General features: G+C 40.1%; 309 protein-coding genes, 5 tRNA genes, 1 rRNA gene and 5 pseudogenes (1 of these 320 only partly in view). 141 read left to right on the top strand and 179 right to left on the bottom strand.

Going from position 1 to position 328,387, the window contains the following annotated elements; all coding sequences use genetic code 11:
* A protein-coding gene (locus tag R3D71_09120) for a S8 family serine peptidase (protein MEZ5691808.1) crosses the window boundary here: on the bottom strand, window positions 1-633 show its beginning. The gene continues 1,155 nt to the left of window position 1, outside the view; only the first 633 of its 1,788 coding nucleotides appear in the window; its start codon is at window positions 631-633; the stop codon falls past the left edge of the window.
* 210 nt (window positions 634-843) lie between these two features.
* Here R3D71_09120 and R3D71_09125 point away from each other — a divergent pair, with 210 nt between their 5' ends.
* The 3 genes from R3D71_09125 to R3D71_09135 are packed head-to-tail and all read left to right on the top strand — an operon-like array spanning window position 844 to window position 3,439.
* Window positions 844-2,235 carry a leucyl aminopeptidase family protein gene (locus R3D71_09125; GenBank protein ID MEZ5691809.1) on the top strand — a complete coding sequence of 464 codons (1,392 nt, stop codon included), beginning with the start codon at window positions 844-846 and terminating at the stop codon, window positions 2,233-2,235.
* Complete coding sequence (locus R3D71_09130) at window positions 2,219-2,590, top strand: helix-turn-helix domain-containing protein (protein ID MEZ5691810.1); 372 nt, start codon at window positions 2,219-2,221, stop codon at window positions 2,588-2,590. The genes R3D71_09125 and R3D71_09130 overlap by 17 nt, the downstream gene beginning before the upstream one ends.
* A 27-nt stretch (window positions 2,591-2,617) precedes the next feature.
* Window positions 2,618-3,439, top strand: coding sequence for a hypothetical protein (locus R3D71_09135; GenBank protein MEZ5691811.1), 822 nt, complete (start codon window positions 2,618-2,620; stop codon window positions 3,437-3,439).
* A gap of 141 nt (window positions 3,440-3,580) precedes the next feature.
* On the opposite strand, the gene R3D71_09140 is transcribed toward R3D71_09135, so the two are convergent.
* From R3D71_09140 to R3D71_09155, 4 genes are all read right to left on the bottom strand, one after another.
* Window positions 3,581-3,811 (bottom strand): hypothetical protein, encoded by a 231-nt coding sequence (locus R3D71_09140; protein MEZ5691812.1) that lies wholly within the window; start codon window positions 3,809-3,811, stop codon window positions 3,581-3,583.
* 220 nt (window positions 3,812-4,031) lie between these two features.
* Window positions 4,032-5,675, bottom strand: coding sequence for a hypothetical protein (locus R3D71_09145; protein MEZ5691813.1), 1,644 nt, complete (start codon window positions 5,673-5,675; stop codon window positions 4,032-4,034).
* Window positions 5,676-6,206: 531 nt separating this feature from the next.
* On the bottom strand, window positions 6,207-7,565 hold the full coding sequence (ffh, locus tag R3D71_09150; protein ID MEZ5691814.1) for a signal recognition particle protein: 1,359 nt from the start codon (window positions 7,563-7,565) through the stop codon (window positions 6,207-6,209).
* Window positions 7,566-7,598: 33 nt separating this feature from the next.
* Window positions 7,599-7,919, bottom strand: a complete 321-nt coding sequence (locus R3D71_09155) for a YggT family protein (GenBank protein MEZ5691815.1) — start codon at window positions 7,917-7,919, stop codon at window positions 7,599-7,601.
* Window positions 7,920-8,212: 293 nt separating this feature from the next.
* Here R3D71_09155 and R3D71_09160 point away from each other — a divergent pair, with 293 nt between their 5' ends.
* Window positions 8,213-9,508, top strand: coding sequence for an O-antigen ligase family protein (locus R3D71_09160; GenBank protein ID MEZ5691816.1), 1,296 nt, complete (start codon window positions 8,213-8,215; stop codon window positions 9,506-9,508).
* Window positions 9,509-9,526: 18 nt separating this feature from the next.
* Window positions 9,527-11,950, top strand: a complete 2,424-nt coding sequence (locus R3D71_09165) for an ATP-binding protein (protein MEZ5691817.1) — start codon at window positions 9,527-9,529, stop codon at window positions 11,948-11,950.
* Between the two features lie 61 nt (window positions 11,951-12,011).
* On the opposite strand, the gene R3D71_09170 is transcribed toward R3D71_09165, so the two are convergent.
* Window positions 12,012-13,544, bottom strand: coding sequence for a hypothetical protein (locus tag R3D71_09170; GenBank protein MEZ5691818.1), 1,533 nt, complete (start codon window positions 13,542-13,544; stop codon window positions 12,012-12,014).
* A gap of 282 nt (window positions 13,545-13,826) precedes the next feature.
* On the opposite strand from R3D71_09170, the gene R3D71_09175 reads away from it, so the two are divergent.
* From R3D71_09175 to R3D71_09190, 4 genes and pseudogenes are all read left to right on the top strand, one after another.
* Window positions 13,827-14,276, top strand: a complete 450-nt coding sequence (locus R3D71_09175) for a helix-turn-helix domain-containing protein (GenBank protein MEZ5691819.1) — start codon at window positions 13,827-13,829, stop codon at window positions 14,274-14,276.
* 72 nt (window positions 14,277-14,348) lie between these two features.
* Window positions 14,349-14,765, top strand: coding sequence for an IS30 family transposase (locus R3D71_09180; GenBank protein ID MEZ5691820.1), 417 nt, complete (start codon window positions 14,349-14,351; stop codon window positions 14,763-14,765).
* Window positions 14,766-15,144: 379 nt separating this feature from the next.
* Entirely contained in the window at window positions 15,145-15,471 is a 327-nt protein-coding gene (locus R3D71_09185; protein ID MEZ5691821.1) for a hypothetical protein, read from the top strand.
* A 168-nt stretch (window positions 15,472-15,639) separates the two neighbouring features.
* A pseudogene (locus R3D71_09190) lies at window positions 15,640-15,876 on the top strand (transposase).
* 259 nt (window positions 15,877-16,135) lie between these two features.
* Here the strand turns inward: R3D71_09190 and R3D71_09195 are convergent.
* The gene (locus R3D71_09195) at window positions 16,136-16,972 is read right to left on the bottom strand and encodes a flagellin (GenBank protein ID MEZ5691822.1); all 837 of its coding nucleotides are present in this window, start codon (window positions 16,970-16,972) and stop codon (window positions 16,136-16,138) included.
* Window positions 16,973-17,392: 420 nt separating this feature from the next.
* On the opposite strand from R3D71_09195, the gene R3D71_09200 reads away from it, so the two are divergent.
* From R3D71_09200 to R3D71_09215, 4 genes are read left to right on the top strand one after another with little or no spacing between them, the layout of a single operon-like run.
* Entirely contained in the window at window positions 17,393-18,340 is a 948-nt protein-coding gene (locus R3D71_09200; protein ID MEZ5691823.1) for a glycosyltransferase family 2 protein, read from the top strand.
* Window positions 18,327-19,736 (top strand): DUF2142 domain-containing protein, encoded by a 1,410-nt coding sequence (locus R3D71_09205; protein MEZ5691824.1) that lies wholly within the window; start codon window positions 18,327-18,329, stop codon window positions 19,734-19,736. Before R3D71_09200 ends, R3D71_09205 begins: the two co-directional genes overlap by 14 nt.
* A 7-nt stretch (window positions 19,737-19,743) precedes the next feature.
* Window positions 19,744-21,129 (top strand): DUF2142 domain-containing protein, encoded by a 1,386-nt coding sequence (locus R3D71_09210; GenBank protein MEZ5691825.1) that lies wholly within the window; start codon window positions 19,744-19,746, stop codon window positions 21,127-21,129.
* Between the two features lie 30 nt (window positions 21,130-21,159).
* Window positions 21,160-22,077, top strand: coding sequence for a phosphatase PAP2 family protein (locus R3D71_09215; protein ID MEZ5691826.1), 918 nt, complete (start codon window positions 21,160-21,162; stop codon window positions 22,075-22,077).
* On the opposite strand, the gene ftsY is transcribed toward R3D71_09215, so the two are convergent.
* The 3 genes from ftsY to R3D71_09230 form a co-directional block, all read right to left on the bottom strand.
* The gene (ftsY, locus tag R3D71_09220) at window positions 22,074-23,012 is read right to left on the bottom strand and encodes a signal recognition particle-docking protein FtsY (protein ID MEZ5691827.1); all 939 of its coding nucleotides are present in this window, start codon (window positions 23,010-23,012) and stop codon (window positions 22,074-22,076) included. The genes R3D71_09215 and ftsY overlap by 4 nt on opposite strands.
* 58 nt (window positions 23,013-23,070) lie before the next feature.
* Window positions 23,071-23,658 carry a hypothetical protein gene (locus tag R3D71_09225; GenBank protein ID MEZ5691828.1) on the bottom strand — a complete coding sequence of 196 codons (588 nt, stop codon included), beginning with the start codon at window positions 23,656-23,658 and terminating at the stop codon, window positions 23,071-23,073.
* A 105-nt stretch (window positions 23,659-23,763) separates the two neighbouring features.
* Window positions 23,764-24,219 carry a hypothetical protein gene (locus R3D71_09230; GenBank protein ID MEZ5691829.1) on the bottom strand — a complete coding sequence of 152 codons (456 nt, stop codon included), beginning with the start codon at window positions 24,217-24,219 and terminating at the stop codon, window positions 23,764-23,766.
* A gap of 52 nt (window positions 24,220-24,271) precedes the next feature.
* Between R3D71_09230 and R3D71_09235 the strand changes: the two are divergent.
* Window positions 24,272-24,355, top strand: a pseudogene (locus tag R3D71_09235) (IS1595 family transposase).
* 176 nt (window positions 24,356-24,531) lie between these two features.
* On the opposite strand, the gene R3D71_09240 reads toward R3D71_09235, so the two are convergent.
* From R3D71_09240 to dapF, 6 genes are all read right to left on the bottom strand, one after another.
* Window positions 24,532-24,957 carry a hypothetical protein gene (locus R3D71_09240; GenBank protein ID MEZ5691830.1) on the bottom strand — a complete coding sequence of 142 codons (426 nt, stop codon included), beginning with the start codon at window positions 24,955-24,957 and terminating at the stop codon, window positions 24,532-24,534.
* A gap of 69 nt (window positions 24,958-25,026) precedes the next feature.
* Window positions 25,027-26,370 (bottom strand): tRNA (N(6)-L-threonylcarbamoyladenosine(37)-C(2))-methylthiotransferase MtaB, encoded by a 1,344-nt coding sequence (mtaB, locus tag R3D71_09245; GenBank protein MEZ5691831.1) that lies wholly within the window; start codon window positions 26,368-26,370, stop codon window positions 25,027-25,029.
* On the bottom strand, window positions 26,367-26,753 hold the full coding sequence (locus R3D71_09250) for a type II toxin-antitoxin system VapC family toxin (GenBank protein MEZ5691832.1): 387 nt from the start codon (window positions 26,751-26,753) through the stop codon (window positions 26,367-26,369). Before R3D71_09250 ends, mtaB begins: the two co-directional genes overlap by 4 nt.
* Window positions 26,753-26,977, bottom strand: coding sequence for a type II toxin-antitoxin system prevent-host-death family antitoxin (locus R3D71_09255; protein MEZ5691833.1), 225 nt, complete (start codon window positions 26,975-26,977; stop codon window positions 26,753-26,755). The genes R3D71_09250 and R3D71_09255 overlap by 1 nt, the downstream gene beginning before the upstream one ends.
* Before the next feature lie 57 nt (window positions 26,978-27,034).
* The gene (locus R3D71_09260) at window positions 27,035-27,544 is read right to left on the bottom strand and encodes a GNAT family N-acetyltransferase (GenBank protein ID MEZ5691834.1); all 510 of its coding nucleotides are present in this window, start codon (window positions 27,542-27,544) and stop codon (window positions 27,035-27,037) included.
* Window positions 27,541-28,407, bottom strand: a complete 867-nt coding sequence (gene dapF / locus R3D71_09265; GenBank protein MEZ5691835.1) for a diaminopimelate epimerase — start codon at window positions 28,405-28,407, stop codon at window positions 27,541-27,543. The genes R3D71_09260 and dapF overlap by 4 nt, the downstream gene beginning before the upstream one ends.
* A 138-nt stretch (window positions 28,408-28,545) precedes the next feature.
* On the opposite strand from dapF, the gene R3D71_09270 reads away from it, so the two are divergent.
* A complete protein-coding gene (locus R3D71_09270; protein MEZ5691836.1) occupies window positions 28,546-28,860 on the top strand; it encodes a hypothetical protein in 315 nt (104 codons plus the stop codon).
* Between the two features lie 39 nt (window positions 28,861-28,899).
* Here the strand turns inward: R3D71_09270 and R3D71_09275 are convergent, their stop codons facing one another.
* Window positions 28,900-29,508 carry a class I SAM-dependent methyltransferase gene (locus R3D71_09275; GenBank protein ID MEZ5691837.1) on the bottom strand — a complete coding sequence of 203 codons (609 nt, stop codon included), beginning with the start codon at window positions 29,506-29,508 and terminating at the stop codon, window positions 28,900-28,902.
* 514 nt (window positions 29,509-30,022) lie between these two features.
* On the opposite strand from R3D71_09275, the gene R3D71_09280 reads away from it, so the two are divergent.
* Window positions 30,023-31,510: ribosomal RNA gene (locus R3D71_09280) — 16S ribosomal RNA — on the top strand.
* A 302-nt stretch (window positions 31,511-31,812) separates the two neighbouring features.
* Here the strand turns inward: R3D71_09280 and tnpA (R3D71_09285) are convergent.
* On the bottom strand, window positions 31,813-32,244 hold the full coding sequence (gene tnpA, locus R3D71_09285) for an IS200/IS605 family transposase (GenBank protein ID MEZ5691838.1): 432 nt from the start codon (window positions 32,242-32,244) through the stop codon (window positions 31,813-31,815).
* Window positions 32,245-32,391: 147 nt separating this feature from the next.
* Between tnpA (R3D71_09285) and R3D71_09290 the strand changes: the two genes are divergently transcribed.
* On the top strand, window positions 32,392-32,778 hold the full coding sequence (locus R3D71_09290; GenBank protein ID MEZ5691839.1) for a GrlR family regulatory protein: 387 nt from the start codon (window positions 32,392-32,394) through the stop codon (window positions 32,776-32,778).
* Between the two features lie 8 nt (window positions 32,779-32,786).
* Here the strand turns inward: R3D71_09290 and R3D71_09295 are convergent, their stop codons facing one another.
* Both R3D71_09295 and R3D71_09300 read right to left on the bottom strand, forming a co-directional pair.
* Entirely contained in the window at window positions 32,787-33,047 is a 261-nt protein-coding gene (locus R3D71_09295; GenBank protein MEZ5691840.1) for a type II toxin-antitoxin system RelE/ParE family toxin, read from the bottom strand.
* A complete protein-coding gene (locus tag R3D71_09300) occupies window positions 33,044-33,259 on the bottom strand; it encodes a ribbon-helix-helix protein, CopG family (GenBank protein ID MEZ5691841.1) in 216 nt (71 codons plus the stop codon). Before R3D71_09300 ends, R3D71_09295 begins: the two co-directional genes overlap by 4 nt.
* 239 nt (window positions 33,260-33,498) lie before the next feature.
* Here R3D71_09300 and pyrH point away from each other — a divergent pair, with 239 nt between their 5' ends.
* The 14 genes from pyrH to R3D71_09370 all read left to right on the top strand — a co-directional run bounded on the left by pyrH (window position 33,499) and on the right by R3D71_09370 (window position 53,949).
* On the top strand, window positions 33,499-34,251 hold the full coding sequence (gene pyrH / locus R3D71_09305) for a UMP kinase (protein ID MEZ5691842.1): 753 nt from the start codon (window positions 33,499-33,501) through the stop codon (window positions 34,249-34,251).
* A gap of 187 nt (window positions 34,252-34,438) precedes the next feature.
* Complete coding sequence (frr, locus tag R3D71_09310) at window positions 34,439-34,993, top strand: ribosome recycling factor (protein MEZ5691843.1); 555 nt, start codon at window positions 34,439-34,441, stop codon at window positions 34,991-34,993.
* Window positions 34,994-35,000: 7 nt separating this feature from the next.
* Window positions 35,001-35,735 carry an isoprenyl transferase gene (locus R3D71_09315; GenBank protein ID MEZ5691844.1) on the top strand — a complete coding sequence of 245 codons (735 nt, stop codon included), beginning with the start codon at window positions 35,001-35,003 and terminating at the stop codon, window positions 35,733-35,735.
* Window positions 35,719-36,495: a phosphatidate cytidylyltransferase gene (locus tag R3D71_09320; protein ID MEZ5691845.1), complete on the top strand. Its 777-nt coding sequence runs from the start codon at window positions 35,719-35,721 to the stop codon at window positions 36,493-36,495. Before R3D71_09315 ends, R3D71_09320 begins: the two co-directional genes overlap by 17 nt.
* Window positions 36,488-37,693: a 1-deoxy-D-xylulose-5-phosphate reductoisomerase gene (locus R3D71_09325; protein MEZ5691846.1), complete on the top strand. Its 1,206-nt coding sequence runs from the start codon at window positions 36,488-36,490 to the stop codon at window positions 37,691-37,693. Before R3D71_09320 ends, R3D71_09325 begins: the two co-directional genes overlap by 8 nt.
* Window positions 37,694-37,739: 46 nt before the next feature.
* The gene (rseP, locus tag R3D71_09330; protein MEZ5691847.1) at window positions 37,740-38,819 is read left to right on the top strand and encodes an RIP metalloprotease RseP; all 1,080 of its coding nucleotides are present in this window, start codon (window positions 37,740-37,742) and stop codon (window positions 38,817-38,819) included.
* A gap of 296 nt (window positions 38,820-39,115) precedes the next feature.
* Window positions 39,116-41,437 carry an outer membrane protein assembly factor BamA gene (gene bamA / locus R3D71_09335; GenBank protein MEZ5691848.1) on the top strand — a complete coding sequence of 774 codons (2,322 nt, stop codon included), beginning with the start codon at window positions 39,116-39,118 and terminating at the stop codon, window positions 41,435-41,437.
* Between the two features lie 35 nt (window positions 41,438-41,472).
* The gene (locus tag R3D71_09340) at window positions 41,473-42,012 is read left to right on the top strand and encodes an OmpH family outer membrane protein (protein ID MEZ5691849.1); all 540 of its coding nucleotides are present in this window, start codon (window positions 41,473-41,475) and stop codon (window positions 42,010-42,012) included.
* Window positions 42,013-42,157: 145 nt separating this feature from the next.
* Entirely contained in the window at window positions 42,158-43,186 is a 1,029-nt protein-coding gene (lpxD, locus tag R3D71_09345) for a UDP-3-O-(3-hydroxymyristoyl)glucosamine N-acyltransferase (GenBank protein ID MEZ5691850.1), read from the top strand.
* Window positions 43,187-43,483: 297 nt separating this feature from the next.
* Window positions 43,484-43,945, top strand: a complete 462-nt coding sequence (gene fabZ / locus R3D71_09350; protein ID MEZ5691851.1) for a 3-hydroxyacyl-ACP dehydratase FabZ — start codon at window positions 43,484-43,486, stop codon at window positions 43,943-43,945.
* 63 nt (window positions 43,946-44,008) lie between these two features.
* Window positions 44,009-44,848, top strand: a complete 840-nt coding sequence (lpxA, locus tag R3D71_09355; protein ID MEZ5691852.1) for an acyl-ACP--UDP-N-acetylglucosamine O-acyltransferase — start codon at window positions 44,009-44,011, stop codon at window positions 44,846-44,848.
* Between the two features lie 12 nt (window positions 44,849-44,860).
* Complete coding sequence (lpxI, locus tag R3D71_09360) at window positions 44,861-45,706, top strand: UDP-2,3-diacylglucosamine diphosphatase LpxI (protein MEZ5691853.1); 846 nt, start codon at window positions 44,861-44,863, stop codon at window positions 45,704-45,706.
* The gene (gene lpxB / locus R3D71_09365; GenBank protein ID MEZ5691854.1) at window positions 45,699-46,877 is read left to right on the top strand and encodes a lipid-A-disaccharide synthase; all 1,179 of its coding nucleotides are present in this window, start codon (window positions 45,699-45,701) and stop codon (window positions 46,875-46,877) included. The genes lpxI and lpxB overlap by 8 nt, the downstream gene beginning before the upstream one ends.
* 487 nt (window positions 46,878-47,364) lie before the next feature.
* Entirely contained in the window at window positions 47,365-53,949 is a 6,585-nt protein-coding gene (locus tag R3D71_09370; protein ID MEZ5691855.1) for a hypothetical protein, read from the top strand.
* A 15-nt stretch (window positions 53,950-53,964) separates the two neighbouring features.
* On the opposite strand, the gene R3D71_09375 is transcribed toward R3D71_09370, so the two are convergent.
* From R3D71_09375 to iscX, 4 genes are read right to left on the bottom strand one after another with little or no spacing between them, the layout of a single operon-like run.
* Entirely contained in the window at window positions 53,965-54,687 is a 723-nt protein-coding gene (locus tag R3D71_09375) for a nucleotidyltransferase family protein (protein ID MEZ5691856.1), read from the bottom strand.
* Between the two features lie 15 nt (window positions 54,688-54,702).
* On the bottom strand, window positions 54,703-55,689 hold the full coding sequence (locus R3D71_09380; GenBank protein ID MEZ5691857.1) for a phosphotransferase: 987 nt from the start codon (window positions 55,687-55,689) through the stop codon (window positions 54,703-54,705).
* Entirely contained in the window at window positions 55,682-56,176 is a 495-nt protein-coding gene (gene tsaE / locus R3D71_09385) for a tRNA (adenosine(37)-N6)-threonylcarbamoyltransferase complex ATPase subunit type 1 TsaE (protein MEZ5691858.1), read from the bottom strand. Before tsaE ends, R3D71_09380 begins: the two co-directional genes overlap by 8 nt.
* A gap of 11 nt (window positions 56,177-56,187) precedes the next feature.
* The gene (gene iscX / locus R3D71_09390; protein MEZ5691859.1) at window positions 56,188-56,382 is read right to left on the bottom strand and encodes a Fe-S cluster assembly protein IscX; all 195 of its coding nucleotides are present in this window, start codon (window positions 56,380-56,382) and stop codon (window positions 56,188-56,190) included.
* 148 nt (window positions 56,383-56,530) lie between these two features.
* On the opposite strand from iscX, the gene R3D71_09395 reads away from it, so the two are divergent.
* From R3D71_09395 to R3D71_09405, 3 genes are all read left to right on the top strand, one after another.
* Complete coding sequence (locus tag R3D71_09395) at window positions 56,531-57,229, top strand: hypothetical protein (protein MEZ5691860.1); 699 nt, start codon at window positions 56,531-56,533, stop codon at window positions 57,227-57,229.
* 224 nt (window positions 57,230-57,453) lie between these two features.
* Window positions 57,454-58,446, top strand: coding sequence for an integrase core domain-containing protein (locus R3D71_09400; protein ID MEZ5691861.1), 993 nt, complete (start codon window positions 57,454-57,456; stop codon window positions 58,444-58,446).
* Entirely contained in the window at window positions 58,443-58,583 is a 141-nt protein-coding gene (locus tag R3D71_09405) for a hypothetical protein (protein ID MEZ5691862.1), read from the top strand. Before R3D71_09400 ends, R3D71_09405 begins: the two co-directional genes overlap by 4 nt.
* Before the next feature lie 66 nt (window positions 58,584-58,649).
* Here the strand turns inward: R3D71_09405 and ettA are convergent, their stop codons facing one another.
* Window positions 58,650-60,332, bottom strand: a complete 1,683-nt coding sequence (gene ettA / locus R3D71_09410) for an energy-dependent translational throttle protein EttA (GenBank protein ID MEZ5691863.1) — start codon at window positions 60,330-60,332, stop codon at window positions 58,650-58,652.
* 439 nt (window positions 60,333-60,771) lie between these two features.
* Between ettA and R3D71_09415 the strand changes: the two genes are divergently transcribed.
* From R3D71_09415 to R3D71_09425, 3 genes are all read left to right on the top strand, one after another.
* Window positions 60,772-61,554, top strand: coding sequence for a hypothetical protein (locus R3D71_09415; protein ID MEZ5691864.1), 783 nt, complete (start codon window positions 60,772-60,774; stop codon window positions 61,552-61,554).
* A gap of 129 nt (window positions 61,555-61,683) precedes the next feature.
* Window positions 61,684-62,700: a class II fructose-bisphosphatase gene (glpX, locus tag R3D71_09420; GenBank protein MEZ5691865.1), complete on the top strand. Its 1,017-nt coding sequence runs from the start codon at window positions 61,684-61,686 to the stop codon at window positions 62,698-62,700.
* The gene (locus R3D71_09425) at window positions 62,651-64,192 is read left to right on the top strand and encodes an aldehyde dehydrogenase family protein (GenBank protein ID MEZ5691866.1); all 1,542 of its coding nucleotides are present in this window, start codon (window positions 62,651-62,653) and stop codon (window positions 64,190-64,192) included. Before glpX ends, R3D71_09425 begins: the two co-directional genes overlap by 50 nt.
* Window position 64,193: 1 nt before the next feature.
* On the opposite strand, the gene R3D71_09430 is transcribed toward R3D71_09425, so the two are convergent.
* Together R3D71_09430 and R3D71_09435 are read right to left on the bottom strand one after the other, a co-directional pair.
* Window positions 64,194-64,451 (bottom strand): DUF167 domain-containing protein, encoded by a 258-nt coding sequence (locus R3D71_09430; GenBank protein MEZ5691867.1) that lies wholly within the window; start codon window positions 64,449-64,451, stop codon window positions 64,194-64,196.
* Window positions 64,452-64,459: 8 nt separating this feature from the next.
* Window positions 64,460-64,972, bottom strand: coding sequence for a hypothetical protein (locus tag R3D71_09435; protein MEZ5691868.1), 513 nt, complete (start codon window positions 64,970-64,972; stop codon window positions 64,460-64,462).
* Window positions 64,973-65,192: 220 nt separating this feature from the next.
* Here R3D71_09435 and aspS point away from each other — a divergent pair, with 220 nt between their 5' ends.
* Entirely contained in the window at window positions 65,193-67,022 is a 1,830-nt protein-coding gene (gene aspS, locus R3D71_09440; protein MEZ5691869.1) for an aspartate--tRNA ligase, read from the top strand.
* A 133-nt stretch (window positions 67,023-67,155) separates the two neighbouring features.
* Window positions 67,156-67,740, top strand: coding sequence for a DUF882 domain-containing protein (locus R3D71_09445; GenBank protein MEZ5691870.1), 585 nt, complete (start codon window positions 67,156-67,158; stop codon window positions 67,738-67,740).
* Between the two features lie 24 nt (window positions 67,741-67,764).
* On the opposite strand, the gene xerD is transcribed toward R3D71_09445, so the two are convergent.
* Window positions 67,765-68,727 carry a site-specific tyrosine recombinase XerD gene (gene xerD / locus R3D71_09450; protein MEZ5691871.1) on the bottom strand — a complete coding sequence of 321 codons (963 nt, stop codon included), beginning with the start codon at window positions 68,725-68,727 and terminating at the stop codon, window positions 67,765-67,767.
* Between the two features lie 247 nt (window positions 68,728-68,974).
* Here xerD and R3D71_09455 point away from each other — a divergent pair, with 247 nt between their 5' ends.
* From R3D71_09455 to R3D71_09480, 6 genes are all read left to right on the top strand, one after another.
* The gene (locus R3D71_09455; GenBank protein MEZ5691872.1) at window positions 68,975-69,967 is read left to right on the top strand and encodes an integrase core domain-containing protein; all 993 of its coding nucleotides are present in this window, start codon (window positions 68,975-68,977) and stop codon (window positions 69,965-69,967) included.
* Window positions 69,968-70,063: 96 nt separating this feature from the next.
* The gene (locus R3D71_09460) at window positions 70,064-70,633 is read left to right on the top strand and encodes a shikimate kinase (protein ID MEZ5691873.1); all 570 of its coding nucleotides are present in this window, start codon (window positions 70,064-70,066) and stop codon (window positions 70,631-70,633) included.
* An 11-nt stretch (window positions 70,634-70,644) separates the two neighbouring features.
* Entirely contained in the window at window positions 70,645-71,751 is a 1,107-nt protein-coding gene (gene aroB / locus R3D71_09465) for a 3-dehydroquinate synthase (protein ID MEZ5691874.1), read from the top strand.
* 10 nt (window positions 71,752-71,761) lie between these two features.
* Window positions 71,762-73,054 carry a CNNM domain-containing protein gene (locus R3D71_09470; protein MEZ5691875.1) on the top strand — a complete coding sequence of 431 codons (1,293 nt, stop codon included), beginning with the start codon at window positions 71,762-71,764 and terminating at the stop codon, window positions 73,052-73,054.
* Window positions 73,055-73,081: 27 nt separating this feature from the next.
* Entirely contained in the window at window positions 73,082-73,264 is a 183-nt protein-coding gene (locus R3D71_09475) for a hypothetical protein (protein ID MEZ5691876.1), read from the top strand.
* Between the two features lie 51 nt (window positions 73,265-73,315).
* On the top strand, window positions 73,316-75,424 hold the full coding sequence (locus R3D71_09480) for a PBP1A family penicillin-binding protein (GenBank protein ID MEZ5691877.1): 2,109 nt from the start codon (window positions 73,316-73,318) through the stop codon (window positions 75,422-75,424).
* Window positions 75,425-75,518: 94 nt separating this feature from the next.
* Here the strand turns inward: R3D71_09480 and R3D71_09485 are convergent, their stop codons facing one another.
* Window positions 75,519-76,196: a 1-acyl-sn-glycerol-3-phosphate acyltransferase gene (locus R3D71_09485; protein MEZ5691878.1), complete on the bottom strand. Its 678-nt coding sequence runs from the start codon at window positions 76,194-76,196 to the stop codon at window positions 75,519-75,521.
* Window positions 76,197-76,402: 206 nt separating this feature from the next.
* Here R3D71_09485 and R3D71_09490 point away from each other — a divergent pair, with 206 nt between their 5' ends.
* Genes R3D71_09490 through fumC form a run of 3 tightly spaced genes read left to right on the top strand, consistent with a single transcriptional unit; the run spans window position 76,403 to window position 78,922 of the window.
* Window positions 76,403-76,789, top strand: a complete 387-nt coding sequence (locus R3D71_09490; GenBank protein ID MEZ5691879.1) for a response regulator — start codon at window positions 76,403-76,405, stop codon at window positions 76,787-76,789.
* A gap of 21 nt (window positions 76,790-76,810) precedes the next feature.
* Complete coding sequence (locus R3D71_09495; protein ID MEZ5691880.1) at window positions 76,811-77,473, top strand: protein phosphatase CheZ; 663 nt, start codon at window positions 76,811-76,813, stop codon at window positions 77,471-77,473.
* 54 nt (window positions 77,474-77,527) lie between these two features.
* Window positions 77,528-78,922: a class II fumarate hydratase gene (fumC, locus tag R3D71_09500; GenBank protein MEZ5691881.1), complete on the top strand. Its 1,395-nt coding sequence runs from the start codon at window positions 77,528-77,530 to the stop codon at window positions 78,920-78,922.
* Here fumC and R3D71_09505 read toward each other — a convergent pair.
* The 3 genes from R3D71_09505 to R3D71_09515 all read right to left on the bottom strand — a co-directional run bounded on the left by R3D71_09505 (window position 78,919) and on the right by R3D71_09515 (window position 80,798).
* Window positions 78,919-79,296 carry a hypothetical protein gene (locus tag R3D71_09505; GenBank protein ID MEZ5691882.1) on the bottom strand — a complete coding sequence of 126 codons (378 nt, stop codon included), beginning with the start codon at window positions 79,294-79,296 and terminating at the stop codon, window positions 78,919-78,921. The two genes, fumC and R3D71_09505, sit on opposite strands and share 4 nt — an antisense overlap.
* Window positions 79,297-79,599: a hypothetical protein gene (locus tag R3D71_09510; GenBank protein MEZ5691883.1), complete on the bottom strand. Its 303-nt coding sequence runs from the start codon at window positions 79,597-79,599 to the stop codon at window positions 79,297-79,299.
* Window positions 79,600-79,670: 71 nt separating this feature from the next.
* Complete coding sequence (locus R3D71_09515; protein ID MEZ5691884.1) at window positions 79,671-80,798, bottom strand: thiolase family protein; 1,128 nt, start codon at window positions 80,796-80,798, stop codon at window positions 79,671-79,673.
* 203 nt (window positions 80,799-81,001) lie between these two features.
* Between R3D71_09515 and R3D71_09520 the strand changes: the two genes are divergently transcribed.
* The 4 genes from R3D71_09520 to thiL are packed head-to-tail and all read left to right on the top strand — an operon-like array spanning window position 81,002 to window position 84,266.
* A complete protein-coding gene (locus tag R3D71_09520; GenBank protein ID MEZ5691885.1) occupies window positions 81,002-82,012 on the top strand; it encodes an NAD(P)/FAD-dependent oxidoreductase in 1,011 nt (336 codons plus the stop codon).
* Window positions 82,009-82,320 (top strand): hypothetical protein, encoded by a 312-nt coding sequence (locus tag R3D71_09525; protein MEZ5691886.1) that lies wholly within the window; start codon window positions 82,009-82,011, stop codon window positions 82,318-82,320. The genes R3D71_09520 and R3D71_09525 overlap by 4 nt, the downstream gene beginning before the upstream one ends.
* Window positions 82,310-83,206 (top strand): bifunctional methylenetetrahydrofolate dehydrogenase/methenyltetrahydrofolate cyclohydrolase FolD, encoded by an 897-nt coding sequence (gene folD, locus R3D71_09530; protein ID MEZ5691887.1) that lies wholly within the window; start codon window positions 82,310-82,312, stop codon window positions 83,204-83,206. The genes R3D71_09525 and folD overlap by 11 nt, the downstream gene beginning before the upstream one ends.
* A gap of 4 nt (window positions 83,207-83,210) precedes the next feature.
* On the top strand, window positions 83,211-84,266 hold the full coding sequence (gene thiL, locus R3D71_09535; protein MEZ5691888.1) for a thiamine-phosphate kinase: 1,056 nt from the start codon (window positions 83,211-83,213) through the stop codon (window positions 84,264-84,266).
* A gap of 50 nt (window positions 84,267-84,316) precedes the next feature.
* Here thiL and R3D71_09540 read toward each other — a convergent pair whose 3' ends face one another.
* From R3D71_09540 to dcd, 10 genes are all read right to left on the bottom strand, one after another.
* Window positions 84,317-84,556: a hypothetical protein gene (locus R3D71_09540; GenBank protein MEZ5691889.1), complete on the bottom strand. Its 240-nt coding sequence runs from the start codon at window positions 84,554-84,556 to the stop codon at window positions 84,317-84,319.
* Window positions 84,557-84,687: 131 nt separating this feature from the next.
* On the bottom strand, window positions 84,688-84,885 hold the full coding sequence (locus R3D71_09545) for a hypothetical protein (protein ID MEZ5691890.1): 198 nt from the start codon (window positions 84,883-84,885) through the stop codon (window positions 84,688-84,690).
* A 152-nt stretch (window positions 84,886-85,037) separates the two neighbouring features.
* The gene (locus tag R3D71_09550; GenBank protein MEZ5691891.1) at window positions 85,038-86,567 is read right to left on the bottom strand and encodes a YifB family Mg chelatase-like AAA ATPase; all 1,530 of its coding nucleotides are present in this window, start codon (window positions 86,565-86,567) and stop codon (window positions 85,038-85,040) included.
* The gene (locus tag R3D71_09555) at window positions 86,552-87,127 is read right to left on the bottom strand and encodes a Maf family protein (protein MEZ5691892.1); all 576 of its coding nucleotides are present in this window, start codon (window positions 87,125-87,127) and stop codon (window positions 86,552-86,554) included. The genes R3D71_09550 and R3D71_09555 overlap by 16 nt, the downstream gene beginning before the upstream one ends.
* Window positions 87,117-87,335 carry a translation initiation factor IF-1 gene (gene infA / locus R3D71_09560; protein MEZ5691893.1) on the bottom strand — a complete coding sequence of 73 codons (219 nt, stop codon included), beginning with the start codon at window positions 87,333-87,335 and terminating at the stop codon, window positions 87,117-87,119. Before infA ends, R3D71_09555 begins: the two co-directional genes overlap by 11 nt.
* Before the next feature lie 122 nt (window positions 87,336-87,457).
* Complete coding sequence (locus R3D71_09565; protein MEZ5691894.1) at window positions 87,458-87,925, bottom strand: UPF0262 family protein; 468 nt, start codon at window positions 87,923-87,925, stop codon at window positions 87,458-87,460.
* 91 nt (window positions 87,926-88,016) lie between these two features.
* Window positions 88,017-89,306: a histidinol dehydrogenase gene (hisD, locus tag R3D71_09570; GenBank protein MEZ5691895.1), complete on the bottom strand. Its 1,290-nt coding sequence runs from the start codon at window positions 89,304-89,306 to the stop codon at window positions 88,017-88,019.
* On the bottom strand, window positions 89,299-89,952 hold the full coding sequence (gene hisG / locus R3D71_09575; protein ID MEZ5691896.1) for an ATP phosphoribosyltransferase: 654 nt from the start codon (window positions 89,950-89,952) through the stop codon (window positions 89,299-89,301). Before hisG ends, hisD begins: the two co-directional genes overlap by 8 nt.
* A gap of 85 nt (window positions 89,953-90,037) precedes the next feature.
* The gene (gene murA / locus R3D71_09580) at window positions 90,038-91,360 is read right to left on the bottom strand and encodes a UDP-N-acetylglucosamine 1-carboxyvinyltransferase (GenBank protein MEZ5691897.1); all 1,323 of its coding nucleotides are present in this window, start codon (window positions 91,358-91,360) and stop codon (window positions 90,038-90,040) included.
* Window positions 91,361-91,374: 14 nt separating this feature from the next.
* Window positions 91,375-91,950, bottom strand: a complete 576-nt coding sequence (dcd, locus tag R3D71_09585; GenBank protein ID MEZ5691898.1) for a dCTP deaminase — start codon at window positions 91,948-91,950, stop codon at window positions 91,375-91,377.
* Window positions 91,951-92,137: 187 nt separating this feature from the next.
* On the opposite strand from dcd, the gene bamE reads away from it, so the two are divergent.
* Window positions 92,138-92,611, top strand: coding sequence for an outer membrane protein assembly factor BamE (gene bamE, locus R3D71_09590; protein MEZ5691899.1), 474 nt, complete (start codon window positions 92,138-92,140; stop codon window positions 92,609-92,611).
* A gap of 66 nt (window positions 92,612-92,677) precedes the next feature.
* Window positions 92,678-93,706: a hypothetical protein gene (locus R3D71_09595; protein ID MEZ5691900.1), complete on the top strand. Its 1,029-nt coding sequence runs from the start codon at window positions 92,678-92,680 to the stop codon at window positions 93,704-93,706.
* Here the strand turns inward: R3D71_09595 and R3D71_09600 are convergent, their stop codons facing one another.
* The gene (locus tag R3D71_09600) at window positions 93,707-94,198 is read right to left on the bottom strand and encodes a hypothetical protein (GenBank protein ID MEZ5691901.1); all 492 of its coding nucleotides are present in this window, start codon (window positions 94,196-94,198) and stop codon (window positions 93,707-93,709) included.
* 5 nt (window positions 94,199-94,203) lie between these two features.
* A complete protein-coding gene (locus R3D71_09605) occupies window positions 94,204-94,701 on the bottom strand; it encodes a hypothetical protein (protein ID MEZ5691902.1) in 498 nt (165 codons plus the stop codon).
* 123 nt (window positions 94,702-94,824) lie between these two features.
* On the opposite strand from R3D71_09605, the gene R3D71_09610 reads away from it, so the two are divergent.
* Window positions 94,825-95,604 (top strand): cobalt-precorrin-6A reductase, encoded by a 780-nt coding sequence (locus tag R3D71_09610; GenBank protein ID MEZ5691903.1) that lies wholly within the window; start codon window positions 94,825-94,827, stop codon window positions 95,602-95,604.
* A gap of 35 nt (window positions 95,605-95,639) precedes the next feature.
* On the opposite strand, the gene R3D71_09615 is transcribed toward R3D71_09610, so the two are convergent.
* From R3D71_09615 to R3D71_09690, 16 genes are all read right to left on the bottom strand, one after another.
* Window positions 95,640-95,912, bottom strand: a complete 273-nt coding sequence (locus R3D71_09615) for a hypothetical protein (protein MEZ5691904.1) — start codon at window positions 95,910-95,912, stop codon at window positions 95,640-95,642.
* Window positions 95,913-96,055: 143 nt separating this feature from the next.
* A complete protein-coding gene (gene cobJ / locus R3D71_09620) occupies window positions 96,056-96,808 on the bottom strand; it encodes a precorrin-3B C(17)-methyltransferase (GenBank protein MEZ5691905.1) in 753 nt (250 codons plus the stop codon).
* Entirely contained in the window at window positions 96,805-97,533 is a 729-nt protein-coding gene (locus tag R3D71_09625; protein ID MEZ5691906.1) for a precorrin-2 C(20)-methyltransferase, read from the bottom strand. Before R3D71_09625 ends, cobJ begins: the two co-directional genes overlap by 4 nt.
* The gene (locus tag R3D71_09630) at window positions 97,530-98,165 is read right to left on the bottom strand and encodes a precorrin-8X methylmutase (GenBank protein ID MEZ5691907.1); all 636 of its coding nucleotides are present in this window, start codon (window positions 98,163-98,165) and stop codon (window positions 97,530-97,532) included. The genes R3D71_09625 and R3D71_09630 overlap by 4 nt, the downstream gene beginning before the upstream one ends.
* Before the next feature lie 3 nt (window positions 98,166-98,168).
* On the bottom strand, window positions 98,169-98,495 hold the full coding sequence (locus R3D71_09635; GenBank protein MEZ5691908.1) for a type II toxin-antitoxin system RelE/ParE family toxin: 327 nt from the start codon (window positions 98,493-98,495) through the stop codon (window positions 98,169-98,171).
* Complete coding sequence (locus tag R3D71_09640) at window positions 98,485-98,811, bottom strand: type II toxin-antitoxin system Phd/YefM family antitoxin (protein MEZ5691909.1); 327 nt, start codon at window positions 98,809-98,811, stop codon at window positions 98,485-98,487. The genes R3D71_09635 and R3D71_09640 overlap by 11 nt, the downstream gene beginning before the upstream one ends.
* The gene (locus R3D71_09645; protein MEZ5691910.1) at window positions 98,801-99,817 is read right to left on the bottom strand and encodes a hypothetical protein; all 1,017 of its coding nucleotides are present in this window, start codon (window positions 99,815-99,817) and stop codon (window positions 98,801-98,803) included. The genes R3D71_09640 and R3D71_09645 overlap by 11 nt, the downstream gene beginning before the upstream one ends.
* Window positions 99,780-100,403 (bottom strand): AAA family ATPase, encoded by a 624-nt coding sequence (locus R3D71_09650; protein ID MEZ5691911.1) that lies wholly within the window; start codon window positions 100,401-100,403, stop codon window positions 99,780-99,782. The genes R3D71_09645 and R3D71_09650 overlap by 38 nt, the downstream gene beginning before the upstream one ends.
* Window positions 100,404-100,497: 94 nt before the next feature.
* A complete protein-coding gene (locus tag R3D71_09655) occupies window positions 100,498-103,647 on the bottom strand; it encodes a cobaltochelatase subunit CobN (protein MEZ5691912.1) in 3,150 nt (1,049 codons plus the stop codon).
* Between the two features lie 10 nt (window positions 103,648-103,657).
* Window positions 103,658-104,155 (bottom strand): DUF2379 family protein, encoded by a 498-nt coding sequence (locus R3D71_09660; GenBank protein ID MEZ5691913.1) that lies wholly within the window; start codon window positions 104,153-104,155, stop codon window positions 103,658-103,660.
* Window positions 104,156-104,238: 83 nt separating this feature from the next.
* Window positions 104,239-105,267, bottom strand: coding sequence for a cobalamin biosynthesis protein CobW (cobW, locus tag R3D71_09665; GenBank protein MEZ5691914.1), 1,029 nt, complete (start codon window positions 105,265-105,267; stop codon window positions 104,239-104,241).
* Between the two features lie 42 nt (window positions 105,268-105,309).
* On the bottom strand, window positions 105,310-106,869 hold the full coding sequence (locus tag R3D71_09670) for a helicase HerA-like domain-containing protein (GenBank protein ID MEZ5691915.1): 1,560 nt from the start codon (window positions 106,867-106,869) through the stop codon (window positions 105,310-105,312).
* Between the two features lie 21 nt (window positions 106,870-106,890).
* Window positions 106,891-107,244 carry a DUF1636 domain-containing protein gene (locus R3D71_09675; protein MEZ5691916.1) on the bottom strand — a complete coding sequence of 118 codons (354 nt, stop codon included), beginning with the start codon at window positions 107,242-107,244 and terminating at the stop codon, window positions 106,891-106,893.
* Window positions 107,244-107,903 (bottom strand): 5,6-dimethylbenzimidazole synthase, encoded by a 660-nt coding sequence (gene bluB / locus R3D71_09680; protein ID MEZ5691917.1) that lies wholly within the window; start codon window positions 107,901-107,903, stop codon window positions 107,244-107,246. The genes R3D71_09675 and bluB overlap by 1 nt, the downstream gene beginning before the upstream one ends.
* The gene (cobT, locus tag R3D71_09685; protein ID MEZ5691918.1) at window positions 107,903-108,901 is read right to left on the bottom strand and encodes a nicotinate-nucleotide--dimethylbenzimidazole phosphoribosyltransferase; all 999 of its coding nucleotides are present in this window, start codon (window positions 108,899-108,901) and stop codon (window positions 107,903-107,905) included. Before cobT ends, bluB begins: the two co-directional genes overlap by 1 nt.
* Window positions 108,902-108,904: 3 nt before the next feature.
* Window positions 108,905-109,414, bottom strand: a complete 510-nt coding sequence (locus R3D71_09690; protein ID MEZ5691919.1) for an ORF6N domain-containing protein — start codon at window positions 109,412-109,414, stop codon at window positions 108,905-108,907.
* Between the two features lie 189 nt (window positions 109,415-109,603).
* Here R3D71_09690 and cobS point away from each other — a divergent pair, with 189 nt between their 5' ends.
* A complete protein-coding gene (gene cobS, locus R3D71_09695; GenBank protein ID MEZ5691920.1) occupies window positions 109,604-110,338 on the top strand; it encodes an adenosylcobinamide-GDP ribazoletransferase in 735 nt (244 codons plus the stop codon).
* Between the two features lie 2 nt (window positions 110,339-110,340).
* Here cobS and R3D71_09700 read toward each other — a convergent pair whose 3' ends face one another.
* Both R3D71_09700 and R3D71_09705 read right to left on the bottom strand, forming a co-directional pair.
* Window positions 110,341-110,952 carry a histidine phosphatase family protein gene (locus R3D71_09700; protein ID MEZ5691921.1) on the bottom strand — a complete coding sequence of 204 codons (612 nt, stop codon included), beginning with the start codon at window positions 110,950-110,952 and terminating at the stop codon, window positions 110,341-110,343.
* Window positions 110,952-111,932 carry an aminotransferase class I/II-fold pyridoxal phosphate-dependent enzyme gene (locus R3D71_09705; protein ID MEZ5691922.1) on the bottom strand — a complete coding sequence of 327 codons (981 nt, stop codon included), beginning with the start codon at window positions 111,930-111,932 and terminating at the stop codon, window positions 110,952-110,954. Before R3D71_09705 ends, R3D71_09700 begins: the two co-directional genes overlap by 1 nt.
* A gap of 2 nt (window positions 111,933-111,934) precedes the next feature.
* On the opposite strand from R3D71_09705, the gene cbiB reads away from it, so the two are divergent.
* Window positions 111,935-112,885 carry an adenosylcobinamide-phosphate synthase CbiB gene (gene cbiB, locus R3D71_09710; GenBank protein MEZ5691923.1) on the top strand — a complete coding sequence of 317 codons (951 nt, stop codon included), beginning with the start codon at window positions 111,935-111,937 and terminating at the stop codon, window positions 112,883-112,885.
* Here cbiB and R3D71_09715 read toward each other — a convergent pair.
* Together R3D71_09715 and cobO are read right to left on the bottom strand one after the other, a co-directional pair.
* Window positions 112,851-114,230 (bottom strand): cobyric acid synthase, encoded by a 1,380-nt coding sequence (locus R3D71_09715; GenBank protein MEZ5691924.1) that lies wholly within the window; start codon window positions 114,228-114,230, stop codon window positions 112,851-112,853. The genes cbiB and R3D71_09715 overlap by 35 nt on opposite strands.
* Window positions 114,231-114,836, bottom strand: coding sequence for a cob(I)yrinic acid a,c-diamide adenosyltransferase (gene cobO, locus R3D71_09720; GenBank protein ID MEZ5691925.1), 606 nt, complete (start codon window positions 114,834-114,836; stop codon window positions 114,231-114,233).
* 218 nt (window positions 114,837-115,054) lie between these two features.
* On the opposite strand from cobO, the gene mgtA reads away from it, so the two are divergent.
* Window positions 115,055-117,685, top strand: a complete 2,631-nt coding sequence (gene mgtA / locus R3D71_09725; GenBank protein MEZ5691926.1) for a magnesium-translocating P-type ATPase — start codon at window positions 115,055-115,057, stop codon at window positions 117,683-117,685.
* 387 nt (window positions 117,686-118,072) lie between these two features.
* On the opposite strand, the gene R3D71_09730 is transcribed toward mgtA, so the two are convergent.
* The 5 genes from R3D71_09730 to R3D71_09750 are packed head-to-tail and all read right to left on the bottom strand — an operon-like array spanning window position 118,073 to window position 123,862.
* Entirely contained in the window at window positions 118,073-119,884 is a 1,812-nt protein-coding gene (locus tag R3D71_09730) for a type IV secretory system conjugative DNA transfer family protein (protein MEZ5691927.1), read from the bottom strand.
* A 5-nt stretch (window positions 119,885-119,889) separates the two neighbouring features.
* The gene (gene virB11 / locus R3D71_09735) at window positions 119,890-120,879 is read right to left on the bottom strand and encodes a P-type DNA transfer ATPase VirB11 (protein MEZ5691928.1); all 990 of its coding nucleotides are present in this window, start codon (window positions 120,877-120,879) and stop codon (window positions 119,890-119,892) included.
* A 15-nt stretch (window positions 120,880-120,894) separates the two neighbouring features.
* A complete protein-coding gene (locus tag R3D71_09740; protein MEZ5691929.1) occupies window positions 120,895-122,274 on the bottom strand; it encodes a TrbI/VirB10 family protein in 1,380 nt (459 codons plus the stop codon).
* A 10-nt stretch (window positions 122,275-122,284) separates the two neighbouring features.
* Window positions 122,285-123,154 (bottom strand): TrbG/VirB9 family P-type conjugative transfer protein, encoded by an 870-nt coding sequence (locus R3D71_09745; GenBank protein MEZ5691930.1) that lies wholly within the window; start codon window positions 123,152-123,154, stop codon window positions 122,285-122,287.
* A 39-nt stretch (window positions 123,155-123,193) separates the two neighbouring features.
* Window positions 123,194-123,862, bottom strand: coding sequence for a type IV secretion system protein (locus R3D71_09750; GenBank protein ID MEZ5691931.1), 669 nt, complete (start codon window positions 123,860-123,862; stop codon window positions 123,194-123,196).
* Between the two features lie 218 nt (window positions 123,863-124,080).
* Between R3D71_09750 and cobU the strand changes: the two genes are divergently transcribed.
* Complete coding sequence (cobU, locus tag R3D71_09755) at window positions 124,081-124,608, top strand: bifunctional adenosylcobinamide kinase/adenosylcobinamide-phosphate guanylyltransferase (protein ID MEZ5691932.1); 528 nt, start codon at window positions 124,081-124,083, stop codon at window positions 124,606-124,608.
* 157 nt (window positions 124,609-124,765) lie between these two features.
* On the opposite strand, the gene R3D71_09760 is transcribed toward cobU, so the two are convergent.
* From R3D71_09760 to R3D71_09775, 4 genes are all read right to left on the bottom strand, one after another.
* The gene (locus R3D71_09760; protein MEZ5691933.1) at window positions 124,766-125,158 is read right to left on the bottom strand and encodes a hypothetical protein; all 393 of its coding nucleotides are present in this window, start codon (window positions 125,156-125,158) and stop codon (window positions 124,766-124,768) included.
* Window positions 125,159-125,269: 111 nt separating this feature from the next.
* Window positions 125,270-125,941 carry a hypothetical protein gene (locus tag R3D71_09765; GenBank protein MEZ5691934.1) on the bottom strand — a complete coding sequence of 224 codons (672 nt, stop codon included), beginning with the start codon at window positions 125,939-125,941 and terminating at the stop codon, window positions 125,270-125,272.
* A gap of 315 nt (window positions 125,942-126,256) precedes the next feature.
* Window positions 126,257-126,985, bottom strand: coding sequence for an acetoacetyl-CoA reductase (gene phbB, locus R3D71_09770; GenBank protein MEZ5691935.1), 729 nt, complete (start codon window positions 126,983-126,985; stop codon window positions 126,257-126,259).
* A 49-nt stretch (window positions 126,986-127,034) separates the two neighbouring features.
* On the bottom strand, window positions 127,035-128,225 hold the full coding sequence (locus R3D71_09775) for an acetyl-CoA C-acetyltransferase (GenBank protein ID MEZ5691936.1): 1,191 nt from the start codon (window positions 128,223-128,225) through the stop codon (window positions 127,035-127,037).
* Window positions 128,226-128,467: 242 nt separating this feature from the next.
* Here R3D71_09775 and R3D71_09780 point away from each other — a divergent pair, with 242 nt between their 5' ends.
* From R3D71_09780 to R3D71_09790, 3 genes are all read left to right on the top strand, one after another.
* Entirely contained in the window at window positions 128,468-130,645 is a 2,178-nt protein-coding gene (locus tag R3D71_09780; protein MEZ5691937.1) for a hypothetical protein, read from the top strand.
* Between the two features lie 3 nt (window positions 130,646-130,648).
* Window positions 130,649-132,163, top strand: a complete 1,515-nt coding sequence (locus tag R3D71_09785; GenBank protein MEZ5691938.1) for a UbiD family decarboxylase — start codon at window positions 130,649-130,651, stop codon at window positions 132,161-132,163.
* A gap of 193 nt (window positions 132,164-132,356) precedes the next feature.
* Window positions 132,357-133,388, top strand: coding sequence for a GGDEF domain-containing protein (locus tag R3D71_09790; GenBank protein ID MEZ5691939.1), 1,032 nt, complete (start codon window positions 132,357-132,359; stop codon window positions 133,386-133,388).
* Between the two features lie 26 nt (window positions 133,389-133,414).
* Here R3D71_09790 and R3D71_09795 read toward each other — a convergent pair whose 3' ends face one another.
* The 7 genes from R3D71_09795 to tkt all read right to left on the bottom strand — a co-directional run bounded on the left by R3D71_09795 (window position 133,415) and on the right by tkt (window position 138,904).
* Window positions 133,415-133,741, bottom strand: a complete 327-nt coding sequence (locus tag R3D71_09795) for a hypothetical protein (GenBank protein ID MEZ5691940.1) — start codon at window positions 133,739-133,741, stop codon at window positions 133,415-133,417.
* Window positions 133,734-134,933, bottom strand: coding sequence for a phosphoglycerate kinase (locus R3D71_09800; GenBank protein ID MEZ5691941.1), 1,200 nt, complete (start codon window positions 134,931-134,933; stop codon window positions 133,734-133,736). The genes R3D71_09795 and R3D71_09800 overlap by 8 nt, the downstream gene beginning before the upstream one ends.
* Before the next feature lie 3 nt (window positions 134,934-134,936).
* Window positions 134,937-135,941 (bottom strand): type I glyceraldehyde-3-phosphate dehydrogenase, encoded by a 1,005-nt coding sequence (gap, locus tag R3D71_09805; protein ID MEZ5691942.1) that lies wholly within the window; start codon window positions 135,939-135,941, stop codon window positions 134,937-134,939.
* A 115-nt stretch (window positions 135,942-136,056) separates the two neighbouring features.
* Window positions 136,057-136,302 (bottom strand): HepT-like ribonuclease domain-containing protein, encoded by a 246-nt coding sequence (locus tag R3D71_09810; GenBank protein MEZ5691943.1) that lies wholly within the window; start codon window positions 136,300-136,302, stop codon window positions 136,057-136,059.
* Window positions 136,299-136,592: a nucleotidyltransferase family protein gene (locus tag R3D71_09815; protein MEZ5691944.1), complete on the bottom strand. Its 294-nt coding sequence runs from the start codon at window positions 136,590-136,592 to the stop codon at window positions 136,299-136,301. Before R3D71_09815 ends, R3D71_09810 begins: the two co-directional genes overlap by 4 nt.
* A gap of 17 nt (window positions 136,593-136,609) precedes the next feature.
* Window positions 136,610-136,876 (bottom strand): hypothetical protein, encoded by a 267-nt coding sequence (locus tag R3D71_09820; protein MEZ5691945.1) that lies wholly within the window; start codon window positions 136,874-136,876, stop codon window positions 136,610-136,612.
* 15 nt (window positions 136,877-136,891) lie between these two features.
* Entirely contained in the window at window positions 136,892-138,904 is a 2,013-nt protein-coding gene (gene tkt, locus R3D71_09825) for a transketolase (protein MEZ5691946.1), read from the bottom strand.
* Between the two features lie 84 nt (window positions 138,905-138,988).
* On the opposite strand from tkt, the gene R3D71_09830 reads away from it, so the two are divergent.
* The 10 genes and pseudogenes from R3D71_09830 to R3D71_09875 all read left to right on the top strand — a co-directional run bounded on the left by R3D71_09830 (window position 138,989) and on the right by R3D71_09875 (window position 145,286).
* A complete protein-coding gene (locus R3D71_09830; protein ID MEZ5691947.1) occupies window positions 138,989-139,312 on the top strand; it encodes a hypothetical protein in 324 nt (107 codons plus the stop codon).
* A gap of 107 nt (window positions 139,313-139,419) precedes the next feature.
* A tRNA-Ala gene (locus R3D71_09835) sits at window positions 139,420-139,495 on the top strand.
* 175 nt (window positions 139,496-139,670) lie between these two features.
* Complete coding sequence (locus R3D71_09840) at window positions 139,671-140,873, top strand: integrase arm-type DNA-binding domain-containing protein (protein MEZ5691948.1); 1,203 nt, start codon at window positions 139,671-139,673, stop codon at window positions 140,871-140,873.
* 1 nt (window position 140,874) lies between these two features.
* A complete protein-coding gene (locus R3D71_09845) occupies window positions 140,875-141,624 on the top strand; it encodes a hypothetical protein (GenBank protein ID MEZ5691949.1) in 750 nt (249 codons plus the stop codon).
* A 108-nt stretch (window positions 141,625-141,732) separates the two neighbouring features.
* Complete coding sequence (locus R3D71_09850; GenBank protein ID MEZ5691950.1) at window positions 141,733-141,924, top strand: helix-turn-helix domain-containing protein; 192 nt, start codon at window positions 141,733-141,735, stop codon at window positions 141,922-141,924.
* A gap of 10 nt (window positions 141,925-141,934) precedes the next feature.
* A complete protein-coding gene (locus R3D71_09855; GenBank protein MEZ5691951.1) occupies window positions 141,935-142,258 on the top strand; it encodes a bifunctional DNA primase/polymerase in 324 nt (107 codons plus the stop codon).
* Between the two features lie 43 nt (window positions 142,259-142,301).
* Window positions 142,302-142,535 (top strand): bifunctional DNA primase/polymerase, encoded by a 234-nt coding sequence (locus R3D71_09860; protein ID MEZ5691952.1) that lies wholly within the window; start codon window positions 142,302-142,304, stop codon window positions 142,533-142,535.
* A gap of 232 nt (window positions 142,536-142,767) precedes the next feature.
* Window positions 142,768-144,123 (top strand): annotated as a pseudogene (locus R3D71_09865) (DUF3987 domain-containing protein).
* Window positions 144,124-144,226: 103 nt separating this feature from the next.
* Entirely contained in the window at window positions 144,227-144,655 is a 429-nt protein-coding gene (locus R3D71_09870; protein ID MEZ5691953.1) for a DUF5681 domain-containing protein, read from the top strand.
* A gap of 391 nt (window positions 144,656-145,046) precedes the next feature.
* A complete protein-coding gene (locus tag R3D71_09875) occupies window positions 145,047-145,286 on the top strand; it encodes a hypothetical protein (protein MEZ5691954.1) in 240 nt (79 codons plus the stop codon).
* A 30-nt stretch (window positions 145,287-145,316) separates the two neighbouring features.
* Here R3D71_09875 and R3D71_09880 read toward each other — a convergent pair whose 3' ends face one another.
* Together R3D71_09880 and R3D71_09885 are read right to left on the bottom strand one after the other, a co-directional pair.
* Window positions 145,317-146,255: a CBASS cGAMP-activated phospholipase gene (locus tag R3D71_09880; GenBank protein MEZ5691955.1), complete on the bottom strand. Its 939-nt coding sequence runs from the start codon at window positions 146,253-146,255 to the stop codon at window positions 145,317-145,319.
* 13 nt (window positions 146,256-146,268) lie between these two features.
* Window positions 146,269-147,816 carry a nucleotidyltransferase gene (locus tag R3D71_09885; GenBank protein ID MEZ5691956.1) on the bottom strand — a complete coding sequence of 516 codons (1,548 nt, stop codon included), beginning with the start codon at window positions 147,814-147,816 and terminating at the stop codon, window positions 146,269-146,271.
* 138 nt (window positions 147,817-147,954) lie between these two features.
* Here R3D71_09885 and R3D71_09890 point away from each other — a divergent pair, with 138 nt between their 5' ends.
* From R3D71_09890 to R3D71_09900, 3 genes are all read left to right on the top strand, one after another.
* Complete coding sequence (locus R3D71_09890; GenBank protein ID MEZ5691957.1) at window positions 147,955-148,284, top strand: helix-turn-helix transcriptional regulator; 330 nt, start codon at window positions 147,955-147,957, stop codon at window positions 148,282-148,284.
* Window positions 148,271-149,140 carry an ImmA/IrrE family metallo-endopeptidase gene (locus tag R3D71_09895; GenBank protein ID MEZ5691958.1) on the top strand — a complete coding sequence of 290 codons (870 nt, stop codon included), beginning with the start codon at window positions 148,271-148,273 and terminating at the stop codon, window positions 149,138-149,140. Before R3D71_09890 ends, R3D71_09895 begins: the two co-directional genes overlap by 14 nt.
* Window positions 149,141-149,384: 244 nt before the next feature.
* Window positions 149,385-150,422, top strand: a complete 1,038-nt coding sequence (locus R3D71_09900) for a TIR domain-containing protein (GenBank protein MEZ5691959.1) — start codon at window positions 149,385-149,387, stop codon at window positions 150,420-150,422.
* On the opposite strand, the gene R3D71_09905 is transcribed toward R3D71_09900, so the two are convergent.
* Both R3D71_09905 and R3D71_09910 read right to left on the bottom strand, forming a co-directional pair.
* Window positions 150,419-150,586, bottom strand: a complete 168-nt coding sequence (locus tag R3D71_09905) for a hypothetical protein (protein ID MEZ5691960.1) — start codon at window positions 150,584-150,586, stop codon at window positions 150,419-150,421. The genes R3D71_09900 and R3D71_09905 overlap by 4 nt on opposite strands.
* A gap of 146 nt (window positions 150,587-150,732) precedes the next feature.
* Window positions 150,733-151,299 (bottom strand): hypothetical protein, encoded by a 567-nt coding sequence (locus R3D71_09910; GenBank protein MEZ5691961.1) that lies wholly within the window; start codon window positions 151,297-151,299, stop codon window positions 150,733-150,735.
* A gap of 269 nt (window positions 151,300-151,568) precedes the next feature.
* On the opposite strand from R3D71_09910, the gene R3D71_09915 reads away from it, so the two are divergent.
* Window positions 151,569-151,916 (top strand): zinc ribbon domain-containing protein YjdM, encoded by a 348-nt coding sequence (locus R3D71_09915; protein MEZ5691962.1) that lies wholly within the window; start codon window positions 151,569-151,571, stop codon window positions 151,914-151,916.
* A gap of 9 nt (window positions 151,917-151,925) precedes the next feature.
* Here the strand turns inward: R3D71_09915 and R3D71_09920 are convergent, their stop codons facing one another.
* On the bottom strand, window positions 151,926-153,134 hold the full coding sequence (locus R3D71_09920) for a PAS domain-containing protein (protein MEZ5691963.1): 1,209 nt from the start codon (window positions 153,132-153,134) through the stop codon (window positions 151,926-151,928).
* A gap of 391 nt (window positions 153,135-153,525) precedes the next feature.
* Between R3D71_09920 and R3D71_09925 the strand changes: the two genes are divergently transcribed.
* The 30 genes and pseudogenes from R3D71_09925 to R3D71_10070 all read left to right on the top strand — a co-directional run bounded on the left by R3D71_09925 (window position 153,526) and on the right by R3D71_10070 (window position 194,862).
* Window positions 153,526-154,287, top strand: a complete 762-nt coding sequence (locus R3D71_09925; GenBank protein MEZ5691964.1) for a flagellar biosynthetic protein FliR — start codon at window positions 153,526-153,528, stop codon at window positions 154,285-154,287.
* Window positions 154,288-154,328: 41 nt separating this feature from the next.
* A complete protein-coding gene (flhB, locus tag R3D71_09930) occupies window positions 154,329-155,399 on the top strand; it encodes a flagellar biosynthesis protein FlhB (GenBank protein ID MEZ5691965.1) in 1,071 nt (356 codons plus the stop codon).
* A gap of 133 nt (window positions 155,400-155,532) precedes the next feature.
* The gene (locus tag R3D71_09935; GenBank protein MEZ5691966.1) at window positions 155,533-156,591 is read left to right on the top strand and encodes a PAS domain-containing protein; all 1,059 of its coding nucleotides are present in this window, start codon (window positions 155,533-155,535) and stop codon (window positions 156,589-156,591) included.
* Between the two features lie 79 nt (window positions 156,592-156,670).
* Entirely contained in the window at window positions 156,671-158,209 is a 1,539-nt protein-coding gene (locus R3D71_09940; GenBank protein ID MEZ5691967.1) for an ATP-binding protein, read from the top strand.
* 539 nt (window positions 158,210-158,748) lie between these two features.
* Complete coding sequence (uvrA, locus tag R3D71_09945; protein ID MEZ5691968.1) at window positions 158,749-161,604, top strand: excinuclease ABC subunit UvrA; 2,856 nt, start codon at window positions 158,749-158,751, stop codon at window positions 161,602-161,604.
* 104 nt (window positions 161,605-161,708) lie between these two features.
* A pseudogene (gene eno / locus R3D71_09950) lies at window positions 161,709-163,133 on the top strand (phosphopyruvate hydratase).
* Window positions 163,134-163,377: 244 nt separating this feature from the next.
* Window positions 163,378-163,644, top strand: coding sequence for a hypothetical protein (locus R3D71_09955; GenBank protein ID MEZ5691969.1), 267 nt, complete (start codon window positions 163,378-163,380; stop codon window positions 163,642-163,644).
* 2 nt (window positions 163,645-163,646) lie between these two features.
* Window positions 163,647-163,943, top strand: a complete 297-nt coding sequence (locus tag R3D71_09960) for a type II toxin-antitoxin system RelE/ParE family toxin (protein ID MEZ5691970.1) — start codon at window positions 163,647-163,649, stop codon at window positions 163,941-163,943.
* Window positions 163,944-164,000: 57 nt separating this feature from the next.
* Entirely contained in the window at window positions 164,001-164,810 is an 810-nt protein-coding gene (gene recO / locus R3D71_09965) for a DNA repair protein RecO (GenBank protein ID MEZ5691971.1), read from the top strand.
* On the top strand, window positions 164,800-167,025 hold the full coding sequence (gene parC, locus R3D71_09970; GenBank protein MEZ5691972.1) for a DNA topoisomerase IV subunit A: 2,226 nt from the start codon (window positions 164,800-164,802) through the stop codon (window positions 167,023-167,025). The genes recO and parC overlap by 11 nt, the downstream gene beginning before the upstream one ends.
* 73 nt (window positions 167,026-167,098) lie before the next feature.
* A tRNA-Arg gene (locus tag R3D71_09975) sits at window positions 167,099-167,175 on the top strand.
* 448 nt (window positions 167,176-167,623) lie between these two features.
* The gene (locus tag R3D71_09980) at window positions 167,624-168,181 is read left to right on the top strand and encodes a hypothetical protein (GenBank protein MEZ5691973.1); all 558 of its coding nucleotides are present in this window, start codon (window positions 167,624-167,626) and stop codon (window positions 168,179-168,181) included.
* 93 nt (window positions 168,182-168,274) lie between these two features.
* A complete protein-coding gene (locus R3D71_09985; protein MEZ5691974.1) occupies window positions 168,275-168,856 on the top strand; it encodes a site-specific integrase in 582 nt (193 codons plus the stop codon).
* An 8-nt stretch (window positions 168,857-168,864) separates the two neighbouring features.
* Window positions 168,865-169,512, top strand: a complete 648-nt coding sequence (locus R3D71_09990; GenBank protein MEZ5691975.1) for a hypothetical protein — start codon at window positions 168,865-168,867, stop codon at window positions 169,510-169,512.
* Entirely contained in the window at window positions 169,509-169,748 is a 240-nt protein-coding gene (locus R3D71_09995; GenBank protein ID MEZ5691976.1) for a hypothetical protein, read from the top strand. The genes R3D71_09990 and R3D71_09995 overlap by 4 nt, the downstream gene beginning before the upstream one ends.
* 207 nt (window positions 169,749-169,955) lie before the next feature.
* Window positions 169,956-170,792: a hypothetical protein gene (locus tag R3D71_10000; protein ID MEZ5691977.1), complete on the top strand. Its 837-nt coding sequence runs from the start codon at window positions 169,956-169,958 to the stop codon at window positions 170,790-170,792.
* A 33-nt stretch (window positions 170,793-170,825) separates the two neighbouring features.
* Entirely contained in the window at window positions 170,826-171,494 is a 669-nt protein-coding gene (locus R3D71_10005; GenBank protein ID MEZ5691978.1) for a hypothetical protein, read from the top strand.
* Window positions 171,491-172,582 (top strand): Mbeg1-like protein, encoded by a 1,092-nt coding sequence (locus R3D71_10010; protein MEZ5691979.1) that lies wholly within the window; start codon window positions 171,491-171,493, stop codon window positions 172,580-172,582. Before R3D71_10005 ends, R3D71_10010 begins: the two co-directional genes overlap by 4 nt.
* A complete protein-coding gene (locus tag R3D71_10015; GenBank protein ID MEZ5691980.1) occupies window positions 172,579-173,268 on the top strand; it encodes a hypothetical protein in 690 nt (229 codons plus the stop codon). Before R3D71_10010 ends, R3D71_10015 begins: the two co-directional genes overlap by 4 nt.
* A 2-nt stretch (window positions 173,269-173,270) precedes the next feature.
* The gene (locus tag R3D71_10020; GenBank protein MEZ5691981.1) at window positions 173,271-175,655 is read left to right on the top strand and encodes a hypothetical protein; all 2,385 of its coding nucleotides are present in this window, start codon (window positions 173,271-173,273) and stop codon (window positions 175,653-175,655) included.
* 57 nt (window positions 175,656-175,712) lie between these two features.
* Entirely contained in the window at window positions 175,713-176,270 is a 558-nt protein-coding gene (locus R3D71_10025; protein MEZ5691982.1) for a hypothetical protein, read from the top strand.
* 23 nt (window positions 176,271-176,293) lie between these two features.
* Window positions 176,294-178,408, top strand: coding sequence for a hypothetical protein (locus R3D71_10030; protein MEZ5691983.1), 2,115 nt, complete (start codon window positions 176,294-176,296; stop codon window positions 178,406-178,408).
* A gap of 67 nt (window positions 178,409-178,475) precedes the next feature.
* Window positions 178,476-179,450, top strand: a complete 975-nt coding sequence (locus R3D71_10035; GenBank protein MEZ5691984.1) for a hypothetical protein — start codon at window positions 178,476-178,478, stop codon at window positions 179,448-179,450.
* A complete protein-coding gene (locus tag R3D71_10040; GenBank protein ID MEZ5691985.1) occupies window positions 179,447-180,943 on the top strand; it encodes a hypothetical protein in 1,497 nt (498 codons plus the stop codon). Before R3D71_10035 ends, R3D71_10040 begins: the two co-directional genes overlap by 4 nt.
* Before the next feature lies 1 nt (window position 180,944).
* Window positions 180,945-181,538, top strand: coding sequence for a hypothetical protein (locus tag R3D71_10045; GenBank protein MEZ5691986.1), 594 nt, complete (start codon window positions 180,945-180,947; stop codon window positions 181,536-181,538).
* Entirely contained in the window at window positions 181,525-183,855 is a 2,331-nt protein-coding gene (locus R3D71_10050) for a calcium-binding protein (protein ID MEZ5691987.1), read from the top strand. Before R3D71_10045 ends, R3D71_10050 begins: the two co-directional genes overlap by 14 nt.
* Before the next feature lie 32 nt (window positions 183,856-183,887).
* Window positions 183,888-184,394, top strand: a complete 507-nt coding sequence (locus R3D71_10055; GenBank protein MEZ5691988.1) for a hypothetical protein — start codon at window positions 183,888-183,890, stop codon at window positions 184,392-184,394.
* Window positions 184,381-186,801: a hypothetical protein gene (locus R3D71_10060; protein MEZ5691989.1), complete on the top strand. Its 2,421-nt coding sequence runs from the start codon at window positions 184,381-184,383 to the stop codon at window positions 186,799-186,801. Before R3D71_10055 ends, R3D71_10060 begins: the two co-directional genes overlap by 14 nt.
* 62 nt (window positions 186,802-186,863) lie before the next feature.
* The gene (locus R3D71_10065; GenBank protein MEZ5691990.1) at window positions 186,864-187,229 is read left to right on the top strand and encodes a DUF3592 domain-containing protein; all 366 of its coding nucleotides are present in this window, start codon (window positions 186,864-186,866) and stop codon (window positions 187,227-187,229) included.
* Window positions 187,222-194,862: a calcium-binding protein gene (locus tag R3D71_10070; protein ID MEZ5691991.1), complete on the top strand. Its 7,641-nt coding sequence runs from the start codon at window positions 187,222-187,224 to the stop codon at window positions 194,860-194,862. Before R3D71_10065 ends, R3D71_10070 begins: the two co-directional genes overlap by 8 nt.
* Before the next feature lie 414 nt (window positions 194,863-195,276).
* Here the strand turns inward: R3D71_10070 and R3D71_10075 are convergent, their stop codons facing one another.
* The 12 genes from R3D71_10075 to nhaA all read right to left on the bottom strand — a co-directional run bounded on the left by R3D71_10075 (window position 195,277) and on the right by nhaA (window position 205,445).
* The gene (locus R3D71_10075; GenBank protein ID MEZ5691992.1) at window positions 195,277-195,897 is read right to left on the bottom strand and encodes a carbonic anhydrase; all 621 of its coding nucleotides are present in this window, start codon (window positions 195,895-195,897) and stop codon (window positions 195,277-195,279) included.
* A gap of 22 nt (window positions 195,898-195,919) precedes the next feature.
* On the bottom strand, window positions 195,920-196,618 hold the full coding sequence (locus R3D71_10080; GenBank protein ID MEZ5691993.1) for an ABC transporter ATP-binding protein: 699 nt from the start codon (window positions 196,616-196,618) through the stop codon (window positions 195,920-195,922).
* A complete protein-coding gene (locus R3D71_10085; protein ID MEZ5691994.1) occupies window positions 196,619-197,863 on the bottom strand; it encodes an ABC transporter permease in 1,245 nt (414 codons plus the stop codon).
* Window positions 197,863-198,891, bottom strand: coding sequence for an efflux RND transporter periplasmic adaptor subunit (locus R3D71_10090; GenBank protein ID MEZ5691995.1), 1,029 nt, complete (start codon window positions 198,889-198,891; stop codon window positions 197,863-197,865). Before R3D71_10090 ends, R3D71_10085 begins: the two co-directional genes overlap by 1 nt.
* A 257-nt stretch (window positions 198,892-199,148) precedes the next feature.
* On the bottom strand, window positions 199,149-199,376 hold the full coding sequence (locus R3D71_10095; protein MEZ5691996.1) for a hypothetical protein: 228 nt from the start codon (window positions 199,374-199,376) through the stop codon (window positions 199,149-199,151).
* 61 nt (window positions 199,377-199,437) lie between these two features.
* Entirely contained in the window at window positions 199,438-199,803 is a 366-nt protein-coding gene (locus R3D71_10100; GenBank protein MEZ5691997.1) for a hypothetical protein, read from the bottom strand.
* Between the two features lie 116 nt (window positions 199,804-199,919).
* Window positions 199,920-200,873 carry a diguanylate cyclase gene (locus R3D71_10105; GenBank protein ID MEZ5691998.1) on the bottom strand — a complete coding sequence of 318 codons (954 nt, stop codon included), beginning with the start codon at window positions 200,871-200,873 and terminating at the stop codon, window positions 199,920-199,922.
* 11 nt (window positions 200,874-200,884) lie between these two features.
* The gene (locus tag R3D71_10110) at window positions 200,885-201,337 is read right to left on the bottom strand and encodes a response regulator (protein ID MEZ5691999.1); all 453 of its coding nucleotides are present in this window, start codon (window positions 201,335-201,337) and stop codon (window positions 200,885-200,887) included.
* The gene (locus tag R3D71_10115) at window positions 201,324-203,012 is read right to left on the bottom strand and encodes an ATP-binding protein (protein ID MEZ5692000.1); all 1,689 of its coding nucleotides are present in this window, start codon (window positions 203,010-203,012) and stop codon (window positions 201,324-201,326) included. The genes R3D71_10110 and R3D71_10115 overlap by 14 nt, the downstream gene beginning before the upstream one ends.
* A 163-nt stretch (window positions 203,013-203,175) precedes the next feature.
* The gene (gene tnpA / locus R3D71_10120) at window positions 203,176-203,607 is read right to left on the bottom strand and encodes an IS200/IS605 family transposase (protein ID MEZ5692001.1); all 432 of its coding nucleotides are present in this window, start codon (window positions 203,605-203,607) and stop codon (window positions 203,176-203,178) included.
* A 32-nt stretch (window positions 203,608-203,639) separates the two neighbouring features.
* Window positions 203,640-203,942, bottom strand: a complete 303-nt coding sequence (locus R3D71_10125) for a hypothetical protein (GenBank protein MEZ5692002.1) — start codon at window positions 203,940-203,942, stop codon at window positions 203,640-203,642.
* Between the two features lie 261 nt (window positions 203,943-204,203).
* Window positions 204,204-205,445 (bottom strand): Na+/H+ antiporter NhaA, encoded by a 1,242-nt coding sequence (nhaA, locus tag R3D71_10130; GenBank protein ID MEZ5692003.1) that lies wholly within the window; start codon window positions 205,443-205,445, stop codon window positions 204,204-204,206.
* 112 nt (window positions 205,446-205,557) lie between these two features.
* Between nhaA and R3D71_10135 the strand changes: the two genes are divergently transcribed.
* Together R3D71_10135 and rho are read left to right on the top strand one after the other, a co-directional pair.
* Window positions 205,558-206,646, top strand: a complete 1,089-nt coding sequence (locus tag R3D71_10135) for a mechanosensitive ion channel family protein (GenBank protein MEZ5692004.1) — start codon at window positions 205,558-205,560, stop codon at window positions 206,644-206,646.
* Window positions 206,647-206,954: 308 nt separating this feature from the next.
* Entirely contained in the window at window positions 206,955-208,214 is a 1,260-nt protein-coding gene (rho, locus tag R3D71_10140; protein MEZ5692005.1) for a transcription termination factor Rho, read from the top strand.
* A gap of 26 nt (window positions 208,215-208,240) precedes the next feature.
* On the opposite strand, the gene R3D71_10145 is transcribed toward rho, so the two are convergent.
* From R3D71_10145 to glmS, 4 genes are read right to left on the bottom strand one after another with little or no spacing between them, the layout of a single operon-like run.
* Complete coding sequence (locus R3D71_10145) at window positions 208,241-209,098, bottom strand: hypothetical protein (GenBank protein MEZ5692006.1); 858 nt, start codon at window positions 209,096-209,098, stop codon at window positions 208,241-208,243.
* Complete coding sequence (locus R3D71_10150) at window positions 209,095-211,563, bottom strand: poly-beta-1,6-N-acetyl-D-glucosamine N-deacetylase PgaB (GenBank protein MEZ5692007.1); 2,469 nt, start codon at window positions 211,561-211,563, stop codon at window positions 209,095-209,097. Before R3D71_10150 ends, R3D71_10145 begins: the two co-directional genes overlap by 4 nt.
* Window positions 211,551-212,852 carry a glycosyltransferase family 2 protein gene (locus R3D71_10155; protein ID MEZ5692008.1) on the bottom strand — a complete coding sequence of 434 codons (1,302 nt, stop codon included), beginning with the start codon at window positions 212,850-212,852 and terminating at the stop codon, window positions 211,551-211,553. The genes R3D71_10150 and R3D71_10155 overlap by 13 nt, the downstream gene beginning before the upstream one ends.
* Before the next feature lie 6 nt (window positions 212,853-212,858).
* Window positions 212,859-214,688, bottom strand: a complete 1,830-nt coding sequence (gene glmS / locus R3D71_10160; protein MEZ5692009.1) for a glutamine--fructose-6-phosphate transaminase (isomerizing) — start codon at window positions 214,686-214,688, stop codon at window positions 212,859-212,861.
* Between the two features lie 217 nt (window positions 214,689-214,905).
* Between glmS and R3D71_10165 the strand changes: the two genes are divergently transcribed.
* A complete protein-coding gene (locus tag R3D71_10165; GenBank protein ID MEZ5692010.1) occupies window positions 214,906-216,642 on the top strand; it encodes a tetratricopeptide repeat protein in 1,737 nt (578 codons plus the stop codon).
* Between the two features lie 27 nt (window positions 216,643-216,669).
* Here R3D71_10165 and R3D71_10170 read toward each other — a convergent pair whose 3' ends face one another.
* From R3D71_10170 to R3D71_10185, 4 genes are all read right to left on the bottom strand, one after another.
* Entirely contained in the window at window positions 216,670-216,984 is a 315-nt protein-coding gene (locus R3D71_10170; protein ID MEZ5692011.1) for a DUF6572 domain-containing protein, read from the bottom strand.
* Between the two features lie 9 nt (window positions 216,985-216,993).
* On the bottom strand, window positions 216,994-218,178 hold the full coding sequence (locus R3D71_10175; protein ID MEZ5692012.1) for a hypothetical protein: 1,185 nt from the start codon (window positions 218,176-218,178) through the stop codon (window positions 216,994-216,996).
* A gap of 423 nt (window positions 218,179-218,601) precedes the next feature.
* Window positions 218,602-220,032, bottom strand: a complete 1,431-nt coding sequence (locus R3D71_10180) for an HlyD family type I secretion periplasmic adaptor subunit (GenBank protein MEZ5692013.1) — start codon at window positions 220,030-220,032, stop codon at window positions 218,602-218,604.
* Window positions 220,029-221,732, bottom strand: a complete 1,704-nt coding sequence (locus R3D71_10185) for a type I secretion system permease/ATPase (GenBank protein MEZ5692014.1) — start codon at window positions 221,730-221,732, stop codon at window positions 220,029-220,031. Before R3D71_10185 ends, R3D71_10180 begins: the two co-directional genes overlap by 4 nt.
* Window positions 221,733-222,053: 321 nt before the next feature.
* Between R3D71_10185 and R3D71_10190 the strand changes: the two genes are divergently transcribed.
* The gene (locus tag R3D71_10190; GenBank protein ID MEZ5692015.1) at window positions 222,054-222,428 is read left to right on the top strand and encodes a helix-turn-helix domain-containing protein; all 375 of its coding nucleotides are present in this window, start codon (window positions 222,054-222,056) and stop codon (window positions 222,426-222,428) included.
* A gap of 4 nt (window positions 222,429-222,432) precedes the next feature.
* Here R3D71_10190 and R3D71_10195 read toward each other — a convergent pair whose 3' ends face one another.
* The 8 genes from R3D71_10195 to R3D71_10230 all read right to left on the bottom strand — a co-directional run bounded on the left by R3D71_10195 (window position 222,433) and on the right by R3D71_10230 (window position 228,398).
* Window positions 222,433-222,771 (bottom strand): hypothetical protein, encoded by a 339-nt coding sequence (locus R3D71_10195; protein MEZ5692016.1) that lies wholly within the window; start codon window positions 222,769-222,771, stop codon window positions 222,433-222,435.
* Window positions 222,772-223,467 carry an acyl-homoserine-lactone synthase gene (locus tag R3D71_10200; GenBank protein MEZ5692017.1) on the bottom strand — a complete coding sequence of 232 codons (696 nt, stop codon included), beginning with the start codon at window positions 223,465-223,467 and terminating at the stop codon, window positions 222,772-222,774.
* A 74-nt stretch (window positions 223,468-223,541) separates the two neighbouring features.
* Window positions 223,542-224,249: a LuxR family transcriptional regulator gene (locus R3D71_10205; protein MEZ5692018.1), complete on the bottom strand. Its 708-nt coding sequence runs from the start codon at window positions 224,247-224,249 to the stop codon at window positions 223,542-223,544.
* Window positions 224,250-224,370: 121 nt separating this feature from the next.
* On the bottom strand, window positions 224,371-224,592 hold the full coding sequence (locus R3D71_10210; protein MEZ5692019.1) for a hypothetical protein: 222 nt from the start codon (window positions 224,590-224,592) through the stop codon (window positions 224,371-224,373).
* Between the two features lie 193 nt (window positions 224,593-224,785).
* The gene (locus R3D71_10215) at window positions 224,786-224,947 is read right to left on the bottom strand and encodes a hypothetical protein (GenBank protein ID MEZ5692020.1); all 162 of its coding nucleotides are present in this window, start codon (window positions 224,945-224,947) and stop codon (window positions 224,786-224,788) included.
* A gap of 413 nt (window positions 224,948-225,360) precedes the next feature.
* Entirely contained in the window at window positions 225,361-227,436 is a 2,076-nt protein-coding gene (locus R3D71_10220) for a hypothetical protein (protein ID MEZ5692021.1), read from the bottom strand.
* A 12-nt stretch (window positions 227,437-227,448) separates the two neighbouring features.
* On the bottom strand, window positions 227,449-227,922 hold the full coding sequence (locus R3D71_10225; protein ID MEZ5692022.1) for a hypothetical protein: 474 nt from the start codon (window positions 227,920-227,922) through the stop codon (window positions 227,449-227,451).
* A complete protein-coding gene (locus R3D71_10230) occupies window positions 227,919-228,398 on the bottom strand; it encodes a toxin-activating lysine-acyltransferase (protein ID MEZ5692023.1) in 480 nt (159 codons plus the stop codon). The genes R3D71_10225 and R3D71_10230 overlap by 4 nt, the downstream gene beginning before the upstream one ends.
* 332 nt (window positions 228,399-228,730) lie before the next feature.
* Between R3D71_10230 and R3D71_10235 the strand changes: the two genes are divergently transcribed.
* Window positions 228,731-230,164 (top strand): hypothetical protein, encoded by a 1,434-nt coding sequence (locus R3D71_10235; protein MEZ5692024.1) that lies wholly within the window; start codon window positions 228,731-228,733, stop codon window positions 230,162-230,164.
* A 62-nt stretch (window positions 230,165-230,226) separates the two neighbouring features.
* Window positions 230,227-231,348: an acyltransferase gene (locus R3D71_10240; protein MEZ5692025.1), complete on the top strand. Its 1,122-nt coding sequence runs from the start codon at window positions 230,227-230,229 to the stop codon at window positions 231,346-231,348.
* Between the two features lie 263 nt (window positions 231,349-231,611).
* Here the strand turns inward: R3D71_10240 and R3D71_10245 are convergent.
* Both R3D71_10245 and R3D71_10250 read right to left on the bottom strand, forming a co-directional pair.
* Window positions 231,612-231,688 (bottom strand) — tRNA-Met (locus R3D71_10245).
* Between the two features lie 182 nt (window positions 231,689-231,870).
* Window positions 231,871-233,850, bottom strand: coding sequence for a lytic transglycosylase domain-containing protein (locus R3D71_10250; protein MEZ5692026.1), 1,980 nt, complete (start codon window positions 233,848-233,850; stop codon window positions 231,871-231,873).
* A gap of 86 nt (window positions 233,851-233,936) precedes the next feature.
* Between R3D71_10250 and R3D71_10255 the strand changes: the two genes are divergently transcribed.
* Window positions 233,937-234,713, top strand: a complete 777-nt coding sequence (locus R3D71_10255; GenBank protein ID MEZ5692027.1) for a methyltransferase domain-containing protein — start codon at window positions 233,937-233,939, stop codon at window positions 234,711-234,713.
* 105 nt (window positions 234,714-234,818) lie between these two features.
* Entirely contained in the window at window positions 234,819-235,892 is a 1,074-nt protein-coding gene (locus tag R3D71_10260; GenBank protein MEZ5692028.1) for a hypothetical protein, read from the top strand.
* A 153-nt stretch (window positions 235,893-236,045) separates the two neighbouring features.
* Here the strand turns inward: R3D71_10260 and cutA are convergent, their stop codons facing one another.
* From cutA to radA, 8 genes are all read right to left on the bottom strand, one after another.
* Window positions 236,046-236,366 (bottom strand): divalent-cation tolerance protein CutA, encoded by a 321-nt coding sequence (cutA, locus tag R3D71_10265; protein ID MEZ5692029.1) that lies wholly within the window; start codon window positions 236,364-236,366, stop codon window positions 236,046-236,048.
* Window positions 236,367-236,370: 4 nt separating this feature from the next.
* Window positions 236,371-237,921 (bottom strand): murein biosynthesis integral membrane protein MurJ, encoded by a 1,551-nt coding sequence (gene murJ / locus R3D71_10270; GenBank protein MEZ5692030.1) that lies wholly within the window; start codon window positions 237,919-237,921, stop codon window positions 236,371-236,373.
* A 40-nt stretch (window positions 237,922-237,961) separates the two neighbouring features.
* On the bottom strand, window positions 237,962-238,996 hold the full coding sequence (locus R3D71_10275) for a hypothetical protein (GenBank protein MEZ5692031.1): 1,035 nt from the start codon (window positions 238,994-238,996) through the stop codon (window positions 237,962-237,964).
* 72 nt (window positions 238,997-239,068) lie between these two features.
* Complete coding sequence (locus R3D71_10280; protein MEZ5692032.1) at window positions 239,069-239,776, bottom strand: SDR family NAD(P)-dependent oxidoreductase; 708 nt, start codon at window positions 239,774-239,776, stop codon at window positions 239,069-239,071.
* Window positions 239,776-241,221 (bottom strand): amidophosphoribosyltransferase, encoded by a 1,446-nt coding sequence (gene purF, locus R3D71_10285; protein MEZ5692033.1) that lies wholly within the window; start codon window positions 241,219-241,221, stop codon window positions 239,776-239,778. Before purF ends, R3D71_10280 begins: the two co-directional genes overlap by 1 nt.
* Window positions 241,218-242,006: a DUF1189 family protein gene (locus R3D71_10290; GenBank protein MEZ5692034.1), complete on the bottom strand. Its 789-nt coding sequence runs from the start codon at window positions 242,004-242,006 to the stop codon at window positions 241,218-241,220. The genes purF and R3D71_10290 overlap by 4 nt, the downstream gene beginning before the upstream one ends.
* A gap of 19 nt (window positions 242,007-242,025) precedes the next feature.
* Entirely contained in the window at window positions 242,026-242,733 is a 708-nt protein-coding gene (locus R3D71_10295) for a CvpA family protein (GenBank protein ID MEZ5692035.1), read from the bottom strand.
* A 27-nt stretch (window positions 242,734-242,760) separates the two neighbouring features.
* Window positions 242,761-244,116 carry a DNA repair protein RadA gene (radA, locus tag R3D71_10300; GenBank protein ID MEZ5692036.1) on the bottom strand — a complete coding sequence of 452 codons (1,356 nt, stop codon included), beginning with the start codon at window positions 244,114-244,116 and terminating at the stop codon, window positions 242,761-242,763.
* A 168-nt stretch (window positions 244,117-244,284) separates the two neighbouring features.
* On the opposite strand from radA, the gene R3D71_10305 reads away from it, so the two are divergent.
* On the top strand, window positions 244,285-245,175 hold the full coding sequence (locus R3D71_10305; GenBank protein ID MEZ5692037.1) for a hypothetical protein: 891 nt from the start codon (window positions 244,285-244,287) through the stop codon (window positions 245,173-245,175).
* A gap of 8 nt (window positions 245,176-245,183) precedes the next feature.
* On the top strand, window positions 245,184-247,022 hold the full coding sequence (locus tag R3D71_10310; GenBank protein ID MEZ5692038.1) for a homocysteine S-methyltransferase family protein: 1,839 nt from the start codon (window positions 245,184-245,186) through the stop codon (window positions 247,020-247,022).
* Between the two features lie 6 nt (window positions 247,023-247,028).
* On the opposite strand, the gene R3D71_10315 is transcribed toward R3D71_10310, so the two are convergent.
* Window positions 247,029-247,901, bottom strand: a complete 873-nt coding sequence (locus R3D71_10315; GenBank protein MEZ5692039.1) for a methyltransferase domain-containing protein — start codon at window positions 247,899-247,901, stop codon at window positions 247,029-247,031.
* 156 nt (window positions 247,902-248,057) lie between these two features.
* On the opposite strand from R3D71_10315, the gene R3D71_10320 reads away from it, so the two are divergent.
* From R3D71_10320 to R3D71_10330, 3 genes are all read left to right on the top strand, one after another.
* Window positions 248,058-251,309 carry a phosphoenolpyruvate carboxylase gene (locus R3D71_10320; protein MEZ5692040.1) on the top strand — a complete coding sequence of 1,084 codons (3,252 nt, stop codon included), beginning with the start codon at window positions 248,058-248,060 and terminating at the stop codon, window positions 251,307-251,309.
* A 71-nt stretch (window positions 251,310-251,380) separates the two neighbouring features.
* On the top strand, window positions 251,381-252,097 hold the full coding sequence (locus R3D71_10325) for a ComF family protein (protein ID MEZ5692041.1): 717 nt from the start codon (window positions 251,381-251,383) through the stop codon (window positions 252,095-252,097).
* 14 nt (window positions 252,098-252,111) lie between these two features.
* Window positions 252,112-252,630: a hypothetical protein gene (locus R3D71_10330; GenBank protein MEZ5692042.1), complete on the top strand. Its 519-nt coding sequence runs from the start codon at window positions 252,112-252,114 to the stop codon at window positions 252,628-252,630.
* Window positions 252,631-252,644: 14 nt separating this feature from the next.
* On the opposite strand, the gene R3D71_10335 is transcribed toward R3D71_10330, so the two are convergent.
* From R3D71_10335 to R3D71_10350, 4 genes are read right to left on the bottom strand one after another with little or no spacing between them, the layout of a single operon-like run.
* On the bottom strand, window positions 252,645-253,856 hold the full coding sequence (locus R3D71_10335; protein MEZ5692043.1) for a hypothetical protein: 1,212 nt from the start codon (window positions 253,854-253,856) through the stop codon (window positions 252,645-252,647).
* Between the two features lie 12 nt (window positions 253,857-253,868).
* Window positions 253,869-255,608 (bottom strand): vitamin B12 dependent-methionine synthase activation domain-containing protein, encoded by a 1,740-nt coding sequence (locus R3D71_10340; protein MEZ5692044.1) that lies wholly within the window; start codon window positions 255,606-255,608, stop codon window positions 253,869-253,871.
* Between the two features lie 58 nt (window positions 255,609-255,666).
* Window positions 255,667-256,320 carry a guanylate kinase gene (gene gmk / locus R3D71_10345; GenBank protein ID MEZ5692045.1) on the bottom strand — a complete coding sequence of 218 codons (654 nt, stop codon included), beginning with the start codon at window positions 256,318-256,320 and terminating at the stop codon, window positions 255,667-255,669.
* A 15-nt stretch (window positions 256,321-256,335) separates the two neighbouring features.
* Window positions 256,336-256,941 carry an SCO family protein gene (locus R3D71_10350; GenBank protein MEZ5692046.1) on the bottom strand — a complete coding sequence of 202 codons (606 nt, stop codon included), beginning with the start codon at window positions 256,939-256,941 and terminating at the stop codon, window positions 256,336-256,338.
* Window positions 256,942-257,052: 111 nt separating this feature from the next.
* Between R3D71_10350 and R3D71_10355 the strand changes: the two genes are divergently transcribed.
* A complete protein-coding gene (locus R3D71_10355) occupies window positions 257,053-257,763 on the top strand; it encodes a hypothetical protein (GenBank protein ID MEZ5692047.1) in 711 nt (236 codons plus the stop codon).
* 49 nt (window positions 257,764-257,812) lie between these two features.
* Here the strand turns inward: R3D71_10355 and R3D71_10360 are convergent, their stop codons facing one another.
* Complete coding sequence (locus R3D71_10360) at window positions 257,813-258,424, bottom strand: rRNA adenine N-6-methyltransferase family protein (GenBank protein ID MEZ5692048.1); 612 nt, start codon at window positions 258,422-258,424, stop codon at window positions 257,813-257,815.
* Window positions 258,402-259,271, bottom strand: coding sequence for a creatininase family protein (locus R3D71_10365; GenBank protein ID MEZ5692049.1), 870 nt, complete (start codon window positions 259,269-259,271; stop codon window positions 258,402-258,404). Before R3D71_10365 ends, R3D71_10360 begins: the two co-directional genes overlap by 23 nt.
* A 143-nt stretch (window positions 259,272-259,414) precedes the next feature.
* Between R3D71_10365 and nth the strand changes: the two genes are divergently transcribed.
* Window positions 259,415-260,041, top strand: coding sequence for an endonuclease III (gene nth / locus R3D71_10370; GenBank protein MEZ5692050.1), 627 nt, complete (start codon window positions 259,415-259,417; stop codon window positions 260,039-260,041).
* Window positions 260,042-260,070: 29 nt separating this feature from the next.
* Here the strand turns inward: nth and R3D71_10375 are convergent, their stop codons facing one another.
* Window positions 260,071-261,054, bottom strand: a complete 984-nt coding sequence (locus tag R3D71_10375; protein MEZ5692051.1) for a TAXI family TRAP transporter solute-binding subunit — start codon at window positions 261,052-261,054, stop codon at window positions 260,071-260,073.
* 98 nt (window positions 261,055-261,152) lie between these two features.
* On the bottom strand, window positions 261,153-261,848 hold the full coding sequence (locus R3D71_10380; protein MEZ5692052.1) for a GGDEF domain-containing protein: 696 nt from the start codon (window positions 261,846-261,848) through the stop codon (window positions 261,153-261,155).
* 191 nt (window positions 261,849-262,039) lie between these two features.
* Here R3D71_10380 and R3D71_10385 point away from each other — a divergent pair, with 191 nt between their 5' ends.
* A complete protein-coding gene (locus R3D71_10385; protein ID MEZ5692053.1) occupies window positions 262,040-262,648 on the top strand; it encodes a hypothetical protein in 609 nt (202 codons plus the stop codon).
* A gap of 16 nt (window positions 262,649-262,664) precedes the next feature.
* Here R3D71_10385 and rlmB read toward each other — a convergent pair whose 3' ends face one another.
* From rlmB to rplK, 7 genes are all read right to left on the bottom strand, one after another.
* A complete protein-coding gene (rlmB, locus tag R3D71_10390) occupies window positions 262,665-263,369 on the bottom strand; it encodes a 23S rRNA (guanosine(2251)-2'-O)-methyltransferase RlmB (protein ID MEZ5692054.1) in 705 nt (234 codons plus the stop codon).
* Window positions 263,370-263,387: 18 nt separating this feature from the next.
* A complete protein-coding gene (gene rpoC / locus R3D71_10395; GenBank protein ID MEZ5692055.1) occupies window positions 263,388-267,581 on the bottom strand; it encodes a DNA-directed RNA polymerase subunit beta' in 4,194 nt (1,397 codons plus the stop codon).
* 109 nt (window positions 267,582-267,690) lie between these two features.
* The gene (rpoB, locus tag R3D71_10400; GenBank protein ID MEZ5692056.1) at window positions 267,691-271,815 is read right to left on the bottom strand and encodes a DNA-directed RNA polymerase subunit beta; all 4,125 of its coding nucleotides are present in this window, start codon (window positions 271,813-271,815) and stop codon (window positions 267,691-267,693) included.
* 154 nt (window positions 271,816-271,969) lie between these two features.
* Window positions 271,970-272,356 carry a 50S ribosomal protein L7/L12 gene (rplL, locus tag R3D71_10405; GenBank protein MEZ5692057.1) on the bottom strand — a complete coding sequence of 129 codons (387 nt, stop codon included), beginning with the start codon at window positions 272,354-272,356 and terminating at the stop codon, window positions 271,970-271,972.
* A gap of 56 nt (window positions 272,357-272,412) precedes the next feature.
* A complete protein-coding gene (gene rplJ, locus R3D71_10410; GenBank protein MEZ5692058.1) occupies window positions 272,413-272,928 on the bottom strand; it encodes a 50S ribosomal protein L10 in 516 nt (171 codons plus the stop codon).
* 12 nt (window positions 272,929-272,940) lie between these two features.
* Window positions 272,941-273,639 (bottom strand): 50S ribosomal protein L1, encoded by a 699-nt coding sequence (gene rplA / locus R3D71_10415; protein ID MEZ5692059.1) that lies wholly within the window; start codon window positions 273,637-273,639, stop codon window positions 272,941-272,943.
* Between the two features lie 4 nt (window positions 273,640-273,643).
* Window positions 273,644-274,078, bottom strand: coding sequence for a 50S ribosomal protein L11 (gene rplK / locus R3D71_10420; protein ID MEZ5692060.1), 435 nt, complete (start codon window positions 274,076-274,078; stop codon window positions 273,644-273,646).
* 555 nt (window positions 274,079-274,633) lie between these two features.
* Here rplK and R3D71_10425 point away from each other — a divergent pair.
* Window positions 274,634-275,254 carry a hypothetical protein gene (locus R3D71_10425; protein MEZ5692061.1) on the top strand — a complete coding sequence of 207 codons (621 nt, stop codon included), beginning with the start codon at window positions 274,634-274,636 and terminating at the stop codon, window positions 275,252-275,254.
* A 4-nt stretch (window positions 275,255-275,258) separates the two neighbouring features.
* Window positions 275,259-275,762: a hypothetical protein gene (locus R3D71_10430; GenBank protein ID MEZ5692062.1), complete on the top strand. Its 504-nt coding sequence runs from the start codon at window positions 275,259-275,261 to the stop codon at window positions 275,760-275,762.
* Window positions 275,763-275,834: 72 nt separating this feature from the next.
* Here R3D71_10430 and nusG read toward each other — a convergent pair whose 3' ends face one another.
* The 3 genes from nusG to R3D71_10445 form a co-directional block, all read right to left on the bottom strand.
* Window positions 275,835-276,374: a transcription termination/antitermination protein NusG gene (gene nusG / locus R3D71_10435; protein MEZ5692063.1), complete on the bottom strand. Its 540-nt coding sequence runs from the start codon at window positions 276,372-276,374 to the stop codon at window positions 275,835-275,837.
* Between the two features lie 74 nt (window positions 276,375-276,448).
* The gene (gene secE / locus R3D71_10440; GenBank protein ID MEZ5692064.1) at window positions 276,449-276,640 is read right to left on the bottom strand and encodes a preprotein translocase subunit SecE; all 192 of its coding nucleotides are present in this window, start codon (window positions 276,638-276,640) and stop codon (window positions 276,449-276,451) included.
* Between the two features lie 118 nt (window positions 276,641-276,758).
* Window positions 276,759-278,048, bottom strand: a complete 1,290-nt coding sequence (locus R3D71_10445; GenBank protein ID MEZ5692065.1) for a hypothetical protein — start codon at window positions 278,046-278,048, stop codon at window positions 276,759-276,761.
* A gap of 140 nt (window positions 278,049-278,188) precedes the next feature.
* Here R3D71_10445 and R3D71_10450 point away from each other — a divergent pair, with 140 nt between their 5' ends.
* Window positions 278,189-279,481 (top strand): oligosaccharide flippase family protein, encoded by a 1,293-nt coding sequence (locus tag R3D71_10450; protein ID MEZ5692066.1) that lies wholly within the window; start codon window positions 278,189-278,191, stop codon window positions 279,479-279,481.
* Here R3D71_10450 and R3D71_10455 read toward each other — a convergent pair.
* The gene (locus tag R3D71_10455; protein MEZ5692067.1) at window positions 279,438-281,111 is read right to left on the bottom strand and encodes a hypothetical protein; all 1,674 of its coding nucleotides are present in this window, start codon (window positions 281,109-281,111) and stop codon (window positions 279,438-279,440) included. The two genes, R3D71_10450 and R3D71_10455, sit on opposite strands and share 44 nt — an antisense overlap.
* A 168-nt stretch (window positions 281,112-281,279) precedes the next feature.
* Between R3D71_10455 and R3D71_10460 the strand changes: the two genes are divergently transcribed.
* Both R3D71_10460 and R3D71_10465 read left to right on the top strand, forming a co-directional pair.
* Window positions 281,280-282,785 (top strand): aldo/keto reductase, encoded by a 1,506-nt coding sequence (locus R3D71_10460; GenBank protein MEZ5692068.1) that lies wholly within the window; start codon window positions 281,280-281,282, stop codon window positions 282,783-282,785.
* Window positions 282,782-283,525, top strand: a complete 744-nt coding sequence (locus R3D71_10465; GenBank protein MEZ5692069.1) for an SDR family oxidoreductase — start codon at window positions 282,782-282,784, stop codon at window positions 283,523-283,525. The genes R3D71_10460 and R3D71_10465 overlap by 4 nt, the downstream gene beginning before the upstream one ends.
* A gap of 46 nt (window positions 283,526-283,571) precedes the next feature.
* Here the strand turns inward: R3D71_10465 and pseC are convergent, their stop codons facing one another.
* Window positions 283,572-284,741, bottom strand: a complete 1,170-nt coding sequence (gene pseC / locus R3D71_10470) for a UDP-4-amino-4,6-dideoxy-N-acetyl-beta-L-altrosamine transaminase (GenBank protein MEZ5692070.1) — start codon at window positions 284,739-284,741, stop codon at window positions 283,572-283,574.
* Window positions 284,742-284,744: 3 nt separating this feature from the next.
* Entirely contained in the window at window positions 284,745-285,752 is a 1,008-nt protein-coding gene (gene pseB / locus R3D71_10475; GenBank protein MEZ5692071.1) for a UDP-N-acetylglucosamine 4,6-dehydratase (inverting), read from the bottom strand.
* 98 nt (window positions 285,753-285,850) lie between these two features.
* Between pseB and pseG the strand changes: the two genes are divergently transcribed.
* From pseG to R3D71_10505, 6 genes are all read left to right on the top strand, one after another.
* On the top strand, window positions 285,851-286,924 hold the full coding sequence (gene pseG, locus R3D71_10480; GenBank protein ID MEZ5692072.1) for a UDP-2,4-diacetamido-2,4,6-trideoxy-beta-L-altropyranose hydrolase: 1,074 nt from the start codon (window positions 285,851-285,853) through the stop codon (window positions 286,922-286,924).
* Window positions 286,921-287,550 carry a formyltransferase family protein gene (locus R3D71_10485; GenBank protein ID MEZ5692073.1) on the top strand — a complete coding sequence of 210 codons (630 nt, stop codon included), beginning with the start codon at window positions 286,921-286,923 and terminating at the stop codon, window positions 287,548-287,550. Before pseG ends, R3D71_10485 begins: the two co-directional genes overlap by 4 nt.
* A 5-nt stretch (window positions 287,551-287,555) precedes the next feature.
* Window positions 287,556-288,230, top strand: a complete 675-nt coding sequence (locus R3D71_10490; protein MEZ5692074.1) for a hypothetical protein — start codon at window positions 287,556-287,558, stop codon at window positions 288,228-288,230.
* A gap of 14 nt (window positions 288,231-288,244) precedes the next feature.
* On the top strand, window positions 288,245-288,925 hold the full coding sequence (locus R3D71_10495) for a PIG-L deacetylase family protein (GenBank protein ID MEZ5692075.1): 681 nt from the start codon (window positions 288,245-288,247) through the stop codon (window positions 288,923-288,925).
* Window positions 288,926-288,935: 10 nt separating this feature from the next.
* On the top strand, window positions 288,936-289,991 hold the full coding sequence (gene pseI / locus R3D71_10500; protein ID MEZ5692076.1) for a pseudaminic acid synthase: 1,056 nt from the start codon (window positions 288,936-288,938) through the stop codon (window positions 289,989-289,991).
* Window positions 289,992-290,130: 139 nt separating this feature from the next.
* Entirely contained in the window at window positions 290,131-291,432 is a 1,302-nt protein-coding gene (locus R3D71_10505) for a chloride channel protein (GenBank protein MEZ5692077.1), read from the top strand.
* Window positions 291,433-291,513: 81 nt separating this feature from the next.
* Here the strand turns inward: R3D71_10505 and R3D71_10510 are convergent.
* Window positions 291,514-291,590 (bottom strand) — tRNA-Arg (locus R3D71_10510).
* Between the two features lie 184 nt (window positions 291,591-291,774).
* On the opposite strand from R3D71_10510, the gene R3D71_10515 reads away from it, so the two are divergent.
* Window positions 291,775-291,851: transfer RNA gene (locus tag R3D71_10515), tRNA-Val, on the top strand.
* A gap of 545 nt (window positions 291,852-292,396) precedes the next feature.
* A complete protein-coding gene (locus R3D71_10520) occupies window positions 292,397-292,951 on the top strand; it encodes an RDD family protein (protein MEZ5692078.1) in 555 nt (184 codons plus the stop codon).
* Between the two features lie 196 nt (window positions 292,952-293,147).
* Here the strand turns inward: R3D71_10520 and R3D71_10525 are convergent, their stop codons facing one another.
* Window positions 293,148-294,431 (bottom strand): hypothetical protein, encoded by a 1,284-nt coding sequence (locus R3D71_10525; protein MEZ5692079.1) that lies wholly within the window; start codon window positions 294,429-294,431, stop codon window positions 293,148-293,150.
* 159 nt (window positions 294,432-294,590) lie between these two features.
* Between R3D71_10525 and R3D71_10530 the strand changes: the two genes are divergently transcribed.
* Window positions 294,591-294,776, top strand: a complete 186-nt coding sequence (locus R3D71_10530; protein MEZ5692080.1) for a hypothetical protein — start codon at window positions 294,591-294,593, stop codon at window positions 294,774-294,776.
* A 103-nt stretch (window positions 294,777-294,879) separates the two neighbouring features.
* Here the strand turns inward: R3D71_10530 and R3D71_10535 are convergent, their stop codons facing one another.
* The 12 genes from R3D71_10535 to rpiB all read right to left on the bottom strand — a co-directional run bounded on the left by R3D71_10535 (window position 294,880) and on the right by rpiB (window position 302,985).
* Window positions 294,880-295,863 carry a hypothetical protein gene (locus tag R3D71_10535; GenBank protein MEZ5692081.1) on the bottom strand — a complete coding sequence of 328 codons (984 nt, stop codon included), beginning with the start codon at window positions 295,861-295,863 and terminating at the stop codon, window positions 294,880-294,882.
* 28 nt (window positions 295,864-295,891) lie between these two features.
* On the bottom strand, window positions 295,892-296,386 hold the full coding sequence (locus R3D71_10540; protein ID MEZ5692082.1) for a transcription antitermination factor NusB: 495 nt from the start codon (window positions 296,384-296,386) through the stop codon (window positions 295,892-295,894).
* Complete coding sequence (gene ribH, locus R3D71_10545) at window positions 296,383-296,826, bottom strand: 6,7-dimethyl-8-ribityllumazine synthase (GenBank protein ID MEZ5692083.1); 444 nt, start codon at window positions 296,824-296,826, stop codon at window positions 296,383-296,385. The genes R3D71_10540 and ribH overlap by 4 nt, the downstream gene beginning before the upstream one ends.
* Window positions 296,827-296,991: 165 nt before the next feature.
* Window positions 296,992-298,113 carry a 3,4-dihydroxy-2-butanone-4-phosphate synthase gene (ribB, locus tag R3D71_10550; GenBank protein ID MEZ5692084.1) on the bottom strand — a complete coding sequence of 374 codons (1,122 nt, stop codon included), beginning with the start codon at window positions 298,111-298,113 and terminating at the stop codon, window positions 296,992-296,994.
* Between the two features lies 1 nt (window position 298,114).
* Window positions 298,115-298,699, bottom strand: a complete 585-nt coding sequence (locus R3D71_10555) for a riboflavin synthase (protein ID MEZ5692085.1) — start codon at window positions 298,697-298,699, stop codon at window positions 298,115-298,117.
* Complete coding sequence (gene ribD / locus R3D71_10560; GenBank protein ID MEZ5692086.1) at window positions 298,684-299,688, bottom strand: bifunctional diaminohydroxyphosphoribosylaminopyrimidine deaminase/5-amino-6-(5-phosphoribosylamino)uracil reductase RibD; 1,005 nt, start codon at window positions 299,686-299,688, stop codon at window positions 298,684-298,686. Before ribD ends, R3D71_10555 begins: the two co-directional genes overlap by 16 nt.
* 9 nt (window positions 299,689-299,697) lie before the next feature.
* Window positions 299,698-300,003, bottom strand: a complete 306-nt coding sequence (locus R3D71_10565) for a membrane lipoprotein lipid attachment site-containing protein (protein MEZ5692087.1) — start codon at window positions 300,001-300,003, stop codon at window positions 299,698-299,700.
* A complete protein-coding gene (gene nrdR / locus R3D71_10570) occupies window positions 299,996-300,451 on the bottom strand; it encodes a transcriptional regulator NrdR (protein ID MEZ5692088.1) in 456 nt (151 codons plus the stop codon). Before nrdR ends, R3D71_10565 begins: the two co-directional genes overlap by 8 nt.
* A 61-nt stretch (window positions 300,452-300,512) precedes the next feature.
* On the bottom strand, window positions 300,513-300,740 hold the full coding sequence (locus R3D71_10575; GenBank protein MEZ5692089.1) for a GIY-YIG nuclease family protein: 228 nt from the start codon (window positions 300,738-300,740) through the stop codon (window positions 300,513-300,515).
* A 102-nt stretch (window positions 300,741-300,842) separates the two neighbouring features.
* A complete protein-coding gene (gene glyA, locus R3D71_10580; GenBank protein ID MEZ5692090.1) occupies window positions 300,843-302,156 on the bottom strand; it encodes a serine hydroxymethyltransferase in 1,314 nt (437 codons plus the stop codon).
* A 22-nt stretch (window positions 302,157-302,178) separates the two neighbouring features.
* On the bottom strand, window positions 302,179-302,523 hold the full coding sequence (locus R3D71_10585) for a hypothetical protein (GenBank protein MEZ5692091.1): 345 nt from the start codon (window positions 302,521-302,523) through the stop codon (window positions 302,179-302,181).
* A gap of 12 nt (window positions 302,524-302,535) precedes the next feature.
* Entirely contained in the window at window positions 302,536-302,985 is a 450-nt protein-coding gene (rpiB, locus tag R3D71_10590) for a ribose 5-phosphate isomerase B (protein MEZ5692092.1), read from the bottom strand.
* Between the two features lie 135 nt (window positions 302,986-303,120).
* On the opposite strand from rpiB, the gene R3D71_10595 reads away from it, so the two are divergent.
* Complete coding sequence (locus tag R3D71_10595; protein ID MEZ5692093.1) at window positions 303,121-303,888, top strand: sulfite exporter TauE/SafE family protein; 768 nt, start codon at window positions 303,121-303,123, stop codon at window positions 303,886-303,888.
* Window positions 303,889-304,007: 119 nt separating this feature from the next.
* A pseudogene (locus R3D71_10600) lies at window positions 304,008-304,811 on the top strand (division plane positioning ATPase MipZ).
* A gap of 215 nt (window positions 304,812-305,026) precedes the next feature.
* On the opposite strand, the gene R3D71_10605 reads toward R3D71_10600, so the two are convergent.
* The 16 genes from R3D71_10605 to R3D71_10680 all read right to left on the bottom strand — a co-directional run bounded on the left by R3D71_10605 (window position 305,027) and on the right by R3D71_10680 (window position 320,127).
* A complete protein-coding gene (locus R3D71_10605) occupies window positions 305,027-306,535 on the bottom strand; it encodes an FMN-binding glutamate synthase family protein (GenBank protein MEZ5692094.1) in 1,509 nt (502 codons plus the stop codon).
* An 89-nt stretch (window positions 306,536-306,624) separates the two neighbouring features.
* Window positions 306,625-307,515 (bottom strand): DMT family transporter, encoded by an 891-nt coding sequence (locus R3D71_10610; GenBank protein ID MEZ5692095.1) that lies wholly within the window; start codon window positions 307,513-307,515, stop codon window positions 306,625-306,627.
* 100 nt (window positions 307,516-307,615) lie between these two features.
* Window positions 307,616-308,668 carry a chemotaxis response regulator protein-glutamate methylesterase gene (locus tag R3D71_10615; protein MEZ5692096.1) on the bottom strand — a complete coding sequence of 351 codons (1,053 nt, stop codon included), beginning with the start codon at window positions 308,666-308,668 and terminating at the stop codon, window positions 307,616-307,618.
* A gap of 22 nt (window positions 308,669-308,690) precedes the next feature.
* Window positions 308,691-309,335: a hypothetical protein gene (locus R3D71_10620; GenBank protein ID MEZ5692097.1), complete on the bottom strand. Its 645-nt coding sequence runs from the start codon at window positions 309,333-309,335 to the stop codon at window positions 308,691-308,693.
* On the bottom strand, window positions 309,335-310,189 hold the full coding sequence (locus tag R3D71_10625; protein MEZ5692098.1) for a CheR family methyltransferase: 855 nt from the start codon (window positions 310,187-310,189) through the stop codon (window positions 309,335-309,337). The genes R3D71_10620 and R3D71_10625 overlap by 1 nt, the downstream gene beginning before the upstream one ends.
* 11 nt (window positions 310,190-310,200) lie before the next feature.
* Window positions 310,201-313,002: a methyl-accepting chemotaxis protein gene (locus R3D71_10630; GenBank protein MEZ5692099.1), complete on the bottom strand. Its 2,802-nt coding sequence runs from the start codon at window positions 313,000-313,002 to the stop codon at window positions 310,201-310,203.
* A gap of 36 nt (window positions 313,003-313,038) precedes the next feature.
* Window positions 313,039-313,551, bottom strand: a complete 513-nt coding sequence (locus R3D71_10635; GenBank protein ID MEZ5692100.1) for a chemotaxis protein CheW — start codon at window positions 313,549-313,551, stop codon at window positions 313,039-313,041.
* 43 nt (window positions 313,552-313,594) lie between these two features.
* Complete coding sequence (locus tag R3D71_10640; GenBank protein MEZ5692101.1) at window positions 313,595-315,658, bottom strand: chemotaxis protein CheA; 2,064 nt, start codon at window positions 315,656-315,658, stop codon at window positions 313,595-313,597.
* On the bottom strand, window positions 315,658-316,023 hold the full coding sequence (locus tag R3D71_10645; GenBank protein ID MEZ5692102.1) for a response regulator: 366 nt from the start codon (window positions 316,021-316,023) through the stop codon (window positions 315,658-315,660). The genes R3D71_10640 and R3D71_10645 overlap by 1 nt, the downstream gene beginning before the upstream one ends.
* A 41-nt stretch (window positions 316,024-316,064) precedes the next feature.
* Window positions 316,065-316,346 (bottom strand): STAS domain-containing protein, encoded by a 282-nt coding sequence (locus tag R3D71_10650; GenBank protein ID MEZ5692103.1) that lies wholly within the window; start codon window positions 316,344-316,346, stop codon window positions 316,065-316,067.
* Between the two features lie 141 nt (window positions 316,347-316,487).
* Window positions 316,488-317,378, bottom strand: a complete 891-nt coding sequence (locus tag R3D71_10655) for an alpha/beta hydrolase (protein ID MEZ5692104.1) — start codon at window positions 317,376-317,378, stop codon at window positions 316,488-316,490.
* A gap of 8 nt (window positions 317,379-317,386) precedes the next feature.
* Window positions 317,387-317,950 (bottom strand): 16S rRNA (guanine(966)-N(2))-methyltransferase RsmD, encoded by a 564-nt coding sequence (rsmD, locus tag R3D71_10660; GenBank protein MEZ5692105.1) that lies wholly within the window; start codon window positions 317,948-317,950, stop codon window positions 317,387-317,389.
* 88 nt (window positions 317,951-318,038) lie between these two features.
* Window positions 318,039-318,797 carry a pseudouridine synthase gene (locus R3D71_10665; GenBank protein MEZ5692106.1) on the bottom strand — a complete coding sequence of 253 codons (759 nt, stop codon included), beginning with the start codon at window positions 318,795-318,797 and terminating at the stop codon, window positions 318,039-318,041.
* Entirely contained in the window at window positions 318,790-319,056 is a 267-nt protein-coding gene (locus tag R3D71_10670) for a Txe/YoeB family addiction module toxin (protein MEZ5692107.1), read from the bottom strand. Before R3D71_10670 ends, R3D71_10665 begins: the two co-directional genes overlap by 8 nt.
* A 9-nt stretch (window positions 319,057-319,065) precedes the next feature.
* Entirely contained in the window at window positions 319,066-319,314 is a 249-nt protein-coding gene (locus R3D71_10675; GenBank protein MEZ5692108.1) for a type II toxin-antitoxin system Phd/YefM family antitoxin, read from the bottom strand.
* A gap of 63 nt (window positions 319,315-319,377) precedes the next feature.
* Window positions 319,378-320,127, bottom strand: coding sequence for a gamma-glutamyl-gamma-aminobutyrate hydrolase family protein (locus R3D71_10680; protein MEZ5692109.1), 750 nt, complete (start codon window positions 320,125-320,127; stop codon window positions 319,378-319,380).
* A gap of 120 nt (window positions 320,128-320,247) precedes the next feature.
* Here R3D71_10680 and R3D71_10685 point away from each other — a divergent pair, with 120 nt between their 5' ends.
* Both R3D71_10685 and R3D71_10690 read left to right on the top strand, forming a co-directional pair.
* A complete protein-coding gene (locus tag R3D71_10685; protein ID MEZ5692110.1) occupies window positions 320,248-321,081 on the top strand; it encodes a MotA/TolQ/ExbB proton channel family protein in 834 nt (277 codons plus the stop codon).
* 11 nt (window positions 321,082-321,092) lie between these two features.
* Window positions 321,093-321,752: an OmpA family protein gene (locus R3D71_10690; GenBank protein ID MEZ5692111.1), complete on the top strand. Its 660-nt coding sequence runs from the start codon at window positions 321,093-321,095 to the stop codon at window positions 321,750-321,752.
* Between the two features lie 30 nt (window positions 321,753-321,782).
* Here the strand turns inward: R3D71_10690 and R3D71_10695 are convergent, their stop codons facing one another.
* From R3D71_10695 to R3D71_10705, 3 genes are read right to left on the bottom strand one after another with little or no spacing between them, the layout of a single operon-like run.
* Window positions 321,783-323,075 (bottom strand): homoserine dehydrogenase, encoded by a 1,293-nt coding sequence (locus tag R3D71_10695; protein MEZ5692112.1) that lies wholly within the window; start codon window positions 323,073-323,075, stop codon window positions 321,783-321,785.
* Window positions 323,072-324,286: an LL-diaminopimelate aminotransferase gene (locus R3D71_10700; protein MEZ5692113.1), complete on the bottom strand. Its 1,215-nt coding sequence runs from the start codon at window positions 324,284-324,286 to the stop codon at window positions 323,072-323,074. Before R3D71_10700 ends, R3D71_10695 begins: the two co-directional genes overlap by 4 nt.
* A 13-nt stretch (window positions 324,287-324,299) precedes the next feature.
* Window positions 324,300-325,760 (bottom strand): hypothetical protein, encoded by a 1,461-nt coding sequence (locus R3D71_10705; GenBank protein MEZ5692114.1) that lies wholly within the window; start codon window positions 325,758-325,760, stop codon window positions 324,300-324,302.
* Window positions 325,761-326,012: 252 nt separating this feature from the next.
* Between R3D71_10705 and phaC the strand changes: the two genes are divergently transcribed.
* Window positions 326,013-327,809: a class I poly(R)-hydroxyalkanoic acid synthase gene (gene phaC, locus R3D71_10710; protein MEZ5692115.1), complete on the top strand. Its 1,797-nt coding sequence runs from the start codon at window positions 326,013-326,015 to the stop codon at window positions 327,807-327,809.
* Here the strand turns inward: phaC and R3D71_10715 are convergent.
* On the bottom strand, window positions 327,788-328,387 hold a 600-nt coding region (locus tag R3D71_10715; GenBank protein ID MEZ5692116.1), incomplete at its 5' end, for a hypothetical protein. The genes phaC and R3D71_10715 overlap by 22 nt on opposite strands.

Below are 328,387 nucleotides of genomic sequence, written 5' to 3' on the forward strand. Positions count from 1 at the left end.
ATCAGTACTGTTAGTAATTTTTACCGGTAGTATCTTAACTTTGCTTGCGACACCTACCATCCCAATGCCATTATTCCCAACAGCTGCGATGCTTCCTGAAACCGGTGTACCATGATTACAGTTGTCAGTAACATCACTATTTGCAGAGTTGACATTCCAACCAGAAAGTACGTTTCCACTCAAATCAGGGTGTGCTCCATAAACACCTGTGTCAAGAACAGCGACCGTCACCCCCTCTCCCATCGTGATATCCCATGCCTGTGGCGCTTGTATCTTAAAAGTTTCCCATTGTGAGGAAAAATATGGATCGTTAACAGTTGCGGATGTTCTAAGTATCGCATCAACTTCCGCGAATTTTACATGCTTATTTTTAGACAGGGCTTTGGCTAATTTCTCTTCCGCTTTGACGGGAACCTCAACAATCCACAAAGGAAGATTCTTATTCAGCTTCTCTTTAACTTTAAGACCGGACTTCTTCATTGATTTAACAAAATCACTATCAGAAACACCTGCGTTCGCTTGAACTATCAAACGTCCCTCAACATATTTTTTGGGAGCAGCGTTTGCTACTGAAATAGAATTTATTGAGATTAAAGTAAGAGCTGTACTGAATAATAATTTATTTAACGCCATATATTTACCCCTATAAAAAATTAAAAATTAACATAACAACACTATATTATGTTAACTGATATTAACATATCGCTAAATAATATTCAATTTTAATTAAATATTATTAATAATTTTTATTGTTTTTATGTAAAATTGTTATTGGCAATTATCAAATATATGGCTAGTATCATCTATATTTATCAATATATTAGATTATTTTAACTATTTTCTATGCCTCAAATATTTACTGTCACTAAAAGCAAAAACAGCGAAACAATCCCTATAGTGATATTAAATGAGAAATCATTTCCTATATGGCTGAAAAAACAACAAAAACAGACTCAACAATGGCTAAAAATAAATGATTTTAAGGTAAAAGCAGGAAATTTCTGCCTAATACCAAAAGACAATATTTCTATTGGTTTAATAGTCACCATAGTAGAAGAAAAAACTAATATATGGAGTATCTCTCACCTTCCCACGAAAATTCCTGAAGGGAGTTACGCCATTGAGGGTAAGTTTGATAACACGGAAAAATTCAATCTGACTCTTGGCTGGGCACTTGCCAGCTACAAATTTTCTAAATACAAAAAAAATATCGCGACATATCCTAAACTTGTAGCCCCTAAAAACGTTGATTTGAATGCAGTAAAATCATTTTTTGAGTCAATCTGCTGGGCACGTGATTTAATCAATACACCAGCGAACGATATGACTACCGACGAATTAGCGAATGAAGCGACAAGCTGGGCAAAAAGTAATAAAGCTAAAATAAAAATTATAAAGGGAGAAAATTTACTAAAAGAAAACTACCCAATGATATATACTGTCGGCAAAGCATCCTCCAACCCTCCATATCTTGTTGACATTAACTTTCCTCGCAAAAACTCTCCAAAAATCACCTTAGTTGGCAAAGGAGTAACTTTTGATACTGGTGGTCTTGACATCAAACCAACGTCATCCATGCGTCTAATGAAAAAGGATATGGGAGGAGCGGCTAATATTCTAGCTCTCGCTAAAATGATAATTGACGGTGATATTCCAGTACAACTCCGTGTATTATTACCAATTGCGGAAAACTCTGTCGCTGGCAATGCCATGCGACCTTTAGATATTGTAAAAACTCGTAAGGGTATAAGCGTAGAAATCGGCAATACAGACGCAGAAGGAAGATTAATATTATGTGACGCTTTATTTGAGGCGGACAAGGAAAAACCTGACCTACTCATTGATTGCGCCACTCTCACCGGAGCCGCTCGCGTCGCTCTTGGAACAGATATACCAGCGTTTTTCACCAACGATGACAAGCTCGCCACCAAACTCTCTAAAATAAGTGAACAGGAAAGCGACCCACTTTGGCGGCTTCCTTTATGGGCTGATTACAGGGAATATCTAAGTAGTAAAAACGCCGATATAAGTAATGATTCAAGCAGTCCATACGGGGGAGCTATCACTGCGGCGCTTTATTTGCAAGAATTCGTAGACATAAAAACTTCATGGCTACATATTGACATGATGGCGTGGAACCTTCAGGATAGAGCAGGTCGCCCACAAGGCGGTGAAGCAATGGGAATAAGAGCTTTATATAGATTAATAAAGGAAAATTATGGCAACAAACACTAAGGCAAAAGGCGAAAAGATTAGCTCATCTAAAACAATAAGGGCGCTTACCTTCTGGCATGGAGTTACCTCAACAGCTCTACAAAAAATGCCTTTTGATTTATCAGCAAGACAAACAGCGGTTTTACTAAATGTTTATCTTATGCCACCGCCGCATAGCATTAAACTCTTATCAGAGGAGTTACAAATATCTAAACCAGCGATATGCAGAGCGGTTGACGCTCTAGAGTCCGCTAAATTGTTAAAAAGGACACGTGATAAACAGGATAAACGCAACGTTCTGATACAAAGAACAGTAAAAGGCTCTGTTTATCTTAGTGAATTCGCGGATATTATACTAAGTATGTCCAGAGAATAACACTTTATTAAATATTTATAATACATAATGCTCCGTAAACAGGGTAAGATTATGGAATATTATTATATAAGCTCCAGAAATGAAAAAGACGGTCCTCACGACATAATAACAATTATGCGTAGGATTAGGACAGGAGCTATTACCACAGAAACAATATTCTACCACAACAATACCACGATAAAAGCTGGTGATATTGAGGAATTTAATTCCTTTTTTAATCACCCTGTGGATGATATACGCAATGAACTAACCAAAACACCCAGCATATCAATAAAGAAAACCTTAAGGAAAGGCTGGAATTTTGTCGCTGAGCATCAAGGAATGTCGGCTTTTGCTGGCGCTATACTGTTATTCTCCGTATTATGCGCCGTACTCACCCATGCGCTAATGAACAATATAGCGTCAGCCATTACCGCTGGCTGGATTGTTTTCGCTCTTCTTCAAGGAAGTTTTTTGCTATTTGCCATATGCCTTTATCGCGGACAAAGAACCAGTGTTGATTTTATTGAGCATACAATAGCCCCAGTTATGGGTAAGGTCGCTCTTGCCTCAATACTTATGTCATTTGCTGGTATAATAGGTCTTCCACTACTAATCCCATCTCTTGCTGCTTTACTTATAGCTATATTCATTCCAATATTCATGCTTGATTATAATTATGGTATTGGCAGAAGCATAAAGGAAATTATAAAAATATTTAGAAAGCTTGATACTGAATCATTAATAAAAATTTTGTTACTACTTGGAATTTATATGGTATCTGTAGTCCTAATCTTTCCCATACCAGTTACTATGAGCATAATGGCGGGAGGAGCATGTTATGTATACGACGAGCTTACGTCTATTTAGGTTTTTACTCACAGACCAAAAAAGCAATCTCCCATAATTGGCGCTATTGTATAACCTGAGCTACGGCTATTACCATACTCTCCCCTTGCGGGGGAGTCAAAAATTGAAGAGAGTAATGATTCAATTTTTGGTGGGGGGTAACTAGGCGAAACAGCCAAAGCCGTACTTTTCCTCAAAAGAATCAAAATCAGGGCAATTCATATTCTCGTCAAGATGACAAGCTTCCTCCGCTAGACCAGCGACTATCTGAGCCTGAGCGATAAACTCAACCACTTCGGACTCTACTACCTGCTCCACAATCTCTACGGAAACGACTGACTCACCAGCAACTTCTTCTACTGAATCACTTACTTTAACGGCTGAATTCTGCATACATTCCTCATATAATTATAGTAAATCGCCCTTATTTTTCCCTATAAAAATAAGGCATCTCGCTCGCTTCGCGGCGCAAAACCGACTCTTTCAGAGTCTGTTTTGATAGTAACTTGGGTAATTCTTACCGCAAGTTACTATAACAACAATCGGAGGGAGTATAATACATAAAAGCTTAAAAATCCACTAAACTTTTATAACCTGTAACATATAGAGAATGCTATTTACTGGCGGACTGTGAGCTTTCTTTTTCTTTAGGAACAAACGCCACCTGCACAGAACTGCTTTTAATACCATCATCACCCACTGTATTATAGTATATTCTAGGATTTTTAACTTCAAGAGCGGCTGTTTTTGCCTTCTCTGTCAACGGACTGCCAGAAGGTATTTCTTCCTGCGTTATGCCATTCTCACCGATTACGTTATTAATAATCTTTCTTGAATCAGCTATAGCCTTAGCCACCTTCTCAGGTTTTGTAGTCTTATCAACAACATCTTCCGCGTCAGCCTTCAAGGTTTTTTTACCATTGCCTTCTTCTTTATCACCACGCTCTTGCTCTTCACCTTTACCTGCGGCTTCCAGCAATCCAGATTCCTGCTGAGCTTTGACCACAGAAGTCCTGTAGGCGTTAACTTTTTGAATATATTCTTTTTCAGTGATAGAAAATGCATGAGCACCTTCCAATATACCGTTAAATATCCTATTACTTTCTACTAGCAGTTCTTTATGAATTCCATTCTCATCTATAGAATCTATATAATCAACTATTTCTTTAAATGATTTCGCTACATTGCCATATCTGGTCCCTCTATCCTTATCATTATACGGTATTATTTTAGGATCTAAGCTTATTCCATCGTAGTAGTCATGAGCAACCATGGCTAACTTCTTAGCTTCACCATACCTTCCTTCCTTCAGCTGTTCAGCAATATCCCTTTTAGTGCGCACCTCAAGACGGGTATCGGCTGACTCTCCTCTATCCTTAATACCATCTGATATATCTCCATCATATTGCTTCACAAGATAAGACAATGCCTCCTTTGTCCATATAGGAAGAATAGATCTATCGTCAGAGTAATCCTTACCATCCATAATCGATTTGGTCAAATTAGGTTCATTTTGAAAGTTATTACCAATCCTAGTTCTTAAAAGCTTAAGCTTTGCTATAATAGAAAGACTATCCCATCCTTCAGGGTCTATATTATTCTTTCCATATTCCTCTAATTTATCAGACAATTTATCAGGAAGACTGAGATTAATCACGGGAGCCGCTGGCAATCCACCAGTTTTAATCAACTCCTGTTTATCATAATTATATCTCTCTGCCGCTGGATTCCACACATTACCAGCATAAGAAGCAAACTCCAACACATCATCATTTAGCTGTTCCAATCTCCTTATACCACCTTTGGTATCACTTCTTGAAGTAAAAAGTGACATCATAACTTTATCCTGTATGGTCAAATCGCTAAAATTCTTTGGATTCTTTACGACTCTATGCTCAGACAGAAGCGCTGTTGGCTTAATAACATTCACTCCACCAATATTTTCAGTGGTTATTATATCTTCTTTACCAGCTTCAATTCCAACCTTATCTTTGCCCCAGCTAAATACACTGGTAAACATCTCCCGACCTTTATCACCAGCACCATCAATCCCTACTTTAGCTAGTGTTTTATTGGTCATATCACGGAATCCTTCGCTTTTATTAAGCAAAAAGCCAACACCAGTTACCGCTAATAGTCCGCCCAACACCCATTTAACAGCGGTGGTTATCGCTCCAACGGTACTTCCTATAAATCCAGAAAAGCCACCACCTGTTATTTTATTATCTATATAACTATCATAATCATGGTTAGACATACTTTATTCCTCAATGGGTTATCTGTCCATTACAGCTTAATATTTATTATTCCACATTATCATTGTGCCATAAAATAAAGTTTTTTGTGTGAAGATTTTGTTACTCTATATGTTACAATTAGCAAAACAATAATTTAACTCCAGATAACATATTGAAAAATAGAATTTTTTTATAATCCAAGAATTAGAAATTAGGTCATAAGAAGCACAGTAAGTCAGGCTGTGTGAGTCCTGCCTGTCCGCATAGCAATCGCATTTGGATACAATGTCGCCCCGCACGTGGTTAGCGGGGTCTGGTGGGTTGCAGAGCAATCCAGTGAAAAACTCTGCTTTTCACAACCGGATGCCGTCATAAAGACGGCATGACAGTGTCACGTTCAGTTCCTGATACCCAAATACAATCGCCATGGGCCTATCCGCCGAAGTTCAAAGAGCGTAGGAGGAAGCAATGCTCCATCCACCTTTGCGCTTGCGCGCTACGGCGAGACAGGTACGAGGGACAGTAGTCTTTCACGGGGATAAGATAAAATTTCAGCGCAGCCCGCCAAGTAATTGTTCTAACCCACCACCACGCATCATACCTTTTTTACCCATTTTACTTAGCTTTTTCATCATACCTTGCATTTGCTGATGCTGTTTTATAAGCTTATTTACATCTTGCACACTAAGCCCAGAACCTTTGGCGATACGCGCTCTCCTTGAAGCGTTTAGCAACTTGGGGTGGACCCTCTCTTTAGCGGTCATGGAGAGTATAATAGCTTCCTGCCTAGCGATCATCTTATGGTCTATATTAGCCTGCCCGATCTTTTCCTTAAGCTGCCCCATTCCTGGTAGCATTTTCATCATACTGCCAATACCACCCATCTTATTCATTTGTCGCAACTGTTTAAGCAAATCGTTGAAATCAAAATGACCTTTCATCATTTTCTTTGCCATTTCCTCAGCCTGCTCAGTATCAACATGCTCAGCGGCTTTTTCAACTAGCGATACAATATCACCCATATCAAGGATACGTGACGCTATGCGCTTAGGATGAAATTCCTCAAATTCGTCTAGCTTCTCACCAACACCGATAAATTTGATTGGCTGTCCCGTTACCGAACGCATGGAAAGAGCCGCTCCTCCCCGTCCATCACCATCAACACGAGTAAGAATTATTCCACTTACCCCGATCTGCTCATGAAAGTTCTTCGCTATATTTACCGCGTCCTGACCAGTAAGACAGTCAGCTACCAGCAAAGTCTCCAAAGGATTAGCTAAAGATTTCACTTCCTTCAGCTCATCCATCAACTCTTCATCAATATGCAGCCTACCAGCGGTATCAAGAAGCAATACATCATACCCTTCCAGACGAGCGGTATTCATCGCCCGCTTGGTTATCTCTAAAGGCTTTTCACCAGATATTATCGGCAGAGAAAACACCTCCGCTTGCTTGGCTACCTGCTCAAGCTGTTGCTGCGCTGCCGGACGATAAATGTCAAGCGACGCTACCATGACTTTTTTATTATATTTCTTCTTAAGACGTAGCGCCAACTTGCCAGTACTAGTTGTCTTACCTGAACCTTGCAGACCCGCCATCATAACCACTACCGGAGGAGTAGCGGCGAGATTTATCTCCTGATGCTCACTACCAAGCAACTCCGCCAAATGGTCATTTACCAGCTTAATAACCATCTGCGCTGGTGATACGCTGGCTATTATTTCCTTACCAAGTGCTTTTTCCTTGAGAGTTCCAACAAACTCCTTAACCACCGGCAGCGCCACATCAGCCTCAAGCAAAGCGATACGCACCTCGCGCATCGCGCTGTCAATATCAGCTTCCGACAGAACCCCACGACCACGTAATTTGCCGAGAACCCCAGTGAGTTTTGAAGATAATGATTCAAACATATCCTATTATTCAATCTTTTCTTATTATTATTCTTACCTATACATAGAAGAGATATTCGCTTTTATCTCATATGTATAAAAATAGGTGTAAAGAGCGTTTTGCAAAAATGTAATCAATAATATAACTATTATCGGAGATACATCTATACCTCCTAAATCTGGCAATATTTTCCTAATCGGACGCATGACCGGCTCACATATTTTATCAAGAGCGTACATTACCCTTTGCACCAAAGGCTGATAAGAATTTATCACCTTAAATGATATAAGAACGCTGGTCACCGTCCATATCACCACGCACCACATATATATCTGTAGCACTGAGGCGATTAAATCTATAAATGGATTTAGCATACTTTACCTTCCTACAAATTAGACCACTTATGAATAAAAATATCACATATTTTTATCAAATTTTATGCCTGCTTCACAGCGGAAAACATTATTCCTCTAACAAGGCTCTTACACTCGTTTTGGGTAAAAATTATCCAAAACGAGTGTATTTTAGCATATAGAGCAATCTACACAATAAAACTGTTTATAAAATAAATAACTAGATAACACCAACTAATATTTGCTTTTCTTAACAAAAAATTCAATAAAAACAGATAAAAAACAGGTAGTGTAAAATACTTAGAGATAACAGAGTGAATCTACATACATCACTAAAACCCTATATGACCATGTTATTTCCAAAAAATAATTGGAATTTGTCTCTTTCATATATTGCTGTTTTGCTTATACCGTGGGGGTTGATTTTCAGCAGAGGTCTTGCTGATTCCTGTTGTGTTATTGTATCATTGCTTTTTTTGCTAAATAGCTACCAAAATAAAAACTGGGCATGGCTTAAAGACCCATTTATCAAAATTAGCATCGTAGCGTGGTTATGGATGGTACTGGTAGTGTCACCACTTGCCGTATCGCCTAAACTTTCATTCTCTGTCGCTATACCATGGATTCGCTATATATTACTTTACGCCGCTATGCGACACTGGATTTTAACCGATAAACATCGCATATTTTTTCTAGGTAAAATGCTGGCAGCAATGCTGGTATTTGTGCTCATAGACTCACTATGGCAATACTTATTTGATGTTTCTCTATCAGGAAATCCAAAAGACAGTAGTGGCAGGCTTACCGGTCCCATCAACAATGTGAAGGTTGGTGTGTTCATAGCCAAAATGATCCTACCAACTGCGGCTATTTCTCTATTTATAGCAAAATCCACCAATAGTCGCCTAATGCTTTTCACTTCTCTATTTCTGATCATAATGAGCGAGTCTATAATACTAATAAGTGGAGAACGCACCGCCTTTTTCAGCAGCATGTTCGGTTTTTTCACCGCTATCTTCCTAATCGCCATTGTTGAAAAAAGGGTACGTATTATTGGCGCTTCACTTGCTATTACATTAAGTGGAATATCAATATTCCTGATCCTGACTCAGGAGTGGGTTTTAGCTCGTGTCAAGGAAATAGGCATTATTTTAGGAGCGCTTTCTGAGTCTAATTACGGCAAGCTTTTTATAGACGCTATAGTAATAGGCAAAGAAAATCTAGCTCATGGTGTTGGTTTCAAGGGCTTTCGTATTGTCTGCGAGGAAATGGAAAAACAAAAAATTCTGCTATACTGCAACTTACACCCGCACAATACTTACCTAGAATGGTTTGCGGAAACCGGTCTTACCGGTATGGTTATATATACCGCTATGGTAATATGTCTTGCCTTTACAGTTTTGTCTTCTTTCAAAAAGTCTCACGGCATATACCGTATATTACCAGCGGCGGCTTTTGGTACGATTATCATAAATTTTTTCCCATTTATGGTAACACAGAGTATATTCTCTAACTGGCCTGCTATTTTATTATGGTACTCAGTAAGTATAGCTATGTCTTTTACAAATATTACGACAGAAAACTCAAAAAATGGTGGCAACTATACCTAAAAAATGAGGAATTAAGAAATGAGAAGATACAGCAAATTCCAACAAAAATTACACCATCTTTCTATTCGCTCCCGACTTTTTAGCATAGTTTTAGTCTTTGCTATACCTTTTTCCATCCTTATCTACTCAACCATAGACAATATCAAACGCAATATCGTACTAGCGCAAATGGAAATTGATGGAGTGAAGTACGAAAAAATCCTTACCGGAATTCTTGCCGAAATAGGCAACCATCGTCTTACTAGAATGATTATCGCACATAATAAAGATCCAGATAGAAAAATACTAAAAAAACACAATGAATATTCTAAAAATATTGACGCGCTTATAGATGAACTTATAGAACTGAACAAAAATTTAGGAACAGACCTTAGATTTTCTAAAAATATACTGAAAAATGACAATAATGAAGCAACAATGATCGAAGAACTTGCTCAAAAATGGCAGGTAATAAAAAATCAGGATATAACTATATACAACAATTATGACGAAATTCTTGTTCTACTAGATAGAATAATAACAGTAGTCGGAGATACATCTGGTCTTATCCTTGATCCAGATCTTGACAGTTATTATCTGATGGACATCTCAGTAAACCAACTACCCCAAACTATAAACAGAATATCATATGCTTCTTTCTTACTATATCCATATTTCAATCTTTCCATACCCGTATCCCCAGAAATAAGCAGCGAAGCGAAACTAATCACTCATTTCCTACGTGAAGCCGAGATGGAGAGAGTCCTCTTTGATATTGATCTTGCCTTTAATGAGGATGAAAATTTTTATGGTGTAAGCCAAACTCTAAAGCCTAACCTAGAACCAGTGATTGAAGAATATAAGAATGATATGAACCAATTCATCACTACATTAGATATTGTTTCATCTGGTAACAGAATAGCACCTGACACTCTTTCAAAACAAATTTTTAAATTGCGTGATTTTATAAAAACCATGAATTATAAAATCCTTGATGAATTAACAACACTTCTCAACAAGCGCATAGAATATTATCAAAACAAACAATGGAACACTCTTATATGGTACGCATTAGCACAGCTTATAGGACTATGGTTATTCTTCTTCCTAACTACTAGTGTTATAACTCCAATAAACTGGTTGTATAAAGCTCTTGTTGAAATAACCAAAGGCAATCTACGTATCAAAATTCCCGGCAAGGATTTTCAAGATGAAATTGGCACTATAGCAAGGGGTATTGAGTCATTCCGTATAAACCTTTTAGAAAAAGTAGAACTAGAAACCGAATTAAAGGAAAAGAGTAATTATCTGCAATCAATAACAGATAGCTCATTTGATGGTATAATGGTGATTAATTCAATCGGAACCATACTTGATTTCAACAAATCTGCCGGAAGAATCTTTGGTTATAATATTGACGACATAAAAGGAGAAAATATCTCCATTCTCCTTCCTCAAAAAACATCCAGTCGCTATCGCAAATATATAGAATCCTATCTTAGTAATATCAGCAATATGACCGGTGTAAATCGTGAGATAAAAGGAACTAAGAAAAACGGCGATATTTTCCCTATAGAAATAACTATATCAAAACTTGATTATCATGAAGATACGTTATTCGTGGTGATGGTTAAAGACATAACTTATCGTAAAAAAATAGAAGCTGAACTCATAGAGCATCGCGATCACCTACAAAAACTTGTTGATATTAAAACCCTAGATTTAATCATAGAAAAAGAAAAAGCTGAAAAAGCCAATGTCGCCAAGTCCGAATTCCTATCAAATATGTCACACGAACTTAGAACACCCATGCACGCTATTCTTAATTACACCAGCATGAGCATAAAAAATATTAGTGGCGATACTATCAAGAATCCTGAAAAGCTAGACAAATATCTTAACAATATCCAAATGGCCGGAAAAAGATTGCTCGGATTATTAAATAATCTATTGGATTTTGAAAAGTTGGAAGCCGGCAAAATGACCTTCTCTATAGAAAAAGGCGACTTACAAAAAGTAATTGATTACGCCTTAGTAGAGCTTGACTCACTGATCAAAAATAAAAAACTATCAGTGACTAAAGAGAATTTATGTCAAAATACTAATATATATCTTGATGAGGCAAAATTAATACAAGTTATTATTAATCTTCTGTCTAACTCTATAAAGTTCTCACCAGAAGGAGGTAATATAACAATTATCATATCAGATTACGCGGAAAAAGACGGCAAAGAATTTGTACTATGCTCAATAAGTGATGATGGAATAGGTATCCCAACAGAAGAGCTGGAAGATATATTTGATAAATTCACCCAAAGCAGCAAAACTAAAACTATGTCAGGCGGTACTGGTCTTGGTCTTTCAATAAGCCGGAAAATAATAGAAGGGCATCAAGGAAAAATATGGGCAGAAAATATGAAGGCAGGTGCCGCTATAAAGTTTATTTTGCCAAAAACCCCGTGAATTTAGACCGAACTCTACCTCTATTGCCTATTGCCTATTGTCTATAACCTATTTTCTCCATCTACCAACTATAATGTACCTTATAGGTTATTATTTTTTCCTCCTCTGGTTTTAGATTTACCATAAAATGAATCTGGTGAGCCGAGTCTTTGGTATATTTATCACTGGATGTTGAAATATCCCAACCAGTCGCCCGATATAGATTCTCAACCACTTTTACTTTCACCGCCTGTTTTTTCTGATTACGGATTTTAATTTCTATCTTCTCATCAGCGAAGCGACGTTTACTATCAAGATAATAATCAAGCTGTTTGCGTTCTCCAACCACATCAAAGGCACTGCCAAGCTTTATCAACAACTCCTCATTGCGCGGTGTATGCTCTATAATATCCTCACCGATAAATTCCAAACTACCGTCAGATTTATCCTGCTGATTTACCCGTATCCTACCAGCGGGCAGCGGCACACCAAGACCTAGCTCCTTTTTATTCATTATTTTAAGATAAACATCCACTTTCTTATTTGGATTTTCCACTCCATAAGAACGTCCGGTGTAAAGCCCTCCATAATTCCAATATTGTGAACCAAAGCCGTTATAAACCATTACCTTTTCCACCGGAACATTATTCGCTGCCGGAATAAGTTCAAGCTGCTTAGTGGAATTATTCGGCAACATAGTGGGTTTATCCAGCGTATAGAGATGATACTCAAAAAATGATTTTTCAGAAAAGGAAGGAGCTTTTGCCTCTGCCATGTCAGCCATAGCTGCAAATCCCTGATTTCTTACTTTATAAAGCCTCCCCTGTGGCTGAACCTTCTGCACATCACCAGCCATCAATTTAAGTTTAGCGTCATTAAAACTAGCACCAGTCTGGTTAATTATTGAAACCCATGAGTTAAAATCAACAAATCCACTATTAGCGTCCTTACCTTCACGGTAAATAAGATTATAGTCCGCCCACCAAGTCATACCTTGAGTCTGATAACTAACTTCTGTTTTATGCTTACCAACCTTCCCAGTAAATATATCCCACACCAATGTTGGCTTAGTTATAAGCCCATTAGGAAGCTCAGGAAAAGAAATTGACGAATAACTACGTATTGCCTTTATCTTACTATCATCAGTTTTCAGCGTAATACCACCCTGCGTACTAAGCAAAGTTCCGCTCACTTCTTCTACCTTATCACCGGAGTTTTTCTCTACGGTAATTTTTTTATCTATATATTTTTCAAGTAATTTGCTCTGACTTACTAAATCAAACTGATAATTCTGCTCCCCTACCTTAGTTCCTTTAGGATCAGTAAGTGATTTGAACTGCACAGAGGTCGGGTCAATATAAGCGGCGACATCACTATATTTTACTACATTTTTTTTGCCTGAAAGCTCTATATCCCGTACCTGCCTCACCACCCCGTAACCGGGAACATTCATCCCGTTATAGCCACTTCTACCTTGTACCGGACGATACATGTTAGGGTCAATAGCCCCTGCTCCCGCCTTACTGTAAATAGTTATCGCCGTCTCATCAGCAAAGGCTGGCGTAGCGATACAAAGCGCTGAACTTATAAGCAAAATGGAAAAATGTTTTTTCATGGCTATCTCCTATGATTTTATGGCAAATTAACTGTTACCATAATATCAGACGATTGCCAAAACCAATTCCTTGGTAAAAAAATTATTTTTTTGTAACCAGCACAAATATAGAGTCTACCTCTTCACTACTTGAACGCAGCGCGAAGTAAGCCTTAGTGGCATCCCAGCGTAACTTAAGAATTTGGGAAATTCTTGAGCTGGAATGCTATAGTTACTTCAACATAAACTGTATTACCTGAGTTCTAGACTGAAGTGCAACACTTACTGTAAGGAAGTGTTGCCATGGAAAAAGTATACGAACATCTCTCATGCGCTGAGAGGGATGAGATATTCCGTCTCTTAAGAGACGGAATATCTCGGCGCAAAATCGCAGAAAATCTTGGGCGTAGCCCTGCAACCATTAGTCGTGAGATTCGGCGCAACTCCTCGCATATAGGCTATTTGCCTGATACGGCGGCAAGCAAAGCAAGAAAACGAAGGCGAAACGGCATCTTCAAAATTGACCGCCACCCAGAGTTAAAGTCAATGTTACTCAATGGCTTAAAGGAGCGATGGTCTCCTGAACAAATCGCCACAACCTGCTATGGAAAAGTGACATTCTGCCATGAAACCATCTATCGTTATATACACCATGCGCCATGGGCAATCAAACAGCAATTATGGCAATTCCTGTGGCGAGAAAAACCCCGACGAAAGAAACATAAAGCACAAAAAAACAAAGGTAAAATCTAAAATAGAACATCAATTCACAAACGAAACAAAAACATCAATAACCGCAAACATTATAACCATTGGTAGGCTGACTTGGTACATTTTGGCAAGGAAAAACAGTATATTATCACTGCGATTGAACGCAAATCACGCTTTTTACTAATTGTGAACAATCCCGAGGGCAAAAATGCGGCGAGTGTGGCGCAACGTTTGGCAAAAAAAATTGCTCCATTTAATCCCAAATCTATCACACTGGATAATGGCTTGGAATTTACTAACCATCAGAAATTACCCGCGAAAACGTACTTCTGCGACCCATATAGCTCATGGCAAAAAGACTCAGTGGAAAACGCTAATGGACTAATCCGAAAGTTCCTGCCAAAGAAGTATCGTGGAGAAACAACAGACAAAATGCTGGAAAATATCCAAAATATCATCAATAATAAACCTAGAAAAATTCTTGGATGGAAAACACCTCAAGAAATCTTTAACCGTTGCACTTCAAATTAGAGTTCGCTCTATCCTGTCAAACGCACGATCTCCCAGCCATTTACGAGCGAACATCATTGATTTAGCTATTTTCCAGCTTCGGACGGATAAGACCAAAAACTGCACCTCAGAGACTATGCTGGCGGCAATGATGTTCAAGCTGGTGCAGTCAACAGAAAAACGATGGATGAAAATCGGAGATTTTGATCATCTCAAAAATTTCATCTAGGGCATGAATTTTGTTGACAGCATAGCGCAAAGTGTGATTCACTGATACTCAGTGAGGTATGCTAATTAACATATCACATACGCCACTTCTGGGCTTTGCTCTACATAAACCAGCGATTTGCAGCTTAACTTTGCCGCAAAACTGCCCAAACAAATAGGAGTACTCCTGATTATGACAGATGAAAAAATAGTTGAAAAAATAGTTGAAAAAATATTTAATGGAAAGGAATTAAGTGCCCAATTAAGTAGATTAGAAAATACTATAAATAGTATAGCGGGAAGTAGGTCTAAAAACCCAGAAAAACTAATTGGGGAAGTAAAAAATATCAAATCCAAATTTAAGGATGGTGTTGATGCTTTTGGAGAGCGCTCTGAAAAAATTAACAAGAGATTGGGGAGAATTGAATCTAATTTGAGTGGGCGTGCACGTCAAGAAAGTAAATACAGGGGAGTGGCCTTGATAGAAAAACCTGTTGATGATCCCCATCTTGGTAGATAATCCCCCTGTACATCGTCGGAGTAATTCAGACTCAGTTTGCAAAGAATGTCAGATCAAATCTCAACTAATACAGCTGAAAAACCCAGATAAAATGTATCTAATTATGGAGCAAAATAGGTCTGTTGCAAAAGTAGCGTAATTTGGTAACAGCCACAATCGTCCTGTCCTTTGGATGTTTCAGAATTTCACCATCATCGTATCAATCATTCAACTCACTTTGTAGAACAAAAACACAATCATATAAATGGTATAGAAAATTTTTGGAACCAAGCAAAAAGAGTGCTTAGAAAATACAATGGAATACCCAAAAATAACTTTCATTTATTCTTGAAAGAATGTGAATTTAGGTTCAATTATGGTACGCCAAAACAACAACTCGCCATTCTCAAAAAATGGTGCTTCTAGTATCCTAATCTAGTTTTCCAAGCGGTGGGCGTCGGCATAAACCACCATCCCCTCCTTAAGAAGAGCTTTGGTAAAATCTTTACCCATTCCTGATGATGCTCAGGCTGCGAGAGCTATTTTTTTACTCATATCACCTCCACTAATTTTATAGAAAAACTATAGTAACTTACGATAAAAATTACCACAAGCAATATCAAAACCGACTACGAAAGAGTCGGTTTTACGCAGCGGGAACAAGACAAATTTTTTGCAAAAATATCTAGCTGACTAATTTTAATAGTGCCGGTGTAAGTCTGTTACTTTGGGCGGCAACCGCAATAGCCGCATTTTGCTGTAGCAGAGCTTGCGACTGCTCAGTTGAGGCAGCGGCAAAATCAGCGTCTTGTAATTCAGAGCGCGCGGCTTCTTGATTCGCGATAGCAGAGTCAACATTAGCGGCGGCATAATCAATTGATTGCAAAAATGAGCCTATTTCAGCCCGAACTCCAACGACATCATTTATAGCGCTGTCAAGAACCGATAAAGCATAAGAAGCGCTAACAGCATCTAATATACTAAGACTCTTACCACCAAATAAATTATCGCTGGCAAGATTTTTTATAGAAAGCCTATCGGAATCTTCGCCCTCTACAGATAATATACTATTGATAGATATAGCATCATCACCGCTCAATCCACCATCGAGCAGTTTTTTATTATTAAAACTAGTACCACCAACAACCGAATTCAACTGTCCAATCAACTGCTCGAACTGCTCACTAAGAGCCGCGCGATTATCATCATTAAGAACCGGAGAACCAGCTTGCTGCGCGAGATTACGCAATTGTTGTAATATATCTCCTATCTGACCGACACCTGAATCCGCCACCTGCAGAAGACTGCTCGCCTGAGCTATATTAACGGACGCTGCCTTAAGCCCACTTACTGATGATTGTAATTGGCTGGCGAGTGAAAGTGTCGCGACATCTTCTCCAGCGGAAGAAGATTTCTTACCACTGGCAAGCGCGGCAATGGCGGAATTTAATTTCCCGCTAGATTTTTGTATATTCTGTTGTTGCTGTAGACCAGCCACTCCTGATAAAGGTCCAATACTCATAGCATCCTCCTGACACAACCGATAAAACGTTCTAGCAATATAAAAACTGTAAAAACGCTTATATCGTATAAGGTCACTAAAAAATCCTGTGACCGCCTGATTTATATTACATAATATATCATATTAATTACTATAAAGTTAATCAATATATAATTTTCTACAGAGGATAAAAAGTAAAATACATATAAAACAATATGTTAATTTATAAAAATAGTTAATTATTTTATACAACTATATATCTACAACTATACTCATTTGTATTATTAATAACACAAATGAGTATCAAAACCGCAAGTTGAAAGCGTGGTTTGACCACATCAATCCCAAGCATTTGCTTAGGATTGATACTATATAAATAATTTATTCACATTTGTTAGCTAATTATTTAATGATAACAATATTCACCCAACCGGATATAAAATGATACCTGAAAATTTTTCCATAGCTATACTAATACCCTGTTATGATGAGGAAATGACCATAGGAGATGTCGTATCATCCTTCCGTACTAATTTTCCAACAGCCAGAATTTACGTCTATGATAATAACTCAAACGATAGCACCGCGCGCAAAGCGAAAGAAGCCGGAGCTATCGTTAGGAGCGAGCCAAGACAAGGCAAAGGAAATGTCGTGCGCCAAATGTTCGCCGATATTGACGCTGATATTTATATTTTAGCTGATGGTGATAACGCTCACCCAGCACCGCCAGCCATAGATTTCACGAACACACTTATAGAAAAACGCCTTGATATGGTAATAGGCACCAGAATGATTGGTGGTACTACCACAAGACGCTATCACGCTTTTGGTAATAAAATGTTCAACCGACTGGTAGAGATATTATTCAATCGTGGAATGAGTGATGTATTTTCTGGATACAGAGTATTCAATAGACGTTTCGTAAAATCATTTCCGGCGATTAGTCGTGGTTTTGAAATAGAGATGGAACTTAGCGTACACGCACTTGACCTACGACTTCCATTCATTGAAATTCCTTTTAACCACGGTGAAAGACCGGAAGGATCAGTTAGCAAACTCCGTACTTTTCATGACGGCTTCAAAATAATGTGGCGGATGCTAGTATTTTTAGCCGAAACCAGACCTTTTAGATTATTTACATGGACTGCGGCGTTAATGCTTATTATCGCTATAATACTGGCTATCCCTATCATAGAAACTTTCATAAAGACTAGTACCGTTCCACGCTTCCCTACAGCTTTTGGTATTGTTGGTCTTATCATGTTAAGTGGGGTTATTTTTACCAGCGGCATCATATTGGAGGGTATCGCTCGTTTTAGAAGAGAAAATAAACGTCTGCATTATCTATCATTATCTCCATTCCGTAGCGGGTATCATGACCTCAAGTAACCGAAATAGTTTTTTTACAACCAAACCTCAATATATATTCGCCATTTTCTCATTTATCGCCGGATTCATACTTACATTATTAATCCCGCCAATTGGTGGGATTGATGAAAACCACCACATCCGCCGCATATCGGACATTTCTCACTTTGAGTTTCTAAATCCTCGCACCTATACTGAGGATCCACTCAGCTTATGGGTTGATAATGGCTGGGTAGTACGAAAAAATTATCATGAGAACCATAAAAAATGGTATTTTAATGACATAGAAAAAATAAAAATAGAACAACCTACCGAACAAGAAATAGAAATAGACAAAAATATTTTCGCGGTCGGCAACCCTGTTATTTATTTCCCATTTGCTATGCTACTTAAGCTAATAAATTTTGTCTTCCATCCAGAAATATGGCTACAATTTTATATAATACGCTTTCTATTTCTCATCTCCTCAGTAACTCTTTTTACCATAGCCATAGCTAAAATCGCCGAACATAAAATATTGCTCGCCACAGTTGGTATGCTGCCAGTAATGCTCTATAATCGCAGCGGGGTAAACGCTGATGGTCTCCTTATAGGTTGTTCAGCACTATTTATAATAACTATCTATAATCTATGCGAGGCATATCACAAAGATAACTCCGCCAAGATTACCGGTAAAAATCTTACTAGCCTTTTTATCTGGGGATTCCTCACCGCTCAGGTCAAAGGAGCCTATCTACCTCTCCTATTCCTCGTATTGCTTATTCCAAAAAACATGTTCCGTTCCAAGAAAAACAGGCTACTAAACATTATTATTCTTGTTATACCTGCTGTGATATGTTCCCTTATCTGGTCTAATTACGCAAGACAGGAGATACTCTCTGGTGTAAAATATTTCGTGGAAGGCGGAGCTATGACTTGGCCGGACGGACAGTTTGAATGGATAATATCCCATCCATTATCGTTTGCCACAGTTATTATTAAAACTATTTTCGCTTCCCCCATTATACCAAACAGCGTATCACAAATGGTTGGTTATCTAGGCTGGAATGGTTTTCATATATCAGTTTTAAGTGCCGTGATTTTACTATTAATGGTTTTCGCTATCGCTGCTTATGAGCCAGCTAATAATAATTTCTTTTATAAATCATCAATAAAAAAACTTTTCGTTATAGCCATCTTGCTTGCTACTTTTACCCTAATGCTTACTATGCTTTACGTACAGTGGACTGGCTACAAGTCAGATATAGTACTTGGCTTTCAAGGCAGGTATTTTTATCCACTTATTCCAGCTCTATTATTTTTTGTAAAACCCATAACTACCTTGCAAAATAAAAATAAGGCGACGTTATTACTTTGGCTGTTTAGCTTTATAAGCGCCACCAGCGTTATATATTCAACGATAGTCGGAAATTACTAGGTCATAAATGAGTATTTTACAAAAACCCCACTATATTTTTGCTTTTATATCCTTAATAACTGGAATTATTCTAGTTTTCCTCGCTCCTCCCATCAGCATGATTGACGAAAACCAACATGTAAGAAGAGTAACTGACATAGCCGACTTCAAGTTTCTCTACCCATATAATGACACTAATGACCAACTTGCCATATGGGCGGAAAATGGTCTGCTCATGCAAGAGCAAAAATTAAAATTATCACCACGCTGGGATATAAAAAATCTGGTGGATGAAGTACAAAATTTTCCACCAGAACTGCCAAAAATAAGACAAGTAATGATGGATAAAAACCCCTACGCCGCGTCCAACCCTCTATTATATCTCCCTTTTGCCTTAGTCTTTAATGTCAGTAAGAATATAACAGATAAAGCATGGGTAGATTTTTATATATTGCGCCTTACTGGTCTTTTCTTAAGTGTATTTTTAATAGCTATCGCCATTTCTCGGATGCGGGAACATAAAATCTTACTATCGGCTTTCTGCCTTCTACCAGCGATGATGAACTCTCGCAGCGGTGTGAATATTGACGGCATAGTAATTGCCATTGTCTTTCTTTTTATTGGACAAATATTGTATCTAATGAAAAAGGAAAAACCTGTGTCCAGCAAGGATATTGTCCTACTAATAATATTAGCTTTTATCGCCGCTCAGGGAAAAGGGGCTTATGTTCCGCTATTATTTCTGGCATTTCTTATCCCTAAAAGATTATTTTCCAGCAAGTACAGCTATATCATCACAATTATACTTACTATTATACCAGCGCTAATTGTCAGTTTTGGTTGGTCAGCTCTGGCAAAAAACGCGATATTATCCGACATAAAATATTATAACGATAACGGGTTGGTATGGCCGGATGGTCAATTTGAGTGGATAATATCACATCCATTTTCTTTTAGCGTAGTCGTGCTTAAAACATTTTTCGCTTCTCCAATGCTTCCTAACTCGCTATGGGAGTCTATAGGCTCTATCGGCTGGGGCAGCAATCATATATCAATTCCGATTATAAGCTACATATTACTTATAATAACAATATTCATGGCAATGGCTTATGAGCCTGTTGGGAAACAGCTAGAAAATAGTAAAATCAAAAAATTCTTTATAACCCTCATGGCACTATCATGTATAGGACTTGCCCTTACCATGCTTTATGTGCAATGGTCAGAATATAAGGCTGATGTTATACAAGGGTTTCAGGGCAGATATTTATATCCTTTACTACCATTATTATGTATCTTTATAAAGCCGGTGACAGGTAGTGAAAGTAAAACAAAGGCGATCATAGCGCTATGGGTATTTGGAATTATCAGTTCAGCCAGCATATTATGGTCAAGTTGGAATTATTATTATAGCTAGAACATAAAAATTTTTTATATGAAACGAATAGTGAAATCTATATTCAGCTTCTTACTTCCATCAGAAGTAGCAATGCTACTTGGTATAATATTGTTGTTAGTAGCAAATAGTGTATTTACCCTCCCCTTATTTAATCCGGGTATTACCTCTCTAATCGGCTATCTAGGAATTTTTGTTCCTTCCTTACTTGTATGCGCGGTTATTTATGAGTATCGTCGGAAGAAATACAAAGAGCAGATAAACATAAGTGAAATACCACGCAATTATCTCACATTTTATTTCGCTATTTACTCATGTATGCTTACCAAGCATTGGGCGCACTTAGCGACCACAAAATATTATGATGATTTTTATCAGAAAACCGATGAGTGGCTATCACCATTAATTGCCATAGAGAAAAAAATAAACAGCCTGCTGATGATACCCATTGATTATCTTCAATATATGACTGCTGTTCAAATAACTTTCTTTTTCGCTTTTCCGGTATGTCTTGCTGGCGGCATCCGCCTATTTAATTTATGCTCAGCCACCCTTGTTATAAACTTCATCATTGGCGGTTTCTTCTATATGGCAGCTCCGGCGCTTGGTCCTTTCATTTACTGGTCACAAGATAAATGGAACGCTACCTTGAGCAAATATATGGAGGTAACACAAGCTTTTATAAAATCCGCTGGAGCATCCTATAGCACTACCGACTCCATATTCATACTTGGTGCAATGCCATCATTCCATATATCAATTCCCGCCCTATTTAGCTGGTATATGTATAAGAGTAATAAATTCTTTGGTGTAATTGGCGCGTTAATTACCTTATATTGTTTCGTTCACGCTCAACTGACCGGATTCCACTATATCATAGATTTAATCGCTGGTTTTGCTTTAGCGACAATAGCGATAATAATAGCTGAGAAAATGCTAAAAATGAGAGAAAGTAGAAGAAGAGATTAGTCAATATCAACTAAGTTACGGGCAAAATCATCTGGTATGAAAGCGTCCAAATCATCAATCTTCTCGCCAATGCCAATAGCGTGAATCGGAAGTTTAGCTTCTTTGGCAAGCGCCACGATAATCCCACCCTTTGCCGTTCCATCAAGCTTAGTTACTATAAGCCCACTTACATTTACCATTTCCTTAAAGGCTTTTACCTGTGATAAAGCGTTTTGACCGGTAGTCGCGTCTAATACTTGCAATACATGGTGAGGAGCTGACTCGTCAATTTTCTTTAGAACATTTATTATTTTCTGTAATTCCGCCATCAGGTTTGATTTATTCTGCAAACGACCAGCAGTATCTATAAATAACACGTCTACCTTTTCCGCTTTCGCGGTTTCCAACGCCTTAAATGCCACACTTGCTGGATCCGCTTGAAACTCTCCAGTTATTACCGGAATATCCGCTCTCCTGCCCCATTCTTGTATTTGCTCAACAGCGGCAGCGCGAAAAGTATCAGCGGCGGCGATCATAACTTTTTTGCCATCATCCTTTAATTTACTGGCGAGCTTGCCGATAGTGGTCGTTTTCCCATTGCCATTTACTCCAACCATCACAATAACTTTTACGCCACCACCTAAACCTTTAGGTGAAAAACGTGGTGTTTGAATTTCAAGAGGAATAGCGTAAGGCTCTAAAATAGCAGATACTTTCTGCGCTAGAAACTGCCGCACTTCATCCGGCTCAATATCTTTATCAAAACGGTTTTTAGCGAATTCCTGTGTAAGTTCAGTGGCAAGAGAGGCACCAAGATCCGCCTCAATCAGCAAATCTTCTAGTTCTTCCAGCGAGGCTGCATCTAGCTTACGCTTGGTAAAGATACCCGTAATACCACCGCTAAGCTTGCTGGAGCTTTTAGATAGACCAGATTTCAGTTTTTTAAGAAAATTCATCTCGGAAGTTTTAGCGTTTTTAACCCTAAAGTCAATATGAACAGAATCTATGTGAACGCTATACAGATCTTCCGCTAAGCATCATAGCGTTTTCGAACATTTCCTCACGCCTTTTCTTTTCCCTGTCCTGAAATTTTGTACCAGTTTCCTTGCCTTTTTCCGATTCATGAGACGGAGAGTGAGATTTAGCTAGGGATTGTACAGGCGAAACACTTTGGTTATTCTCCTGCGAAGCGACATTTCGTTCTTTTTGTTGTTCTAGGGCAAAATCGTATTCAATACTTCTAAGGAATTTCGTCCCTATGCCAGCTACAACACCACCCACAACAGCACTTGAGGTGATCATTGTAGGCGCGATAGTGAGAGCGGTTATTCCGCCTCCTACTATTAACATAGCAAAGGCTGCACTAAGTATTGCACCAGAAACCATCCCATTGTTGAAAATACTGTTTTCCTTGTGAACTTCCTTGCCGTATTTCTGCTCTTTTTCTATTTCAGCATGACCGAATACCCCTCCCGCAACCGCGCCAATAGCTGCTCCGACGGCTCCAAATAACGCGCCTCCTACCAATCCACCTTCAAAAGCTTTATCGTTAAAATATGTCGGCTTTTCCTTTGGATAATATCGTAAAGTCTCTTTTTGCATGGTTCTAGTGAGCTGTTATCTTATTTCTGTTGTTATAATTCTAAATAAGGCAATACCATAAAACAAGTTAAGTTTTTGTGACGGTTTTGTGAATGGCTGTAGCTATTAAAATTTAATTGATATAGCGCAGTTGGTGCCATTGCCACCATTTTGCGCGATTGAATATCGTTGTGTCTCGCCAGCTGAATTATTATTATCCCAGCAGGTTGTATCACTTGCCGCTGTTGCGTTTGTCACTGGTACTAATTGATTGCCTATATAGCTACCAGTTCCTGAGCTATTATTGTACCATATAGTATACATTGGAGGTATTGATACAGATAGGCGTGTTGTTCCTCTAACACTTACTCTACCAGACATTGGTAACCCATCATCCAGTTTGTTGTCAATGCTATATGCATGTCGTACGGCTATTGCCCCTACATTTGCCATGTTTGCTGGTGATTGAATGATTGGGGAGCCGATTACATAATAGTGTATATAATTATGACTAAAAACAGATATAAAAGAATTATTGCCAACTTTAGCTTTAGGAAGGTAAAGCTCTTTATCAAGACTCATAAAAATACTTGGGGCTGTCCCAGATAACTAGTTAATGTTATCGTTGGATGGTATGAGAAAGAGCCGATTAAGTAAAGAGAAACAAACGCGATTAATTGAACATTTTGTGGCGGGAACAACTGCCCGATGCGCATCTTATACAAGATGATATAGAGTGGTTAAAATCACGTCTTAGTGAAAACTTATTAACAAAAAAAAGTTGGGTTGAGAGGGTAGAACATGGAGTGGACGATAAACTCAACTGGTTAAAGGATCTTATTGCCAACAAGTGTACTGCCAAAAATCCGTCTAAAAAGGAATTATAGACCAAAATTAGAACCTAAATCTTATAAAACCATTTGCCGAAATGCTAAGAGGGATGTCTTGAGAGTTAATTTGCTGTCCGCAATTACAATTAACTCCACCAGAAATTTCTATGGCTTCTCCTCTTTTTCCTATAACATCAGAAAAGTTGATTTGTACTGGAGAATTCCGCACGCCATACTCTATTCCGTATAATGATGGGTTGCCGCCAATAGAATTCATCATATGAGCAAATCTAGCATTACCAGCAATTTGATTCAGTTCTGCATTTCCAGTAGCGATTATAGCTTGTTCAGCTAAAGCATAAGGAGAAATTTCTACCCCGTTTTTTCTTAAATTATGTGATATTGCTGAAATATTTTTCTCGTTCTCACCAGTATTGTTAATACCAAGGTTAGCTAAGATATTTTCAGCGCGTGCTTGTTTTTCAGGCATGTTTCAAACCACAATTATACTATCCATATGTCCAACCCTAACATATTAGTGTTACAAAAATATGACAAATTACAATCTATTACCATATAACTTGTATTGATCACATCTTCTTATTTCTGCTCTTATCACTGTTCCCGCCTTATATTCCTTGTCCAGCGTAACTGGCGTAAAATACTCATTTTTACCGATATTATCTTTTTCCATCAGCACGGAAACTTCTTTGCCTATTTGTGTTTGCAGATATTTTCGTAGATTTTCTTCTCCGACTTCTCTAAGCTTCGCCGCTCGTTCTTTGCGAATAGCTTTTGCCACTTGCGGCATTTTGGCGGCGGGAGTTCCACTACGGGCGGAATAAGGAAATACGTGCAGATATATCAAGCCAGTTTCTTTCACTAAATTCAGCGTATTTGCAAACATCTCATCAGTTTCGGTCGGAAATCCAGCGATAATATCCGCGCCAAAAACTATATCCGACCTTAGCTCCCGTAGTTTAGCACAAAAATCTATAATATTCTGCCTGTTGTGCCGACGTTTCATCCTTTTTAACACCATGTCATCACCCGCCTGTAGGCTGATATGGATATGCGGCATCAGGCGCGGCTCATTTGCGAATAAATCAAGTAAGTCATCATCAACCTCTACCGCGTCAATAGAAGAAAGGCGCAGACGTTTTAGGTTTGGAACATTACTAAGCAATCTTCTGCACATCTGTCCGAGTGTTGGGCTGCTTGGTAAGTCCTTACCGTAATCGCTTATGTCAACTCCGGTAAGTACCACCTCATTATAACCAGCCTCCACAAGACTTCGCACCTGTGCCACTATCTCGCCCATCGGCACAGAGCGGCTATTACCCCGCCCATAAGGTATTATGCAAAAAGTGCAGCGATGATCACAGCCATTTTGCACCTGTACAAACGCCCGAGCTTTCCCATCAAATGACGCTACCATATGCGAAGCGGTCTCCGTTACCGACATAATATCGTTGACGAGGATTTTTTCATCGTTATTTATTGTCATTCCGAGCATTTGCGAGGAATCTTGTCTTTGTTCTTCGCAAAGATCCCTCGTCGCTTTGCTCGCTCGGGATGACAAGTCAGTATAAAATTCTTTCTTCAGTTTCTCTTCATTGCCGATAACGCTGTTTACCTCTGGCATATCAGCATATTGTTTGGGGTTTATCTGCGCTCCGCAGCCAGTAACAATAATTTTTGCCTTGGGATTTTCCTTGTGTGCTTTGCGGATGGCCTGCCGCACTTGCCTTTCTGCTTCGGCTGTTACCGCGCAAGAGTTAAATATCAATGTACCAGAAAGCCCAGCCGCATCAGCTTGTTGCTTGATAACCTCGCCTTCATATATATTAAGCCGGCAACCGAAATTTATAACTTCCAAATTATTACTTAAAACCTTGCTCATACAACTAATAAATTTACCAGATAATTTGAAAGCTGCTTATCAGCGCTTATCAAGGTCATATTTTCCGCCTTTGCCTGTGCTATCAGCATCCGGTCAAATGGGTCACCACGCCCTGATGGAATTTCTCTTAACATCCGTACATGAGACTCTTTTATCTCTAGGCAGGCAAAACCCAAATCTGGCAATGCGGAAAAAAAGTTTTCCGGCAGCTTTATTTTACCTTTTGCTTCCTTGATTGCCAGCTCCCACGGGCATATGACGCTGTAAGATACCTGAATATCTCCATTTTGTAAAATATCATAGACATTATTTGGTAATCTTTTGTCCAAAGTCACCGCCCACAGCAATATGTGAGTATCAAGAAGATAGTGCACGCTACTCATTATTTCTCGTCAAACCATTCTTCCGGCATTGGCTCATCAAAATCCTCGGGAATATGTATCTCACCCTTAAAAATACCAAGTTTGCGAGGAGCGGATTGTGTGTAAGGCATAAGCCTAGCGACCGGCTTTCCCGCGCGCATAATGACCACATCCTCACCGCCTTCAACTTTTTGAATAATGGCTGATAGATTAGTTTTTGCCTCATGGATATTGAAATTCAGCATATTTTTATCATTTATTGTCTTGTGACTTCCCAAATCATAGTATCAAACTTAGCTAAGTTAGTCAATTTGTTTCTCATCAAACAACAGCCCCATTGTTAGTACATTGGTATAAATTCCTCCAGCCTTGCAGGCTTTGCGCTTTACACCTTCAACCTCAAAACCGAATTTTTTATAGAATCTTACCGCTCGCTCGTTATCCGCGCGAACATCAAGCTCCACTCTCTCAATCCCCATTTCTTTGGCTTTATTAAGCACCACATTCATTAATTCCGCTCCAACTCCACTGCCACGATACTCCTGTAATACTCCCATACGCAACACACCAGAATGCGCTAGTGCCGGACGGTTAAATGACGCTATATCACACCAGCCAATAACTATATCATCCTCAATAGCTATGTAATGCGGCATTTTATTACGCAATTGCTCGGCGATAAAATCTCTCACCTGCTCTATAGACGGTGTGTCCATAAGCGCCAAATAGCGGCTTTCCTTAGCGACTGTGCCAACCGCCTCACGAAACATCTCTATATGTTTTTCCTCAATAGGGATTATCTCATAACTCATATTTCCACTATACCATTAAATTCTGTTTCCACCGCGCCACCAAGCATCATATTACCATCTTTTCTGATACTCGCATACACTGATTGACCGGAGTTCTTAAACAGAATTTTGGAAAAATCAATAGAAGTATTTATTTTATTAGCGGCGGCGAGCATAGCGCAAGCCCCAGTTCCACAGGCAGCGGTAAGCCCCGCTCCCCGCTCCCATACTTTCGCCTGAATCTCAGCGTTCCCATCTTTATCATAAAATATCTTGGAAAAACTGACATTTACTCGCTTTGGAAACACTTCAGTAAAGTTCTCAATTTTCTCTCCAACAAGCTTCGCTCGTTCATTACCTATAAGATTACTCATAAAAAACACCACATGTGGATTGCCCATACTCACAAAATTAGGCTCTCCCAGCTCCGGCAAATTAATAAAATTTTTAATTTTTTCAGCAGCTTCCACCTCTGGCATAGCAAGCGGAATATCCCGCCAACTAAATCTTGGCTTGCCCATATCCACCAATATTTGCTTTATACCGTCAATTTCCTCTTTCGCGCTTCCGCTTAATATACCAGCGTTGGTCGCTATCGTTACCGGTAATCTATTAAATTCTAGGTAAAGCATGTCAGCTATACATCGTGTTACATTACCACAAGCGTCCACTTCTCCACCGTCAGCGTTATATATCCGCATAAACACGTCAGCTTTATCAGACTTTTCTAACACAACAAGCTGATCACTGCCTTTGGTTGCGATGTTATCGCGCGCGCAGAGCATCCGCACCTGCCGCCGCGACAAGCTAACCATCTCTTTCCTAGCGTCAATAACCACAAAATCATTGCCACTACCGTTCATTTTTATAAAATTTAGTTTCATAATGATATGTTAGTATATTAGGTTATAGAGGGTGTTATAAAAGAATTAACAGGTTATATCATAAGCACATTGACTATAGTTGCAAATATTTGATATAAAAGTTAATATCATTTGATTGTTTATATGGAAAGGTAATTTATGGCAAAAGTTACAGTAAAAAATAGTGTAACAGAGAATAAAAATAAATGTATAGAATTTGAATTCGATGGCTCAGGAGGTTCATTTATGGATAAAGAAGAGGTGCAATCTATTAAAAGTTGCATACCAGAAGAATTTCATGGAGATATTTTTCGTATAGCTGCTGGACGTGGGTTTAAAATCCAATTTACTTCTCCTGAAGATGCAGAATTTTTTAAGGCTGGACTGTATAGAAATGATATAATAAACCCAAGACAAGCTGGGCAGATTGATAGAAAAATAAAAGGGCTGGTTGCAAATAAAAATCTGAGATAACTTACATAAACCACCTAACTTGCTATATTAAACGCAAACTTAAGCCTTTCTAGCCAAAACATAATATGTCGGAATTATTATTTCGTTTTTTCCGTATTTCTTATTTTCATGTTTTATAATAGACATTTTCTGTAAGTTCTCACCTGCCAGCATACGGCATATTTCTTCTTCTGTTAACCCATTAAATCTGGCTTTGTCAGATATATCGCATTTATCCACCATGGAAAACCAAATTACCCCGTCATTTTTCAAAGAGAGTGCAAGTTCATGAAAGGTCTTATATAACGTCTTATAATTCATAAAAAATAGTGAGGCATACGACCATATGCCATCATACTGCTTACCTATACAAGTTACAGAGTAATCCGCAAAATCACCCTTAATCTTTTCTCCTTTCCAGTTTTCAGGAATTAAAAATGCCTGTTCTGTATTCTGATCAAATATATCTATCATCAAGTCGGGACGATCCCGTGCAAATGCTGCTGCCCACCGCCCATTTCCCGCGCCAAAATCTAAGATATTCGCATTTTGCGGCAAAAATTCAAGAAAATTAGTAGTTTCACCAGACTCAGGTAAAACTGCATGTCTTTTATAAAATGCTTCCCATTCCTTTTGCGAAACAACAATTCTTTCCTTCTCATCAGACATAATCACCACCTAAAAACCACGATTCATTTTCCTCACGTAAATTTTACATAGTTATAATTTACAATGGCTAACCGTAATAAATTACCCGCTAATTATCTAGTATTTTTATACTAATACAAAAAAAATGAAAAAAATCATTTTTCTTGCTTGACTATAGCGAAGAGATTAGTCATAAAAGCCATCCCGCAGACAACTGATAAACAGTGTCTCGCTAGGAAGCGGTTGTGTTTGCCTAGCTGTAGTTTGATAGTGTAAATAGCATTTAAGCGCAGATGGTGTTGTGTCACAGCAAATCGGTTTTTTCGGAACCGGCTAGTTGTATAAATTAACAGCACAATATCATGTGTGCGCATAGTAATATGCAGAACATAACATTATGTAAGTAAATCCAAGGCGTTTTATATAATGGTGATGTTGTGTGTGTTTCCGAAAATTTGAGTCTTCATTCTAATGAATGAAGTATGAAGCGCAAATATTTGTGAATATTTATATTTCTAAATGTTTGTAAGAATCTAAACTTGAGAGTTTGATTCTGGCTCAGAACGAACGCTGGCGGCAGGCTTAACACATGCAAGTCGAACGCTCTACTTCGGTAGAGAGTGGCGCACGGGTGAGTAACGCGTGGGAACGTGCCCTTTAGTACGGAATAGCCTCGGGAAACTGGGATTAATACCGTATACGCCCTTCGGGGGAAAGATTTATCGCTAAAGGATCGGCCCGCGTTAGATTAGCTTGTTGGTAGGGTAATGGCCTACCAAGGCTACGATCTATAGCTGGTCTGAGAGGATGATCAGCCACACTGGAACTGAGACACGGTCCAGACTCCTACGGGAGGCAGCAGTGGGGAATATTGGACAATGGGCGCAAGCCTGATCCAGCCATGCCGCGTGAGTGATAAGGCCTTAGGGTTGTAAAGCTCTTTTGTCAGGGAAGATAATGACGGTACCTGAAGAATAAGCACCGGCTAACTTCGTGCCAGCAGCCGCGGTAATACGAAGGGTGCTAGCGTTGTTCGGAATTACTGGGCGTAAAGAGCGCGTAGGCGGTCTGTCAAGTCAGGGGTGAAAGCCCGGAGCTCAACTCCGGAATTGCCTTTGAAACTGTCAGACTAGAGTGTCGGAGGGGATAGCGGAATTCCTAATGTAGGGGTGAAATCCGTAGATATTAGGAGGAACACCGGTGGCGAAGGCGGCTATCTGGACGACAACTGACGCTGAGGCGCGAAAGCGTGGGGATCAAACAGGATTAGATACCCTGGTAGTCCACGCCGTAAACGATGGGTGCTAGCCGTTGGAGGGATTCCCTTCAGTGGCGTAGCTAACGTGTTAAGCACCCCGCCTGGGGAGTACGGTCGCAAGATTAAAACTCAAAGAAATTGACGGGGACCCGCACAAGCGGTGGAACATGTGGTTTAATTCGACGCAACGCGAAGAACCTTACCAGGCCTTGACATGCTCTCTATGATTATCAGAAATGATTTTCTTCAGTTCGGCTGGGAGATGCACAGATGCTGCATGGCTGTCGTCAGCTCGTGTCGTGAGATGTTGGGTTAAGTCCCGCAACGAGCGCAACCCTCATCCTTTGTTGCTAACAGGTTATGCTGAGAACTCTAAGGAAACTGCCGGTGATAAGCCGGAGGAAGGTGGGGATGACGTCAAGTCCTCATGGCTCTTACGGTCTGGGCTACACACGTGTTACAATGGCGGTGACAACGGGCAGCGAACCCGCAAGGGGGAGCAAATCTCCAAAAGCCGCCTCAGTTTGGATTGTACTCTGCAACTCGAGTGCATGAAATTGGAATCGCTAGTAATCGCAGATCAGCATGCTGCGGTGAATACGTTCCCGGGTCTTGTACACACCGCCCGTCACACCATGGGAGTTGGTTCTACCTTAAGCCGCTGCGCTAACCTTCGGGAAGCAGGCGACCACGGTAGGGTCAGTGACTGGGGTGAAGTCGTAACAAGGTAGCCGTAGGGGAACCTGCGGCTGGATTACCTCCTTTCTAAGGATTTTGTTTATTATCAACTTTCTCTGGATTATTCAGATGACTGATTGGTTAAACGAATCGTTAAACATGATGCTTCGCCATCTGTGCTTAAATGCTCTTACACAGAAATATAAAAAGGGACTCTGACAAATCGGAGTCCCTTTTTTTGTTTATATTTTTTAATGCGCCCGTGAAAGACTAATGCCTTTCACATGGTATACAACTTCGCTGGTTGATGGCTCGTATGGTCTGCTGACAATACCAAGTCTTTATATGAATTGCTTGCAGTGAATCTCCGCCAGCTTACGCAGGCGGTTTCACTCTAGTTCAAGCTTCGCTTGGCCACAATCTTCCTGCCCTTGTTTTTCTATATAACGCTGTATAATCTTTTCATTTATCCCCACCGTAGAAACAAAATAACTGCCCGACCATATACTATCTGTACCCCAATACACCTTTTTGAGAAACGGAAACTTTACCTTGATTTTGCGTGCTGTATTCGTCTTAATTATTCGTACAACATCTCCTACGCTCATCTTTGGAGGAATAGACACAAGAATATGTATATGATCTTTATCATCATTATATTCCATAATATCTATTTCTGGATAATGTTCCGTTATTTCATAGAGTCTATTCCTCAAAAATTCGCTAACACCTTCGTTGATAATCTTACGACGGTATTTAGTCGCAAAAACAAGGTGATAGTGACATAGATAGATGCAGTTATTTTGTTTCCTGTAACTCATATATTATTTGTAGCAGGAAGATTGTAGCTGCGCTACATCCGCCAGCTCACGCAGGCGGTCTTAGAACGCGGATAAAAAAAATATTATATATTGTATGTTTTATGCTTAAAAAAATACTATATATTGTAATTGTAAAGGGAGAATTCAGTGGCATTAGAAACAATTAAGGAAAGCATAGAATATAATTCACAAGGTGTAGAGGCACTTTATCTTGTTGAATTTGGAGATATAGCTTCATCTGAATACAGAAATGGTGGCGTTGTTGTTTTTGAAACGAATAAAGTTTTTGGTGGTGATAGTGGTTATTACTACGTTGGGAGCTTTGAAGTAAAAAATGGCGAGCTACTGGGGCAAGCTAGAATTACTAAGCATAATCCACACTGGGATAATGTATTTGGTGATAGTGTTGATAGTTTTGAAGTAGATATAATTGCAAAAATTGATGGTGTGAACATCGTAGGTAGTATGAAGCGTTTGGATATGCCAAGCTTTTTATTACCTATTAGATTTTCAAGATTAGAAGATTTGCCATAATTTTTGATTCACCCATAAACATCCTTGCGATGTCCAATCCGAACTACAGCAACAATAAGTTCATCACGAAAAATTTGATAGATTACTCGGTAATTGCCAATGCGGTAGCGATAGAGGTTGGCGAGATTTCCGCTTAGTGGCTTACCTAGTGACAGCGGATCTTTTACCAGATGTGACTCAATTTTTTTAACAATGCGGATTGCTTCTGCTTTTCCTAAAGATCTTAGATCGTCAATTGCACCATCATCCCACTTAACGCTGTAACTCATTTGCGTGATTCAAGTTCTTTGATAACTTCCTGTGTGGAGTGCAGCTTGCGTTTTGGGCTAGAAATTCGGTCTATGGCAATATAATGGTCGGCTATATCCTCAAGGTAACGAGTTAGTGCCTCTTTAATATAAAAACTTTTGCTGCGCTTGGTTAGCTCACATAGATGCTCCAACTGCATATCTATATTTTCTGGTAAGCGTACGGAAGTCATAATTCATCCTTTCTAATTTTTGTCATATAGACAGTACATTGTAATACAAGTAATACAAAAAATCAATATCTGATGTTAAACGAATCGTTAAACATGATGCTTCGCCATCTGCGCTTAGATGCTTTACACAAAGATATAGAAAAAGGCTTCGGATTTAATTCTGAAGCCTTTTTTGTTGCTCAAAACTAAAAACATATCTACAATCCAACAACGAAAACCTTAACAAATGCAGATCCCATATGACTAAGACCAAAAATAACAAACTTGAAAAAACAGTCCCTCTTTACAAACGTGTACTCCTGAAAATCTCCGGCGAGGCATTGATGGGAAACCAACAATACGGACAAGATCAGGAGGTAATTGAGCGTATATGCCGTGATGTAAAACACGCTGTAGAACTTGGTGTTGAGATATGCCTAGTAGTTGGCGGCGGCAATATATTCAGAGGCGTGCAAGGCGCGGCAAACGGCATGGAAAGAGCCAGTGCCGACTATATGGGAATGCTCGCTACCGTGCTCAACGCCCTTGCCATACAGAACACATTAGAACGCATGGATATGGATACTAGAGTGCTATCAGCCATCAATATGATGCAAGTCTGCGAACCGTATATAAGACGACGTGCCGAACGTCATATGCAGCGCGGCAGAGTGGTTATATTCGCTGCCGGAACTGGCAATCCATATTTTACTACCGATACCGCCGCCGCCCTGCGCGCTAATGAAATGGGTTGCGACCTTCTAATGAAAGGAACACAGGTTGACGGGGTTTACTCCGCTGACCCTCGCAAGGATAAAAACGCTGAACTGCTCTCTACCCTTACCTATCACGAAGTTTTAGTGCGTGACCTCAAAGTAATGGATCAATCAGCAATCTCCCTTGCCCGCGAGAATCAGATACCTATTATGGTATTTTCCATACATAATGATGGAGCGCTATCACAGGTCATCTGTGGGCAAGGCAAATTTACCCTAATCAGTGATAAAAAATAATTGATAAAGCCTTGTAATATATCTATAGTCCCTCAAGTGAGAGTTTCTTGTCTCAAACAACAAGGCTATGACCGCAGCCCGCCGCTTGTGCGGCGTAAGCCTCAGCGGCGTTTGAGCGTCCACTAATTTTTTCAAGAAAAAGTTAAGCGGATACTCATGAATTAAACATGGCGAAAGGAAAACAACTATGACCGCTGATATAAACGAACTACGCCGCCGGATGGAAGGCGCGCTTAAATCCCTACACTCAGAATTCTCTGGTCTTAGAACCGGCAGAGCCAACACAGCTTTACTTGACCATGTACAGGTAGAGGCTTATGGCAGCATGGCACCACTAAATACAGTCGCTAACGTAGCTGTGCCAGAACCTCATTTACTATCTGTCCAAGTGTGGGATGGCTCTATGGTAAAAGCGGTAGAAAAGGCGATAAACGCCGCTGGTCTTGGTCTAAACGCTGCCGCTGACGGTCAGATGGTGCGTGTCCCTATTCCTCCCCTATCTCAGGAAAGGCGGGTTGAGCTTTCTAAAGTCGCTGGGAAATACAGTGAAAACGCAAAGATCGCTGTCCGTAATGTCCGCCGTGATGGTATGGATACGCTCAAAAAACAAGAAAAAGATGGTGATATATCTAAAGATGAACACGCTAAGCAGTCAGATGTCATCCAAAAGCTTACTGATGAGTTCATCAAAAAAATAGATGAGGCACAGGCAGTGAAGGAAAAAGAAATCCTTGGTGGATAGGGTTAAAATGCCAGAGGCAATAAGAAAAAACATAAAAAATAAAACCTTACCCAAACATGTCGCCATAATCATGGATGGCAACGGCAGATGGGCTAAATCACGTGGAATGCCACGTACTGCCGGTCATAAGAAAGGTGCGGACTCGCTACGCCTTACCTTAGAGGCATGTGAGAAAAAAGGCATAAAATATCTAACGGTTTACGCCTTTTCCTCTGAAAACTGGAAACGTCCAAATGAGGAAATAAACGATCTTATGCAGTTACTACAGCACTATCTGCACAAAGAATTAGAAAAACTCCATGAGCGAAAAATCAGACTACATTTTATTGGCGATCTGTCAAAATTAAAACCGGAAATTTATGAGCAAATAGAACATGCGATAGAGCTTACCAAAACTAATAATGATTTCCATCTAATAATCGCGCTTAGCTATGGCAGTAAACAAGAAATAGTAAGGGCAACGCAAAAAATAGCCGGTAAAATTGCGGATGGTGAGCTAAAAATAGACGATGTAGACGAGGATATACTAGCGCAAAATCTTGATACGAAAGGCCTCCCAGAACCAGACTTACTTATCCGCACTGGTGGAGAAAAACGTCTTTCCAACTTCCTACTTTGGCAATCAGCCTATACTGAACTGTGTTTTTCTGATATATTATGGCCAGATTTTGATGAAAAAGAACTAACACTAGCACTTGATGACTTTGCTACAAGGGAAAGACGCTATGGAACATCACAATAACGAAGACACCGAAAACAATAACTATGTTGAAACTGACCCTATAAATGACGGCACTATTATAGAAGAAAGTATGCCTCAAGAAAAACAAGGTGGTAATAAAAAATGGTCAGGACTTAGTGTCAGAATAGTCTCTGGAGCAGTTCTCGCCTCCTCCACACTTATAATATTATGGAGTGGCGGTTTCCTATTTAATCTCCTTATAATCTTAGCGGCCTTACAAATGCTTAGAGAATGGGAGAAAATGACCGATAAAGAAACCTCTATATGGAAGCTCGCCGGATTATTCTATATATCCCTTCCCTGCGCTAGTCTTTTATGGCTACGTGGCATAACAACAGTAGAAAACGAACTAACCGGTTTCCTGCTTACTCTTCACATATTGTTCATCGTCTGGGCAACCGATATAGGCGCTTATTTTAGCGGAAAAATAATTGGTGGCGCGAAACTAGCTCCTTCCATTAGCCCAAAAAAAACTTGGTCAGGTCTTGGTGGAGGCATGGCGGCAGCCGGCGTTACCAGCGTAGTATGTTTCTTTTTCTCACCATATACGACAAGTGTAATATGGGTTATCATCACCGGATTTTTAATATCGGCAATCTCGCAAATAGGAGACCTTTTTGAGTCATGGGTAAAACGCAGAGCCGATATAAAAGATAGCAGCTCTCTAATACCAGGTCATGGTGGTCTGCTTGATAGAGTTGATGGTTTAATGTTTACAATCCCACTTTTCGCCATAATAGTTTATTTATCTAATGCGTAACATCAATATTTATCCAAATAATGCTGACTCTTCCAAAACAGTTACGATTCTCGGCTCAACTGGTACTATTGGTCGCAATACTATAAAGTTTATCCAGCACCATCCCGAAAAATTTCTAGTAGACGCTATAACCGCTAATGAAAATGTGGAACTTCTAATAGAGCAAGCGAAATTACTACGACCAAAATTAGCGGTAATTAACAATGAGCAGCATTATGAACAGCTAAAAACAGCTCTACAAGGAAGCGGCATTAAAAGCGCGGCGGGCAAACAAGCGGTTACTGACGCGGCAAAAACAAATAGTGATATTACCATGTCTGCCATAGTTGGAGCTTCCTGCCTAGAGCCAACACTTGCCGCTATCAAAAATGGAAAAACTATCGCTCTTGCCAACAAAGAAAGCTTAATTTGCGCTGGTGAGTTGATGAATAATGAGGCAAAAAAACATAACACTAAAATAATTCCTGTAGACTCCGAGCATAACGCCATTTTTCAGTTACTCCCAGAACGCGCTGACCTAAATGAATCTCTAAAATATGTAAGAAAAATAACCCTTACCGCCTCAGGTGGTCCTTTCCGTAAGTTCAGCTTAAAAGAAATGGAAAACATCACCCCAAAGCAAGCGATAAAACACCCGAATTGGAATATGGGAGCTAAAATATCTGTTGATTCAGCCACCATGATGAATAAAGGGCTAGAATTGATTGAGGCTTTTTACCTATTCCCAGTAAAGCCCGAACAGCTTGACATATTGGTACATCCACAGTCAATAATCCACGCGCTTATTGAACTTACCGATAACTCCGTACTCGCCCAAATGAGTACTCCTGATATGTGCGTACCAATCGCCAACGCCCTCGCGTGGCCACAACGTATGGAAAGCACCGCCTCACGGCTTAATCTAGCTGAAATCGGCAAACTTGACTTTGAACCACCAGATAGCGACCGCTTCCCCGCGCTAAGAATAGCGCGTGAGGTCTTAAAAAAAGGTGGTAGTGCCCCTACCATACTAAATGCCGCTAACGAGATAGCGGTTACTAATTTCTTGAAAGAACGCATAAAATTTCTTGATATAAGCAGGATTGTTGAAAAAACTCTTGAACATGTGTATAATTCTCCTCCTACCTCTATAGAAGAAGTTATGGAATGCGATAGAATAGCACGCTCTTACTCTAATAAACTGATAGATAATCAATAAAAGGAACAAATAAATTATGGAAACCATAATCTCAATAGGCCAAACTATGGCAGCCTTTGTTATCGTAATTAGCGTTATTGTATTTATCCATGAATTTGGTCACTATATAACCGCCAAGTTATGTGGTGTCAGAATACTCACTTTCTCTATCGGTTTTGGCAAGGAATTATTCGGTTGGAATGACAAGTCAGGAACAAGATGGAAGTTCTGCTTACTGCCTCTTGGCGGGTACGTCAAAATGTTCGGTGATTCCTCTGCCGCCAGCACTCCCGATGTCAATTTACTTGATGAAATGAGAGATAAGGATAAAAAAAGAGCGTTCCATTTTAAGCCCCTATACCAAAAAGCGCTTATAGTAGCAGCGGGTCCTATAGCCAACTTCCTACTTACCATCGCTATATTTATTTATTTTATAATGAGCAATGGTCTTCCTTCCATAAACTCTATAATCGGCAGAGTAATACCAGACTCACCAGCACAACAAGCGGGACTTAAAGCAGGTGACCGTATTGTCATGGTTGATGGCAATGAAATATCCAATTTCAACGATATATCATATGCGATTTATACCAATCTAGGCACACCGATAAAAATAATTATAGAGCGTGATAATAAAAAAATAAATTTTTCAGTAACTCCTAAAATAACTGAATCGGAGGATGGTCTTGGCAATAAAATAAAAAGACCTCTAATTGGTATAAAAAGTACCGAGATAAAATATGAGGATGTGGGAATGCTGCGCGCGGTTAGCGAATCAATTGACAGAACTTATGTAATCTGCAAAACCACATTAAAAACCATAGGACAATTAGTAACTGGAAAACGTGATGTTAAGGAACTAAGTGGGCCCGTGGGCATCGCTCAACTTTCAGGAAAGGCAGCTGATAAAGGAGTCAACACCGTTATTTGGTTAATCGCCCTAATCTCGGCCAATCTTGGTCTTATGAACTTACTACCAATCCCGGTCCTTGATGGTGGTCATTTACTTTATTACGCTATAGAGGCCGCCAGAGGTCGCCCAATGGCGCAAAAAATGCAGGAATATGGGTTTAGAGCCGGCTTTTCCCTACTCATAATGCTGATGGCGTTTACCTTTATAAATGATATAAGAAAGTTAATTTCTTAGAAATCACATCAGCAAACAAAGATTAAAGGGAATCATAACAATCCTTAGTCCAGATGATATGGAAACCATTGAACGCGCTATATGTGTTCAGTTAGCCTTATAACCAATTGAAGATTCAAACCGAATACTCATAACTTCTCTATCCGTGAAGTTTTACACTTGATTTCAAACAAATTTTGACGCATTAGTGTTGTGTAATAAAAATATAATATATAGAGCTTTCATTTTTATCCATAACAGGAACATGTAAATCCTGCGAATGAAATGGTGAATGCTAAAAACAGCGGGAATACAAGATGAAGAATCTATCCATATATAAATTTTTCCTCACCAGTACTACATGCTCCGTGCTACTTGCTAGCATATATGGAGCATCAGCTAATGCCTCACCACAGTCAAGTAGCAACGATACTTATAATAATGGTAGCGCTATATCATCAGTCAAAGTTGACGGAAACCAAAGGATTGAAGGACGAACCATAGTATCATATCTTGGAATAAAATCGGGAGACGCTCTTACTCAGCAAAAGATTGATGAGAGCCTCAAAAATCTTTACGCTACCGGTTTTTTTTCTGATATAAAATTGCTTAAATCAGGCTCTACGCTCATAGTTAGAGTAGTTGAAAACCCTATAATAAACCAAATAGCTTTTGAGGGTAACGAGCATATTGAGACTGATGACCTCAAAAAGGAAATGGGTCTTGATAGCCGCTCAGTATATGCACAGGACAAATTGCAAACTGATGTTAAAAGAATATTAAACCTGTATAGAAGAAACGGTTATTACAACACTACAGTTGAGCCTAAAATAATAACAAAAGACCAAAATCGTATAGATTTAGTATATGAAATTAATGAAGGCACACTCGCCACCATAGAAAAAATCACTTTCATCGGCAATGAGCATTTCAGCAATAGTGACCTACGTGGCGTAATCCGTACAGAAGAATCACGTTGGTATAAATTCTTCTCTAGCGATGATAAATATGACCCTGATAGAATGCAATATGATCAAGAACTATTAAGGCGCTTTTATGTAAATGAGGGCTTCGCTGACTTTCAGGTAAAATCAGCTCACGCTGAGTTATCACCACAAAAAGATGCTTTTTATGTAACATTCGTCATAGCTGAAGGTAAAAAATATAATTTTGGGAAAATAAAAACTTCTAGCCTGTTAAAAGGCAATGAATCACCAGATTTCAGTGATGTTATTAAAAGTAAAACCGGTGACACCTATAACAGTAATGATATAGAACAAACCATAGACGCTATGACCGACCGGCTTGGCGATCTCGGCTATGCTTTTGTTAATATTCAACCGATGATAACCAAAGATCGTACTACACAAATAGCTGATGTTGATTATGTAATAAAACCAGGTCCTCGTGTATATGTAGAGCGTATAAATATATCTGGCAATGCCAGAACATTAGATAAAGTGGTGCGTAGAGAATTCCGCTTAAGTGAAGGTGACGCTTATAATAATTCAAAATTAAAGCGTTCTGAGCAAAGGATAAATAATCTAAATTTCTTTGAAAAAGTTGACATTCAAAAAGAACAAGGCAGCGCTCCTGACAAAACTGTGGTAAATGTTGACGTAACAGAAAAATCAACTGGCGAAGTTAGCATAGGAGCCGGATTCTCTAGTACTGACGGTGTACTTGGTGATTTTGGGATAAGTGAGAAAAACCTTCTTGGACGTGGACAAGAGCTTAGAACCAGACTTACGCTAGCAGCACGCAGGAAACAGATAGAGCTTAGCTTTACGGAGCCTTACTTCCTGAATAGAGATATTTCAGCGGGATTTGATGTTTACAAAATCAATCAAGATTTCTCCAGAGAAAGTTCCCACAATCTTAATACAAAGGGTATAAATTTAAGGAGCGGTTACAAACTACAAGAAAGGCTGCAACACTCAGTAAATTATTCCCTGCGTGAGACTGATATAACCGATGTCCATCCAGAAACATCCATATTCATTAAAGAACAGGAAGGGAAAAACGTAAATTCCGCTATAAGCCATGCCCTTACCTATGATAGCCGCAACAACAAACTTGATCCATCGAGTGGATATTATCTAAAATTCTCGCAAGAATTCGCTGGTATAGGCGGCGATTCAAAATATTTAAGACACGAGCTAAAAGCAAGTTATTACTACCCTATCATAAGCCAATTAACCGCCAGCGTTTCCGGATCTTCCGGTTATGTATTTGGAATTGGCGGACATGACGTAAGAATCAATGACCGCTTCTTTGTCGGTGGTGATGATCTACGAGGCTTCCGCAATGCTGGTATTGGTCCTCGTGATGAGAGAAGCCTTGATGCGCTTGGTGGTAACGCTTACTATACGGCAAGCACTGAACTTAAATTTCCACTCGGTCTTCCTGAAGAACTTGGTGTTTCCGCCGCTATATTCAGTGATATTGGCAGCCTATGGAAAATTGACAACCAAAGAGCTGGTATTGTAGATAGTGATTCACTGCGCCTGTCGGCTGGCGCTGGTATATTATGGGCTTCCCCTTTTGGTCCTATAAGAATTGACTTTGCTCATGCCATACTTAAACATGACATAGACGAAACCGAAACAGTGCGTTTCAGCTTTGGAACTCGCTTCTAAAGCAAAAAATTATAAAAATTATGAAAGGAATAACAATGAAAAACATAAAATTTCTCCTTATACTAGTCGTGGCTTCTTTAATATCGTTCGCGCAACCGGTTTTCGCAAATAACCAACTAATAGCCGTAGTTGATATTCAACGAATAATGCAAAGCTCAACCGCAGCGCAAGATGTAAGAAGTCAGCTTGAGAAAAAACAAAAAGCGTTTCAGGATGAAATAACTAAAAAAGAAAAAGAACTCAAAAAAGAAGATGAGGAAATAGTAAAAAAGAAATCTGTTCTCTCCAAGAAAGCATTTGAGGAAAAAGTACTAGCTTTCCGCAAAAAAGCGACCGCTACCCAAAAAGACGTTCAATCAAAAAAAGTACTGCTTGATAACGCTTTCCAACGCGCGCTTAATGATATTCAAAAAAATGTCACCGAGATAATTTCGGACATAGCTAAGGAAAAAGGATTTTATATCGCTTTGCCAACTTCTCAAATTCTATACGCGAACACCGCTCTTGATATTTCTGATGAAGTTCTAAAGCGCCTAAATAAACAGCTTCCTAAATTAACGGTTAAGTTCAAATAATTATAATCGTTTTGAATGACTTTCATACGAAATTAGCATGAAACCATTATCCCTTAGATAAGGGTTTCCGCCACGAAGCAAGCATAGAGTTGAATAAAACTATAAAATATTTTTATTCATAATTAGTATAGGTAAAATATTACAAATGAGTAACAAACATTTTTTTTCCAGCAACGGTAAAATCTCTCTGGAAGATATAATATCAATAACCGGAGTCACAGTACGCCAAACCGGTGACATAGACACATCAGAGAAATTATTTTCTGATGTGTCTCCTTTAGAAAATGCTGGTAAAAGTGATATAAGCTTTCTTGATAACACTAAATACCTTCATGAATTTGCAAATAGTGAAGCTGGTGCCTGCTTTGTCAGAGAGAAATTTGCGAATAAGGCTCCAAACAAAATGGTATTGCTCATAAGCGATAATCCGTACTATTCTTACGCTCTTACCGTTCAAAAACTATATCAAAACAAAACCAAAAAAAATACTATATCTGAAAAAGCTGTTATCGCTAAGACAGCGACAATAGGCAAGAATGTTAACATGGATTCTGGCGTGGTTATTGGAGAAAATGTTAAAATCGGTGACAATTGTAAAATCGGCGCTAATAGCGTAATAAGTGATTCTGTCCATATTGGCTCTAACTCGGATATAGGTGCTTTATGCTCCATTAGCCATGCTATAATTGGTGAGAATGTAATTATTCATCGTGGTGTGCATATAGGGCAAGATGGCTTCGGTTTCGCGGCTGGACAAAAAGGTATCATCAAAGTCCCACAAATCGGAATAGTAAAGATAGGAGACCACGTTGAGATAGGTTCTGGAACTTGCATAGATAGAGGATCAGGGCATGATACTGAAATAGGCTATGGCAGCAAAATAGATAATCTCGTTCAAATCGCTCATAACGTAAAAATCGGTAGCTACACCATGATTGCCGCTCAAACCGGAATCGCCGGAAGCACACATATCGGAAATGGTGTTCTAATAGGCGGTCAAGTTGGTTTTTCTGGTCACAACAACATAGGTGATGGCGCGAAAATAGCCGCCAAATCAGGAGTAAAAGGTGACATACCAGCAAAAGCCACTTACGGCGGAGCACCGGCTGTTCCCATAATTGAATGGCATAGACAAACGGCGACGATCAATAAACTGTCAAAAAAGAATCAATAATAGCAAATATGTTTTATGACGCGACAATGAAATTGAGAGCTATAGTAACTTGCGGTAAGCATTACCCAAGTTACTATCAAAACCTACTCCGAAAGAGTCGGTTTTGCGCCGTGAAGCGAGCGAGATGCCTTTATTTTTATGGGTAAAAATAAAGGCAATTTACTATAGATGCCAGTGAACTAATAAATATAATAATGTTGTTACTAATAGAAATAGGTGATAAACCATCAAATAGCTATGTAATGTACTTCACCGTAAAATCTCTTATAGATAGGATATATATAAATAGGTAAAGCTATGGAAAAAGAAAAAAAGGATTTGGAAAGAACTATTTCCATTGAACGGATAATGGAAATGATCCCACACCGTTACCCTTTTCTTATGATTGATAAAATCATAGATCTTGAACTTGGTGAGTTCGCTATAGGACTTAAGAACGTCACTATAAATGAGCCTTTCTTTACTGGGCATTTCCCCAATAAACCGGTAATGCCGGGAGTACTAATTATTGAAGCAATGGCACAAACAGCAGCGGTTCTTGTCGTAAACACTCTAGGGAAAGAAGCGGAAGGAAAGATAGTTTATTTCATGTCAATAGATGAGGTAAAATTCCGTAAACCAGTTGTTCCAGGTGACAGCCTACATATAAGAGTTGATAAACAACAAAGTAGGAGAAATGTTTGGAAATTTTCCTGTATAGCGACCGTTGATGGAACAAAAACCACAGAAGCGGTAATATGTGCTATGATTGTCAATTAACAAATATACCTGATAAATCTTCACAAGATAATACTTCTTAAGAAACAAAAGCGAAAAATAAAAGTGACAAATAAAAATAGTAATATACATCCTACAGCCATAATAGCGGATAGCGCTCAAATAGGCGATAATGCAAAAATAGGAGCATATTGCGTTATCGGTGACAATGTTATGATTGGAGATAATTGTGAGCTTATATCTCATGTGGTCATAAACGGTATTACTAAAATCGGCAGTAATTGTCGTATATTTCCGTTCACCTCAATTGGGTTTGAACCACAAGATCTTAAATATAAGGGTGAGCCATCAACTCTTGAGATAGGCGACAACAACACCATACGCGAATATGTCACCATCAATACCGGAACTGAGGGCGGTGGGATGAAAACTGTAATTGGCAATAACTGCCTGTTCATGGTTGGTTCACATATAGCTCACGACTGTATATTAGGTAACAATATAATATTAGCTAATAATGCCACCCTTGCCGGACATGTTGAGATAGGTGATTTTTCTATAATTGGTGGGCTTGCCGCTATTCACCAATTCGTAAAAATTGGTGAACACGCCGTTATTGGTGGAATGTCAGGAGTTGAGCATGACGTGATACCTTATGGCTCAGTTATAGGAGAGCGTGCTAATCTTGCCGGACTAAACTTGGTTGGCCTTAAACGTCGTGGTTTTGACAGGGAAACTATACATGCTTTACGTGGTGCCTATAAGATGATCTTTGACAGTAACGAGACGACCTTAGCGGATCGTAGTCGTCAAGCTGAGAACGTTTATAAAGGTATAGACGCGGTGAAGAATATTATCTCATTTATCAATAATAAAGGTTCTCGTTCTTTATGTATCCCCAAAATGCAACTAACTGCCAGCAATTATAATGAAAATCAAGAATAGTCATAAATTACCATGAACAATTCCTGCACTCTAGGAATCATAGCTGGCAAAGGCAACCTGCCAAAACAACTAATTGAGCATTGCAGGAAAACAGGCAGAAATTTCTTTGTAATAACTTTCGCGGAAGATTTTGATAATGAAGAGATGACAGAAATTCCTCATGCCGTAATCAAAATTGGCGAGGTAGGAAAAGCTTTAGAACTTTTGCGTGAGGCAAAAGCAACAGAAATAGTGATGGTTGGCGGCTTAAAACGCCCTACCCTATCTTCTCTTATTCCTGATGATGGAGGTAAAAAATTACTAAAAAAGCTAGGACAGAATTTTTTTAAGGGCGATGATACCATTCTTAAAACTATCATAAATTTTTTAGAAGAAGAAAATTTTAAGGTAATTGGAATAGATTCCATACTTCCTGATATAATCGCTATTGAAGGAGTTATAGGAAAAATATCACCAAATAAAAAAGAACTGGATGATATAAAAATCGGCATGAAAGCAGCAAAAGAGCTAGGAGCAAAAGACATAGGACAAGCGGTTATAATAAAAAATGGTAAGATAGTAGCAGAAGAAACCGAAGCCGGAACTGACGCTATGATTAGTCATTATACGGAAAATAATACCAATAATAAAAATAATAGAGGAAAAAAAAGCGGTCTTCTGATAAAGGCAAAGAAACCTGAACAAGAACAAAAAGCGGATCTTCCATCAATTGGAATAAATACTGTAGAAAAAGCGCATAGCGCTGGTCTTTCTGGAATAGCGGTTGAAGCTGGATATAGTATCATTATAGATAGAAAAGAAGCTATTAAAAAAGCAAATGATTATGGTATATTTATAATAGGCGTGAATTATGAATGATAACAAAGAAAAACCTCTCGTAATATATATGATGGCCGGAGAGCCATCAGGAGATTTTCTTGGCGCGCAATTAATAAAATCACTAAGAGCTAATAGCCAGCGTGAAATATTATTTTACGGTATTGGTGGTAAAAAGATGGAAGCTGAAGGACTGAAAAGCATATTTCCATACCATGAACTATCAATAATGGGTATATTTGAGATTATACCTAATATCTTCAGAATACTCGCCCATATCTCATCAACCGTAGCGGACATTATAATAAAGCAACCTGACATGGTAATAACCATTGATTCACCTGGGTTTTGCTTTCGCGTGGTAGAAAAACTGAGGAAAGAAAATTTCAAAAGCCGATTCATTCACTATGTCGCGCCGACTGTATGGGCATACAAGCCAGAAAGAGCGAAAAAATGTAAGGCTCTGTTCGATCATATATTACTCCTACTACCATTTGAAGCGCCTTATTTTGAAAAAGTCGGTCTTAACTACACTTTCGTTGGGCATCCAATAATATGTGAGAGCCTAACCGGAGACAACGAAAGATTCCGACAAAAATATGAAATACCACAACAAACCATCTTAATAAGCCTGCTTCCTGGCAGCAGAGAGAATGAAATAAAGCGTCATATGCCAATATTTACCAAAGCTATCGCTATCCTCGCTAATAAATATCCAGATATTGCCCTTACCATGAGTGTTCCCGAACACGTAAAACCGTTACTTGGTAAATATCTCAATGATTGTCCATTTAGAATTATCATGACCGTAGATGAACAAGACAAACAAGACGCTTTCGCCGCCAGCGACTTCGCTTTTGTTAAATCCGGCACCGTTTCCCTAGAAGTGGCAAAAGCTGGAACTCCAATGTTAATTTCCTACAAAATGAATAGCTTATCAGTATGGTGGTTAAAACGATATATTAAAATAAAATACGTTAATCTTATAAATATTATACTTAATAAAGAGGTAATACCAGAGATATTGCAAGAACAAGCGACTCCTATAGCTCTAGCAAGTTGCGCGGATAACATACTGTCAAATCCAGAATTAATGAAAAGGCAACGAAATCATATGAGTACGGCAATAAAACGATTAATTCCAGAAAACAATGAAAAACCAAGCGATATTGCCGCACAAAATATTCTTGGAACTCTAAGCCAACAAAGTTAGTAAACTTATTTACACCTCTGTAATAAAATTGTAACAATTAGCGGCTACAATCTTTCATGGTAGAGTACATCTCGTTAAAGTTGTATTAACACATCTGAGCGCGCTTGATAAAAAAGGTATTTCAGTGTCAAATTATTTAGGTCATATTTTTTCAAAAATATTTTTGCGGAGAATATTTCGTAAGACCTGTTCTATTTTGGCGGTTGCTGTAATAGTTTTTAGTATATCAGCTCCTATCTTTCACAATGACGCAGAAGCGAAGAAAAAGATACCTAAATTTGACGGTTCTAGCGCTTTCGTTCTTCTCCATATATTTGAGGTCATGGATTTTAAACCACATTTCGGCTGGTTGCCGATCACTATACCAGCTCCTGTTAAATATCCGTGGCCTCTAGCTCGCAGTTTATGGTGTTACGGTCCTATATATATATTAGCATGGTGTGTTCCCTTACCTAAAAACTGGTGTCATGACTTTTTTGAATGTTCAATGACGAATTTTTTTAATCTCATATCAACTCTTCTAATAAAACACGCTAAGCCAAAGACACATGGGAGATACGATGAGGTGGTAATTACGGGTATAGAGCCGGACTATTACATGCGCGATTTATGTATAAACAGCACGGCGCTAGCATTTGACGCGTTTGACCCAGAAACGGGAAGTCTAACCGCGACAGGGCTGAGTAAATATGGTGCGGTTGGCAATGTTTCTGGCGCGAAACCATTTATGAATAGTTGTATGCCGGTGATAAGGACACCTAAGTTTGTTCCATCAACCGCATCTGGACAAAACCAAAAATTCGCATACTACAAAAATGCTTTTAACACAGGATTCACAACCTTAGGAAGTGACGCGGCGGCAGGGAAAACTGTATATGGCACGAGTAATCGTTATCTTACCACTACATTCCCAATATCTGATCCAGCATCTGGTGTGGCGGTATGTCCATTAAGCACTATTGTACAGAACCCTCCTACTACGGCACAAGAAATCAAAGCCGCGATGGATAAATGCTATGATTATTATATACTCAACAGAGCAACCCATCCTGAATGGGTAATGGAAAGAACAGGACCAACTACCGATGATCCGCTTTCGGCTGACGCGCCGAAAGGAAGCCCAGATCTTGCGATATTTAATAGCTGCCAGCCTTTGATGAGCGGAACTAATTCAAAACTTTTCATGAATGGTCAATCCCCTATTGGTCTTGGATTCGCGCCTGTACTACAATATGATCGTGCGGATTTAGACGAAGCCGACTACCGCCCTAGCGTTATACTCACCCAAAGTTTCCAGAAAAATTTTCCAAATGGAACGTTACCTATTTACCAAGATATATTTCCTTGTGTGGTATCTCCACAACCTGGTGATCCTGGTTATGTAGGAACTAAAAAACAAACCGACTGGACAAGCTTCAACGCTACCTTAATGCTCAATTATGGTATGTCGGCGGCTGTAGAGCTTTTTGTATTGAAGAAAAAATGGGGATTTCAATATTTTGTACCAATGTCTGACATGTCTCCATATGTTTCTCCTGGTATGGCTAAGGCTGGTTTCTGCCCTAATGTTGAGAAGATAAATATTCCGGACAATCCTTTCTCTCCGCGTGATAATTATAAAACTATCGGTGGAGTAGCGGTAGGCAAAACCCCAGGGCTTGATGATTGGGCGTTACATATTGGTAAAATAATAATGGGTTCGTATACTGATATGCTAAGTTGGTCAAGCAGCAGCACAAAAGACTACAGTACCGATCGTGATTACTCATATCGCACTTCTGTGTTTACTCCAAGACATCGTATATTCGGCGACTGGGCTTTCGGTTATTCTGATTTCCTTGATCTAACAAAACTATCAGGGCTTAGTGGTCTTACGAGTTTGAGTTCGTTTTCGAGTTCAAATCTAGGAAGTGTTATTAAATTTTCTAATCCTTTGCAACCTTTTGATACTATAAATAGCTTATTCCAAAGTGCTAATAACATAAAAAACGCTATATCAAGCGTAGGATCACTAGGTGGTCTTAAGGACTTGGTAAAAGATTTTCATCACCCAGAGGTAATGTGCGCTATAGTCCCTGTTGATATTCTTGAATCACGCAGAGACGCTTTTGATGACTGCATAATGCAGCGTATTGAATATAATTTCCTTACTTGGAGACGACGTAATTTCTTACGTTACTACTATAAACGTACCCTTAAAAGCTGGAAGAAACCATGTGTAACCAGATTCTATGAGAATGATGATATTCATGACTGCCCAGTAAGCATGAGTATACAGCAATGCTGCCGTATTATCGTTAAAGACGTAGTACCTATGAACTATATGAAAATACGTACCTGCGAAGGTCTACGTCAAAAACGTAAAATGGTATTTGGTTATACCCATATATATGACGCGGCGAGCAGCGATAAAGTGAGGCTTTTGTCAGATGTCGCCAATGCTAAACAAGCATTTACAGAGGCAGCTGACATGCTTGAAAGATTAATAGCTGAACATAAATATAGTGTTCACTCGGAAGGTGCAGAGGCATGGGAGGACGCAGAAAAAGTAATAAATGGCACACAATCTTCTTGTACTAACAAGTGGTGTCCTAATCTTCTTACAGAATATTATAAATTCGAAGGTGCATTGAATACCTCTATCACAAACCTTAACTCTGCTCTTACTAACGCGGCAGGCTGGTTGAGTAACACAGTAGAGCAGACAGTCGACAACATAACAAATACTGTAACAAATACTATAAACATGACAAGCGCGGGAGTATTCAATAATATTCTCGGTGGTAGTGGAGCTCTGAACAATGTTGAAAAAGATTGGCTACAAGTTGCCGGTATAGACGTTGGTTCATGGCTTGGTCTTACCAGCAATTCGCCAAGTGTTAATCCTGTTCCAGCTAAGGATGGCTTATTCATTAATGTATATAACCGTGATTCTTATGATGCCGCCGCTGAATGGAATCAAAAATTAACAATGATTGGCTGTAATGATACAGAGGCTGATGGTTTAAGATTCAATCATTATTTCAAAAGCTCACGACTTGATCTACCTGAGCTTCCAACAAAGTTTATGACTGATGCTACTGATCTATTACAGGAAAAAAGTGATTTTATACTGGAAGAAGCTAGAGATTTAGCCAATCAAACTATATTGGAACCAGCAGCATCATTAGCTTGGAGCAAATTCAATAATATCAGAAATACAGCAAATGCCTTAATAAAACAGGCAGAGTCATTTCCAGAAAGTCAGCTTAAAACCTGTCAAGTGGGACAAAACAACCTAAACAATACCGAACAAAGAATCGCTTATCTTTCCAAAGATATAAATCTTATAACCACTACCCTCATCGCGATTGGCGACATAAATATTAGCAATGAACTCTCAACTCTTGCACAGGATTATATATCCTCCATTACTAGTGCGCTAGCTAATTGTACAGTTGCTAATGTCGAATACAAAGCGCTTCAAGTTATAAAAGATACTCAAATAGATATTATAAGAAAAGCGCAAGATGTTCTTAGAAGCACTGTCATGGCTGCCGCTAATGCTGTTGAGTCTCACGTAATTCTAAAAGCCAAACCAATAGCCGATGATATAATAATAGAAGGAACAAAGCTTGTTTCTGATAGTATGGGAGCAGCTCTAAAGCAAGCGATAGAACAAACGGTTTCCGCAGCTGGTAGTTATGCCTATCAAGGTGGCTCCAATATGCCATATATGCGCCGCTGGGATACTGGAACTTCCGCCGGAAATCCTGTGCATGGCGGCAGCTTTATAAATACTCTCGGCAGCTATGATGTTGTTGTAGGGGTTGGTCACGAGGAACGTAATTTATATGACGCTATGCCAGGTCTTGAAAAAGCCGGCGGGGGTATAGTAAACAACTTTATAAGCTCCATTAGTGGATCTGGCAGTGTTGGCAATATTGTCGCAAACCTTAGCAATCAATCAGGTAGTTCAACAAACGGTGGTTCCATACTTAGTTCTCTAGGATCTGGACTAGTAACCAGTTCTCCCGATATAAGTAGCATAATATCTGGAAGTAGTAATTCGTTGGCAAGTAGCTTATTATCCGGAGTCGGCAACCTCAGTGGTACGATAAACGGTGTACTTGACCCAGATGGAACAAGTGGGATAACCAATACTTCTTTCTCAAGTTTATTGAATACTACTGTAGACCAAGCAACTACCATTGTAAAAGATAAGCTAAACACAGCAGTATCTAATGTAACAACTAACATAATAAACAAGGTACAGACGGAAGCTACTAACATAATAAATAGTGCCACTACTCAGGTAACAAGTGCCATTAGCAGTATAACTAATCCTCTAAAAACTGGTATAAATTCAATTACTTCTTCTACAAATCAACTAACTAATATAGCTCAACAGCTAATTAGTGGCAATGCCTCCATCACTGATTTAAGTAATGCTTTGAATACAGCGACTACCTCAGCTAATACTATGGTAAGTAATTCTCTTACGGTGTTCAATAGTGCCAGCTCTAGTTTAACTAGCGCGCAAAATGTCTATCAACAAGCAGAGCAACTCGTAAACGACATTCAGTCAGGAAATGTTGTTGGGGACATTAATGCCGCCATCGCTGACGCAAGCGCCAAACTGGCAAACTTAACTAGCGCACAGTCAGTTTATAATACAGCGCAGTCAGCACTTAACGAAGCGACGAAGATAAAAGATAGTCTGCTGCAAGAAGGTCAGCAACTTGTAAATGACGCTTCTCAATATATTGGTAATATTCCAGCTGTACAGCAGCTTGTTAATGACGCGAAAACCGCCTTAAATAAGTCCCTTAGCGCATTTGATTTAGCAAAAAACAGTTTGAATACGCTACTTGGTGGCGCAATACCTAATATTACTAACCTCAGTGATCTTGATCTGATCGATTCTAGCCTTCTTAGCAATCAAAACGTCTCGAATGCCGTAGATAGTTTCAAGACAGCCGCAAGTGACCTTATAGCAAAGCAGGACGCTCTTAATATAGCTAATAATGCTCTGACTACTGTTACTAATTTCCCTAGCACCGCTGTAAGTGGTTTACAGAACAAAATAGGTGATCTAACAAACAATTTACAGAATAAAATCAATATCGCTGGCACTAGCGATGGAATATCCGGCATAATATCAGGTGGTCTTGACACGGTATTTGGCTCTTCAGGAAAAACTAATAACGCTCCTACTCTTTCTTCAAGCCAGTCACTTACCCAACGTGCCCGTATTGGTAGAATTGGGGGATGGGAAGAGCTTAAGGGTCATCAAATGTGGACCACTAGAAGACATAATCTTGTCTGCATAGGTCGTTACGAAAAATTATTCAAATACGGAGGTCCTGAGAATTTTGTATTATCAAGAGCCGGCGGCAATTACACTACTAAAGATGGCAAACAATGGCCTTGGCCGCTCGGTTGGCGTGGTTACATATTTGATAGCAACCACAATGGGTTTGAAAGGAAGATTTCTGCTTTTGGGCTGGATAAAGCTAAAAAGGGCGATATCATAATCTATAGACTTGGCGGAATCAAACGGATATCTTATGTAGCAGAGGCCAATACTATCGCGGCTGGCAACCCAGCTACCAATAACGCGGCTGACACCACTCATTTCGTGCAGATTGAAAGTTGGGACGAAGGTAAATTTCCAACAATAACTGGTAGTAGTTTATCTTGGGGTAATGGGGTTAAACGCACCATATATAAAAATTCTGTTCCAGACGATAGAAAAAAAATAACAAACGCCGGAACGACTCATGATATAAGCACGTTGGGAACAACACAAATTGCTCAAATTAATGGGCAACCTTCATGCGAGGATCCAGAATTTACTCACTGTGTATTAGGTGGCACAGATAACAGTTCTTGGGGTACAGTATTTATTTATCGTCCAACTGACCCAGAAAATCTTCGTCTATGTCCTTTCATCGATTCTAATAGTGACAACATTCAATCAGCGGAGTTTGATTCTGATTCCTTTGCTTTCTGCCTAAACGCTGGATATGATCCACCATTATCTTACAGACAAGATTACATAGGCGCTGGCGCTGGTTCTATATCAGATGCTACTCTGTGCGGTCCTGAGTGGACAGGTTGCAAAACTGTAGCAGACCCAGCAGATGTAAAATGTTTCCCTAGCGGTGATGTATGCACCAAGCAGGTATCTCAAGGATCACTACCTGGTCCAAAAACAGTTCCTGGAACCACCTGTACAGTAGCGCAGTACAATGCGGCAAAGACGGCTTATGAAGCAGATGTAAACGCAAAACTAGCTGGCGTACAGCAAGGTTATCTTCAGCATGATGTAACTTCGCGTGATGCTGATACAAAGTTAAAACATCAAATAGACGTACAAGTTCCTGGAAGAATATCTCAGGGAAGTACTACATCTAGCTGGTTACAAGGATTCATAATGCCAGTTCCAGATCCAATAGCTCCAACATATACTTGTACTTTGCAATGTGTGGATACAGACGGCAATCTCACTGGTTCATGCTGTAATTCCGTTCAAACAAACACTGCAGAGGTAAACCAAAGAAACCAAGAAATAGCAGACGCGAAAGCTTATAACGCGCCTATTGAGGGTGCCATAACAGAAATTAACTCTGATATAGCTGATACAAATAAATATTACTCAGACTGGCAAACAGCTAGCGCGAACCTTCAAAGCTTTGTAGACGCTAATCAAGCTCGGATAGATCAACTGGATGATATTTTAGAGGACGCTGACGCTGACAACCCAACACCTGCAGAACTAGCGGCTTATAACGAATTGGGACCACTTGCGATTACTATAAAAAATCTTAACGAAATTGTTGTAACGGCATTTGATAATCTACAAAATTCTATAAATGCACTACAAAGCTCAACACTAGCTGGTGTTGCCGTAGGTGTAGGTCTTGGCGGAACCGACCCAACAGATCCAGCTATAGAAAAACAAATTAATGATGCTATAGCCGCTGCTATAGCCGCGCAAACAGCGGCTGACAATGAAGGAAAATTAGCACACGACAACGCTGAGTCTATTGTCAATGGGATACCACCATTCAAATGTCCGTGGCCTTAAATAATACGTAGTGTATTACTGTTGATTGATTTTAAGCCACTCTTCCGCTTGCTCTAGTTCAGCCATACTACCTATATGCAACCAGTTACCATCATGAATTATCGCTCCTATCCGGCTTATATCTTTATTATAAAGCACATTAAGCGAAAAAGCGACACTTGGTGAATCATCAAAAATTCTTGGATGAATTATTTGTACACCAGTAAAAACATAAGGAGCGGTATTACACTCTCCTCGTCTCTTCAATTGTCCATTATCTTCTACAAAAAAATCCCCTTTACCGTTATAGCCAACAGCGTCTTCTACTTTATGTAAAAGTAGCAAAACGTCCATCTCGCTATCATCCCAAGTCTGCCACATTCTTTGCAAAGCAAGAACATTACCATTAATACAAATCACGTCACTGTTAATTACAAAAAAGGGAGAATCACCTAAGATACTAAGAGCGTTCTTTATTCCACCTCCGGTCTCAAGAACCTCTTGCTCTCTGGATATAATAATTTTAGGCGGCGAACTCTTAGAATGAAGATAATCTTCCAACATATCCGCCAGATAATGGGTATTTATCACAACATCCTCAATACCTTGCTTAGCAAAAAATTCCAAAGAGTAATCTATAAGCGGCTTACCATTAACCGGCACTAACGGTTTCGGCATATCATTAGTGAGCGGGCGCATTCTGGTGCCAAATCCAGCGGCCATAATCATGGCTTTTTTTGGCATTTGGCTTTTACTCATAAAATCCCCATAATACTATATAAGCCCGCTATCATTATGCACATACTGTTCAAGCCATACCCGCAAATCGGCAAGTAATGGATTTCGCAAATCACGCTCTAAATACTTCCACACACGTGGCAGCATTTTAAGATAATGTTCTTTACCATCACGCACCGCAAGACGGGTAAAAATACCTATAATCTTACTGTTGCGCTGCGCCCCTAAAACATCATAGGCATTGTGAAAATAATCAGCGTCAATCCCAGTCTTATCAAGATATAGTTTGACCATATCTTCCGCTAGATTAGCGCCAACATCTCGCCGCGCGTCCTCTAGCAATGACACCACATCATAAGCCGCGTCTCCCATAACCGCGTCCTGAAAATCAAGCAAACCAACCTTGTCCGTACCACTGCGCCGCTCAAGCCACATCAAATTATCAGCATGATAATCCCTGTGTACCAGAGTATTTTTTTGTAGAGAGAATTTGCCTAATATATCAGACCATATACCCATATACTCATTACGCAGCATAGCGACCTTTTCTTTTCCAAGCGATTTCACCAAAAACCAATCTGGAAATAAAGATACCTCTCTTAAATACAACTCATCATCATATAGCGGCACTGAATCTATTTTCATAGCTGAGTTATGCCAGCAAGCCAAAACCTCTATCGCTGACTCATACATGGTACTCTCCGAATCACCTACTGAGTTTGCTATAATTGAAGTAAAGCTGTTATCACCAAAATCCTCAAGTAACAAAAACCCTTTATCCGTGTCCCGAGCGAATATAGCTGGCGCGCTATAACCTACTTGCCGTAAATATTCAGCTATCTTTATAAAAGCAGCGAAATTCTCGAGACTACCAACTGGACTATCCATCACCATAGCCTGCGTGCCACCCGCCATAACACGAGCGTAGCGGCGAGCCGAAGCGTCACCAGCTAGTGGCACAATATCCGCTCCAGCGAATTCGGTATTACCCAAAAATTCCTCTATCTGCTTTTGTCTAACCATTATAAACTTCCAGATACTCAACTTTTTTTAATCTGTCCATCCAAACATCGCTTGTGGAAATAACAACTCTACGCCCTACCCCATCAACAAATAAATTTATTATAAGAGAATCTGGCGACACCATACTTTCTATTAATTCCGGCCACTCAACCAGCACTATATGGTTTTCCAAAGCCTCTTCAATTCCAAGCTCTGTAACTTCCGCGCTATTCTTAAGACGGTAAAGATCACAATGCCAAACCTCCGCATCGCCATCCGACAACGGATAAGTTGATAATAGATTAAAAGTAGGGCTCGCGATATTTCCCTGTAATCCAGTAATCTCTTTTATGAAAGCTCTAGCAAAACTTGTCTTACCACTACCAACATCACCATAAAGCAATATGGTATCACCAGCTTTACATAAAGTGGCTATATCCACCGCTAACTCTTGCGTTTTCTTCTCACTAGCTAAAAAACAACTTAATTCACTAATATTACTAGGCATGACACTTTGCGCTAATCTCTCTCATCTATCCACGCCATCTGTATGGCTTCCAGTATCTTTTCATTACAACCATCAGGGCTATCGTTAAATTCCGGCAAAGTGACGATCCATTCCCGAAGATCGGTAAAACGCAAATTTACATTATCCATATCCGGATATAACTCTTCCAGACGGATAGCTATTTCTCTTATATCAATCCAACGCATAAAATCCTCAAAAAAATACTCCTAAAAAACAATTAGTTAGCTCATGTCCAGAAAATGTTAACTGTAACATTTTCTTAACTTTAATTATTGTACATCTCTGTTAATATCACCAGTAAGTTGAAATTTCACTAAATAAAGGAATAAATTTATGAGCGAGCAACAAGCTAATACAGAAACAAAATCTTATGCCGATGAGATACTAAAACAAGTTAAAAAAATCACTGGTCTTCGCGAGTCCGATATTAGTGTCAAAAAGGAAGAAGTAGAGGACAGACAAAGAATACTGACTATAGAGTCAGAACAAATCACCTCGTCAAGCGTAAATGGAAGTAATTCCTCTCATCTACAAGAATTTATTAGGAACAGAATAACAAATGCAAGGACAGGTAGTGATAAAGATATAAAAATAAATATTAATCAAAACCAAACCAACAGTAGTTTTAGGTTAAAACTAGAAGTTCCCGACAATCAGGAATCTGTAGATCAACTACAAAAACAGATTGAAGCCAGAATAGTAAACCAAACTATAGAAAGCCTGAAAAATGCTACAGAACATTTAACTCCAGATGAACAAGCAAAAAGAATCAATGAATTAACCAAACAAATAGATACAGGTGCGAAACAGATTATTGCCGAAAGAAAGGAGCAGGAAAAAGCCGGAGAGAAAGTAGGTAAAGTTATTAAAACGACAGAAAATATCTTGAAAGAACTCAGTCCAGAAGAGGTAAGACAAGTTATCGCAGGTCTAAAGGAAAAATATGAAAAAACACCAGGAACTAGTACTGAACAAGTAAAAACCGCTCAAATAAACGAACTAGAAAAAGGGAAAAATGGTAAAGGAAGCTAAGAAACCTGAACTGCGTCTAAGATATTCCCAACCTACTGCTACTATTCTGTTCCCCCCTTGCGGGGTAGTCAGAAATTGAAGAGAGTAATGATTCAATTTTTGGTAGGGGGAAGCAACATAGCAATCGCATTTGGATACAATGTCACCCCTGTAAAAGTCAAATAATTCGGTGTCAGATTTTGTAAAGTCACTAATTGAGTCAAACTTTATAAATGAGGCAACGCATGAGCAAACAAGAATTACGCAGTGGCAAGGACAGAGTTCTTGAGTCAAGCACAATAAAGCGGATGGAGTTTTTATGTTCGGAATATGAATTAATTAAGGCAAAGCGACACACAAGATTTTGTTTTGTCAGTGAATTTTATAAATTTCATAATCTAACCCGTCAGAATTTCATAAAATACTATAATCGTTACAAAAGTAGTGGTTCTAAATTAGAATTATTGCCTCAAAAACGCGGTGCTAAATATAAAACTAGGAGAATTTTACCTCATATAGAACAACAGATTATAGGCTTACGGCAAAAAGGTTTGAATCGTTTTGAGATACATGCTGATTTACAGATTTCTGAACATGAAACTCGTCCTTGTCCTAGCACTATTTATAATATAAGCAAAAAACATGGATTTAACAGATTGCAGCCAAGAATGATGGAAGAAAAACGCAAGATTATCAAAGAAAAAGCCGGTGAGCTAGGGCATATAGATTGCCATTACCTACCCAAAGGCATGATTTCCGGTGATAATAAACGTTATTATCTGGTGGGGCTGATTGACCATAAAACTTCTCTAGCGTGGTGTGAGGTTATTCCTGAAGTTACATCGCTAAATGTGATGTTTTCTACAATGAAGCTACTTAATTTATTCAAGAAAGAGTTTGGTTTTGATTTTGTTGAGATACTAACGGATAATGGTTCAGAGTTTGGCAGTGGTAGTAACGATCCAGCAACTATTAAGAAAAATCCTTTTATGCGTCTGCTTTTTGAACTTAAAATAAAACATCGCCGAACTAAACCTTACAGACCACAAACTAACGGAAAAATAGAGAGATTCTGGAAAACAATAGAAGAAGATTTGCTGCGTGAAATGGTATTCGACTCGCTAGACCAGCTCAAAAATGAAGTGTTCGAGTATATGACTTACTACAACTACGCAAGACCTCACTCCGCCGCAAATGGAAAAACTCCTTCTCATCTTATTGGAAAAAATATAACATGAAACAGATTACAAAATCTGACACCGAATTATTTGACTTTTACAACCCCGCATTTATTGCGGGGTCTGGTGGGTTGCAAGAACAATCCAGTGAAAAGCTCTGCTTTTTACAACCGGATGCCGCCATAAAGACGGCATGACAGTGTCATGTTCAGTGCCTGATACCCAAATGCAATCGCCATGGGTGTATATGGCTGTCTACTACTCTACCCCCTGCTTATCGGGCGGTATTTTATCTTGGTGGGGGTAAGAGTATCCACACCAAGACGACGCTTAAGATCAGCCTCATAGGCTTCGTAGTTACCCTCAAACCATTCCACATGTGAGTCTCCCTCAAACGCTAATATATGCGTAGCAATACGATCTAGGAACCAGCGATCATGCGATATTATAACCGCACAACCAGCGAAATCAGCAAGAGCGTCCTCCAGCGCGCGCAAAGTTTCCACGTCCAGATCATTGGTCGGCTCATCCAGCAACAACACATTATGCTCTTTTTTCAGCATCTTCGCCAGATGCACACGATTCCGCTCACCGCCAGAGAGAGAGCCAACTTTTTTCTGTTGATCCGAACCCTTAAAATTAAAACTAGAACAATAAGCACGGGATTTTACCAGCTTGCCACCAAGTGAGATTTCCTCATCACCGCCGGATATTTCCTGCCATACCGTATTGCTGTCCTTAAGCGCGTCACGTGACTGGTCAACATAACCAAGAACTACTGAGTCCCCTACCTTGAAACTTCCACTATCAGGAGTTTCCACTCCGGTTATCATCTTAAATAAGGTAGTTTTACCAGCGCCGTTAGGTCCAATCACTCCAACAATACCACCAGCCGGTAAGTCAAAAGAAAGCCCATCAATAAGCAGCTTATCACCAAAAGCCTTAGAAATATTCTCAGCTTTAATTACCAAATTACCAAGCCGCTGCCCATTAGGTATGACAATCTGCGCTACTCCAACCTGAGACTTAGTCCCCTGAGCCAGCAAATCCTCATAAGCGGCGATACGGGCTTTACTTTTCGCCTGCCTTGCCTTAACTCCCTGCCTTATCCATTCAAGCTCTGATGATAGTCTTTTCTGACGAGCGTTTTCCTCCCTCTCCTCTTGAGCCAAACGTTTTTGTTTTTGTTCAAGATAAGCGGAATAATTCCCCTCATATGGTATACCAGAACCTCTATCCAGCTCCAGAATCCAACCAGTTACATTATCAAGGAAATAACGGTCGTGGGTAATCATGACCACCGTTCCCTTATACTCCTTCAGATAATGCTCAAGCCACGCCACCGACTCCGCGTCTAAATGGTTGGTCGGCTCATCCAGCAACAACAAATCCGGCTTTTCCAACAGCAACTTACACAACGCCACCCGCCTACGCTCACCACCAGAAATCTTGCTTACATCAGCGTCTTTCGGCGGACAACGCAAAGCGTCCATCGCTATCTCAATATCCCGCTCAATATCCCAGCCACCGCTAGCGTCTATCTTCTCTTGAAGCTCGCCTTGTACTTCTATTAGCTTCATCATCTCATCATCATCAGTGACCTCAGCAAGCTTATTAGACACCTCGTTGAATTTGTCCAACAGCTCCTTCTGCTCACCAAGCGCGTCTATAATATTTCCCATCACATCCTTTGACTCATCCAGCTTCGGCTCTTGCGGCAAATAGCCAACCTTAGCTCCCTCAGCAGACCACGCCTCACCAGAAAAATCCTTATCAAGACCCGCCATTATCTTAAGTAATGTGGATTTACCAGCGCCGTTCGGCCCTAAAACCCCGATCTTAGCTCCTGGGTAAAATGACAGATAAATATTCTTAAGCACCTCCTTACCACCAGCATAACTCTTGGAAAGTTCTTTCATTACATAAACATACTGATATGAAGCCATTATTTGTTCCTTATAGAATCTTTGATTTTAGGTTATGTACTGCCAGACAATCTAGTTATTAGAATAAGTAATTAACTTCAAGTCACAATATTTAGTATAGTGGTGAAAATCTTTATAAAATGCCCGTATGCCCCTATAACTATAACACAAACCGTTGTCACAAAAATTTAATACTCAATATTACAGGGGAATGTTACATTATATAATCGGATTATTTTGATTTGTGTAACATATGGGAAAAACGGCGAAAAATATAAATCATTCGTTGATAAAATAATGGCTGAGAAACATGAAACCGCACATCATTTATAGGGCATATATTTTTAATTGATAATGATTCTCATTTACAATAAATAATGGATGATTTATTGTAACCATATGAATTACTATTAATATGCATTATAATTACAACAATTAACAACACCATAAACACCAAACGATGAGCGACAAAACAGCAAAACAGATAGAAATAGAAAAAACCGCCAAACAAAAGGCGGAGGATGTCGCCTATACCATAAATCACGCGCTAGTGTGCACCGCTACTGACTGGCTTGACATAGGGCTGACCTCCTCCACCCTTAAAAGACTAAGGGAAAACCCATCGGATCGTAACATTGCCATAGGCGAGTTCGCTGGGGATTTTGGCGCTGTTCCTATTACAATAGCCATGCAACGTATACTCCCAAGCGTTATGCAAAAAATCAGGAAATTAGCTGAGCCAATAGTAGGGGATATTTTTTACTTCGGAGCCGAACAGGGAGCGAAGCATTGGGCAGAGGAACATGGGGTAAATCTTAAGTCTAAAGAATATAAAAATAGAGTTGACTCAATTTATAATTATGAAATGGAACATCTCCCTCAGGCTGTGGTATGGTCAGCATCTGCCGCTGGTCTTAACGTAGCCATCATGAAACATCTTGATAAAACAATACCCATGTGGAAGCTACTGACGGCAAAAGCGGGCGGGTCTGTTGGAACAGCCGCCCTTGTGATGGGAGGGCGTTCTTTATTTCCAAGACAAGCCTATAAGGTAGATAAATTTACCAGCGAACACGTGTTTATACCAGCCACTAAAAGCTTTGGAAAAATGTTTGGTATTGATTCCAAAGATGTTGATAATATGGTAAAAGCCCATGATAATACATTTGATGGTGGCGATAAAGAAAAATGGTCTGACAAAGTAAAATCAACCGAAAATAATCTCGCTGTAATTTCCAGATAATCCACCTTATTTAGCCACATTAACAGATAATTCTTGGTTTTAGCGAAAATCTGGATTATGTTGCCTATCCGTTCATAAACAGTAACATTTTAATATCAGGAATATAACATGAACCCTATAGGTAATATCATGAAAAAAAATAGCAAAGAAACTAAAGAACAGGAAAATTTCTGGACTGATCGCAACTTCGCCCTTGAGGCGGTGCGGGTTACTGAGGCCGCCGCCCTAGCCAGCTTCGCTTGGATGGGAAAAGGCAAGGAAAAGGATGCTGATAAAGCAGCGGTCGGCGCGATGCGTGACGCTCTTAACAGCCTGTCAATTGACGGCACCATAGTTATCGGTGAGGGTGAACGTGATAAAGCTCCGATGCTTTATATCGGCGAGAAGGTTGGAAACGCCGCCGGAACTGGTCCAAAAATAGATATAGCGCTTGACCCGCTAGAAGGAACCACCATCTGCGCGCATGGCGGCGCTAACTCACTTACCGTTATCGCTATGGCGGAAAAAGGAGGATTCTTACACGCGCCAGATGTCTATATGAGTAAAATAGCTGTTGGTGGTGGTCTACCAGCAGGAGTAGTTGATCTAGATAATTCTCCACAACAGAACTTAAAAAGCTTGGCGAAAGCCAAAAAATGTGAAATTTCCGATTTAGTGGTGGTTATACTGGATCGTGATCGCCACAAGGAACTAATCGCCAAAACTCGTGAGGCTGGAGCTAGAATCCAACTTATCACTGATGGCGACGTTGCCGGTGTGATAGCAACCTCTCGTCCAAACACTGGTGTTGATATGTATGTTGGTATTGGTGGCGCGCCGGAAGGAGTGCTAGCGGCGGCGGCTCTGCGCTCAATCGGCGGGCAAATGCAAGGAAGGCTTCTCTTTACCGAAGACACAGAAAAAGAGCGCGCTAAACGCATGGGAATAGATGACTTATCACGCAAATATAACTTAGAGGATATGGCAAGCGGTGATGTTATGTTCGCCGCAAGTGGCGTTACTGACGGCTCTATGTTACGTGGTGTACGTCGTTTTAACGGTGGAGCTACCACTCACTCAATAGTAATGCGCTCAAAAACCGGAACAGTAAGGCTTATTGAGGCACAGCACAACTTCACCAGAAAAACTTGGATGGGTGGTATATAACTATCTTATACTCAGAAAATTCGGACAAAATATAGGTGGTAAAGTGGAGAATGAGAAACTTGTCGTCACGTCACCGTGTGATGGTGAAAAAATAGCCGAGCTTGAGGCTGATAATGGTAAGACGCTGGCTTATAAAATAAAGCAGGCAATTTCTGCCCAGAAAGAATGGGCTGGAGAGTCACGCGGTAACAGAGAAAAGTTTTTACTTACTTTAAGCTCAGCAATCACCGAGAAAAGGCAAGAGCTTATTGATATAATAGTTTACGATGCCGGAAAGACCGCGAAAGAAGCGGCGGCGGAAATAGATGGTGCCGCGTCAATTCTTAAAAAAACTATAGATGATAGCAAGCTTGCTGATCTAAACGGTATGATAAGAATAAAAGAACGACCACCGGTTGGTATAGCTGGTCTTATCACCTCATTTAATTTTCCGTTAGCGGTCGCTTACTGGACTATCGCCCCCGCCCTACTTGCCGGTAACGCTGTTATCTGGAAACCATCGGAAAAAACCCCGATGATCGCTGCCGCCGTCAAAGAGATATTTGATAAAGTAATGAAGGAATATAGTGATTTACTAAATATTATAATAGGCGGTAGAGATATAGGGCAAAGACTAGTCGCCCACGAACAAATAGATATGATAAGCGCGACCGGCAGCGTCGCCATGGGTCAAGGCATAAAGAATACTCTAGCGCAAAAAGAAAATAACAACATACCTCCAATATTAGAGCTTGGTGGTAATAATGGTGTTATAATATCTAATAAAATGAGCGATGAACATCTGAGCTGGTCAATAAACGCTATTACCTTATCATTTTTAGCTACCAGCGGGCAACGCTGTACTAACACTCGCCGCCTAATAGTACATAAAGATATATGCGAAAAAACTATTTCGCTACTGAAACAAAAAATAACAGATTTTCTTTCCACTAACGAAATAATTAGCCCAGTTACCGGTGAGTCCAATAAGTATGGCTATAGCTGTTTAATAGATGAGGAAAGTTTCCTAAATTTTGAGAAATCTAAAAAACAAGCAATTCTTGAGGGTGGCGAGATATTCGCTGGTGGTCGTCTGCTTAAAGAAAAATATCCCAGCGCTTATTATGTTGAGCCTTCACTTGCAATAATGTCTAAGCAATCAGCTATTATGCATAAAGAAACTTTCGCACCACTAATTTTTATTGTTAGTTACGACGATTTTAGTGAAGCGGTAGAATTACTAAATGAACCGGAAAACGCTGGTCTGGTAAACGGATTTTATACTCAGAGCCAACAAGAAGCTGAGATATTCGCCCATAGTAATAAGGCCGGACACACCCTAATAAATTCTCCAAAAGGCACAGGAACACCCGCCTTTGGCATGGGCTTTGGTGGCAATCGCCTATCTGGCGAAGGCGAGATACTAAACAGCTCTGACCCATTGCACCCTTTCACCAAAAGAACAAGTTTCAACCGTATCGCTATTAACAGCGAAATAAAGATGGACAAATAGTTCAACAAATAAAATCTTCTGTAATCTCAGAGTTAATTTGCAACTTTTTATGTCTTGAAGTAAATCCGCCAGTAATTTCAATATCAGACTTAGCTATTCTCCACCTCTTACTCAAAAACTTTATCAGCGCTTTATTAGCTTTACCATCTTCCGGTGGTGCCGCTATTTTTATCTTGATTTCCCTACAATTATCACTACCTACCCAGCCAACAATCTGGTTATTTGAAGAATTTGGTACAACGTGAATATTCAAAATCACGAAAAAAACTAAACGCTACGCTGCGGATAGCCCGCCTCAACAGTTGTTGGTTGCTTTTCAAGCTGCGGCGATGGCAAGTTAGAATAAGGATTCTCTACCTTTGGAGCATTTTCAGAGAGTGCGTGGATTATGTGATCCGCCCCTTCCTTCGGAAGTTCATAACGTATCGTCATCAGCCCACTTTCCGGACTATGGTCACAACTCTTATTATAGGCCTTCGGAGTATGAGCGGAAAGCTCAGGCATACTAGCTAACTCTTGCTTTATAGTATCATAAACCATAGAAGGATGATGCCGGTCAGTCTGTAATATCTTGATGGATAGCTCATCGCCATTACCATCGGCAGTCATACTCACCTGAAACTGTACGTTAAGTGGATTCAACCTGTGATGCTCATCACCAGACGTACCTATTATGGGCTTACCCGAAAGCTGTGATATTATCCTATCAGCAGCCTGTGACTCCTCCGCCATATCCTGAATCACTGTTGAATTAGCCAATTTAGTTGGTAGAACATCCATAACTATCAATAACCCCTGCAAAACCTTATGTTTTTTCTATTAAGAATAATTATCATAATTACTTATTTATGTAAAGATTTTAACGCAACTTCACCACTATGCTATAAAAATAAGGGTAAAGTCACGTAAATATCTTATAAACATTTGACCTTACAGTAAAAAACCATTAGTTAGCATGGTTTACAACCAACTAAAAACTAACTAATAGAAATATAGAACTATGCATGTTTTCCGTACCCATAATTGCTCACAATTAAGAAAATCAGACGTAAAAACAACCGTAAAGCTTTCTGGCTGGGTTCACCGCAAACGTGATCACGGCAACCTCCTATTTGTGGATCTACGTGACCATTATGGAATAACTCAACTGGTCGCGTCACAAGGTGATAAGTCATTTGACACTCTGTCAGATGTCCGCCTTGAAAGCGTAATAACTATTGATGGTGAGGTAGTGGAAAGAGCGGCGGAAACTATCAATAACTCCTTACCAACTGGAGAAATAGAAGTAGCGGTAGATAGTTGTATAGTTGAGTCAGCGGCAGAAACCCTACCATTACAAGTAAATCTTGACCGTGAATTCCCAGAGGAAACCCGCCTTAAATACCGCTTTCTTGATTTGCGCCGTGAGAAGGTCCACAAAAACATCATGCTACGCGCTCAGGTTATCTCTTCTATCCGCAACAAAATGACCGAACAAGACTTTACCGAGTTCCAAACCCCAATTCTTACCGCCTCCTCACCGGAAGGAGCGAGAGACTATCTGGTGCCATCACGTATCCATCCGGGTAAATTCTATGCCCTACCGCAAGCCCCGCAACAATTCAAACAGTTGTTGATGGTATCTGGCTTTGATAAATATTTCCAGATAGCTCCCTGCTTCCGTGATGAGGATGGTCGCGCTGACCGCTCACCAGGTGAGTTTTATCAACTTGATATGGAAATGTCCTTCGCCACTCAAGATGATGTTTTCGCGGCGATTGAACCGGTACTCCACGATATATTCACCAAGTTTAGCGATAAAAAAGTAACTCCGGCTCCTTTCCCTCGTATTACCTATAAGGAAGCCATGCTAAAATACGGTAGCGACAAACCGGATTTGCGTAATCCTATCTTACTTAGCGACGTAACTGATGTGTGGAAAGGTTCCGGATTCGGAATATTTAATAAGGTAATTGAAGGCGGTGGTGTGGTAAGAGCGATTCCAGCACCAAACTGCGCTGAAAAGCCACGCAGCTTTTTTGATAATATGATTGAATACGCCAAAACACTTGGCGCGAAAGGTCTTGCCTATATAATTTTTGAAAGAGATGGACAGGCAAAAAGCCCTATCGCTAAATTCCTTAACGAGGAAAAATTACAAGAACTCAAACAAACCACCGGAATCAAAGATGGAGACGCTGTGTTCTTTTCAAGCGGTAGTGAGCTGGAAGCAGCAAAGCTCGCGGGTTTTATCCGTAACCATCTTGGTGAGCAACTAGACTTGCTGGAAAAAGACGTTTTCAAATTCCTCTGGGTTGTTGATTTTCCATATTTTGAGTATGACGAGGAAGAGAAAAAAATCATCTTCAGCCATAATCCTTTCTCTATGCCACAGGGCGGAATGGACTCTCTACTAAACAAAGATCCACTGGCAATACTGGCCTATCAGTATGATATTGTCTGCAACGGTATTGAGCTTTCCAGCGGTGCTATCCGTAACCACAAGCCAGAATTAATGTATAAAGCCTTTGAGATAGCCGGATATAGCGCGAAAGAAGTTGATAACCAGTTTGGCGGCATGATCTCCGCTTTCAAATTTGGCGCACCACCACATGGTGGAATAGCACCGGGTATTGACCGTATCGTAATGCTACTCGCCGATGAGCCAAATATCCGTGAGGTCATCGCCTTCCCAATGAATCAGAAAGCTGAGGATCTGCTGATGCAAGCTCCTAATATAGCGGATGAAAAACAGCTAAGAGAACTGAACATCCAGCTTTCAGCTAAGGCAAAGCAAACCATCGCTGAAGAGACTGAAAAGCTTGATAATAACGCAATATCAGGAGAATAATAGGCAATTATAGATATATTTTAATTGTTTTTTCACTGATATTTAACCCGATATTTATCCTTGCAAGTCATAATGACATAAGTTAGTCATGTGCCTTGATTATTGTTTCTTAGTTTGCGTAGTTGTTAAAAATATGGATAATTCAACTGAAAAAATGGCAATAAGCCGCCGTAACCTTATTATAGGAACCGCTTCTGTAGCCGGACTGGCGCTTGTTCCAGAACAATTGCTCGCTGGTATTTCACGTAAATCTAAACGTAGCTTGTATCACAGTTCACGTTTCCTTGCCTTTGAGAATTTACATACAGGGGAAATGGCAAAATTCACCTATTGGGAAAATGGTCGCTATATCAAAAGCACGTTGTCAGAAATAAACCATATATTGCGAGACCACCGTACCGATGAGGTCGCTCGCATTGACGTTAACCTGCTTAACCATCTTTTTGCCCTACACGCTAAGCTGGACTCTAAAAAACCTTTTCAGATAATATCTGGTTATCGCTCTCCAAAAACCAACGCTAAATTACGCCGCACCAGCAGTGGGGTAGCGAAAAAGAGCTTACATATGCAAGGACGCGCTATTGACGTAAATATAGAAGGTGTAAGCCTATCGCGTCTAAGAAAAGCCGCTATTGACATGAAATTCGGTGGCGTTGGCTATTACCCAGAATCTAGCTTTATACATATTGATACTGGCGATATTCGTCAATGGGGATAGCTCTAGCCCCTATTCCCTGAATCCTCAGTTCTCCAACTCCTTTAAACTCTTACTTCTTGCTAGAGGATGATGCTCACGTACCAGTTTTGACAATCTATCAGCGGCGACATGTGTATATATCTGGGTGGTTGAAACATCACTATGTCCAAGCAACTCCTGTATTACCCTCAGATCCGCTCCTCCCTCAAGCAAATGCGTAGCAAAAGAGTGACGCAACGTATGTGGTGATATTTTTTGTGGATCAATACCCGCATTAATAGCTAATTCCTTTAACATAACACCAAATTGCTGACGGGTTATATATCCATCCGCGCGGTGATAAGGAAACAACCATACTGATTTTTCTTTTTCCTGAAGAAATCCATCCCTCACCTCAAGATAACGGTTAAGCGCTATGCGAGTACTATTATTTATTGGAACTATCCTCTCTTTATTTCCTTTACCCTTAACTATAATGAAATCAGCTTTTACCTGCTTACTATTCTCACTTACTTTAAGTGCTGAAAGTTTAAGACTCACCAACTCAGAAACCCGTAACCCCGCCCCATAAATAAGCTCCAACATAGCGTATAATCTTACTGACTGCGCAGATTCATCAATAATAGCGGTATGTATCAGTGCTAGCACCTCCTCCTTACTTAAAGTGGAAGGCAGCCTTTTAGGTAATTTTGGTGTCTCTATGGTTATGGTCGGGTCATCAGAACGATAATTCTCACTATAAAGAAAAGAAAAAAACTGGCGAAGGGCGGATAATTTTCTGGCAATCGTCGGCGTGCTCATCCCATCACTAGAAAGAGAAGCCAAAAATTTCTCTATTTTATTACTTGAAATCCGCAATATTTTCTCTTTTTTTTCCAAACAGTAACGTAGAAAATCCGAAAGATCTCGCCTGTAAGCAAGCAAAGTTCCGCCTGCTATCGCTCTTTCCGAGACCATCATTTCTAAAAATTGCTCTAGTAAATTCTCATCTTCTCTGTTGCTTTTCATAATGGCTAATCAAATAAAAACTGGAAGTTTACATCTGGAATAACTATAAATTACAATAACAGAACTGTTATGTCATCCTGAATGAATATGAGGGTTATTTACATTTTGATCATCCTGCTGATAGTATAATGATAGAGCTGGATAACCAAGATCCCTCTACTAAGCTCGGGATTGTAAAAGTCAAATAATTCGGTGTCAGATTTTGTAAAGTCACTAATTGAGTCAAACTTTATAAATGAGGCAACGCATGAGCAAACAAGAATTACGCAGTGGCAAGGACAGAGTTCTTGAGTCAAGCACAATAAAGCGGATGGAGTTTTTATGTTCGGAATATGAATTAATTAAGGCAAAGCGACACACAAGATTTTGTTTTGTCAGTGAATTTTATAAATTTCATAATCTAACCCGTCAGAATTTCATAAAATACTATAATCGTTACAAAAGTAGTGGTTCTAAATTAGAATTATTGCCTCAAAAACGCGGTGCTAAATATAAAACTAGGAGAATTTTACCTCATATAGAACAACAGATTATAGGCTTACGGCAAAAAGGTTTGAATCGTTTTGAGATACATGCTGATTTACAGATTTCTGAACATGAAACTCGTCCTTGTCCTAGCACTATTTATAATATAAGCAAAAAACATGGATTTAACAGATTGCAGCCAAGAATGATGGAAGAAAAACGCAAGATTATCAAAGAAAAAGCCGGTGAGCTAGGGCATATAGATTGCCATTACCTACCCAAAGGCATGATTTCCGGTGATAATAAACGTTATTATCTGGTGGGGCTGATTGACCATAAAACTTCTCTAGCGTGGTGTGAGGTTATTCCTGAAGTTACATCGCTAAATGTGATGTTTTCTACAATGAAGCTACTTAATTTATTCAAGAAAGAGTTTGGTTTTGATTTTGTTGAGATACTAACGGATAATGGTTCAGAGTTTGGCAGTGGTAGTAACGATCCAGCAACTATTAAGAAAAATCCTTTTATGCGTCTGCTTTTTGAACTTAAAATAAAACATCGCCGAACTAAACCTTACAGACCACAAACTAACGGAAAAATAGAGAGATTCTGGAAAACAATAGAAGAAGATTTGCTGCGTGAAATGGTATTCGACTCGCTAGACCAGCTCAAAAATGAAGTGTTCGAGTATATGACTTACTACAACTACGCAAGACCTCACTCCGCCGCAAATGGAAAAACTCCTTCTCATCTTATTGGAAAAAATATAACATGAAACAGATTACAAAATCTGACACCGAATTATTTGACTTTTACAGGGATGACAATAAAAAAAATATTATAATATAATCAATAAGCTTTTAATAACTAAATGACCAAACAGCCTGAAAATAAAGCTCCTGATTTTATCTCAAAGCCGGTAGTTCTAGTCGGACTTATGGGCGCGGGAAAATCCACAGTCGGACGCAGACTAGCTGCCTCTCTTGGCATACAATTCATAGATTCTGACAATGAGATAGTAGAAGCCGCCGGATGTAGTATATCAGATATTTTTGAAAGTTATGGTGAGGAGATTTTTCGTGATCTTGAGCAGCGTGTAATATCAAGATTAATTAGCTCTGAGCCATGTATTATAGCAACCGGAGGCGGTGCTTTCATCCAACCTCACATACGTGAAATTATAAAAAACAACTCAACATCAGTATGGCTTAGAGCCGGTTTTGAGATATTGCTTGAAAGAGTATCAAGAAAAGACAACCGCCCTCTTCTTAAAACCGGTGATAAAAATGAAATACTAAAAAAACTTATGCAACAAAGATATCCAATTTATGAAAAAGCCGATATTACAGTGGATAGCGATACTGGAACTCATGAGTCAGTAGTGGTAGGAATCATTGAAGAGCTAAAAAACTGGCATGCTCGCAACCAAACAACCAAGTAAAGTTAAAAATAATGACCGAAAAAATACAACTAAATATAGCCCATCATAATTACGACATAATAGTTGGTGATCGCCTGATAAATAAAGTTGGAAAATATATATCACCCCTCCTTAAAAATAATCAGGTAATAATAGTCAGTGACGAAAATGTGGCAAAGCTGTATTTGCACAGACTATCTAACTCTCTTGAGGAAGAAAAAATAAATTTCCGCTCACTGGTAGTTCCCGCTGGAGAATCCACCAAAAGCCTATCCTCATTCAACAAACTTATAGAAGATCTTCTCGCGCAAAATCCAGATAGGAAAACAACCCTAATCGCACTTGGTGGTGGTGTTGTTGGTGATATAACAGGGTTTGCCGCCAGCGTCCTACTACGCGGGGTTAATTTCATTCAGATTCCAACAACCCTACTTTCGCAAGTAGATAGTTCTGTTGGTGGCAAAACAGGGATAAATTCTTCTTTCGGTAAAAATCTTATTGGTAGTTTCCATCAACCAATACTGGTTTTATCAGACGTATCAACCTTAAATACACTTGATAAAAGGGAGCTAGCCTCAGGATACGCGGAAGTGGTAAAATATGGGCTAATAAATGATGTTGAGTTTTTTAACTGGCTGGAAAAAAACGCTTCTGAAATGCTCTTAGGAAATAGTGAACTTAGAAAAGAGGCTATAGTAAAAAGCTGCCGCGCGAAAGCCTCCATAGTAATCGCTGATGAAAAAGAGAGGAACATAAGAGCGTTCCTTAATCTTGGCCATACCTTCGCCCACGCTTTTGAGGCAGAAACCGGATATAGCGATGAATTACTACACGGAGAAGCCGTAGCTATTGGCATGAGTCTTGCTTTTAAGGCTTCCGTAAAACTTGGTATATGTCCTGATGATGATTATAATAGAGTAAAGAATCACTTAAATGACATAGGACTAAATACTTCCTTACTAACTATAAGAAAAAACTGGGATATTAATAAAATTATGGAACATTTCAGCAGAGACAAAAAAGCGGTTGGCGACCGCCTTACCTTTATCCTTACAAGAGGAATTGGCAAAGCCTTTATAGCAAGTGACGTAAATCCCGATATAATATATAAAACATTGCAAGAAGCGTTATCAGAATAAAGTGACCTCTATGGATAATGAATTGATATTTTACCTTATCACAATAGTTATATTATTAATCCTCTCTGGTTTATTCTCAGCCGCTGAAACCGCCCTTACCGCAGTATCGAGAGCGCGTATATATCAACTCATGATGAATGGCGACAAAAAAGCAAAAAAAGTAAATAAAATAAAAGAACAAAAAGAAACTATGATAAGCACCATCCTGCTTAGTAATAACGCAGTGAATATCGCCGCATCAGCGCTTGCCACCGCACTCGCCATCCGCCTGTTTGGTGATGGAAGTGGTCTTCTAATAGTAACAGTAGTAATGACATTGCTAGTTGTAATATTTAGTGAAGTGTTACCAAAAACTTACGCTATCCAGAACGCCGAGAAAGTATCCCTTGTTTTTTCTACACCCCTTGCTGTGTTAATGCGCTTATTTATCCCCCTTACCATCAGCATCCAATTTATTATCATAAGACTCATGAACGTTCTTGGAATGAAAAACCCTAAAAACAGTATGGTATTTGCTGGAAATGACGTAGTACGTGGTACGATAGAACTACAACATCGTGAGGGAAAACTAATAAAACAAGATCGTGACATGCTTGGTAGCATACTAGATCTTAACGATGTGGAAATAAAAGACATAATGATCCACCGCAAAGAAGTACAAACTCTTGATTGTGAATTACCGGTAAATGAATTCATAGAAGAAGCCATATCAACCCAGCATACCCGCATTCCCATATGGAAAGAACAAACTGATAATATTATTGGAATACTTCACGTAAAAGACCTGATAAAATTGATAAGAGAACATGGTGATAACCTTACCATACGTTCTATCTTGGAAATATGCTCTGATCCTTGGTTTGTACCAGAAATCACCAACTTAAGAGACCAACTTTTAGAATTCCGCAATCGCAGACAACATTTCGCTTTGGTAATAGACGAATATGGCGACTGGCAGGGAATAGTCACACTGGAGGATATTATTGAGGAAATAGTCGGCGATATAGAGGATGAACACGATGAGATAGACAATAACATCCAAAAAATTAAAGATGGTAGCTATATTATAAATGGGAACGTTACTATCAGAGATATTAATAGACATCTTAGCTGGAACCTTCCTGATGATAATGCCTCTACCATCGCTGGACTTCTAATACATGAAGCTCGTACAATACCTGACGTTAACGAAACCCACAATTTTCATGGATTTGACTGTACTGTCCTTAAAAAATCTGCGACGCAAATAACCCGTGTAAAAATGACTAAACATCAAGATGCGGAAAATGACTACACAGTTTGATTATCCACAAAAAATTAAACTGATGAAATGAGCAAAAACGATTATATAATAGAATATATAAAAATCGGTAATTCGGTTAAGGTAACAGCCTTTGATCCAAAAACTCTAAAGGAAGTATCTATAATAGGCGCTGTTGGAACAGATAAAAAACAATTAGCCGAACTTGCAATCCGCAAACTTATTTATATGATAGATAAAAATAGCGAGTAATGTCTTATAAATTTCAAAAATGCTAAACATAGTAGCAAATAGATTCAAATTATGGCTCTAAAATCATATATAAAAAAAATATTTTCTACGAAGAAAAAGAAAAATAAAAAGCGTAGAACCAACAGCAAAAAAACTGGGAATACCAGAAAAAACTATGGCAGCACCGGCAAATCATCAGCAAAGAAAAAAGTAAGTACCGCAAATAGCCGTCTTGCTGTATATCCATCATACCGTCGCGGGCAACATCGTAGCCTAAAACAAAAAATCTTTATATTCTTATTCAAAATATCATTACTCGGAGCTGTTATAGTAGCCATTATCATAGGCGCAGTAATGGTTAGCCTTCCACCTATAGATAAGCTGAATAAACTAAATAAATCACAAAGCATCCTGATAAAATCTGAGGATGGTGAGATAATAGGCAGCTTTGGCGATGTTTACGGAGAATATATACCATATAGTGAGCTACCACGCTCGTTAATAGACGCGGTTGTTGCGACTGAGGATAGAAGTTTTTTCCAACATTTTGGTATTGACCCTATAGGGCTCGCGCGCGCTACCATCACCAATATATCAGCAGGCAGAGTGGTACAAGGCGGCAGCACCATAACCCAGCAAGTAGCGAAGAATGTTTTCCTTACTCCAGAAAGAACTCTTAGCCGTAAATTCAGGGAAATATTACTTGCCTTCAAGCTAGAATATAAATTTTCCAAGCAAGAAATACTAAGTATTTACCTTAACCGTGTTTATCTTGGCTCTGGAACTTATGGCATAGACGCGGCTGCAAAACGTTATTTTGAGAAATCAGCTCGTGATCTTAATCTCGCTGAATCAGCCATTATCGCCGGACTGCTTAAAGCACCATCACGCTATGCTCCAAACCGTAACCCTAAAAATTCCCAAAAACGCGCCAATCAGATTCTGGTTAACATGAAAAATGCTGGCTATCTCAATGATAACCAACTGCGAAAAGCTCAGCTAAAATTAAACAGCTCTATGAAAAATCGTAAGCCAAACTCCCAAAATAGCCTATATTTCGCTGATTGGATAGTAGACCGAATCCCTGAATATGTAGGTAATATAAATGAGGATTTAGTGGTAATAACCACCTTAAATCCTGACTGGCAGAATATAGCGGAAAAATCTATCAACGAAATAATAGAAAAAAATGGTAAAAAATTACATGTGCAACAAGCCGCTCTTATATCTATGTCACCTGATGGAGCGGTAAGAAGCATGATGGGAGGAACAAGCTACGCCGAAAGTCAGTATAACCGAGTAACCCAAGCACAAAGACAACCAGGCTCAGCTTTTAAGATGTTCGTTTATCTCGCTGGCCTTGAAGGAGGTTTTTTCCCTGAAAGCTTGGTCGTTGACGAACCAATAAATGTTCCACTGGCAAGCGGAAAAACTTGGCGACCTAAAAACTACAGCCATAAATATAAAGGAACCATGACTGTAAAAGAAGCTCTTACCGAATCAATAAACACGGTCGCCGTACAGATAAGTGAGGCAGTCGGTTATGACAAAGTAATAAATGTCGCGCGCAGACTGGGAGTTACCTCTGAAATACCAAGACTTCCTAGCATAGCGCTTGGAGCTGTTGAGATTTCCTTACTTGAAATCACTAACGCCTACGCTCACCTAGCTAATAACGGAAGAATAATATCGCCATATGGTATATTAGAAATACGCGACACTAAAAATAAAGTAATATATAAGCGCCCACCACCACGCAGAGGGGCTGTGCTTAGCAGCAATAATGTAGCGATGATGAATGAAATGCTAATGGACGTAATTACCAAAGGAACCGGAAGAGCGGCAAATATAGGAAGGTCAGCCGCTGGTAAAACTGGTACTACCTCTGATTATCGTGACGCTTGGTTTATTGGCTATACACCAGACTTAGTAACCGGTGTCTGGGTTGGCAATGATGATAATTCACCGATGAAAAAAGTAACTGGCGGCTCACTTCCAGCAAGAATATGGCGAGAATATATGAAACAATCTCTTGCTAAAGTACCAGCGCATCAGCTTAATATCTCACCAGATTCAAGAACCGACCTGCCATGGCTAACCGACGGACAGAATGAAAATTCCTCAGGGGCAAGCGTTGAATTGGGAACTTCTTTCTGGGAAAAATTGGACAATATAAGGTAAGAGCTAAAGGTTAGTGATTAGTTTTAATTGCATTCACTAATCTCTTTGGCACCTAGCACCTAGCACCTAGCACCCAGCATCTAGCCCCTATAACCTAAGAGTATTTAAGCCTTAGTACAGCCGCTTGCAATGAGTTAACATCAGCTTTATCAGGTGAAATCGGAGCGCCACATTTAACCTCAACCGGTTGAGTAAATCTACGCGGTATAAATCTTTTCCATGATCCTCTGAATTTTCGTGAAAACACACTTCCCCAAAGACCAGATATTGAAATAGGTATAATCGGTACAGAATCCCTACGTATTATAAACTCTATGCCATGCCGAAAACGACCAAGTCCACCAGTAAATGTTAAATATCCTTCCGGAAATATACAGATAAGATCTCCAGCCTTTAGACCTTCAGATATAGCGTCAAACGCCGCTTCCACACTTTTACGATTAGGAGCTATAGGAATCGCTTTCGCCCTTCTCATTAAATGATTAATTAATGGCAGATTATAAATATCCTCATCAATAACATAGCGTACATGCCTGCCACAATTCTCATAAACACCAATATCTATAAGCGGTCCATCAACGTATGAAACATGATTACTTATCAAAATAGCACCACCACAATTCGGTATATTATCAAGACCTCTATAGCTCGGGCGATATATAAAACGGGTTAAATTATGGACTATCTTACGGTAAAATCTATCTATTCCAAAATTAATATTTGGCTTCCTACAACTATGTTTTACAAAATAACCTATATTATAACCATACATACAATCTTAACCTCTTAGCATAATTGTAACATAAAATTAACCAAAATAATAGATGTAAATCAGCTCAACTTATTGGTTTTTATAAAACTATACATAAAAAGCATTTTTTCTACTCCTCTTAACCTTCCATTAAAATATATAGGTTAGAGTTTTCTATAAATTCTTGGATAAACAATTAATTACAACTAAAAATATAGGTTGATTTTATGGCAGTAGATAAGTCTATGCGTATTTTGGTGGTTGATGATTACAACACCATGCGTCGTATTATAAAAAATTTACTAAAACAGCTAGGGTTTGACAATGTAGATGAAGCCGCTGATGGTGGTGAGGCTTTCAAAAAACTTCAGGATAAACCAGCAGGACTAGTTATATCTGACTGGAATATGGAGCCAATGACCGGGCTTGAACTGTTAAAGCTGGTACGAGCTGACGAAAAATTAAAAAACACTCCATTTATCATGGTAACCGCCGAAAGCAAGCCAGAAAACGTAATAGCCGCTAAAAAAGCTGGTGTAAGTAACTACATAGTAAAACCATTCAACGCTGAGACACTTAAAACCAAAATGACCAGCGTTATCGGTGAATTCTAGAATTTAACAAGGAGCATTGTCATGAGCGATATGCAATCAACATTAGGTAGAACTCTGCTTACCAGCATGATAAAAACACGTGAGAGCAAAGGTAAGATAACCTTACAAGATGTCGGTAATATCTTCATTAATCTATCTTCCTCTCTAAATCCACAAAATGGTCTTGCTGATAGTTTTGTCCATCAGGAAATCGCGAAGCTGGCGCAATATATCGGCGACGCTAAAAATGAGATTTTCGCGATTCAAACTAATGCTAAGGCTGAGGACGCTATTAACGATGCCTCCCTACATTTAGAGGAAGTAGTAAAAGCCACCGAAGACGCTACCAATACAATCATGGACGCGGCAGACGCTGTGCAAGGAGCTGCTAGTGGGATAGGAGGAGAAAACGAGCAAAAAATTATGGATGCTACCACCATTATTTATGACGCTTGCACCTTTCAGGACATTACCGGACAACGTATTCGCAAAGTAATTACCTTGCTTGAAAATATAGAGGATAGAGTAAGCAAACTTAATAATCTATTTGGGACAGCTCCTGAAATACAGCAAGATGGCGTGGAAAAAGATCCTACAAAAATAGAGCTTCCAGAAAATGATACAGATCTACTAAATGGCCCTCAACTTGCCGAGCAAGCCTCATCTCAAGATGAGATAGACGCATTGCTTGCAAGTATGAATTAGATAGTATAGATACTTCTATATCCTAATAAATATCATATAGTAAGCGGTAATAATATGGCAGATTTTCGCACTGAGTCCGACTCTTTCGGTAATATAGAAGTTCCATCTGATAAATATTGGGGAGCGCAAACCCAACGTAGCCTACAAAATTTCAAAATAGGTGACGAAACCATGCCAACGCCTTTTATAAAAGCGTTTGGTATATTAAAACTAGCCGCCGCTAAAGTTAACATACAACTTGGTGTGCTTGATAAAAATATTGGTGAGAAAATCATACAAGCGACTCAGGAAGTAATAGGTGGAAAAATGGAAGGAAATTTTCCTCTCGTAGTATGGCAGACCGGTAGTGGCACACAAACTAACATGAACACAAACGAGGTTATCTCCAACCGTGCCATAGAACTTTCCGGCGGTGTTATGGGTAGCAAAAACCCAGTGCACCCTAACGACCACGTAAATATGGGACAATCCAGCAATGATTCTTTCCCAACAGCCATGCACATAGCTGCCGCAAGTGAAATAAATAACCATTTAATACCCGCCCTTAAACATCTACACTCGGCTCTTGCTAAAAAATCTGAGGAATTCGCTGATATAATAAAAATCGGACGCACCCACTTGCAGGACGCTACCCCGCTTAAACTTGGTCAAGAATTTTCCGGCTACACCAAACAAATAGAAAACGCCATACGCCGTGCTAACTCCACCCTACCCGCCCTATATGAGCTAGCGCAGGGTGGAACCGCTGTCGGCACCGGAATCAATTCTAAAAAAGGCTTCGCTGAAGCCTTTGCTAAAGAAGTTGCGGAAATCACCAAACTACCTTTTGTTACCGCTCCTAACAAATTTGAGGCACTTGCCACTCACGATGCTATGGTGGAAGCTTCCGGCGTGCTTAATACCATCGCTGTTTCCATAATGAAAATAGCAAATGATATTCGCCTGCTTGCCAGTGGTCCACGTTGTGGTCTTGGTGAAATATCCTTGCCGGAAAATGAACCGGGAAGCTCCATAATGCCAGGAAAAGTAAACCCAACGCAAAATGAGGCGATAACTATGGTCTGCGCGCAGGTCATGGGCAATCACACCGCTGTTACCATCGGTGGCGCTAACGGGCATTTTGAGCTTAACGTGTTCAAGCCGGTTATAATCTACAATGTTCTACAATCAATCCGCCTCATCGCTGACGCTTGCGTAAGTTTCACTGATAACTGCGTGGTAGGAATTACCGCTAACCGTGAGCGTATAACCAAGCTGATGAATGAGTCACTAATGTTGGTTACCGCTCTTAACCCACATATCGGTTATGACAACGCCGCCAGAATCGCCAAGAAAGCGCATAAAGAAGGAACATCATTAAAAGAAGCCGGAATCGCTCTAGAACTACTCACCGCCGAGCAGTTTGATAAGTGGGTTATACCGGAACTTATGGTATCGCCTAGGGATTAAATAGCTCTTCCTGAAGACTTATAAATATTCATATTTTTAGCTGTTTTTACCATAACATCTACAGCACCAAAAGCCAATTTTCTACTTTCACTCTTGTTATCAAGAAAATAGTTTATTCCTATAGTTAAATCTTCTGGCACTGCTATTTCGGTATTTGAATCTCTATGATTTGAATACAAATTAACAATGGTCTCTGACACTTCACGCAAAGCTTTATTTACATAATCTTTTCCTGAGTCATAATTTGAATGAAATGGATAATTACCAACATCAAACGGCAATGGACTCCAAATATTTTTAAATTTTTGCGAAACCGCCTTCTTCATATCAAGGTAGTTTATCCCACTCATCATCAGTAAGCCTTCCCATACCAACTACTTACCTCTACCCTGCGATCTACCATCAATCTCCACCTTTTTATTTACCATCGCCTGAAATACCGCTTCCGCTTGCCGATCAGACAATCCACCCTGCTCTTTTAAGGTATCAAAAATTTTTTCAATTCTATCTCTATCTTGTGGAATAGCTATAGCTATAACAGTCGCTTGCGTTTGTATCGCGCCTTTTGCCTCATTGGAAACGTTATCACCCAACGCACCTATACCAGCCTGCTGAATTTCCTTTGCTTTATCAGGCAAACCCTCAGCCCATTTTCTAGGCTCCGCATTATCATTCATTATAAATTCCTCCTCATCTTATTATATTAAGGAGCAATATATCACTGAAAAATATTATTGAAAGTTAATACTTACACGGACTCAATTATTGTCGCAATCCCCTGCCCACCGCCTATACACTGGGTGGCAAGCGCGTATTTTTTACCATGTTTTACAAGTAGTTGCGCGGCTTTTCCGGTAATACGAGCGCCCGACGCGCCAAGCGGATGTCCTAACGCTATCGCCCCACCATCCAAATTGACCTTATTTTCATCTATCCCCAATTCTTGGATAACCCCCAATGCCTGCACGGAAAAAGCCTCGTTAAGCTCAATAATGTCAATATCAGTGATACTAAGACCTGCTCTTTTCAAAGCCTTATTGGTCGCCTCTACCGGTCCTAACCCCATAATTTCCGGCTCAATACCAGAAGTCGCGAAACTTTTTATCCGCGCGAGAATCGGTAGTTTGTGCTTTTTAGCGTAATCCTCACTACATACCAGCACCGCCGCCGCGCCATCAGTAATTGGTGAGGAAGTAGCGGCTGTGACAGTTCCGCCCGCGTCAAATGCCGGTTTTAACTCCGCCATTTTTTCCGCTGTGGTTTCTGGGCGGATACAACCGTCCTTATTTACATTTCCCGCCTTAGTTTCAATCGGCACTATCTCACCGGAAAAATCAGCGCCTGCCGCCTTTTGATGACTTTTAACCGCAAACTCCTCCTGCCTAGAACGTGGTATAGAAAGCTTTACGCAAACCTGTTCAGCGGTAAGCCCCATAGACATATAAGCCTGTGGCATTTCCTTGTATAAAGCCGGATTCGGCAGAGGATTAAAACCACCCATCGGCACTCGTGACATAGACTCAACACCAGCGGCTATAAACACCTCACCTGCCCCACAAGCTATTTTCCCCGCCGCCATATGGATAGTTTCCATAGAAGAGCCACAAAAGCGATTAACCGTAGCCCCGCTTACGCTCACCGGAAGTCCTGCCATAAGAGCGACCATCCGTCCAATATTCATACCCTGCTCACCTTCAGGAAAAGCGCAACCAACCAGCACATCCTCAATATCCGCCGAATTTACGCTCACTTTCGCAAGTAATCCCTTTATCACTTGCGCTAAAATATCATCAGGACGACTACGTGCCAACTCTCCCTTATGAGCTGGAGTAAATGGCGAACGGGCATATGCGCAGATTACGGCTGGGATGGTCATAAGTTCCTCCTATCACCTAAAGCAAAGTAGGGTTTATAAACATTGAGAAAGGAATTTTCCTAGGAAGGCAAGGAGAAGTGTACATTTTAGTACATAAGCCGAAGCCTGACGACGGAAAAAACTTAAATCAATGGTTATAATAACAAAAAAATCTTACTTTTTCCTTAGTTTATTGCTAAAAAGCAGGAAACGAGGAATATTTTATGCAAAATTTTGAGACAGACATAGTAATCATTGGCGCGGGACCAGTCGGGCTTTTCGCCATATTTGAGGCAGGAATGCTCAAGCTACGCTGCCATGTGGTAGACGCTCTTGATATCGCTGGCGGGCAATGTAGCGCGCTTTATCCTGAAAAACCGATTTATGATATACCCGCTCACCCTACCATTCTAGCTCAGGAGCTAATTGATAAATTACAAGCGCAAGCCGCCCCTTTTAATCCGGTTTACCATTTGGGACAAACCGTAGACAAAGTGCAAAAAACAGGGAATGGCTGGAGCATTGTCACCTCAAAAAATACCACGATAAATTGTAAGGCAATAATAATAGCCGCCGGTTGTGGAGCATTTGGTCCTAACCGCCCACCACTTGCCAACATTGAGGAATATGAGGGAAATAGCGTATTTTATCTGGTAAAAAAACGCGAGGACTTCCGAGATAAAAAAGTGGTTATCGCTGGTGGTGGTGACAGCGCGGTGGATTGGGCGATTTCCCTATCCGAGCTTACCGAAAAACTTTACATAGTGCATCGCAGAGCAAAATTCCGCTGCGCTCCTGAATCCGCCGATAAATTAAAACAATTAGCGGATAGTGGAAAAATAGAAATGGTCGTGCCATACCAGCTAGACTCTCTGGAAGGAAATGAAGGAAAGCTCTCATCGGTAATCGTATCCACATTAGAGGGAGAAAAACGAGCTTTAGAAGCGGATATTTTACTACCATTCTTCGGGCTTTCTATGGAACTTGGCGCGATAGCAAACTGGGGACTTAATATTGAGAACAAACATATAAAAGTCACCCTTCCCCATATGGAAACCTCTGAACAGGGAATTTTCGCTATTGGTGACATAGCCACTTATGAAGGAAAACTAAAACTTATCCTCTCCGGTTTCGCCGAAGCCGCGCAAGCAGTTCACGCCGCCCGTGCTTTAATTTATCCAGATGAGATATTACATTTTGAATACTCAACCACTAGCGGAGTGCCAACATCATGAAATCAATGTTATTTTTAGCGACTATATCTACATTCCTAACAATATTTCCTTACCATAATTCATATGCGGCGCGGAAAGAATGTGTTGCCGGTGGCTGTAGCGGTCAATTATGTCTAGAAGCTAGTGGCGAAATGCTGGTAGGAACCTGCGAATGGAAAGAAGAATACACTTGTTACAACACAGCGGCTTGTGAAAAACAGAGTGATGGCAAATGCGGATGGACAAAAACCGATGAGTTAGCGAAATGCCTAAAAGAAAAAGCACAACCAACAAAAAATACAAATACAGGTGAAAATAATGGAAACTAAGATAATTGATGGTAAAGCTTTTGCCGAGAAATTACGTAGTGACATCAAAAAACGTGTAGAAAAACTAAAAGCGGAAACAGGTAGCACCGCTGGTCTGGCAGTGCTATTGGTGGGAAATGATCCCGCCAGCGAGGTTTATGTCCGCAATAAAGGTAAGCAAACGATAGAAGCAGGCATGCGGTCATTTGAATATCAACTGCCAGAAACCACCAGCGAAGCGGAGTTACTTAAAAAAATTGATGAGCTTAATAATAATCCTGAAGTTCATGGAATATTGGTGCAGCTTCCACTACCGAAACATATAAATGAGGAAGCGGTAATAAACGCCATTTCACCACAAAAAGATGTTGATGGTTTTAATATCCTAAATGTTGGCAAACTAGCGACTGGCAGTGAAGGCTTTGTCCCATGCACACCACTAGGTTGCTTGATGTTACTTAAGGATTTTTTAGGAGATTTATCCGGCAAAAACGCGGTAGTAATCGGGCGCTCTAACATTGTCGGCAAACCAATGGCGAATTTACTGCTTAAAGAGAGCTGCACAGTAACCATTGCCCACTCAAAGACCAAAGATTTACCCGCCCTGCTTAAAAACACCGATATTGTGGTCGCCGCCGTTGGTCGCCCAAACATGGTAAAAGGACAGTGGCTTAAACAAGGGGCGGTGATTATTGATGTCGGGATTAACCGAATCACCTTAGAAAATGGTAAAACCAAGCTGGTTGGTGACGTTGATTTCGCAAGCTGTCAGGGTATCGCTTCCGCTATAACCCCTGTACCAGGTGGCGTTGGTCCCATGACCATCGCCTGCTTGCTGGAGAATACTTATCGGGCTTGTGTAAAGCAACTTTCTATTCCCTCTCCCTCTGGGAGAGGGCTAGGGTGAGGGTATGGATGAGTTTTCTATCATCTCTAAATATTTCAAACCGCTTGCCACTAAATTTATCGGAAGCCTTGCTTTATCCGATGACGCGGCGATAATCTCGCCACCTGAAAATTGTGAACTAGTTATAACCAAAGACGCTATTACTCAGGGTATACATTTTATTGGAAACGAACCACCTGAACTTATCGCCGGTAAAGCCCTTAGGGTTAATTTGTCAGACCTAGCGGCAATGGGAGCGACACCATTTTGCTATTTTCTTGCCCTGATGTTACCCAGAGATTTCCCTCACCCTAGCCCTCTCCCAGAGGGAGAGGGAACATATTACTGGATTGAGAAATTCACGGAAGGGCTAAAAGATACGCAAGAAAAGTTCAATATTTCACTAGCAGGCGGAGACACCACGTCAACTGAGGGAAACCTTACTATATCCATTACCGCTATCGGAGCTGTTCCGAATGGAAAAGCCCTCAGGCGCGATGGCGCTAAAGTAGGAGATGATATTTATGTATCAGGAACATTGGGTGATAGCGCGCTGGGGCTGGAGTTGCTTTTATCACACCAAGAACAGTCAAAAGATTTTGCGAAACGAGGTCAGCAGACCGAGTCAGTCCTGAGCTATGCCTCATGGGATTTTCAGGAGAAAATACCGGAGGCAATCATAAAAGAAAAAAACCTCATCAATCGTTATCTAATCCCCCAACCACGCCTAGAGTTAGGAATAGCGTTACGAGACATCGCAACCAGCGCGATGGATATTTCCGACGGGCTGGCGCAGGATATAGGACATATCTGCTCAGCATCTGGTGTTGGAGCTATTATACATGCGGATAAAATACCAAACTCAGGAGCGGATATACAAACCACCATAAGTGGCGGCGACGATTATGAGCTACTATTTACCGCTCCACCTGATAAAAAAAATATTATCGAAGAATTATCAAAAAAACTTTCACTACAAATCACCAATATCGGGAAAACAACCGATGAAAACAAAGTAAAAATACTTGATGAAAATAATAATATTATAGAATTACACAAGAAAGGATTTACGCATTTTTAGCCGAACAACACCGCTAAATTACCAGCACAGCGACACTTACCTAGCCTCCCCTACCGACCTTGCTGTGGCTTACCATTCTCCACTGGAGGAGTCGCGTCTGGCGGTAGCAATTCTAAAAGTTTCGAAGATATTGCCCTAAACGTGCTGTCCTTATCACGTCCTTCATCCACATACTCTATGCCTAATTTTCTAGCTTCATTAATAGCGCCTATCACTTTATCTATATTATCAGGAGTAACGGGAATTTTTAAGAAAGGAGCATTTTTATTATTACCCGTCAGTACGTCCAATGTACTAATCTCTTTCTTATTATTATAATCGTTATACGATAGCTCTAACTGATGCTCTTTTTTGCCAGAGTAATCTTTTTCTAGAACATTCTTTAATTTATCTGCCTCAATTCCAGAAATAGATAGACCATCTAATGACCTAATGACAAAAAATTAAAGCCAGGAATCCTATTGAATCCTCTGGTCGCATTATTCAAGTCTTGAACCTGTTGCTTGACCTTATCCTGAATTTGCTCTACAGGCAGATCAATATCTGGTCTATCATTAGACAATACCGGCTTGACCTGTATTGCCCCCGAGAGATTTTCTTCTACTGGTCTATCACTCACTACTTCTTCTCCTAAAAATCAACAAATTGAGCTGTGACCCATCATAGCACAACTAAATCCATAGAAAAAACAACTATTATATGACATTTATGTTACATATTAACAATATCTATAATACTGTAATATGGAAAATATAGAATTTTCTCACTATATTAGGAAAACTCCACCTGCCTACCAAACCACATCTGACGGTATGAGACAGCCTCAGCCACATGGTTTTGCCTTACAATCTCGCTTTTTTCAAGATCAGCTATGGTTCTTGCCACTCTTAACACCCGACTATAACCACGCATTGATAGGCGCAGCTTCTCAACCGATTGCTTTAATATACACTCGGCTTTTTCGTCAGTAATCACCAATTCCCTTAACATATCACCACTCAAATCAGAATTTGTGCGTCGCAAAATTTTTACATCACGAAAACGTATTTTCTGTAGCTCCCGTGCTTCCGATATTCTTTTTGCCACAATTGCGCTAGACTCCCCACCGCTGGTATTTAGCATATCAAGAGTGGATACCTCTGGCACCTCAATTACCATATCAAACCGGTCAAGCAATGGTCCTGATATTTTCCCCTGATAATCAGCGGCACAACGTGGCGCTTTATTACACGCCCTGCTCTCATCGCCAAGATAACCGCAACGACAGGGATTCATCGCCGCTATTAACTGAAAACGCGCGGGATAGGTAACATGCGCCTGTGCTCTTGCTACCGACACAGTCCCAGTTTCCAGTGGCTGACGTAACGACTCCAGCACAGCACGAGGAAATTCCGGTAATTCATCCAAAAACAGCACTCCATTATGAGCAAGAGAAATCTCACCGGGAAGCGCCCGTTTACCACCGCCAACCATCGCCGCCGGAGACGCGGAGTGGTGCGGATCCCGAAATGGTCGTAAACGTGATAAATTACCACCAGCAAGCTTTCCAGCTATACTATTTATCATACTTACTTCTAAAATTTCCTGCGAGTCCATCAGCGGCAAAATACTCGGCAAACAAGACGCTAGCATAGATTTACCAGCCCCCGGCGCGCCGATCATCAGCATGTTATGACCACCAGCAGCGGCTACTTCAAGCGCTCTTCTCGCGCTATACTGTCCCCTTACCTCCGCCATATCAATACCAAATACGGAAGTCGCGGCAACACCTCGCTCTGGCATAGTTAGAACCTGCGTACCCTTAAAATGATTAATAAGCGCAAGCAGCGAAGATGGAGCTAAAATATCGCCAATCCCAGACCATACCGCCTCACTCCCACATTCTTTTGGACAAATAAGTCCTTTGTCTTTTTCCAAAGCCAGCATCGCCGCCGGAAGAACGCCGGATACTGGAAGCAAACTAGCATCAAGCGCCAACTCGCCAAGCGCCAGATAAGAGTCTATCTCATCTTCAGCGAGCACTCCCATACTAACCAAAATCCCGATGGCTATCGGCAAATCAAAATGGCTTCCTTCTTTAAGAATATCCGCCGGTGCGAGATTTACCACTATCCTTTTAGCAGGCAGAGCAAGCCCCAGAGAATGTATCGCTGCCCGCACTCGCTCACGGGACTCAGCGACCGCCTTGTCCGGCAAGCCAACAATAGTAAAAACCGGTATCCCTGATGATAGTTGAACCTGCACATCAACTGTGCGTGCTTCTATTCCCTCAAAAGCAACCGTTGTTACGCGCGCGACCATTGAGCCCTCTTTAGCAAACGTGACGTTTCATATAACGGCAAACCCACAATATTTGAGTAAGAGCCGTTAATCCATGTGATAAACTCCTCCGCGCCCTCTTGAATAGCGTAGGCTCCCGCCTTCCCCTGCCAATTCCCTGTTTTTATATAAGCCGATATATCTTTATCATGCAACCGTGCCATTTTTACCCTGCTTACCACCGTAACAGTATGTTCTTTGCCATTATTTATAATACATACCGAACTATAAACCCGATGCCTGCACCCAGAAAGTAAGCGTAAATATTTTTCCGCTTCCTTCTCATCATCAGCCTTACCTAAAATACGTCTACCACAAACCACTATAGTATCAGCCGCCAGAACTAAACTTTTAGGATAATCAGATACTATCGCCCTTGCTTTTTCCATAGCCATCCGCAAGACATAGACTTCCGGTATTTCTTGTTTTCTCACAGACTCATCAATATTAGCGGCGATAACCTCATCAGGCGATATTCCTATTTGCTTAAGCAATTGCAAACGACGTGGCGAGGCTGACGCAAGTATAAATCTATTTCTCACGGAATTTAATGCGTCCTTTAGTCAGATCATAAGGGGTCATCTCCACCACCACCTTATCACCGGCAAGCACACGTATACGGTTTTTGCGCATTTTACCAGAGGTATGAGCAATCACCATATGCCCATTTTCCAACTCAACACGAAAAGTGGCATTTGGCAATAACTCCGTTACCTTGCCCGAAAATTCTAATAATTCTTCCTTAGACATAAAATCTTTCTGGTAGTTAGTATTTAGTAGTTAGTAATTGGTAATTAGTAATTAGTAGTTGCCATGTAGTCAATATAATTTACTAATTCCTGAAACTTGGCGACCTACAACTAAAAACCACTCTACCTTATATGCAAAACACAAATAAGTGTAAATAATCTTCTAGCGGTTGGCATATCAACCACTATCCTATCTCTTAATATATCCTGTAATCTCTCAGATCCTTCATTATGGATACCACGCCTACCCATATCAATTGCCTCTATCTTACTGGGGTTACCTGATGATATAGCCGCCTGATAGCTCTCAAAAATCATAAAATAGTCACGAATAATCCCTCTAAGAGGAGCAACCGACAATATAACCTTAGCGTCTTTCCCTTCCGCCGGAGAATAAACTCCAAGCACCAGCTTACCTTCCTCAATTGACAGATGAACATCATACGGACCACTTTTCATACAGCGTGGTTCAAAACAATTTTCATCCAAAATATCGGAAATAGCTAGATCACGCTCATTTTCCGCTTCTTTTGAACGTTTCTTCATGCTGCTTTCATCAAGCGTAATATTTGCTATTCTTTCTGGTTTCATAACATTATATATTATAACGGTGATAGTTATTAATAAATTAACGAAATACAGAATTCATCCGATTATCAGTACAAATATAGTCCAAAATATGTTAATCATAGTTACGCATATTTACTGACAAACTGTGAGCGGCGAGCCCTTCCGCGTCAGCAAGGGTAGAGGTATAATGACTTAATTTCTTAAAAGCATCCTCAGAGCAACCAATTATTGAACTACGTTTTAGGAAATCAAACACACTAAGACCAGATGAAAAACGAGCCGTGCCAGAAGTTGGCAGAACATGCGAAGGTCCGGCTATATAATCACCTATCGCTTCTGGCGTGTGACTACCAAGAAATATCGCGCCAGCATGCCGCAGTAGCGGCAACAACTCATCAGGATTCCTAATCATAAGCTCCAAATGCTCAGGAGCTATCTCATTACTTATATCAGCCGCCTGCCGAATGTCATCTACAATAATCACCACCCCATGCTCAACCCACGATTTTCCCGCTATGTCACGACGTGGCAAATCTTGCAAAATACTTTCCACATTCGTAATCACTTTATCAGCGAATTCCTCATTATCAGTTATAAGCACCGCTTGCGCCATTGCGTCATGCTCCGCCTGTGATAAAAGATCTGCCGCCACCCATTTAGGATTATTATCATCATCAGCTATAACCAATATCTCTGAAGGTCCAGCTATCATATCAATTCCAACCTTGCCGAAAACCTGTCGCTTAGCTTCCGCTACATAAGCGTTTCCTGGTCCTACTATCTTATCAACCGCTTTTATAATATCAGTGCCGTAAGCAAGAGCGGCAACCGCCTGCGCGCCACCAACCTTATATATCTCATCAATACCAGCGACATGAGCGGCGGCAAGCACCGCTGGATTTAATTTCCCCTGTGGAGCTGGAACAACAGCGACCAACCTTTTAACACCAGCTACTTTTGCTATAACAGCATTCATTAATACCGAGCTAGGATAAGAGGCAAGACCACCAGGAACATAAAGACCCGCACTATCAAGAGGAATCCAGCGATGACCAAGCCTTACTCCAACATCATCAACATAATCCAAATTTTCTGGCATTTGCCGCTTGCTGTAGTCGGCTATCCTAGCTGCCGCCATCTTCAGCGACTTCATAAGCTCCGGCGAACAAAGAGCTATAGCATCAGCCTTTTCTTTTTCGGTTACTCTAATATTTTCCACCGTGACATCAAAGCTATCAAACTCCTTAGTATAGGCGAATAAAGCTTTATCTCCCTGAGACCTTACTTTATCAATAATACTAGATACTACCGAGCTTACATCACCATCACCAGACATACGTGCGGAAAAAACTTCTGTCATTTTCCGCTTGAAGTCACCACCAGAAGCGTAGAGCCTAATCATACTCCACCGCCTTACGGAAGTTTTCAATTAATTCACTAATCTCACTAGTTTTTGTTTTGAAAGCGGTACGATTTACTATCAATCGGGAAGACACATCCATTATCTTCTCAACTTCTTTTAAGTCATTAGCGGCAAGTGTTTTTCCTGAGCTTACCAAATCAACTATATAAGGCGATAGTCCAAGAGCAGGAGCCAACTCCATAGCTCCACTAAGTTTTATACATTCGGCTTGGATACCCTTCCCAGCGAAATAATCACTGGTAAGTCTTGGATATTTTGTCGCTACCCTAATGTGACTTACCCGCGCGAGATCAATATACTCACTATTAAAAGCAGTCGCCACCGACAGACGGCAATGACCTATATCAAGATTAAGCGGAGTATAAATATCACCATAATCAAATTCCATCAACACATCACTACCGGCTATTCCTAAATGCGCTCCGCCGAAAGCAACGAAAGTAGGAACGTCAAAACTTCTAACTCTTATAATTGATATATTAGAATCCTTACAGGAGAACTGTAATTGCCTAGTATTCTCATCAAAAAACGACTCCTCAGGAAAAATACCAGCACTTCTAAGCAATGGTACCGCTTCCTCTTGAATGCGCCCCTTAGCGATAGCTATTACTATTTTTGATGTCATACACTCCGCCTATAACCACTTGTAATTTATATTATGCAGATACTACGCTATATACAAAAATTATCCAAAATAAGTAATACTATAGCTACGCCGCTTCTGAGATAATATTCTTACTACCGGAGCGATCGCTTATCCGCTCAATCTTTGCGCCACACGCTGATAATTTTTCTTCCAGCCTCTCATAGCCACGATCCAAATGATAAACTCTATGAATAACCGTCTCACCTTTCGCGGCAAGTGCGGCGATCACCAGCGATATAGAAGCCCGCAAGTCGGTCGCCATAACCTCTGCTCCTCTCAATTCATCTACTCCACGAATCATCGCGCTTGCGCCATGCACCACTATCTTTGCTCCCATTCTAATAAGTTCGGGAACATGCATATAACGATTCTCAAAAATAGTCTCCGTAATCATTGACGCTCCATCCGCCACACATAAAAGCGCCATCATCTGTGCCTGCATGTCAGTTGGAAAACTAGGGTATGGCTGAGTCATTAAGTCAATACATTTAATCTTACCATTACCATTTACTTTAATACCACGCTCGGTTTTTACAATTTCAATACCAGCATCGGTAAATTTTTCTACCACTGCCTGCATATAGTTAATATCCGCGCCAATAAGCTCAATACTACCTCCGGTAATAGCGGCAGCGGCGGCGAAAGATCCTGCTTCAATCCGGTCAAAAATAACTCTATGTTCACAACCGGAAAGCTTCTCTACTCCAGTAATCTTAATGGTATCAGTTCCAGCTCCCTCAATCATCGCTCCCATTTTTATAAGGCACTGTGCTAAATCATAAATCTCCGGCTCGCAAGCCGCGTTACGCAATATAGTAACCCCATCAGCAAGGCATGCCGCCATTAAAATATTTTCCGTTGCCCCTACTGATACTTTCTCAAAATTTATTTCCGCGCCTTTAAGTCTATCATCGGTATGCGCGTGAACATAGCCATCTTTTAACTCAACAACAGCTCCCATCTGCTCAAGCGCTTTAAGATGCAAATCTATCGGTCTTGTCCCAATAGCGCAGCCACCCGGCAAAGAAACCTTCGCTGCCTTGAACCTTGCAAGCAATGGTCCTAGCACTAATACCGACGCTCTCATCGTCCTTACCAACTCATACGGAGCAGTCAAGTTACTCACATTTTTCGCGCACAAAGAAACTACCTTCCCACCATCTCCAACAGAAGAGCCTGAACTGTCTGGGAAAGATATATCAACACCATGCTGACCAAGAAGCTTTGCCATTGTCACAATATCAGCAAGATACGGGACATTTGAGAGGGTAATAACATCATCAGTAAGAATGCTCGCCGCCATAAGCGGAAGAGCGGCGTTCTTCGCGCCAGAAATCTGAATCTCTCCGTTGAGCCTAACCCCACCGGTTACTTTTATCTTATCCATCACAAACCCTATAACTAAGCCACTTGTTCGGCTATTTTTTCTATACGTGGCAAGGTAACACCTTTTTGCCCCTGATATTTTCCCTTACGGTCACCATAAGACAAATCACATACTGAATCACCCTTTAAGAACAGAAACTGACACGCCCCCTCATTAGCGTAAATCTTGGCAGGTAGTGGTGTGGTATTAGAAAACTCTAGGGTAACATGCCCTTCCCACTCTGGCTCAAGCGGAGTTACATTTACTATTATCCCACAACGGGCGTAAGTTGATTTACCCACACAAACCACCAAAACGTCACGTGGTATCCTAAAATACTCAACCGTACGCGCCAGCGCGAAACTATTCGGTGGAATTATGCAAACATCGCTCTTTCTATCCACAAATCCCTTCGGGGAAAACTCTTTAGGATCTACCACCGCTGAGTCAATATTCGTAAAAATCTTAAATTCATCAGATACTCTAGCGTCATACCCATACGATGAGACACCATACGATATAACCCCTTCACGTGTTAAATTCTCAACGAACGGCTCTATCATTCCACCCGCCGCCTGAGCCCGAATCCAGCTATCTGGCATAATCCCCATTGTACCCACTCCTTAATTTCACGTATATTTATTACTAATAATAGTAAGGTTCTATAGCCTATAGAACAAAAAATCAAAACAATTTCCAGCATACTAAAAATTATCGTTATTACGCCATTCTTACATTTGCACTTACCGCTACAATGTTCTAAGCTAGCGCTACCTAATATTCACAAAAAGCTATTTTATGAATAAAAAACATACAGTTAAGCTTACAGCTATTATAGGATTCATCTTCCTTTCCTCCTGCTCACCTAAAGTTGAGGATAGAGGTTATGTGAAATCCGAGAACTGGAAAGACGAGATAAAACTTGGCGAAACCAGTAAGAATGAAGTTCTCGGCAGGTTCGGCTCACCATCAGCCAAGTCAACATTTGGCAAGGAAACATGGTATTATATATCAGCTCGCAAGGAAGCGGTGGCGTTTATGGCAGCCGATGTCGTTGAGCAAGATACTGTAAGCCTAAGCTTTAATGACAGTGGCGTAGTTGACGGAATAAAATTCTATAACAAGGATAACGCTAAAGACATAGAAATGGTAGGTAGAACCACCCCAACCGAAGGGCATTCTTTAAGCTTTATAGATCAAACTCTAGGTAATCTTGGAAGATTCAACAATCCAAATGGTACCGCGCGCAATGCAAACCGTAGACCTTACTAATTTTTTATAGATTTCATCATAAAAACCGCTATATTGGTTACAGTAATTTAACCAACGAGATCGCTTATGAATGATAGATTCGTAGAAAAACCGCTAAAAGATCCTCAGGAAAGTATAGCAAAATTTAGAGAACAACATATCGGGTTAATCAGCACCTTAAATGATATGGGTCATAAATCCACAGCAAAAAGTTTCGATGACGCGGCGGAAAATATGACAGATATTTTTTATAAAAAACCGCGATATATAAATCAGCAACTATGGGATATAAGACGCAAACTCGCCGGAGAGCAACTACCAGCACTTACCGCTGATATTAAAAAAATGTCTGAGCAACTACATGACAAAAACTTTACACCTCCTGAACAACTCATAGCAACAGCTATTAACGCTCAAATATCCTATATGAACAGCGTAAGCCGGTATTTATCATCAGCCAAAGTAGACCTTCCTATATATCCTATAAACAACAACCATAGCTCCACAACAGCTAAAAAAATCACCGTACAAAATGGTGATAAAGCGGACATACATAACATAGGACAGCCAACATCCAGACAATTCGCTGAAAGGATAAAGAAAACAGTACCTCCTACCACCAAAGCAACAGGAGGAAACAATATGGCAGCAACTTATATAGAGAGCATATTGGTAGCCAGTGGGTATGATCCAGAAAAAATACCGGAAAGACACACACAAAATGATAGACAAGCAACAGAATTCAAAAAGATATTCAATTTGTACAAAGACAAATTATATGATCTAAAATCAGAATTAGAAAAACCTGAGCTACAAACAGTCGCTGACACTTTAACAAAGCAAAGCGAGAAGCTTACCAAGCTACTTGTGGATAATTATAAACAATCAATTATAATTAGTAATGACAACCAATCTAAAAGGTTCCATGAACAAAATATAGGGTTAGCAAAACTTGGCTTAAAACTCTTTGGGCAGACGATAAAAAACATATCAAGTCAACCAACGAATAAAATAAATAATGAGATAGAAAAGCTATCTGATGAACTGGAAGATATAGTAAAAAACTTTAGGAACACACACAGCCAAAATATAGCGATAAACCAAAGAACTAGATAATCAAACTCTACCCGCGACATTTTCCACAGCTTCTCGTCTTGCCAGAATATTTTCTGCGTGTGAGACTCTACCTTTTTTAATATTTTCTAATTTTTCAAGGTCTTTTGCTATCTCTGCCTGCATATTTATCTCTTTTTTTATATGCTCCGGTGATAAAGTCTCATTTAGATCATTACTTACAGAATCAATACCGGCACGCTTGCCTTCAGTCTTTTTCCAGTGATTATACACTCCATAGATAGCGCCTATTTTTCCACCAAGCCAAGCCCCCGCGTCTTTTCCAACTGGGAAACCTTTAATTTTTACATTTTTTACTTCAGCGAATTTTCCAGCTGCACCGCCAATAACCGCGCCAACCACGCCGGATAGAGCGATAGCCCCAATCTCTTTAACAAATTCCCACTTGCTGTCTTTTTGACTTTCACGCTTTTCATAAAGAACATATTGCTCCTTAAGCGATTTTGTGTTTTCTATGTTAGAATCTTCCGGCATTTAACCTATGCCCCACGTGCCTGTTGGCTCACCGAATTACGCTCAGCGGCAACTTTATCTACCATATTCCCACCAGCGTTTTTCTCATACTCAGCTATTAAGTTTTTAATATGCGCTGATTGCTTGCCAAGACTATCCTCAAACTCCACTCTTTTTTCCATAATAGCGGCAACATCTTTGTTAATTTCTTCCACCCCTTTACGCTCACGCTCCACCTTTTTCCAATGTTCAAAATTAGAGGCAAGACCACCTATCATAGCACCCATAGTAGCACCAGCTATCTTGACGACTATGTCTTTTTCATCTTGCGACGCGTTCTTAAAAATTTTTATTTTATCTAAAAATTTGCCAGCGCCAGCTTTCGCCACCGCCGCGCCAGCGGCAAAACCAGCTATGACCCCACCAAAAACAAGTCCCAGAGTTATCGCCTGTTGTTTAGCGAAATTCCCAACTGATAGTTCATTATCAATTTCTTCCGGTGTTTTTCTATTATTATGTTCCATAAAATCTCTAAAATATATGATACTACATGCTATAATAATAGCATTTCAGAGGATAAATTAATGTGACAAATATATTAAACCTATGCTTTAACAAATAATGACGATAAAATTAATAACCATAAAATGAAAATTAACCATAAAATACTGATACTTGGTGGCAGCACGCAAGCGAGTGAGCTTCTAAAGCAAATTCAGCGATATACTGATATTCAGCCAATTTTATCACTAGCTGGAACCACCAAAAACCCTGTATTACCAGAAAACAACTATAGAATTGGTGGTTTTGGAGGTGTTAATGGACTTAGTGAATATATAAGACAAAACTCTATAAAAGCTCTTATTTGCGCTACCCACCCTTTCGCCGCTAAAATGCCATTTAACGCGCTAGAAGCGGCAAAAACTACTGATATTCCTCTTATTTATATATTAAGACCGGAGTGGAAACCACAGAAAAAAGATAATTGGCTAGAGGTTAATGACCACACGCAAGCTGTAAAATTTATAAATCTTGAGACTAAAACTAAAAGCCCCAAAATATTTCTTACCGTAGGCAGGCTTGAGTTAGCTCAATATAAAAATACTAATTGCCAATACCTCATCCGCACCATTGATGATCTCGTTGAAAAGCCTTTAGAAAATTCTATTTATATCACTGCCCGCCCACCTTTTTCAGTTGATGATGAAATTAACATAATGAAAAAACACAAAATTGATTTTCTAGTTACCAAAAACTCTGGCGGAAAAGCGACTGAAGCTAAACTAACCGCCGCGAGAAAACTTGGAATAAAAATTATAATGATTAAAAGACCGCCCCGTCCTGACTTTCTGCACGTCACCAACGTGAAAGACGCTATAGAGTGGCTTAATATAGTAAATTGCCTTTATTTTTCCCTACAAAAATAAAGGCATCTCGCTTGCTTCGCAGCGCAAAACCCAACCTACTCCGCTGAACTAACCATTTCTGGTCTTATGTCGTCATACCTATCCATTTTATACCAGCTATAACTATATACTTCCGGCAAATTCTCTGTCCTATACTGTACAACATTACGAATCAGCATCCATGACTCACCTTTACAACTATCCACCATAATCGGAGCTGCCATACGTTCACTATCAATAATCTGAAAACAGCTCTTAGCTTGCTTTGAGTCATCATCAAAACAGCCACTAAGCATCAATGGTAATAGTAGATATATATATCTTCTCATATAATTTACTTAATTTATTAATTATATTAAAGATATTCTTCACAAAATTACTTATTTTTCAAGCATTTTATTAATTTTGTTTCATAAGTGTTATAGTGCACACAATCATCATGGAAAAGGATTACTTGCTAAATATATTAATATCAACTATAAAATCTTGGAGTAAAAACAAATGGTTGCCTATTTTCTCTTTCAATATTCCTAGTATGTGTTGAGCCAATTATTAACAAGCTACGCATAGTAACCAGCCCCACATCCAACTCACCAAGAGTCGTAATAGCTACTTCTTCTCCTTTTCTACCAATATCGGTCGCTATAACCACTATCGTATCTTTGCCCCGCAACTCAATTAATAAGTTTATAGAGTTTATTAAATCCTGAGTACGATGTTTTGAGGTCGGATTATAAATCGCTAGCACAAAATCCCCAGCGCTTGCCGCCCGCAAGCGCTTTTCTATAATTTCCCACGACTTAAGATAAGTTGAAAGTGATATAACACAAAAATCATGCCCCAGTGGTGCGCCAATCTTAGCCGCCGCCGCAAGCATAGCGCTTACTGCTGGAATAACCTCTATATCTAACTGCCGCCATGAGGCTTTACCTTTTTCTACCGCCTCAAAAACCGCCGCCGCCATACCAAATATCCCAGCGTCACCACCGGATACTATAGCGACCTTCGCTCCTTTTTCCGCCAGATCTAAAGCAAATTCCGCCCGCTGCACCTCCACCCCATTATCACTAGCGTGTCTTGTCACCGTAACCGTTTCCGGCACAAAAGTGACATAAGGAGTATATCCCACAATATCAGTCGCTTGACGCAACACATCACTAGCCTCAGGAGTAAGCCATTCCTCATTTCCTGCCCCGAGCCCAACAACTCTAAGCCATCCACTCATATCTGCCGTCCATTGCCGGATATAATTATCATTGAGAAATAAGGAGCACTGGAATCTTTCTTATCCTTTAACGGAATGATTCTCTGCTTTTCCATTGTTCCATACTCAACATAAATCGCGCGTTCCAACATATCCGCTTGCTCAATCGTACGCCTCGCCTTTGTGAAGCCTTTTCCTAACTTCATGATAACAGCCGCGTCAGTTACTTTTAGCTTACTAAGCAATTCTTCCTCTGGTAGGGTAGCGGGAATTACCGTAAGCACGTCATCCCCCCACGTTATCGGCACTCCCGCCGCTGACCAGCAACCAGCCATAGCCGGAACCCCAGCGATAACCTCGCAAGGAAACTCATCCACAAGCCTTCTATATAGATGCATAAATGAGCCATAAAAAAATGGATCTCCTACGCAAGGTACCGCGACACCCTCTCCCAAAGAAAGTTTTTCCGCTATTTTTCGCGCTGACTCCTCATAAAAATCAGCTATAAGCTGTGTGTAACGAGAATCCGTCACCGGATATTCAGTAGTTACCGGATAAACTAGCGGCATTTCCTCGTGATTATCAGTTACATATTCCGCCATGATAGTACGAGCGTGCCCAGTCTTACCACCTTTGGAAAAATAGGCGATAATACGGGTATTTTTTAACACCCGCACCGCCTTAACCGTCATCAGATCAGGGTCACCAGAGCCAAGACCCACACCATAAAGAGTTCCTATTTTCATATCTCTTTTTCCTGCGCTATTGCGTTTACAGCAGCAACCGTCATCGCGCTACCACCTCTGCGCCCACGCACCACCGCGTATGGTATCCTTCCATCACTCATGAGAGCCTCTTTTGATTCGGCAGCACCGACAAAACCAACCGGCATACCAATAACCGCCGCCGGAATTGGCGCGCCATTATCTAGCATTTCCAACAAATAAAACAGTGATGTTGGCGCGTTACCAATAGCAATTACCGCTCCTGCCATTTTATCCCGCCATAATTCCATTGCCGCCGCCGACCGAGTATTACCAATTTTTTTAGCGAGTTCTGGAACTCTTTCATCAGCAAGCGTACATATCACCTCATTACCAGCGGGCAAACGACTTCTGGTTATCCCGCTTGCTATCATTTTAGCGTCACATAAAATCGGCGCGCCACCGAGCAAAGCGCCGCGAGCGATACGTACCATATTTTCCGAGAAGAAAATATCCGAAGCAACATCCACCATACCACAAGCGTGAATGATTCTTACCGCTACTTTTTCCTCATCAGCATCAAACCGTGAAAACTCCGCCTCCGCGCGAATCATAGAGAAAGATTTTTTATAAATCTCCGCCCCATCACGTATATAATCATATTTATTTTTCATTAGTTATTCTAAATCCTCTATGTCCAATGGTTGTCGCGAAGCGTGCCTGATAGTTAGGATACGAACTTCTTTATCTTCTTCCACCACATGATAAATGATTCTATAACAGGACGTGTTCCTGCCGTAAAGCAAGTGCCTGATTTCATATTCAAAATCTTCTGATTCTAGTATAAGAGAGTAACGGTTAGGCATAACAGAAAGAGAAGCTATGGAAGAAAAAACTCCCATGCGCCACTTTCTAGCACTTATTAAAGAAAACGCGGCTACATATCCATAAATAAACTCAACATCAGCTTCGGCCTGTGGCTGAATAATTATTTTATATGCCATGCTTAACGTCAAATTCAGCAAAAAACTCTTCTATTGGACGACCATCACCTCTTAGAGATTGTGCCAATCCCTCACGGATTGCCTCTAAATCTTCCGCATACTGTAATTTATCAAGTAATTTCTGATAAGATTGTGCGTCCTGAACCACCAGCTCGGCTTTACCATTTACCGTAAGAACTATAGGGTTCTCAGACTCCTTCAACTTATTAAGAATTCCTTTTGGATTACGTTGAAAATCCGTAATAGAATGAATATCATTAAGATTTACCATATTTTTCTCCAAATCATGATATTTCATGATAATATTATTTTTCACTCAAGTCCATAGTTATATCCGCTTTCCCACGATAAGCGCAACCTTTAGAACATCCGGTTATATGCACTATTTTCGTGTTATCAGGGTTATCCTTAATCCAACTACGCGCGAAATTTCTGGTGTCTCTTAGGGCCGATGAGCAAGCGGGAGAGCCCACGCAAGCATGTATATTAAAGCGAGGGTCTTTTTCATTTATTATAAACCCTAAATCAGCGAGTAAACTTAGAACAACAGTAGAATTATTAACCATAATATTTGGCAAAATCACCCTACGAAATGGCGCGAATATCACCTCACCACTACCATATTTTTCAGCGATTCCAGAAATCTCCGCTAGCTGCCATGCCTCCATCTCACCAAACTCAGGACTTGCTATAACCACTCCAGACTCCTCATCAAGCGAAATAAAGCCGATAGGAATTCGTGTAGAATTTATAGCAGCGATTTTTTTATCACATTTTTTGATAGCGTTTAATTTTTCCAGAATAGAACCTATAATATCACCTTCATCCTGCCCTCTTCCTTTGTTAGATGGCAAAAAAGGGATATACAAATCACAAGCAAGACCAGAAAGAGGGAATACTCCGCCACCATCAACAACTATCAGAAATTTATCCGGTAGCGCTATATCAGCCGCTATCAGAGCAGAATATAGCTTATCAGCGAATTTTTGAGATCCTTCGTCAAACTGACTTGCTATAATATTAAACATGAAATCTTTTATAAAACCCAGACCCGCCAATTCCTCCCTGAGCGGCTCATAAGTCGCTGGCCTCACTCCACGAATCTGTAATTTTCCACGATTTGATAAGTCCAGATTAGCATTCCCATATTTTGCGGAAATATCCGCTATTTTCTCCAAAATATCCGCACTAACTAAACCAAATTTAATCGGAATACGCACCAATAAACCATCACCAGATTCCATTGGTTTTTCAAGACTAGGGCACCAACCTTTCACTAGCTTACTACTTATTGATTCCTCCTCCACCAAGATTTTTAGCATCTCTTATTGTCTCTACCAAACTCACAGGCTTTTCATATTCATGAAACAGTTTATTTTTTTGCTTTCTACCAACATACTCCACGTTATCAAATTCTCCCTCCTGTATTGGCTCTACTTCTCTTAAATTAACGGTATTTATTGTACCAAAACGCTTATCAACCATAGATCTGAAAAGTAGCCTTTTGACATGTTCTTCCTCCGATGGAGGATGAATGACGACAGCAGTACTCTTATAATCATATTTATCAGAATCTTTGGCAATGGACAAGATGACCGCACGCGATTTTGATGAATAGTTAGAGGTATCCACGATAATATTATCACCACTCCTGATCGCTTTTTTAAGCGTATCAACAAACCTTGATTCTATAACATACCGTTTATTATAATAAACCTCATCATGAGAAGGTGTATAACCTGAACCATGGCTAATATCCTTCCTCAAGCCCTCCAGTATATCATCAAACGATATAATAACATACCCTTTGTGTTCCTGCTTATGAGTACAAACATAATGACTTTTACCAACACCACACGTACCAACTAGTAGCTTAATTTGTCTTTCTGGTTTCTCTTTATTATCCATAACATTTTCCCTAAGAACGGCTAATTTTAGTTTATTTTAATAAACTAATCAAAACTATTATTAACTTTATTTAGGGTCTAGACACTTATTTAATTTACATTTCAGCGAACAATTCTACTGTAGAATTCCTGAGTGGCACCCAGAGGCCACGTTCTATCGCCTCATTGAGCCGTGCGATAATCGCCTGAAAAGCCTCCGGATTTTTGTCACACAAAAACTCTCTTACTTGCTCATCATGCAGGTAAGCGTCAGCGACTAAATCAAACTGCTCTGAATTTACGCTACCACTACTTGCCGCCAGCGCGAATAAATTATCCACCACATCGGCGATTGCCGCCGCTCCAACGTAACCATGTCGCATCTGCCCACTAATCCATTGTGGATTTATCGCTCTTGCGTGCATGGTAAGTGATATTTCCTCAGCTAAAGTACGGGTTTTTATCTTCTCTGGATTAGTCGTATCTACATGATAAAGCACCGGACTCGCGCCAAGCATATTAGCGGCAGCGGCGAAACCTCCCTCACTATCAGCGAAATCCGCGCCACTTAATACATCAACTTCCCGTAAATCCTGCACATGAATGAGCGCGTCACTTGCCAAAACCCGCTTCTGTAAATCTAAAGCGGCAACTTCTCCATCCGCCCCCCTGCCATAAGCAAATTGTGAAGCATCAAGATACGCCTTTCCTAAATCAGAACGCTCTTTCCACATTCCACTATCAACAAGCTTCGTGGTTCCCGCTCCATACGCTCCTTGTGCGTTACCAAATATTCGCCATTCTTTTTCTATTCCCTGCAATTTCGCTATCGCCGCCACCGCGTCATCAAATAATAATATAAGATTAGGAAACATATCACGAAACAAACCAGATATACGCAGTGTCACATCCACCCTACGCCACTGCATATCCTCATCCGCTATAATCTCAAAACCGGAAACACGCTGCGTTGTCTCATCCCAAATAATATTTACTCCCATAAGATGCAAGGCCTGCGCTATCTCATCCCCACCAGTACGCAGAGTCGCCGATCCCCATAAATCCATCATAATATTTTTTGGGAAATCTCCATTATCCTGTATATAACGCCGGATAAAATCCTCCGCCGCGCGCTTACCTATTACATTTGAGGTTTTAGTCGGGATAGTGCGAGGGTCAACTCCGATAAGATTGCGTCCTGTCGGCAACACATCCACCCTACCACGTGATGGCGCTCCACCGGCACTCGGAGGCACAAACCTACCAGAAAGCGCGGCAAGAAAGTTTCTTCTCTCATTTTTAGCGCAACTATCATTATCACCAGCGGCAAATACATGCAAACCATCGCCAACCCGCTGCTCTTTTATATCACATAAATGTGCTTCAAGCGCGCTCATCACCGCAGCATCATCACTACCGGCAAAAGATAATCCACTCTTCTTCGCCCTAAAAATAATCTCATCACGTAATAGTTTCATCCGCCGACCATCAAGCCCATCCGCAGCTCCATACTCATCGGTGAGATTTTCTAACTCAGCAAGCTCTTCTGTAAGCTCCACCTGATTAAGCGGTGGGGTCATATGGCTGATTATCACAGCTGAAATCCGCCTTTTTGCCTGTGCCGCCTCACCAGCGTCTGATACTATATAAGGATAAATTACCGGTGTCGCACCAAGAGCGACCTCCGGCCAGCAATCCTCTGATATTGCTACAGTCTTCGCCGGCAACCACTCAAGATTACCATGCGTTCCGACATGCACTAAAGCGTCCATCTTAAACTCATCACGTAGCCAAAAATAAAAAGCGAGATAATTATGGCATGGTGGAGTAGCGCCATCATGATAGCCGGTTTTTTTATCAGCAAGTGAACCTCTATCCGGCTGGGTAGCGACCACCACATTACCACATAATTTTACTGAAAAAGAAAAATCATCCGTTGGAATATCACCCCAAACATACTTAACCGCCTGCTGATTCTCCGGCGACAAAGATAAAAAACGTTTTTTATAATCCGCGATATTATACTTAATCTTTTCCTCGCCAACCATCAATCTATATCCATTACCCACAGCGTAACCATCATCAGCGAGCATCCCCAAAATATTATCCACGCTGGCAAAAGCGTCAAGTCCAACCGCGAAACCTTGCCGCCCATCACGCTGCGGGTAGTCTGACAAAATAACCGCCAATTTTTTATTAAAGTTATTTTTCTTACGCAGATTCATCCACGCCACCGCTAATTCTGTCACATACTCAACCCGTCCAAAATCCGGCTTGTTTAGCTGTGGAATAAATTCCAATTTCTCATTGTTATTTCCATTTTCCGTAAAAGAAACCGCGCGAGTAAATATCCGTCCATCCGCTTCGGGAAGAACTACTTGCATCGCCATATCACTGGTAGAAAGCCCACGTTTTGACTCCTGCCAATCAGCGTAAGACATATTAGCGGTTGCTATCTGTAAAACCGGAATATCAAGATAGGCAAGCGGATGCTCTCCATTTCCGGCGGAAAAAAACGTCGCATCAATTAATATATCTGGTGGATTTTTATCTAGCTCTGCCCGTAAGAAAGATAATGAACTATCATCTTTAAGGCTGCTTATCATAAACGCCTTAACAGATATATTCCGACTACGGAATGATTCTATAATAGAATCAATAACAGCGACATCCCCCGCCAAATAATGCGCTCTATAAAAAATAATAGCAATATTTCCATAATGTTCATCGGCCACTACCTCCCTATATAAAGCGGCATACGGCATAATTTTAGGTGTAACATTTATTTTTGCACCAGTAATCAACCCACAAGCGTAAGCAAAAACCTGACGAAAATTCTCAACACCACCCTGCGCTAGAGACTGCTCTATATTCTCTAACTGACCACGCTCAACGTTAGAAAACTTAAATAAGCGATGATCATAACTATTACCAGAAATCATTATTAGTTTTATGTTTTTTCGGGAAGCAAGCCTCGCCAACTCATCAACCCCGTACTTCCACCAGTCATACCCTCCAAGCAGGCGGATTATTATCACTTTGGCGTATGCCGCCACCTGCTCAATATAAAGATCTACCGAAAGAGGGTGTTTTAACCTTGAAAGTCTGGAAATACGAATATTAGCGGCATCGCTGGATGCCGCCGCCATACAGGAAAGATCCGAATCAGTAAATGACAGAAAAACTATATCCGCCGGAGTCTGCTCAGGGTTAAGCGGTATATCAACGTCCTCTATCGTCTGTGACTGTTTTACAGAAAGATGCAATGTATTTTCTTTATAAAGTTTTCTGAACTTTGGTAGATGAAGTATCCATTATATATTTATCCCTTAAATTTTGTACACCGGAAAAAACATCAAGAGTATCAGAAAATGCCCTCTTCATACGCTTCTTAGCAGTTTCAACGTCATCTGAATCTTTTGCTTTAATTTCTCTCATCTGACTCAATGCCTCTTCCAATATTTTACTAGCGTCACTAAATAATTCAATAGCTTTACCATATGCATCTATACCAGCTCTAGATCCACCATTTGCTAAAGCCTTTGCTATATATTCATTTATCCCCGTAACATTTTGAGCGGATTCTTTTAAGAATGAACTAACTTCCTTCCCAATCTCGGGATCAACAAATTCTATATCCCCTCCGACTGTTATTGTATCACTAGTTGCCCTGACAGTTTTAATCTTAAAATGTTGATATAGATTGTCTATGAATTGTAAACAATCCCTATTATAGCTACCTAAAGCCTGTTCAAAACTTTTATTTACTTCCACAACCAGCCTCCAGCATAAAAAATATATTAAATTAGCTTAATACATCAATACATATAGAAAAGTAATTAGCAACCCATTATTTCTCAGCTGCCAAAAACTCCTTTAATCCCCTCACTATCAAGACCTTTGCGACCAATTACCACCAATCTACCAGAGATTTTTGACTGGGTTTTTATATCAAATTGCCCAGAAACCCTACTCCCCACCGCCTGCACTAGATAACGCAACGGACGTTCCTTAATACTCACAAAGCCTTTAACTCGCAAAGCCCCATACAATTCAGCTATTATATTAATTTTATTATATAAAGCCTCGATGCTAGAAAATTCTGGCACATTTATAACAAAGCTCTCAAAATCATCGTGGTCATGCTCAGCTTCACTATCATGGTGTGATATTCTATTATCTATATCAGCCTCAGCTTCCGCTTTTATTCCAAGCAATATGTCAGGTGATACTTTACCATGCGCCACCTCAATTATCGGCACTCCAGCGCGCGCCTCTTTTCTGACATTATTTCTTACCACTTCCACATTTTTTGTATCAATCTGATCTATCTTATTTAAGATCACCATATCAGCACATAGTAATTGATCCTCATAAACTTCCGCTAGCGGATTATCATGATCTACCAATCCTATATCCTCTCTCTGCTGATTTATCGCCTCTATATTATCAGCGAAATCACCAGCGAAAACCGCAGGAGTATCAACAACCGCCACCACCCCATCAACAGTTAATTTTGAGCGTATCTCCGGCCAATCAAAAGCTTTGACCAGCGGTTTAGGTAGGGCAAGCCCTGAAGTCTCTATTATTATATGGTCAAAACCATCTTTCATAGACAGGATTTTTTCCATAGCAGGCAAAAAATCATCAGCGACCGTGCAACATATACAACCGTTTGGCAGTTCAATAATAGATGACTCAGGACAATTATCAGCTTTACATGATTTTAGAATATCACCATCCACCCCCTCATCGCCAAACTCATTGATAAGAAGGGCTATCTTTCTATCAGCGGCGCTTTCTATAACATGCTTAATCAGTGATGTTTTACCAGCACCGAGAAAACCAGTGACGATAGTAGTAGGTATTTTTGTTATTTTTCTCATTTTATATCCTATATTTATACCCTAAATTGTTTGAACTCATCGTTATTTCCTTGATATAGCTCCCATAAGCCCTCTTACTATCTGCCGTCCGAGTTGTGAGCCAACAGTCCGTATCACACTCTTAGTCATTACCGTAATCATACTATCAGGCTGTCTCCCCCTCCTCTTTTGAACAGGTGGTCTATAATCACGAGAGGCAGACGACCTACTACCGGAATTATTCACATCACTGGAATTACCCGCGCCGCCAATACCAACAGCGCTCGCCGCCGCTGATACCGTACCCCATATACCACCAGCGTCAGAAGCGGCGTTCTGGCTAACTCGTGAGTTTAATATCTCATAGGCTGACTCACGGTTTATCGCCGTGTCATAAACTCCTTTTAGCGGACTCTTCACTATTATATCTTGTCTTTTCTGCGACTCAATAGCTCCAATAAATGATAAAGGCGGTCTTATCAAAGTCCTTTGCACAATAGTAGGAGAACCTTTATTATCTAGCACCGAAACCAACGCCTCACCAACACCAAGTGTTGTAATAGCGTCCTCTGTCTTAAATGCTGGATTGGGACGGAAAGTCTGCGCCGCCGCTTTTACACCCTTCTGATCTTTCGGAGTAAACGCCCGCAACGCGTGCTGCACACGATTACCAAGTTGCCCTAAAACATCATCTGGAATATCGGCTGGATTTTGGGTTACAAAATATATACCAACCCCTTTGGAACGAATTAACCTTACAAGTTGCTCAATCTTCTCAAGCAATATTTTAGGAGCGTCATCAAATAACAAATGTGCCTCATCAAAGAAAAATACCAGCTTCGGCTTTTCCATGTCGCCAACTTCTGGCATATCCTCAAATAACTCCGACAACAACCATAACAACAAAGTTGAGTAAATTTTCGGTGTCCGCATCAAAGATTCCGCTGATAATATGTTTACCGCTCCCTGACCGTTAGGTGCTACTTTCATTAAATCAGAAATTTTAAGAGCAGGCTCACCAAAAAACTGCTTACCGCCCTGCGCTTCCAGCGATAATAATCCGCGCATAATAGCGCCAACTGAAGCCGCTGAAATATTGCCATATCGCGTGCTATACTCCTCACGATTTTCATTTACATGATTAAGCATAGCCCGCAAATCGTCCATATCCAACAATAGCAATCCTTCATTGTCAGCCACCGTAAACGCTATATTAAGCACTCCTTCTTGCGTATCATTGAGCTCAAGTAGGCGAGCGAGCATCATTGGTCCCATCTCGGAAATTGTTGTACGCACTGGATGTCCATTTTTACCAAATAAATCCCAAAATATTACCGGACATGCCTGATAATTAAGAGAGAATCCTATTTGCTCCGCTCTTTTAAGTAGTGGTGGCTTATCAACACCGGACATAGCAAGTCCCGATAAATCTCCCTTAACATCAGCGATAAATACCGGAACTCCCGCCTGTGAGAACCCTTCAACCAACCCTTGTAAAGTAACGGTCTTACCAGTTCCAGTTGCTCCCGCTATCAACCCATGCCGATTAGCGTATTTAAGTAAAAGCCTCTGCTGCTCGTCATTTGCCTGCCCTAAATAAATTCCAGAATTTTCTATTAACATTTTAATATCTCCTAACAACCATTAACTATTTTTATTATTTGGTAATCTAGCAATAACTCCTTTGCGTATAACAGCCGGCCTCTCACTCAAAGGCGGCGTGCCGCTTTCTGAATTTCGGTAAGAATCTATATAAGCGAATAAATCATCAATATCACCTATTTTCAAATCACCTATCATGTACAACCATTTTTCCGGCTGCGACACAGCAACGGTAGCCGGACGTTTACACACCGCAAAACACTCCACCGACTCAAGCTCTATATTTTTTCCATCTAACCTGTTTTTAACTTCCTCATAAAACACCTCACCTACTCTTTCTTTGTCCTCTCCAAGACAAGTGATACAAACCTGTAACTTTACCGCTTCCTTATTCATTATTTTTTACCATTCCATTTATTATAAAATATCATCTCCTCAAAAGCTATTTCCGGCAACCAGCCATAGGTTTTAAGCTCAGGCTCATTGGCAAAACCATCTGTGTAACCAACACATAAATAGGCAACTGGCATCACATTTTCCGGCAAACACAAAATTTCCCGTAAATCCTCATATTTTATAATACTTACCCAGCCAACCCCAACTCCTTCAGCACGCGCCGCGAGCCATAAATTCTGCACCGCGCAAACGCTACTATATAAATCCATATCCGGCTGGTGAGTACGTCCAAGTATTACTTTACCAAAACGCTCACGATCACAAGTGACACAAATATTTAACGCCGATTCCCTGATTCCCTCCAGCTTAAGAGCGGCGTAATCATCACGACGGCTACCTGCGAACATTTCCTTTGCCTCAGCGTTAGCGATACTAAAAGCATCATATATTTTCTGCCGTATATTCTGCTCATGAACCAAAATAAAATTATATGGCTGCATATAGCCAACTGAAGGCGCGCAAGCCGCTGCCCGTAAAATCCGCTCAAGTACATCCTCTTCTATAGGATCGCTACGAAATTTCCTTACATCCCGCCGCTGCTCTATAGCACGGTAAACCGCCTGCCGTTCAGCATCAGAAAACGCATACTCGCCGGACATCAGCTATTCTTCCCAGTTACCATCGCTTCCTCAAATGTCGCCATGCCAGTAAATGTAGCAAGTGCCGCTCGTACCACCGCAAGCGACAACTGAGCGCCACTACCCTCACCCAGCCGCATACCAAGATTCAGCAGTGGCTGCATTCCCATAAAATCCAGCAGTTTCTTATGTCCACCCTCAGCGGAAAGATGACCAGACACACAATGACTAAGACTATCTTTGGATACCAGCATAAAAGCCGCTACCGCCGCGCATACCACATACCCATCCAAAATAACTGGAATTTTAAGCTTCCTCGCCTGCCATACCGCTCCGGCGATCGCCGCCTGCTCACGACCACCAAGATAACGCATCACTGACACAGCATCCACCAAATAACGCTGATGAATAGCGACAGCGGACGTTACCACCTCTCGCTTACGAGCAAGCCCGACCTCATCAATTCCAGTACCAACTCCAACCCAGTCCGCCGCTTCACCACCACAAACCGCCTGCGCTAAAGCGGCGGCTACTGTGGTATTGCCGATTCCCATCTCACCAAGCACTAAAATATCAGCGTCACTTGGCACCGATTCCATCCCTAAATTAAAAGCCTCCGCGAATTCCCGCTCACTCATCGCCGGATCTTCGGTAAAATCAGCGGTTGGTGTATTTAATGACAAAGGAATAATTCGTAAATTTGACGGTATCTCCCGACAAAGCTGGTTTATCGCCGCGCCACCATTTTCAAAATTCGCCACCATCTGCACCGTAACTTCCGCCGGATACGCTGAGACACCTCGCGCCACCACCCCATGATTACCAGCAAATATCAACGTATAAGCCTTATCGGTTTTTGGGCTTAAAGTACCTTGCCAACCACACATCCACACCGCTATATCCTCAAGCCTACCAAGTGACCCTTGCGGTTTGGTAAGGCTATTAAGACGCTGCTGTGCCTGCTTTTGCAGCACATAATCTGGCTCAGTTAAAAAAGCCTTATCTAAAATAAATGACATATCCTATTTTTCCTTACCCCATATATAGCCAATATCTTTGCTCTTACCACGCTTTGGTGAGAGTAATTTTTCCACATGAGCGTATAAATTAGCTATCTGCTTATCATGCTCAGACAATATTTTTACTATATCCTCATGAGTCGCCAACATCTCCCGCAGGCGGACAAAGGTTCGCATGATAGAAATATTAACCTGCACTGCATGAGGACTACGCAATACGCTTGAAAGCATCGCAACCCCCTCCTGAGTGAAGGCATAGGGAAAATGTCCACCCAACGATTTTTTCGTAGCTATCACATTTTGTGATAGCAAATTTTCTACTTCTTTTTCAGTGAGTTGAAACATAAAATCTGATGGAAACCTATCTATATTACGCTTAACTTGTTGTCTTAGAACAATAGCTTTTACTTTATAAAGATCAGCCAAATCACGATCCAACATCACCTTATTGCCACGTATAAGATAAATCCTATCAACGATGCGCTCTATTGGAATTATAGTATCTTTTTTCATAAAAAATTGATTAACCAAAAAATTAATTTATAAAACATATTATACTCGTTTTGGATAATTTTTATACAAAACTAGTATGAAAGCCTTATCCGAAAGATAAGGTTTTCCACTGCAAAGCAAGCGTAAAATCAAATAAAAATATTTAATATTTTTATTTATAAAACACATTATTAGTCTATATTTCACGTCATGATACAGAAATTTTTACTTACGTTAAGCTTTTTTACCAGAATTCCAGCCGGAAAACAGGGTTTTGGCAAATTAACACTAGCGGATTGCGCGGTTTTTTTTCCAATTATGGGAGCTTTTATCGGGCTTATAATAGGAGTTTTTTATATCTCAGCCTTATATATCGGCATTACGAACTATATAGCAGCGTGGCTTAGCATAATTTTCTATCTATTACTTACCGGTGGGTTGCATGAGGATGGTCTGGCAGATACGGCGGACGGATTAGCATCAGGACGTAGTAGAGAACAAAAACTCGCCATAATGCGTGATAGCCACATCGGCAGCTATGGTGTTTTAGCGCTTATTACGATAATCGCCTTAAAATCTCTGTTAATTTCTGAGCTTACTCTAAACGCGCAAAGCCTGTATATATTCATCATCGCCGCCGCCGTAAGCAGAGCGTTCATGGTGCTGATAATGCGAACTATGCCTTACGCCAGAAATGATGGGCTTGCCGCCACCTGCGGAAAACCAACGGAAATTAACACATTAGTGACAATCTCAATAGCAAGCTCCACCCTGCTGCTTGCCACCTCTCCCACCACCGCTTTTAGCTGCGTGACCGCTCTTTTCATTACCTATATAATTTTAAGGTATGTATTTAATAAGCATTTTGGAGGTATAACCGGTGACACACTCGGCGCGAGCCAGCAGGTTGGTGAAGTCTTGTTGTTTATGTTTCTAACATACTAATATCATCTATTAACACAATTCACTCTGACTCCAGAGCCCGCTAGATAATCAATCTGGGTCAGACTACCATAATCAATATTAAAAGACAATGCTTTCTCCGCGCTTATCTCAAGAGCGTTACGTATCGCCGCCCTGATGGTTCCAGCGTGGGCGACTACAGCAATTATCACCATATCATCAGTATTTGAGTACAATTTAACCTGTTTTTCCAACCACCCATCAAAACGATCGCAAAGCTCTGAAAAACTCTCTCCTCCTTGCGGTTTTACCGAAGCCATATTCAGCCAATCATGCAGCTTTTCCTCATTTTTCCAAACTTCCTCGTAACTCTTTCCTTCCCACTTACCAAAATCCTGCTCTGATAACTCAGCGGCGATATTTAGTTTTTCTTCCTTACCACTATATGTCTCCATCAACCAGTTAGCGGTTTGCACACTGCGCAGCAGTGGCGAAGAATACCACACTGCTCCTTGCGGTATCAACATCGCGCTATTTGCCGGAAATGGTGGAATCTCAGCGGGAACATCGCTTTTTCCAATATAAATTCCCTCTTTATTAATCGGCAAATGCCGTACCCAGTAAAACCGTAAAATATTATTTATGCTCTCTGCCATTACTTATCCAACGCCAATTTTATCCGCTTAATATGTTTTTTATCAGGTAAGCCAAAACGTAACCAATTTCTATTATAAGAAAATTTACGTACCAAAACACCATTTTTTGCCAGTTTAGTGTGCCAAGAATCAGAATTATCTACCCTAGCCAAAGTAAACAACGAAGTATAACCGACTATCTCAAAATATTCAGCGAGAATATCTCTGAAATCCTCAGATTCTTGCTCTAATCTTATTCTATTTTTCTCTATCCAAGCGTTATCTTTAAGCATGGCAGGCAACATAAGACAAGCATCTGTCGTAATCGGCCATGAACCCATCACTGGCCGCAACCAATTAGTTATTTCCGCGCTCGCTATAGCGCAACTTACCCTAATCCCAGCTAAACCAAAAAACTTACCAATACTACGCATCCTAATAATCCCCTCTCCCTGTGGAGAAAAATTATGGTGATTAATCACATCAGCAAATGCCTCATCCACAATCAACCAGCTATTCCTCAATTTTTCCAATTTCTCGGACGAATATATTTTTCCATCAGGGTTGTTAGGACTGCAGATTATAGCCACATCAGCGTCAGCAAGTTCCTCTATATTATTAACCTCTACCACCTTATGTCCTGCCATCTGCCATATAATCTTATATTCGCTGTAAGTAGGTGATAAAATAGCTACCCTTGACACACCAAATTTTTGCAGGCGCAAGCCAGCAAGCGCGAAAAGTAACGGCTGCATTCCCGAGCCAATGGTCAAATTTTCTGGCAACACTCCGTAATAATCAGCGGCAGTACGAATTGCCACTACCATTTCCTCCATATCAGCAAGCCGATGATTCTCCCCCGCCTGCCTGAACGGATAGGAATAAGGGTTAACACCAGTAGAAAGGTCAATAAATGGCTGTGGAGCGTTTGGAAAATTACGCTTAATATATGACATATTGCCACCATGTTGCGTAAACCCATTATCTGTATTATCAATCATTAATGCACCATTTAACCGTTATAACCATCGCCTTTGCTTTAGAAGCTCTGCTTAGCTATCCTAAGCCGATTTATAAATATATAAAACACCCTGTGGTGTGGATGGGAGCAGTAATAGGCGCTTTAGATAGAAATTTCAATAATTCCTTGAATCCGCTCTCTCTTCGGGAGATAGTTAGAATAAGGGGCTTAGGCATTACAACCATGCTTATATTACTCACGCTAACAATCAGCACTAGCCTGTTAATAAGTATTTATACCGGAGCAATCGGAGAAATTATCGCCATAGCTAGCCTGCTTGCGACTCGTAACCTTTACGACCATGTAAACGCTGTTTATAAATCACTAAGCCAGAATGATTTAGAAAATTCTCGCACAGAACTAGCGAAAATCGTCGGACGGGATACAGAAAATCTGGACAGTTCAGAGACAAACAAAGCCTCTATTGAAACCCTCGCCGAAAGCTTTAACGATGGAGTGGTCGCTCCACTATTTTGGGCTTGCCTATTCGGGCTTTCGGGAATCGCCGCTTACAAAGCGATTAACACCGCTGATAGTATGATCGGTCATAAAACCGAGCGTTACCGATATTTCGGCTGGGCGGCGGCAAGGTTAGATGATTTACTAAATTTTATTCCTGCCCGCCTAAGCGCTATATTGATTACAATCTGTCACCCCATGCTTATCGCGAAGTCTAATCTTATAGCAAAAGAAGCGAAAAAACACGCCTCTCCTAATTCTGGCTATCCTGAAGCGGCAATGGCATATGCACTTGCAGTGCAACTTGGTGGTAAACGTAGCTACGATGGCAAGGAATACTCAGCCCCATTAATCGGCGAAGAATTACGTAAGGAAATCTTTATAACTGACTTACAAAAAGCTCTTAAAATATATGTAACCATTTGTGTCATATTATTTACTATCTTGCTAATTTCAGCAATTCTTCAATATTAACATTTTCCGCTAACACATCCGCCCAATCATCCAAAATTTTTCGCGTATGCTGCTTATAATTATATGAAGAATTAATTTTTAATAAAGAGTTACGAAACTCATCACTTGCGAAAATTCCATGTACATAACTGCCCCATACTAAACCATCTGCTGAAATATCTGCTCCTTTTGTCTTGCCTGCGTGTATCTCATAACCAGTATCAGAAACATTCCGCACTACTTTCTCAGCGGTAAGAATAGTGTCTATTTCCAGCATCCCTAACCCATACGCAGTTTCAGGCTCTCCCTCAATACCATCCGGATCGGAAATAGTCTTACCAAGCATCTGGTAACCACCACAAATACCAATTATTCTCCCTCCTCTTCGCCTGTGTGCGGTAAGGTCAATATCCCATCCCTGCTTCCTGATAAATTTCAGATCAGCGATGGTTGCTTTACTGCCAGCGAGTATGACAATATCAGAGTCGGCGGGAATCACCTCTCCCGCCCTTACCCACCTCACCTGCGCGTTTTCCTCACCCATCAGCGGATCAATATCATCAAAATTAGCTATGTAAGGAGTTCGTAAAACCGATATATTGATTTTCCCGCTACCACCAACTGCCTGTCGCCTATTGCGCAATCCAAGCGAATCCTCCTGCGGCAATTTCGCTAAATCAGCGTAATACGGCACAAGTCCTAAATTTTGCCAAGCTGTCCGTTTTTCTATCTCTATCGCTCCTCTAGTAAATAAACCAGCGTCCCCTCTAAATTTATTTACGATAAATCCTTTTATCATTTTCCTATCAGCGTCAGATAACACCGAGTGAGTACCAACCAGACTAGCGATAACCCCGCCACGTTCAATATCACCAATCATCACAACAGGGCAATTCGCCGCAAGAGCGAAGCCCATATTAGCAATATCATTTTTCCTTAAATTAATTTCCGCCGGACTGCCCGCGCCTTCTACCAAAACTATATCGGCTTGCTTCTGAAGCAAATTATAACTCTCTAAAATAGCCGGCATTAACGACATACGGTAGTCTTGATAATCCGCTGCCCCCATAGTTGCCACAACCTTACCATGTACTATTACTTGTGAGGTTTTATCCGATTGCGGCTTGAGCAAAACAGGATTCATATTCACACTTGGTGCGACACCAGCGGCTAAGGCCTGTAACCACTGCGCCCGACCAATTTCTCCACCATCATCAGCGACAGCGGCGTTATTAGACATATTCTGCGCCTTAAACGGCAAAACTTTAAGACCACGCCGAGCTAGCAAACGACAAAAACCAGCGACCAATAGCGATTTACCCACATCAGAGCCGGTCCCCTGAAACATTACGCTAGAAGTAGACATCTAAAACTCAATACCAAGCTGTGCTTTAATTCCTTGCTCATGAAACGGATGCTTTAACAGCTTCATTTCCGTAACTAAATCAGCTATATCCATTAATTCCCGCTTGGCGTTACGCCCAGTTACAATCACATGGTTTTTACGCTTCTCAAGAGCGGCAAGCACTTCGGCAAGCGGCAGATAATCATAACGCAATACTATATTAAGCTCATCCAGCAATACTAAATGGTATGATTCGTCATTAAGCATCTCAAGAGCTATATCCCATGCCTTACGGGCAGTCGCCATATCACGCTGCCTATCCTGCGTATCCCAAGTAAAGCCGTCGCCCATCACCTCATAACGGATTAAATCACCAAATTTAGTAAGCGCCGCCTGCTCACCAGTTTTCCATGCTCCTTTGATGAATTGCACCACCCCCACCTTATGACCATGACCAAGAGAACGTACCACCGTACCAAATCCAGCGGTTGACTTACCCTTTCCTGTACCTGTGTAAATAATCAACAGATTCTTGGTTTTATCCGCTGCCCGCACCTGCGCGTCCTGCAACTCTTTACGCTTTTGCATTTTTTGTTTATAAGCACGGTTTATTTCTTCTTCATTCATAACTTTTTATTTTATCTTTTGCTATCTAACATAACCTTATAATGATATTTATAGTTATTTGCATAAATAATTCTACATATTATTTATTCATTTACGCCCGCTACGCGGCGCAAAACCACGCGATTATCTTGTGGTTTTGATACTCGTTTGTATTATTAATAATACAAACGAGTATCATACAAACAAGGAAACTACCAAAAAATCATAAGGCACATTGTATGCTTAAAAAAAACAACACAGCCCTATCCGAAAAATCACTATTGGAACAGCTAAAAACCGCTCAGAATTCTGATATAGCTGATTTATTCACAAAATTAAAAACTTCTCCTGAAGGTCTTAATTCCGAAGAGGCCGAAGACAGACTAGATGAATACGGCAAAAATATTGTAGCTAGTGATACTTCTCTTGCTTGGTACATACAATTGCTACATTGCTTCCTTAACCCGTTTAATGGCGTGCTTAGTGTGCTCGCCATGATCTCTTGGCTTACTGGTGATATGGAAAGTGTCGTTCTTATGACCATCATGGTATCAGTAAGTGTTGGTATAAAATTCTTTCAAGAATATCGTTCCGGCATAAAAGCTGATGAACTAAAAAAAATGGTGCGCACTAATGTTACCGTAAGCCGCGCTGACGAAGATGGTAAAAGCAGGAAAATTGATATAGATATTGAGGAACTTACAGTCGGCGACATTATACACCTGTCAGCGGGTGATATAATACCGGCAGACATCAGGATAATAAACGCCAAGGATCTATTTGTATCACAGGCAATGCTTACCGGTGAGTCACTACCAGTTGAAAAATTCGCAAAGGCAACTACTTCTCCACACGATAAAATGGACCTGCAAACAATCGGCTTTATGGGTACTAACGTTATAAGCGGCAGCGCTTCAGCTATAGTTCTGACCATTGGGAAAAACACCTATTTCGGCTCACTGGCAAGAACGATCACCGGAGAACGTCCGCAAACCAGTTTCGATAAAGGTGTTAGCAACGTAAGCTGGTTGATGATAAAATTTATCATGGTAATGGCTCCGCTCGTCCTATTCATCAACGGTTTTTCAAAGGGCGACTGGACACAGTCAGTATTGTTCGCTATCTCAATAGCTGTAGGGCTTACCCCAGAGATGCTACCAATGATCGTAACCTCAAACCTTGCCAAAGGCGCTATAGCCATGTCTAAGCGCAAGGTAATCGTAAAACGCTTAAACGCTATCCAAAATTTCGGTGCTATGGATATTTTATGCACTGATAAAACCGGAACACTCACTCAAGATCGTATTATTCTTCATGACCATTTAGATATAGAAGGCGAGGAAAATAATGATGTTCTGGATTACGCATGGCTTAACAGCTATCACCAGACCGGACTTCGCAACCTACTGGACAGGGCGGTAATTGACGAGGCGGTAAAACAATATCCCGACGGCAAGCGCATATCTGAGTTAAAACAATATAGCAAAATTGATGAAATACCGTTTGATTTCAAACGTCGCAGAATGTCGGTAATAGTCTCGGATAGTAACAATACTAACCTCTTAGTATGCAAGGGAGCGGTAGAGGAGCTGCTGTCTATTTCCACTCATTATAACTATAACGGTGAGATTTTTCCACTTGATGACGCAACCCGCAAAAAATTCAAAAAAACCGCTCATGAATTAAATGAGGATGGTTTTAGGGTACTTATCGTATCTTATAAAAACACCGATAAAGCACAGAGCGTATATAGCAAAAACGACGAGTCAGGGCTTACCATCAAAGGATTCCTTACCTTTCTTGACCCACCAAAAGAAACCGCAAGAACCGCTATTACCGCGCTTAAGGAGTACGGCGTTGATATTAAGGTGCTTACCGGCGATAATACAATTGTTACCAAAAAAATCTGTAATGATGTCGGACTTACGATTAAAGGAACCATAAAAGGCAAAGAGATAGATAGCCTAAATGACGCTGAACTATATGAAGCGGTAGAAAAAAATACTATCTTCTCAAAACTATCCCCAATGCAGAAAGCCCGCATTATAACCGCTCTTAAAAAGAGGGGGCATACGGTTGGTTTTCTTGGTGACGGGATTAATGACGTACCAGCTTTGCGTAGTGCCGATGTTGGCATATCCGTTGATACCGCTACCGATATAGCTAAAGAAGCCGCCGACATTGTGCTGCTTGAAAAAAGCCTGCTAGTATTGGAAGAAGGGGTAATAGAAGGACGTAAAGTATTCGGTAATATCGTAAAATACTTAAAAATGGCGCTATCCAGCAATTTCGGTAATGTGTTTAGTGTGCTTGGCGCAAGTATAATACTTCCATTCTTGCCAATGCTTCCCGTACAGATACTTATCCAGAATCTTCTTTATGATTTGTCTCAAACTGCTACTCCATTTGACAAAGTAGATATCGATTACCTTAAAAAACCCCGTAAATGGGAAGCGATAGAATTAAAAAGATTCATGCTGTTTATAGGTCCTATCAGCTCAGTCTTTGACTATATAACCTTTGCCATCATGTGGTTTATATTCTCGGCCAACACCATAGAGGAACAAACATTATTCCACACCGGCTGGTTTGTATCTGGTCTGCTTACCCAAACTCTGATCGTACATATGATAAGAACCGAGCACATACCTTTTATCGGCAGTCGCGCCTCAAACTCTCTGTTAATCTCAACCGCTCTTATCATGATAGCGGGAATTATCATACCATACACAACTATGGGAGAAGCGGCTGGTATGGTAGCTCTACCAATTTCCTACTTCGCTTACTTGAGCGGAATATTACTTGGCTACTGCCTGTCAGTGACCCTAATCAAAGGCTGGTATATTCGTAAATTTGGGCAATGGCTCTGATGGAGTTAAGGCTTAGGGCTTAGTCAACGGGCCGTAGGCATTAGTGTGTTTTAGCATGGCAATCGCCTTTGGATACAATGTCACCACGCACGTGGTTAGCGGGGTCTGGTAGGTTACAGATAAATCCAGTGAAAAGCTCTGCTTTTCACAACCGGATGCCGTCATAAAGACGGCATGACAGTGTCATGTTCAGTGCCTGATACCCAAATGCAATCGCCATGAGGACGAAGACGGAAGAGAGCGATATGCCTTTATTTTTGTAGAGAAAAATAAAGGCAATTTACTATATTTTTAATGGTTAACATCATTCTGCGAGTTACGAAGTAACAGTTCATCACACCGTTCGGTCAAAGTAACATAACCAACTATTGCCTATAGCCTGTTGCCTCAACTATCAGCGCTGCTTTCACTTTCAGGGGTTGGCGGCGTTTCTTCCGGCTTATCCGGCTCCTCACCTTTTCTATGCTTGCGCGGATCATACGGCTCTTGCTGTGGAATCGGCTCTTGCTGGAATAGCCTACGAGTAAAAAACTTATCCTTATAATAAGTAATTTTCTTAGTGCGTATCGGCGCGAAAGACTCAATAAGAATTATCTGCTCATCACGTGGCAAGGTAATAACTTCTTGTGGAAGTAATAGCGCGCGCTGTACTTCTGAGGTATTGGTAGTACGTGCCGCTGGATTCATATCAACGAATTTTGGCTTATTATGCGAGACTTGCTGCACTGTTTTATTACCAATAAGCTGCGATATAAGATTAGCGGTTTCCACGTTGTTAGCAGCAAAGGTAATCCGATAATAACAGTTGGAGAGGAATGAGTTCATCCCCGCTTCCTCATATATACCTTTTAGCTGCTGCGTATCTTGTACGATAAGGAACAATTTTACCCTATATCCACGAAAATAGGCGATACCAACTTGAAATTGCGGCATCTCACCAAGTGATGGAAACTCATCCATCATGAACATAACACCGTAAGGCTCATCTTTACGTGGCATATTGCGGGTCATAAAGTCGGTCGCCTGCTGATAAAACACTTTAAGCAGTGGCTCAAGACGTTTCAAGTTATCAGGAGTAACACCGCAATAAACTGTCATTTTCCGCTTTTTAAGAAGCTGCATATCAAAATCAGAACGAGCGGTTGTCGCGTCAATAAGTGGATTCGCCCATAATTCAAGACCAGAGTTAAGAGTTGAGACCACACCAGAGCGCTCTTTATCAGCCTTCTGCAAAAACGCTGCTATGTTCATATAAGCCACCGGATGGATGCGCTTACCGATGGTATCAAGAACAACAGCCAGATTATAAACCACATCATCCGAACGCATAGTGCGCACCACCTCACCAAAACTATTTACCTTTTCAGGCACAGCAAGCAAATAAAGAATAACCCCAAGCAGTAACGAGCGAGCCTCATTCTGCCAGAATTCTTGCTCTGGCAATATCAGGTTACATATTTTCTGGACATCATCCACCATCTGTCCAGGTTTTTCCGAAACCCAGTCTAGCGGATTATAACAGTGTGATATACCATCAGGATCCGCCGGATTCCATAGAAACACATCTTGCCCTATTCTCCGTCTGTAACCACTGGTAAGCTCATGATTTTCCATTTTTATATCATGACAAACAACCGAGTGATCCCAAAATAACAAATTAGGAATAACAAAACCCACACCCTTACCGGATCCGGTAGGAGCGAATAAGAGAACATGCTGAAAATCATCAACAATAAGATAGTTGTTAGCGCCAGTCTTACCAATTAACATTCCCCTTTTCGCCCGAAGTTTGGCGGTACGTATCTCTGTTTCAGTTGCCCAGTGCGCGTCACCATGTATACTTTCTTTCATCTTGAAAGGACGAAAATCAGAAAGTGGAGCACGCATAGCGTAAAGCAATGAAAGACTTATAAAAGCGCCAACACCAGGAGGAGCCACTATCTTAAACACATATTCTTGGGGGAAATTAGGATTGCTGTTATTCGCCCACCAATATTCAAGTAAAACTATATATTGCTGTACCATTATATGAGGAGCACTAAGTAGCTGTACAGCCGTCTCCTTTCCATAAAATAAAAATACGCTTACTATCAGACCAATAGATACAGGTATAAGGACTATAATCGTTACAACTATAAATAATATAGTTTTATTGGCACTCTCACGCTTCGCGTTCTCTGACTTATAGTCATCAGCCATACCGTCTATAGACCTTCCTTAAAGTACACTTCAGAAACATAGCGCATACCACGCTGCCCACGTTTTAACTGTACTATAATATTAACGACGTTTTCAACATAACTCTTAATCTGATCGCGAGTAATTCCAAGATCCGCCTGCATAATCATAAGTATAAGCTGCTCAATAGCAAGAGCTGGTGTATCGGCGTGCAGAGTGGAAATAGACCCTGGATGTCCAGTATTTACCGCTCGCATAAAAGAAAACGCCTCTTTACCACGAAGCTCTCCAAGCATCAGCCTATCAGGACGCAGACGCAGACAAGCCTCAATTAAATCCTGCATAGTAACTACCGCCCTTCCTTGTCCGCCTTTTGAAGCAAGTAAATGGACACGATTGGGAATATGAGTAAGCATTATCTCACGAGCATCTTCACAGGTTATTATTCTTTCCGTAGAAGGAATAACCTTAAGCGCGGCATTTAGAAATGTTGTCTTACCAGTAGAAGTACCACCACTGATGATAATATTTTTTTTAGCTAAAATCGCTCTCTTTATAAAGTCCTTAACACTACCAGCGTCAAGCAAGGCTCTAAGCTCTTTATCTATAGGATCTGCTTCATGACGAACGGTAGTAGATTGGAAGGCTCCCAAAGCCTCATATTGATCAAGATCCATGTTAATAGTAGTGGCCTTACGAATGGAGATCGCTATTAACGAAGGCTCAACCGCCGGTGGAAACACCACCTGAATACGATAACCATTAGGCAATGTAGCAGAAAGCAATGGATTTTCCTCACTTATACGCTGTTCACCATACTGCGCGACCAATCGTCCAAGCGACTTCAAATGCTCCAAATCCATCTCCGGAACTTCATACCTCTCCATATCCCCAGCTACCTCAACCCAAATCTCACCAGGTCGGTTTATAGAAACCTCACTAACCTCAGGACGAGAGAAAAATGGTATGAGTGGTTCCAGATAAGTATCAAGTGCCGCAAGTGAGGAAACAGACATCAGACAACTCTCAACTTATTGAATAAATACTCCACCAGCGAAGCTACCGGGGAAAACTAGATCTTTATTAACAAAAACATTAACTCTAGTCCCTTGATCTACAGTAATCGTTGGACGAATATCAATCATCCTTGTTACTATATCCCGAGCGGTAGAACTAAGATGTCCTACCCCTTGTGAGGCAGCGTTCTTAGCAGATGAATTTGTACTAGAAGTGCTACCATCGGTGTTAGTAGTGGTAACACCATCATCCGGCAACACCGCCTCAACAGCGACAGCGGCACCAATAGTTATCATAGTAGTAAGTATCGCGGCACTAAATATCTCCGTATACTTATTATCAACATGACCTTCAACACCACCACGACCAAGACCATCAACACCAGGAGAGCCAATTTGTATATCTATACCATCAGGACGTATCAAACGCGTCCAAACAATCATAACTCTTTTCTGCCCGCGTAAAATACCAGTATTGTAAGTTCCAATTAATCTAGATCCTTTGGGTATAAGTACAGTACGACCGGCCTCAGCATAAGTATCTCTACTCACTATAGCTCTTATGGTTCCAGGCAAGTCCGTATTAATTGCTGTTTCTAAAACAGCGTTAACAATCTTACCTTGAGCGATGGTCATATTAAGATTAGTAAGACTAGTAGCCAGTTCGGTCTCAGCTTTTGTAGCCTTGATAGTATTATTGTAAAAACTACTATTAGGGTCTCCTATAGAAAGGGTAGAAGACGAAGAAGAACTAGAGGCAGCTTTATTACCACCATTCCTAATCAACATACGAGAATTAATACGTTTTTGCATGTTTTTATCAACAGCCTTAGCACTGACCTTGCCCAAAGTAACTTCAGAAACTTTAGGAACAGGAGGAACAGGAGGAGCCTTAAAAGCACTAACCGGCGGCGGCGGAGGAGGAGGCGCTTCCGCGATAATAGACACTGGAACGGAAGGAGTTATGGATGGCGGACTCCCTATGGCTGATGGCGATACTATAGGAGGAGGAACAAAAACCGGAGCTCCTACAGGATCAGGTGGCGGCTGCAGAGCGATAGTAGGTGGTTGAGGCAACTCGCCAACCCCACCTGGCACGTCTCTATAACCAACCGCTTTAGCATCCCCTTTTTGACCAGATAAAGGATCCACATCTTTATTTTTCTTTTCCTCTGAAAAAATAGAATACAAAACATACCCGCCAATTAGCAAAACACCAGCTACAGCTAAAAGGACGTTGCCTTTGCCACCTGTCTTAGGCTGAGTATTGTATAAATCACTTGTATCTATAATTTCATCACCCCCGCCATCGTCTTCAGATTGAACGATATCATCGGATAGATCAAGACCATCATTTTTATTATCATCATCAGAAGGAGGAATATTATTATCCATAAATTACCATCTATTTAACTGATTCATTATAAATTTTTATTTCACCGCCATTACCTCTAAGCAGTAATTCCCTCGCGACAGCCGGAACAACCAAAGAAGTCCCCTTGACCATAGCGTTTATTGATTTTTCATTACCAGTAGAGTCTATAGCATAAATGGAGGGTACTTCCTTGATTTTTTGGTATTTAACGAAAGTGTTGCTACCATCATCATAAACTTGCAACGGCGCTATTTCATCAGGTCCGGTATAAGTATACTGATAATTGAAAGAAGCGGACTTCTCAGCTTTCTGTTCTTGAGAACTTATATCTTTCTCTTCAACCTCCTCAATTAACTCAGAAGACTCATCGTCAAACAAAGGATAAACCTCCTTAACCACTGGTGTAACTTTAGATTTATACCCCACCGTATTCTCATCAGGATAGATAAAACTCACAGCGTAAACATTACCAACGCCACCCTTCTCAATTGATTTTAAATCAAATTCATACGAACGCTTAGAGGTAATCAATGTCATATTAGTTGATATAGAATCAGTCATCGGTCTTACAAATAGACGATTACCTGTTGGAACTATCTGCCATAAGCTACGATCGCCAACTGAAATCGCTTTTATATCTTCTTTCTTACCAAACGTTATGTTTGTCTGGTACCCATATTTGGTGCGTATAGTATACACTTTTGAGGAGTCATAAACAAAGCTCCTTATACGATTACTACCGTAAGAAGGCTCTTTATTGCTTTTTTTATTAGATTTTGAACCACTATCAGAAGACACAAAAGGATCAGATAGATCCTCTCTACCATCAGCCAACAAACTTGAAGACAACCCCGATGTAATTAACAATGATATAAAAAAAACCCCAAATTCTCTTTTCATAATTTTACATTCTATTCTATTTTATCTTGTTATAATTAATCATCTTGGTAACGCATCATCATCCACGCGATAATCCAAAACATGAAATCCTAAAGGGTTAATATAGCGTTCTTCGGACGTAAGCGCAAGCTTTCTATACTCAAACAATATCGTAACTATCTTATGAGATTGCAGCGTAAGGCCATTAGCTGCGGTCTCTTCAACTAATAAGCGAACTTGCGCCCTGTTTGGCTTGATATAGGTGATTGACTTGAATTTAACTGACCGTGAGCCAGTACCCCCCATTCTAGCAGCCACGCTGTTAGGATTATTGGGATTTGCCTCTCTTCTAAATTTACTATAAACATTATTACGTTCAGACATTACTCTAACGGTCGTGTAATTATCAGAAATATCCCGAACATTATAGCTTTCTCTAGCTCTTATGTATTTTACTATGAAATAATTGTTAACCGCTTCCAGTCCTGTTACCTCTTTTACCGTAAAAGGATCCACAACTTGAGTTATACCACTCTTTGGTTCAACTTGGATAAGGAATGGCTCCACCCCCTTAAGAGGTGTCAACTGAGCGACTATCGTCATAACCACAAGCGTACTTACCATGGAAAGAATCGTGATGACAATCAGCAACCGACGCTGCAAAAGTACCGACTGATATCTATCTTTGTACCAATTGCGAGATTCTCTAATATCCGCGTCTTTTTTCATATTAATCACGCAACTCTTAAGTTAAAACTTATTAAATAAAATAAAAACTTCACAAATACACCAAATACTAAGCGACAAACTCTAATAAGAGTCAATTAATAAAATATTAATAATAATACTGTTAGTCAAATAGATTATTAAAGAAAAATCCAGAACCCAAACTATCGTATTAAATTTAGTATCTAAAAGTTAATTAAAAAATAATATATGAATAATATATGCCAAAAATTACCTTTATTATAGGCGGAGCGCGCTCAGGCAAAAGCTGGCATGCTGAACAAATAGCAATCAGCAGGGGCAAGAAAAAAATTTATATAGCTACCGCAGAACCTATTGATGAAGAAATAAAAAATAGAATTTTACTACATCAAAAAAGACGTGGTTCTGAATGGATAACCACAGAATCTCCTATAGAATTGCCAAAACAGGTAGAAAATCTATCTAACAGTGACAACTTATTACTTATAGACTGCCTTACTCTATGGATTAACAATCTGTTATATAACAATAAAAATGTTACAAGATATACAAACAACCTAATTGAATCACTTAAAAAAACACAATCTGATGTAATAATAGTGTCTAATGAGGTTGGTATAGGGATAACCCCCGACAATCAAATAGCCAGACAATTCCGTGATTATGCTGGTATATTACACCAACAAATAGCTGAAATATCAAACTCCGTGATACTTATGGTCGCCGGAATCCCAATGGTTATAAAAGACACCGAGACTAAACACTAGACAAATTTTGGTGCACTACTGACGCAATTCAGTTTGGCTTAACACGGCACTATTACCGTTAGAAAAATCTAAAAATTCAAGTGCTGTGGTTAAGTTGGTAATATCAAGAATGGATGTAGTGGTCATGATGGAAATCCTTGTTCGTCATTTTTGTGAATTATTTAAATGTGACTGTTACTTCTTTGATATTTTTTAGGCCATAGCCAGACGAACCATAAGCTTGAAATGCTCTTTCAACAAATGCTTTGATCTGTTTATCATCAATGCTCTCTTCTGTATGGAAGGTGGTGTTACTCCACTCAAAGATTCTATCTTTTCCTACTCCGTGCTCCACCCACTCAGACCAAATATTTATTGGCTCGCCTTTTACAAAAAGTGTAAATGATTTTTGATTGCCTCTTGGGTTCCCACCTGTGTAGATAAAAATCAACTCTCTCTCCCTATCAATCAGCCAATCGTGGCTATATTGGCGAATTTCAGGATGTTTTTGTTTGAATTCTTCAGGTGTTTTCTCTCTTACGAATGGCATATTTTTCTCCTTATTTTCCATTTTATGACAAATGGTTCTTTTGGTTAATCACCCCCAAGATAGCTTTGACTTATGTGCTAACAATTGAAGTTTAGCTGTTTCTAGCAAGGATAGCGTTAAATAATATCTTATTCATTTAATGTTTCCAGTTTTGAGATTTGGTAGCGCAACGAATGTTTTTGAGGGGTCATCGTACGGTGTAATGTCATCACCACCTAAATAATATTTATATTCCTTATATTTAGGTAGCCAAGTTAAATATTTTTCAATTTTCCACGTTACTGGCTCATTGGTAGTTTCTATAGCAATACTCTTAAATTTTACGCCTTCTCCAAATGTTGCCGCTAAATCATTATGGTCTACTGGCTGTATAGACTTAGGGTCATTTATATCATTGAAAGTAACAAATTGTGGGAAGTATTCCCCTTCTTTCAGTATCTTTCTTAAGCCAATATCCAAGCTTCTATAATATCTAATACCTTGAGCGGTCGTAGGACCTTCTATTGGAAATGTCTGGTAAAGCTCATAGTCTGATTCATCAGATATTAAAACAAATAACAAACCTCTTTTCCCCAAGTTAACTATAACTGCTTCTCCTTTGACATCTGCTGGATTACCCATATGAAAATCTAGGAGCTTTGGCGAAGTAGAATTAGACAGCTCTCTGACCGCTGAACCTGTTTTCAGACCTTCAGGAGTTTCAACTTCTACAGTCATACGATAATGAAGGGTAAAGCTTGGAAAATAAAACCAGTAACCCACAATAATTAACACCAACGATATGGCAATGGTAGTTTTCTTCATTCTCTAACTTTCTACTTGTGGTTGAAAATTAAGCCTTGTTTTCACAAAAAAATTAACAAAGCTGTTTCCATTAACATATAATGGGTTATATCAACATGCCACAAAATATATTTCCGTATTATGACTTATTTACCCCCTAATCGCCCGTGTAAGCGTCTTGGCGCTGACCTGTAGTTCTTTTGCCAGACAGGTGAGGTCTGTGCTGGATCGCTTGCGAGCGACCTTCAGACACTGGCAATACCCTACTTGCACAGCTTAGCTAAATGTACTCGGCACTTGTCTTAATTACGGAAAATTTCTCGTAAGAATCCGTATTTATTCCATATACTGACCGCCATTAACCGAAATCGTCTCACCGGTAATGAAAGAAGCGTCATCAGCGGCAAGGAATATAACAGCACGCGCTATCTCTTCTGGTTCACCAAGTCTTCCCACTGGAATTCCCGCTACTATTTTCTGCATTATGTCATCTTTAATGGATTTCACCATTTCGGTTGCTATATAACCTGGTGCTATAGCATTTACGGTAATACCACGACTAGCGGTCTCTCTAGCCAGTGCCTTAGTAAATCCAAATATGCCAGCTTTCGCCGCTGAATAATTTGTCTGCCCAAATTGCCCCAACTGACCATTCATTGAACTTATATTTACAATGCGACCAAATTTATTATTACGCATTGAATCAAGAACAGCACGTGACATATTAAAACAAGAATTAAGGTTAGTATCTATAACTTCTGTCCATTGTTGCGCACTCATTTTATGCATCGCGCCATCACGAGTAATACCAGCGTTATTTACCAGCACGGCAACATCTCCGCCCAATTTTTGTGCGACCTCTTTTATTCCCGCCTCACACGCCTCATAAGATGATATGTCCCACTTAAACACTTCTATGCCATGTTCTTTACTAAAAGCCTGTGCCACATCATCACGCGACGCGTAATTCGCCGCCACCTTATATCCAGAGTTTTTAAGGGCTACGGAAATCGCCGCTCCAATCCCCCTAGTTCCACCAGTTACTACAGCTATTCTATCAGTCATTTTCTTCTCCACACAGTAATATTTATAAACAATCAAGCTCTACAAAGCACTATTCTCTCTCCACGCACATGGCAACACCCATACCACCGCCTATGCACAGAGTGGCGATAGCCTTTTTAGCATCACGACGTTTCATTTCATAAAGTAGACCTGTAAGAACCCGCGCGCCAGACGCTCCTACCGGATGACCAAGAGCTATTGCTCCTCCATTAACATTGAGCTTTTCTAAATCCCAACCCATTTCACGGTTCACGGAAATAGCTTGCGCCGCGAATGCCTCATTGGCTTCTATCAGATCAAGATCATCAACTGTCCATCCAGCTTTCTGTAAGGCTTTTTTGCTGGCAGGAATCGGACCTGTGCCCATAATATCAGGAGACACACCAGCGTGCGCCCAAGATTTAATGGTAGCCATAACCTCAAGACCTCGCTTATCAGCCTCTCCTCTGGTCATCAACATCACAACTGCCGCACCATCATTAATACCAGAAGCGTTACCAGCGGTAACAGTACCCTCTTTATCAAAAGCAGGACGTAATTTAGCTAGAGTCTCCGCTGTTGTATTCGGCTTTGGATGCTCATCAGTATCAACAACCGTATCTCCCTTACGGCTACTTATAACAACAGGCACAATCTCATCCTTAAACTTACCATTTTTCATCGCCTCGCCGGTTTTTTGCTGAGATGCTAGCGCGAAAGCGTCCTGCTCTTCACGAGTTATGCCAAATTTTTTAGCGATATTCTCAGCGGTAACACCCATATGAACATTGTGGAAAGGGTCAACCAAAGCATCATACAACATAGTATCAACCATAGTAGCGCTACCCATTTTAACACCACCACGCAACGGTATAGCATGTGGCGACTGACTCATACTCTCCTGACCACCAGCGATAACAATAGAACTGTCACCATTTTTAATCGCTTGATAGCCAAGACATACAGCTCTAAGCCCAGAACCACAAAGCTGATTCATCCCCCACGCCGGAACTTCTTTCGGCAAACCAGAATTAAGCGCCGCTTGACGTGCCGGATTTGGACCAGTATGAGCGGTAAGTATTTGCCCAAGTATAACCTCCGATATATCAGCGCCGTCTACTCCAGTACGCTTCAATATTTCTTTAATAACAATCTCACCAAGTTTATGAGCGGGTACGGAACTCAATACACCGTTAAAAGTACCAACCGCAGTACGAACCGCTCCTACGATAACAACATCATTCGCATTATTTGCAGACATAACTCATCTCCTTAAATTCAATCTAAAATACATATTCAATAAATTATTGTCACCTATGTAGGTAAGTGAAACTAAAATGTCCAGCTTTTTTGTAATAAAACGAAAGTTCTATTATTAATTCAATTGCTGCATCGCAATATAAACATATTACTCTTGCTATTAAATAATTGTTATTTTAACTTACCTACAACCAATAAACCCCAAATTGTATATGTTACGCAATAGCAAGATAAGGACTGAAAATGACTTCTAAAAACAACAAATATTCCCTTATAGTAACTCCTCCTGAAGAAGGCGCGCTCGCCGCTTGGAACGCTATAATACCACTCATTAAAAAATTGGGAATAAACCAGCAAGAAGCTCCTATGGATTTAGCGTCAAGAGTCCTGACTAATGGCGAGGCGGTAGACACCGCCATAAAGCAGGTAAAGGATAATAGTAAATCAGTTTATCTTAAAGGACCCGGCATCACTCCATCTGATAAACAAATGCTGGATACGATAAGTAAGTTGGAAAAACTTAGTCTGTTAAAATTCAAACTTAACGATAAAAATTCTCAGACAAAACTACAAGACGCGACCGATAAATTAAGAGATGAGCTAAAGCCAAATGAGAATGAGGAAAATATGGCAAAATTCGCGGCAAGCGTAAAGAACCTGCTTAATAAAATAGGCAGCCCTAACGCTCGCTGGCGTGATGTGCTGGAAGTTACACTAGAAAGAGGCGTATCCGATGAGCTAGCAAAACGTTCCACCTATAAACCGGCAAGCTGGAATAAAAACACTCCTTTTGAGGTTATGGCAATGCCACAAACCAGTGAAAATACCATAGAAGGAAAAAAAATAAGCGGTGGGGAGATTATTATAGAACATAAAGCCCATGATGGCAGCGTAAAAACTGTCACCGAGAAACTTACTGATGGCAGTTCTATCCGCCTATTTACCAATAGCAAGAGAGCAATATCAGAATTTATAGACTCAAACATTGAGACACTAAAAAGCTCTGACCAGATAATTCATGGAGCAAAAGCCACTGTCATATCTGTATACGACGTATCGCTAAATAAAATCCTCTCACAAAAGCTGCATTCCGTAGGTCTTTCTAAAAAAATAGCCGATTATGCTTTGGAAAAAGACAAGTCTAAAAATATTGTAAAAGATGAAAGCGGCGCGAATATCATGGCAACTGGTTTTTTGATTGATAACGCTCACGCTATACTGGCGAATAACGCGCCAACATCCCCTACCACTATGATCTCACTCAACCAATCATATGCGTCATCTGTTCGTGAGTTCTGGCAAGAAGTAAAGGCAAGCGATGGCTTTAATAGCCCAGAAAACTCATCCATAATCCGCCTATCATCAACTAAGGATCATTACAAACCATTCCAATTTATCGGTGGCAAGATAAAAGTTACTGATGGTAATGGCATTGTAATATTTGATAAAGAGTTCGGCAGCGATGAAATAGCCCTGATCACTGTTCTTGATAAGGGACGGATTGAGCGGGCGGTAAAAAATATTTTTACTAACGCGCGAAACAACAACCAGAATGTCATATTCGGTTTTGATGATAATGATTATTACGCTATAGCGATAGATAGTGTGAGGCAAAACGCCAAAAATTATCCAAACGTAAATTACGAGATTCTAAGTTCTGGTAAAGCAGGCGCGAAATTCTTTACCGGCGGCATAAAAAATACCATGCTGGTCGCCTCCAACATTATGGGGGATTTCCTAACCGATATAGAACTGGCTGGAAAAGGAACTTCTTACTCTATTGGAACTCTTGGTGATGGCCGTAAGGCAGTTGAGCTTGGTACGGGAGGCACCGCTCCTGACTTACTCACAATGTGGAAAGAGCAAGGAATTCTTCAGTTTAACCCTATGGCGTTTATTGAAGGCTTATCTTACGGGATAAAATTTCTAGGTGAGCTTATGAAACGTGACGGCATAGATAATTCCGATTACGAAACTATTTCAAAAGCTTTGGAAGAAGCCTTATACGCCACCACTGATAACGGCATTATATTACCTATATCAAAAGGTGCTTTCAAAATAAATAATAACGCCACCGAAACATTTGTTAGCACTCATACATTCGTAAAATCTGTTGAACTTGAGACCTTAAAATTACTCACTGGCAAGCATCCCGTAGCTAGTCAGGAAAATATAGATAAATCCGCAGATGAACTTAAGAAAATGCTCGCCTATGATAAAACTGTTTTCGCTCTTCTCAAAAGTGATAAAGCCGAAGAATGGAAAGCTAGCAATAATAAATATAATAACATTAGAGAGCAAAATAATCAGCTAGATAGTTTCAATCCTAATTATAGTCTGGATATTCCCGCTGGCGAAATAAATACGGAAAAACTACTGACATTACAAGCAAAACAGATAAAAACCCTAAAAGCGGCCTAAATAATGCCTTACCTATCGCTACGTGACTTCATAGATGATCTTGAAAAGTATAAGATGCTTATTCGGGTAAAAAGTCCAGTTTCCACATATCTGGAAATGACGGAGATTGGCAGACGACTAATAGATAATAATGGTCCTGCTGTTCTGTTTGAGAATGTAGTTCATGCGGGAGAGAAAAGCTCCATCCCAGTGCTCATCAATCTATTCGCTGGCATTGATAGAATTGCCAGAGGAATTGATAAAAAACCAGAAGAACTGCGTGAACTTGGCAAAACTCTAGCATTCCTAAAACAGCCAGAACCACCAAATGGCTGGAAAGAAGCATGGGAAATGTTGCCTATATTAAAAACCGCCATGTCAATGAAACCAAAAAATGTAAGTAAAGCTCCCTGTCAGGAAATAGTCCTTACCGGCGATGATGTGGATCTATCAACATTTCCTATCCAGAGCTGTTGGCCAGACGAACCAGCTCCTCTTATAACTTGGCCGTTGGTGGTTACCAGACCTCATGACAACAAACTTGATTCAGACGACCAAAAATCCGTAAGCGATGATAATTATAATCTCGGCATATACCGTATGCAGGTTTTAGGTAAAAATAAAACCATAATGCGCTGGTTAAAACATAGAGGCGGCGCACTGCACCACGCTGGATGGGTGAAAGAAAAGACCGATCCAATGCCGTGCGCTGTAGTGATTGGCGCGGATCCAGCGACCATACTAGCGGCGGTAACTCCAGTACCAGACAATCTGTCGGAATACCAATTCTCAGGTCTATTACGTGGCAAAAAACTAGAACTAGTGGATTGTAAAACGATTCCTATAAAAGTACCAGCACAAGCGGAAATAGTTCTAGAAGGTCACGTGTCACTTGATGAATACGCTGATGAAGGACCATATGGCGACCATACGGGATATTACAATTCTGTAGAAAAATTCCCTGTCTTTACCATAAGCGCGATTACTATGCGTAAAGACCCAATCTATCTTAGCACCTATACCGGCAGGCCACCAGATGAGCCATCCATACTTGGAGAAGCGTTAAATGAGATATTCATCCCCCTACTCCAGCAGCAATTTCCAGAAATAATTGACTTCTGGTTGCCTCCTGAGGGCTGTTCTTATCGGGTGGCGGTTGTATCCATCAAAAAAGCCTACGCCGGACATGCTAAGAGGATAATGATGGGAGTATGGTCATTCCTCCGTCAATTCATGTATACTAAATGGGTAATAGTGGTTGATGATGACATTGACTGCCGTAACTGGCAGGACGTAATCTGGGCTATATCTACTCGTATGGATCCGGCTCGGGATATAACGCTAGTAGAGAACACTCCTATAGACTATCTGGACTTCGCCTCGCCAGTATCTGGTCTTGGCAGCAAGGCTGGACTAGACGCTACTAACAAATGGGAAGGAGAAACCACCCGCGAGTGGGGCAAGAAAATATATATGAAACAATATATTATAGAAAAATCTGACGAAATATGGCAGGAAATATTAACTATTACGAAATAAGTTAATCTTCTTATACTATAATAACAAGGTCGCGACCACAACCCACCGCTCATGCGGCGTAAGCCTCAGTGGCGTTCGAGCGACCATTTAACTTTTTTATAAAAAGTTAAATTGAAATATTACGTATCGCAATAATTTCTTAACAATAGCCAGCTATTATATAAAATAATCTTAATTTTTTTCAGAGCAATAAATGTTACCGGCAAACAAAGAAAAAAAGGCTCCAGAGTTCTCTAAAAGAGCTTTAGCGTTAATGGATAAGTACAATATTCCACCAACACCAGAAAATTATTTCGTCTGGTTTCAATACGCTATTGATGATAATGAGGCGCTCAGAAATGAAATAAGCACGATAATAAGTAACGATTTAGGATTTACCAAAGACAATAACGAGTATCTTTATCACAAATATGTTATATCAAACCGCAATCAAAAAGTGCTTGATGACGCTACCATAAATACCCAAAAAATATTAGTAGAGGCACTAAAGATAGTAAATGACTTCAGTGGTGAGACTCAGAACTATAACGATGATACCGACAAATATCTTGAGGATATAGTACATAAATTTGGTGATAATGAAGATGTAAAAAACATTTTCAAAGAGATAATAGACGCGACAGCTAATTTACGCAAAAGTGGTGAGAAAATTTCAAACAAATTGAAGGAATCAACTAGGGAAATAAATAATCTACGCAAAGACCTTCAACAAGTGACAATAGAGGCGCAACGTGATTTCCTAACCGGTGTTTATAATCGCAAATCATTTGAAAGATTAATAGATGAGCAAATGATCGTCGCCAAAGAAAATAATAGCGATTTATGCTTACTTATGCTGGATGTTGATCATTTCAAAAAGTTCAATGACAAGTTTGGACACCTGCTCGGTGATGAGGTACTTAAAATAGTCGCCCGTACTCTTACCGATACATTAAAAGGACGTGACGTAGTAGCAAGATTCGGCGGTGAAGAGTTTGTAGTATTCTTGCCAGAAACTCCAATAGAAGGAGCGGTAAAAGTCGCCGAAATGATAAGAAACAGCATAGCTGGCAAAGGATTGAAGAGGAAAGATACAGGAGAGACATTTGGTAGTATCACAGTATCAATAGGAGTATCTCTCTTCCGCCATAATAATGATACATTGCCGACACTTATAAAACGGGCAGACGACGCTCTTTACGTGGCCAAGGATAGTGGACGAAACCAAGTGGTAAAAGAGAGTTAAAAAGGCTTATTACCACCCCCTGTTGCCTAACAAATATTTGTGCCATATTTTCCGGCTATAGATATTAGCTTATCTCTAAAGGGTGAGTCAGGATTTACCCTGATATTTTTGTGGCCATCACGCATAGCGGCAATTACCTCCGCCCCAGCATCAGCACAATCAAGTATAAAAATCGCCTTTGAGTATGGACAGGCGACGGCAGCCTGTTCAAAAAGTTTTAGATAATAAAGACTACCAGCGTAATAAACAGCGTCTGGTGGGCTTTGTAAAACAATCTCCTCTCCACTTTCTTCAGCCTTTTTAAGCTCTTCTATCGCTTGCGATAAAGTATATATGACGATATTTTTAGTCATCCACCAAAGCCGCTACTCCGGGCAGCACCTTACCTTCTAGCCACTCAAGAAAAGCGCCGCCAGCTGTTGATACATAACTCAAACTGCCGATAACACCGCAATGGGTAAGCGCGGCGACCGTATCCCCACCACCAGCTACAGCACGAGAATTACCACTCTCTGTAAAGGAAGCCACGCTCCTTGCGATACTAAATGTGCTCACGTCAAACGGGCTGGTCTCAAAAGCCCCTACCGGACCATTCCATATAATAGTTTTACATTCAGCCAGTTCGTCAACAAATAAACGTACAGACTCAGGACCTATATCAACCGCCGTCCATTCTTTTGGTATTGACTCTATACGAGCGACCTTATTAACAGCAAGAGGCGCGAATTTTTTTGCGACCATCAAATCAACAGGCAGGATTATTTTACAATTATTTTTCCTAGTGTTATCCAAAATAGAAAGAGCTGGTTTTTTCATTCCCGCTTCGCATAGTGACTTGCCAACGTCATACCCCAAAGCGTTTATAAAAACATTGGCCATCGCTCCACCAATAAGTATCTTATCCATCTTACGTGAGAGATTTTCCAGCAACTCCAGTTTCGTAGAAACTTTAGAGCCACCAATTATCGCCGCTACCGGCTTTTCAGCGTTTGAGAACACACTATCAAGAACCTCTAGCTCTTCCTGCATCAACCTGCCAGCGACAGTTAGCAAAAACTTAGGAATCCCAACCATAGAGGCATGTGCCCTGTGCGAGCAGGAAAAAGCCTCATTTACGAACACATCACCAAGTGACGCTAACTCCCTAGCGAACTCGTCATCACCACTTTCCTCCTGCGGATGAAAACGCAGATTTTCTAACAATAATATATCACCATTACTAAGATTACTTACCGCTTCCTTAGCGGCACTTCCTACACAATCAACCCCAAATTTCACGTCTTTACCGAAAAATGCCTCCGATAAAGCGTCAACTAACGGCGCTAGCGACATTGACGGCACAAACTTACCTTTCGGACGGTCAAAATGCGAAAGCAAAACTATCTTACATTTCTGCTTCAACAAATAATCTATAGTTGGTTTAAGCCTAACAATACGGGTATTATCAGTTACTTTACCACCCTGCATCGGCACATTAATATCAACCCGTACCAGCACGGTTTTTTCTTTCAGGGAAACATCCTCCAGTCTGCGTAATCCCTTCATCAGCTACATACCCGCCCATAATCTAGTTACATCTAACATCCGGTTAGAAAACCCCCATTCGTTATCATACCAACTAGCAACCCGCACCAAACGACCTCCAGTTACGAATGTCCCAGTAAGATCCGAGATGCTGCTTTGCGTAGTATGCGTATAATCAACAGAAACCAGCGGCTCACTAGAAGCACCAAGCACACCGGCAAGACTGCCCTCTGCCGCTTCCGCTATAAGCTTGTTAATCTCTTCCTTGCTGGTATCACGACTGGCGTTAAAAGTAAAATCAACTAACGACACGTTAGGAGTTGGAACACGAATAGCAACCCCATCCAGCTTGCCTTGCATTTCCGGCAGTATCAACCCTATGGTTTTCGCCGCGCCTGTGGTTGACGGTATCATAGAAACAGCGGCAGCCCTCGCCCTGCGTAAATCTTTATGACTGGAGTCCACCAAATTCTGATCTCCAGTATATGAGTGAATAGTGGTCATAAAACCATTTTCAATGCCCACACCTTCATTTAACACCTTAACCAACGGCGCGAGACCATTAGTGGTACATGAGCCAACTGATATAACCTCATGCTCTTTTTTAAGAAGATTGTCATTCACCCCATAAACTATAGTACAATCAACATTTTTAGCTGGAGCTGATATAACAACCCTCTTCGCGCCAGCTTGTAAATGCTTCTGTGCTTCCAGCTTATCATTGAATTTTCCGGTACACTCCAAAACATAATCAACTCCAAGCTCTCCCCAAGGGATAAGGGTCGGGTCTTTATGGTGGAACAGTTTCACTTCCTTACCGTCTATACGTAGATTATCGCCATCTTTTTCTACACTATATGGAAAACGACCATGCACTGAGTCATATTTAAGTAAATGAATATGCGTCTCCGCCGCCGCCGGACCATTAACCGCTACCAACTCAATATCAGCGACCTTTTCCTCATATATCGCCCTTAACACACAACGCCCAATGCGCCCTAATCCATTTATTCCAATTTTTATAGTCATTTTTTCTTCTTTTCCATTTTCATTTACTATTGATCTGTTCAATTAGCTCTAAAATTTGTTCAAGTAAAGGCTGCAAATCATTATCAACCGTATCCCATACATCATTTATCTCAACCTAAAAATAACCATGCGCTAGATGATTACGCATAGCTATTATCTCTCGCCAAGCAATCTGAAGACTCACCAACTTTATTTCATCAGAAACATGGTTGCAAGCTTCACCTATTATTTCCAACTGCCTTATGATAGCGTCACGAGTACGATTTCCCCTATTTTTATCTTCCTCATTGTAAAGAAAAATCTGCTCTATAGCATCGCGCACGTGCAAAAGCCTAGCAATATCCGATTTATTATCACTCATAACGGAGTCGCAGATGATAATATTGAGTCTTTAAGATAAGGACTAATATTATTTTCATTTACAATGTCAACCTTACACTTAAGCAAATCCTCTAACCCGACATAAAATCCACCAATTTTCAGTAATCCACAACCAGGTAAAGTATTCACCAAAAAATCTACGTCTGAACCCTCTTTTTCCTCATTTCTGGCGACTGAACCAAAAATACGTATAGACTCAGGGTCAATCCTATATTTTATAGCAAGCTCCCTAATCTCTGATTTATAAGCTCTCAACTCATTAAGATTCATAGCTATAAACTCTTAATTCATCTAGTTAAACCAAATATTCCAAACGCAAGGAACAAAACCGCCGAGACAGTTAACAAATTAGCAACCTTATGTAAACCCTTCACTTGCTCACTAACATCATCCCCAACTTGAGATGGCGAATTAAGCTGTTCATTTTCCATATTTTTAGCTTTTCTTCGTAGTATAAAATGAATTATAAAAATATCAAACAAACCAACAATAACCAACGATATAGCTAATATAGACCCCGTATCAGATGCAAAAAATTCTGAAAGTCTTTCCATTCACACACCTCTAGTCTACTTATTAATCTTTTCCAAAACAGTCTTAACCACATCATCCGCCGTTATACCAAAATGTTTATATAAATCAACAGCAGGAGCCGAAGCGCCAAACCCGTTCATGCCGATAAATATGCCATCAGTCCCGATATAGCGCTCCCAACCGAAGCCACTAGCCGCTTCTATCGCTACTTTAAGAGTGTCTTTACCAAGAACTTCCTCACGGTAGGAGACAGGCTGCTCATCAAATAATTCCCAACACGGCATAGAGACGACTTTTACCGCCACATTTTTTTCTGCCAACTGCTTTTGCGCGGCAAGAGCGATTTCCACCTCAGAGCCAGTAGCTAATATAGTAACTTGTGACTTGTGACCGGTGGCTGGTGAAATAACATAGCCACCTCTAGCGCAGAGATTTTCAGTCGTATATTCCGTACGCACAGCAGGTAAATTTTGCCGTGATAGCGAAAGCAGTGACGGAGCGTTAAGCACTAGCGATAATGCCCAACATTCAGCGGTTTCCGTAGCGTCCGCCGGACGTAATACATAAAGATTCGGTATCGCCCGAAGGCTTGCCAGATGCTCAACCGGCTGATGGGTTGGACCATCTTCTCCAAGTCCAATAGAATCATGGGTCATCACATAAACCACACGCTGCCCCATAAGCGCGGAAAGACGAATCGCCGGACGACAATAATCAGTGAACACTAAAAAAGTCCCGCCATATGGAATAAACTCCCCATGCAGAGCAAGACCATTCATTACCGCGCCCATAGCATGTTCACGCACACCATAATATATATATCTTCCAGCGAAATTATCGGCGGTCACCGGTTGCATAATTTTGGTTTTTGTGTTGTTTGAACCAGTAAGATCCGCCGAGCCACCGATCATCTCCGGTATAGAATCAGTAAGCACTTGCAATATATTCTCTGACGATTTACGAGTAGCCTCTTTCGGCTGGTTTTCCGCTAGCTTCTTCTTAAATTCTACGAATTCATCTACCCACCCATCAGGTAATTCTCTGGCAAGTAATCTTTCAAATTCAGCAGATTTATCAGATTTTTCAAAACGCTGCGTCCATTTAGCAAAATCATTAGCGCCACGACCACCTACACTACGCCAACTTTCAAGTATAGCGTCGGGAATCTCAAACTCGCCATATTCCCAACCAATATTTTTCCTCGCGCCTACTATCTCATCAGCACCTAACGGCGCTCCATGACTTGATGATTTACCGGCTTTATTAGGCGCGCCAAAACCAATCACGGTAGAACAAGCGATAAGCGAAGGCTTAGTACTTTTCTTAGCGCCTGCGATCGCCGCGCTTACCGCCGCCGCGTTGTGACCATCTACCGCCACGAAATCCCAGCCAGCAGCCTCAAACCTTCCCTTCATATCCTCAGATGTGGTTATATCAGTGCTGCCATCAATGGTAATTTTATTATCATCCCACAGAACGATAAGCTTGCTTAGCTTCATATGTCCGGCAAAACTTATCGCTTCCTGACTGATACCCTCCATCAAACAACCATCACCAGCGATAGCGTATGTATAATGATCCACCAAATCATCACCAAAACGGGCATTCATCATCCGCTCGGCAAGCGCCATACCAACAGCGTTCGCTATACCCTGCCCGAGAGGTCCTGTTGTTGTCTCAATACCAGCAGCGTGACCATACTCGGGATGTCCAGCTGTTTTCGCACCTAGCTTACGAAAATTTTTTATCTCATCTAACGTTATATCAGGATAACCAGTAAGGTATAACAGCGAGTAAATAAGCATTGAGCCGTGACCAGCCGAGAGTACAAACCGATCCCTATCCGGCCAGTTCGTATTAGCCGGATCAAATTTAAGATGCTCGGCAAACAAAGCGGTAGCCACGTCCGCCATACCCATCGGCATACCAGGATGTCCCGACTGCGCTTTTTCCACCGCATCCATAGCAAGAGCGCGAATAGCTCCTGCCATTTCAGACACGCTAACATTTTCGGATATATTATTTTTTTCAGAAAGTTTTATTGTCACTGATTTTTCCACTTCAAATTTTATTAAGTGCTGTTATGATAGACTTGTATCAAGCACAGGATGACAATTTTCTCAACAAAAAACATGACTTACTCATCAAATAATCCACTATATCAAGCGACCAATAGGTTAATCTCATCTCTTGAGAAGCTAGAAAACAACATAAGAAACGCTCATAACGTCATACAGGACGCTCATATCAGCAGGGAAAGAGAAGCCCAACAGCACCAACATTTGCTAAGCTATCAGCGTGAGAATACCGCCCTGCTTGAAGAGCAGGAAAGAATGCAAACCACAATTCTTAATCTTCAACAACAATATGAGGAATTACAAGGAGTAGCCGCTACTATCTATGGCAAATTGGACAACTCCATAGAAAAGCTTAACGATATACTGGAAAAATCATAAAATAATACTTGACTATAACGGTGGTACAGCTAATTTCTCTGTCCTGATTTATTTTATCCGTCATCCTAGAAATAATGGATATTAGAAATAACGGATAGATTATATACGGGGGCGTAGCTCAGTTGGTAGAGCACTTGATTTGCATTCAAGATGTCGCAGGTTCGATTCCTGTCGCCTCCACCATTTTCCCCTTCTTCTACATTTGCTGATGTTTGTTTTTGTTTGCCAAACCACTGGTTTTACTAGGCTTATTGGTTATCTGTGTTTATTTCCATTCATAGTTGTTTATGTACAACCTTAAAAAATGGTGGTATTTTTGGTGGTACATGAAAAAATTCACATAGAAATGTACCACCAAATGAAACTGAACGACACCAAGTGTAAGAATGCCAAACCTCTTGACCCACCTGCGACCTCACCACGCAAATTAGCTGATGGTGATGGGCTTTATTTATGGATATACCCCGATGGTGCGAAACGCTGGCGTTTTGATTATCGCCTAAATGGCAAGCGCAAGGTGCTATCCATTGGTATTTATCCCGAAATATCACTAAAAGAGGCGCGAGATAAGAAAATAGAAGCTCGCAAATTGGTGGCAGAGGGCAAAGACCCATCCTTAGAAAAAAAGCGCACCAAATTGCTCAACACTAGGAGCAGCGAAAATACCTTTGAAAAAGTCGCCCATAGGTGGATTGAAACCAAAAGAGATACTATAAAACCGCGCTATGCCGAAGGCATTATGTCACGCCTAGAAAAAGATATATTTCCGTTTTTAGGGGATTATCCAATTAAGGATATTGAACCACCAATGCTTTTGCAAGTAATTCGTAAAATTGAAAGCCGTGGTGCGAACGAAATAGCCAAACGCCAATTACAAAAATGTGGCGAGATATTCAAATTTGCTATTTCTGAAGGTAGCGCAGTTCGTGATCCGTCCTCTGATATTAAAGGTGCGCTCAAACAAAGCAAAGTTTCGCACTATGCTTCTATAGAAAGTAAAGAGTTGCCAGAATTTATAGAAAAAATTGAGGGCAACAAAGCGCGACTGTATGAAAATACCATCAATGCTCTCAAGTTAATGATGCTTACCTTCGTTAGAACCAATGAATTAATCAACGCCACATGGGACGAAATAGATTTGGAAGCCAAAGAGTGGATTATACCAGCCGAGCGCATGAAAATGAAGCGTGAGCATTTTGTTCCACTATCCAAGCAATCTATTATTATTTTACAAAAGCAAAAAGAAACTGGTGGTTATTGGGAACATGTTTTTCCAAGCAGTGTTAGACCACGCAACGCCATGAGTAATAATACTATTCTTGGTGCGTTAAAACGATTGGGCTACCAAGGAAAAATGACTGGTCATGGCTTTCGCTCTTTGGCGATGAGCACCATAATGGAAGAACTAGGCTATAGATTTGAAGTGCCAGACTTGCAACTTGCCCATGCTAAAGGTGGAAAAGTAAGACAAGCATACGATAGAACAAAATTCAAAGATGAACGCATCAAAATGATGCAAGAATGGGCAGATTATTTGGAAAGTAAGGGGTTGAGGTGCTAGTGTGGCAAAAATCAAAAAACCAATAATTGATTATCCTGATTGGCTTCCTAAAGAAGTAAGGAAAGCTGTTGAAAAATATATTAAACAACGCGTTGAATATGCAAATCACTACCAAAATTTATTTCCTGTATACTGGGAAAAAGAACGCGCAAATATAAGACAAATTTCAGAAGCATTCACCAATAGTTCCGCAAGCACAACATGGAGTAAACTTCTAAAAAAATCACCTGATAAAACCATTAAGTTTGTTACTGCACTTTTTCGCATTAACCACGAGCGCGAATTTGAATCCATAACAGTTGATAAATTTGCTAAAGAAAAGGAAAGTTATGTTGATGTATATAAAAAATGCAAAGAATTTATATACGCGATACATAAACACAATGAAGAATATGACTGTGGTTTATTAGGTGATTATTACGAAGAGATTATGCCACTTCTGGATAATTTCCTTACAATGTCATATCAGCATTTTTGCGACTTTAACGAATATGTAGAACATAGTTCTAAAAAAGAAAATTCACTTATAGCAGAGAGCCGTAAAAAACACTCTAAAAAAGCCGATGCGATTTATTTTATACGCAGAATATCTGCTTTCTTTCGTACCGAATTTGGCAAACCTATGAATGCTGAAATTGCAGAATTAATACAAGCCATATTTGACATAGAAGAATACGATGAAGACAACATTAAAAAACTCACAAAAGATGTGAAAAATATCATCTCAAAAAGGGAACATTCGGCAAAATAATTTTCTAACCGAACGAGTACCGAAGCATACCCCGAACCTCAATAAAATTATCGTGAAATCACCAATAGTTGAGTGCTTTCATTTAACATAATTTTAGAAAGGTTTTTTATGACTATTTTAGAAACAAAACTGGTCTGCTCAGTGCCAGAGGCAATGCAGATTAGTAATTTAGGACGAAACTCAATTTATAACGCAATTAAAGAAGGTAAGCTAGTTGCCAAAAAATATGGCGCACGCACTTTAATTGAAATGAAGGCACTTGAAGCCTTCATCGCCTCTTTACCCAACAAAGAACAATAGGGAGGCGAACATGACAAACATATTTACTTCGTTACAAAAAATTGGCTTCAATCCTATTCCACTAAAACATGGAACAAAAGAATCCATTGTCAATTGGAAAAAATACCAAACCCAAAAAGCAAGCATTCAAGAATGCCAGAAGTGGGATAAAGGCAAATATAATGTTGCTATTATCACTGGTAAAATATCTGGCATTTGGGTTTTGGATATTGATGGAGAAAAGGCGCAAACACGCTTAAAGCTCTTAAAAATCAATATGGTGAATTACCCAAAACAGTTTCCGTTAAAACTGGCAAAGGAAAACACTATTATTTTCGCTATAACGCAGAATTAGGCGAAATTCATAACCTTGCTGGTGCTAGGCACATGGTGAAGTTATGACTGGTGTTGATGTTCGTGGTGATGGTGGTTATGTGGTTGCCCCACCTTCTTTGCATCCTAATGGCAATAATTACGAGTGGGCAAACTCACCATTTGAAAACGATATTGCCGATGCGCCAGAGTGGTTGCTTGATTTGGTGGTGAAACCTAATAAAGCCATTAAAAACAATGTGGTGGTTAACCAACTTCCTGAATCATTCATGAATGATGTAATCAACAACAATGCTTAATTCTTGAAGAAAAGAAGGAAGGAGAACGCAACATTCAACTTAACAAATCTGCCTTTGTGCTTGGTCAAATTGTTCATTATGGCTTGCCAGAAGAGCGCGTTATTGCATCCTTAAAAGCATCGGCTCAAAAATTGGATTAGAAGAGCGCGAGATAAATGCAACAATCGCTAGTGGGTTTGAGAAAGGCAAGGAAAATCCTCGCTTACTCAACGATCGTTGGGATAATCCCGATATGAGCGTCGTCCATCGTCCTGAGGTTATATTACCCGAATGTCCACATCATTTACTTGGTGAAAAGTTAGAGCTTTTTATCAATGATGCCTCAGCCTGTAAATGTGCCGCACCTGACTATGTCATGGCAGCTTTGTTATGCACTGCTGCTGGAGTTATTGGCAATGCAAGACAGGTTGAAATATGGCAAGGTTGGCCAGAAGCGACCTCCTTGTGGTTTATGTTAGTGGGTTTGCCTTCGTGTAATAAATCACCTGCGCTTGATGCGGTATTTCCAATAGTTCGTGAGTTTGAGGCCAAATACCAGCAACAATACAAGCTGGAAATGCGCGAATACAAACTCGCAATGGAGCAGCGTAAGGCAAATAAAGAGTTTGCACTTGTAAGCGAAGAACCGAAAGCACCAATAGCAAAACGCCTCGTGGTGCAGGATTCTACAGTTGAGAAGCTGGCTCTCATACTTTCCGAAAATGTTCGTGGGTTAATCGGTTTAATGATGAGTTAGCAGGGTTGCTTGCCAATTTGGAAAACATGGTGGAGATGACCGTCCGTTTTATTTGGAAAGTTTGGTGGACGCTCAAAAACTATAGACCGCGTAAAATATTCCACCACTATTTTTGTACCATCAGTTTTGATTTCTATTATTGGGAGCATCCAACCCGAGAAGCTAGACCAACTCATGTTACAACAACCAGATGATGGCTTGGCTTCGCGTTTTCTTTATGTTTACGCTATTCCGCGCAAAATCAAAGAGCCAGATGTAACACCAAATTACGAGCTTCTACGCAATATTTTTGTAGAACTTGAGAAGCTGGATGTTCCTTTGGATGAGTATGGTGCGCCTAATCCTAAAATACTCACTTTGTGTACCAAAGGTCGCTCATTAATGGAAGAGTTTGGAGGTCGCCTTCAAGAATGTGAGCAACGCGAGCATGGTATGCTTATCTCGCACCTAGGCAAATTGCGTGGTATCGCTGCTCGCATAGCGTTGGTTTTGCACTATCTTGAGTGGGCGCAAAACCCTGCCGATGAGCAGTTCCAAATTGATGTCTGCCATGTGGAAAAAGCGATTTATATGGTGGAGCATTATTTTTACCCTATGGGTAAATACTGTTTGAGCAATGTTTCCGTACCTCAAGATGAGCAAGACGCGCTCATGGTCGCTCGTTGGATTGTGGAGCGCAAACCATCACTTATAAATGCTCGTGAGGTACTGCGAGATGTTATTCCAAGCCGCAACACTAAACGCCGTGATGCAGCCTTGATTTATCTTGAGGAAGCAGGTTGGATAAAACCTCGCGAAACTCATAATAAATCCGTTAATTACGATGTAAATCCCCGTGTCCTCAAGGTATAATGTGGCATGGGACGAAGGACAATAAGGACGAAAAAACAAGTCGTCCCTATTGTCCACCGTCCTTAAGCTATAGTGAGGATATTTCTATGAAAACCAAGAAGATGTGGCTGTTAAAACAATAATTAAACAGCCGAATGGTAGGCCGTTTGAAAAAGGCAAGTCCGGCAACCCAAATGGCAGACCTAAAGGCAGCCGCAATAAAACTACCATGCAAGCAGTGCTTGAGTTATTGGAAGATGAGGCCGAAGAGATAACTCGCAAAGTTATAGAACGCGCTAAAAAAGGTGATATGGTAGCAATCAAGTTGGTAATGGAGCGAATTTGTCCACCGCGCAAAGACCTACCGGTTTATTTTGAAATTGGTAGTGTAAAGACGATTTTTGACCTAATTCCAGCTATAGATAGGCTACTTCAAGCCGTAAGTGCTGGAGAAATATCGCCTCAGGACGCACAAATTGTTTCCGAGCTTATAGAACAACAACGAAAAACCTTAGTGTCAACCATTCCTCTTATGCCGATGGATGATATTTAACCAAACCATCCCCAGCGCTCTTATAAGCGTTACAAGCGCAAATATATAAAATCCATACCGAACCTAGTAAAACCCAAGGAATGCGCTCTACGGTCATTTTAATCAAAACTGACTATCATTAAAGTATTTTACATTCTCATCACTGCTTTGTATGGTCGTATGTGGAATGGTGTGTTGCCGTTCTGGAGCTAGTAACTCCTTATCTAAAGCGTTTGTCCGATACGAAATTCGGCTCCCATGCCTATGGCTGGGAGTCTGCCGAATACAATAACGGCTTGCCGTAAATTAGGCAGGCATGGCTTAGACATGTTACTAGCTCCCAGTCACCATTAGGTCATCTTTTGATGTTCTAGTGGTGATTTTGCTTAACCATAAATGTGGAGCTATAGACATGAATGAGTATATTTTCTCAGCCGACCTACTAAACAAATTTTCACAACTAACACCATGGGTACAAGCAATTATAGGTCTTGCCTTTGCAGGCATGATTCTCGGCATTGCCTATTTCTTCAAAGAATCCATTACCGCCATCATGAAACCGCTCTATAAACCAACCACACCAGATATTTCCGCACAAAAAGAAGAAAAGAAAGAATGGAGAGATAAGTATTATAGAGGTGGTGAGGAGTAACCTGTTAGCCAAGCTACCAGTTGGTGAAATCTACTTAGTTATTGAGTATATTGGGCAAAATAACTCTGCCTTTTCCTTGAAGAATACATCTTTCAATTTAGGGTATTCATGCCTTGCTTTTTCTTTGCCGAGTCCAGCTAAAATATTACTTGTTTTTGTACCATCTAATTTGAATTTCCCTTCTGGTGCAACATATGTAATTCTTGTAACATTTCCATGACCAAGCAATAACTGTGCTGCACCATATGAACTTGAAGATTGAGCCTGCATTATAACATTAAGAAATTTCAATATTCGTTTTTTGATATTCCAAAAAGGTGGGTTGTAATCAAAAGATTCTTCTGTACAGCCAAGACTAAATAATTTAACATTCTCTGGCTCCCATCCAAGCACCCCACATGCCTCAACCGCAGCAACACCGCAAGGGTTGTTTGCCCATATGCCACCATCAATAAGTGGTATACCTACTTCAGAAAAATGCGTAGGAAAGTAGGTCGGAGCTGCCGATGTAGCCAAAGCCACATCAACCGCTTTTCTTTTATAATCTTGCCTAAATCTTTCATTGTGTGCGGTTTTATAAATATAGACCTCACCAGTGGTTATACTTGCTGAGGGTATAACAAGCCTAACCTTACTTTCCCCTATTACCCTGTCTCCTAGTGCGTCAACTAGGCATTCTTCCAATGCTTTATTATCATACCTTGCCTTAAATTTTATGAAGTTTATTATCTTACCAAAAAATGTTTCTGAAAAAACTTTATTACCTAAATCTGTATATATTTGCAAAATTTCTGATGGTTTTAACCCCAAACCAAGAGCTATGGCGATAATCCCCCCTGTTGATGTTCCTACAATTAAATCAAAATAATCAACAATTTCACCATCAATTTGTTCTTCAATATCAGAGAGAAATGCAGCAGGGAATATCCCCTTGATACCACCACCATCAATACACAAAATTTTACGCATAACCTACTATCCCCTACCTTATATTAACAACAAATTGCCCGCTACGCGCTACGCATACGCCATCCTTTATTATAAAGCATTCAAGACTATGTGAACCTTTATAACTTGTGGATTCGCGACGAATATTTTTTCCTAAATTTGCAGTGCTAAAATCAAATCCGCCGCGCAACTGACCAAATTCCTTAGCTTGTTTGCCAGTATTAACTACTTGCCAGTATATTTCATATGGTTCCGCAACATTTGTTGTTGCAGTAAAAAATAAATCGCAATACTTGGGTATTGCTGGCTCATCACTTTTAATCGGTTGCTTTCTAAATCCATTTCGGATTACTTCTGCAGTAACAATAACTTTTTTGGTAATATTCTCTGGCCATTCTAGCTTTTTACGATGGGGAGGATTTAGAAGGCGAATTAAAAAATTAGGCTTATTTGTTTTTGACTTCTCATTTATTGCTCGCTCCACTAATTGACGACCCAAGAAATTAGCGGATGATTCGGCTATTTCTCTTCTATCCGTTAATTCCCATAATTCAGAAAAATCATTTTTGGCATTTTCCAACCATTCAAAGAACTTTTCTTTTTTTGTTGAATCTTCTGCCCATTTATCAGCAAAATTTTCCTGAGGATTGGTCGGATTAGTAATCCAATAAATGCCATTGCGATTTTCTATATAATTTTCCATTCCAAACAATATTGTATTTAATGATTCCAATATTGTTATTTCTTGGTTGTAAGCTCGTGCAGCAAGAGTGGTAATTATAATTGATATAGGTTTATCTTCATCACCTTCATCATGCGTCATATCCCTATGTCTTTTTAAGATTTGAATTGCAGATTGTAGAGGTGTTTTCACCTTATAATTTGGAATCTCTTCTTCACGCCTTCCCTCTGACAAGGCAATAACACTACGCCTAGAATTGAAAACAGCTTTCATTCTTCCATAGAACCAATTTGAATATCCTTCTGGGTTGCTACTTAGCCAATCTTGAGAAATATTGTTATACTGAGGATGTTCATCATCGGTAATTGCTATAGCCGAATTAATGAGTGCACTTTCAACTCGTAATGATTCTAATAAAGTTCTTTGACTTTCAGAATCAGGAATAGCAGGCAGTGCATCCAAATGAAATTGTGCGTCTTGAGAATATTGAACGCGCCAGCATCTCCTTTTTGATTCTGGATTTTGCATATTATATGACTTTGCATATCCTGCAATTTCCTTTCCCATCATCTCCTTTAATCGTTTTTGCGTAATTTGTGATTTAGAAATCTCAGTGCTACAAACCAAGTCTATATCATACTCTTCTTCTTCACTTACTGGTTTTATTGCTGTTCCTAACTTAAAAGAACCTTGTAAAGAAACTTCTGGTTTGTAGTTTTTTAATATGGAATCATCTCGTAATAGCCAATCTTTCAACGATTTATATCTACTAACGGCCTCTTCGTATCTGCCATCTGGAATTTGTATAGCCGTAGCTACATCCTCTAAAAATTCTTCCGTAATTTTATTTTTGCGAGAAGATAAGCTAGGTTCTTTTTTAATAATTGTTTTTGTCAACATTTTATAACTTTCTGTGTTAAAATGATTGTTTTTAATTGCAAACAAGGGTAATATACACATACAATGTGTCGTATGTCAACACATACATTGTTTTTAATTAAAAACGATGGTTCAACCTAGGTAGGGAGCAGAGAAATTATGTCTATTGGCGCAAAATTAAAGCAGCGCAGAATGAAAAAAGGATGGTCATTGCAACAAGTGGCCGATGAAGTTGGTGTTTCCAAAGCCCATATATATGAGCTTGAACTAAACAAAGTTAAAAATCCTTCTGTGGAAACATTAAAAAAATTGGCCACTATTTTTGATATGCCATTATCATATTTTTTAGATGATGATGAGGATATAGAATTTCAAGTAATGTTCCGTGATTTGCAAAAAGATTTGGCTGACTTAGACCCAAAGGATAGAGAAGCTGTTGAACTAATGGTAAAAGCACTAAAGGCAAGGAATGCAAATGATAAAAATTGATAGGATGGAGCTTGCAGACATTGGCCACCCAATAAAATTAGCTCAAGCAGTAATTAATCAATTACCAGATATTCAGTTGCCTATACCAGTTCGTGATATTGCTATGGCGCTAGATATTATTGAAATAAAACCAATTAATGTGTCTGGATTTGAAGGTGGACTTATTACTTTTGATGACAAAAGCTCAGGCTGTATCCTAGTAAAAGAAAATAGCCAACAAAGGCAAAGATTTACCATAGGGCATGAATTAGGTCATTACCTTAATCCTTGGCACATTCCTAATAGTTCAGGGAAGTTTATGTGTAATTCAAAAGACATGATTACATCTAACCATAAGCCAGCAGATATGCAGCAAAAAATGGAGGTAGAAGCAAATCAATTTGCTGCTGAATTGCTTATACCATCTAAATTTATGCAGAAAGATATTAGATTGCTTAAATCACCAGAGATTGACCATATAGTTTCTCTTGCTAGTAAATATGATGTGAGCAAAGAATCAATGGGGCGTAGATATATTGAGTTTCAAGATGAGCCATGTGCATTGGTTTTCTCTAAAAATGGCAAGGTATCATATACAGTGCAAGGACAATATTTTCCAAAACTAGCTGTATGGAAAGATGATATAATTCCAACCAATACTGTGACTAAACTATTTAATGGTCAATATGGCAATTCTTCCGAATGGCAAGAATGTGAAAGTGATATTTGGTTGAGTAACAATAAAAAATACGAAAGCGTGTACGAGCAGGTTCTTGTACAAAAAGATGGTTATCGTATTACTTTACTCACTCTTGGTGATGAGGTTGATGAGGACGAAGAAGGGTTGGAAACTTCATATAGCAAGAATTTTAGGTGAATAGTATAGTAGGCAAAACAAAGAATGGTGGTACAAATGGTGGTATATTTCAAAGTTCATGTTATTAATATTTAATTTTATCAATGCGTTATGTTCGAAAAATCAATCCTGTCGCCGGCTGAGTTTGAAATAACTCATTAGGACTAGTCCTGTTTCAAACAAGCACCCAATGCCTTGCTATTTTCTAGCTTGATCATATAGTTGAGTTGTTCGAATCCGCTAGGGTGAAATTTTAGGTTTCTTTATGAAAGTTTTTTTAAGTTGGTCAGGTGATAAAAGCCATAAGGTTGCATTAGTCTTAAAAGACTGGCTGCCTTCTGTTATACAGTCAATCGTCCCCTACGTTTCCTCAGAAGATATTGATAAAGGTGCTCGGTGGAGTTCGGACATTGCTCAAGAACTTGAAGATTCAACCTTTGGCATCTTATGTGTCACCAAAGAAAACCTGTCTGCCCCATGGCTTAACTTTGAAGCTGGGGCTCTATCTAAAACGATGGATAAATCACTCGTTTGCCCCTTCCTGTTCAACGTAAAGCGATCGGAGGTTGAAGGGCCAATTTTACAATTTCAATCGACAATTTTCGAAAAAGGGGACATTAAAAAATTGGTGCAAACCTTAAATGCAGCCTCTGCACCTAATGGGCTTAGCGAAGAAAAGTTAAATGAAGCATTTGATGTATGGTATCCACAATTAGAAAAAAAGCTAAAAGGTCTGCCCGATATAGCAGATGAGACAGAGTCATTGGAGAGTAATAACGGAAACCTTGATTCATACAGCCATATTTTTGAAGAAATTCTTGATTTAAGTAGAACTAATCAAAAGCTTCTAAGAAATCCAGAAGGAGTGCTAGAAAAGAATTTAGAGTCGATAAAGGGTCAAGTTGCTGAATTGCAAGAGATTACCAAGAGATCTCTGCATCCTCGTTATGGAATGAGAAAACGTAAATTTCATCCCATGATGATAGAAGAGCTTTTGCACTCTTCACTTCCGCACCGCAATAGTTATGTAGGCATACAGATGATACTAAGCCTACTGAAAGAAGATTTTCCTTGGTTATACGATAGTGGAACAGATTTAATTCAATTGTTTAAAAGCAAAGTTTCATTAGATAAAAAGAGGAAAGCTCTTGATGAGTATAGCGAAGTATTGGAGTTTACGTTTAGACATCCAATGATGAGAGAATTTTATCGTCCCAATGAAGATATGTGGATATTAAGTAAAGAACTGCCATATGCGCTAATGAGGACACTTGAAAAAAGCCTTCACGAAGAAGTAGCCTAATCATCCTCTTTGATTTTCATTTCTGTCTCATATACTCTAAAATGCTTATCCAAGACTATATGTGCAATTTGTTGGATTGCAGCTATGAGTTCCATTTTTTGTTCTTCGGTTAAGTCAAATCGGTCAATATGAGGTCGATAGGGTTCGAGGTCGGTAATTTTCATGGGTCAGCTCCTTTTTGAACTGACACATGCGTTCTTTTCGACAACTAGCAAGCTAATTTAGCGGCCATATGTTTTTCAAGCTCACATCTCCAATCCCGCATGATTACTAGAATCCGGTTTGTCCACGCTCCGCTTGCCTCCACCACTTACATCATCTCTTTTATTCCCAGTGATGCTATCAGCTCATAATAACCAAAAATCACCATCAGAAAGAATGTGAAAAGCAGCAATTCATGCTTAAAATGGTGAGAGTGGAAAAATTTCCGGTCGTGGTGGTGGATGACATCCATCAACTCATCACCAAAACGAATAGAAAGAAAAGTCCCCATGCCCGACAACAATATCACCGCCCAGTACGGATATGGGTGCGTAAGTATCTCATGCAGTAATCTGGTAACCAGAGTAGTCTTATAATAATCAGGAAAGTAATTAAGCGAAACCAGATTCAAAGTAATAGCGATAGCCCAAACAGCTATTTCTGAGAAAACCATCCTGATACCAAACAAAATCCGCAATGGGAAATCAAGCAGGAATCCAGCGTCCGCTACCGGTGTGCATAAAACGAAAAAACTCCAAGTAAGGAGTGCGGCAACACCACCGGTTAGCAAATCATACTGATAACTAAGATAGGCGAAATATCCAAGCAGCAATAGCAAAAGCAGTAAAAATTTTATCAGTATTTGTTTTGATGGTTTAGCAGATTCATTTCCCATATCATTCCTTGCCTTTCTTTACTTTACGATTACCATAAAATATAGTCTTTTTACTTTCTAAAAAGCAGAAAGACTATGAAATTAGTCGCCGAAAACGAGCGCAATTAATTTTTAATGTATCATTAAAAATTTGAAACTATATAATTCTCATCTAATTATACTAAACTTCTTTGCTCCTTTAATAATTTACAACTAATTATTTTCATTTGCGTAGAATAACATTCATGATAGCCTAGCTGACTAAATTAACAAATTATGGAACTACATAAATGAGTGAAACTACCAACTGCATAAAATGCGGATCTTCTTATGTATATCAAGATAGAGGTATGTATATATGCCCCGAATGCTCGCACGAATGGTCCAAACAAGACACAGTAGATAATAACGAGGAACAAAAAATTATACGTGACGCGAACGGCACGGAATTATATGACGGCGATACAGTAACAGTAATAAAAGACTTAAAGGTAAAAGGTTCATCATCAACAGTAAAGGTCGGGACAAAGGTAAAAAACATACGCCTTACCGAAGGAGACCATGACATAGACTGTAAAATACCCGGAATTGGGGCGATGGGACTGAAGTCTATATTTGTCAAAAAAGTAGCGGATTAATAGGGTCAGCTAAGCACTAGCACGCAGCAAGTGATATTTCATCTGACTATTAACATCATCAATTTTTGACAAACTATCATTTATGGAATCCTGAAAAGTTTGCAAATTATTAAGCAGTTCATTTAACGCGCCTTTATAATCAGTAAGTCGGGCGGTATCTATTTTCGCCATCACTCGAATAACCTCCAAACTCGCCGCGCACCTGCGCATACGTGAGCAATCATCCTCAAAACTATCAATTTGTGACAAAATCTTGGCTATCGCCAACTTAGCTCTTTTCTGATACTCTACTTGCTGTCCCTCAAGACTCTTCATTTCCAGAAGCTTATTAGTAGGGTTATCCTCACTTATATGCTCACCCTCAAAAAATTTTACTACTTCCTTTTGTATAGAAGCTGTACAAAGCAAGAACTGTCCTTCAAATAAAAGCCTGAAGACATCACTAGCGGAATTACTAAACTTACCTAGCTCCTCTTTAATCTCGTTTGATACAATATCATAATTACCTGATATAACGCTGATAGCCCGCCCCTGCTCCTCAAGCTTAAAAGATTGTATACGCAAATTCATCGGCACATAACGATTTTCTTCGTAAGAAGAAGTAATTTTCTCACTCTCGGCGTCTAACGATTTGGCTTCCTTCATAAGTTGATTCAAAGAAGAAATAACTTTATTTTCTACTCTTCCTAAATTGCGATCACGCGATAGAATCTCCTCACCAAGCGCGGAAGACATAAATTCATCATAACTACCAAATCCCAACCCTTTCAAATCCTGCAGCAGTTTTTCCGAACTCTGTTGTGGTGTAACATTATTATCATGCTCATATTTCAAAAGCGCCTCATATTCTTTCTGCGCTACCTGAAAAAAATTGCTACTCGGTTTCAGCCGCACCGAAAGATAACCATTTTCCACCGGAGTGGCTATGGCAAACACCCAGTAATGGCGACCATCTTTCGCGCGATTTTTTACATACGCACCAATAGGTTTTTTCTGCTTAAGAAACTGCCAAAATAAATAAAACACACCCTTTGGCATGTCAGAATGACGAATAACATTATGCGGTTTTTTAATAAGCTCATCCCAACTATACAAGCTTATACGACCGAAAACACCATTTCCCGCCTCTAAAATGCCGCGTGTGTCTGTACGAGAAAAAAATAGCTCGGTAAAATCAAAAGAAACCTCATATTGTTCTTGCTCGTTTTTATGAACCATATACCCTCTTATCATATAATTTTTTACAACTTACACTATTGTATAGTCTATTAATATTCTCCTAATAAGAGAATAACAAGATATTTTTTATTAGTTATCCAGATGAAAGTTAAATATTTTATCTCCTAGATTTTCTACTTATTTTTCTTCGTCCCTGTGAAAATCTACTGATTTTCACATGAGACATTTCTGAAGGCTCACTCGGCCTGACTTACCGATCTTCTTGCTCCTTAATCCCTATTGCCTAACGTCTAATGCCTATTTTATATTTCATCTCCGGCATTTCCTACCAGCTATGGTAACTTGTAGTAAGAACTACCCAATTTACTATAACTTCCCCAATTCTCTAAACCCTTGCCACTTAATCCGCCACATTATATAAATCCACCTCATGCTAGAGAATATTTTAATCACTCAAATTTTCACCTTCATGCTTGTATTCAGTCGTGTTGGCGCGGCTATAATGTTACTTCCCGGTTTTGGTGAGATATATATCCCCGCTCGTATACGCTTGATATTCGCCGCGATGGTAAGTGTGCTTATATCCCCTATAATAAAAAATATTCCAGAAATCCCTGATAGCGCACTCGCTCTTTTTATAGTGATACTTGCCGAAATAACGGTTGGGCTGTTTATCGGCGGAATAAGCCGCATACTCATTTCAACAGCCCATATGGCTGGCATGATAATATCCTACCAGTCAAGTCTTGCGTCCGCTGTCACCAAAGACGTAGCGCAAGCGCAAGGACAAGGTACATCGCTTGGTAATCTAATTGGAGTTGTAGCTCTGGTTCTTATATTCTCAACCAATATTCACCATCTTATGCTAAGCGGCGTAATGCAAAGCTATAGTTTATTTTTACCAGGAGAGTTCCCAAGCGCGGGAAGCTTCGCCAACCATGCGGTAAAGACTGTTGGTAGCGCTTTTGAGATGGCGATGAAAATAGCGTCTCCTCATATAGTAGTCGGACTTATGATATATCTTGGCTCAGGCATAGTAGCAAGATTAATGCCTAATATGCAGGTGTTTTTTATTCTCATCGCGCCACAATTACTTATTAGTTTTTTCATTTTTATGATAAGTTTTAGCACAATGATGTTGTGGTATATGGAATATATAGAATCTTCATTCAAAATTTTTCTATTACCCTAGATACAATTGCAACGTATGTAAAAATATAGAGCGACGGCTATATGGCTGAAGATGAAGACAAAGACAGCAAAACGGAAGACCCTTCCCAGAAGAAGCTTGATGACGCTAGACAGAAAGGTAATCTAGCAAGCTCAAAAGAGCTTAATAGCTTTTTTATGTTAATGGCGTTGGCGGTAACAATAAGCTGGTTCATACCTCAGATTATGCGAGGAACCGCCGAACTTTTAACGCCATTTTTAGGAGAGGCGGATAATCTAATATCCGACAAAAAAGGACTTAGCATAGTATTATATAATCTCGCTTTTGGTAGTGTGGCTGTAATAGCTATGCCGCTACTTGCCGCGATAATAGCCGCGATAAGCTCAAATTTAATACAAAATGGCTTTATAATAAGCACTGAGCCCATAACGCCAAAGCTTAGTAAAATATCTCCAATATCTGGTTTCAAACGTATTTTTTCTATGCGTTCGCTAGTGGATTTTATAAAAAATATTCTAAAAATAACAACGGTAGGAGTAGTAGCGTTTTTAGCTGTATATCCTGAACTTGGCAATATAAGCAAGCTTCCTCACGAGAATCTTGAAAGTACATTGCTATTCTTACTTACAGTCGCAAAACGCATGATACTAGGTGTAGTTGTCACCATGTTTTTTATCGCGATGTTTGACGTATTCTACCAAAAATTCCAGCATATAAAATCACTAAGAATGAGCAAACAAGAAGTAAAGGACGAGCATAAACAATCTGAAGGTGATCCTATAGTAAAACAAAGGCTGCGTCGCCTAAGAATGGAAAGAGCGCAAAATAGAATGATGGCGGAAGTGCCAAAATCGGACGTGGTAATCACTAACCCTACCCACTTTGCCGTAGCCCTACGTTATGATAGCGCCACTATGTCCGCGCCAACTATGGTCGCTAAAGGACAAGATTTAATCGCTCTTAAAATACGCCAAATCGCTGAGGAGAATAAAATACCTGTAGTTGAAAATCCACCGCTGGCGCGCGCGCTTTTTTCTTCCGCCGAACTTGATAAAGAAATACCGATAAATCATTACGAGGCGGTGGCAAAAGTTATTTCTTATGTATACAAACTCAAAGGCAAAAAATTCTAGCTAAGAATTTTGCGCCTAATTATAAGCACAATGCTATTTTAGTTCATTTTTTTATTGTTATTTTTTAACAGCTTTTCTAGTATAGCGCGTTAAGTCAAACTATTTCCGTCGCAACACAAAAAATATCATACCAATGACAATCCGTTTCGCAGAATCCTTACCGATAAAAGACGATACTATAGCTATAGATGATAATCATGATTTTGTAGTACGCAAACGCAGACCACTTTGGCAAACTTTGTGTATCATGTTCGCCGCTGTGTTGCCTATAACTATTCTGCTTAGTTTTTTTGTAGAAAATACTGTGATTTTTGGGCAGGTACTTTTTGTTCTTCTAATCTCAGTTGGTACTTACGTAGTTGTCGTCATCCAAAAAAACCGAGATCTAGTTCTCGCTACAGAATTCCAAAACGCTTTACTGTCATCAGCCCTAAGTAGCAGCAATAAATTTTGCCTAATCATAAAAGATGATGGAAGTATCTCTTATATAGACCGTTCTTTCCAGCAAATGTTCCCCGATTTTTACAAAGAGCCAAGACGGGCTATAGATGTTCTTTTAGAGAGGGGACAAGTATCTAAAGATGATAGAAAAATTGTTTTTAACGCTCTTGAGAACCGTGTCCATAAAAAAGTCATTTTGGATATAACTGATGCCAAAGGGAAAGCGTATAAGATCGTTATGTCCATAGAACCTATCCCAAGACCAAAAGGGTTTATGTTACTTAGAGGACGTGAATATATAGAAAAACGCGTACTTGGTCTAACACAACAAAATAATGACAACAGTAATGGCTTAATATTTACCAATGATAATATAGCGTTGTTTTCTTACCTTACTGACAGTATGAATATAGGTGCGTACTTAACAACCTCTTTTGATAATATAACCTATGTCAACTTAACGCTTGAGCAATGGCTCTACTATGATGAAGGTGAGATAATAAGAAATGGCCTTTCCTTCAAAAACCTTATTTCTCAATCAACCGAAGGTGAATATATAGGTGATATAAAATCTTTTAATGGGGAATTGAACTTACGTAAAAAACTCGGTGGAGAGATAAAGGTGACGTTAGAACAAAGTCCCTTGTACGATGAGCAAGGAAGTATCACTGGATATATAGGTCTTGTCCATAACATGGACCCAGAAGATAAAACTTCTAACAAAAAGAAAAATAATAATAATAGCTGGTAAATATTTTTCTTTTATTTTAATCCAGACAAATACACAAAATTTACATAAATAACAAAATATAAAGTGAGTGTTTAATAAAATGAGTATTGACTTTGATTCGTATATAAATATCTCACCAATAGCTATCGCTATTATTAATGAAAATGGTGACATAGTAAGTGGCAATCCAGCGTTTCATGAACTTACCGGAAATTCTATAAATGACCTAACACCTTTTCCTTTTCTAAATTTTATTCCAGACGATAAAAAGCTGGAAACAGAAACTATACTTAAAAAATCGCTCGCCGGTGAAACACTAAATGAAGTGCCGATTTTTTCTTTAACATTGCCTAATAGTGAAAAAATAATCGTCTCCGCTTATATAAGCACCATAAAGCAAGATGGTAATATATTAATTCTACATCTTATAGATATTACCGAACAAAAAAATCTGGAAACACGCTTCGCTCACTCACAAAAAATGCAAGCAGTAGGTCAACTAGCCGGTGGTGTAGCTCATGATTTTAACAATTTACTCACCGCCATGATCGGATTTTGTGATTTATTGCTAATGCGTCATCCAGCTGGAGATCAATCATTCGCCGACATAATGCAAATAAAACAGAACGCCAACCGAGCGGCAAACCTAGTACGCCAGCTTCTCGCTTTTTCTCGCCGCCAAACATTGCAGCCCAAAATACTAGATTTAGCTGATGTACTCGCTGAACTTACCAATCTTATACGCAGGCTTATCGGTGAGAATATAGAATTAAAAATGATTCATGGCCGTGATATTGGTCACGTCCGCGCCGATCAGGGACAGCTTGAGCAAGTGCTTATAAATCTGGCGGTCAACGCTCGTGACGCGATGAGAAACGGTGGGACTCTTACCATAAAAACCAGTAAATATAATATAAGCAAAGATCATCCTTTGTCTAAAGATTTAATATCACCTGAAGAAGAAGAGGCACAAATAATAGATGGTGATTACGTGCTGGTAGAAGTTATTGATACTGGATGCGGAATCCCTAAAAATATAATTCAGAAAATATTTGAGCCTTTCTTTTCCACCAAAGAAATCGGTTCTGGCACTGGTCTTGGTCTTTCAACCGTATTTGGCATTGTAAAACAAACTGGTGGCTACGTGTATATAGCTAGCAAAGAAAATCAGGGCAGTAATTTTAGCCTTTTCTTCCCATCTGTACAGCAAAATGAGGCAAACACGGCTGTTGAGAACCAATCACCGGAAAAATCCGATAGTGTAGATCTCACCGGAAAAAGCACCATACTATTGGTAGAGGATGAGACACCGGTACGTATTTTCGCTGGCAGGGCACTGCGTAATAAAGGTTATACCGTACTGGAGGCCGACTGCGCGGAAACCGCTATGGAAATCATGCAACAAAAAGGTAAAGATGTTGAGGTAATAGTAACTGATGTAATAATGCCTGGCATGACCGGACCAGCCATGATTGAAAAAATCATGCCGGACTATCCTGATCTAAAGGTAATATTCATCTCCGGCTACGCTGAGGATGTGTTTGTTGATAACTATGGCAATGAACGCAGTTTTAATTTCCTAGCCAAGCCATTCACCCTCAAACAATTAGCTAGCAAAATCAAAGAAGTAGTAGGATAAGCTAATATTCATTAGCTACACTCACTATTAATAAAAAGACGCAATTTTTTTATCGCTTCCGGTATTTCCTACCGGAAGCTTGTTTATATTTCGTCCCCGAAAAACATAGCAATCAGATTTGGATACAATGTCACCCCGCACGTGGTTAGCGGGGTCTGGTAGGTTACAGATAAATCCAGTGAAAAGCTCTGCTTTTCACAACCGGATGCCGTCATAAAGACGGCATGACAGTGTCATGTTCAATACCTGATACCCAAATGCAATCGCCATGCCCCGTGAAAGACTTCTGTCTTTCATACTTGTCTAGCCGTAACGCGTAAGCGCAAAGGCGGATGGAGCCATAGCTGAAGGCTCGCACGACCTACTGGTTGTGCTTCTTGTTTCCTAACGCCTAATTGCCTAGCCTCTATCCCCTAGAATCTAGCATCTATTTCATACTCGCTTCGCATAAAAATTATCTAAAACAAGTATATAATTGACTAGCCGCTTTCTCCTGCTACAATCGCCGGCTTCCTTAACTAAGAATGAAATATTTCACAATGACTAATGATTTTATCAGCGTACGTGGCGCGAAAGAACATAACCTTAAGAACATAGATATTGATATTCCTCGTGAAAAACTGGTGGTTATAACCGGTCCTAGTGGCTCGGGAAAATCCTCACTTGCCTTTGACACCATCTACGCTGAGGGACAAAGACGTTACGTTGAGAGCTTGTCAGCTTACGCTCGTCAGTTCCTTAACATTCAGGATAAACCAGACGTGGAGTCAATAGATGGTTTGTCACCAGCGATAGCTATTGATCAAAAAACCACCTCTCGTAACCCTCGCTCAACAGTTGGTACTATCACCGAAATTTATGATTATCTACGCCTATTTTACGCTCGTGTGGGTATCCCCTACTCTCCAGCGACCGGATTGCCTATTGAAAGTCAAACCGTATCACAAATGGTTGACAAAATAATGGAATTTGAGGAGGGAACTAAAATCCTACTACTTGCGCCTTTTGTTCGTGGAGGCAAAGGTGAGCATAAAAAAGAAATCGCCGATCTAAAGAAAAAAGGTTTCCAAAGATTACGACTTGACGGAGAAATCCATAAAATTGATGAGCTACCAGCAATTGATAAGAATAAAAAACATGATGTTGACGTGGTGGTTGACCGCATAACAATAAGCAATGATTTGGGAAATCGTCTAGCCGATAGCATAGAAACCGCAATCGGTATCAGCGGCGGGCTTATCAATGTTGAGACTGTAACAAAGTCGCCCGAGAAAAGTAAAAGCCTTACTCTTTCCTCAAAATTTGCCTGCCCAGTATCCGGTTTCACCTTAGCCGAGATAGAACCTCGTTTATTCTCATTCAACAGCCCGTATGGAGCGTGTCAAACCTGTGACGGACTAGGTACGCAGCTTACGTTTGACGTTAATTTGGTAATACCAGATACTAGCAAATCATTAGCCGAGGGAGCGATAGCTCCATGGAACTCAAGTCAGGGTAAATATTTCACCCAAACCCTAGAAGGTCTAGCAAAACACTATAAATTTAGCTTATCCGCACCATTTAGTACGTTAGATGACGATATCAAAGAAATGATACTTTACGGCTCCGGTGATGAAAATGTTAAAATCGCCTATGCTGACGGCGCGCGTCAATATACCAGTAACAAACCTTTTGAGGGAGTAATCCCCAGCCTTGAACGCAGATGGAAAGAAACTGACAGCTCATGGATGCGTGAGGAATTAGGAAAATTCCAGAATAATCATGACTGTGAGACTTGTAGCGGCTATCGCCTAAAAAAAGAAGCTTTATGTGTCAAGATCAGTGGACTTAATATCGGTGAGGTAACCAAATTTGGTATAGATAAAGCTTATGAGTGGTTTGATACGATAAATAAAAAACTAAATAAGAAACAGCAAAAAATCGCCGAGAAAGTTGTAAAAGAAATTCGTGAACGCTTGCAATTCCTGATAAATGTTGGACTAGATTACCTTACACTTTCCAGACAATCTGGCACACTGTCCGGCGGTGAGTCACAACGTATACGTCTTGCCTCGCAAATTGGCTCTGGTCTTTCCGGTGTTCTCTACGTTCTGGATGAACCATCAATAGGCTTACATCAATGCGACAATGAACGATTGCTAAACACCCTGAAACATCTACGAGATTTAGGAAATACCGTAATCGTGGTTGAGCATGATGAGGATACAATGCGCGCCGCCGACCATCTGATAGATATTGGTCCTGCCGCCGGAATTCACGGTGGATACATAGTAGCGCAAGGCACAACGCAAGAAGTAATGAATGATCCAAAAAGCATAACCGGAGAATATTTAAGTGGTAAAAAATTTATCGCTGTTCCTGACAAAACCCGTCCATTCCTTAAACATAAAAAGATTACCATAAAAGGCGCTAGAGAAAATAATCTACAAAATGTAACCGCCGAGATTCCACTGGGAACATTTACCTCCGTTACCGGAGTTTCCGGTGGTGGCAAATCATCACTAATAATTGAGACATTATATAAAGCGATAGCTAAAAAACTAAACCATAACCGCAATATACCAGGTGAGCATGACTCTATTAAAGGTCTGGAATTTATCGATAAAATCATTGAGATTGACCAGTCGCCCATTGGCCGTACCCCTCGTTCTAATCCGGCGACTTATACTGGAGCGTTCACCCCGATTCGGGATTGGTTCGCCGCTCTTCCTGAAGCCAAAGCGCGCGGCTATACCTCAGGGCGTTTTTCTTTCAACGTAAAAGGCGGTAGATGCGAAGCATGTCAAGGTGATGGTGTAACCAAGATAGAAATGCATTTCCTGCCAGACGTATATGTAAAGTGTGATGTATGTCACGGTAAACGCTATAACCGTGAGACACTGGAAATAAAATACAAAGATAAATCAATCTCCGACATATTGGAAATGACTGTTGAGGAAGGAGTTAAGTTTTTTAACTCTCAGCCATCTATTCGTGAAAAACTAGCGTCACTGCAAGAGGTAGGGCTTAGCTATATAGCGGTTGGTCAATCCGCTACCACCCTGTCCGGCGGTGAGGCGCAAAGGATAAAGCTCGCCAAAGAATTATCTAAACGAGCGACCGGACGTACCTTATATATACTTGATGAGCCAACAACTGGTCTGCATAGCGATGACATAAAAAAATTGCTTTCCGTGCTGCATAAGCTAGTGGATAGCGGCAATACCGTACTGGTAATTGAGCATAATATGGATGTTATAAAAACCTCCGACTGGGTGATTGATATAGGTCCGGGTGGTGGCAATAAAGGCGGTAAAATAGTAGTAGCCGGAACCCCACAAACCGTCGCAAATTGCAAGGAAAGTATAACCGGAAAATATCTATCTCCACTACTTAAGAAACAAAAAGCAGCATAATCAATAAGATACATAAGTAAAATTTGACTTGCCTTAGCGTAACAATTAATTAATATTACGCAATAATGAATAATAATTATTATTAATAAAAAAGGAATATTTTTATGGTTGGAGAACAAATTGCCGCGCTACTAAGAAAAAAAGACAGTTCAAATCAAGAACAAAGTGCCGATGATTTCAAAATTAAGCATCTCCGCGCACTGGAAGTGTTGGACAGTCGTGGTAATCCCACCGTTCGTGTACAGGTTGAGCTTGCGGACGGCACCAAAGCTACCGCCTCCGTACCAAGTGGCGCGTCCACCGGTGAGCGTGAGGCTTTGGAACTGCGTGATGGTGATAAAAGCCGGTTTGGCGGCAAAGGGGTAAGCAAAGCTGTTGAAAACATACACACTAAGATATTTAACAAAATCAAAGGCATGGATGTGCGCGATCAAAAAGCCATTGATAACGCTATGATTAAAATCGCCGGTGAGAATAAAAAGGATTTAGGCGCGAACGCTACGCTTGGTGTATCACTTGCGGTCGCTCACGCCGCCGCCAAAGCCAAAGGTGTTGATTTGCACGAACATATTTCCGAAATATACACTAAAGAAAGAGAAGCTGGAAAAACACCAGCAGAAATACAGGAACTCAAAAAAACCGCTAAAGGTGTTACCATGCCAACCCCGATGATGAACATCGTCAATGGCGGCGAACATGCTGATAATTCCCTGGATTTCCAAGAAATTATGGTTGTTCCGACAAAAGCCACCAGCATGGCGGAAGCCACTCGTATGGGCGCGGAGGTTTTTCAAAAACTAAAAGAAATTCTGAAAAAATCGGAAAAACCGACGCAGGTTGGTGACGAAGGTGGATTTGCTCCTGATTTTAAAAGCACAGACGAAGCTCTTGAAACAGTAAATCAGGCAATAGAAGAAGCTGGACATAAAGGGAAAATGGCTATAGCTTTGGATGTCGCCGCCTCGGAACTTGTTGAAAAAGAAACAGAAGCCGATGGAAAAACACTAAAGAAAGACGCAGAAGACAAACCTATTCCTGTAAAAAACGATGATGGAACCTATAATTACATATTAAAAGGTGAAAACAGAAAACTGAACTCTCATGAAATGGTTGACTATCTGGAAGATCTGAAAACGAAGCACAATATTGTTTCCATTGAAGATGGTCTAGGAGAAAACGACATAAAAGGATGGGAAGAGTTAACGAAAAGAATGGGCAAAACCACCCAACTCGTTGGTGATGATTTATTTGTAACAGACCCTAAGCAAATTCAAGATGGTATAGACGACAAAAGAGCTAACTCCGTGTTAATCAAGCCAAACCAAATTGGTACATTAAGCGAAACACTACAAGCCATTAAAACTGCACAGGACGGCAACTTTACCACCGTTATCTCGCACCGCTCCGGTGAAACCGCTGATACCACCATTGCTGATATTGCTGTTGGAACAAATGCTGGGCAGATTAAAACTGGTTCACTATCGCGTGCGGATCGCACCGAAAAATATAACCGTCTGATGGAAATCGAAGCCTGGGAGTTAATGCGTGATAAGAATAAAAACGTGCCAACAGGAAGAGAATCCACATACGCGGGTGAAGAAGGCTTCAGCATACCCAAGCTTGTTGAAAAAGTGATTGATTTTACTGAAAGCCTTGTAAATATCGGTGGAAAGGGCGGAAAAACATTCTAGTTCACGGAGGTGGGAATTATATTAAATCCCACCTTGCTATTTTCCCACCAAAATGGTATAATGAGAGAATTGGAGGGATGTCATGCAAACAGAACCATTAAAAACCTTAAAACCTGACGCAAAAGGCAGGATAGCACTTGGCAAGCTAGCCGATGGGGTAAGTAGTTTTCATGTATCGGTTGATAGGGAAAATCGTATCATATTAGATCCTTACACTGAAATTCCCGCCCGCGAGGCTTGGATATTTGGCAATAAAGAAGCGTTATCATCTGTCCTACGGGGAATTGACCAGTCACAACAAGGACAAACGCAGTCTCTTGGCAGTTTCAAGGGATATGCGGAAGATTAAAAATGTCGTTTTCTCTTGTATTTACGGATGAAGCCACGCGACAATATAAAAAACTGAAGACTGATCCTACTCTTCATAAAAGATTAAAAGCGGTGCGTAAGACACTTGGTTTACTTGAAGTCAACCCAAGACATCCGGGTCTTAATCCCCATAAATATAGCGCACTCAAGGGTGGAAACGGCGAAGAAATATTTGAAGCGTATGCCGAAAATAAAACTCCTGCCGCCTATAGAATTTTCTGGCATTACGGAACTGGTAAGGGAATAATTACTATTCTTGCTATATCCCCTCATCCATAATACCATCTTAGTTTTATTTCCATACTAGGAAGGCAAGTTGAAGTGTAGGGATACTACATGAGCCGAAGCCTAATAACGTATGGGGATAGAAGTAGAGCACTAAAAAACATGCAATGGACTGACGAGGCAATAATATTATCCACTAAGAAATATGGAGAGAATAGCGCTCTGCTGAAAGTGCTAGCGAGAGAGCATGGGCTATTCGCTGGAGTAATACGTGGCGTGAACTCAAAAAACAATAGAGGGATAGCGCAATCTGGGAATATTACAAATTGCACTTGGCAAGCCCGTCTCTCCCAGCAGCTTGGCACATTCAAGCTTGAACTTACGGCGGCGAACACAGCTCATATAATGAATAACGCGGCAAAGCTTGCCGCCACTTCCTCTATATGCGTGATAATAGAATCAGCGTTCGCCGAGCGTCACCCCTACCCTAAATTATTTTATGCGTTTAATGATTTCCTACATTTACTGACAACAGAAAATAACTGGCTGCACGAGTACATAAAACTGGAAATGACCCTATTATCCGAAAGCGGTTTCGGGCTGGATTTAAGCAGTTGCGCCGCTAGTGGAACTACCGAGAATTTAATATATGTCTCACCAAAATCAGGACGAGCAGTCTGCGCTGATGCCGGCGAGCCGTACAAAAACAAGCTACTCCCACTGCCAAACTTCCTTCTTTCTTCTCCGAACCCCAAACCACTAGTCCCTAATCACGATTATAAAGAAACACTTGCGGGAATGCGTCTGACCGGCTATTTCTTAGAACACTGGTTGCTTGAGCCACACGGAAAGCCTATGCCTGCCACTCGTAGTCGCTTGCGAACAATAATACAAAAACAAATAGGAAAAGATGCCCGCTAAACCATCAAAACCCGAACAGATAAGTCAGGTTTCCTTCCGCAGCACTCTGGAAGAAAAATATCTGGCTTATGCCCTTTCCACTATCACATCACGCAGCCTGCCCGATGTTCGTGACGGATTGAAGCCGGTGCATCGCCGCCTGCTATTCGCTATGCTTCAGCTAAGACTTGATCCAAAATCTGGCTATAAAAAATGCGCCCGTGTGGTGGGTGACGTAATCGGTAAATATCACCCGCATGGTGATAGCGCGGTGTATGAGGCAATGGTACGCCTCGCCCAAAATTTCGCGGTTCGCTATCCGCTGGTTGATGGTCAGGGAAATTTTGGTTCCATAGACGGCGATAACGCCGCCGCCATGCGCTATACCGAAGCAAGACTTACCGATGTGGCGATGGCTCTGCTTGATGGCATAAATGACAATACAGTTGATTTCCGTCCAACCTATGACGCTCAGGATGAAGAGCCGGTGGTAATGCCCGCCGCCTTTCCTAACCTACTAGCTAATGGCTCGGAAGGTATCGCGGTTGGTATGGCGACTTCAATCCCACCACATAACGTTGGCGAGCTATGTTCCGCGCTACAATATATAATAAAGCACCCTGATTGCACAACCGCAAGACTCATGAAATTTGTACGTGGTCCTGACTTCCCAACTGGAGGGATAATCGTAGAGTCACCAGAAAACATTCAGGCGGCTTATGAGTCAGGGCGTGGCGCGATCCGCACCCGTGCCCGTTGGCATAAGGAAGAGCTAAGTCATGGTCTGTTTCAGGTCATAATCACAGAAATACCTTATCAAGTACAGAAATCACGTCTGATTGAAAAAATAGCTGAGCTATTCAAAAACAAAAAACTACCACTACTGGGCAATATTCGTGATGAGTCCGCTGAAGAAATGCGCGTAGTATTAGAGCCGAAAAACCGTAGCGTAGACCCTGAGACACTAATGGAATCACTGTTTAAGGCAACCGATCTGGAAAACCGCTTCAACATGAACTTAAACGTGCTGAACGCTCATGGCGCGCCGCAGGTAATGAGCCTGAAAGACATACTCCTTGCCTTCCTTGAACACCGCATGGAAGTGCTTATCCGCAGAACTAATTACCGCTTAGAGAAAATAGCTCACCGGCTGGAAATTCTGGATGGGCTTCTAATCGCTTACCTTAATATTGACGAGGTAATCCACATTATCCGCACTGAGGACGAACCAAAGCCAGTGATGGTAAAAAAGTGGAAACTTAGCGATATTCAGGCAGAGGCCATCCTCAATATGAAACTACGCAATTTGCGGAAGCTTGAGGAATTTGAGATAAAAGGTGAGCATGACAAACTTTCTAAAGAACAGAAAGAATTAAAGAAACTACTTGCCTCACGAGAGATGCGTGATGAAAAAATTAGTGATGAGATTGGCGACATCAAGAAACGCTTTGGGGAGAAAACTGAGCTAGGCAAACGCCGTACTGATTTTGGTGACGCTCCGATCGGCAAAATTATTGACATAGAAGCCTTCGTGGAGAAAGAACCGATTACCATAATCTGCTCTAAAATGGGTTGGATAAAGGCTCTAAAAGGACATGTGTTTGATACATCCGATATTAAACATAAAGAAGGTGATGAGGAAAAATTCTCACTTACCGCACAAACCACTGATAAGTTGCTTATATTTGCCTCAAACGGCAGATTTTACACTATCTCCTGCGATAAAATACCACGTGGCAAAGGTTACGGTGAGCCGGTACGATTAATGATAGATATGGAAAATGACGTTGATATAGTAACTATGAGTATTTATGAGTCCGACCAGAAATTTTTAATCGTGGCAAGTAACGGTAAAGGCTTCGTGGTAGAAGCGGCTGATGTTGAGGCACAAACCAAAGGTGGCAAACAAATACTAAATTTGATAAGTGGAACGCAAGCGATAATATGCACACCAGTAGAAGGTGACCATGTAGCAACCATAGGCGAAAACCGTAAAATGTTGATCTTCCCGTTATCACAAATTCCAGTAATGAAAAAAGGGCAAGGCGTGACATTACAGAAATATAAAAATGGTAAATTGTCAGACGCTAAATGCTTCACCCTAAAAGATGGTCTAAGCTGGGCACTTGGTGGCAAAACAAGAACGGAAACCGACCTTAAAGCATGGACTGGAAACCGTGCCGACGCTGGTCGCCTGCCACCTACCGGTTTTCCAAGAACAAATAAATTTAGCTGATAGTTGATAAATTAATTTTTATTCAAGTTGTTTCTGGAATTTTTAACTGATAGAGACTAAACAGCTATAAAATGCACCCGTAGCTCAGCTGGATAGAGCGTTGCCCTCCGAAGGCAAAGGTCGGACGTTCGAATCGTCTCGGGTGCGCCATATTTTTCAAATAGTTATCAACATAATAACAGCATATATTTTTTCTCTAATAACGCTATAATAACGGTGCGAAATAGAATTACATAGTAGAGCAGAGTATATTTTCTGTGACCATAACTACTAATTATGGTGTGTTATTTTGTTGTTTTCATAAGATTAAAAAACATCTCCTAAAATCACTTCAATCGCTGTAATATTCTGTATTTTATAGATATATTGACTTTTCTATTTAAATATGTTACAGTCATTTCGTAGCTAGTATTATCGCTACTTACATCCCTATAGAGATTTTTATAGTCATTAAACTCCATGTTGAAGTTGCTAGGTCTCTAACCTTTAATCACCAATAATAAGCAAAAACATAACAAAGTGTCCGACCGTATCAGATGCTTGTTTCTGCGCGCTTATTTATTGGTAGCTTATCTAAACATAACAGAAAGGAAGTCTTATGCATAATTTACATTTTATAGTTGTTAATGCTGACTCCGCAGAAGACGCGGCTTTAGCAGTTGAGCAACAAATCGCTGACTGGGGAGGCGAAGATAATTGGAGAAGAATTGGTGGTATAGCCTCAGAAGATAATAATGATAATATTGAAAATAAAGAGGATGGCAGGTGGGGATTAGAATTTATTCGCAATATGAATATTGGCAGTGAAAGTAATCTATTTATAAAAACTGTAAGCTATCTAAAAAACTGTATATCAGCAAATATAAAATGTCCTCACTTACTTACAGAAAAGCATAATAATCTAAATTCCTCCTTGTCGGCAAATGCTACATTATTACAAAATTTTCAACAATCTGATGATCCTCTAATTCTGTATCAGATATACCAAAACATAAGATATCTATATCAGATAAGTTTGGCTACAAAGGAGCTATCTAGCAGCAAAGACATACCAGAATTCTACAGTTGGGAACTATGTAACTTTGGTTTAACTGATTTCACCACCATAACTAATGGCAAACAAAGATATATCATCTTCCTAGATATGCATAGCTAGCAATAAATCTGTATTCAGCAGACATTATTTACTGCTCACCCAAAGCATAAATTCATGCTTCTTATTTTCTAACAACAATTATTGGGAGTTATTATGGCAGGCAAGCAAGCCAAGCTACTGACTGATTTTATGGTCACGGCAATGATAAAACATATTCGCAAGAATCGTTATCCAGATCGGGACATAGTAATCATTTTATTATCAACTAAGGCAGGACTTCGTGCTGGTGAGATAGCACAGCTTACTTGGCAAATGGTACTTGACGCTAATGGTAAGGTCGGAAAGCTTATTGAGCTACATGACATAGCGGCTAAAAAGCTACATGGCAGGACTATCCCTATTAATCCTTTATTACGCCACTCTCTTATCAAGCTGCATAAGTTACAAGACTTCCCGTTATCTGGTGAAGTTATATTAAGTGAGCGTAAAACCCCTATCAAGCCAGCATCAATCGTTAAATGGTTCAAGCTATTATATAATGCTCTGGGATATAATGGCTGCAGTAGCCATTCGGGACGTAGAAGCTTTGTTACTAAAGCAGCAAGAAACATTCACTTGGTTGGTGGTAGCCTAAAAGACGTACAGCAACTTGCTGGACACTGCTCACTAGAAACCACTCAAGCTTATATAGAAGGTGACTCTAATATTAAACGCAAACTTATAAATTTATTATAGGAGGTGCTATGGCTGATATTATTAACTTTGCTGACTATTACACTCCAAACAATTTTAATTATAACATAAGTAAGAGATTTTTACATCTTCGTAAAAAATCAAAACCACCTTCACCAGAGCGTCAAGGAAGCCTAGATGGATTATGCGGTATTTACTCTGTTATTAACGCTATAAACTACACGGCAAGACTTTCACAAAAACAGCGTGATGGATTATTCAAACAATTAATTAGGGCAGTTAAAAAGGGTTATGATGTTGATAAATGTATTTTATACGGGACTGATAAAAAGTTACTGCTCTTTATGTTTCAAGCAGCACAGAATTACCTAGGTAAGAAGTATAAGATAAAGGTAAAAATCAACCCATTATTTAACCCTAGAGCAAAACCAGACAAACAACGTTATCTTACCACCTTATCTGACTTTCTTAGTGGTGATAATAGGATTCTAATCGTTGGATTATCGGGCATGCATGAGCATTGGACTTGTATAACCGCAATTACCCCTAAAACTATCAGACTTCTTGATTCTGATGGACTATATTATTTAAGAACGGCAAATTGTTATGTGCGTGGCAAATTTAGTGACAGCAGCCATCTTCTAATTCCAAGCAAAACATGGGGTATTTATTTAAACAATGATAGGTTTCTACCATGAATAATCTCCTCTCTGAAATTATAGAGTTATATTCTGATATTGAATCTATGATAGATGATTATGAATTCTGCGCTAATCATCAAGTTGCTGACATAGATTTTATTCTTTATCAGAATCTTGGTGAGCTAAAAATGGCGGAAATTATCTGCTCTAAGATAAATAACAATAAACTCGCTATCATTATATCTAAACACATAGCCGACCTAAAAAAACAACTAACTAAATACAAAGCCTAAATCTCTGTAAGTTTTATTACATAACTTGTGACAAAATGGCACAAGCAAAGACTTAAGGGTAAGCACGGTATAAGTAACACTTAAATACAAACACCTAGCCATTGAGGTGTAAAGATTTATTCCCATCAATAAAAACATCACAACCAATCGCTGTGGAGGTCAGTGAGGCTATTTTCATGTTTAAATTTTAACTAATAGGAGAACTCTATGAGTAATACTGAGAAAATAAGAGAACTAAATGATAAGATACGCGTAACTGGAACAGGAGACGACACGCTGACGGGTGGCGCTGGCAGTGACTTTATAGACGGAGGTGATGGTAAGGACACAGCGTCTTACGAGGGTGATACGACTGCTATTAACTACGACGTGAAGGCAGGGACTATTAAGCAAGGTAGCGATACCGACATTCTGAAAAACATAGAGCGGGTGATTGGCACATCAGCAAAGAACGACACGGCGGATTTTAAGGGATTTACTGTTCCCAGCACTAAATTTGATTTCTCCATTGATATTGATTCATCGGGTAAATATTACAGCTCCATAAACCTTAAATCAGAGAAACTATCCATATCGCTCGCTGACATTGAACGCTTAGAATTTAGTGATGGTGTGCAGCAAATGGAGATAAAACCACTCTCCAACACATTTACCGATATAGAAGAAATCCATATGGGCGGCGGCAACGATGTGGTTGTTATGTCTGGCGCGCCACAACCATATCTTGAGATCTACCTCGAGGATGGCAATGACGTGTTAGTCTCCGCGCCGAGGGGTAGTATTGTTTATGGTGGGTCTGGAGCGGATACGTTTGAGCTGAGCAGTGACTATCTGATAGCCGACGCTGACACCACCGATACCATCACTTACGGCGGCAGAACAATCCATGGCGGCGTGACCTTCAACACCCAAGAATCCCCATGGGCAAAGGGGATTTATGGTGAAATCATTCCCGCACCCACCCGTGGATCTGGTGCTGCAAACGATAACCCAGCCAACGACAATCACCTTGACATAAGCGTTAACGCTGCTATTGCTAGTTAATAAATTATTTACTCTAAGCTGTGGGTGGTTGAGATGATACCAAGAAAGAACTTAATATTAATCGCGGTTTTACTATGTCTTTATGGTGTATACAAGCTTATATACCCTACTGGCAGCTTTAATTATCGCGTTACCATAGCCGTTGACACGCCCGAAGGTGTTAAAATCGGCAGCGCGGTGCGCAAGGTAACAGCTAGTGACGCTCCCAGAATATCACCCCATGCCATTGGCTCTGTTAGTGTTAAGGGCGAGGCGGTGGTGATTGATTTAGGAGAGAGAGGAGTGTTATTTGCTCTCTTGAGAAGTGAGACCAGCGTAGATTATGGTTATCGTATCGCTTTTAACAATTTCGTTCCTAACGGCGCGTTAACAGGAGAGGTAATACGCCGCTATAGCAGCCTAAGAGGCAAGAAGGAACTGGCATTTGACAAGCTGCCGATGCTGGTGCGGTTTAGAGATATTAACGATCCGAAAACGGTGGAGCTTGTTGACCCGAACGATTTAGCGGCGAGTTTTGGCGAGGGTGTTAAGCTTAAATCCGCTAGCATTGAGATAACTGATGACGCCGTGACCACAGGAGTGGAGAAGTATTTACCTTCATTTGGAAAAGAAACTGGTTATTTAGAATGGTTTAGAAGTTTACCTTACGGTGATAGTCGTAAGATTGGTCCATATGACTTTAAGAAAGGGACAAAAAAATGACAATAAGTAATAAATTATTCAATGCTATATTAGCGATGGACTCCTATAATCGTGGTTACGATGAAGGTATTAAGTTAACTGGAACTAAAGTTGGCAATGCTACGATAACGAAAGATTCAGAAGATCTTGGATTTGTTTCTGGCACTCAAGATAGGCTGGATCAAGCAGCCGGCTTTTACGCTGTGGCATACACCATGCCATCCGGCAAGAAGATCATTTCTTATCGTGGCACGGACGGCAACCCTCTGGATATTGCCACCGGCTGGGTGATCGGAGGTGGCTTGCTTGGCACACCTTATAACCAATCCCAGCTTGCCGTTGAGTTTTTTAACGCGGTAGCAGGCAGTGAAGATCCATATACCGCCAATATGTTCACCACCGGTCACTCTCTCGGTGGTGGGCTTGCCGGATTAGTCGCCGCCGCTTATGGTCAGCCCGCTGATATTTTTGATAATATGCCGTTTGAGTTTGCTGTTTCTACCCTTATTCCTTTATTATTCGCTAGCGGTTATCCTCTTCCTGATTATTCAGCAATAACCGGCTACGCGACCACCGGCGAAGCGTTAGAATCTATCCGACTCCTGCAATCCACCCCCGTAACCGAATATAATTCATATAACAACTCGCTCGGTTCCATTGATTTACACAGCCAATCATTGCTGGTTACTCTGATGTACGGAGCTGAGAATAATCACACTGATTGGCAGGTATTTGGCGAAGAGTTCATAAATTCATTGTTTGATAATAATATCGCCCTTGCCGCCGGAGCGAACTCAATAGAAGGTACCAGAAAAGAGAAAAGTGATTTTTCAGAAATAATGAGGTCCGCCATCGCCTATAGCGTTATAGACGAAGGGACACGGGTGTTTGGCGATACCGCTATTCGCGCTCTGTTTGATGACGCGAACGAGCTGGGCAAGGTGCTGAAGGCGGATGACCACTCAACAACTCTTAAGGATTTATCGGGTTACATCTCCGACATATTCACCCAATATGCTGGACAGTTGGCTCTGGGTAAGATATTGCAATCCACAAACCCTACCGCCGCCAACGATAATTATGAACCAAACATAAAGGTATGCGCATGAAGAAGTTTTTAATTATCATTAGCATTGTGATACTATGCCTGTATGGAACTTATCATGCAGTTTTACCATCATCAACGGTTCGTTATAAGCTAACCTTAAATATTGATGATAACGGCAAGCTAGTTACAGGTTATAGTGTTGTAGAAGTTTATAGGCAGGATACAACAAGAGTTTTTGGCTCTTCGTTGGGTGGCTATGGTGCCCATATTAAAGGTGAAGCGGTAGCTGTTGATTTAGGAGATAAAGGTGTGTTATTCGCCTTGCTAAAAGGTGACTCTGTTCGTAATCCTGATAGCTATAGTAACAGTGAGCCACCATATATTATTGTTCATGCGTTTAAGTCATATTTTGAGAATAATGGTTCTATCATTGATAATATGAACAAACTAAAACAAGACAAACCGAAAACTAGATTATCTAATAAACTCATACCTATGCTTGTAAGGTTTCGTGATATTAATGATTCCACAACGGTAGAGCGCGTTAATCCCAATAATTTAGAAAAAGCTTTTGGTAAGGGAGTAAGGTTGGTTTCAGCAAAGCTAGAGATTACTAATGAGTCGGTTACTAGGAAGATTGAAAATGTTTTGCCGGTCTGGAATGGTAAGAAATTTTCTGAATGGAGAAAAAAAATACCGTATGGAAATTCTTTGGCTATTGATAGAATAGATTTTGAAAGGAAATAAAAATGACAATAAGCAACGAACTATTTAACGCTATTTTATCTTTAGACTCCTACAATCGTGGTTACGGTACAGGAATTAATTTAACTGGCACCAAAATTGGTAATATAACTCTAGTTAGAGATTCATCCATATTACTTGGCTTAGACGGCACAACACGTTTAGATATAGACGCTGGTTTTTATGCTTCCGCCTATCAAACAAGCTCTGGTGATATTATTATTTCCTATCGTGGCACAAATGCCGAAACCGCCGCTAATTTTTTAACTGATGCAATCAATGGCTACATATTAGGTGGTGGCATACCGGGTGATGATCAATCTGTTCTTGCTGTTCGCTTTTATAATGAGATTAAAAATCAATATCCAAACGCTAATATAAGTCTAACAGGACACTCTCTCGGCGGTGGACTAGCCGGTTATGTAGGCGGACTATACGGTAAGTCAGTTAATTTGTTTGATAACATGACATATGAAACAAGTACCATCAATGCCTATGCTAAATCAGTTAACGCTTACATTGATCCAACTAGCGAGTATGGAGACACAAACTTATTGGCAGCTATTTATGGAAACAATCAACCTTGGGATCCAGTCTTTAGTGGCAAAGCCTTTTATTTGGAAGGTGAATTATTAGAAACTTTGTTACCTTTAAGATCTGGTCAAACTCTAACACCAGAAAAACTTGATATAACTAGCACACGTGGCGCAGTTGATTTACATAGTATCGCATTGCTCGCCTCATTGATATATGCAAAGGATAACAGCTTCATCGATTGGAAAAGCATAGGTTCTCCATTTATAGATTCTTTGTTTGATAATGAGATTGCTGGAGCTTTAGGTTTACAAGCTAATGTTAATGGATTTTACGACGCTGCGCAAAAGATGCTTTCAGCCATCGCCTATAGCGTTATAGACGAAGGGACACGGGTGTTTGGTGATACCGCTATTCGCGCCCTGTTTAATGACGCGAACGAGCTGGGCAAGGTGTTAAAGGCTGATGACCACTCAACAACTCTTGAGGATTTATCCGGTTATATATCCGACATATTCACCCAATATGCTGGTCAGCTTGCTTTGGGTAAGATATTGCAATCAGCGGCATCTGTTGTGCTCGACGGAGTGCTAACATTATCAGCCGATGAGAAACTGCTTACGGTTAGTTTCAACCAAGCATTATGGCCAACTGTTAGCGGCGCTCCTGACCAAATAGTCGGCAAAGACCGATTGCTAGACGCTCTTGCCATACCCGTATTAAAATATGTTAAGGGCGAAGGATTCTCGGCTTTACCTGGTGTTCGTGACGCTATGAAATGGCTGTGGGATGATGAGACTGGTAGCAAGATAGATAATATAAAACTCGCCACCAAACAAAACGCTGATAACATCACCCTTGACGCGCGAGTCATAGCATCCGACAATGTCGCTCTATATGTTGATAGTGGCAATGGCAATCACGTCACCGGCTCCGCTGATAATGAGTTTATTTATGGCGGCAAGGGTGATGATAATCTTAAGGGTGGCGGCGGCGATGATTTGCTTATCGGTGGCGCGGGAAATGACCGCATGTCTGGTGGCACAGGTAAGGATTATTATATTGGCGGTGATGGCACCGACATAGTATATTACAGCGGCAGCGCGCCACTTAACATTAATATCCAAGCCGCTGATTCCGGCAAGGTTCTAGATATTACCGCCGCCGGTGAGACCGACCGCGCGGTTCGGGTAGAAGTAATAGAAGCCGGAGTGGGAGGCGACACCATCACCCTGTCTAAGACCATTCAGCATCTTGGCGCGATAATGATTGATGGTAACGCCGGAGTTGACACTCTTAATTATGAAAATGGTGGTAACGGTGTCGCAACTAAAATAGAAGAGATATTATCCACCTACGCCGGAGCTGATTGGAATGGTAAAAAAGATTATATCGGCAGTATAGAAAAAATCAACTTCACCAGCCAGAATGATAAGGTAGATATTAGATTACTTGCCAACACCAAAGTACAAGAAATCCACACCGGAGCGGGTAACGACACTGTGACAATCACCGGCTCGGCGACTGCCTTTAAGCCGGTTATCTACCTAGAAGATGGCAATGACGTGTTAGTCTCCGCGCCGAGGGGTAGTATTGTTTATGGTGGCGCGGGCGAGAATCATTACGAGGCGGGAATGGATTATATAATCGCCGATGCCGATGCTGATGACCATATATATTATGGTGCCCGCCCGATATATGGTGGCGTGAGCTTCAACACCCAAGAATCACCATGGGCAAAGGGGATTTATGGCGAAATCATTCCCGCACCCGCCCGTGGATCTGGAGCTGCTTGCCGCAACCCAGCCAACGATAATTACGTTGACATAAGCGTTAACACTGCTATTGCTAGTTAATAAATTATTTACTCTGGGGTGTGTGGGTAGATTATATAGAATATATAAGGTTTAGATATGTTGTATAAATATATAAAAAAAATATCCTTAGTTATTGTTTGTTACTTTATGGTTTCACAATCTATAGCCGCAGAGATAAGCAAGTCAGATGGCATAGAGATTTTTTCTCAAACAGAAAAGGATAGCGAAATAATACACAAAATAAAAAAACAATTATCTATAGGAATAGATGATAAACTGCTTGCTCATCTAATTGATAAGAACAATACTAGTTACTACATAGTTGATGCACCACACTTAGTGAGACATGGTATTGGCTATAGGAAATTAATCTTGTACAGATACTACGATAATCAATCCCAGAAATTATGGTCTTTAGAATTATCTTTTGATGCCGAATCTGGAGGATGTGGTAGCATTAGTAGAGCGAAAGCTATAGGAATTCAGACTGGTCTGCTAGGATATAATATGAAATCATTTTCCCCGCAAGATTACAATGTAAAAACTGGTACCGTTCAAATAAAACTAAATATCATGGACTGTGAGACAAGAAAAGATAAAGAAAGTCAGATTCTATTTGAAATAGGGAATAATTTTATAACTATCATAGAGTAAATTAGCTAATGGAGACTAAATAAATGGTGTCAGTAACAGATAATTGGATTGGAATCACTAAAATTATTGGTGTGGTTTTAGCAAAAAATGAAGTTGGTAACGATTCAATTAATAATGAAGAACCTTACAAGCTATCTTATGCTGGCGGAAACAGCGGGTATAGTTTTGGCTGGAATCAACTTGATCTATCAAAAAATTCAAAGGCTATTGATCACCTCACTAATATATTAACCAATGCTATAGATCCTAATACTGGAAATCTAGTAGTAGATGATATTAACACGTTCCTTGCTAATTACAGAAATGCGTTAATTACACATGGAATCCTTCCAAATTCTGTTATTACCCAAATAGAATTGGCACTGAGTAGTGCATATGGCAAGACATACCTTGCCAGTTTATTTGAACAGACAACATTGGAGAATATTAATTATGTACTTTCTGAGTTATACAAAGCTGGAGAGAAATATGTTTCTGCTGCTTTAGAAGATCCAAAAATACTTATACAACTTACTGATTATCATAATCAGTTCAATATAAGTATTGGTGGAAAAATGGAGCAGTTTCTGCAAGGTAAATCTGTCACACTTACTGGAGGTACGGTACAAATATCTGGTGATTTAGATATAGATGATATTAGAAATTTTATAACTAGTACAGAATGGGCTACTAGTGGTCATATGGATGATATAAACCGCCGTTTTGGGAATATAGATGACACAGTGACACAAAATATCCCTATTGATTTAGTGGACAAGACGATAGGCGGAAGTAATAGTAGCTTTAATTTACTTGGAGCTGTTGGTTCAGCCAATATTACTTTTGGTGGATCAGGTAATGATAAATTATATGGTAGTTATCAAAGTGATGTGCTTTCTGGGGGTTCTGGAAATGATGAGTTAAGTGGTAATGATGGTGATGATCGTTTATTTGGTCATAGCGGCAATGATTTGCTGATCGGCGGCAAAGGCAATGATATTTTAGACGGCGGTGAAGATGCCAGTAAACTAGATATTGATACAATTAGCTACGAAGACAGACTATTTGGTGTTGATGTAAAAATCACAGAACGAGGTGATAACGAAGTTGTTAACCCATCGCTTATAATTAGCCGTGAAAATGATATAATATTAAACATAGAAAAAATCAACTTCACCAGCCAGAATGACACTGTGGAAATCAGGTTACTAGCGAGTACACAACTACAAGAAATCCACACCGGAGCGGGTGACGACACTGTGACAATCACCGGCTCGGCGACTGCCTTTAAGCCGGTTATCTACCTAGAGGACGGCAATGACGTGTTAGTCTCCGCGCCGAGGGGTAGTATCGTCTATGGTGGCGCGGGCGAGAATCATTACGAGGCGGGAATGGATTATATAATCGCCGATGCCGATGCTGATGACCATATATATTATGGTGCCCGCCCGATACATGGCGGCGTGAGCTTCAACACCCAAGAATCCCCATGGGCGAAGGGGTTATATGGCGTGCGCTACGGCAGGAACGAGGATGACGAGCTGGTTATCGTAACTCCTGACGGCAGACAAACATTCATCGCCAACTTCAACTTTGACCTAGCGGGCGAGCGCACCGCTGGCTTGCTGGTTGGTGAGGGAACGCTGGAGTTTCACCGCCTGTTGGAATCACCGAAAGGCTTTAATCTTTACGGCACGTTTGAGACGATATTCGGCTATTACATGAAGGCGATATTCGGCATCTCGTTCTTTCCGGGCATTGACCCGCTGATACTGGATATGGATGGTGACGGGGTGGAACTGAATGCCCGTCTTGGTGTCTCCCCTTTTTATGATATTGACGCTGACGGCTTCGCCGAGCAAACGGGCTGGGCACGGGGCGATGACGCTTTCCTCGTGCGTGACCTCAACGCTAACGGGATTATTGATGATGTCTCGGAAATGTTCGGCGATGTCACCACCTCCGGCTTTGACGCGCTTAGAGTGCTAGATAGTAATAATGACGGGGTGATTAACGCCGCTGATAATGAGTTCTCCACCCTGCTATTATGGCAAGACGTAAATGAGAATACGCTAACCGACGCCGGTGAGCTGACAAGCCTTAATGCTGCCAACGACAATTACGTTGACATAAGCGTTAACATTGCTATTGCTAGTTAAGGAATTATTTACTCTGGAGTATATGGGTTGTGATGAGGAAAGTAACAAAAAGAAAGTTATAGCACACATGAAAAAAACGTTTTTTATTTTCGTAGCAATAAATATTTTTTTAGGGCTGTGTTTTTTATCCTTTCAAACATTTGCTAATAAAGTCACGGTCAGACAACTATTTATTGAGTATTATAATCCTATCAACAGAGAATATTATACGCTTCGGCAAGGATCACCTCAGTTGAAGGAAGAGCCATATAATTATATTTTGACATCGCTCAAAACTCAGTTAGTTGCTATAGATCAGGAAACAGTTGAGTATGATAATGACCAAGCAGATTATCATGTAATATTTATAGATATACCTTATACCTATCAAAAGGAATTTAGAAATAGAAAATTTGAAGTTCCAAATATAGATCCTCCGCTTCCAAAAAATAAATATAAAGATGATAAGAATATAACATCATACAGGTTTGTGTCTCCATGGGTACGTGGAACTATTTACATTAAGGGTAAAAAACCGATAGGTGGAACTATTATATTCCCTATCTCTAATATGCTTCGTATGAAAGAGTTATATTATGCTTCTCATGGCGATTGGAATAAATTCTCTAAAGGTAATCCAACTAATCTAGATGATGTAACAATGTCTTATGAGAATATTTATCAACCAGCACTAGAGAAATACATAAGAATATTCTTAGACAGCTCTAGCGGACGTCCTACAGAGGAGCAAATTGATAAAGTATTCTCTCCTGATGGTATACAGACATTATTTTGGGCAAGAATAGCAAGATTAGCTCCTCAAACTACAATAGTTAGATTTACTGGTGGAGGGAAGATAGTAGAGTGTTTAAGAAGATCTAAGGTTTATTATATTAACATTTATAAATATATATTAGAAGAAATATTAAAAAAAAGTATTACTGAAACTGATAATAATATTATATACAGTATAACCCCACCTGTAGAATTATTGAAGTCTATACATAACTCCAGTGGTGATTACAATTGCTTTTCAAAATACATTAAGGAGACCTCAAAATGACGATTCAAACTTTGTTAAGCAATATAATTTTTAATGGGTTTTCTTCAATAGATGAAGCGAAGGTACGCCTTGCTATAACAGATTTATATAATGTTTCAACAACTGCACGTACTATGCTAGATAAAGTGACCCCTCAACAGCAACTGACAATTAATTTTTTGTCTGGTCATTTTCAAGCACATGGAGCCGGAGCATATCAATTAGAAATTGACCCTAATTATAACGATAAATTATTCTTCGTCACTCCAACAGGTAAAGCTATACAATACCCTCTTTCTGTTAACATAGCTCACGAGCTTGAACATGCAATAAACGGCACCCTTGAAAACCCTAGAACAGACATTAACTTAGCTGGACCAACAGTAATTGCCACTAATGTTATTCATGACGAAATGGGAATAGCACGCAGGTTAACTTATGAAGGAGCGGCAGATATAACAGATACCTCAGTTCAAATCAATAAGGATTATACAAATGGAACCGTGATTGATGTAGCTATAGTCATGCTAACAAGTGAAGGAACTACAAATTATGATGTTATTTCAGCTAATCATATTACAGATAGTAGAGATTTAATAATAGGTAACAATAGTACTAATTTCATATATACTGGTGATGGTGATGATTTTATATACGGTTACGGTGGAAATGATAACTTAGAAGGAGGAAATGGAAATGATTTTCTCGACGGTGGAGATGGTATAGACACGGCTGAATATGATGGGAGTGTTGTAAGTATAGAAATAAGAGTATCATCCCCTAACTCAAGTAATCTTGGTACTATAGAGATAGATGCTGGTTCTGGGAATATTGATCATATAAAAAATATAGAAAGAATTAACTTGAGTGCCTTAGACAATACTATAACTGTCACTCGTAGTTCCAATATACACTATCCAAACAATATCATGATTGATGGCGGAGCTGGTGAAGACACATTGATATACGCTGGTGCAAGCGTCATAACAGCCATAAAGGAAATATCTTCTGTTAGTGAATCTGATTCACAAAATAAATTTAGAATGGAGCTTATAGGCAATATAGAAAATATTAAAGGGACATCTGGTAATGATACGTTAGGAATAGTTCTCCTGCCCACCACCAAAGTACAGAAAATCCACGCCGGTGACGGAGATGATGAGGTATCGGTGGTTGGTTCACTGGTTGCTTTCAAGCCGACGATATATCTTGAGAATGGTGATGATACTCTGGTCGCCGCTCCTCGTGGGAGTATCGTCTACGGCGGCGCAGGCGCTGACAAGTTTGAACTTGGCAGTGACTATCTGATAGCCGATGCTGACACCAGCGACACCATCACTTACGGCGGCAGAACAATCCATGGTGGTATCAACTTCAACACCCAAGAATCCCCATGGGCGAAGGGGATTTATGGTAGTATTATTCCCGCACCCGCCCGTGGATCCGCTGCTGCAAACGATAACCCAGCCAACGACAATTACATTGACATAAATATTTATGCTAAGGTGGGTTGAGATGCTATTAACTGAAACAAAATTACTGCTAAAAACGGTCGCTGACTTACGGGCTAAGGGTGAGTTGGATGAGGAGAAGTGGGGAAGGATAAGTAAATATATACTAAGTTTCTATGGAGGTGTTTTTATAATAGCTTCGTCATTTATATTGTATGATTACTTTTATACAAATTTACTAATAAAGTTGCCGTTATTTGCCATAATAATGGCGTTTGTTTTTTTCTTAACGTTTATGATAATTAATAAAATATTCGTGAAAAAGGTAGTTAACTTTATATTACTATATACGATAGGTAAGAAAGCAATGGCTTCATTAATTAGGTGTGATTGGACTGAAGGTATGTACTTTGTAAAGCGATATTCTTTAGATTATTCGTACAAAAATAACATTGGAAAGATTTATATAAAGAAAAATGAAAATTGTAGTGATTTGGGCTTTTTAGGGGCAAACATCAATATATTAACATCCTTAAAAGCAGGAGACAATATTAATATTCTATATTTAGAGAAATACCCTATAACCTCTACAATTTTTGTTGAGGAGCTAAATGAAAAATATAATTTAAGGAGAGGAACTAATCATGCCACGCTATGAAGATTACGGAACTTATATTAGACGAGATGATGCAATAGTCGGAGCTTTCGCTAGTACGATTAATCCTCTTATAGATGATTGGTTATCAAACGCTAAAGTAAAAGTGTTAGCCCAAGAGGTTGTGGAGTCAACAAAATTTTTCTTAAAAACAGGTCTTCCTGGAGCAGTAATTGGAGCCTCAGCACAAGCTATTGATGTAACTATTAATAGCGATGGTGACATATCGCTAATATATAATACATCAAAATTAAACGTAGGTAATATTTTAGTTGATACTGGAGCAACTTTTTTAATAGCAGCAGGTATTTTAGGTCTGTTAGCGGCGGCAGATGTTGCGATTGGAGTTGTTGCTTTAGTAGGGGTTTCTATTGGTGCCAGTTTGTTATGGAGTGGTATAACCGGTGGATTTAATAGTGTTCAGGATATTATAACCGATAGCAATGACATCCAAGTCCGCATATTCACGGATGGTGGCACGCATGTGGCTAGTTATATTTATCCGGAGGGGCAGGATTATCCGGACAGTCCGGCGGAAGCGGTTCAAGGGTTGTTATTTAACTTCGCCCATGCCATCCCTAACAATAACTTCACCATCAACATCAGCGGTGGCAGTGATAGCGGCGCTGAGTTTAAGATAGACTCCCAACCCTATCAGAATATCGCCGGCAGGGTTGGTGTTTCTGTGGATAATATGATGAGCGTAATCCACTCACCGGAGTATGATAACTCCAACTACACCGCCAGCAACGCCGTTATGGGTAAGGTGTATTATTACCCAACTAATTATAAACTAAAATTAGTGGTTCCAGTTGTAATTGATGGTGTTACTCAGAATATATTGGTTAATAATATTTATGATTCCACCGGCAAGATAGCGGGCATAGATTCCAGCCAGTCAACTGACTCCAACCTGATATTAGCGGCAGCCGGTAATAGCAATGTTTTTGGCACTACCGGCAAGGATTTGATATTGGGCAGTAGCGGCAATAATACCATCAACGGCATTGGTGGTAGCGATATAATCTTCGGCTATGGTGGTAACGATATAATACATGGCGGAGTTGGGGTAGATAATATATTGGTCGGCGGCAGCGGTGATGACCAGTTGTTCGGACATGGCGGCATTGGTGGAACTAGCAGCTTTTACGGAGATGGTGGTAATGACATAATAGTTGGCAGCGATGGTAACGACCTGATTCGTGGTGGCGCTGATAACGACACACTGACTGGTGGTATCGGCAACGACATTATGGATGGTGGCGCTGGTTATGACACTATTAAATACGAAGCCAGTTTTTTTGGTTTAATCGGGCGAGATATAACATTATCAGAAAGAGCGACAGTACCGGCGGTCTCTAATGCTAAAACCAGCATAGAGGTTGACTTGATGATTGACGTGGAACGGGTTGAGGCGACTTCCGCCAGCGACAACATAGGAATAGTTCTCCTGCCCACCACCAAAGTACAGGAGATACACGCCGGTGACGGAGATGATGAGGTATCGGTGGTTGGTTCACTGGTTGCTTTCAAGCCGACGATATATCTTGAGAATGGCGACGATACTCTGCTCGCTGCCCCTCGTGGGAGTATCGTCTATGGTGGGTCTGGAGCGGATACGTTTGAGCTGGGCAGTGACTATCTGATAGCCGACGCTGACACCGGCGACACCATCACTTACGGCGGTAGAACAATCCATGGTGGGATTAACTTCAACACCCAAGAATCCCCATGGGCAAAGGGGTTATATGGCGTACGTTACGGCAGGAACGAGGATGGTGAACTGGTAATAGTCACTCCTGACGGCAGACAGACTTTCGTTGCTAACTTCAATTTTGACCTGGCGGGTGAGCGCACCGCCGGCTTGCTGGTTGGCGAGGGCAGTTCAGAGTTTTACCGCCTGTTGGATTCACCGAAAGGCTTTAATCTTTATGATACTTTTGAGGCGATATTTGGCTATTACATGAAGGCGATATCTGGCATATCGTTTTTTCCGGGCATTGACCCGCTGATACTGGACATGGATGGTGACGGGGTGGAGCTTAACGCCCGTCTTGGTGTCTCACCTTTTTATGATATTGACGCTGACGGCTTTGCCGAGCAAACGGGCTGGGCACGGGGCGATGACGCTTTCCTCGTGCGTGACCTCAACGCTAACGGGATTATTGATGACGCCTCCGAGATGTTTGTATTATCCCCCGCCCCTGAGCGGGGGTCTCATCCCGTAGTCACAAAAGCCGTCAATGACAACGTAGCAACACCCACCGCCACCAACGACAATCACCTTGACTTAAGCATTAACACTGCTATTGCTAGTTAATAAATTATTTACTCTGGAGTATATGGGTTGAGATGAAGAAGATACTATATTGGATAGGAAGACACTGGATATTATCACTTTTTTTATTAATTGGTAGTGTTTCTTCAGGGCTTAACTATTCTGGATTTTGTATTGAGCAGGGTAGATGGCTTAGCGATGAGGAGTTTTTATTGGCTATGTTGGGTTACACAGAAGGAGATACTATACGCAATGAAGAAAGAAAAAAATTCCTTAGAGAAAACCCTGAATGCTGCCGTTTGTACAGAGGAGATACAGGTATGGTGTCAAACATAGACTGGTTGAATAGAATAACAGGTTCTATTTATGCATCCGGTGAAGTAGACTCTAAACTTCCTGATACAGAAATATGGTATGGAACAAACCCACCTCTAGATTACTATAGAAGATACATAACTCTAGATACTTGCGGGAAGTCATATAGTAAATTTAGCGATAAAATTACAAAACAAGACAGTGAATTATCTTACGAAATATATTTAAGAAAGAAACAAAAAGGAGTTGCTCATGACAGTTTATAATTGGAATCAGCTTGGCATTGAAGAAGTTACCAATCTCTACCTTTACGGTTCGTTAAACACTCCGGATAATTTGGCAAGCGATACATTGATTCGTCCAAAGGTAGTGCGTCAAAATGATGTTTACATGTTTGAAGACGGAACACCTCTTGCATCCATTACTTTAGATACTGTGTCCTTTATGTCCAGCGGTCCTGGATATTTTGCAAAAGCCTCTAATTCGGCATTAATTCAGCAATTTTTTAATAACACTACGTTGCTTTCTACTAGTGGTGTTCGCCAAGAATTTAGCCTCGCAATGATAAAAAGTATTCTAGGTTTAAACGATATTCAAAGTAATATTTCTATTCAACAATATGCTTATGATGTTGGAAGCGCAGATTTTTTACAAAGAAGTTATATCTATAATACTTCTGGGTTTACAATTACGGATAATCATTCTCCAGCCGATAGAAAAATTAAATTTATCATTGAAGCGGATGGTACAAGACATATACAAAATATGCGAATTCTTCCACTAAGTGATAATTTTGACTTTGACTCATCTGATAAATCAACTGTTCTTGCAAACACTGTTTTGCAGCCAAATATAGACCCCTCTAATATTGGAAGAAGAGCAAATATTATATTTGACGAAGCAAGTAAAGCCAATGTCCCACTAATAACAGACTATTATAAAGCTGATTATGATAATGATGTTGCCGCTACGAACAGCTGGTTTGATGCCGCCGCTGGTCTTGCTAAACTTTCTACACTTAGTAGTTCCCTTATTTCTGATCTATGGGATTCTGGTGTCACTAAATTCCTTACAGCAGATAACCGCCCTATAATATATGGCACGAATGATGGAGACACATTTAATGCCAGTATATTTAATGATTCCAGCCTTCCAACACTTGCTCCCTACGCAAAAAATGGGATTGTATTTATCGGCGGAAAAGGTGATGATACTTTCGTAAATAGCACTCATAATAGCGATAATAATGATATATTTGATGGTGGAGAAGGTGTTGATACTGTTAAGTATAGTTCATTTTTATTTGGTAAAGATATTGCAATATCAGAACGTTCTTCCATTCCAGAGTTGCCGAGTCCAAACGCTAGTATTAATACCAGTATAGAAGTTGACTTAATTGTTAATATAGAAAAAATAGAAGCAACCAGCAATAGCGACAACATAGGAATAGTTCTCCTGCCCACCACCAAAGTACAGGAGATACACGCCGGTGACGGAGATGATGAGGTATCGGTGGTTGGTTCACTGGTTGCTTTCAAGCCGACGATATATCTTGAGAATGGTGATGATACTCTGGTCGCTGCCCCTCGTGGCTCCATCGTCTATGGCGGGTCTGGAGCGGATACGTTTGAGCTGGGCAGTGACTATCTGATAGCCGACGCTGACACCAGCGACACCATCACTTACGGCGGCAGAACAATCCATGGTGGGATTAACTTCAACACCCAAGAATCACCATGGGCGAAGGGGATTTATGGCGTGCGTTACGGCCGGAATGAGGATGACGAGCTGGTTATCGTAACTCCTGATGGCAGACAGACATTCATCGCTAACTTTAACTTTGACCTAGCGGGTGAGCGCACCGCTGGCTTGCTGGTTGGCGAGGGAACGCTGGAGTTTCACCGCCTGTTGGAATCACCGAAAGGCTTTAACCTTTACGGCACGTTTGAGGCGATATTCGGCTATTACATGAAGGCGATATTCGGCATCACCTTCTTTCCGGGCATTGACCCGCTGATACTGGATATGGATGGTGACGGGGTGGAACTGAACGCCCGTCTTGGTGTCTCGCCTTTTTATGATATTGACGCTGACGGTTTCGCTGAGCAAACGGGCTGGGCACGGGGCGATGATGCTTTTCTCGTGCGTGACTTAAACGCCAACGGGATTATTGATGATGTCTCGGAGATGTTCGGCGATGTATCAACCACTGGCTTTGACGCGCTTAGAGTGCTAGATAGTAATAATGACGGGGTGATTGACGCCGCTGATAATGAGTTCTCCACCCTGCTATTATGGCAAGACGTAAATGAGAATATGCTAACAGACGCCGGTGAGCTGACAAGCCTTAATGCCGCCGGAATTACCTCCATTGATTTAAGCAGCACGCCAAGCGGTGAGCTGGTCGCCGGTAACTATGTTGACTCTGTGGGCAGCTTCACCCTAAGTGATGGCAGCACGCGTGAGATAGCCGACGTTACCTTCCGCGCCAATCAACGTGATACTATCTGGCTGGGTGATGATACGATAGACGCGGTGGCGGCAACCCTGCCCGAACTTAAAGGATTCGGCACACTAACCGACCTGAGAATAGCCATGACCGATAGCGCGAGCTTGAAGGGGGCAAATGATAATTACGTTGACATAAGCGTTAACACTGCTATTGCTAGTTAATAAATTATTTACTCTAAACTGTGGATGGGTGAGATGAAAAAAGCAACAAAATGGTACAGACGATGACAGAAAAAATATTCTTGATTTCTATTCAGATTATAGGAGTCCTATTACTATTATTCTTAACTTTTTATATCCCCTATCGCTTGGCTCTTAGAAATAAAGAAAAAAGAACAATCTTTATTAAAAATGCAGTAAGAACTGAAGGGACTATAGAAGGAATAGTTTTAGCGAATATAAAGCCTATACATTTTTCCTTGAAATATTTTTTTACCGATAAGCACGGTGGAATATACAAGGGAACTGATGATATAGGGCTATCTATATTCAAATACAAAAAAGGTCAAAAAATTACTATTTATTATGACCCTAATAAACCAGATAAAAATATTATAGAGCACAAAGGAAAGAAGGATAGTTATGTCTAACATATTTGGATATTATAAAGCAGAAAATATGCCTAGAGTGACAAGCAGTGGTACAATCTCTGGGTTAAATGCATATATCGCAGCATTAGAAACTGGTCTCATAGAAGTATTAGAGTATAATAAAACTTTACCGGGCATAGCTTTACGATTTGCTTTGATCGGTGATGGTATAACAGGAGCTTCGAGCCAAACCTTAAACATAATATATAATGACGATGAAACGTTTAGCATAGATGGTTATCTTAACAATGCTAAATTTGCGCTAACTCAAACTGCTGCTTCTACCGCTATAGCTGGAGCTATATTTCTTATAACTGGCACCTCTGTCGGTATAGCCGGAGTTATCGGTATATCCGCCGCTACCTCTTTGGTGTTTTCCGTAATAGATGGTGTAACAGATAGCTTCTATGGAATGGGAAGACCAGTTAACGTTAAATTCTACGATCAGTCTGGAGAACATGTTTCTGGTTTTTTATATCCTGATGGGTTGGACGGTTCTGCCAATCAAAAAACGACTGCCGTTCGCAATTTAATTTTTGCCGCTGGTTCAGAAATAGCCAATGGCGGCACCATTGAGATTGAGACCTCATATTTTGACACATTGCTGGATAGCTCATACACTCTTTACGATGGTTCTTTTACTAATTTTATTGTAGGAGCAAGCGCCGCAACCAGCGTTACGGATTTTTTAACAACTGGTGATGGTAAAAATCTTGAAGCGCACGCCTTCGCGCCAAATAATCCCTCAACCGCTAAAGAATATTACTTCTTTGAGGATAATGAAGTGGCTCTTGATATACCGGTATTTATTAACGGTGTTAAAGAGGTAATAACTGTCAATAATATTTATGAAGGGAATACAAGTAACGCCCCTGATTCAATTTATATCGGAGATGGTACAGGCAAAAACTTAATAATAAACACTGGTTTCTCACCGACTCTTGTCGGTAATGAAAATGATGATTTAATACTTGGTGGCGGTGACGCTGAGGTGTTAAACGGAAAAGAAGGAGACGATATTTTAATCGCCGGTGGTGGCAATGACTTTCTCATCGGTGGCGAAGGCAACGATTATATAGATGGTGGTGATGGAACCGATACGCTGCAATATCTTCATAGCAATAGTTTCTTTAACAGAACAATAAATATAAAGGAAGGTGTCGGACATGTTCCTTCCTCATTATTTCGTTTTAGTGAAACAGATTCAATATTAAATGTAGAAGAAATAGATTTTGCTGATTCAGCGGACAACATCAATATTACATTACTCGCTAACACTGCCGTTCAGAAAATCCACGCCGGTGACGGAGACGATGAGGTATCAGTTGTTGGTTCACTGGTGGGGACATTCCCGAGAATCTTCCTTGAGAATGGCGACGATACTCTGCTCGCCGCTCCTCGTGGGAGTATCGTCTATGGCGGTAGCGGTGCTGACAAGTTTGAACTTGGCAGTGACTATCTGATAGCCGACGCTGACACCAGCGACACCATCACTTACGGCGGCAGAACAATCCATGGCGGGATTAACTTCAACACCCAAGAATCGCCATGGGCAAAGGGGTTGTATGGCGTGCGTTACGGCCGGAATGACGCTGACGAGCTGGTTATCGTCACTCCTGATGGCAGACAGACTTTCGTTGCTAACTTCAATTTTGACCTGGCGGGTGAGCGCACCGCCGGCTTGCTGGTTGGCGAGGGCAGTCTGGAGTTTTACCGCCTGTTGGAATCCCCGAAAGGCTTTAATCTTTACGGCACGTTTGAGGCGATATTCGGCTATTACATGAAGGCGATATTCGGCATCACCTTCTTTCCGGGCATTGACCCGCTGATACTGGACATGGATGGTGACGGGGTGGAACTGAACGCCCGTCTTGGTGTCTCGCCTTTTTATGATATTGACGCTGACGGATTCGCCGAGCAAACAGGCTGGGCACGGGGCGATGACGCTTTCCTCGTGCGTGACCTCAACGCTAACGGGATTATTGATGATGTCTCAGAGATGTTCGGCGATGTCACCACCACGGGCTTTGACGCGCTTAGAGTGCTAGATAGTAATAATGACGGAGTGATTGACGCCGCTGATAATGAGTTCTCCACCCTGCTATTATGGCAAGACGTAAATGAGAATATGCTAACCGACGCCGGTGAGCTGACAAGCCTTAATGCCGCCGGAATTACCTCCATTGATTTAAGCAGCACGCCAAGCGGTGAGCTGGTCGCCGGTAACTATGTTGACTCTGTGGGCAGCTTCACCCTAAGTGATGGCAGCACGCGTGAGATAGCCGACGTTACCTTCCGCGCCAATCAACGTGATACTATCTGGCTGGGTGATGATACGATAGACGCGGTGGCGGCAACCCTGCCCGAACTTAAAGGATTCGGCACACTAACCGACCTGAGAATAGCCATGACCGATAGCGCGAGCTTGAAGGGGGCGGTACAGACCGCGCTTACTCAGCTGGGAACGATTGACCTTGGGGCGATGATTAGCGCGATAACTCCGGTACTTAATGAATGGCGGGACGCGGTGCCCGCTCCTGCGGACGTACCGGGTATGGTGGCGCGCTCGGATGTGCCGATTCTCGCGATAAATGATATTAACGGCGCGCAGGTGATTGATTTTGCCTATCAAGTCAGTGACGAGCAGGGTTCGTACTGGAAGCTGGCTAGTGGTGAGGCAGTGAAGGATTCCGGCGGGGTGGTGATTGACCGTCCGCAAGTCGCTGATGTTATGGCGCAGACTCCAACAAGCGGCACGTGGCAGACATTTTCCGGTGAGCATATCCAGTTTCTGGAGCGTTATTTAAGTGTTGAGTTGCCGCTTGGGGTGGATAATTTAGCCGGCAGTACGGCGATTGCCGCCGCCGGTGATATGCTTAACGATATGTGGGATATGCTTGGTGGCATAGCGGTGCGGCTTGCGGCGCAAGGACCACTTGCCTCATATTTCGCCGGAGTTGAGTATAACGCCGCTGATGACCGTTTTGTGGCGACCACTGACCAATCACTAACCCCGACTATGGAAGCGATTTTCACAGCGGCTCCGGCGGGTGACGCGACAAGCTGGCTTGCCGCGTGGAAGCCGATAATCAATGTATTCCTGCAAAGCTTTGATCGTGGGAGTGACGGGCTTAAGGTGAGTTATGGTTTTCTGTTCAGTCATATCGTGGCGGCCTATGAGAATGTCGGGCTTTCGGCGACACTCACGCAAGCGGCGGATGCTTTTGACGTGCCGGTGGATTTAATCCGCGCCAATAGTGATGACATAAACGGAGATGGCGAGGCTAACCTTATCTATCTTGGCGCGGGAGACCAGATAGCGCGCGGCGGACATGGACCGGATAATTATATTGTCGGCAGGAATTTCGGACATGACATAATAGATGACCTTGAGAACCCGTTAAATGGCAGCCCAGACTGGCTGCGTTTCGCTCATCTTAACTCTGATGAGGTGACTATGGAGCGCAGCGGGATTGACCTTATAATCAAGGTAAACGGCACTGCTGATGAGCTGAAAATAATCGGACAATTCGCTAGGCAGCTTTCCGGCTTTGGTATTGGTGGGCTGGACGCTGATCGTGGTGTACTAGAGATAATTTTCGCTAATGGTGAGGTTTGGGACAAAATTGACATAGCGAAAGCGGTAGAAAGACACACTGATGGTGATGACCTAATTATCGGTACTGATACCATAGATTTTTTTGACGGCGGACTTGGCAATGACCGGCTTATTGGTGGCGCGGAAGGTGATATTTATCAGTTCGGGCTTGGTGATGGTCAGGACATAATAGAAGATAATATGAGCTATATAACTATGGATGCTCCTGATGTAGTTGTTTTTAAGGATGGCATAACTTTTGATATGGTGTCATTTACCCGTGATGGTTACTCACAGGATCTGGTGGTCAAAATAAACGGAACTAATGATCAGATAACCATAAAAAACCAGTTTACTGGTACTTATACTGGTGTTTATGGTTTGCATTTCCTTACTCGTATAGAAAATTTTATATTTAGTGATGGCACTAACATATCGTGGGACGATGTTCAGGACATAATCCTAGAGTCCAACCAAACGGATGGTGATGACGAGATTTACGGCTTTACCCGTACGGATATAATTGATGGTGGTGCCGGTGATGATTTTATGTCCGGTGGTGATGAAGGCGATCTGTACATAATGGGACTTGGTTATGGGAAGGATGTTATTGAGGACGGTAGAAGTAACGTATTAAGTGGTGATAATGATACTATACAATTCTTGGAAGGAGTTAATCCTAACGAGGTTATCATGTCACGACCAACAGTTGATGACCTAAAGCTTACCCTTATAGATGGAAGTAGTGTTCTGATAAAAGGACATTTCTACAATATAGACCAATTTACTTTCAGCCAAGATCGCATAGAATATTTTACCTTTGCTGATGGAACAGAGTGGGATTTTAACTTTATTAAGCAACGAATGCTAGAAATCAGCTCAACTGATGGTGACGATATTATTTATGGTTATTACTTTACTGATGATGTGATCAATGCCGGAGCTGGCAATGATATAGTAAATTCTTTGAGCGGCAACTCCACCATTACCGGAGGTCTGGGTGATGATCTACTTACTGGAGGAGGAGCCGATACTTACATTTATAATCAAGGTGATGGTGTTGATACCATAGATGAGGCAGTTTTTGCCGGAACTGACCAAATAATATTTAGCGGAGACGCACTTACTTCTACTAACGTCGTTCTTACTCGCTCCTCTGATTTTAACTCCGCAACGCTTACTTTTGGTGGAGTGGATGATACTATAATACTTCCTAATCAATTTTATAATTATAACGCGGGGATTGAATATATAGTATTTTCTGACGGAGTGACTTGGACTAAACGCGACCTGCAGGATAAATATCTATCAGATAACTCAACTGATGGTGATGATATTATAACAGGATTTGGTAGTAACATAACTCATTATGAAAATGACATAATTACTGGTGGGCTTGGCAATGATCAGATGAATGGTCTAGTTGGTGACGATATTTATATCCATAATCAGGGCGATGGTGTTGATACAATAATTGAGGATCAGTATAGTGGGAACGATACGGTAAGATTAACCGGAGCGGCTCTTACCTCAACCAATGTGACAGTTACTCGCTCCGCAGATTTTACCAGCGCTACGCTTAGCTTTGCCGGAGTATCTGATCAGATAATACTTAAAAATCAATTTGGCTCGCATGGTGCCGGTGTAGAGTATATAGAGTTTTCTGATGGCGTGACTTGGACAAAAGATGATTTACAAATAAAATATTTAAGTGACGCATCTACTGATGGAGATGACATTATAGTTGGTTTTGGCTCCGAGTTTAATCATAGAGTAGATGATATAATTACCGGTGGGCTTGGTAATGATGTGATGGATGGTCTTAATGGTGATGATACTTACATTTATAATCAAGGTGATGGTGTTGATGATATATATGAAGGTCTATTTAATGGATTAGACACATTAAAGTTATATGGTGATCTACTTACTATGGATAACGCTTTAATCACCTATTCAGAAAATTATACTAAAGTGACATTAAGCTTTAATGGCATAGATGATAAAATAATCATGAGTGGAGAACAATATCCATGGCCAGGTCTAGAAAGAATAGAATTCTCTGATGGAAAAATATGGAACACACCGAACTTTTTTGGTGGTGCCGCTTATGTTGATAATCAAGAGACATTTAACGGTACCGTAAATAATGATGTATTTATGAGCTTTGGAGCAAATGATACATTATATGGCAATGCTGGTGATGATTATTTTGAGGGTGGAGCTGGCGCGGATACGATAGATGGTGGAACTGGTGTGGATACTGTATCTTATTTTGGCTCTATTTCTGGAGTTGCCGTTAATCTTAGCACCAATGTCAATAGTGGTGGCGATGCGCAGGGTGACTTGCTCTATAATATTGAAAATATTATAGGTTCTAGTTTTGCTGACAATCTATCTGGTAATCCTAGTAATAATGTTATTCATGGTGGTCTAGGTAACGATACTCTATCTGGGGCAGTTGGCAACGACACTCTATTTGGCGATGGTGGCAATGACGTTCTTGATGGCGGTGCTGGTGGTGATTACATGGATGGTGGTGCTGGTGTTGACACTGTGTCTTATGCTTCGTCTGCGGTTGTTGTTGATATAGATCTTAGCCGTACCGGTCTGCAGGGCTGGGGAGCATCTGGTGATACGATAGTTAACGTGGAGAATATTATCGGCTCTGACTTTAGTGATCGCCTAGCAACTTCGGTGGTTGGTGGCACTATTCATGGCGGTTTGGGTAATGACATTATCAATGGTAGAGACGGTAGTGATACTCTTTACGGCGAGGATGGCAATGATACTATCTATGCTGGTGGTGGTGATGACATTATTGATGGCGGCGCTGGCGATGACACCATCTATAGTAATGGCGGCACTAACCTACTGATTGGTGGTGCTGGCGCGGATTACATGAATGGTTTTGGTGGAACCGCGATTGCTAGTTACGCTGATTCAATAGCAGCAGTAAATATTATTCTCTCCACTAATGTAAATACCGGTGGTGACGCACAGGGTGATAGCCTTGTTGGCGTACCGAACATTATCGGATCAGACTTTGATGACACTATTATCGGTGATGGCTTTGCTAACAGCCTGTATGGTGGCTTGGGAGATGACTTGCTTGCCGGTAGAGGCTTTGGTGGCAACCATATGGATGGTGGTGATGGTGTTGACACTGTATCTTACGCTGAATCATCACAAGTGGTAAGCATCAATCTTGATAGCACTGGCTCACAAGGCTGGGGAGCGTCTGGTGATACTCTGGTCAGTATAGAAAATCTTATCGGCTCAGCTTATAATGATACTCTCGCCGCAAAAAGCAGTGGTAGTGTCATCCATGCTGGCAGCGGTAACGACACCATCAATGGTAGAGCTGGCAGTGATACTATTTATGGCGAGAATGGTAATGATACTATCTACGCGGGAGCTGGCAATGATACTGTCTATGGTGGTGCTGGCGATGACCTTATTTACAGTCAAGCTGGAGATAATCTGATAGTTGGTGGCGCGGGAGCTGATACCATTAACGGTTTTACTGGAATATCCACCGTATCTTACGCTGATTCATCTGCGGCGGTAAACATCAATCTTGCCACTAACGCCAACACAGGTGGCGACGCGCAGGGTGACGTTCTGCAAGGTGTAACTAACATCATCGGCTCTGACTTCGCCGATAACCTCACCGGTGATTATAAAAATAATACTATAACCGGTGGCAGCGGTGTTGACACCATAACCGGTGGTAGTGGCTTTGATATATTCAAATATCTGGCAGATACCGATTCCGGCACTGGCGCGGGCAATCGTGATATAATCACTGACTTCAGCCACGCGCAAGGCGATAAGATTGACCTGTCAGCCTTCGCCGGTGACTTCATATTCATGGGAACAAATAACTTCTCCGCCACGGCAAATGAGGTTAATTACTCACAATCCGGTGGTAACACAATAATCGCCGTAGACTCCGACGCTAACGGACTCACCGACTTCGAGATACAACTCGCAGGGTTGCATGCGATGGTGGCTGGCGATTTCTTATTGTAGGAGGGGCAGAAAGGGAGAATTGCGGTGGAGACAAGTTGTATCAGATTAGGGTGTCCAGCGACTCATATAAAACTTACTACAAAACTACGAAAATATACTAAGTCGCTGTCGAACGCAAAAGAGGTGTGTCTTGAGACACACCCCTTTATGGCTTGTGAGAATATTTTTTATAAAAGTTTTTCAGATAATTTATAGCGACAGTGCGAACCTGTTTGCCTTCTCCTCCCGATACAAACATTTTTTCAAACGGAATATTTTTTAGTCGCCTGAATATTAAAAAAGTTGTGTTTTGAGATAGTGCTACGCTTGTGTGTTTATAGGAGTTATCATAAGAAAAAAGCGGTAATTTGTGCAAAGTATATCAGATTAGATTAGGGTGTCCAGCAGCAACTCAAAAACCGACACGAAACGAAGCTACTTCAGAAAATCCACTTCACCTGTTTTTATATCCAGAAGAGCGCCAGATATTTTTAGTTTTTTCTTCTCTATCAATCCCTCCATAATTCTACTGGAATGCGCGAGATGGTCAACCGAAGCACGCACATTAGCTATCGCCGCCTGCTTTGATTTTTCTTCCGGTGACAAATCAGCAAGACGTGATATAGCGAATATATGTGGTCTTATTCGGCTTACAATATCATGTATATTCTCTGATTCTATCGCCTGTGGGTCTTCTATATGGTCAAGAGTAGCGCCAATAGCCCCGCACAACGTATGTCCCATCACCAAAACTGTGTTTGTGCCAAAGGCACTGGCGGCGAATTCCACACTCCCAACCAATGAGGGAGCCACTATATTCCCAGCCACCCTGATTACAAATAAATCACCAACATCTTGATCAAAAATCATTTCAACCGGCGCTCTTGAATCAGAACAACAAAGTACTATAGCTTTTGGAAACTGTTTCTTATCGGCGAAATCTTTCAACTTTTTTATTGACGATTTAGACAACTGTATAGACTTGCCTTTTACAAACCTACTATTACCATCTTTTAACTCTTGTAATATCTGTTTAGGCGTTTTTTTACTCTTCATATTACTTCCTTAAAAATAAATTTTAATGACCATAATTCATAATATCACCATTTATCACACCATCAACTATGGTTATACTTCTTTGTGCTTTTTCAGCGAAATCTTGATCGTGAGTTACCACTATAATTGTACGATTATGTTGTTCTGATAGTCTTTTAAGGATATTCTGAACATTCTTGCTGGAAGAAGTATCAAGATTTCCAGTCGGCTCATCAGCAAGAATTATTTGAGGATCATTGGCAAGAGCGCGCGCTATAGCGACACGCTGACTTTGCCCGCCTGATAATTGTCTTGGTAGTTTATTTATCTGATCTTTAAGCCCTAAATCCTCCAACAACTCACTTGCTCTATTTTTTATTTTTCTCTCACTCAGTTTGGAAAGTCTCCTCATTGGCAACATCACATTTTCCAAAGCGGAAAATTCCGGAAGAAGAAAATGGAATTGGAAAACGAACCCCATATCTTTAAGACGTATCCTAGCGAGCTTTCTCTCACTATGAGTAGATACATCTTCCCCATCCACCCATATTTTACCCTGCGTAGGTTTATCTAGCAAACCAAGCAAATATAGAAATGATGATTTACCAGAACCTGAAGGTCCGGTAATCGCCACAAATTCACCACGCTTAATTTCTACATTGGCGTTATTTACCAATGTAACCTGTAACTCAGATTGTAATTTTCTAGTCAGATTTTCTGTCTTTATAATAATATCAGACATCTAACTACCTCTTAAGATGTCAACAGGCTTCACGTCAGCGGCCTTTCTAGCTGGCAGTAAAGACGCGAGCATAGAGGCAACCATAGCAAAACCATATGCTATTAAAAACTGAGAAACACTCCAATCAACAGGTATATTTATTTCCTCTGAGGCACCGGGTGGTCTTAAGCGAATAGTGGAAAGAAGCTTTATCATAATACTTCCTAAAGGTATGCCAAGCGCACAGCCGACAGTTCCTAATATCACACCTTGCGTAAGGAATATTTTTTTAATATCTGAGGCGTAAAACCCCATAGATTTAAGGATAGATATATCTTTTCTCTTTTCCATTATTATGGTGGAAATAACATTATATATGCCAAGAGCGGCGACAAAAAGCAGTGTGCTTACCACACTGTACATGATCACGTTTCTTACAACCAAGCTGCTTAATATATCCTGCGATGTTTCCTGCCAAGAAACAGATTTATAACCAACTATATTCTCAATATTTTCCGCTATCTCTCTTGCTGCGTAAGGATCTTTTACTTTTATTATAATATTATTTATCCGATTAGGACGATCCAGTAAGGTCTGCGCTTTTTTTAACTGAATGAAAGCCTGCCTTTCATCATAGCTTGAGCGACCAACATGAAAAAGCCCTACTATTTTGAAAATTCTTACCTGTCCGGTATTTGAGGTAAGGGTTATATTATTTCCCATCTCAAGAGCTAATTTCTTAGCCAGAGCCCTACCCATTATTATACCGTTAGAATTAGTATCAAGATTTTCAATATTGCCAGCAATCATATATTTTTTTATCGTGGTAACTTCTAAAATATCTGATGGTATCATACCATTTACGGTAATCGCGTAATTCTTACCGGCACTACTTATTAATGCTTGCTCAGCTAATGTTGGTGACGCTTTTATATCAGGATATATTGATTTCAAAGTTTTAATAATATTCTTGAACCCTCTTACCCCCCTATTTTCCGTAACAGGTTTCACGTTGCTTATTTCTACCGCTCCCCGCTCATACACCATTAAGGCGGGTTGTTTTCGTGAGTTACGAAATTCATCAACAATATTTATATGTGGCAAATTATCAACTAAGCGATTTATGAAATCACGCTCAGATCCTCTCATAAGCGATGATATAGCGAGAAAAAATGATACTCCTAAAATAATACCAGTAAGAGACACTATGCTCTGCCTTTTGCGGGCAAGTAAGTGACGAACGGCGATAAAAGTAAGCAGCTTCATTACTCTTTTATTTCTGTTTTTATTTCTGTTTCAATTACATTTACCGATACGCTCTGCCCTTCCTTAAAATTTTTGTTGCTTTTTATTACAACAAGTGAGTCTTTTGGCAGCTCATCCTCTATCTCGGTAAGCTCAACACCTTTTGCCCCAACGACAACTTCTCTATTTTTTAACTTACCGTCCTCTACCAACCACACTTTACTATCATTTATAGCACCACTTGGAATAAGCTGAGCATCATCCTGCTCATTAGTTATAATATTGGTTTCTGTAGTCATCCCTATTTTAAGAGGATTATCATCAGTAAATCCTACTCTTACCCTATAACTTCTTGCAACCGGATCACCTTTTGGCGTAATTTGCTGAACTTTACCGTGAAAGACTTTACCAATAAAAGCGTCAGCCCTTATTAACACCTTCTGTCCAACCTTGACACTTGCTATATCTTCCTCGTCAACTTCAGCGGTGATTCTAAGCGGTGAATTCTCTGACATCCAAAATATCGCTTCTCCCGCTGGAATGAACTGCCCTTCCTCACCATCACGCTTTATAAGCAAACCATCAGCTGGCGCTTTTATATTAAGATAATCAAACTTAGCCTGCGCCTCAAGAGTAGCCGCGATCGCCGTCTGCATATCAGCTTTTGACTGATCATACATTTTCTGTGAAATTGTTTTCTTTTTAAGCAGAGATTCATTTCTCTCAAATTCCTTTTTAGCGAATTCCCCACGACTTTTTAGTTGCTGAATAAGATATTTAAGCTCATCACTTTCCATTTCCGCTAGAATCTGTCCCTTTTTTACCACAGCCCCTTCATCAGATAATAACTTTACAATCCTTGACGATACATGAGGTGATAAAGGCATCATAATACTAGGCTCAACCGTACCCGTGGCGTAAACGGCGCGTACAGCTTGCCCTCTTATCGGACGAGTAACATCAACTCTTTTACTTTGAGAATAACTATAAAAACCATACCCAGCTAGCACACAAAACCCCACTGAGATTATAGCAAAATATTTTTTCATTATTTTTATGACCAACAATTACAATACTCAAATATGCCATACCGAAAATCATCGGCAGCCAGAGAATACTATGTAAATAACCATAAAAAGACAAACGGTTTGTTTACATTCTCTGTTTGTTTACATTCTCTTCTGGATAGTTTTACAGAAACCGGCTGGAAATAATGAAAACACAACCCACCGGAGAAAGCAGCACCCCCACCGGTACATCAACAAACATTTTATAAAACAAGAACCATGCAGCTCAAACTTAGGAATCAATATAATTGATCAAAATTAGGTTCTTGATTTCTAGAAACATAATTACAGCAGGTAAAATCCTTTGTCTCACTATCATAGTAAAAATTCTCAGCCCTAAAATAAGGACAAGGCTCTTTTTTATGACAAATCCTACTTATTACACTGTTTTTATTATAATGCATACACCCTTCACACACCTTTTCAGATAGCGCTATGGCAGCGGTCTTCGATAGCTTTTTAGACATAACTACCCCCCCTAGTGTCAAACACTAGAAACATACCACATTATAAACGAAATAGCACTAATTATTTACATCTGCTAACTGGTGAGTACCACACGGAACACCCACTGGCGAATTTCAACCCATCACAAACACGGTTATAACGAGTATTAGCTCTTATTGGACACTCATCATTAGCATTACAATCAAATTTACGAACATTTCCAACCGGATTTTCCGACTGACACATAGTATCGCTACAACGCAATATAGCGTCACTCTCACCTGAGCTTGATATTGTAGCCTCACATTCTTTCGCGGCAGCTTTTACTTCCTTGCTATATTCTCTGGATAAGTCTTTTTCTTCTGGGTGTGGTATTCCCTGACTTACACCGCTACAACCAGCCATTAACATCGCTACCGCAACACCAAGTAAATAAATCTTTTTCATTAATCATCTCCTTTAGCTGACAATAAATACATAATCAAAAAAACAGACGAAATATATACTATAATTTATAAAAATACTATTAATGAATAATTTAACCCATCTACTAGTGCTCGTGCTTAAGCTACTTTTTTATTTAGCGCGAACCTATAATGACCATCTTCTTCCTTCTTCGCTTGATACATAGCCTCATCAGCGAGCTTGATTAAATCTTCAGGATACTCTCCTGAACCGCTATAAATCGCTATACCTATGCTCACACCAATATTTATTATAATATCTTTAACAACAAACGGCTCTCTTATTGAGTTAATTATTCGCTCCGCCACAATCTTACATGATTCCTCTCCCTGGTTATCAATCTCTTCCAAAATAATCGCAAATTCATCACCACCGAATCTCGCGGCTATATCGGAATCACGAATACACTTATCAATACGCAACGATGCTTCTTTCAAGACTTTATCACCAAAATCATGTCCATAGGTGTCATTTACTGATTTGAATTTATCAAGATCAAGGAACATAACAGCGAAATTATGTGAGTGTCGCTTACTTCTCTGGATAGTTCCACTTAAATGCCGCTCAAAATAAAAACGATTAAACAAACCAGTTAGCTTATCATAGTGAGCGTTCTTATATAAATCAGCTTCAATATTCGCACGCTTGAAAGAATCTTTTACCACACCAAGAAAATCAATTTGCGGTATATTATGTTTAGTAAGATAATCACAGGCACCACTAGTAATAGCGCTTGCCGCAATCTCTTCACTACCCTGACCAGTTAACATTATAATCGGGGTAAAACACCCACGCTCTTTAACTTTATTAATAAAGTCTATACCATCACCATCAGGCAACATATAATCAACGAATATACAATCATATCTCCCTTTGTTAAACTCCTCAAACCCAGAGCGTAAATCATCAGCTTCCACATAACTAGCATTAAATCCAGCTTTGGATACGCATCTCCTGATATTAAGTCGGTCAACTCTATCATCATCTATAATCAGAAGACGTAAATTCGCCCCTTTTTCTGGTATACGTATGGATTGTGAATATTGGTTCATACTATTTCTCCCTATTGTGGCATTTCCACTATACGCCAATAACTATCAAGCAAATCAATCAATCTTATAAAATCATCGCCAGCATTTTCTTTTAGTATATAACCGGCTATGTTTAGATTATAAGCAGCAGCCATGTCTTCATCATGCTTAGATGTAGTAAGCACAAAAACGACAGATGATTTTAACTCTTCATCATTTCTTATCTCAGTAATAAGCTCAATACCACCCATACGCGGCATATTAAGATCTACTAACAACAGATAAGGCTCAGAAACTAATTCCACACCTTCTCTGCCCTTTAGCATATTCAGCGCTTCTATACCATCACGCGCTCTATGCACTGGGTTTATAATTTTGGCGTTCTTCAATGCCCTCCGTAGACCTGATGCGTCTACATCATCGTCTTCAACAAGCAATATATGAACGGTTCTGTTATTGCAGTCCGTATAGCTATTTTCCTTCATTATTTTTTCTCCCTTTGATTTTTGACCAAGTAAAGCGGAAAACCGCGCCACTACCTTCCGTTGACTCAATATAAATGTTACCGTTCATGGTTGTTACTATCTTAGATACTAATGCCAGCCCCATACCATTCCCCTCAACCTTGTCTCTTGGCTGTAGTGTCTGAAACATCTCAAATATCTTTCTGTGGAACTTCTCAGCTATACCCGGACCGTCATCCTTCACAGAAATTTCATAATGAGTATTCATTTCCTTTGCGGAAACTTCTATATGCCCATCATCCTTATCGTGATGTTTAATAGCGTTATTAATCAAGTTAAGCATTACCTGATGCAACGGCATTCTATATACAAGTAATCCATTGAATGTATCGTCAGCTGATATGGTAAAGTCTTTAGGTGGGTTCAAAAGCTGTTTTATATCAGTTATTAAATCACTTCCTTTTATCACTGGGTTATCTTTATTATTGATTTTTACTCCAATCCGTGAATATTCAAGCAAACTATCCAAGAGATTATTCATACGTCTTACTCGTCCGCGTAGAGTTTCCATGTTTTCTTTATTGTCACCATCCAGTAACGGACCCAAATCTTCTTCCAACCAATTAGATAACTGATCAATAGCACGAAGAGGAGCCTTAAGATCGTGAGATGCTACATAAGCGAAACGTTCTAGCTCTTCATTAGAGCGTTTTAAGGCTATAGTTTGCATCTTTACTATATTCTGTATACGTATATTCTGATTTACTAGAGAAAATACGAACATACTTAGAACTATAGTAACTAGTGTTCCAGCCACCAATACTATCCATGGCAAAAAGTCAACAGCCTGAGCCAGATATTGTTGTGTGGGAACAAATAATATTTTCCACTCACAAGTTAAAAGTTCTACTGTCTCCTCTCTATAGAACGGTGATTTTCTTATCACATTATCATAAGATAATTCAGGAGTTGATGAAAAATGATGTCCCTCTATATCGCTATAATAAAATAGCCTTCTTTTATCACCATCATTTTTATATACATACACTGATAAATCTTCGTTATTATCTTGCCAATTCATAGTAGCAGAAAATGTTTTCATTAAATCCAGTATACTTACCAAATATCCTTTTATGTGCCGCTTATCGTATACAGGAAAAATAAACGCTAAATCGCTACTATTGTGCTCACCAGTAAAAAACTTAAACGGTCCTACGACAGTATTTTTTTTCTGCTTAGATGCTTTTTCAATAGAATTTACTATTGCATCACTATTTTTAATAGGCACGTTTTTTGGGTTTATATCCTGACCAAGCTTTATGAATTCCATGTCATTATATTTATTATCACTAGGAATCAAGAAGGACGCGGCAAACTCCCCTCTTGAGAACAAAGGTGAAATAATCTGGAAGAACTGTTCTTCTTTAAGAGCATTAACAGAAGCAATCGCTCCTGCTGCTATTTCTTGTCCCCTTATGTACGCATTAAAACGATGAACTAGTTGTGTATATTGACTTTGACTATAATTATGAAAGTCATGCTCCAGCTTATCAACTTTGTAGTGCAGGGTGACGATGAAAGCGGCAGCAGAAAGACTTATACCAACCATAGTTACTAATATAGGAAAAATATACCTCCTCAATAACGGTGCCAGTGTCAATATTTCATCGCGTTTCTTCTTGTAGCCATCTTCCATAATTTATTTAATATTATTATTGGTTATCTTCTTCTGTAAATATATCTAAAAGTCTGCGGATAAGTGGAATCATCAATATAGCGGTAGCAATAGAAAACACAGCCGTTACGGCTTTTATTATTCCTTGAAAATAGTGAATCTCCGCCAGCTTACGCAGGCGGTTTCACTCTAGTTCAAGCTTCGCTTGGCCACAATCTTCCTGCCCTTGTTTTTCTATATAACGCTGTATAATCTTTTCATTTATCCCCACCGTAGAAACAAAATAACTGCCCGACCATATACTATCTGTACCCCAATACACCTTTTTGAGAAACGGAAACTTTACCTTGATTTTGCGTGCTGTATTCGTCTTAATTATTCGTACAACATCTCCTACGCTCATCTTTGGAGGAATAGACACAAGAATATGTATATGATCTTTATCATCATTATATTCCATAATATCTATTTCTGGATAATGTTCCGTTATTTCATAGAGTCTATTCCTCAAAAATTCGCTAACACCTTCGTTGATAATCTTACGACGGTATTTAGTCGCAAAAACAAGGTGATAGTGACATAGATAGATGCAGTTATTTTGTTTCCTGTAACTCATATATTATTTGTAGCAGGAAGATTGTAGCTGCGCTACATCCGCCAGCTCACGCAGGCGGTCTTAGAACGCGGATAAATAGGATGCCACAACACTACAACCGACAGTAAATGTGTTACCCCACACGACACAATGAACAGGGCAAACATTACGAATGCCCAAGAAAAAGGAATATTTTGCTTTCGTTTAATAAGTAAATACATGATGGTGAGTGGAATAATAAAATAGGCGAGCGCTATCGCTACATCAGCTACAACATGCATCCACACCAATTCAGGTTGCCACAAAAGACAATATCCATGTGGCATATAACGACTTATATCAAATAATCTTTCCATGTTTGCCATCTATATTTATAATTTTTATACATATACTTATGATAGCAAAAATATATTTTTTAGTAATTAAAACATTGCATGATTCCCATATTATGACGTAACATTAATATATTGCGTCAATTTAAGAAGCCACCGCAAAAAACAACTATAAATCACGATAAAGTGTTGATAAATAAGCCAACAATTAAAATTGCCTTAATTGTTCCTCTAAAGAAAATCCCAAAATAAAACTTACAATGAAATTACATATTAAAATACAAATTAATTTTTTTCATTAATACTATCTTTTAATGAATTATCATCGCTATTTTTTTTCGTCATTGAAAGAATAATAAAACCTAATATAGCCGATAACACTGAACCAGTTATAACTCCTATTTTAATTTCATCCTGCACTGATTCAGGAAACGCGAGTATCCCAATAAATAAACTCATAGTAAAACCAATGCCGGCAAGGGCGGAAACCCCGTAAACATGCAACCAACTAGTTGAATCTGGAAGCTTTGCGAGATTACACTTTATAGCAATCCATGTAGTCCCAAAAATACCAATCTGTTTGCCAAAAAATAATGATAAGGCGATACCTATAGGTATCGGATTCAATAAATGTTGTAATGTAAGTCCGGCAAAACTTACTCCCGCGCTAGTAAAAGCAAATATCGGCAGAATAACAAAAGCAACCCAAGGATGTAAAAAATGAATAGCTTTATTTACCGGTGACTTCTCATTATTCTTGCCAGCCTTCATAGGAATAAACAATCCTACTAAAACACCTGCTATTGTCGCGTGAATTCCTGAGATATGGAAACAGAACCATAAATATATACCAACGACAATATACGGCGTTATCATGCCTATACGCATACGGTTCAAAATAAACAACGCCAATACACCAATAACAGCCAAGCCAAGAGCACTTAAATTAAGAGCGCCACTATAAAACAAAGCTATTATCAAAATAGCTCCTATATCATCAAAAATCGCTATCGCTAGCAAAAATATCTTTAACGCCGGAGGCACACCACGCCCTATCAACATTAATATGCCAAGCGCGAAAGCAATATCAGTCGCCGAAGGTATCGCCCAACCATGCCAATTTTCAGGATGTTCATAATTAAACAAAAGAAAAATAGCCGCCGGTGCCAACATTCCACCAATAGCCGCTAACATCGGTAATATTATCTGATCCTTCTGCGATAAAAATCCACTTACCGCCTCCCGCTTTAACTCAAGTCCGATAAGCAAGAAAAACAAGACCATCAATATGTCTTTTACCCATGTCTTAAGAGGCTCAGTCGCGCTATTTTCTGAAAAACCAAACATTACAGGAATATTGATAAAATCCTTGTAGCTATCATGTAAAAAACTATTAGCCGAAAACAACGCGAGAGCCGTAGCGATAATCAGAACTATGCCACCTGACGCTTCCATATTGAGGAAACGTTTCACTATTTTGGGAATAGAAAATCTTTTAGGAATTATACTATCTGGTAGATTTGTCATCGCTATAATCTTGAATTAGGTTACTGAGCTATATATAAAACTATTATTGGTTATAAAAACAGCGATGAACTGTCAATGTAAATGACTGTTTTATACTATAGGAAATATTTTTATGGCGGATTTTTGGAACGAACTAGTTTTAATTATTAATAAAAATAGCGAATGGCTAGTACAGATATGTTTAGTTCTATCAGCGACTCTACTTGCTAGCATAATACTACAAAGGATAATACACCGTATTTACGGAACAATATCTGGTGATAATCCCGCTTCATGGCGCTATGTGATAATCTCATCATTATCTTTACCGGTTAGAGTTTTTGTCTGGGTTGGCGGTATCACCCTTTCACTCTCAGTATTATACGAGCAATTCCACATAGCGATAATTAAATCACTTCTCGGTTTTCAACCAGCCATTCACACCGCTGTTGTCGCATGGTTCCTCGTAAGATTTTCCAGCCGTTATTTTAACTTTGCCGCTATCAAATATGAAAATGTCAGCAACTCAGCGGCTCTTACTATGGAGAAAGTCGCTAAAACTGTCATATTAATAGCGATGATTCTGCTTATCCTACCAAGTCTTGGCATAAGCATAAATGGTCTACTTACTTTTGGTGGTATCGGCGGAATAGTAGTAGGGCTCGCTGCTAAAGATATGATCGCTAACCTGTTTGGCGCGATTATGATCCATTTTGACCGCCCATTTGCCATCGGTGACTGGGTCGCCATACCAGAAAAAGACGTGGAGGGAACTGTGGAAAATATCGGCTGGCGACAGGTCGTTATCCGCCGCTTTGATAAACGTCCAGTTTTTGTGCCTAATTCCATGTTTGGCAATATGGTAGTCATAAACCCCAGCAGAATGACCCATCGCCGCTTTAATGAAATTATCGGTATTCGTTATGATGATATAAAACTGGTTTCTCAGATAGTAAACGATATAAAAGATTATCTGTTAAACCACCAACAAATAGATAAAAAAGCTGCGCTTTTGGTTAATCTTGATAAATTTTCCGCCTATTCTGTGGATATTTTTGTCTACGCTCTTTCAAGAAACACCGATTGGGCTGGATTTCTTGATATAAAACAAGAGATATTGCTTAAAATAAGCGACATAATATCAGCGCATGGCGCGGAAATCGCCTTTCCAACACAACTTGTACAACTTTCTAGTAATGCTGATATTATTCCTAATAACTAATATATACCAACTACAGGACAAGTCAGGTCGTGTTAGCCTTTAGCTATGCTCTGCACAGGCGACAGTAGTCCCGTAGTAGGAGTGAGATAAATTTATTTTTATGAATAAAGATAAAATTGAATTACTATAGCTTCTTATCTACGATTATTGTAGTTGACTGTTTAACGTAATTGTTTTACTTTAGCTGCTTGTTTATATCCTTACCCCCTCCTAATATTTTAAGTTATTTATAAAATGAGCGCATAGCTGTTTTTTGTCCCCTGTAATCTCTCAATATAATATTATCAACTTTTTAATCCGGTATAATTATGAATATACAAGAACTTAAACTGAAAAGTCCTGACGAACTCCTAAAACTAGCGGAAGAAGGGCAAATTGAAAATGCCAGCACCATGCTCAAACAAGAAATGATTTTCGCTATCCTAAAAAAGAAAGCGGAAGAAGGGGAGGCTATTCTTGGTGAGGGGGTGGTGGAAGTATTACAGGATGGTTTTGGGTTTCTGCGTTCCCCACTTGCTAATTATCTAGCTGGTCCTGATGATATTTATGTATCTCCCAGCCAAATACGCCGCTTCGCGCTGCGTACTGGTGATACGGTAGAAGGTGAGATTCGCGCGCCAAAGGATGGTGAGCGTTATTTCGCTATGCTCAAAATCAACAAAATTAATTATGACGACCCTGAACAAGTTCGGCAACGTATAAATTTTGATAATCTTACGCCTTTATATCCTGAAAAAAGGATTAAGCTTGAGATAGAGGACCGACCAGACAAAAAAGACCTATCAATGCGAGTGGCGGATATTGTCGCCCCAATAGGTTTCGGACAACGCGCTCTTATTACCGCACAGCCAAGAACTGGTAAAACGGTATTCCTACAGAATATAGCTCACTCAATTACCGCTAATCACCCCGACGCTTATCTAATAGTTCTGCTAATTGACGAACGTCCTGAGGAAGTAACAGATATGCAACGCACGGTAAGAGGAGAAGTAGTATCCTCAACTTTTGATGAACCGGCAGTTCGTCACGTGCAGCTTGCAGAAATGGTTATAGAAAAAGCCAAAAAATTGGTTGAGCATAAAAAGGATGTAGTGATATTGCTGGACTCTATAACTCGTCTAGCGCGTGCTTATAATACGGTAGTTCCATCATCAGGAAAAGTACTTACCGGTGGTGTTGACGCTAACGCGCTGCAACGTCCGAAAAGATTTTTTGGAGCCGCTCGTAACATAGAGCACGGTGGCTCCCTTACCATAATCGCCACCGCTCTTATTGATACCGGTTCACGTATGGATGAAGTTATTTTTGAGGAATTCAAAGGAACCGGTAACAGCGAAATAGTACTAGATCGTAAAATGGCTGATAAACGCATATTCCCTTCTATTGATATTACTAAGTCCGGAACTCGCAAAGAAGACCTGCTTGTTGATAAATCTACGCTTACTAAAATGTGGGTGATGCGTAAAATACTCGCTCCAATGGGAGCTATGGAAGGAATAGAGTTCTTGATAGAAAAACTCACTGAGACAAAAACTAATTCCGAGTTTTTTGATAAGATGAATTCGTAGCCTAAAAATAATCTATGAAATAATCTCTAAAAGAACCAATTAACAAAGAATATTGTATCCTCTCTAACCTTACCGCTTAGAAAGCGCTTATTGACGCTGTATTTGACCCCTGGCTGGAAAGTAATCTCATTACCTATGGGAATACGCAATTTACTGCCAACACTAAATGTTACATGGTTATTGTATGAATATTCTTCCTTATCAGCTATATATTTCAATTCTATATAGCTATTTATCGTGACAGCGTCGGTATGATACCAGTCCACCCCCTGCTCAACCGCGCCTTCTACAATAATGTTGCTCTCTTCTTCATCATCCTGAGAACCCGGATATCTCACCCCACCCCAAGTAAATCCAGGAAATGCTGTATTACGTTTTTTCAGAGAATCAAAAAAAGGTAAATTCCAACCGGCAAACCAATTGGTAAAAAATTGCCCTCCATGCAAAGTACGCTGAGTTCTCAATCTATAATCCAGCTCATATTTTATTCCATTTTCTACCACAATACCGGAAAATGGATAATATTGCAGAGCGACACCGACCGCTGGTCTTAATTTATTATTAAAATCAAAACCCTCTGTATCAGAAACATAATTAACGCTGCCAAAAGCCTTAACAACAAAAGTTGATGAGTAATTCCTTAATATCACGTCTTTATTAAAAGCGCCCTCAACGATCAGATTGTCATTATCATCTAATTGCTCAGAACTGGGGAAACGTATTTCTCCCCATCCTCTTAGAGGTTGCCAAGCGCCACCCTTACCATCCACCGGAGGATTAACTTCATTCTTAAAAATAAAAGGCGTTATATCGGTACTTCTTGCCTCTTCCGCAAGTACAGTAACAGGAATTATACAGCACAAAAGAGCCAGTCGCCATTTCATGAATGGCTCAGCCCTATAGATTTAGCGCCTGTAATATCAAATTTATTATGGCAACCAGAACACTCAAAATAGTCCCAGAACCAGTGTCCTAAAGTGTTAGCTCCACATTGATTACAACAAATCACTAAATGCTCCACCAAACGTTGATCTATAAAGTTTATTAGCTCAATACTATAACCATCTTCAACACTTTTTTCCAATAGATCTTTGCCTATACTGGTTATTGTTGCATTTCCAACACTATCAATTTTTATGTAACCAAGAACCCCTGCTTCTTCAATACGGCGTAAACCAGAGAGCATATTTGGCGAGGTAGCCATCTGTTTTTGTAATAATGAGACCGAAACCGGCTTATCCTTTACCATCTGCAAAAGACGCATTCTTCTAAAATGGCTAATGCGTTGTGGTCCCATAGATTTAAGAATCTCTGAAACTCTAGCAACCATTTCAGCGGGAATATCTCCGTTCGCGCTTATCTCACGCTCAAGCGTAGAAAAATCTACATCAGAAATATTTATCTCCAACTTACGACCATTATCTGAATCAACACTAATGCCGTGAATACGCTTCTTACGCAAGGTACGCCAACCTATTATAAAAATAACCGTAAGAGCCGCCCCACCACCAGCGAATAACAAATTATGAATCTTTGGTGATAAAATAATTTTATCTTTAATGAACTTGCCTGAATCACCAGATAGTTTTTTGGCTTTATATAAAGGTATCTGTTTTTCAAGAAATTTAACCTGTGACGATTCCATGTTCCATTCTGGAATATCCCCGCGTCCAAACAAGTTAGCGTAATTATAAAAAACAACACCACCAGCTAGCTCGGCCGCGTATTTAAGCGATGTCTCAAACTCTCTTGCGGTCATCTTCCATGATTGTGGTTGCTGATACGCTGAAAGACCAGTAAATAATTTACGGCTTCCTGTAGCGGAACGTACCGCGAAATTCACTCTTTTAATCCAATCTTCCTCTTTACGCTCATTCTTAAAATAAGCCATAGGAATTATGGTATCAATATAACTAGAAAGCATAGCGTAATTTTGCCCAAATTTTTCCTGAGAACGATAATTTGTCGCCGCGTCTGCGATCAAGGCAGCGGATAATTCCAAATTACCATCTCCAGTTTTATGAACAATATCCGCTAGTTCTGATACAAAATCAGTAATCGTTTTCGCTCGATAATCTACCCAATCCATATAATATTTTGAAAGAAGCTCATTTTTTTTAATATTCTTCTCTTTCCTGTCAGCGACAAAGCCATCAATAGCCGCTTGCGAAAAATCATGATCCAAATCAGGAAAACGAATATAATCCAAATGCAGCCCATCAAGATTATATTTTGTCATAAGTAATTTTACGGTCTCGGTAATATGATAACGAACTTCTTTATTATACGGTGACAACCAATGAATTGACGATGTGCCATTACTTGCTTTCATCGTCCATTCAGGATTAATCTGTGCCAATCTTGGATTCATAAATATAGGCATCCAAGCATGAACTTTAAGACCAGCTTTTTTTAGCTTAGCTGCCATTTCACCGAAAACATCCTCATCTTGAGGAGTACGACTAAAATATTCATGTCCTTCATGATCAGCGACCATTAAATATATATCAGTAGTTTTAATCCTACGAGCGTCCGCGATAAGAGTATCAGCATTCGGCTTGCTTACTGAATAATCAACCCAAAGACCTACATTATTAAAAGGTACATCATTATATTGTTTAAGCCACGAGTCACTGCTAAGAAACTCACCACCTTCTTGCTGAACAAATTTTATAAAATCATGCAATACAGAAGCGTGCTCAGAGATAATAGAAGGATGCAAAAGAATTACCAACGGCCGTTTTGTTTTCTCACGCTCCTTATAACGTTCTTTCAACCAATTTAGAGCTTCTTCCTGCCTTAACTCATTACGTATAAATATATCATAATCAGAAACTACATTAGCCGTACCATCCTGTGATGATATTGGCATTTCTGGAAGTGTTCCCTGTTTGCGCCAACGTTCATGATCAGAACTGTCATAAAGATAACCTTGCTCTTTTACCTTTTGCATTACATCATCACTATATTCCAGATATGGCGCGCGAAACCAAACCACTGGTCTGCCTGATAGTTCCTCAAGCAAATCCTTACTGGACTTAAGCTCCAATTCCGCTGTGTCAATTGGAATTTCTTTAAGATTAGCATGAGTATAAGCATGAGAGCCAATAGTGTTATACTCTGTCGCTAACCCTTTTACGAAATCACGATTTTCTTTAGCGAACTTGCCAAGCACGTAATAAGTAGCCGGAACTTTAATGTCTAAAGACTTAAGCTTTGCCGCATCCCCAATTTTCTCGACATCAAAAGTAAGTAGCACCGGTGCCGCGTAAACCGATTGCGATAGACCTATATATAACGTCACTACAACATAGGCTATAAATCCAAATGATAATTTTATCCGTTCCATGTTATTCTCTCACCTCTCATTTCGCGGTACATCGCAAGTAAACGTACCCATGTTTGAAAAAGATTATATGGCTTCATTATACAAGCAGCGAGTATTAGATTCATTTTCATACTACGCTCCATACCGAGTACAGCCACATACATTAAAATATTTACCACCTCAAACAACCCATATAAAATTACGGTTAACATCCCGAATTTCCATGACGCATAGTAAAAAATAGATGGCACCAGCAATATAATCATTAACCCTTCTAGGCAGGCACTACCAAAACCAAAAATCAACAAATATGGCAGCCAAAACAAGCCAAGAAAACCGTATTTCATATTAAACAGCATATCTTTATGTAAGAGTAACGCTTGTAAATTACCACGATACCAACGCAAACGCTGATTCTTCAACGCCTTAAAAGTCTCCGGTGTCGTCGTCCAAGAAATAGCTGTAGGATCATAGGTAGCGTATTTACCTATACGAGCGATTTCCAAAGTAAGGTCAAAATCCTCTACAATAGTACGATCCTTAAATCCACCAACCTCTAGCAATGTTTTCCGTTCATACATACAAATTGGTCCTGGACAAACTGTAATTGAAGAGCCACTGCCAACCTGAGCTGTTTTTACTAAAGCCTGACTAAATATATACTCAATACTTTGCCACAACACTACCAACCTATGATTGCGTCTTACTATAAGTTTTCCACAGCTAGCTCCAATCTTTGGGTCAGAAAAATGACGAAGAAGATTACTAATAGCGTCTTTATGAAGATGTGAGTCAGAGTCAGAAAATAATATATACTTTCCTCTCGCCTCAGAAATAGCCTGATTAACAGCGGTCGCCTTTCCTTGATTCTGACTCATATGAACACTACGCACTTCAGGATTCTCAATTATAAGCGGAGTAAAATCTGAAGAACCATCATCTACGACAATTACCTCAAACTCTGGATAATCCTGAGCTAACGCACATTCAATACTACGTTTTACCGTTTCTTGTTCATTGAAAGCTGGAATAATAACAGTTACGAAAGGTAGACTTTTCATCTGCAATCCTACTTTACGACCAAAACAAAAATTCCATCCAACAAATAGGTAAAAAGGGAAAATTGTTAAACTCAGACAAAATCTAAATACATATAACAACCACATATGTGATTGTTCCCACCCATTATTCATCATGGCATAGATACGCAACGCTATATTTTCCATCACAAGAACAGAAATTACCGTTAGAACGAACGAGCTTACAAAAATAGTAAGATGCCCGGTTTTAGATATATCTGTGCCATGCATCTAATATCACTCCACAGTAACCGATTTCGCTAGATTTCTTGGCATATCAACATCTGTGCCTTTAGCGAGCGCCACATGATAAGCTATAAGCTGAATAGGTATGGCGTAAAGAATAGGAGTAGCGAAAGGATCAGCTTGTGGCATTTCAATAGCGGTCTGAACAATAGAGCCAAGCTTATCTATACCTTTCTTGTCAGAAAGCAGGATAATTTTTCCGCCACGTGCCGCCACCTCATTGATATTTCCTGCTGTTTTCTCAAAAAGCTCATCCGAAGGAGCAATAGCGATAATTGGTGTTTTATCATCAATAAGAGCTATAGGACCATGTTTTAACTCACCAGCTGCCGTCGCTTCCGCCGGAAGATAAGTAATTTCTTTAAGCTTTAACGCTCCTTCAAGCGCTAGTGGATATGACAAACCACGTCCTATATATACCACATTGCTTACATTAGTTAGTTGCTGACACAAAGCGCGAATAGCATCATCATGGGTTAATACAGCTTGCATTCTTGAAGATATTTCAGATAGTGACACGGAAAGATTTGACTCTTCTAAATGAGAAATATTACCCTTACTTACACCAAGCGCCAAAGTAAAACAAGCAAGTGCCATAAGCTGAGCGGTGAAAGCTTTGGTAGAAGCGACGCCTATCTCAGGTCCGGCGTGTAACTCAAGAACAGCGTCCGCCTCACGCGCCATAGTACTAGTTCCAACATTTACGAACGCCAGAGCATACTGACCATGTTCCTTAGCGTAACGCATAGCGGCTAGCGTATCAGCGGTCTCTCCTGACTGAGATATAACTATCGTAAGACCACCTTTTTTCAGCACAGGGCGGCGATAACGAAACTCAGACGCTATATCAACCGAAACCGGTACTTTCGCCATCTGCTCCAACCAATATTCGGCGACCATTCCCGAATAATAAGAAGTTCCACACGCCACAATATTAATTTCTTCTATATCCTTTAGGTCAAAAGAAAAATCCGGCAAGCATATATGACCATCAACCGGATGATAATAACCTTTAAGAGCCGTACCCACCACAGAAGGCTGCTCATAAATTTCCTTAAGCATGTAATGTTCATGATGCTCCTTAGCTATCAATACATCCTCAGTAGCGACCTCTTTCTTCTCACGGACAACAATATTTCCACTCCTATCAAATATTTCCACGCTATTTGTTGTAAGCATAGCTATGTCACCTTCTTCCAGATAGGTGATAGTGCGTGTAAAAGGAGCCAGCGCCAAAGCGTCAGAAGCTAGATACATTTCATTATCACCATAACCAATCGCCAAAGGAGAGCCTTGACGAGCACCAAATAACACATCCTCGTGACCAGAAAAAATAACTCCTATAGCAAAAGCTCCTTCCAAACGTTCAACCGTCTTCTGAATAGCTTCTTTCGGAGATAATCCTTCCCTAATATATTTCTGCAATAAATTGGGAATTACCTCTGTGTCAGTCTCCGTTACAAATACCGATCCTTCCGCCGTCAACTCACGACGTAATTCCAGAAAATTCTCGATAATCCCATTATGCACTACAGCGATATTTTCTGATATATGTGGGTGAGCGTTAATTATGGTAGGCGCGCCATGTGTCGCCCAACGTGTATGACCAATCGCCGTGCGGCCAACAAGTTTTTCGCTAGTAACAGCTTTTTCCAACTCAACCAGCTTGCCTTTGGCGCGTACACGATATATTGGAGTATTAGCTTCATTTACCGCTGCTATTCCCGCTGAATCGTACCCTCTATATTCTAAACGCTTTAATCCTTCCAATACCGGACTCACCACATCGTTCTGACTTATTATACCAATAATTCCACACATAAATTTTTATCTTTCTCTACAGAATGGCTTGATTAATATAATAATTAATAAAGGAAAAATATTATAGTAAAAAAATACTATAGTCATTTAAGTTAACTTTACTAGAAATAACTATAATCAAGTCACAAATCTTGCATTTATTAGAATTATAAACTATCCGTATATGGCATTCACCTTGTTAGTAACAATCGCTCACATAAAATAAATTCACCTACTCATGAAAAAACTACTTCCATTATTAATTATCACAGCTTTATTACCTAACAACAGCTTAGCGGCGGAAATGCCTCTTACCACACAAAAATATGGAATGCGAGCATATGTATCATCTCCTATAAACTGCCGCTCCACGATGGACGTAAATATTAAAGCAACGAACTCAAACGTTTTTACCGGCAGCAAAATTAACCTACAAAAAACTCTAGGTCTTGTTCGCACAGCGCTTAATTTTGAGTGTAACGGTCTGGTGTCAACTATTAAACTAAACGGGATTGTTGGTAACAGATCTGTTTATCAGGGAACAGCCAACTCTTCAAATAACTGGGTGTTAAAAGATATAAACGTCAACTCCAATAGAGCGCATAATAGAAATGACAATAGCACAAGGAACCGGCGCTCCATTTTCGCAAGATCATCCTCTACTAAAGAACCCTCTACCCAAAAACCTGTAATAGAACTAAACAAATGTGATAAACTGGCCGCGCACCCTAATGATAAACAAAAAAACAAATACGCTTATGGTGTTGGTGATAACTATGTCAAAATAGAAGAAGCAATAGATGCCTGCATTGAGTCTTTATCAACAGAAAAGGATAATCCAAATTATAATTTCCAGCTTGGTAGGGTTCTATTCTTGTCTCAAATGTACGATGAGGCGATAGAGTATTTCACAAACGCTAATAATATCACCCCTTATCCGGCGGCGATATATTATCTAGCGATGATAAAACTACAAAAAGAACAAGCCAGTATTGACGACGTACTTCCCGAATTAAACAACATAGCAGCGAAATTTGCGCCAGCAGCTAGCTTTGTCGCTGAATATCAAGAGAAAATAGCCGCTGAGAAATCAGCTGCGGCATTAAGCGAGATGAACAAGAATTTCATTTATATAGACAAGGATATAGCAGGAAATAACTATAATTATCCAGGCATATTTAATAATTTTGTATCTAGCAGGCTGTTAGAAGGTCCCGATTACTCTATCATGGCGGTCACCGCTGAGATGATAATGGGCGAAATACAGGGTTGGTGTCCAGGCTTAGTTAAAAAATCCGATGTTCGGCGTATAGCTAAATATATTGACTCCAGCCCCAACTCCGCCGCCTATAAAAAATACGCGCGCGCCAACTCTGTTGATTTTAGCAAGCAACCTCTTATGATGTTAATGAGTGGCGGCAGAGGGCAACAACTTAACGAAGCTGTAGCATCCGCTCACATTAATAATAAGGTAAGAAATAGCGATGACGTAAGCTTCAAAATATCATCAGATGTCACCAAATTAATGAAAAGCTATGATTGCAGTGAGCGGGAAATTACCGCTTTAACCAATAATATCAATAATTACATAAAAACTGCTCCACCATATAATACAGTATCAGAGTCCTACTGGAATGCCTGTATGAAAAGTTCCCTTAAATATTCAACAAACAAAAGCCAGTTCTGCGGTTGTTTTCTTGATATGATGCGTGGAGGAGGTATCGGCACTATGCTAAGTAGTGGTGGAGAATTATTCAAAGGGTTCATGACCGGTGGCGCTTCATATGCTAAGAAACGCTATATTAACTATAAAATAGGACACGACCTTATTAGAGATTTCTCTACAACAGCGAGTACCTTAATAAAAAAACACAGAAATTTACAAAAATGTACCAAACCCAAAGATGATTCTTTCAGACGCTTCATGAATGGTGAGACTGATTCATACGGTAGACCTATTAGGCGGAGATATTAATAAGGTTTCGTATTAGAAAAAAACTTATTAAGCAATGATCTTGAATTCAAAACCAGCTATAGGTTTAACTATTTCCGCTATTTTTTTTATAAATTCTATATCTTCTGTGCTCGGACTAAACTTACATACCAAATCAATAATTACTCTTTTATTCATTGATTCCGGATATTTTTCCAATATTTCACCACTTTCTATAAATGAAATATAGCAATTCACTTTTTCTTGTAGCAAAAACAAATGTTGTTCATCTCCCCAAGATAGATGGTCAGATATTGTAAGACGGACATTCTTTTGTTCATCTAAACCAATAAAATCTACTATACTTGTATCTTCTATAGACATAATATCCTATTAATCCTCAGAGTCTTTTGGACGAATAATATCAATTTTTGTTGGTGGAATTACAGTCCCACCTTCAAAACCTGGTTTACCTTTACCGACAATAACAGCACCGTTTTTTTCTATATCAGGAAATGCAAGTTTTTGATTTTTGGTTAGCGGTGCAGTTTCTGAGCTTTTGCATTCAGTGCATTTCACTTTCCCATCGCTATCTCTTCCTAGAAGATCAACCCTTGTCTTAACCCCATTTTTTGCTCTCATAGTGACCTGCTCAACAACTCCGGTCTGTTCTTTTGTCACTTGATTTTTAACCTTTTTTTCAAAATCTCTTGCTGTTTTTTTATTTTCTTCTAATTGTTGCACCCTCTTATCAGGAGGTGAGTTTCCTGAATTTTTACCGCTTTTACGCTCATTCTGTTTAAGCTTTTCCAGCTTTGCCTTAATGTCAGCACGCTTTTGATTGATAGTAACAGTACCGGAGGAAATAGCGGTCTGACTTTTTAAGTTATTAAGCAACAACATACGGTTATGCTTAGCTTCTTTGTCTTTTGCCTCTTTATCTTTTTTCTGTTCTTGTAGTAGTTTTTTCTTTTTCTGATCCTGCAATTTTTTCAATTTATTTTTTAGATCCTGCTTTTTTTGTTTATCAAGCCTGTTCTGTTTTTGTTTACGCAACCTTTCATTAACAATGCGCTTTGCTATTTCATCTTTGTTTTTCTTAACCTGCTGCTTTCTAATTCTTTCCTGATCACGGCGTAACTTACGGTTCTGTTCTAAATTTTGCTTATTTTTCGTCTGTTGCTGTTTAAGATTTTGCTGCTGCCTTTGTATATTCTGATTCTGTCTTTGCAATTGCTGCTGAGATTGCTGTTGTTTTTGTAGCTGTTGCTGCTGATTTTTCTGCTGTTGCCGGCGTTGCTGATCTCGCATCTGCCGCTGGCGCATTTCCTGCTGGCGACGCTGTTGCTCTCGCATCTGTTGCTGACGCATTTCCTGCTGGCGACGCTGTTGCTCTCTCATCTGCTGCTGGCGCTGCATTTCTTGCTGACGACGCATCTGATCTTGCATCATTCTTTGTTGTTGCTGCTGCTGAATCAACCAAGAATTATTATTATAACCTTGCGCTATACCATTACTTGCTACAAAAGTTATAAGTAAAATAAAAACCAAAAAACTGGTGAATAATCGCTTAATCATGCTCTCAATTTATACAATTTAATTAATACATATCAAACTTAAACTATATAGCTGAAAAAACAAGTATAGTCAGAAAATTTAGTAAAAAGCTTTATATAACAGGGAAATTGGCACACAGGAGAGCGCAGCGTCTCCTTTGCCAAGAGGGTTCTGATTAGAAATTTTTTTCAAAATTTGTAATACAAAACACATCTTGCGATTCACGGGAACCATACCCAAGTCAGCAATAACCAAAAGCGGGAGTAATTGGACGAACATAAATTCAGGTTGCAAATAATAAATTAACACCAGAAAGGAAAGTTCTTAGATCAAATCGTGACTAGTACACTTTACAATTCGTCATCGCCACCCTCCACACCTTACGAACAGAAAGGCGTGGTGAAGTTATCATTTTTAGCAGATGTTTTTCTGAATCAAGCTCTCTCATTCTTCCTTAAAGGCTTTATGGAGGCTATCGGTTATTGGTGCTAGGAGGTAAGAGAAGAAGGATCGGGAGCCAGTATTAATAAATACTTCTACGGGCATACCGGGATAGAGTTTTACTTTGTCAGTAAGTTCTTGGAGGGTTTTTCCATCTACTTCAACACGGGCAGTGTAGTAAGATATGTTTTGCAAGCCTTGCTGTTCATTAAAAGCATCGGCGGAAAGTTGTGTGACCTTACCACCAAGCAGTGGCATACGACGGGATTTATAAGCTGAAAGCACGATGCGAGCATGCATTCCAACTTCTACCACATCAATATCGGTTGGTTTTATGTGAACTTCGGCAACCAGCTTGTCACTTTGCGGTACTATATCCATAATCGGCTCACCAGCCATTATTACCCCACCAACAGTGTGTGATTTAAGACCAGTAACTATACCCTCTGATGGTGCAGTAACAATTGTGCGTTTTACCACATCAGTAGCGGCACGTAGCTTTTCTTCAGTATCGTTTATTTTTAGCCGCACCTCTTGTAATTCTTTTGCTATATTAGTTGCGAAGTCATTTTTAAGATTGATAACTTCCATTTGGGTTTGAGTGATATTTTGTTTGGCTTTGGCGATTTCTGCTGTGTATTGTCCAGCATTTCCCTTAAGCTCCTCTGCCTTACGTTGTAACTCAAGCAAACGTGATTTAGGGGCTAACCCTTTTTTTTGCAACTTCTCAACAGATTCTATTTCCTCATCTATAAGTTTTAACTGTCCACGCGCGCTTGCAAGCTGTGAGGTAAGTCCAATAATTTCTTCTTTGATACTATCAATACGCTGGTTTAATGAATCTATCTTGCCTTTTTGGGTTTCATATTGATTGGTAAATAAATCATGCTGTGATTTTATGGTTTTACTTAATTCAGGATGATTTTTGGCAGCATTGCCTAGCTCTTCGGGAAAAACCAGTTTCTCATCTCCGTCTTGCAACGTTTGCAGGCGAGACTCGGAGGCACGCGCCGCCCATAACTCATTTTGGATTATTCTATGGTTAGCTTTAGGCGCAACATCGCTTATCTCAAGCAGTGGCTGACCTTCTTTAACTAATTGCCCCTCCTTAACTAATATATTTTTTACAATGCCACCTTCTAAATGTTGAACAGTTTTTCTTTTTGAGATAACCGCTACATTGCCACTGGCTATTGCCGCACTTTCTATTGGAACTAGTATTCCAAAAACTATAATGATAATAAAAATAGAGAGGATAACTATCGCGCTTACCCTTAGCGGAGCGTAGCTACTAGCAATTGCTGGGTTATCACCTTTATAATTTTTATTAGTGATTATCTTTATAAAGCCATCAATAGACGCAAGAAGAGAGGCGATACGTGGATGTTTCTCTAGATTTTCAGCCTTATCTTTTATTAAGCTTACTATCCTCATGCTTCTACCTTATCACTTGCCATTTGAGGCTTATGTTTACTCGCATAAGCTGCTATAACATCACAGGCAGCACCAAACGCCGCCACTTTGCCATCACGTAAAACTAGAAGCTTATCAACGTGCGAGAGCAAAGCATTACGGTGGGTTATAAGCAGAGTAGTTATTTTACGTTCCTTCGCAAATTTTAAGGCACTGGTGAGGGCTGTTATTCCTGCCTCATCAAGATTAGCATCTGGTTCATCAAGCGTTAGTAAGCACGGATTGCCATAAAATGCTCTTGCTAGACCAACACGCTGCCTCTGACCAGCCGAAAGCATTGCGCCACCATTTCCGATCTGGGTGTCATAACCATTCTGCAAACGTAAAATAAGTTCATGGGCATTTGCTAGCTGTGCGGAACCAACAACATCTTCCGGTAAAAAATTTTCATTAAAGCGAGCGATATTTTCTTTTACACTACCAGCAAATAACTCAACATCTTGTGGCAGATAACCAACGGACTTTCCAAATTGCTCTCTTGGCAGAGTTCTTATATCAGCTCCGTCAAAGCGGATTACTCCTTCACTTTGCTCATATATACCCATAAGCAGGCGGGCAAGTGTTGATTTACCGGATCCGCTCGCGCCAATGATGGCAAGACTTTCTCCAGCATCCAGTGAAAAACTTATATTTTTAAGAATCGCTTCTTCTCTATTTTCTACTAAGTAAGATAAATTCTCAACAGCTAGCGTACCTTCTGGTTTAGGAAGTTCCATATTCTCATCATTTTTTCCTTCCTCAGAAAATACTATCTTAAGGCGTTTATAAGCTGCTCTTACATCAGTAAATGAACGCCAACTGGCAATCGCCGCCTCAAACGGTGCTAGTGCGCGACTAGCTAAAATAGAAGCGGCAATAATCGCCCCAACCGTAACATGACCATAAATAGCAAGCCATGCTGACACGCAAGTTACCATTACCTGTAACGCTAGCCTGATAAACTTTGTTCCGCCCTGTATAACAGAGGAACGGCTTCCCGCTTGCATTTGAAGCTGCGATATATTTTTCTGCAATTTACGCCAGCGTGATGATAAAGCTGCTTCCATCGCCATCGCTTTTGTAACTTCAGCATTACGGGTAGCAAGTTCTAACTCCTGCATTGCCATTACTTGCCTAGCCCCTGCCTCACCAGCAGGGCGGCGCATAGCTGCTTCATTTAGCCAGCCAAGTATAAGTAAAATAATAACACCAGCAACTACCAAACTGCCTAAAATAGGGTGTACGATAAATAAAGCGATTATATAAAGAACTGACCATGGTGTATCAACCATAGTAACCAAGCCTTGCCCACCAATGAACTGCTTGATTAATGAAGCGTCACGTAAATGTTGCGCGCCACTGCCACCTGACTTCCCCTGCACCAACACTAAAGGTAGTACAAACTCACTGATGGCCTCATGTAGCCAGTCGGCAACTCTTTGTAAAGTTACACTACGAAGAGTTTGTAAAAGCCCAGCTGCCGCGAACATGGCAAGCATTATCAGGGTAAGCCATAGCAAAGTCTCAACACTGCCTGTACTCATCACCCTATCTAAAACCTGCAACGAATATATTGAGATAGGTAGTATAAGCAGGTTAATAAAAAAGCTACTTATCCCAACTGATAACCATACGGGTCTTAGTGAACGTAATATCTTATCTAGGCGGGTAAATTTAGACATTCTTACAGCTAATTATAATTGCATTAATTAATATTTATTAGCTATTTATAGAATATTATTAACTTATGTAAAGTAAAAGGTTAAGAGATGATACAAAATCATATTTTGATCCATTCATACGAATTGTACATATTTATTATATTTCAGCAAACCATATTATTAGTATCCAACTGTTTTTTAATAATAATTACTCAATACTTACTGTAAAATATCAATAATAAGTTATAACATGGAAAAATAGTGCAAAATGTAATTTATTAGGATAGGATGATCATAATTATATATTATATGTAACAATAATTTTTTATTAGGCGGTGACGATTGACAGATAGTAACATAAATATTCTAATAGGCAGAAATTTGCGTCTGAGGCGAATAGAGCTTGGATTAAGTCAAGAGGCTGTCGCAAGAGAGATCGGTATTAGCTTTCAGCAGGTACAAAAATATGAAAAAGGATCTAACGTTATAAACATAAACAGATTGATGGACTTTGCTGAAGTCTTACGGACGGACATAGACTATATTCTGAAGCAGAGTAAAACAGGGAAGTCTGACAAACATAATGATAGCTATGATAATCCAAATATAACCTCTGAACGTGAGATTCTAGAAATGATAAAAGTATTCAAGCAGATTAAAAGTCATGAGATACGCAAAAAAATAGTAGATCTAGCACGCACAGTAGTAGAAAAATGACTTATCATCCAATATGATTGGAAGAATTTTCATATACTAGCAGTGTACTCTCATCAATGTTTTCTAAAAACTCTATTGCCTGCTTTCTTGTATTGTCATCCTTTATCAGACAGAATTTCGCAAATGACCTGAACGCATTCAATATATCGTAATACGTTGTATCATATTCACTATTGATATGTGCGTTATCGCGTTTAACTATTTCCGTAATAGAAGTCTTTATTATATCATGAATACAAGGCAATTCATTATCCATAGCATCCCGTGCTAGAAACTCTAGGCAATATATAATATTCTCAGATTTTAGTTTATTATTCTGTCTTTGAAAAAGCGTGGTATCCATTTATATAGCCTCCATAATTCTATTTTTACTGGGGTTAATAGTCGTATATAAGTTCCTAATATTAACTGATTCCCTATGTAGAACTTCCTCATCTTCTATTAATGAATGATATATCTCAGTTCTATTTTTTATATTATCAAGTATCTCACGATTCACGTTAATCCATCCCGCCACTACTTTTTCACCACTATCAAGAATCGTAACCTCACCGATATTGTTTATTGGCCATCCAGAATTAACAAATACAGCTCGCCAAATAAGCGGTGGCATAACTCCAATCATTCCTTTTATATCTAAGGATAATGCGAACTCTATTTTTGCTTGTAAAATTTCTAATTTAACTCTTTGTCTCATGCTGGCAGATAGTTCACTGTCAATAGCAAATCTTGATGACTCCCATATACTATCTTCTTCAGGCATATTAATGCGTGTAACCATGCCTGGCCATATATCCTTTATCATATAAGGGCGGTCTGTAGGGGACATTCTTGAGCAGCCACGAACTATTCCATCGTCATCTTGCCACACAACATAAACAGCAGCCGGAGTATCATAGACATCATATTCCATCTCTTTAAAGACCGGTACATCATAATTCTGTCTTGCTTTGAATTCTTTATAGCGTAACCTCAGCATTGAAGGCATAACATCGCCATATTTGTGCATATTCTCTATTGTTATTATGCGTGTGTTCATCACAGTCCCTCCATGTTGTTTCGAGGGATGTTAAATATTTTTTGACAAAAGTAATGTCGCCCTGTTGGGGGACATTACTCAGACAAAATTTTATGATTATGACATAGGTCAGGTGTTATCAGACCAAGAGAAATAGCTTTTACTACAGCCATTTGTATAGAGCTAACCTGCAGTTTTATAAAAATACGTTCTATATATGTTTTGACAGTTTCATCACTTATGTTCAATATATCAGCGATAACTCCTCTACTTTTACCAGATGCTGCCCAGTTCATGACCTCTTTTTCTCTTTTTGATAATTGTATTATCGGAGAAGATTTTTCTTCCATGTTACGATATAAAACATGAAATTGTGTGCATAAACTGTAGACAAGGCTAACCGTATTTCTATCTAAATCAACTTGTCCAGAACTGCTGGCTACTCCCATCCCTACTATTTCACCGTACGCTCCATGTAACGATATACCAATTCCATCGAGAAGTTTTGCCTCTCTAGCTTCCTCCATTAGAACGTGCTCGTCTTTGTCCAAACCGTTTTTGAGTTCTGGTAATTTATTCCATAAAAATGGACCACTGGTTTGCTTAATAACTTTAATTACAGGATCCACCTCAAAATAGTCTTTTGAATAATAATACTTCATCCAATCATCTGGATAGTTTCTTAAAATTCCATGACCTTTTTTTAATTGTAGGCTCGGATGGTCTGTAATTAAAGAGTAAACTACTCTATCAAACCCTAGTTCTTTTAGGTTTTTTTCAAGTATGTTAAAGGCGTCTTCCACATTAACAGCCTTATTCATTTCCGATATAAATTTAATGAAATCTATCATTAATCATAAAAACAACTTACGGTTTATATATTCCTATTTTTTACATCTTTAGTATTAATAAATCAATATTAAGTTAAAAATTATCGTTTGATACGTTAATAATCTGCTTAGTAACAAACTTATTCTCTTTTAACCAACCAATTAATTTTTCTCCAGATTCCTTACTATCTACTTCTATAATAGGCTCTATTACACCGGTATGGACTGATTCAACAAAAACAAAATAACCAACATTATAATAACTACAGTAATATTTTTTTCTATTTTGTTTTGACATATAAATAACACTAGCCACTTTTCTTCTCTTAGGGATAAAATTTACGGTATTTTCTTACACAATCAATATACCATTAATTGCTAGATTCTAATTCAAAACTAAAATTATTGGAATAATTTTCATTTTATTTCCATAGTCGTGCTAATATTATACATTGGTACAAGATAAATATACTATATGTTTTGAGTTATAGCTTTCCTTACGCTCCACCCTACAACAGGAAATCGCCTGTTTCTAGCGCATGCAACCCAGCTAGTTGTATCTCGAAGTCGGCGAGTCCGTTAGCGTCGGAGTCTATAGCGATTATTGTGTTACCGCCTAGTTGTGAGTAGTTAACTTCGTTAGCTGTGGCGGAGAAGCTATTTGTTCCCATGAATATGAAGTCACCGGTGAGGTCTGATATATCTATTAGGTCTGGTTAACTTTAGAGAGGGTTTTTTCTTAAACTGGTGAGTAGCATATCATAGATATTCTGCTTACGCGAGTTGAATCTAAATTGACACTCGGTGAGATGGAGGCGCAGTTTTGCATAAATTACCTTGCAACTGCGGTGCGAAATGCCAGTCAGTTTGGATGCCTCCAGTTGCATTCAAATCAAGTGCAAAACACCTGAGTAAATGACGAAATTTACCCTCCGTAATATGCGAACGGCGATAATACTTGTTTTTGCCAGCTTTTCTCATGCCTTAGCTACTATCAGAATTAGCTAAAGTTCGCTAGAACCTAAATAATATAGGAAGTGACCATATCCAGTGCCTTTTTAGTACGTTCAGTATCTCCTTAATCTCAACCCAACTTAGCATAAATATTTAAGCCAATGTAATTGTCGTTGGCTGACACCCTATCGCCCGCTTCGGGATCTGTGATGGTATCTAGCCCCTCGCCTTTATTTACAACGAACCGGTCATCGCCATCATCAGATACTATGGTGTCATTGCCACCATCACCGAAAATAACATCATCATCCGCACCGCCAGAGATAAAGTCATCACCATCACCGCCCGATATATGGTCACTACCAACATCACCCACCAGCGTATCATTACCCGCTTTACCTTCCAGATAATCAGAGCCACTACCGCTGAATATAGAGTCATCCGCATCTGTCCCCACAAGAACGTCTTGCCCAGTATTACCCAGAATAGTGGTGATACCTTGTGAGACAATAGTTGAGCCATTAGCGTTCACCGCCACCAATGCAGGTATAGTTCCGCCATTGCCATCATCTATTTGCTGAACTTGATAAATGCTGTTAAGAACCAAATTCGGATCGCCAAACTCACCATCGTAGAACTTCTTGCTACCAAAGAGTGAACCAAGAATTTTACCAGCAACAAGGGCGACAACAGCTGCTGCAACAATCGCAACAGGCCCTCCAGCGGCGGATGAGCCAATTATCGCTGTTGCAATTGCATCACCGGCAATAACAGAACCAGCGGCTATGCCAACTTGCGCCCCTAAATTTAACCAATCACCACTATCAAAACCATTACTGTTTAGTAGCCCGCTTACGGCGGTAGTAATTGCCGCTACTGTGGCATTGGCATCTGTTACAGAATTAGGGAATATTTCTTTTGCGTAACGTGCGGCAACAACGCCTGAAATAGTAGTTATCCCAGCATTGATATATTGCTGACTATTCCAGCCATCAGAATGTAAAGCGAAGTCCACAGCCATGCGTGAAAGCGCGGTTGCGAGATCGCCAGATAGAGTTTCCACCAGACCTGCGTCCACCCCTAATTCTTGCAATGAGTCCTGTATAACAGCAGAAGCATCATTTACGGTAACGATATTACCAATTTGATCGGCAAGGATACGCTCACCAAAAAATTGAGCGAGGCTGATAAAAGCATCATCCGCACTTAGATTGCCATCAACCAAATTCTGCATATTAGCACCCAGCCATTGCGCGAATATAAGTTGCGCGCCTTCACCATTAGTGAACCATTGGGTTGCCTCATCCACCTGCGTGGATATAAAATTGGCTGTGGATGTGGCGAGGTTTTCTACAGAATCTATTACTTCATTAAAATAGTAAGAATCGTTAGCGACATTGATAATTTTGTTGTCATCCACAAGACTAATCGCATAGCCGCTATTGTAATCTTCTAAAATATCAATTCCATCCAGATTGGTAAATGTACCACCAATAGCATCAGAAATCTTAAACACATTCGTACCGCTGATAGATATGGTATTGGTATCTGTTATTTTGTTGGCACCAAAGCGGCTTTCTAAATAAGCATTCACACTGCCATCAAAATCAAATGATATTTCGTTGGCTAGCCCTTCAATACCGTTAAATAAATGTATCCCGTTAGTGTCTGAGGAGCTAGTAAGTTGTATGAAAAATTCTTTAACATCCGTAATTACGGTCGTTCCAAATGACAGCCTCATATATATTTCAACTGGAGTGTCCAAGCCTATCGCCCCGTCAGAAAAATAATCCAATATAGTGCCACCAATGCCAGTGGCTTCTAATACATCCTGTGCAAAATCAACACAATTGTGGGCAAGAAACACATAATTTTCACGATCATCAACCAAACCTTTTGGGGGTATGATAGCATAACCATGAGCTTCATCCATTGCGGCGATATATTGAGCTTCTGTTAATTCTATCGGAATAGACTGGACATGCTCATAACCTTGATTATCAATATGCTGAGTAAAAGCAGCTTCATCATGTATAGATTCATCACTATATAACGAGCCTATTCCATGATCTTCCGGCCATTTCCCACGATACACACTACTTGATGAGCCATCATTAATAGCTTTAAGTTCTACAAAAGTATGCCCGACATTTGGAAAACCTCCATTATCCGTAACGTGAAATATAAGCTGATAGGTTGTAGACATTTTTCATTTCCCTTATCTATAAGATTTTCTATATTTTTCTTCTCTTTCTTGCCAGATGTGTGTAAGAGAATTTGCTTTATCGATTTCCTCTTTAGTCATATGTTTTTCAAGTGATTTTCTAGTCTTTCTGTAGCTAATTTTAAAGTTATCAGCTAACAGGAAGTGAGCATACGCTTTAACATAGCTAGTTTTGACACCAAGGCTACTTCTCCATTTAAAGGCTTTTAACAATTTTTCTTTTCTCTCATCAGGTAGATTATCATTTGGAGTAAAGCAAACTTCACCACAAAAGACTTCCGCAAGAGCAACGTGAGAATCGCTATTACCCATCTTTGCTCCCTCAATATATTCAGCTAATTCCTTATCAGCCTTTGCTGAGCCTGTAGAATAGCTGGTATCCATCATTTCCATTAACTCTGCCTCTGAATATCGCGTGCATGCCGCCAGTAATATTGGCAGCATAAATATATATAAAAATTTTCTCATCCCTCCGCCTTCCTCTCATCTATCACATTCCCCTCACTAGCAAACACCATCAGCTTCTTGCAGTTGGTTGCTGGGTTGAAGCGCACGGCGTGGGCTTTGTGGTTTGGGTAGTGTTTTTTCAGGTCGCTGATAATTCTTTTCGCGTGTCCGAACGGGGCGATAAACTCCATAATGTAGATAATATCACCACTTGCCCATTCTTCTAAAGTAAGCGGCTTGGACTCATTTAAGAATTTATCCTCCACCTCTTTAGAAAACTTCGCCCATGACACAAAGCCTACAGGTCTGTTACTTGCGTCATGATAAATACGATATTGATTTAACTGCACTGGCGGCAGAACAACTTCACTAAAATGCTTAATCTTATAATCAGCATGGGCGGAGGAAGCGGTCATAAGAGTTAAAATATCACCAAGCAAACGGCTGCGCTTATCAGGCGGCATAATAGCCAGAATATTATTTTTGTTATTAACCATCTGAGGCTTTGCTAAACCAATCATAAATATTTTAACTTTTAATGACTAAAAAGAGTTAACAAAAAACTATATCAACCGATGGTTGTCAATGAAAAATTAGTACTATTAGATGGTTTTAATTATACCGCTTGTAACCAATAGCTATTGTAGGAAAAAAATCCTTATGCTAGAAACAGCCAAAAATGCCCTATATTAAAAGTGCTAAGGACAAGTAACTAATGAAAAAGCTGTTTTTATATTCTCTTCCTATAGTATTTACACTAATTGCAGTAGTTCTATTAAAAAATGCTTTTCTCAAAGGTGAGGGGTTCCAAAAGCAATCATACGTGACTATGGAAACTCAAAAGTGGGAGTATGTTGAAAAAACTCCAGAAAACAAAATTTCTGTCCCGACTTCTGGCAATAAAATCACCATAAATGTTTCATCACCTACTAAGCTTATTGATTCTACTATTAGTGGAACGATAATATCCGCTTACTCCAAAGACAATAAACTAGTTTTCTCAGCGGGCTTTCCACTAACTTGGAACACCTACTCCGCATCTAGCGCGCTTGGTGAGATTCATATGTTCGTACGAACCCCTAATATGGATTCAGAATTTATTGCCTTACCTAGAACTATAGAGAGTTTACGTAGTGCATACGTAATAAAGTCAGATGAGAAGCTGTTTTTATTTGATGCACCTGACGGTGATTATTATCCTCTAAAAGACTCTAAAATTGGCAAATATATTTTTGATAATAATCCCGTTAAAATATCTCCTGAGCCATTCAAAAATATAGGTTATCAATACTCTTATGGAGCGGAGAAAAATGGAGACTGGGTAGTAAAGGCGTGTAAATTATCTAAGCCTAATGATTGTAATAAAATTGCTACAACACCTAAATCCATAGTCTTTGCCTATGGCGGCAATGAGTTAAATACGGTTGCCGTTACTAATAGAGGCGATGTCTTGTTTCATAATAGGCAGGGATGGTGTAGAGGAAAAAAGACTTCTGACGGCGGAGTTAAATGTGACAAGCAAGCAAAAGACTTTGATGCTCTTTATAAAACACAATTATATTCTTCTATAAGAGCTAAAGATGGAACATTGCTTGGCGAATACCCAACTGGTAGGTTCTGGAAATTGGGGGATGGAATTATAACACCAACACCTCTTAGCCCCTATGATGATACGGAGCATAAGAATCGTGAGCTTCAATCTGTTTCAATGTTTTGCGGTGATTTATATGCTGGCTTTTGGCCACAAGGTGAGGTTTGGGAAAAGCCATTAGAGAGTAACGGTTGGATAAAAACAAAAAGACTATTCTCACATCCAGTAGTAAAAGATGGAGATGTTCCCTATCTGTCTAATTTAGAATCTGGTAATAATGGCAAATATCCTGCCTATTCATTTTTTGGACAGCGCGCGACATCTATGGTTAATTATAAAAACTCTCTATTTATATCTTCTTCAAATTTAGGTGGATGGAGTAAAGATATTCCAAAACCATCCTTTATGACAGATTCTCAGGCCAATGAATATGGCAGGATTTATAGCAAAACTGATAGTAACTGTTTAACAACTGTCATTGACAGTAATGTAAATCTAGTAATCACGATAGATTCAAACTCTATGTCTGTTACCAACAACGGCAAAGAAATCGCTAAAACCAACCTTCATGATTTTGACATTAAACAGATAGATTACTTTACCATAGGAGATGGAATCTTTGGCAAGATTAGTGATGAAAATATAGATGTTAACTTTTTGAACAATAATTAAATATAAAGTAATCGTATATAAAATCTTGCTGAGATTATTTCAACTACAAATTATCCGTGTAAATGAATAATAAGACAAACACAAAAAATAACTTTTACCTGTCCCTTGAGCTACTAAGAGGTCTATGTGCTTTAGAAGTCGTACTCTGGCATTGTTTTGCGCGCATTGATGATGTGTTTTTAAGAATTAGTCCCACATTTAAGTTCGTATATCACGCGTTTCTACGAGGGTCAGACATAGCAATTATTGGTTTTTTTGTGCTTAGTGGCTTTGTAACAACTGCCAGTTTTATTAAATATTTTAATAAATATAATATAGCAAAAGCCGTAACCATATTCTATGCGGCACGTATGCTGCGTATATGGTCACTAACCTTCATAACAGTGTTGGTTTCTGTTGGTATCAGCTGGCACTACCGGACTATGTCGGGAAATTGGTCGGCATGGGAAAAATATGACCATTTTGATCTGAGTAACATTATAGGAGGGATGTTTGGTCTTAATCCACACTGGAACGCTCCGATGTGGACTCTTACATATGAACTCGCATTTTATAGCATATTACCCTTTTTTATGTTAGCGATATTACGAACTAACTACTTAATAAAAGCAATCTCGCTAGTTATAACAGGTTTTCTTACTTTTTTTTTACTAAAAAGTGAGATAGTTCCTTTACCACATCTAGTTACTCCATTCTTATTTGGGATCGCGATATATTTTATCAGAGACTTATCTTATTTGCGTATATTTTTTACATCAAATCTTAATAAGATTTTATTTTTTGCTGTCGCAGTAACCAGCGTAATCTATGTGAGTTGGGAATATTTACCGCAAAACCCCTATAACATAAAAAAATATTTTCTTGTTACTCTGGTGGTGCTTGGTCTGGTTTTTAGTGAAAGTTTTTTTATAAAATATAAAGAGACAAAAGTAATAAAAATGCTCACTGGTCTATCTATGTGCTCATACAGCCTGTATTTATGGCATTATGTCATATTATGGTTTACGGGAATGTATATGTTCGGCTCTATGAACGCACGTAGCACTACAGAGATCTTTGTATTATTTTCAATAGCTGTCCCTACAATTATCTTGGTTACTTGGATGTCGTGGTATTTTATCGAACGTAACGCAAAGATGAAAAGAATATTGCCTCTTTTTGAAAAGAAATCGGCAAAAAGTTAATATCATAACTCTCTCCTATCCGTTGGCTAACGTTAAACGGTTAACGGCACTCTGGTGGTAAGTGGCATCCATTTCGATGCAGATCCACGAGCGGCGGAGTTGTTGTGCTGCAAGAGCGGTAGAGCCTGAAACAGCAAAACGGGCTGTTATTCAGCAGATGAAAATGATTCAGGAAGATTTGGACAACGCCGCTGGCAAGACATTGGAAACAGGTGATTACCAGATGTCGTGTACTTTCCGATAGATATGTACCTCGGACTCATTGGTTGCGGGGGCCGGATTTGAACCGACGACCTTTAGGTTATGAGCCTAACGAGCTACCAGGCTGCTCCACCCCGCGTCAATATACCGAAATTCCAGAAGGGAATACCTTCTACAACAATTTTTCTGTTCGTACAAGCATTGATTAAGTAATTTTCGCTTGGAATAACTATCATCTAAATAACCACCAAGAACAAGCAATTCTCTGAGCAAAGCAAGTATTGTATCTAAACAAAACATTTTACACAGATATAACAAAGTCTATAGCAATAAATCTTCTTCTATCCTTAAACCATTTGATTTATCTGAAAAATTACCGTCTTTAATAATATGTCTATAAAGCTGTAAATTCTCTAATACACGTTGCACATAATTCCTAGTCTCGGAAAAAGGTATTTTTTCAATCCAGTCTATTCTGGAATTAATATCACCAGTAGGTCTTCCCATCTGTTTTATCCATTTATTAACATTACCCGGACCAGCGTTATAAGCGGCTATTGCTAAAATCAGTGAACCATCATAATTATCAAGCATCCGACTAAGATAAAGACTACCAATATTTATATTATAATCCTCATCATACAACCTGTCTTTACTATATTTTATATCACTCTTACGAGCTGTGTGTCTTGCTGTTGCTGGCATTACCTGCATAAGCCCACGTGCTCCCGCGCTACTGGTTATCTCTCTGTTAAACTCACTTTCTTGACGAATTATGGAATGCACCAGCTCTGGCGGCAAAATATGCTCATCATACAACCCAAGAATAGGATAGGTTTTATCAAGCAATATAATATTGTTAAGCATAGCTTTTCTGGAGCTACGAACACTAATATGTAATTTACCATATTTTACGCCAATCTCACTTGCAAGTGCAGCTTCTTCTTTGCTTGCAGCATTCATCACCAAATGACCTAAAAGATAATCAGCTATTTCTTCCTCACCATAATTAAGACTAACTATCGCCGCCTTCACAATATCCCGAGAATAAAATTTCTCCCTATCACGGGAATTTATTGAGATATTATCATCACTATTTATAGAAAATGAAACGCCAAGTGACTTAATAGCGAGCTGCCCATAAAAAGTAGTCGGATAATTAGCCGCTTTCTTAAAACAACTATTTGCTTTATCAGACTTACCAATTTTCTGATAAGCCCGCCCCGCCCAATAGGCAAATCTGGATTTACTTATCGGATAACCAACCTTGTCAAACATCCGCTCAAAAATACTAGCCGCCTTGCCAGCGTTGTTACCATATCTGAGTAATAACCAACCTTTAATCCATTCAGCATCCGCCTGCGACGCTCCATCAACTTGACCATGCTTACTGGCAAGCCGTAAAGCCAGCTTCATATCACCTTTACTTATAGCGGAATATATAATTTTCTTGCGGTAATACCACCATTTCTCTGGATAAGGCACTTTACCAGAAACGCCAAGCAACATCTCTCTTACGCCTTTTTCATCCTTACGTCTGTCACGATAGCGCATCCGTTCGTAAATAATACCACTATCATTTCTCATTGACGCTGGCAGAGCGCGCAACATCTTAGACACTCCTCTTTTATCCAACATCAAATACATTCTAGTTTTATAAAGATTAGCGTATTTTTTAGGAAGCCTGTCCAGCATGTGTTTAGCGCTGATTATCTTACCTTCCCACAAAAGACGATCCGTTCTTTTTATATCATCTTTATCGCTCAAAAATTTAGCGAACCGTGATAACAAGTATTTCTCCTCGTCATTATTAAAGTCACCATAAATCCACGCTTCCTCTACCAGTTTTTTTATATCTTTTTGCTTATATCCACCCTTCTTAAGCATAGCGTCAGCAAGTGCCATTTTGCCAACACCAGTAATTGGCGGATTAGCGGTAAGCCATTTTATGACCATATCCTTATCCACCATATCGGCAAATATCGCTCTTTCGGCTTTTACCAAAATCCTATCACGTAGCGGCCAATCTGGGTATTTATTCAAAAAATCCACCGTTTCATAAAACCCAGGATCAGAATCTCTAGCTACCAAATAACGCCATTTGGTTAAAGTTAACAAAGCGCTATCACTGCTATTACTGAGTTTGTATAGAGCATCATCCCATCTTTTTTCTTTAGCTAGATTGAAAATTTTTCCTGTAAAATCAAATTCTTTTCTGTCTTCTGCGAAAGAATATGGCGACAGTGTACATACATACGCCATAAATAATATAGACAATAAAAACTTAAGGAAATTACTCATGAATTAATCTTATTTTATACCGATTATGCTATACATAAAGCCTGGGGAATGTAACATAGCGTAAATAACAAATAAAACCAAATAACATGTACGATCCTGATATAATAACACTACGCCGCTTTTACGCCACACAATTCGGTGAATCCGTGCGCAATCTGATAGCCCGCTGTATATTGCGTATTTGGCCAGAGGAAAAAGATAAATCTATGGTTGGGTTTGGCTACGCCACTCCTTACCTTTCACCATACATGGAACATTCAACTTCTCTTACCGCCTGTATGCCCGCTAGACAAGGGGCTGCCTATTGGCCAAATGGTAAGGATAATAAAGTAATAATCTCACATGAGCATATATTACCATTCGCTAGCGAATCAATTGATAGAATTCTCCTAATCCACGCTATAGAAAATAGTGAGCAACTATCGGCGATGATTGAGGAATTATGGCGGGTATTATCTATAAATGGCAAAATACTTATAGTTATCCCCAATAGAAGAAGTTTATGGTCACGCTCCTCTAGCAGCCCGTTCGGTTATGGCAGACCATTTACTAAAGCTCAAATGTGTGAGCTGTTAAGTCAAAACCAGTTTAATGTCACAAAAGTAAAGTCTGCTCTATTCATGCCACCAACCAAAATAAATATTTTATGGAAAGCCGCCACCAGAATGGAAAAAATTGGAGACTTCATATGCCGTTTTTTTGGGGATTTTTTGGAGGGAATACTAGGTGGAATAATATTGGTTGAGGCGGAAAAACAACTATACGCTCCAACCTGTCAGCCAGTGGTGGAAGCGAAAAAATACCGCACGGCGATAAATAACCCTAAACCAGCAATGACCGTAAAAAAGGATATAGGAAAATAATTCAGGAAAAACAATCTATTATTTATATAGCCTAGAACTGGGGGCATAGACTATTGTTAATAAAAATTAATGCACCCCCATAATGTTTATGCTATAAGATCATACATGGAAATTAATAAAACAAATTCAAAAAATACTCATAAATCCTCCCTGACCCCTCAAGAACTGGCGGATAAGCTAGAAAAAATTATGGATTTTAACAGAGTATCATTTCCCTTTTCCAACATAAAAGAAATACATCCGGAACTTTATGAACAACTTATCAAGCCTGGGCTTGAAGTGGCGTATGGAGCGGGGAAAATATGTAGGACCCCCAAACCATTATATGCCATCATGATAGATAAAGATCTTGATAATATGAGTTATGATCCTACTTATCATGAGCTTATCATAGGATTGCCTTATTTACGTAAACAGCAATCCATGAGAGAGGCTATAGCCGTTATTTCTCACGAATGGGGACATGTTTATCACAGTTATGCCGCTAGAGGGAGTTATTATGAAACGAATAAGAATAAAGATAAAAAACGAACAACAATTGTTGAGCAAGGAGAGCTTACTCCTAACAAACTGCTGCATTTAGATGAGCTACACGCTGACAGATTCGCTGAGCCGATAGACAAAATTGCAAGCAGCTTACAGGCTGTTATTAGTGACCTTAAAAAATATAATTACGATGATAAAAACATTCCCCACCCCAATCACCGCAAGCGCATAAAACAATTATTAGAAAAGGCTCTATCCAACGAAATCTTCGGGATGAACGGGGAGTTCATAGAAAAAAATGGGAATTACAGTTTTATCCCCGATAGTCTTGGTCATTCTCCTAAAATTATAAAAAATACGGTACGTAAAAATATCGGTGAAGGGAAAATACATCCCGATCCTTATGGTGGGTTTCCAGTAAGTGAAGATGGCAGGCTGGTAAAAAACGGTTATCCACTCAGAGTCTCCACCGAAAAGAAGGCGGAAGAGTTGATGCAAAAGCTGGATACGATGGTTGAATCCGGTCTTGACCTTGAAAAGAAAAAAGAGTGGCTGGGTTTGATTAAACGCGAGATAAAAGACTTCAAGGAAAAAAACGAGCCCGAATTTGTGGATAAAAAGGACATTCCAACACGCAAATGGATGAACAGAATGAATAGTATGAAACCACTCAACCTACAACGTGGCGGCTGACACACTGTGTCATGCCGTCTTTATGACGGCATCCGGTTGTGAAAAGCAGAGCTTTTCACTGGATTGTCCTGCAATCCACCAGACCCCGCAATAAATGCGGGGTGACATTGTATCTAAATGCGATTGCCACAGTCAACTACTAACCCTATCATATCACTCATAACGAACGACTTCACCCGCTACCCAATCCATAAATTCTGGCAAACCAGTATCAGCATTAAATGACAGCACACATGGAAGGTCATAACCATGTAGCTCCTTAACTCTCCTCATAGATTTTTCTACTTTTTCACTAGTAGTTTTCGCCAGCAATATCACTTCCTGTTGCCGCTCGGTTTTTCCTTTCCAACGGTAAATAGAGGTAGATCCTTCCAGTATATTAGCGCAAGCGATAAGATTTTCCGCAAGCAACTTCTCAGCGACCATAACCGCGTCGCTCTTAGAGGCGAAAGTTACATATAACATACTAACCATAACTCTATTTTCTCCTTATCGCTCCCAACAAAAATCGCTTACTTTGCGTCACACCAAATATAAATCCGGCTACGAAATAAACTACTACACCAGAAAGACAAAGTAGTATAAGTGATATAAACCTTATATACTGCTCTGCATCACTTACCATATAAGGCATGGCAAACGGCACGAGCAACCATAATACAACTCCCATAATAAGACTTACCACGAATATTTTTATCATCTGTGATAACATTTGTTTCTCAACTAAAATCCAGCTTTTATTCCGCAAGCTACGCAAAAGAAGAATGACATTTACCCAACTGGCGATAGAAGTAGCAAGCGCCAGCCCAACATGCTGCAACGGAATCATCAGCAACAGATTAAAAAATATATTCACCCCAATACAAATGGTAGCGATCTTAAATGGTGTTTTCGTATCCTCATTGGCGTAAAAAGCTGGAACCAATATCTTTACCAGAATAAACGCTGGAAGACCAAGAGCGAAAGCCATCAGCGCGTGAAAAGTACCAATAGTATCAGCCGCCTTAAATTCCCCACGTTCAAACATCACGCTGATTATTGGCTGAGCGAGAATAAACAACGCGACAGAAGAAGGAATCGTAAGAAACATCGCCAGCTCAATAGAACGGTTATGGCTACTAAAACTCTCCGCACGTTTTCCCTCACTTATCTGCCGTGAAAGCAGCGGCAACAAGGCAGTGCCTACCGCCACCCCGATCATAGAAAGCGGTAAGCCACTTATTCTATCGGCGTAATATAGGTAAGAAACCCCACCATCAAACTGTGAGGCGATGATTATATCCACGAACAGATTTATCTGCGCCACCCCTGCTCCCAGCGCCGCCGGCGCTATCAACACCAAAAGCCGCTTTACCTTCAAGGTAAAACGTGGGCGGACAAATTTTGGCAACATATCCTGCCGCAAACAAAACCTTACCAACCATAAATATTGCAGCACTCCGGCAATCGTAACCGCTATGGCAAAAGCGTGGGCAAGAGTCGGTACTAAATCACCAATGACGTAAGGTATTATGATAAGACATAAATTAAGTATTATCGGAGTAGCGGCAGCGGCGGCGAACTTTCCGCCGCTATTTAGAATACCCGCAAGCAAAGATACCAACGAAATACAAATAATATAAGGCATGGTGATACGAGTTAGCGTCACCGTTAAATTAAACTTGTCCATATCATCAGAAAATCCGGGTGCGAGAACATACATCAGATAAGGCATGGCGATAATGAACACACCGGCAACAACCAGCAAAACCAGCAGAAGAAACGACATTGCCTCGCTCGCGAACTCTTTTGCTCTACTCTGTCCTTCCTTAACAAGAGTGCCAGAAAATAGTGGGACAAAAGCGGAATTAAAAGCTCCTTCCGCGAACAGCCGGCGCAGGAAATTCGGCAGCTTGAAAGCGACAAAAAAAGCGTCAGATAAAAACCCCGCCCCCAGACTAGAGGCTATGATTATGTCACGAACAAAACCCAGTATTCGTGAGAGCAAGGTGTAAAAACTAATGGTTATGGTGGATTTCAATATTGACATGGTCAATATTTATCTCAATCACAAAAATAAATCCAACTGATTATTTTCTCTCTTGAGAAGCGGCCTCTTTCTTAGCCTGCGACAAATTTCCAGTCCGTGATGATGGTTTGTTCATATCTTCTATGTGTTTTTTCCAGTCATTTACATGGACATGTTCACCAACAAAACTTTCGGGTTTTTCTGTATCAGTGGAATGTAGTTTAGGGGTTACAATTGGTATTCCATCATAATAATCCTGAACTTCTGTGTCATTGTAGTAACTATGATCTATTCCCGCAGCGGAAATACTATTTTTAGCCCGATAGCCACCGATTAACTTAACGTTATCACCAGTGAAAATAATATCCTTACCGCTAGCCATATTTGCATAAGCATCTTTTACTACGATACTACCACCAGCCATCAATTTTGGAGGGAATATATCATCATGTTTAGGTGAGACAAAATCAGCTTTTATATCACCAACAGCGTTAACCATACCACTCAACCTATGGGCATCAACGTTACTACCAGCAAATAAACTCACATCTGACTCTAAAACACTTATGTCACCACCAGCCAATACAGCGTTATTACCCATGCTGGGGTTATTACCCACAAAACCAGCAGAAACATTACCCTTCGCATACAGACTATGCTCTAATTTATTACTGTGATCATTCATCTCATTAATGGAAATATTCTTTCCACTAGCAAGAATGTCAGCTTCCGACGCGTCTAAAACTATATCATCACCTGCATAAACCGATAAACCATAAGGAATGGAGTCAGCGTTTATTTTACCACGAGTGATAATACGATTAGCATTATTTGGAATATTTTTTGCCAAGAGATTATGCTTTTTAGCTTCCTCTGTATTTCCCCCCAGCTTGTTACTATCTTCCGCTGGAATTTCTGTAAGTTTACCCTTTAAGTCAGCGTAATAGAAATGTATGGAATTGTCACCTTCAGGAATAACAGACAACTTTATCTGAAGATCATTATAAAGAGAGCGTAATTTATCTTTTATATTCTCATAATTTTTTTTAAGATCTTTGTCTAGTTCCGCAAGCGCCGCCTGTTGTTTCTCTGACATTTTTATATTCCTGAACATTAATCAAAGAACAAAGGTAAACAATTTTTAATATCAAGGCAAACTATATCTTAACTACTGAGCAAAAAACTTTTTACCAGTTTCAGCCACATCATCACCAGCGAGTTTTACAAAAACATTAGTAATTTCATCAGGGTGCGGCAATGTATCAGGATCCTCACCGGGAAAAGCCGAAGCCCGCATCCGAGTGCGCACAGCTCCCGGATCAATAAAATTCGCTCTGAGACTAGTTTTAGCGTTCTCAGCGGCGTAAGTCTCCACCAACTTTTCCAGCCCCGCCTTACTCACCGCGTACGCCCCCCAATAAGCGTGCGCGCCATTGGTAACACCTGACGACACAAACATCGCCCTTGGCGCTGGTGAGGCTTTTAGCAAAGTATCAAAATGACGGATGAGATTGTAATTAGCGGTAAGATTAATCGCTATTACCTTCTCCCATTGTTTCATTTCAGTATGAGCTACAGGAGTTAAATCCCCAAGAATCCCCGCGTTACCAACTAATATGTCCAACCTGCCAAAACGACCGGCGATAAGCCGTGTTAACATATCTAACTTCTCATTATCCAGTAGATCTATCTCAACAAGAGTTACTTTCCCACCAGTTTCCTTTACCTCATCATCAAGTTTCTCAAGACCCTCTTTGCTCCGCCCAACCGCTATAACCTGCGCTCCCTCAGCGGCAAACCTTTTAGCGACCGCAAAACCAATCCCCCGCGTCGCGCCGGTTATCAAAGCTATTTTATTATCAAGCTTGCCAGACATCAGCTATACGCCCTTTCTGAGAATAAATCATCCTGTAACCCACTATTTTCAGCGTCGGTAAGCGCTATTGGATAATTACCGGAAAAACAAGCGTCACAAAATTGAGGTTTTTCCGCGTCACGCTCAATTCCAGCAACCGCCCGATACATCCCGTCAATAGAGATAAAATCCAAACTGTCCACACCGATTAGTTTCCCCATATCCTCTATACTATGATTTGATGCCATTAATTGCTCACGTCTTGGCGTATCAACCCCATAAAAGCAGGAATGAGTAGTTGGCGGACTCGCTATACGCATATGAATCTCCGCCGCTCCCGCCTCTCTTATCATAGTTACTATCTTTTTTGAGGTGGTGCCACGCACAATGCTATCATCAACCAATATCACTCGTTTTCCAGCGATAATCTCTTTATTAGCGTTATGTTTAAGCTTTACTCCCAAATGGCGGACATTGTCCGATGGCTCAATAAAAGTCCGCCCGACATAATGATTACGGATTATCCCAAGCTCAAACGGTATGCCGGACTCCTTAGCATAACCAATGGCACCGGGTATACCAGAATCAGGCACAGGAACGACTACATCAGCTTTAACACTAGTTTCACGGGCTAACCACGCTCCAATACGCTGACGTGCCTCATAAACATTCCGTCCCTCACTAATTGAGTCAGGGCGAGAAAAATATACATACTCAAAAATACAGAAACGCTGACGTGTGCTTGCGAATGGTTTTAGTGAACGAACACCACTGCCAGTTATAATTACCATCTCTCCAGCCTCAACATCCCGCTCATAAGTAGCACCGACAATATCAAGAGCGCAGGTTTCCGATGCCAGAATATAGGAATCACCGAGCCTGCCCATTACCAGTGGGCGAACTCCGTACGGGTCTCTTACCCCAATCAGCATATCATTACTCATCACCACCAACGAATAAGCCCCTTCCACTTTTGCAAGCGCGTCACAAAGCCTATCCTCAACACTCGTCTGTTTAGAAACAGCTATTAAATGGATAATTACCTCCGTATCAGAAGTTGACTGAAACAAAGAGCCTTCATTTATCAACTGACGGCGCAAAGTAAGAGCATTAGTAAGATTACCGTTATGAGAAACCGCAAGCCCACCAAAACTAAAATCACCGAATAACGGCTGTACATTACGCAGCAAAGTCTCACCAGTTGTTGAATAACGATTATGTCCAACCGCCATGTAACCTTTCAATTTACCAATAATATCCGCCGAATTGAAATTATCACCAACCAGCCCTTGCGCGCGATGAGCATAAAAATGCTTACCATCATGCGAAACTATACCAGCGGCCTCTTGTCCCCTATGTTGCAAAGCATGCAACCCCAAAGCGGTAAGCGCCGAAGCGTCATCATGCCCAAATATCCCGAATACTCCGCATTCTTCATGTAGTTTATCATCGTCAAATGGTGTCATCTCTGATTCACCTTAGTCGCAAAAAGTAGATAAATCATATCCACAAAGAAATAAACCCAGAGCGATACATTAATACCAACCAGTAGCAACGCCACGAATAACGAGCTAGCGGTCGCCGCCACCGCTGATAAACGAACAAAATCTTTGTAAGAAAGGTCAGTTTTCATAAATAGATTAATAACAAGACCGAGCAAACCATACACCAGCAAACTAACAATCCCAAACAAATAACTCCCTATAAACGCTATAATCATCACCACTATCACGATAATCCAAAGATTATTTATAATGTCCAATACAAAACTCCGTAAATAACTTTGATTTATTATCTCATTAGTATTTTTCGGTATATTAAACAACCTCTTCTCAGTAGTCCTAGAACCCTTCTTTACCAATACCATATCTTTGCCAATGACAAAATATACATTATACTCATCCATACGCTCTGACCAGTCTGTAACCGGACGGTCAGTATCAATGATCCCAACAGCAACCCCTTTCTGATCTTTAATGTAATAAGGCATCGGAACGTCTGTAGATAAAACTCCGTTACTTATGGTCATTACCGGCGCTTGATTAATAAAAAACTCAAAATCAAACGGCTTCTTAAGATCAATAGCTGATGTATAGAATATAAGAACAACAGTCGCCAGTACACTGATGATCAATGTTAAAACAAACATATACAGAAAACCAAATCCCTGCCAATCTCTAGCCACCTCCCGATAAATATCACCGGAATAAAAAGCCTTAGGAATCGCTCTCAATATTGATGTATTCTGCATTTTCTCTCTTCAACTAACTTCATCTATTATTCATATTTTTTATAACATCATTAAAATTATCTTTCTGACTATTGCCAGCATCTTTCAATTTCTGATTAATATCCCCAACTGAGGGAATATCTATCGTCCTGTTATACTCATTATCTTTAATGGTATCCATGACCTCATCATCAATCCTATCCAAACCAGACTGACGTACGTTATCCTCAGCCTTTTTACGCAAATTAGAAAGTTCTTTTAAGTAATCAGGAGCCGCCTTCGCCATAAGAAGAGTTACTTCCTCAACATAAGGCAAAGTCTTTGCCTGGGAGATCCACTGCGGACGGCTATTCTCAGGAATGGCAAGTGTAATCATAAAAAAACCAATAGCGATAATAATAGCTCCTCTTACCGCGCCAAAAGCCATGCCCAGTAAATTATCAAGCATTCCTATCTCACCAGACTTAAGAATTTTTATTATAATACGGTTAACTATAGCAAAACCAATAAGCGCGGAAAGATAAAGTACAATAGTAGCGCATACAGCGGCTATTTCCGGTCTAGTGAAGTAAGGTTTAAGCGATTCAGCTACATCCTTGAAGAAATATACGGTAACAAACCATGCGCCAACCCAAGCGATTAATGATAGTATCTCTTTGACAAACCCACGAAAGAACGCAAGACCAGCGGAAATAGCCATAATCGCTATTACCGCCATATCAAAATAATTCAATTGAGCATCCAGCATAACACCCTCTCATTACTTTTATATATTTTACTTACTACCAAAAAGCCTACTGGCTAATCCCTGCACTGTTTCTACAGTTTTTATCTTTATAGTCAAATCCTTAAATTTACCTTTTGGCGTGTAAGCCTGTTCAAATCCTAGCTTCTCTGATTCTTTAAGCCGCTGCTCCGCGCGTGAAACCGCCCTAACCTCACCGGAAAGCCCAATTTCCCCAAACATAATCACTTTACCAGCAATGGGAACGTCATAAAGGGCGGAGAGCAGAGCGGCGGCGGCGGCGAGATCAGCAGCCGGTTCGCTAATCCTTATACCACCAGCGACATTAAGATACACTTCCTTATCAGAAAATCTTATCCCACAACGTGTTTCAAGTACGGCAAGAATCATAGCAAGACGGTTAGAATCCCAGCCAACCACAGATCTACGTGGCGATGACATATAAGAAGGCGATACAAGCGCTTGAATTTCCACAAGTAATGGTCTCGTCCCCTCTATCGCTGCGAATACACAAGCTCCACTTACTGGCGCTTCTCTATCGGAAAGAAACAATGATGATGGATTTAACACTTCTTCAAGCCCAGTTTCGCGCATTTCAAAAACCCCGATCTCATCCGCCGCGCCGAAACGATTTTTCACCGAGCGTAAGATACGGAATTGATGCCCACGTTCCCCTTCAAAATAAAGCACGGTATCTACCATATGCTCTAAAACACGTGGTCCCGCTATCTGCCCGTCCTTGGTGACATGACCAACCAAAAACAAAGCTATACCACGTTTTTTAGCCAACTTTATCAACTCATGGCTGGCGGCGCGCACTTGCGACACCGTACCCGGTGCCGCCTCTATATTGTCAATGAACATAGTTTGTACCGAGTCAATGATCAAAACATCGGGACAATCTTTATCTATAGTTGAGATTATATCACGCACTGAGGTTGCCGAAGCCATGAGTACCTTGCTGCTCTGCAACCCCAGTCTTTTTGCTCTAAGACTTACTTGTGAAACCGATTCCTCACCAGTTATATAAGCACAGGAAAGCCCAATTTCCGCTAAAGACACTACAGTTTGCAGCAATAAAGTTGACTTGCCAATTCCAGGATCTCCGCCAATAAGTATAGCACTCCCAGAAACCAGTCCACCACCAAGCACCCTATCAAGTTCCCCGATACCGGTACCAGCACGACTAGCGTCCGGCAGGTTAAAATCAAGCGGAACAAACTCTATTTTCCTCCCTTTACCTCCAGACGAAAGTCCTTTAGGAGTGACCTCCATGACCTGTTCGGAAATCGTGTTCCACTGCCCGCAATCACCGCACTTACCCGCCCATTTAGGATGAATCGCACCACATGACTGACAGACAAATTGTGAGGTAGATTTAGCCATTATTTATTCTAAGTATACAAAAATTTTTATCAACAATACAAAACAGTACGCTAAAATAGCCTAAAGATCATTTATCTTGTATATAATAGCTAACCACTTTTATTTCCGAAAGGAATATATTATAAATAGCTATCATTTTGTAAAAACTTTAGAGAAAAATAATAAACAATGAAAAGTTTCTTTAATTGGCCTTTAGACGGACAAATTGCGTTTATTGGAATTATCGTAGCAGTCCTGTGTTTCCTTCTCTCTGACTTAGCCAATCGCAACTCCGTCAATATAGAAGAAAAATCAGGTGATTTTTTTAGAATGCGCTATAAAAAATCTTCTTGGCTAATCATGGCTGGTTTATTAATTTTTAGTACTATTATAACATATGGAGCTTCCAAAGCAGGATACTGTACCTTGATGAATATTGAGGAGAATACAAGAAACAAATTAGTCGCTGTGTTCTTGACAATCTTAATATGGATTGGGACGATAATGTATTGTTATCATAGCTTCTTTGTTAAGCTTTTATTTAATGAAGAATCTATAATTAAGAACACTCCTCTATCACGTAAGATTTTTCTATGGGAAGACTTATCAAACATGGAAGTGAACTGGAGAGGATTCTATTTTGATTTCAAAAACAATGAAAGACTCTATATCCCAAGCGATACTAGCGGTCTTGAGCAATTTTATAATATTCTAAGCTCTAAAACCCAGCGTATCAATAAACCACTTACCCCAAGATATTACCCTGAGGAAACAATAAACGATTTTTTAGATAAAAAAATAATCGTATTTATATTTCGCTTAAATGAAATGTGTTTGCTAGAATTTATAAGAAGCGAAATAGGAATAATTAAAAATATTGGTCAGGAAACAATATCTATCCTGCTAGAAAGTGGAGAAACCATGTCCGCCAATGCAAGCTCTCAAAGCATTGCTGTTTTTCAAGATGAACTTGATATAGACGACGACCTTTTAGATGACTTAGAATGTCATGACATTCTAACTAAATTAGTAAAATCAGGTAACAATCCTGATATAATCGCAACATATTATATTGATTGAAAATTATTATGACCAATTTTTTAGATTTTATAGAGAATAATGTGCTTCTACTTGATGGAGCGATGGGAACACAGATTCAGGGCGCTAACCTTGAAACGGAAAAAGATTACTGGGGACAGGAAAACTGCTCGGAGATCCTCAATCTTTCCCGCCCTGACTTTATCCGTGATGTCCATATGAAATATCTGACGGCGGGTTCGGACGCGGTAGAAACCAACACTTTCGGTGGCTCAACCATAACACTTGGTGAATTCGGACTTGAAGATAAAACTATTGAGATAAACCGCAGGGCTTGCGAACTGGCGCACGAGGCGATCGCCGAATTCGCGAATGACGGCAGGAAACGTTTTGTAATTGGCTCAGTAGGACCGGGTACAAAACTACCAAGTCTTGGTCATATCGCTTATGACGCGCTGGAAGAATCCTTCACAGCACAAATGGAAGGGCTAATAACAGGCAAAGCCGACGCTATATTAATTGAGACCACACAGGATGTTCTGCAAATAAAATCAGCGATAAACGCCGCGAAAATAGCTTTCGCTAAAACCGGCGTGAAACTTCCGATAATGGTACAGATAACCATTGAGACTACGGGAACCATGTTAGTAGGTACTGATATAGCAGCGGCTACTACCATAATGGATGCGATGGATATTGACGTTATGGGCTTAAATTGTGCCACTGGTCCGCAAGAAATGGCAAGACACGTGCAATATCTTTCCAAAAATTGGCAGAAAAAAATATCAGTCCTACCTAATGCCGGACTGCCAGAAATACGTGATGGGCAAGTATATTTTCCATTATCACCGAACGAAATGGCTGGCTGGCTTGAACGTTTCTTAAAAGAAGATGGAGTTAATATAATCGGTGGCTGTTGTGGCACTAATGAAACCCATATCAAAGCCCTTGATGAAATGCTAAGAAAGCAAGAATCTGGCAAAAACCGCCCTGCTCCCGCTAAACGAGAGATTCATTTCATACCGGCGGTTGCCTCTCTATTTAACTCTGTGGAGCTTAGACAGGAAAACGCCATTCTTGCTATCGGTGAACGCTGCAACGCCAATGGCTCCAAAAAATTCCGTGAAGCGCAAGAGCGTGAGGACTGGGATACCTGCCTTGATATGGCGAAGGAGCAAGTGCGCGAAATGTCGCATACTTTGGACATATGTACCGCTTTTGTCGGACGTGATGAAGTGCGTGATATGAGTGAGATGCTCACCAGATTGCGTGGCAATATCACCGCTCCGTTAGTGATAGACTCTACTGAGCTGAATGTTCTGGAATCAGCCCTTAAACTTTATGGTGGCAAAGCGATAATCAATTCTCTTAATTTTGAGGATGGTGAAAAACCAGCGGAAAAACGCATGGCACTCGCTAAAAAATTTGGTGCGGCGGTAGTCGCCCTTACCATTGATGAGCAGGGAATGGCAAAGGATGTGGAAAACAAAGTAAAAGTAGCTCACCGGCTTTATGATTTCTGCTGCAATAAGCACGGATTACCACCGTCTGACCTGTTGATTGACCCACTCACTTTTACCATCTGTACCGGCAATGAGGATGACAGGAAGTTAGGGTTATGGACACTGGAGGCGATAGAGCGTATCGCCAAAGAACTCCCAGAAATACAGATTGTTTTAGGGCTTTCCAATATATCTTTCGGGCTTAATCCCGCCGCTCGTCATGTACTAAACTCAGTATATCTTGACCATGCCCGCACAAGAGGAATGACCGCCGCCATTATCCATGTATCAAAAATTATGCCCCTGCATAAAATCCCAGCGCATGAAGTGGAAGCCGCTGAGGATTTAATATTTGATAGACGTAGTCCGCTGGAGAAAGTGGCTTAGAAGCACTTATAAAATATCACCTAAATTAACCTTACCACTACCTCTTACCGCTGGTTTTGGCTGAAGATCGCAAGGCTTCCAACCGGTAAGCGTTATAATCTCAAAACTCGCCTCAATGCGCCCATGTTCGTTTGAGTAGTCACGCAGATAATTATCAACCGCCACCATCATCAGTGAACAAGGAGTAAACTCTTTCGCGCTGCCTAACATACAGTTACTTTCTCCCATACCTCGCAGCTCTTTCATCAGCTTCAGCGGATGCGGATATTCCACTCCTATAACATCACTATCAACCACCGGCAAAGAAAAACCTGCGCGCTGTAATAGTTGTCCACCAGTTTGTACGTCAATAAACGGTGATACTCGTGGTGAGACCCCGCCCCTATTTTCTATCTCCGCCTTCTCAAAAGAAGTTCTCAATTCCTTTAATGTCTGTCCGCCAAAGAGCATGGCTATAAATAAACCGTCCGGCTTTAATATTTTCCTTATTTGCACTAAACTGCCCGCCAGATCATTCGCCCAGTGCAAAGTTCCAACGCTTAGTATCAAATCAAAGCTGTCATCGGCAAAGGGCAGAGCTTCCTCATCAGCGACAATTCTATCACCACTTGCCGCTGATAACAAAGCATGTGAATTATCCATTTGTAATAATCTACCAATAGTTTTCTTCTCTCCCAACATTCGCGCGAGAATTCCAGTCTTAGCGCCCAAATCCAGAACTAAAGGAAAATCTTTTTTTATATAATCCAGCCGTTCGCATAAAAGTTCTGCCATCTTCACAAACAAAAAATCATGGTCAGAGAAGACTTTTACCGAACGCTCTTTGTGAATACGTAAACGTTTTTTATCAAAGATAAGAGGATATTTTATAGAATTCATATAATAATTTATTGATATTTAACAAAAAACACAAAAATTCGGCTTCTCAACCTAACTTCCCAACATTTAACAATATTGTCACACTACAAATAACCATATATGATAATTTTAGTTAATAAAACAACAACAATATAAAAATGATACAAAATCCTTAATATGACAAATTATACCGCAAGACACTCTCAAAACCCTCTCGATTCTACGAATCCTCTTACTCTTGCTTACGAATTAAGCAACCGGCAAATTGATATTATAAAAAATAATGAAGAATTGGGCGGAGATGTTGTCGCAGACAAGCTGAAAAATTTACGTGACGTGGTATGGGGAAATGAAAGATCCCAAAAACCAGCATCAGCACAGATACAAAATTCTACTTTTAGTGCTGTTTTCAAAGATCTTAATAAACATCAAAAAGAACAATTAATCTCTTCCTACGCGCGGATGGGACATTTGTATGAAATATCCTTGCTATCCGCCCGCTCAAACTATCTAAAAAAAATGAAAAGCTCGCATGACAAAACTATTCCCGGTGGTGTTGCAGAACTCATAAGCAAGAATAATAGTTCAGGAAACAGGTTGTCTGTCTCGCAACTGGTTGAGCAGCTAAACCAGCCAACACTTGAAATAGTAATGACCGCCCACCCGACAAATGTAAACTCTCTTGCCTCAATGAAAGCACAGCGTGAAATCAACAAAGCACTGGAATTAGACAACAACGACGAAAAAGAAAAAATAATTAACCGAGCTATTAAACAATACCAGACAACGCCAATACCACATCAAGTTGAAAAAGAAGACGGAACAAAGGAAACTAAAAACCTTACGGTTCGTGACGAGATAGAAAAACCTCTATATTATCTGGGCAATATTTATGAAGACCTACCGAGATTATACAAACACCATGATGATGCTCTTGCCACAGTAAGAGGTGGGGATGGTGCCGCAAAATATGACCCCACCACATTAAACCTGAAAGCTAAATTCGGCTCATGGGCTTCCGCCGGTGACAAGGATGGCAATATAAAAATAACCGCCGAAAACACACTAGAAGCCGTTGCTCTCCACACACAGGCAATTCTTAAACGTTATCACAAAGATTTAGAAAAACTTGATATAAATGAATTAAATGAATGGAAAACCAAATTCAATACAGCACTAGAACAGCTTGAGCCATTATTAAGAAACATAGAAAAACTTCGCGCCGACGCTCAAAAAGATGAAAAAGATAAAGACAAAGACTCAACTCCCGCACGCTTAAGTGGACGATTTGATAATTTATCAAAAGAGTTAGCTAAAATCCGCAGTAATCTTGGCAAAGATAAAGATTTTGAAAACGACCTATTAAAAAACTCTAAAAGACAGATAGAAGAAAAATCTGGCAAGAATCAAGACTCCCTGAATCTCCTGCGTCGCTTCCGCACCTTTGGTTTTAACTTCGCAAAAATTGAGTATAGGGAAACCGCTAAAGAATATGACCGTGTGGTTGGTGAGGTAATAGGGAAAGTGCAAATTGGTGATGAATTAGTAAAGTTCTCGGAGCTAACACCACAGCAAAAAGTAGAAACACTCACCAAAATTTTACAAAAAGATGGTAATAAAGCCGCTGAACTCTTCCAAAAAGCTGAGGAAAAGATAATAACCGAAGGTGCCGGTAAAAAATATAGTGATGATACAGCCATGCCAATCGCCTACCATACCTTCAAACGTATGGCACTTGCCCGTGACTTCAACGACATGATACGTGATAACGTGCTTGCTGAAACTGGTCAATTAGAGAAGAAAAAAAATGGTGATAAGCCAACATCTGAGGAAACGGTGGCTCAAGGCGTCGCTAATATGTTGGAAGCTAAATTTGTTCAAATGGCAGTGGAGAAAAAAGAAAAAGACGGAAAAATAAAACGTCCGGTTCTTGGTATAGTCCCTCTTTTTGAGGAACCTGATACTATGACAAATATAGATAGAATAATGAGTGCCGCATATGAAAACGAGGCATATAAAAAACATCTGCATGATGTACTTCATGAAAAGGATAAACCTAACCTTACACAACAAGTAATGATCGCCCATAGCGACAATGCCCGAAGAGCCGGATCAGTCGCCGCGCGCGCTCATATCCACGATGCCCATATAAAAATGAGGAAGCTAAATGAAAAGCGCAGAAATGAAGAAGCGGAAAACATAAAAACAGAATTCTTTGAAGGCGGCAGCATCTCGGATACTTACCGCAACGGAGTAAAAGCCATATCGACATCGGTAAATGATTTTGAGTTACATGATTTCGCTAAAATGACCTTCCAGGGTGGTGATTTGCTCAACTATTTCAACCATCCTTCTTCTACCGCCAGGCTATTTGACAGACAATTAGCTCATCAGGCGGAAGCTTTAATTAAAGGTGATGACGGAGAGTGGACAATAAAAAAAGAAGCGCGAAATGGTCATAACTCCAATGAAGTGGCAAACAATATAGCGATCAACGCACTCAAAGAAACCCAGCAGCACTATCAAGAAAAAAACTTTACCGAAGAAACTATGGGCACGTTACTTGCCGCCCTTGATTACAAAAAATTCCAGCCAATCATGAACGATAGTTCGCGAGGCAACAGAGGATCCGTAATTAAAAACCCAAAAACCACCATCGGTGCGACAATAACCGAAATAGAGCCAATTAACGTAGAAAAAATACGCACTATCAGCGCGAGTAAAACAGCTCAGGGCAGTGGGCTTGTCCTGTCATGGGTTGGTTCAAAAAGCCTAGAAGAAAATATAATAAAAAATATCAATGATAAAATTACCGAACTAAATAGAAAAAAAGAACAAACCAAAGATGAAAAAGAATTCATAGAAAATATGTCAAATCATACTGCGAAAAGCAATGACAAGACTTATGGTAAAAATGATAAACTAACAGCAAAGCAGCTACATTATATTTTTGAAAAATCACCGGCATTCCGTGATGCTATAAATAATGAGGCTTTTGCTATTGCCATGACCGATCTCGACGCGGCGAAATCACTAGCGACAAAAAATTTACAAGATAGCTCAGAAACAGCGCAGAACGGTAAAAAATATTTGGATCGCTTACAAAGAACTTACACCAATGTTTCAAAACTTGCCTATAAATCTCTTACCGGTCATGATTCTCCATTCCGCAAAAGAACAGAAAATAAAACATACGCCCACGGACTCACTCATAAAATGCCATATATGGAAAAAGATATAACCATAAAAACTAATTATCGTAATGCCTTATTGCATTGGAAAATGCATAACCCAGAGATATTCGATGACTTAAACACAGGAAGAGCAGCACAATCAGCGCAGGATACTGTAGAGCATGGTCGCTGGTTAGGGGTAAGCGATCCAACATTTGTTGAGCAACAAAGAAATTCTGGCATTAGAATATCGTAATTACCCATCAGAACGAAGCAAATATAAAAACCTAAATGATTATATGATCATTTTACGCTACAATCATATGTATGATAATAGCAAACAAGTTTCTCAACATAATTTTTCCGCCACAATGCTTAATCTGCAAGAATATAGTGTCGGAAAATGGCACACTATGTCTTGATTGCTGGCAACAGATACGGTTTATCAGCGATCCAATATGTGAAAAATGCGGAACATCATTTGAGTATGATATGGGAAATAACGCCTTATGTGCCGGATGTATCCATGACGAACCCAAATATACAAGAGCAAGAGCCGCTTTTTGTTACGATGAGCATAGTCATAAATTAATAACCAGACTTAAATATTCCGATCAAACTCAACTAGCTATAACCTATAGTAATTGGCTTATAAACGCCGGAAAGGAGTTTATTGAGGTAAGTGATATAGTAACACCAGTTCCCCTGCATTACCTACGCTTCATCGGTCGCAGATTCAATCAGAGTGCCTTACTCGCTAGCAATTTAGCCAGCAAAACAAATATAAGTTATCTGCCAGACCTATTAAAACGTAAACGCTATACCAAGCCACAAACCGGACTAACTAAAAAACAACGAGAGAAAAATGTGAGAAATGCCTTTTTAGTAAATGAACACTATATAAAGTCAGTAAAAAACAAGAATATATTGCTAATAGATGATGTATTTACCACCGGCTCTACCATCAATCAATGCTCAAAATCACTCCTAAAAGCTGGCGCTTCACAGGTAAATGTGCTAACATTGGCGCGAACTATTAAATGATGAAGGGTTGCGATATGACAATAAGAATTAGGAAATTTATAATATCCTCAATCGCTATTATCACCTTATTTTCCCAGCCTCTATATGCTGATAAGCCAGAAAAACATGGCAAATCCGACAAATGGTACAAAGAAAATAAAAAATCGTATAATGAATATAAAAAACACAAGGAACATCACAGCGACGCTAGACATCATGATGGCAAGTACGGAGTTAACGTATCTATATCGTTCAACGACAATCAGCGCAGGGATACTTATAATTATTTAAGTCGTAAATATGGTAAACCTTGCCCGCCGGGACTCGCAAAAAAACATAATGGTTGCCTTCCTCCAGGACAAGTGAAGAAATATCGTGTTGGCTATCCTCTAATGTATGGAGGGCATGACATACCGCGTGATCTATACGATATTTTACAACCAGCACCGTATGGCTATAGATATGTAATGGTTGATAAGGATGTACTGCTAATATCTGAGGGAACTAAAAAGGTAATCGACGCAATAACCTTGTTCTCATCAGTCGGGAAATAATAACTTTATATCTCCTACTCTACCCCACTATAGCGTATAAATTCGTGTACTTTATTATGGTATTTGACAAAATCTTCATCGAAAGAATCTTTCTTCAATAACATTCCATAACTTATCTGTAGTTTTCCTTTTAATGGATAGTCGGCGGTGCAGTAAAACTGTTTTCCTGACTCAAAACATTTAAGAAAAATTGGCTTGCCGTCTGGAGATTGCAGGGTTGTTTCTCTCCAGTAATAATGTGTGCCATCATATAGAAAATCAGGTTGTTTGTCGTTTTTCATAAGAGAATCTTTTATTTTGACAAACTCTTCATGTGTATCACTGGAAGCAAACATGCGGCGTGAATTGTATTTCCCCTTGAGATATAAATTAAGTTTTTGCGGATAAAATAAAGACTCATAAGAGTGTTCGCACAGTTCATGAGGAAGCTGTGGAGCAGAGTCACCACATATTTTATTGTTTTCTGGATTTATCATTTTTCTTGGTAATCTAGAAAAATTTATCGAAAGCATGTTTGCCTGAATTTTCTTATTACCGTTGTCAAAATCCGAGCAGAATTTACGAAAGCTTCTGTTTCCAAAAAAATAATAATCTTTGCTATAGTCACCAAGCTTATGTTCACCATCTCCAGTAGAAAATGATAGTATGGTAAGCCGTACCATGGAAAATATATTATCGTCTAAATAAACAGAGATAGTATCAAAATCACACCGCGGATCAGGCGCGCGATGCTGCCACTGACTCCATAGCACAGGAGCGTAAACTATGGGGAATATGCTGAGAAAACCGAGTATCGTGACAATCACACGTGTTTTAAGAGAGTGTTTTTTATGTTCCAGATACATGGTTATGGCTCGGGTAATGATTCCAATGAACAGTAGCGTAAAACAGAGTATAAGAAACGGGATAACGAACGCATCGCCAAAGGAGCCGTTATAGCCCGGTCGATTACTGACGTAGAGATGATCAGCATAGAGATATGCCAGCAAACCGCTTACCAGCATTGTGTATAGCACCAGCCATTTTTTTCTGCTCAGAAATTGAGGAAATACAAGTATAGAAATGGGGATAGTTAGCAACAAAGAACTGGTTTCAATCACAGAAATAACGAACATTAAACTCAGAAAACTTACGAAAAAAATTATCTTTTTACTGAAGAAAAACGAAGCCACCAATATGCTTGCGGTCGCCAAAGCAATAGTCAGCATTGCATAAGTTATATGCATAAAATTACCCCACTAAATATTAAAATATTTCGCCTGTGGATGATGCACTACTATCGCTGAAGTTGACTGCTCAGGGTGGAGTTGAAACCCTTCGGAAAGCTCAACGCCTATCTTATCAGCGTTAAGCAGTGAAAGCAGCAGTTCCTGATCCTCAAGACGTGGGCAAGCTGGATAACCGAATGAATAGCGTGATCCGCGATAACCCTGTTTAAGCATTTGCTTCACATCACGCGCGTCCTCATGTCCAAATCCGAGTTCACTACGGATACGTTTATGGGTATATTCAGCGCAAGCCTCCGCCATTTCTACACCCAGACCATGCAAATATAAATAATCTTGATAGCGATTACCAGAAAACCAATCCCTCGCCACATCCGCTACTTTTTGACCAGCAGTTACTACTTGCATGGCAAGCACATCACGTTCGCCGCTATCAACGTCACGGAAAAAATCAGCCACACAGATTCCACCATCCTTATCCTGACGTGGCAAATCAAGCTGCCCAGTTTGCTTTGTCCCATACTCATCAAATAATAGCAAGCTATTGCCCTGACTGGCGCATTTGAAAAATCCATAAGCGGCTTTCGGCTGAATTATATTTTCCCGCTCACACTCAGCAAGTAGATTACGTAAAATAGGCCGTACCTCAGCATCCACCCATTTCCAATATTCATCCAGTGTTTTGCCCGCCTTCTTAAACCCCCAATGGAAGGTAAAAACCATCTGCTCATTAAGATAGGGCACTAACGCCTTAACCGGTATAGATTCAATAACTCTAGCTCCCCAGAAAGGTGGCTCTGGAACCTCAACTTGTTTCGCTAGTTCCTGTCGTTTAAGCTTAATCGCCTCCCACTCAACCGGACGCAGCTCACTGCCTATTAATTTCTGCCCGTCAACATCATTTTGCGACCAACGTTTTTTAGCTTTAGAACTTGTCGGTCTGTTATGTTTACGTTTTTTTATTTCCTCAAGATGCGTATCAAAACCACCATCAGCGATCTTGTTCATTAAATCCAAACCATCAAAAGCGTCACGAGCATAAGCCACCCTACCCGCACCATAAGCGGCGACACAATCTTCCTCAACGTAAGCTCTGGTAAGAGCGGCACCACCCAACAATATCGGTATATCTATGCCACGAGTGGTAAGATCTTCCAGATTCTCACGCATTATAACCGTTGATTTCACCAGCAAACCAGAAAGTCCAACCGCGTCCGGCTTCACCTCTTCTACTGTCTTTAATATATTATCTATTGGCTGCTTAATGCCAAGATTATACACCTTAAAACCATTATTGGTCAGGATAATATCCACCAGATTCTTGCCTATATCATGCACGTCACCCTTGACGGTCGCCAGCACGATCTTCCCTTTATCCTGTCCTTCCACTTTCTCCATGAATTTCTCAAGATGGGCAACCGCCATTTTCATGGTTTCCGCGCTTTGCAGTACAAATGGCAACAACATTTTGCCAGAACCAAATAATTCTCCCACTACCTTCATACCTGAAAGCAAAATCTCATTAATGATAAATAACGGATCATGATCTTTCATCGCCATATCAAGATCATCTTCTATGCCCTTTTTATCACCATCAATAATACGCTCTTTAAGCACTTCCTCTATGGTATCAGGTCGCTTTTTAGCTATGGTCGCCTCACCCTTACGTCCTTCAAAAATAGAAATAAAATACTGCAAAGGATCATAGGGGTCTTCCGCAGTCCCCGCTGGTTTTTTTGGTATGTCTGTCAACTCTTACTTCCTTTAATTATAAATAGATTATAATATATATACGTATAACATATTACAGTCAAAGACCTTCCACAAATCCGGCAAGACCTTCCTGACGAACTCTTTTTAAGCGTTCCGCCCGCAAGATACTATCTATTTTCGTGTGGGTTTCCTCTATATCCTGATTCACTAGGACATAATCATATTCCTGCCAGTGACTTATCTCAGCTCTTGCCTTACTCATTCGCTTCTGCACTACCTCATCAGAATCCTGAGCGCGCGCGCGCAATCTGCGCTCAAGCTCTACCATTGATGGTGGAAGTATAAAAACACTCACCACATCATCAGGCTTTTTACTTACAAGCTGCTTGGTTCCCTGCCAGTCAATATCAAACAGAACATCCGTTCCCTTACCTATATGCTCACTGACAAACTTCTCGGGCGTGCCGTAATAATGGTCAAAAACTCTGGCATGCTCCAGCAATTCATTATTTGCGACCATCTCATTATATCTGGCTTCATCTATAAAAAAATAATCCTTACCATCAATCTCGCCAGAGCGTATAGCTCTAGTAGTAACCGACACAGACATCACTATAGACTCATGCTCATCAGCGTCTTTATATCTTTCAATAAGTCTACGTGATAACGTAGTCTTTCCAGCGCCTGATGGTGAGGAAAGTATAAATAACAAACCACGCCGCGCGCGCTCAATTCTCGCATGTAACCGCATATTATTTCCAGCAATCTAGTTAAGTAAAATTTTTATAGAATTAACAAGTTCCTCTGTTTTAACATTATAAGGAAAGTGTTTTACATATTCTCCATTTTTATCCATCAAATAAACATAGCCAGAATGATTTACCATATAATCATCCCCTTTGTCGCTATCAACCTTAGCGAAATATGTTTTATACACATCCGCTACCTTGCTTATTTGCTCATCAGAGCCAGTAAGGCCGATTATCCGCTTATCAATATTCCCCAAATATTCTTTTAATACTTCCTGAGTATCTCTTTTAGGATCAACGGTAATGAATATGGGAGCTACCATATCCGCTTTATCACCAAGAGATTCCATAACACTAGCAAAGGTAGCGGCGGTGACCGGACATATGTCAGGACAATGAGTAAAACCAAAGAATACCAGCATCACCTGCCCACGAAAATCTTTGTCACCCACCACATTACCATCTTGATTTATAAGATAAAATTCACCTCCTATAAACGCTTTCTCTTTATTGGAGCTACCTGCAACAGCCGTATTATTAATATTTTTATTCTTGGTCACAAACAAAGTAAAAGAAGTAAATAATAACAATAAAACAACCAATGAGAACAAAAATTTTATCATAAATCAACCTCTTACAAGAAAAAATGCTTAACAAATCACGTCATATTACTTGCGCCGATAACATAAATATGTTAATATTTTATTTATGTTAACTGTATAAAATGTAATTATATGTTTACTCCTATTAGTAGCATAACAGCGACCACCGTGTCATCAACTTTGGCATTATCTCCACTGCCAAATAGCAGTAGCTTTGCCGTAAATAGTAACAGCATTATTCCCGCCGACATAGTTCAGAATCATGTAAACAGCACCAACAGGAATAAAGCTGTTAATATAAAAAACTCTTCAGAAAACAGTTTTCCAACTAATGAATCAACAAATAACTACGCTCCAAGAATAGCGAACAATAATAATTATCTAACACCTAGCAATTCACGAGCTATATTTCTCACACAACTTGCCAGCGGTGATATATCTCCTGAAATACAAGGTATATTCGCGCAATATAACAAACTGATAAGTTATGCCAATGTAAAATACAAACCAAGTAACGCTGGCAAACCAAACATTGACCCTAACAGCATATTCAGCCTGTTATTGAGGCAAAAGGACAACTCACCTAGCGTAAATATCACCCAAAAACCTCAAGCCACACAGATAAATAGTATCGTTAAAATTAATTACACAGCTAATACTGATGATACGCAAAATGCTGAAACTGACATAGTGCTGGACTCAGCTTCCATAATTAATTTTCTTAGTAATAACGAAAACGAAACAAATACGGAAACAAATAAATTCTCAGCGAGAATAAATCCGTATGTTGAGACTATAATTAGAAATAATAATATTCCACCATCTAATGTACAAATAGCCTAAAAATTGGCAAAGTACTTTCTTGACTCATAATAGACAAACGGCTATCAGGTTATATATCTTTTCTATAAACCCAAACATGAGCAGGTGGCACATTCATAAAAACCATTTTAACCCGCCTTCCCGTAAGCCCATATTTTTTCATTTCGCTATAACTTATGGGTGACTTGTGACCGTAAGTAAACTGTATTATAATACCATCATCACCAATAACCTTTGCCATCTGCTCCTGAATTGAATGACGAACCGCGACCGGCATAGTAATAAATGGAAGGCTAGATACTATAGCGTTTACCTTCCCCATACCATACTTGCATATTACCTTTTCTAACTCCGAAGCGTCTTCACAGACAACTTTTAAGTTACTAAATATAGCGTGTAACAATCCAAATAACTTTTTATCCCGCTCAATAACCAATACACGTTCACGCGGTATATCTGCCTCAAGCAATGCCTGAGTTACCATTCCGGTACCGGCTCCCACTTCTATAATAGAGCCTTCTCTTGCTGTATCTATTTGTGCGGCCATCGCTCTAGCAAGCGACCTAGAACTCGGAAGAACAGCCCCCATTTTAAGTGGAGAACGCAGCCACGCCGCTATAAAATGATGTCTAAGACGACGATGTTTTACCTTATCATATTCACTGCTCATTTGCCGCTGCATTTTTTATCTGCCTCACTGCTGTTTCTATTTTCAGCTTCAGAAGATACCTTCCATACTCCGCTGATGCAAGTGTAGAATCACCAGTAGAACCGACATTATTAAAATCACGTATAGTGTACTTACCAACAAGTTCTTTACGCACCCCATCTTCATCTATCGCCATCAGTTCGGAAGTATCCTCAAAACCAGCATGAGTGTTATAGTCTTGAAGCGGAACATTATGCTTTTTTATCCACTCACTCTGACCGTTATTATCATAATAATCAGAAACTTGTAAAACATTAACTCCCTTATCTTTCCATTTATTTGAAAGATCTGCCGCCAGTTCTACCTGAACCGCTTGGTTACCGCCAGAGTCACCGATAAAACATATAAGCTTAAAACCATGCTGTTTAAGGCTAGCAGCTATATCCTCAAGCAACATCCGATAAGTCTGTTCACGCAGTGAAAAAGTACCTGCGAATTTCATATGTCCTTGCGGTGGGTTTATGTTCCCTTCAGGAACGTATTTAACCACTGGCGCGACCAAAGCGTTACCAAGCTCTTTTGCTATTTCACCAGCGGTATAGCGCACTATTATATTATGCTTACCGATTATCATATGCCGCCCATTCTGCTCACTGCCACCAGTTGGGATAATTACTGTGGTCATACCAGAATCAATTTTCTTTCTTACCTCTGGTGAGGTCATCCGCTCTATATATACCTCATCATCAACCCGTATATCCGCATCAATTACCCTGCTACTATTCTTATCAATAGTGGCAAAAGACTGGTGGTTAATGAACGCTATTACGGAAAACCCACAAAGAAATAGGAAAAAAACTTTTTTATATAAGCTATTCATATATTATACTCATTATGAATAAAACTATTACATAATTTTATTCAATTTTACGTTTGCTCCGCATCAGAAAACCTTGTCTTGCGGATAAGGTTTTCGTACTTATTTTGGATAAAAATATAAAAAACTAACCACGATATATTATCATGAATAAACAAAAAACCGAAGAAATATTCAAGCGCCTAAGTGATAAAGAGCCATCACCAAAAACCGAACTATACTACACTAATGAATATACTTTGCTGGTCGCTATAGTTCTTTCCGCTCAGGCGACCGACGCTGGAGTAAATAAAGCTACTCCCTCTTTATTTTTGGTAGCTGATACCCCACAAAAAATGGTGGATCTTGGTGAAAAGCGACTAAAAGAACATATAAAAACTATCGGACTTTTTAATAGTAAAGCTAACAATATAATTTTACTCAGTAAGAGACTTATTGATGAATTTAACGGCAAAATCCCACACTCACTTAATGAGCTAATGAGTTTAGCCGGTGTTGGCAGAAAAACCGCTAATGTCTGGCTAAATTGCGCCTTAGGCATGCCAACTATCGCCGTTGATACTCATGTATTCCGTGTAGCGAATAGGCTAGGCTTATGTAAAACTAAAACCGCCAATGCCACCGAATACGCCCTTGATAAAGTAATCCCCAAAAAATGGAAACAACACGCCCACCACTGGCTTATACTGCATGGTCGTTACACCTGCAAAGCCCGCAAGCCGCTATGCGATAAATGTGAGTTAAACGATTTATGTAAATCAGCGTTTTTATAGCAGCACCAATATAACTAAACCATTAACACTTACTCTTTTAACAACCCCTTCTCACGGTAATATTTCACGGCACCAAGATGCAACGGCGCGACATTGTCATTAGCTACCATGTTCTTCATATCAAGAGTTGTAAAAACTGGGTGTAATGTTTTGAAATTATCCAAGTTTTCAAATACCGCTTTTACTATCTCATACGCCGCTTCCTCATCTAAGTCAGCCGACGCTACAAGCAAAGCCCGCACCCCAAAAGTCTTAATATTCTCAAGATTAGCGCTATACATACCAGAAGGGATTACTTCCTCACTATAAAACGGATTATCCTTGACCATCATATCTATATCATGTTGTCCAATTCCAACCAGTTTAGCTGAACACAAAGAAGCGGCTTCCTGAAGAATTCCATTGGGATGACCACCAGCGTAAATTATAGCGTCAACCTTGCCTTGACACAAAGCGCTGCCCTGTTTTCCCGCTCTTAGATTTATAATACTCGCGAATTTTCTTTTATTAAAACCTTTTTTCTCTATCAACTCATCCATAGCTGCGCGCATACCAGAACCAAGAGAGCCTGTATAAATTTTCTTTCCCCTAAGATCATCAAACGACTTAATCCCCGACTGTTTCCGAGCTAAAATAGTAAAAGGCTCAGAATGAAGCGATAGTAAAACCCGAAGATTTTTATCACTACCAACATCAGCGAATACGCCCTTTCCATTATAAGCGTAATACAGCAAATCAGACTGGACTATGCCAAGCTCAATATCTTTATTATGAATCGCCTCAAGATTAGCTATTGACCCACCTGTTGATTCAACGGCACAACGTATATTATGTTCTTTACGTCCACGATTCACCATCCGGCATATAGCACCCCCAGCAGGATAGTAAACGCCGGTTACTCCGGCAGTGCCAATGGTAATATCCTTCTCTACCGCGTAAACAGCAGAAATATCAATAAATACAGCAAGAAAAGCAGAAAAAGACGCAACAAGGAATTTCCTTTTTGAAAACATAAAAACCCGTAACTAACCATATGATAATTTATATATGGGAATCATGATAACAAAAATAAACCCTCAGCACAAGAAGGTCTATAGGCTATGGTCAAATATTATACCAGCACAGCGCTCTTTTTACGTCTTTTATCCACATACATGGACATATCAGCGGAGGAAAGCGCCGACTCCGCGTCATCACCAGAGCGTACCGAATAGCATCCATAAGAGGTTTTCACATATAGCTGAGTTCCATTAAAAATAAACGGTGTGCCAGACAGCTTCTCAGCTATTTTCTTTCCTCTTGATTTAGCGGAGCTCTCATCCGCGTAATACATAATAACCGCGAACTCATCTCCCCCGATCCGTGCCAGAAAGTCAGAATCCCGCATGATAGATGACAATATCTGCGCTACATGAATAATAGCCAGATCCCCAGCGGCATGCCCATAATCATCGTTAATTGCCTTAAAATCATCTAAGTCAAAATATAAAATAGTTGATGGATGCCCATAACGCTCTTGCATATTAATCGCCCAAGAAAGACGGCGCATAAAAGCCCGCCTGTTGGCAATCGGAGCGACACAATCAACATCCACCAAACGTTCTATTTCAGAGAGATTTTCTTTAGTTCTGGATAAATCCCTGCTTAAATCATCCATTTTTTCCAACAAAGCTGATATGACCAAACGTACATTATCCGTAATCTCTTCAGCGGGAATTCCAAGAGATTCAATACGTTGAGCGAGAATATTCCTGCGAGATGGAGATAGTTTTTTTACAGATTTCACTTCATCAACAATACTACTCATGCCAAAACTCTAATCCAAAAATATTAAAATGATCGGTATAACGCTAAGCTAACAGCAAAATGATAAATGTAAATATCTTTCAAACGCTAAATTACATTTAGCATAGTTTACACAGTTTATAGCTCACCGCGAAGAAAGTTTGTAAAATTTAACCATTTACAATATTGTAAGCCAACTATACAATTAACACTATGTTAAAGTTTTTCAATAAAAGCAGGCTAATAAAATTAGAATCTTTTTTAGAAGACACCATTCCAATTGCTAATAGCAAGTTCAAAAATATTGGTGAATATTATCAAGCCATATGCAAACGTCATAATATTATCAATGCCCCGAAAATAGTTGTAAAAAAAGACTTTCCATTTAGTGGTGCTGTTACCGAATATAATACAATAGTATTAGGTGTACCAAATTTAGATATGCTTTCAGATACAGAAAAAAGGGCGGTTGTTATGCACGAGTTAGGTCATATTTTAAGAGGCGACATGGGAAGTTCAAAGAGAGCTTATGAATACGCAGCCGACCGGCTATCAATCGCCTTACTTGGAAGAAAGTCGCCTATCATATCTGTCATAAATAAAACCCATAAAGTGTTTGAACAAGAAATGATAGAGCTAAAAAACAGCGAACATCCTATATTTAGGATCATAAGCTACATACTAAAATCAAGGATGGAAAAGACTTACGGCACACATGCTGAAAGAATAGCCAATATAGAAAGAAGCTCTATCAATATACAAAAAACCAACCTACAAAAATTATTAGAAAAAAGAAGAAACACTCAAGATATACAAAGATAACTATTTTAATCAATATCTACCTAAATAACTCATAAAAGCTAATAGCGGCGGCGTTAGAAACATTAAGACTTTCCATATTTCCTGATATAGGAAGCCTAATAAGCGCGTCACAACGCTCAGCGGTCAGCCTGCGTAGTCCTCTACCTTCCGCTCCTAAAACCAGTGCTGTTTTCTTATCAAATTTAATTTCAGATATATCCTGCTTTGCCTCGCCATCCAGCCCATAAATCCAGTATCCCGCCTTCTTGAGTATATCAATAGCTTGCGCCAGATTACCAACTGTAATTAATGGCACTATCTCCAGCGCGCCACTTGCCGCCTTTGCCATTACTCCACTTTCAGCTGGCGCGTTACGGTCGGTCACTATCACCGCGCCAATATCAAAAGCCGCCGCGCTACGCAGTATAGCGCCAACATTATGCGGATCACTTACCTGATCCAGCACCGCGAGTGGTTTATCATAATTTCTCTCTAACCATTCCCGCAAATTAGGCTGGTTAAGCGGTGAACATTCAATAGCCACTCCCTGATGCACCGCCTCACGTGGCAATATCTCAGAAAGTTTTTTGCCATCAATAATCTGTATATTTTTTACGTTGGAAAACGTTTTTTCCCCAATCTCATCACACATGGACCTAGTCAGCATTACACGCTTTATCTTACGCGACGGATTAGACATAGCGGCAATAACCGCATGCTTGCCATATAAAAAATGCGCCATAAAAACAACTAATAAAGCCTAACTGCCAGATGAAACTAGTGGAGTATTATCACCATTATCATCAATAGTTTCCGCAGCCGCGATCACTTCCTTCTCACGCTCGGAAGCAATCTTACGCATACGCATAACCGCGGCGCCCGTTCCCGCCGGTATCAAACGACCAACAATAACGTTCTCTTTAAGACCTGAAAGCTTATCAACCTTTCCAGCGACAGAAGCTTCCGTAAGAACCCTAGTTGTTTCCTGGAACGAAGCCGCCGATACGAAACTATGAGTTTGCAAGCTAGCCTTAGTGATACCTTGAAGCACTGGAGAAGCGGTAGCTCCCTTATAGCCTTCAGCTATAGTTCTGCTATTTACAGAATCAAACTCCTCTCTATCAACCTGCTCACCATTAAGGAAAGTAGTCTCATTAGGGCTATCAATCTCTACTTTTTGTAGCATTTGCCGCACGATAACCTCAATATGCTTATCATTTATAAGCACCCCTTGCAGGCGATAAACTTGCTGAACTTCCTTCACCATATAGCGAGCTAGAGCTTCAACACCCATAACCTTCAGAATATCATGCGGAACAGGATTACCATCAAGCAACAGATCGCCTTTCTGAACATAATCACCTTCCTGAACGGTAATGTGCTTACCTTTAGGAATCATATACTCAACCGGCTCAACCGCTTCATCCTTAGAACGGACAATAACCCGACGTTTATTTTTATAGTCCTTACCAAACTCAACTACACCCTCTGTCTCAGATATAATAGCGTGATCTTTCGGTTTACGAGCTTCAAACAACTCAGCAACACGTGGCAAACCACCGGTAATATCATGCGTTTTGGTTGATTCACGAGGAATACGCGCCAACACATCACCAGTATGAACTTCCTGACCATCACTTACTGAGAGAATCGCGCCAACCGGCAAGAAATAACGAGCTTCCAAACCATTAGCTAGAGTTATTATCTCACCTTCCTTATTACGAAGAGCGATACGAGGTTTCAAATCAGCGCCACGTGTCTGTTGCCGCCAGTCAGTCACTATCTTATTAGAGATACCGGTAGCCTCATCAAGTACCTCACGCAATGAAACACCCTCAACCAAATCACGATAATTAGCAAAGCCAGCACGCTCAGTGATAATCGGTAAAGTATACGGATCCCACTCCGCTATTTTCTGACCTTTTTTAACCGCCTCATCTTCTTTAGCTAGCAGGCGGGTACCGTAAGGCACTTTATAACGAGCGCGCTCACGATTATTCTCATCACGCAGAACTATCTCACACGTACGACTCATCACCACCAGGCGACCTTTAGAGTCAGTTACGATATTTTTGTTAGACAAGGTAAATGTCGCGTCATGGCTTGACTCAACACTTGATACTTCCGCGCCACGCTGCGCCGCTCCCCCGATGTGGAATGTACGCATGGTAAGCTGTGTTCCAGGCTCACCAATCGACTGCGCGGCGATTACCCCAACAGCCTCACCGATATTAACCTCTGTGCCACGCGCCAAGTCACGACCGTAACAATTAGCGCATACACCTTTCTCACTCTCACAAGTAAGAACCGAACGCACCATAATCTCTTCAATTCCGGCTTCATCTATCCGACCAACGATCAACTCATCAATCATCTGACCAGCGCCTAAAATCTTCTCGGAACTAACCGGATGGTGAACATCACGCGCGCTAGTACGACCAAGAATCTGATCAGCGAGCGGCACGATTATGTCTCCACCTTCTATAACCGCCTTAGCGATAATACCACGATTTGTACCACAATCTCTTTCCGTTACGATACAATCCTGCGCCACATCAACAAGACGACGTGTTAGGTAACCAGAATTCGCGGTTTTAAGAGCGGTATCAGCAAGACCTTTACGCGCGCCATGCGATGAGTTAAAATACTCAAGAACCGATAGACCTTCCTTAAAGTTAGATATAATCGGTGTCTCAATAATCTCACCAGACGGCTTAGCCATCAAACCACGCATACCGGCAAGCTGCTTAATTTGCGCGGCGGAACCACGCGCGCCAGAATTTGCCATCATGTAAATGGAATTAATCTCACGAGCTTTGAATTTCCCCTCTTTATTCCTGCCAACAGATGAAATCTGTTTCATCATGTCATCAGCGACCAATTCGGAACATTTAGACCAAGCGTCAATAACCTTATTATATTTCTCACCAAGAGTTATAAGACCATCAGCGTATTGCTCCTCAAATTGCTTAACCTCAGCGAAAGTATCATTGAGATGCTTATGCTTAGTTTCCGGCACTATCATATCATCCTTACCGAAAGAAATACCGGCTTTAGCGGCATGCCTAAACCCAATTCCCATCAGACGATCCGCGAAAATCACCGTCTCCTTTTGACCACAATGGCGATACACCTCATAAATAAGGTTAGAAGCCTCTTTCTTGGTAAGTAGTTTATTTACCACAGAAAATGGTAATTTCGGATGTCTTGGTAATATATCAGAAATCATCATCCGCCCCGGTGTTGACGAAACCACTTGAGTTAAATCATTACCATTCTCATCAACCGTACGATAACGACATTTAATTTTACTATGTAAGGTAACAGTACCATTATCAAGCGCATGCTGTATTTCTTTAGTACCAGTAAATACCATTCCCTCACCCGGTTCACCATCTGACTCAAGAGTGATATAATAAAGACCAAGAACTATATCTTGACTCGGCACTATTATCGGATGCCCATTAGCCGGAGATAATATATTATTGGTAGACATCATAAGCACACGCGACTCTATTTGCGCTTCTATTGATAGAGGAACATGCACCGCCATTTGGTCACCATCAAAATCCGCGTTAAACGCTGTACATACTAGCGGATGCAAATTTATCGCTTTACCTTCAACCAACACCGGCTCAAACGCCTGAATACCAAGACGGTGAAGAGTCGGCGCTCTATTCAACAATACAGGATGCTCACGTATAACTTCCTCCAATATGTCCCACACCTCAGGACGCTCCGTTTCCACCATACGCTTAGCGGCTTTAACTGTTGTCGCTATCCCATAAAGCTCAAGCTTGGCGTAAATAAACGGCTTAAATAACTCAAGAGCCATCTTCTTTGGAATACCACATTGATGAAGTTTAAGTTCAGGACCAACCACGATTACCGAACGACCAGAGTAATCCACCCTCTTACCCAGTAGATTCTGCCGGAAACGTCCTTGCTTTCCTTTAAGCATATCAGAAAGTGATTTAAGCGGGCGTTTATTAGCACCGGTAATAACCCGACCACGACGACCATTATCAAATAACGCGTCCACCGACTCTTGCAACATACGCTTCTCATTACGCACGATAATATCAGGAGCTCGCAATTCCATCAAACGCTTAAGGCGGTTATTACGGTTAATAACCCGACGATATAAATCATTCAAGTCACTGGTCGCGAAACGACCACCATCAAGCGGCACCAGCGGGCGAAGCTCAGGTGGAATCACCGGAACCACATCCATTATCATCCATTCTGGTTTATTTTCCGAACCAAGAAAAGCCTCTATTAGCTTAAGACGCTTTACCAACTTCTTGCGTTTCGCCTCTGAATTAGTCTCAGCGAGCTCGGCACGAAGCTCTGTTTTCTGTTTTTCAAGGTCAAGAGCACACAGCATTGTCTTAATGGCTTCCGCACCAATTTGCGCGGTAAAAGTGCCATCACCATATTTTTCCTGAGCCTCGTAGAACTGTTCCTCAGAAAGCAGTTCACCCACCGAAAATGGAGTAAGTCCCGACTCAACAACCACAAAAGACTCAAAATAAAGAACTTTCTCAAGATCCTTCAAAGTCATATCCAACAATATACCAATACGACTAGGAAGTGATTTAAGAAACCAGATATGAGCTACCGGAGAGGCAAGATCAATATGCCCCATACGCTCACGACGAACCTTAGAGGTGGTAACCTCAACACCACATTTTTCGCAGACAATCCCACGATATTTCATCCTCTTATATTTGCCGCACAAACATTCATAATCTTTTATAGGACCAAAAATACGCGCACAGAACAGACCATCCCGCTCCGGCTTAAAAGTGCGGTAATTAATGGTTTCTGGCTTTTTTACTTCCCCAAACGACCATGAGCTTATCTTCTCAGGACTCGCTATGGAAATCTTGATCTCGTCAAACTGTTTAGTAGAAGTTAATTGTTGACCAAAAAAACTCATTACTTCATTCATATTTTTACCCTTTAATTTAGGTTTCAGGTTCTAGATGCTAGGTGCTAGATTCTGGTTTTTTGTCTGGGAAACCAAATACTAGCACCTAGTACCTAGTCCCCAGAACCTATTATGCCTCTTCCTCAATCAACTCAACATTAAGACCGAGTGAACGCAATTCTTTCACCATAACGTGGAACGACTCCGGTATACCAGACTCAAAACTATTATCACCACGTACGATAGACTCATATATCTTGCTACGTCCAGCCACGTCATCAGACTTAACAGTAAGCATTTCTTGAAGCGTATAAGCCGCTCCATAAGCTTGCAGCGCCCAACATTCCATCTCCCCAAAACGCTGACCACCAAACTGTGACTTACCACCAAGCGGCTGCTGAGTAACCAACGAGTATGGACCAATAGAGCGAGCATGTATCTTATCATCCACTAAGTGATGAAGCTTAAGCATATAAATATAGCCAACCGTAGTCTTACGATCAAAAGCGTCTCCAGTACGCCCATCGTAAAGCTGCACCTGCCCAGATGAATCAAGACCAGCTTTCTTCAGCCAGTGAACAACATCATCCTCCTTAGCGCCATCAAACACCGGAGTAGCAAAAGGAATACCCTTCTTAAGATTACCGGCAAGCTCCAGTAATTCATTATCTGACATTTTAGCTATGGATTTTTCCAATTTTTTATCTTCATAAGTCTCACTGATGAACTCTTTAAGTTTTTTAACAGAAGCCTGTGATTTGTTCTGCTCTTGAATATCCTCAAGCATACCACGTATCTGCCCACCAATACCGGCCGATGCCCAACCCAGATGAGTCTCCAATATCTGTCCAACATTCATCCGTGAAGGCACACCAAGCGGATTAAGCAATATGTCAACTTGTGTCCCATCCTCAAGATAAGGCATATCCTCAATCGGTACGATCTTGGACACCACACCCTTGTTACCATGACGACCAGCCATTTTATCACCAGGTTGTAGTTTACGCTTAACAGCGACAAATACTTTCACCATTTTAAGTACACCCGGCATCAAATCATCACCAGCGCGAACTTTACCAACTTTTTCCTCAAATCTCATATTGATACGGGAAAGAGCTGAGTCAAGCTGCTTCTTTAGCTGCTCTATCTCATTCATCACCGCATCATCCTTAACGGCGAACTGCCACCATTGACCTTTGCTATACTCCTTAAGAGTTTCCTCGTTTATATCGCTTCCAATCTTAAATCCTTTAGGACCAGAAGTCGCTTTCTTGGAAAGCAATAATTCACTCATACGACCATAAACAAAACGCTCAATAATAGCCCGTTCATCATCACGATCCTTAGCTAAACGCTCAATTTCCGCTTTCTCTATAGAAAGAGCGCGCTCATCTTTCTCAATACCACGACGGCTAAAAATACGTACTCCAACGATAGTCCCAGCCACACCCGGTGGAAGACGCAGTGAGGAATCACGAACATCAGACGCTTTCTCACCAAATATAGCGCGTAATAATTTCTCCTCAGAAGTCATTGGTGACTCTGATTTAGGAGTAACTTTACCAACCAAAATATCACCCGGTTTTACTTCCGCGCCAATATGTACAACACCAATCTCGTCAAGATTACGCAGCGCTTCCTCACCAACATTCGGAATATCACGGGTTATTTCTTCTGCGCCAAGCTTGGTATCACGCGCCATTACTTCAAATTCCTCAATGTGAATAGAAGTAAACACATCCTCAGAAACAATCCGTTCAGAAATAAGAATAGAATCCTCAAAATTATATCCATTCCAAGGCATAAAGGCCACCAACACGTTACGACCCAACGCCAACTCACCAAGATCGGTAGATGGACCATCAGCGATAATATCACCAGCTTTTACCACATCACCAACCACCACCAAAGGACGTTGGTTAAGACAAGTATTCTGGTTAGAACGGGTAAATTTAATAAGATTGTAAATATCAACACCAGGAGAACCGTCTTCCGACACTTCCGAACTACGAATAACTATACGAGTAGCATCCACCTGATCAACCACCCCACTACGACGAGCGATAGTGGTAACTCCAGAATCCTTAGCTACTATTTCCTCCATGCCCGTACCAACAAGCGGAGCGTCAGAACGCAGTAAAGGAACCGCTTGACGTTGCATGTTAGAGCCCATCAGCGCACGGTTAGCATCATCATTCTCAAGGAAAGGAATAAGAGCGGCGGCAACCGACACTAATTGTTTTGGCGCTACGTCAATATAATCAATGCGATCCGCGCTTGAAAGCACAAACTCACCATTACAACGGCAAGAAATCAGATCACCAGTAAATTTATTATTATCATCAACTTCTGAGTTAGCCTGCGCTATAGTATATTTACCTTCCTCAATAGCTGACAGATAAATCACCTCATTAGTAACCCTACCATTCGTTACCTTACGGTACGGACTTTCAATAAACCCATACTTATTCACTCGTGAATAGGTAGCCATTGAGTTAATAAGCCCAATATTCGGTCCCTCAGGAGTTTCAATAGGACATATACGTCCATAATGAGTCGGATGCACGTCACGCACCTCAAAACCAGCGCGCTCACGGGTAAGACCACCTGGTCCCAACGCTGACAAACGACGCTTATGAGTAATCTCTGAGAGCGGATTAGTCTGATCCATAAATTGTGAAAGCTGACTTGAGCCAAAAAACTCACGAATAGCCGCCGCGACAGGTTTAGCGTTAACCAAATCATGCGGCATCACAGTATCAATATCAACACTGGACATACGCTCAACAATAGAACGCTCCATACGCAACAAACCAATACGAAACTGGTTTTCCATCAACTCACCAACCGAGCGAACCCTACGATTACCAAGATGGTCAATATCATCAACCTCACCAATACCGTCCTTAAGACCGACCAACAGCTTGACCGCCCCCACAATATCGTCTTTGGTTAGAACCCCAACATTTTCATCTATAGAAAGATTAAGGCGAGCGTTCATCTTCACCCTGCCAACATCGGATAAATCATAACGATCCGACTCAAAGAATAGAGAATTGAACAATGCCTCAGCGGCTTCCACAGTAGTCGGCTCACCCGGACGCATAACCCGATATATATCAATAAGAGCGTCCTCTTTCGTAAGATTCTTATCAGCGACTAGAGTATTGCGCATATAAGCACCCACATTCACGTGGTCAATATCAAGAATCGCTACATCCTTAGCCCCAGCCTCCTCAAGAACTGCAATAGCGGCAACAGTCACCTCATCACCACCCTCAACGTAAATCTCACCAGTTTGTGGATTAACAATATCAGTAGCGATATATTTACCAACGAACTGTTCGTCACTTACCAAATATTCCTTAAGCCCTTCCTCAAGGAATTTTTTAGCCAAACGAACATTCATTTTCTTACCAGCTTCCGCGTAGATCTTACCACTTTTAGCGTCAACAAGATCATGCGAAAGTTTGATACCACGATAATGCTCAGGGTTAAATTTAGCAGCCCAACCACCCTTTACTCTCTTATAAACGGTATATGTATAGAAAGTAGAAAGTATCTCACTATTATCCATACCAACAGCACGCAAGAAAGTAGTAACAGGAACCTTACGGCGACGATCTATACGAGCATTCACCAAATCCTTAGCATCAAACTCAAAATCAAGCCACGAGCCACGATAAGGAATTACCCTACATGAATAAAGAAACTTACCGGAACTATGTGTTTTGCCGTGATCATGATCAAAAAACACACCTGGAGAACGATGCATTTGTGAGACTATAACCCTTTCCGTACCATTAATGATAAAAGTACCATTGTCAGTCATCAAGGGTATGTCACCCATATAGACATCTTGCTCTTTAATATCCTTAATTTCACGTGCGCCAGTATCCTCATCGACAATCCATACGATAAGACGTAATGTCACCCGCAGCGGAGCGGAGGAATTTATGCCACGTGAACGGCACTCATCCACATCATATTTAGGTGGGTCAAAATGAAATCGTACAAACTCTAAAGTAGAGGTTTCCGTATAATCTTGAATCGGAAACACCGATTTGAAAACCGCTTGCAGACCAGTATCGGTACGCTGCTCCACTGGAACATTTATCTGCAAAAACTGATCATAAGAATTCTTCTGCACCTCAATCAAATTAGGCATAGAAGTAATGGTCTCAATCCTGCCAAAACTTTTACGAATACGCTTACGAGCCGTGAACGAAAGTTGCGAATTTTGAGCCTGTGCCATGAAAACCTCTTAACTAAAGAATACTAAAACGCAAAATCTTAACTCAAATTGAACTCGGTCATAGATTTCACAAAATATGTAAACAGCAAATTATAAACAGCAGCATGGAGTGACGCCTAAACGACCTCACCCCATAATAAAAAAGTCAGCAGAATTACTTAACTTCAACAGTAGCACCAGCGTCAGCAAGAGTTTTCTGAACTTTATCAGCCTCTTCTTTAGCCACACCCTCTTTAACAGGTTTTGGTGTAGATTCAACAAGATCTTTAGCTTCTTTAAGACCAAGACCGGTAATTTCACGAACAGCCTTAATAACCGCGATCTTCTTATCAGCAGGGAATGACGCGAGAATAACATCAAACTCTGTCTTAGCTTCAGCGGCAGGAGCAGCAGCGCCACCAGCGGCACCAGCAGCGGCGACCGCTACAGGAGCAGCTGCAGAAACACCCCATTTTTCCTCAAGCATTTTAGAAAGTTCTGCTGCTTCAATAACAGTAAGAGCGGACAAAGTATCCACTATTTTCTCAAGATTTGTAGACATAAATAATACTCCCAAACAAAAACAAAATTAATAATAATAAACAATAAACCGACAAACTACCCTTTATCAGCATGAGCAGATATAACTCTTGCCACCTGCCCCGCCGGAGCTTTAACAACACTGGCTATGCGTGAAGCAGGAGTCTGTAACATCCCAACAATCTTAGCGCGCAATTCATCAAGAGACGGTAATTTCGCAAGACCTTCTATAGCCTCAACATCCAAAGACTGTGAACCGAAGGAACCCCCAACAATCTCCAGCTTATCATTGTTCTTAGCGAAATCCACCAATCCCTTAGCGACAGACACCGGATCAGACGAGGTAGCTATAACTGACGGTCCATTAAGAAACTCACAAACCCCCTCAAGAGGAGTGTCCTTAGCAGCAAGCTTTGCTAAACGATTCTTAATAACTTTCAATTCAGCTCCAGCATCTCGCATGTTACGACGCAATTGCGTCATCTGCGCAACGGTAAGACCTTTATTATGAACAACCAAAGCTATAGCAGCACTAGTAAGCCTACCATTAGTAGCTTCAATCATCTCTTTTTTCTGTAAACGAGTCATCGGCATATTTTTTCTCCTTTAAGCTGCCAATAAATCAGCAAGTTCTAGCTTAATCCCCAATCCCATAGTTGAGGAAATGCCAACTTTCTTTATATAGTTAGACTTAGCCGCTGAAGGCCTAGCTTTGACCACAGCGCCGACAAAAGCCTTAACATTCTGCTCTATAGCGTCCTCACTAAAACTAGCGCGCCCCACACCAGCATGAATAATCGCTGTTTTATCAAGACGGAACTCAACTTGCCCTGATTTCGCCGACTTAACCGCGTCAGCCACATTAGGAGTAACAGTACCAAGCTTAGGGTTTGGCATAAGCCCTTTAGGTCCTAATACCTTACCAAGCTTACCAACAACTGCCATCATATCAGGAGAAGCTATAATACGATCAAAATCGGTAAACCCTCCAGCAATTTTTTCAGCCAGATCCTCAGCACCAACGAAATCAGCACCAGCCTCAACAGCCTGAGTTGCTTTATCTCCTCTTGCGAACACAGCCACACGCACCTCCTTACCGGTACCGTTAGGCATAGACACCATACCACGAACAAGCTGATCAGTCTGACGAGGATCTAAACCCGTATTTATAACTATCTCTATGGTTTCATCAAATTTTGCGCTCGCCATCGACTTAACCAATTTCACAGCTTCCGCTAAAGGATAACGCTTATCTATATCCACTTTGCCTAGCATTGCTTTTCTTTTTTTTGAAATTCTTGACATAACTCTACGCCCCCACCACTTCAAGGCCCATTGATTGAGCGGAACCACATACCATCTTAACGGCTCCATCAATATCATTGGCGTTCAGATCTTTCATTTTTTCCTGAGCTATCTCACGCACTTTATCCATAGAAATCTTTCCAACCACGCTACCTTTTCCAGGAGTCTGCGACCCTTTCTTGAGATTAGCAGCTTTTTTAAGATAATATGACACCGGAGAGAGTCTAGTCTCAAAAGTAAACGTTCTATCCTGATAGGCGGTTATCGTAACTGGAATTGGAGCACCGGGTTCATTTTTCTGAGTGGCAGCGTTAAACGCCTTACAGAATTCCATGATATTAAGACCACGCTGACCAAGAGCGGGACCAACAGGCGGAGACGGATTAGCTTTTCCGGCGGGAATCTCCAATTTAATATACCCAACAATTTTTTTTGCCATTTATACACCTATTAAATTAATGGTTTTAACGTCCGCATCTCACTAAAAAATCATAAAAAACAATCTATTAGCGGCAAACTCCCAAAACAACTTCTGAGAAAGTCAATAAACAGAAGGAGCGGTTTTATAATTGTGTTTTAGTATTAATGCAAGAGTTTTTTTACCAAAAATTAAATAAATATAAAAAAATTACACGGTTAAAAAAATTGAAAGTAAAAGTAAAAATATATTCTACATATAATAAATAGAATAATTGACTATTTTATCTTATTAAATTATCAATATGACCATAATTGATACAGATGGAACATTTTATCGTAAATCATGTCATGAAAGGACACATAAATAAATTATAAAACTTAATTAAAAATCAGAAAAATTCTTTGCTACCAAAACAACATACTGAAATATAATAAATTAAATAATCAAATTAGTTAAAATGCCATGATAAGATTAATTCTTTATTAAACAATAAAACAAATAATTAATATAGAGTAGTTATGCATCATTTCTGTATATGTAAATAAAATACAAATTAAAGGAACTGGGTAATTCATGACAGCAATCTCCAAAAACTATAATTCTGTACTCTCAAAAGTAAACTTACTAGTAGTTAACGAGGATGATAATGTAGCAATAATGCTGCGCGATGTTTTATCAAGTCTCGGCTTTGGTACCGTAATAGTAGCCAATGATGGTTATCAAGCCGTAAAAGTAATGAAAGAAATAGACATAGATCTTATAATAACCGATTGGGAACTTACCGCGAAAGAAGACCTACACGCTCCAAAACAAGACTCAAGCAAAGTTATAATTCCCATAGATGTGGATATGTGGTCACCAATCCCACCTAACGATGGTGTCGCTTTTGTACGCTATATACGCTCTTCAAAACACTCTCCTAACAATTATGTAGCGATAATAATGCTTACCAGCCAAGCACAAGAAAGCCATATAAAACGTGCCCGTGACTCAGGAGTAAACGAAATCATGCTAAAACCAGTATCGGCCGAATCACTATGTTATAATATTATTAGGGTAATAGACCATCAAAGAACTTTTATTACCTCACAAAATTACAAAGGTCCCTGCCGGAGAATGGTTAACAAACCACCTCCAAATCAGATAGAGCGCCGTAAGCGCGATATTAAAATAATTAGATACTCAGAAAAATGACGATATGACAGTACAGAAAATCAACGAAGAACCAGCAGCGAAAATAGAAAAAGAATCAGCTATCCGCAAAAAAATTGGTAAAAGCGTAAAGCTGGAAGAAATATTTACTCCCGAAAAAATTCGTGAATGTCAGAGCATAATAGAAAAAGCTCACGAAGGATTTCATAAGGATATCCTTGACATATGGCAATTTATAATAAATGATTTTAGTGAGTTTACGAAAAACCCTAAGCAAGGTTCCACCTTGATTACACAAATAAATAAAAACGCTTTCTTAATAAAAGGAAAGCTCGACGCTGTTGGCTATAATTTAGGGATGAACATAGCGAAATCGCTGCAGGAGTTTTCAAAAAACGATAAAAATCCCCATGAAAACATTATAATATATAGCAAACATATTGACGCTATGAACACGGTAATAAAAAACAAAATAGAAGGAGATGGCGGGAAAACCGGATCTGAAATGATGCTTGCTCTATCCGTTTTGATAAAAAAATTAAGAAAGTAGATATAGCGTTTCTACTTCCTCCGAGCCTCTAGATCTTATTTCTAACCACAAACAGGACGAAACCTACCTACCTCAGGCTACTTTCTCTACCTGATTATATTCCAAATCTACCGGCGTTGAACGACCAAATATAGATACTGACACTTTAACACGCGACTTCTCATCATCAACACCTTCAACTAAGCCGATAAACGATTCAAAAGGTCCTTCAATAATTTTAACATTTTCTCCAATCTCAAAACTAACTGTAGATTTAGGACGTTCCACACCCTCGCGTATCTGGTCAAATATGGATTCCGCTTCCTTATCGGTAATTGGTACTGGCCTACCTTTACCACCTCCACCAAGAAATCCAGTAACTTTAGGTGTATTTTTCACCATATGCCAAGTAGCGTCATTAAGCTCCATCTTCACCATAACATAACCAGGGAAAAATTTACGCTCAGACATAACTTTCTTACCCTTACGCACCTCACTAACTTCCTCAACTGGAACGACAACTTCCTCTATAAGATTAGCTATATTATTTTTTATCGCTTGCTCTTTTATTGACTCCGCTATCTTCTTCTCAAAACCGGAATGAGCGTGCACAATATACCAACGAAACGCCATATTTTATCTTTCTCTAACTATTTATAGAATTAACCAAATCACCTTACAAACAACTGTGTAATACCGAATAAAACCTATACTCCTATTATCGCTTTCACAGCTGAAGCCGCTACAGTATCAACCAACAGAAATATCATAGAGGCAATTAACACAAAAATTAGTACTGTCACAGTTGAGAGCATGGTTTGCTTCCTTGTTGGCCAAGTGACGCGTCTCATTTCTTGACGAGTCTCACGAACAAATTTCGCTGGATTAACGGTGGACATTTTAACGACCTCTCAACTAGATTATATAACAATACGGGGAAAGCCCCCTTATATTAAGATAAGCGATAAATTTCAATAATTATTTATCTAAACAATACAAGCAATTGTTATATATAAATTATAATGACATAATACCATCAACTTCTTTTCTTATTATATCAGATTTATTAACTGATTTTCCGTAATAAGGATCATATTTCAAAAATATATTATGCCAATCATCCCTATCATAAAAATCTCTTATATTATCAATGGAGATATCCTGAAAATCCTTTATTTCAGGCACCAAGCCAGAAGCCACAAAGCCACAATAATCCCATGACGAACCTTCAAATCCATGATAATAGACGCAAGGAAGTCCCGACTTAAGTATCTCCAGCACAGCGCTAGTATTGCCAACCACAGCTATATCACAACGCTCTATATCATCCATAAGCTTATTTTCTGTGGATAAAACAACATTATCTTTTATAATCAACGAAAAATCAGGGCGTGCCAATGGTTCAGGATGTGGACGGATTACTATATTTTCCGGCTGCCAGATTCTTTTCAAGGAGTCCACACCATAGATAAGCTTATCCATATTTACCGGAGCGGTAAGGAAAATTCCTATCCGCATATTAACATTTCTCAGCCCACTGGTCCGTATAGGCATAGATTTGCCTTCTAGCCCCATAAAAACGACTCTACCTATATTCTGTCCGTCCTTTCCGGTATTCCTATAATTATCATAAGAAACGGAGCCATCAAAAAATATCAAATCAAAATTCTGAGCCGTAACCCTGAAATGATGATGAATGAACGAATGTGTCATATAAATAATTTTCCGACTATTCTTGCGAGCGGCGTAAATAAGAGCTAACCCATCAGGACTGTAGTCGCTAACCACAGCTACAGCCTTACAATCTATTTTCTTTATCTCCTCTACAAACCGCAGATAAAAACCTATCATACTTACGCTGCGGCAAGCTGGCATGAACCCGTATTTACGGTTAATATAGGAGACAACAGAAAAATATTTTCTTACCCTACCCAAATTCCTACAGTATAAAATAAAATATTTTAACGAGCTTAATGAAACAATATTCCTCACACTAATATTGACGAATCCCACCTTACTCCTACCAACAGAATCAGCGAAAAAATTAGCGTGTTTCTTCTCATTACAAACATTCGCGGTAATTATTATTGGATACTCTTTAATATCACGCAAGCTTAAAGACAGAAATGATTTTGCACCATAACAAGCGACCATTAATGTTGAGAATATATTCGGATGAAGAAATCTATGAATATTGAAAACTAACCTAACGAAAAAAGAGCGTGACTTTATATCCTCAAAGATCTTTTCATAGCCAATCGATACTTTTAGAATTATTCTTAAAGGAGTTAATAAATTAATACTCATTTGTGACCTAGCATTAAGATAGATATTTATAAACAATAACAATATTTTAATATAAAGAACATAAACTTATCACAAAAAATATAATAAAAACCTTTAATAATTCATAAAATATAGAAAACTTCGCCAATTCCTAAAATCACATGGACAAAATAAAAAAACTATTAAAATACACTATTATCTACGGAATATTAAATGGGATTGAGGCCTTAGTGCCATTTTTATTTCTTATTATATTATCAAGATTCTTAACTACCGAAGAGTATGGTGTTTGGTCATTATTCGCCGGATTATACGCTGTAGTCATACCGTTAATAGGTGGCAAACTTGATGATGCGGTAAGAATGCACTTCAACGAGCTGACCAACAATAACCTCAACAGGTTCATCAGTACGGCATTATACCTCATAACATTTCTTAGTCTTTTATTGTTATTTATCGTAACAAATTTCTCCTCATTTTTCTCATCTATAACCAAATTTCCCGAGCGTTGGTTATGGACTATAATCATGGTAGCTTTTTTATACGCGGTGTCCAACATACTGCGCTCAATCTATCAATTCAAAGAACGTAGTGGGCAACTAGCTACCATGGTCGTAATAAGAGTCGCTATAACACTAGCGGTAACCAGCGCTTTTGTAATCGCTGGTGCGCGTTATACCGCGGCTATATTTGGAACCGCTACCGGTCTTGCTGGCTCAATATTGATTTCCACTATATTATTTAGAATATATCTTGATATAAATGTTTTCAGCAAACTTGATCGCAAATTCCTATTTTTATTACTTAGATTCTTTATTATTTACCTTCCAACAGCTATGGGCGCTGTTTTAATCCCGCTCACTGACCGGTTATTTATTGCCCATATTGAGGGATTAAGCGAAACCAGTTTTTACTCAATAGCAAATCACTTCGGAGCGATAATAGGCTTACTAGTAAGTGGATCTTTTCTATTCGCGTGGCTGCCATGGATATTTAATCTTTTACGCAAAAATGATAAAGAAAGTATCAAAACAGCTCACATAGCAACTTTATTATTTTACATAGGGTTACCACTGATAGGACTCATAATATGGCAAGTTTCCATCTTCATAGCCCCATACCTGATGAGCGAGAATTTCCTAAAAGCCTCCGATTATATTTTCTGGTTGATTATAGCGGCAGTGATACAAGGATATTTCACATATAATCAAGGTTTTCTACATTTCGCTAAAAAAACAAATATCATGTCTTTATGCTCCGCTGTAGCTATTATCAGCAACATAATATTTGATTATATATTCATAATAAAATATGGAACTGTGGGAATAGCTTACGCGACAATAGTAGCTTACGGTTGCGCGGCAATCGTAAGCGGAATAATGGCAGCATATTTTATCCGCTCACACATTGCTACAACTTGTGTAAATCAAGAACATAAAAGTTACCATGACTAAACACAGCTTTATCATATAATTTCGGCAAGATAAATTTACCTTTACCTTCCATCCATAATTCCTCTATTTTCTTAGAAAATGGATTAAAATAGTATGGTGGTTTATCATTTCTGAAATAGTCCAATTCAACCACAAGATAATCTACCCCAAACTTATCACGTAAATTATAAATTGCTTCCATATCAGTCGCTAAATAGGCATCCGTCAAAGCATACATACGGGAGCGCATTTCCATAATGAAGTCATGATAAAATGGTTCATGAAATTTAAGAGTAATAAAAGCCTTACGCTTAGCTAAATATGGTACAAACTCAATAAATCCTCTACGATTAGGCCACCCTGCTATCATAGAATCCTTATCGGTAGTTTTTATATGCTCATAACCAGCCTTATACTCATCACTAAATGAGTGATAACCATTAGATTCTAAATCCGTACTATTAATCTGCAAAGAAAATACTATCGTAAGAATAACCACGATAAATCTAGAATCAATATTAGGCAGCACACTGCGTGCCAATCTATTATCTTTTATAACAGCATTAAGCGATACAGGTAATACAAGACAATATATCAAAGGTAGAATATAAATTAGTAAACGATAATAATAACTATAGAAAGAAAAGTAGCATATCACTAACAGCATGAGAATTGACCATAGAAACGCCTGCAAACGATCTTTAGAAACTGCATTACTCAAATCTTTACAGAACAATCTAAATCCATAAAAGCACACAAACATTGTAATAAAAAATAACGTTAGATTAATAAATACATCTATAGAATCATAAACATACATTTTGAAAAGAAATTTTCCTAAAACATAAAATACCGGCATAAAAGAATCATAAAAATGACGACCACCTTTTGCCGATTCAGCTACCTCTGGATAAATATCCGTCTGAGTAAATGGTTTTATATATTCACCATATCCATCAACCTTACCTAAGGAAGATAAAACAACCCATATGGGAATAGCTGCAACAATTAACAGCAATATAAAACGTTTGGATAAAGACCAATTCTTTCCTTCACCTCTACTCTTTTGATTTGTTATCAGCAAATAAAACGCCATAGTTGGACCAGCTACAACTGCCGTAATAGGATAAAATAGAGCCGACAATACGACTATAACCCCCATCATATAAACTCTGCCATAGACCAACGCGGCTAAAAAACAAGCGGTAAAAGGATACGCGAACATATGTGGTATCGCTGATGTAATCTGATAAGAAAAAATAGGGTGTATAAGCACTAATACACTCGTTGTCCAAGCCGCGTACCATCCACCCAATTTCCAAGCTGCTATCCCCATAGCAAGAATAGTTACTGCCAGTAAAACTATCGGAATGACTTTATGAATTATGTAAATGTCAAAATACCCAACCAACACCCTATTAAGCCAGTTATACCCAATCATACCACTGAACCTACTTTTATACTCAAGGAAATAGTCATTCCTAAACAATTCAGGATCCAAAAACCTGTGCTGTATAAACAACTCACATTGCTCAAAATGAATCAAGTACGGATCAAATAAACTGGATATATGCGTCCCAATAATTGGGTAATAAATTATAAATATGGAGATTATAAGTAATAAAATCTTTTGTGTATGGGTAAGGTTCATGAAAAAATCCTTAACAGCTAACAATAATAATTGTGTAAGTCTATACAAATTTTGTTGAAATTAAACTATGTAATGAAATACAAATAATGACTTAGACTGTAAACAACCTAATTAAGAGAGTACACTAGAGTCTAAAAGATATACTTAATATACAACTATTAACTATGCATGACAAAATATAAATATCACCTTATACTGCAAGCACGCTTGTCATCCTCTAGACTTCCAGGAAAATCTCTATTGTCTATACATGGAATTTCAGCGATCAATTTAATTATAAAACGATTGGAATCAACTAAATATAACATTATTTTAGCCCTACCACACGGACAGGAAGGAGAAATAATATCCAAACAATTAGACAACAATAATATCAGCACATCTTTTGGTAGCTATAACAATGTACTAGCAAGATTCATTGAATCCACCAAATCGCTTGACAATGAAGACATTATTATTCGCTGTACAGCAGATAATCTTATCATAGACAATCATTTTATAGAAGAAATGTTGCCAACATACAACGATGGTTATCTATATGCGGAAATAAATAACCATATATATGGACTAAGTGCTGAGATGTTTAAGGTAAAACACCTAAGAGAAGCTCACACCAATACAGATAGTGATTTTGATAAAGAACATGTGACACCATACATATACAAAAAATATGGAAAATCGCCATTTCAACATGAATTCACCAAAAAACATAAATTACGACTTACACTAGACAATTATGCCGACTTTACAAACATAACAAACCTTTTTTCGCAATTTGATTCGTATAACACGAACTGGCATACTATGCTTGAAAAAGCCTATGAAATATTTGAACCAAATAAACCGATAATAATAGGTACAGCTCAATTCGGTATGGATTACGGAATAAATAATTGCAGCGGGCAAATCAGCAATGACGATGCCAAAAATATTTTTGAATTAGCAATAAATAGTGGGATAGGCTGTATAGACACAGCTCCATCATATGGAAACGCAGAAAAGATAATAAGTGATAATGCTGGATTACTAGCAAATACTAAGATTTGCACAAAAATATCACCAGACACAAAAGCGGAAGAGATAGAACTACAAATAGCAATAATCTTAAAAAATATGAAAAGAGATTCTATAGATTATATGCTACTACATAATGCTGACCAATATGGTGGTATTATATGGAAGAAATTACAAGAACTAAAGCATAATGGCTTAATAAGCAAGATTGGTCTTTCTATATACTCACCTAAACAAGTCTATAAAATAAAAAATGATGTTAATGTAATACAATTTCCAATAAATATTCTTGATAATAGGTGGGACCATTTTTTAGAAAAAAATAAAGACATAGAGTTACACGCACGAAGTATATTTCTACAAGGCCTTATACTAAATGATAATTTGCTTGAGCAAAAAGGATTAACGCACTTATCTTTTATTCTAGATAGTCTAGTTAAAAAACACCGATACAAGAATCGCATAGAACTATGTATTTCCTATATAAAATCTATTCATCAGATAGATAAAATAATTATTGGAATAGACAATATTAATCATTTAAGAAACAATTTATTATATTTTAATAATAATATCCTCACTGAAGAGGATATACGAATAATAAAAAAGAAATTTATATGTGTCCCAGAAAACATTCTTGATATAAGAAAGTGGTCATGAGTAGTTTTAGCATAAAAGATAAGATAGTTCTTCTATCAGGAGCAAGCGGTCATATAGGATCCGCCACTAGGGATTATCTGAGGGATAACAATGCGATAGTCATAGCTGTCAGCAGGAATATAGAACACGGTGATGACAACTATAATCTAGACATAACCAACGATAGCGAGCGTAGAGATTTTATAAACTTGATAAGCAAAAAATATGGTCAAATATCATCTCTTATAAACAACGCTTATTCTGGCAACTCTGGAAAAATAGAGTATATTACAAGAAAAGACTTTGAGGATAGCCTGAACATAGGTTTAATATCGCCAATATTATTTATAAAAGAGTTATTACCACACTTTTCTAAAAATGGAGCTTCTATAGTAAATATAGCATCAATGTACGGTATGGTTAGCCCAGATGGAAGCGTGTATGACGAAGATGGCAAAAATAATAATCCTATTTACTATGGAGCAGGAAAAGCTGGGTTAATTCAAGCTACTAAATATCTAGCATGCCATCTGGCTAGTAGCAATATTAGAGTAAATGCCATATCACCAGGTGCTTTCCCACGAACAATAGATGATAACTCGCAAAATATCTTCTTAAATAAACTGACAGAAAAAACTCCAATGAAAAAACTTGGGATTCCTGAAAACCTATTCGGAATAATACATCTACTAATATCTAGTCACTCATCTTATATTACGGGCACTAACATACCGGTAGATGGAGGATGGACGGCATGGTGAGTGAATCTCCGCCAGCTTACGCAAGCGGTCTTAGGACGCGGATAAATTATTGTAGAATATAATCTAACTTACCCGCCACATATTCCTGTTCCTCTTCATTCATGGATGGGAATATAGGGATAGTAAGAGCGGTTGCGTAAAATTTCTCGGCACTTGGAAAATCTCCTGTCTTAAAGCCAAGATTTCTATAATATGGCTGCAAATGAATAGGTATATAATGAACATTAGCTCCAATTCCAGCACTACGCAGACCATTAAAAACTTTAAGTCGTAGCTCAGGGCTGGTAAGCCTTATTACATATATATGCCAACCAGAAACAGTACTCTCAGGAGGTAGCTCAATAGGTAAATCTTTAAGAATCTCATTATATTTCTGAGCTATAGACCTACGTTTTACTATAAAATCATCCAAACGCTTTAGCTGACTTATACCAAGCGCCGCCTGAATATCAGTCATCCGGTAATGATAACCTAGAAAACCTTGTTCATAATACCATACGCCGTCTAAATCCGTGATATTCACTAAATCATCCGGATTACGGCTTATGCCATGAGTTCTAAAAACTGACGAAAATTTTATTATATCCGAATTATTACTAACGATAACACCACCCTCACCAGTAGTAATCGGCTTTACCGGATGAAAACTAAATATAGCGGCATCACTATAAACACCAGAACCTATTTTTCTACCACAATCATAAGAAGCTCCAAACGCGTGTGCTCCATCCTCAAGAATTCGTACACCATAATTCCCGCATAAATCAGAAATTGACCTCATATCACATGGACGACCAGCAAAATGTACTGGTATCAATAAATCAGGAAGACTATTATCCTCCCGCGCCTTCGCTAATTTTTCTTCCAGAGCGCTAACACTCATATTTCCAGTCGTAATATCTATATCCACAAAATCAACCTGTGCGCCAAGATACAATGCAGCGTTGGCAGAAGCCACAAAACTATTGGGCGATGTCCACACTCTGCTACCTTCCTTGATACCAAGCGCCGCGCATGCTGTATGTAAAGCAGCCGTGCCACTAGCAAGAGCCACCGAACCAGAAGCACCACAATATCTGGAAATACTATCTTCAAACTTGCCGATATTATCACCCTGCGTAATCATCGGACTACGCAACACATCAACTACCGCCTGAATATCATCCTCACTGATATCCTGCCTGCCATATGGCAGAAAATCCCTACTTTTACTCATAAACTATCCATCAAAAGGCATAGCGTCATTAATCATAGTGGCAAGCTCTCTATCGTTTAGATAATGTTCATTGATTAAAGAATTATACTCAAAACCTTCTCTGACATACTTACCTTCCTCACCAAGAGAGTTATAGCTGTAATCAATCTTCTTCATTAATTCTGAGGAAGGCTTAATTAGGAAATAAGATTCAAATTCCAAAGTCTGATAGCTTAAATCCGCTGGGCACATTACCTCATGCAGCTTTTCTCCTGCTCTCATACCGACTATATCATGTTCCAAATTCGGTGCTACCGCTTTTGCTATTGTCTCAATAGTAGCGGAAGGAATTTTTGGAACAAAAATCTCTCCTCCTTTCATTTTCTCTAAACATGAGAGTACAAAATCAACTCCATGCTGCAATGTTATAAGAAAACGGGTCATTCTGCCATCAGTAATTGGAATACTTCCTCCTCCCTTTGCCACTATATTTTGGAAAAATGGTATAACCGAACCACGAGAACCTATTACGTTGCCATAACGAACAACAGAAAATCTTGTTTTACGAATACCGTGTATATTATTGCTGGCAACCGCGAGTTTATCGGCAGCAAGCTTGGTCGCGCCATACAAATTAATCGGAGAAGCGGCTTTATCGGTAGAAAGACATATAACCTTCTCAACATTATTGTTCAAAGCCGCCCTAAGTACATTTTCTGTACCCAATATGTTGGTCTTTACCGCCTCCATCGGATTATATTCCAAAGCCGGAACCTGTTTAAGAGCAGCGGCGTGTATTACTACATCAACCCTCTCCAACGCCATGTTTATCCTGTCATAATCACGAATATCACCAAGAAAATAACGCATGCAAGAACTATTATAATTGTCCCGCATCTCAAATTGCTTAAGCTCATCACGGGAGAACACTATCAGTCTCTCCGGCTCATAACGCTCCAAAACAGTTTTTATAAAACGTTTTCCAAAGGATCCTGTACCACCGGTAACTAAAATTGACTTATTATCCAACATATTATCCCACTTAATGATTTATTATGATAAAATACTGTATTATAGTCATTTATCTTTTACAATGTTAAAGAAATAGTAAATAATACTAAATACATATAATGAATATCATATTTCGTGCTGATTCCTCATATAAAATAAGCGCTGGGCATGTTATGCGCTGCCTTAACTTAGCCGATTATCTACTAATAAAAGATGTTAATGTATCATTCATCTGTCGTAAGCTTGCAGGAAATATAACAGATAATATCAAAAAAAAAGGGTATAAAATATACGAGTTGCCAGCGGATAATTCTTATGAGCTTAAAAACATAAAGCCAAAAATCCAGCATGAGCACTGGTTAGAGACCACATGGGAAAATGACGCTTCTCAAACTATAGAAGCCGTGAAAGGATTACATACTGATTGGTTAATAGTTGATAGCTACGCTATTGATGAAAGATGGGAAAGCGCGGTAAAAACCGCTCTTGATTGCAAGATAATGGTGATTGATGACCTAACCGATAGGAAACATAACTCGGATATATTGCTGAACCAAAATATCCTTACCTCTCCTGACGCATATAGCGAACTTATCCCTAAAGAATGCAAAGTATTTTTGGGATATGAGTATGCCATGCTAAAAAAAGAGTATTTTGAAAAAAAATACCGAACTCATAAAAATGCCTCCCCAGAAAATTTGTTTATATTTTTTGGCTCAGCTGATAATACTAACGAAACTGTAAAAACCTTAAACGCTCTTAAACTAGTAAACCATAAATTCAAAAAAATAATGGTGGTGTGTGGCTCCATAAATAAAAATCTGCCCGAAATAAAAAATATCTGCGAACAAAACAACTATGAATTACATATAGATACCACGCGAATGGCAGAACTTATCTCAAAATCAGATATAGCTATCGGTGCCGGTGGCGTAAATACATGGGAAAGATGCTACTTACACGTTCCGTCAATGGTTATTTCTATCGCCGATAACCAAACACAAGCCTCTATCAACGCGCATGAAAAAGGTTATATTTACTATATCGGAGAGTCGGAAAATATAACCACTGAACAACTGGCGAAACATATTGATGGTTTTGTGAGAGATAAACTGCTAATTAATAATGTAAAAGAAAAATTGGTTTATTCGTTTACCAACAATAAAATAAAAGAAATATACGATACATTATGAAAGTACAATTACTGGTAGATAATCCAAATTCATGGATGCTTCCATACGCTCAAAACATAAATGACGAGTTGAATAAAAGTAATATAAACTGCTCTCTTATTCTATCAAACGATAAAGTAGAGCAAGGCGATATATTAATATTACTTTCCTGTGAAAAAATATTTCGTGATTATTCAAAAAATAAACATAATCTTGTAATACATGAAAGCAATCTACCGCAAGGAAAAGGCTGGTCTCCTATGACATGGCAAATACTTGAAGGAAAAAATAACGTAACTATAACCATATTTGAAGCAGATGATAAAATTGATTCTGGAGAAATATATTTCCAAGAAAATGTGGTTCTTACCGGCTTAGAACTAATAGATGAAATCAGAGAAAAACAGGCAAAGGTGACTTATTCGCTAATAAAAAAATTTATATCTGCCTATCCTGATATAAAAAGCGAACATCAAGAAGGTGAGGAAAGCTATTACAAAAAAAGAACTCCTGAAGATAGTAGACTAGATATAGACAAAACAATTGACCAGCAATTCAACCTACTAAGAATAGTAGATAACGATAGATACCCAGCATACTTCGTAAAAAATGGAACAAAGTATAAAATAAAAATTTTCAAAGCATGACATCCATGAAACAATATATATTACTTACTTCAAGGAGATGGCATGAAAAAACCGTACGTAATCTTGGTAAGAATTTCTTCTTAATCAATAGGAAAGAAGATTTTACCTATGAGAATGTAAAAAAAATAAATCCTGATTATATATTCATCCCACACTGGTCACACACCATACAAGAGAACATACATAAAAATTTCAACTGTATAATTTTCCACATGACCGACCTGCCATATGGTAGAGGTGGAAGCCCTCTACAGAATCTTATAATAAGGGAGCATAAAACAACTAAAATATCCGCCATAAAATGCGAGAAAGAAGTTGATTCCGGAGATGTATACTTAAAACATGACCTTGATTTATCGGGAACAGCGCAAGAGATATTTGCAAGAAGCGCAGACATAATTGAAAAGATGATAAAACAAATAATAGACGAAGCACCATTGCCAACTCCACAAAAAGGAGAGATAGTGAAATTTACCAGAAGAAAACCTAAGGAAAGCGATATATCAAATTTAAGTTCTTTAGATAAAATATATGACTATATAAGAATGCTTGATGCTGATGGCTATCCGAAAGCGTTTATAGAGCTTGAAAACGGTATCAAATTAGAATTTAATAATCCTGAATATAAAGATGGAAAACTAACTGCCACCGTAAGCTTCAATAAACAACAAAATCCATGAAAGACTTATTAACCATGAAAAATATACTAGTAATAGCCGCTCACCCAGATGATGAGATACTTGGCTGTGGTGCGACTATGGCTAAATTAGCAGCTGGTGGAGCAAACATTAACATAGCTATTATGGCAGAAGGAATTACCGCAAGAGATATAGAACGTAACCAGCAAAATAGACAAAATGAAATAGAAAATCTAGCAAATATTGCTAATGAGTCGGCAAAAATAGTAGGGGCAAATAGCATAGATCTATTTTCTTTTCCTGATAACCGCATGGATTCTGTAGACCTACTTGATATAGTAAAAAAAATAGAGGAATTAATAGAAAAATACAAGCCAGACACCATATTCACTCATAACGCTACTGATGTAAACATTGATCATCAAATAATAAATCAGGCTGTTATAACCGCCACTAGACCAACCCCTGACCAATGTGTAAAAACTATTCTTTCCTTTGAAGTTGCTTCCAGCACCGAGTGGAAAACACCATACCAATTCCCAGCTAATTGGTTTATAGACGTAAGCGAGTTTATAATAAAAAAACTTGATGCACTTAAGCTATACGAATCAGAAATGCGACCTTTTCCACATCCACGCTCTTTAGAAGCTATAGAAGCGTTAGCAAAATGGCGGGGAGCGACAATAGGAGTGAATTACGCGGAAGCGTTTATTTTAGAACGACATCTACATAAATAAACAGGCTCACATGAAAATAGCAAACAGAGAAATAGGAACAGACCAGCCACCATTCATCATAGCTGAGCTTTCAGGTAATCATGATGGCTCACTGGAAAAAGCCATAGCTTTGGTTGAGGCGGCGGCAAAAGCTGGAGCGGATGCTATAAAACTCCAAACATATACTGCTGACACTATGACTATCAATTGCAAAAGTGATGATTTTCTAATAAGCGACAAGGAAAGCCTGTGGAGCGGCTACTATCTTTATGATTTATATGAACGCGCACACACACCATGGCAATGGCACGAAACTCTATTCAACCGAGCGAAAGAACTTGGCATGATAGCTTTTTCCACCCCATTTGACGCTACCGCCGTTGATTTTTTGGAAAAACTGAATGTACCGTGCTATAAGATCGCCTCATTTGAAAATACCGATATACCGCTCATCAAAAAAGTAGCCGCCACCGGCAAACCAATGATTATATCCTGTGGAATGGCACAAAAGGAAGAAATAAAAGAGGCGGTGGAAACCGCGCGTAACGCTGGTGCTAAAGATATTTGTCTGCTTAAATGCACCAGCAGCTATCCAGCGCGTATAGAAGACGCTAATCTGCGAACAATCAACGATTTGCGGGAATCATTCTCCACCCATGTCGGCATATCCGACCATACGCTTGGAATCACCGTTCCAGTAGCGGCGGTGGCTATGGGTGCTTGCGTAATAGAAAAGCATATAGTGCTAAAACGTGGTGGCGGTGAGGTAGATGGTGATTTCTCAATTGAACCGGAAGAGTTACAACAAATGCGAGAAGCTGTTGATATTGCGTGGAAATCCAGAGGAAAAATCTCATATGGTCCGGCAAGCGCTAAAGAAGAATCCTCAAAAATATTCCGCCGTTCAATATATGCAAGCAAAGACATAAAAAAGGGCGAAGTATTTACCACTGATAATATACGAGTCATCCGCCCCAATAATGGGTTAGAGCCAAAATATTTTGAGGACATAATCGGCAAGAAAGCAGCCGCAGACTTACAGTTCGGCACCGCACTAAAACATGAACATATTGATTATAAAATCTAAATATTTGTCTAACTTTTAAGGCTCTATGTTAAGTAAAATCTTAACCTTGCGATATTTATACTAACATAGTATACGTTACTTCATACATATTAGCGAATCAGCTTTACGGCACACATCTAAACACCATCAGGAATTAATTATGAGGTCTTATTTACGTAAGGCACGGCTTACCCTTTTTTCAATCAATTTATGGCGCAGAAGGCTGGTGTTTTGGTTTGGCGCGATCACCGTTGGTATTATATCATCCTATTTTGCGCTAGCGGTTGATGAAACTAACAAAATCTTTGAGCAATGGATAAAGCCAAACCCGCTACTTACATTAATCATATCACCATTAATATTTGCTTTATGCGCTTGGCTTACCAGTTTCGTGCCAACCGTTCGTGGCAGCGGCATACCACAGGTTATCGCCGCCCGTGTATTGCGTGACCCTAAAAATCGGGAGAGGTTATTGGGAATCCACATCGCTTTTATAAAAATATTCCTAACTCTTCTCGGCTTACTTGCTGGTGCCTCTATCGGACGTGAAGGTCCGACAGTGCAGGTTGGAGCGTCCATAATGCTTCTATGCGCTACTATCGGCGGAATCAGCGCACAACGTGGAGTTGTACTCGCCGGAGCCGCAGCAGGAGTCGCTGCCGCTTTCAACACCCCACTTGCCGGTATCGTATTCGCTATAGAGGAAATGGCACGTGCTTTTGAACATAGAAACAGCTCTATTGTCCTTATCGCCATAGTGCTGTCAGGCGGAGCAGCCATGTCAATCATGGGTAATTATGACTATTTTGGCTACACTGATATTTATATCCCATTAAATAGCAGTTGGTTGCCAATTTTGATAATTGGAGGTGTAGGCGGTATATGTGGCGGGATATTCGCCCGTCTTATCACTAATGGAGAAGGGTTTTTGCGTAATAGATTCGGGAAATTTGGAATAAAACGTCCGATATTATTTGCTGCTATCTGTGGTCTTACAGTTGCTGCTATCGGCATAATGAGTGGCGGTATTACATATGGCACCGGTTATACTCTCGGTCACGATCTACTACACGGTAAACTAGAAGCCGAATGGTGGCAAATGCCTGCAAAATTACTAGCGACTACCCTATCAACCATCAGTGGCATACCAGGTGGTATTTTTTCCCCTAGCCTTTCAGTTGGCGCATCTCTTGGAGCGGGAATAGCTGATTGGTTTCCGTCTATACAGACGCAGGGGGTTATAGTGCTTGCTATGGTCGCTTATTTCGCTGGCGTTACCCAAGCGCCAATCACCGCTTTTGTTATCGTCCTTGAAATTACCGGAAATGCCACCGACGCTGTACCGCTAATCGCCGCTGGTGTAATCGCCACCGCGATCAGCAGGATGATAAGCCCAACCTCACTATATCACTCGCTGGCAAAATCATTTATGCTAGACGAGAAAGCAGCAAAAACTGCATAAATTCGCTTACTGCAAAATTGTGTAACCTATGTCTCGAGAATAAAGTGTTACCTATCTCTCCGGTATGTACCTTTTTATTAATGGCGATCCCGGAGGGATTCGAACCCCCGACATTCAGCTTAGAAGGCTGACGCTCTATCCAACTGAGCTACGGGATCGCATAACAAAAGCCTGAGGAGCACGGAATATAGCCACTTAAGCCGGTTTTTGTAAATAAAAATAAAACAAAAAAGCTTTTTTCACCCAGAAATATTGTATATAGCTGTTGACAGTCTGAAGGCAATAGATATTTATAGCTGGAAAATGTTATCCATACCATAAACGGCTATTCATTTGTGTAATGGGCGGTTAGCTCAGTTGGTTAGAGCGCTACGTTGACATCGTAGAGGTCGGAGATTCGAGTTCTCTACCGCCCACCAGCCTACGCTCTTTGAGCTTCGGCTCGGCAAGCCAGCTTGTCGCATCGTAGCGCCTTCGGGTGCAAATATGGATGGTTTGACGAAACGAACGAGATTAGAGCGAAGGTCTGTCGCGCTGTAGTTGCGTTAGCAACATAGGCGGACTATAAAAGCATCATGAAGTATGTTTGTATCTTACAAAGTGAATCTAATGAATATCGCTATTATACTGGCATAGCCGATGACGTAAATGCGCGTCTAATCAAACACAATGCGGGTGAAGTTCTGCATACATCCAAGTACAAACCATGACACCTGAAAACATACATAGCTTTTACTGATGAAAAGAAAGCATTCAGGTTTGAAAAATATCTCAAATCAGGTTCAGGAAGGGCGCTAGTCAAAAAGAGGTTGTAACATTCATAAAGAATAATTGCTCAAGACCATACATAATCTCATATGTGTTTTTGAGCTTACCATTTATCTGTATTGCTATAAAATCACGACCAGCCTATTCGTTAGGTGTTTGGTATAATCGGTTGATGATGTAGGTTTGAGGAGGATACGTGGTAAAAGAGGATGGATTTTTACGAATTTTTTTTTTGCTATATGATCCCTATAAAACACACCCATGGAGAAGGTTCTGGGCACGATGGGTTGATTATTCCATTTGGGGATTTTTCTTATTTTCTGCACTTGTATTTTTTATTCTGAATAGTGGATTAGTCTTTCCAGAGTATCTTGATAATAGGGTGTTTTTGTCTATTTCAATTGTTACTACGTGGGTAATTATAGAGCCATTCTTTATAGCGCTTTGGGGAAGCACTCCTGGAAAATGGATGCTTGGTGTTAAAGTGCTACGGATAGAAGGAAACAAACTTTCTTTATCTGAAAGTGTACTCAGAAGTATTCAGGTATGGTTGAAGGGGTTGGCTATAGGCTTTCCTTTGTTCAATTTATTTGCAATGGCTAGGGCGCGAACAAAACTAGTCAACGAAGGCTCTACATCTTGGGATACCCCGAAGGGAAATCAAGTATTTATTTCCAAACCTAGCTGGCTTGGTATAGTTATGCTTGTGCTGTGGCTAACCTTCTATATCTATATGGCTACATTAAGGTGAACGCTTCATAGGTTCCGAAATTAGTTTCATCGCTTAGGTAGCTTGTCTTGTGTCTATTGTACTCCGCCAGTTTACGCAAGCGGTCTTATGGCGCGAATAAACTAATCTAGTACAGTCCCAAATATTTTATCTACTTGTTAAATATTCTCTCCAATTTTACAATACAACACTCAAACCAAGTAATATATCAACAAACCTAAAACATATGAGTCAAAACACCACGCCTTGCTTTACGCCATATTTTCTTGATAGTATCGCTAAATCCCATACAAGAAATAAGGTCAGCAATTTTCTGTTTTAATGTTTTTTTCTCTGGTTTTTCAGCATATTTTCTAATTTGGCTCCTTTTCTCAAGCAATTCTGCTGATGGCTCCCACTGCTCTATTCGCCTCTCTATTAATTCTAGCCAATCTCCTCGCACACCATGCTCTCTAGCGTAACTAGCGATGCTTTTTATTTCTGAAAGTTTACCTTCAGTTTTTATATCCATTCCTTCTACATTTTTGATATTAATATCTCCACTGAAGCAAGCGGGAGTTTCTATCATACCAGTAGCTAAGAAGTTTAGGCGGGTTCTTGTGCATTTTTCACAACAACCGCAATTTCCACTTTGATCACCACCCGCCCAACACACTTTAAGCACTTCACTAGCTGTATTATTTTGCGCTATTTTTGCCACTTTTTCCGTTCGTGAGAATCCTGCCCCATAATGAATTATCTCCATCATATTATTAGACATCATAAAGTCTGTTACTGGACTAGATCCCCATGGCAATAAAAATTCATCATAAGGATCCGAACTACCAATTAAACCAAAATCAAATTCATCTCCATACATCAGCAAACACGCCGCAAGCTCAAGACCGTGAGAATCATCCCATTTCTGCATTCTAAGCTCTCTACTATTTGTACGTATTGTCCTAAGATCAATAGACAACTCATCTAGCAATGGAGATGTACGTTTCATTAACTTTGTAAAATCCTTATGATTATAAATATCAATATCAAAACCATGCACCATAAGCGCAGTATTTACATCATACCTTTTATACTCTGGAATTTTACTATCTTTGTTATTTAGTATATTAAATATAGCATCAACACCGCCTGAGAATAAAGTTATCGCTTTCTGCTTATCCCCAGATTTATGGATATTTATCACCTCATTTGGAATAATATCAATTTTCTTATATAAATCCGGTTTCCAACAATTCCACGCAAGCAACAACTCTTCCATATTACGGATAGCTTTGGCCGACATAATACCATTTACTCGTAAATCTTTGCCTTGTTCTGCGGCATGCAATAAAACAGCGAGAACATTAGCGTCAACCGGACTTCTCTTTGACCAAAGAACCTCTCGATCAAATTCATAGAATATCTCTATCTTCTTCGCTGTTTCACTATCAGTTAATATTGTGGTTCTTTTAGTTTTATTATCAATTACTTGATTTTCTACCGAAAGTTCTAAATATCGCATATTCTTACATAAGTTAATAAATAATTAATACAATGGTAACTATTTATACTTTTATTAAGAATATGTAAAGATTTTTTAACTATTTTTTAACCAAAAAAGCATAAAGACATGATAATAGCAGAATTATTTCTTTATATTCAATAGCTTATCATGCAGGCAATGACTATTTTTATTATCCATAAAATCGGTCATAAACCACCACTTTTAAGTGGTAAACAAGTAATAGTTTACATGCGTAGCATGTACGCTTATTGCTCCAACCACTTTAGTGGTAATCCAACCTGCCGACTTCAGTCGGTAGTGGTTGAGTATAACTACAAGACAACAACTATGAATAGCCATTAACTATATATAATATATATATAGATTTACGTATTTGTATAAATTCTATTGTATTGCAATTGATAAAACTGCCCTTCAGATTAAAAGAGCCAAAGATTCTTACACACTAGGTAAGCTCTATTATCTTTTCACTTAAAGATTCAACAACCCCAAACCATGTTGTCTTTTTGAATTTCATATTATGGAGAAAATTCTTCATTGAATCCGATGGATCAATTCCATACAAGTTAAGTCTTTCAAAATTATCCCTGACAAAGATCACAGACAAAATAGTTTGTTCTTCAACATGTCCAGTTTTAGGGTTTAGTATATCGTCATTTGCATTAACTAACACCTTATCTATAGGTAACAATTCATAAAGTTCACGCGCTACACGTAAAACACAGCTACATACATAATCTTGATAAAGTTCATTAAACTCACCTTTAGGCATTTTCTTGGTTGATAATGTACCACTCTGTCGTAAACTATATTTTTCTTGTGGAACTACTTCTTCACTATGTACATTAAGATTGACCGTCATATTTCCAGTTTCATCTATATTAAATCTCAGACTAGAACCAAGTTCTTCAATCCCTAAGAACGGATTAAATTCTAGAACCGCATCTAAGTAAGATTTAGGGTCTTTATTCAATAACTTTTCAGCAATATCTCTCTCTTTTTCCCAAAGCGCGTATTTTTTAATAAAATCTGATAAATCACTTTGATATTGACTCTCGTCCTCACCTATCGCTTTTGTTATGGCATGCTTCAAAGAAGTCTTCTTTTTATGCACATTACGAAATATTTTGTTCAAAATATTGGGTTTAAAATTCTCATATTTACTCTGCGCGTTAGCTTCATTATAGCCAGTACGTTTAGGCTCAGATGGTGGTTTTTTCTTCGCTTTTGCGTTCCAATTATTTTTTTTACTATTACAATCAGTATGGATAGAAGTAATTTGCTTTATATACTCTTCAAAAGCATTTACCGTATTCTCAGCATCTTCAAGAGCCTGAAGTTTGGCTTGCCGCTTTTGTCTACGCTCAGCTTCCCGCGCTGACCGTCTCATATCAGCCTCAATAGATCTTAACATCCCTTTCCAGCCCATAACAAACCATACATTGTTTCATAATTTACTAAACTATTGCGCTAAAATTCTTATCCAACTCCTTAAGAGCGCCATTTATGAAGTTTACCTCAGACCTTGCGAAAAAATGGCCGGTAATTCCGCTGTACTCATCAATTATTATCTTACGAGCGGTATCTTTATAAAAAAACATCTCAAATATTGCACAGCGCAAGATAGAGACAAGTATCGGACTAGTTCGCTCCGCCCCCCACTTTTCGCTTATCACCATCCCTATACGTTTTTCTATATCACCACTCCACTTAACGACACCTTCCAAAATATCCTTAAGCAGAGAATAATTAGGTTCCAGCTTCACTCCAAACCGTAATTTTTGCTCATCCTTATTATTAGCCACATGTTTTTTAAGCTCGGCTATCTGCACCTCCGGCGATATATCGCTACTTACCGCTAGCTTCTCATAAATACACTGAACAGCCGCCATCCTAGCGGCTCTTTTTTTCTGTAGTGACTGATTATGTCCAGATTTTCTCACTTCACTCATTGCTCAGACATAACCTTATTTTTTATAGTGATAAGCTTAAGGCAAGCCTCCACCGCCGCCTTTCCTTTATTGCCTTCACCAACGCTCGCCCGCTTAAAAGCCTGCTCATAATCCTCTACGGTGAGTATCCCATAGCCAATCGGAATATTATATCTAAGAGATAGATTCATAATACCACGCGCGCTTTCACCACAAACATAATCATAGTGCGAAGTCTCTCCACGAATCACACAACCAAGCGCTACATACCCGTCATATTTGCCACTAGCTACCGCCATATTGATAGCCGGAGGTATCTCAAAAGCACCGGGTACTTCAATCTCCTCAAAATTGGCGTTCATATGCTCTAGAGTCCGCCTCGCTCCCGACAACAGCTCGTTAGAAATTTCAGGGTAAAAATTGGCCGATACAACCAATATATGCGGCGATAGATGAAACATATAACTTCCTCTTGATTATTTTTTAGCTATGGTCATTTAAGGTAATCTTTACCGCAAATGACTATCAAAATCAATGCGTAAGAGCATTGATTTTACGCCGCGTAGCGAGCGAGACAACTTTATTTTTATGAGGAAAAATAAAGTTAAACTACTATACTTTATCAGCTAATTAAAGTCTTGATAGCCCTTAATAGTGAGTCCGTAACCATCTAGACCAATAATAGAACGTTTAGAGTTAGAGAGCAATATCATATCACGCACCCCTAAATCCAGCAAGATCTGCGCTCCTATCCCATAATCCCTGAGTTCCACCGGACAATGTGGCTCTTCCCCAAGCCTTGCTCTTATTTTATCGGAAACCGCCGTACGTATTGGCTCACGAATAAGCACCACCACCCCACCATTCTCCCGCAAGCTTATATACTCCATAGATTTCCGCAAGCTACCAGAAGCACCACTGTGACTATCACCAAGCATATCCTGCAACAAATTAAGTGAATGCATCCGTACAATAGTTGGTTTTCCAGCGGATACATTCCCCTTCACCAGTGCTATATGCTCAGAATACTCGGTACTACTAGTATATATGACCATTCGCCAATCACTTCCATTTTCCCCGCCAAAATCACTGTGAAAATCACTTTCTATGACTCTTTGCACCAATTTTTCCGAACGTCTACGATATGAGATAAGGTCAGCGATGGTCGCTATTTTAAGATCGTGGTGGCGAGCGAACTCTATTAAATCCGGCATTCTCGCCATTGTCCCATCATCATTCATTATCTCGCAAATAACCCCCGATGAATTAAGACCAGCAAGCTGCGCTATATCAACCGCCGCTTCTGTATGCCCTGCCCGCACCAACACCCCACCATCACGGGCAACCAATGGAAAGACATGTCCAGGAGAGGCTATATCAGCAGCGTTTTTTGAAGGATCTATCGCTACCTGAATGGTATGCGCCCGATCGGCGGCTGATATTCCGGTGGTAACGCCCTCCCTCGCCTCAATGGAAACCGTAAACGCTGTCTGGTGACGCGAACCGTTATTCTGCGCCATCAAGTTAAGACCTAATTTTTTTACTCTTTCACTATTAAGCGCTAAACAAATAAGCCCTCGCCCGAATTTCGCCATAAAATTAATAACAGACTGCGTGGCGAATTGCGCCGGTATTACCAGATCCCCTTCATTCTCTCTATCCTCATCATCAACCAGAATAAACATTTTGCCGTCACGAGCGTCGGCTATTATGTCTTCAATCGGTGATAAATATTTTGATTGTGGCATATTATTTCTCCAATAACCTCGCCACATAGCGAGCGAGCATATCTATTTCCATATTAAGTTCACCACCCTCTTCCTTGTAGCACAGAGTGGTGTTTTGCCAAGTATGAGGGATTATATTTACCTTAAACATATTACCATCCACATAATTCACGGTAAGCGAGATACCGTCCAGCGTGACCGAGCCTTTTTCCGCTATGAACCGCATCAAATCATGAGGAGCTGAGATAGTGACAATATGTGAGTCACCGAATTTCTCTATTTCCTCAATTACCGCCACACCATCCACATGGCCACTGACGATATGACCGTCCAGACTATCACCAACTCTAAGCGAACGCTCCAGATTCACCTGTTTTCCCGCCTGCCACTGACCACACGCTGTTCGTTCCACTGTCTCGGCTGAAAGCTCAACAGCAAAACCACCAGTAAGCACCTCCACAACCGTAAGGCACGCTCCATTGCAGGCTATGGAATCCCCTAGTTTAATGCTCTCAACAAGAAAACCACAGGCAATCTCCAGCCGCAAATCACCATTTTGCTCAGCTTTTACTATATTTCCAACGTCACTTATTATTCCGGTAAACATTCCAAAATATCCAAACTGTCACTTCCAAGCTTAATATGCTCTATTTCCTTAAACTTTACAAGCGCGCTTAAAGGCTCCATTGCTGAAAGCCCACCATCACCAATAATTATCGGCGCGCGAAACCAATATACCACATCAACCATACCGCTTGCGAGAAAAGCTGTGCTGAGTTTCGCTCCCGCCTCTACCAATATACTGGTAATGCCACGCTCGGTAATCTCCGCTATAGCTTCCGGCAATTCACGGCTAATTACCCATGATTCTTTGCCATCATTTAATAATTTAGCACTCTTAGGAACACGCTTACCTCTATCTAATATTACCCTAAGCGGCGAATGATGCTCAAGCCCTGCGAGGCGACAAGTAAGTAACGGATCATCAACGATTACCGTTCCACTTCCAGTTAAAATAGCGTCATATCGCGCGCGCAGTAAATGCCCATAGTCACGCGCCGCCTTGCCGGTTATCCAACGCCCTGCCGGATGGGTTATTTTTCCATCCAGCGACGTAGCGATCTTAAGCGCTATGAATGGTCTTTTCTTCTCTATCACTGAGAAAAAACCACGAACAATTTCCTGCCCCTCCGCCTCACATATTCCTTCTACAACCTCAATGCCAACGTCTTTAAGCATTTTAACGCCACCACCGCTCACCTGCGGATTTTTATCACGACAGGAAATTACCACCTCTTTAATCCCCGCCTTTATGATCGCCTCCGCGCATGGCGGAGTTTTGCCGTGATGCGAACATGGCTCCAAAGTGACGTATAAGCTCGCTCCTATAACTTCTTTCCCCGCTTCTTTTATCGCTATGGTCTCAGCGTGCGGTCTACCACCATCAGCAGTAACACCATGTGCTATTATCTGATTATTCTTTACGATAACCGCGCCAACATTAGGGTTAGGATAAGTACGTCCCGCCTGCCCGCGCGCCAAACGCAAAGCGACTCGCATATATCTTTCATGATAAGATTTCGTATCACTATGCAAAGATAACACCTATTCCGCCTGCTTGGTTTCTTCGGTAATAGTAGTTGTTGTCGTAGTGGTAGTTACCGTCTCTGAATCAGAACTATCTTCCTGAATAACCTCTTTGTCATCCTTATTATTTTCATCTACCACACTTTCCGCCCATTTTTCTTGCTCGCTACGCTGTTTACCATAAGTGGTTATACACTGCCAGTGACGGCACGGCTCACCAATCGTTGGCATATGTTTTCCAACACCATCCGCCCAGTCATATATCCGGCTGCAGCCGCTTACAGTCAGAACTAAACAAATAAAACAAAATATTTTTTTACTCATTGTTACCCAGCTCCTGCGCTATATCACCAAAATCCTTCGCCTCACGGAAGTCACGATAAACTGAGGCAAAGCGTATATAAGCGACACTATCAATCTTTTTAAGCTCATCCATGACAGTCGTGCCAATAAGTGAGGTTGGTATCTCACTTTCGCCTAGACTTTCCAATTTCTGAGCGATACGAGTAATGAGCTGCTCGGTCTGCTCTGGTGAAACCGGACGTTTCCTAAGCGCTATTCCAATAGAACGAGCGAGTTTCTCACGGTCAAACATCCGCCGCTCACCATTCTTCTTCAGCACGGTAAGCTCACGAAGCTGTACTCGCTCAAAAGTAGTAAAACGAGAGTTACATTCAGGACAAAAACGACGGCGGCGAATGGTAAGACCATCCTCACTCGGACGAGAATCCTTCACCTGCGTATCCATATGACCACAAAACGGGCATTTCATATTTCAATCTTCCTCTTACCTGCCATACCGCCGCAGGGCGGTATACATGTCTCTACAATATTTAAGTAATCTCATTATAAAGATCCTTACACTTAGAATTCATGTCCATTATCTGTCCTAGCTTCCAATTTCTTTTCCAGTTTTTCACTTGTTTTTCCCACCTTATTGCATTCTCAATTCCTTCATGGATTTCGTAATACACCAAACTCGCAAGATCATATTTTTTACTAAACCCATCGACCTGTTTTTCTTTATGTTGCCAAATGCGTTTAGCTAAATCACTCGTCACTCCTATGTACAAAGTCCCAAAAGGTTTGTTGGTTTATATACACATATCTTTTCTTCATAACCTCTCTAACATAGATTCCGCCCTGCGGCGGAATGACGTGTTTTACCCCTGCTCAAGCCCCTCATAAATTGGGAATTTCTCGCACAAATCGGCTACTTTAGCTTTTACTTCGCTCTCAACCGCTGAATTATCACCGCCTTGCGTAAGACCATCAAGAACATCACCAATAAGCTCACCAATCTGTCTAAACTCAGCCTCACCAAAACCACGTGTCGTTCCCGCTGGTGTTCCCAGACGAATGCCTGAGGTAACAAATGGTTTTTCTGGATCAAAGGGAATTGCGTTCTTATTGCAGGTAAGCCCAGCCCGCTCCAAACTTTCCTCCGCTGCTTTTCCAGTAAGTTTCTTAGGACGCAGATCAACCAACACTATATGGCTGTCAGTTCCACCGGTCACAATATCCACACCACGTTTTACCAGCGTACCGGCGAGAACTCGCGCATTATCCAAAACTTTTTTACCATATTCTTTGAACTCAGGCTTTAACGCCTCACCAAACGCCACCGCTTTAGCTGCGATAACATGCATGAGTGGTCCTCCTTGCGCGCCAGGGAAAATCGCTGAATTAAATTTTTTCGCGAGTTCCTCATCGTTGGTTAGGATTATCCCTCCACGTGGTCCACGCAGTGTCTTATGTGTCGTGCTAGTCGCCACATGCGCGTGTGGAAACGGTGATGGATATACACCAGCAGCAATAAGACCGGCATAATGCGCCATGTCCACCATCAAATAAGCGCCAACTGAATCGGCAATACTGCGGAAACGAGCGAAATCAATCACCCGACTATAAGCTGAACCACCAGCGACAATAAGCTTTGGTTTATGTTCCTTCGCCAGACGCTCCACCTCATCATAATCAATAAGCGAATCCTCTTTGCGCACACCATACTGCACCGCGTTAAACCATTTGCCGGACATATTAGGCTTCGCGCCATGCGTCAAATGTCCACCTGCTGCCAGCGACATGCCAAGAAAGGTGTCGTTTGGTTGAAGCAGAGCGAGAAACACTCCCTGATTCGCCTGCGAGCCAGAATTTGGCTGCACGTTTGCGTACCCGCAATTAAACAACTTACATATACGATCAATAGCTAGCTGCTCCACCTTATCAACAAACTCACAACCACCATAGTAACGCTTATTAGGATAACCTTCAGCGTATTTATTGGTCAGCACCGAACCCTGCGCCCTAAGCACCGCTTTGCTCACGATATTCTCAGAAGCGATAAGCTCAATCTGGGTTTGCTGACGGTTAAGTTCCTCATTTACCGCCGCGAAAACTTCCGCATCAGCGGAAGATAGATCTGTTTCAAAAAAATTATTCATTGTCTCTTCCATTTTCTCCGCCAGATTACTCATTTATTGTCCTTCTTTAGATTGTTTATTTACCTTTACTTACTCTTTCCGCGTGTGTCTGCTGTTGTTGCTGTTTTTCATTTGCTGGCGCGGTATCTATCATAGCGTTTTTGGCAAGATTTAGCTTGATCCTTTTAACTTCTTCTGCGTTTATGGTACCATCGTCCCTAAAAGCTTTTAGTACTTTTCTATCAATTGTTTTTTGCTGTCCATCAGCTATAGAATGCATCGCTGAAATCATCATAAATGTACCATCTTTAATTTCCGGCTTATTAACACTATTTTCGTTAGTTGAAATCGCATTGTCTACCGCTCTTTCCAGCTGAGTAGCTATTTCAGTGGCCACTTTTTTAGTGCTATTACTTGGCATTATTTTTCTCCTTTATTTGTTTTTTATATTTGATAATTTATCCACTCGCCTTTCATGTCTGCCGCCTTCAAACTCACTATTCAAGAATTGTCGTACGCAGTCTTTCGCGGTTTCGTCACCAATAAGCCGACCACCAAGGCACAACACATTGGCATTATTATGCCTGCGTGCGAGGCTTGCTGAAAGACCATCATGACAAAGAGCTGCCCGCACCATCGGCTCACGATTAGCGGCGATACTCATACCAATACCGGAGCCACAAACCAATATTCCCTGTGATTTCGGATTTTTCTTTATCCAACCGTTCATCTTCACCGCGTAATCAGGATAATCAACTGACTGCGTGCTATCACAGCCCAGATCCTCCACCTCAACACCAGTTTCTCGCAAATAGTTAGAGAGAATACTCTTTAGCTCAAATCCACCATGATCACTTGCTATAGCTACTATATCTTTTGCCATTTTATTCTATATCTATTTATTTTTATATCAAAATAACCAATACTACACTATATGTGGGCGCAACATAATTACACCTTTTACCCAAAAGCGCAACTTTATTAAACAAAATTATTAAAATTCCAAAAGAGTTAAAAAATGGGATTATTTGAATTATCACTATTTTTTGCGGTTACAGCCCTTGCCGGAGCGATAAATTCAGTCGCTGGAGGCGGCACTTTCCTTACATTTCCGGTATTTATAATGAATGGGCTTACCGCTTATCAGGCCAACATAATGAGTACCATAGCATTATGGCCGGGCACGATAACCAGCGCCTATGGCTATAAAAACATACTTAATATTGATAGAAAACGCTTCACGCCACTACTTATCATTGGGCTAATAGGTGGAGCCGCCGGTTCTATTACTTTCCTTAAAACATCTGATATATTTTTCAAACAGCTAGTCCCATATTTACTATTATCAGCGACCATCATCTTTACCTTTGGCAGAAATTTTATCGCTCTTCTGCATAAAAAACTCCCAAACAAACCCTCTGACAAAAATCAATATAATATTTTGGGCAATATATTTCAGCTTGTTATAGCTTTTTACGGAGGCTATTTTGGTGCTGGCATCGGAATATTAACCCTAGCTATGCTCCAACTTATTGGCTTTTCCAACATACATGAAATGAACGCCATTAAGACTATACTGGTCTGCGCAATTAATTTCGTAACCGTAATAATTTTTATTATAAGCGGCGTTGTCGTTTGGAACTTAGCGGCGGTGATGATAGCTGGTGGAATGCTTGGCGGATATGTCGGCGCGAGAATCGCTCTAAAAATACCACCAAACTATGTCAGGATTTTTGTCAGCGTAATTGGTTTTTCCATGAGCTTGTATTTTTTTACGCGTAGCTAATTAATTTTATATTTATTGCTTGAGTAACTAGGAGCGCTTACATATAATCACTACGAGTAATCAAAAAGAAAAGGTATATTGTTATGATTCAGTCAGCGTTTGTAGCATCAATGTCGGCAATGCCAGCAGCTAAAAAAGCTCACGTAATAGTGCTTGGAAATGAAAAAGGCGGTTCTGGAAAAACCACAACCTGCATGCATCTTATTGTCGCTCTTCTACGTCTTGGCTTTTCGGTGGGCACTATTGATATTGACTCACGTCAGCGCTCACTTTCTCGCTATTTGGAAAACCGCAGGCAAACCACGCTAAAAGAAAATGTATCTCTGCCACAACCTCAACATATAGTGGTTCATCGCAGCACATTAAATATTATAAGAGACGCGGAGCGTGATGAAAGAGAACGCTTTAATAAAGGCATAAAACGCCTAATTGACAACAATGATTTTGTTATTGTTGATAGTCCAGGAAATGATACTTTCCTCTCCCGCCTTGCCCATGCTCACGCTGATACGGTTATTACCCCAATCAATGATAGCTTTGTGGATCTTGACGTCCTCGCCAACGTTGATGGTCACAGCATGAAAATAATTAAACCAAGTATTTACAGCGAAATGGTCTGGGAACAAAAATTAATGCGTGCTAAACGTGATGGTGGCTCTATTGAGTGGATAGTGATGCGTAACCGTTTGAGCAACATTGACGCTAAAAACAAACGCTTTATGACGCAAGCGACCAGTGAACTCGCAAGGCGTATCGGTTTTAGAGTGGCACCGGGATTTTCAGAGCGGGTTATTTTCCGTGAGATGTTCCTGCAAGGTCTTACCGTGTCTGACATAACCGAGATGAATAATGGCAAAGGTCTTTCTATGTCACATATCGCAGCCCGCCAAGAAGTGCGTGACCTGCTTAAAACTCTGCGTATTCCTCTACTTGATGAAAAAATAAATAAGCCTCAAACCGATGAGGAAGAAGATAAAAACGACGCAGACACACCAAACGAAACGCAAAGCAAAGAATCTATCAGCGGCGAAGTCGTAGAAGAATCGGAAGATAAAGAGCAAGAAAAAGAGTTAGAGGCGATGGCATCTTAACAAAGTCATATGATACGCTAGACTCTTTCCATACAGCGCCTTAACTATCAACTCCATCCACCGTAACTTGCCGGTTCTGGGTAGAGCTCTGCCATGCTTACTGATGTACCATTTGATAGCACCACCCGTACATGTTTACGCTGTAACATACGCGGCTCAGGAACTCCACAAGAATGAGCGAGCATACACACTTCCTTATGCATATTATTCGCGTAATTCATTACCCGCACTGACTTATCCTCCAAATTAAGCCCATATTGTAACTTTTTATTATGAGTCGTAATCCCAGTTGGGCAGGTATTTTTATTACATTGTAAAGCCTGAATACAGCCAAGAGCGAACATGAATCCTCGAGCCGACACCACAAAATCAGCTCCCACACAAAATGCCCATGCGACCTCTGATGGGTTTATCAGCTTACCACTAGCGCATATTTTTATACGGTTCCTAAGCTTATACTCTTTAAGCTTATCAACAACTATCGGCAGACTCTCTTTAAGCGGCACTCCCATATTATCAATCAAACTCATCGGCGCGGCACCAGTTCCACCATCAGCGCTATCAATCGTAATGAAATCTGGCGCGCTTTCTATACCCCTACTATTTACCTCAGAAAACAATAAATCAAAAAAATTGTAAGCTCCTACAACTGTCTTAAATCCAACTGGTTTTCCAGTCATATTGCGTATATAACTAATAACATCCAATAAATCATCAACACTGCTAATATCGGGATGACGGTTTGGACTTATAGCGTCATGACGTACGGAAATGCCACGTATATCAGCGATCTCCTTAGTCACTTTAATACCTGGAAGAATACCACCCTTACCAGGTTTCGCGCCCTGACTTAATTTTATCTCAAACATCTTAACTTGTTCGTGCGCGGCTACCGCTTTTAATTTCTCCTCATCAAAGCCACCATCGGGCTTACGTACACCGAATTTTGCCGTACCAATCTGAAAAACAATATCAGCTCCTCCTTCAAGGTGGTAGGGTGACAAACCACCCTCACCAGTGTTAAGCCATATGCCAGCCATCTTCGCTCCTCTTGACAAAGCTCTTATCGCTGGAATGGAGATAGCTCCATAACTCATACCAGAAATATTAAACAGTGAGCTGGTAACATATGGCTGCCTGCAATACTCTCCTATGGTAACGGCGGTAGGCTCGGTAGCATCCTCGTCAAGAGTTGGAAAAGAACCATTTACAAAATAAATAGTACCAGCCGGACGCAGATCACGAGTAGATCCAAAAGCTATGGTACTATCCACATTTTTCGCCGCCCGATAAGCCCATGAACGCTCCGCCCGATTAAATGGCATCTCCTCACGATCTTGAGCAAAAAAATACTGACGGAAAAATTCCCCCAAATGCTCAAATAAATAACGAAATCTAGCGAGAACTGGGTAATTTCTCCTCAGTGTGCTTTTAGTCTGTGTTTTGTCTATCAGATAAGCGAAAAATACCCAAAGTACGACCAAACCAATCGTAAACACAAAAAGGTACGTTAAAAACTCTAATATACCGACAACGAATAGTGGCAAACGTTCCATGCCATCCCCATATTTTATAAAAATAGACCAAGTTCATTCTATACATAAAATATTACCAATAAATGAACCTAAAACATAATATTGGATAGCTAAATATTTTTAATGGATTCCTTTTTCTTCTTCGCCTCACGGTAAGTTATATATATCGCGCTTAAGGCTATTACTATCGAACCTATTATCGTCTGAAAATCCAGAACCTCATCTAAAAACCTGTAAGCCATAATCGCTACAAAGATTAGCCGAGTAAAGTCAAATGGCAATAAAACAACCATTTCCGAACGGGCAAAAGCACGCGCCATTAATAAATGGCCACAAGTAGAGGCAAGGGAGATCATAAATATAATATATAGCTGTTCTACATTTACATCTCCCCAAAAAGGAATAGCTATGGGAATAGACCACATCAGCATGAAAAATGACATGTAAAATACCATTGTCTCTGGTTTCTCGCTACTGGACAGACTCTTAATCATAACACCGGATCCCGCGATAAGAAGAGCGGAGACAAGAGCTACCCATGCCTCAGAACCAATTCCACCGGTGTCAGGACGTAATATTATCAGCACCCCCAAAAATCCGGTAAATATCGCCGCCCATCTATGTATACCAACCCTCTCTCCAAGAAAAATAATGGCAAGTATCGCGGAAAATATAGGAATAATAAATGAAATAGCCGTAACCAGCGTAACCGGCATAATGCTTATAGCATAAAACCATAACTCCATAGCGCATATCCCGAAAGTCGCTCGCCAAAAATGTCCAGACATTCGGTTACTATGAAAATCCGGCTTAACTCTACGCGTAAGAAGCGCACTCCAGATCAACACTATTACAATACTGCAAATATGCCTTATCGCCACCGCCTGCGTAAAATGAATATCCTTGCCAAGTATTTTGATGAATATAACCGTAACCGACATACAAAACATAGCGGCAAGCATATATAAAATAGCTATATTATTTTTAACAAAATCAGACATAGATTATATGTCTAACAAAATATAATAACTAGACAATATAATATTTTGATGACGCCGCGTGGCAAGTGTTGAAATTATTTTTAATAATACAATATTATAGCTAACTAAAGCACCGCCCGATTATAGCGTCTGGAATATCGGTAAGTGATACTACTTTTTCTACCGCCCCTATCTCATAAGCAGCTCGCGGCATACCGTATACCACGCAACTAGCCTCATTCTGCCCTATGGTAAACGCTCCTGCCTGCCTAAGACGCAACAGACCCTCAGCCCCGTCTTTTCCCATACCGGTCAGAATAATCGCGAGCACCGCATCTCCCAGTATTTCCCGCACAGAATCAAACATTACATCAACTGATGGTTTATGATTATTGACCGGCGGATCATCAGTGACTTTACAGATAAATTTTCCATATTTTTCTATAATCATAAGCTGCTTTCCACCAGCGGCGATACACGCCATACCTCTTTTAAGCTCCATACCATCTGCCGCCTCATAAACCGGAAAAGCGCAGGAAGCGGAAATTCTCCTTGCGAAACTATCGGTAAATACCGGCGGCATATGCTGAGTTATAACAATCGGTGGCAAATTATCCGGTAAGTGAGGAAGTATATCACTAAGAGTCTCAACTCCACCAGTTGACGCGCCAATAGCTATAAGCTTAGGAGCATGTGCTGACACAACTCTTTTCAGATTTATTGGTATAGACGGTCTTTTAATTGCCTTATTACTATAATTTTTAATCCCCATTTTCGCGCCTGCCGCTTTTTTAACAGCTAAACATAATTCAGCCGCGAATTCCTGCAAAGCTTGCGGGGTTTTTTGCTCAGGCTTACCAATACACTCAACCGCTCCAATCTGCAAAGCCCGTATCGCCGTATCAGTACCCTTGCCGGTAAGCGTTGAAATCATTACCACCGGCATCGGTCTGAGACTCATTATTTTTTCCAAGAAAGTAAGCCCATCCATTTTTGGCATTTCCACGTCAAGCGTAATTACGTCCGGATTTAATTTCTTTATTTTCTCCCGCCCGTCAAAGGGATCAAAAGCCGTTCCAACCACATTAATCTCTGGGTCTTCTGATAACATCTCAGAAAGCATCTGCCTGATAAAAGCCGAATCATCAATAATAAGAACTGAAATATCTTTCATATCATCCAACCTACTGACCTGTCTAAAACAATTCTATATCAGTATCTATACGTTTACTAACCACCTTATATTCATATAAAGCCTCCTCAGCGACCACCACCATATCCTCCTTACGACGGAGAAAACGCATCATAACCTTGCCGCTACACGGGTAATAATTAACCTTGCGTGGATAATTTCCCTCCAAATCCTCAGACTCTATTTTAAGACCTTCCTTATGCAGGAATTCACGTATAAATTTAGCGTTCTTAGTACCGATAAGTGAATAGTTACTGAGTACATTACCGCCACCAAACACCTTAACCTCAAGCCTATCTTTCCTACCGCCCGACTTTATTATCTCATTTATCAACCTCTCCATAGCAAACATTCCATAACGAGTTGAATCATTGCCAAGAGCGTCCATAGTGCCATCACCAGGTAATAAAAAATGATTCATTCCACCAACCCCAACCTCAGGATCCCTTATACAAGCGGACACACACGAGCCTAGTATGGTAGAAATCATCTCATCTTTTGATTTTGACACATACCAATCACCAGAAAAAATTTTTATCACGTTTATCTTTTCTTTAGCGTCATAAAATCTTCTACTACTATGAAAGTAATCAGAGATTGGGGGTTCTACTCTGTTTTCAATCTTATGAGTTATACCGGCGACAGCCATTAACGTATCTTCCTATATATTGTACGTCCTATTAGCTCAAAACGGTCGGTTATATTATGTAAATTCTCTGAATGCCCTATATATAAACAACCATCATGCTTAATTAAATTGGCTATTCTGTTAAATAGAACCCTTTGTGTATCCTTATCAAAATAAATAACTACATTACGGCAAAACACAGCATCAAACATACCGGTCATAGGCCAGTCTTCCAACAGATTAAGCTGCTTAAACGCAATCATCTTCCTTAAATAATCTGACATCATGATCTCGTCACCACAATCAGATACAGCAACATCCTTACGATATTTTTCAGCTATATTGGCAAGCTGACTTATATCATAGCGACCAGACCTGCCAGTATTTAACATATTAGTATCAATATCAGTGGCAAGAATACGCGCGTCCCAAGAGAGTATATCATTAATAGCGGATTTTATGGTCATGGCTATAGAGTAAGCTTCCATCCCCGCCGAACAACCTGCCGACCATATCCTAAGCCTATCCTGCCTACCGGCGCGTTTTGAAAATGGCAATATAACATTATCATGTAGATGCTCAAAATGATGACTCTCACGAAAAAACTTCGTAAGATTCGTAGTTATGGCATTTACCATGTTACCAATCTCAACACCCTCACTATCGGCCATCACTAACTTACAATAGTCAGCGAAACTACTAAGACCAAGCTGGCGTAACCTACGGGTAAGTCGTGAGTAAACCATATTTTTCTTACCAGCGGAAAGAACTATGCCCGTCTTTTTATTGGCAAGTTCAGCAAGAAAAGAAAATTCCTTGTCACTAAACGCGAACTCCCTATCCTCATTCGCTTCCTTTAGCTGTTGCAAAGTCATAGTTATAACCTCTAAAACTCTTTCCAATCAGCATCATACGAAGAATCGTCCCCAACAGCTTTACTAGAAGAAATTTTAGCAACCTTTTTATCATCCATAGGCGGAGCGACCCTTTTCTTCACCTGATTATTTACCGCCGCTAACTTTGGTTTTTTGTCGGAAAAATCCATTGCTTCTTTCTCATTACCAACAGAATCATCAAGCCTAAAGAAACTCATTAATTTCTCTAGCTGATGCGCTTGATCTACCATAGATTGAGCGGCTGCCGTATTTTCCTCAACTAAAGCGGCGTTCTGCTGAGTGACTTCATCCATCTGAGTAATCGCTGTATTAATCTCATCAATACCAGTCGCTTGTTCCTTACTAGCGGATGCTATCTCAGACACAATCCCGCTTACCTGACGTACGGACTCAACTATGCCTTTTAGAGTATCGCCAGCTTGGTTTACGAGTACAGCACCATTTTTGACCTGCTGTTCACTCTCATTAATTAGAGCTTTAATTTCTTTTGAGGCAGAAGCTGAGCGACCAGCCAAAGAACGCACCTCAGAAGCTACCACCGCGAATCCTTTACCAGCGTCTCCAGCCCTTGCCGCCTCAACAGCAGCATTGAGAGCCAAAAGATTTGTCTGGAACGCTATCTCGTCAATAACCCCTATAATATCAGAAATTTTCTGTGACGATTGCTCAATACTAGACATAGCGCAGACGGCTTCTTCCACTACTTTTCCACCTTCTCCAGCTACTTTATTCGCTTTTTCTGAAAGACCGTTAGCTTCAATAGCGTTGTTAGAATTCTGTTTTACCGTGCCAGTTATCTCTTCCATAGAAGCCGCGGTTTCCTCAAGTGAGGAGGCCTGCTCTTCAGTACGCTGTGATAGATCCGTACTACCCGAAGCTATCTCGCTAGCGGCTGAATTCACTGACTGAGCTGACTCTATGATCTGTCTGACCATATCATAAAGTTTAGTAATCGTGCTATCTAGAGCATCACGAATAGCGGCAAATGAACCTTCATAATCACCTTCCATTTTAACGGTAAGATTACCGGTAGAAAGCTCACCAAGCACCATAATCGCCTTATTAATCGGCTCAACTATAGTATCCATAAGTTGGTTCATACTGACCGCGAGTTCTTTATAAAAACCATCAAACTGTTCAGCGTTTATCCGTTTACTCAAATCACCTTTTGTCGCGAAAGAGATAAGCTCATTAATTTTTTCCTGAGCTAATTTTACTGACTCTTCATTCCTTACCTCGTCAGTTATCACCATCCAATCAACAAAAGCTCCTTGAAATGAACCATCTCGGCTTGGAAGAGCGTTAGCGTTGAGTGACAACCATTGATCACCAATCGGAAATTTAGCTCGGTGTGGCAATTTTGAGTTATCAGCTAGCAGCTTACGCTGATGAGCTGGATTCTTATGGAAAATGTCAATATTAGCGCCAACCACTTCATTAATAGAGATCGGTAGGAACTTCTCAACTTTCTTAAGAGACTCAAGAGTAGATTTATTAGCGTAGGTAATATTATACTCCTTATCACAAAGCATAACCGGTGTAGAAAGGTTATCCAACATTGACTGTTGCAATACACTCTTCTCAACCGACTTCCTAAGCTCTATCATCCCCCGTGTGAGCTGACCTATCTCATCGGAATTACCTGAGTCTTGTATATCAAGTGAATAGTCGCCATCAGCTAGAGCTTTGGTAACATCAGTTGATTTCCGCAGCGGCTTACTCGCAATATTACCAATAAACAGGCCTATAGCGGCAACTATAGCTGCTGTAACCGCTATTATGACATATAATATATCTTTGGTGCTGTTAATATCAGCAAATACCTCCGAGCTTGGGATACGCACTAACGCTGACCAGCCAAGACCAGGATAGTCATCTACACCTTTACTATGTGAATAACCAACTGCCTGCTCTATTTTCTTACGGACATTAACAGAAAGCATCGCTCCGCTATTACCCTTTACCGCCTCCTGAGCAGCCTCGACACCTCTAGTGGCAAGATTAAATTTCCCAATTATTTCAGCCTGTCTTACATATTTATCAGACTTAAAGTTACCAGGATCATAATCAACTATTATATTTCCTTCCTTGTCTATAATCTGTATTTCAGTTCCAGCGTTACCTTTTTTCTTCTCACTTTCATAAGTGGCGGCGACAATTTTTTCTACCAGAGAAAAATCCACAAAATTCACCCATACACCGATCATTTTTCCGCTATGATCATATACTGGCGCAGAAAAAGTTATCACATAACCATCTTCCCCATCATAGACATCCGATACTAATTTCTCAAAATTAGCTTGTTCAACTACTGTACCATCAGCACCATTACCCTTACTGAATTCCTTGTTTACAGACTTCTTAAACCATGCGGCATCGCTAAAATTTCTATCGTAGATAGTAGATACAGAAAGTTCCTTTCCTCCATTATTAATTGTATTAACCGCAGCGACCTTTCCTTCCATATCCACAAGCATCATCATCTTGTAAATTCTATAATTTTTTATATAGGAGTTCATCGCTGATACAAGATACGATTCTTTATTATACCAGTTATAAACATCTCTAGCCGCGTTGTTAACGGCAAATGCTTGCACGTCACCGTAACGTTCCATAAGATTATTATCTATCAGCTTATTAACCGAATTAGCGACCGTGTGCATTTCACCAAGCCTTAATTCTTTCATTTCCTCGAGCTTATTAAAAATTATGGGCATTACGGCGAGAACCGGCAGCAACCCAAAAACAAGCAATAGAATTATAAGCTTGGTACGAATATTAAAACGAAACATATAAAAACCCTTTCTGGAACCATTTAATAATAAAATCTAAGCTACTTTCTCAAGAATATGCTCTATCTGCTCACCATCAAATAAATGCTCAACATCAAGCAAGACAACCATTCTGTTATCCAACGAAATTAGACCATTTATGTAATCTGAATCCATGTGACTATCACCTGATGGAGCTGGCTTTATCTGCTGTGTATCAACATCCAAAATATCAGATACCGTATCAACCAAAATGCCAATGTTACGACTTTCTATAGCAAGCACTATAACCACATGCTTTGGTGTAACCTCCGTTTCTCCTTGATGAAATCTTGTCCTAAGATCAAATATTGGGATAATAGCTCCCCTCAAATTCATCACTCCACGCATATAATCCTGAGAGTTAGGAAGACGGGTTGTCGGTGTCCATCCCTTAATTTCCAGCACAGTCATTATATCAACGCCATATTCCTCATCCCCCACCGTAAAGGTAAGAAATTGCTGAAAATTTCCTTTCACCGCACTGACCTTATTTTCTAGTTCCTGATTACCTTCAGAATTCCCAGTCATATTTTCCCTCTTCTTCACTTAAAAATTTTAATTATACTTACGGCTACGCGGCTTCCAAATCGCCACTCTTATAACTTACATTATTTGAGGTTTTATTATTCAAGCTCGCTATATCCAATATAAGAGAGACACGACCATCACCTAAGATAGTAGCTCCTGAAATACCCGCTACATTATCATAGTTAGTCTCCAAGCTTTTAATAACCACCTGCTGTTGACCTATCAGCTCATCAACCACCAATCCCATTTTTTGATTGCCGATTTCTACTAAAACCACCAAAAATTTACCTTTATCAGCGGTAGCGTTATTAATGTTAAAAAATTTATGCAGATACACGATCGGAATAAAATCGCCACGTACGTTAATTACATCATCATGACCTTCTACCCGCTTCACATTCTCTGATTTAGGTCTTAAAGTCTCTATTATATTAATGATTGGAATTATATAATTCTCACTACCGACACGAACTATCATACCATCAAGTATCGCAAGCGTAAGCGGCAGCAAAACCGTAAACACCGAACCCTTACTAGGATTGGTAGAAACCCGCACACTACCACCAAGATTTTCTATGTTCCGCCTGACCACATCCATGCCAACACCTCTGCCTGAAATATTGGAGACGGTATCAGCGGTTGAGAAACCCGGCAGAAAAATTAGATTATCACATTCATCGTCACTAAGATTGGCATCTACTGGAATAAGCCCTTTTTCTTTGGCTTTTGCTAAAACCTTCGGACGATTCACACCAGCGCCATCATCTTTTATCTCAATTATTATCTTACCTCCACGATGCTCCGCTGATAAATTGATAGTACCACGCTCCGGCTTTCCCGCCTTTACCCTGTCCTCAGGTCTCTCAATACCGTGATCTACTGAGTTACGGATCATATGAGTAAGCGGATCTCCTAACTGCTCAATGACGGTTTTATCAACCTCAGTATTCTCGCCAGACATCACCAACTCAATGTCTTTTCCAAGCTGTGAGGATATATCGCGCACAATTCTTGGCATGCGGGAAAAAATGGACTTTACCGGCTGCATCCGTACTGACATAACCGCCTCTTGCAATTCTCTAGTATGCTGCGATAACTCAGAAATACCTCTAATCAAATCAGAAAACTGTCCATCTTGTAATCCCCTACTCTGCGAACTCAGCATCGCTTCAGTAATTACAAGCTCACCAACCATATTAACCAACCTATCTATCTTCTCCAGATCCACCCTTACCGATGATGTTTTTCCTCTTGCCGGAGTATCTTCCGCTGGAACAAGCTTTATATTGTTAATCTTCATTTCCGGAAGCTCTTCAACCGGCTCATCAGGACGGAAAGTAATTTTCAAATCACAATGCTCACTAACGAACTCAAAAACCTCTCTTATATCAATTTCAACACAATCACCGGTCAGCAGCACAGACCAACCAATGTAACAACATTGTGGATTAATCTCATCTAAAGTCGGCACTCTTTGCGTAAAAGCGGTTATTTCAGTATCACCAAGCGCCGCTAGCTGACGAAGAATAAGCAAAGGCTCGTTACCAGTGGCAAGTAATGTCTCGTGCGGTGAAAAATCTATAAGCCAGCTTTTCTTACCACCTTTAACATTAGCGCTACCACTACTTGATTCTTCTGTGGATAAGGAAGGAAAATTATCATCAAACAATCCGGCTTCACTGCCATCAAAAATATTCTTCACATGATTTTTATTAGAATCAAAACTACCCGAGAAGTTTTTTAGTTTTTCTAGAATATCCCCACCAAGACCTTCCGGTGGCTCAACATTCTCGTTCGCCGCCTGCACCATTTGTGTTACCACATCAACTGATTTGAGCAGCGTATCAACAGCCTCACGTGATGGCTTAACTTTCCCCTCACGCATAGAATCAAGCAAAGCTTCCAGAACATGGGTAAAATCCATTATCGCGTTAAGACCAAAAGCCCCAGCTCCACCTTTAATAGAATGCGCGCAACGGAAAATAGCGTTTAGTTGTTCCATATCCACAGCGTCAACATCAAGCTCAAGCAACAGTGACTCCATATCAGAGAGCAACTCAAAACATTCAGATATATACGTCTGCTTGAATTGATCTAGTGAAACCATCAGGGACACACCTTCTTTACAACCGCGACTAGCTTCTCAGGATTAAATGGCTTTACTATCCAGCCGGTAGCGCCAGATGCCTTACCTTCCTCTTTTTTCGCGTCATCACCTTCAGTGGTTAGCATAAGTATCGGGGTAAATTTATAATCAGGATTGGCGCGTAGTGAGCGTATCAACTCAAACCCATTCATATTCGGCATGTTAAGATCAGTTATTACCGCGTCAACCTTATTACCTGAAATCGCCGATAAAGCCGCCTTACCATCTTCGGCCTCAACCACGTCATAACCAGCGCTTTTAAGAGTAAATGAGACCATCTCACGCATACTCTTAGAATCATCCACCGCTAATACTTTCTTAGGCATAAATATATCTCCCTCAATTAGCCTTTATATTCCGCTCCATATCATTCTTTTCCAACCAACAATCCCTCTAGCCCCATATTTTTCGCGACCTGAGTAAAATTATCCGTCGCTCCCTCAATACGTAAGTTCCTCCCTACATCTACCAAGCTCTTTTCAAGGCTAACCAAAAGTTGCAAGCCTGCCGTAGTTATTGATTCATTCTTTGAGGCATCCACAGAAATGCTGTTGCCAGCGGCGAATAATTCACGAAACTGGGACAAAAGCTCTTCCGAACTTGCGGTATCTATTATTTCTGGTAGGGTGAAGGGTGATACATTACTCATAGGCGGATTGTCACAACGGTATTACACAATTAATATTTGAAGTATTAATTATATAAACTATTAAAAGTTGCAACAATAAATCACACTTCGTTCCAAATGAGGACAATTATTAATTATACAATTTGCCGCTACTAAAAAATTTTACTTCCTTGCTATGAAGCTAGCTATGACTTGAGAGATAGAAAACCCGTCTATCTCCTTATTCCATTTATGTCCGCCTTTTTCTAAATATAACACCTGCAACCTATTTCCACCCGAGCAATCATAATTACCGGCAATTCCTATACCACTTAATCTCAAGCTATTTTCTTTCCCACAGCACAGATAATCAGACCATAAACTAACCGCATCCTCAAACGCCATATAGGGACGAGTCTGTGTACGCCTAGCTTTCTTATTGGTACTCATCCCACCATTATAAGGTAAAATCTCATCATCCTTAGCATGTATCATAAAAAGAGAAAATGGTCGCTTAGGACGTGGCTGGTCAGAAAAAATAGCGGTACTTACCACGACCACCGCCTTTACTCTATGGCGCATAGTAGCCGCCGCCCGATAAGCGAGCATTCCACCGTTAGAATGACCAATAAGGAATATAGAACCCGTATCTATAGAATATTTACTGGCTATAATATCTATTGCTTTATCAATGTAAGCCACATCGTCAACATTGTTTTTTGCCGCTACCCCACAGCAATATCTGGCGTTCCACACATTGCTGTTTATAAGCTTGAAACGACCAGTGCCATTCATAAACGCTACCATGTAGCCAGACTTCTTTAGTAGTTTGGTTAACTTTTTAGAATGTCTTTTCATCCATGATGAGTTGCCGCCGCCTCCGTGAAAAATCATAACTAACGGAGCGGGGTTTTTTAGCTTTTCCTTGTCATATTCTAAGATAAAATTTCTTTTAATTCCACCGGATTCAAAATCTATCTCCTCTGCCCACACGCCAGATATTGTCAAAAGTAACGTACAAATAACTACTAGAATAATCACCAAAGAACTCAATAAGCCACGAGATAATGACATATATGAACCTATACCAGTTTTAACAACTCAACTGCTGCCCTGCCATATTTTCGCTTATCAAGCACCTCAAAAATATCAGGAATTTTTACTTTTTCCTTATCATCTCGTTCAATTACCAGCAAGCTATTATCCGACACCCAGCCACCATTATAAAGTGCCATAAGCGCCTGCGGAATCATGTTCTTAAAATATGGTGGGTCTAAAAAAATCAGTGAATAAGAATTTCTCGCTTGCCCGATTCTTTCCGCGCTTGCCTGCACAAAATCCACGTTTTCCAGCTCACCTATTAACTTCACATTATGACGCGCGTTATTTATCGCCTCTCGCGACTCATCAACAAAAGTCACTTCACCCGCGCCACGCGATAAAGCCTCAATTCCAAACGCTCCTGTCCCACAAAACATATCCAGCACATTTTTGCCAACAAAGCTATATTTCTTACCTATATCGCCATGAGTCAGTATATTAAATATCGCTTCTCTAGCAAAATCAGAGGTTGGGCGTATACGCTTTTCCGCTTCTTTAAGCAATTCTATTTTTCTGCCTTTATATTTACCGGAAATTATTCTCATAGATATTTACTCCAGATATTTGTCACAACCATCCTCACGAAACCATCTTAACCCTCTCCCCTTGCGGGAGGGATTAGGAGGAGTGGTTTTATAAATATTTACCCAAAAATGATTTCATAACTTTTTGCGTAACTTCCTTTACCTCACCTTTTTTTAGACTACCAAGCTGAAACGAACCATATGAAAGCCTAAGAAGACGGTTTACGTTACAACCAAAATGCTCAAATATTTTTCTCACCTCTCTATTCTTTCCCTCTTTAAGACTAACCGTAAGCCAGCTATTTCCGCCTTTGCTACTGTCAACCACCGCTTCCACACTACCATAGTGAATACCATCAACCGTTACACCTCGCTTCATTTCAGAAATCATTCTATCAGTAATTTTACCATAAACCCGCACCCGATAGCGCCTTATCCAACCAGTTGATGGCAGTTCCAATTTACGTGCCAATCCGCCATCATTGGTAAGCAATAATAGCCCTTCCGAATTCATATCCAGCCTACCTACTGATATTACTCTAGGCATTTCCTTAGGAAGAGCTTCAAAAACCGTCCCTCTTCCCTTTTCATCTTTATGGCTAGTAACAAGCCCCACTGGTTTATGGTAAAGCCATAGCCGCGCGGTCTCCTTTTCTCGCAGTGGCTTTCCGCCAACCACTACCTTATCATCATCGGTAACGTTAAAGGCAGGTGTAACTATTTTGTTACCATTTACTTTTACCTTACCTTCTTCAATCAATTTTTCCGCCTCCCGCCGTGAACACAAACCCGCGCGCGCGATTCGCTTGGCAAGACGCTCACTTGTCTTATCAGTAGCTAGGCTCTCATTATCTAATATTTTACTCATAATGCGTCCACATTCTTAGAATTTTTATAATTCTTTCCTGCTCAAGAACCTGATAAACTAACCTGTGCTGTATATTAATACGACGCGAATAAGCTCCCAACAAATCGCCTAATAATTTTTCATAGGGTGGTGGGTTAATAAACGGATTTTTCTCGATCAAAGAAAGTAATGTCTGAATTTTCTCTTTCATTCCGGCTGAAGCAGACTTTCTAGCATCTTTCTGTGCCTGCTTAGTATACACGATCTTCCATTTTGCCATTGATGCTATTTACCATTTCAACTGACCTGACTCAACACACTCATCAAGCGGTGTTTTCATGCCTTCAACTATAGACTCCGCCATTTTAGGAATTGACGATAGATAGATAGTCTCCTGTATCGCCTGCCAGTCCTCCTGAGAAATTAAGACAGCATTGCTCCTCTTGCCGGTAATGGTGATCGGCTGGTGGGTTTGCGCCACCTCATCCATCAAGCGGAATATATTAGCCCTCGCCTCACTTACGCTTATAGTATTCATAAGAACCTCATAGCTTGAACTCTATAGCTTTCACAAATAATTGTACATAAAAACGTACATTTGTCAATTATAACTCCCACAAGCCTCTAAAAATGCCTCAAATATCCGCTTATCAGCATCATCCACATGATATTCTGGGTGCCACTGCACACCAAGACAGAAAGGATGTTCTGGCATCTCCACCCCTTCTATTACTCCATCAGAGCTTACGGAATTTACAATAAGAGACGGTGCCACCTTATCAACCGCCTGATGATGGGCGGTATTTACATTCATCGTATCTTTTCCGGCGATTCTTGCAAGCAGGGTATTTTTTGTTATCTTGATAATATGTCCAGCCTCATCACGAGGATTTTTCTGTTCATGCTCTAAAGCTCCTTTCACGCTGTCGGGTATATGCTGAATCAGTGTGCCGCCTAGCACCACATTTAGTAGCTGCTCACCACCACAAATGCCCAGAACTGGCATTTTCCGCTCAATCGCCCCTCTGGTTATAGCGAACTCAAATTTCGTCCGGTTATCCTTAGTAACTACCGTGTCATGCACATTACTTTGTCCGTAAAGCTCAGGAGATACGTCAAACGCCCCACCAGTTATAATAAGTCCATCAATAAGCTCCAGATATTGCTCAACCTTATCAACATCATGTGGCAATGGTAGAGCGAGAGCGCCTAAATCACTAACCGCTGTGCAATAATTCTCCCGAATAGCGTACCAAGGCTTCTTTGAGTATGTGGGTTTTTCCTCATAATCCAGCGTAATTCCGATTTTTAGAACTCGTTCTTTTCTAGGAAAGTCTTTGTTTTTACTCATAACATACCATTTCTTAAGCTTTTCTTGGCGGTTTATTAACCCATACATGTTTTCATGTACAAGTAAAACCAGATTTTTGTCCTGAATTTTAACTTTATACTTATTTTATATAATCATTTTATGAAAAAAGTCGTAAAAACTATGTCACTTGCCACTTTAGCTGGCACTTTTTTCGGCTTTGCGCTGATTATCGGCGCGATAATACACGGTACTGACAATTATTTATCTTTTCTAAGCACCGAAGGTTTCTTAATCGTAGTTGGTGGCACCATAGCGAATGCCTTTATGAGCTATCACGCAAACTCCGTAATCCTAGCCTTTCAGGCAATATGGCACATGATAAAAAAACCTAAAGCCACTCGTGAAGGTCTTAACTCAGAGATAATGCTGCTAATAAAATGGGCGTATTTAGTGCAATCCAAAGGTTTCGCCGGACTGGAAGGAGAGCTTGGAAACAAAATAAAAGAACCTTTATTGCGCTATGGCATTGACCTCGTAATCACTGGCTATACTCCCGATCAAATAAGGCAGATGATGAATACAATAGTGGAATCAGAGTTTGAGCGCAGCATATCACCGGTAATTGTGCTTAAAAATATGGCATCCACCGCTCCTGCTTTTGGAATGGTCGGAACATTGGTAGGTATGGTAATAATGCTGCAAAATATTCAAGGCGACATGACCCGTATCGGACTCGGCCTATCGGTAGCTCTTCTTGCCACATTATATGGTATTATAGTAGCTAGGCTTTTATGCCTGCCCGCCGCTGATAAACTCATGCAAAAAGAAGAGGTAATGCGCTTCCGTAACTATATGATGACCGAAGGTTTGGTACTACTTGCCGAGAAACAAAATCCACGCTTCATGCAGGATAAGCTGAATAGTTTCCTTGATCCTGAAAAACATTTTAATCTTGATGATTATTTAAGCGGCAAAAAATCGGATAGTAAATAAGGTAGATTAAAATGATACCTCCGAAGAAAAAACTAGAAGAAGAGAATGTTGATTCATGGCTGATGAGTTACGCCGATATGGTCACTCTATTAATGTCATTTTTTGTTATATTTGTCTCAGTTTCCGAACCAAAGAAAGAACGTATATCAATGTTAAGCAGCGGCATGGGCGGAAAATTTGGCACTGTTGAGATTGCGACCCCATTTGATGGAGTAATAAAATCCATACAAGGAATAATAGAAAAGAACCAATCATTCCGTGACATAAGTGTAGAAAATAGCGATAAAACGGTGGAAATGGAAATATCAAACTCCGCCTTCTTCAAACCATCAACCGCTGATATAGAAGAAAGCAAAATCCCTCTACTTGAGGAAATCGTAAAATCACTAAAATCAGTGGATTTCATCAATTACAATATAATAATAGAAGGTCATACTAGTAACGAACAGCCAAAAAGTGGTCTATACGCTACTAACTGGGAGCTTTCTGGCGCGCGCGCGGCACGGCTAGTACGTTTTTTTATTGAAAACGGTATAGAACCAAAAACAATAAGAGCCGTAGGCCTTGCCGATACTAAACCGAAAGTAAATAATAAGGACATAAACGGCAATCCGATACCGCAAAATCAAGAAAAAAATGAGCGGATGCTCATCAAACTGGAAAGATTGTAGTAACTTGCGGTAAGAATTCACAAGTCACTATCAAAACTCCGCTATACGAATCATATTTGGCTTAGTGAGCACTGACTCAAGAGCTTCTATATCACTAATAGCTTTTATCATAGAGGATTCCATAGTCTCGTGAGTAGTAAGAACAAGCTGCACCGGCTCATCATCCTCATGTGAATGCTGTATGAATGAGCGTAGTGATATTTCATGCTTTTCAAAAATACTAGTTATATCAGCGAGCACCCCTATCTTATCATTTACCTCTAGGCGCAAATAATAAGAACCACGCAATGTATCAATACCGACAAAGTTACCGGATTCAAGTTTGTCATACGGCAAAATAAAAGGCTTATAGCTAACTCCACGCGCAATATCAATAATATCAGCGACCACCGCTGAAGCCGTAGACTCCGCGCCAGCGCCTTTTCCTTCTAAAAATATTTGCCCGACAAAATCACCATCTACTAATATAGCGTTATAAGCGCCACGTACCGAAGCGAGCATAGAATCCTTCGCTATCATACATGGATGCACTCTCTGACGCACGCCCTCGCTGGTATTAATTGAAATTCCCAACAACTTAATTACATAACCAAGCTCATCAGCGAATATCATGTCACGCTGCGATATATGAGAAATTCCTTCTATGTAAATATCATCCATAGACGGCGCGTAACCATAAGCAAGGCTGGTAAGAATCGCCGCTTTGTGAGCGGCGTCAATCCCACCAATGTCAAAAGTCGGATCAGCCTCCGCATAACCAAGTTCCTGCGCTTCCTTTAACACTTCAGCGAAATCTCTACCACTTTCCCGCATGTTAGTGAGTATATAGTTTGACGTTCCGTTAAGTATCCCAACAACTCTAGAAAATCTATTAGCGGACAAACCATCACGCATTGTCTTAATTATCGGAGTACCACCAGCGACCGCCGCCTCAAACGCTAGCATAGCGTTATTGTGCTCGGCGATTTTCGCAAGCCGCGATCCATGATGAGCGACTAACGCCTTATTCGCAGTTACCACCGATTTACCATTACTAAGCGCTGACTCAATCAAATCACGCGCTACTCCCTCAGATCCACCTATCATCTCAACTACGACATCAATTTCAGGATCTGTGGCAAACTCCAAAGGGTTACTGACCCAACGCAAAGAGCTTATATCAAAACCACGATCTTTATTTTTATCACGAGATGATATAGCTACCACCTCTAAAGCCCGCCCACAACGCTTCTCAAGTAGTTCTTTCTGCTCATTCAACAACTTCACAGTACCAGCGCCAACCGTACCAAGCCCAGCTATAGCGATACGCAATTTATTACTCACCCTACATTCTCCAAATTTTTATCATACTTATTAGGATTAGCTTGCAAGAAATGTTTTATATTACGAATTGCCTGACGAATACGATATTTATTCTCAACCAAAGCTATGCGCACAAAACCCTCACCACCTTCACCAAACCCGATACCAGGAGCCACCGCCACATCAGCGTGCTCAAGCAATAATTTGGAAAACTCTAAACATCCTATATGTCTATATTTATCCGGTAATTTCGCCCATACAAACATTGAGGCTGCGGGCGCTTCAACTTGCCAACCAGCTTCCCTAAGCCCGTCTACTAATATGTCACGCCTTTCTTTATACATTGCCCTTAAATCATTAACATAATCCTGAGAACCGTTAAGAGCGGCAGCGGCGGCAACTTGTATGGGTAAAAACGTCCCATAATCAAGATATGATTTTATTTTAGTAAGAGCGGAAATAAGATTCTTATTGCCAACAGCAAATCCCATTCTCCAGCCCGCCATTGAGTAAGTCTTACTTACCGATGTGAATTCAACCGCTATATCCTTAGCTCCCTTAACCTGCAATATGGAAGGTGGCGGATTATTCTCATAATATATCTCACAATAAGCAAGATCTGAAATTACGTAAACACCATAATGCTTGCAAATATCAATCACTCGCTCAAAAAACCCAATATCAGCCACTTTGGCAGTTGGATTGCACGGATAATTAACAATAAGGGCGACCGGCTTACGCCCGCCATCATTAAATATCACCTCAAGCGCGCTAAAAAAATCCTCTCCCGTGCTATTTGGTACTGATACAACATCAGCTCCAGCTATTACAAAACCCCAAACATGGATCGGATAGCTTGGATCAGGAACCACAAAACGATCACCCGGCGCTGCCATCGCCGACGCCAAATTGGCAAGACCTTCTTTAGATCCTATTGTGACAACTACTTCTGTGTCAGGATCAACCTCCACACCAAAACGCCTGTTATAATAAGCCGCTTTTGCCTTACGCAAACCATGAATCCCCCGTGACAGCGAGTATCTATGAACCTTTGGATCTTTAAGAGTTTCTCTTAGCTTTTCTATAACATGTTGCGGCGGTTGAGAATCAGGGTTACCCATACCAAAATCTATAATATCACGCCCAGCGGCACGAGCTGCTGCCTTCAGCTTGTTCACTTCCGCAAACACGTAAGGAGGCAAACGGGAAATACGATAAAAATCCTGCTGCATATGCCTTTTTTAGCTAATTTGAGATGTTATGTTTCGTTCTAAGCTCTTTATAACGTGACGGACGCATGGTTTTTATAATGTCCGGTGAAGGAAGAGCGGAAGCATCTTCCAAAATCTCAGAAGCCGGAGTAAACACGTCATCAGTATCTTTACTTTGTTCTACTTCTTCTACAACTGGAGCAGACTCTTCCGTTTTATTACTAACTGTTTTATCAGCAATAGGTTGCGAGTCACTAGCGGAAGAATTCGCCGTAGAGTTATCCAACAACTCCTCCTCAACAAATTCCTCTGACTCATTATCAACTAAAGGAGGCGCTGGCATCGGCTTAGCGCTGATTGAGCCAAGCTCTTGTTCTTTCCCACCAACATCCTCAACTAGTGGTAAAGGCTGCGCTTCCTTCTTGTTCATATCATCGGTCTGTTTTACTGGCGCGTATACTTTCTTGTCACTAACGACCTCTTCCGCGGCATTTCCATGTTCGTCATCAGAACCTTCCTGCGGCTCTATTACAACATTTTCTTCCTCAAGTATAATAAACCTATCACCTTTTACACTACCCTTCACCTCAGAAGATACATCAAAAGGATTGGACGAGCTTGAGCTAGGTAAGCTCACTTTTTCAGATGAGCTGGAGGTAGTCTCATCACTAGGACTACTTCCCGCAACTTCACGCTCTAAAGCTTCTTTTTCTTTCAAAGCTTGATCTCTTGCATCTTCCAACTCAGAAAAATCCTGTTGCTGCTCATTTTTTATTCTTGCGAAATCATCCGGCACTTGCGGCACTGAAGACAATTTCGGAGCTGATGGCGCTGACGTATCACTTATACTGCCTAAAACTGTCCTATCAGAATCATCTTTTGAATCCTCAACAAACTCCGTTTTACCTTCACCAGCTTGGAAAATATCCTCATCCAAAATTTCTTCTTCTAAAACTTCCTCACCATACTGCTCATCATAAAAAATAGCGTCAGAAACCCCCTCTGGCAGATATGGATTACCCGGAAAAGGCTTACGCTGATTATCCGCTAACTCAGCCCCAGATTTTTTTTTATCATCAGAAGAAAAATCAAATAAATTAGAGAAAAAATCTCCTATATCGTTTCCAACTTCCTCTAAATCATCACCGATTGAGCTAGATTTTACCTCATTTCCATTCTCATCATAACTATCATAAGGAGTCAGAACCTTCTTTTCAGCGACCTCCTGCTGCTCATCATCTCCTTTGACTGATACTTCCTCATCCTCAACAGGATCCGCCGATTTCTCCGCCTCAGGATTTAATAACGGACTTCTTCTTGGGCCATCCACCACCTGTTCAGGACGCGGATCAGAAAAAAGCTCCGTAACAGACGCCCCCTGACAACCCCCTAACAAAAGAACTGTGCACGCCCCCAAATAAAGCTTACCACGATACGAATCAAATTTCTTAACCGCAAAAAAACGTCTATTTTTCATCAAACTTTTTATTAACATATCAGTCTCATCTTATATTTGTTTTAGCTTATTTCTTTATTTTGGCACTGTACAACGTTTAGTTAACCTAATTCCAGTTGCAGGGTAAAGCACAAAATGTTTATATACAAGCTATATATTATTGCAAAACATTTATACAGATACGCTTTTAATAATTCAAATTAAATTAACTATATGAATAATAATTTTTAATTAACAGTAAAATATATACTAAAAACACACAAACATACTCTAAAAACCATGGAAAAACTCATGCAAGCTCATAAGACTGATGGCTCATCAAACCATAACCCAACAGAACTAGCGAAAAATCTAGCGAAAATAGCAGAAAAATCACAACTTATAATACAGGAATTCCTTTCCCGTCAGGCACAGGACGCCGCGAATACACCTATTGACCCCCTCAATATCGTGAACGCCTATAGCGAACTTTTCACCCGCATGATGAGCGACCCTATAAGTGTCGCGGAAAAACAGATAAACCTATGGCATGATTATATGAAGCTGTGGGAGAACACCACAAAACGCTTAATGGGAAACGAAGAAGCGCCAATAATATCCCCTGATCGCCGTGACAAGCGTTTTAAGGATGAAACTTGGGAAAAAAATACTGTTTTTGACTTTATAAAACAATCTTACCTTATTTCATCACGCTGGATACAGAATTCAATCAAAGACGTTGAAGGACTGGAAGAACACGACGCAAAAAAGATAGATTTCTATACACGTCAATTTGTTGACGCGATGAGCCCTAGCAATTTTTTAATGACCAACCCAGAAGTCCTTAAAACAACTATAGAAAGCAACGGGGAAAATCTAGTAAATGGCTTGGAAAACCTGCTTGAGGACATAGAAAATAGCAAAAAAAATCTCCGTGTTAGTATGACCGATAGAAGCGCTTTCGTAGCGGGTAAAAATATCGCCAACACCAAAGGAAAAGTTATTTTCCGCAATGACCTCATGGAGCTAATCCAATATGAGCCAGCCACTAAGGATGTCTATAAAACTCCTCTGCTTGTCATGCCGGCTTGGATAAATAAATATTATATATTAGACCTCCAAGAAGGAAACTCCTATGTAAAATGGGCAGTTGAGCAAGGGCATACCGTATTCATAATATCATGGGTTAATCCAGACAGAAAGCTCGGAAAGAAAACTTTTGACGATTATATGAAAGAAGGACCACTTGCCGCTATAGAAGCTATTGAGCAAGCAACCGGAGAGAAAGAAGTAAACGTCGTCGCTTACTGTCTAGGCGGCACCCTTCTTTCAATAACCCTTGCTTGGTTACAAGCGAAAAAACAGCAAAATAAAATAAAATCCGCAACTTACTTAACCACAATGATAGATTTTAGTAATGCTGGAGAACTATCTGTATTCATAGATGAAGAACAAATAAAATTGCTGGAATCAAAAATGACCGAGCAAGGATACCTTGATGGCAGTGAGATGGCTATGACATTTAACATGTTACGCGCTAATGATTTAATCTGGTCTTTCGTTGTAAATAACTATCTTTTAGGAAAAGATCCTTTCCCGTTTGATCTATTATATTGGAACTCAGACTCAACTAGAATGCCAGCGACCATGCATAGTTTCTATCTACGCAATATGTATCAAAAGAATATGTTGCTTAAACCAAACGCGCTTACCATAGGCGGCGAGCCGATAGACCTACGTACGGTAAAAACTCCTGCTTATATGTTGTCAACTCGTGAAGATCATATAGCACCATGGCAATCAACTTACGCCGCTACTCAAATATTTTCTGGTGATATTCGTTTTGTACTTGCCGCTTCTGGCCATATAGCCGGAGTCATTAACCATCCCACAAAGAAAAAATATTGCTATTGGACTAATAAAAAATTGCCAAATTCTCCTGATGAATGGTTGAATTCAGCACAGCAAGAAGAAGGTTCGTGGTGGTCGGACTGGAATAAATGGCAACAGCAATTCTCTGGCGACAAAGTCCCAGCCCGAGTAATAGGGGAAGGTAAATTGAAACCGATAGAAGACGCTCCGGGAAGCTATGTGAAGGTTATGGTGTAAATTTGTACAGTATCTTTCAAAGATTCCTCCATTCGCTTACGCTCAGTCGTAATGACAATGTCATCCCGAGCGTAGTCGAGGGATCTTTTATATTCTCCTCCGAGATTTTCTACTGGAAGTTGTTTATATTTCGCTCCCGCAACCAACAAGTCCGACATCTGGTAATCACCTGTTTCCAAGGTCTTGCCAGCGGCGTTGTCCAAATCTTCCTGAATCATTTTCATCTGCTGGATAACAGCCCGTTTTGCTGTTTCAGGCTTATTCCCAGCCGCAATCGCCAAGATGCCTGCCAGATCACCTTTGAGATCGATATATAGACCTTCACCATTTTCTTTTGGTGTGAGCGTGATTTTTTCAATCAGCCCACGGATCAGGTCTGCCGCTTCATGTAAGTTCTCGCCTTCCGTCAGCGACTGAACGAGTTTGGAAATCTCGCGTTTGTAATAGCTGCCCATGTTCGGATGGAGCAGCACAGGTGCCTCTTCCTTATCCTTGAGCAATTCTTTCAGTTTTTCAATGCGATGCAAATTGCCGTTGATACGGTCTTTCATCTGCTCGGTGGAAGCAATGCCATCTAG

The organism is Rickettsiales bacterium (genome assembly GCA_041396965.1).
Lineage (GTDB): Bacteria > Pseudomonadota > Alphaproteobacteria > Rickettsiales > SXRF01 > SXRF01.

Bases quoted from the DNA above. Each gene is read 5' to 3' on its own strand.
- R3D71_09125 (MEZ5691809.1), top strand. From the start codon at position 844: ATGCCTCAAATATTTACTGTCACTAAAAGCAAAAACAGCGAAACAATC.
- R3D71_09130 (MEZ5691810.1), top strand. From the start codon at position 2,219: ATGGCAACAAACACTAAGGCAAAAGGCGAAAAGATTAGCTCATCTAAA.
- R3D71_09135 (MEZ5691811.1), top strand. From the start codon at position 2,618: ATGCTCCGTAAACAGGGTAAGATTATGGAATATTATTATATAAGCTCC.
- R3D71_09140 (MEZ5691812.1), bottom strand. From the start codon at position 3,811: ATGCAGAATTCAGCCGTTAAAGTAAGTGATTCAGTAGAAGAAGTTGCT.
- R3D71_09145 (MEZ5691813.1), bottom strand. From the start codon at position 5,675: ATGTCTAACCATGATTATGATAGTTATATAGATAATAAAATAACAGGT.
- ffh (MEZ5691814.1), bottom strand. From the start codon at position 7,565: ATGTTTGAATCATTATCTTCAAAACTCACTGGGGTTCTCGGCAAATTA.
- R3D71_09155 (MEZ5691815.1), bottom strand. From the start codon at position 7,919: ATGCTAAATCCATTTATAGATTTAATCGCCTCAGTGCTACAGATATAT.
- R3D71_09165 (MEZ5691817.1), top strand. From the start codon at position 9,527: ATGAGAAGATACAGCAAATTCCAACAAAAATTACACCATCTTTCTATT.
- R3D71_09170 (MEZ5691818.1), bottom strand. From the start codon at position 13,544: ATGAAAAAACATTTTTCCATTTTGCTTATAAGTTCAGCGCTTTGTATC.
- R3D71_09175 (MEZ5691819.1), top strand. From the start codon at position 13,827: ATGGAAAAAGTATACGAACATCTCTCATGCGCTGAGAGGGATGAGATA.
- R3D71_09185 (MEZ5691821.1), top strand. From the start codon at position 15,145: ATGACAGATGAAAAAATAGTTGAAAAAATAGTTGAAAAAATATTTAAT.
- R3D71_09195 (MEZ5691822.1), bottom strand. From the start codon at position 16,972: ATGAGTATTGGACCTTTATCAGGAGTGGCTGGTCTACAGCAACAACAG.
- R3D71_09200 (MEZ5691823.1), top strand. From the start codon at position 17,393: ATGATACCTGAAAATTTTTCCATAGCTATACTAATACCCTGTTATGAT.
- R3D71_09205 (MEZ5691824.1), top strand. From the start codon at position 18,327: ATGACCTCAAGTAACCGAAATAGTTTTTTTACAACCAAACCTCAATAT.
- R3D71_09210 (MEZ5691825.1), top strand. From the start codon at position 19,744: ATGAGTATTTTACAAAAACCCCACTATATTTTTGCTTTTATATCCTTA.
- ftsY (MEZ5691827.1), bottom strand. From the start codon at position 23,012: ATGAATTTTCTTAAAAAACTGAAATCTGGTCTATCTAAAAGCTCCAGC.
- R3D71_09225 (MEZ5691828.1), bottom strand. From the start codon at position 23,658: ATGCAAAAAGAGACTTTACGATATTATCCAAAGGAAAAGCCGACATAT.
- R3D71_09230 (MEZ5691829.1), bottom strand. From the start codon at position 24,219: ATGAGTCTTGATAAAGAGCTTTACCTTCCTAAAGCTAAAGTTGGCAAT.
- R3D71_09240 (MEZ5691830.1), bottom strand. From the start codon at position 24,957: ATGCCTGAAAAACAAGCACGCGCTGAAAATATCTTAGCTAACCTTGGT.
- mtaB (MEZ5691831.1), bottom strand. From the start codon at position 26,370: ATGAGCAAGGTTTTAAGTAATAATTTGGAAGTTATAAATTTCGGTTGC.
- R3D71_09250 (MEZ5691832.1), bottom strand. From the start codon at position 26,753: ATGAGTAGCGTGCACTATCTTCTTGATACTCACATATTGCTGTGGGCG.
- R3D71_09255 (MEZ5691833.1), bottom strand. From the start codon at position 26,977: ATGCTGAATTTCAATATCCATGAGGCAAAAACTAATCTATCAGCCATT.
- R3D71_09260 (MEZ5691834.1), bottom strand. From the start codon at position 27,544: ATGAGTTATGAGATAATCCCTATTGAGGAAAAACATATAGAGATGTTT.
- dapF (MEZ5691835.1), bottom strand. From the start codon at position 28,407: ATGAAACTAAATTTTATAAAAATGAACGGTAGTGGCAATGATTTTGTG.
- R3D71_09270 (MEZ5691836.1), top strand. From the start codon at position 28,546: ATGGCAAAAGTTACAGTAAAAAATAGTGTAACAGAGAATAAAAATAAA.
- R3D71_09275 (MEZ5691837.1), bottom strand. From the start codon at position 29,508: ATGTCTGATGAGAAGGAAAGAATTGTTGTTTCGCAAAAGGAATGGGAA.
- tnpA (MEZ5691838.1), bottom strand. From the start codon at position 32,244: ATGAGTTACAGGAAACAAAATAACTGCATCTATCTATGTCACTATCAC.
- R3D71_09295 (MEZ5691840.1), bottom strand. From the start codon at position 33,047: ATGAGTTACAGCGTTAAGTGGGATGATGGTGCAATTGACGATCTAAGA.
- R3D71_09300 (MEZ5691841.1), bottom strand. From the start codon at position 33,259: ATGACTTCCGTACGCTTACCAGAAAATATAGATATGCAGTTGGAGCAT.
- pyrH (MEZ5691842.1), top strand. From the start codon at position 33,499: ATGACTAAGACCAAAAATAACAAACTTGAAAAAACAGTCCCTCTTTAC.
- frr (MEZ5691843.1), top strand. From the start codon at position 34,439: ATGACCGCTGATATAAACGAACTACGCCGCCGGATGGAAGGCGCGCTT.
- R3D71_09315 (MEZ5691844.1), top strand. From the start codon at position 35,001: ATGCCAGAGGCAATAAGAAAAAACATAAAAAATAAAACCTTACCCAAA.
- R3D71_09320 (MEZ5691845.1), top strand. From the start codon at position 35,719: ATGGAACATCACAATAACGAAGACACCGAAAACAATAACTATGTTGAA.
- R3D71_09325 (MEZ5691846.1), top strand. From the start codon at position 36,488: ATGCGTAACATCAATATTTATCCAAATAATGCTGACTCTTCCAAAACA.
- rseP (MEZ5691847.1), top strand. From the start codon at position 37,740: ATGGCAGCCTTTGTTATCGTAATTAGCGTTATTGTATTTATCCATGAA.
- bamA (MEZ5691848.1), top strand. From the start codon at position 39,116: ATGAAGAATCTATCCATATATAAATTTTTCCTCACCAGTACTACATGC.
- R3D71_09340 (MEZ5691849.1), top strand. From the start codon at position 41,473: ATGAAAAACATAAAATTTCTCCTTATACTAGTCGTGGCTTCTTTAATA.
- lpxD (MEZ5691850.1), top strand. From the start codon at position 42,158: ATGAGTAACAAACATTTTTTTTCCAGCAACGGTAAAATCTCTCTGGAA.
- fabZ (MEZ5691851.1), top strand. From the start codon at position 43,484: ATGGAAAAAGAAAAAAAGGATTTGGAAAGAACTATTTCCATTGAACGG.
- lpxI (MEZ5691853.1), top strand. From the start codon at position 44,861: ATGAACAATTCCTGCACTCTAGGAATCATAGCTGGCAAAGGCAACCTG.
- lpxB (MEZ5691854.1), top strand. From the start codon at position 45,699: ATGAATGATAACAAAGAAAAACCTCTCGTAATATATATGATGGCCGGA.
- R3D71_09370 (MEZ5691855.1), top strand. From the start codon at position 47,365: ATGACGAATTTTTTTAATCTCATATCAACTCTTCTAATAAAACACGCT.
- R3D71_09375 (MEZ5691856.1), bottom strand. From the start codon at position 54,687: ATGAGTAAAAGCCAAATGCCAAAAAAAGCCATGATTATGGCCGCTGGA.
- R3D71_09380 (MEZ5691857.1), bottom strand. From the start codon at position 55,689: ATGGTTAGACAAAAGCAGATAGAGGAATTTTTGGGTAATACCGAATTC.
- tsaE (MEZ5691858.1), bottom strand. From the start codon at position 56,176: ATGCCTAGTAATATTAGTGAATTAAGTTGTTTTTTAGCTAGTGAGAAG.
- iscX (MEZ5691859.1), bottom strand. From the start codon at position 56,382: ATGCGTTGGATTGATATAAGAGAAATAGCTATCCGTCTGGAAGAGTTA.
- R3D71_09395 (MEZ5691860.1), top strand. From the start codon at position 56,531: ATGAGCGAGCAACAAGCTAATACAGAAACAAAATCTTATGCCGATGAG.
- R3D71_09400 (MEZ5691861.1), top strand. From the start codon at position 57,454: ATGAGCAAACAAGAATTACGCAGTGGCAAGGACAGAGTTCTTGAGTCA.
- R3D71_09405 (MEZ5691862.1), top strand. From the start codon at position 58,443: ATGAAACAGATTACAAAATCTGACACCGAATTATTTGACTTTTACAAC.
- ettA (MEZ5691863.1), bottom strand. From the start codon at position 60,332: ATGGCTTCATATCAGTATGTTTATGTAATGAAAGAACTTTCCAAGAGT.
- R3D71_09415 (MEZ5691864.1), top strand. From the start codon at position 60,772: ATGAGCGACAAAACAGCAAAACAGATAGAAATAGAAAAAACCGCCAAA.
- glpX (MEZ5691865.1), top strand. From the start codon at position 61,684: ATGAAAAAAAATAGCAAAGAAACTAAAGAACAGGAAAATTTCTGGACT.
- R3D71_09435 (MEZ5691868.1), bottom strand. From the start codon at position 64,972: ATGGATGTTCTACCAACTAAATTGGCTAATTCAACAGTGATTCAGGAT.
- aspS (MEZ5691869.1), top strand. From the start codon at position 65,193: ATGCATGTTTTCCGTACCCATAATTGCTCACAATTAAGAAAATCAGAC.
- R3D71_09445 (MEZ5691870.1), top strand. From the start codon at position 67,156: ATGGATAATTCAACTGAAAAAATGGCAATAAGCCGCCGTAACCTTATT.
- xerD (MEZ5691871.1), bottom strand. From the start codon at position 68,727: ATGAAAAGCAACAGAGAAGATGAGAATTTACTAGAGCAATTTTTAGAA.
- R3D71_09455 (MEZ5691872.1), top strand. From the start codon at position 68,975: ATGAGCAAACAAGAATTACGCAGTGGCAAGGACAGAGTTCTTGAGTCA.
- R3D71_09460 (MEZ5691873.1), top strand. From the start codon at position 70,064: ATGACCAAACAGCCTGAAAATAAAGCTCCTGATTTTATCTCAAAGCCG.
- aroB (MEZ5691874.1), top strand. From the start codon at position 70,645: ATGACCGAAAAAATACAACTAAATATAGCCCATCATAATTACGACATA.
- R3D71_09470 (MEZ5691875.1), top strand. From the start codon at position 71,762: ATGGATAATGAATTGATATTTTACCTTATCACAATAGTTATATTATTA.
- R3D71_09475 (MEZ5691876.1), top strand. From the start codon at position 73,082: ATGAGCAAAAACGATTATATAATAGAATATATAAAAATCGGTAATTCG.
- R3D71_09480 (MEZ5691877.1), top strand. From the start codon at position 73,316: ATGGCTCTAAAATCATATATAAAAAAAATATTTTCTACGAAGAAAAAG.
- R3D71_09485 (MEZ5691878.1), bottom strand. From the start codon at position 76,196: ATGTATGGTTATAATATAGGTTATTTTGTAAAACATAGTTGTAGGAAG.
- R3D71_09490 (MEZ5691879.1), top strand. From the start codon at position 76,403: ATGGCAGTAGATAAGTCTATGCGTATTTTGGTGGTTGATGATTACAAC.
- R3D71_09495 (MEZ5691880.1), top strand. From the start codon at position 76,811: ATGAGCGATATGCAATCAACATTAGGTAGAACTCTGCTTACCAGCATG.
- fumC (MEZ5691881.1), top strand. From the start codon at position 77,528: ATGGCAGATTTTCGCACTGAGTCCGACTCTTTCGGTAATATAGAAGTT.
- R3D71_09510 (MEZ5691883.1), bottom strand. From the start codon at position 79,599: ATGAATGATAATGCGGAGCCTAGAAAATGGGCTGAGGGTTTGCCTGAT.
- R3D71_09515 (MEZ5691884.1), bottom strand. From the start codon at position 80,798: ATGACCATCCCAGCCGTAATCTGCGCATATGCCCGTTCGCCATTTACT.
- R3D71_09520 (MEZ5691885.1), top strand. From the start codon at position 81,002: ATGCAAAATTTTGAGACAGACATAGTAATCATTGGCGCGGGACCAGTC.
- R3D71_09525 (MEZ5691886.1), top strand. From the start codon at position 82,009: ATGAAATCAATGTTATTTTTAGCGACTATATCTACATTCCTAACAATA.
- folD (MEZ5691887.1), top strand. From the start codon at position 82,310: ATGGAAACTAAGATAATTGATGGTAAAGCTTTTGCCGAGAAATTACGT.
- thiL (MEZ5691888.1), top strand. From the start codon at position 83,211: ATGGATGAGTTTTCTATCATCTCTAAATATTTCAAACCGCTTGCCACT.
- R3D71_09550 (MEZ5691891.1), bottom strand. From the start codon at position 86,567: ATGGTCGCGCGCGTAACAACGGTTGCTTTTGAGGGAATAGAAGCACGC.
- infA (MEZ5691893.1), bottom strand. From the start codon at position 87,335: ATGTCTAAGGAAGAATTATTAGAATTTTCGGGCAAGGTAACGGAGTTA.
- R3D71_09565 (MEZ5691894.1), bottom strand. From the start codon at position 87,925: ATGAAACCAGAAAGAATAGCAAATATTACGCTTGATGAAAGCAGCATG.
- hisD (MEZ5691895.1), bottom strand. From the start codon at position 89,306: ATGATTAGGCTCTACGCTTCTGGTGGTGACTTCAAGCGGAAAATGACA.
- hisG (MEZ5691896.1), bottom strand. From the start codon at position 89,952: ATGACATCAAAAATAGTAATAGCTATCGCTAAGGGGCGCATTCAAGAG.
- murA (MEZ5691897.1), bottom strand. From the start codon at position 91,360: ATGGATAAGATAAAAGTAACCGGTGGGGTTAGGCTCAACGGAGAGATT.
- dcd (MEZ5691898.1), bottom strand. From the start codon at position 91,950: ATGGGGATTATGCCAGATAGCTGGATTCGGGCTCAGGCGGCGGGTGGA.
- bamE (MEZ5691899.1), top strand. From the start codon at position 92,138: ATGAATAAAAAACATACAGTTAAGCTTACAGCTATTATAGGATTCATC.
- R3D71_09595 (MEZ5691900.1), top strand. From the start codon at position 92,678: ATGAATGATAGATTCGTAGAAAAACCGCTAAAAGATCCTCAGGAAAGT.
- R3D71_09600 (MEZ5691901.1), bottom strand. From the start codon at position 94,198: ATGCCGGAAGATTCTAACATAGAAAACACAAAATCGCTTAAGGAGCAA.
- R3D71_09605 (MEZ5691902.1), bottom strand. From the start codon at position 94,701: ATGGAACATAATAATAGAAAAACACCGGAAGAAATTGATAATGAACTA.
- R3D71_09610 (MEZ5691903.1), top strand. From the start codon at position 94,825: ATGAAAATTAACCATAAAATACTGATACTTGGTGGCAGCACGCAAGCG.
- R3D71_09615 (MEZ5691904.1), bottom strand. From the start codon at position 95,912: ATGAGAAGATATATATATCTACTATTACCATTGATGCTTAGTGGCTGT.
- cobJ (MEZ5691905.1), bottom strand. From the start codon at position 96,808: ATGAGTGGATGGCTTAGAGTTGTTGGGCTCGGGGCAGGAAATGAGGAA.
- R3D71_09625 (MEZ5691906.1), bottom strand. From the start codon at position 97,533: ATGAAAATAGGAACTCTTTATGGTGTGGGTCTTGGCTCTGGTGACCCT.
- R3D71_09630 (MEZ5691907.1), bottom strand. From the start codon at position 98,165: ATGAAAAATAAATATGATTATATACGTGATGGGGCGGAGATTTATAAA.
- R3D71_09635 (MEZ5691908.1), bottom strand. From the start codon at position 98,495: ATGGCATATAAAATAATTATTCAGCCACAGGCCGAAGCTGATGTTGAG.
- R3D71_09645 (MEZ5691910.1), bottom strand. From the start codon at position 99,817: ATGCTAAAAATCTTGGTGGAGGAGGAATCAATAAGTAGTAAGCTAGTG.
- R3D71_09650 (MEZ5691911.1), bottom strand. From the start codon at position 100,403: ATGGATAATAAAGAGAAACCAGAAAGACAAATTAAGCTACTAGTTGGT.
- cobW (MEZ5691914.1), bottom strand. From the start codon at position 105,267: ATGAGAAAAATAACAAAAATACCTACTACTATCGTCACTGGTTTTCTC.
- R3D71_09670 (MEZ5691915.1), bottom strand. From the start codon at position 106,869: ATGTTAATAGAAAATTCTGGAATTTATTTAGGGCAGGCAAATGACGAG.
- R3D71_09675 (MEZ5691916.1), bottom strand. From the start codon at position 107,244: ATGAATAAGGAAGCGGTAAAGTTACAGGTTTGTATCACTTGTCTTGGA.
- bluB (MEZ5691917.1), bottom strand. From the start codon at position 107,903: ATGTCCGGCGAGTATGCGTTTTCTGATGCTGAACGGCAGGCGGTTTAC.
- cobT (MEZ5691918.1), bottom strand. From the start codon at position 108,901: ATGTCATTTATTTTAGATAAGGCTTTTTTAACTGAGCCAGATTATGTG.
- R3D71_09690 (MEZ5691919.1), bottom strand. From the start codon at position 109,414: ATGAAAAAAGATACTATAATTCCAATAGAGCGCATCGTTGATAGGATT.
- cobS (MEZ5691920.1), top strand. From the start codon at position 109,604: ATGATACAGAAATTTTTACTTACGTTAAGCTTTTTTACCAGAATTCCA.
- R3D71_09700 (MEZ5691921.1), bottom strand. From the start codon at position 110,952: ATGGCAGAGAGCATAAATAATATTTTACGGTTTTACTGGGTACGGCAT.
- R3D71_09705 (MEZ5691922.1), bottom strand. From the start codon at position 111,932: ATGATTGATAATACAGATAATGGGTTTACGCAACATGGTGGCAATATG.
- cbiB (MEZ5691923.1), top strand. From the start codon at position 111,935: ATGCACCATTTAACCGTTATAACCATCGCCTTTGCTTTAGAAGCTCTG.
- R3D71_09715 (MEZ5691924.1), bottom strand. From the start codon at position 114,230: ATGTCTACTTCTAGCGTAATGTTTCAGGGGACCGGCTCTGATGTGGGT.
- cobO (MEZ5691925.1), bottom strand. From the start codon at position 114,836: ATGAATGAAGAAGAAATAAACCGTGCTTATAAACAAAAAATGCAAAAG.
- mgtA (MEZ5691926.1), top strand. From the start codon at position 115,055: ATGCTTAAAAAAAACAACACAGCCCTATCCGAAAAATCACTATTGGAA.
- R3D71_09730 (MEZ5691927.1), bottom strand. From the start codon at position 119,884: ATGGCTGATGACTATAAGTCAGAGAACGCGAAGCGTGAGAGTGCCAAT.
- virB11 (MEZ5691928.1), bottom strand. From the start codon at position 120,879: ATGTCTGTTTCCTCACTTGCGGCACTTGATACTTATCTGGAACCACTC.
- R3D71_09740 (MEZ5691929.1), bottom strand. From the start codon at position 122,274: ATGGATAATAATATTCCTCCTTCTGATGATGATAATAAAAATGATGGT.
- R3D71_09745 (MEZ5691930.1), bottom strand. From the start codon at position 123,154: ATGAAAAGAGAATTTGGGGTTTTTTTTATATCATTGTTAATTACATCG.
- R3D71_09750 (MEZ5691931.1), bottom strand. From the start codon at position 123,862: ATGAAAAAAGACGCGGATATTAGAGAATCTCGCAATTGGTACAAAGAT.
- cobU (MEZ5691932.1), top strand. From the start codon at position 124,081: ATGCCAAAAATTACCTTTATTATAGGCGGAGCGCGCTCAGGCAAAAGC.
- R3D71_09760 (MEZ5691933.1), bottom strand. From the start codon at position 125,158: ATGGAAAATAAGGAGAAAAATATGCCATTCGTAAGAGAGAAAACACCT.
- R3D71_09765 (MEZ5691934.1), bottom strand. From the start codon at position 125,941: ATGAAGAAAACTACCATTGCCATATCGTTGGTGTTAATTATTGTGGGT.
- phbB (MEZ5691935.1), bottom strand. From the start codon at position 126,985: ATGACTGATAGAATAGCTGTAGTAACTGGTGGAACTAGGGGGATTGGA.
- R3D71_09775 (MEZ5691936.1), bottom strand. From the start codon at position 128,225: ATGTCTGCAAATAATGCGAATGATGTTGTTATCGTAGGAGCGGTTCGT.
- R3D71_09780 (MEZ5691937.1), top strand. From the start codon at position 128,468: ATGACTTCTAAAAACAACAAATATTCCCTTATAGTAACTCCTCCTGAA.
- R3D71_09785 (MEZ5691938.1), top strand. From the start codon at position 130,649: ATGCCTTACCTATCGCTACGTGACTTCATAGATGATCTTGAAAAGTAT.
- R3D71_09790 (MEZ5691939.1), top strand. From the start codon at position 132,357: ATGTTACCGGCAAACAAAGAAAAAAAGGCTCCAGAGTTCTCTAAAAGA.
- R3D71_09795 (MEZ5691940.1), bottom strand. From the start codon at position 133,741: ATGACTAAAAATATCGTCATATATACTTTATCGCAAGCGATAGAAGAG.
- R3D71_09800 (MEZ5691941.1), bottom strand. From the start codon at position 134,933: ATGAAGGGATTACGCAGACTGGAGGATGTTTCCCTGAAAGAAAAAACC.
- gap (MEZ5691942.1), bottom strand. From the start codon at position 135,941: ATGACTATAAAAATTGGAATAAATGGATTAGGGCGCATTGGGCGTTGT.
- R3D71_09810 (MEZ5691943.1), bottom strand. From the start codon at position 136,302: ATGAGTGATAATAAATCGGATATTGCTAGGCTTTTGCACGTGCGCGAT.
- R3D71_09815 (MEZ5691944.1), bottom strand. From the start codon at position 136,592: ATGAATCTTAATGAGTTGAGAGCTTATAAATCAGAGATTAGGGAGCTT.
- R3D71_09820 (MEZ5691945.1), bottom strand. From the start codon at position 136,876: ATGGAAAGACTTTCAGAATTTTTTGCATCTGATACGGGGTCTATATTA.
- R3D71_09830 (MEZ5691947.1), top strand. From the start codon at position 138,989: ATGACTTACTCATCAAATAATCCACTATATCAAGCGACCAATAGGTTA.
- R3D71_09840 (MEZ5691948.1), top strand. From the start codon at position 139,671: ATGAAACTGAACGACACCAAGTGTAAGAATGCCAAACCTCTTGACCCA.
- R3D71_09850 (MEZ5691950.1), top strand. From the start codon at position 141,733: ATGACTATTTTAGAAACAAAACTGGTCTGCTCAGTGCCAGAGGCAATG.
- R3D71_09855 (MEZ5691951.1), top strand. From the start codon at position 141,935: ATGACAAACATATTTACTTCGTTACAAAAAATTGGCTTCAATCCTATT.
- R3D71_09860 (MEZ5691952.1), top strand. From the start codon at position 142,302: ATGACTGGTGTTGATGTTCGTGGTGATGGTGGTTATGTGGTTGCCCCA.
- R3D71_09875 (MEZ5691954.1), top strand. From the start codon at position 145,047: ATGAATGAGTATATTTTCTCAGCCGACCTACTAAACAAATTTTCACAA.
- R3D71_09880 (MEZ5691955.1), bottom strand. From the start codon at position 146,255: ATGCGTAAAATTTTGTGTATTGATGGTGGTGGTATCAAGGGGATATTC.
- R3D71_09885 (MEZ5691956.1), bottom strand. From the start codon at position 147,816: ATGTTGACAAAAACAATTATTAAAAAAGAACCTAGCTTATCTTCTCGC.
- R3D71_09890 (MEZ5691957.1), top strand. From the start codon at position 147,955: ATGTCTATTGGCGCAAAATTAAAGCAGCGCAGAATGAAAAAAGGATGG.
- R3D71_09895 (MEZ5691958.1), top strand. From the start codon at position 148,271: ATGATAAAAATTGATAGGATGGAGCTTGCAGACATTGGCCACCCAATA.
- R3D71_09900 (MEZ5691959.1), top strand. From the start codon at position 149,385: ATGAAAGTTTTTTTAAGTTGGTCAGGTGATAAAAGCCATAAGGTTGCA.
- R3D71_09905 (MEZ5691960.1), bottom strand. From the start codon at position 150,586: ATGAAAATTACCGACCTCGAACCCTATCGACCTCATATTGACCGATTT.
- R3D71_09910 (MEZ5691961.1), bottom strand. From the start codon at position 151,299: ATGGGAAATGAATCTGCTAAACCATCAAAACAAATACTGATAAAATTT.
- R3D71_09915 (MEZ5691962.1), top strand. From the start codon at position 151,569: ATGAGTGAAACTACCAACTGCATAAAATGCGGATCTTCTTATGTATAT.
- R3D71_09920 (MEZ5691963.1), bottom strand. From the start codon at position 153,134: ATGGTTCATAAAAACGAGCAAGAACAATATGAGGTTTCTTTTGATTTT.
- R3D71_09925 (MEZ5691964.1), top strand. From the start codon at position 153,526: ATGCTAGAGAATATTTTAATCACTCAAATTTTCACCTTCATGCTTGTA.
- flhB (MEZ5691965.1), top strand. From the start codon at position 154,329: ATGGCTGAAGATGAAGACAAAGACAGCAAAACGGAAGACCCTTCCCAG.
- R3D71_09935 (MEZ5691966.1), top strand. From the start codon at position 155,533: ATGACAATCCGTTTCGCAGAATCCTTACCGATAAAAGACGATACTATA.
- R3D71_09940 (MEZ5691967.1), top strand. From the start codon at position 156,671: ATGAGTATTGACTTTGATTCGTATATAAATATCTCACCAATAGCTATC.
- uvrA (MEZ5691968.1), top strand. From the start codon at position 158,749: ATGACTAATGATTTTATCAGCGTACGTGGCGCGAAAGAACATAACCTT.
- R3D71_09955 (MEZ5691969.1), top strand. From the start codon at position 163,378: ATGCAAACAGAACCATTAAAAACCTTAAAACCTGACGCAAAAGGCAGG.
- R3D71_09960 (MEZ5691970.1), top strand. From the start codon at position 163,647: ATGTCGTTTTCTCTTGTATTTACGGATGAAGCCACGCGACAATATAAA.
- recO (MEZ5691971.1), top strand. From the start codon at position 164,001: ATGAGCCGAAGCCTAATAACGTATGGGGATAGAAGTAGAGCACTAAAA.
- parC (MEZ5691972.1), top strand. From the start codon at position 164,800: ATGCCCGCTAAACCATCAAAACCCGAACAGATAAGTCAGGTTTCCTTC.
- R3D71_09980 (MEZ5691973.1), top strand. From the start codon at position 167,624: ATGCATAATTTACATTTTATAGTTGTTAATGCTGACTCCGCAGAAGAC.
- R3D71_09985 (MEZ5691974.1), top strand. From the start codon at position 168,275: ATGGCAGGCAAGCAAGCCAAGCTACTGACTGATTTTATGGTCACGGCA.
- R3D71_09990 (MEZ5691975.1), top strand. From the start codon at position 168,865: ATGGCTGATATTATTAACTTTGCTGACTATTACACTCCAAACAATTTT.
- R3D71_09995 (MEZ5691976.1), top strand. From the start codon at position 169,509: ATGAATAATCTCCTCTCTGAAATTATAGAGTTATATTCTGATATTGAA.
- R3D71_10000 (MEZ5691977.1), top strand. From the start codon at position 169,956: ATGAGTAATACTGAGAAAATAAGAGAACTAAATGATAAGATACGCGTA.
- R3D71_10005 (MEZ5691978.1), top strand. From the start codon at position 170,826: ATGATACCAAGAAAGAACTTAATATTAATCGCGGTTTTACTATGTCTT.
- R3D71_10010 (MEZ5691979.1), top strand. From the start codon at position 171,491: ATGACAATAAGTAATAAATTATTCAATGCTATATTAGCGATGGACTCC.
- R3D71_10015 (MEZ5691980.1), top strand. From the start codon at position 172,579: ATGAAGAAGTTTTTAATTATCATTAGCATTGTGATACTATGCCTGTAT.
- R3D71_10020 (MEZ5691981.1), top strand. From the start codon at position 173,271: ATGACAATAAGCAACGAACTATTTAACGCTATTTTATCTTTAGACTCC.
- R3D71_10025 (MEZ5691982.1), top strand. From the start codon at position 175,713: ATGTTGTATAAATATATAAAAAAAATATCCTTAGTTATTGTTTGTTAC.
- R3D71_10030 (MEZ5691983.1), top strand. From the start codon at position 176,294: ATGGTGTCAGTAACAGATAATTGGATTGGAATCACTAAAATTATTGGT.
- R3D71_10035 (MEZ5691984.1), top strand. From the start codon at position 178,476: ATGAAAAAAACGTTTTTTATTTTCGTAGCAATAAATATTTTTTTAGGG.
- R3D71_10040 (MEZ5691985.1), top strand. From the start codon at position 179,447: ATGACGATTCAAACTTTGTTAAGCAATATAATTTTTAATGGGTTTTCT.
- R3D71_10045 (MEZ5691986.1), top strand. From the start codon at position 180,945: ATGCTATTAACTGAAACAAAATTACTGCTAAAAACGGTCGCTGACTTA.
- R3D71_10050 (MEZ5691987.1), top strand. From the start codon at position 181,525: ATGCCACGCTATGAAGATTACGGAACTTATATTAGACGAGATGATGCA.
- R3D71_10055 (MEZ5691988.1), top strand. From the start codon at position 183,888: ATGAAGAAGATACTATATTGGATAGGAAGACACTGGATATTATCACTT.
- R3D71_10060 (MEZ5691989.1), top strand. From the start codon at position 184,381: ATGACAGTTTATAATTGGAATCAGCTTGGCATTGAAGAAGTTACCAAT.
- R3D71_10065 (MEZ5691990.1), top strand. From the start codon at position 186,864: ATGACAGAAAAAATATTCTTGATTTCTATTCAGATTATAGGAGTCCTA.
- R3D71_10070 (MEZ5691991.1), top strand. From the start codon at position 187,222: ATGTCTAACATATTTGGATATTATAAAGCAGAAAATATGCCTAGAGTG.
- R3D71_10075 (MEZ5691992.1), bottom strand. From the start codon at position 195,897: ATGAAGAGTAAAAAAACGCCTAAACAGATATTACAAGAGTTAAAAGAT.
- R3D71_10080 (MEZ5691993.1), bottom strand. From the start codon at position 196,618: ATGTCTGATATTATTATAAAGACAGAAAATCTGACTAGAAAATTACAA.
- R3D71_10085 (MEZ5691994.1), bottom strand. From the start codon at position 197,863: ATGAAGCTGCTTACTTTTATCGCCGTTCGTCACTTACTTGCCCGCAAA.
- R3D71_10090 (MEZ5691995.1), bottom strand. From the start codon at position 198,891: ATGAAAAAATATTTTGCTATAATCTCAGTGGGGTTTTGTGTGCTAGCT.
- R3D71_10095 (MEZ5691996.1), bottom strand. From the start codon at position 199,376: ATGTCTAAAAAGCTATCGAAGACCGCTGCCATAGCGCTATCTGAAAAG.
- R3D71_10100 (MEZ5691997.1), bottom strand. From the start codon at position 199,803: ATGAAAAAGATTTATTTACTTGGTGTTGCGGTAGCGATGTTAATGGCT.
- R3D71_10105 (MEZ5691998.1), bottom strand. From the start codon at position 200,873: ATGAACCAATATTCACAATCCATACGTATACCAGAAAAAGGGGCGAAT.
- R3D71_10110 (MEZ5691999.1), bottom strand. From the start codon at position 201,337: ATGAAGGAAAATAGCTATACGGACTGCAATAACAGAACCGTTCATATA.
- R3D71_10115 (MEZ5692000.1), bottom strand. From the start codon at position 203,012: ATGGAAGATGGCTACAAGAAGAAACGCGATGAAATATTGACACTGGCA.
- tnpA (MEZ5692001.1), bottom strand. From the start codon at position 203,607: ATGAGTTACAGGAAACAAAATAACTGCATCTATCTATGTCACTATCAC.
- R3D71_10125 (MEZ5692002.1), bottom strand. From the start codon at position 203,942: ATGGAAAGATTATTTGATATAAGTCGTTATATGCCACATGGATATTGT.
- nhaA (MEZ5692003.1), bottom strand. From the start codon at position 205,445: ATGACAAATCTACCAGATAGTATAATTCCTAAAAGATTTTCTATTCCC.
- R3D71_10135 (MEZ5692004.1), top strand. From the start codon at position 205,558: ATGGCGGATTTTTGGAACGAACTAGTTTTAATTATTAATAAAAATAGC.
- rho (MEZ5692005.1), top strand. From the start codon at position 206,955: ATGAATATACAAGAACTTAAACTGAAAAGTCCTGACGAACTCCTAAAA.
- R3D71_10145 (MEZ5692006.1), bottom strand. From the start codon at position 209,098: ATGAAATGGCGACTGGCTCTTTTGTGCTGTATAATTCCTGTTACTGTA.
- R3D71_10150 (MEZ5692007.1), bottom strand. From the start codon at position 211,563: ATGGAACGGATAAAATTATCATTTGGATTTATAGCCTATGTTGTAGTG.
- R3D71_10155 (MEZ5692008.1), bottom strand. From the start codon at position 212,852: ATGCATGGCACAGATATATCTAAAACCGGGCATCTTACTATTTTTGTA.
- glmS (MEZ5692009.1), bottom strand. From the start codon at position 214,688: ATGTGTGGAATTATTGGTATAATAAGTCAGAACGATGTGGTGAGTCCG.
- R3D71_10165 (MEZ5692010.1), top strand. From the start codon at position 214,906: ATGAAAAAACTACTTCCATTATTAATTATCACAGCTTTATTACCTAAC.
- R3D71_10170 (MEZ5692011.1), bottom strand. From the start codon at position 216,984: ATGTCTATAGAAGATACAAGTATAGTAGATTTTATTGGTTTAGATGAA.
- R3D71_10175 (MEZ5692012.1), bottom strand. From the start codon at position 218,178: ATGATTAAGCGATTATTCACCAGTTTTTTGGTTTTTATTTTACTTATA.
- R3D71_10180 (MEZ5692013.1), bottom strand. From the start codon at position 220,032: ATGAGGATAGTAAGCTTAATAAAAGATAAGGCTGAAAATCTAGAGAAA.
- R3D71_10185 (MEZ5692014.1), bottom strand. From the start codon at position 221,732: ATGTCTAAATTTACCCGCCTAGATAAGATATTACGTTCACTAAGACCC.
- R3D71_10195 (MEZ5692016.1), bottom strand. From the start codon at position 222,771: ATGGATACCACGCTTTTTCAAAGACAGAATAATAAACTAAAATCTGAG.
- R3D71_10200 (MEZ5692017.1), bottom strand. From the start codon at position 223,467: ATGAACACACGCATAATAACAATAGAGAATATGCACAAATATGGCGAT.
- R3D71_10215 (MEZ5692020.1), bottom strand. From the start codon at position 224,947: ATGGGAACAAATAGCTTCTCCGCCACAGCTAACGAAGTTAACTACTCA.
- R3D71_10220 (MEZ5692021.1), bottom strand. From the start codon at position 227,436: ATGTCTACAACCTATCAGCTTATATTTCACGTTACGGATAATGGAGGT.
- R3D71_10225 (MEZ5692022.1), bottom strand. From the start codon at position 227,922: ATGAGAAAATTTTTATATATATTTATGCTGCCAATATTACTGGCGGCA.
- R3D71_10230 (MEZ5692023.1), bottom strand. From the start codon at position 228,398: ATGGTTAATAACAAAAATAATATTCTGGCTATTATGCCGCCTGATAAG.
- R3D71_10235 (MEZ5692024.1), top strand. From the start codon at position 228,731: ATGGAAACTCAAAAGTGGGAGTATGTTGAAAAAACTCCAGAAAACAAA.
- R3D71_10240 (MEZ5692025.1), top strand. From the start codon at position 230,227: ATGAATAATAAGACAAACACAAAAAATAACTTTTACCTGTCCCTTGAG.
- R3D71_10250 (MEZ5692026.1), bottom strand. From the start codon at position 233,850: ATGAGTAATTTCCTTAAGTTTTTATTGTCTATATTATTTATGGCGTAT.
- R3D71_10255 (MEZ5692027.1), top strand. From the start codon at position 233,937: ATGTACGATCCTGATATAATAACACTACGCCGCTTTTACGCCACACAA.
- R3D71_10260 (MEZ5692028.1), top strand. From the start codon at position 234,819: ATGGAAATTAATAAAACAAATTCAAAAAATACTCATAAATCCTCCCTG.
- cutA (MEZ5692029.1), bottom strand. From the start codon at position 236,366: ATGGTTAGTATGTTATATGTAACTTTCGCCTCTAAGAGCGACGCGGTT.
- murJ (MEZ5692030.1), bottom strand. From the start codon at position 237,921: ATGTCAATATTGAAATCCACCATAACCATTAGTTTTTACACCTTGCTC.
- R3D71_10275 (MEZ5692031.1), bottom strand. From the start codon at position 238,996: ATGTCAGAGAAACAACAGGCGGCGCTTGCGGAACTAGACAAAGATCTT.
- R3D71_10280 (MEZ5692032.1), bottom strand. From the start codon at position 239,776: ATGTCTGGCAAGCTTGATAATAAAATAGCTTTGATAACCGGCGCGACG.
- purF (MEZ5692033.1), bottom strand. From the start codon at position 241,221: ATGACACCATTTGACGATGATAAACTACATGAAGAATGCGGAGTATTC.
- R3D71_10290 (MEZ5692034.1), bottom strand. From the start codon at position 242,006: ATGCAGAATACATCAATATTGAGAGCGATTCCTAAGGCTTTTTATTCC.
- R3D71_10295 (MEZ5692035.1), bottom strand. From the start codon at position 242,733: ATGCTGGATGCTCAATTGAATTATTTTGATATGGCGGTAATAGCGATT.
- radA (MEZ5692036.1), bottom strand. From the start codon at position 244,116: ATGGCTAAATCTACCTCACAATTTGTCTGTCAGTCATGTGGTGCGATT.
- R3D71_10305 (MEZ5692037.1), top strand. From the start codon at position 244,285: ATGAAAAGTTTCTTTAATTGGCCTTTAGACGGACAAATTGCGTTTATT.
- R3D71_10310 (MEZ5692038.1), top strand. From the start codon at position 245,184: ATGACCAATTTTTTAGATTTTATAGAGAATAATGTGCTTCTACTTGAT.
- R3D71_10315 (MEZ5692039.1), bottom strand. From the start codon at position 247,901: ATGAATTCTATAAAATATCCTCTTATCTTTGATAAAAAACGTTTACGT.
- R3D71_10320 (MEZ5692040.1), top strand. From the start codon at position 248,058: ATGACAAATTATACCGCAAGACACTCTCAAAACCCTCTCGATTCTACG.
- R3D71_10325 (MEZ5692041.1), top strand. From the start codon at position 251,381: ATGATAATAGCAAACAAGTTTCTCAACATAATTTTTCCGCCACAATGC.
- R3D71_10330 (MEZ5692042.1), top strand. From the start codon at position 252,112: ATGACAATAAGAATTAGGAAATTTATAATATCCTCAATCGCTATTATC.
- R3D71_10335 (MEZ5692043.1), bottom strand. From the start codon at position 253,856: ATGCATATAACTTATGCAATGCTGACTATTGCTTTGGCGACCGCAAGC.
- gmk (MEZ5692045.1), bottom strand. From the start codon at position 256,320: ATGCGGTTACATGCGAGAATTGAGCGCGCGCGGCGTGGTTTGTTATTT.
- R3D71_10350 (MEZ5692046.1), bottom strand. From the start codon at position 256,941: ATGATAAAATTTTTGTTCTCATTGGTTGTTTTATTGTTATTATTTACT.
- R3D71_10355 (MEZ5692047.1), top strand. From the start codon at position 257,053: ATGTTTACTCCTATTAGTAGCATAACAGCGACCACCGTGTCATCAACT.
- R3D71_10360 (MEZ5692048.1), bottom strand. From the start codon at position 258,424: ATGCAGCGGCAAATGAGCAGTGAATATGATAAGGTAAAACATCGTCGT.
- R3D71_10365 (MEZ5692049.1), bottom strand. From the start codon at position 259,271: ATGAATAGCTTATATAAAAAAGTTTTTTTCCTATTTCTTTGTGGGTTT.
- nth (MEZ5692050.1), top strand. From the start codon at position 259,415: ATGAATAAACAAAAAACCGAAGAAATATTCAAGCGCCTAAGTGATAAA.
- R3D71_10375 (MEZ5692051.1), bottom strand. From the start codon at position 261,054: ATGTTTTCAAAAAGGAAATTCCTTGTTGCGTCTTTTTCTGCTTTTCTT.
- R3D71_10380 (MEZ5692052.1), bottom strand. From the start codon at position 261,848: ATGAGTAGTATTGTTGATGAAGTGAAATCTGTAAAAAAACTATCTCCA.
- R3D71_10385 (MEZ5692053.1), top strand. From the start codon at position 262,040: ATGTTAAAGTTTTTCAATAAAAGCAGGCTAATAAAATTAGAATCTTTT.
- rlmB (MEZ5692054.1), bottom strand. From the start codon at position 263,369: ATGGCGCATTTTTTATATGGCAAGCATGCGGTTATTGCCGCTATGTCT.
- rpoC (MEZ5692055.1), bottom strand. From the start codon at position 267,581: ATGAATGAAGTAATGAGTTTTTTTGGTCAACAATTAACTTCTACTAAA.
- rpoB (MEZ5692056.1), bottom strand. From the start codon at position 271,815: ATGGCACAGGCTCAAAATTCGCAACTTTCGTTCACGGCTCGTAAGCGT.
- rplL (MEZ5692057.1), bottom strand. From the start codon at position 272,356: ATGTCTACAAATCTTGAGAAAATAGTGGATACTTTGTCCGCTCTTACT.
- rplJ (MEZ5692058.1), bottom strand. From the start codon at position 272,928: ATGCCGATGACTCGTTTACAGAAAAAAGAGATGATTGAAGCTACTAAT.
- rplA (MEZ5692059.1), bottom strand. From the start codon at position 273,639: ATGTCAAGAATTTCAAAAAAAAGAAAAGCAATGCTAGGCAAAGTGGAT.
- rplK (MEZ5692060.1), bottom strand. From the start codon at position 274,078: ATGGCAAAAAAAATTGTTGGGTATATTAAATTGGAGATTCCCGCCGGA.
- R3D71_10425 (MEZ5692061.1), top strand. From the start codon at position 274,634: ATGACAGCAATCTCCAAAAACTATAATTCTGTACTCTCAAAAGTAAAC.
- R3D71_10430 (MEZ5692062.1), top strand. From the start codon at position 275,259: ATGACAGTACAGAAAATCAACGAAGAACCAGCAGCGAAAATAGAAAAA.
- nusG (MEZ5692063.1), bottom strand. From the start codon at position 276,374: ATGGCGTTTCGTTGGTATATTGTGCACGCTCATTCCGGTTTTGAGAAG.
- secE (MEZ5692064.1), bottom strand. From the start codon at position 276,640: ATGTCCACCGTTAATCCAGCGAAATTTGTTCGTGAGACTCGTCAAGAA.
- R3D71_10445 (MEZ5692065.1), bottom strand. From the start codon at position 278,048: ATGAGTATTAATTTATTAACTCCTTTAAGAATAATTCTAAAAGTATCG.
- R3D71_10450 (MEZ5692066.1), top strand. From the start codon at position 278,189: ATGGACAAAATAAAAAAACTATTAAAATACACTATTATCTACGGAATA.
- R3D71_10455 (MEZ5692067.1), bottom strand. From the start codon at position 281,111: ATGAACCTTACCCATACACAAAAGATTTTATTACTTATAATCTCCATA.
- R3D71_10460 (MEZ5692068.1), top strand. From the start codon at position 281,280: ATGACAAAATATAAATATCACCTTATACTGCAAGCACGCTTGTCATCC.
- R3D71_10465 (MEZ5692069.1), top strand. From the start codon at position 282,782: ATGAGTAGTTTTAGCATAAAAGATAAGATAGTTCTTCTATCAGGAGCA.
- pseC (MEZ5692070.1), bottom strand. From the start codon at position 284,741: ATGAGTAAAAGTAGGGATTTTCTGCCATATGGCAGGCAGGATATCAGT.
- pseB (MEZ5692071.1), bottom strand. From the start codon at position 285,752: ATGTTGGATAATAAGTCAATTTTAGTTACCGGTGGTACAGGATCCTTT.
- pseG (MEZ5692072.1), top strand. From the start codon at position 285,851: ATGAATATCATATTTCGTGCTGATTCCTCATATAAAATAAGCGCTGGG.
- R3D71_10485 (MEZ5692073.1), top strand. From the start codon at position 286,921: ATGAAAGTACAATTACTGGTAGATAATCCAAATTCATGGATGCTTCCA.
- R3D71_10490 (MEZ5692074.1), top strand. From the start codon at position 287,556: ATGAAACAATATATATTACTTACTTCAAGGAGATGGCATGAAAAAACC.
- R3D71_10495 (MEZ5692075.1), top strand. From the start codon at position 288,245: ATGAAAAATATACTAGTAATAGCCGCTCACCCAGATGATGAGATACTT.
- pseI (MEZ5692076.1), top strand. From the start codon at position 288,936: ATGAAAATAGCAAACAGAGAAATAGGAACAGACCAGCCACCATTCATC.
- R3D71_10505 (MEZ5692077.1), top strand. From the start codon at position 290,131: ATGAGGTCTTATTTACGTAAGGCACGGCTTACCCTTTTTTCAATCAAT.
- R3D71_10525 (MEZ5692079.1), bottom strand. From the start codon at position 294,431: ATGCGATATTTAGAACTTTCGGTAGAAAATCAAGTAATTGATAATAAA.
- R3D71_10530 (MEZ5692080.1), top strand. From the start codon at position 294,591: ATGACTATTTTTATTATCCATAAAATCGGTCATAAACCACCACTTTTA.
- R3D71_10535 (MEZ5692081.1), bottom strand. From the start codon at position 295,863: ATGGGCTGGAAAGGGATGTTAAGATCTATTGAGGCTGATATGAGACGG.
- R3D71_10540 (MEZ5692082.1), bottom strand. From the start codon at position 296,386: ATGAGTGAAGTGAGAAAATCTGGACATAATCAGTCACTACAGAAAAAA.
- ribH (MEZ5692083.1), bottom strand. From the start codon at position 296,826: ATGTTTCATCTATCGCCGCATATATTGGTTGTATCGGCCAATTTTTAC.
- ribB (MEZ5692084.1), bottom strand. From the start codon at position 298,113: ATGCCACAATCAAAATATTTATCACCGATTGAAGACATAATAGCCGAC.
- R3D71_10555 (MEZ5692085.1), bottom strand. From the start codon at position 298,699: ATGTTTACCGGAATAATAAGTGACGTTGGAAATATAGTAAAAGCTGAG.
- R3D71_10565 (MEZ5692087.1), bottom strand. From the start codon at position 300,003: ATGAGTAAAAAAATATTTTGTTTTATTTGTTTAGTTCTGACTGTAAGC.
- nrdR (MEZ5692088.1), bottom strand. From the start codon at position 300,451: ATGAAATGCCCGTTTTGTGGTCATATGGATACGCAGGTGAAGGATTCT.
- glyA (MEZ5692090.1), bottom strand. From the start codon at position 302,156: ATGAGTAATCTGGCGGAGAAAATGGAAGAGACAATGAATAATTTTTTT.
- R3D71_10585 (MEZ5692091.1), bottom strand. From the start codon at position 302,523: ATGCCAAGTAATAGCACTAAAAAAGTGGCCACTGAAATAGCTACTCAG.
- rpiB (MEZ5692092.1), bottom strand. From the start codon at position 302,985: ATGGCAAAAGATATAGTAGCTATAGCAAGTGATCATGGTGGATTTGAG.
- R3D71_10595 (MEZ5692093.1), top strand. From the start codon at position 303,121: ATGGGATTATTTGAATTATCACTATTTTTTGCGGTTACAGCCCTTGCC.
- R3D71_10605 (MEZ5692094.1), bottom strand. From the start codon at position 306,535: ATGGAACGTTTGCCACTATTCGTTGTCGGTATATTAGAGTTTTTAACG.
- R3D71_10610 (MEZ5692095.1), bottom strand. From the start codon at position 307,515: ATGTCTGATTTTGTTAAAAATAATATAGCTATTTTATATATGCTTGCC.
- R3D71_10615 (MEZ5692096.1), bottom strand. From the start codon at position 308,668: ATGAAAGATATTTCAGTTCTTATTATTGATGATTCGGCTTTTATCAGG.
- R3D71_10620 (MEZ5692097.1), bottom strand. From the start codon at position 309,335: ATGGCTGTCGCCGGTATAACTCATAAGATTGAAAACAGAGTAGAACCC.
- R3D71_10625 (MEZ5692098.1), bottom strand. From the start codon at position 310,189: ATGACTTTGCAACAGCTAAAGGAAGCGAATGAGGATAGGGAGTTCGCG.
- R3D71_10630 (MEZ5692099.1), bottom strand. From the start codon at position 313,002: ATGTTTCGTTTTAATATTCGTACCAAGCTTATAATTCTATTGCTTGTT.
- R3D71_10635 (MEZ5692100.1), bottom strand. From the start codon at position 313,551: ATGACTGGGAATTCTGAAGGTAATCAGGAACTAGAAAATAAGGTCAGT.
- R3D71_10640 (MEZ5692101.1), bottom strand. From the start codon at position 315,658: ATGGTTTCACTAGATCAATTCAAGCAGACGTATATATCTGAATGTTTT.
- R3D71_10645 (MEZ5692102.1), bottom strand. From the start codon at position 316,023: ATGCCTAAGAAAGTATTAGCGGTGGATGATTCTAAGAGTATGCGTGAG.
- R3D71_10650 (MEZ5692103.1), bottom strand. From the start codon at position 316,346: ATGAGTAATGTATCACCCTTCACCCTACCAGAAATAATAGATACCGCA.
- R3D71_10655 (MEZ5692104.1), bottom strand. From the start codon at position 317,378: ATGTCATTATCTCGTGGCTTATTGAGTTCTTTGGTGATTATTCTAGTA.
- rsmD (MEZ5692105.1), bottom strand. From the start codon at position 317,950: ATGAGAATAATTTCCGGTAAATATAAAGGCAGAAAAATAGAATTGCTT.
- R3D71_10665 (MEZ5692106.1), bottom strand. From the start codon at position 318,797: ATGAGTAAAATATTAGATAATGAGAGCCTAGCTACTGATAAGACAAGT.
- R3D71_10670 (MEZ5692107.1), bottom strand. From the start codon at position 319,056: ATGGCAAAATGGAAGATCGTGTATACTAAGCAGGCACAGAAAGATGCT.
- R3D71_10675 (MEZ5692108.1), bottom strand. From the start codon at position 319,314: ATGAATACTATAAGCGTAAGTGAGGCGAGGGCTAATATATTCCGCTTG.
- R3D71_10680 (MEZ5692109.1), bottom strand. From the start codon at position 320,127: ATGAGTAAAAACAAAGACTTTCCTAGAAAAGAACGAGTTCTAAAAATC.
- R3D71_10685 (MEZ5692110.1), top strand. From the start codon at position 320,248: ATGAAAAAAGTCGTAAAAACTATGTCACTTGCCACTTTAGCTGGCACT.
- R3D71_10690 (MEZ5692111.1), top strand. From the start codon at position 321,093: ATGATACCTCCGAAGAAAAAACTAGAAGAAGAGAATGTTGATTCATGG.
- R3D71_10700 (MEZ5692113.1), bottom strand. From the start codon at position 324,286: ATGCAGCAGGATTTTTATCGTATTTCCCGTTTGCCTCCTTACGTGTTT.
- R3D71_10705 (MEZ5692114.1), bottom strand. From the start codon at position 325,760: ATGTTAATAAAAAGTTTGATGAAAAATAGACGTTTTTTTGCGGTTAAG.
- phaC (MEZ5692115.1), top strand. From the start codon at position 326,013: ATGCAAGCTCATAAGACTGATGGCTCATCAAACCATAACCCAACAGAA.